General features: G+C 63.2%; 410 protein-coding genes, 7 pseudogenes and 2 riboswitches (2 of these 419 running past the window's edge). Of the genes and pseudogenes, 223 read left to right on the top strand and 194 right to left on the bottom strand.

The features are described from left to right. From ACFOJ9_RS09520 to coxB, 3 genes are all read right to left on the bottom strand, one after another. A protein-coding gene (locus ACFOJ9_RS09520) for a heme o synthase (protein WP_378978638.1) crosses the window boundary here: on the bottom strand, positions 1–158 show its beginning. The gene continues 787 nt to the left of window position 1, outside the view; the window shows 158 of its 945 coding nt (coding positions 1–158); its start codon is at positions 156–158; the stop codon falls past the left edge of the window. Positions 159–234: 76 nt separating this feature from the next. Continuing rightward, the gene (ctaD, locus tag ACFOJ9_RS09515; protein WP_378978637.1) at positions 235–1,887 is read right to left on the bottom strand and encodes a cytochrome c oxidase subunit I; all 1,653 of its coding nucleotides are present in this window, start codon (positions 1,885–1,887) and stop codon (positions 235–237) included. A gap of 38 nt (positions 1,888–1,925) precedes the next feature. Beyond that, a complete protein-coding gene (gene coxB, locus ACFOJ9_RS09510) occupies positions 1,926–2,825 on the bottom strand; it encodes a cytochrome c oxidase subunit II (protein WP_378978636.1) in 900 nt (299 codons plus the stop codon). A 376-nt stretch (positions 2,826–3,201) separates the two neighbouring features. On the opposite strand from coxB, the gene ACFOJ9_RS09505 reads away from it, so the two are divergent. Both ACFOJ9_RS09505 and tldD read left to right on the top strand, forming a co-directional pair. Next, positions 3,202–3,756 carry an invasion associated locus B family protein gene (locus tag ACFOJ9_RS09505; protein WP_378978635.1) on the top strand — a complete coding sequence of 185 codons (555 nt, stop codon included), beginning with the start codon at positions 3,202–3,204 and terminating at the stop codon, positions 3,754–3,756. A 144-nt stretch (positions 3,757–3,900) separates the two neighbouring features. Beyond that, positions 3,901–5,313, top strand: coding sequence for a metalloprotease TldD (gene tldD, locus ACFOJ9_RS09500; protein ID WP_127264916.1), 1,413 nt, complete (start codon positions 3,901–3,903; stop codon positions 5,311–5,313). Between the two features lie 47 nt (positions 5,314–5,360). On the opposite strand, the gene ACFOJ9_RS09495 is transcribed toward tldD, so the two are convergent. Next, positions 5,361–6,602 carry a class I SAM-dependent RNA methyltransferase gene (locus ACFOJ9_RS09495; RefSeq protein WP_378978634.1) on the bottom strand — a complete coding sequence of 414 codons (1,242 nt, stop codon included), beginning with the start codon at positions 6,600–6,602 and terminating at the stop codon, positions 5,361–5,363. Then, positions 6,599–7,363 (bottom strand): TlyA family RNA methyltransferase, encoded by a 765-nt coding sequence (locus ACFOJ9_RS09490; protein ID WP_378978633.1) that lies wholly within the window; start codon positions 7,361–7,363, stop codon positions 6,599–6,601. The genes ACFOJ9_RS09495 and ACFOJ9_RS09490 overlap by 4 nt, the downstream gene beginning before the upstream one ends. Positions 7,364–7,699: 336 nt before the next feature. Between ACFOJ9_RS09490 and ACFOJ9_RS09485 the strand changes: the two genes are divergently transcribed. Then, on the top strand, positions 7,700–8,695 hold the full coding sequence (locus tag ACFOJ9_RS09485; protein ID WP_378987683.1) for a sterol desaturase family protein: 996 nt from the start codon (positions 7,700–7,702) through the stop codon (positions 8,693–8,695). Then, complete coding sequence (locus ACFOJ9_RS09480; RefSeq protein WP_378978632.1) at positions 8,692–9,840, top strand: GNAT family N-acetyltransferase; 1,149 nt, start codon at positions 8,692–8,694, stop codon at positions 9,838–9,840. The genes ACFOJ9_RS09485 and ACFOJ9_RS09480 overlap by 4 nt, the downstream gene beginning before the upstream one ends. A gap of 101 nt (positions 9,841–9,941) precedes the next feature. Here the strand turns inward: ACFOJ9_RS09480 and ACFOJ9_RS09475 are convergent, their stop codons facing one another. The 6 genes from ACFOJ9_RS09475 to ACFOJ9_RS09450 all read right to left on the bottom strand — a co-directional run bounded on the left by ACFOJ9_RS09475 (position 9,942) and on the right by ACFOJ9_RS09450 (position 14,886). Next, the gene (locus ACFOJ9_RS09475) at positions 9,942–10,229 is read right to left on the bottom strand and encodes a hypothetical protein (protein WP_378978631.1); all 288 of its coding nucleotides are present in this window, start codon (positions 10,227–10,229) and stop codon (positions 9,942–9,944) included. Between the two features lie 148 nt (positions 10,230–10,377). Then, positions 10,378–12,291 carry a 1-deoxy-D-xylulose-5-phosphate synthase gene (dxs, locus tag ACFOJ9_RS09470; protein ID WP_378978630.1) on the bottom strand — a complete coding sequence of 638 codons (1,914 nt, stop codon included), beginning with the start codon at positions 12,289–12,291 and terminating at the stop codon, positions 10,378–10,380. Between the two features lie 88 nt (positions 12,292–12,379). Next, positions 12,380–13,300 carry a pirin family protein gene (locus ACFOJ9_RS09465; RefSeq protein ID WP_378978629.1) on the bottom strand — a complete coding sequence of 307 codons (921 nt, stop codon included), beginning with the start codon at positions 13,298–13,300 and terminating at the stop codon, positions 12,380–12,382. A gap of 39 nt (positions 13,301–13,339) precedes the next feature. Further along, a complete protein-coding gene (locus ACFOJ9_RS09460) occupies positions 13,340–13,606 on the bottom strand; it encodes a DUF2277 domain-containing protein (RefSeq protein WP_378978628.1) in 267 nt (88 codons plus the stop codon). Between the two features lie 98 nt (positions 13,607–13,704). Further along, positions 13,705–13,956 carry an exodeoxyribonuclease VII small subunit gene (locus ACFOJ9_RS09455; protein WP_378978627.1) on the bottom strand — a complete coding sequence of 84 codons (252 nt, stop codon included), beginning with the start codon at positions 13,954–13,956 and terminating at the stop codon, positions 13,705–13,707. Between the two features lie 3 nt (positions 13,957–13,959). Continuing rightward, positions 13,960–14,886 (bottom strand): histone deacetylase family protein, encoded by a 927-nt coding sequence (locus ACFOJ9_RS09450; protein ID WP_378978626.1) that lies wholly within the window; start codon positions 14,884–14,886, stop codon positions 13,960–13,962. 122 nt (positions 14,887–15,008) lie between these two features. After that, positions 15,009–15,188, top strand: a riboswitch (cobalamin riboswitch). Positions 15,189–15,191: 3 nt separating this feature from the next. Between ACFOJ9_RS09450 and bluB the strand changes: the two are divergent. Further along, positions 15,192–15,866: pseudogene (bluB, locus tag ACFOJ9_RS09445) on the top strand (5,6-dimethylbenzimidazole synthase); the annotation flags it as partial. A gap of 104 nt (positions 15,867–15,970) precedes the next feature. Here bluB and ACFOJ9_RS09440 read toward each other — a convergent pair. Together ACFOJ9_RS09440 and ACFOJ9_RS09435 are read right to left on the bottom strand one after the other, a co-directional pair. Continuing rightward, on the bottom strand, positions 15,971–16,954 hold the full coding sequence (locus ACFOJ9_RS09440) for a hypothetical protein (protein WP_378978625.1): 984 nt from the start codon (positions 16,952–16,954) through the stop codon (positions 15,971–15,973). A gap of 94 nt (positions 16,955–17,048) precedes the next feature. Further along, entirely contained in the window at positions 17,049–17,657 is a 609-nt protein-coding gene (locus ACFOJ9_RS09435) for a TetR/AcrR family transcriptional regulator (protein WP_378978624.1), read from the bottom strand. Between the two features lie 121 nt (positions 17,658–17,778). Here ACFOJ9_RS09435 and ACFOJ9_RS09430 point away from each other — a divergent pair, with 121 nt between their 5' ends. After that, entirely contained in the window at positions 17,779–19,002 is a 1,224-nt protein-coding gene (locus ACFOJ9_RS09430; RefSeq protein WP_378978623.1) for an MFS transporter, read from the top strand. Positions 19,003–19,043: 41 nt separating this feature from the next. On the opposite strand, the gene ribB is transcribed toward ACFOJ9_RS09430, so the two are convergent. Then, positions 19,044–20,144 (bottom strand): 3,4-dihydroxy-2-butanone-4-phosphate synthase, encoded by a 1,101-nt coding sequence (gene ribB / locus ACFOJ9_RS09425; RefSeq protein ID WP_378978622.1) that lies wholly within the window; start codon positions 20,142–20,144, stop codon positions 19,044–19,046. A gap of 58 nt (positions 20,145–20,202) precedes the next feature. Continuing rightward, the gene (gene aroC, locus ACFOJ9_RS09420) at positions 20,203–21,318 is read right to left on the bottom strand and encodes a chorismate synthase (protein WP_378978621.1); all 1,116 of its coding nucleotides are present in this window, start codon (positions 21,316–21,318) and stop codon (positions 20,203–20,205) included. A 178-nt stretch (positions 21,319–21,496) separates the two neighbouring features. Between aroC and ACFOJ9_RS09415 the strand changes: the two genes are divergently transcribed. Beyond that, entirely contained in the window at positions 21,497–21,757 is a 261-nt protein-coding gene (locus ACFOJ9_RS09415; RefSeq protein ID WP_352628630.1) for a DUF1344 domain-containing protein, read from the top strand. Positions 21,758–21,832: 75 nt separating this feature from the next. Here ACFOJ9_RS09415 and ACFOJ9_RS09410 read toward each other — a convergent pair whose 3' ends face one another. The 4 genes from ACFOJ9_RS09410 to ACFOJ9_RS09395 all read right to left on the bottom strand — a co-directional run bounded on the left by ACFOJ9_RS09410 (position 21,833) and on the right by ACFOJ9_RS09395 (position 25,029). Further along, on the bottom strand, positions 21,833–22,420 hold the full coding sequence (locus ACFOJ9_RS09410) for a histidine phosphatase family protein (protein WP_378978620.1): 588 nt from the start codon (positions 22,418–22,420) through the stop codon (positions 21,833–21,835). 43 nt (positions 22,421–22,463) lie between these two features. Further along, positions 22,464–23,282: an enoyl-ACP reductase FabI gene (fabI, locus tag ACFOJ9_RS09405; RefSeq protein ID WP_056581092.1), complete on the bottom strand. Its 819-nt coding sequence runs from the start codon at positions 23,280–23,282 to the stop codon at positions 22,464–22,466. 106 nt (positions 23,283–23,388) lie between these two features. Beyond that, positions 23,389–24,318: a DnaJ C-terminal domain-containing protein gene (locus ACFOJ9_RS09400; protein WP_378978619.1), complete on the bottom strand. Its 930-nt coding sequence runs from the start codon at positions 24,316–24,318 to the stop codon at positions 23,389–23,391. Between the two features lie 249 nt (positions 24,319–24,567). Next, the gene (locus ACFOJ9_RS09395) at positions 24,568–25,029 is read right to left on the bottom strand and encodes an RT0821/Lpp0805 family surface protein (RefSeq protein ID WP_378978618.1); all 462 of its coding nucleotides are present in this window, start codon (positions 25,027–25,029) and stop codon (positions 24,568–24,570) included. A 59-nt stretch (positions 25,030–25,088) separates the two neighbouring features. Between ACFOJ9_RS09395 and pdxH the strand changes: the two genes are divergently transcribed. After that, the gene (gene pdxH / locus ACFOJ9_RS09390; RefSeq protein WP_378978617.1) at positions 25,089–25,706 is read left to right on the top strand and encodes a pyridoxamine 5'-phosphate oxidase; all 618 of its coding nucleotides are present in this window, start codon (positions 25,089–25,091) and stop codon (positions 25,704–25,706) included. Between the two features lie 9 nt (positions 25,707–25,715). On the opposite strand, the gene ACFOJ9_RS09385 is transcribed toward pdxH, so the two are convergent. The 3 genes from ACFOJ9_RS09385 to ACFOJ9_RS09375 all read right to left on the bottom strand — a co-directional run bounded on the left by ACFOJ9_RS09385 (position 25,716) and on the right by ACFOJ9_RS09375 (position 28,870). Beyond that, positions 25,716–26,468, bottom strand: a complete 753-nt coding sequence (locus ACFOJ9_RS09385) for a crotonase/enoyl-CoA hydratase family protein (RefSeq protein ID WP_378978616.1) — start codon at positions 26,466–26,468, stop codon at positions 25,716–25,718. A gap of 19 nt (positions 26,469–26,487) precedes the next feature. Next, positions 26,488–28,257, bottom strand: a complete 1,770-nt coding sequence (locus tag ACFOJ9_RS09380) for an acyl-CoA dehydrogenase (protein ID WP_378978615.1) — start codon at positions 28,255–28,257, stop codon at positions 26,488–26,490. 163 nt (positions 28,258–28,420) lie between these two features. Beyond that, positions 28,421–28,870, bottom strand: coding sequence for a hypothetical protein (locus ACFOJ9_RS09375; protein ID WP_378978614.1), 450 nt, complete (start codon positions 28,868–28,870; stop codon positions 28,421–28,423). 268 nt (positions 28,871–29,138) lie between these two features. On the opposite strand from ACFOJ9_RS09375, the gene ACFOJ9_RS09370 reads away from it, so the two are divergent. Further along, the gene (locus ACFOJ9_RS09370) at positions 29,139–30,296 is read left to right on the top strand and encodes a glycoside hydrolase family 25 protein (RefSeq protein WP_378978613.1); all 1,158 of its coding nucleotides are present in this window, start codon (positions 29,139–29,141) and stop codon (positions 30,294–30,296) included. 15 nt (positions 30,297–30,311) lie between these two features. Here the strand turns inward: ACFOJ9_RS09370 and purD are convergent, their stop codons facing one another. Both purD and ACFOJ9_RS09360 read right to left on the bottom strand, forming a co-directional pair. Beyond that, entirely contained in the window at positions 30,312–31,589 is a 1,278-nt protein-coding gene (purD, locus tag ACFOJ9_RS09365) for a phosphoribosylamine--glycine ligase (protein WP_378978612.1), read from the bottom strand. A gap of 159 nt (positions 31,590–31,748) precedes the next feature. After that, positions 31,749–32,564 (bottom strand): phytanoyl-CoA dioxygenase family protein, encoded by an 816-nt coding sequence (locus ACFOJ9_RS09360; protein ID WP_378978611.1) that lies wholly within the window; start codon positions 32,562–32,564, stop codon positions 31,749–31,751. An 89-nt stretch (positions 32,565–32,653) separates the two neighbouring features. Between ACFOJ9_RS09360 and ACFOJ9_RS09355 the strand changes: the two genes are divergently transcribed. Continuing rightward, entirely contained in the window at positions 32,654–33,565 is a 912-nt protein-coding gene (locus ACFOJ9_RS09355) for a LysR family transcriptional regulator (RefSeq protein WP_378978610.1), read from the top strand. Positions 33,566–33,633: 68 nt separating this feature from the next. Continuing rightward, positions 33,634–34,617, top strand: coding sequence for a 4-hydroxybenzoate octaprenyltransferase (gene ubiA / locus ACFOJ9_RS09350; RefSeq protein WP_378987680.1), 984 nt, complete (start codon positions 33,634–33,636; stop codon positions 34,615–34,617). Between the two features lie 39 nt (positions 34,618–34,656). On the opposite strand, the gene ACFOJ9_RS09345 is transcribed toward ubiA, so the two are convergent. The 3 genes from ACFOJ9_RS09345 to ACFOJ9_RS09335 form a co-directional block, all read right to left on the bottom strand. Next, positions 34,657–35,223 (bottom strand): DUF6101 family protein, encoded by a 567-nt coding sequence (locus ACFOJ9_RS09345; protein WP_056581123.1) that lies wholly within the window; start codon positions 35,221–35,223, stop codon positions 34,657–34,659. A 186-nt stretch (positions 35,224–35,409) separates the two neighbouring features. Then, complete coding sequence (locus tag ACFOJ9_RS09340) at positions 35,410–36,840, bottom strand: FAD-binding oxidoreductase (RefSeq protein ID WP_378978609.1); 1,431 nt, start codon at positions 36,838–36,840, stop codon at positions 35,410–35,412. A 9-nt stretch (positions 36,841–36,849) separates the two neighbouring features. Continuing rightward, a complete protein-coding gene (locus tag ACFOJ9_RS09335; protein WP_378978608.1) occupies positions 36,850–37,824 on the bottom strand; it encodes an L-threonylcarbamoyladenylate synthase in 975 nt (324 codons plus the stop codon). 193 nt (positions 37,825–38,017) lie between these two features. Between ACFOJ9_RS09335 and ACFOJ9_RS09330 the strand changes: the two genes are divergently transcribed. Together ACFOJ9_RS09330 and ACFOJ9_RS09325 are read left to right on the top strand one after the other, a co-directional pair. Next, positions 38,018–38,488, top strand: a complete 471-nt coding sequence (locus ACFOJ9_RS09330) for a hypothetical protein (protein ID WP_378978607.1) — start codon at positions 38,018–38,020, stop codon at positions 38,486–38,488. Positions 38,489–38,667: 179 nt separating this feature from the next. Then, positions 38,668–39,057, top strand: a complete 390-nt coding sequence (locus tag ACFOJ9_RS09325; RefSeq protein WP_378978606.1) for a hypothetical protein — start codon at positions 38,668–38,670, stop codon at positions 39,055–39,057. Between the two features lie 107 nt (positions 39,058–39,164). On the opposite strand, the gene ACFOJ9_RS09320 is transcribed toward ACFOJ9_RS09325, so the two are convergent. Next, complete coding sequence (locus tag ACFOJ9_RS09320) at positions 39,165–39,497, bottom strand: ATPase (protein WP_378978605.1); 333 nt, start codon at positions 39,495–39,497, stop codon at positions 39,165–39,167. A 109-nt stretch (positions 39,498–39,606) separates the two neighbouring features. Next, positions 39,607–42,195 (bottom strand): glycine--tRNA ligase subunit beta, encoded by a 2,589-nt coding sequence (locus ACFOJ9_RS09315; protein WP_378978604.1) that lies wholly within the window; start codon positions 42,193–42,195, stop codon positions 39,607–39,609. A 225-nt stretch (positions 42,196–42,420) separates the two neighbouring features. On the opposite strand from ACFOJ9_RS09315, the gene ACFOJ9_RS09310 reads away from it, so the two are divergent. Continuing rightward, positions 42,421–42,597, top strand: coding sequence for a hypothetical protein (locus tag ACFOJ9_RS09310; RefSeq protein WP_378978603.1), 177 nt, complete (start codon positions 42,421–42,423; stop codon positions 42,595–42,597). Between the two features lie 3 nt (positions 42,598–42,600). Here ACFOJ9_RS09310 and ACFOJ9_RS09305 read toward each other — a convergent pair whose 3' ends face one another. Beyond that, a complete protein-coding gene (locus ACFOJ9_RS09305; protein WP_056581147.1) occupies positions 42,601–43,521 on the bottom strand; it encodes a glycine--tRNA ligase subunit alpha in 921 nt (306 codons plus the stop codon). 240 nt (positions 43,522–43,761) lie between these two features. Here ACFOJ9_RS09305 and ACFOJ9_RS09300 point away from each other — a divergent pair, with 240 nt between their 5' ends. Further along, positions 43,762–44,223, top strand: coding sequence for a GNAT family N-acetyltransferase (locus ACFOJ9_RS09300; RefSeq protein ID WP_378987676.1), 462 nt, complete (start codon positions 43,762–43,764; stop codon positions 44,221–44,223). 99 nt (positions 44,224–44,322) lie between these two features. Here ACFOJ9_RS09300 and ACFOJ9_RS09295 read toward each other — a convergent pair whose 3' ends face one another. From ACFOJ9_RS09295 to ACFOJ9_RS09275, 5 genes are all read right to left on the bottom strand, one after another. Then, complete coding sequence (locus tag ACFOJ9_RS09295) at positions 44,323–46,098, bottom strand: tetratricopeptide repeat protein (protein WP_378978602.1); 1,776 nt, start codon at positions 46,096–46,098, stop codon at positions 44,323–44,325. Positions 46,099–46,335: 237 nt separating this feature from the next. Further along, positions 46,336–46,779, bottom strand: coding sequence for a DUF1284 domain-containing protein (locus ACFOJ9_RS09290; RefSeq protein ID WP_378978601.1), 444 nt, complete (start codon positions 46,777–46,779; stop codon positions 46,336–46,338). Positions 46,780–46,789: 10 nt separating this feature from the next. Next, a complete protein-coding gene (locus ACFOJ9_RS09285) occupies positions 46,790–47,383 on the bottom strand; it encodes a biotin transporter BioY (protein WP_378978600.1) in 594 nt (197 codons plus the stop codon). A gap of 107 nt (positions 47,384–47,490) precedes the next feature. Then, entirely contained in the window at positions 47,491–48,159 is a 669-nt protein-coding gene (locus tag ACFOJ9_RS09280) for a GntR family transcriptional regulator (RefSeq protein WP_378978599.1), read from the bottom strand. A gap of 93 nt (positions 48,160–48,252) precedes the next feature. Continuing rightward, a complete protein-coding gene (locus ACFOJ9_RS09275) occupies positions 48,253–48,855 on the bottom strand; it encodes a TetR/AcrR family transcriptional regulator (RefSeq protein ID WP_378978598.1) in 603 nt (200 codons plus the stop codon). A gap of 100 nt (positions 48,856–48,955) precedes the next feature. On the opposite strand from ACFOJ9_RS09275, the gene ACFOJ9_RS09270 reads away from it, so the two are divergent. Next, complete coding sequence (locus ACFOJ9_RS09270) at positions 48,956–50,392, top strand: MFS transporter (RefSeq protein ID WP_378978597.1); 1,437 nt, start codon at positions 48,956–48,958, stop codon at positions 50,390–50,392. Positions 50,393–50,416: 24 nt separating this feature from the next. Here ACFOJ9_RS09270 and ACFOJ9_RS09265 read toward each other — a convergent pair whose 3' ends face one another. Next, the gene (locus ACFOJ9_RS09265; RefSeq protein ID WP_378978596.1) at positions 50,417–51,433 is read right to left on the bottom strand and encodes a polyprenyl synthetase family protein; all 1,017 of its coding nucleotides are present in this window, start codon (positions 51,431–51,433) and stop codon (positions 50,417–50,419) included. Between the two features lie 199 nt (positions 51,434–51,632). Between ACFOJ9_RS09265 and ACFOJ9_RS09260 the strand changes: the two genes are divergently transcribed. From ACFOJ9_RS09260 to ACFOJ9_RS09230, 7 genes are all read left to right on the top strand, one after another. Continuing rightward, a complete protein-coding gene (locus tag ACFOJ9_RS09260) occupies positions 51,633–51,857 on the top strand; it encodes a putative signal transducing protein (protein WP_378978595.1) in 225 nt (74 codons plus the stop codon). Further along, positions 51,857–52,657 (top strand): tRNA1(Val) (adenine(37)-N6)-methyltransferase, encoded by an 801-nt coding sequence (locus ACFOJ9_RS09255; RefSeq protein ID WP_378978594.1) that lies wholly within the window; start codon positions 51,857–51,859, stop codon positions 52,655–52,657. The genes ACFOJ9_RS09260 and ACFOJ9_RS09255 overlap by 1 nt, the downstream gene beginning before the upstream one ends. Positions 52,658–52,736: 79 nt before the next feature. Beyond that, on the top strand, positions 52,737–53,594 hold the full coding sequence (locus ACFOJ9_RS09250; RefSeq protein ID WP_378978593.1) for a S49 family peptidase: 858 nt from the start codon (positions 52,737–52,739) through the stop codon (positions 53,592–53,594). 140 nt (positions 53,595–53,734) lie between these two features. Beyond that, positions 53,735–53,920, top strand: coding sequence for an NfeD family protein (locus ACFOJ9_RS09245; protein ID WP_027035992.1), 186 nt, complete (start codon positions 53,735–53,737; stop codon positions 53,918–53,920). Between the two features lie 20 nt (positions 53,921–53,940). Next, a complete protein-coding gene (locus ACFOJ9_RS09240; protein WP_378978592.1) occupies positions 53,941–54,834 on the top strand; it encodes a 4-(cytidine 5'-diphospho)-2-C-methyl-D-erythritol kinase in 894 nt (297 codons plus the stop codon). Next, positions 54,821–55,375, top strand: coding sequence for a molybdenum cofactor biosynthesis protein B (moaB, locus tag ACFOJ9_RS09235; protein WP_378978591.1), 555 nt, complete (start codon positions 54,821–54,823; stop codon positions 55,373–55,375). Before ACFOJ9_RS09240 ends, moaB begins: the two co-directional genes overlap by 14 nt. Before the next feature lie 145 nt (positions 55,376–55,520). Further along, positions 55,521–55,943 (top strand): GFA family protein, encoded by a 423-nt coding sequence (locus ACFOJ9_RS09230; protein ID WP_378978590.1) that lies wholly within the window; start codon positions 55,521–55,523, stop codon positions 55,941–55,943. A 7-nt stretch (positions 55,944–55,950) separates the two neighbouring features. On the opposite strand, the gene ACFOJ9_RS09225 is transcribed toward ACFOJ9_RS09230, so the two are convergent. Further along, positions 55,951–56,925: a hypothetical protein gene (locus ACFOJ9_RS09225; RefSeq protein WP_378978589.1), complete on the bottom strand. Its 975-nt coding sequence runs from the start codon at positions 56,923–56,925 to the stop codon at positions 55,951–55,953. Between the two features lie 145 nt (positions 56,926–57,070). Continuing rightward, positions 57,071–57,595 carry a glycosyltransferase gene (locus ACFOJ9_RS09220; RefSeq protein WP_378987673.1) on the bottom strand — a complete coding sequence of 175 codons (525 nt, stop codon included), beginning with the start codon at positions 57,593–57,595 and terminating at the stop codon, positions 57,071–57,073. Between the two features lie 150 nt (positions 57,596–57,745). Here ACFOJ9_RS09220 and ACFOJ9_RS09215 point away from each other — a divergent pair, with 150 nt between their 5' ends. From ACFOJ9_RS09215 to ACFOJ9_RS09205, 3 genes are all read left to right on the top strand, one after another. After that, positions 57,746–58,909, top strand: coding sequence for a PA0069 family radical SAM protein (locus tag ACFOJ9_RS09215; protein WP_378987670.1), 1,164 nt, complete (start codon positions 57,746–57,748; stop codon positions 58,907–58,909). 152 nt (positions 58,910–59,061) lie between these two features. Then, positions 59,062–59,760 carry a ribonuclease HII gene (locus ACFOJ9_RS09210; RefSeq protein ID WP_378978588.1) on the top strand — a complete coding sequence of 233 codons (699 nt, stop codon included), beginning with the start codon at positions 59,062–59,064 and terminating at the stop codon, positions 59,758–59,760. A 200-nt stretch (positions 59,761–59,960) separates the two neighbouring features. After that, positions 59,961–61,043 (top strand): transposase, encoded by a 1,083-nt coding sequence (locus tag ACFOJ9_RS09205; RefSeq protein WP_056580349.1) that lies wholly within the window; start codon positions 59,961–59,963, stop codon positions 61,041–61,043. 272 nt (positions 61,044–61,315) lie between these two features. On the opposite strand, the gene ACFOJ9_RS09200 is transcribed toward ACFOJ9_RS09205, so the two are convergent. From ACFOJ9_RS09200 to ACFOJ9_RS09170, 7 genes are all read right to left on the bottom strand, one after another. Beyond that, positions 61,316–61,807, bottom strand: coding sequence for a F0F1 ATP synthase subunit B (locus ACFOJ9_RS09200; RefSeq protein WP_378978587.1), 492 nt, complete (start codon positions 61,805–61,807; stop codon positions 61,316–61,318). Positions 61,808–61,817: 10 nt separating this feature from the next. Continuing rightward, entirely contained in the window at positions 61,818–62,417 is a 600-nt protein-coding gene (locus ACFOJ9_RS09195) for a F0F1 ATP synthase subunit B (RefSeq protein ID WP_378978586.1), read from the bottom strand. Positions 62,418–62,495: 78 nt separating this feature from the next. Next, positions 62,496–62,720: a F0F1 ATP synthase subunit C gene (locus tag ACFOJ9_RS09190; RefSeq protein ID WP_006206606.1), complete on the bottom strand. Its 225-nt coding sequence runs from the start codon at positions 62,718–62,720 to the stop codon at positions 62,496–62,498. Between the two features lie 85 nt (positions 62,721–62,805). Continuing rightward, a complete protein-coding gene (locus ACFOJ9_RS09185; RefSeq protein WP_378978585.1) occupies positions 62,806–63,564 on the bottom strand; it encodes a F0F1 ATP synthase subunit A in 759 nt (252 codons plus the stop codon). Positions 63,565–63,623: 59 nt separating this feature from the next. Next, a complete protein-coding gene (locus ACFOJ9_RS09180) occupies positions 63,624–64,031 on the bottom strand; it encodes an AtpZ/AtpI family protein (RefSeq protein WP_378978584.1) in 408 nt (135 codons plus the stop codon). A gap of 255 nt (positions 64,032–64,286) precedes the next feature. Continuing rightward, on the bottom strand, positions 64,287–65,471 hold the full coding sequence (locus ACFOJ9_RS09175) for a cell wall hydrolase (protein ID WP_378978583.1): 1,185 nt from the start codon (positions 65,469–65,471) through the stop codon (positions 64,287–64,289). Positions 65,472–65,615: 144 nt separating this feature from the next. Beyond that, positions 65,616–66,902: an MFS transporter gene (locus tag ACFOJ9_RS09170; RefSeq protein WP_378978582.1), complete on the bottom strand. Its 1,287-nt coding sequence runs from the start codon at positions 66,900–66,902 to the stop codon at positions 65,616–65,618. Between the two features lie 120 nt (positions 66,903–67,022). On the opposite strand from ACFOJ9_RS09170, the gene ACFOJ9_RS09165 reads away from it, so the two are divergent. Then, positions 67,023–67,940: a LysR substrate-binding domain-containing protein gene (locus tag ACFOJ9_RS09165; RefSeq protein WP_378978581.1), complete on the top strand. Its 918-nt coding sequence runs from the start codon at positions 67,023–67,025 to the stop codon at positions 67,938–67,940. A 29-nt stretch (positions 67,941–67,969) separates the two neighbouring features. On the opposite strand, the gene ACFOJ9_RS09160 is transcribed toward ACFOJ9_RS09165, so the two are convergent. The 3 genes and pseudogenes from ACFOJ9_RS09160 to ACFOJ9_RS09150 all read right to left on the bottom strand — a co-directional run bounded on the left by ACFOJ9_RS09160 (position 67,970) and on the right by ACFOJ9_RS09150 (position 70,064). Then, positions 67,970–68,266, bottom strand: a complete 297-nt coding sequence (locus tag ACFOJ9_RS09160; RefSeq protein WP_378987667.1) for a hypothetical protein — start codon at positions 68,264–68,266, stop codon at positions 67,970–67,972. Next, positions 68,236–69,339: pseudogene (gene der, locus ACFOJ9_RS09155) on the bottom strand (ribosome biogenesis GTPase Der); the annotation flags it as partial. The gene ACFOJ9_RS09160 and the pseudogene der, both read right to left, overlap by 31 nt. Positions 69,340–69,398: 59 nt before the next feature. After that, positions 69,399–70,064 (bottom strand): tetratricopeptide repeat protein, encoded by a 666-nt coding sequence (locus tag ACFOJ9_RS09150; protein WP_378978580.1) that lies wholly within the window; start codon positions 70,062–70,064, stop codon positions 69,399–69,401. A gap of 224 nt (positions 70,065–70,288) precedes the next feature. Between ACFOJ9_RS09150 and ACFOJ9_RS09145 the strand changes: the two genes are divergently transcribed. Continuing rightward, a complete protein-coding gene (locus ACFOJ9_RS09145; RefSeq protein WP_378987665.1) occupies positions 70,289–71,296 on the top strand; it encodes a polysaccharide deacetylase family protein in 1,008 nt (335 codons plus the stop codon). A 36-nt stretch (positions 71,297–71,332) separates the two neighbouring features. Here the strand turns inward: ACFOJ9_RS09145 and sbmA are convergent, their stop codons facing one another. The 3 genes from sbmA to ACFOJ9_RS09130 form a co-directional block, all read right to left on the bottom strand. Next, positions 71,333–72,592 carry a peptide antibiotic transporter SbmA gene (sbmA, locus tag ACFOJ9_RS09140; RefSeq protein ID WP_378978579.1) on the bottom strand — a complete coding sequence of 420 codons (1,260 nt, stop codon included), beginning with the start codon at positions 72,590–72,592 and terminating at the stop codon, positions 71,333–71,335. A 113-nt stretch (positions 72,593–72,705) separates the two neighbouring features. Further along, positions 72,706–73,866, bottom strand: a complete 1,161-nt coding sequence (locus tag ACFOJ9_RS09135) for a YbfB/YjiJ family MFS transporter (RefSeq protein WP_378978578.1) — start codon at positions 73,864–73,866, stop codon at positions 72,706–72,708. Positions 73,867–73,984: 118 nt separating this feature from the next. Further along, positions 73,985–74,212: a hypothetical protein gene (locus ACFOJ9_RS09130; protein ID WP_378978577.1), complete on the bottom strand. Its 228-nt coding sequence runs from the start codon at positions 74,210–74,212 to the stop codon at positions 73,985–73,987. 94 nt (positions 74,213–74,306) lie between these two features. On the opposite strand from ACFOJ9_RS09130, the gene ACFOJ9_RS09125 reads away from it, so the two are divergent. From ACFOJ9_RS09125 to ACFOJ9_RS09115, 3 genes are read left to right on the top strand one after another with little or no spacing between them, the layout of a single operon-like run. Beyond that, entirely contained in the window at positions 74,307–75,299 is a 993-nt protein-coding gene (locus tag ACFOJ9_RS09125; RefSeq protein ID WP_378978576.1) for a LysR substrate-binding domain-containing protein, read from the top strand. Next, positions 75,296–76,552, top strand: coding sequence for an aminopeptidase (locus ACFOJ9_RS09120; RefSeq protein ID WP_378978575.1), 1,257 nt, complete (start codon positions 75,296–75,298; stop codon positions 76,550–76,552). The genes ACFOJ9_RS09125 and ACFOJ9_RS09120 overlap by 4 nt, the downstream gene beginning before the upstream one ends. 19 nt (positions 76,553–76,571) lie before the next feature. Then, positions 76,572–76,928, top strand: coding sequence for a DUF488 domain-containing protein (locus tag ACFOJ9_RS09115; protein WP_378978574.1), 357 nt, complete (start codon positions 76,572–76,574; stop codon positions 76,926–76,928). A 256-nt stretch (positions 76,929–77,184) separates the two neighbouring features. Here the strand turns inward: ACFOJ9_RS09115 and ACFOJ9_RS09110 are convergent, their stop codons facing one another. Then, positions 77,185–77,532, bottom strand: coding sequence for an ArsC family reductase (locus ACFOJ9_RS09110; protein WP_378978573.1), 348 nt, complete (start codon positions 77,530–77,532; stop codon positions 77,185–77,187). 147 nt (positions 77,533–77,679) lie between these two features. On the opposite strand from ACFOJ9_RS09110, the gene ACFOJ9_RS09105 reads away from it, so the two are divergent. Together ACFOJ9_RS09105 and ACFOJ9_RS09100 are read left to right on the top strand one after the other, a co-directional pair. Next, positions 77,680–78,036: an ArsR/SmtB family transcription factor gene (locus ACFOJ9_RS09105; protein ID WP_378978572.1), complete on the top strand. Its 357-nt coding sequence runs from the start codon at positions 77,680–77,682 to the stop codon at positions 78,034–78,036. Further along, positions 78,033–78,512 carry an SRPBCC family protein gene (locus ACFOJ9_RS09100; RefSeq protein ID WP_378978571.1) on the top strand — a complete coding sequence of 160 codons (480 nt, stop codon included), beginning with the start codon at positions 78,033–78,035 and terminating at the stop codon, positions 78,510–78,512. Before ACFOJ9_RS09105 ends, ACFOJ9_RS09100 begins: the two co-directional genes overlap by 4 nt. A 100-nt stretch (positions 78,513–78,612) precedes the next feature. Here ACFOJ9_RS09100 and ACFOJ9_RS09095 read toward each other — a convergent pair whose 3' ends face one another. From ACFOJ9_RS09095 to ACFOJ9_RS09060, 8 genes are all read right to left on the bottom strand, one after another. Beyond that, complete coding sequence (locus tag ACFOJ9_RS09095; protein WP_378978570.1) at positions 78,613–78,966, bottom strand: SnoaL-like domain-containing protein; 354 nt, start codon at positions 78,964–78,966, stop codon at positions 78,613–78,615. A 114-nt stretch (positions 78,967–79,080) separates the two neighbouring features. After that, positions 79,081–79,689 (bottom strand): 2'-5' RNA ligase family protein, encoded by a 609-nt coding sequence (locus ACFOJ9_RS09090; protein ID WP_378978569.1) that lies wholly within the window; start codon positions 79,687–79,689, stop codon positions 79,081–79,083. 97 nt (positions 79,690–79,786) lie between these two features. Beyond that, the gene (locus ACFOJ9_RS09085; protein WP_378978568.1) at positions 79,787–80,872 is read right to left on the bottom strand and encodes an ABC transporter ATP-binding protein; all 1,086 of its coding nucleotides are present in this window, start codon (positions 80,870–80,872) and stop codon (positions 79,787–79,789) included. Further along, positions 80,862–81,470 carry a cupin domain-containing protein gene (locus ACFOJ9_RS09080; RefSeq protein ID WP_378978567.1) on the bottom strand — a complete coding sequence of 203 codons (609 nt, stop codon included), beginning with the start codon at positions 81,468–81,470 and terminating at the stop codon, positions 80,862–80,864. Before ACFOJ9_RS09080 ends, ACFOJ9_RS09085 begins: the two co-directional genes overlap by 11 nt. A 266-nt stretch (positions 81,471–81,736) precedes the next feature. After that, positions 81,737–82,831, bottom strand: coding sequence for an ABC transporter substrate-binding protein (locus ACFOJ9_RS09075; protein WP_378978566.1), 1,095 nt, complete (start codon positions 82,829–82,831; stop codon positions 81,737–81,739). Beyond that, on the bottom strand, positions 82,816–83,682 hold the full coding sequence (locus ACFOJ9_RS09070) for an ABC transporter permease (RefSeq protein WP_378978565.1): 867 nt from the start codon (positions 83,680–83,682) through the stop codon (positions 82,816–82,818). The genes ACFOJ9_RS09075 and ACFOJ9_RS09070 overlap by 16 nt, the downstream gene beginning before the upstream one ends. Beyond that, positions 83,679–84,563, bottom strand: a complete 885-nt coding sequence (locus ACFOJ9_RS09065; RefSeq protein WP_378978564.1) for an ABC transporter permease — start codon at positions 84,561–84,563, stop codon at positions 83,679–83,681. The genes ACFOJ9_RS09070 and ACFOJ9_RS09065 overlap by 4 nt, the downstream gene beginning before the upstream one ends. A 104-nt stretch (positions 84,564–84,667) precedes the next feature. Then, the gene (locus tag ACFOJ9_RS09060; RefSeq protein ID WP_378978563.1) at positions 84,668–85,951 is read right to left on the bottom strand and encodes an NAD(P)/FAD-dependent oxidoreductase; all 1,284 of its coding nucleotides are present in this window, start codon (positions 85,949–85,951) and stop codon (positions 84,668–84,670) included. A gap of 174 nt (positions 85,952–86,125) precedes the next feature. Here ACFOJ9_RS09060 and ACFOJ9_RS09055 point away from each other — a divergent pair, with 174 nt between their 5' ends. From ACFOJ9_RS09055 to ACFOJ9_RS09025, 7 genes are all read left to right on the top strand, one after another. Beyond that, positions 86,126–87,277: a fumarylacetoacetate hydrolase family protein gene (locus ACFOJ9_RS09055; RefSeq protein ID WP_378978562.1), complete on the top strand. Its 1,152-nt coding sequence runs from the start codon at positions 86,126–86,128 to the stop codon at positions 87,275–87,277. A 249-nt stretch (positions 87,278–87,526) separates the two neighbouring features. Then, complete coding sequence (locus ACFOJ9_RS09050) at positions 87,527–89,065, top strand: sugar ABC transporter ATP-binding protein (RefSeq protein ID WP_378978561.1); 1,539 nt, start codon at positions 87,527–87,529, stop codon at positions 89,063–89,065. Continuing rightward, on the top strand, positions 89,062–90,018 hold the full coding sequence (locus ACFOJ9_RS09045; RefSeq protein WP_378978560.1) for an ABC transporter permease: 957 nt from the start codon (positions 89,062–89,064) through the stop codon (positions 90,016–90,018). The genes ACFOJ9_RS09050 and ACFOJ9_RS09045 overlap by 4 nt, the downstream gene beginning before the upstream one ends. A 236-nt stretch (positions 90,019–90,254) precedes the next feature. Then, positions 90,255–91,190, top strand: coding sequence for a substrate-binding domain-containing protein (locus ACFOJ9_RS09040; RefSeq protein WP_378978559.1), 936 nt, complete (start codon positions 90,255–90,257; stop codon positions 91,188–91,190). A 118-nt stretch (positions 91,191–91,308) separates the two neighbouring features. Continuing rightward, on the top strand, positions 91,309–92,295 hold the full coding sequence (locus tag ACFOJ9_RS09035) for an ABC transporter permease (protein ID WP_378978558.1): 987 nt from the start codon (positions 91,309–91,311) through the stop codon (positions 92,293–92,295). A gap of 3 nt (positions 92,296–92,298) precedes the next feature. Continuing rightward, on the top strand, positions 92,299–93,090 hold the full coding sequence (locus ACFOJ9_RS09030; RefSeq protein WP_378978557.1) for an ATP-binding cassette domain-containing protein: 792 nt from the start codon (positions 92,299–92,301) through the stop codon (positions 93,088–93,090). Between the two features lie 87 nt (positions 93,091–93,177). Then, positions 93,178–94,200, top strand: coding sequence for a LacI family DNA-binding transcriptional regulator (locus tag ACFOJ9_RS09025; protein WP_378978556.1), 1,023 nt, complete (start codon positions 93,178–93,180; stop codon positions 94,198–94,200). 342 nt (positions 94,201–94,542) lie between these two features. On the opposite strand, the gene ACFOJ9_RS09020 is transcribed toward ACFOJ9_RS09025, so the two are convergent. Then, complete coding sequence (locus ACFOJ9_RS09020; protein WP_378978555.1) at positions 94,543–95,133, bottom strand: TetR/AcrR family transcriptional regulator; 591 nt, start codon at positions 95,131–95,133, stop codon at positions 94,543–94,545. Positions 95,134–95,377: 244 nt separating this feature from the next. Here ACFOJ9_RS09020 and ACFOJ9_RS09015 point away from each other — a divergent pair, with 244 nt between their 5' ends. The 3 genes from ACFOJ9_RS09015 to ACFOJ9_RS09005 are packed head-to-tail and all read left to right on the top strand — an operon-like array spanning position 95,378 to position 99,969. Further along, entirely contained in the window at positions 95,378–95,632 is a 255-nt protein-coding gene (locus tag ACFOJ9_RS09015; protein ID WP_378978554.1) for a hypothetical protein, read from the top strand. Further along, the gene (locus tag ACFOJ9_RS09010) at positions 95,626–98,802 is read left to right on the top strand and encodes an efflux RND transporter permease subunit (protein ID WP_378978553.1); all 3,177 of its coding nucleotides are present in this window, start codon (positions 95,626–95,628) and stop codon (positions 98,800–98,802) included. Before ACFOJ9_RS09015 ends, ACFOJ9_RS09010 begins: the two co-directional genes overlap by 7 nt. 15 nt (positions 98,803–98,817) lie before the next feature. Beyond that, positions 98,818–99,969, top strand: coding sequence for an efflux RND transporter periplasmic adaptor subunit (locus tag ACFOJ9_RS09005; protein WP_378978552.1), 1,152 nt, complete (start codon positions 98,818–98,820; stop codon positions 99,967–99,969). A 108-nt stretch (positions 99,970–100,077) separates the two neighbouring features. Here the strand turns inward: ACFOJ9_RS09005 and ACFOJ9_RS09000 are convergent, their stop codons facing one another. Together ACFOJ9_RS09000 and ACFOJ9_RS08995 are read right to left on the bottom strand one after the other, a co-directional pair. Beyond that, entirely contained in the window at positions 100,078–100,782 is a 705-nt protein-coding gene (locus ACFOJ9_RS09000) for a molybdate ABC transporter substrate-binding protein (RefSeq protein WP_378978551.1), read from the bottom strand. Continuing rightward, positions 100,779–101,729 (bottom strand): LysR substrate-binding domain-containing protein, encoded by a 951-nt coding sequence (locus ACFOJ9_RS08995; RefSeq protein ID WP_378978550.1) that lies wholly within the window; start codon positions 101,727–101,729, stop codon positions 100,779–100,781. The genes ACFOJ9_RS09000 and ACFOJ9_RS08995 overlap by 4 nt, the downstream gene beginning before the upstream one ends. Before the next feature lie 103 nt (positions 101,730–101,832). On the opposite strand from ACFOJ9_RS08995, the gene ACFOJ9_RS08990 reads away from it, so the two are divergent. The 8 genes from ACFOJ9_RS08990 to ACFOJ9_RS08955 all read left to right on the top strand — a co-directional run bounded on the left by ACFOJ9_RS08990 (position 101,833) and on the right by ACFOJ9_RS08955 (position 111,585). Further along, positions 101,833–102,621, top strand: coding sequence for a HalD/BesD family halogenase (locus tag ACFOJ9_RS08990; RefSeq protein WP_378978549.1), 789 nt, complete (start codon positions 101,833–101,835; stop codon positions 102,619–102,621). Positions 102,622–102,728: 107 nt separating this feature from the next. Next, a complete protein-coding gene (locus ACFOJ9_RS08985; RefSeq protein WP_378978548.1) occupies positions 102,729–103,421 on the top strand; it encodes a GntR family transcriptional regulator in 693 nt (230 codons plus the stop codon). A 35-nt stretch (positions 103,422–103,456) separates the two neighbouring features. Next, entirely contained in the window at positions 103,457–104,563 is a 1,107-nt protein-coding gene (locus ACFOJ9_RS08980; protein WP_378978547.1) for a mandelate racemase/muconate lactonizing enzyme family protein, read from the top strand. Position 104,564: 1 nt separating this feature from the next. Beyond that, the gene (locus tag ACFOJ9_RS08975; RefSeq protein ID WP_378978546.1) at positions 104,565–105,749 is read left to right on the top strand and encodes a mandelate racemase/muconate lactonizing enzyme family protein; all 1,185 of its coding nucleotides are present in this window, start codon (positions 104,565–104,567) and stop codon (positions 105,747–105,749) included. A gap of 248 nt (positions 105,750–105,997) precedes the next feature. Further along, a complete protein-coding gene (locus ACFOJ9_RS08970) occupies positions 105,998–107,662 on the top strand; it encodes an ABC transporter substrate-binding protein (protein ID WP_378978545.1) in 1,665 nt (554 codons plus the stop codon). Between the two features lie 71 nt (positions 107,663–107,733). Continuing rightward, positions 107,734–108,687 carry an ABC transporter permease gene (locus ACFOJ9_RS08965; RefSeq protein WP_378987662.1) on the top strand — a complete coding sequence of 318 codons (954 nt, stop codon included), beginning with the start codon at positions 107,734–107,736 and terminating at the stop codon, positions 108,685–108,687. Next, the gene (locus ACFOJ9_RS08960) at positions 108,684–109,562 is read left to right on the top strand and encodes an ABC transporter permease (protein ID WP_378978544.1); all 879 of its coding nucleotides are present in this window, start codon (positions 108,684–108,686) and stop codon (positions 109,560–109,562) included. Before ACFOJ9_RS08965 ends, ACFOJ9_RS08960 begins: the two co-directional genes overlap by 4 nt. Next, the gene (locus ACFOJ9_RS08955) at positions 109,555–111,585 is read left to right on the top strand and encodes a dipeptide ABC transporter ATP-binding protein (protein ID WP_378978543.1); all 2,031 of its coding nucleotides are present in this window, start codon (positions 109,555–109,557) and stop codon (positions 111,583–111,585) included. Before ACFOJ9_RS08960 ends, ACFOJ9_RS08955 begins: the two co-directional genes overlap by 8 nt. Positions 111,586–111,618: 33 nt before the next feature. Here the strand turns inward: ACFOJ9_RS08955 and ACFOJ9_RS08950 are convergent, their stop codons facing one another. Further along, entirely contained in the window at positions 111,619–112,521 is a 903-nt protein-coding gene (locus ACFOJ9_RS08950) for a LysR family transcriptional regulator (protein WP_378978542.1), read from the bottom strand. A 113-nt stretch (positions 112,522–112,634) separates the two neighbouring features. Between ACFOJ9_RS08950 and ACFOJ9_RS08945 the strand changes: the two genes are divergently transcribed. The 7 genes from ACFOJ9_RS08945 (at position 112,635) to ACFOJ9_RS08915 (ending at position 121,067) form a co-directional block, all read left to right on the top strand. Further along, positions 112,635–114,290: an ABC transporter substrate-binding protein gene (locus tag ACFOJ9_RS08945; protein WP_378978541.1), complete on the top strand. Its 1,656-nt coding sequence runs from the start codon at positions 112,635–112,637 to the stop codon at positions 114,288–114,290. After that, positions 114,287–115,177: a DUF427 domain-containing protein gene (locus ACFOJ9_RS08940; protein ID WP_378978540.1), complete on the top strand. Its 891-nt coding sequence runs from the start codon at positions 114,287–114,289 to the stop codon at positions 115,175–115,177. The genes ACFOJ9_RS08945 and ACFOJ9_RS08940 overlap by 4 nt, the downstream gene beginning before the upstream one ends. 80 nt (positions 115,178–115,257) lie before the next feature. Then, a complete protein-coding gene (locus tag ACFOJ9_RS08935) occupies positions 115,258–116,022 on the top strand; it encodes an SDR family oxidoreductase (RefSeq protein WP_378978539.1) in 765 nt (254 codons plus the stop codon). Between the two features lie 519 nt (positions 116,023–116,541). Beyond that, complete coding sequence (locus ACFOJ9_RS08930; protein WP_378978538.1) at positions 116,542–117,516, top strand: ABC transporter substrate-binding protein; 975 nt, start codon at positions 116,542–116,544, stop codon at positions 117,514–117,516. A 77-nt stretch (positions 117,517–117,593) separates the two neighbouring features. Then, positions 117,594–118,679: a quaternary amine ABC transporter ATP-binding protein gene (locus ACFOJ9_RS08925; protein WP_378978537.1), complete on the top strand. Its 1,086-nt coding sequence runs from the start codon at positions 117,594–117,596 to the stop codon at positions 118,677–118,679. Further along, positions 118,676–120,658, top strand: a complete 1,983-nt coding sequence (locus ACFOJ9_RS08920) for an ABC transporter permease (RefSeq protein WP_378978536.1) — start codon at positions 118,676–118,678, stop codon at positions 120,656–120,658. Before ACFOJ9_RS08925 ends, ACFOJ9_RS08920 begins: the two co-directional genes overlap by 4 nt. 31 nt (positions 120,659–120,689) lie before the next feature. Beyond that, on the top strand, positions 120,690–121,067 hold the full coding sequence (locus ACFOJ9_RS08915) for a GFA family protein (RefSeq protein WP_378978535.1): 378 nt from the start codon (positions 120,690–120,692) through the stop codon (positions 121,065–121,067). A gap of 16 nt (positions 121,068–121,083) precedes the next feature. Here ACFOJ9_RS08915 and ACFOJ9_RS08910 read toward each other — a convergent pair whose 3' ends face one another. Beyond that, the gene (locus ACFOJ9_RS08910; protein WP_378978534.1) at positions 121,084–122,442 is read right to left on the bottom strand and encodes an NAD(P)-binding domain-containing protein; all 1,359 of its coding nucleotides are present in this window, start codon (positions 122,440–122,442) and stop codon (positions 121,084–121,086) included. Between the two features lie 261 nt (positions 122,443–122,703). On the opposite strand from ACFOJ9_RS08910, the gene ACFOJ9_RS08905 reads away from it, so the two are divergent. Further along, entirely contained in the window at positions 122,704–123,420 is a 717-nt protein-coding gene (locus ACFOJ9_RS08905) for a helix-turn-helix domain-containing protein (RefSeq protein ID WP_378978533.1), read from the top strand. Positions 123,421–123,580: 160 nt separating this feature from the next. Further along, positions 123,581–123,952 (top strand): endonuclease domain-containing protein, encoded by a 372-nt coding sequence (locus tag ACFOJ9_RS08900; protein ID WP_127255257.1) that lies wholly within the window; start codon positions 123,581–123,583, stop codon positions 123,950–123,952. Between the two features lie 130 nt (positions 123,953–124,082). On the opposite strand, the gene ACFOJ9_RS08895 is transcribed toward ACFOJ9_RS08900, so the two are convergent. The 4 genes from ACFOJ9_RS08895 to ACFOJ9_RS08880 are packed head-to-tail and all read right to left on the bottom strand — an operon-like array spanning position 124,083 to position 127,866. Then, entirely contained in the window at positions 124,083–125,123 is a 1,041-nt protein-coding gene (locus ACFOJ9_RS08895; protein WP_136621556.1) for a heme-dependent oxidative N-demethylase family protein, read from the bottom strand. 9 nt (positions 125,124–125,132) lie between these two features. Continuing rightward, positions 125,133–126,098: a PDR/VanB family oxidoreductase gene (locus ACFOJ9_RS08890; RefSeq protein ID WP_378978532.1), complete on the bottom strand. Its 966-nt coding sequence runs from the start codon at positions 126,096–126,098 to the stop codon at positions 125,133–125,135. After that, positions 126,095–126,691 carry a dimethylamine monooxygenase subunit DmmA family protein gene (locus ACFOJ9_RS08885; protein WP_378978531.1) on the bottom strand — a complete coding sequence of 199 codons (597 nt, stop codon included), beginning with the start codon at positions 126,689–126,691 and terminating at the stop codon, positions 126,095–126,097. Before ACFOJ9_RS08885 ends, ACFOJ9_RS08890 begins: the two co-directional genes overlap by 4 nt. A gap of 41 nt (positions 126,692–126,732) precedes the next feature. Continuing rightward, positions 126,733–127,866 carry an aminomethyltransferase family protein gene (locus ACFOJ9_RS08880; protein ID WP_378978530.1) on the bottom strand — a complete coding sequence of 378 codons (1,134 nt, stop codon included), beginning with the start codon at positions 127,864–127,866 and terminating at the stop codon, positions 126,733–126,735. A gap of 288 nt (positions 127,867–128,154) precedes the next feature. Between ACFOJ9_RS08880 and ACFOJ9_RS08875 the strand changes: the two genes are divergently transcribed. The 14 genes from ACFOJ9_RS08875 (at position 128,155) to ACFOJ9_RS08810 (ending at position 141,346) form a co-directional block, all read left to right on the top strand. After that, a complete protein-coding gene (locus ACFOJ9_RS08875; RefSeq protein WP_378978529.1) occupies positions 128,155–128,442 on the top strand; it encodes a hypothetical protein in 288 nt (95 codons plus the stop codon). Positions 128,443–128,455: 13 nt separating this feature from the next. Beyond that, positions 128,456–128,833 (top strand): hypothetical protein, encoded by a 378-nt coding sequence (locus ACFOJ9_RS08870; protein WP_056581341.1) that lies wholly within the window; start codon positions 128,456–128,458, stop codon positions 128,831–128,833. A 33-nt stretch (positions 128,834–128,866) separates the two neighbouring features. Further along, on the top strand, positions 128,867–129,028 hold the full coding sequence (locus ACFOJ9_RS08865; protein ID WP_292180450.1) for a hypothetical protein: 162 nt from the start codon (positions 128,867–128,869) through the stop codon (positions 129,026–129,028). Positions 129,029–129,042: 14 nt separating this feature from the next. After that, positions 129,043–130,437, top strand: a complete 1,395-nt coding sequence (locus ACFOJ9_RS08860) for an APC family permease (protein ID WP_378978528.1) — start codon at positions 129,043–129,045, stop codon at positions 130,435–130,437. Between the two features lie 45 nt (positions 130,438–130,482). Then, on the top strand, positions 130,483–131,172 hold the full coding sequence (locus tag ACFOJ9_RS08855; RefSeq protein WP_378978527.1) for a hypothetical protein: 690 nt from the start codon (positions 130,483–130,485) through the stop codon (positions 131,170–131,172). Further along, complete coding sequence (locus tag ACFOJ9_RS08850) at positions 131,169–131,492, top strand: hypothetical protein (protein ID WP_378978526.1); 324 nt, start codon at positions 131,169–131,171, stop codon at positions 131,490–131,492. The genes ACFOJ9_RS08855 and ACFOJ9_RS08850 overlap by 4 nt, the downstream gene beginning before the upstream one ends. Before the next feature lie 104 nt (positions 131,493–131,596). Continuing rightward, complete coding sequence (locus ACFOJ9_RS08845; protein ID WP_378978525.1) at positions 131,597–132,493, top strand: class II glutamine amidotransferase; 897 nt, start codon at positions 131,597–131,599, stop codon at positions 132,491–132,493. 4 nt (positions 132,494–132,497) lie between these two features. After that, positions 132,498–133,223 carry a GltB/FmdC/FwdC-like GXGXG domain-containing protein gene (locus tag ACFOJ9_RS08840; protein ID WP_023808739.1) on the top strand — a complete coding sequence of 242 codons (726 nt, stop codon included), beginning with the start codon at positions 132,498–132,500 and terminating at the stop codon, positions 133,221–133,223. Between the two features lie 6 nt (positions 133,224–133,229). Beyond that, positions 133,230–134,558, top strand: coding sequence for an FMN-binding glutamate synthase family protein (locus tag ACFOJ9_RS08835; RefSeq protein WP_010914750.1), 1,329 nt, complete (start codon positions 133,230–133,232; stop codon positions 134,556–134,558). 61 nt (positions 134,559–134,619) lie between these two features. Further along, positions 134,620–135,927: a type III glutamate--ammonia ligase gene (glnT, locus tag ACFOJ9_RS08830; protein ID WP_378978524.1), complete on the top strand. Its 1,308-nt coding sequence runs from the start codon at positions 134,620–134,622 to the stop codon at positions 135,925–135,927. A 36-nt stretch (positions 135,928–135,963) separates the two neighbouring features. Further along, positions 135,964–137,217, top strand: coding sequence for a sarcosine oxidase subunit beta family protein (locus ACFOJ9_RS08825; RefSeq protein WP_378978523.1), 1,254 nt, complete (start codon positions 135,964–135,966; stop codon positions 137,215–137,217). 17 nt (positions 137,218–137,234) lie between these two features. After that, positions 137,235–137,510, top strand: a complete 276-nt coding sequence (locus ACFOJ9_RS08820; protein ID WP_378978522.1) for a sarcosine oxidase subunit delta — start codon at positions 137,235–137,237, stop codon at positions 137,508–137,510. Between the two features lie 241 nt (positions 137,511–137,751). Further along, entirely contained in the window at positions 137,752–140,733 is a 2,982-nt protein-coding gene (locus ACFOJ9_RS08815) for a sarcosine oxidase subunit alpha (protein ID WP_378978521.1), read from the top strand. Further along, positions 140,726–141,346 carry a sarcosine oxidase subunit gamma gene (locus tag ACFOJ9_RS08810; protein ID WP_378978520.1) on the top strand — a complete coding sequence of 207 codons (621 nt, stop codon included), beginning with the start codon at positions 140,726–140,728 and terminating at the stop codon, positions 141,344–141,346. Before ACFOJ9_RS08815 ends, ACFOJ9_RS08810 begins: the two co-directional genes overlap by 8 nt. A gap of 107 nt (positions 141,347–141,453) precedes the next feature. Here the strand turns inward: ACFOJ9_RS08810 and ACFOJ9_RS08805 are convergent, their stop codons facing one another. Beyond that, positions 141,454–142,107, bottom strand: a complete 654-nt coding sequence (locus ACFOJ9_RS08805; RefSeq protein ID WP_378978519.1) for a hypothetical protein — start codon at positions 142,105–142,107, stop codon at positions 141,454–141,456. Positions 142,108–142,390: 283 nt separating this feature from the next. Between ACFOJ9_RS08805 and ACFOJ9_RS08800 the strand changes: the two genes are divergently transcribed. The 4 genes from ACFOJ9_RS08800 (at position 142,391) to ACFOJ9_RS08785 (ending at position 150,620) form a co-directional block, all read left to right on the top strand. Beyond that, positions 142,391–144,760, top strand: coding sequence for a DUF1989 domain-containing protein (locus tag ACFOJ9_RS08800; protein WP_378978518.1), 2,370 nt, complete (start codon positions 142,391–142,393; stop codon positions 144,758–144,760). 255 nt (positions 144,761–145,015) lie between these two features. Next, positions 145,016–146,725, top strand: coding sequence for an APC family permease (locus ACFOJ9_RS08795; RefSeq protein ID WP_378978517.1), 1,710 nt, complete (start codon positions 145,016–145,018; stop codon positions 146,723–146,725). A gap of 183 nt (positions 146,726–146,908) precedes the next feature. Next, a complete protein-coding gene (locus ACFOJ9_RS08790; protein WP_378978516.1) occupies positions 146,909–149,011 on the top strand; it encodes an oxidoreductase in 2,103 nt (700 codons plus the stop codon). A 70-nt stretch (positions 149,012–149,081) separates the two neighbouring features. After that, positions 149,082–150,620: a trimethylamine methyltransferase family protein gene (locus tag ACFOJ9_RS08785; protein WP_378978515.1), complete on the top strand. Its 1,539-nt coding sequence runs from the start codon at positions 149,082–149,084 to the stop codon at positions 150,618–150,620. A 45-nt stretch (positions 150,621–150,665) separates the two neighbouring features. Here the strand turns inward: ACFOJ9_RS08785 and ACFOJ9_RS08780 are convergent, their stop codons facing one another. The 13 genes from ACFOJ9_RS08780 to ACFOJ9_RS08720 form a co-directional block, all read right to left on the bottom strand. Next, positions 150,666–151,346: a TetR/AcrR family transcriptional regulator gene (locus tag ACFOJ9_RS08780; RefSeq protein WP_378978514.1), complete on the bottom strand. Its 681-nt coding sequence runs from the start codon at positions 151,344–151,346 to the stop codon at positions 150,666–150,668. A gap of 42 nt (positions 151,347–151,388) precedes the next feature. Continuing rightward, the gene (locus tag ACFOJ9_RS08775) at positions 151,389–152,951 is read right to left on the bottom strand and encodes an ABC transporter substrate-binding protein (RefSeq protein WP_378978513.1); all 1,563 of its coding nucleotides are present in this window, start codon (positions 152,949–152,951) and stop codon (positions 151,389–151,391) included. Between the two features lies 1 nt (position 152,952). Beyond that, complete coding sequence (locus ACFOJ9_RS08770) at positions 152,953–153,144, bottom strand: hypothetical protein (RefSeq protein ID WP_378978512.1); 192 nt, start codon at positions 153,142–153,144, stop codon at positions 152,953–152,955. Beyond that, a complete protein-coding gene (locus ACFOJ9_RS08765; RefSeq protein ID WP_378978511.1) occupies positions 153,089–153,982 on the bottom strand; it encodes an ATP-binding cassette domain-containing protein in 894 nt (297 codons plus the stop codon). The genes ACFOJ9_RS08770 and ACFOJ9_RS08765 overlap by 56 nt, the downstream gene beginning before the upstream one ends. Next, complete coding sequence (locus ACFOJ9_RS08760) at positions 153,979–154,944, bottom strand: ABC transporter ATP-binding protein (protein ID WP_378978510.1); 966 nt, start codon at positions 154,942–154,944, stop codon at positions 153,979–153,981. Before ACFOJ9_RS08760 ends, ACFOJ9_RS08765 begins: the two co-directional genes overlap by 4 nt. Continuing rightward, a complete protein-coding gene (locus ACFOJ9_RS08755; RefSeq protein ID WP_378978509.1) occupies positions 154,941–155,828 on the bottom strand; it encodes an ABC transporter permease in 888 nt (295 codons plus the stop codon). The genes ACFOJ9_RS08760 and ACFOJ9_RS08755 overlap by 4 nt, the downstream gene beginning before the upstream one ends. Next, positions 155,812–156,762 carry an ABC transporter permease gene (locus ACFOJ9_RS08750; protein ID WP_378978508.1) on the bottom strand — a complete coding sequence of 317 codons (951 nt, stop codon included), beginning with the start codon at positions 156,760–156,762 and terminating at the stop codon, positions 155,812–155,814. Before ACFOJ9_RS08750 ends, ACFOJ9_RS08755 begins: the two co-directional genes overlap by 17 nt. A gap of 19 nt (positions 156,763–156,781) precedes the next feature. Further along, positions 156,782–158,047 (bottom strand): CocE/NonD family hydrolase, encoded by a 1,266-nt coding sequence (locus ACFOJ9_RS08745; RefSeq protein ID WP_378987659.1) that lies wholly within the window; start codon positions 158,045–158,047, stop codon positions 156,782–156,784. After that, positions 157,951–158,790, bottom strand: a complete 840-nt coding sequence (locus ACFOJ9_RS08740; protein WP_378978507.1) for a CocE/NonD family hydrolase — start codon at positions 158,788–158,790, stop codon at positions 157,951–157,953. The genes ACFOJ9_RS08745 and ACFOJ9_RS08740 overlap by 97 nt, the downstream gene beginning before the upstream one ends. Positions 158,791–158,980: 190 nt before the next feature. Beyond that, positions 158,981–162,127, bottom strand: coding sequence for an efflux RND transporter permease subunit (locus ACFOJ9_RS08735; protein WP_378978506.1), 3,147 nt, complete (start codon positions 162,125–162,127; stop codon positions 158,981–158,983). Positions 162,128–162,320: 193 nt separating this feature from the next. Next, on the bottom strand, positions 162,321–163,472 hold the full coding sequence (locus tag ACFOJ9_RS08730) for an efflux RND transporter periplasmic adaptor subunit (protein WP_378978505.1): 1,152 nt from the start codon (positions 163,470–163,472) through the stop codon (positions 162,321–162,323). Positions 163,473–163,528: 56 nt separating this feature from the next. Beyond that, complete coding sequence (locus ACFOJ9_RS08725) at positions 163,529–164,134, bottom strand: TetR family transcriptional regulator (RefSeq protein ID WP_378978504.1); 606 nt, start codon at positions 164,132–164,134, stop codon at positions 163,529–163,531. A gap of 205 nt (positions 164,135–164,339) precedes the next feature. Continuing rightward, positions 164,340–165,980 (bottom strand): acyl-CoA synthetase, encoded by a 1,641-nt coding sequence (locus tag ACFOJ9_RS08720; protein WP_378978503.1) that lies wholly within the window; start codon positions 165,978–165,980, stop codon positions 164,340–164,342. 189 nt (positions 165,981–166,169) lie between these two features. On the opposite strand from ACFOJ9_RS08720, the gene ACFOJ9_RS08715 reads away from it, so the two are divergent. The 4 genes from ACFOJ9_RS08715 (at position 166,170) to ACFOJ9_RS08700 (ending at position 169,886) form a co-directional block, all read left to right on the top strand. Continuing rightward, on the top strand, positions 166,170–167,135 hold the full coding sequence (locus ACFOJ9_RS08715) for a sugar-binding transcriptional regulator (RefSeq protein ID WP_378978502.1): 966 nt from the start codon (positions 166,170–166,172) through the stop codon (positions 167,133–167,135). A 91-nt stretch (positions 167,136–167,226) separates the two neighbouring features. Then, on the top strand, positions 167,227–169,281 hold the full coding sequence (locus ACFOJ9_RS08710) for a bifunctional aldolase/short-chain dehydrogenase (RefSeq protein ID WP_378978501.1): 2,055 nt from the start codon (positions 167,227–167,229) through the stop codon (positions 169,279–169,281). A gap of 73 nt (positions 169,282–169,354) precedes the next feature. Further along, a complete protein-coding gene (locus ACFOJ9_RS08705) occupies positions 169,355–169,612 on the top strand; it encodes a type II toxin-antitoxin system RelB/DinJ family antitoxin (RefSeq protein ID WP_378978500.1) in 258 nt (85 codons plus the stop codon). A 1-nt stretch (position 169,613) separates the two neighbouring features. Continuing rightward, complete coding sequence (locus tag ACFOJ9_RS08700; RefSeq protein ID WP_378978499.1) at positions 169,614–169,886, top strand: type II toxin-antitoxin system YafQ family toxin; 273 nt, start codon at positions 169,614–169,616, stop codon at positions 169,884–169,886. Positions 169,887–169,928: 42 nt separating this feature from the next. Here ACFOJ9_RS08700 and ACFOJ9_RS08695 read toward each other — a convergent pair whose 3' ends face one another. From ACFOJ9_RS08695 to ACFOJ9_RS08680, 4 genes are all read right to left on the bottom strand, one after another. Continuing rightward, on the bottom strand, positions 169,929–170,774 hold the full coding sequence (locus ACFOJ9_RS08695) for an acyl-CoA thioester hydrolase/BAAT C-terminal domain-containing protein (RefSeq protein ID WP_378978498.1): 846 nt from the start codon (positions 170,772–170,774) through the stop codon (positions 169,929–169,931). 99 nt (positions 170,775–170,873) lie between these two features. Further along, positions 170,874–171,926: a substrate-binding domain-containing protein gene (locus tag ACFOJ9_RS08690; RefSeq protein ID WP_378978497.1), complete on the bottom strand. Its 1,053-nt coding sequence runs from the start codon at positions 171,924–171,926 to the stop codon at positions 170,874–170,876. 50 nt (positions 171,927–171,976) lie between these two features. Next, positions 171,977–172,972 (bottom strand): ABC transporter permease, encoded by a 996-nt coding sequence (locus ACFOJ9_RS08685; protein WP_378978496.1) that lies wholly within the window; start codon positions 172,970–172,972, stop codon positions 171,977–171,979. Positions 172,973–173,052: 80 nt separating this feature from the next. Beyond that, positions 173,053–174,564, bottom strand: a complete 1,512-nt coding sequence (locus ACFOJ9_RS08680; RefSeq protein ID WP_378978495.1) for a sugar ABC transporter ATP-binding protein — start codon at positions 174,562–174,564, stop codon at positions 173,053–173,055. A gap of 135 nt (positions 174,565–174,699) precedes the next feature. On the opposite strand from ACFOJ9_RS08680, the gene mtnK reads away from it, so the two are divergent. Continuing rightward, entirely contained in the window at positions 174,700–175,974 is a 1,275-nt protein-coding gene (gene mtnK, locus ACFOJ9_RS08675; RefSeq protein WP_378978494.1) for an S-methyl-5-thioribose kinase, read from the top strand. After that, positions 175,971–177,065 carry an S-methyl-5-thioribose-1-phosphate isomerase gene (gene mtnA, locus ACFOJ9_RS08670; RefSeq protein WP_378978493.1) on the top strand — a complete coding sequence of 365 codons (1,095 nt, stop codon included), beginning with the start codon at positions 175,971–175,973 and terminating at the stop codon, positions 177,063–177,065. Before mtnK ends, mtnA begins: the two co-directional genes overlap by 4 nt. Positions 177,066–177,086: 21 nt before the next feature. On the opposite strand, the gene ACFOJ9_RS08665 is transcribed toward mtnA, so the two are convergent. Continuing rightward, positions 177,087–177,626 carry an Lrp/AsnC family transcriptional regulator gene (locus tag ACFOJ9_RS08665; RefSeq protein WP_378978492.1) on the bottom strand — a complete coding sequence of 180 codons (540 nt, stop codon included), beginning with the start codon at positions 177,624–177,626 and terminating at the stop codon, positions 177,087–177,089. A gap of 49 nt (positions 177,627–177,675) precedes the next feature. Here ACFOJ9_RS08665 and ACFOJ9_RS08660 point away from each other — a divergent pair, with 49 nt between their 5' ends. The 3 genes from ACFOJ9_RS08660 to fba all read left to right on the top strand — a co-directional run bounded on the left by ACFOJ9_RS08660 (position 177,676) and on the right by fba (position 180,836). After that, positions 177,676–178,845, top strand: coding sequence for an MFS transporter (locus ACFOJ9_RS08660; protein ID WP_378978491.1), 1,170 nt, complete (start codon positions 177,676–177,678; stop codon positions 178,843–178,845). 66 nt (positions 178,846–178,911) lie between these two features. Further along, positions 178,912–179,057, top strand: a riboswitch (FMN riboswitch). A gap of 77 nt (positions 179,058–179,134) precedes the next feature. After that, on the top strand, positions 179,135–179,608 hold the full coding sequence (locus tag ACFOJ9_RS08655; RefSeq protein WP_378978490.1) for a 6,7-dimethyl-8-ribityllumazine synthase: 474 nt from the start codon (positions 179,135–179,137) through the stop codon (positions 179,606–179,608). A 163-nt stretch (positions 179,609–179,771) separates the two neighbouring features. Further along, the gene (gene fba, locus ACFOJ9_RS08650) at positions 179,772–180,836 is read left to right on the top strand and encodes a class II fructose-bisphosphate aldolase (protein WP_352631487.1); all 1,065 of its coding nucleotides are present in this window, start codon (positions 179,772–179,774) and stop codon (positions 180,834–180,836) included. 36 nt (positions 180,837–180,872) lie between these two features. Here fba and ACFOJ9_RS08645 read toward each other — a convergent pair. From ACFOJ9_RS08645 to ACFOJ9_RS08610, 8 genes and pseudogenes are all read right to left on the bottom strand, one after another. Further along, positions 180,873–182,149 (bottom strand): annotated as a pseudogene (locus tag ACFOJ9_RS08645) (amylo-alpha-1,6-glucosidase). A 22-nt stretch (positions 182,150–182,171) separates the two neighbouring features. Continuing rightward, positions 182,172–183,212, bottom strand: a complete 1,041-nt coding sequence (locus tag ACFOJ9_RS08640) for an ABC transporter ATP-binding protein (protein ID WP_378978489.1) — start codon at positions 183,210–183,212, stop codon at positions 182,172–182,174. A 21-nt stretch (positions 183,213–183,233) separates the two neighbouring features. After that, positions 183,234–184,079 (bottom strand): carbohydrate ABC transporter permease, encoded by an 846-nt coding sequence (locus ACFOJ9_RS08635; protein WP_378978488.1) that lies wholly within the window; start codon positions 184,077–184,079, stop codon positions 183,234–183,236. Then, complete coding sequence (locus tag ACFOJ9_RS08630) at positions 184,076–184,921, bottom strand: carbohydrate ABC transporter permease (RefSeq protein WP_378978487.1); 846 nt, start codon at positions 184,919–184,921, stop codon at positions 184,076–184,078. The genes ACFOJ9_RS08635 and ACFOJ9_RS08630 overlap by 4 nt, the downstream gene beginning before the upstream one ends. A 151-nt stretch (positions 184,922–185,072) precedes the next feature. Next, positions 185,073–186,344, bottom strand: coding sequence for an ABC transporter substrate-binding protein (locus tag ACFOJ9_RS08625; protein ID WP_378978486.1), 1,272 nt, complete (start codon positions 186,342–186,344; stop codon positions 185,073–185,075). A 36-nt stretch (positions 186,345–186,380) separates the two neighbouring features. After that, complete coding sequence (locus ACFOJ9_RS08620) at positions 186,381–187,424, bottom strand: LacI family DNA-binding transcriptional regulator (RefSeq protein WP_378978485.1); 1,044 nt, start codon at positions 187,422–187,424, stop codon at positions 186,381–186,383. A 298-nt stretch (positions 187,425–187,722) separates the two neighbouring features. Next, positions 187,723–188,757, bottom strand: coding sequence for a cell division protein FtsZ (ftsZ, locus tag ACFOJ9_RS08615; protein WP_378978484.1), 1,035 nt, complete (start codon positions 188,755–188,757; stop codon positions 187,723–187,725). A 240-nt stretch (positions 188,758–188,997) separates the two neighbouring features. After that, entirely contained in the window at positions 188,998–189,930 is a 933-nt protein-coding gene (locus ACFOJ9_RS08610) for a GntR family transcriptional regulator (protein WP_378978483.1), read from the bottom strand. Between the two features lie 136 nt (positions 189,931–190,066). Here ACFOJ9_RS08610 and ACFOJ9_RS08605 point away from each other — a divergent pair, with 136 nt between their 5' ends. Genes ACFOJ9_RS08605 through ACFOJ9_RS08590 form a run of 4 tightly spaced genes read left to right on the top strand, consistent with a single transcriptional unit; the run spans position 190,067 to position 194,684 of the window. Beyond that, positions 190,067–191,263 carry a C45 family autoproteolytic acyltransferase/hydolase gene (locus ACFOJ9_RS08605; protein ID WP_378978482.1) on the top strand — a complete coding sequence of 399 codons (1,197 nt, stop codon included), beginning with the start codon at positions 190,067–190,069 and terminating at the stop codon, positions 191,261–191,263. Further along, positions 191,245–192,186, top strand: a complete 942-nt coding sequence (locus ACFOJ9_RS08600; RefSeq protein WP_378978481.1) for an ABC transporter permease — start codon at positions 191,245–191,247, stop codon at positions 192,184–192,186. The genes ACFOJ9_RS08605 and ACFOJ9_RS08600 overlap by 19 nt, the downstream gene beginning before the upstream one ends. Further along, complete coding sequence (locus tag ACFOJ9_RS08595) at positions 192,183–193,010, top strand: ABC transporter permease (RefSeq protein WP_378978480.1); 828 nt, start codon at positions 192,183–192,185, stop codon at positions 193,008–193,010. Before ACFOJ9_RS08600 ends, ACFOJ9_RS08595 begins: the two co-directional genes overlap by 4 nt. 42 nt (positions 193,011–193,052) lie before the next feature. Continuing rightward, on the top strand, positions 193,053–194,684 hold the full coding sequence (locus tag ACFOJ9_RS08590; RefSeq protein WP_378987656.1) for an ABC transporter ATP-binding protein: 1,632 nt from the start codon (positions 193,053–193,055) through the stop codon (positions 194,682–194,684). A 601-nt stretch (positions 194,685–195,285) separates the two neighbouring features. Here the strand turns inward: ACFOJ9_RS08590 and ACFOJ9_RS08585 are convergent. Further along, positions 195,286–196,872: an ABC transporter substrate-binding protein gene (locus tag ACFOJ9_RS08585; protein ID WP_378978479.1), complete on the bottom strand. Its 1,587-nt coding sequence runs from the start codon at positions 196,870–196,872 to the stop codon at positions 195,286–195,288. 47 nt (positions 196,873–196,919) lie between these two features. Then, positions 196,920–197,771, bottom strand: coding sequence for an alpha/beta hydrolase (locus ACFOJ9_RS08580; protein WP_378978478.1), 852 nt, complete (start codon positions 197,769–197,771; stop codon positions 196,920–196,922). A 348-nt stretch (positions 197,772–198,119) separates the two neighbouring features. Between ACFOJ9_RS08580 and ACFOJ9_RS08575 the strand changes: the two genes are divergently transcribed. From ACFOJ9_RS08575 to fhuB, 7 genes are all read left to right on the top strand, one after another. Then, on the top strand, positions 198,120–198,818 hold the full coding sequence (locus ACFOJ9_RS08575; RefSeq protein ID WP_378978477.1) for a GntR family transcriptional regulator: 699 nt from the start codon (positions 198,120–198,122) through the stop codon (positions 198,816–198,818). 270 nt (positions 198,819–199,088) lie between these two features. Next, positions 199,089–199,304 carry a hypothetical protein gene (locus tag ACFOJ9_RS08570; protein ID WP_378978476.1) on the top strand — a complete coding sequence of 72 codons (216 nt, stop codon included), beginning with the start codon at positions 199,089–199,091 and terminating at the stop codon, positions 199,302–199,304. 113 nt (positions 199,305–199,417) lie between these two features. Continuing rightward, a complete protein-coding gene (locus ACFOJ9_RS08565; protein ID WP_378978475.1) occupies positions 199,418–200,773 on the top strand; it encodes a glutamine synthetase family protein in 1,356 nt (451 codons plus the stop codon). A 132-nt stretch (positions 200,774–200,905) separates the two neighbouring features. Then, positions 200,906–201,790 carry a helix-turn-helix transcriptional regulator gene (locus ACFOJ9_RS08560; RefSeq protein ID WP_378978474.1) on the top strand — a complete coding sequence of 295 codons (885 nt, stop codon included), beginning with the start codon at positions 200,906–200,908 and terminating at the stop codon, positions 201,788–201,790. Positions 201,791–201,926: 136 nt separating this feature from the next. Then, complete coding sequence (locus ACFOJ9_RS08555; RefSeq protein ID WP_378978473.1) at positions 201,927–204,131, top strand: TonB-dependent siderophore receptor; 2,205 nt, start codon at positions 201,927–201,929, stop codon at positions 204,129–204,131. Positions 204,132–204,153: 22 nt separating this feature from the next. Further along, positions 204,154–205,029 (top strand): iron-siderophore ABC transporter substrate-binding protein, encoded by an 876-nt coding sequence (locus ACFOJ9_RS08550; protein WP_378978472.1) that lies wholly within the window; start codon positions 204,154–204,156, stop codon positions 205,027–205,029. Beyond that, on the top strand, positions 205,022–207,028 hold the full coding sequence (gene fhuB / locus ACFOJ9_RS08545) for a Fe(3+)-hydroxamate ABC transporter permease FhuB (RefSeq protein WP_378978471.1): 2,007 nt from the start codon (positions 205,022–205,024) through the stop codon (positions 207,026–207,028). Before ACFOJ9_RS08550 ends, fhuB begins: the two co-directional genes overlap by 8 nt. 24 nt (positions 207,029–207,052) lie before the next feature. Here the strand turns inward: fhuB and ACFOJ9_RS08540 are convergent, their stop codons facing one another. The 5 genes from ACFOJ9_RS08540 to ACFOJ9_RS08520 all read right to left on the bottom strand — a co-directional run bounded on the left by ACFOJ9_RS08540 (position 207,053) and on the right by ACFOJ9_RS08520 (position 211,973). After that, positions 207,053–207,862 (bottom strand): aspartate/glutamate racemase family protein, encoded by an 810-nt coding sequence (locus tag ACFOJ9_RS08540; protein ID WP_378978470.1) that lies wholly within the window; start codon positions 207,860–207,862, stop codon positions 207,053–207,055. Then, complete coding sequence (locus tag ACFOJ9_RS08535) at positions 207,859–209,220, bottom strand: dicarboxylate/amino acid:cation symporter (protein ID WP_378978469.1); 1,362 nt, start codon at positions 209,218–209,220, stop codon at positions 207,859–207,861. Before ACFOJ9_RS08535 ends, ACFOJ9_RS08540 begins: the two co-directional genes overlap by 4 nt. Before the next feature lies 1 nt (position 209,221). Then, the gene (locus tag ACFOJ9_RS08530) at positions 209,222–210,061 is read right to left on the bottom strand and encodes a substrate-binding periplasmic protein (RefSeq protein WP_378978468.1); all 840 of its coding nucleotides are present in this window, start codon (positions 210,059–210,061) and stop codon (positions 209,222–209,224) included. A 208-nt stretch (positions 210,062–210,269) separates the two neighbouring features. Next, a complete protein-coding gene (locus ACFOJ9_RS08525; protein ID WP_378978467.1) occupies positions 210,270–210,959 on the bottom strand; it encodes an SDR family NAD(P)-dependent oxidoreductase in 690 nt (229 codons plus the stop codon). Between the two features lie 153 nt (positions 210,960–211,112). Continuing rightward, entirely contained in the window at positions 211,113–211,973 is an 861-nt protein-coding gene (locus tag ACFOJ9_RS08520; protein ID WP_378978466.1) for a MurR/RpiR family transcriptional regulator, read from the bottom strand. Between the two features lie 180 nt (positions 211,974–212,153). Between ACFOJ9_RS08520 and murA the strand changes: the two genes are divergently transcribed. The 11 genes from murA to ACFOJ9_RS08465 all read left to right on the top strand — a co-directional run bounded on the left by murA (position 212,154) and on the right by ACFOJ9_RS08465 (position 226,067). Further along, a complete protein-coding gene (gene murA / locus ACFOJ9_RS08515; RefSeq protein ID WP_378978465.1) occupies positions 212,154–213,410 on the top strand; it encodes a UDP-N-acetylglucosamine 1-carboxyvinyltransferase in 1,257 nt (418 codons plus the stop codon). Next, complete coding sequence (locus tag ACFOJ9_RS08510) at positions 213,407–214,306, top strand: BadF/BadG/BcrA/BcrD ATPase family protein (protein WP_378978464.1); 900 nt, start codon at positions 213,407–213,409, stop codon at positions 214,304–214,306. Before murA ends, ACFOJ9_RS08510 begins: the two co-directional genes overlap by 4 nt. A gap of 158 nt (positions 214,307–214,464) precedes the next feature. Further along, positions 214,465–215,388: an N-acetylmuramic acid 6-phosphate etherase gene (gene murQ / locus ACFOJ9_RS08505; protein ID WP_378978463.1), complete on the top strand. Its 924-nt coding sequence runs from the start codon at positions 214,465–214,467 to the stop codon at positions 215,386–215,388. A 123-nt stretch (positions 215,389–215,511) separates the two neighbouring features. Continuing rightward, on the top strand, positions 215,512–217,035 hold the full coding sequence (locus tag ACFOJ9_RS08500) for an ABC transporter substrate-binding protein (protein WP_378978462.1): 1,524 nt from the start codon (positions 215,512–215,514) through the stop codon (positions 217,033–217,035). Positions 217,036–217,069: 34 nt separating this feature from the next. Continuing rightward, positions 217,070–218,029, top strand: coding sequence for an ABC transporter permease (locus ACFOJ9_RS08495; protein WP_378978461.1), 960 nt, complete (start codon positions 217,070–217,072; stop codon positions 218,027–218,029). Further along, positions 218,029–218,868 (top strand): ABC transporter permease, encoded by an 840-nt coding sequence (locus ACFOJ9_RS08490; protein WP_378978460.1) that lies wholly within the window; start codon positions 218,029–218,031, stop codon positions 218,866–218,868. The genes ACFOJ9_RS08495 and ACFOJ9_RS08490 overlap by 1 nt, the downstream gene beginning before the upstream one ends. Beyond that, positions 218,865–220,613: an ABC transporter ATP-binding protein gene (locus ACFOJ9_RS08485; protein WP_378978459.1), complete on the top strand. Its 1,749-nt coding sequence runs from the start codon at positions 218,865–218,867 to the stop codon at positions 220,611–220,613. The genes ACFOJ9_RS08490 and ACFOJ9_RS08485 overlap by 4 nt, the downstream gene beginning before the upstream one ends. Positions 220,614–220,815: 202 nt before the next feature. Beyond that, complete coding sequence (locus tag ACFOJ9_RS08480; RefSeq protein ID WP_378978458.1) at positions 220,816–221,817, top strand: serine hydrolase domain-containing protein; 1,002 nt, start codon at positions 220,816–220,818, stop codon at positions 221,815–221,817. Next, positions 221,817–222,932, top strand: a complete 1,116-nt coding sequence (locus tag ACFOJ9_RS08475; protein WP_378978457.1) for an anhydro-N-acetylmuramic acid kinase — start codon at positions 221,817–221,819, stop codon at positions 222,930–222,932. The genes ACFOJ9_RS08480 and ACFOJ9_RS08475 overlap by 1 nt, the downstream gene beginning before the upstream one ends. A 237-nt stretch (positions 222,933–223,169) precedes the next feature. Continuing rightward, on the top strand, positions 223,170–224,264 hold the full coding sequence (gene pstS / locus ACFOJ9_RS08470) for a phosphate ABC transporter substrate-binding protein PstS (protein WP_378978456.1): 1,095 nt from the start codon (positions 223,170–223,172) through the stop codon (positions 224,262–224,264). Positions 224,265–224,342: 78 nt separating this feature from the next. Then, complete coding sequence (locus tag ACFOJ9_RS08465) at positions 224,343–226,067, top strand: Na/Pi cotransporter family protein (RefSeq protein WP_378978455.1); 1,725 nt, start codon at positions 224,343–224,345, stop codon at positions 226,065–226,067. Between the two features lie 84 nt (positions 226,068–226,151). Here the strand turns inward: ACFOJ9_RS08465 and ACFOJ9_RS08460 are convergent, their stop codons facing one another. The 3 genes from ACFOJ9_RS08460 to ACFOJ9_RS08450 form a co-directional block, all read right to left on the bottom strand. Beyond that, positions 226,152–226,580, bottom strand: coding sequence for a GNAT family N-acetyltransferase (locus ACFOJ9_RS08460; RefSeq protein WP_378978454.1), 429 nt, complete (start codon positions 226,578–226,580; stop codon positions 226,152–226,154). A gap of 66 nt (positions 226,581–226,646) precedes the next feature. Then, positions 226,647–228,038: a sigma-54-dependent transcriptional regulator gene (locus ACFOJ9_RS08455; protein ID WP_378978453.1), complete on the bottom strand. Its 1,392-nt coding sequence runs from the start codon at positions 228,036–228,038 to the stop codon at positions 226,647–226,649. Beyond that, complete coding sequence (locus ACFOJ9_RS08450) at positions 228,035–230,011, bottom strand: sensor histidine kinase (RefSeq protein WP_378978452.1); 1,977 nt, start codon at positions 230,009–230,011, stop codon at positions 228,035–228,037. Before ACFOJ9_RS08450 ends, ACFOJ9_RS08455 begins: the two co-directional genes overlap by 4 nt. Before the next feature lie 171 nt (positions 230,012–230,182). Here ACFOJ9_RS08450 and ACFOJ9_RS08445 point away from each other — a divergent pair, with 171 nt between their 5' ends. Next, positions 230,183–231,511: a dicarboxylate/amino acid:cation symporter gene (locus ACFOJ9_RS08445; protein ID WP_378978451.1), complete on the top strand. Its 1,329-nt coding sequence runs from the start codon at positions 230,183–230,185 to the stop codon at positions 231,509–231,511. 46 nt (positions 231,512–231,557) lie between these two features. Here the strand turns inward: ACFOJ9_RS08445 and ACFOJ9_RS08440 are convergent. The 13 genes and pseudogenes from ACFOJ9_RS08440 to ACFOJ9_RS08380 all read right to left on the bottom strand — a co-directional run. Beyond that, a pseudogene (locus ACFOJ9_RS08440) lies at positions 231,558–231,665 on the bottom strand (ABC transporter ATP-binding protein); the annotation flags it as partial. Next, the gene (locus ACFOJ9_RS08435; protein ID WP_378978450.1) at positions 231,658–232,680 is read right to left on the bottom strand and encodes an ROK family protein; all 1,023 of its coding nucleotides are present in this window, start codon (positions 232,678–232,680) and stop codon (positions 231,658–231,660) included. The pseudogene ACFOJ9_RS08440 and the gene ACFOJ9_RS08435, both read right to left, overlap by 8 nt. Next, positions 232,677–233,399: a ribulose-phosphate 3-epimerase gene (locus tag ACFOJ9_RS08430; protein WP_378978449.1), complete on the bottom strand. Its 723-nt coding sequence runs from the start codon at positions 233,397–233,399 to the stop codon at positions 232,677–232,679. The genes ACFOJ9_RS08435 and ACFOJ9_RS08430 overlap by 4 nt, the downstream gene beginning before the upstream one ends. Positions 233,400–233,401: 2 nt before the next feature. After that, positions 233,402–234,229, bottom strand: a complete 828-nt coding sequence (locus ACFOJ9_RS08425) for an alpha/beta fold hydrolase (RefSeq protein ID WP_378978448.1) — start codon at positions 234,227–234,229, stop codon at positions 233,402–233,404. Beyond that, a complete protein-coding gene (locus ACFOJ9_RS08420) occupies positions 234,229–235,047 on the bottom strand; it encodes a sugar phosphate isomerase/epimerase family protein (protein ID WP_378978447.1) in 819 nt (272 codons plus the stop codon). Before ACFOJ9_RS08420 ends, ACFOJ9_RS08425 begins: the two co-directional genes overlap by 1 nt. Continuing rightward, the gene (locus ACFOJ9_RS08415) at positions 235,047–236,123 is read right to left on the bottom strand and encodes a Gfo/Idh/MocA family protein (protein ID WP_378978446.1); all 1,077 of its coding nucleotides are present in this window, start codon (positions 236,121–236,123) and stop codon (positions 235,047–235,049) included. Before ACFOJ9_RS08415 ends, ACFOJ9_RS08420 begins: the two co-directional genes overlap by 1 nt. Positions 236,124–236,134: 11 nt before the next feature. Beyond that, positions 236,135–236,956, bottom strand: a complete 822-nt coding sequence (locus ACFOJ9_RS08410) for a sugar phosphate isomerase/epimerase family protein (RefSeq protein WP_378978445.1) — start codon at positions 236,954–236,956, stop codon at positions 236,135–236,137. Between the two features lie 200 nt (positions 236,957–237,156). After that, positions 237,157–237,999: a carbohydrate ABC transporter permease gene (locus ACFOJ9_RS08405; protein WP_378978444.1), complete on the bottom strand. Its 843-nt coding sequence runs from the start codon at positions 237,997–237,999 to the stop codon at positions 237,157–237,159. 5 nt (positions 238,000–238,004) lie between these two features. Next, the gene (locus ACFOJ9_RS08400) at positions 238,005–238,901 is read right to left on the bottom strand and encodes a carbohydrate ABC transporter permease (RefSeq protein WP_127291130.1); all 897 of its coding nucleotides are present in this window, start codon (positions 238,899–238,901) and stop codon (positions 238,005–238,007) included. A gap of 139 nt (positions 238,902–239,040) precedes the next feature. Beyond that, complete coding sequence (locus tag ACFOJ9_RS08395) at positions 239,041–240,288, bottom strand: ABC transporter substrate-binding protein (protein ID WP_378978443.1); 1,248 nt, start codon at positions 240,286–240,288, stop codon at positions 239,041–239,043. Positions 240,289–240,398: 110 nt separating this feature from the next. Further along, a complete protein-coding gene (locus ACFOJ9_RS08390) occupies positions 240,399–241,544 on the bottom strand; it encodes an ABC transporter ATP-binding protein (RefSeq protein WP_378978442.1) in 1,146 nt (381 codons plus the stop codon). 88 nt (positions 241,545–241,632) lie between these two features. Further along, positions 241,633–242,583, bottom strand: a complete 951-nt coding sequence (locus tag ACFOJ9_RS08385) for a PfkB family carbohydrate kinase (protein ID WP_378978441.1) — start codon at positions 242,581–242,583, stop codon at positions 241,633–241,635. Positions 242,584–242,586: 3 nt separating this feature from the next. Continuing rightward, positions 242,587–243,387 (bottom strand): aldolase, encoded by an 801-nt coding sequence (locus tag ACFOJ9_RS08380; protein ID WP_378987653.1) that lies wholly within the window; start codon positions 243,385–243,387, stop codon positions 242,587–242,589. A gap of 162 nt (positions 243,388–243,549) precedes the next feature. Here ACFOJ9_RS08380 and ACFOJ9_RS08375 point away from each other — a divergent pair, with 162 nt between their 5' ends. The 3 genes and pseudogenes from ACFOJ9_RS08375 (at position 243,550) to ACFOJ9_RS08365 (ending at position 246,604) form a co-directional block, all read left to right on the top strand. Further along, positions 243,550–244,311, top strand: coding sequence for a DeoR/GlpR family DNA-binding transcription regulator (locus ACFOJ9_RS08375; protein ID WP_127291316.1), 762 nt, complete (start codon positions 243,550–243,552; stop codon positions 244,309–244,311). A gap of 265 nt (positions 244,312–244,576) precedes the next feature. Beyond that, complete coding sequence (locus ACFOJ9_RS08370) at positions 244,577–245,725, top strand: Gfo/Idh/MocA family protein (RefSeq protein WP_378978440.1); 1,149 nt, start codon at positions 244,577–244,579, stop codon at positions 245,723–245,725. A 10-nt stretch (positions 245,726–245,735) separates the two neighbouring features. After that, positions 245,736–246,604, top strand: a pseudogene (locus ACFOJ9_RS08365) (alpha/beta hydrolase). Between the two features lie 10 nt (positions 246,605–246,614). Here ACFOJ9_RS08365 and ACFOJ9_RS08360 read toward each other — a convergent pair. The 8 genes from ACFOJ9_RS08360 to ACFOJ9_RS08325 form a co-directional block, all read right to left on the bottom strand. Next, complete coding sequence (locus tag ACFOJ9_RS08360) at positions 246,615–247,649, bottom strand: LacI family DNA-binding transcriptional regulator (protein WP_378978439.1); 1,035 nt, start codon at positions 247,647–247,649, stop codon at positions 246,615–246,617. 430 nt (positions 247,650–248,079) lie between these two features. Continuing rightward, the gene (locus ACFOJ9_RS08355; protein WP_378978438.1) at positions 248,080–248,871 is read right to left on the bottom strand and encodes a sugar isomerase domain-containing protein; all 792 of its coding nucleotides are present in this window, start codon (positions 248,869–248,871) and stop codon (positions 248,080–248,082) included. A gap of 36 nt (positions 248,872–248,907) precedes the next feature. Next, positions 248,908–249,678 (bottom strand): GntR family transcriptional regulator, encoded by a 771-nt coding sequence (locus tag ACFOJ9_RS08350; RefSeq protein WP_378978437.1) that lies wholly within the window; start codon positions 249,676–249,678, stop codon positions 248,908–248,910. Then, the gene (locus ACFOJ9_RS08345; RefSeq protein WP_378978436.1) at positions 249,675–250,550 is read right to left on the bottom strand and encodes an ROK family protein; all 876 of its coding nucleotides are present in this window, start codon (positions 250,548–250,550) and stop codon (positions 249,675–249,677) included. The genes ACFOJ9_RS08350 and ACFOJ9_RS08345 overlap by 4 nt, the downstream gene beginning before the upstream one ends. Next, complete coding sequence (locus ACFOJ9_RS08340; protein ID WP_378978435.1) at positions 250,547–251,287, bottom strand: PIG-L deacetylase family protein; 741 nt, start codon at positions 251,285–251,287, stop codon at positions 250,547–250,549. The genes ACFOJ9_RS08345 and ACFOJ9_RS08340 overlap by 4 nt, the downstream gene beginning before the upstream one ends. Beyond that, positions 251,284–252,129, bottom strand: a complete 846-nt coding sequence (locus ACFOJ9_RS08335) for a carbohydrate ABC transporter permease (protein ID WP_378978434.1) — start codon at positions 252,127–252,129, stop codon at positions 251,284–251,286. Before ACFOJ9_RS08335 ends, ACFOJ9_RS08340 begins: the two co-directional genes overlap by 4 nt. 8 nt (positions 252,130–252,137) lie before the next feature. Beyond that, positions 252,138–253,070 carry a carbohydrate ABC transporter permease gene (locus tag ACFOJ9_RS08330; RefSeq protein WP_378978433.1) on the bottom strand — a complete coding sequence of 311 codons (933 nt, stop codon included), beginning with the start codon at positions 253,068–253,070 and terminating at the stop codon, positions 252,138–252,140. Between the two features lie 51 nt (positions 253,071–253,121). Beyond that, the gene (locus tag ACFOJ9_RS08325; protein ID WP_378978431.1) at positions 253,122–254,393 is read right to left on the bottom strand and encodes an extracellular solute-binding protein; all 1,272 of its coding nucleotides are present in this window, start codon (positions 254,391–254,393) and stop codon (positions 253,122–253,124) included. Between the two features lie 321 nt (positions 254,394–254,714). Between ACFOJ9_RS08325 and ACFOJ9_RS08320 the strand changes: the two genes are divergently transcribed. From ACFOJ9_RS08320 to rsgA, 4 genes are all read left to right on the top strand, one after another. Beyond that, a complete protein-coding gene (locus ACFOJ9_RS08320; RefSeq protein ID WP_378978429.1) occupies positions 254,715–256,007 on the top strand; it encodes an ABC transporter substrate-binding protein in 1,293 nt (430 codons plus the stop codon). Positions 256,008–256,016: 9 nt separating this feature from the next. Next, entirely contained in the window at positions 256,017–256,907 is an 891-nt protein-coding gene (locus ACFOJ9_RS08315; RefSeq protein WP_378978427.1) for a carbohydrate ABC transporter permease, read from the top strand. Further along, positions 256,904–257,779 carry a carbohydrate ABC transporter permease gene (locus ACFOJ9_RS08310; protein ID WP_378978425.1) on the top strand — a complete coding sequence of 292 codons (876 nt, stop codon included), beginning with the start codon at positions 256,904–256,906 and terminating at the stop codon, positions 257,777–257,779. The genes ACFOJ9_RS08315 and ACFOJ9_RS08310 overlap by 4 nt, the downstream gene beginning before the upstream one ends. A gap of 142 nt (positions 257,780–257,921) precedes the next feature. After that, positions 257,922–258,959 carry a ribosome small subunit-dependent GTPase A gene (gene rsgA / locus ACFOJ9_RS08305; RefSeq protein WP_378978423.1) on the top strand — a complete coding sequence of 346 codons (1,038 nt, stop codon included), beginning with the start codon at positions 257,922–257,924 and terminating at the stop codon, positions 258,957–258,959. A 21-nt stretch (positions 258,960–258,980) separates the two neighbouring features. Here rsgA and ACFOJ9_RS08300 read toward each other — a convergent pair whose 3' ends face one another. Then, complete coding sequence (locus ACFOJ9_RS08300; RefSeq protein ID WP_378978421.1) at positions 258,981–259,514, bottom strand: sterol desaturase family protein; 534 nt, start codon at positions 259,512–259,514, stop codon at positions 258,981–258,983. Positions 259,515–259,686: 172 nt separating this feature from the next. On the opposite strand from ACFOJ9_RS08300, the gene ACFOJ9_RS08295 reads away from it, so the two are divergent. Then, positions 259,687–260,157, top strand: a complete 471-nt coding sequence (locus ACFOJ9_RS08295) for an NUDIX domain-containing protein (protein WP_378978419.1) — start codon at positions 259,687–259,689, stop codon at positions 260,155–260,157. A gap of 10 nt (positions 260,158–260,167) precedes the next feature. On the opposite strand, the gene pobA is transcribed toward ACFOJ9_RS08295, so the two are convergent. From pobA to pcaD, 6 genes are read right to left on the bottom strand one after another with little or no spacing between them, the layout of a single operon-like run. Further along, a complete protein-coding gene (gene pobA / locus ACFOJ9_RS08290; protein ID WP_378978417.1) occupies positions 260,168–261,340 on the bottom strand; it encodes a 4-hydroxybenzoate 3-monooxygenase in 1,173 nt (390 codons plus the stop codon). Next, positions 261,340–262,392 carry a 3-carboxy-cis,cis-muconate cycloisomerase gene (locus ACFOJ9_RS08285; RefSeq protein WP_378978415.1) on the bottom strand — a complete coding sequence of 351 codons (1,053 nt, stop codon included), beginning with the start codon at positions 262,390–262,392 and terminating at the stop codon, positions 261,340–261,342. Before ACFOJ9_RS08285 ends, pobA begins: the two co-directional genes overlap by 1 nt. Positions 262,393–262,411: 19 nt before the next feature. Further along, positions 262,412–263,026, bottom strand: a complete 615-nt coding sequence (pcaG, locus tag ACFOJ9_RS08280; RefSeq protein WP_378978413.1) for a protocatechuate 3,4-dioxygenase subunit alpha — start codon at positions 263,024–263,026, stop codon at positions 262,412–262,414. Further along, on the bottom strand, positions 263,026–263,781 hold the full coding sequence (pcaH, locus tag ACFOJ9_RS08275) for a protocatechuate 3,4-dioxygenase subunit beta (protein ID WP_378978411.1): 756 nt from the start codon (positions 263,779–263,781) through the stop codon (positions 263,026–263,028). The genes pcaG and pcaH overlap by 1 nt, the downstream gene beginning before the upstream one ends. Continuing rightward, positions 263,771–264,178 (bottom strand): 4-carboxymuconolactone decarboxylase, encoded by a 408-nt coding sequence (gene pcaC, locus ACFOJ9_RS08270; protein ID WP_378978409.1) that lies wholly within the window; start codon positions 264,176–264,178, stop codon positions 263,771–263,773. Before pcaC ends, pcaH begins: the two co-directional genes overlap by 11 nt. Continuing rightward, the gene (gene pcaD, locus ACFOJ9_RS08265; RefSeq protein WP_378978407.1) at positions 264,171–264,980 is read right to left on the bottom strand and encodes a 3-oxoadipate enol-lactonase; all 810 of its coding nucleotides are present in this window, start codon (positions 264,978–264,980) and stop codon (positions 264,171–264,173) included. Before pcaD ends, pcaC begins: the two co-directional genes overlap by 8 nt. A 93-nt stretch (positions 264,981–265,073) precedes the next feature. On the opposite strand from pcaD, the gene pcaQ reads away from it, so the two are divergent. Further along, positions 265,074–265,991 carry a pca operon transcription factor PcaQ gene (gene pcaQ / locus ACFOJ9_RS08260; RefSeq protein WP_378978405.1) on the top strand — a complete coding sequence of 306 codons (918 nt, stop codon included), beginning with the start codon at positions 265,074–265,076 and terminating at the stop codon, positions 265,989–265,991. Positions 265,992–266,015: 24 nt separating this feature from the next. Here the strand turns inward: pcaQ and ACFOJ9_RS08255 are convergent, their stop codons facing one another. From ACFOJ9_RS08255 to ACFOJ9_RS08225, 7 genes are all read right to left on the bottom strand, one after another. After that, a complete protein-coding gene (locus tag ACFOJ9_RS08255; protein WP_378978403.1) occupies positions 266,016–267,419 on the bottom strand; it encodes an FAD-binding oxidoreductase in 1,404 nt (467 codons plus the stop codon). A gap of 146 nt (positions 267,420–267,565) precedes the next feature. Further along, entirely contained in the window at positions 267,566–268,825 is a 1,260-nt protein-coding gene (locus ACFOJ9_RS08250; protein WP_378978401.1) for an ABC transporter substrate-binding protein, read from the bottom strand. Between the two features lie 48 nt (positions 268,826–268,873). Further along, positions 268,874–269,302 carry a hypothetical protein gene (locus tag ACFOJ9_RS08245; protein WP_378978399.1) on the bottom strand — a complete coding sequence of 143 codons (429 nt, stop codon included), beginning with the start codon at positions 269,300–269,302 and terminating at the stop codon, positions 268,874–268,876. Then, a complete protein-coding gene (locus ACFOJ9_RS08240) occupies positions 269,299–270,354 on the bottom strand; it encodes an aldo/keto reductase (RefSeq protein WP_378978397.1) in 1,056 nt (351 codons plus the stop codon). Before ACFOJ9_RS08240 ends, ACFOJ9_RS08245 begins: the two co-directional genes overlap by 4 nt. Next, positions 270,351–270,704 (bottom strand): TIGR04076 family protein, encoded by a 354-nt coding sequence (locus ACFOJ9_RS08235; RefSeq protein ID WP_378978395.1) that lies wholly within the window; start codon positions 270,702–270,704, stop codon positions 270,351–270,353. The genes ACFOJ9_RS08240 and ACFOJ9_RS08235 overlap by 4 nt, the downstream gene beginning before the upstream one ends. A gap of 2 nt (positions 270,705–270,706) precedes the next feature. Continuing rightward, positions 270,707–271,189, bottom strand: a complete 483-nt coding sequence (locus tag ACFOJ9_RS08230; protein ID WP_378978393.1) for a DUF3830 family protein — start codon at positions 271,187–271,189, stop codon at positions 270,707–270,709. Continuing rightward, positions 271,186–271,920: a GntR family transcriptional regulator gene (locus tag ACFOJ9_RS08225; RefSeq protein ID WP_127327034.1), complete on the bottom strand. Its 735-nt coding sequence runs from the start codon at positions 271,918–271,920 to the stop codon at positions 271,186–271,188. The genes ACFOJ9_RS08230 and ACFOJ9_RS08225 overlap by 4 nt, the downstream gene beginning before the upstream one ends. Before the next feature lie 127 nt (positions 271,921–272,047). Here ACFOJ9_RS08225 and ACFOJ9_RS08220 point away from each other — a divergent pair, with 127 nt between their 5' ends. From ACFOJ9_RS08220 to ACFOJ9_RS08200, 5 genes are read left to right on the top strand one after another with little or no spacing between them, the layout of a single operon-like run. Next, positions 272,048–272,845 carry an ABC transporter ATP-binding protein gene (locus ACFOJ9_RS08220; protein ID WP_378978391.1) on the top strand — a complete coding sequence of 266 codons (798 nt, stop codon included), beginning with the start codon at positions 272,048–272,050 and terminating at the stop codon, positions 272,843–272,845. After that, positions 272,842–273,609 (top strand): branched-chain amino acid ABC transporter ATP-binding protein, encoded by a 768-nt coding sequence (locus ACFOJ9_RS08215; protein WP_378978389.1) that lies wholly within the window; start codon positions 272,842–272,844, stop codon positions 273,607–273,609. Before ACFOJ9_RS08220 ends, ACFOJ9_RS08215 begins: the two co-directional genes overlap by 4 nt. Then, positions 273,606–274,514, top strand: a complete 909-nt coding sequence (locus ACFOJ9_RS08210; protein WP_378978387.1) for a branched-chain amino acid ABC transporter permease — start codon at positions 273,606–273,608, stop codon at positions 274,512–274,514. The genes ACFOJ9_RS08215 and ACFOJ9_RS08210 overlap by 4 nt, the downstream gene beginning before the upstream one ends. Continuing rightward, the gene (locus ACFOJ9_RS08205; RefSeq protein WP_378987650.1) at positions 274,511–275,494 is read left to right on the top strand and encodes a branched-chain amino acid ABC transporter permease; all 984 of its coding nucleotides are present in this window, start codon (positions 274,511–274,513) and stop codon (positions 275,492–275,494) included. Before ACFOJ9_RS08210 ends, ACFOJ9_RS08205 begins: the two co-directional genes overlap by 4 nt. Next, positions 275,491–276,795, top strand: a complete 1,305-nt coding sequence (locus ACFOJ9_RS08200) for an NAD(P)/FAD-dependent oxidoreductase (RefSeq protein WP_378978385.1) — start codon at positions 275,491–275,493, stop codon at positions 276,793–276,795. Before ACFOJ9_RS08205 ends, ACFOJ9_RS08200 begins: the two co-directional genes overlap by 4 nt. A gap of 4 nt (positions 276,796–276,799) precedes the next feature. On the opposite strand, the gene ACFOJ9_RS08195 is transcribed toward ACFOJ9_RS08200, so the two are convergent. Genes ACFOJ9_RS08195 through ACFOJ9_RS08180 form a run of 4 tightly spaced genes read right to left on the bottom strand, consistent with a single transcriptional unit; the run spans position 276,800 to position 281,134 of the window. Then, positions 276,800–277,456: a GntR family transcriptional regulator gene (locus ACFOJ9_RS08195; protein WP_378978383.1), complete on the bottom strand. Its 657-nt coding sequence runs from the start codon at positions 277,454–277,456 to the stop codon at positions 276,800–276,802. A 13-nt stretch (positions 277,457–277,469) separates the two neighbouring features. Continuing rightward, a complete protein-coding gene (locus ACFOJ9_RS08190; protein ID WP_378978381.1) occupies positions 277,470–278,777 on the bottom strand; it encodes an aspartate aminotransferase family protein in 1,308 nt (435 codons plus the stop codon). Continuing rightward, positions 278,778–279,836 carry a phosphotransferase gene (locus ACFOJ9_RS08185; protein WP_378978379.1) on the bottom strand — a complete coding sequence of 353 codons (1,059 nt, stop codon included), beginning with the start codon at positions 279,834–279,836 and terminating at the stop codon, positions 278,778–278,780. Further along, positions 279,833–281,134 (bottom strand): ArgE/DapE family deacylase, encoded by a 1,302-nt coding sequence (locus ACFOJ9_RS08180; protein WP_378978377.1) that lies wholly within the window; start codon positions 281,132–281,134, stop codon positions 279,833–279,835. The genes ACFOJ9_RS08185 and ACFOJ9_RS08180 overlap by 4 nt, the downstream gene beginning before the upstream one ends. A gap of 184 nt (positions 281,135–281,318) precedes the next feature. On the opposite strand from ACFOJ9_RS08180, the gene ACFOJ9_RS08175 reads away from it, so the two are divergent. The 8 genes from ACFOJ9_RS08175 (at position 281,319) to ACFOJ9_RS08140 (ending at position 290,444) form a co-directional block, all read left to right on the top strand. Next, the gene (locus tag ACFOJ9_RS08175) at positions 281,319–282,011 is read left to right on the top strand and encodes a GNAT family N-acetyltransferase (protein WP_378978375.1); all 693 of its coding nucleotides are present in this window, start codon (positions 281,319–281,321) and stop codon (positions 282,009–282,011) included. Further along, positions 282,012–284,738: a LuxR C-terminal-related transcriptional regulator gene (locus ACFOJ9_RS08170; protein WP_378978373.1), complete on the top strand. Its 2,727-nt coding sequence runs from the start codon at positions 282,012–282,014 to the stop codon at positions 284,736–284,738. It abuts the gene before it with no gap. 83 nt (positions 284,739–284,821) lie between these two features. Next, positions 284,822–285,943, top strand: coding sequence for a class II histone deacetylase (locus tag ACFOJ9_RS08165; protein ID WP_378978371.1), 1,122 nt, complete (start codon positions 284,822–284,824; stop codon positions 285,941–285,943). A 4-nt stretch (positions 285,944–285,947) separates the two neighbouring features. Then, complete coding sequence (gene urtB, locus ACFOJ9_RS08160) at positions 285,948–286,805, top strand: urea ABC transporter permease subunit UrtB (protein WP_378978369.1); 858 nt, start codon at positions 285,948–285,950, stop codon at positions 286,803–286,805. Then, positions 286,802–287,788, top strand: coding sequence for a branched-chain amino acid ABC transporter permease (locus ACFOJ9_RS08155; RefSeq protein ID WP_378978367.1), 987 nt, complete (start codon positions 286,802–286,804; stop codon positions 287,786–287,788). The genes urtB and ACFOJ9_RS08155 overlap by 4 nt, the downstream gene beginning before the upstream one ends. Beyond that, positions 287,785–288,489: an ATP-binding cassette domain-containing protein gene (locus tag ACFOJ9_RS08150; RefSeq protein WP_378978365.1), complete on the top strand. Its 705-nt coding sequence runs from the start codon at positions 287,785–287,787 to the stop codon at positions 288,487–288,489. Before ACFOJ9_RS08155 ends, ACFOJ9_RS08150 begins: the two co-directional genes overlap by 4 nt. 2 nt (positions 288,490–288,491) lie before the next feature. Next, complete coding sequence (locus tag ACFOJ9_RS08145) at positions 288,492–289,193, top strand: ABC transporter ATP-binding protein (protein WP_378978363.1); 702 nt, start codon at positions 288,492–288,494, stop codon at positions 289,191–289,193. 102 nt (positions 289,194–289,295) lie between these two features. Then, the gene (locus ACFOJ9_RS08140) at positions 289,296–290,444 is read left to right on the top strand and encodes a substrate-binding protein (RefSeq protein ID WP_378978361.1); all 1,149 of its coding nucleotides are present in this window, start codon (positions 289,296–289,298) and stop codon (positions 290,442–290,444) included. A gap of 54 nt (positions 290,445–290,498) precedes the next feature. Here the strand turns inward: ACFOJ9_RS08140 and ACFOJ9_RS08135 are convergent, their stop codons facing one another. After that, positions 290,499–292,145 (bottom strand): acetolactate synthase large subunit, encoded by a 1,647-nt coding sequence (locus tag ACFOJ9_RS08135; RefSeq protein WP_378978359.1) that lies wholly within the window; start codon positions 292,143–292,145, stop codon positions 290,499–290,501. Positions 292,146–292,230: 85 nt separating this feature from the next. Further along, positions 292,231–293,568, bottom strand: coding sequence for an aromatic ring-hydroxylating oxygenase subunit alpha (locus ACFOJ9_RS08130; protein WP_378978357.1), 1,338 nt, complete (start codon positions 293,566–293,568; stop codon positions 292,231–292,233). A 128-nt stretch (positions 293,569–293,696) separates the two neighbouring features. On the opposite strand from ACFOJ9_RS08130, the gene ACFOJ9_RS08125 reads away from it, so the two are divergent. Next, positions 293,697–294,590 carry a LysR family transcriptional regulator gene (locus ACFOJ9_RS08125; protein ID WP_378978355.1) on the top strand — a complete coding sequence of 298 codons (894 nt, stop codon included), beginning with the start codon at positions 293,697–293,699 and terminating at the stop codon, positions 294,588–294,590. A 49-nt stretch (positions 294,591–294,639) separates the two neighbouring features. Here ACFOJ9_RS08125 and ACFOJ9_RS08120 read toward each other — a convergent pair whose 3' ends face one another. Further along, entirely contained in the window at positions 294,640–295,911 is a 1,272-nt protein-coding gene (locus tag ACFOJ9_RS08120) for an NAD(P)/FAD-dependent oxidoreductase (RefSeq protein WP_378978353.1), read from the bottom strand. A gap of 195 nt (positions 295,912–296,106) precedes the next feature. On the opposite strand from ACFOJ9_RS08120, the gene ACFOJ9_RS08115 reads away from it, so the two are divergent. The 7 genes from ACFOJ9_RS08115 to ACFOJ9_RS08085 all read left to right on the top strand — a co-directional run bounded on the left by ACFOJ9_RS08115 (position 296,107) and on the right by ACFOJ9_RS08085 (position 304,862). After that, positions 296,107–297,099 (top strand): dipeptidase, encoded by a 993-nt coding sequence (locus ACFOJ9_RS08115; protein WP_378978351.1) that lies wholly within the window; start codon positions 296,107–296,109, stop codon positions 297,097–297,099. A gap of 305 nt (positions 297,100–297,404) precedes the next feature. Continuing rightward, complete coding sequence (locus tag ACFOJ9_RS08110) at positions 297,405–298,964, top strand: ABC transporter substrate-binding protein (RefSeq protein WP_378978349.1); 1,560 nt, start codon at positions 297,405–297,407, stop codon at positions 298,962–298,964. Positions 298,965–299,016: 52 nt separating this feature from the next. Further along, positions 299,017–299,964 carry an ABC transporter permease gene (locus tag ACFOJ9_RS08105; RefSeq protein ID WP_378978347.1) on the top strand — a complete coding sequence of 316 codons (948 nt, stop codon included), beginning with the start codon at positions 299,017–299,019 and terminating at the stop codon, positions 299,962–299,964. 28 nt (positions 299,965–299,992) lie between these two features. Further along, the gene (locus tag ACFOJ9_RS08100) at positions 299,993–300,832 is read left to right on the top strand and encodes an ABC transporter permease (RefSeq protein WP_378978345.1); all 840 of its coding nucleotides are present in this window, start codon (positions 299,993–299,995) and stop codon (positions 300,830–300,832) included. Then, on the top strand, positions 300,829–301,812 hold the full coding sequence (locus ACFOJ9_RS08095) for an ABC transporter ATP-binding protein (RefSeq protein ID WP_378978343.1): 984 nt from the start codon (positions 300,829–300,831) through the stop codon (positions 301,810–301,812). The genes ACFOJ9_RS08100 and ACFOJ9_RS08095 overlap by 4 nt, the downstream gene beginning before the upstream one ends. Next, positions 301,809–302,786, top strand: a complete 978-nt coding sequence (locus ACFOJ9_RS08090; RefSeq protein ID WP_378978341.1) for an ABC transporter ATP-binding protein — start codon at positions 301,809–301,811, stop codon at positions 302,784–302,786. Before ACFOJ9_RS08095 ends, ACFOJ9_RS08090 begins: the two co-directional genes overlap by 4 nt. A 48-nt stretch (positions 302,787–302,834) precedes the next feature. Further along, complete coding sequence (locus ACFOJ9_RS08085) at positions 302,835–304,862, top strand: CocE/NonD family hydrolase (RefSeq protein WP_378978339.1); 2,028 nt, start codon at positions 302,835–302,837, stop codon at positions 304,860–304,862. Between the two features lie 21 nt (positions 304,863–304,883). On the opposite strand, the gene ACFOJ9_RS08080 is transcribed toward ACFOJ9_RS08085, so the two are convergent. Then, positions 304,884–305,786, bottom strand: coding sequence for a LysR family transcriptional regulator (locus tag ACFOJ9_RS08080; protein ID WP_378978337.1), 903 nt, complete (start codon positions 305,784–305,786; stop codon positions 304,884–304,886). Between the two features lie 102 nt (positions 305,787–305,888). Here ACFOJ9_RS08080 and ACFOJ9_RS08075 point away from each other — a divergent pair, with 102 nt between their 5' ends. From ACFOJ9_RS08075 to ACFOJ9_RS08065, 3 genes are all read left to right on the top strand, one after another. Next, a complete protein-coding gene (locus ACFOJ9_RS08075) occupies positions 305,889–306,878 on the top strand; it encodes a zinc-dependent alcohol dehydrogenase family protein (RefSeq protein ID WP_378978335.1) in 990 nt (329 codons plus the stop codon). A 214-nt stretch (positions 306,879–307,092) separates the two neighbouring features. Then, positions 307,093–307,395: a TFIIB-type zinc ribbon-containing protein gene (locus tag ACFOJ9_RS08070; RefSeq protein WP_378978334.1), complete on the top strand. Its 303-nt coding sequence runs from the start codon at positions 307,093–307,095 to the stop codon at positions 307,393–307,395. Between the two features lie 72 nt (positions 307,396–307,467). Then, complete coding sequence (locus ACFOJ9_RS08065; RefSeq protein ID WP_378978332.1) at positions 307,468–308,454, top strand: Tim44 domain-containing protein; 987 nt, start codon at positions 307,468–307,470, stop codon at positions 308,452–308,454. 50 nt (positions 308,455–308,504) lie between these two features. Here the strand turns inward: ACFOJ9_RS08065 and ACFOJ9_RS08060 are convergent, their stop codons facing one another. Continuing rightward, positions 308,505–309,602 carry a lactonase family protein gene (locus ACFOJ9_RS08060; RefSeq protein ID WP_378978330.1) on the bottom strand — a complete coding sequence of 366 codons (1,098 nt, stop codon included), beginning with the start codon at positions 309,600–309,602 and terminating at the stop codon, positions 308,505–308,507. A gap of 199 nt (positions 309,603–309,801) precedes the next feature. Between ACFOJ9_RS08060 and ACFOJ9_RS08055 the strand changes: the two genes are divergently transcribed. The 8 genes from ACFOJ9_RS08055 (at position 309,802) to ACFOJ9_RS08020 (ending at position 317,392) form a co-directional block, all read left to right on the top strand. Beyond that, a complete protein-coding gene (locus tag ACFOJ9_RS08055) occupies positions 309,802–310,353 on the top strand; it encodes a MaoC family dehydratase (RefSeq protein ID WP_378978328.1) in 552 nt (183 codons plus the stop codon). Between the two features lie 2 nt (positions 310,354–310,355). Further along, entirely contained in the window at positions 310,356–311,516 is a 1,161-nt protein-coding gene (locus ACFOJ9_RS08050) for a CaiB/BaiF CoA transferase family protein (RefSeq protein WP_378978326.1), read from the top strand. Next, on the top strand, positions 311,513–312,682 hold the full coding sequence (locus tag ACFOJ9_RS08045) for an extracellular solute-binding protein (protein WP_378978324.1): 1,170 nt from the start codon (positions 311,513–311,515) through the stop codon (positions 312,680–312,682). The genes ACFOJ9_RS08050 and ACFOJ9_RS08045 overlap by 4 nt, the downstream gene beginning before the upstream one ends. A gap of 25 nt (positions 312,683–312,707) precedes the next feature. Beyond that, positions 312,708–313,895 (top strand): ABC transporter substrate-binding protein, encoded by a 1,188-nt coding sequence (locus ACFOJ9_RS08040; RefSeq protein WP_378978322.1) that lies wholly within the window; start codon positions 312,708–312,710, stop codon positions 313,893–313,895. An 88-nt stretch (positions 313,896–313,983) separates the two neighbouring features. After that, on the top strand, positions 313,984–314,721 hold the full coding sequence (locus ACFOJ9_RS08035; protein WP_378978320.1) for an ATP-binding cassette domain-containing protein: 738 nt from the start codon (positions 313,984–313,986) through the stop codon (positions 314,719–314,721). After that, positions 314,714–315,472 carry an ATP-binding cassette domain-containing protein gene (locus ACFOJ9_RS08030; RefSeq protein ID WP_378978318.1) on the top strand — a complete coding sequence of 253 codons (759 nt, stop codon included), beginning with the start codon at positions 314,714–314,716 and terminating at the stop codon, positions 315,470–315,472. Before ACFOJ9_RS08035 ends, ACFOJ9_RS08030 begins: the two co-directional genes overlap by 8 nt. After that, positions 315,469–316,419 carry an ABC transporter permease gene (locus tag ACFOJ9_RS08025; RefSeq protein ID WP_378978316.1) on the top strand — a complete coding sequence of 317 codons (951 nt, stop codon included), beginning with the start codon at positions 315,469–315,471 and terminating at the stop codon, positions 316,417–316,419. The genes ACFOJ9_RS08030 and ACFOJ9_RS08025 overlap by 4 nt, the downstream gene beginning before the upstream one ends. A gap of 1 nt (position 316,420) precedes the next feature. Further along, the gene (locus ACFOJ9_RS08020; protein ID WP_378978314.1) at positions 316,421–317,392 is read left to right on the top strand and encodes an ABC transporter permease; all 972 of its coding nucleotides are present in this window, start codon (positions 316,421–316,423) and stop codon (positions 317,390–317,392) included. Positions 317,393–317,401: 9 nt separating this feature from the next. Here ACFOJ9_RS08020 and ACFOJ9_RS08015 read toward each other — a convergent pair whose 3' ends face one another. Continuing rightward, positions 317,402–318,241, bottom strand: coding sequence for an amidohydrolase family protein (locus ACFOJ9_RS08015; protein ID WP_378978312.1), 840 nt, complete (start codon positions 318,239–318,241; stop codon positions 317,402–317,404). 66 nt (positions 318,242–318,307) lie between these two features. Next, positions 318,308–319,093, bottom strand: coding sequence for an IclR family transcriptional regulator (locus tag ACFOJ9_RS08010; RefSeq protein WP_378978310.1), 786 nt, complete (start codon positions 319,091–319,093; stop codon positions 318,308–318,310). Between the two features lie 170 nt (positions 319,094–319,263). Between ACFOJ9_RS08010 and ACFOJ9_RS08005 the strand changes: the two genes are divergently transcribed. The 8 genes from ACFOJ9_RS08005 to ACFOJ9_RS07970 all read left to right on the top strand — a co-directional run bounded on the left by ACFOJ9_RS08005 (position 319,264) and on the right by ACFOJ9_RS07970 (position 326,565). Continuing rightward, positions 319,264–320,583 (top strand): ABC transporter substrate-binding protein, encoded by a 1,320-nt coding sequence (locus ACFOJ9_RS08005; RefSeq protein ID WP_378978308.1) that lies wholly within the window; start codon positions 319,264–319,266, stop codon positions 320,581–320,583. A gap of 136 nt (positions 320,584–320,719) precedes the next feature. Next, entirely contained in the window at positions 320,720–321,616 is an 897-nt protein-coding gene (locus ACFOJ9_RS08000; protein ID WP_378978306.1) for a carbohydrate ABC transporter permease, read from the top strand. Between the two features lie 2 nt (positions 321,617–321,618). Further along, the gene (locus ACFOJ9_RS07995) at positions 321,619–322,485 is read left to right on the top strand and encodes a carbohydrate ABC transporter permease (protein ID WP_263781903.1); all 867 of its coding nucleotides are present in this window, start codon (positions 321,619–321,621) and stop codon (positions 322,483–322,485) included. 4 nt (positions 322,486–322,489) lie between these two features. Next, positions 322,490–323,587, top strand: a complete 1,098-nt coding sequence (locus ACFOJ9_RS07990) for an ABC transporter ATP-binding protein (RefSeq protein ID WP_378978304.1) — start codon at positions 322,490–322,492, stop codon at positions 323,585–323,587. Positions 323,588–323,592: 5 nt separating this feature from the next. Then, a complete protein-coding gene (locus ACFOJ9_RS07985; RefSeq protein WP_378978302.1) occupies positions 323,593–324,705 on the top strand; it encodes a mandelate racemase/muconate lactonizing enzyme family protein in 1,113 nt (370 codons plus the stop codon). Positions 324,706–324,714: 9 nt separating this feature from the next. Next, on the top strand, positions 324,715–325,044 hold the full coding sequence (locus tag ACFOJ9_RS07980; protein ID WP_378978300.1) for an L-rhamnose mutarotase: 330 nt from the start codon (positions 324,715–324,717) through the stop codon (positions 325,042–325,044). After that, positions 325,040–326,113: a Gfo/Idh/MocA family protein gene (locus ACFOJ9_RS07975; protein WP_378987647.1), complete on the top strand. Its 1,074-nt coding sequence runs from the start codon at positions 325,040–325,042 to the stop codon at positions 326,111–326,113. Before ACFOJ9_RS07980 ends, ACFOJ9_RS07975 begins: the two co-directional genes overlap by 5 nt. After that, on the top strand, positions 326,110–326,565 hold the full coding sequence (locus tag ACFOJ9_RS07970; protein WP_378987644.1) for a MaoC/PaaZ C-terminal domain-containing protein: 456 nt from the start codon (positions 326,110–326,112) through the stop codon (positions 326,563–326,565). The genes ACFOJ9_RS07975 and ACFOJ9_RS07970 overlap by 4 nt, the downstream gene beginning before the upstream one ends. A 27-nt stretch (positions 326,566–326,592) precedes the next feature. Here ACFOJ9_RS07970 and ACFOJ9_RS07965 read toward each other — a convergent pair whose 3' ends face one another. From ACFOJ9_RS07965 to ACFOJ9_RS07940, 6 genes are all read right to left on the bottom strand, one after another. Continuing rightward, positions 326,593–327,360, bottom strand: coding sequence for a GntR family transcriptional regulator (locus ACFOJ9_RS07965; protein ID WP_378978298.1), 768 nt, complete (start codon positions 327,358–327,360; stop codon positions 326,593–326,595). A 256-nt stretch (positions 327,361–327,616) separates the two neighbouring features. After that, positions 327,617–328,513 carry a dihydrodipicolinate synthase family protein gene (locus tag ACFOJ9_RS07960; protein WP_378978296.1) on the bottom strand — a complete coding sequence of 299 codons (897 nt, stop codon included), beginning with the start codon at positions 328,511–328,513 and terminating at the stop codon, positions 327,617–327,619. A gap of 28 nt (positions 328,514–328,541) precedes the next feature. Further along, positions 328,542–330,617: an ABC transporter ATP-binding protein gene (locus ACFOJ9_RS07955; RefSeq protein ID WP_378978294.1), complete on the bottom strand. Its 2,076-nt coding sequence runs from the start codon at positions 330,615–330,617 to the stop codon at positions 328,542–328,544. Next, positions 330,614–331,522 carry an oligopeptide ABC transporter permease gene (gene opp4C, locus ACFOJ9_RS07950; RefSeq protein ID WP_378978292.1) on the bottom strand — a complete coding sequence of 303 codons (909 nt, stop codon included), beginning with the start codon at positions 331,520–331,522 and terminating at the stop codon, positions 330,614–330,616. The genes ACFOJ9_RS07955 and opp4C overlap by 4 nt, the downstream gene beginning before the upstream one ends. Next, positions 331,515–332,471, bottom strand: coding sequence for an ABC transporter permease (locus ACFOJ9_RS07945; protein WP_378978290.1), 957 nt, complete (start codon positions 332,469–332,471; stop codon positions 331,515–331,517). Before ACFOJ9_RS07945 ends, opp4C begins: the two co-directional genes overlap by 8 nt. Positions 332,472–332,565: 94 nt before the next feature. Then, positions 332,566–334,167, bottom strand: a complete 1,602-nt coding sequence (locus tag ACFOJ9_RS07940) for an ABC transporter substrate-binding protein (protein WP_378978288.1) — start codon at positions 334,165–334,167, stop codon at positions 332,566–332,568. Positions 334,168–334,357: 190 nt separating this feature from the next. Between ACFOJ9_RS07940 and nanR the strand changes: the two genes are divergently transcribed. Together nanR and ACFOJ9_RS07930 are read left to right on the top strand one after the other, a co-directional pair. Further along, positions 334,358–335,068, top strand: coding sequence for a transcriptional regulator NanR (nanR, locus tag ACFOJ9_RS07935; RefSeq protein WP_378978286.1), 711 nt, complete (start codon positions 334,358–334,360; stop codon positions 335,066–335,068). A gap of 85 nt (positions 335,069–335,153) precedes the next feature. Next, positions 335,154–336,097 (top strand): IS630 family transposase gene (locus ACFOJ9_RS07930; protein ID WP_378977816.1). Its coding sequence is split into 2 segments (ribosomal slippage): positions 335,154–335,486 and positions 335,489–336,097, totalling 942 coding nucleotides; the frame shifts between segments, so codons are not numbered across the junction. Positions 336,098–336,205: 108 nt separating this feature from the next. Here the strand turns inward: ACFOJ9_RS07930 and ACFOJ9_RS07925 are convergent. The 7 genes from ACFOJ9_RS07925 to ACFOJ9_RS07895 all read right to left on the bottom strand — a co-directional run bounded on the left by ACFOJ9_RS07925 (position 336,206) and on the right by ACFOJ9_RS07895 (position 344,774). Then, the gene (locus ACFOJ9_RS07925) at positions 336,206–337,084 is read right to left on the bottom strand and encodes an SMP-30/gluconolactonase/LRE family protein (RefSeq protein ID WP_378978284.1); all 879 of its coding nucleotides are present in this window, start codon (positions 337,082–337,084) and stop codon (positions 336,206–336,208) included. A gap of 48 nt (positions 337,085–337,132) precedes the next feature. Next, positions 337,133–338,095 (bottom strand): BKACE family enzyme, encoded by a 963-nt coding sequence (locus ACFOJ9_RS07920; RefSeq protein ID WP_126068180.1) that lies wholly within the window; start codon positions 338,093–338,095, stop codon positions 337,133–337,135. Continuing rightward, on the bottom strand, positions 338,092–339,039 hold the full coding sequence (locus ACFOJ9_RS07915) for a 3-hydroxyacyl-CoA dehydrogenase (RefSeq protein ID WP_378978282.1): 948 nt from the start codon (positions 339,037–339,039) through the stop codon (positions 338,092–338,094). Before ACFOJ9_RS07915 ends, ACFOJ9_RS07920 begins: the two co-directional genes overlap by 4 nt. Before the next feature lie 10 nt (positions 339,040–339,049). Continuing rightward, positions 339,050–339,856, bottom strand: a complete 807-nt coding sequence (locus ACFOJ9_RS07910) for an SDR family oxidoreductase (protein WP_378978280.1) — start codon at positions 339,854–339,856, stop codon at positions 339,050–339,052. A 13-nt stretch (positions 339,857–339,869) separates the two neighbouring features. Then, positions 339,870–341,951: an ABC transporter permease subunit gene (locus tag ACFOJ9_RS07905; RefSeq protein WP_378978278.1), complete on the bottom strand. Its 2,082-nt coding sequence runs from the start codon at positions 341,949–341,951 to the stop codon at positions 339,870–339,872. Beyond that, positions 341,948–343,480, bottom strand: a complete 1,533-nt coding sequence (locus ACFOJ9_RS07900) for a sugar ABC transporter ATP-binding protein (protein ID WP_378978276.1) — start codon at positions 343,478–343,480, stop codon at positions 341,948–341,950. Before ACFOJ9_RS07900 ends, ACFOJ9_RS07905 begins: the two co-directional genes overlap by 4 nt. Before the next feature lie 166 nt (positions 343,481–343,646). After that, positions 343,647–344,774, bottom strand: coding sequence for a sugar ABC transporter substrate-binding protein (locus ACFOJ9_RS07895; RefSeq protein WP_378978274.1), 1,128 nt, complete (start codon positions 344,772–344,774; stop codon positions 343,647–343,649). Positions 344,775–345,098: 324 nt separating this feature from the next. Here ACFOJ9_RS07895 and ACFOJ9_RS07890 point away from each other — a divergent pair, with 324 nt between their 5' ends. From ACFOJ9_RS07890 to apnL, 11 genes are all read left to right on the top strand, one after another. Further along, on the top strand, positions 345,099–345,779 hold the full coding sequence (locus tag ACFOJ9_RS07890; RefSeq protein WP_378978272.1) for a GntR family transcriptional regulator: 681 nt from the start codon (positions 345,099–345,101) through the stop codon (positions 345,777–345,779). A gap of 252 nt (positions 345,780–346,031) precedes the next feature. After that, positions 346,032–347,054: an ABC transporter substrate-binding protein gene (locus ACFOJ9_RS07885; protein WP_378978270.1), complete on the top strand. Its 1,023-nt coding sequence runs from the start codon at positions 346,032–346,034 to the stop codon at positions 347,052–347,054. Between the two features lie 74 nt (positions 347,055–347,128). Further along, complete coding sequence (locus ACFOJ9_RS07880; protein WP_378978268.1) at positions 347,129–349,612, top strand: ATP-binding cassette domain-containing protein; 2,484 nt, start codon at positions 347,129–347,131, stop codon at positions 349,610–349,612. Next, the gene (locus ACFOJ9_RS07875) at positions 349,609–350,637 is read left to right on the top strand and encodes an ABC transporter permease (RefSeq protein WP_378978266.1); all 1,029 of its coding nucleotides are present in this window, start codon (positions 349,609–349,611) and stop codon (positions 350,635–350,637) included. Before ACFOJ9_RS07880 ends, ACFOJ9_RS07875 begins: the two co-directional genes overlap by 4 nt. A 111-nt stretch (positions 350,638–350,748) precedes the next feature. Next, positions 350,749–351,576 (top strand): phosphogluconate dehydrogenase C-terminal domain-containing protein, encoded by an 828-nt coding sequence (locus ACFOJ9_RS07870; protein WP_378978264.1) that lies wholly within the window; start codon positions 350,749–350,751, stop codon positions 351,574–351,576. A 332-nt stretch (positions 351,577–351,908) separates the two neighbouring features. Further along, the gene (locus ACFOJ9_RS07865) at positions 351,909–352,850 is read left to right on the top strand and encodes a D-ribose ABC transporter substrate-binding protein (RefSeq protein WP_024502459.1); all 942 of its coding nucleotides are present in this window, start codon (positions 351,909–351,911) and stop codon (positions 352,848–352,850) included. 94 nt (positions 352,851–352,944) lie between these two features. Beyond that, a complete protein-coding gene (locus ACFOJ9_RS07860; protein WP_378978262.1) occupies positions 352,945–353,589 on the top strand; it encodes a DUF2291 family protein in 645 nt (214 codons plus the stop codon). After that, positions 353,586–355,142: a sugar ABC transporter ATP-binding protein gene (locus tag ACFOJ9_RS07855; protein ID WP_378978260.1), complete on the top strand. Its 1,557-nt coding sequence runs from the start codon at positions 353,586–353,588 to the stop codon at positions 355,140–355,142. The genes ACFOJ9_RS07860 and ACFOJ9_RS07855 overlap by 4 nt, the downstream gene beginning before the upstream one ends. After that, entirely contained in the window at positions 355,135–356,199 is a 1,065-nt protein-coding gene (locus ACFOJ9_RS07850; protein ID WP_352726195.1) for an ABC transporter permease, read from the top strand. The genes ACFOJ9_RS07855 and ACFOJ9_RS07850 overlap by 8 nt, the downstream gene beginning before the upstream one ends. 2 nt (positions 356,200–356,201) lie before the next feature. Beyond that, complete coding sequence (locus ACFOJ9_RS07845; RefSeq protein ID WP_378978258.1) at positions 356,202–357,236, top strand: Gfo/Idh/MocA family protein; 1,035 nt, start codon at positions 356,202–356,204, stop codon at positions 357,234–357,236. Beyond that, positions 357,233–359,071, top strand: a complete 1,839-nt coding sequence (gene apnL / locus ACFOJ9_RS07840; RefSeq protein ID WP_378978256.1) for a D-apionate lactonase — start codon at positions 357,233–357,235, stop codon at positions 359,069–359,071. Before ACFOJ9_RS07845 ends, apnL begins: the two co-directional genes overlap by 4 nt. 10 nt (positions 359,072–359,081) lie before the next feature. On the opposite strand, the gene ACFOJ9_RS07835 is transcribed toward apnL, so the two are convergent. Beyond that, positions 359,082–359,795: a transcriptional regulator NanR gene (locus tag ACFOJ9_RS07835; RefSeq protein WP_378978254.1), complete on the bottom strand. Its 714-nt coding sequence runs from the start codon at positions 359,793–359,795 to the stop codon at positions 359,082–359,084. Positions 359,796–359,981: 186 nt separating this feature from the next. Here ACFOJ9_RS07835 and oiaX point away from each other — a divergent pair, with 186 nt between their 5' ends. The 4 genes from oiaX to dhaL all read left to right on the top strand — a co-directional run bounded on the left by oiaX (position 359,982) and on the right by dhaL (position 364,377). Next, entirely contained in the window at positions 359,982–361,232 is a 1,251-nt protein-coding gene (gene oiaX, locus ACFOJ9_RS07830; RefSeq protein ID WP_378978252.1) for a 3-oxo-isoapionate-4-phosphate decarboxylase OiaX, read from the top strand. A gap of 4 nt (positions 361,233–361,236) precedes the next feature. Then, entirely contained in the window at positions 361,237–362,571 is a 1,335-nt protein-coding gene (locus ACFOJ9_RS07825) for a four-carbon acid sugar kinase family protein (protein WP_378978250.1), read from the top strand. A 129-nt stretch (positions 362,572–362,700) separates the two neighbouring features. Continuing rightward, positions 362,701–363,708: a dihydroxyacetone kinase subunit DhaK gene (locus tag ACFOJ9_RS07820; protein WP_378978248.1), complete on the top strand. Its 1,008-nt coding sequence runs from the start codon at positions 362,701–362,703 to the stop codon at positions 363,706–363,708. Positions 363,709–363,735: 27 nt separating this feature from the next. Next, complete coding sequence (gene dhaL, locus ACFOJ9_RS07815) at positions 363,736–364,377, top strand: dihydroxyacetone kinase subunit DhaL (protein ID WP_378978246.1); 642 nt, start codon at positions 363,736–363,738, stop codon at positions 364,375–364,377. Positions 364,378–364,401: 24 nt separating this feature from the next. On the opposite strand, the gene derI is transcribed toward dhaL, so the two are convergent. From derI to ACFOJ9_RS07720, 19 genes and pseudogenes are all read right to left on the bottom strand, one after another. Further along, complete coding sequence (gene derI, locus ACFOJ9_RS07810; RefSeq protein ID WP_126068158.1) at positions 364,402–364,839, bottom strand: D-erythrulose-4-phosphate isomerase; 438 nt, start codon at positions 364,837–364,839, stop codon at positions 364,402–364,404. Positions 364,840–364,868: 29 nt separating this feature from the next. Beyond that, positions 364,869–365,636: a triose-phosphate isomerase gene (locus ACFOJ9_RS07805; protein WP_378978244.1), complete on the bottom strand. Its 768-nt coding sequence runs from the start codon at positions 365,634–365,636 to the stop codon at positions 364,869–364,871. 56 nt (positions 365,637–365,692) lie between these two features. Further along, positions 365,693–366,631, bottom strand: a complete 939-nt coding sequence (locus ACFOJ9_RS07800) for a sugar phosphate isomerase/epimerase family protein (RefSeq protein WP_378978242.1) — start codon at positions 366,629–366,631, stop codon at positions 365,693–365,695. After that, on the bottom strand, positions 366,631–368,148 hold the full coding sequence (locus ACFOJ9_RS07795; protein ID WP_378978240.1) for a glycerol-3-phosphate dehydrogenase: 1,518 nt from the start codon (positions 368,146–368,148) through the stop codon (positions 366,631–366,633). Before ACFOJ9_RS07795 ends, ACFOJ9_RS07800 begins: the two co-directional genes overlap by 1 nt. After that, a complete protein-coding gene (locus tag ACFOJ9_RS07790; RefSeq protein WP_378978238.1) occupies positions 368,145–369,704 on the bottom strand; it encodes an FGGY-family carbohydrate kinase in 1,560 nt (519 codons plus the stop codon). Before ACFOJ9_RS07790 ends, ACFOJ9_RS07795 begins: the two co-directional genes overlap by 4 nt. 106 nt (positions 369,705–369,810) lie before the next feature. Further along, the gene (locus ACFOJ9_RS07785) at positions 369,811–370,752 is read right to left on the bottom strand and encodes a D-ribose ABC transporter substrate-binding protein (RefSeq protein ID WP_013533072.1); all 942 of its coding nucleotides are present in this window, start codon (positions 370,750–370,752) and stop codon (positions 369,811–369,813) included. 38 nt (positions 370,753–370,790) lie between these two features. Continuing rightward, positions 370,791–371,924 carry an ABC transporter permease gene (locus ACFOJ9_RS07780; RefSeq protein WP_378978235.1) on the bottom strand — a complete coding sequence of 378 codons (1,134 nt, stop codon included), beginning with the start codon at positions 371,922–371,924 and terminating at the stop codon, positions 370,791–370,793. Positions 371,925–371,950: 26 nt separating this feature from the next. Beyond that, positions 371,951–373,492: a sugar ABC transporter ATP-binding protein gene (locus ACFOJ9_RS07775; protein ID WP_378978233.1), complete on the bottom strand. Its 1,542-nt coding sequence runs from the start codon at positions 373,490–373,492 to the stop codon at positions 371,951–371,953. Continuing rightward, positions 373,489–374,145 (bottom strand): DUF2291 family protein, encoded by a 657-nt coding sequence (locus ACFOJ9_RS07770; RefSeq protein ID WP_378978231.1) that lies wholly within the window; start codon positions 374,143–374,145, stop codon positions 373,489–373,491. Before ACFOJ9_RS07770 ends, ACFOJ9_RS07775 begins: the two co-directional genes overlap by 4 nt. 33 nt (positions 374,146–374,178) lie before the next feature. Beyond that, on the bottom strand, positions 374,179–375,189 hold the full coding sequence (locus tag ACFOJ9_RS07765) for a sugar-binding transcriptional regulator (RefSeq protein WP_378978229.1): 1,011 nt from the start codon (positions 375,187–375,189) through the stop codon (positions 374,179–374,181). 424 nt (positions 375,190–375,613) lie between these two features. Continuing rightward, positions 375,614–377,347: a glycerol-3-phosphate dehydrogenase/oxidase gene (locus ACFOJ9_RS07760; protein ID WP_378978227.1), complete on the bottom strand. Its 1,734-nt coding sequence runs from the start codon at positions 377,345–377,347 to the stop codon at positions 375,614–375,616. Then, on the bottom strand, positions 377,344–378,120 hold the full coding sequence (locus tag ACFOJ9_RS07755; protein WP_378978225.1) for a DeoR/GlpR family DNA-binding transcription regulator: 777 nt from the start codon (positions 378,118–378,120) through the stop codon (positions 377,344–377,346). The genes ACFOJ9_RS07760 and ACFOJ9_RS07755 overlap by 4 nt, the downstream gene beginning before the upstream one ends. Then, positions 378,117–379,652 (bottom strand): FGGY-family carbohydrate kinase, encoded by a 1,536-nt coding sequence (locus tag ACFOJ9_RS07750; protein ID WP_378978223.1) that lies wholly within the window; start codon positions 379,650–379,652, stop codon positions 378,117–378,119. Before ACFOJ9_RS07750 ends, ACFOJ9_RS07755 begins: the two co-directional genes overlap by 4 nt. A 413-nt stretch (positions 379,653–380,065) precedes the next feature. Further along, positions 380,066–380,248 (bottom strand): annotated as a pseudogene (locus ACFOJ9_RS07745) (amino acid ABC transporter ATP-binding protein); the annotation flags it as partial. A gap of 44 nt (positions 380,249–380,292) precedes the next feature. Then, positions 380,293–381,597, bottom strand: a complete 1,305-nt coding sequence (locus tag ACFOJ9_RS07740; RefSeq protein WP_378978221.1) for an HlyD family type I secretion periplasmic adaptor subunit — start codon at positions 381,595–381,597, stop codon at positions 380,293–380,295. Then, the gene (locus ACFOJ9_RS07735; RefSeq protein ID WP_378978219.1) at positions 381,597–383,342 is read right to left on the bottom strand and encodes a type I secretion system permease/ATPase; all 1,746 of its coding nucleotides are present in this window, start codon (positions 383,340–383,342) and stop codon (positions 381,597–381,599) included. Before ACFOJ9_RS07735 ends, ACFOJ9_RS07740 begins: the two co-directional genes overlap by 1 nt. 28 nt (positions 383,343–383,370) lie before the next feature. Continuing rightward, the gene (locus ACFOJ9_RS07730; protein WP_378978217.1) at positions 383,371–390,984 is read right to left on the bottom strand and encodes a calcium-binding protein; all 7,614 of its coding nucleotides are present in this window, start codon (positions 390,982–390,984) and stop codon (positions 383,371–383,373) included. Between the two features lie 286 nt (positions 390,985–391,270). Beyond that, complete coding sequence (locus ACFOJ9_RS07725) at positions 391,271–391,912, bottom strand: hypothetical protein (protein WP_378978215.1); 642 nt, start codon at positions 391,910–391,912, stop codon at positions 391,271–391,273. A gap of 606 nt (positions 391,913–392,518) precedes the next feature. Continuing rightward, positions 392,519–393,038, bottom strand: a pseudogene (locus ACFOJ9_RS07720) (hypothetical protein); the annotation flags it as partial. A 148-nt stretch (positions 393,039–393,186) separates the two neighbouring features. Between ACFOJ9_RS07720 and ACFOJ9_RS07715 the strand changes: the two are divergent. Then, a complete protein-coding gene (locus tag ACFOJ9_RS07715; protein WP_378978213.1) occupies positions 393,187–394,401 on the top strand; it encodes a pyridoxal phosphate-dependent aminotransferase in 1,215 nt (404 codons plus the stop codon). A gap of 469 nt (positions 394,402–394,870) precedes the next feature. Here the strand turns inward: ACFOJ9_RS07715 and purU are convergent, their stop codons facing one another. Both purU and ACFOJ9_RS07705 read right to left on the bottom strand, forming a co-directional pair. Continuing rightward, entirely contained in the window at positions 394,871–395,758 is an 888-nt protein-coding gene (gene purU / locus ACFOJ9_RS07710; protein ID WP_378978211.1) for a formyltetrahydrofolate deformylase, read from the bottom strand. Between the two features lie 455 nt (positions 395,759–396,213). After that, entirely contained in the window at positions 396,214–396,723 is a 510-nt protein-coding gene (locus tag ACFOJ9_RS07705) for a hypothetical protein (RefSeq protein WP_378978209.1), read from the bottom strand. 850 nt (positions 396,724–397,573) lie between these two features. On the opposite strand from ACFOJ9_RS07705, the gene ACFOJ9_RS07700 reads away from it, so the two are divergent. Both ACFOJ9_RS07700 and ACFOJ9_RS07695 read left to right on the top strand, forming a co-directional pair. Beyond that, entirely contained in the window at positions 397,574–398,431 is an 858-nt protein-coding gene (locus ACFOJ9_RS07700) for a glycosyltransferase (protein ID WP_378978207.1), read from the top strand. Beyond that, the gene (locus tag ACFOJ9_RS07695) at positions 398,428–399,381 is read left to right on the top strand and encodes a glycosyltransferase family 4 protein (protein WP_378978205.1); all 954 of its coding nucleotides are present in this window, start codon (positions 398,428–398,430) and stop codon (positions 399,379–399,381) included. Before ACFOJ9_RS07700 ends, ACFOJ9_RS07695 begins: the two co-directional genes overlap by 4 nt. 232 nt (positions 399,382–399,613) lie before the next feature. On the opposite strand, the gene ACFOJ9_RS07690 is transcribed toward ACFOJ9_RS07695, so the two are convergent. Both ACFOJ9_RS07690 and ACFOJ9_RS07685 read right to left on the bottom strand, forming a co-directional pair. Continuing rightward, a complete protein-coding gene (locus tag ACFOJ9_RS07690) occupies positions 399,614–400,831 on the bottom strand; it encodes an NAD(P)/FAD-dependent oxidoreductase (protein WP_378978203.1) in 1,218 nt (405 codons plus the stop codon). A gap of 15 nt (positions 400,832–400,846) precedes the next feature. Beyond that, the gene (locus ACFOJ9_RS07685) at positions 400,847–401,611 is read right to left on the bottom strand and encodes an HpcH/HpaI aldolase family protein (protein WP_378978201.1); all 765 of its coding nucleotides are present in this window, start codon (positions 401,609–401,611) and stop codon (positions 400,847–400,849) included. A 134-nt stretch (positions 401,612–401,745) separates the two neighbouring features. On the opposite strand from ACFOJ9_RS07685, the gene ACFOJ9_RS07680 reads away from it, so the two are divergent. From ACFOJ9_RS07680 to ACFOJ9_RS07635, 10 genes are all read left to right on the top strand, one after another. Further along, positions 401,746–402,558 (top strand): shikimate dehydrogenase family protein, encoded by an 813-nt coding sequence (locus ACFOJ9_RS07680; RefSeq protein ID WP_378978199.1) that lies wholly within the window; start codon positions 401,746–401,748, stop codon positions 402,556–402,558. After that, positions 402,551–403,357 carry an SDR family NAD(P)-dependent oxidoreductase gene (locus tag ACFOJ9_RS07675; protein WP_378978197.1) on the top strand — a complete coding sequence of 269 codons (807 nt, stop codon included), beginning with the start codon at positions 402,551–402,553 and terminating at the stop codon, positions 403,355–403,357. Before ACFOJ9_RS07680 ends, ACFOJ9_RS07675 begins: the two co-directional genes overlap by 8 nt. A gap of 69 nt (positions 403,358–403,426) precedes the next feature. Next, positions 403,427–403,774 carry a RidA family protein gene (locus tag ACFOJ9_RS07670; RefSeq protein WP_378978195.1) on the top strand — a complete coding sequence of 116 codons (348 nt, stop codon included), beginning with the start codon at positions 403,427–403,429 and terminating at the stop codon, positions 403,772–403,774. 56 nt (positions 403,775–403,830) lie between these two features. Continuing rightward, on the top strand, positions 403,831–404,619 hold the full coding sequence (locus ACFOJ9_RS07665; protein WP_378978193.1) for a FadR/GntR family transcriptional regulator: 789 nt from the start codon (positions 403,831–403,833) through the stop codon (positions 404,617–404,619). Positions 404,620–404,651: 32 nt separating this feature from the next. Next, a complete protein-coding gene (locus ACFOJ9_RS07660; RefSeq protein WP_378978191.1) occupies positions 404,652–404,885 on the top strand; it encodes a hypothetical protein in 234 nt (77 codons plus the stop codon). 25 nt (positions 404,886–404,910) lie between these two features. Further along, entirely contained in the window at positions 404,911–405,621 is a 711-nt protein-coding gene (locus ACFOJ9_RS07655; protein WP_378978189.1) for an SDR family oxidoreductase, read from the top strand. Positions 405,622–405,632: 11 nt separating this feature from the next. Then, positions 405,633–406,382, top strand: coding sequence for an SDR family NAD(P)-dependent oxidoreductase (locus ACFOJ9_RS07650; protein ID WP_378978187.1), 750 nt, complete (start codon positions 405,633–405,635; stop codon positions 406,380–406,382). 64 nt (positions 406,383–406,446) lie between these two features. Then, on the top strand, positions 406,447–407,355 hold the full coding sequence (locus ACFOJ9_RS07645) for a LysR substrate-binding domain-containing protein (RefSeq protein WP_378978185.1): 909 nt from the start codon (positions 406,447–406,449) through the stop codon (positions 407,353–407,355). A 127-nt stretch (positions 407,356–407,482) separates the two neighbouring features. Further along, positions 407,483–408,517 (top strand): amino acid ABC transporter substrate-binding protein, encoded by a 1,035-nt coding sequence (locus ACFOJ9_RS07640; RefSeq protein ID WP_378978183.1) that lies wholly within the window; start codon positions 407,483–407,485, stop codon positions 408,515–408,517. Positions 408,518–408,598: 81 nt separating this feature from the next. Next, complete coding sequence (locus tag ACFOJ9_RS07635) at positions 408,599–409,762, top strand: ABC transporter permease subunit (RefSeq protein WP_378978181.1); 1,164 nt, start codon at positions 408,599–408,601, stop codon at positions 409,760–409,762. A gap of 80 nt (positions 409,763–409,842) precedes the next feature. On the opposite strand, the gene ACFOJ9_RS07630 is transcribed toward ACFOJ9_RS07635, so the two are convergent. Further along, positions 409,843–410,010, bottom strand: coding sequence for a hypothetical protein (locus ACFOJ9_RS07630; protein WP_378978179.1), 168 nt, complete (start codon positions 410,008–410,010; stop codon positions 409,843–409,845). Positions 410,011–410,090: 80 nt separating this feature from the next. Between ACFOJ9_RS07630 and ACFOJ9_RS07625 the strand changes: the two genes are divergently transcribed. From ACFOJ9_RS07625 to ACFOJ9_RS07590, 8 genes are all read left to right on the top strand, one after another. Continuing rightward, a complete protein-coding gene (locus ACFOJ9_RS07625) occupies positions 410,091–410,756 on the top strand; it encodes an amino acid ABC transporter permease (RefSeq protein WP_378978177.1) in 666 nt (221 codons plus the stop codon). A 12-nt stretch (positions 410,757–410,768) separates the two neighbouring features. After that, positions 410,769–411,527 carry an amino acid ABC transporter ATP-binding protein gene (locus tag ACFOJ9_RS07620; RefSeq protein ID WP_378978175.1) on the top strand — a complete coding sequence of 253 codons (759 nt, stop codon included), beginning with the start codon at positions 410,769–410,771 and terminating at the stop codon, positions 411,525–411,527. Positions 411,528–411,577: 50 nt separating this feature from the next. Continuing rightward, a complete protein-coding gene (locus tag ACFOJ9_RS07615) occupies positions 411,578–412,984 on the top strand; it encodes an FAD-binding oxidoreductase (protein ID WP_378978173.1) in 1,407 nt (468 codons plus the stop codon). Between the two features lie 116 nt (positions 412,985–413,100). Beyond that, complete coding sequence (locus tag ACFOJ9_RS07610) at positions 413,101–414,771, top strand: thiamine pyrophosphate-binding protein (RefSeq protein WP_378978171.1); 1,671 nt, start codon at positions 413,101–413,103, stop codon at positions 414,769–414,771. Next, entirely contained in the window at positions 414,768–416,864 is a 2,097-nt protein-coding gene (locus tag ACFOJ9_RS07605; RefSeq protein ID WP_378978169.1) for a hydantoinase/oxoprolinase family protein, read from the top strand. Before ACFOJ9_RS07610 ends, ACFOJ9_RS07605 begins: the two co-directional genes overlap by 4 nt. Continuing rightward, positions 416,861–418,480, top strand: a complete 1,620-nt coding sequence (locus ACFOJ9_RS07600) for a hydantoinase B/oxoprolinase family protein (RefSeq protein ID WP_378978167.1) — start codon at positions 416,861–416,863, stop codon at positions 418,478–418,480. The genes ACFOJ9_RS07605 and ACFOJ9_RS07600 overlap by 4 nt, the downstream gene beginning before the upstream one ends. Then, a complete protein-coding gene (locus ACFOJ9_RS07595) occupies positions 418,477–419,679 on the top strand; it encodes a pyridoxal phosphate-dependent aminotransferase (protein WP_378978165.1) in 1,203 nt (400 codons plus the stop codon). The genes ACFOJ9_RS07600 and ACFOJ9_RS07595 overlap by 4 nt, the downstream gene beginning before the upstream one ends. Before the next feature lie 3 nt (positions 419,680–419,682). Further along, a complete protein-coding gene (locus ACFOJ9_RS07590; protein ID WP_378978163.1) occupies positions 419,683–420,495 on the top strand; it encodes an NAD-dependent epimerase/dehydratase family protein in 813 nt (270 codons plus the stop codon). 122 nt (positions 420,496–420,617) lie between these two features. Here ACFOJ9_RS07590 and tssH read toward each other — a convergent pair whose 3' ends face one another. Further along, positions 420,618–423,413 carry a type VI secretion system ATPase TssH gene (gene tssH, locus ACFOJ9_RS07585; protein ID WP_378978161.1) on the bottom strand — a complete coding sequence of 932 codons (2,796 nt, stop codon included), beginning with the start codon at positions 423,411–423,413 and terminating at the stop codon, positions 420,618–420,620. Between the two features lie 323 nt (positions 423,414–423,736). Here tssH and tssA point away from each other — a divergent pair, with 323 nt between their 5' ends. The 18 genes from tssA to ACFOJ9_RS07495 are packed head-to-tail and all read left to right on the top strand — an operon-like array spanning position 423,737 to position 443,751. Then, positions 423,737–424,909 carry a type VI secretion system protein TssA gene (tssA, locus tag ACFOJ9_RS07580; RefSeq protein WP_378978159.1) on the top strand — a complete coding sequence of 391 codons (1,173 nt, stop codon included), beginning with the start codon at positions 423,737–423,739 and terminating at the stop codon, positions 424,907–424,909. A 6-nt stretch (positions 424,910–424,915) separates the two neighbouring features. Beyond that, positions 424,916–425,455 carry a type VI secretion system contractile sheath small subunit gene (tssB, locus tag ACFOJ9_RS07575; RefSeq protein ID WP_378978157.1) on the top strand — a complete coding sequence of 180 codons (540 nt, stop codon included), beginning with the start codon at positions 424,916–424,918 and terminating at the stop codon, positions 425,453–425,455. Between the two features lie 3 nt (positions 425,456–425,458). Continuing rightward, on the top strand, positions 425,459–426,964 hold the full coding sequence (gene tssC, locus ACFOJ9_RS07570) for a type VI secretion system contractile sheath large subunit (RefSeq protein WP_378978155.1): 1,506 nt from the start codon (positions 425,459–425,461) through the stop codon (positions 426,962–426,964). A 46-nt stretch (positions 426,965–427,010) separates the two neighbouring features. Then, complete coding sequence (locus ACFOJ9_RS07565; protein ID WP_378978153.1) at positions 427,011–427,472, top strand: Hcp family type VI secretion system effector; 462 nt, start codon at positions 427,011–427,013, stop codon at positions 427,470–427,472. Continuing rightward, positions 427,459–428,214, top strand: coding sequence for a type VI secretion system baseplate subunit TssE (tssE, locus tag ACFOJ9_RS07560; protein ID WP_378987641.1), 756 nt, complete (start codon positions 427,459–427,461; stop codon positions 428,212–428,214). The genes ACFOJ9_RS07565 and tssE overlap by 14 nt, the downstream gene beginning before the upstream one ends. A 1-nt stretch (position 428,215) precedes the next feature. After that, on the top strand, positions 428,216–430,090 hold the full coding sequence (gene tssF, locus ACFOJ9_RS07555; protein WP_378978151.1) for a type VI secretion system baseplate subunit TssF: 1,875 nt from the start codon (positions 428,216–428,218) through the stop codon (positions 430,088–430,090). Then, positions 430,054–431,139 carry a type VI secretion system baseplate subunit TssG gene (gene tssG, locus ACFOJ9_RS07550; protein WP_378978149.1) on the top strand — a complete coding sequence of 362 codons (1,086 nt, stop codon included), beginning with the start codon at positions 430,054–430,056 and terminating at the stop codon, positions 431,137–431,139. Before tssF ends, tssG begins: the two co-directional genes overlap by 37 nt. Next, positions 431,136–432,602 carry a type VI secretion system-associated FHA domain protein TagH gene (gene tagH / locus ACFOJ9_RS07545; RefSeq protein WP_378978147.1) on the top strand — a complete coding sequence of 489 codons (1,467 nt, stop codon included), beginning with the start codon at positions 431,136–431,138 and terminating at the stop codon, positions 432,600–432,602. Before tssG ends, tagH (ACFOJ9_RS07545) begins: the two co-directional genes overlap by 4 nt. Positions 432,603–432,605: 3 nt before the next feature. Continuing rightward, positions 432,606–433,058 carry a type VI secretion system lipoprotein TssJ gene (gene tssJ / locus ACFOJ9_RS07540; RefSeq protein WP_378978145.1) on the top strand — a complete coding sequence of 151 codons (453 nt, stop codon included), beginning with the start codon at positions 432,606–432,608 and terminating at the stop codon, positions 433,056–433,058. 39 nt (positions 433,059–433,097) lie between these two features. Then, positions 433,098–434,432, top strand: a complete 1,335-nt coding sequence (tssK, locus tag ACFOJ9_RS07535; RefSeq protein WP_378978143.1) for a type VI secretion system baseplate subunit TssK — start codon at positions 433,098–433,100, stop codon at positions 434,430–434,432. A gap of 4 nt (positions 434,433–434,436) precedes the next feature. Next, the gene (gene icmH / locus ACFOJ9_RS07530) at positions 434,437–435,759 is read left to right on the top strand and encodes a type IVB secretion system protein IcmH/DotU (protein ID WP_378978141.1); all 1,323 of its coding nucleotides are present in this window, start codon (positions 434,437–434,439) and stop codon (positions 435,757–435,759) included. Next, positions 435,760–439,296 (top strand): type VI secretion system membrane subunit TssM, encoded by a 3,537-nt coding sequence (gene tssM, locus ACFOJ9_RS07525; protein ID WP_378978139.1) that lies wholly within the window; start codon positions 435,760–435,762, stop codon positions 439,294–439,296. It abuts the gene before it with no gap. Continuing rightward, positions 439,278–439,823 carry a type VI secretion system-associated protein TagF gene (gene tagF / locus ACFOJ9_RS07520; RefSeq protein WP_378978137.1) on the top strand — a complete coding sequence of 182 codons (546 nt, stop codon included), beginning with the start codon at positions 439,278–439,280 and terminating at the stop codon, positions 439,821–439,823. The genes tssM (ACFOJ9_RS07525) and tagF overlap by 19 nt, the downstream gene beginning before the upstream one ends. Continuing rightward, on the top strand, positions 439,820–440,641 hold the full coding sequence (locus ACFOJ9_RS07515) for a DUF4150 domain-containing protein (RefSeq protein ID WP_378978135.1): 822 nt from the start codon (positions 439,820–439,822) through the stop codon (positions 440,639–440,641). The genes tagF and ACFOJ9_RS07515 overlap by 4 nt, the downstream gene beginning before the upstream one ends. Positions 440,642–440,643: 2 nt before the next feature. Then, a complete protein-coding gene (locus ACFOJ9_RS07510) occupies positions 440,644–441,129 on the top strand; it encodes a hypothetical protein (protein WP_378978133.1) in 486 nt (161 codons plus the stop codon). Then, positions 441,122–441,619, top strand: coding sequence for a hypothetical protein (locus ACFOJ9_RS07505; protein ID WP_378978131.1), 498 nt, complete (start codon positions 441,122–441,124; stop codon positions 441,617–441,619). Before ACFOJ9_RS07510 ends, ACFOJ9_RS07505 begins: the two co-directional genes overlap by 8 nt. A 3-nt stretch (positions 441,620–441,622) precedes the next feature. Beyond that, entirely contained in the window at positions 441,623–442,711 is a 1,089-nt protein-coding gene (locus ACFOJ9_RS07500) for a DUF2169 family type VI secretion system accessory protein (RefSeq protein ID WP_378978129.1), read from the top strand. Next, positions 442,708–443,751, top strand: a complete 1,044-nt coding sequence (locus ACFOJ9_RS07495; RefSeq protein ID WP_378978127.1) for a hypothetical protein — start codon at positions 442,708–442,710, stop codon at positions 443,749–443,751. The genes ACFOJ9_RS07500 and ACFOJ9_RS07495 overlap by 4 nt, the downstream gene beginning before the upstream one ends. 3 nt (positions 443,752–443,754) lie before the next feature. Here ACFOJ9_RS07495 and ACFOJ9_RS07490 read toward each other — a convergent pair whose 3' ends face one another. From ACFOJ9_RS07490 to ACFOJ9_RS07480, 3 genes are read right to left on the bottom strand one after another with little or no spacing between them, the layout of a single operon-like run. Then, complete coding sequence (locus ACFOJ9_RS07490; protein ID WP_378978125.1) at positions 443,755–444,918, bottom strand: hypothetical protein; 1,164 nt, start codon at positions 444,916–444,918, stop codon at positions 443,755–443,757. A 10-nt stretch (positions 444,919–444,928) separates the two neighbouring features. Beyond that, on the bottom strand, positions 444,929–445,351 hold the full coding sequence (locus ACFOJ9_RS07485) for a DUF6484 domain-containing protein (RefSeq protein WP_378978123.1): 423 nt from the start codon (positions 445,349–445,351) through the stop codon (positions 444,929–444,931). Between the two features lie 10 nt (positions 445,352–445,361). After that, on the bottom strand, positions 445,362–447,689 hold the full coding sequence (locus ACFOJ9_RS07480; protein WP_378978121.1) for a type VI secretion system Vgr family protein: 2,328 nt from the start codon (positions 447,687–447,689) through the stop codon (positions 445,362–445,364). Between the two features lie 250 nt (positions 447,690–447,939). On the opposite strand from ACFOJ9_RS07480, the gene tagH (ACFOJ9_RS07475) reads away from it, so the two are divergent. From tagH (ACFOJ9_RS07475) to ACFOJ9_RS07440, 8 genes are all read left to right on the top strand, one after another. Continuing rightward, positions 447,940–449,019 (top strand): type VI secretion system-associated FHA domain protein TagH, encoded by a 1,080-nt coding sequence (gene tagH / locus ACFOJ9_RS07475; protein WP_378978119.1) that lies wholly within the window; start codon positions 447,940–447,942, stop codon positions 449,017–449,019. Positions 449,020–449,454: 435 nt separating this feature from the next. After that, on the top strand, positions 449,455–450,957 hold the full coding sequence (gene tssL / locus ACFOJ9_RS07470) for a type VI secretion system protein TssL, long form (RefSeq protein WP_378978117.1): 1,503 nt from the start codon (positions 449,455–449,457) through the stop codon (positions 450,955–450,957). A gap of 22 nt (positions 450,958–450,979) precedes the next feature. After that, the gene (gene tssM, locus ACFOJ9_RS07465) at positions 450,980–454,516 is read left to right on the top strand and encodes a type VI secretion system membrane subunit TssM (RefSeq protein WP_378978115.1); all 3,537 of its coding nucleotides are present in this window, start codon (positions 450,980–450,982) and stop codon (positions 454,514–454,516) included. Between the two features lie 157 nt (positions 454,517–454,673). Further along, entirely contained in the window at positions 454,674–455,453 is a 780-nt protein-coding gene (locus tag ACFOJ9_RS07460) for a PP2C family protein-serine/threonine phosphatase (RefSeq protein WP_378978113.1), read from the top strand. Further along, positions 455,453–457,870, top strand: a complete 2,418-nt coding sequence (locus tag ACFOJ9_RS07455) for a serine/threonine-protein kinase (protein ID WP_378978111.1) — start codon at positions 455,453–455,455, stop codon at positions 457,868–457,870. Before ACFOJ9_RS07460 ends, ACFOJ9_RS07455 begins: the two co-directional genes overlap by 1 nt. A 105-nt stretch (positions 457,871–457,975) precedes the next feature. Next, positions 457,976–458,386: a DUF1036 domain-containing protein gene (locus ACFOJ9_RS07450; RefSeq protein ID WP_023809165.1), complete on the top strand. Its 411-nt coding sequence runs from the start codon at positions 457,976–457,978 to the stop codon at positions 458,384–458,386. Beyond that, positions 458,383–460,752 (top strand): M23 family metallopeptidase, encoded by a 2,370-nt coding sequence (locus tag ACFOJ9_RS07445; protein ID WP_378978109.1) that lies wholly within the window; start codon positions 458,383–458,385, stop codon positions 460,750–460,752. The genes ACFOJ9_RS07450 and ACFOJ9_RS07445 overlap by 4 nt, the downstream gene beginning before the upstream one ends. 215 nt (positions 460,753–460,967) lie before the next feature. Beyond that, positions 460,968–461,373, top strand: the 5' end (the start) of a protein-coding gene (locus ACFOJ9_RS07440) for a caspase family protein (protein WP_378978107.1). Its footprint extends 1,208 nt past the window's final position; 406 of the gene's 1,614 nt are visible here — the first part of the coding sequence; it begins with the start codon at positions 460,968–460,970; the stop codon falls past the right edge of the window.

Genomic DNA, 461,373 nt, shown 5'->3' with positions numbered 1-461,373 from the left:
GGGTTGATCGTCACCGGTGCGGCGACGAGACCGACAAAGGCAGTGAACACCACCAGCGACATGACGCGCGGCTTCAAGAGGGCGAAGAAATCGCCCGCCGTCGCTTCCGACATGCGAAAGCCCGCTTCGTCAATCAATGGGTCGTCGACAAGGGCCATGCGTACTTAAGTCCATCATTCCGTTGGCCAAAACCGCCGGCGAACCGGCGGTTTCGTATTCGAGCGGGCAGCCGCCTTACTTGATCTTCGGCAGCTGTTCCCACTGGTGGAACGGCGGCGGCGAAGGCAGCTGCCATTCTAGCGTCGTTGCGCCCTCGCCCCACGGGTTGGCACCGGCAATCCGCTTCTTCTGGAAGGCTTCGAACACGCAGTAGAGGAAGATCAGGACGCCGACGGCCGAGATATAGGAGCCGATGGACGACACATAGTTCCAGCCGGCAAACGCATCCGGATAGTCGATGGTGCGGCGCGGCATGCCGGCGAGGCCGAGGAAGTGCTGCGGGAAGAAGATCAGGTTGACGCCGACGAAGGTAACCCAGAAGTGGGTGTTGGCGATGACGGGCGAATACATGTAGCCGGTCATCTTCGGGAACCAGTAGTACCAACCGGCGAAGATGGCGAACACGGCGCCCAGCGACAGCACGTAGTGGAAGTGCGCGATGACGAAATAGGTGTCATGCAGCGAGCGGTCGAGGCCAGCATTGGCCAGCTGGACGCCGGTGACGCCACCGATGGTGAACAGGAAGATGAAGCCCAGCGCCCACAGCATCGGCGTCTTGAACGAGATCGACCCGCCCCACATCGTCGCGATCCAGGAGAAGATCTTCACGCCGGTCGGCACCGCGATGACCATGGTGGCGAAGACGAAATAGCGCTGCGTGTCGAGCGACAGGCCGGTCGTGTACATGTGGTGCGCCCAGACGATGAAGCCGACGGCGCCGATCGCCACCATGGCGTAGGCCATGCCAAGATAACCGAACACCGGCTTCTTCGAAAAGGTCGAGATGACGTGGCTGATGATGCCGAAGCCCGGCAGGATCAGGATGTACACTTCCGGGTGACCGAAGAACCAGAAAAGGTGCTGGAACAGGATCGGATCGCCGCCACCGTCAGGCGCAAAGAAGGTGGTGCCGAAATTGCGGTCGGTGAGCAGCATGGTGATGCCGCCGGCCAGAACCGGCAACGACAACAGCAGCAGGAAGGCGGTGACCAGCACCGACCAGGCAAACAGCGGCATCTTGTGCAGCGTCATGCCAGGCGCGCGCATGTTGAAGATGGTGGTGATGAAGTTGATGGCGCCAAGGATCGACGACGCACCGGCAATGTGGATCGACAGGATCGCCAGATCCATCGCCGGTCCGGGCTGGCCCGAGGTCGACAGCGGCGGATAAAGCGTCCAGCCGCCACCGACGCCAAAGGCGCCCGGCGCGCTGGGCATGAACATCGAGGTGAGCAGCAGGATGAAGGCCGGCGGCAGCAGCCAGAAGGAGATGTTGTTCATGCGCGGGAACGCCATGTCTGGCGCGCCGATCATGATCGGCACCATCCAGTTGGCAAAACCGCCGATCAGCGCCGGCATGACCATGAAGAAGATCATGATCAGGGCGTGCGCGGTGGCGAAGGCATTGTACATGCTCTTGCCGCCATCGATCGCGGCGTCACCGTTCATGCCGTAGACCATCTGCGCCAGACCGCTGAATATCTGGATGCCGGGCTCCTGCAGCTCCATGCGGATGGCGACCGACAAGGCACCGCCGATGATGCCGGCCATGATCGCGAAGATCAGGTAGAGCGTGCCGATGTCCTTGTGGTTGGTCGAATAAACCCAGCGCACCCAGCCGTGATACGGCTTGTGGTCGTGCCCGTCGTGAGCTGCAGCGTCTGCCATATTCCGCTCCGTTCCCTAAATCTTGCTAGCCCGCGGCATCAGTTGCCGGCGGCCGCTACCTTGTTCTGGCCATCGACCTCGGCCATCAGCGTCTTGTTGGCGCCGGGCAGATCGGTCTTGGCCGCCGCCAGCCAGGTCTTGAACTGCGCGTCGGAGACGACGCGGATGGCGATCGGCATGAAGGCATGGTCCTTGCCGCAGAGCTGCGAGCACTGGCCGTAGTAGAGGCCTTCCTTCTCCGCCTTGAACCAGGTCTCGTTGGTGCGGCCCGGAATGGCGTCGATCTTGATGCCGAACGACGGCATGGCAAAGGAATGGATCACGTCGGTTGCGGTGACGAGCACGCGGGTCATGGTGTTGACCGGCACCACCAGTTCGTTGTCGACGGCGAGCAGGCGCGGATATTCCTTGCGGTCCTCCTTCCCGGCGGCGGTGCGGTCGGTGTCCTGGAGGATCGCGGAATTGAAGGAGAGCGTGTTCTCGGTCTGGTACTCGTAATCCCAGTTCCACTGGTTGCCGGTCGCTTTGACGGTCAGCTTTGCTTCTTCCGGCGGCGTGTATTGCGCGGTCAGCAGTTGGAACGAGGGAATGGCGAGGCAAAGCAGGATGACGACCGGGCCGACAGTCCAGATCACCTCGATCAGCGTGTTGTGGCTGGTCTTGGACGGAACCGGGTTCGCACTCGCGCGGAATCTCACCATGCAATAGGCGAGAAGAAGCATTACCAGGATGGTGATCGGGACGATGAACCACATCGTGTAGTTTCCGAACCACTCGATCTGCCGCATCATGTCGGTCGCCGGCGCCTGGAAGGTTGTCTCCCAGTCCTTGGGCTGGTCGGCATGGGCGGATGTGCCGGCGAAAAACGTGATAGCGGCACAAGCACTTAGAAACTTGGCACTTGCTGGAACCTTGGCGTTTGCCAGGAAATTTCTCATCGCCCTCATCGTCTCCCAGTTCCTCGCGGCTGTGCCCACGAGAATAACGAACAATGCCGGGACGGGAATCCCGACAGTCTCAGGGTGGTTCAAACCATACTCTTTTTCCCTCCGCAAGAAAGGAGCGGGCGAAACCGTGCGGCATTTTTGCGCGCAAGACCGGATGTGCCTTTGAAGGCAGCGGCGGCGACCCCGAATCGCCTATGCTGGGCCAACGGTGACATTCCTGCGGGCCGCGCGGGCCGAACGTCGCAATTCGGGCGAAATTGGCAGGGAAAAGCGCCGTATTGGCTTTTTCGGGGCAGACCGGTAGCGGTCTTGTCCTTTACTTGGCTTTGGCGCGGCTTAAAGTGCCGTGATTCGCAATGGAGCCGTCATGATCCCTTGGCTTTCGAGAACCTTGGCGAAGGTCATCTTTCTCGCCGCCCTGTCTGGTATCGGCTTGTCCGCGATCGGCCTGTCTACAATCGGTTTGTCCGGCACGGCCAACGCCGCGCAACCGAGTGGCACGGTGCGCTCGACGCATGGCGCGTGGTCGATCATCTGCGACACGCCGGCCGGCGCCACCTCGGAACAATGCGTGATGATGCAGAACGTCGTTGCCGAGGACCGTCCGGAGATGGGGCTGTCAGTCGTCGTGCTACGCACTGCCGACAACAAGGCTGAGATCCTGCGCGTGCTGGCGCCGCTTGGCGTGCTTTTGCCCAACGGGCTTGGCCTCAATGTCGACGGCAAGGACATCGGCCGCGCCTATTTCGTGCGCTGCTTCCAGGACGGCTGCTATGCCGAAGTCATTCTCGAAAAGCCGCTGCTCGACACGTTGAAGACCGGCACGTCGGCCACCTTCATCGTCTTCCAGACTCCGGAAGAAGGCATCGGCATCCCGGTCGATCTCAAAGGCTTCGCCGACGGGTTCGCCGCCCTCCCCTGACAGTCGCCCTCCCCCGACAGAAGTGACGTCGACGACCTGTCGGCGGAGCGCATTTGTCTTCGGAATGCGACGGGACGATTGTCTCGACGCGCCTTCGCGCCTACATCGTGGCAAAGACCCATTCCTCCTGTGAACGGACGCGCCATGAACAGCCTGATCGGCCAATTCGACATTTCAGACGATCGCATCAAGCAGATCGTCGCCGAGACCATCAACGGCGCCGACGACGGCGAGCTGTTTCTCGAATACAGCGAGAGCGAAGCGCTGATGTTCGACAATGGCCGGCTGAAGACCGCCAACTTCAACACCGACCAGGGGTTTGGCCTGCGTGCCGTTGCCGGCGAAGCCAGCGGCTATGCCCATTCCAGCGATCTTTCCGAGGCCTCGCTGCTGCGCGCGGCCGACGCCGTTTCAACCGTCAAGGGCGGTTATTCCGGCACGCTTGCCGCGGCGCCTGCCCGCACCAACCGCCATCTCTATGGCGACGAGAACCCGATCCCCTCGCCTTCCTTCGAGGCCAAGGCAAAGCTGCTGCAGGAAATCGACGCCTGGCTGCGCGCCGAGGATCCGCGCGTGCGGCAGGTTTCGGCATCGCTTGCCGCCTCCTGGCAGCATGTCGAGATCGTGCGCGCCGACGGCCAGGTGGTGCGCGACATCCGCCCGCTGGTCCGCATCAACGTCTCCGTCGTGGTCGGCAATGGCGACCGCCAGGAGAGCGGCTCCTACGGCATGGGTGGCCGCAAGGCGTTTGGCGAATTCCTGGTCGAGGACAGCTGGAAGCACGCCGCCAAGGAGGCGCTCCGGCAAGCCCTGGTCAATCTCGAGGCCATACCGGCGCCGGCCGGCACCTTCGACATAGTGCTGTCGAGCGGCTGGCCAGGCGTCATGCTGCACGAGGCCGTCGGCCATGGGCTGGAAGGCGATTTCAACCGCAAGAAGACCTCGGCCTTCGCCGGCCTGCTGGGCCAACAGGTCGCCGCCAAGGGGGTCACCGTCGTTGACGACGGCACCATGCCCGAGCGGCGCGGCTCGCTCACCGTCGATGACGAAGGCACGCCTTCGGCCCGCAATGTGCTGATCGAGGACGGCAAGCTGGTCGGATACATGCAGGACCGACAGAACGCCCGGCTGATGGGCATGAAGGCGACCGGCAACGGCAGGCGCGAAGGCTACGCCCACCAGCCGATGCCGCGCATGACCAACACCTACATGACATCTGGCGATATGGAGCCGGACGAAATCATCGCCTCGGTCAAGAACGGCATCTATGCCGTCTCCTTCGGCGGAGGCCAGGTCGACATCACCTCTGGCAAATTCGTCTTCGGCTGCACCGAGGCCTACATGATCGAGAACGGCAAGGTGACGCAGCCGATCAAGGGCGCGATGCTGATCGGCAACGGGCCGGATGCCATGCACCGCGTTTCGATGATCGGCAACGACATGAAGCTCGACACCGGCATCGGCATGTGCGGCAAGGCCGGACAGGGCGTGCCGGTCGGCGTCGGCCAGCCGCATTTGCGCATGAACCAGATGACGGTGGGCGGTACGAGGGTTTAACCAAGGTGAACCGAAGGCTCGCCTCGGTTACACCGCTTGCTACTGCCTTAGCGCCTCTTCTTCGGCTTCTCCAGCAGCGCCACCGCCTCGACATGCGGCGACCACAGGAACTGGTCGATCGGCGTCACGCTTTTTAGGGTGTAGCCGCCGTCGATGAGGATGCGCAGGTCGCGCGCGAGCGTCACTGGATTGCAGGACACCGCGGCAACATACGGAACATCCGAGCGGGCAATCTGCTTCGACTGGTCCTCGGCGCCGGCGCGCGGCGGGTCGAACACCACACCGTCGAAGGCATTCAGCTCCTTGAACGTTAGCGGCCGGCGGAACAGGTCGCGGCGTTCGCCCGTCACCCGCTTCAGGCCGGTGGCGAAGCGTGATCCCCGGTCCAGCGCCGAAAGCGCTGCCGCGTCACCCTCCACCGCATGGACTTCCGACCTTGCCGCAAGCCGCAAGGCAAAACTGCCGCAACCGGCGAAAAGATCAGCCACCTTCTTGGCACGCTTCAGATGTCCGCCGACGATGTCGGCCATCGCCTGTTCGGCGGCCTCGGTTGCCTGCAGGAAGGCGCCCGGCGGAATGGCAACGGCAACGCCGCCGAACGTGACCACCGGCTTTCTGGGTTCGATGATGATCTCATCGTCGATCGAAAGCCGGGCAAATCCCTGGGCCATGACGAAATTAGAGGCGACCCGACGCTGGTTGTCGCCCAGTTTGCCTGACTCATAGACCGCGATATCAAGACCCGAACCGGTCACGGTGACCGCCAGCCGGAACGATTTGGTGGTGGCGCAAACCAGTTCAGCGAGTGCCTTGAGGCGATCGAGCGCGGCAACGATCTCCGGCAGCGAGATCGGGCATTCCTCGATGGAGATGATCTCCGGCGACAGATGTCGATGGAAGCCCAGCAGCATGCCTGTATCGGCGCGCCGGGCGGCAAGCACGACACGGCGGCGCGTGTGCGGCGCGCAGGCGACCAGTTCGCCGATCTCGCAATCGATGCCTTTACCCTTCAGGGTGTGCGCCACCTTTTCGCGTTTCCACTGGCGATAGGCTTCGGCTTCGAAATGCTGGAGCGCGCAACCGCCGCATTCGGTGAAATGGCGGCAGGCGGGATCGATGCGCAGCGGCGAGGCTTCCAGCACCGCCATCAACATCGCGCGATCCCGTTCGCGCGCGGCGGTGACCGTTTCGCCGGGCAGTGTGAAGGGAATGAACAGATCGCCTGTCTCGGTCTCGGCGATGCCGTCGCCCTGGGCGCCAAGTTTCCTGATGCTGAAGCGCGCGCTCATCGGTCCTTGATCCCACCGAGCAGGAATTCGCGATTGCCGTCGCCGCCCTCGATCGGCGACAAATGCAGCCCGAGCGAGCGCCAGCCGGGAACGGCATCCAGCCAATCCTGCAGCAGACCGGCGACACGGGAGGCGTCGTAGGGATCTTTCAAGAGACCACCCTTGCCGATAGCTTCGCGACCAGCCTCGAATTGCGGTTTGACCAGAAACATGGCCTTGGCGCCAGGCTTCGCAAGGCCAAGCGCCGGCGGCATCGCCAGTTTCAGCGAAATGAAGCTGACGTCGGACACAATGAAATCCGGAATACGACCGCCAAGATCGGCGGCTGTGAGATCGCGGGCGTTCAGGCCCTCGATCACCGTCACACGCGGATCTCCTCCGACATCAGGGTGCACTTGATCATGCCCGACATCGATCGCGGTGACATGAGCCGCGCCACGCTCCAGCAGAACCTGGGTAAAGCCGCCGGTCGAGGCGCCGACGTCGAGCGCCTCGCAGCCAGCTGGATCGAGGCCGAAATGGTCGAGCCCACCGATCAGCTTGAGTGCTGCGCGCGACACATAGCCTTGCGCCGGATCATCGATGGTAACAAGGCATTGCGGCAAAACACTCTGGCCGGGCTTGCGGGCGAGGACACCGTCAACCGTCACCGTGCCGCGTTCGACCGCGTCGCGGGCACGCGAGCGACTGGCAAACAGCCCGCGCTGGACGAGCAGGTCGTCGAGCCGCTGGCGTGTGCTGGCTGGCAGAGGCGAATTCATCGGCCTTCATGGCGAAAGCCGACGACGATGGCAAGGGCGCCAGCCGGGCATTGAGGAGAGGCATTCGTCTCCCACTCCAACCATCATCCCAGCAATATTGGGCTTTGAGACGATGGCGGTTAGTTCTGTCACGCCCCCATCCTTTGAAAATCCGTGCGTTACGCTCGTTGAAACGGGTGGTTGCCGAAGCACGAGGCGTCGCCGTTTGCGGATCACTTTCCCGAATTCCAGAAAGACTCATGAATTGTTAACCAATTTTCGTCGCATTTGCTTGAGGACTAACTGTTATGACTGCGACAGCCCGCAAAACGGGATGAAGAGGCGGCAATCTTGGAAATGGCCAGCGACATCGTCTACAAGGTTCTTGACCGGATTTCCGGCGCAGGTCTGCTGGCGACCGGACTTCTGTTGCTGACCGCTTTGGTCAGCGCCCTCGTCGCCTATTGGCGCACGGTCGAGAAAAAGAGCTGGAAAGAATTCTTCGAGTTCGCGGTCCCGCACGAGGTGATCAGTCATCCCTCGGCGAGGGCCGACCTTTTGTTCTGGGTGACGAGGAAAGCCCTCATGCCATTCCTCATGCTGCCTGCCGGCATCGTCTTCGTCAGCGCCGTCGGCTATGCGACGAACTGGCTGCTCTCGACGCTCCTGGCGATCCAGCCGCCCCTGATCGAGGGTCCGGCAGGGCCGGTGACCGTGACGATCTTCACCGTCACGATGCTGCTCGCCTACGACATTTCGTATTATCTCTATCACGTCGCCCAGCACCGCTATCCGGTGCTCTGGGAACTGCACAAGGTCCACCATTCGGCCGAGGTGATGGTCGGCATCACCAAGGATCGCGTCCACCCGCTCGACGAACTGATGAACCGGGCCTGGGACGGCGTCATTCCCGGCATCTGCTTCGGTATCTGGTCGCTGGTGTCGCTGAACCTCGTCGAGCTGACGGTCTTCGGCGTCAACGTCTACATCATACGCAACATCCTGATGATGGATTTCGTCAGGCACACGCATTTCAAGATCTCGTTTGGGCCGCTGAACAACCTGATCTTGTGCCCGCACTGGCATCAGTTGCACCACAGCACGGACCCGCGCCATTACGACAAGAACTTCGGGCTGCTCTTCCCGTTCTGGGATCGGCTGTTCGGAACCCTATGCGTTCCGAGACCCGACGAGGACTTCAAATTCGGGTTGATCGAACGCAATGTGCGCGACTATCAGTCGCTCGCGGGGCTCTACATCCTGCCGCTGAAGCGGATGTGGTGGCAGATCGCCAGACACTTCCGAACCGACAAGCCCGAGCCACAGCAATCCTCGCAAAGGGCCAAGCCTTGAACGGGCCTGTCGTGTGCCGGCTGCCGCGAACGCACCGGATCGAAGTCGCAACTTCGGATGCGCGCCTGGCAGAAATCGCGCCCGCCTGGGCGGCGCTCTGGCAACGCGCCGGCGGCCTCGTCTTCCAGCATCCGGACTGGATCTCGGCCTGGTGGCGCACGACACCGTATCAGGATCGGCGCGGCCTCAGGATCGGGTTGGTCTGGAGCGACGAGCGGCTCGTGGCCGTCATTGCGCTCGCGACCTTCAGGCGCTCAGGCATCCGCGTCCTGGAATGGGCGGCGAAGGATCACTGCGATTATGGCGATGTCCTGCTTGCCCCCGATTGCGACCTGCAGATCCTGCGGCAGCTCTGGCAACGCATTCTCGACGATGGCGGCTTCGATCTTGTCTATTTGAATCGTCTTTTGCCCGATGCCCGATTCCCCGCACTGCTCGGCCCCGCCGCCCCAGGCGGCGGCACGATCTTGCAGCCAAACCACCGCAGCGAGGTCAGCTATCGTGTCGCTGGCGCCTGGCAAGGCGGCGCGCAATGGTTCGAAAGCCAATCGAAAAAAGCCCGGCAAAACTATCGCCGTGGCCGCAAATTCATGGAGGAAGGCGGCGCGCTACGCTTCCGCCTGATGGAAGCGCACGAAGCCCGCGAGCCAGTGCTCGAGCGCGTCGCGGCGCTGAAGCGGCTATGGCTGGCAAAGCACGGCCGCGTTTCGGACCTCTTCGACGAAGGTTCCGCCGCTCTGGCGGCGCTGGTCTCCGCGCTGGCCGGGCTAGGATTGCTGCGCATCTTCGTGCTCGAACGCGAAAACGAGATCATCGCCATCTCGATCAATTTCGAGCAGCATGGAACGATGATGGCTTTCGTCACGACCTATGATCCGGCCTTCGAGCGAGCCTCGCCGGGCATGGTCCTGATGATGGATTACATCCAGTGGTCGCTTGACCGGGGCTTGACCACGGTCGACTTTCTCTGCGGCGGCGAGGATTTCAAGCGCCGCTTTGCGACGCATTCGGTGATCTTGTCGTCGGTGATGGGTGGGCGAAGCCTGCGCGGACGCCTCGCCGTCTTGGCCGACCGAGCTCGCCACGCCACGAAATCCTGGCGCTCCGAGAAAACCTCGAAACAAGCGGAGCCGGCGGAGGAGTAACCTTTTCAGATCGCCGAATGGCGGCATGAACAAAGGCATCGGCCGGTAGACCGACTCCGATCATACCCTCTCAAGCAGCTCTAGGCCTACTGACCTGTAGTTTAGAAAATGGTTCGCGAAACCTGCCGTTCCACAGCGGGCGACAGACCGTCGTCCGGCTTGCCCGTGGCTTCGTCACGTGGGCGTTCGGTCACGACCGCCGGCGCTGCTACCGGCACAACCACAAGCTGCGGCACCTGCTTGTAGGAAAAGCCGCCGCGGATGCCGCCCATCTTGCCGGCGACGATGCCCATGGCCGCCTTTTCAAGGCTGCGGTCATAGCGCGTTTCGGCGGCGACCGGCGCGGCGATGAGGGCGCAAAGCGCTACGCCGCACAGAAGCGTTTTCATTGTTGTTGTCTCCCTGCCTGGTTCTGATCTAGCAGGGCGCCATTGAAAAACGGCCAAGAGACAGGGTAAGCGAAAAGCCAAACGGCAGCGTAAACAATGCGTTAAGATCGTTGGCCGGCAAACTGATTCAAGTCTTTGAGACTTTGATTCAGGCGCGCTGGGCGCGGACTGTGTGCCCGAGTGCCACGAACACGGTGCGCACGATGCCGGCGGCATCGAGCCCGGCATCGGCATACATCTTTTCCGGCTTGGCGTGGTCGGTGAACGCGTCGGGCAGCACCAGCGGGCGCACCTTCAGGCCACTTTCCAGCAGACCTTCGTGGGCGAGGAACTGCAGCACATGGCTGGCGAAGCCGCCGACGGCGCCCTCCTCCACCGTCACCAGAACCTCATGCGAGCGGGCCAGCCGCCGGATCAGATCCTCGTCGAGCGGCTTGGCGAAACGGGCATCGGCGACCGTGGTGGAAAGCCCGGCAGCGCCAAGCTCCTCGGCGGCGATCAGACAATCCTGCAGCCGCGTACCGAAGGACAGCAGCGCTACCTTGGTGCCCTCCTTGACGATGCGGCCCTTGCCGATTTCGAGAACCGAGCCGCGCTCCGGCATGTCGACGCCGACGCCGTTGCCACGCGGATAGCGGAAGGCGATCGGGCCCTCATCATAGCTCGCCGCGGTGCGCACCATGTGGCGCAGCTCCGCCTCGTCGGCCGCCGCCATGACGACGAAACCCGGCAGTGTCGCCAGGAAGGTGGTGTCGAAGGCGCCGCAATGGGTCGCACCATCGGCGCCGACGAAGCCGGCGCGGTCGATGGGAAACCGCACCGGCAATTTCTGAATGGCGACGTCGTGGACGACCTGGTCGTAGGCACGCTGCAGGAAGGTCGAATAGATCGCCGCGAATGGCTTGTAACCTTCGGTGGCAAGGCCGGCGGCAAAGGTCACCGCGTGCTGTTCGGCAATGCCGACATCGAAGATCCGCGACGGAAACGCTTCGCCGAACAAATCGAGGCCGGTGCCGCTCGGCATGGCGGCGGTGACGGCGACGATGCGGTCGTCCTCACGGCCCTCCTGAACCAGGCTTTCGGCGAACACCTTGGTATAGGCAGGTGCGTTGGCCGGCGCCTTGGCCTGCGCGCCGGTGATGACGTCGAACTTGTTGACGCCGTGATATTTGTCGACGGCGGCTTCCGCCGGCGCGTAGCCCTTGCCCTTCTGGGTGACGACATGGATCAGCACCGGGCCTTCGCCATTGTCGCGGACGTTCTTCAGAACCGGGATCAGATGTTCCAGATTGTGCCCGTCGATCGGGCCGATGTGATAGAAGCCGAGCTCTTCGAACAGCGTGCCGCCGGTGACATAGCCGCGTGCATGCTCGACCGCCCTTGTGATCGCACGATCCGCCCGCTTGCCGAGATAAGACGTCAGTTTCTTGCCGAAATCGCGCAGGCCGACATAGGCCTTGCCCGAGGCCAAACGCGCCAGATAGGCGCTCATCGCACCGGTCGGCGGGGCGATCGACATGTCATTGTCGTTGAGGATGACGATCAGCCGCGCATCGAGCGCGCCGGCATTGTTCATCGCCTCGTAGGCCATGCCGGCAGACATCGCGCCGTCGCCGATCACGGCGATGACATTGTTGCGGCCGCCGGAGAGGTCGCGAGCGGCGGCCATGCCGAGGCCGGCCGATATCGAAGTCGAAGAGTGAGCGGCGCCGAAGGGATCGTACTCGCTCTCAGCGCGGCGGGTGAAGCCCGACAGGCCGCCCTCCTGGCGCAGTGTGCGGATGCGGTCGCGGCGCCCGGTCAGGATCTTGTGAGGATAGGCCTGATGGCCGACATCCCAGATCAGCCGATCATCGGGAGTGTTGAAGACATAATGCAGCGCAACCGTCAGCTCGACCACGCCAAGGCCGGCGCCAAGGTGGCCGCCGGTGTGGGAGACGGCGTCGATCAGCTCGGCGCGAAGCTCGGATGCCAGTTGCGGCAGTTCGCTCTCGGCAAGCGTGCGCAGGTCGGCCGGGATGCGGACCTTGTCGAGAAGCGGCGTATGCGGCGTTGCGTTCACGGGTGCTCAGGCTTTCGGTTGATGGGCGAAATAAGCCGCCGGCCGGCGAAAGTAAATGCGTGTCAGTGACGCGGATCAGGCTGTGATGCTAGCTTTCCGGCAGCGGAATGAATTCTTCCTCATCTCCGGGAACGATATCGAAGCGGCCCGTCTTCCATTCCTGCTTGGCCTGTTCGATGCGTTCCTTCGACGATGAGACGAAATTCCACCAGATGTACCGTTTCGAGCCGAGCGAGGCGCCGCCAAACAGCATGAAATGTGCACCGGTCTGCGACGATACGACGATCTCGTCACCCGGTCGAAACACGAGCAGCCGTTCCGCCGGAAAGACGTCACCTGATATCGAGACCTCGCCTTCCAGCGTGTAGATAGCTCGTTCTTCCGCATCAGCCGGGATTTTCACGCTGGCGCCGGGCGCCAGACGCAGGTCGGCATAGAGCGTCTCGGAGTCGGCCCTGACCGGGGACCGCAATCCCTGGAAGTCACCAATGACGACGCGCCCGCTGACGCCCTCCGCGTCGATCTCGGGAAGCCGAAGCACTGCGGTGTTCTCAAACACCGGAGCCACTTCTTCCTTGCCATCCGGCAGCGCCAGCCACGTCTGCAGGCCGGAGATCGACATCGGCGCGCCGCGCAACTCTTCGGGCGTGCGCTCCGAATGGACGATGCCGCGGCCAGCGGTCATCAGGTTCACGTCGCCGGGCTGGATGACCATTTCAGTGCCGAGTGAATCGCGATGTCGGATCTTACCGTCGAACAGATAGGTGACCGTCGACAGGCCGATATGCGGATGGGGACGCACATCGAGCGTCTGGCCGGCGCGCAGAATCGCCGGGCCCATGCGGTCGAAGAAGATGAAAGGCCCGACCAGCCGCCTCTTGGCGGTCGGCAGAGCGCGGCGCACCTGGAAACCGCCAATATCCTTGGCGTTGGGGATGACCATCAATTCGACCTGGTCGCTGGCGAAGGCATCACCGGCCTGTGGGTCGTTTCCGGGAAAGAAGCTCACGAGATCTCCTTGTCAGCGGGCAATGCCCGCTTGGCCGCGTCAGGCAAAGCGGATCGCCGCCTTGGCCCGTAGCTTGGCCGCCACATCTTCGCGATTGCGCGGATGCTGATGGGTTTCCAAGGAATCGAGCAGTTCGCGCGCCGAGGCGGCGATGGCTTCGACGGCGTGGTCGAAGGCATGCTGGTTCTGCTTCGAGGGCCGCGTCGTTCCGCTCAGCTTGCGGACAAACTGAAGCGCTGCGTCGCGGACTTCGTCGCTGGTTGCGGGCGGGTCAAAATTGAACAGGGTCTTGATGTTTCTGCACATCGCTTGCGTATCTCCTCTTGTCCTGGAGCGCTTTCAATCGGGACGAACCTATTCTCGATCACGATCATGTCCAAAAGTCGGTGAGACTGCACCGCGCCTCAATCCGCGTCGAGCGGCTCCGTTCCGACAGGCTTGCCGTCGCGCGACAGCCTGATCTTCTCGACCTTGTCCTCGGCCGCCTTCAGCAGCCGGTCGCAATGCACCTTCAGCGCCTCGCCGCGCTCGTAGATCTTGATCGACTGGTCGAGCGGCACGTCGCCGCGCTCCAGATCATCGACGATCTTCTCCAGCGCGTCGAGTGCCTGTTCGAAGCTCATCGCCTTGACGTCTTCGTTGATCTCATCAGCCATCATTCATCCTTTCATCAGTCGCCCGACATGGGCGGCGACCGAAAATGCCAGTCCCTGCAGATCGTAGCCACCCTCGAGCAGGCTGACGAGCCGGTTGCCGCTGTGGCGCGCGGCGCGCTGCATCAGTTGGCCGGTCACCCAGTCGAAATCGTCCTCGGTCAGGTTGATCTCGGCCAGCGGATCGCGATGGTGTGCGTCGAACCCGGCCGAAACGATGATCAGGTCGGGAGCGAAATTGTCGAGCGCCGGCAAAACGCGCGACAGGAAGGCATCGCGAAAGACCTCGCTGCCGGTCTGCGGCGCCAACGGCGCGTTGACGATGTTGCCGGCGCCGGTTTCGCTCTTAGCCCCGGTGCCGGGATACAGCGGCATCTGGTGTGTCGAACAATAGAGCACCGACGGATCGTCCCAGAAAATATCCTGCGTGCCGTTGCCGTGATGCACGTCCCAGTCGACGACGGCGACGCGCTCGACACCGTGTTTCTTCTGCGCATAACGCGCCGCGACCGCCGCCGTGTTGAACAGGCAGAAGCCCATGGCCGTGGTCTTTTCAGCATGGTGGCCGGGCGGCCGGGCGGCGACGAAGGCATTGTCGGCGCGGCCCGAAAAGACGTCGTCGACGGCGGCGTTGGCAGCGCCGATCGCGGTGATCGCCGCCTGCCAGCTCTTCGGGCTGGCGGTGGTGTCGGCATCGATGCGGGCGATGCCTTCTTCGGGAATAGCGGCGCGGACACGGGCGACGAAATCGGCGGGATGAGCGTAGAGGATGGTGGCCTCGTCGCCTTCCGGCGCCTGGACACGATCAAGCCCGGCAAACGCCTCGTCATCGAGCACGCGCTCGATGGCGCGCAAGCGATCCGGCCGCTCCGGGTGGCCGGGCGGCGTGAGGTGTTCGAGGAAGATCGGATGCGTGTAGAGACGAGTGGTCATGTTTACCTATCTAGTGCCCCGACGGCGCGATGGCCATGCGTTGCGGCTTGATGGCTGGGGAAAATCACGCCTGCGTCCATTCGTGTCGCCGCAGGCATTGGCGTCGTCAGCGCTTCGGGGTAAGGTCGTGGCCACTGCCTGGTGCCCGTCGCAAGCGGGAGAATCGGGAACACGGTTGAATTCCGTGGCGTGCCCAACGCTGTAAGGGGGACCGCGCCGGTAAATGCCACTGTCGATGACGGGAAGGCACCGGAAGCGGGTTGATCCCGAGCCAGAAGACCGGCCTGGCAGGCATCGTCATCCGCATGGTCAGGCGGGCGACATTGATTGCAATCGCAAGGGGACAAGCGATGCCGGAACACATGACCGCTCCTGTTGGCGACGGATTTGACCAGAGTGCGCGCGATGCGGTCTATCGCGCCATGTTCACGCGGCGTGACGTGCGCAGCCATTTCCTGCCCACCCCAATTGATGACGACGTGCTGGCGCGGCTGCTGCTTGCCGCACACCATGCGCCGTCGGTTGGCTTCATGCAGCCTTGGAACTTCATCGTCATTCGCGACGCCGCACGAAGGGAAAAGGTACGCGACCTGTTCCTGGCGGCGCGCGAGCAGGAGTTGCCGGCGATCGACGAAGAGCGGCAGGCGCTCTACCGCAAACTCAAGTTGGAAGGCATCTGCGAAAGCGCGCTCAACATCTGCATCACCTGCGACCGGCAGCGCTCGAAGGGTTCGCCGCTGGGCCGCTGGCACAATCCGGAGATGGATCTCTACAGCACGGTTTGCGCGGTGCAGAATTTCTGGCTGGCGGCGCGCACTGAGGGCGTCGGTGTCGGTTGGGTCAGCATCCTTGACGCGCAAGCGCTGAAAAGCCTGCTGTCGATTCCCGAGCATGTGACGCCGGTCGCCTACCTCTGCGTCGGCCGCGTCTCGGAATTCGCGCCAAAACCGGACCTTGAAACGCATGGCTGGGGACGGCGGCTGCCGCTGCCGGAGCTGATCATGAGCGAAACTTTTTCCGGGCAAGGTGAGGTGCCGCTGAAATCAACCGTGGCGCGCCTCAACGCCGTCGATGCCGTATCGGATCAGCGCGTCGCGCCGGCCGTGCCCCAGCGCGAGCCGCCAAAGGAGGCCAGCGCCTTGTCCTTGAGTTCCCTGAATTTCGACGATGCCTCGGCCAGCCGGGTGTCCCAGGCCGGATCTGGCACCTGGCCCTCAATGGTCTTGAAATAGACCTGCATCAGGCAGGCGATGGCGAAGGGCTCGATGAACGCCGCCTTGAAGGCCCAGGCGAAGACGATGGCGAGCACGAAGGCCCAGCCGGCGAGTTGACCGGGCATCAGGAAGAGAATGGCGCCGGCGGGCGCCAGCATCAGCAGGAAGATGATGAACGACACGCCCCACATGATGACCGCCAGCCAGACGGCGTTCTTGACCATGACCTTGCCGTTCTGGGCATAGAGCACGACGCCTTGCCGCGCCGTCTCGAACGGCGAGGGCGAATTGATGCGGATGTTGTAGCCGAGGATGATCTCGTCGACATAGGTCAGCGACAGGCGGATCACCGTGTTGATGAAGGAGACCAGGCCGCTCAGGCCCGGAATTGGCAGGAAGGCGGCGATGCCGCCGAGCAGGCCGGTGATGGCGCGGATGGCGCCCTTGACCAGTTGGTCGACGACGAAAAGGATGTTGGCCTCGGCAAAACGCTGGGTCACGATGTCCCTGGCGTAGGCGATCTGGTTCTGACCATCGGGAATGTCGCGGCCATCGATCAGATGGACCATGACGGCGATGTGGCCGGCCTTGACGACATAAAGGATGTATTCGCGGATCCAGTAGACGGCAATCGAAACAATGCCGAAACCGACAACGCCGCCCCACAGGGCAAAGGACAACGGGCCGTCGGGATCGGTGGAAATATGGCCGACGCCATAGCCAACGGAGGCGCCGGTGCCGGTCGCCATGATGTAGGCCAGCGTGATGCCGAAATAGACGATCATGCGAAAGACAATGAACGGCCAGGTCCGCATCATGATGGACACCGACCTGCCGATATCGAAATCCCACATGCCCCGAATCTCCCCCTCAGAGATGGTCGGAGAGGATGAACTCAACCCCGGGATTGTCAATTGCCGGCCGTGGCGCCGGGCCACCGATGGGACTTCAGTTCGGTTGCGGACCCGGCGTTTTGAGCAGGCCTTCGAGCAGTTGCTTGAACGCCGTCACCACCTTCTTCGACGTCGCTTCGGGGTCGTTCGAATTGGCGATCCGTTGCGCCGCCTGACTGCTCGCCCCGTTGATCAGCCGCGAGGCAGTCTCAGGGTCGAGGCTGGAGACGACAACACCCTCCTCCTGCAGTGTCGTCAGATGGCCGGTCATTGAAGCGATGCACGCATTGGCATTCGGCCATTGTGCCGGATCCCCCAATACGGCCGGACCATCCCGGAACATGATGCGCTGGATTTCCGGCTCCAACGCCATCTCGATATAGGTCGAGCATTCGTCGACGAAATGCTGCCAGCGGGTCGGCGCTCTCGACGCGACTTCATTGATGCGCGCCGCCATCTCGCCGTCGATTTCGGCGATAACCGCCTGCAGCAGGCCCTTCTTGTCGCCGAAATGATGATAGAGCGCGCCGCGCGTCAGCCCGGCTGAGGCGGTGAAATCATCCATTGAAGCTTCGGCATAGCCGATCGTGCCGAAGGCATGGCGCGCCGCCGCGATCAGCTTGGCGCGCGTCTCGGCGATCATCTCTTTGCGAGGTCTGTGCATGGCTCCTGGCCCTATTCACATACGTTGCGTATGCTAATTGACATACGTGGCGTATGCTCCTATCTAATGATCATACGCTTCGTATGTAATTGTCCAAACGCCCTTTGTCGAGGAACCACCCATGCAAAATCCCTATTCGGAAATTTTTCGCGCCCCCGGAGCCAAGGGCTTTGCCGCAGCGGGCTTCATGGCGCGCCTGCCGATTGCCATGGCGCCGATCGGCATCGTGGCAATGTTGTCGCAGACACGTGGCGAATACTGGCTGGCGGGTGCCGTCTCCGCGACATACGCGCTGGCCAACGCCTTCGTTGCGCCGCAGATATCGAGACTAGTGGATCGCCTGGGCCAGACGCGGATCGTGGTGCCCACCACCATCATCTCCGTGCTGGCTTTCGCCGTCCTGATAGCGGCAGCCAACCAGGACTGGCCGGTATGGACGTTGTTCGTGTCGGCACTGGCGGCCGCCGCCATGCCCAGCATCCCGGCAATGGTGCGTGCGCGCTGGACCGAGATTTTCCGCGGGCGGCCGCAGATGAACACCGCCTTCGCCTTCGAGTCGGCCGCCGACGAGCTGGTCTATATCGCCGGGGCCTCGCTGTCGGTGGGCCTGAGTGCCGCCCTGTTCCCGGAAGCTGGTGTTCTGGTGAGCACGCTGTTCCTTGCCCTTGGTTCGGCAGCCTTCATCCTGCAACGCTCGACCGAGCCGCAGGTGCGGCCGGTCGGCCATGCCTCGAGCGGCTCGGCAATACGCCTGCGGCCGGTCCAGATCATCACCTTTGCCCTGATCTTCATCGGCGCGACCTTCGCGACGACCGAAGTGAGCACCGTGGCGATCACCAAGGAGCTTGGCCAACCGGAGGCTGCGAGCCTGGTCATCGGCGTCTATGCGCTGGGATCGTTCGTACTCGGCCTCGTCGTCGGAGCGCTCAGCCTGAAGGCGCCGCTGCAACGCCAGCTGGCCATCGCTGTCGCCCTCGTCGCGCTCGGCACGCTGCTGCCGCTCGCCGCCGACACCGTGCCTCTGCTGGCGTTGACCGTATTCATCAGCGGTGTGGCGATCTCGCCGACCTTCATCACCGCCTTCGGCCTGATCGAGCGGCACGTGCCGGAGGCGATGCTGACCGAAGGCATCACCTGGGTCATGACCGGCATCGGCATCGGCATGGCGCTCGGCTCGTTTGCTGCCGGCGCGGTGGTGGATGCATTCGGCGCTCAGAACGGGTTCTGGGTCTCGGTTGCAGCAGGCACAATCGCCCTGGTCGCCGTGCTGCTTGGTCAGCGCAGCCTTGCCACGACTGAGTGCGAGATGGACGGATGCGAAGCAGCTGCGATTGCTGCGGAATAATCAGATAGCGCCCGGTTTCGAGCCGGGCGCTATCTGCCTGCTCAGAGAATCTCGGTCTTGGCGATATGGATGCCAAAACCTTCGAGGCCGACATAGTGGCGTTCGCGCGAGGCGATCAGGTTGATCGAGGAGATGCCGAGATCCTTGAGTATCTGCGCGCCGAGCCCGATCTCGCGCCATTCGTTCTCGCGGCGGCGCGCCTCTTCGTGATCCTCGCGTTCGCCGCTCGCCGGCCGCTTGCGTTCCTGGTGGGCGACACCGACGGAGCCTTCGCGCAGATAGACGATGACGCCCCGCCTGCGCTCGCCCATCGATTTCATGATGGCGTCGAGCCGATGGCTGGTGCCGAACACGTCGGTCACCACATCCTCGGAATGCAGACGCACCGGCACATCCTCGCCGTCGCGGATGTCGCCGAAGACGATCGCGACGTGATGCATGGAGTCCCAGGGCAGCGTGTAGGTGAAGACCTGCGCCTTGCCGCCGAGCGTGTCGATGTCCGAGCAAGCCACACGTTCGACCAGCGTTTCCTTGCGCTGCCGGTAGGCAATGAGGTCGGCGACCGATACCTGCTTCAGGCCATGCTCCTCGGCGAAAGCCTGCACCTGCGGACCGCGCTTAACCGTGCCGTCGTCGTTGACCAACTCGGAAATGACGCCGACCGGCGGCAGGCCGGCGAGCTTGCACAGATCGACCGCGGCTTCGGTATGGCCAGAGCGCATCAGCACGCCGCCCTCGCGCGCGATCAGCGGGAAGATGTGGCCGGGGCGGACGAAATCCGAACCGCCGACATTGCCGTTGGCAAGATTGCGAACGGTCAGCGTCCGGTCCTCGGCCGAAATGCCGGTGGTGGTGCCATGCTTGAAATCGACGCTGACGGTGAAAGCCGTGGTGTGGGCGGAGTCGTTGTCGGCGACCATCGGCGCAAGGTTAAGCCGCTTGGCTTCTTCGCGCGGCATCGGCGTGCAGACGATGCCGGAGGTGTGGCGGACGATGAACGCCATCTTTTCGGACGTGCAGTGGACGGCGGCAACGATCAGGTCGCCCTCGTTCTCGCGCCCGTCATCATCCATGACGACGACGATCTCGCCGCGTTCGAAAGCACGCAGGGCTTCGACGATTTTCTTCTGGTCGTAAGGCATGAACGCTCGCTTCGCTCGCAGGGAATAGGGAGTAGGCAGTAAGGCAGTAGGGCAAGGCCTATTCCCTACTGCCTATTCCCTTCCCTGTCTGTCCTCGATGACGCAGATAGTGATCGGCAATCGCGCAGGCAACCATTGCCTCGCCGATCGGCACGGCGCGAATGCCGACGCATGGATCGTGGCGGCCCTTGGTCATGATCTCGACGTCTTTGCCATCCTTGTCGATCGATTTTCGCGGCGTCAGGATCGAGGAGGTCGGCTTGACGGCGAAACGGGCGATTATCGCCTGGCCGGTCGAGATGCCGCCCAGGATGCCGCCGGCATTGTTGGACAGGAACACCGGCTTGCCGTCATTGCCGATGCGCATCTCGTCGGCATTCTGCTCGCCGGTGATGCGGGCGGCCTCGAAGCCGTTGCCGATCTCGACGCCCTTGACGGCGTTGATCGACATCAGGCCGGACGCGATGTCCTGGTCGAGCTTGGCATAGATCGGCGCGCCGAGGCCTGCCGGAACGCCGTCGGCGACGATCTCGATCACCGCACCGACCGAGGAACCCGCCTTGCGGATGCCGTCGAGATACTGCGTGAAGACGGGTACGGAAGCCGGATCGGGGGTGAAGAATGGATTTTCCGCGTCGCCGATGAAATTCCAGTTCCAGTTGGCGCGGTCTATCGCTTTTTCGCCCATCGACACCAGCGCGCCGCGCACCACCACGCCGGGCACCACCTTGCGCGCCAAGGCACCGGCTGCCACCCGCGCGGCCGTCTCGCGGGCCGACGAGCGGCCGCCGCCACGATAATCGCGCACGCCGTATTTGACGTCATAGGTGTAGTCGGCATGGCCCGGCCGGTATTGGCGGGCGATCTCGCCATAATCCTTTGAACGCTGGTCGACATTCTCGATCAGCATCGACACCGGCGTGCCGGTGGTGATCATCGTCTCGCCGTCCTCGTCGAGGATAAAGCCGGACAGGATCTTGACCTCGTCAGGTTCGCGACGCTGCGTCACGAAACGTGACTGGCCCGGCCGGCGCTTGTCGAGCTCGGCCTGGATGTCGTCGCGCGTAAAGCGGATGCCGGGCGGACAGCCATCGACCACGCAGCCGAGCGACGGGCCATGGCTTTCGCCCCAAGTGGTGACGCGGAAAAGGTGGCCGAACGTGTTGTGAGACATGAAATGACCCTGCCCGGCAGCGGAGCCGGCTCAAGGTTGCCTTCTATTGGCGTTTTTCACAGGGGTCAAACTGTGATCTGGCGGATTTAGTTTTGACACATTCGGTTGGTTTCTGCTCTGCTCCATCCGCAGTTGAACGCCCGCCGCCATGCCGGTGCAATGATAAAGAGGAACGATTATGCGTACCCTGATTGGCGCCGTTGCCGCCACACTGCTGCTTTCCACCGCCGCTTTCGCCGGCCAGACCGAAGGCCTGATCAAGAAGGTCGACAAGGACGCGCTGACGCTGACGCTGGATGACGGCAAGTCCTATAAGCTGAACGCCGAGACCGATCTCGACGCGCTGAAGCCGGGCATGGACATCGTCATCGCCTACGATGTGACCAATGGCGAAAACGTCATCACCGACATGGAACTGCCGGACAGCTCGGCCAATTAGAGCTTCCGACCTCAACTGAATGCAGTTTTGCGGTTCAGCTTTCGCTGAGCCGCTCTAATCAATTGTTTTAATGGTCTAAAGCCACTCGAGGCTCTTGCCTTCGAGCTTGAGCAGGCGATCGTGTGGTATTTCCAGGTTCGCTGCCTCGTACTCAGTTAGTCCCAGAACGAAGCGAAACAAGGTGCGCATGACGCCGCCATGCGTCACGCAGATCGTCTGGCGTTCGATTGCGTCGAAGCATGGCCTCACCCGTTCGAGCAGCATCTGGTAACTCTCCGCGCCTTCGCCGGGCGGCTGAAAGTTCCATTTGTCCCGAGCGCGTGTCTTGCGCGCTCCGGGATACCGTGTCTCGAGCTCGGGAAAGGTAAATCCCTGCCAATCGCCGAAATTGACTTCGACGAGGCGCGGATCGGTTCGATAGGCACCCGGATCGAGCTTCATCGCGGCGCGGATGCGCTGCATCGTTTCGCGCGTCCGTTTCATCGGGCTGGCGACGAAATCGAAATCCTCGGGATTTTGGACCAACTCGGCCAACTGGCGGCCGTTGCCGGTCGCCTGTTCGCGGCCAAGCGCATTGATGTCCGTATCAGCCTGTCCCTGAAGCCGGGCTTCGGCGTTCCACGCAGTCTGGCCGTGGCGCACGATATAAACCAGCGGGTACATCAGGTCTTCCGGATGGAGCGGGACAGACGACGGTTGGTGGATGTTATTCCTTGACCGTCGAAATGTCCGGCGCGTCGACCGCCTTCATGCCGACGACGTGGTAGCCCGAATCGACGTGATGTACTTCACCGGTGACGCCGCGCGACAGGTCGGACAGGAAATAGACGCCGGAATCGCCGACTTCCTCCTGCGTCACCGTCTGCTTCAGCGGCGAATTGTACTCGTTCCACTTCAGGATGTAGCGGAAGTCACCGATGCCGGAGGCGGCCAGCGTCTTGATCGGGCCGGCCGAGATGGCGTTGACGCGGATCTTCTTGGCGCCGAGGTCGACGGCCAGGTACCGCACGCTGGCTTCGAGCGCCGCCTTGGCGACACCCATGACGTTGTAGTGCGGCATCACCTTTTCGGCGCCGTAATAGGTCAAGGTCAGTAGCGAGCCGCCATTGGTCATCAGCGCCTCGGCGCGCTTGGCAATGGTGGTGAAGGAATAGACCGAAATGTCCATGGTGCGCAGGAAATTGTCACGCGTCGTCTCGACATAGCGGCCGGTCAGTTCGTCCTTGTCGGAGAAGGCGATGGCATGGACGAGGAAATCAAGCTTGCCCCAGTGCCTGGCGACATTGGCGAAAACTTCGTCCAGGCTCGCCGGATCGGTGACGTCGCAATGGCCGGCGACAAAGGCGCCCAGTTCCGCCGCCAGCGGCTCGACGCGCTTCTTGAACGCCTCACCCTGATAGGTCAGCGCGATCTCGGCGCCGTGGTCAACGCACGACTTGGCGATGCCATAGGCGATCGATCTGTTGTTGGCGACGCCAAGAATAAGGCCGCGCTTGCCGGCCATTAGGCCCTGTCCACCCGCCATGTGAGCGCTCTCCGCAAGATTTCTGCTTTGTGGAGTGCCCTATCGCACAGGCACAGAGCCCCTTCAAGCGCTCAAACCGGACAGTTCGGGGGACAAAAGCCGTCGATCAGTCTTTTTGGCCGCGCAACGCCGCTTCGAGCGCGCTGTCGCCGCCTTCCGGCAGCATGATCCGCACATGGGCGTAGAGATCGCCGTGGCCGCCGGCCTTTTCCGGCAGGCCCCTGCCCTTCAGCCGCAGGACCTTGTCCGAGCTCGACCAGGCTGGAATGTTGACTGCAAGCCTGCCGGTCGGCGTATCGACCGGCACCTTGGCGCCGAGCACCGCATCCGCCAGCGCCACCGGCAGATCGGCGTGCAGGTCACGGCCCTCGATGCGGTAGCGCGGATGCCGGCGCAGATGGATCTTGACCAGCGCGTCGCCCGGCTGGCCCGGCCCTTGCTCGCCTTGCCCTTTCAGGCGGATGGTCTGGCCATCCTCGACATAGGCCGGCAGCTTGACCGCCACCTTGCGGCCGTCGGGGAACATCGCCGTCACTTTTTCGGCGGTCGCCGCTTCCTCGATGGTGACATCGAGCGTCACGTTCAGATCGGCTGATGTCGCCGGCTGGCGGCGGTCGCCGGAGCCTGCGCCACGCGCGCCCGAAAAGGCGTCGCCGAAAATCTGGCTGAAGATGTCGCTGTTGCCGTCGAACGGATCGCCGCCCGGGCGGCCGGAGCGGAATTCGAATCGCGAGCCGCCCGGACCTTGCTGCCGGCGGAATCCGCCGAAAGGATCGCCGCCACCGGCCGCGCCCTCAAAGCCCTGGAATCGCGGCTTGCCGTCGGCGTCAATCTCGCCGCGATCGAAAGCGGCACGATTCTTCTCGTCGCCGACGATCTCGTAGGCCTGGTTGGCCGCGGCAAAACGGTCCTTCGCCTTGGGATCATTCGGATTCTGATCCGGATGATGCGTCTTGGCGAGTTTCCGATACGCCGATTTTATGTCCTTGGCCGATGCGTTCTTGGCAACGCCCAGCACCTCATAGGGGTCGCGCATGCTTACTGCCCTGGAGAAGAGTTGAGTCTCTGGTTGCCTCCTATATGCGCTCGCATAGGAAGAAATTCCAGTGCTGGAGCCGTATATCAAAAGCGGAAAATCAGAGCCTGATCCGAAAGTCGGCGGCTGAGGATTGATGAGGGATTTTTGTCGATCCGGAAGGAGCCGATATCGGGATATCGGCAGATTGGCGACGTACCGGGCGGCGAAAAGACCGCCAAGCCGACCCGATCGACTATCGGATCAGGCTCAGAGCGCCTTGAAGTCCTGCATGCGCCAGCCGCCGGCGCTGGCCAGGCACAGTTCGCCTTCGAACATGGCAACGCCATCAAAGCTTTCGCGCGAGGCCTTGAAGCGACGGCATGTCTGGCCATTGTCCTTCATTTCCGCCAGCCCGGTGATGGAGCCGCGTGACCCGGTACCGGCATTCGCCCATGGCACAGACTGTCCGCCGAGCTGCTCGATGTCGGCCGAGGAGACCGCGTTGCCGATCGTCGTCTGGTCGGAGTCGCGATCCGGATTGGCCGGCGCGGCTGAGGCCGACGTGCTGCTGGTCAGGATCGAGCGGTCGACTTCGGCCTTTTCCAGGCTGAAGCCGCCCGCGCCACAGGCGGCAAGCGGCAAAGCGACTGCCACGATCGCGGCTTTCGTGCTGGCCGAAGCGATAACGCCCCATTGCCTGCTGTCAAAAGCTTGCGCGATACGCGACAATCGGCAACCTCCCCCTGCTTCGTGGCAATCTTTGGCTTCGTGACAATTTGAGAAAAACTATGAGTGACACAGAGTTAACAAGCGGTGACTTTACCGAGGCTGCCGAGCCGTTTCGCCTCTTTGCCGCATGGCTGGAGGACGCCACGAAAAGCGAGATGAACGACCCCAACGGCGTGGCGCTGGCGACCGTCGATGCCGACGGCATGCCGGATGTGCGTATGGTGTTGCTCAAGGGGTTCGATGAAGGCGGGTTTGTGTTCTACACGAATTTCGAGAGCGCCAAGGGCCAGGAAATTCTTGGCAGCATGAAGGCGGCGATGTGCTTCCATTGGAAATCGCTGCGCCGGCAAGTGCGCATTCGCGGGCCGGTGGAGATCGTCAGTGACGCCGAAGCCGACGCCTATTACGCAACGCGGCCGCGCGGCAGCCGCATCGGCGCCTGGGCCTCGAAACAGTCGCGCCCGCTGGAAAGCCGCTTTGCGCTGGAGAAGGCGGTGGCGGAATACACGGCACGCTATCCGATCGGCGAGATCCCGCGGCCAAAGCACTGGTCGGGCTTCCGCATCGTGCCCAGCACCATCGAGTTCTGGCACGACAGGCCGTTCCGTCTGCACGACCGGCTCGTCTTCAGCCGCGACGCGAAAGGCGTCTGGGACAAGACGAGGCTTTATCCCTGAAGAAGAGGCTCAGGCCTTCTTTCTCGTCATGAACGCTGTGAGTGCGGCGCGGGCCTCATTCGACTTCAGCCGCTCTCGGAAATGCTCGCTTTCCTCGCCGATGCGGGCGACGAGATCGTCACGCGAGCCGCGCATCAGGTCGCGCGCGATCTTCAGCGCCTGCGGTGGCTTGGCCGCGATCTGGCCGGCTGCCGCCAGTACCGAGGCCTCCAGCGCTGCTTCTTCGACCACCTCGTAGATCAGGCCGGCGGTCTTCGCCCGTTCGGCCGAAAAGCCCTCACCGAGGCCAAGCAGTGCGAAAGCCCCCTGCTGCCCCAGGATCCGCGGCGCCAGAAGGCTGGAACCCGCCTCGGGCACAAGGCCAAGGTCGACGAAAGGCGTCCTGAACATGGTGCGTGGTGTGGCGAAAGTCAGGTCGCAATGCAGGTTGAGCGTCGTGCCGATGCCGACCGCGATGCCGTCGACGCCGGACACGATGGGCTTTTCGACCCTGGCCAGCGCCATCAGGAAATCCCAGACCTCGGTGCCGCCATCGCCGCCGGTGGCGACGACCATGAAGTCAGCGAGGTCGTTGCCGGAGGAGAAGGCGCCGGGCACGCCGAGAAAGACATGGACGCGGATCGCCGGGTCGGCGTCACCCTCGGCAAGAGCAGCCGACATTTTCGCATACATGGCGCGCGTCAGCGCGTTCTTCTTGTCCGGCCGGTTCATACGGATGATCTGGATGGCGCCCTGGCGCTCGACGAGGATGTGGTCTGTCACGGTCTTTTCCTTGTGAACGTCAGGCAGAAATCAGCGTTTTGCCGGCAACGGCAAGACTGTCGGCGCCATCGACAACGCGCTCCTTCAAGGCACGCGCCTCGCCGAGCAGGTTTTCGGCGAAGAAGCGGCAAAGGGCGATGCGGTTGTGATCGGCAAGCGCGCCTTGCGCCAGATAGGCGCCGCCGGCGGCAAGCGAGATCAGCCTGAGATAGGGCGTAGCACCCGCCAGAGCCTCGTCCGGCCGGCCGGCGGCCGCCAGTTTTTGCAGGAAGCGGGTCGCTTGCGTCAGATCGCCCAACGCTGCGTCGAGAGCATCGGCGGTGCGACCGAAACCCTCGAGATTCGATGTCCGTACGGCATTGGCGACCGCGGCAAGTTCGGCGATATAGCCATGCACATGGTCGCCGCCGCCGAGCGGCAGCTTGCGCATCACCAGATCGATCGCCTGGATGCCGTTGGTGCCTTCGTAGATCGGCGCGATGCGCGCATCGCGATAGAAAGCCGCCGCACCCGTCTCCTCGATGAAGCCCATGCCGCCATGCACTTGGAGGCCGAGCGAGGCGACTTCGACACCGATATCGGTCGAAAACGCCTTGGCCAGCGGCGTCAGCAGATTGGCGCGGTCACGCCAATGCGCCGCCTCGTCACCCTCCGAGACGCGCGCCAGGTCGATGGCGTGGGCACAGGAATAGCTGATCGCCCGCGCGGTCTGCGTCAGCACCTTCATAGTCAGGAGATTGCGCTGCACGTCGGGGTGATGGACGATGGGCGCCATGCCGGCACCAGCGTAGCTTGCCGCCTTGCCCTGCCGGCGATCGTTGGCATAGGCAATCGCCTTCTGCGTTGCGGCCTCGGCGACCGCGACCCCCTGCATGCCGACACAAAGCCGCGCATTGTTCATCATCGTGAACATGCAAGCGAGGCCCTTGTTCTCCTCGCCGATCAGCCAGCCGATGGCGCCCGGTTTGGCGCCCTGGAAGCCGTCGCCATAGATCATGGTGCAGGTCGGCGAGGCATGGATGCCGAGCTTGTGCTCCAGGCCGGAACAGAAGACATCGTTGCGCGCGCCCAGCGAGCCATCGTCGCCGACCAGGAATTTCGGCACCAGGAACAGCGAAATGCCGCGCGTGCCGGCCGGCGCATCGGGCAGCCGCGCCAGAACCAGGTGGATGATGTTGTCGGTAAAATCGTGCTCGCCATAGGTGATGAAGATTTTTTGGCCGAAGATACGGTAGCTGCCGTCACCGGCGGGCTCGGCGCGGGCGCGCAAGGCGGCGAGGTCCGAACCGGCCTGCGGCTCGGTCAGGTTCATCGTGCCCATCCACTCGCCGGAGACGAGCTTTTCGAGATATTTCGCCTTGAGGTCTTCGGAAGCGTGTTTGTCCAGCGCTTCAACCGCGCCCATGGTCAGCGTAGGGCCGATGCCGAAGGCCATGGCGGCGGAGTTCCACATTTCGAGCGTGGCAACGCCAAGCATAGTCGGCAGCGCCTGGCCGCCATAGGCTTCAGGCCCGGACAGCGCGTTCCAGCCGCCATCGATCCAGCGGCGATAGAGCTCCTTCCAGCCAGGCGGCGTGGTGACGGCGGCGTCCTTCAGCACGGCACCTTGCTGATCGCCGATCTTGTAGAGCGGTGCGACCTCTTCGGTGGCGAAGCGGCCGGCCTCGCCCAGAACGGCATCGACCAGATCCTCGCCGAGATCGCCGAACCTGCCGGCATCAAGCGCCGATTTCATGCCGGCCACGTGCTTGAGCGTGAAAGCGATATCCTCGACGGGTGCCCGATACATGCCGCTCACTCCTCCTGATGCATCGGCCCCGCCAACCCTAGAGCCGGCGCCGCTGCAAAACCATCCGTTCTTTGGCCGGTCTCCCATCTTCTTTTTACGTAAACGTCAAATTTTGTCACGCGGATTTTGCGTTGCGACTGCGTTGACCGGCGAGGATGCAAACTTACCGAGGCTGCCCGAGACGATGCCAAGCATTGCGCGCCTCGATCATCTCGAAATCTGATCCGGGGGTATAATAGCGACGGTGTAGCCAGAAGAGCCGCTGGTGTTCAGGTTTCCCTGATCGGACACCCGGATCGCGTCCCATGCGATCGCGAATCTCTCCTAACGAAATTACATAGCACACCGGTTCTGGGCTAAGCGCAAACGCTATAAAGACCCACCACGGCGTAGTATAGCTCTCCGGCTCAAGTCCCAAATGTGTATCCTGTGGTTTGTTTGCATGAGCCTTAACCTGAATCGGATGCATGACACGCTCGTCTGCCGAGATAGCAAACAAGTCAGCACCTTTGGCGTTGCGCACTGTAAGCATGACGTTCCAACCAGACCTCGACAATTCACTGGCTGCATGAAAAATTCCAATATTACCGGTTATTTGTTTATCATTGCTCAATTACGTTCCCTCCTCCACGAATCAATTCAAGTATGCTTTTCATACTATTTGACAAATTGCCAAACCGTCATTGGCCGAGAGTAGCGACGGTCTAGCCCTACCGCTTGCGCAAGTGCGGCGTTCAAAAAAATGCTTTGAAGATCGCAACAGCTTGATTGCAGCCTGCAGCACCGATCCGCAACCGGCAGCGATCTAGGAAGCATTCCTTAACCATGACGGTTCAGGATTTGCCTTTGATCAACGGGGATTCCCTGTTTTGAAAAGGACGATGCGCCTTCTTCGCCGCACAGAGCTTCTCGCCTTGGCGGCGACGATGGCGCTGTCGATGGCGGCAAAGGCCTCGGATTTTTCCGAGCCCTGGAAGAACGCCGACCGCGCCCTGGTCGTCGACGCCTACGAATACAATTCCATCGACTGGGCCCAAATCGCCACCGACAAGCGGGTGGTCGGCTTCATAAACAAGGCGTCCGACGGTATGCCGCCACCCTATTTCTGTTTGGGCGACGACACCGAGGTGAAGCTCTGCAAGGCGCTGTGGAAACGCCATGCGGTGACGCGCGAACTGTTCCAGACGCGCCGGGTGGTCGCCAAGGCACTCGGCCTGAAATGGGGCGCCTATCATCTCGCCCGCCCCGGCAATCCGGTCGAGCAGGCCAATAATTTCCTCGATTTCGCCGAGCCCGCACCGGACGACCTGCTGGCTCTCGACATCGAGGGCAATGATCCTTCGCAATGGATGTCGCTCGACGATGCCGAGGAGTTCGTGCGCCAGGTGCATCGGCGCATCGGCCGTTTCCCGGTGCTCTACGCCAACGGCAAGACCGCCCAGTACATTGCCGACAACAGCTACCGATACCGGCTCCTGTCGCGGCTGCCGCTCTGGTATGCGCGCTACATCAACGACATCGACGTGCATTTTCCGATGGGCAACTGGCAGGGCTACGCGCTGTGGCAGTTTTCGGCGCAAGCCAATTGCGGCAGGTTCCGCTGCCCTTACAGGGTCGCCGGTACGCCCAACGACATCGACGTCAATGTCGCGCCGACGGATGCCGCCACGCTGCGCGCGCAATGGCCGTTCGGCGGGCTTATCGACGTGCCGCCCGACTATCTCGCCTCGATACCGCTTCCGATCTCACGCGAGGCCGGCCTCGCCGGCAATGTCACCATCACCTACGCGTCTGTGGCCGCGCCGCCGACTTTCGAGGAGATGGTTGCAGCGTTGGGCACACGCTGGTCGCGTTTCCGCGACGGCTTCCGCATGCCAGTGGTGAAGACGGTGCCGCGACGGCCGGGCTTCGGCATTGTCCAATATGTCGCGTGGAAGCGGACCGAACAGCGTTCGCCCGCGCAACTCGACGCCGCCTTTGCCGCGGCGGCCGATCCGCTCAGCACCGCTTCGACAGAACTCGATCGCGGCCAGCGGTAGACTGCCGTCTCTCCTTCAGCCAGCCTGCTCGCGCGCCACGGCCTGCCAGCCGATGTCGCGGCGGCAGAACCCATCCGGCCAGTCGATGCGGTCGAGCGCGGCATAGGCTCGTCTCTGCGCCTCGCCGACAGTGCTTCCCGTCGCCGTGACATTGAGGACGCGGCCGCCATTGGCAACCAGCGCGCCGCCATTGATGGCCGTGCCAGCGTGGAAGATCTGGACACCGTCGCTCGCCGCGTCTTCGACGCCGCGGATGACCGATCCCTTTTCCGGCGTGCCGGGATAGCCCCTGGCCGCCATCACCACGGTGAGTGCGGCCTCGTCGCGCCAGCGCACGGACATATGCGCAAGCTGGCCGTCGGTTGCCGCGTTGAGCAGGACCAGCAGATCGTCCTTCAGCCGCATCATCAGCACCTGGCATTCCGGGTCGCCGAAACGGGTGTTGTATTCGATCAGCTTCGGCCCCTTGTCCGTGATCATCAGCCCGGCGAACAGCACGCCGGAGAAGGGCGCGCCAAGTTCTGCCATGCCGCGCATGGTTGGCTCGATGATCTCGCGCATGGTGCGCTCGACCAGTTCCGGCGTCATCACCGGGGCCGGCGAATAGGCGCCCATGCCGCCGGTGTTAGGACCGGTGTCGCCATCGCCGACGCGCTTGTGGTCCTGCGCGGTGCCGAAGGGAAGTGCTGTGGTGCCGTCGCAGAGGCAGAAGAAACTCGCCTCCTCGCCGTTCATGAACTCCTCGACCACAACTTCCGCGCCGGCGGCGCCGAATGAACCGTCGAAACAGGCATCGAGTGCGGTCTGTGCTTCGCCGAGCGTCATGGCAACGGTGACACCCTTGCCGGCAGCCAGCCCGTCGGCCTTGATGACGATCGGCGCGCCCATCTTTTCGACATAGGCTTTGGCCGAGGCCAGATCGCTGAAGCGGCCATAGGCGGCGGTCGGAATGTTGTACCGGGCGCAGAGGTCCTTGGTGAAACCCTTCGAGCCCTCCAGCTGCGCGGCGGCCTTGGATGGCCCGAAGACGCGGATGCCTTGGGCCCGCAGATCGTCGGCAATGCCGGCGACCAGCGGCCCCTCCGGCCCAACCACGACGAGGTCGATTTTGTTCTCGTGGCAGAACGTGGCCACCGCTGCATGGTCGGCTATATCCAGCTTTACCAGTTCGGCCTCGCTGCCGATACCAGGATTGCCGGGAGCGGCATAAAGCCTGGTCAGCAGCGGCGACGCGGCGATCTTCCAGGCGAGCGCATGTTCGCGGCCGCCGGAGCCGAGAAGAAGAACGTTCATGGCCACCTCTTGATGCCGACTATCCCTTAGAGCACCCGCTATTGCTCTCTGGGCGACGGGTCAAGGCATCCGGGCGCATTGATGGGAATTGCGCACGGGAACGTTACCCCTGCCGAAAATCGGCGGCGCACATCGGCGCCGATTTTCTGGCAATTCGCTTCAGCCCTGGAAGACGACCGGAAACCAGTCCTCGCGCAATTTCTGTCCCGGCTGCATGCCATGGCCATGATAGGGCGGCGAGGTGCGTCCCGGCCGCTCGACATAGCGCGCATCGTCGCCGACCCAGCGCAGCGACAGCGCCCGGCGCCGTGCCGCGGTCATGTTGCCGCGCGCGCCGTGCGCGGTCCTGAAGTCGAACAGGATGGCGTCGCCCGGCTCCATTTCCCACTCGAGCACCTTCAGCGACGGATCGTTGTCGGGATCGGGCACCGGCAGATAGTCGCCCTCGCCAGCGTAGAAATTGCTGTCGTCGAGCCAGCGCACCGGCAGGATCATCTTGTCCCATTTGTGCGAACCGGCGATCAGGCGCAGCGTCGCTTCCTTCACCGGGTCGATGGGTATCCAGAAGCTCACGGTCTGCTGGCCATCGACGAAGTAGTAGGGGATGTCCTGATGCCAGGGCGTCGGCTTCTGCGTGCCGGGTTCCTTGACCAGCACATGATCGTGGAAGAACTGCGCGGTGCGCGACTGCATCACCGCCGCCGCCAGTTCGGCGGCGGGCGAGTCCCGCACCACGCTGACGAATTCGGGAATGCGCTCCCAGTTGCAGTAGTCGTCGAAGAAACTGCCGCGACCGTTGGCTATGTCGGATGCGGTGGCGCTGCGGTTCTGCATGTTGCGCTCGATGCCGGCGGCAATCGTGTCGACCCAGCCCTTGAAGGCGCCGCGGATGCAGACAGCACCGTCACGCTGATAGTCGGCAATCGTGGCTGCGTCGATCATGGTTGCGTCGGGAGTGGCAGCTTGGGAAGCCATGGCGTTCTCCTCTTGGAATGAACCGACTATCGCAACCCTCATTCATTCAGTAAAATAATAACTTCTCATTTGATGCATAGGATATGCCTATGAACGTAACCCTCACGCAGTTGCGTTATCTTGTCGCCGTAGCGCGTCACGGCAGCGTCACCGGCGCGGCCAAGGTGCTGAACGTTTCGCAGCCTTCGATTTCGGTGGCCATCGATGCGGTCGAAAAGAATTTCGGCCAGAAGCTGTTCGTCCGCCAGCGGGGAAGCGGCGTGTCGCCGACGTCGTTCGGCCGCGCCGTCGTGGCCAAGGCAAGACAGGTTCTCACCGAAACGGACGAACTCATCGGCCTGGGTTCAAGCAAATCGGCTGTCAGCGGAGAACTGGTGCTGGGATGCTTCGAGGACCTGGCACCGTTCTTCGCGCCGGCCCTGCTCCGCGCCTTCTCCGAACGCTATCCAGCGGTCAAGGTCGTCGTTCGCGACGAGACGTTCGAGACGCTCGGCCGGCGGCTCGGCGATGCGGCCATCGATCTCGGCCTCACCTATGACCTCAGCCTGCCGACGCATTTCGCCCGCATCCTGCTGCGCGAACTTCGCCCGCATGCTCTGTTGCCGGTAGGCCATGCCCTGGCGGACCGGCCAACGGTCAGCCTGGCCGATCTGGCCGCCTATCCGCTGATCACCACGGACCAGCCGCACAGCTGGCAGCACATGCTCGACCTGTTCCGCAGCCGCGGCCTTTCGCCAGTCGCCGACACGACGACAAGCTCGTTCGAACTGCAGCGCTCCATGGTCGCCAACGGCTTCGGCGTTGCGGTCAGCTACACCCGCCCGCACGGTGACCGCAGCTATGACGGGCTGCCGCTCATCTGCAAGCCGCTGTCGGATCCGCTGCCCATGCAGCGGATCCTGCTCACCTATGACACGCATCAGCGAGTGTCGAATGCGGCGCTGTCCTTCATCGACGTGGCCAAGGGTTGGTTCGCCACCCGCGACATCTTTGCCTCGTGAAAGGCTGACGGCAGCCGCTTCTCCGCTTGCCGCTTGACGGTTTCCACCGCTGCTGCCACTCCATGGAGATGGAAACTATCCAGTCGAAAGCGGCCCAGGGCCGTGTCGCCGATGCGCCGAACGGCCACTGGGTCTATCGCGTGCTGCCGCGCTCGATATGGCCCTATGCGCAGCTTGCCCGGTGGGACAGGCCGATCGGCTGGCAGTTGCTGCTGTGGCCGTGCTGGTGGTCGGCGGCACTTGCGGCAAGCGCCTATCCGCGCCCCGGCGACCCGCTGCTCTCGCTGCTGCCGGCGCCTTGGTATCTCGTGCTGTTCCTGGTCGGCGCCATCGCCATGCGCGGCGCCGGCTGCACCTACAACGACCTCGTCGATCAGGACATCGACAACCAGGTCGAGCGCACGCGCTCGCGACCGCTGCCGTCCGGCAAGGCGACGCGCCGGCGAGCATGGCTGTTCATTGCCCTGCAGGCCCTGGTCGGCCTCGTGGTGCTCATCCAGTTCAACAGCTTCGCCATCCTACTCGGCATCTGCTCACTGGCGATCATCGCCATCTATCCGTTCATGAAGCGGATAACCAACTGGCCGCAACTGGTGCTCGGCCTTGCCTTTTCCTGGGGCGCGCTGATGGGATGGGCGGTCGAGTTCGGCGATCTCGATGGGCCTGCAATCATGCTTTATATCGGCTCGATCCTTTGGGTGATCGGCTATGACACGATCTACGCGCATCAGGACAAGGAAGATGACGCCATTGTAGGCGTGCGCTCGACGGCACGCCTGTTCGGCGACAACACCAAGGCGTGGCTGGCAGGGCTCTATGGCGGCGCGCTGGTCTGCTTCGCCATCGCCTTTGCGTCGGCGCAGGCACCGGTGGTGGCGCTGGCCGGACTGATCGCCGCCGGCGCCCATATGGCGCGGCAGATCGCCGTGCTGGATATCGATAATCCGGACCAATGCCTGCGGCTGTTCAGGTCGAACAACCAGGTCGGCTGGCTGATCTTCCTCGGCCTGATCGGCGGCGCTGTATGGGTGGCGCTGAAGCCGCTGGTTTAGCGGCTTCGCTTTCCCTGCATCTTCCCTACGGGATCATGCTCACTCGCGCGAAATAATCTCCTGGCCGTCGATGACCAGCCTGAGACCGAGGTCGCCGGCCCTGCGGCGAGCGAGAAAACGCGGGCGGCGGGTGTTGGACACACGGCCCTTGCGGCGATCCTGCGGCGGCAGCGTCTTGATGGCGGCGCCAAGCGATTCTTCCAGGGTGCGGGCAACGCCGTCCGATTCGATCAGCAGCATCGGCAGACGATAGGCGTCGGCCCAGGCGCGCCAGTCGGCGGCGACATCGTCGAGATCGTCGGCAACCAGCAGCGGCACCGATAGCATCGGATCGTTGTGCAGGAGTTCCAGGGTCACCGTGACATTGCCGTCAGGGTCCTCCATGGCGCGGGCGGCAACGCCGCGGAACGCATTGGCGGGCAGAGCGATGATCGCCGGCACGCCGCTCATCTCGAGCAGGCGGCGGATCACGGCGCCGCGCTGGTCGATGGTGAAGGTCACATCGCCGTAGTCGTCGCGTGTCGCGTAGCTCACCACTTGCGGCAGGCGAAATGGGTCGAGACGCATGTTGCGTCCCGCCCAGACTGGCTTCAGTCCGGTGTTCATAGAGTGGCCTTCCTGTCTGTCTCCTGAGAGCCGGTGTCCGGTTCTCTCCGAGCCGGTTTTTCCAGCCTCGTTTGTATGGAGACAGTAGCGCGGGCTCCTTACCGCCCCGCTTAAGAAAGTCGGTTAAATTTTGCTGATCTCAGTGATGGTTATCGGAATGCCACCAGCCACAAGACGTTGAAAGGATCAGATAACCTTACCGGGATTCATGATGCCGGCCGGATCGAAGGCAGCCTTCACCCGGCGCATCAGATCGATCGCCATCGGCGGTGCGGTGGCGATCAGTTCGTCCCGCTTCAACTGGCCGATGCCGTGCTCGGCCGAGATCGAACCGTGCAGGCTGCGCACGACGTCGTGCACCGCCTTGTTCATGGTGTGATAGAGGGCGAGAAACGCCTCGTCGTCGCCATCGACGGGCCGCGAGATGTTATAGTGGAGGTTGCCGTCGCCCATATGGCCGAAGCAGACGACGCGGGCACCGGCACTCACCGACGCCACCGCGCCGGCGGCTTCTTCGATGAAACGCGGGATCATTGCCACAGGCACCGAAATGTCGTGCTTGATCGAGGCACCTTCCGGCTTCTGCGCCTCGGGCAGCAGCTCGCGGAAATTCCAGAAGGCATCCCCTTGCCCAAGACTTGCCGCGATGACGGCGTCGCCGACGAATTCCTGTTCGAGGCCGGCCGAGAGCACGTCCTCGATCAACGCTCTCGAATCCTCCGATGAACGGCCGGACGAAATCTGCATCAGCACATACCACGGCCAGTCGTCGATCAACGGCCGCACGACGCCCTGGGCATGCGCCAGCGTGAAGTCGTATGGCCGCTTGCCGATCAGTTCGAAGGCGGTAAGCGCGGCACCTGCACGGTCCATGGCCAGGCTGAACAGGGAAAGGGCGGCCTCAGGCGACGACAGGCCGACGAAGGCGACCTCGCGACCTTTCGGCTTCGGAAACAGCTTGAGCACGGCTGCGGTGATGACGCCGAGCGTGCCTTCGGCGCCGACGAACAGGTTTTTCAGGTCGTAACCGGTGTTGTCCTTCTTCAGCTTGCGCAGATCGTCGAACACTTCGCCCGTGGGCAGCACCACCTCGACACCGAGGCAGAGTTCGCGCGCATTGCCGTAGGCAAGCACGCCGGTGCCGCCGGCATTGGACGACAGGTTGCCGCCGATCTGGCAGGAGCCTTGCGCGGCCAGCGACAACGGAAACAGCCGGTCGGCGGCGTCGGCCGCCTCCTGCAGCGTCTGCAGGATGACGCCGGCCTCTACCGTCACCGTGTTGGACAGCACATCGATCTCGCGGATGCGGTTCAGCCGTGACAGCGACAGGATGATCTCGCGCCCGGAGGTGTCCGGCACCTGGGCGCCGACCAGGCCGGTGTTGCCGCTTTGCGGCACGATTGGCGTGCCCGTCTCGGTCGCCAGCCGCATGATCCGGCTGACCTCGTCGACGCTGCCCGGCCGCAGCACCAGCGATGTCGCGCCGTGCCAGAGCCCACGCCGCTCAATGAGATAAGGCGCGATGTCGCGCTCGGCACGCAGCGCATATTTGTCGCCGACGATCGCGGCGAAGCGATCGATGAGAGCAGGGTCGAGGGTCTCTGAAATTTCGGTCATTGGGGAAAACTATGGTGTGGGCTGTGTGTTGTCACGAGGGGCAGCGGCACGCGAGAGCCGATCGTTGATCGCCTCTCCGAGACCGTCGAAGGGAACCGGCTCGACGGCGATGGTCCGCGCGCCGCTGCGGTCGAGTTCCTGCATGTAGGCGAACAGATTGCTCGCCGCTTCGCGCAGGTCCCCGGCTTCGGATAAATTGAGGAAAGCGGCGGCGCGGCGCCAGCCGTCCGCCCGTTGGCTGCCGAAGCCGAGCAAGGCCTCGCCCTCGCCGACCGTGCCGGCGTTGAGCCGCATCGCAGCGCCCGGCGCATAGTGCGAGGCAAGCATGCCGGGCGCCTCGATGCCAGCGGCACCGCCGCGCAACAGCTCCATACCGATGGCCGCCTCGATCTCCTCGGCGGCAATGCCACCGGGCCTCAACAGCCGCAATCTGTCCCCTTCGGCCTTGACGATGGTCGATTCCAGCCCGACCGGCGTCGCCCCTCCATCGACCACCAGCTTTATGCGTGCGCCGAGATCGGCCGCCACCGCTTGCGCGGTCGTTGCACTGATCTTGCCGGATGAATTGGCGCTGGGTGCTGCAAGCGGACGGCCCAGCCTGGCGATCAGGTCGCCGCCAAAGCCCCTCGGCATGCGCAAGGCAATCGTATCGAGCCCGGCCGTGACCAGCGGATGGATGCCGTTGCCGGGCCGTTGTGGCAGCACCAGCGTCAGCGGGCCGGGCCAGAATGCAAGCGCCAGTTTCTTCGACAGCGGATCGAACAGCGCGAGGCGCTCGGCCATCGCCATGTCGGCGACATGGGCGATCAGCGGGTTGAAGCGCGGCCGCCCCTTGGCTTCGAAGATGCGCGCCACGCCGATGCCGTTGGTGGCGTCGCCGGCAAGCCCGTAGACGGTTTCCGTCGGGATGGCGACGACATCGCCGGCCCGGAGCAGCGCCAGCGCCCGCTCCAGCGCCTCGCCCGAGCTAAGTATTTCAGCCACTCTCGTCACCTCACAGATGCGGCGTGCGTAGTACGATGGCGGCCGTTGGGCAAGTCGGCTGTTGGGTAAGTCGGTGTTGGACAAGTCGGGGCATTGGCGATTTATCAATTCCTAAAATGCTACGTTTCCGCGAAAGCCGGCATCAATTCCGGCCCGCTATTGTGCGGCTTCTGGGCAAAGGGGAGCGGTCATCGTGTCTGTGCGTATCCTGCTGGGTATCATTCTTGCGGCGGCAACCGGCGGGGCCCAGGCCTCGTCTCTCATTTTCCCGGGCGCGTCGTCCTCGACACCGTCGATCATCAGGCTCGGTGCACCTAAGGCCAGTGATATGACATCGGTGGTGGCGGTCGGCGAAACTCAGCCCGACGTCACCTATGAAAAGGTGGCGGCGATCCCGGACAAGCCCGAGGCCAGGCATGGCTTCCAGCCAGGCCCGATGGTCATTCGTGGCGGCGTTACCGGTCCCGATTTCCCAGCACCGACGCCAACCGCTGCACCAGCGACAGGTGCCGCGCCGGCCACAGGCACCGCGCCGGCGGCAGGCACCGCGCCAGCAACGGCCTCCGCGGCCCCCTCGGGGAACGCCGAGAACCAACCCGCCCCGCCGAGCGCCCCTGCGCAGGCAGCAGGTCAGCGCATGCCTCCTAACGGCTACACCAAGTAGCCCCGGCTCAAAGACAGGCTGACATTGATGGCGTGGCTTGACTGCGGTCTGGCGCCCGGCGCACCATTGCCAGGCAAACCCCGTCCCGGTTTATTTCGTCCGCGAGGCGCCATCGGCTAGATTTCGTCAGGCGGCTCTGGCAGACGGGATTTCATCGCTAGGGGCAAAGGGGGTTGATCATGAGAAAATCTGGAATCGTCATCGCGGCCGGGCTTCTGCTGGCGTCACTGCTGGGCGCCGGCGCGGCTCATGCCGACGACATGCTGGGATCTTATGTCGCGCGCATTTCCGATCGCGATCATCAGGCGAGTGACGGCTATGCGCTGGACAATGCCGCGCAAATGGTGCGGCAGGACCGCGCCAACTGGCACAAATTCCGACGCCGCGACAGCGACGACGAGGGCGATGGCTGGTTCAGGACCAACGACCAGCGCGCCGACCTGCAACGCATGCTGGAGCGCGGCGGCGCGATGAGTTCCTCGACCAAGCGCGCCATCGTCAATGGCGAACCGCTGATCCAGGTCGACGTCTACGAAAACAGCGTGCGCGTCAGCATCCTTGAGAACTGACCGGGCCGTCGCCCGGGACGACTGACAAGTCGGTATCGGGGACGACTGATGGAAAAGGGCGGCGCGTCAGCGCCGCCCTGCCATCGATAGAACCGGCAGCTGAAAAATCAGGCGGCTTCTTCCTTGTCGTCGTCCTCTTCGGACTCGCCGTCTTCAGCTTCTTCTTCGGACTTTTCGTCGTCGCCTTCAGCCTTCACGCTGTCCTCGGCGTCGTCTTCGTCCTCATCTTCGTCTTCTTCATCTTCGTCGTCCGAGAGCGTGGCAGCTTCGGCGGACTCTTCGCCTTCTTCATCGTCGCCGTCTTCGTCGTCATCCGACAGGTCAGCGGCTTCGACCGCGGCGGCGGCGGCATGATCGAGGATGGTTTCGGAAGCGGATTCAAGCGCCTCGGCGGGAGCCGGGGTTTCTTCTGTCACTTCGATTTCGTGATCGGAATTCATGGAAGCCTCCGTGGGGATGGGGAACATGTCCCTTTTGCCACGGAGAGATCATCGTCATATGACTGTAAGCCGGCTCGAACGGCCGGCGGCAAAGAATATTTTCTTCGCCTTAACCTGCGATCTTGGAGAAATCCGCGACCTGACCGGTGGCCGCGCGGATGCGGGCGAGCAGCGCCAGGCGGTTGGCGCGCACGGACAGGTCCTCATCATTTACGAGGACATGCTCAAAGAATGAATCAACCGGTTCACGCAACACGCTAAGCGCCAGCAGGGCGCCGGAAAAGTCATCGTTTTGAATCGCTTCGCCGGCTTGCTTCTCAGCCTGATTCACCGCCGCGAACAACGACTTCTCGGTATCCTCGCGAAACAGCGCCGGTTCAACGGTCTCGGCGACCGCCGTTTTCTTCTTCTCCTCGGCGGCCAGGATGTTGGCCGCACGCTTGGTGCCGGCGAGCAGGTTTTTGCCGTCCTCTGTGTCGAGGAAAGAGCCCAACGCCTCAACGCGGCGGACGATCTGCAGCAGGTCGTCATTCGGCGATTGGCCGATCTCCCCCCTTGTGGGGGAGATGGCCGGCAGGCCAGAGGGGGGCGCTTCGCGCTGAGAGGTCGGCGGGACAGCGCCCCCCTCTGTCGGCTTCGCCGACATCTCCCCCACAAGGGGGGAGATTGGGCGCGAACCTGCCGCCAGCACAGCATCGATCAAATCGTGTCGCGCACCTTGATCTCGCAGATAGACCTTCAGGCGGTCGTGAAAGAACCCGAGGAGGTCCGACGCATCTTCTGCGGCAACTACCTCAACTGCCCTGTACACAAAGTGCCTGTCCCAACCGATTTCGAATTGGGTATAGAGTTCTTCCTCGTCAGCTAAATGAGACAGAGCATCGGCTAGCGCCGTTGAAAGTCTGAGATTGTAGTCAAGCTCTTTTGAGCTGTTTAGATCGAGATAGAGGCCAATCGGGCGATAGGCATTCATCACCGCCGAAAAAAGGCCCAAACTCACTCCATTCTCGATCAAAATCCTAACCACTCCCAGCGCTGCGCGACGCAGTGCGTACGGATCCTTCGAACCCGTCGGCTTTTCATCGATGGCCCAGAAGCCAACGAGTGTATCCAGCTTGTCGGCGAGCGCGACAGTGACCGAAACCGGATCGCTCGGCACATAGTCGGACGGGCCTTGCGGCTTGTAGTGTTCTTCCGCCGCTGCAGCGACACTCGCATGCTCGCCTTGCAACAACGCATATTTTCGGCCCATGGCGCCCTGCAGTTCCGGGAACTCTCCAACCACTTCGGTGGTGAGGTCGGCCTTAGCCAACACGGCAGCGCGACGCGCCAATGCGGGATCGGCGCCGACGATCGGCGCCAACTCTTCGGCAAGCCGCGCAATCCGCTCCACCCGCTCGCCCTGCGTGCCAAGCTTGGCGTGGAAGGTGACGCCGAGATGGTCGAGGCGGGCCATGCGCTGGTCGAGTGGCTTGCCCAGATCGAGCCCGAACTTTTCCGCCGATGCCTCTAGCTGGTCGAGATCAGGCAGGTCGCCCTGGTCGGTCGTCCAGAAATAGAGCGCGTCGGACAGGCGGGCGCGCACAACCTTACCGTTGCCGTGGGCGATCTCCTTGCCACCGTCCTTCGCCTCGATGTTGGCGGTGAGGATGAAGCGATTGGAAAGTTGGCTGATCTCCCCCCTTGAGGGGGAGATGGCCGGCAGGCCAGAGGGGGTCAGTCCGACCGGGCTCGGCACAGATGGCGCCAGCGCTTCACGCGAGCCGCCCCCCTCTGTCGGCTTCGCCGACATCTCCCCCTCTAGGGGGGAGATCAGGCGTGTCGTCACAAAGCACTTCTGGTTGGCGCGGATGGTCAGCCGGATCACCTCGGCCGGAATGGCCAGGAAAGCCTCTTCGAACTCGCCCATCAGCACGACCGGCCATTCGACCAGCCCGGACACCTCTTCCAGCAGCCCGTCATCCTCGACTAGGTCGAGCCCGTTGGCGAAAGCGAGATTGCGGGCGTCGGCAAGGATGATCTCCTTGCGCCGGTCGGCATCGAGCACGACCTTCGCCGCTTCCAGCTTGGAAACATAGTCGTCGAAGCGGCGCACCGTGATGGCATCAGGCGCATGGAAGCGGTGGCCGTAGGTGACGTTGCCGGCGCGGATGCCGTCCATCTCGAAATCGACCACCACCGGCTCCTCGGTCTCGGGGCCGAAGGTGCACAGGATCGATTGCAGCGGGCGGACCCAGCGCAACGAACCGGGCTTGGCCGAGGCCGGCCCCCAGCGCATCGATTTCGGCCACGGGAAACTGCGGATGATGCCCGGCACCAGTTCGGCGATGATCTCTTCCGCCGCCCTGCCCGGCTTCGCAATGTGGGCGACATAGAAGTCGCCGTTCTTCGGATCGGAATGGACATGCGCCTCGGCGACCGAAGAAAGCCCGGCCTTGCGCAGGAAACCCTGGACCGCCTGATCGGGCGCTGATGTCGAAGGCCCCTTGATTTCCTCACGGATATCCTTCGAGCGCGCGGTCAGGCCTCTGATATCGAGCGTCAGCCGGCGTGGCGTCCAGTACTCGCGCGCCGCCTCATAGGTCAGCCCCGCCTCGACCAGACCGTCGGTCAGCATCTTCCTGAGATCGCCAGCCGCCTTGCGCTGCATGCGGGCGGGAATCTCTTCCGAGCGGAGTTCTAAAAGCAGGTCAGGCATAGATGGGGCTCACGCGGCAAAATGGTCCGGGCGGGGCATAGCAACTCGGCTGGCCGCTGTCACCCTTTCCGCGCGGCGATCGCCGACTTCGGCTGATTTCCAGAAATTTTGGCCGCCCTGTCGGGACGAGACCATGCCACCCGTCCTTGGATCAAAGATTTCCATGAACCGAACGCAGCGCTGAAGCGACCTACGCTCAGGCAGGGAACATTTGGCTCAACGACCATGAAAACGGCATCCAGACTTCTGCAGATCCTCGCGCTCAGCGCCTGCTTCACCGCGCAGGCTCATGGCGCCTTCTCGATGCCGGGCGTTCGGCAGGCATTGCGCACGATCGACGGTGCCAGCAGTCAGACCGTGCTGCCGATCCACGCTTCCTTCGAGATGATGGAGCGTGCCTGAAGCTCAGGCCGCCAAGCCACCCGCCTGCGTCTTCAAAAATGCCTCGCCGCAGGCCTTCGCCAGATTGCGCACCCGCAGGATGTAGCTCTGCCGTTCGGTGACCGAAATCACACCACGCGCATCGAGCAGATTGAAGACATGGCTGGCCTTGATGCACTGATCATAGGCCGGGAAAACCATGCGGTGCATCGGCAGATTGTCGTTGGACGCCGGCGCGCCGGCGTCGAGCAGCGCCTTGCACTCGGCCTCGGCGTCCTCGAAGTGGCGCAGCAGCATCGCCGTGTTGGCGTATTCGAAATTGTGGCGCGAATATTCCTGCTCAGCCTGCAGGAAGACATCGCCATAGGTGACCTTGTCGGCGCCTTCGCGACCGTTGAAGTTGAGGTCGTAGACATTGTCGACGCCCTGCACATACATGGCCAGCCGTTCAAGCCCGTAGGTCAGTTCGCCGGCCACCGGCGCGCATTCGATGCCGCAGACCTGCTGGAAATAGGTGAACTGCGACACTTCCATGCCGTCACACCAGCATTCCCAACCGAGGCCCCAGGCGCCCAGCGTCGGGCTTTCCCAATCGTCCTCGACGAAGCGGATGTCGTGCAGCAGCGGATCGACGCCGATCGCCGCCAGCGAGCCGAGATAGAGCTCCTGCAGGTTGGGCGGGTTCGGCTTCAGGATCACCTGATACTGGTAATAATGCTGCAGCCGATTCGGGTTCTCGCCATAGCGCCCATCCTTGGGGCGGCGCGAGGGCTGGACATAGGCGGCGTTCCAGCGTTTTGGCCCAAGCGCGCGCAGCGTCGTTGCCGGATGAAACGTGCCGGCGCCGACCTCCATGTCGTAGGGCTGCAGGATGACGCAGCCATAGGCCGCCCAGTAGTTGTGCAAGGTCAGGATCAGCCCCTGGAACGAGCGGCTGGGATGCATATGGGCGGGGATTTCAATTGTCGGGATTTCAATTGTCACGGGGGCCTCGACAGCACAGGCTAGCTTGCCGGCACGTCCTAGAGACACGGCGGCGAAGCGTCAAGCAAGGCGCGCCGGTGCGGATCGCCGGGAACGTGCGGGACGATGTTGAATGCATTGCGAGGGACTGGCCCATTGCCGGCCACGAGAGCCTGAGGTCTGTTCGATGCGACGTCCATGTCAATGACAACAGGTTCAGCCATGCCCAGCCCGATCGTCATCCGCCCCATTGCGCGACAGGATTTCGACCAGTGGCTGCCGCTGTGGGACGGCTACAACGCATTCTACGGCCGCTCGGGCGAAACGGCCCTGGCGAGCGAGATCACCGCGATGACGTGGTCGCGCTTTTTCGATGTCTATGAGCCGGTGCATGCGCTGGTCGCCGAAAGCGAGGGACAGCTTCTCGGCCTCGTGCACTACCTCTTTCATCGCAGCACCACGGCGATCGCACCGAATTGCTATCTGCAGGACCTTTTCACCACGCAGGCCTCGCGCGGCAAAGGCATCGGCCGGGCGCTGATCGAGAGCGTCTATGAGCGTGCCCAGGCCGCCGGCTCGGGCCGGGTGTACTGGCTGACGCACGAGACCAATCAAACGGCGATGAAGCTCTATGACAAGGTCGCCGAGCACTCCGGGTTCGTCGTCTATCGGAAGCTGTTCTGAGGCGTCTCCGCAAATCGGCGGGCGTCTGGACGAGCGCATGTGGCCCAAACGAAAACGGGGCTCCGAAAAGAGCCCCGTTCGTATTCAAAATAGTCGACTTCACCCCTTCGGGGCGGGCACCAGCTCTGGCTTGACCTTCGGGGTTTCCTGCGCCGTATTGGATTCGATCGGCGGCAGGCCCTTCATCAGCTTCTGCTGCAAGGTGGCCAGCACATCGGGATCCGGCTTCAGGTCGCGGGCCTGGTTCCACTGGAAGGTGGCTTCCAGCTTGCGGCCGACGCGCCAGTAGGCATCGCCGAGATGGTCGTTGAGAACCGGATCTTCCGGCTTCAGCGACACGGCGCGTTCCATTTCGCGCACAGCATCATCGAACCTGCCGAGGCGGAAATAGGCCCAACCCAGCGAATCGACGATGTAACCGTCGCTCGGCCTGAGATCGACGGCCTTCTGGATCATCGCCAGGCCTTCCTTAAGGTTGGTGTTCATGTCGACCCAGGAATAGCCGAGATAGTTCAGCACCTGCGGCTGGTCCGGGAACAGTTCCAGCGCCTTGCGGAAGTTCGGCTCGGCCTTGGGCCAATCCTTCAGCCGCTCATAGGCGATGCCGCGCTGGTAGAAGATGTTCCAGTTGGCCGCGGTCGGCGTCTTCAGCGCGTCGACTGCCTTGTCGTAGAGATTGGCCGCCGAGCGAAAATCATCCTTCGAGGAATAGACGCCGCCAAGCGCCAGATAGGCGCGCATGTCTTCGGGATGGGCGTCGACGAAGGCCTTCAGATGGGTGATCGCTTCTTGGTGACGGTCGAGATCGGCGAGGTTGAGGCCGAGCTGCAGATCCGAAAGCTCCTTTAGCGGCGAACCGGCGGGGATCCGGCGATAGAGCGCGATGGCGCCCTCGCCGTCCTTCAGCTGCTCGGACACGGCAGCGAGCTGCACGAGGGCGGCATCGCTGTCAGGCTTCAGGGCCAGCGCATATTGCAGATAGAGGCGGACGAACGGCTCGCCGCCGCCACGGTTGAGCGCGGTGGCAAGGTCGAGCAAAATCTCGGAAGCACCGTCCGACGGGCCAGCAGCGAAGGGCGCAATCTTGTCGCCCTTGGCGATCCTGTCGCGCAAGGCGACGATTTCCAGCTTTCCGGGTGAAAACGCCTCGGCCTGGTCGAGCACCGACAGCGCCTTGGTCTTGTCGCCCTTGCGGGCCAGGAACGAGGCGTAGGCCTGCGCGTTGCGCATCCAGGTTTCGGGAGCCGCGCCGCCGGCGGCGGTGTCCTGCATGGTCGCCGCGTAGATCGCTTCGGCCTTCTCGGGCATACCGGATGCATCGGCGATCAGTGCGCGATGGAACGACTTGAACAGGCCGAACCAATCCGGACCCTGCAGCTTGTCGATGGACGCCATCGCATCGGCAGGCTCGCCGGCGCCCTGCTGCGCCCAGCCGGACATCACCCCGGAGATCAGCCGGTCGAGATCGGATTCCAGCGACAGCTTGAGCCAGTACTGCGCCTTGGTGAAATCCTTCTTGTGGAAGGAATCAACGGCGAGTGCCAGGCGCGAGAAGCGCTCGACATCTGGAACTTCCTTGAGCTTGTCGGCATAGACCAGGGATTCGTCGAAGCGACCTTGCGCGATCAGCGACAGCATCAGGCTCTGCTGCAGGCCGGTGTCGCTCGGGTCGAAGGCCAGTGCCTGCTTGTAGTAGGCGATGGCGCTATCGAGGTCGTTGTCGCCTTCGGCGATCCGGGCGGCCAGATAGGCGCCCGAGAACGACGTGATCTTGACCGGTTCGCTGGTTTGCTTGGCATAGGCCGGCAAAGCCGAGATCGCCATGCCTGTCACAATTGCCAGCCTTGTCAGCCAGCGTGCACGTCCTTGCCGCATCGTATTCCTTTCAGCCAGGCGCCATCTCCGCGTCAGCGGGATCGACGTAGACTCGATCATCCCGATAAAGCATGGCCTTTTTGGGGTCGCGCTTCAATCCGCCTCGAATTCACAATCCGGGCACCCGATTAACAAACCATGGCGACAGGCACCAGTTTCCCGATCTTGAATTTCGGCCATGGCCCTGTGCGGGGCCGAATATATCACAGATTAGACCGCTGAGGCTCGGCGCCAATATCAGCGCTCACCTGGAGCAGCAGACCGCTGCACCAGCGTGTCGCTATATCCGCCGGCTGCGATCGTGCTGCACAGCCCGTTCCACTCACAGCCGCCGCAACCCTTGCGCACGCGGTCGGTCGAAAACGCCTGCCGCATCCGGGCCAGCATCGCCGCATCGAGATCGAGGCGGGCGCCGACGCGGATCGGCCGCGCCAGCAATTCCTCCAAATCCTGCGCCGCGAGCCGGTCCCGCTCGACGACGCTCTCGTTGAGACAATGCGGTTCCGGCTCGTCGAGCAAGGGAGCGCAGACATCGTCGGGGCCGGAAACGAGGAGGACGTCCTCGCCCCGGCTCAGCCGCTCCGCGATCCCGTCATAATTGGCGGTGAAGGCGGGACTGTATCCCTTGCCCACATAGGTGAGCAGGCAAAGGAGGTGATGGGCGCGCAGCCTGATCGTCACGGCCTGATCGTCACGGATTGGCCGGCTTCGCCTTGCCGCCGGGAAGGGCCATGAGGGTCGCGGCACCGAGTGCCGATTTGAGCAGTCCGCCGAGGAGAAAAGGAAGGAACCCAAAGGTAACGGCCTGTTCGGCGCCGATCATGGCGGCCAGCCACATGGTGCCGAGAACCAGGCAGGCCAGGTTGCCGAGCAGCATGGCGACAAAGGCCAGCACCACTCTGTTGCCGTTCCAGCCGCGTTCGGCCAGCCAGCCGACCAGGGCGCCGACAAGCGGGAAGGCAAAGAGATAGCCACCCGTCGGCCCGACGAAATGCGACGCACCCGCCGCCCCTCCGGACAGAACCGGAAAGCCTACAGCGCCCTCGACCAGCCAGGCGGCAATGGTGATGGCGCCAAGCCGCCAACCATAGAGCGCGCCGATCAATGTCACGGCGAAGGTCTGCATGGTCACCGGAACCGGCACCATCGGCACTTCGATGTAGGACGACAGCGCCAGGAACAGCGTGCCAAGCACGACGGCTCCAACCTGCCAGGCGAGAGAGCGATCCTGAAGCCGAAGCGGGCTGAACGACGGCTTGCTGGATGAGAATGCGACGTCTGTCATCGGGATTCCTTCGATCGATTGCGAATTATAGATAATTTCTGTTTTCGATCTATTATCGAATCCACAATTCCTGCGGGATAGCAAGCCTTGGCTTTTGCAGAAGTCGTTTAACCCACGATGGCAAAGGCTTCGCGCGTCGTCCCGGAGGCCGTCCTGACCGGCTTGCGGCCAATCCACTGGACATGCCGCCCCAGTGTCACGGCCGCCGATTCGGTGTTCCCCTGCCGCAAGGCGGTGAGTATCGCGCGGTGATCCTGATCGGTGCGGATCTCCCACTCCGAGCGCCATGCCGCGAATAGGAAACGAGCACTTGCCGCATGCAGATCATCGATGGTGGCGAGCAGGCGCGGCATGCCGCATGGCGCCAGGATCAAGCGGTGAAAGGCGCGATTGGCTTCCTCCCAAGACCTGACATCGCGGGACTTGTCGCCGGCCTTGGTCGCCTCCTCTGCGAGATCGAGAATGGCTGATGTCAGGTGTGGCGCGGCGTGGCGCAGCGCCAGCACTTCGAGTGCTGCCCGCATTTCGGCGACTTCCTTGACCTCGCCCAGATCAAAAGACGCCACACGCACGCCACGGCGCGGCTCGCCGATAGCCAGCCCTTGCGCCTCGAGACGGCGGAAGGCCTCGCGCACGGGAACATGGCTGGTGTGGAATTCCTCGGCGATATGATCCTGCCGAAGCCTGGCCCCCGGCTCGATCGCGCCGGAGATGATGCGATCCGCCAGCACCTTGCTGATGCGCACCGCGATGGTGTCGTCTGTGCCCTTTGCCATGTTTTATAGATAATTTGCGGCGGGGCGGCTTGTCGAGCCAATCGCACCCGAAATCGCGCGTACTCGAAATCGCGAAGGCGCCAGCCGCAAGACTCAAGGTTGCAAGACGAAACCGTCGAGCGCAGGCATCGCCACGGTGATCAGATCATGCAGCCGCTTCTTCGGCACCCCGTCGCGCGCCTGCACGGAGAGGCCAAACAACAGCGTGGTGTAGTAGTCGCCAAGCGCTTCCGGATCAGTATCCGGCTTGAGGTCGCCGTCGCGAACACCCTTTTTCAAGCGCTCCACAATCAAAACATTGCGCGCCAGTCGGCGCTCGGCCAGCCAGTGCAGCACGCCGTCATTTTCGGTGGCGCAGTTGGTGGCGGCCGAGACAACCATGCAGCCCTTTGGCAGATCCGGCCTTGTGTAGATTTCGATCGCATCGCGCAGCAGCCGCTCGACAAACCGCTTTGCGGTCGGCTCCTCGGCAAGCGCACTGGTGGCGAAGCTTCCTTCGCTGGTTTCGTAGAGAACAACGGCCTCGCGAAACAGATCCTCCTTCGAGCCAAAGGCGGCATAGATGCGCGCCGAGGCCAGGCCAAGCATGGACACGAGGTCGGCCATCGAGGTGCCCTCGTAGCCGCGCGTCCAGAAGGCATCGCGCGCTTTCTGCAGAGCCTGGGCTCTGTCGAACTCCCTTGGCCGTCCCGCCATCGCAGCCTCCATTTCTTTATCGATCAACAAATAATCCGCTTGACTCAAGATTGCAAATTCAATTCTTTGTCGATCGATAAAGAATCAAAAGGAGACTGGCATGAGTTCACTCGATCAAGGGCTGCCGTTCGGCGCCACGGCGACACAGGGAGGGGTTGGCGCGAAGCGCGGCGCCATGTTGGCATTGCTCGCCTTCGCCCAGCTTATCATCGCTCTCGACATCAACATCGTCTTCGTGGCGCTGCCCGAAATCGGGGCTGGGCTCGGCTTTTCCGGCCAGACCTTGCAATGGGTGGTGAGCGCCTACACCGTATTTACCGGCGGTTTTCTGCTGTTCGGCGGCCGCGCCGCCGACCTTATCGGTCAGCGCCGCATTTTCATCTTCGCGCTCTGGCTCTATGCGCTTTCGTCGCTGGTCGGCGGCCTCGCCTGGTCGCCGGAAATCATCATCGCCGCCCGCGCTGTGCAAGGCATCGGCGGCGCTTTCCTGTTCCCGGCGACGCTCTCGCTGATCAACCGCCTGTTTGCCGAAGGACCGGAACGCAACCGGGCGCTGGCGGTGTGGGGCGGTGCCGGCGCTAGCGGCCTCACCCTTGGCTCGTTGGCCGGCGGATTCCTGACAGGCGCCTTCGGCTGGTCGTCGGTCTTCTACGTCAATGTGCTGCTGGCTGGCATCGCCATCATCGCCGCCTTTGCCATCATTCCGCGCGATCCCAAGCGGCACGAGCGCCGCAACTTCGATCTGCCGGGCGCGCTGACCGTCACCGCAGGCGCCACGTTGCTGGTCTTCACGCTGGTCCAGGGACCTGAATATGGCTGGGGTTCGCCAGCGATCATTGCCAGCGCCGCGCTGGCAGCGATCTTCATCATCGCCTTCGCGCTGATTGAGGCAAAGAGCGCCGACCCGCTGATGCCGCTGCGGCTGTTCCGCAATCGCAGCCTCGTCGCCGGCATGACGATCACCTTTCTGTTCATGGGAACGTTCGGGGCCCTGCCCTATTTCCTCACCGTCCTGTTGCAGACCGTGCATGGCTTTACCGCGCTGGAAACCGGCCTTGCGTTCCTGGTGCCGTCGATCGCCATCGCCGCCGGCACGCAGTTCGGTGAACGCCTGGCGACGCGCTTTTCGACCCGCTCGACCCTGGTCGGCGGCATGGTCATAGGGGCGGCCGGCACAGCACTGATGGTCCTTGGAGCATCAGCCGACAGCAGCTATCTGGCTCTCGTTCCAGGGCTGATCATCTCCGGTGTCGGACAGGGCATCGTCTGGACCGCCATGTGGATCGCGGCCGCGTCGGGCGTGGCTCACGACGAACAGGGCGTTGCCTCGGGGATGGCCTGCACGACGCTCAATATCGGAAACGCGATCGGCATGGCGGCGTTGATCGCGATCGCCAACAGCCATGTGGGCGGATTGGCAGGCAATGCACTGAAGGCCGCGATCGCCGACGGCATACAGATCGCCTTCTGGCTGGCGGCGGCGGGCATCGTCGTCAGCCTGCTTGCCGCAATCGCTTTGCCGGGAAAGGGGAAGTAGCGGGCAGCAACCGGGTGACGCCGCTCAGTTCACCCGGCTGATGCAGAAATCGATGACGTCGATCAGCGCCGATTTCTGCGGCGTCGCTTCCAGCGGTGCCAGCGCGTCACGGGCGATCTCGCCGAAATGGCGGGCGCGCCCGATCGTGTCGGCAATGGCGCCGTGGCGGGTCATCAGCCCGGTCGCCTTTTCCAGGCCGGCGTCATCGGTGACATTGTCCTCGATGGCACGCTTCCAGAAGGTGCGCTCGGCCTTGGTGCCGCGCCGATAGGCGAGGATGACCGGCAAGGTCACCTTGCCCTCGCGGAAATCGTCGCCGACATTCTTGCCCAGATCCTTGCTGGTGCCGCCATAGTCCAGCGCGTCATCGATCAGCTGGAAGGCAAGGCCGAGGTTCATGCCATAGGAGCGCAGTGCGGCACGGTCGTTGCGGGTCGCCTGGGCAATGACGGGGCCGACTTCGGCGGCGGCCGAAAACAGCGCCGCGGTCTTGGCCTTGATGACGGCGAAGTGCTCGTCCTCGGTGGTTTCGAGATTCTTGGCGGCGGCAAGCTGCATCACCTCGCCCTCGGCGATGATCGAGGCAGCACTCGACAGAATGTCGAGCGCCTCCAGCGAGCCGACATCGACCATCATGCGGAAGGCCTGGCCGAGCAGGAAGTCGCCGACCAGAACGCTCGCCTGGTTGCCCCAGATCATGCGGGCGGTCTTCTTGCCGCGGCGCATGCCGCTTTCATCGACGACGTCGTCGTGCAAAAGTGTCGCCGTATGCATGAATTCGACTGCTGTTGCGAGCTTGACGTGGCCCTCGCCGGCATAGCCGAACATCTGCGCGGCAGCGAGCGTCAGCATTGGCCGCAGCCGTTTGCCGCCGGACGAGATCAGATGGTTGGCAATTTCGGGGATCATCTCGACGTCGGAGCCGGCCTTGGACAGGATCAATTCATTGACGCGCCCCATATCGGCCGCCGTCAGATCGATCAGATCCTTGATGGAGGCGGGCTCCCGCTTCCCGTTTTCGATGTTGAGAACGACACCCACGACAATCACTCCCGTCTTGGTATAACGCGTGCGACGGCACCCTTAGTCCCTGCATGGGACTCTAGGGCGGCAGACACGGCCACGGCAAGTGGCGAATTGGCGCGGCGGCGATGACAGAATGTCAACCGACGCCGAAACGGAATTCTGCTTTGCCCGCCTGCCCGTTTACATATGCACTGCAAACTGAGAGTTTCGCCCGATGATAGAGCTCATTCGCACCAACGACGCCGTCATCATCTCCTTTGTCGAATCGCTGATGCGCGATGCCGGCATCGGCTGCTTCGTCGCCGATCAGAACATGAGCGTGCTCGACGGCTCGCTCGGTATCCTGCCGCGGCGTGTCATGGTCGACGCCGCTAAGGCCGACGCGGCGCGGCGCATCCTGACGGATGCCGGTATCGCCAACGAGATTCGCGGAAAATAATGTCCGCCGCGCCAGCCGCCCTTGTCCCGGACACGCCGGCCCATACGGTCGATGCTTTCCATCGCGGCCGGTTCTGGCTCGTGCAGCCCAAGCAAGGCGGCCATCGCGCCGGCATGGATGCGATGATGCTGGCGGCGTCCGTGCCGTCCTCCTTCGGCGGGCGTCTGGCCGATTTCGGCGCCGGAGCCGGGGCTGCCGGCCTGGCTGTGCTGTCGCGCTGCCCGGCTGCCCAGGCAGTGCTTGTCGAACGCGCGCCGGAAATGGCGGCTTTCGCGGCGGCCACCCTTGCCCACCCCGGCAATGCCCATCTCAGCGATCGCGCCTCCGTGCTCGTCGCTGATGTCACCGTATCGGGTCTGGCGCGGGCAGCCGCCGGCCTCGCCGACAACAACTTCGACTTCGTCATCATGAACCCGCCTTTCAACGCCGCACGGGACCGCGCCACACCCGATCGCCTGAGAAAGGAAGCCCATGTCATGGAGGACGGGCTGTTCGAGAACTGGATCCGAAGTGCTGCCGCGGTGGTCAGGCCGCGCGGCGGGCTTGCCGTGATCGCGCGACCCGAACAGCTCAGCGCCATTCTCGATGCGATCACCGGCCGCTTCGGCGATGCCGAGATGCTTGCCGTTCACCCTCGCCCCGACGCGGCGGCGATCCGCATCGTCGTCAGGGCGGCGCTCGGCGCACGGGGGAAGCTTGCCATCCGCCCGCCCCTGATGCTGCACGCGCAATCAGGCCACGACCCCGATGAGCGCAGTGAAATGATCACCAACGGCCTCGCCTCGCTGTTCGGAGATTGAGCTATTCTTGGCCTCCACATTGCCGTTGGCCGGGGAATCCCTACATGCCTGCAACCCATCGACCGGAGACCGCGCCCTCGTGAAACGACTTATCAACCGCCTGCTGCCGAAATCCTGGCGCTCCACCGTCGTCACCATTCCGGTCATCCGGCTGCATGGCACCATCATGGCCGGCGGCGGCCCGTTCCGCCCGAGCCTGTCGCTGGCCTCCACCGCCGGCCTCATCGAGAAGGCGTTTTCCTACGACGCGCCGGCGGTCGCCATCTCGATCAATTCGCCCGGCGGCTCGCCGGTGCAGTCGCGGCTGATCTTCAAGCGTATCCGCGACCTGGCAACGGAAAAGAATAAAAAGGTGCTGGTCTTCGTCGAAGACGTCGCGGCATCGGGCGGCTACATGATCGCGGTCGCCGGTGACGAGATCTTCGCCGACCCCTCCTCCATCGTCGGTTCGATCGGCGTGGTGTCGGCCTCGTTCGGCTTCCCGGAACTGATGAAGAAGATCGGTGTCGAGCGCCGTGTCCACACCGCCGGCCAGAACAAGGCGGTGCTCGACCCGTTCAAGCCCGAGAAGAAGGAAGACGTCGAGCGCCTGAAGGCGCTGCAGCTCGAGGTGCACGGCACGTTCATCGACCTCGTCAAGGAGCGGCGCGGCACCAAGCTGAAAGACGATCCGGAGCTGTTCACCGGCCTGTTCTGGACCGGCATCAAGGGCCTCGAACTCGGCCTGGTCGATGCGCTCGGCGATATGCGCACGGTGCTCAAGACCCGTTTCGGGGCAAAAACCCAGCTCAGGCTGGTCACGGCGCCGCGCGGTTTCCTCAGCCGCTTCGGCCTGTTCGGTTCGAGTTTTTCGGTGCCCGATATCGCAGCCGCGGCTGCCAGCGGCGTGATCGATGCGGCGGAAGAGCGCGCGTTGTGGTCTCGGTTCGGGCTTTGAAAACCCGGCGAAACCGTCTAGCATGAGAGTTAGAAGTCTCATGCATGTCGTTTTCCCAAATCCGGATCCATTTTTGGGCGACATGCATCAACCGACCCGACCGGCCGCCTTCGCCGGCCCAGCGTGGGAGGAGTTTTGGCATGCCGCAGATCATTTTCTTCGCCGTCGTTGGCGTCGCCGCCTATTTCGGCTACCGCACCTTCATTAGGGAAGCCGAGCGCGTGACCGCCAAGGTGCGGCGCACCGAAAAGCAGGCGGCCAACGGCGCGATCGGAACGCTGGTCAAGGATCCGAAGACCGGCGAATACCGGCTGGCCAAGGACTGAGCATCATTTCGCAGACCATTGTGAACATCGGGTCGCGTAGCTGGCACGCGCACGCCAAGATCAATCTGGCGCTGCATGTCACCGGCAGGCGCCCTGACGGCTATCATCTGATCGAAAGCCTGGCGGTGTTCACGCGGTTTGGCGACAGGGTCGAGATCGCCCTCGCCGACAATGACGATTTTGTTGTGTCCGGCCGCTACGCGCCGGAAGTTCCTCTCGGCGCCAGCAATCTGGTGCTTAGGGCGCGCGACGCCCTGCGACAGGCGGTCGGGCAAGAGCGCACACCGCCGGTCGCCATCCGGCTCGAAAAGAATCTGCCGGTCGCCTCCGGCGTCGGCGGCGGTTCGAGCGACGCGGCAGCCGTGCTGCGCGGGCTGGCGGAGATATGGACCTTGGACATCGATGGCACCGCGCTGGCGCGGATCGGCCTCTCGCTTGGCGCCGATGTGCCGATGTGCCTGGCGGCAAAGCCGCTGGTCGCGCGCGGCATCGGTGACGAGCTGTCGATGGTGCCGGATTTTTCGGCGCTTGGGCTGGTGCTGGTCAATCCGGGCACGCCGGTCTCGACGGCCGAGGTGTTCGCAGCGCTTTCGCGTCGTGACAACGAAGCCTTGCCGCCGCTGCCACGCAGCATCGATTTCCACAGCCTGCGCAACTGGCTGGAGATTACTCGCAACGATCTTGAGCCGGCAGCGCTGGCGATGCAGCCCGCCATCGGCAGGGCGCTGTCCTGGCTTAACAAGGCTGGATCGGGTTTTTCACGAATGTCCGGGTCCGGCGCCACCTGCTTCGGCCTGTTCGAGACCGGCAATGTCGCCAAGCGCGCGGCCGCCGAGATCCGCGGCCGCCAGCCCGACTGGTTCGTCGCCGCGACGCGCAGCATCGCATCGGAGGGCGCTGATGGCCAGAGCTGACGAGAGCCGTTCCTTCATTCCCGTACGCATTGCGGTGCTGACCGTTTCCGACACGCGCAGCCTCGCCGACGACAAATCCGGCCAGACGCTGGCCGACCGCATTACCGAGGCCGGCCACATCCTGGCCGCCCGCGATATCGTCACCGATGACCGCGAGAAAATCCGCGACAAGGTGCTCGGCTGGTCGCGGGACAAAGATATCGATGTCGTCATCACCACCGGCGGCACCGGCTTCACCGGCCGCGACGTGACGCCGGAAGCGCTGGAGCCGATCTTTGAAAAGCGCATGGACGGCTTTTCGGAAGTGTTCCACCGCATCTCCTACGACAAGATCGGCACCTCGACGATCCAGAGCCGGGCGACCGGCGGCGTCGTCAACGCCACCTTCGTCTTCGTGCTGCCGGGTTCGCCAGGCGCCTGCAAGGACGCGTGGGACGGCATCCTGAAGGCGCAGCTCGACTACCGGCACATGCCGTGCAACTTCGTCGAGATCATGCCGCGCCTGGACGAGCATTTGCGGCGCGGCAAATCGGCTCCGTAAAAGCCGAGGCAAAGCGCCCGTTCCACGCCGCGTTTGCCAGGCAAAACAGCACCGGCGCCTTCGAAACCCCATTCCAAACCGGACCTCGGAAAAGTACCTTGCCTGCCTGAAGGCGATCATAGCCGTTCACGACAAGGCAGCTACGATGACCGTGCATACCGGTGGATGCCATTGCGGCAACATACGCCTTGGATTTTCAACCGAGCTCGACCCGCCGCAAATCGAAGTTCGCGCATGCCAATGCTCGTTCTGTGTCAGACATGGTTCGCGCGCCGTTGCCGATCCGAATGGCAGACTGATCATCTCGGTCAAGGACGAGACGCAATTGCGGAGATATCAATTCGGGCTGAGGACGGCCGACTATTTGATCTGCCGGGAGTGCGGTGTCTACGCCGCCGCAATCGCCAGAGATGACGATGCAAGGGCGATCGTCATCATCAACGCCCTGGACGACCGGGAGCGGTTCAGTCAGGAGCCGGTCCGTGTCGACTTCGATACGGAAAATAGGGCGCAGCGCCAAGCCAGACGCCGCACACACTGGACGCCTGTCGAGATAAGCTTCGGATAGTTTCCTCTCAGCGGATGACCGGCTCGCCATGAAACCGCCGGCGCGACGGCGGCGATACGCCGAAGCCGACTTCCATCATCAGCCGCGGCGTGCGCGCCGGCACAGTGCCCATGTGGAAGCCAAAGGGGTCCTCGACGAAGCCCATGCCTGCTTCTCCAGTCAGCGTCACCGGGCTCTGTTGGCCATAGACATCCAGAACCTGTTGCGCGGGGTGGCCGACCAGCAAGGTGAGCTGATGCTTGAGGCTGCGGCGCTTGTGGCTGCCCCTGACATAGACATGTGGGCCGGTGTCGGCATCGACAGGCCTGAGATAGAAGAAGAATTTCAGCATGCGCCAGTCGTCGAGGTCGAAATGATATTTGCCGAGCGAGGCGAGGTTCTTGTCGGCGTCCGAAGCCGCACCTGTAGGAAAGCTCCACCAGACCCGCGTCGTGATCAGTTTGGCCTGGCCGCCGAGATAATGCTTGGCAACATCCAGAAGCAGCGGATCGCGCTGGATGGCGAGCGCCGCCTGGCAGTCTAGGGTGCGCTCGAAAAAATGCCCGCTGAGCAGCGAGCGGCCGAAGTGCTTCTCAGCCTCGGCATGTTCACCCGGCATGAATTCGAGGCGGCGGTCGAAATTGCCGAAGCAAGGCGTGCGCTGGGCGAAGTCAGCGATCTCTTCATGGATCGCCGGCGGCAGGACCAGGCCCGAAAACAGCCCGTCGGAGCGCAAAGCTTCGACCACCGCTTCACGCTCGACGCCGGCAAACATCGTATCCCCCGCATTGGCGGCTGGGCGGGCGCGTTTTGCGCCCAGCCAATGCATGCGGCGCCCAGGCATGGTGCGCGCCAGCACGAACATCGGCAGCCAGGCAGGGTTTTCGCGAAGATCCTTGAGATAGGTCGGAATGCGCACGGCGATGCGCCGCAGCAGACTGCCGTTGCGCGCAATGGCCTCGAGACTGGCCGTACCGGGATTGTCGGGGGGTGAAAGGTGCATTGGATCCTCGGCTATGAGAGGGCCACCGATGCCGTATCGGTGCTCACACTCTGCATGACCCAAACCCAAATCACCCACTTGGACGGAAGCTAATCTCACGTCAGGTTTTGTGCAATGCACAATGGAGTGAGCATCTGCAAAAAGATCACGTCGGGGGGCGGTGCTTCTGCTTTGCCGACGCCACCCAAATTTCGGCGTCGAGCCGCTTCGTCGCGAGGCCCCGCGCGATGGCCTCGGCGCTGCCGGCACTCTTCGCCGAGGCCGCGGCCTGACGCTTGCTGATCAGCAATCCGTCGGCCAAGGCGCGGTTTCCGGAAAAGACCCGGGCCAGGAATGGCGTGCGGCTGCCACGCGCCCGCGAAAACCGTGCCGCCATGGTTTGCCTGGCCGTATGGGCAACAACCTCATCGATCCAGCCCTCCATCAGCCGCGCGCCGGGCTCCACCAACAGTAGCCAGTCTCCTTTTGCCTGCCGGATACCGGCAGCGACACCGCCCGTCACATACTGACAGCCGGCGTGCTCGGCCACACGATGCGTCTGGTCGGTGGAGCCCGTGTCGCAGACGATGACTTCGCGCACCACCCCCTCGACCGCGCCGCCAATCAGCGAGGCGAGCGTGCGGGCAAGGCCCTCCTCGTCATTGCGGGTTTCGATGAGAACACTGAGCATCCTTAGCCGAATAGCGGAAAGCGCGGCACAGCGCCAGTTATTGCGGCGCACCATAAAAAGTTCTTGCTTTGTTCTCATCGACAAAATAGGAATAATTTCATGAACAGAGCGATTCGACACAACATGGACAGTCCCTGGGAGCGGGCCAAGATGGAACAGATCGTGCGCGCCGACATTGCAGCTTTCGGAGCAGGAAGGGCCGAGATGGCCAATGCGATGATCGAGCAGAGCGGTGTGCGTGTCCGTCCGGACCGCAACCGCGGCAGGTCGGCGGGCATCAATCCGTCCGGCCGGTTCGAGCCGGTCAGCCGGCATGTGTTCGACGATGGCTGGAATTCGCTGGAGGAACTGCCGCCCTTCAAGACCGAAGTGCAGGTCGAGAAGCCGCGCACCATCATCACCCGCAACGAATCGCCCGACATTTCCTTCGACCGTTCGATCAATCCCTATCGCGGCTGCGAGCACGGCTGCGTCTATTGCTTTGCCCGGCCAACGCACTCGTTCATGGGCCTGTCGCCGGGTCTGGATTTCGAATCGAAGCTGTTCGCCAAGCCGGATGCGGCGCGCTTGCTCGACAAGGAGCTTTCGAAGGACGGCTACCAGCCGCGCACCATCGCCATAGGCACCAACACGGACCCCTACCAGCCGATCGAGAAGCAATACCGGATCATGCGCGAGATCCTCGAAGTGCTGGAGGCGCGCGGCCACCCGGTCGGCATCGTGACAAAATCCGCTTTGGTGACGCGCGACATCGATATCCTGTCGCGCATGGCCGAACGGGGGCTCGCCAAGGTGGCGCTGTCGGTGACGACATTGGACCGGATGCTGGCCAGAACGATGGAGCCGCGCGCGTCGACGCCGACCAAGCGGCTGGAGGCGATCCGGCAGCTTTCGGATGCCGGCATCCCGGCTTCGGTCATGGTCGCGCCGATCATCCCGGGCCTGACCGACCAGGAGATGGAACGTATCCTCGATTCGGCACGCGCGGCTGGTGCCCGCGAGGCGGGTTATGTCGTGCTGCGCCTGCCGCTGGAGGTCAGCCCGATCTTCAAGGACTGGCTGCTGCGCCATTATCCCGACCGCTACCGCCATGTGATGTCGCTGATCCGGTCGATGCGCGACGGCAAGGATTACGATTCGGAGTGGGGCAAGCGCATGAAGGGTGCGGGTCCCTACGCCTGGCAGATCGGCCGGCGATTCGAGATCACCGCCAAGCGGCTCGGCCTCAATGCCGAGCGGCGGACGCTGCGGACGCTGCGGACCGACCAGTTCGTTGCCGCCGGAAAAGACCAGGTGCAGTTGACGCTGCTTTGAAAAGACAATTCGTCGCGGTGGTTTGATCCGTCGCAGTACCAAGAATCCCGTCCGGCCTGCCCCGGCCTGCAGACGGTGCCCTCCCGGTCCGGCGCCCCACCCGACCGGAGGGACTTGCGGAGAATCGGAACCGATGCGAACCTCGCCGCAACATGGCTCGCGCGCGTTCTGATTCTCCGCCTCTCTTTGAAATCATCGAGAAGCCCGACTTCTCCTTCGAGACGAAGGCAATGGCCGAAGGTCTGTGGCCCGTCGCCGGAATGGACGAGGCAGGCCGCGGTCCCTTGGCCGGGCCGGTGATCGCTGCTGCGGTGGTGCTCGATCCCGCCAACATTCCGGACGGGCTCGACGATTCCAAACGTCTCAGCCATTTGCAGCGTGAAGCCCTGTTCCTGCGAATTCTCGGCTCTGCGCAGGCGGTTTCAATGGCCTCCATCAGTGCCGAGGGCATCGACGGCAGTAACATCCTCAAGGCAAGCCTCGAAGCCATGCGCCGCGCGCTGGTCGGCCTGTCGGTTCAACCGAAGCTTGCCCTTGCCGACGGACGCGACGTGCCGCCGGGCCTGCCTTGTGCCGGGCGGGCGCTGATCAAGGGCGACCAGCGTTCGCAATCGATCGCCGCCGCCTCGATCATCGCCAAGGTTATGCGTGACCGCATGATGTGCGGCTGCGGCAACCATCACGACCGCTACGGGTTCGAAGTCCATATGGGCTACGCCACGGTCCGCCATCGCACGGCGATCGAGGCGCACGGCCCGGTCGCGCGGCTGCATCGCGTGTCGTTTGCGCCGTTCAGGTTGGGTGGGGTGGAAGTGGTTGAGGAAGAGAGCTTCGGCGGATTGGATAGCTGATCTCCCCCCTCGAGGGGGAGATGGCCGGCAGGCCAGAGGGGGTCGCCGCGCGTGAAGCGCCGACCTTTTCTTCGCTGCAAAATGACGTCGCGCCCGGTCAAGCCGACCCCCTCTGTCGCCTTCGGCGACATCTCCCCCTCGAGGGCATATGCGCTAAGATAGGTGTTGCAGTGGGGAATCGGTTGTGATTCTACGCTGCGATGACTCACGAATCGCTTGTAGATGACGGCTGGGCCGAGACGATTGAGCTCCTCGGCGGTGAAGAGTTGATTGCAGGGAGTGCCCGCGAGACGAAGGCGTTTCTGCGGCCGCGGGGCGTCAGGTCGGCTACTGATCTGTTGCGCCTGACACTGGCTTACTGCCTTGGCAAGGTGGGCATGCGGGGCGTCGTGGCCTGGGCGGCGGCAAGCGGGATCGCCGACATCTCGGACGTGGCGTTGCTCGGCCGGCTGCGCAATGCAGGGCCGTGGCTGCAGCAGTTGATCGGGCACCTTTTGAAGCGCGAGGAGGAAGGCTTGCCTAAGGGCCGGCTGATCCGCATCCTCGATGCGACATCGGTTGCCAAGGCGGGTGTGCATGAGAAGAAGAACAATGGCCTTTGGCGTATGCACTGCGCCTTCGATCTTGAGCGCGAGCAGTTCGATTTCCTCGAGATCACCGACCAGAGCGAGGCCGAGCTGATCGACCGCGTGCCGGTGGTGCCGGGCGAGATCCGCATCGGCGACCGCGCCTATCTGCAGGCCGAGCGGATCGCAAAGGTCATGGCGCAAGACGGCGACGTTGTCGTGCGCGCGCCGTGGAAGAATGTGCGATGGCTCGACGCCAACGGCAAGGCGTTCGATCTCATCGGCCACCTGAAGAGCTGCCGGGAGGAGGTCATCGAAACGCCTGTCTGGCTGGGCCTCAAGAAGGGCGAGCCCCTGAAGATGCGCCTGATCGCCTTGCGCAAATCCGAGGCTGCGACACAAGAAGCGCGGCGCAAAATCAACAAGGAAGCCAAGGCCAAGGGCAAGCAGGTTCAACCGGAGACGCTGATTGCCGCCGGCTTTGTCATCCTTGTGACCTCGCTTGACCAGGAGGAGTTTCCCTCCGGCACAGTTCTCAAGCTCTATCGCATGCGCTGGCGCATCGAGCTCGCCTTCAAGCGTCTGAAGAGCCTGATCGGACTGCGCGCGCCTCCAGCCAAAGACCCAAGGATCGCAAAGCCTTGGATTCTTGCCCACTTCCTCATCGCGCTTGTGACCGAACCCCTTTCGCAGGAGTTGGGTGTCTCTCCCCCTTGAGCGACGGGCGCCCGCTGCTGTGGCGCGCCACCCGCCAGATCGTCGCCTCTCTGATCGCAGCGATCTTTGCTCAACCTCCCTTGGCAGCCCTGCGCCAAAATCTCCATGCCTTGCGACATCGATGGCGTGAGCCACCACGAAAGCGCAAATTTCAGTCCATGCCGAAGCTATCTTAGCGCATATGCCCTCGAGGGGGGAGATTATCCCCGCCCACAACAAAAAAGCCGCCAGGTTGCCCAGGCGGCTTTCGATCATCAGGTCGGTTGAACCGCCTAGTTCAGCTTCGACTTCACGTCCGCAAGCGAAGCCTTGAACAGATCGGCACCTGCCTTGGCGTCGATCTTGCCAGCGAGCAGCGCGCGCGCTGCTTCGACGGCGATATCGACGGCGCTGGCGCGGACTTCGCTGATGGCGTCACGCTCGGCCTGGCCGATCTTCTGCTCGGCAAGCGCGGTGCGCCTGACAACATAGTCCTCGGTCTTCTTGTGCGCTTCGGCTGCAAGCAAGTCGGCTTCGCGCTTGGCGGCGGCGACGATATCGGCGGCCTCCTGCTCGGCTTCCTTGCGTTTGCGCTGATACTGGCCAAGCAGCTGCTGGGCCTCTTCGCGCAGCCGGCGCGCTTCGTCGAGCTCGTTGCTGATCCTGGCGGCGCGGGCGTCGAGCGCCTTGGCGATCAGGCGAGGCACCTTGATGTAGACGGCAATGCCCAGGAAGATGACCAGGGCAACCGTGGCCCAGAGCGTTGCGAGAGATGTGGCGTCCATGATGCGCTCCTCACCGGGCCACGGATTTGACCGCGGCCGCGATCTCGGCCTTGCTGGCCTTGCCGCCGACCAGGGCTTCGACGATCGCCGAAGCGGTGTCCTCGGCGATGCTGCCGACTTCCTTCATGGCATTGGCCTTGATGGAAGAAATGCGGGCTTCGGCCTCGCCAAGCTTCGCGTCGAGCGCGGCCTCGACCTTCTTGCGTGCGGTCTCGGCCTCGGCCTTGGCCGCATCGTTGGCCTGCTGGCCGATCGCGTTGGCCTTGGTCTTGGCTTCCGCCAGTTCCTGCTCGTAGGCAGCAACGGCGGCGTCGGCCTCGCCCTTCAACTTGGCTGCCTGATCGAGATCCTGCGTGATGCGATCGTTGCGGACATCGATGATGCCCCCGACGCGCGGCATCACGACCCGCTTCAGGAAGAGATAGAACAGCCCGAAGGTGATCGCCAGCCAAAGAAGCTGCGACGGGAACGTCGCCGGATCGAATGGCGGAAACGTGCCATGCGCTTCGGCAGGCACGCCGGTGCCGGAATGCGTGTCGCCTTCCGTCGCAGCGTGGCTGGTATCGGCTGATGGCGCGGACTCTTGCGCGAAGGCAGATGTCACGAACATGGACTATCCCCGAAATTCAGGCCCGCCGCTTGCGCGGCCGGCCTGTCCAATCCTCTCATGGCTTAGCCAAAGAGGGGCTCAGCCGAACAGGGCCAGAAGCGCGATGAGAAGCGAGAAGATGCCCAGAGCTTCGGTCACGGCGAAGCCGAAGATCAGACGGCCGAACTGGCCATCAGCAGCCGACGGGTTGCGCAGCGCGCCCGCCAGGTAGCTGCCGAAGATGTTGCCGAGGCCAATGCCCGCGCCACCCATGCCCAGGCAAGCGATGCCGGCGCCGATGTACTTTGCTGCTTCTGCGTCCATTTGTTCAACTCCTTTGGATCTAAAATTCCGTTGCGATTCCATCCGGCGCCAATGTTGGAAAACTCTTGGGCCGGAAACTCTTTGATCAGTGCCCGGGGTGCAGGGCGTCGTTGAGGTACATGCAGGTCAACACGGCAAAGACGTAGGCCTGCAGGAAGGCGACCAGCAGTTCCAGTGCCGTCAGCGCCACCGCCATTGCCAGCGGCAGGATCGAGCCGGCGACGCCGACGGCGCCGAGTGCGCTCAGGCTGACGACGAAGCCGGAGAACACCTTCAGCGTGATATGGCCGGCGAGCATGTTGGCGAACAGACGAACCGAGAGGCTGACCGGGCGCGACACGAAGGAGATCACCTCGATCAGCACCACCAGCGGCAGCAGGAAGACCGGCACGCCATGCGGTACGAACAGCTTCAGGAAACCGAAACCATGCTTCATGAAGCCGTAGACGACCACGGTTGCGATCACCAGCACGGCAAGGCCGAAGGTGACGATGATGTGGCTCGTGATGGTGAAGAAATAGGGGAAGAGGCCGAGCAGGTTGGCGACCAGCACGAACATGAACAGCGAGAACACAAGAGGGAAGAACTTCATGCCTTGCGTGCCGGCGGCGTCGCGCAACATGTTGCCGACAAACTCATAGGCCATCTCGGAGACCGACTGAAGCCGGCCGGGAACGAGGCTGCGGCTCGAAGTCGTCAGAAACAGAAAGGCAGCCGCGACGACCACGGTTGTGACCATGAACAGCGCCGAATTGGTGAAAGACAGGTCGTAGCCGCCGATGTCGATCGGAATCAGCTTGTTGATATGGAACTGGTGGATCGGATCGACCTTGTCAGCTGCCACGTTCAAACCCCGTCAATGCCGCGTACGGCCTCGTTAGCATTACCGCACATGAAGCGCGGTCATTTCTTGTCGTCTTGGTCACGGCGCGATTTATCGCCCTGTCCGAATTCTGCCACAACGCCTGCGGAACGCATCACATTGAGCACTCCGGCGCCAAAACCAAGCAGCAAAAACACGATCAGACCCCATGGCGATGTCCCCGCCAGACGGTCGATGATCCAGCCGATGCCGGCACCCACCACGACCCCGGCGATAAACTCGCTGGAGAGTTTGAGCGCCTGGCCATAACCGGCCACACTGCCCGCTTTCGCGTCGTCTTTCCCCTCGAGCCGGTCCGGCCGCCTTGTCGCAAGCGATGCTTCAAGATCACGCCGGCGGCGCTCAAGATCGTCGTCGCGGATGTCGGGCTCATGCTGCTTGCCGCGGCCGGTTTCTCCGGTTCCGTGTGGCCCATTCTTGTCGGCCATCGCAACCCCCCTTGCCCGGTCAGACCGTCACCGTCCGTCCGCTTCTAAAGTCGCCGGCAACATAGTTAGAGGGTTTGCGCCCGTCAAGCCACGGGCGGAAGTTCATTGCCATGTATTTTAGGCAACAAAATCAATGGATTAGAAAGGTGCGACATCGTGCCCGCCGCGATGACGGGGATGCATGGCGCGAATCCCCCGAGCAATGGCTGTTTGATCGACTGCGCGCCGCGCCGGAGATCAGCGGCTGTTGCGCGCTCAGCTCCAGCCGCCGCCATAGGTACGATAGAAGATATGCAGGCCGATCTTGGTCATCTTCTGCATCGTGCGCGCCCAGCCGGGATGGACATATTGGGCGTAGTAGTGGGTCGACGATCCGACCTCCGGGATGAAGATCTTGCCGGCGGTGACGGCCATGGCGATATCCTGGGCGGTCTTGTAGGCGACAGGGCTGTCAATGCGCTTCTTCCTGCCGTCGCAGGCGAAGGAGAACTGGCAACGGTTGAACCAGCTGTCATTCTGGTAGACGACCCCGCAGATCGAATTCGGATAGGTCGGGTTGCGGACGCGATTGAGGATGACCTGGGCGACTGCGGCCTGACCGCGCACGGATTCGCTCCTCGCCTCGAAATAGATGCCGTTGGCAAGGCAGGCCTGCTCCTTCTTGGAGAAGACACTCGCGGGCAGCGGGTTCTGGATCCACGAATGATCGCCCTTGGTCATCGGCGGAATGAAGCGACCGTCGTTGGGCTGCTCGTCCTGAAGCAGGGCTTCGAAGGGCGATGCCTTGGCATAGTCGGGCTCGGACTGAGCATAGGCGGTCGCCAGCACATCCGGATGGTCATTGTTGACCAGCGAAGCGAGCATGGCCGGCACGCCGGGATCCGGCTTCTTGTCCTCGCGCGCATGGAATGCCGCGGCGATCTGGATTTCCTTGCCTTTGATCTGCGGCTTGGCGAAAGCCATCTTCAGGTCGCTGTCCATGCTGGGCCGCAGCAAGGAGGAAGTACGCTCGAAGATCGAGCCGGCATTGAAGTTCTTCGGCGGCGCCACGGGCGACATCTGGACGATGCGGCCTTTCTTCTCCGCGCGCACGACGCGATCCTCATCGGGCGTGCCGCTGACCTTGCCGCCCTTGCCGCGAAACGACACGTTGCCGACACCGGCCAGGTGGACACCCGATCCGGAAATAGAGCCGGTCACATCGGAATCGACAAAGGGCATCTCGGCCGCATGGGTCGAGCCGGCGATGGATTTCTCGACATAGGAATTCCAGCGCGTGCTCGATGCTTCGAGGCCGGAAACGAGGCTCGTCATGTCCTGGTAGGCGGCGACGGTCGGAAAGCCGATCCAGATGCCAAGACCGATGACGAACGGAGCCAGAAAGCCACGTTTTCTCCCACCGGCGGCGGCAGCCAGCCGCTTCAACACGCGTCGATGCACGGAACTCTCTCCAGGAACGCTACAGACCCCACTGGAGAGCAAAATGATGCATTAACCTTGATGGGACGTTAACAGGTTCGATCGGGTTTTCCCGGTCGGCCCGAGGTCGTGGTTCCGAAGTCGGGCGATTTTGCGGCCGACCACTCAGGCCGGACGCAGGAAGATCGGCCAGGCGATCTGCGCGCAGATGGCGGCCGCCAGCCAGACGCCGGACCATGACCAGAGGTGCAAGAGCCCCGGAATGGCCACCGGCACCAGGAAGAAGCCGACGAAAACGAAGCTGTTGGCAAGGCTTAGCGCGGTTCCGACGTGTCCCGTACCGGCAAGCGTGGCAAGCTCGGTATAGGCGACGCCATGCCAGGCGGAGACCGAGATGCCTGCGACAATCAGCACCACGGGAAGGACAGCGATCAGGAAAAGCTGCCCGCCTGCGGGATTGATCAGGACCAGCAACCAAAGCACGGCGAAGGCAAGCGCGCTGAGCGCACTGCACAAGCGAAGGAACTGGCGGCGGTTACTGTGGCGGTCGGTGAAGCGACCGCTCCAGACGCGCATGACCATGGCGCCGATCTGGACGGCGGCGAGGCTGGCGCTGATCGCTGCCGTTCCCAGCCCAACAAAATCATGCAGGAACACCGAGGCGAAGGTGAGCACCGCCACCTGTGGAAAGCAGAGCAGGCCGATGGCGGTCGCGATGCGCCAGACGTCCGGATTGCGCAGCGGCGCCGGTCCAGCCACCGCCGCTGCAGCGAGATGGCCCTCGCCCGCCGTCGGCGGCTCGTGCAGCCAGCGCCAGGCGAACAGGGCAGAGAGCGCGGATGCACCCGCCAGAACCCCGAACACCGCGCCAAAGCCGAAAGTCAGGGCAAGCGAGGGCAGGACGAGCGCGCCAAGGCCGCCGCCGAGCGGTACCGCCGTCTGCCTGATGCTCATGGCAAAGCCGCGCTCGTTTTCCCGGAACCAGCCCATGATGGCGCGGCCGCTCGAACCGTTGACGCTGCCGCCGAGCAGTCCGGTGACGAGCAGGCTCGCGGAGAGCAGCGTGACGCCGGGAATACCGCTCCTTGTCGGCACAACCAGCATCGCCATGACCAGGAGCCACGCCGCCGTCGCCCCGAGCCCGATCAAAAGCACGCGGCGATCACCCCAACGATCGGTGAGCAAGCCCCAGGGCAGTTCGCTGAGCGCGACCCCCAGCCCGAGAAGACCGAGTGCCAGGCCGAGCTCGGCGTTGCCCAAATGATAGCCCTGACGAAGCACGACTGCCGTTGCCGGTATGCCGGCGAAAGTGGCTGAGAAGCTGGCATTGGCGGCGACGCCGATGCCCAGGACCTTCCAGCGATGGCCAGGCTTGAATGCCTTCCCGGCGGAACCGGTATCTTCCAGGAGTTCCGGCGATTGTCGGTCGGTGCAATTGACGATGGCGGACATGATTTCATTCCCGTGCTTGGCCAGCGGTCTGGGCCTTGACGGTCTGTCTCTAGCGCCATAGCTTCATCCTTAAAATCAGGAAGTTATTAACTTACAATCCTGAAAAACAGGACTAACAATATGCGACGCGTGACATTCGACCTCGACGTCCTCCGCAGTTTCGTCACCGGCATGGAGTTGGGCAGCTTTGCCAAGGCGGCCGACCGGCTTGGCCGGTCGACGTCGGCGGTCAGCGCACAATTGAAGAAACTGGAGGAACAGGCAGCGACGCCGATCTTCCGCAAATCGGGGCGCGGCCTCGCCTTGACCGAGGCCGGCGAGACCATGCTCGGCTATGCGCGCCGGCTGATCGAATTGAATGACGAAGCGGCATCCGCCGTCCACGATGTCGAGCTTGAGGGCTGGGTAAGGCTCGGCCTGCAGGAGGATTTTGGCGAGGCGGTGTTGCCGGATGTGCTCGGCCGCTTCGCCCGCGCCCACCCCAAGGTCAAGATCGAAGCCAGGATCGCGCGCAGCCACGACCTTGCCGAACGGATCATGTCAGGCAGTCTCGACATCGCGCTCTCCTGGCACAGTAGCGAGACGCTGCCCTACAGCCAGCATGTCGCCGATGTGCAGATGCGCTGGATCGGACCGGCAAAGCGCATCGAGACCAGCCTGCGCCACGGTGAGCCGCTGCCGCTGGTGGCGCTCGAAGCACCATGTCTTTTGCGCACGGTGGCAACCGAGACGCTCGACCGCGCCGGCCTGTCGTGGCGGATGGCCTTTTCCAGCCCGAGTCTTGGCGGCATCTGGGCAGCCGTTGCGGCGGGGCTGGGGCTGACGATCCGCACCGACATCGGCCTGCCGGCCAGCGTCAGCGCGATGACGCCAGAGATCGCCGGATTGCCCGCGCTGCCCAAGATGGCGCTGTTCCTGCACCGCAAGGACGCCGAAGCCGAGCCGGTGGCCGCCCGCCTCGCCGACATCCTGCTGGACGCCGCGCGGCAAGCACTGCCTGAAAATGCGCGAGCCAGCGGCCTGCGCAACGTGGCGTGATCATGGTGCGCCAGGTGGGGCGCCGATAATCAGCTGCGTTTCTTGGCCCTGCCGGCGAACGGATTGTCCGACGTGCGCAGCGCAATGCGGATCGGCACGCCAGGCATGTCGAAGGCTTCACGCAGGCTGTTGGAGAGATAGCGGACGTAGGATTGCGGCATCGCATCGGGCCGCGAGCACTGGACGACGAAACCCGGCGGCCGGGTCTTGGCCTGGGTGACGTATTTGACCTTGAGCCGCGCCCGGCCACGGCGGGCGGCGGATGGTGGGCGAGGATGCTTTCCAGCCAGCGGTTGAGCTTGCCGGTCGAGACGCGGCTGTTCCACACCTTGTGGGTCTTCAGCACCGCATCCATCAGCTTGTCGAGGCCGCGCCCGGTCTCGGCCGAAACCGGTACGGCCTGCATGCCGCGCGCCTGGGGCAGAAGCCGCTCCGTCTTCTCGCGCAATTCGGCCAGAAGCTCCTGGGGATGATCGATCAGGTCCCATTTGTTGAAAGCGATCACCGGCGCCCGGCCCTCGCGGATAATCAGGTCGGCGATCTGCAGGTCCTGCTTCTCGAAAGGAATGGTGGCGTCGAGCACGATGATGACGATCTCGGCAAAGCGGATGGCGCGCAAGCCATCCTGCACCGACATCACTTCCAGCTTTTCGTGGATCCTGGCCTTGCGGCGCATGCCGGCCGTGTCGAAGAGTTTCAGGCGACGGCCATGCCAATCCCAGTCGACGGAGATGGAATCGCGGGTGATGCCGGCTTCCGGCCCGGTGAGCAGGCGTTCCTCACCGATCAATGCGTTGATCAGCGTCGACTTGCCGGCGTTCGGGCGGCCGACGACGGCGATGCGCATCGGCTTGGTGTCGTCATAGCTCGGCTCGGCGTCGGGATCGGTGATGTCCTCGCCGATCAGCACCTCGCCGGCGGCGGCTTCTTCGTCTTCGCCGTCTTCCTCTTCACCGAAGGCGCGCGCCTGGCCAAGCGCTTCGATCACGGCGTCGCGCAGGTCCGGCATGCCTTGGCCGTGCTCGGCCGAAACCGGGATCGGCTCGCCCAGGCCAAGTTCCCAGGCCTCCAGCATGCCACCCTGGGCGCCCTTGGCCTCGGCCTTGTTGGCGACCAGCACGACCGGCTTGCCGGACTTGCGCACGATCTCGGCGAAGGTCCTGTCGTCAGGCAACAGGCCGGACTTGGCGTCGATGGTGAAGAAGATCAGATCGGCCTCGCGGATGGCGATCTCGGTCTGCGCGCGCATGCGGCCGGGCAAGGTCGAGGCGGCGGCATCCTCGAAACCGGCGGTGTCGATGACATCGAAATGCAGGTCGTAAAGCTTGGCGGCATGGACGCGACGGTCGCGGGTGACGCCCGGCGTGTCGTCGACAAGCGCCAGCTTCCTTCCCACCAGCCGATTGAAAAGAGTCGATTTGCCGACGTTAGGTCTGCCGATGATGGCGACTTTAAAGGTCACGACGCACTGCCCGACCCGCGGATCAGCTCGGACATCAACGTTGCGCGCTCGCGAGTGTTGCGCGGGGCGCCGTCATCGGCGGCGATCTGGTCGAACAGCTTCAGTGCGTCCTGGGTCTTGCCTTCCTTCCAGGCGGAAAGGCCGAGCGCCTCGCGCGCCGTATGGCGCAGCGTGTTGGTGTCGGAGGTGAGTGCCTCGACACGGCTGGAGACGTCGGCGAAGGAGCCATGGTCGACAAGCAGGAGCGCTGCCCGCAGGCGCGCCATGTCGCGAATGCCTTGGGGAATGGCGGTGTCGGCGGCGACATCGTCGAAATCCTTGACGGCGGCGGCAACGTCGCCCTTGTCGGCCTTGACGGTCGCGCCGCGCATGCGGGCGAGCAGCGGATAGGCGCCGTAGCCATTCTTCTCCAGCTGATTGAGGGCGGCCAGCGCTTCGTCGCTCTTGCCGTCATTGGCCAGCTTCAGCGCCTGCGAGAACGCATCGCCCGAGCGGTTGGCGCGCGTCTCGTCCCAATAGCGATAGCCGACGAAGGCGGCGGTGCCGAGCACCACGAGGATCGCAATGACAATCAGGGCCGGACCAAAACGGTCCCACAGCGCGTGCGCCTGTTCGCGACGCATCTCTTCGTTGACTTCGCGGATAAAACTGTCGTCGGACATCGATCAAAACCATTCCTGCCCTCTCGGGCCTTTGTCAGCCCGCGTTTTAGCGAAATTTTGTCGGCATGGAAGGGGCTCAGCCGGAAAATCGCCCTTTCCCACGGCAAGCAGCCGAAAAGGCCAATCGCACCCACGCCACATTTAAGCGATAGCCGGCTTCCAGACGTCCCCCCAGAGCGCCGCTCAGAAGAGTGCAGCTCAGAAGAGTGCAGATCAGATTGCCGATGCTTCGTCCGTTCCGCGTTGTTGCGTTTTCCCTCGCCTCGCTCGCTACCGCCGGCGTGGCCTTGGCCGATCCGCCCGCACCACCCGCGCCGGCAAAGCCCAAGCAGGTCGTCATCATCTCATTCGACAGCGCGCGCGACATTTCGCAATGGAAGCGCAGCCGGGCACTGGCGCAGCGCACCGGCGCGCATTTCACCTATTTTCTCTCGTGCGTCTTCCTGCTGTCGCCGGAAACACGCAAGGAATACACGGCGCCCGGCAAGACATCAGGCAAATCCAACATCGGCTTTGCCGCCTCGAAGCAGGAGGTGAGCGAGCGGCTCGAGCAGATTGGCCTTGCCGCCCATGAAGGCCACGACATTGCCAGCCACGGCTGTGGCCATTTTGACGGCAAGGACTGGAGCAAGGTGGACTGGCTGAAGGAATTCGCCTCGTTCGAGCACATCCTCGAGAACGCCTATGCGATCAACGGCATCGAGCCTGAACCGAAGGGCTGGCGCGATTTCGCGCGGCATGGGGTCGTTGGCTTCCGCGCGCCATACCTGTCGACCGGCAAGGCGCTTTACGAGGCGTTGCCCGCGGCCGGCTATCAGTTCGACGCCAGCGGCGTCTCGCAGGGCCCTGTCCGGCCGACGGCCAGCAACGGCCTCATGCACTTTTCACTGCCGCAGATCCCGGAGGGACCGAAATCGAGGCCGGTGATCGCCATGGACTACAATCTCTATGTCAGGCATTCCGGCGGCTTCGAGCGGCCGAGCCAGGCGGACGCGTTCGCCAACCGGACCTATGACGCCTTCCGCGCCGCCTTCGACAAGCAGTACGCCGGCAAGCGCATTCCGCTGGAACTCGGCTTCCACTTCGCGCTGATGAATGACGGCGCTTACTGGAACGCGCTGGAGCGCTTTGCGGGCGACGTCTGCGTCAAGGCCGATGTCGAATGCATCAGTTTTCGCGACTATGTCTCGCGCCAGGATGCTGCCCAGAAGCAGGCTTCGGTCGGCGGCTGAGCCGCCAACCCGTTTCGATTTCCAAAACCTCGGTTTTTAGGCTGGGTCCTCGGCGCTCTGTCTTGCCAGATAGCGCTGGTCGATTTCAGGCAACGGCTCGCCTTGCAGCGTCGCTTCGAAGGCACGCAGGCGCTTGTGGACCGATTGCAGCTCGACGATGGTCGACCAGGACGTGAGCAGAAACTGCAGCGACCCCGTCACCTTGCCAAACGCGTTCGATATCTGGTTCAGCGCACCGAAGGTTATCTTGTGCGCCACCAGCGAGGGACCGAGGATCAGCAGCGAGAAGATGTTGTCAGCCTGCAGGTAGGTGTAACGAACGACGTTGAAATAGATGTAGTGGAAATAGAGCCTGAAATAATTGTGGCGAACATTCTCGAACAGCTCGGCAGTGGTGGCTGGCTGGGCCCGGTCCGCGTGATCCTCGCCGTAGACGAGTTCCTTGCGGTAGGCGGCTTCGACACGCTGGTTGCGGAACTGCAGCCCTGGAAGTTTCAGACCGGCAACCATGACCGAGATCGTTCCGAACAGACACCAGGCAAGGGCTGCGACAACCAATGGCTGCGGGATCGCGCCGATAATCGGCAGCTCGGTGATATGGGCCTGCAACTGGATCATGACCGGCAGGAATGCGATCAAGGTCATGATCGACTGGACGAAGCTGGAGCCGAGATCTTCCATGATCTGCGAGAACCGCATCGTGTCTTCCTGGATACGCTGCGAGGCACCCTCGATATGGCGTAGCCTGCTCCAGTTCTCGACGAAATAATTGTTCATCGCCGTGCGCCAGCGGAAAATCCAGTGGCTGACGATGAAGGCATTGACCACCTGCACATTCATGCCGACCAGCGCGAGCCATGAAAAATCGGCCAATCCGACATAAAATTCGCTGTTGGTCGACTTTCCAGTCCCCGACATCAGTCCCTGTACGTAGTCGAAGAAAGGCCCGTACCAGGCGTTGACGGCGACACTGACCTGCACATTGAAATAGATGAAGAACAGGATGACCGAGGTCATCAGGATCGACCAGCGCTGCCACGGATGCGGCGAATACCAGCTCCAGAATGCGTAGAAGACGGCCACGCAGAACGCGAAATAGAGATAAAACCATAGAAACGGCGGCGACATGAGGATCGCGATGCCGATGATGGGCGGCGCGCCGGCCACGGCCGGCGGCAATCCCAAAACCGCGCCCAATTGTTCACCACCGAAAAACCAGAACAAGATCGCCGCAAGGCTCCAGACGGCGGCCGAAGTGAAGAAGAGCTTCGGCTGCGGGAAAAAGGATACGAACACTGTGGCGAATTCCTCGATCTAGGCGCAAATCAGCTGACGGCAGCGGGCATAAAGTCACACATTAGTCGGAAAGAAAATGCCTGTGCCCGATGCCCGGCACAGCAAGCCCACAATCATGGCGATTTTGGCGCAGCCGACCATGTGATGGCGCCGGAGACGACCAGCGCGACCGCCGCGGTGATCGAGGCGAGGAAGAAATCGCCGGACATTTGCGCCAGAAATCCGGCGGCGACCGGACCGATGATCTGGCCAAGGCCGAACGCAGCCGTCATCAGGGCAAAGACCCGGCGCGGCGCCTGCGGTGCCAACTGTCTGGCTGCCTGCAGGCCAAAGGCGGTAATGGCAATGAAGGTGCCGCCGAGCAGCACGCCGCCAAGCAGCGGCCCGGTGCGCCCGCCAATGGCGACGCTGGCGGTGACGCCGACAACTTCGATGAAGCATGCCAACGCATAGGCGGCATAGAGCCCGATCCGAGCGGCGATCTTCTGCCACAGCCAGACCGAGGGAAAGCCGGCAAGACCGGCGACCATCCACACGATGGCCTCGAAGACGCGGCTGCCGCCGCCTTGCCGAACGATGGCGACCAGGAATGTCGCCGTCACCACGTAGCCGAAGCCGAACAGGCCATAGGCAATGATGACCTTGACCAACGACCGGTCCATCCGCAAGGCCGGCTCGCGGACGACTTCGCCATTGCTGAGCGGACCCTCGCTGACCAACAACACCACGAGGACGAAGCCGCAAGCCGAAATTGCCGCCGACCACAGCCAGCCCGCCGCCCAGCCTGCATGTTCGGTGACGAGCACCGCCATCATCGCGGCGGACACCGCGATGCCGAGACCGACACCGCCGAAATGCCACGCTTGCAGGTCGCTGCGACCGGCAGCGTTTATGTGGCTGAAAACGATGCTGGCCATGAACACCATGACGAAGGCGCTCGCCAGACCGGCGAGAAAGCGGATGACGAGAAAGGCGGCCATGGCATCGGTCAGCCCCATCAGCGCGGCAAGGACCGCACTGGCGCCAAGCCCCGCCAGCATCAGCAGGCGCTCGCGTCCATGCGCCCATCCGCCCGCCGCGGCAAACGCGCCGACGAGGTAGCCGAGATAGTTGGCCGAGGCGATCCATCCGGCAGCGGCCGGCGACAGATGCAGGTCCTCCATCATGCCGGGCAGGATCGGCGTGTAGACGAAACGGCCGATGCCCATGGCAACAGCCATGGCAACCATACCGGCGAAAGCGAAACGCAGCGCTGTTGAGGCGACGGATGTCATTGCAGTGCACAATAAGTGCGCGAGCCGGTGAAACAATCCGCCTTTTGTTGGGCCAGGGCAGCCGCAGGGCGCCGTGATCGCCTGGACTTGTGCTTAAATCGGAAGGCGCGTCATCCGCTCAGCAGCGCCCGCCGAAACCGGCATGCAATGAAGCCGTCTCGTGCACTGTCCGCCGCGCCGTCAGCCTGAACGGCACGTCGCCAAGTTCGCGCTCCGACATGGTGTTCAGCACGGGATGCGAAAGCGGATCGGTCAGCCATCTCTGCGCCTCGCTCTCCCGGCCCGGATCATGCGGCCTGCCCGCAGCGAAAAAGACCTTCAGCGACGACGACAAGGTCCTTAGCATTTCCGGCTCCACAGGTCTGTCTCCCTGATAAAGTCTGCCGTTTCGATATCTCTTTCAATTGAGATTTCAGCCGGATCGGTTTAGAAAAACTCAAATGGCCATGCTCAACCGCGTTCATCTCAACGGCCTTCGCGCCGTCGAAACCGTTGCCCGTCTCGGTTCGCTGGCGGCGGCCGCCGGTGAACTCAACGTTTCCGTCAGCGCCGTCAGCCAGCAGATAAGCCGCACCGAAAAGCAGCTTGGCCAGGCGCTGTTCGAACGAACGGCGAGCGGTCTCGTTCTGACCGAATTCGGCGCCGTCTTCGCGGCCCGCCTTGGTACTGGATTTCGCGAGCTTGCCCAGGCCGTGGCGCTGGCCGACGAGGCGACGCAGTGCACATTGGTGGTTTCGGTGGCGCCGGCCTTTGCCTCGAAGTGGCTTTTGCCGCGACTGTCGCGCCACTTCGACCGGCATCCCAACGTGCTGCTGCGCATCGACGCATCAGTGCGGCTGGCCAATCTCGATCACTCGGACATCGACATCGCCATCCGGCTCGGCGACGGCAAATGGCCGGGCGGGCGCACGGAACTGCTCTTGGCGCAGGAAGTCTTCCCGGTCTGCGCGCCGGCGATCGCCAAGAAACTGAAGTCGATCGAAGACCTTGCCCAGACCTGCGCGATTACCGACGAGCGGGCAATGATCAACTGGGAAAGCTGGTTCGAGACAGCCGGCGTTCCACCCGTCACCTTCCTGAAGGGGGCGCGTTTCACCGACCCGATGCTGTGTCTGGAATCGGCGATTGCCGGCCACGGCGTGATGCTGGGCTGGCAATTGCTCGCCGCCGATGCGCTGGCCGATGGGCGGCTGGTGGCGCCTTTCGGAATCCGCGCCCAGAGCGGGCTCGGCTATTGGCTGGTGACCTCCAGCACCAAGGCCGAAAGCGGCAAGGTCCGGGATTTCAAGGCCTGGATCAAGGAAGAGATCGAGGCAACCATGGTGCAGTTCGGATCGGCAACCACGGGACCCGCCGGCGCGATCGCGGTGGAAAGCGCCGTGGCGCCGCTCTATGGTGAGTCGGACATCAAACTACGACAGGCAGGATCATGACCACACATTCGCGCGGCGTTTCCGCATCGATCGACCCGGTGAAGCTCGACAGGCTGGCGGAAGTCGCCATCAAGGTCGGGCTGCAATTGCAGCCAGGACAGGATCTGGTGCTGACATCCTCCATCGCGGCACTGCCGCTGACCAGGCGGATCGTCGAGCACGCCTACAAGGCCGGTGCCGGCCTGGTGACGCCGATCTTCAACGACGACGAGATGACGCTGGCGCGCTATCGCTTCGGCGCCGATGCGAGCTTCGACCATGCCGCCGGCTGGCTCTATGAAGGCATGGCGAAAGCCTTTTCCAACAATGCGGCAAGGCTGGCCGTGCGCGGCGAGGATCCGTCGCTGTTGTCGGCGCAGGACCCGGCGAAAGTGGCGCGCGCCAACAAGGCCAATTCGATGGCTTATCAGCCGGCGCTGGAAAAGATCACCGGCTTCGACATCAACTGGAACATCGTCGCCTATCCGGACCTCGCCTGGGCCAGGCAGGTTTTTCCGGAAGACAGCGACGACGTAGCCGTAGCCAAGCTTGCCGACGCCATCTTCGCCGCGTCGCGGGTGGATGTTGAGGATCCGATCGGCAACTGGAAAGCGCACAACGCAGCGCTGCGCAGCCGCACCGAATGGCTCAACGGCCATAATTTCCATGCGCTGCACTTCACCGGGCCTGGCACCGACCTGACGGTTGGGCTGGCGGACGGCCATGAATGGATGGGCGGCGCCTCGACTGCCAAGAACGGCATCACCTGCAATCCCAACATCCCGACGGAGGAGGTCTTCACCACGCCGCATGCAAGGCGGGTCGAGGGTCATGTCTGCTCGACCAAGCCGTTGTCCTACCAGGGCACGCTGATCGATGAGATCTCGGTGCGTTTCGAGGAAGGCAGGATCGTCGAGGCCAAGGCTTCGAAGGGCGAGGATGTGCTGAAGAAGGTGCTCGATACAGATGAGGGCGCGCGCCGCCTCGGCGAGGTGGCGCTGGTGCCGCATTCCTCGCCGATCTCGGCGAGCGGGCTGTTGTTCTTCAACACGCTGTTCGACGAGAACGCCGCCTGCCACATCGCACTCGGCCAGTGCTATTCGAAGTGCTTCGTCGACGGCGCCTCGCTCAGCCAGGACGAGATCGCGGCGCGCGGCGGCAACAAGAGCTTGATCCACATCGACTGGATGATCGGTTCGGACAGGATCGACATTGACGGCGTTCACAAGGACGGCGCCCGCGTGCCTGTCATGCGCAAGGGCGAGTGGGCCTGACCTGCATACGGAGGGTCCGATGGCCTTCGACCTGAAGGTCAAGCGTATCTACGAGCCACCCGCGCCCGATGACGGGCAGCGGGTTCTGGTCGACCGCATCTGGCCACGCGGCATCAGCAAGAAGGACGCCGCGCTGGCGCTGTGGTTGAAGGACATCGCGCCGAGCGACGAGTTGCGCAAATGGTTCGGCCACGAGCCGGCGCGCTGGGCGGAGTTTCAGGAGCGGTATGGTGTCGAGCTGGATGGGAATGGCGAGGCGGTGAGTGAATTGCGAGGCTTGATCAGCCACGGCAAGGTGACGCTGCTCTATGGCGCGCATGATGAAGCGCATAACAATGCGGTGGCGCTGGCGGGGTATCTCGTCGAAAGGGGTTGAGGTGCGCCTACGTTCTGCAACGTTGGCCATTGGCGAAAGCCGCGGCGACATCTGATCTCCCCCCTTGCGGGGGAGATGTCCGGCAGGGCAGAGGGGGGTGCTGTCCCTCAGACCTGCCATCTATTCGCAGCGACTTGAGACAGGTTTGCGCCGGAACGAAATTCGTTAGAGGCCGGCGATCCTTCACACCCCCCTCTGGCCTGCCGGCCATCTCCCCCGCAAGGGGGGAGATTGGCAGCGTCAATGTCTCGCTACGCTACTTCACCGCCGCTTCATAAACATCGGCCTTGAATCCAACCAGAACCCGGTCGCCGACCTCCAGCACCGGCCGCTTGATCATGGTCGGTTTGGCCAGCATCAGCGCCTTGGCCCTCTTTTCGTCGAGGCCCTGCTTGTCCTTGTCCGCCAGTTCGCGGAACGTCGTGCTCGCCTTGTTGAGCAGCTTTTCCCAGCCGACCTTGCCGACCCAGCCATCCAGCCGCTTGGCGTTCAGCCCCTCTACCCTGAAATCGTGAAACCGGTAGGCAACGTCATGGCCCTCCAGCCAGACGCGCGCCTTCTTGACCGTGTCGCAGGTGGTGATGCCGTAGATGGTGATCGTCAAAACAGTGGCCCTTCCGATTTCGAATCTGACCGCAGATTAAGGACGCTCCGCGCGCTTTGCCAGCGCTCCCCGGCATGCCTTCGGTTTTGCCCTTGCCAACACTAAGGAATTTTCCTAAGTGTTTTGACAGCGCCTCGGGACCAACCAATGACAAGCCTCCAGACCACAACTCCGAGCCCTCCACCGATCGACGGCATCTTTCGCGCTCTTGCCGACCCGACGCGACGCCGCGTTGTCGAGCGGTTGAACCGCAGCCCCGCTTCGGTCAGCGAACTCGCAGAACCTTTCGAGATGGCGCTGCCGTCCTTCATCGAGCATCTCAAGGTGCTTGAGGTCTGCGGGCTGGTGCGCTCGCAAAAGACCGGCCGGGTCAGGACCTATGAACTGGCGCCCGAGCCGCTGAAGCTTGCCGAAAACTGGCTGGCCGAACAGCGCACGCTTTGGGAGCGCCGCCTCGACCAGTTCGACGCCTATGTGATGACCCTCAAGGAGACAGAAAAATGAGCTATCCCCTCAAGCCGGATCCCAGACTGGACCTCGTGCTGGAGCGCGTCATCGATGCGCCGCGCGAATTGCTGTGGCGCGCCTGGACGACGCCGGAGCATGTCAAGCAATGGTTCACGCCGAAGCCCTGGATGATCACCGACTGCGAGATCGACCTCAGGCCGGGCGGGCTGTTCCGCACGCGCATGCAGTCGCCAGACGGCAAGGAGGTCAACGACCGCCATTGTTGCTATCTCGAAATCGTGCCGAACGAGCGGCTGGTGTGGACGGACGCGCTGCTGCCGGGCTACCGGCCGTCCGGAGAGCCGTTCATCACCGCGGTCATTTCCCTGCAGCCGGACGGTAAAGGAACACGATACACCGCCACCGCCATCCACCGCGACGAGGCGACCCGCAACAACCATGAAGAGATGGGTTTCTTCGACGGCTGGGGCACGGTGGCCGATCAGCTTGCGCAGTATGTGAAGACGATTTGAGCATCCCACATGGCGGCCAGGACATCGTCCCGACCGCCATGTCTATTTTCGACCCTGCAACGAGGAGAGCAAGCTCCCGGAAGCCGGTGGCACCGCGGCCTCAATAATAGAAGCGCTCTTCGGCGATCCTGCCGTTCTTGACCGTGTAGAGGCCGACTTCATCCATGGTGACACGCTCGCCGGTAGCCTTGGGCGTTATGTCGAACTTGAAGCGCACCGCGAACTGGTCGCCGTTGACATAGGGACCCTCGACCGAGCCGCCATGCACTTCATTGTTCTCCTGCCACCACTGGCCCTTCTGCCTGAGAGCCTCCTTGCCACGGGCGATAGCCATTGGCCCCTCCATGGCTTCGTAGCTGACGATATCGTCGGCGTTGTACTTCTCAGCGGCACTCTCGTTGTCGCCCTGCTTGAGCAGCTCGGTGAAATCCTTGGCAATTTCTGCGATGGTCATTTGTGTTCCTCCTGTTCAGACGCACTGCAAATAGGGAACGGCCTGCTGGCCTGCCATCGTCGGACCGTGCGGTAGCTGACAATCCGTGTCAGGACGGATCGACCAGCTTGCGAACTACGATGCCAACGCTAAAGGCCAACGATCCAGGAAGAGGTACTTTCTCAGACCGCGCAAGCTGTGAACAAAGGTAAAGTCATGGGCAACGAAGCTGATCGGTTCGATGGGCTGCCGAGGGATGAACTTTTGATCGTAAGCAAGTGTCAGATGCGGAACGAAACGATCCGATGCTTTGAGCCCATTCCTGAGCGTCTCGACACCAAGCAATTTGTGGAGTTCGAAAACCGGTCCATCATCGGCTAGAAGCACAAACGGGCGATGAGGTGGCCTGCCCCTGGTCGCTGGGCGACCTGGAAAGCTGCCGACATGGCCAAACGTGACCTCGAAAGCAGGCATGCGGACACGCTGGCCCGATCGTAACCCGGCAAAGACGGTCTTCGACCGCAGCCGCCTGTAGTCGCCAGCATGCTGCAGACTCAGATGGAACCGTTCAACCGACAGCAGCGACCCAACTATTCCGTGTTGATGACAAAGCTGGGTCCGCAGATCGGCGAACGGACCATAGTACTCAGGCTGCAAAAACAATCCGAAGAAGGCACGATCCGGCCGCTTTGGTTGCCACGGCGGCACTGGTATGCCGAAATCGAATTCACCTTGCCAATACATATGCACACGCCCGGCGAAGAACGCTCCTATTTTCCTCTATCTCTAGAACAAAACAGGAACAATTCTTGGAGTCAAGCGTGGATTTGATCCGATGAGACTAGCTTGGAAGCATCGGGCAATTGGCGCCACGGCGCAGGCTGATATGCGCCACGTCGCCGGCGCTGAATTGAAAACCCTCGGCCTGGCGCGGTGCATCGATGACAACAGGTGCGCCCTCCCCGAGTTCGGCATGCAGGCGCAGCGTGCGGCCATGAAAGACGATGCTGTTGACGCGTGCCGGTGCGGTGCCGGGCGCGGCCTCGGTCATCGCCAGCAAATCCTCCGGGCGCACGCCAATGGTCCGCACCTCGCCTTCGCCGGGTGACTGGCCGGTTTCAGAAATAGCCTCCAGCGGCAGGGTGCCGGCGGTGAACCGCAAGCGATCGCCATCGCGGCCGATAAACCGTGATTGCAGGAGATTCATGGTGCCGATGAAGCTCGCCACAAACTTCGTGGCGGGCCGGTCGTAGAGCGTGGCCGGCGGTGCGATCTGCTCGATGCGGCCCTTGTTCATGACGACGATGCGGTCGGAGATCGACAGCGCTTCGGTCTGGTCGTGGGTAACCATGACGAAGGTGGTGCCGAGCCGCGACTGCAGCCGCTTCAGTTCGACCTGCATCTGTTCGCGCAGATGCGCATCGAGCGCCGACAGCGGCTCGTCGAGCAGCAGGACGCGCGGCTCGCAGACGATGGCGCGCGCCAGTGCGACACGCTGGCGCTGGCCGCCCGACAGTTCGGAGACGCGGGCGCCGATCTTGTCGGCGAGGCCGACCATGTCGAGCGCTTCGCCGGTGCGCTTTGCCTGCTCTGCACCAGATAGTTTGCGCAGCGAGAGGCCGAAGCCGACATTTTCGGCGACATTCATGTGCGGGAACAGCGCGTAGTCCTGGAAAACGGTGTTGACCGGCCGGTCGAAGGGCCGAAGGGCCGTGATATCGCGACCATCGAGCAGCACCTTGCCGCTCGACGGGCTTTCGAAGCCGGCGATGACGCGCAGGCTGGTGGTCTTGCCGCAGCCGGACGGGCCGAGCAGCGTGATGAATTCGCCGCTGATAATGTCGAGATCGACGGCGTCGAGCCCGATGATGCCGCCGGGAAAGATTTTTGAGACCGCCTGCAGCCGCACAAGTGGATCAGGCGCCATCGCGAACCTCGGACGGCTTCGTGGTGTTGACCCAGAGGATCTGGCAGCGCTCGGCACCCGGATTGCGGAAGGCATGCAAAAGCGTGCTCTTGAACGCAAAACTATCGCCGGCCTTCAGCACGTAATTTGTCGAATCCACCACCAGTTCGACCTCGCCGGCCAGCACGAAGCCGAATTCATGGCCGGCATGGGCATAGGCCTCGGCCGTGCCGCCGCGGGCTTCCACCGTCACCAGCATGCCGGTCAGTGTCGCGCCCGGCGGCGACAGCAGCGCCTTGGCAATGCCTTCCGATTTCACCGGGATGGCACGGCGGCTGTTGGCACGCACGCAATAGAGGTCGTTGACGGCATCGTTGCCGTCGGCGATCAGCGCCGACGGCTCGATATCGAGGGCGGCGGCGAGCGGCCAGATCACCTTGACGCGCAGCGAGGACATGCCGCGCTCGATCTGGCTGAGCGCACCGATCGACACACCGGCTTTTGCAGCAAGATCGGCCAATGACAGGTTGCGCTCGAGCCGCAGCGCCCGCACGCGCCGGCCGACCCGCACATCGGCATCGTCCTTCGGCTTTTTAACCGCTTCATCCAGCATGTCCATCGGTCGGTCCTCGTCTTGTTCCCTTCTCCCCTTGTGGGGTGAGAAGCGGTTCGCGCAGCGAATGAAAAGCCAATTGCTTGGCTTTTCGAGCTTCGAACGCCCTGAGCCTGCGAAGGGCCGGGCGTGGTTAGTCGATCCACCCTGCCGGGTCCCCGCTGCTTCGCAGCGTCCCGGCGTTCGCCGGCCTTTCATCGTGCCACTGGCACGATGAATTCGCTTACGCGAACCGGCTGCTCACCCCACAAGGGGAGAAGGAAGACTTCAACTTACCCGCCTGCCTTGACCTTTTCGAACATCTTGGCGAGGTCGTCATTCTGTTTCATCGGTCCGGTGAAGATGGTGGTCTTCAGCATCACCTCGGGATCGGACGGCAGTTGCAACTTCTCCAGTTCCTCCTTCGGAACCGTGGCAAAGGCGGAGCTCAGCGAGCTGCCATAACCATAGGCCTCGATCAGGTATTTGCCGGAGTCGGCGTCCAGCCGGCTGTTGATGAAATCATAGGCGAGATCGACATTCTTGGCGTCCTTGAGCATGACGAAACCGCAGGCCCAGGTCAGCATGCCTTCCTTCGGCTTCATGAACTCGACCGGCACGCCTTGCTTTTTCAGCGAGGTGGCCGACGCGTTCCAGGTCATGGCGGCGACCAATTGGCCGCTGGCCAGCGCCTGTTCTACCGAGGTCATGTCGGTGGTGTAGTTGGAGAGCAGCGGCCGCTGCTCTCGCAGCTTCTCGGCCACCTTGTCCATTTGCTCCGGCGTCATGTCGAACGGATTGACGCCGGCGAGCAGCGCCGCCACCACAGGCGTGTCATGCACGGCGTCGATCGTCGCCATACGGCCTGCATACTGCTTGTCCCATAGAAGGTTCCAGCTCGCTTCCGGGTTCTTCACCAGATCGGTGCGGTAGAGGATCGAGGTGTTGCCCCAGTCCCACGGCACCATCCAGACCTTGCCGTCACCGGCCTGCAGGTCGGGCAGGTTCTTGAACACCGGGAAGATCGAATCCCAGTTCTTGATGCGTTTGGTGTCGATCGGTTGCAGCAGGCCTTCCTTGTTCCAGCGCGCCACCTTGTCATAGCAGGGATGCGCAATGTCGGGGCGGAAGCCGGCCTTGACCTTGGTGAAGGCGTCGTCGTCGTCACCGAAGATGGAGGCCTCGACGCCATCGGGATGTGCGGCGAGGAAGCTCTTGTTGAAGTCGGGCAGTTCGTAGCCCGACCAGGTGAAATATTGCAGCTTGTCGCCGGCGAAAGCGACGGTCGACGACAGCGCCAATGCCAGGGCGGCCAGGCCAGCCCGGACCGTCTTTCCAGATTTCAGGTGGCCAGATTTCAGGTCGCCAGATTTCAGGTCGAATGCCATTGCAGTTCTCCTCTCTTGGTTTGTTTTGGTTGTGATGGATCGGCGGGCGCCGGTGCGGACAGGCCGCGATGGCGCAGGATTTCGGCTGCTGCAGCAATGACAAAGGACACAGCCAGGATCGATGTGCCCAGCGCCATGACCGTCGGCAGCGACTTTGGAAAACGCAGCTGGCTCCAGATGTACAGCGGCAGCGTCGGCTCGGTGCCGGCCAGGAAGAAGACGACGATGAATTCGTCGAACGAGATCAGGAAGGCCAGCATGAAGGCCGAGACGATCGCCGGCAGGCTGAGCGGCAGCATGACCCGCCGGAATGTGGTCCAGTCGGAGGCACCGAGATCGAGAGCCGCCTCGCGAATGGTTTTCGGGATGGCGGCGAAGCGGCTGCGCATGATCACCACCGTCGTCGGCAGCGCGACCAATATGTGGCCGAGAACGATGGCGATGCGCGATGGCCCCAGACCGATGAGGTTGATGAGGATCAGCAGCGATATGCCGACGATGACGCCCGGGATCAGGATCGGCAGCCGGGCGATGGCGCTGATGGTGGTGGCCAGCGGCGAGCGGCCATAGAGGTCCATGTAGGACACGGTGATGCCGCACAGCGTCGCACCCGTGGCGGCAATGGCACCGATGACGAGGCTGTTCAAGAGCGCGCCGGTCAGCGCCGAATTGCCGAACAAAGTCGCGTACCATTGCAAGGTAAAGCCTTGCAGCGGAAACGCCACCTGGATCGAGTTGTTGAAGGAAAACAGCGGGATCAGCAGGACCGGCAGATAGAGAAAGACCAGATAGGCGACGACGTAGACGCCAAGCCAGCCGCCGCCTCGCTGTGTGTGCCGCCCCTCGCTCATGTGCGGCTGCCAAATCTGCGGTCGGCGAAGCGCGCGACCAGCACCACGCAGAGGATGACCAGCATCACGGCAACGGAGAGTGCAGCGCCAAACGGCCAGTCATTGGCCTTGCCGAATTGCGCCTGGATCAACGTGCCGATCATGGTGCTGGCCGGACCGCCGACGAGCGCCGGCGTGACATAGTCGCCGACCGTCGGCACGAAGACGACAAGGGCTGCCGCCAGCACGCCTGGCATCGAATTGGGCAGCACGACACGGCGGAAAGAGGTGAATGGCCGCGCGCCGAGATCGGAAGCGGCCTCGATCAGCGATTTCGGGATCGTGTCCAGTGCCACATAGATCGGCAGGATGGCAAACGGCGCATAGGCGTGCGCGAGCGTGACGACGACGGCGGCCGGCGTGTTGAGAAAGGCCAATGTCGGCTCGGACCAGATGCCGCTTTCGATCAGCGCCGAGTTCAGCACGCCGTTATAGGCCAGCACGATCTTCCAGGCGAAGACGCGCAGGAGATAACTGGTCCAGAACGGCAGCGTCACCAGGAACAGCAGCAGGCCGCGCCGCCGTCCGGCGTGGAAGGCAAGGTAGTAGGCGACGGGATAGGCGGTGACGACCGTCGCCAGCGTGACCAGAGCGGCAATGACCAGCGAGCGCAGCGTCACCGTCCAGTACAGCGGATCGGACACCACGGTGACAAAATTCGCCACGGTGAAGCCGGCGCCGAGCAGCGAACCGTCATTGTTGCGGAAGGCCAGGAAAAGCACGAGGCCAAGCGCAAACAAGATCAGCAGCAAGGTGACCAGCGCGCCCGGCAGCAACATGGCGAACCGGAAGCCCGATGAAGACCGGGCCTCTGGCGCTGATGTTGCAACTAGGGTCGACATCGACCTGCCTATCGGAAATTTGAAATTAGCCTAGAGTTTTTCATATTCATGAAACTGTCAAGCAGAATCCCCTAACGGAATCCCATGGAGATGAATTGCCCTGGTCAGCGCTCCAGCGCATCGAGCAGGCGATACCAGGCGATGGTTGCGGCGACGCCGACCTGGCGGAAGGCGTGGAGCGGGATCGGCCGGATCGGCGAGACCGGGAATGGCAACTGCCTGGCGTCGCCACTTTGGAGGTAGCCAGCGATGCGCTCGCCAAGCGCGGTCATTAGGCCGACACCACGGCCCTGGCAGCCGACCACGGCCAACAGGCCTTGCTCAGGCTCGTGGATGTGCGGCAGATGGTCCGGCGTCATCGCCACCCGGCCGAACCAGCGCCTCTCGATGGCGACGTCTGATAGCATGGGATAGAGCCGCCGCAACGCCCGCTCGAGATGCGCCCAGTCACTAGTGCTCGTCGGCAAGGCCATGCGACCCCGCCCACCAAGCACAAGCCGGCCATCGGCGCTCTTGCGGTAATAGACAAGGATGCGACGGGAGTCCGACACCGCCTGCCCTTCCGGCAGGATCGTGGCCGCTAGGTTGGGCGGCAACGGCGCTGTGGCGATCTGGAAGGAATGCAGCGGAACGATCGTCTCCGCGAGCCCAGGGATCAGTCCGTCCGTATAGGCGTTGGTCGCCAGCACGACTGCCTTCGCCTGCAATTCCAGGCCATTTTCGGTCGAAATACGCCAAACACCTGCGGCATTGGCGAGCCGCACGACCTTTTCGCGCTCAGCTATCCTCACTCCAGCCGCGGCCGCGACACGGGCGAGTTCCGACGTATAGGCAAGCGGATCGATCACACCGGCGCGGCGGTCGAGCCAGCCGCCGAGATAGCCCTGGGCACCGGTCATCGCCGCGATCTCAGCTGCGCTCAAAAGCCTAACATCGGCGCCGCGCGCCCGCCATTGCCGGTCGCGGGTCGCCGCCGCCTTCAGCGCGACCTCGGTGTGCGCCGCCTGGATCCAGCCATTGCGAACGAACGGCACCGCCAGCTTCTCGTCGCGGATCAGTTCGAAGACCGCATCAGCCGTCGACGCCGCGAAATTGACGAGCGCCTCGCCGCGCTCCGGACCAAAATGCTCCAGCAACCATTCAGGATCGTATTTCAGACCGGGAATGACCTGGCCGCCATTCAGGCCCGATGCGCCCTGGCCGATCTCGCCAGCCTCCAGCACCTGCACCGACATGCCAAGCCCGGCGGCATGCAAAGCCGTCGACAGACCCATGATACCGCCGCCGACAATGACGACATCGGCCTTTTCGCCGCTGGGAAAAAGCGATTGAAACCTGGAAGCCGCTTGCGGCTTGCGCCAGATCGGATCGGAGAATGGTATGGGCAAGGGTCACCTGAAGCGCTGCGTCGAGTGAAAATTCTAGTCAGAATTTCACAATTTTGAAAGAGCGCTTCAGTTTTCCGATTGCCAGCGACGGGATAGACCTTTGACGGGAATCCGGTGAAAGTGCCGCGCCGATCCAGCCAGCCGCATTGTCGATCATTTCAGAGGACGAACGCCATGACGAACCAGACGCATCTGCCCACTGATGGCCTTTTTGTCGGCCGCGTCAGCAGCGCCTCGCATCCGCTGGTGGTCACGGTGCGCGATGGCACCGTCTTCGACATCACGTCGCGTGCGGCACCGACTGTGCGCGACATCTGCGAGATGCCGGATCCCGCCGCTCATGTGTTATCGGCCAAGGGCAGAGCGATCGGATCGCTCGATGACATCGCCGCCAACAGTTTTGAGACCAAGCGCGATCCGGCAAGGCCGTACCTGCTCTCCCCGGTCGACCTGCAGGCCGTCAAGGCGTCGGGCGTCACCTTCGTCGTCAGCCTGCTGGAACGGGTCATCGAGGAACAGGCGCGCGGTTCGGCGGAGAAAGCCGACGCCATCCGCGCCGACATTGCCGGACTGATCGGCCACGATCTGTCGAAGCTGAAGCCCGGCTCGCCCGAAGCGATGGAGATCAAGGCCAAGCTCATCGCGCGCGGCGCCTGGTCGCAATATCTGGAAGTGGGCATCGGCCCCGATGCCGAGATCTTTACCAAATGCCAGCCGATGGCCTCGGTCGGCTTCGGCGCCGATGTCGGCCTGCATCCAGTGTCGACCTGGAACAATCCGGAACCGGAGATCGCCATGATCGCCGCCAGCAGCGGCAGGATCGTCGGCGCCACAATCGGCAACGACGTCAATCTGCGCGACGTCGAAGGGCGTTCGGCGCTGCTGCTCGGCAAGGCCAAGGACAACAATGCCTCGGCCGCCCTTGGTCCCTTCATCCGCCTGTTCGACGACAAATTCTCGATCGACGACGTCAAGCGGGCCGTCGTGCGCCTGAAGGTCGAGGGCGAGGACGGGTTTTCGCTGGAGGGCGCAAGCTCGATGGCCGAGATCAGCCGCTCGCCGGAAGAGCTGGTTGCCGCCGCCATGGGGCCGCACCACCAGTATCCGGACGGGCTGGCGCTCTATCTCGGCACTATGTTCGTGCCGTCGAAGGATCGCGGCGAGAAGGGCAAGGGGTTTACCCACAAGGTCGGCGACATCGTCACCATCTCGTCCGAGAAATTCGGCGCGCTGGTCAACCGGGTGCGGCTGTCGCCCGACTGCCCACACTGGACCTACGGCGCCAGCCATCTCATGCGGGATCTGGCGAAGGCCGATCTGATCTAGGGCTTGCCGATCTTCAGGTGATGCCGGCCTGCGAATGGCGGTTTCCTGCGCTTCCGGTACTCACGTACCCAAATGTACGCTCCGTTCCGGTTCTCGGAACCCACCATTCTCGACTCGGCCTGACCTGAATCTCGACAAACCCTAACCGGCTTTCGCCCCGGATCACCATCAACACAATTTTATGCGAAAGCCGGGTGACTGCGGATGCAATCCGCTCCAAGATCGCGACGCGGTCGGGGGGCCGTCCGTATGTCCGATTCGCCGATACTGTTGGTGCGCACTATCGCCAAGCGCTTTGGCGGCACGGTCGTGCTCGAAGACATGACCCTTGCGGTCGAGCGCGGCTCGATCCACGCGGTGGTTGGCGAAAGCGGCGCCGGCAAATCGACGCTGATCAAGGTGCTGGCGGGCATCGTCCGGACAGACAGCGGCACTATCGAGTTTGACGGCAAGAAGGCAACGATCAGCAGCCCCAATGCGGCGCGAAAGCTTGGCATCGGCGTCGTCCTGCAGCAGGCCGGGCTGTTTGCGGAGCGCCCGGTGCTGGCCAATCTGTTCGTCAACCGCGAACCGCTGCACAACGGACTGATCTCGCGGCGCGAAATGGAGGCGCGCAGCCGTGACTTGCTTCGCCAGCTTGGTCTCGTTGTCGATGTCCACGCCCGGCTCGGCGAGTTCGGGCCGGGTGAGCGGCAACTCATCGCGATCGCCCGCGCTCTGCTGGAAAACCCGAGACTGCTCATCCTCGACGATCCTCATTCGGCGCTCGACCGGCGTGAGACAGATCGGCTGTTCGCGGTGCTGCGGGGGCTGAAAGCCAAGGGCATGAGCATGCTCTACGCCTCGAACCGGCTGGAGGATGCGCTGGCCATTGCCGACCAGCTGACGGTCATGCGCAACGGCCGCGACGTGCTGTCAAAGGCGCGACAGGAGCTGACGACGTCGGAGGAAGCGATGATCGGCCAGTTGCGCCAGTCGCTGTTCCCGCTGCCGCTCCGAGCCATGCCGACGCTTGCCGGCACGCTGCGGCCGCAACTCGCGGTTTCGGGGCTTGGCGGCGGCAGATTGTCCGACGTCAGCTTCACGGCGCGCGCGGGCGAGATCGTCGGCCTTGCCGGGCTTGCCGGCTCCGGCGTGTCGGACCTGCTTGCCCTGTTGTTCGGACAGCAAAAGGCACGCGCGGGCAGAGTGCGCTTCCCGGACGGGGACGGCTTACCGAAGACCCGCACCGAAGCGGCGCGGCGCAACATCTGCATGATTTCAGGCGAGCGCGGCAACGGGCTGATGCAAGACAAGTCCATCGCCTTCAACCTGGCGAACGTCGTCGTCGGCGCACGCGACTGGGGGTCGCGCTGGTATTCACCCGTGATGGCGCTCGGCCGCGCCGCGCGGCAGATCGAGGCGCTGCGCATCAGGTCCACTCCGGAGACGCCGGCGGGCTCGCTGTCGGCCGGCGGCCAGCAGAAGGTGATCATCGCCAAATGGCTGGAAATCGGCCCGCAAGTGGTGCTGCTCGACGAGCCGGCGCGCGGCATCGATATCGGCAGCAAGCAGGAAATCTATGCGTTGATCCGGCAGATGGCGGCCAGCGGCTGTATCGTGCTGCTGCATTCGAGAGAGTTGTCCGAGCTGACCGGTTTGAGCGATCGCATCCTTGCCTTCCACCAGGGCCGGCTCGCGGGCGAGATCGCCGGCGCCGACATGGATGGCGGGAGGCTGCTGCAGCTGATTGCGGCAGGCGAGGCAGAGGGCGAAGGCCGACAGACCAGTCGCGAGGGCGTTGCATGACCAGAACCGATACCGCACCGCCGCTAGCCGGGTCGGCGAACCGTAAGCCGAGACGTAGCATTCGGCTGCCGGCAGAGACCGGTGCCGCTGTCGGGCTCGCCGCCCTGCCCGGCCTGCTGGCGATCGGCATGGTGTTCGTGCTCACCATGCGCGACATCGACCTTTCGGCGGGCGCGGTGTTCCATCTCGCGGCGGTTGTCGCCAGCCTTTTGATGGTTTCCGGCATCGACCCGTGGCTTGCCGCCCTGGTCGGGATCGCGCTCGGCGCCGCCCTCGGCCTCATCAACGGGCTGCTGGTAATCACGCTGCGCCTGCCGGCCATGGTGGTGACGCTCGGCACCTGGTGGATGATCGAGGGCCTGTCGCTGGTGGCCGGCAAGGGACAGACGATAGCACCGCCCGGCGCAGACAGCGGTTTCTTCACGACGCTCTCCGGCAAGGCCTTCGCGGTCGTGCCGGCGGCTTGCATCGTTTTCGTCGTGCTGGCATTGGCGATGCACGTCGTGCTCCACCGCACCCGCTTTGGCTACCGGGTCCAGGCCGTCGGCAGCAACCGCCAGGCCGCTGCCTATGCCGGCATTCCGACGCCCGAGGTGCGACTGCTGACGCTGGTGCTGATGGGTGCGATGGCCGCGCTGGCCGGCGTGATCCATGTCGGCGCCCAGGGCGCCATCGCCCCCGGCTACGGCAGCGGCTTCGCGCTGCTGGCGATTGCGGCGGCCATCATCGGCGGCACATCGCTTTCGGGAGGGCATGGCAGCGTCGTCGGTGCGGCGATCGGTGTCCTGATCGTCCAGATGATCCTAAGCGCGGTGACGTTGCTTGGCGTCGATGCCGCATGGAGCACCTTCGCCACCGGCGCCCTGACCGTGCTCGCGCTGGCGTTCGACCGGCTGTTCAGGCTGTGGCGCAACCGGCACGCCGGACACGGCGAAGACAATCTGCTCGGCTGAGCCTCGACACCAATTATCCGACAGTCGGAAAATCACCTGAACTGATGCAATCTGATGGGAGCGTTGATGGCGCCTCGTCAGACGACAACTACATCTGCAGATGGAGGCTTGCCATCCGTCGAAAAAGGGAATGCTCTGACGCATCCAACCGGCGCTGGCAAAAGACGCAATCCGGCGGTCGCCGGAATACAAGGGACGGATTTTGAACTGACCATCTACAAACGGGAGGAAATCAAATGCTGACACGGCTAAGACTCGTTCTATACGGCCTGTTGGTGGCGCTGACGATTGTTCCGGCGGCGGCACAGGCCAAGACGTTCTACTGGATTTCGCATGGCGGGCCGGCCGATCCGGTATGGACCTACTTCCTCGCCGGCGCCAAGCAATGGGCCAAGGACACCGGCAACACCGTCAACACCTCGTTCCACAATGGCGATGTGGCCTCGCAGCAGGAAGCGGTTCGCGCCGCCCTCGCCGCCAAGGCCGATGGCATCGTCACCACGAGCCCCGATCCGGGCAGCCTGATCGAGATCGTCAAGGAAGCGCGGGCGGCCAAAATCCCGATCATCAATTTCAACACGCCCGATCCGAAAGCCGACTTCAACGCCTATGTCGGCGGCGACAACGTCACCTTCGGCAAGCACTGGGCGCAGTATCTGGTCGACAAGGGCCTGGTGAAGAAGGGCGATTTCGTCTGGATGCCGGTCGAGATCCCGGGCGCCACCTATGGCGTGCAGGAAGAAGAAGGCATCAAGAGCGTCTTCGAGCCGCTCGGCGTCACCTATGAAATCACCGAAGCGACGCTCGACCAGGCCGAAGCCATCAACCGTATGGTCGACTACCTCACCGCCAACAAGGCCAAGGTCAAGGCAATCATCGGTCTCGGCGACCTGGTGACCGGCTCGATCAAGCGGGTGTTCGACCAGGCCGGCATCAAGCCGGGCGAAATCCCGGTGGTCGGCTGGGGCAACTCACTCGACACCACGCAGGAAGTGCTGACCGGCTACGTGAATGCCGGCCAGTGGCAGGACCCGCAGGCGACCAGCTATGTCGCGCTTTCGCTTGCCAATATGGCTGCCAGCGGCATTCCTCCGGGCTTCAACGTGATCACCGGCGCGCTCTACGAAAAGGACACCGCGCAGGTCTACGACGACATCCTGTCCGGCAAGTAACATCCCAACCCTAGCAGTCGCGATCGCCCCGGCGGTCGCGGCTGGCTTCCCATTTCGCCGAGCCCTTCGCACGCGGATGTGCAAGGCTCAGCCTTTCCACTCATGTCGCGGGTTGCTCGTGGAAAATCGTTCGCTCATCCAACGCCTGATCGCGCGGCCTGAATTCGGCCCCTTCGTGCTGCTCGTCGTCGAGATTGCCGTTTTCTGGGGCTTCAATCACGACTTCCTGTCGCCGCAGAACATCTCCAACACGCTGGCCTTCACGGTCGAACTCGGCCTGATCGCGCTGGCGATGACGCTGTTGATGACGTCGGGCGAATTCGACCTCTCGGTCGGCTCGCTGTTCGGTTTCTCGCCGGTGCTGATGTGGACGCTGTTCAACAGTGGCCTCACCTCGCTGGAGGCCGGCTTTGGCGCCGCGCTGCTGGTCGCTGCCTGCATCGGACTGGTCAATGGCTGGTTCGTGACGCAGCTCAAGATTCCATCCTTCCTGGTGACGCTGGGCATGCTGCTGGTGGTGCGCGGCACCGCCCTTTTCGTCACCGATGGTTTTCCGCAGCGCACCTGGAGCGCCGAAGGCAGCTGGCTGGCGGAGGCGCTGGTCGGCGACTTCTTCATCGGGCCATTCCGCATCTACATGTCGCTGTTCTGGTTCATCGCCGCGGCCATCGCGCTTGGCTACGTGCTGACGCAAAGCCGAACCGGCAACTGGATTCAGGCGGCCGGCGGCAACCCCAGTGCGGCGCGCGCCCGCGGCGTCAATGTCAGCGGCGTCAAGATCGGCCTGTTCGTGCTGTCGTCGGTCATGGCGTCGCTCGCCGGCGTCATCTCTTCTCTGCGCACCTCGGCCGCCAACCCCAACAGCGGCACCGGCTATGAACTCGAAGTCATCGCCATGGTGGTGATCGGCGGTACAGCACTAACCGGCGGGCGCGGCACCATCATCGGCACCGTGCTCGGCATCCTGATCCTGCGCGTGATGCGCAACGGCATCGTGCTCATCGGCGTGCCAGGCCTTGCCTACAACATCTTCATCGGCGCGATCATCCTTGGCATGATGGCGCTCCATTCATGGCTGGAACGCCGGCATCAGGCGGGGACTTGAACCATGGCCGAGCCGCTGATCCGCATGCAAAACATCCGCAAGTCCTATGGCCGCGTGCAAGCGCTGGAGGACGCCAATTTCCACGTCAATGAACGCGAGATCGTCGGCCTGCTCGGCGACAATGGCGCCGGCAAGTCGACGCTGATCAAGGTGCTTTCGGGCGCCGTGCCACTGACCAGCGGCGATATTTTCATCCGCGGCAAGAAGGTGAATTTGCGCAGCACCAGCGACGCCATCGCCCAGGGTATCGAGACGATCTACCAGGACTCGGCGCTGGTCACGCAACTGTCGATCGCCCGCAATCTGTTCCTCGGACGCGAGCCGATCAAGCCGCCGCGCTTCCTCAACCAGATGGACCAGGACGCCATGAACGTGGTCGCCCGCGATCTGCTCAAGCAGGTCGGCATCTCGAAGAACATCCCGCCGACGACGCCAATCGGCTCGCTCTCCGGGGGCGAGCGCCAGGCGGTGGCGATTGCGCGCGCCATGCATTTCGACAGCGACCTGATCATCCTCGACGAGCCGACAAACAATCTTGGCGTCGCCGAGACACAGGGTGTGCTGAGTTTCGTACGCAACGCCCGCGATTCCGGCCATTCCTGCATTTTCATCGCGCACAACATCCACCATGTCTTCCAGGTGGTCGACCGCATCGTCGTCATGCGCCGGGGCAAGGTGGTCGCCGACGACATCGACCCGAAGAAAACCAGCGTGGCGGAGGTCGAACGGATCATCACCGGCATGTCGGACAAGGAAATCCGCGATGCCATCGCCGATGGCAAGCCATCGCACTGACGATCGGGTGATGGGCGGCAATCATCCATCACCTCAAATCGCATCGCTTGTCTGGCGCGGCATCGCATCGGCGCATAGGGTTGCGGCATGAAAGCCACCGTCTCGGATATCGCCCGCAATTGCGGGCTATCGACCGCAACGGTCGACAGGGTGCTCAACAACCGGCCGGGCGCCAGTGCCGCCAACCGGCAGCGCGTCATGGAGGCGGCCAAGCAGCTCGGCTATCTGCCGGTCGCCGACCAGGTGACGCTGCCCTCGCGGCCCGCCCATCTCGAATTCCTGCTGCCGATCGGCAGCAATGCCTTCATGCGCGACCTCGCCGGGCATATCGAGGACTATGCGGCGCGCCTACCTCTCGTCGCCTCGTGCCGAATCCATAACCTTGCCGGGATCTCGCCGAGCGCGCTGCAGACAGCCGTCGAAAACCTCTCGCTCAGGGCCAACGGCGTCGGTGTGATTGCCGTCGATCATCCGCGCACGCGCAACATCCTGCGCGACATCGTCGACGCCGGGATGCGCCTGGTGACGCTGGTGTCCGATGTTCCCGCGGCACCGCGCTCAGCCTATGTCGGCATCGACAACCGGGTGGCTGGACGAACGGCGGCACTGTTGATGGGACGCTTCCTTGGCGGCCGCACCGGCCATCTGGCGATGGTCGTCGGCTCGCGCTCCTATCGCGGCCACGAAGAACGCGAAATGGGTTTCCGCTCGGTGCTCAATGAGGAGTTTCCCAACCTGACCGTCAGCAGCGCCGTCGAGATCAACGACGAGCCCGACGTCAGCTATACCGAGACCATGAAAGCGCTGCACAACGAGCCGGAGCTGCTCGGCATCTATTGCGTCGGAGCCGGACACTCGGGCGTTGCAAGGGCGATCCGGGAGGCCAGGCCCAACCGCAAGCCGGTATTCATCTGCCACGACCTCACCAAGGACACGCGCGGCCATCTCGTCGACGACCTGCTCGATGTCGTCATCGACCAGAATGCCAGGCTGATCGCGGAACAGTCGGTCATCCGCCTGCTCGGCTCGATTGCGTCCTCGGCGCCCTATCTGACGCGGAAGTTCATCGAACCGCGATTGATCTTCAGGGAAAACGTCCCAGTTCAGTGAAGCGGGCGGCCTGGTAAAGCCTGTTTCCGGATTTGTATGATAATTGACACGGCAAATCTGCACAGCAGCTATGCAAGTTTCATTGTTGCCGAATCATTGGGCAAATCGTAGGTTCTGGTTGTCGGCCATCTACTCCTCCCAGATGCGATGCCGACGCTGAGTGGGGTGCACCTCCTCCCGCGCCACATTCGAAATCGAGCCCGCTGCCACCTCCTCCCGGCAGCGGGCTTTTTTCGTTCCGGATCAAGCGGCAGGTGAAAACGCGGGAATTTTCCGGCGTCAGGGGCACGCCATGGTCGCCCGCTGTGGCATACGGCGGCACAAAGCGTCGCACCGGGAAAATCAGCCGGCAGCAGTGCCCCTGAAGGAAACAATCAGCCCTTCCGCCATGCGGACGAACTGTGCGCTTGGGCCTTCCGTGCCGACACTCTGAACACTGACACGGGCGCCCTCAAGCAGAAGCGACAGCGTATCGGCGAGCAGCTCGGCCTGGCCGATGCCGGCATCCCTGCACAGCGTCACCAGGCGATCGCGCTGCGCCTCCTTCAATTCCTTGATCACGCGCCTGGCAGGATGATCGGTCTCGCTGAGCTCGATGGCAGCGTTGGCCATATCGCAGCCGCGGCCATCAGCTGTCAGGCAATCGGCGGCCATACGAACCCAGGAATGCAATTGCGCCAGCTTGTCGCCGGGATGCTCGGTTTCAAACTTTTCCCACATTGCACCAGCCTTACAGGCGGTGGCACGCAGGCACTGGATGATGAGGTCGTCCTTTGAATCGAAATGACGATAGAGCGTCATCTTGTTGGTTCCGGCGGCCTCAGTGATCGCGTCGATGCCGACGCCCTTGATGCCGTGCTTGTGAAACATGTCCTGCGCCGTCTCCAGGATCCTGTCCCGGGGGCGAGCGCGTTCCACAGTGCCGTCTTCCATCAAAACCTCCTTGGTTTCCCAAAAATCCCTCGGTACGCCTCTTGACTAGGGTGTTACCGATCTGTAACTTCCAGAATGTTACTTACTGGTAACACCTATGTCGCCTTCCGTCAATAACAAGGCCGTGATCTGGTCCTGCCAGACGAGAGGGACGGGAAACTGCCAATCATGCGGCCTCGGCCGGTGAAGAGATGAAAACGGTTCGCGAGCATGGGCTGCGAATCGACAGACAAGGAGCCGGCCAATGCCACAGCGCCGCGATCTTACCATAGATGAAGCCGTCCGGGATCCGATGATCCGGCTGGTCATGAAAGCGGATGGCGTCGACCCGCGCGCCTTCGAAAAGATGCTGCGCTTGCTTGCCGATGCGCAACGCCGCGAGGTGCCGTTGCTGCGTTCGCGGGACGACCTTGGTGACAAGCGCGGCCAAAGGCTGTCGAGAGTTGCCAACGCCTTCGGGCGGGCAACAGCAGCCGGAGAGGCGTGCGTGTCGTGGTAAATTTTTTCATTCACCGTCCGATCTTCGCCTCGGCGATCGCCATCATCATGGTGCTCGCCGGGTCGATTTGTTATTTCCTGCTGCCCGTCTCGCAGTTTCCCGACATCACACCGCCGCAGGTCGTGGTCAGCGCCCATTATCCCGGCGCCAGCGCGCAAGTGGTGGCAGACACGGTGACGACGCCACTGGAGCAGCAGATCAACGGCGTGCAAGGCATGACCTACATGTCGTCGACGAGCTCCAATGACGGCTCCTCGACCATCACCATCACATTCGATGTCGGTTACTCGCTCAGCACCGCCGCCGTCGACGTCCAGAACCGCGTTTCGCAGGCTGCTTCGTCGCTGCCGGCGATCGTCAACCAGGGTGGCGTGACGATCAAGAAGCAGAACCCGAATTTCGTCCTCATCGTCAACCTGACCTCGCCCGACAGTTCGGTCGATCCGGTGGCACTGAGCAACCTTGCCTATCTGCAGGTGGTCGATCCGCTGAAGCGGCTGCCCGGCGTCGGCGACGTACAGATCTTCGGCGAGCGGCGCTATTCGATGCGCGTCTGGCTCGATCCTGACAAGCTCGCCAATCTCGGCATCACCGCGGTCGACGTGCAAAACGCCATCGCCGAACAGAACGTTCAAGTGGCGGCCGGCAAGATCGGCCAGTCGCCGGCCCCGGCCGGCACCGCCTTCGAGATGCAGGTCAACGCCGTCGGCCGGTTGAGCGACCCGAAGGAATTCGGCGACATCGTCGTGCGCGCCAACACGGTCACCGGCTCGCTGGTGCGGCTGCGCGACGTCGCCCGCATCGAACTCGGTGCGCTGCAATATTCGTCGTCAGCCTTCTTCGGCAAGGACCCGACCGTGGTGCTCGCCGTCTACCAGATGCCCGGCTCCAATGCGCTCGATCTGCAGCAGCGGGTCAAGGATAAGATGCAGGAGCTTTCGGGCCGGTTCCCGAAGGGCGTCTCCTATGCGATGCACTATGACACCACCCGCTTCGTCTCGGCGTCGATGCATGATGTGCTGATCACACTCGGCGAAGCGCTGGTGCTGGTCGTCGCCGTGGTGTTCCTGTTCCTGCAGAGCTGGCGCACGACGATCATCCCGACCATCGCCATTCCGGTGTCGCTGGTGGCGACACTGGTCGTCATGGAGATGCTCGGCTTCTCGCTCAACATGCTCTCCCTGCTCGGCATGGTGCTGGCGATCGGCCTCGTCGTCGACGATGCCATCGTCGTCGTCGAGAATGTCGAACGACAGCTGGAGGCCGGGCTCAAACCGCTGGCGGCGACCAAGGCCGCGATGGGCGAGGTCACCGGTCCGATCATCGCCACCACCGCCGTGCTGATGGCGGTGTTCGTGCCGGTTGCCTTCATTCCGGGCGTCTCCGGGAAGCTCTACAACCAGTTCGCACTGACGGTGGCGATCTCCGTCGGCATCTCCGCCTTCAACTCGCTGACGCTGAGCCCTGCGCTCAGTGCCGCCTTCCTGCGGCATCGCGAGCCAACGCAGTTCGCGCTGTTCCGCTGGTTCAACACGGGCTTCGACAGGCTGTCGCATGCCTATGCCAACGGCGTGCGCATTCTCATCCGCTTGCGCTGGATCATGCTCGGCCTGTTCGCGGCCGGACTGGTCGCCACCTACTTCGTCTGGCAGCGGCTGCCCTCGACCTTCCTACCGGTCGAGGACCAGGGCTACTTCTTCGTCGTCATCCAGCTGCCCGACGGCGCGTCGCTGGAACGCACCGACGCCGTGGCGCAGAAGGCGCGCGACATCCTGCAGGCGACGCCCGGCGTCGAGATCGTCGGCTCGATCAGCGGCCTGAACTTCCTGACCAGTGCCGCGCAGTCGAACTCGGCGGTCGAATTCGCTATCCTGAAGCCCTGGGAGGAACGTGGTCCCGACCAGAGCGCATCGAAGCTCGTCGCCGACGTGCGCGGCAAGCTGATGCAGATTCCGGAAGCCTTTGCGCTGAGCTTCGATCCGCCGTCGATACCGGGCATCGGCACGACAGGCGGCTTCGAATTCGTCGTCGAGGATCTCACCGGCCGCGGCAGTTCCGCGCTCAACGACGCGACGCAAGCCGTGATCGCCGAGGCGCGCAAGCAGCCGGAGATCAACCCGCAGCAGCTGTTCTCGCCGTTCTCGACCTCGACGCCGCAGTTCAACTACGACCTCGACCGCAGCAAGGCCAAGCTGCTCGGCCTCAACCTGCCCGATGTGTTCAACACGCTGCAGATCTATCTCGGCTCGCTCTACGTGAATGACTTCAACCTGTTTGGCCGCACCTTCCGGGTGACCATCCAGGCTGACAAGGATGCGCGTGCGGGTGCCGCCGACATTTCGCGGCTCTATGTGCGCAATGCCTCCGGCGGCATGGTGCCGCTCAGCACGTTGGGCAAGCTGGTGCCCTTCGTCGGCCCGGAAACCGTGCCGCACTACAACAACAATGCCTCGGCCACGATCAATGGCGGTGCCGCGCCCGGCTTCTCCTCGGGCCAGGCGGTTGCCGCGATGGAACGGGCCGCCGCCACCGCGCTGCCCAGGGATTTCGGTTTCGAATGGACCGGCATCACCTTCCAGGAGCTCAAGGCAGGATCGATCGCGTCCGTCGTCTTCGGCCTCGCCATCGTCTTCGTCTTCCTGATCCTGGCGATGCAGTATGAGAGCTGGGCGATGCCGTTCATGGTGCTGCTGGCGGTGCCATTGGCCCTGTTCGGCGCCTTCGCAGCTTTGTTGCTGCGTGGCATGCAGATCGACGTCTACTCGCAGATCGGCTTCGTCATGCTGATCGGCCTGGCGGCGAAGAATGCGATCCTGATCGTCGAATTCGCCCGGCGACGGCGCGAGGAAGGCCTCAGCATCGTCGACGCGGCGATGGAAGCGGCACGGCTCCGGCTGCGGCCGATCCTGATGACGGCCTTCGCCTTCATCCTCGGCGTGCTGCCGCTGATGTTTGCGACAGGCGCCGGTGCGGCGAGCCGTCAATCGATCGGCACCACCGTGTTTGGCGGCATGGTCGCCGCGACCATCCTGTCGCTGGTGTTCGTGCCGGTCTTCTACGCGGTCATCGAACAGCTGCGCGAACGCCGCGGCAATGACGAGCCGGCATCTCAAGACAATGAACCAACGACTGAGCCCGCCTTGCGCCCCCTGGCGGAAGCGGCCGAATAAGATTGGAGACTGATCATGCGTAAATGGAAAATCGCGTTGGGAACGGCCGTCGCACTGGGAGCGATCTCGGTGGCCAGCGTCCACCTGCTCGACATGGGCAACCTCAGCCTCAATGCCGGAACGGCCGCAGCGACGCCTGCACCGGCGGCATTCGTCATGCCGGTGCCGGTCGTCAGCGTCGTCAAGAAGACGATCCCGATCTACCTGGACTACGCCGCGCGGACGGAGCCTATCCGCAGCATCACCTTGCAGGCCAGGATTCCAGGCTATCTGCAGGAGCAGGCCGCCGACGACGGTGTCGATGTCCGGCAAGGCGACCTTCTCTACAAGATCTCACCTGACGACTTCCAGGCGGCTCTTGACCAAGCGAAGGCCCAGGTACAGCGCGACACGGCGACGCTCGACTATGCCCGCTCCAACCTCGGCCGCGGCACCGAGCTTGCCAAGAGCGGCTACCTCGCCAAGGACGGCTTCGACCAGCGCACCAGCACCTTGCGCGAAGCGCAGGCGTCGCTGGCGCTCAACCAGGCGGCGGTCCGCACGGCCGAGCTCAATTTGAGCTATGCCGAAATCCGCGCGCCGTTTGGCGGACGCTTGGGCCGCAACCAGGCCTCGGTCGGAACGCTGGTCAGCGTCGCCGGCACGGTGCTCAACACGCTGGTGCAGCTCGATCCGATCTACGTCACCTTCAATCCGAGCGAGACGGATCTGGCCGAGATCGAGCAGGCCCGTGCGAACGGCCCTATCGAGGTCGAGGTCCTGCTTCCCGGCGAGACCGAGGCCAGCCAGAAGGGCGAGCTTACCTTCATCGACAATTCGGTCGACCGTTCGACCGGCACCATCACGGCACGGGCGACGATCGGCAACGGCAAGTTCACGCTGCTGCCCGGCCAATATGTTCGGGTCCGGCTGCATGTGAGAGAGCAGGCCGACGCGCTGATGGTCCCGCAGACGGCGCTGGGCTCGAGCCAGCTCGGCAAATACCTCTTTGTCGTCGGCAAGGGCAACACGGTCGACCAGCGGCTGGTTTCGCTCGGACCGACGAGCGGCGATCAGGTCGCCATCCTGAGCGGCGTTGCCGAGGGCGACCAGGTGATCACGGGCAATCTGCAGAAGATCGGACCCGGAGCGCCTGTATCGCCGATACCGGAAAAGCCGGCCACCTGAACACCCCCGTCAGGACCCGGCTTCAGCGCGGCGCCCCGGCCTTCCCACAGGTCGCGGGCGCCGCTCGACTGAGAGTTCACAATCAATGTGACTTGAGTGGGTTTTCGATCAGGCACGCTTTTTGCCGCGCTCTACGCCCTTTGCCGCCAGGATGTCATCGACGGCTGTCGACATCAGAAATTCCGACAGGTGCTTGGTAGCTTCTGCGTCCACTGGATCGGCGCTGATGCCAATGGCGAAGTCAACGTAACTTTGGAGCTCTGCCGGAAACTGACCGACAAGCATCACCTCGGGAGCGGCTGCAAGAATCGAAGTCACGGGAACGACCCCCAACTCGGCTTCACCACGGCCCACGGCCGGCGCTGTCAGCCCTCCTGGTACGGCCACCAGCTTGGGCTTCACCTCATCCGCTATTCCCAAGCGTTCCAGCAAACTGCAGAAGTAGGCGCCGCTGGTTCCTTCGCTGGCGTAGGCGATTGATCTGGCACTCTTCAATGCATGTTCGAATGCTTCTACGGACCCTATGTCGAGCGGTCGACTGCCTGCCTTGGCCGCCACCCCCATAGCTATCCGTCCAAACGCTATCTGGCTTCCCGCCTGGACCTTTCCCGAGGCGATCAGATCTTGAACCAGGTTCGGATTGGTGATGACGAGGTCAAACGGTTCTCCCGCCTCGATCTGCTTCTTTATCGTCGGATTGAGTTCCCACTTGGCGGCAACGGTCAATCCTGTGTCCGTTTCGAACCGAGAAATCACGGCAAGGACGGCGGGGCGGACCGCAATAGCGCCAAAAAGCCGGATGTCGTGATTCATGGCGTAACCTGAAATCGGTCGAAACGAGCTTCCTTATGATACGCTGCGGGCGCCATTTTGGTAAGCAGTTCCACCAGGCCGGCGACATCGGCACGGTCGGCTTTGGCCGGCGGCATGAAAGCGCAGTAGCGATGCCCGAGGCGGACCGATACTGATGACAGCGCGATGAGCCGGCCGGTCTCCAGATCGGCGCGCGCCATGACCCGCTGACCAAGGGCGATGCCCAGGCCCAGCCTCGCCGAGGCGATCGCCAGGCTGGACAGGCCGACGCGCCGCCCGTGCGACGGGTCGGGTGAGCGGCTGCCGCCGGAGGCCGCGAACCAATCCGCCCAGGTCGGGTGCGAGGCATAGTTCGGCCCCCAATTGGTGTGGATGAACTGGCTCTCATGCAGATCGGCGAGGCTGGGATCGCCATCGCCGTGCCGGTGCCAGAACTCCGGCGCGCAGACCGGCAGGACGTCATCATGGACGAGACGAACGAGTTTCAATCCGGGATAGTGATAATCGCCATAGCTGATGCGCAGATCGATGTTCTGGCGCATCAGGTCGACCGGGTCGTCCTCGACCCGGACGTCGATCGCCATCTGCGGGAAGGCATCGAGAAGCACCGCCAGCTTCGGCGCCAGCCACAGTTCGGCCAACGAGAACGGCACGCTGACGACCAGACGCGTCCGCACGCCGCCCTCCAGCATGCGCCGGCCTATGGCGGCGATGTCGCCCAAAGCCTTCGCCGTCTGCGGGTAGATGGCGTGGCCGGCGTCGGTCAGCGCGATGCGGTTGCCGCTGCGCACGAACAATTGCTTGCCGAACCAGCTCTCGAGATTGCGGATCTGCTGGCTCACCGCCGCCGACGAGACCCCAAGTTCTGTGGCGGCCAGGGTGAAGCTGCCGGCGCGCGCAGCGACCTCGAAGGCCTTGATCGCATTCAGCGGAGGCAACCGTTCCACACAAGGCTCCATAAGTTTTTCTTGCTCAATCCTAATTATTTTCGGCGTTGAGAGAAAGATTTTTTTGCCATCTCATAGGCTCGAACCCTCGGAGCCCATGACCATGAAAGACATTCTCGATTTCGACCGCTATCCGCTCGACCGCGAAGGCAGCGCCGAATGGCAGCAACTCGTCGAGCAATCCATTGCCGCGCTCGAAGTCGACGGCATGTTCAATCTCGAAGGGTTTTTGCGACCTGGCGTCGCCGAAAAAGCCGTGCGGGAAATCCGGCCGGTGATGGCCGCGCGCTCGCATGTGCACAAGCGGATGCACAACATCTACTTCAAGCCTGACATTCCCGAGCTTGCGCCCGACCACCCGGCGCTGCGCAAGGTGGAGACCATCAGCCACACCGTCTGTGCCGATCAGATTCCGGGCAGCGTCGTGCTCGCCATCTACGAATACGAACCGCTGCTGCGCTTCCTGGCAGCGACGATGGGTAAGACCAGGCTGCATGTCATGCAGGATCCGTTGGCGCGAACCAATGTCATGGCCTATCGCGCCGGCGAGGCTTTGAACTGGCATTTCGATCGTTCTGAATTCACGACGACGCTGCTGTTGCAGGCAGCGGAGCGTGGCGGCGACCTCGAATACCGCACCGATCTGCGGTCGGACGACAATCCCAACTATGACGGCGTCGCAAGACTGCTTGAAGGGCGTGACCCCGAGGCAAAAATCCTGCGCATGAAGCCGGGCACGCTGAATGTCTTCCGCGGCAAGAACACCGCGCATCGCGTCACTACGGTCGAAGGCGAGCGCGAGCGCATGATCGCGGTGTTTTCCTACTATGAGAAGCCCGGCGTGATGTTCAGCGCCGAGGAGCGGGTCGGCTTCTACGGCCGCGCCGCTTAAGGTCGAGGAGGCAGACATGCCAACAGTCCCCAAGAATCCGAAATGACCTCTTGTTAGATTGTCGACAATCTGCTTGTCTTGCTTTCGGTTTCCTTGGGAGTGGCCGAATGGGGAAAGCGGATTTCAGTCCGATCGCGGACACGACGCGCCGCGCCGAGATCGTGGCGCTGCTGCGGCGCGCGATCCTGACCGGCCAGCTCGAGCCCGGCCAGAAGCTCAACGAGCTCCGTATCTCCGAACAGATGCGCGTCAGCCGCGCGCCGCTGCGCGAGGCAATGCGCGAGCTGGTCCAGGAAGGCATCCTGACCAGCATTCCCTATGCCGGCACTTTCGTCATCGAGGTCACAGCCAAGGACATCGACGATGCCTATTCGTTCAACAAGGTGATGGACGAGCTGGCCATCGAGCGGGCGTGGCCGCTGCGCGACCAGCGCTTCTTCGACGAGCTCGATCGGCGCCACGAAGCAGTGAAGCAGGCGACCCGCGAGTTGGACACGACACGCCAGATCGAAACCGCGCTGCAACTGCATGGCCTGATCTACGAATGGGCCGACAATTCGGTGCTGCTGGAAACCTGGCAACGGCTGACCAGCCGGCTGCAGATGTATTTTGCGCTCCACCAGCATGCCCGCAATGAGCTGGTGCCGGCCGAAGACGTTCACGAAACCTATGTGCGGTTGCTGAAGGGCAAGGACATGCGTGCAGCCCAGCGTCATGCCAGGGAGCACATAGATCTCGATTTCGAGGAGTTGCTTTCCTACGCGCGCGGCCTCGAACAACGCCCGTCCAGGGGCGCCTGACCCGTCCCCATCATCGCTGACAACGGACAAGACACGTGCAGATCGAAACCATCAAAGCCTACCATGTCGTGCAGCCCTTCGTGGACGGGCCCTATCGCATGTCGAAGGGGCGCGAGGCCGACGCCTTCGACGCGGTCATCGTGTCCATTACATCAGACAGCGGCATCACCGGCTGGGGCGAGATGGCGCCGCTCGGCAATTTCTACTCGGCGGCCTTCCCGGCCGGCACCCGCGCCGGCGTGCCGGAGATCGCGCCGCACCTTATCGGCCACGATCCGCGCGGGCTGGCCAGCATCGGCCGGCTGATGGACACGGTGTTCAAGGGTCATCCCTACATCAAGTCGGCGCTCGACATGGCCTGCTGGGATCTGGCGGCGCGCGCCGCCGACGTGCCGCTGGTCACGCTGCTGGGCGGCCGGGAGAGCGAGACGGCCGAACTCTACAAGGTCGTCACCCATGGCAGCGTCGACGCCATGGCCGCACTGGCCAAGCGCATCGTCAAGGACGGCTTTCACCGGCTGCAGGTCAAGGTCGGCGGCAATATCCATGACGACATCGAACGCGTCACCGCGGTCGCCGCCTCGGTGCCGAAAGGCACGGTCATCTTCTGTGACGCCAATGCCGGCTGGACACCCTATCAGGCGCGCCAGTTCGCCGACGCGACGCGCAGCATCGACTACACGTTCGAGCAGCCCTGCACGACGATCGACGAATGCATGTCGGTGCGCCGCTCGCTGGACAAACCGATGGTGCTCGACGAGTCCGTCGCCTCGCTGGACGACATGCTCGACATCCACCGCAAGGGTGCGGCCGACGGGCTGACGCTGAAGATCTCGCGGCTCGGCGGCGTCAGCAAGACCCGCCAGATCCGCGACCTCGCCGTCGACCTCGGCTTCATGATCACCGTCGAGGACACTGGCGGCGCCGAGATCGACACCGCGGCGATGGCGCATCTGTCGCTGTCGACGCCGGAGGAGCGCCGGCTGCACGCCATCGCCTTCCATGAATGGGTGACGGTGCGCACGGCGTCAAACATGCCGCCGGTGACCGGCAGCCGCATGGGCATTCCGGACGGGCCGGGCCTTGGCATCGATGTCGTTCCTGACCTGCTCGGCGCGCCCTTCTTTGAAATCGGCCGCTGAGATGAAAATCCGCGGCATCAAAGCCACGCCAATCAATCTGCGCCTCGAAGCGCCTTACGCCTGGGTGTTCGGCGAGCTCGACGGATTTTCGCCGACCATCGTCGAGGTCGAGACCGAGGATGGCTTGATCGGCCTTGGCGAAGCACCGACCCCGGCGGCGGCCGCAATCATCAATGACGGTCTCGCCCCACGCCTGATCGGCCGCGATGCCTTCGACATCGCCGGCGCCGAGAACGTTTGTCTGCCCTACTGGACCGGCGTGCAGTCGATCAACGACCGCACCCGCATCATGGCCTTCGGCGCCATCGAAATGGCGCTGTGGGATCTGCGCGGCAAGGCGTGGAACCAGCCGCTCTACCAGTTGCTCGGCGGCGCCGTGCGCAAGGATATCCCGTTCACCGACTATTTTTCGCTGCGCGGCGACGGGCCAAAGGTGAAGGGCGAGACGACGCCGGAAGAAGTCGCCGACTATTGCGTTGAGTTGCACGAGACGCACGGGACGACCTTCTTCGAAGGCAAGTTCTCGACGCAGGACCCGAAAGTCTCGCTCAGGATGGTCGAGTTGATCCGCCGTAAACTCGGCGACGATGCGATGATCCGCATCGATTCCAACCAGGCCTATTCGCTCAGCACCGCGCGTCGGCTGGCGCGGCCGTTGGAAGAGCTCGGGGTGCGCAACTGGGAGGACCCGGTGGCGACCATCGAGGAGATGCGCGAATTGCGGCGCCATTGCTCGATCCCGTTCTCGACCCATAACATCGACGTTGCGCGCGCCATGGAAACCAGGGTGCCGGACGCTTTCGTCGGCAACCCGACGACGCATGGCGGCATCGGCCGGCTCATCCGTTTCGTCGGCGCCTGCGAGCACGCCGGCATCGATTTCTGGTGCTACAGCGGCGAGAGCGGCATCGGCAGTGCAGCCTATCTGCATCTGTGCGCGGCACTCGGCTGGATCAGGGAACCGAACCAGTCGCTGTTTCGCATGCTGCCGATGGACGTCACCGAGGAAGGGCCGTTCTCGCCGAAGAACAATTTCGTGCGCGTACCGGAAGGCCCCGGCCTTGGCGTCACCTTGTCGCGCGAAAACCTCGCGGCCTGTCACAGAGACTTTACCGAGAAAGGACCGTGCAACAAGTATCATGACCCGGCAAAGCCCGGAACCTATCGCCGTTTGCCGCTGAACTAGATGACGGCAAATGGTCAGACAGGCGGCCAAGAGACGAGAAGCCAACCACCGCGACTTCGGTTCGGAAAGGTCGGGCAAGACGGCGGAAGCAGTGCAGCCAGGAATCCGGCGCGTCCACGCCGCGACTGGATGGACCGGACAAAACCGCATGCTAAAGTTTCGGTCGACAGACCTCTCTGGCGGCCGAAAAATGGAGCAATCCACGAAATTTCGTCAACCATAAGAAATAGGGGAAAGGGTAAAAACCCATGAGCAAGAACTACAGCATCCTCGACCTGATCCGGCGCAATCGTTCGCCGCTTGAAAATCACCTCATCGACGGCCTCGTCGACGGCAGGGTCAGCCGCCGCGACTTCGTCCGCCACGGCAGCCTGCTTGGCCTGTCGCTGCCGTTGCTCGGCCGTATCGGCATGGCCGCCGGCCTCGGCGGCATGCCGTCGCTGGCGCGCGCCCAGGGTGCGCCCGGCGCCACCATCCGTGTCGCCAGCAGCGTGCCGGCAGCAACGATCGACCCGGTCACCATTGCGGACGCCGGCGGCCTGCTGGTCATGCAGCAGGTTGCGGAATTCCTTTGTGTCGACGGCCCCGACCTGGTGCTGCAACCGGCGCTGGCCGAAAGCTGGAAGCCGAACGACAACGGCACGGTGTGGACCTTTAAGCTGCGCAAGGGCGTAAAATTCCACAGCGGCGGCGAGATGAAGGCCGACGATGTCGTGGCCAGCATCGACCGCCTTGCCGACCCGGCCAACTCGTCGAACGCGCTGTCGGTGTTCACCGGCATCCTGCAGAAGGGCGCGTCAAAGAAGGTCGACGACTACACGGTGGAATTCCACCTCGACGCCCCGAACGGCAATTTCCCCTACATGCTGTCGTCCGACAACTACAACGCCGTCATCATTCCGGCGAGCTACAAGGGCGACTACGAAAAGAGCTTCGACGGCACCGGGCCGTTCAGAATAGAGAAATACACGGCAAAGGTCGGCGCTTCCTTCGTCCGCAACGAGGACTATTGGGGGCCGAAGGCCTTGCCCGAGCGCACCGAATTCACCTTCTTCACCGACACGCAGCCGCAGATCCTGGCGCTGCAGGGCGGACAGGTCGACATCATCAACCAACTGCCGGTGCTGGCCGGCGTCGCTTTGCTCAACGATCCGAACGTCGACATCATCAGCCTGAAGTCGTCGGCCCATCAGCAACTGCACATGCGCTGCGACGAGGGCCCGTTGAAGGATGCGCGCGTGCGTCGTGCCATTGCGCTCTGCCTCGATCGCGACAAGCTGGCCGCCGGCCTGATGAAGGGACGCTCCGCACTGGGCAATGACAGCCCGTTCGCCGCCGTATACCCTTCGACCGATACGAGCGTGCCGCAACGCAAGCAGGATATCGCGCAGGCCAAGCAGCTCATGGAAGCAGCCGGCCTTGGCCAGGGCTTCAAGATAACGCTGACCACCGAACGCTATCTGGAAATCCCCGAATACGCCCAGCTCATCCAGAACTGGGTCAAGGAGATCGGCGTCGAGCTCGACCTCAACATCCTCGACCAGAGCGGCTATTACGGAGACGCGGTGTTCGGCAAATCGAACTGGCTGGATTCGGTGATGGGCATCACCGACTACGGCCACCGCGGCGTGCCGAATGTCTATCTTGCGGCACCGCTGAAGAGCGAAGGCACCTGGAACGCGGCGCACTTCAAGAACAAGGACTATGACGCGCTGGCGACCAGCTACATCGCTGCCCTCGATCTCGAGGCGCAGAAGGCCGACGCCGGCAAGATCCAGAAGCTGCTGCTCGAGGAAACGCCGGTCATCTTCGGCTATTTCTACGACTATCTGACGGCGACGGCGAAAGGCGTGGCCGGCGTGCAGCCGACCGCGATGTCGCAGCTGTTCCTCGACAAGGCATCGAAGGCCTGAACGGAAAGGGAAAGCCAATCCTCTAACAGCCAGCTCCCGCATGGGGGCTGGCTTCACAAGGAGTCTTAGCCATTCTCTCCTTCCTTGTCCGGCGTGTCTCGCTGTCGCTCGTCACGCTGTTCCTGCTCAGCATCATGGTGTTCCTGGGCGGCCAGGTGCTGCCCGGCAATGTCGGGCGCGCCATATTGGGTCCGTTCGCCGACCAGCGCGCGGTCGATGCGCTCAATCACACGCTCGGCGTCGATCGCCCGCTGCTGGCGCAGTACTGGGGCTGGATCTCCAGCTTCGTCCAGGGCGACATGGGCACGTCCTACATCTTCCGCTCGCCGGTCGCGCCCTTCGTCATCGATGCGCTGGGCAATTCGATGAAGCTGGCGGCGGTCGCCTTCGTGCTGGTGGTGCCGATCGGTATCCTCGGCGGGGTCGTTGCCGCACTCAATCTCAACCGCCCGCTCGACCGCATCATCAGCCTTGGCGGCCTGTCGGTGACGGTGCTGCCCGAGTTCGTCACCGGCATCATCCTGATCCTGATCTTCGGGGTGTGGCTGCGCTGGCTGCCGATATCGGCCGCATGGCCGCGCGATGCCGGCTTCTTCACGCAGCTTTATTATCTGATCCTGCCCTCGCTGCCACTGTTCCTGGTGCTGTTCGGCTATATCGCCCGCATGGCGCGCTCCGGCATGATCGAAGCGCTCGATTCCGACTATACCAGAACCGCGGTGCTCAAAGGCCTGCCCTGGCGCACGGTGATTTGGCGCCATGTGCTGCGCAACGCGCTGTTGCCGACCATCACCGTGATCGCGACGCAGACCGGCTACCTCATCGGCGGCCTGGTCGTCATCGAAACGCTGTTTCGCTACCAGGGCATCGGCTCGCTGATCTTCACCGCGGCGCGCGGCAAGGATTTCCCGATGCTTGAATCGGGCATTCTCACCATCGGCATCGTCTATGCCGTGGCCACCCTTGTCGCCGACTTCCTCTATTCCGTGCTCAATCCGCGCATCCGGCTGGGGTCAGATCAATGAGCGCCGTCCAGACCAGCTCCCCGACACCAGACGACACGCGACGGCGCGGCCCGCTGGCGGAGGTCTTTTTCTCCCTGCTGCGCTCCCGAACATTCCTTGTTGGTTTCGCCATCGTGCTGTTCTGGGTGGCCTGCGCGCTGTTCGGTGAGCATTTCGCGCCCTACGATCCGCTCGCCGACGACATCATCAATGCGCTGGCGCCGCCTTCGGCCGAACACTGGTTCGGTACCGACCAGATCGGCCGCGACGTCTTCTCGCGCGTCATCGTCGGTTCGCGCGACATCCTGACCGTCGCACCGCTGGCAACCTTGCTGGCGACGGTGGCCGGCACGGCGCTCGGCCTCATCACCGGCTATTTTCGCGGCCTCGTCGACGATGTCGTCAGCCGCATCCTCGAAGCCTTCATGGCGATCCCGGTGGTCATCGTCGCGCTGCTGGCAATCGTTGCGCTCGGCACCTCCAAGACGACTGTGATCGTCGTCATTGGCCTCAGCTTCGCGCCGATCATCGCGCGCACCGTGCGCTCGGCGGTGCTGGCCGAGCGCGAACTCGACTATGTCGCCGCCGCACAGCTCAGGCACGAAAGCGCTTTGCATACGATGTTCGTCGAGATCCTGCCCAACGTCATTCCGCCAATCCTGGTCGAAACCACCGTGCGGCTCGGCTATGCCATTTTCGCCGTCGCCACGCTCTCCTTCATGGGCTTCGGCATCCAGCCGCCCTCGCCCGACTGGGGGCTCTCGATTTCCAACAATTACGGCATGATCGGCGGCGGCTTCTGGTGGACGGTGCTGTTCGATGCGCTCGCCATCGCCTCGCTGGTGATCGGCGTCAACCTGGCGGCCGACGGCGTTCACGGAGCGCTCAATGACTAGTTCCGCCAAGGCCAAAAACGCACTCGAACTCACCGACCTGTCGGTTGCCTACCGCGTCGCCGGGCGCAACCGCGCGGTGCTGCGCAACCTCAGCCTCACCATCGGCCAGGGCGAAGCCTATGGGCTGGTCGGCGAGTCCGGCTGCGGCAAATCCACCGTGGCGCTCACCGTGGTGCGCTATCTGCCGCGCAACGGCTCGATCACCGGCGGTGCGATCTCGCTCGATGGCCAGGATGTGATGAAGCTGGACGCCGAAGCGCTCAGGCGCGCTCGCGCCGAAAGCGTCTCGATGGTCTATCAGGACCCGGGCAAGGCGCTGAACCCGTCGATCCGCGTCGGCCGCCAACTGACCGAGATTTTTGAACTTGGCGGCATAACGGGTCAGGCGGCCACCGACCGGGCGATTGCGATGCTGAACCGCGTGCGCATCTCCGATCCTACAAGCGTCATGCAGCGCTATCCGCATCAGCTTTCCGGGGGGATGCAGCAGCGCGTGGCGATTGCCATGGCGCTGGCCAACGATCCGTCGATGCTGATCCTCGACGAGCCGACGACCGGCCTCGATGCGACGGTGGAAGCCGAAGTGCTCGACCTGATCGCGCAGCTCAGGCAGGAACTGTCGGCCTCGATCCTGTTCATCAGCCACAACCTCGCCGTCGTTTCCAACATGTGCGACCGGGTCGGCGTGCTCTATGCCGGCATGCTGGTCGAGGAAGGGCCGACGGAGGTCGTGTTCAACGATCCGCGCCACCCCTACACCGTAGCCCTGCTGCGCTGTTTGCCACGCGGAGGCCAGCGCAAGGATCAAGGCCGCCTCGACACCATTCCGGGTTTTCTGCCCGGCATCGGGGCCGACATCAGGGGCTGCGCCTTCGCCGATCGCTGCGCATTGGCAGACGACCGCTGCCGCAGCGAATTGCCACCGCTCTACGATCTGGGCGGCCGGCTGTCGCGCTGCTTCCATCACGACAAGGCGCAAGCGCTGCCGCGTGCGACACCGAGCGATGTGGCGCCCGCCCCAAAGCCGGCGGCAGCACCGGTGCTGCGCGTCGCCGGGTTGAACAAGACCTATTCCAGCCACGGTCACGCACTGCGCGCCGTCAAGGACGTCTCGCTCGACCTGCGGCCCGGCGAGACACTCGGGCTGGTCGGTGAGTCCGGCAGCGGCAAGACGACCTTCGCCAGGCTGCTGCTCGGCCTGGTGCCGCCTGACGCGGGCGGCACCATCGAGCTCGAGGGCAAAGCGCTGGCGCCACGGCTGGAAAACCGCAGCGACGACCAGGTCAAGGCGATGCAGATCGTCTTCCAGAATCCGGACTCCGCGCTCAACCGATCGCATTCGATCCGCCACCTGATCGGCCGGGCTCTGAAGCGGCTGGCCGGCCTTTCCGGCAAGGCGCTGGAAGCGCGCCTCAACGACCTCGTTCGCTCGGTACGGCTCACCGACCGGCATCTGGCCGTCAAGCCACGCCAGCTTTCCGGCGGCCTGAAGCAGCGTGTCGCCATCGCCCGCGCCTTTGCCGGCGATCCGCGCATCGTGGTCTGCGACGAGCCGACCTCGGCTCTCGACGTCTCGGTGCAGGCGGCAATCCTCAATCTGCTCGCCGACCTGCAGTCCAAGGAGGACGTCAGCTACATCTTCATCTCGCACGACCTCGGTGTGGTGCGTTACCTCTCCGACAAGATCGCCGTGCTCTATCTCGGCCGCATCATGGAGCTTGGACCGTCGGAAGACGTCTTTTCCGGTCCGCATCATCCCTATACCGAGGCGCTTTTGTCGGCCGTGCCCAAACTCGATCAGACCGAGACGGCGCGCATTCGTCTCGACGGCGAAATCCCCAGCGCCACCAACCCACCGTCGGGCTGCGTGTTCCACACGCGCTGCCCGCGCAAGATCGGTCCGATCTGTGAGCAGCAGGAGCCGCCGCTCAGCGAGGCCCAGCCCGGCCATTCGATCCGCTGCCACATTCCTTACGCCGAACTGGCGAGGTTGCAGAAAGCGGTCGTGACAGAGCCGGCATAGCGAGCATCACCGTCTCTCGAGCGGCTTGGCCAGTCAGATCTGGCTGGCCATGCTGAGGGAACGGTCGCCTTCCGAAAAGCCCTGGCCTTCGGCCCAGTCTGTGGCCAGATTGCGCAGGCCGGTGAGCGCGACATCCAGAACATCAGACGAGACGGGGTTCGAGGGATAGGCGAGGTAGATCGGCCGCTGGAAAACCGGCGCGTTGTCGATGCGCCGCATCTCACCACGTTCGATATGACCGCTGACGGCGCTGAGCGGCAGATAGGCGGCAGCCTGCTGCGACAGCACGTGCTGCAGGCCGATGAAGACCAATCCGGCCGATATGGCCGGCTTGACCATGCCGGCGAAAGCGCGGTCGTGCTCGATGCGGAATTCCAGTCCCCAGTCCATCAGAATGTAGTTTTCGGTCCACGGCTTGGTCTGCGCGGCATGCTGGACAAGCACGACCTGATCGACCGCCAGCGTCTCGTAGACGATGCCGGGATGCGGCCGCGGCAGATAGAGGATGCAGATGTCGAGCAGGCCTTCCGCCAGCTGGTCGATCGCCGAGTCCGGAAAGCTGCCCTCCAGCCGCAGCGCCACGTTCGGCCGCCTGGCGCGCATCCACTCGACCCATGGCGAGGTGATGCGGTCCCACAGATAGGCAGGCGCGGTCAGCCGCAGCAAGGTCTCGTAGCCATCGGGAACAGCGATGTCCTGCCTCGATTGCTCCCATGTGCGGGTGATGGAAGAAGCATGTGGCAGGAACTGCCGGCCGGCCGGCGTCAGCGTGACGCCATCGCGGTCGCGCACGAAAAGCCGGCGTCCTAACTGCTCCTCCAGCCCCCTGATCCGCGCACTGACGGTGGACTGGGCAAGGTTGAGCCGGCTGGCCGCGACGGTGAAGCTGCCATGGGTGGCGACTTCGAGAAAGCTGCGCAGATTTTCAGTGTCCATGCCCACCTCTTGCATCGAAAATTTCGATGGCCCCTATCAAAAAATATCGCTTTCCGGCGGCAGTCAACAATGAACTAGATGGCCGAGCCCCAAGACAAGCGAGGAATCCAGCCATGCCCGAGCATTTCAGGATGATCGACAACGCTCGCAGAACGCTCACTGCAATCGAAAATTCCGCTGTCGACGAAATGCTGGCCGGCAGGATCGGCCGCCGCGACTTCCTGCGCCATGGCAGCGTGCTTGGGCTGTCCCTGCCCTTCCTCGGTAGCCTCGTCGCGGCAGCTGGCTTTGGCACGCAGCCGGCTCGCGCCGAGGGCAAGCCGGGCGGCACGGTGCGCGCCGGCGTGGCGACGCCGGGCGGCGCCATCGATCCCGTCACCTACTATGACAGCGGCAGCTACCAGCTGGTTTTCCAGACCGCCGAGTTTCTCTGCATCACGCAGCCGGACCTCACCTTGAAGCCGGTGCTGGCAGAGAGCTGGTCGCCGAACGAGGACGGCAGTGTTTGGACCTTCAAGCTGCGCAAGGGCGTGAAATTCCACAATGGCGAGGACTTCAAGGCCGACGACGTCGTCGCGACCTTCGACCGGCTGGCCGACCCCAACGGTGCTTCCAACGCGCTGTCGGTGTTCAAAGGCCTGCTGTCGAAGGGCGGCACCCGGAAGGTCGACGACCACACCGTCGCCTTCCATCTCGATGCGCCGAATGGCAGCTTTCCCTATTCGGTGTCGATCGACAATTACAACGCCGTCATCCTGCCGGCGAGCTATAAGGGTGATTACGAAAAGACGTTCGAAGGCACCGGGCCGTTCCGGATGGAGACCTACACTCCAAAGGTTGGCGCGACCTTCATCCGCAACCCCGACTATTGGAGCGAGAAGGCGCTGCCCGACCGGCTCGAATTCAAGTTCTACGGTGACGTGCAGCCGCGTATCCTGGCGCTGCAGGCCGGCGAGGTCGACATTCTCGATGCGGTTCCGCTCGATGTCAGCCAGGTGGTGCTCAACAGCCCTGATATCACCGTGTTGCGTGTCGCTTCGACCGCGCACCGCCAGCTTCACATGCGCTGCGACACCGGCCCCTTCACCGACAAGCGCGTGCGCCAGGCGCTGGCGCTGTGCATCGATCGCTCCAAGCTGGTCGACGGCCTGTGCCGCGGCATGGCGGCGACCGGCAATGACAGCCCCTTCGCGCCGGCCTTCCCCGCGACCGACAAGTCGGTGCCGCAGCGCGTCCAGGACATAGCCAAGGCCAAGCAATTGCTTGAAGCGGCAGGACTGGCTAGCGGCTTCGACATCACGCTGACCACGCTGCGCTATTCCGACATTCCCGGCTACGCGCAATTGTTCCAGAATTTCGCCAAGGAGATTGGCGCCCGCATTGCGCTCAACATCGAGGACCAGGACAAATATTACGGCAAGGCGGTGTTCGGCCAGTCGGACTGGCTGGACAGCCCGCTCGGCATCACCGACTACGCGCATCGCAGCGTGCCGAACGTGTTCCTCAAGAGCCCGCTGGTCAGCGACGGTCCGTGGAACGCGGCGCACTTCAAGAGCCCGGCCTATGACGGCATGGTCACCAGCTATCTCAAGGCGCTGGATGTCGGCGCGCAGCGCGCTGCCGCCTCCGACATCCAGAAACTGCTGCTCGACGAGACGCCTGTCATCTTCAGCTATTTCCCCGACCTGCTGGTGCCGGTGCGCAAGAATGTCAGCGGCCTGCCGCCGATCGCCGCCGGCCTGCTGCTCGATCGCGTATCATTGAATTGATCGCGCGCCAGCGCCCGATGATAAAAGAAGAGAAACGGGAGACTACCATTCGCAAGCCCCATCTGCGCGGCCGTGGGCCGCATTTTCCCTTGCTCGACACCATCGTGCAGTACGAATTCGAGCCGGGCTATGTAGCCTTCACCATGCCCACGCAGAAGCGCCTGCGTGTGCAGGTAGGGTCAATGACGGTCGCAGACACGGTCAACGCGCTGGTGTTCTACGAATCCGATCACCTGCCGGTCTACTACTTCCCGATCAGCGACGTTCGCGAGGAGTTCCTGCTGCCGAGCAAGACGACGACAGAGGACCCATTCAAGGGCATAGCCACCCACTATTCGCTCAACACCGGCATCACGCTGGTCGAGGACGCGGCCTGGCGCTATCTCGATCCGGTCAAGGGCTGTCCGCCAATATCGGACTATATGTCGTTCACCTGGAGCAAGATGGGGCACTGGTTCGAGGAGGACGAGGAGATCTTCGTCCACGCCCGCGATCCGTTCCGCCGGGTCGACTGCCTGCCGTCCTCGCGGCGCGTGCAGGTCATCCTCGACGGCGAGCAGGTCGCCGATTCATGCCGTGGCGTGTTCCTGTTCGAAACCGGCCATCCGGTGCGCCACTATCTGCCGATCGCCGACACGCGGCTCGATATGTTCGCGCCCAGCCGCTACATCTCGCGTTGCCCCTACAAGGGCATCTCCAACTATTATCACGTGACGACGAAGGCCAAACGTCACGAGAACCTCGTCTGGTACTATCCTGAACCCGTGCACGAGGCGGAGCGCATCAAGGGGCTGGTCTGCTTCCACCACGAACTGGTCGACAAGATCCTGGTCGACGGCGTCGAAATCCCGAAGGAAGCCACGGCCGCGTCGAGCGGTTATTTCTGAGCATCGACGCCAGTTACGCGCGGGCGCTTGATCGAAGCACGGTTCAGCGCATACCCTCCCCGAGGCAGGGAGGACAATCGATGGATCTTTTCAAGCTGGACGGCGATGTCGCGCTGGTCACCGGCGCCGGCAGCGGCATCGGCCAGGCAATCGCGATCGGACTGGCAGAGGCTGGCGCCGACGTCGCCTGTTTCGGCCATGCATCGAAAGGTGGGCTGGACGAAACCGCCCACCGGATCACGGCGCTCGGCCGCAAGGCGCTGGTGCTGACCGGCACGGTGACGTCGCAGAGCGATCTCGCGGCGGCGATCGATCGCGTCGAGAGCGAACTCGGTGCGCTGACCGTCGCCGTCAACAATGCCGGCATTGCCGGCTCTGAACCTGCCGAGACGCTGTCGTTGGACACATGGCAGAAGGTGCACGAAGTCAATGTCGCCGGCGTCTTCCTGTCCTGTCAGGCCGAAGCGCGCAAGATGCTGGCGCGAGGCAAGGGCTCGATCATCAACATCGCCTCGATGTCCGGCACCATCGTCAACCGCGGCCTGACGCAGGCGCACTACAATTCCTCGAAGGCCGCCGTCATCCACATGTCGAAGAGCCTCGCCATGGAGTGGGCGGATCGCGGGCTGCGCGTCAACGTCATCAGCCCGGGCTACACGCTGACACCAATGAACAAGCGGCCGGAGGTGGCGGAGGAGGTGAAGATCTTCAAGCGCGACACGCCGATGGGGCGCATGGCGGCGCCGGAGGAAATGATCGGGCCGACCGTGTTCCTGGCCAGCCGCGCAGCGAGTTTCGTCACCGGCCTCGACCTGATTGTCGATGGCGGCTACGTCTGCTGGTAGGGGTTCGACTTTGCCTGCAGTCTGAATTTATAAACCCGCGAGGCGTTAGTCGTTGCGCGGCATGACCCTTGGTATATATAATTTCATCCTATGAAACGGCCTTGGCGAGATGGGGCTTGCCGGGCCGACAGCCGAGAGCAATTCCAGCAAAAGTGCAAAGCGGTTTTGCGTCCGGAATTGCGTAAAACAAACGGATAGAGCATTGCAGGCGATCGTGCTTCGCCGGAAATGCTCTGGATCATGGGACCTTGATGGCTCACACCTTGCAGGGCGCCGCAGGACTGGCAATTGATCCGCAGATGACCGCTCCCGCAGCGGTCCGTCGGCAACCATGACCCCGGCACTCCCAGCACACTCCACCATCACCAGAATTGAGCACCATCTTGCCTGCCTTGGCCAAAGCCAGGGCAACAATTTGGCGCCGACGGCCTTGCGCAAAGACCAGCCTTTCCAACACAATCAAGAAAAGCCGCAAGAAGGGAACGACCGATAACTGTCACAGCTTGAAGGAGAACAAGCATGTCATTTCGCAGCCAGATCTCGAAACTATCGATGGGCGCCGTCGCGCTCGCGACGTTAAGCCTGCTGACACCTTCCGCCCAAGCCGCCGCACCCGAATCCAACGACCCGATCAAGATCGCGCTGTTCGACTGGACCAGCGTCAATCTCAACGCCAAGATCCTCGGCGGCATCCTCGAAAAGCTCGGCTACACCGTCGAATATCCGACCGCCGACTATCTCTCCAGCCTGACCACGGGTCTCACCAATGGCGATCTCGATGTCGGCATGGAATTCTGGGACACGACCGCCGGCGAAGCCATGAAAGCCTCCGATGCGACCGGCCAGACCGAACGGCTCGGCAAGCTCGGCCCCAAGGCCAAGGAAGAATGGTGGTTTCCCGAATACATGAAGGAGAAATGCCCGGGCCTGCCCAATTGGGAAGCGCTGAAGGATCCGAAATGCGCCGAAGCCTTCTCGACGGCGGAGACCGCACCAAAGGGCCGTTATCTCGGCGGCCCGGTGACATGGGAAGGCTTTGACGACGAGCGCGTCGAGGCGCTGAAACTGCCCTTCACCGTCATCCATGCCGGCACCGACGCGGCGATGTTCGCGGAACTGGACTCGGCCTATCAGCGCAAGGCGCCGATCATGCTGTGGATTTACTCGCCGCACTGGGCGCCGGCCAAGTACAAGGGCGAGTGGGTTGAATTCCCCGAATACACGCCCGAGTGCTACAGCGACCCGAAATGGGGCACCAATCCCGACGCCAAATATGATTGCGGCAAGCCGCATGGCGAGATCTGGAAATACTCCTGGTCCGGCATGAAGGACAAATGGCCGGTCGCCTACAAGGTGGCGAAGGCCTATACGGTCGACACCGATGAACTCAACAAGATGAGCGGCGAGATCGACCTCGGCGGCAAGACGCCGGAAGACGTCGCCGCCGCCTGGATCGCCGCCCACGAGGCCGACTGGAAAGCCTGGGCGCAGTGATTGTTCCAACTGGAAAAATGAGACCCGGCTGTTGACCAGCCGGGCCTCACTTCTTGATGTTCCAGAAGGACGATTGAATGACGGATACGACTGAACAGGAGCCAAACGCGGCGGGCGCGCCAAAAGATGTCCGTCCGATAAAGCTTGCCTGCCGCAATGTCTGGAAATTGTTCGGATCGAACGCGGCCAATTTCATCCGCGAACGCGATGGCAAGGCCAGCATGGCCGACGTCACCGCTGCCGGGCTGGTCGGCGCGGTGCGCGCCGTCGACCTCGAAATCCGCCAGGGCGAGATCTTCATCATCATGGGCTTGTCGGGCTCCGGCAAGTCGACGCTGGTGCGCTGCATGTCGCGGCTGGTCGAGCCGACCCACGGCAAGGTCGAATTCGAGGGCAATGACCTCCTGAAAATCTCGGATGCAGCACTCATCGAATTGCGACGACACCGCATGGGCATGGTGTTCCAGAACTTTGCCCTGCTGCCGCATCTCAACGTGCTGGAGAACATCGCCTTCCCGCTCAGCATTCAAGGGCAGGACCGGGCGACACGCGAAGTGCGGGCCCGCGAGGTGATCGAGCTAGTCGGCCTGCGCGGGCGCGAGCATTTCTATCCGCGCGAGCTGTCCGGCGGCCAGCAGCAGCGTGTCGGCATCGCCCGCAGCCTGGCGACAAAGCCGGAAATCTGGTTCCTCGACGAGCCGTTCTCGGCACTCGATCCGCTGATCCGCCGCGAAATGCAGGATGAGCTGATGCGGCTGCAGACCATGCTGCACAAGACCATCGTCTTCATCACCCATGATTTCGATGAGGCCATCCGACTTGCCGATCGCATCGCCATCATGAAGGATGGCGAGGTCATCCAGATCGGCACGCCGGAAGAGCTGGTGGTCAATCCGGCGACCGACTATGTCGCCGAGTTCACGCGCGACGTCGACCGCGCCAAGGTGATCTCGGCACGCAGCCTGATGCGCGCCTGCGACGGCTCGGAGCACGGCGGCACGGTGGCGCCGGAGGCCAAGATATCGAGCTTTTCCGCCAGCATCGTTGCGGCCAACAAACCGTTCGCGGTGGTCAACGGCACCGGCAAGCCGATCGGCGAGGTGACGCCGCAAGCGGTGATCGATCTGCTGGCCGGCGTCGATCGCTCAAGGGCCGGCGCATGACGGTGACGGCAAGCGCCAGCGAGGCAAGGTCACGGCCGATTCAGATCTGGCTGCTGATCTGGGCCGCAGCGCTTGCCGCCGTGCTTGTCGTGTTCCTGCTGCAGGACAGGCTGCCCTGGGCCGTCAACTATCCGGCAAGCGCCGTCGTGCCGGTCGCCGACTGGGTCAGCGCGCTGATGCGCTGGATCAAGTCGAACCTGTCCTGGCTCACCCGCTCGATCACGGCGGTGCTCGGTGTTCCCCTTGATTTCGCGCTCAATCTGCTGGCCAAGAATTTCAAGATCGGTCATGGCACTGAGGCCTATGTCCTGCCGCGCCTGTCCTGGGTCGGCGTCTGCGCTGCCGCCTTCCTCGCCGGACATGCCGTTGGCGGCAGAAAGCTCAGCCTGCTGGTCGGTGGCTGCTTCCTCTACATCGCCCTGTTTGGCCAATGGACCAGCGCCATGCTGACGCTGGCGCTGATCTCCATCGCGGTTCCGTTCTGCATCGTCACCGGGCTGTTCGCCGGCATCTGGGCGTGGCGCAAGCCGTGGGCCGAAAGGCTCATCGTCTCCCCTGCCCTTGACCTGATGCAGACCATCCCGACCTTCGCCTATCTGATCCCGATGCTGCTGCTGTTCGGCAACAGCCCGGTCTCGGCGATGATCGCGACCGCCATCTTCGCCACCCCGCCGATGGTACGGGCGACGATGCTGGGGCTGTCGCGCGTACCCTCCGAGATCGACGATTTCAGCGAGATGGCTGGCTGCACGGCGCGGCAGAAATTGTGGCGAGTACTTTTACCCTCGGCGCGGCCGACACTGATGGTCGGCGTCAACCAGGTCATCATGCTGGCGCTGAACATGGTCATCATCGCCTCGATGATCGGCGCCGGCGGACTCGGCTACGATGTGCTGCTCGCACTGCGCGCGCTGAAGGTCGGCGAGGCGATGGAAGCCGGCCTCGCCATCGTGGCGCTGGCCATCGCGCTCGATCGGCTGAGCCAGGCCATCGCGCACAAGCAGGCAAAGGGCCACGTTCACCAAGCCATCAATCCGAGCTTCTGGCGGCGCTACCCCAATCTGACGCTGGCCATCGCTATCCTTATTGTGACAACGCTGCTCGGCCTGTTCGTGCCGGCCTTCGCAGCGGTGCCGAAAGCGATCACCTTCACCACGGCTCCACTGTGGAAAGCGGCAGTGAACTGGGTGACGATCAATTTCTTCGACACGATCGAAGCGTTTCGCGTGGCGCTGATCCTCAATTTGCTGAACCCGCTGCGTGCCTTCTGCGAGGGGTTTCCGTGGCTCGGTGCGGTGTTCCTGCTCGGCCTTGCCGGCTATCAGCTCGCCGGCCTGCGGCTGGCCGTTCTAGTGGCAGCGCTGACCGCCTTCTGCGCCGTCACCGGCCTGTGGGAAAAGACCATGGCAACGGTCTATCTCTGCGGCATCTCGGCTTTCATCGCCTGCCTGATCGGCATCCCCATCGGCCTGATGGCCGCGCGCAGCGACCGCTTCGAGAAGATCGTCACACCTATCATCGACACGCTGCAGGTGCTGCCGTCCTTCTGCTTCATCATCCCGGTGGTGATGCTGTTCCGTGTCGGCGACGTCACCGCGATGATCGCAACGATAGCCTTCGCCGTGGTGCCGGCCATCCGCTACACCAATCACGGCATCCGGCAGGTGCCGCCGGCGCTGATCGAAGCGGCCAAGGTGTCGGGCTGCACGCCGCGCCAGACCTTCTTTCGCGTGCAACTGCCGCTGGCGCTGCCGGAGATCATGCTTGGCGTCAACCAGACGATCCTGATGGCGCTGGCGATGATCATCATCTGCGCCATGGTCGGCACCCGCGATCTCGGCCAGGAAGTATTCATCGCGCTGTCCAAGGCCGATTCCGGCCGTGGCATCGTCGCGGGTCTCGCCATAGCCTTCATCGGCATCGTCGCCGACCGGCTGTTCAGCGCCTGGACGGCGAAGGCCAGGGCAAGGCTGGGGTAGGGATTCTGTAGCCCGGACACAGGAGAGAATGATGACTGGCCGGATCGCCCACTGCACCTGCGGTCAATTGCAGATCCGATGTCCGCAAGAGCCGGCCAAGGTCTCGCTTTGCCATTGCCTGGACTGTCAGCGGCGGACCGGCAGTCCGTTCGGGATCGCTGCTTTCTTCAATGCGGCCGATACCGAGACCACCGGCTCATTCCAGACTTATCAACGCGATTCCGACAGCGGCTTTCCCGTCACTTTCCATTTCTGCGGAACGTGCGGCTCGACGGTCTTCTGGTACCCATCACGAAAATCGGCGGCGGTGGCCGTTGCCGTCGGCTGTTTCGGAGACCCGTCATTCCCGGCGCCGACGCAGTCTGTCTATGGCGAGAGTCGCCACGGCTGGGTCGAGGCGCCGGCCTGACGGCAGGCCCACCCCGTTATTCCGCCGCGACGCCCTTCACCTCGAGATAGCTCTCCATCGAATCGTCCAGCGCCTGCAGCCATGGCGTGTGGTGCAGCGGTGCCATGGTGCCGGTCATCAGCGAGCGGTAGGCGTGGTCGCGGAAGCTCATAATGTCTTCGCCCTTGTGGTGCTCCCACTCCATGAAGGTCTGGTTGATCGCCTCGACGTCGAAGCCGGGATAGTCGGTCTGGTCCATCAATTCCTTGGTGTAGTCGCCCTGGAACCAGATCATCTGCTCGGCGTCTTCCAGCGTCTCCTCGCGTGCACGCCATTTCGCGCCGTGTTCCGCCATCGCCTCGGCCGAGGGCAGCTTGATGCGGCCCATGATGACGTCGCGGGCGAACCAGGCCTGCGCATCGAACATGTTGAAGGTGTAGAACTGGTCCTGCATGCCGATGTAGGAGAGCTGCGGGTTCTTCTCCCAGACGACGCCTTCATAGAGGTCGAGCGGCCACATGCGGTTGACGGTCTTGAGCTTCAAATCGTCGGTCAGGAAGGGGAAGGAATGCAGATAGCCGGTGCACAGGATGATGGCGTCGACATCCCTAGTGGTGCCATCCTTGAAATGCGCGGTCTTGCCGACGACCTTCTGCAGCAGCGGCACTTCCTTCCAATTCTCCGGCCATTTGAAGCCCATCGGCTTCGAGCGGTAGCTGGAGGTGATCGATTTGGCGCCGTATTTGTAGCATTGCGAGCCGATGTCCTCAGCCGAATAGGAGCGGCCGATGATCAATATGTCCTTGCCCTTGAACTCCATCGCGTCGCGAAAATCATGGCTGTGCAGGATGCGGCCGTTGAAGGTCGAGAAACCCTCGAAGTATGGCACGTTGGGCACCGAGAAATGGCCGGAGGCGACGACGACATTGTCGAACTCTTCCGAGTAGGTGACGTCGTTGGTGCGGTCATGCGCGGTGACGGTGAACTTCTTTGTCTCGTCCGAAAACGTGACCATGCGCACCGGGCTGTTGAAGCGCACCCATTTGCGCAGGCCTGATTTTTCGACGCGTCCCTTGATGTAGTCCCACAGCACGGCGCGCGGCGGATAGGAGCCGATCGGCCGGCCGAAATGCTCCTCGAATGTGTAGTCGGCGAATTCCAGGCATTCCTTCGGGCCGTTCGACCAGAGGTAGCGGTACATCGAGCCGTGCACCGGGTCGCCGTGCTCGTCGAGGCCGGTGCGCCAGGTGTAGTTCCACAGGCCGCCCCAGTCCGACTGCTTTTCGAAGCAGACGATCTCGGGAATGTCGGCGCCCTTGTCGGCCGCCGACTTGAAAGCCCTGAGCTGTGCCAGGCCGGACGGTCCGGCTCCGATGACGGCAACGCGACTTTTCATGGCAGGCCTCCCCGATCTGAATTGCTCTTACGAAACAAATTTCACTCACAGGGACAGTAATTGGCCCTTTCGTGCTGTCAACAGCCCCGTGCGGAAACAAGGTTCCGCCGTGGTGGATTTCCTGAGAAAAACCGGACGCGGCCAAACGCAGGATCGTGCGCATGCGCTTTCAGGCGACTTGCCGTCGCAGTTGCGCTGCTGTATCGGCACCTGACATGTTCACCTAGAGTGAAATAAATCCGCAGAGTCCCGGGGGGCGACATGGCGAACAAAACTTCCGATTCCAAGGCTGGTCCCGGCGGTGCGAAGGCCAAGCCGCTGCCAAAGGTCTCGGCCGACAAGAAAACCATACGCGCGCCGCTGACGCAGAACCCGCATGCCATTCGCGACACCCGCGAGAAGGTGCTGGAGGTCGCGATCGGCCGAGAGGTGCGGGCCTTCCGCAAGAAGCTCGGCATCACCGTCGCCGACCTGGCGGTCGCCACCGACATTTCGCTGGGCATGCTGTCGAAGATCGAGAACGGCATTACCTCGCCATCGCTAACCACCTTGCAGGCGCTGTCACGCGCGCTCGGCGTCCCGGTGACAGCCTTCTTCCGCCGCTTCGAGGAAGAGCGCAGCGCCGTCTTCGTCAAGGCCGGCCAAGGCCTCGATGTCGAGCGCCGCGGCACGCGCGCCGGCCACCAGTACAATCTGCTCGGCCATATCGGCTCCAACACCAGCGGCGTCGTCGTCGAGCCCTATCTGATCACGCTGACCGAGGATTCCGATGTGTTTCCGACTTTCCAGCATGAGGGCATGGAGTTCCTCTACATGCTCGAAGGCGAGGTCGTTTACCGGCACGGCAGCAACCTCTACCCGATGAAGCCCGGCGACAGCCTGTTCTTCGACGCCGACGCGCCGCATGGGCCGGAGCAACTGACGAAACTGCCGATGCGCTATCTCTCGATCATCTGCTATCCGCAGAGCGCGGGGTGAACAGAAGGTCGATCTCCCCTTGGTCTCCTCCTGAGGGAGATCGACGGCTTCGCGACGGCCTCCTCTTTTGCAGCACTGGCGATTGGCGAAAGCCGAAGTGACATTCGATCTCCCCCCTTGAGGGGGAGATGTCCGGCAGGACAGAGGGGGGCGAACCGCGATGACGCATAATCTAGTATCCGCCAATAACCGCAACAATGCGCGCAGGATGCGCAAGGTGATGACCGATGCCGAACTCAAGCTTTGGAATGAGATCAGAGCACACAGGCTGATGGGACTGGGGTTTCGGCGTCAGATGCCTATCGCCGGCCATGTCGTCGATTTTGCATGCCCGGACAAAAAGCTGATCGTCGAGCTTGATGGTTCCCAGCATGGCCAGGCCGAAACGTCGGAATCGGACACTGCAAGAACCGCCAAGTTTGAAGCGCTGGGCTGGACGGTCCTGCGCTTCTGGAATGACGATGTCATTCGCGATATCGACAATGTCTGCCAGCATGTCGTGATTATGGCCGGGCTGGGCGACGCGTCGTGAGCTTCGCGGAAGCGCTGGGGTGGACATTGGGCAAGGCCGGCGCTCCACGGCGCGCCCCTCTGCCCTGCCGGGCATCTCCCCCTCTTTGGGGGAGATTGGCTGCTTCAGGGGCAGCCCCAACATCAGCTATTCAATCCGGCCCAAACCCCGGTGATGTCGCGCTCCCATCATCCAGCTTCGACAGCCACTCGACCAGCGCCGGCCGGTAACGCGTCAGGCCCTTATAGTTGGCGAGTTCGTCGGGCAGGTCGCGGATGACGCGATGCAGGCGCCGTGCCCATTTCGGCTGCGTCACCAGCTCATCCATCTTGATCAGATAGCAGCGGATCGGGAAGACGATGCCGTTGGAGCGCGGCAGGCGCCAGAAGCTCTGCAGTTCGACCCGCAGATGCACCTTGTCGCCGACATTCTCCGGCGTCACCGTCGCCCGGTCCGGTCCCCATTTGTGGTAGTTCTCGGGGCTGGTGTCGAGGCGTGGATTGATCGTCATCGTCCAGTTCAGCCGCCGGGCCGGCTTGCCTTGCTGGATGTTGGTGAGGAACTTCAGCGCCCTGACGAAAATCCCCTTCTCATGCGCCAGCGGCACCGGTGCGTGCCATTCGAAGAAGTTCATGCCGATGTCGAAATCGAGCGACCAGTCGGCCTGGGTGGTGACCATGCCGGCATCCATCCACAGATTGCCGTCGCGCTGGTCGAGGATGCAGAAATCGCCCTGGCTCTGCCGGGTGATGTATTCCATCGGTCCATAGGGCAGCGTCGAGGTATCGCCGAAAGTGAAGGTGTCATCGATGCCGAGCGGCCGGTTGATCCAGCGCCAGCGATCGCCGTCGCGGGTCAGCGTGAAATGCTCGGGATAGCCCAACGCCTGCTGCTCCATCAGCAGTTCCAGCAGGTCCCAGCCGGCCAGCGTCATGTGCGGCAGCGACTGGCAGCGCAGCGGATCCTCTGCCAGCACCAGGGCGCGATCCTGCATCTCGGCGACATAGTGCTCGTCGACGTCGATCAGGTTTTCCAGCACGCTGCCCTTCGGCCCCACGACATGCGGCTCGATGTTGACCGCATACATGTAGGCGTCTTCGTGGAACGGAAACGGAAAGCGCCTGATGTGCTCCGGGCTGTTTTTGAAGGTGAAATCGTCGCGGAACGTTTCCTTGCGAAAGGTGATGCCCATGATTTCCTCCTAGCGCTCCAGGACCAGCGACCGGCCCTCGAAGCGCGACACGCAGGGCATGATCTTGCAGCCGGAACGGTGATCTTCCTCGCTCAGCCAATGGTCGTTGTGGATGAATTTGCCGTCATGCGAAATGACATTGGTCTCGCACTGGCCGCAGACGCCGCCACGGCAGAGATAGGGCGGATCGACGCCAGCCGCCTCGATTGCTTCCAGGAGGCTCTGCTGCTCGCCGACGCGGATCGTCTTGCCGCTGACGGCCAGCGTCACGTCGAAGGGCAGCCCAGGCTGAGGGGCTGCGAAATGCTCGAAATGCACGGTCTCCGGGGGCCAACCCAAGGCCGTGGCGCGCTCGCGCACCCAGTTGATCATGCCGGCCGGGCCGCAGACATAGAGATGCGTGCCGAGCGGCTGCGACGACAAGAGCCGGTCGAGCTCGATGCGCTCGTCGCGGTCGTCATGATAGAGCCTGACCCGGCGGTCGTAGCGCTCGCTCAGCACATCGGCATAGGTGCCGAGCGATGCTGTGCGGCAGGTGTAATGCAGTTCGAAATTACCGCCCTCTCCCGCCAGTTGCGCGGTCTGCGCCATGAACGGCGTGATGCCGATGCCGCCCGCCAGCATCAGGTGCTTTTTGGCGCGCAGGTCGAGCGAGAACAAATTGACCGGATAGCTGATCACCATCTCCAGCCCAGGCCGGACGTTCCTGTGCATGAACAGCGAGCCGCCACGGCCGACATCGTCGCGGCGCACCGAGATCGTGTATTCGCGCGTGTCGAGCGGCGAGCCCATCAGCGAATAGGGATTGAGCCGTGTCCGCTCGCCGTCGCGCATCTCGACCACGACATGGGCGCCGCCGGAAAAGGTCGGTAAGAGCTGCCCGTCGCGGCGGCGGAAATGAAAGCGGGTGACCAGGTCGTTGACAGGGACGACATCGCTGACGACGACGTCGAGCTTGGTGGTGCCGGTGCTCATCGGAAGATCTCCTCCAACGGAGGAATCTCCGTGCGATCCTCGGCATTGATGCAGACGCCCTGGAAGGCGGCTATGCGCCTGGAATAGTGATCGCGTACCAGAAGCAGCAGACCGCAATGCGCGCAGGTCGCCGGCTGCGTCGTCACGTTTTCGGTGATGCCCTTGCAGTGGACACACTGCATGCGCCGCGCCAGCGAGCCGCGGTGCTCGGTCTGGATCGAGGTGTGGTCGATGCCGGCTTCAAGCGCCACCTGCATCGCCTGGCCGATCAGGCCTTCGGTGCCGGCGAGATAGAGGCGCAAGCCCATATGCGCGTTGGCTAGTGTCTGCCTGAGCCGTGGCAGCAGGCTGGCGAAGGACGGCGCCTGATGAAACTGTGCCGGTTTCAGCGCTTCGAGAGCGGCGATGTGTTTGCCATCAGGCCCCGGAATGAAGACGATTTCGGCGTCGTCGAAAAAACCGGCCGGCGCCCTCTCGGCCATCTCCCCGATCGCGAGCGCCCCTTCTGCATCCGCGATAAAAAGGTGATGCTTGCCAGGCTGCGGAGACAAGGTTCCGTAGACGGGCCGGCTGATGATGCTTTTGGCTGCCATTTATGTCTTCGCGCCTCGAACCCCTCGCTGTTGACTATGCCTCAACCTTTCGCCGTGCGCTTAGTCTTCTTGGGATCATCAAAGGGAAGCGGCTGCGCCGTCGCCTTGATGGCGCCGCTCTTGTTGCGGATTTCGAGCTTGGTGTCCTCGACCGCGCAGTCGACGTCGAGGCGGGCGATGCCCATCGATTTCTCGACCAGCGGCGAATACATGGCACAGGTCACCACGCCCACTTGTCTGCCGTCGCGATAGACCGGCGCACCCTCGTCGGCCGGCTCCTGGCCGTCGAGCAGAACGCCATAGATCTTGAAGCGTTCCTTGCCTTTCAGGCGGTAATGCTCCTCGGCGCCGCGAAAGCCGGTCTTGCCGGGGCTGACGGTGAAGTCGAGGCCGAGTTCCCACAGCGTGTCGCCGGGGCCTTCATTGTCGAACGGGTACTTCTGCGAATTGTCGTAGGGGTAGAAGAGCAGATAACTTTCGACGCGCAGCATGTCGAGCGTGGTGAAACGGCATGGAATGATGCCGGCGCTCTTGCCCTCGTCGAGGATCCTGTCCCAGATCGTGCCGACATCCTGACCACGGCAGAAGATCTCGTAGCCGCGCTCGCCGGTATAGCCGGTGCGCGAAATCATGACGGGCAAGCCGAACAGCTGCGTCTGCATGTGATGGAAATAGTTGAGGTCGCGAATACCAGGCACGTGCTTGGCCAGATAGTCGACGGCGGTTGGCCCCTGCAGCGAAAGATCGTGCAGATTGTCGTCGAAGCGCAGCGAGACGTCGCGTCCTACCGAAGCACGCTGCAACTCCTCATGGCCGGTGCCCGAACCATGCACGACCATCCATGCATTGGGGCCGGTGCGGTAGAGGATGCAATCGTCGGTGAATTTTCCCGCTTCGTTCAGCATGCAGGCATAGGCCGACTTGCCGGGATAGATCTTTTCGACATCGCGTGTGGTGGCGAGGTCGATGAGATGCGAGGCATGCGGCCCGGTGATGTGGACCTTCTTGAGGCCGGAGACATCCATCAGGCCGGCCTTGGTGCGGATGGCGATGTACTCCTCGTCGGCATCCTTGTCGTAGGTCCAGGCGGTTCCCATGCCGCTCCAGTCTTCGAGCTTCGAACCGAGCGCGCGATGGCGATCCGCCAAGGTCGAAAATCTCCAGGATGCCGTCATCCGCTCGTCCTCCGTTTCGAAAAATCTCTTGCTGTTCCCTGCCCCCTGCGCAGCGGCGGGAGCTTTGGCCGAATATTGACCGCAAACGTCAGGGCGCCGCAATACCCATAAGCAATTAATTTCATTGTCAGGCAAAATCCGTCGCGCAAAGCAAACGGTTAACCTGACGTAAATCGCGCTTGACAATTGCGGGATTCAGACAGAACTTATGAAAAAAATTTCACTCTGTTGAAAGAGGACGGCGGACGGGAGATTCGGAACCGGACGGCGGAAAAAGGGGAGAAACCGATGTCAGACATGCAGCAGCGCATCGAAGCGCTGTACCGTTCCGACGTGCGCGGATCCGCGCTCCTGATCGTCTGCCTGTGGGCGACGATCCTCTTCGTCCTCCTCATGACATGGCCCTACATCCCGCACGGCGGCATCAAGGCCGTCGTCGCAATCGCCGCTGGCGCCGTGCTGATCTTCAACACGGCCGCGATCCTGGCGATGGTCAAGCACTACAAGGAAGACAAGGAATTCATCTACGGGCTCGATATCAAGAACGCCGACGCGTTCCGCAACCGCAAGTCCTGAGGGGTAAGAAGAGATGTCCCGCTACACACCACCGGAGCAAAGCAAGGCCGGGCAGGTTTTCGACATCGCCGTCGTCGTGGTCGCCATTTTCGTGGCACTGTGGCTGCCACTCAAGCTGGGCCTTGCCGGTGCGGCGAAATCCATCGATGCGCTCGACGCCAAGACCTGGGAAGCGCTTGGCCAGAACCCGACCATGGCCTCGATCTGGGAAAAGCTCGGCTATACGCCCGAGACCGCGCACGACATCATCCAGAACCGCTTTCACTATGTCATCGACTGGCCGACGCTGGTCATCATGGCCGCGGTGCTGATTGGCTATTTCGTCTTCCTGTTTCGCGCATCCGACCGCGAATATCGCGACGTCATCAACGAAAAATTCGACGACAAGTAATGTTTTGACGACAAGTAGTTGGGGGACACGATCATGTGGGTAGCACTCTCTTACGCATGCTGGGGCATCTCGATCGTGCTCGCTTTGTGGATGCTCTACGACTGGTTCAAGGTCGACACGACCTTCTCCGAAGAGGTGCTGACCTCGTCGCGCGAAGGCGAGTTGGAAGCCGTTTCCGAAAAACACCGGATTTGAGTGGGGATTAAACAATGACGATCACACTTGAACCGGCAGTCCACGGGGACAGGGTTTCCCTGCTGCGCGTGCTTGGCCCGGCCCATGTCTGGGCGCTCGGCGTCGGCATCGTTCTGGTCGGCGAATTCACCGGCTGGAATTTTGCCGCCGACAAGGGCGGCGCGCTGGCAGCACTTATCGTCTGCTGGGTCGTCGGATTGCTCTACACCTCGGTCGCGATGATCGATTCCGAGGTGACATCGACCGTCGCCGCCGCCGGCGGCCAGTATGCGCAGGCCAAGCACATCGTCGGACCGCTGATGGCGTTCAATGTCGCGCTGTTCCTGGTCTTTGCCTACACCATGCTCGAAGTGTCCGACGCCATCCTGCTCGGCGACACCATCGTCGCCAAGGCGGGAGTCGAAGGACTCACCCACAATTCCTTCATCGCCGCCACCATCGTCGTGCTGGCGTGGCTGAACTATCGCGGCGTGCTGATGACGCTCAACGTCAACTTCGTCATCACAGCAGTCGCCTATATCTCAATCGTCATCCTGTTCTTTTCGGTCAGCCCGTGGACGCAAGGCGCCGTGCTGAAGCTGAACGAGCTGGTCACTCCCGGCAATGCGCTCCCCTATGGCTGGATCGGCGTCATCGCCGCCTTCCAGTTCGGTATCTGGTACTATCTCGGCATCGAGGGCACCACGCAGGCCGCCGAGGAAGTGCGCTCGCCCGCCCGCTCGCTGCCTTACGGCACCATGGCCGGCATGATCACGCTTTTGATCGCCGCCGCCATGACCTGGTATGTCTGCGCCTCGATGATGCCGTGGGAATATCTGGGCATCACCTATTATCCGCTCTGGGACGCGGGCAAACTGACCGGCAGTCCGCTGCTCGAGAACCTGTTGTTCGTCGCCACGCTGCTTGCCGCAATGGCCTCCGCCAATGGCTGCATCAACGATGCGGCGCGCGCCTGGTTCTCGCTCGGCCGCGACCGCTATCTGCCGACATGGTTCTCGGCGGTGCATCCGAGATATCGCACGCCCTATCGCTCGATCCTGTTCCTGCTGCCGATCGCGCTGGCCTTCGCCTTCATCGCCGATCTCAACCAGGCGATCACCTTCTCGATCCTGTCAGGGGTGCTGCAATACACGTTCATGAGCATCAACATCATCATGTTCCGCAAGAAGTGGCCGCTCGGCTCGATCCGCCGCGGCTACACGCACCCTTTCCACCCGATCCCGGCCATCGTGCTGTTCTGCCTGTGCGTGGTGACCTTCTTCGCCATCTTCCTCGGCTTCGGCTCGCAGCTGATCGCCATGGTCGCCTTCTACTTCCTGATCTCGCTGTGGTTCCATTTCTATCGCTACAAATTCGTGCGGCGCGGCGATCAGTTCACCATGCCGTGGCCGAAGCCGCAGGGTTATTGATGGGAGAAGGCCCGTCCATAACCTGGGCGGGCCTGGCATGAGAAAATGTCCGAGGTGACATCAGCGCTGCTGGCCGGGGCCATTGTCCTGGCTCTCGTCCTCCACCTTGCCTGGCAGGCGCGTGCCAGCCGCAACAGGGCATCGACGGCGCTCGCCGTCGAGCAGGACCGCATCCGCACAGTCATCGCCGACGCAGCCAATGTCTCGGACGGCACCGCCGGCGTCATCACCTGGGAAGGGTCATGGAGCGGGCTGCGAGTACAGCTGCGCACGATCGTCGACACACTGGCGACGCGGAAACTCCCGGCACGCTGGCTCAGCATCTCGATCACCGAGCCGGTGGCCGTGCCCGGCACCTTCGATATGATGATGCGGCCGGGGTCGCCGACGACCTTCTCCAATTTCGATCATCTCGACCACACGCTGCCGAAGAGTTCCGCATTTCCGACCGAGGCCGTGTTGCGGACGGATCGCAGGGGCGTCCACTTCCCACTGGAGACCATCGCCGGTCACCTCGGGATTTTTTCCGAAGGGCGCGCCAAGGAACTGCTGATCACCCCGAAAGGGGTACGCATCGTGTGGCTGCTGGCCGAAGCCGAGCGGGCGCGCTACGGCGTCTTCCGGCAGGCCGAATTTGGCGACGCCACACTCGATCCAGCGCTGATCGAAAGATTGCTGGTGTCGGTGTCGGCGCTTCGCGACGCCATCAACAAAAGCGAACGGCAGGCCGCATGACCAGTTCCGCCACGGCACCCACCAACCCCTATCTGGTTCTCGGCGCCGCAATCGTGCTGCCGGGAAGCGGGCATGTCATTCTCGGCGTGCCGGTGCGCGGCCTTCAGTTCCTTTTCTTCATGGTGATCCTGGCATGGGTGACGGCCAAGATCGCGCCGTCGGATGCCAGCTTTGTCGGCCGTCACGCCGGCGGCTTTCTGATCTATGCCTTGTCGATCCTCGACGCCTACAAGATCGCCCGCATTCGCACCGCCAAATGGGTTCACAATGCCCAGCGAGACGGCGACAGTGCGCAGAGCGGCATTGAGCCGCATACGTAACTAGAGGAATATTTTTTTCATACGATTGAATTTATGAAACTCATTCGATACATCATCTCAGAGCTGCAAACGATCTCTTAGCTACAAAACGTCGGGAGGCTGACATGTGTGGAATTGTCGGACTGTTTTTGAAGGACAAGACGCTGGAGCCCCAGCTCGGTGCGATGCTGTCGCAGATGCTGATCTCGCTCAGCGATCGCGGCCCCGACAGCGCCGGCATCGCCATCTATGGCGCGCCTTCGAAAAATGAGGCCAAGATCACCATCCAATCAGCCAAGCCCGACCGCGATTTCCGCGGCCTCGAGGTGGAGCTCGCCAAGGCCATCGGCACGCCGGTGACGATCGCGGTGAAATCCACCCATGCGGTCGTCAGGACCACGCCCGCCAAGATCGATGAAGCGCGCGGAACCATCCAGGCGCTGCGCCCCGACATCCGCATCATGGGCGCCGGCGACGTTGTCGAAATCTACAAGGAAGTCGGCCTGCCCGAGGCGGTCGTCGATCGCTTCGATGTCCGCAAGATGACCGGCACGCATGGCATCGGGCACACCCGGATGGCGACGGAATCGGCGGTGACGACAATGGGCGCGCATCCGTTTTCGACCGGCGCCGACCAGTGCCTGGTACACAATGGCTCGCTGTCCAACCACAACAATGTCCGCCGTGAGCTGATCCGCGAAGGCATGACCTTCGAGACCGAAAACGACACCGAGGTCGCAGCAGCCTATCTCTCGTCGCAGATGGCGCATGGCAAGAATCTCGGCGAAGCGCTGGAAGGCACGCTGAGCGATCTCGATGGCTTCTTCACCTTCGTCGTCGGTACCAAGAACGGCTTTGGCGTGGTGCGCGACCCGATCGCCTGCAAGCCCGCCGTGATGGCCGAGACCGACCAGTATGTCGCCTTCGGCTCGGAGTATCGTGCGCTGACCAAACTGCCCGGCATAGACAATGCGAGGGTCTGGGAACCGGAGCCCGCAACCGTCTATTTCTGGGAGCATTGAGTTCATGCCGGCAACCACGCTTTCAAAGACTGCGGCGCACGACCCTCGGGTCTTCGATCTCGACCAGCTGTCGCTGCGCGAACTCAACCAGGCGCTGCACAATCTGGCGCCCGGCTCGAACGAAACGGCATGGGAAGTTCTGAACCCGAAAGGCAGCCACTCGGTCGCCGTCGGCGTCGACCAGCCTGTTGCCATCGATGTGCGAGGCAGCGTCGGCTATTACTGCGGCGGCATGAATTCCGGCAGCACGATCACCGTGCATGGTTCGGCCGGCCCCGGCGTCGGCGAGAACATGATGTCGGGCTCGATCACCATCAAAGGCGACGCCAGCCAGTATGCCGGCGCCACCGGCAAGGGCGGCCTGCTGGTCATCGAAGGCAATGCCTCGTCGCGCTGCGGCATCTCGATGAAGGGCATCGACATCGTCGTGCACGGCAATATCGGCCACATGTCGGCCTTCATGGCGCAGTCGGGCAATCTGGTGGTGCTGGGCGATGCCGGAGACGCGCTGGGCGATTCCATCTACGAGGCGCGGCTCTTCGTGCGCGGCAAGGTCGACAGCCTGGGTGCCGACTGCATCGCCAAGGAGATGCGGGCCGAACATCTGGAATTGCTGCAGGGCCTGCTCGACCGCGCCGGCGTCACCGGCGTCAAGCCGTCGGAGTTCAAGCGCTACGGCTCGGCGCGCACGCTCTACAATTTCAATATCGACAACGCCGACGCGTATTGAGGCAGCATGACCTACAGGAATCCGCCGACGACGCCGCGCAAATCCGCGACCTTCGACGATTACACGCTTTCCGAGATCCGCCGTGCCGCGGCGACCGGCATCTATGACATCCGTGGCGCCGGCGCCAAGCGCAAGCTGCCCCATTTCGACGACCTTCTGTTCCTCGGCGCCTCGATCTCGCGTTACCCGCTCGAAGGCTATCGCGAGCGCTGCGACACCAGCGTCGTGCTCGGTTCGCGCCACGCCAAGAAGCCCATCGAGCTGAAGATCCCGATCACCATCGCCGGCATGAGCTTTGGCTCGTTGTCCGGTCCTGCCAAGGAGGCGCTCGGGCGCGGCGCGACGCTGTCGGGCACCTCGACCACCACCGGCGATGGCGGCATGACCGAGGAAGAGCGCGGCCATTCCAAGCAGTTGGTTTATCAATATCTACCGTCGCGCTACGGCATGAACCTGCGCGATTTGCGCCGGGCGGATGCGATCGAAGTCGTCGTCGGCCAGGGCGCCAAGCCGGGCGGCGGCGGCATGCTGCTTGGCCAGAAGATCTCCGACCGCGTCGCCGAAATGCGCACGCTGCCGAAAGGCATCGACCAGCGCTCGGCCTCGCGCCACCCCGACTGGACCGGACCGGATGATCTCGAGATCAAAATCCTCGAACTGCGCGAGATCACCGACTGGGAAAAGCCGATCTACGTCAAGGTCGGCGGCGCCCGCCCTTACTATGACACCGCACTTGCCGTGAAGGCCGGCGCCGATGTCGTCGTCGTCGACGGCATGCAGGGCGGCACCGCCGCGACCCAGGAAGTGTTCATCGAAAATGTCGGCCAGCCGACGCTTGCCTGCATCAGGCCGGCGGTGCAGGCGCTGCAGGATCTCGGCATGCACCGCAAGGTGCAGCTGATCGTCTCCGGCGGCATCCGCAACGGTGCCGATGTCGCCAAGGCGCTGGCGCTCGGCGTCGACGCGGTCTCGATCGGCACGGCTGCCCTTGTCGCGCTCGGCGACAACGATCCCCGCTGGGAGGCGGAATACAACGAGCTCGGCACCACGGCCGGCGCCTACGACGACTGGCACGAGGGGCGCGACCCCGCAGGCATCACCACGCAGGATCCCGAACTGATGAAGCGGGTCGACCCGGTCGCTGCCGGACGCCGGCTGGCGAACTACCTCAAGGTGATGACGCTGGAAGCGCAAACCATAGCGCGTGCATGCGGCAAGAACAGCCTGCACAATCTCGAACCCGAGGACCTCGTCGCGCTGACGATCGAGGCAGCCGCCATGGCCGGCGTGCCGCTGGCCGGCACCAACTGGATACCGGGGAAGAACGGCTTCTGATCAACGAAGGGCCGATTCCCGCATACTCGGGGAACAACAATCGACAAAATGGGGAACTGCCGTGGCAACTGATCTTGCAGAATTCGCAAGGGCGAAAAACGTCAAATATTTCATGATTTCCTACACTGACCTGTTCAGTGGCCAGCGTGCCAAGCTGGTGCCGGCACAGGCGATCGCCGACATGCAGAAGGACGGCGCCGGCTTTGCCGGCTTCGCCACCTGGCTTGATCTGACGCCGGCACATCCCGACATGCTGGCGGTGCCGGATCCGGATTCGGTCATCCAGCTGCCGTGGAAGCCGGAAGTCGCCTGGGTCGCCGCCAACTGCATCATGGACGACAAGGAGGTCGACCAGGCGCCGCGCAATACGCTGAAGCGGCTGATCGCGGAAGCAGCCAGCGACGGCATGCACGTCAAGACCGGCGTCGAGGCCGAGTTCTTCCTGATCTCGCCGGACGGCAAGACGATTTCCGACGAATACGACACGGCCTCAAAACCCTGCTACGACCAGCAAGCGGTGATGCGCCGCTATGACGTCATCGCCGAGATCTGCGACCATATGCTGGCGCTCGGCTGGGGCGCCTACCAGAACGACCACGAGGACGCCAATGGCCAGTTCGAGATGAACTGGGCCTTTGACGACGCGCTGGCGACCGCTGACAAGCACTCGTTCTTCAAGTTCATGGTCAAGTCGATCGCCGAAAAGCATGGCCTGCGTGCGACTTTCATGCCCAAACCCTTCCAGGGCCTGACCGGCAATGGTTGCCATGCCCATATCTCGGTCTGGGACAAGGCCGGCAAGACCAACGTCTTCGCCGACAATGCGATGGAACTCGGCCTCTCGGCCAAGGGGAGGAATTTCCTCGGCGGTATCATGAAGCATGCCTCGGCACTTGCCGCCATCACCAATCCGACGGTCAATTCCTACAAACGCATCAATGCGCCGCGCACTATTTCGGGCGCGACCTGGGCGCCGAACACGGTGACCTGGACCGGCAACAACCGCACCCACATGGTGCGCGTGCCCGGCCCCGGCCGCTTCGAGCTGCGCCTGCCGGATGGGGCGGCCAACCCCTATCTCCTGCAGGCTGTGATCATCGCGGCCGGCCTCGACGGCATCCGCTCGAAGGCCGACCCGGGCAAGCGCTACGACATCGACATGTACCAGCACGGCCATACCGTGAAGGGCGCGCCGAAGCTGCCGCTCAACCTGCTCGACGCCTTGCGCGAGTTCGACAAGGACAAATCGCTCAAGGCGGCGCTGGGTGAGGAATTCTCGTCGGCCTATCTAAAGCTGAAGCACCAGGAATGGAATTCCTATGCTTCGCACTTCACGCAATGGGAGCGCGACCACACGCTGGATATTTAACAGCCTGCGTGGTGCGAGCGGCCTCGGAATGAACGTATGAAATATTCGATCTTCTCGCTCGCCCGTGCCGCCCTGTCCGGCCACAAGAACTGGCAACGCACCTGGCGCGACGCCACGCCGAAGGACCGCTACGACGTGGTTATCATCGGCGGTGGCGGCCATGGCCTGGCCACCGCATGGTTCCTCGCCAGCGAGTACGGCATCAAAAATGTCGCCGTGCTCGAAAAGGGCTGGATCGGCTCCGGCAATGCCGGCCGCAACACCACCATTATCCGCTCCAATTACGGCCTGCCCGGCAACACCGGCTTCTACGAATTGTCGATGAAGCTGTGGGAGCGGATGGAGCAGGACCTCAACTACAACACGATGGTCAGCCAGCGCGGCGTCATCAATCTCTACCACTCCGACGCGCAGCGTGACGCCTATGCGCGGCGCGGCAACACCATGCGCATCAACGGCATCGACGCCGAACTGCTCGACCTTGCCGCGGTCAGGAAGATGATGCCGTTCCTGAACTTCGACAATGCGCGCTTTCCCGTGCAAGGCGGGCTCTTGCAGCGCCGTGGCGGCACGGCACGTCACGACGCCGTGGTCTGGGGTTATGCCCATGCGGCGAGCGTGCTCGGCGTCGACATCATCCAGAACTGCGAGGTCACTGGGTTCACCCGCGATCCCAACAGCAAGGTGACCGGCGTCGAGACCTCGCGTGGCAAGATCGGCGCCGGCAAGGTTGGCATGGCGGTCGCCGGCTCCTCCTCGCGCGTCGCGGCAATGGCCGGTCTGCGCCTGCCGATCGAAAGCCATGTGCTGCAGGCCTTCGTTTCCGAGGCGATCAAGCCGCTTATCCCTGGTGTCATGACCTTCGGCGCCGGCCATTTCTATGTCAGCCAGTCGGACAAGGGCGGGCTGGTCTTCGGCGGCGATATAGACGGCTACAACTCCTACGCCCAGCGCGGCAACATGCCTGTGATGGAGGACGTCTGCGAGGGCGGCATGGCGCTGATGCCGATGATCGGCCGCGTGCGTCTTTTGCGCCAGTGGGGCGGCATCATGGACATGTCGATGGACGGCTCGCCGATCATCGACAAGAGCCCGGTCGACGGGCTCTATATCAACGCCGGTTGGTGCTATGGCGGCTTCAAGGCTACGCCGGGCTCCGGCTTTGTCTTTGCCCATCTGCTGGCGCGCGATGTATCGCACGAAGAAGCCGCGCGGTTCCGCCTCGACCGGTTCCGAACTGGCGCCATGATCGACGAAAAGGGCCAGGGCGCCCAACCGAACCTGCATTGAAGGCGGTCTAGAGCAGCATGCGCATTGTCTGTCCCTTCTGCGGTGAACGCGAACTCGGTGAGTTCACCTATCTCGGCGACGCCAAGCCTGTGCGGCCGGTGGCCGGCGCCTCGGAAGACGAGGTCTTCGACTATGTCTATCTGCGCGACAATGTCGCCGGCGCGACCAGCGAATACTGGTACCATGGCGGCGGCTGCCGGGCCTGGCTGAAGGTCACCCGCAACACGCTGACGCACGAGATTTCCGCCGTTGAGCCGGCGGCGGGTGCGGGTGCGAGGCAGGTTGCGAAATGAAATATTTTCGCCAGGTCAGCGCCGCCCCTCACCTGCCTGCCGGCATCCTCTCCCCGTATAGGGACGGGGAGAGGGACGCTGGCCGCGACCTCGCCACCCTTTCTGCAACGTTGATGATTCGCGAAATCGTGGGCGACAGCGTCCTTCTCCCCGTCACTATACGGGGAGAAGTGCCCGGCAGGGCGATGAGGGGCAGCGCAACCGCCCCGCATTTTGTCAAGTTCACGGAAGGCCGGCAATCGTGAGTTCCAGCCAATCCCATCGTCTCACATCCGGCGGTCTCATCGACCGCTCGGCGTCGCTGACCTTCCGTTTCGACGGCAAGCTGTTCTCCGGCTTCCAGGGCGACACGCTCGCCTCGGCGCTGATCGCCAATGGCGTCAAGCTGGTCGGCCGCTCGTTCAAATACCATCGCCCGCGCGGCATCCTGACATCAGGTTCGGAAGAGCCAAACGCTCTGGTCGAGTTGCGCACAGGCGCACGGCGCGAGCCGAACACCAAGGCGACGACGACCGAACTCTATGACGGGCTCGCGGCCGCCAGCCAGAACCGCTGGCCGTCGCTGCGGCACGACGTGATGTCGGTCAACCAGCTGTTCGCGCCGATCTTCGTCGCCGGCTTCTACTACAAGACCTTCATGTGGCCGGCGAAATTCTGGGAAGCGATCTACGAGCCGGCGATTCGCCGTGCCGCCGGCCTTGGCCGTGCCGCAGGCATCGCCGATCCCGACCACTACGACAAGGCATGGGCGCATTGCGATGTGCTGATCGCCGGTTCAGGCCCGGCCGGTCTGGCAGCGGCATTGGCAGCCGGCCGCGCAGGCGCCCGCGTCATCCTGTGCGAAGAGGATTTTGTCCCCGGCGGCCGCCTGCTGTCGGATGGTGGCACGATTGATGGCGTTCCAGCCGCCGAATGGCTGTCGCTGACGCTGGCCGAACTGGCTGATATGCCCGACGTCCGCATCATGGCCCGCACGACATTGTTCGGCGTCTATGATGGCGGCACCTATGGCGCGATCGAGCGGGTCAATGACCACCTGCCCTCGCCGCCCGAGCACCAGGTGCGCCAGCGCCTGTGGCGGATCGTGGCGAAGCGCTGCGTCGTTGCGGCCGGCGCCATCGAACGGCCGATCGTCTTTGCCGGCAACGACACGCCCGGCGTGATGATGGCGTCCGCCATGCGGACCTATGTCGCGCGCTACGCGGCAACGCCGGCGAAACGCATCGCGCTGTTCACCAACAATGAGGATGGCTGGCGCACGGTCGAGACCGCACTCGATGCCGGCCTGCAGATCGCGGCGGTCATCGATGCGCGGTCCGAAGTATCGCCGGCGCATCGTTCGCTGGCGTCCAAGGGCGGCTTCCCGGTGCTGCACGGTTCCGTCACAGGCGTCGATGGCGGCAAGGACGGTGTCAGGAAAATCGCGGTGTCGCTCACCGGCGGCGCACGCGCCGAGGTTGAAGCCGACGGGCTTGCCGTTTCCGGTGGCTGGAATCCGGCGGTCGGATTGACCTCCTTCCACCGCGGCCGACCGACATGGCGCGACGACATCGCCGCCTTCGTGCCGAATGGCGCCCCTCCCGGCATGGTCGCCGCCGGTGCCGCCAACGGCGCCTTTGGGCTCGGCGCCTGCCTGGCCGAAGGCTTTGCCGCCGGTGCAACCGCGGCGCGTGACGCAGGGCGGAACGGCACGGCGGGCACGGCGCCTGCCGCCGACGACGAAGCCTTTTCGCTGACCCCGCTCTGGCATGTCGCCGGTAAGGGCAAGGCCTTTGTCGATTACCAGCACGACGTCACCGCTTCCGACATCGAACTGGCGCAGCGCGAGGGTTTTGAGTCGGTCGAGCACCTGAAGCGCTACACGACGCTCGGCATGGCCACCGACCAGGGCAAGACCTCGAATGTCGCCGGCCTCGCCATCATGGCGGCAGTGAGCGGCCGCTCCATTCCAGAAACCGGCACGACAATCTACCGGCCGCCCTATGTGCCTGTCGCCATCGGCGCCTTCGCCGGCCATCATCGCGACGAGACTTTCCACGCGACGCGGCTGACGCCGTCGCATCACTGGGCGGCGGAACAAGGTGCCGTGTTCGTCGACACCGGCCTGTGGAAGCGCGCGCAATGGTATCCGCGCGCCGGCGAGAAGGACTGGCTGGAATCGGTGACCCGCGAGGTCAAGGCAGTGCGCTCGGGCGTCGGCTTCTGCGATGTCTCGACGCTCGGCAAGATCGACGTGCACGGCCCGGATGCAGGCGCCTTCCTCGACCGCGTCTACATCAACACCTTCTCCAATCTAGCGGTGGGAAAAGCACGTTACGGGCTGATGCTGCGCGAGGACGGCATCGTCTATGACGACGGCACGACATCGCGGCTGGCCGAGGACCATTATTTCCTGACCACCACCACCGCCAAGGCCGGGCTGGTGATGCAGCACCTCGAATTCTGCCGGCAGGTGCTGTTTCCGGAACTCGATGTGCAACTCACGTCGGTCTCTGACCAGTGGGCGCAATTCTCGATCGCCGGGCCGAAGACCCGTGACCTGCTCAGGGAAATCGTCGACCCGTCGGAAGACCTGTCGAATGAAGGCTTTCCGTTCATGGGCGCACGAGAGGTCGGTTTGCGCGGCGGCCTCAAGGCGCGGCTGTTCCGCATCTCGTTTTCCGGCGAAATGGCCTTCGAGATCTCGGTGCCGGCCCGCTACGGCGATGCCATGGCGCGCAATCTAATGCTGGCCGGCGCGCCCTTCGGCGTAACGCCCTACGGCACCGAGGCGCTTGGCGTCATGCGCGTCGAAAAGGGCCACATCGCCGGACCGGAACTGAGCGGCACGACGACGGCCGCCGATCTTGGCTTGGGCAAAATGATGTCGACCAAGAAGGACTATATCGGCCGCGTCATGGCCGGCCGCGAAGCGCTGGTCGCGCCGGACCGGCAAGTCGTTGTCGGCATCAAGCCGGTCGATAAGGGTCGCCGTCTGCGCTCCGGCGCGCACATCATCCCGAAAGGCCAGACACCCGGACCCGGCAACGATCAGGGCTATGTCACCTCGGTCTGCTTTTCGCCGATGCTCGATCAGTGGATCGGGCTTGGGCTTGTCGAGCGCGGCCGCGAGCGCTTCGGCGAAATCGTCCATGCGCACGACCCGCTGCGCGGCGAGGACTATGATGTCGAGCTGTGCAATCCCGTCTTCTACGATCCCGATGGAGGGCGCCAGCGTGGCTGAATTTTCCTGGGAAGCCCGCGGTCCGCTGGAGCATGCGCTTGTCGCCGGGCCTTATGGCGCGGCTGGCGAAGCCGGCATCGCGCTGACCGAGATCCGTAATTTCGACCTCGTGCAGGTGATGGCGCGGCGCGGCAAGGCCAGCGGGATGGCTGAGGCCGCGTGGGCACGCTTCGGCGTCACCGCCCCGGAAACGCCAAGGGCTGTCACTACTGTCGATGCGACGCTGATCTGGTGCGGACCGGACCAGTTTTTTGCGATATCGAAAGGCGGCAAGCATTCGATCGAGGCGCTTGGCTCCGGCTTTGCCGGTTCGGCCTCACTCTCCGACCAATCGCATGCGCGGGCGCTTATCAGCGTCTCCGGCGGCAAGGCGCGCGCGATGCTGGCCAAGCTGTCGTCGATCGATCTGCACCTCGATGTCTTCGCGGTCGGGGCGGCGGCGGCGACCTCGATGGATCATACCAGCGTCACGCTGTGGCGCGGCGCGGATCGCGACGGACAGGCGGTGTTCAATTTGCTGGTGTTCGCGACCTTTGCCGAGAGCCTGTGGCGCACCGTGCTGGATTCCGCCGCGGAGTATGGCGCCGCTATCGGGCATTCCGAAGAATTGTAGCTGAATAATTTCGGGGCTCGGCGTGACAGGCACTTTGCCGTAAACGGCCCAGCGCGACTTCCCCATGGTCAAGTTACGTTCAGACATTGGGTAATATCCTCTTAAAACTACCAGGGACGACTAACGCAGTGGTTCGGGCGGTACGAAGTCGCGACTGCGTCGATGGCTTTACTGTACTCGGAAAAGCTTGGAATGAGCCCTAATTTGATGGCTTGGGCGACACATCTGTCGCCCGAAGCCGAGGAATTTGCCTGAGAAAGGCAATTCTCCAACTCAGTCATTGAAACCGGAGGGGGAGCCTTGATTGCGCTATAACTGATCTGGCCGGAGCGAATGGTTACAACCATTACATCGCCCTTCCTCCATCTAGCGGGGTCAAAGATGTAGTGAAGATTGCGCTTGTCAGGATGTTTTGACGCTGTCGCACCGTAGATCGTCATGACAAGCACATTGGCAAATGACTTATCTCCCGGATCGACGTTCATATCCGAATCCGAGGCAGGTATCTCGAGCCTTCCCCCAAGTTCAAAGGCAAGCTCTGAAAGCGCTTCGCCATCGCCTTCTCGCGCCATTGGCCAAAGCAGCGCCCACTGCTTTTCACATTGGTTATTGAAGTAGGCGTCTGCGGCAACCCTCAGACGCTCCTCACGGGTCAAAGTCGACGCGGCACTTGATTTACCTATGAGATCGCATCCGCAGACAAGGGAAAAGACCAGAAGACCGCCACATACTTTCACTATGAACCGGGTCGATACGCTCATGAAAAGCCTCATCCGTCATCTCCATCAACGGACCGAGCATAACTTCGGCACCCGCCGGTTGTATCAGCACCTTGTCGTTGAGTGTATTGTCGTGTGTGACCGCGAAAGCCTCCGATGAGGGGCAGCGCCGACGTTCGGGGATCAGGTTGCTCGGCAAGAACTTACCTTAACGATAGCACCAATGACGGCACCGCAGCCTTGCTAAATCCATCTCCGCTGCTATTCTCTCAGCGAAAATAATTTTACACACAGGCAAACTTATTTCTCGAACCGCAAGGCTGAGATGAGCCAGTCGCCCTACCCCGCAATCGCCGCCGGCCCTCCGCGCCCCAGCCGCATCCTGAGGCCCGGTCAGATCGCGCTGCCGCCCGGCATGGAGCGTTATACCATCCAGGGCAATGGCGCGGTGCTCATCGAGGTCGAGGCCGGCGATACACTCACGGTGCGCAATGTCGAAGGCGGCCAGGCCTGCGAACTCTTGGCCTGGGACAAGACCGGCGCCACCGACCCCGGCATTTTCGGCGAGATATCGAACAGCAATGCCGCCGGCTTCAAGGCATTGCTGGCGGACGGCGATGACAGTCTCGCATCCCTGCGCCTCGGGCTCGCGCGGCGGCAGGTGCGGTTGGACCAGGCGAAAGCCGTGCGCGTGTTCGGCGGCACCACGCCGGCCGGCACAGAGCAAGCTTTCACCGTTGCCCGCGACGGCGCGATGGTCATTGCCGCGCCGGGTGGGCCGATGCTGGTCGACGGCCACGACACGGCGACGCCGCTCACGGTCATCGTGCGGCGCGCCACGATCCGGCCGGCGGCGAGATCGCAGCTTGCCGATCCGCTGGCCGATCCGGTGCTCGACCTGCGGGTGCATTCGGCGACGGCGGAAGCCTATTTCGTCAAGGCGGGCGACTATCTGCAGATCATCGATGTCGACGGCCGCCAGTGCACCGACTTCCAGTGTTTTTCGGCGCGCAAGCTCGACAAAGGCTTTGACCACCCGCTCGACGTGACGACGACCCGCACGCTGATGGGGGCGAGCTACCCGATGCCCGGCCTGCATTCGAAATACTACGACCAGGACATGGAGCCGCTGGTCGAGGTGGTGCAGGACACATGCGGCCGGCACGATGCCTTCGCGCTCGCCTGCGCGGCGAAATACTATGACGACATCGGCTATCCCGGCCACACCAACTGCTCGGAAAACTTCAACCGCGCGCTTTCCGACAAAGGCGTCAATCCTCGTGCCGGCTGGATGGCGATCAACTTCTTCTTCAACACCGCGATCGACGCGCATGGCGTGATGGTGTCCGACGAGCCGTGGTCGCGGCCGGGCGACTATGTGCTGCTGCGGGCGCTGACCGATATCGTCTGCGTTTCCTCCGCCTGCCCCGACGACACGACCCCGGCCAATGGCTGGAATCTCACCGACATCCATGTGCGGACCTATTCCGGCCAGCACAAATTCTCGCGAGCGATCGCCAGACGCATGACGCCCGATTCGGAACCGAAAATGACCCGCGAGACATCTTTTCATTCGAGCTTTGCCAAGCACACCCGCGACTTCGTCGAATACAGGGGCTATTGGCTGGCCAATTCCTTCGCCAAGGACGGTCCGATCGCCGAATACTGGGCCTGCCGACAGGATGCCGTGATCATGGACCTGTCGCCGCTGCGCAAGTTTGAGATCACCGGCCCGGATTCGGAAGCGCTGCTGCAATACACGCTGACCCGCGACGTCAAGAAACTCGGCGTCGGCCAGGTCGTCTATTCCGCCATGTGCTACGAGCATGGCGGCATGATCGACGACGGCACGCTGCTGCGGCTCGGCAAGGATAATTTCCGCTGGGTCGGCGGCGACGATCTGTCCGGCGAATGGCTGCGCGAGACGGCCAAGAAGCTCGGCCTCAACGTGCTGGTGCGCTCGTCGACCGACCAGATGCACAATGTCGCCGTGCAAGGGCCGAAGAGCCGCGACATCCTCAGGGAGGTGATCTGGACGTCGCCGCTGCAGCCGTCGATCGACGAGCTCGAATGGTTCCGTTTCGCCGTCGCCCGCATCGGCGGCGGCAACGGCATTCCCGTCGTCGTCTCGCGCACCGGCTACACCGGCGAACTCGGCTACGAGATCTGGTGCCATCCGCGCGACGCCGAAAAAGTGTTCGACGCCATCTGGGAGTCCGGTCAGCCGCACGGGCTGAAGCCAATGGGGCTGCAGGCACTCGACATGGTGCGCATCGAGGCCGGGCTGATCTTCGCCGGTTACGAATTTTCCGACCAGACCGATCCGTTCGAGGCGGGTATCGGCTTCACCGTGCCGCTGAAGAGCAAGACCGACGATTTCATCGGCCGTGAGGCACTGATCCGTCGCAAGGAGCACCCGCAGACAAAACTGGTCGGCCTCGACATCGATGCCAATGTTGCTGTCGGCCATGGTGATTGCGTGCATGTCGGCCGCGCCCAGATCGGCGTGGTCACTTCGAGCACGCGCTCGCCAGTGCTGAACAAGAACATCGCGCTGGCGAGGCTCGACGTCACCCATGCCGCTGTCGGTACCGAGGTCGAGATCGGCAAGCTCGACGGCCATGCCAAGCGACTGCCGGCGCGCGTCGTTGCCTTTGCGCATTACGATCCGCAGAAGACCAAACCGCGCTCCTGACGGCCACTTTCGCGACGAACAGGCCGGTCGGTCGGCGATGCCGCCGGGCGCGTGAGTCGGTGCGTTCGCAAGCGTGATGTGCACGGCTTCACAAAACGCTTGACCTGAAAGCGCGCCGGATCAATCTTCACTGTTAAGAAAAAAATGCGACTGATAGGAAACACCTGCAGCCGCTCAGTGCATGCGTCGATGATGAAGCCTCGCGAAGTCGGGGCCGTCACGAACGGGGAACATCAAAATGGGGAACAAACACACATGAGCACGATGACGACTGTCCTGGAGCCGCTTGCCGAAGGCAAGTTGCACCGAAATATCGACTGGCGCGGCGCCTTCTGGGTGGCGAGCGGCGTGCCGGCGCTTGTCCTGTTTTCGATCGGCGGTATTGCCGGCACGACGGGCACGCTGGCCTTCGGGATCTGGATCGCCTCCATGATCATGGGCTTCCTGCAATCCTTCACCTATGCCGAGATCGCCGGCCTGTTCCCGAACAAGTCGGGCGGCGCTTCGATCTACGGCGCCACCGCCTGGCTGCGCTACTCCAAGTTCATCGCGCCGCTGTCGGTCTGGTGCAACTGGTTCGCCTGGTCGCCGGTGCTGTCGCTCGGCTGCTCGATCGCTGCCGCCTATATCCTCAACGCATTGGCGCCGGTGCCGCTGTTCACCGATGCCTCGCCCGAAGTCGTCGCCTATATTGCGGCGCATGCCGGCACCAGCGCCGCCGACGCCATCACGGCGGTGACCGCCGCGGCAACGCCGGTGATCCGCAACTGGACGCTTTACAGCCACACGCTGGGACCGGTCTCGTTCACCCTCAACGCGACCTTCTTCATCGGCGCGGTGCTGATGCTGATCATCTTCGCCATCCAGCATCGCGGCATTCTGGGCACGGCCAATGTGCAGAAATATATCGGCCTGCTGGTCATCATCCCGATGCTGATCGTCGGCGTCGTGCCGATCATCACCGGCCAGATCAACTGGGCGAATTTCTCGCCGCTGGTGCCGCTCGCCGCCGCCTATGCGCCTGAACCCGGCGCCTGGAACATCGCCGGCTGGACGCTGGTGCTCGGCGGCATGTTCATCGCCGCCTGGTCGACCTACGGCTTCGAGACTGCCGTCTGCTACACCTCCGAGTTCAAGAATCCCGGTACCGACACGTTCAAGGCCATCTTTTATTCCGGCCTTCTGTGCATGCTGCTGTTCATCCTGGTGCCCTTCACCTTCCAGGGCGTACTCGGCCTGAACGGCATGCTGGCGACACCGATCGTCGACGGCTCCGGCGTCGCTGATGCCTTGGCCGGCATGGTCGGCGGCGGCGCGCTGATCCACAGCCTGCTGGTGATGCTGATGATCTTGGCCTTGGTTCTGTGCATCATGACCGCGATGGCCGGCTCCTCGCGCACGCTCTACCAGGGCTCGGTCGACGGCTGGCTGCCGCGCTATCTCAGCCATGTCAACGAACATGGCGCGCCGACGCGGGCCATGTGGACCGATCTCGTCTTCAACCTGATCGTGCTGGCCATCGCTTCAGCCGATGCGACGAGCTTCTTCTTCATCCTCGCCGTGTCGAACTGCGGCTACATCATCTTCAACTTCCTCAACCTCAACGCCGGCTGGATCCACCGCATGGACAACGGCCACATCGCGCGGCCGTGGAAGGCACCAAGCTGGTTGCTCGGCGTCGGCGCGATCTTCGCCTATGTCAACGCGATCTTCATGGGCGCCGGGGCCAAGGTGTGGAACCCGATGGCGCTGTGGGCCGGACTGATCACGGCGGCCCTGATCATCCCGGTGTTCTGCTTCCGCCACTACATCCAGGATAAGGGCAAGTTCCCCGACCACATGCTGGCCGATCTCGGCATGAACTCTTCCGATCTGGCGGTCAAGAAGGCGGGCATCCTGCCCTACCTGACGCTGGTCGCCGGCGTGGTGGTGATGCTGCTCGCCAACTGGTTCTTCGTTATCTGACGGCAAACTGAAGGGGTCGAGCGCGTATCGTCGCGCTCGACCCGAGCCTCCCGGCTGAAGCCCACTCCGATACTATCGGGGTGGGCTTTTTCGTTGCGGCCGGTGATAGGTCCATTGCGTTCCGTCAGTCGTGCGAATATGCTTGTTGTACGATCGTTCAACAAGCATATTCGCGAAGCTCCGATGACCTGCAATCCTCGCTACGAAATCCTGTTCGAGCCGATGCGGATCGGACCTGTCACCGCGCCGAACCGCTTCTATCAAGTGCCGCACGCCAGCGGCATGACCAACGCCCTGCCGCGGGTGCGCGCCGCCTTTCGCGAAGCCAAGGCCGAGGGCGGATGGGGCGTGATCTGTACCGGCGCCTGTTCGATCGACCCCAGTTCGGACGACGCGCCGCTGCCCTTCGCCACAATGTGGGACGACAACGACATCCGCGCCCATGCGCTGATGACGGAGGCTGTGCACCGCCATGGCGCGCTTGCCGGCGTGGAATTGTGGCACGGCGGCGCCTCGGTGATGAACCGGACAAGCCGCCTGCCGCCATTGTCGCCGTCGGGAATTCCGTGGATGGCCACCCATGTCGGCTTCATGGGCAATCTGCGGCCGAAGACGATGGACAAGGCCGATATACGCGACGTCTTGAAATGCCAGGCCGAGGCGGCGCGCAAGGCGCGCACGGCCGGCTTCGACATCGTCTATGTCTATGCCGGTATGGGCTATCTCGGCTACGAATTCCTGCTGCCGGAATACAATCATCGCGTCGATGAGTACGGCGGATCGATCGAGAACCGGGTGCGCTTCGTGCGCGAGATGATCGAGGTCACCAAGGATGCCGTCGGCAAGGATTGCGGTGTCGCGTTACGCGTCAGCCTTGAGGAACTGCGCGGCAGGCCCGGCCGCAACCAGCCTTCGGAAGCGCATGAGCTGATCGAACTGCTGGCTGACCTGCCCGACCTGTTCGACGTCAAGATGGATTCCAGTCCGACCGATTGTTCGGCGTCGCGCTTTACCGGCGAAGGCAGCCATGAGCCGGTGATTGATTTCGTCAAGTCGCTGACCACGAAGCCGGTGGTCGGCGTCGGGCGCTTCACCTCGCCCGACACGATGGTGTCGCAGATCCGGCGCGGTGTGCTCGATTTCATCGGCGGCGCGCGTCCCTCGATCGCCGACCCCTTCCTGCCCAACAAGATCCGCGAGGGCCGCGAGGCCGAGATCCGTGAATGCATCGGCTGCAACATCTGCATTTCGAGCTGGCATGACGGCGTGCCGGTACGCTGTACCCAGAACCCGACCGCCGGCGAGGAATGGCGGCGCGGCTGGCACCCCGAACGCGTCGAGCGTACTGATGCGCCTGAGCGAATCCTGATTGTCGGCGGCGGACCGGCTGGGCTCGAATGCGCGTTGACGCTAGGCCGTCGCGGCCATGAGGTGATGCTGGCCGACAGCAATCGCACCTTCGGCGGGCGGCTGACCTTCGAGAAGACGCTGCCCGGCCTCTCCGCCTGGAACCGCGTCGTCGACTACCGGTTCGGGCGTCTCAGCGAGATGAGCAACGTCTCGCTCTATCCCGAGAGTGTTTTGGGCGCGGACGAGATCATCGACCTGGCGCCGGACCGCGTGGTGCTGGCGACCGGCGCACGCTGGACGGATATGCTCTATTCCTCGCTGGAGATTCCGGTCGGCCGGCTTGATCATCCTGATGTGTTCACCCCGGACGACATCGCCGGCGGCCGGCTTCCCAAGGGGCCGATGCTGGTCTTCGATTTCGACAACTACTATATGGGCGGCGTTCTGACCGAGCATCTGGCCGCGCAGGGCATTCCGGTCAGCTACGTGACGCCGGCGGGCCAGGCTTCCGCCTGGACGATCATGACCAACGAGCTACCGCTGGTGCATCGCGCGCTGGCGCGGCGCAAGGTGCCAGTGACGACACTGCATCTCCTAAAATCCTTCGATGGCGAGACGGCGACGCTGGCGCATCTGTTCACCGGCGAGGAAACCCGAATGGCCTGCCGCTCGGTGCTGATCGTCGGGCTGAGATTGCCGCGCGGCGAGCTGTTCGAGGCGCTGACGCAACGGGCGGACGCGCTTGCTGATGCCGGCATCCGCAGCGTCGATCGCATCGGCGACACGCTGGCCCCGGGCGCCATAGCGCACGCGGTGCACAGCGGCCATAAGCTGGCTCAGGAGATCGGCGCAAAAATCCGCTGGCGGCCATACCGCCGCGACACGCCGATCGTCGATGCGGTGGCGGATTTCGATATGCGCACAGCTGCTGAATAGAGCAATTCCAGGAAAAGTGTGAAACGGTTTTCCGTCCGGAATTGCGTCAAACAAGGAGTTCTAGAGAGCCATGGAGCGCATCACGGCACGTCGCAGACCCGGCCGCCCGCAGCGCGAGATCGGCGGCATCGAACAGCGGCCGTGGAAGCAGCTGACGCGGCCTTATGCGCCGATCGAGATCCTGTCGGCCGACCAGGTACAGACGATCCACGAAATGGGCCTGACCATTCTCGAAGAGATCGGCATGCGCGTGCTGCAGCCGCAGGCGCGGCAATTCTACCGCTCGGCCGGCTGCGATGTCGACGACGGCGAGATGCGGGTACGCTTCGACCGTGCCATGGTCATGGAACGTGTCGCCATGGCGCCATCATCCTTCGAACTGCGCGCCCGCAATCCGGCGAAGAACGTCAAGGTCGGCGGACGACACTGCATCCTGTCATCGGTCGGCGGGCCGGCCTATGTCATGGACAATGATCGCGGCCGCCGGCCCGGCACCTATGCCGAGATGTGCGACTATCTCAAGCTGATCCAGTCATTCAACGTGCTGCACCAGGAAGGCGGCGGGCCGTTCGAGCCGCTCGACCTGCACCAGAACACGCGTCATCTCGACCTCTACTATGCCGAGATCACGCTGCTCGACAAGAACTGGCAACCGCAGGCGCTCGGCCGCGGACGCGCCATCGACGCGCTGGAGATGGTGGCAATTTCGCTCGGCACGACGCGCGAAAACCTGGCGCAAGAGATGCCCGTCTTCACCGGCATCATCAACACCAATTCGCCGCTGCAGCTCGACGAGCCGATGGCTGAGGGCCTGATCGCGCTGGCCGAGCATGGCCAGGTCAATGTCATCACGCCGTTCACGCTGGCCGGCGCGATGAGCCCGGTGACGCTGGCCGGTGCGCTGTCGCAACAGCATGCCGAGGCGCTGGCCGGCATCGTGCTGACCCAGATCGTGCGCCCCGGCGTGCCGGTGATGTATGGCGGCTTCACCTCGAATGTCGACATGAAGACCGGTGCGCCGGCCTTCGGCACGCCGGAATACACGCAAGCCGCGCAGATCACCGGCCAGCTCTGCCGGCTGATCGGCGTGCCGTTCCGCTCCAGCAACGTCACCGCCGCCAATTCGGTCGATGCGCAGGCGGCCTATGAAAGCGCCATGTCGCTGTGGGGCTGCCTGATGGGCGGCGCCAACCTGGTTCTGCATGCGGCCGGCTGGCTCGGCGGCGGGCTGACGGCATCGTTTGAGAAACTCGTCATCGATGCCGAGATGCTGCAGATGATGTGCGCCTATTTCGACCCGCCGGTGGTCGATATCGACACGCTGGCGCTGGAAGCCGTGCGCGAGGTCGGGCCGGCCGGGCATTTCTTCGGCGCCGCGCACACGATGCAGCGCTACGAACGCGCGTTCTATTCGCCGCTGGTCTCCAACTGGGACAATTACGACACCTGGATGGAGCGCGGCCAGATCACCGCGCGCGAGCGGGCTAATGTGGTCTGGAAGCGGATGGTCGCCGAATATGAGCAGCCGCCGATCGATCCCGGCATCGATGAGGCGCTGCGGGATTATATGGAGCGCCGCAAGCGCGAAGGTGGTTCGCCGCTGAATTGAGGTTTTGGGGCGCAAAGTTGATTTTAGGGCGCCGATTTGAAATCGTTATGCGTCCCGCAAAGGCCCGACCTGCCCCTCAAGCATCTCAAACCCCGCAGCCTCCGCCGCCTGTGGCGTCACGACGCTTTCATCAAGACACCATTCGAGCCACAGCCCGTCGACCAGGGCGATGAAATTGCGCGCCAATGTCGGGGCATCGACATCCCGGCCGCGCGGCACAGCGACCGCGGCGATGTCCTCGGCGAGTTCCGCCCGATAGGCGTCATAGAGTTCGCGATGCGCCGCCTTGAGGCGCGGGTTGACGGCGATTTCCCCCCACAGCGACAGCCAGATCAAGAGATTGTCACGGCTGAAATAGTCGGGCGAAAAATTGGAGTGCACCAGCGCGGCAAGTGCTGCCTGCGGCGACCAGTCGGATGTCTCGGCGCGGCGGCGTTTGGCTTCAGCGATCTGGTTGTTGACGCTGGCATAGAGCGAGGATTTGTAGACCTCGACCAGCAAGCCATCGAGGCTTTCGAAGTGATGGTTGATCAGGCCGCGCGAGACGCCGGCCTCCTTGCAGATGCGATCGATGGTGAAGGCGCCGATGCCGCCGACCGACAGGCATCGCGTCGCCGCCTCGACCAGCATGGAACGGCGGACATCCGCCTGCTCGCGGCTGAAGCGCGGCGGCGATTTCTTGGCGCCGCGCTTGCGTCTTTCGGGTGCTGGTCCTGCTTCCGTCATGGCTCCAGCTAATCGATCGCGGCTTTTCTGTCTACGAAGCGATTAGGCCTTCCTCTTGAACAGAACGGGATTGGGGTGCCCGTCAGGGTAGATGACCGGCTCGAAACTGGTCTTGTGGATGACGACCAGCGGCTGGTGGCAGATGAAGACGAATCCGCCGGACTGCTCCATCAGGTCCTCCATGCGGTTGGACAATGCGATGCGCTTGGGCTCATCGCTTTCCGCCACCAGCTGCTGGTAGCTGGTCTCGAATTCGGGGCTGTCGAAGCCGGACCAGTTGTAGGCGCCGATCTGGTCGGGGCGGAACCAAACCAGGTTTTCGGAAGGATCGATGCCACCGGCGAAATCCATCAGCGCCAGATCGATGTTCTTGTAGCCCTCGCCTTGCGTCTTGTCGCCGACGCCCCAAAATGCAGCCTCGTCATAAGGCTGGATCTCGACCTTGATGCCAGCCTGTTCGAGACTGGCCTGGATGATCTGCGCGGTCGCGGTGCGGATGGAATCGTTCATCACCGTCAAGGTCAGCGACAGGTCGCTGACGCCGGCCTCGGTCAGCAGCGCGGCGGACTTTTCATAGTCAGGTGCGGCGATCAGATTGCTGGCGCGCGCGAATTTGGTGCCGGGCTGGACGACGCCGGTGGAGCGCTTGGTCAGGTCGTCATAGACGCCGGTCAGGATCTGCCCGACATCGACGCCATGTTGCACGGCCTGGCGGACTTTCAGGTCCTTGAGGCGCGGGCTCAGCATGTTGATGGTCAGCCAGACATAACGGGTCGACTGGGCCTCGATCAGGTTCGTGTCGGCGGGTGGGCTCGCCTTGACCGCCTTGGTCGCCGAAATGGCGATCTTGGTGTAGTCGAAAGCGTCGGCCTCATAGGCCAGCTGTGCTGCCTGATCGTCGGCGACGACATAGATCTCGACCTTGCCGAAATCCGGCTTCGGCCCCGGCCAGTCAGGGTTGGCGGTCAGTGTCACCTTCTGCTTCTGCTGCCAGTCGGAGAAGATATAGGGACCGCATGTCGCCGGCGGCTCGGTGGTGAACTTGCCGCCCGCCTTCTCGGTGCCGGCGCGGCTGATGATGTGTCCGCCATAGTAAGGCAGGCTGGTGACGAAGATCGGCTGGTAGGGCTCCTTCAGGTGGATGATGCCGTTGCGGGCATCGACAACCTCAACGCGATCGAGTTTTTCGAACTGATAGGCCCAGGGCGACGACAGGCTCTTGTCGGCGATGCGCTCGAACGAGAACTTCACGTCATCGGCGGTGACCGCGCCAAAGCCATTTGACCATTTCAGCCCGTCGATCAAGGTGAAGGCGATGGTCTTCGGATCTTTCTGTTCGAGCTTTTCGGCGCCCCACAGGGACCAGGGCGAGCCTTTCCTGATATCGTCGAAATGGTTCAGCGAGACATAGATGCCGCGCATCATGACATCCTCGATGCCGCCATTCATGAAGGCGGGATCGAGGCACTGAAGATCGCCCTCCATGCGGATGCGCAACGTGTCGCCGGCGGCCGACCAGGCGAAGCCCGGCTTCATTGCGAGGCCAGCGCCGAGTGCACCGGCCGCTTTCAGGAATGCACGTCTGTCCATGTTCCATTGCGTCATGTCAGTTTCCCCTGTGGTTTGCGGAAGCGCGTGAGAAGGCTTCCCGTTCTTGCCCGCCTGTCACCAGCGGGAAATGGCAGCGCACCATCCGGTCAGCACCCATCGGTCGATAGGCCGGTGCCTCGGTCTTGCAACGATCACGGGCGATCGGGCAGCGTGTGTGGAATTCGCAGCCAGAGGGTCGGCGAAACACACTCGGGATTTCGCCGGTGACGGCCGGATTCTGGCTGCGCCCGGCGCGGGTCGGGTATCGGTTCGGACTGGATCAGCGTCGCGGTGTAGGGATGCATCGGTGCCGAAAACACGTCCTGCGTCGGTCCCGTCTCGACCAGCCGGCCGAGATACATGATGGCTAGGCGATCGCTGACATGGCGGATCATCGCCAGATTGTGGGTGACGATCATGGCGGCGAAACCGAGTTCGCGCTTCAATTCGCCGATCAGGTTGAGCACGTCACCTTGCACCGAGACATCGAGCCCGGCGGTCGGCTCGTCGGCGAGCAGCAGATGCGGTTTCATCGCCAGCGCACGAGCGACGCCAACCCGGCGCGCCTGCCCGCCCGACAGCTCATGCGGAAAACGGTCGACGAAGGAGGCCGGCAGCCCGACCAGCGCCAGCAGCGCTTTTGCCGCGGCGCGGCGGTCCGGCATCGGCACGCCTTGAATGATCTGCGGCTCGGTGAGCAGCGTGCCTATGCGCAGGCGCGGGCTGAGCGAGGCGACCGGATCCTGGAACATCATCGCCGAACGCCTTCGCATGGCGCGGAAATCGGCGGGTGTCGCCACGTCCCTGCCCTCGAAGGTGATGCGGCCGGCGGCCGCGCGCACAAGGCCAAGGATGGTGCGGGCAAGCGTCGTCTTGCCGGAGCCGGACTCGCCGACCAGGCCAAGCGTCTCGCCCGGCATCAGCGACAGCGTCACGCCGTCGATGACGTTGAAGCTCGGCAAGGGGAACGGGTTGATCAGGCGGCTGAGCAAGCCGCCGCGGGCGAAGGTCACCGACAGATCGTCGATGGCGAGCAGCGGGCTCATGGCGTCACCGCATGGCAGCGCGCGACATGCAAGGCGGACAGCTTCACCAGCGGCGGCGCGACCGAAGCGCATGGCGCGAAGGCGCGGTCGCAGCGCGGCGCGTAGACGCATCCCGATGGCGGCTGTGTCAGGTTGGGCAGCGAGCCGGGAATGGTCGGCAGCCTGTCCAGCCTTTCGTGGAAGCGGGCCGGATCGCAGGCGAGCAGCGCTTGCGTATAGGGATGCCGTGCATCGTGGAAGATCGCGTCGACCTCGCCGCCCTCGACCACCTCGCCTGCATACATGACATAGACGCGGTCGCAGAGCTCGGCGATGACGCCGAGATGATGCGAGACGACGATGATGATGCCGTTGTAGTCGCATCGGAGTTCGCGCAGCAGATGGATGATCTGCGCCTCCATGGTGACATCGAGCGCCGTCGTCGGCTCGTCGGCGATGAGCAGGCCGGGATCGGTCAGCAAGGCGGCCGCGATCGCCACGCGCTGGCGCATGCCGCCGGAGAGTTCGTGCGGATAGCTGTTCATCCGTCGTTCGGCATCGGCGATGCCGACGCGGCCAAGCATGGCGGCGATGCGGGCCCGCTTCTGCGCCCGGCCGAGATCCCTGCGGTGGTGCTGGAAGTCGACGAGCTGGTCGCCGATGGTCAGCACCGGGTTGAACGCCGTCTTCGGATCCTGGCTGACCAGCGCGATCTCGTCGCCGCGCAGCAGGCGCTGGTGGTGTGCGTCAAGCTTTGCCAGGTCGACGCCGTTGTAGCTGATCGACCCGTCGATGCGGGCGTTGGCCGGCAACAGGTTGGCGAGCGCGGTGACCAATGTGGACTTACCGCAGCCGCTTTCGCCGACGATGCCGATCACCTCGCCGGGATGCGCCTCGATGTCGACATGGCGCAATGCATGCACGCTACCATGCGGCGTCTCGTAGCGGACGCTGAGGTTGCTGGCGGCGAGCGAGCCGGTCATGCCGGCCTCCGCAACTGCAGGCGCGGGTCGAGATAGTCGCGCAGGCCCTCACCGAGGAAGGTGAAGCCAAGTGTCGCCAGCACCAGCGGCAGGCCGCCGAAGATGACCATGAAGGGTGCCGAGCGGATGCTGGTGTAGCCGTCATAGAGGATCGAGCCCCAGGACGGCGTCGGCGGCCGCACACCAAGACCGAGGAAACTGAGACCGGCCTCGACCATGATGACGACCGGAATGTCCATCGACAAAAGGATGATCAGCGGACCGACGACATTGGGCAGAAGGTGGATGAAAATGATGCGCGCGGCGCTGGCGTCGAGCAGGCGCTCGGCCAGGATGTAGTCACTGTTCTTCAGCGCCAGCGTCTGCGCCCGGATCAGCCTGGCATAGCTCGGGAACGAGGTCGCCGCGATGACGACGATCAGCGTGCCGGTGCCGGCGCCGAGCACGGTGATGATGGCGAGCGCGAACATGATCATCGGCAGCGAGTTCAGGCTGTCGAAGCTCAGCACCAGAATGGCGTCGAGCCAGCGCGGCCCGTAGCCAGCGATCAGCCCGAGCAAAAGGCCGATGGCGCCGGCGATGGCCACCGAGACCATGGCGATGGTCAGCGCCGTGCGCGCACCAAAAATGACGCGCGACAGGAGATCACGACCGAGATGGTCGGTGCCGAACCCGTGCGCGAGCGATGGCGGCTGCAATTTGTGCAGCACATCGATCTTGAGCGGCGAATAGGGCGCCAGCCACGGCGCGAGGACAGCGGTGATGAGGAAGCCGGTGACCAGGATCAGCGCCACGCAGGTGAACGGATCGGCGAGCAGCGCCCGCAGCAGTGGCAGCCTTTGTCGGTCCAGCATCGAGAGCGAGGCGTCAGCCACGGAAGACATCGCGCACCCTCGGGTCGAGCCGCGCGATCAACAGATCGGCGGCGATGGTGATGGAGACGTAGATGGCGGTCATGATCAGCACGGTGCCCATGACGACGGGATAGTTGCGGGTGTTGACGGCGTCGGTGATCAGTTTGCCGATGCCGGGCCGAGCGAACACCGCCTCGACGAAGACGGCGCTCGACAGGATGCTGCCGAGGCCGACGGCGACCAGCGAGATGGTCGGGATGATGGCGATGCGCAGCGCGTATTTGGAGACGATCTTCCACTCCGGCAGGCCGAAGGAGCGCGCGGTGCGGATGTGCGGTTCGCCCATCACCTCCATCATCGAGGCGCGTACCATGCGGGCGATGTAGCCGATCCAGCCGAGCGCGATGGCCACCGCCGGCATGACCAGCGCCTTGGCCTGGCTGACGAAGTCACCGGTCTCGCCGGCGCCGATGGCCGGCAGCCAGCGCAGCGTCACGGCAAAAAGCAGCAGCGAATAGATGGCAACGACGAAGGACGGCACGGCGATGACGCCGACCGAGAGCACGCCGATGATGGCATCGGCTGTTGTGCCGCGTCGCATCACCGACAGGCAGCCGAGCGGAACGCCGATGAGAAGCGCGACCGTGAGCGCGGTCAGCCCGAGGATCAGCGTGTTCGGCAGCGCTTCCAGCACCAGGGTGGAGACGGGCCGGTTCGACCAGACGTCGTAACCGAGATTGCCGGTCAGCGCGTTGCGGAAGAATTCGACGATCTGCCACCAGACCGGCTGGTCGAGGCCCATGCGCTCGATCAGCAGCCGCTTCAGTTCCGGCGTGGCGCGCGGGCCGAGCGCCACGGTTGCAGGATCGCCCGGCACCAGGAAGACGGCCGCATACATGGCAACCATGACAAGCACGAGGATCAGGAGTCCGAGACCGATGCGCTTCACTGCATATGCAAGCATGGTCTCCTCTTCGCTCCTGTCAGGCGAAATCGCGCCTGATGCGCCGCGTCGCCGAGGCGCTGTGGACGAGCCTGCCCCGTTCTCGGGCCTCGAGCCGCCAGCTCAGGTTGAAATGGGTTTCATCCGATGTCAGTTCGGTGACTGCCTTGGCTTCGATGTCGGCATCGCCGCTGGCGATCGCCCAGCGGTATTCGGTGACGAGCTTGGCCGACAGCGGATCGTCGGCGCGGATGCTCATCGTATCGCTGTTGGCCGAGGATACGGTGATGGCGCGGTCGTCATAGCGCCGACGTCCATGGTCGGAACTGAGCGCGATGGTCTGCACACCTGAGCCGACATCGTCGGTGACGATGCGACGATCGAAGCCCTCGTCCAGCGTCGTCGTCGGCACCGACGGCGCCGTTTCGGCGGGTTCAAAGCGCACGTCGCGGTCGCGAGCCGACGGCGGCCGCACCGGCAGCATCACCGTGCTGTCGCCGCTCGCCATCGACAGCGTCGACAGTTTCGGCTGCGGCCACAGGATCGGCCAATGCTGGTTGGCCAGCGCCAGCCGGATGCGATGGCCCTTGGGCACAAGACGGGCGAAATCGTTGAGTTTCAGCCGCACACGGAACGGTGTGCCAACCGGACAGGGAGTCGGATGCTCATGGCTGTCGCGATGGCTGAGATTGAGCACGCCATAGGTCATCAGCGCCGAGGTGCCGTCGGGATAGACATCGCACAGCCGGGCGGCGAGGTTGACATGCGGCTGGTCGACGGTGACGAGCAGGTCCAGCTCTGGCGCGCCGAGCAAGGTCAGGTCGTTGTCGAGCGGGGGCGTGTCGAAGCACAGCGCCAGACCGTCCTCACGACGCTGGTCGATGGCCATGTCCGGGCAGGAACCGCCATAGCCGCCCCAGCGGCCGCAGTCGCGCCCGGCGGTGGCCGGCGAGCACACGGAGAGCGCCGCGCCGCCGGCAGCTTCGCCGCCGAGACCCGAGGCATTCAGATGCAGCAAGCGGCGCTCGATGCGCGGCGACGGCCATTGGTCCTCGGCGGCCCAGTTGCCGGCATGATCGGGGAGATAAAAGGGTTGCGGTCGTTCCTCGCCGGTGATCCAGACGCGGTAGAGCGGTTCGTCCATGATGCCGGTGTTTTCGACACACAGCCAATGCCGCCACCAGCGCAGCGCCTCCTGGAGATAACCGATCAGCGGCCCCGGCGCGCCACGGCAGGGATAGGCATGTGACCACGGCCCGACGATGCCGAGCTTCGGCCCCGGCAGATGTTCGAGCAGACGCGGCACGAAGTTGGAGTAGCTGTCCTCCCAGCCGCAGACAGCCATGACCGCGCATTCGACGCCGCATGATCCTCGCAGACGGAGCCCTGCCGCCAATAGTCGTCGCGGCGCTGGTGCGCCAGCCAGACCTCCGACAGCGAGCTTGTCGCCGCAAGGCGGCTCGCCCACATGGCGCGCCAGGTGTCGCCGACGATCTGCGGGTCGGGCGCCATCGCCTTCTTCACCAGCATGAAGTTCGACCACATCTCCTGCTCGGTCAGCAGCGCGCCGCCCATATAGTGGATGTCGTCGGCGTAGCGGTCGTCGGTGGCGCAATTGGCGATGATGGCCTTCAAGGCCGGCGGCCGGCGCGCCGCCACCTGCAGCGCGTTGAAGCCGCCCCAGGAAATGCCGGTCATGCCGACACTGCCGTTGCACCAGGGAAGTGCTGCCAGATGGGCGATGATCTCGCAGGCATCCTGCTGCTCGCGCGGCAGATATTCGTCGGCCAGATCACCGTCGGAATCGCCCGAGCCCCTGATATCGATGCGGGCGCAGGCGATGCCGTGGCCGGCAAGCCAGGTATGGATATCGATGTCGCGGGCCACTGTGCCGTCGCGGCGGCGATAGGGCACCATTTCGGCGACGACGGGCACCTTGGCCTCGGTGCGCGGACACCACAAAGTGGCGGTGATGCGCGTGCCGTCGGCCAGCGTGATCCAGAGCGGATCGACGGTTTCGACGGCAAAGGGGAACTCGGTCCGTACCACGGCAGGTACTCGTTAAATCGCCTTGTTGAACGTTCGTACAACAAGGCGATTCAAGGCGCAATCCCGCTTGGCGTTTTTTGGCGCCAAATGCCGTTTATGCCCAGCACAGACGGGCACAGACCGGCGAGAGACCGGGATGTTGGGGGTGGAAAAAACCGCCGACCGGGCGGCATCGCCCGGCCGGCAGGGTTTATTCGGCGGCCAGCGCCAGTTGCGGTCTGTCGGCTTCCTGGCTCAGCTCCAGCTCGTCCGTCCGCCCCTCGGCCCCACGCTTCTTCGGCTCCCGACCAAAGAACAGGGCGTAGCCTGCCGGCAGCACCAGGATGGTCAGCACGGTGGCAACGAGGATGCCGCCCATCATGGCGTAGGCGAGCGGTCCCCAGAAGACGCCGCGCGAGATCGGGATCAATGCCAGCACTGCCGTCAGCGCCGTCAGCGTGATCGGCCGGAAACGGCGCACGGCCGAACCGATAATCGCCTCGTAGCGGTCCATACCCGCAGCGATGTCCTGGTCGATCTGGTCGACCAGGATGATCGAGTTGCGCATGATGATGCCGAGCAATGCAATGACGCCAAGGATGGCGACGAACCCGAACGGCGCGCCGCTGATCAAGAGTGCCGCGGCGGCGCCGATGATGCCGAGCGGGCCAGTCGCCAGCACCAGCATCGCCTTGCCGAAATGCTGCAGCTGGATCATCAAGAGCACGACGATGACGGCCAGCATGATCGGCGCCTTGTCGGCGATCGAGGCCTGGCTTTCCGCCGAATCCTCGGCACCGCCCTGGATTTCGACCTTGTAGCCGGGCGCCAACCCGTCACGCAGGCCCTGCATATCCTTGTACAGCTTGGTGACGACGTCGTTGGACTGAATACCGTCCGGCAACGTCGCCCGCACGCTGATGGTCGGCAGGCGGTCGCGGCGCCACTCGATGCCTTGCTCCAGCACCGGCACCACCTTGGCCACTTGCGACAGCGGCACGAAACCGCCGAAGTCGGTCGGGATGTAGACGGAATCGACCGAGGACAGCAGGCTGCGGCTGGCATCCGGCTCGCGGGCAACGATGGACACCGTCTCCTCGCCGTCGCGGAAGTCGTCGAGCGGCGCGCCGGACATCGTCGCCTGCAGCATCTGGCGGATGCGCTGCGAGGTGACGCCGAGCGCACGGGCGCGATCCTGGTCGATGACCAGCTTCATCGCCGGCACCGGCTCGAGCCAGTCGTCGTGAACGGCCCCCAGCAGCGGATCCTCGCGGAACTTCGCCTTCACCTGGTCGGCAATGCGGCGTACTTCCTGGCGATCCGGCCCCATGACGCGCATCTGCACCGGCCAGCCGGTCGGCGGCCCCAGGAACAGGCGATCGACCTTGGCGCGGACGGACGGGAAGTCTTGCGCCAGGACGGTGCGCAGCTTGACGATCAACCGTTCGCGCGCCGGCTCGTCATTGGCCATCACCAGCATCTGGGCGAAGTTCGGATTGCTCAACTGCTGGTCGAGCGGCAGGAAGAAGCGCGGCGCACCTTCGCCGATATAGGTGGCGATGAAACGCTTGTCCTTGTCGTCCATCATTTTGGTTTCAAGCGCCTTGGCCTGCGCCTCGACTTCCTTGATGCTGGTGCCTTCCGGCAGCCAGAGATCGACGAGGATTTCCGGCCGCGACGATTGCGGGAAGAAATTCTGCGGGATGAACTGGAACGCCCACAGGCTGGTGCCGAAGGTGACCAGCGTCATCACCAGGACGATGATGCGATGGCGCACGGCCCAGCTGACGGTCGCGCGAAGCCTGCGGTAGAAGCGCGTGTCGAAGACATCGTGATGGCTGCCGGCATGCTTGCGCTGCTTGAGGATCATGTTGCCGAGCCACGGCGTGAAATAGACCGCGACGAACCAGGAGACGATCAGCGCGATGCCGACGACGTAGAAGAGCGTGCGCACATATTCGCCGGCCGTCGAGGCGGCGAAGCCGACCGGGATGAAGCCGGCGGTGGTGATCAGCGTGCCGGTCAGCATCGGGAAGGCGGTCGAGGAATAGGCAAAGCTCGCCGCCTCGACCTTGACCATCCCCTCCTCCAGCTTTCGCTCCATCATCTCGACGACGATCATGGCGTCGTCGACGAGCAGCCCGAGCGCGATGATCAGCGCGCCGAGAGAGATGCGCTGCAGGTCGATGCCGATCTCGTACATGATGGCAAAGGTGGCGGCGAGCACCAGCGGAATGGCGATGGCGATGACCAGGCCCGAGCGCCAGCCGATCGACAGGAACGAGACGACGAGCACGATCAGCAGCGCTTCGCCGAGCGCATGCATGAATTCGGCGACCGCATCCGTGACGACGCCCGGCTGGTCGGAAATCTGGTCGACCGAAACGCCATAGGGCAGCGCCTCCTCGAAGCGCTTGTATGTGGCCTCGACATCCTTGCCGACATCGGTGACCTTGAAGCCCTTGGCCATGACGACGCCGAGCTGCACGCTGTCGTGGCCGTTGAAGCGGTATTTGCGCTGGAACGGATCTTCCAGCCCCGACGTCACCGTGGCGATGTCGCCCAGCCTGGTGACCTGGCCGCCGGCGCGCAGGCGCAGGTTCCTGATGTCCTCGACCTTGCCGACATCGCCTTCGACGGAAATGCGCACCGAGTTGGTGCCGGTGTCGACGGAGCCGGCCGGATCGACATTGTTCTGGCCCTTGATCGCATTCTGCAGATCGGTCAGCGTCAGGCCGCGTTCGGCCAGAGCCTTGGACGAGACGTCGATATAGAGTTTTTCCGGCTGGTCACCGATGATGACGGCCTTCTCGACGCCGGGCGTCGTCAAAAGCATGTCGCGTGCCTGGATGGCGAATTTCTTCAGCTCGGGATAGCTGAAGCCGTCGCCGCTTATCGAATGCAGGGTGATGAAGGTGTCGCCGAATTCGTCGTTGAAGTAGGGGCCGAGCAGGCCTTGCGGCAGATCGCCCTGGATATCGCCGACCTTCTTGCGCACCTGGTAGAAGGCGTCCGTCACCTCGGCGGCATTGGTGTCGCCCTTGATCTGCACCGTGATGATGGCGCTGCCGGCGCGGGTGAAGGAACGGACGAAGTCGAGATGCGGCGTCTCCTGCAGCTTGCGCTCGATCTTGTTGACGACCTGGTCCTCCATCTCCTTGATCGAGGAGCCCGGCCAGATCGCCTGTACGACCATGACCCGAAAGGTGAAATCGGGATCTTCCTTCTGGCCCATGCGCATCAGGCCGAGCGCGCCGGAAATGATGATCAGGCCGAACAGGAACCGCGCAATGGCGGGGTGGCCGATTGCCCAACGCGACAGGTTGAAGGGTCGCTTTTCTTCCGTGGAATTGGTCATGGATGCAGATCCATCTGTTCAGCAATCGAGGTTCGGTAGTGGCTTCCGGGCGGCGAGGCTTTCCGAGCGGAGAGACACTCATCGCGGTGGGACGCGGATCGATGTGGGGGTTACATCGGCCTGACGTCTCGACCTTCGGGCCACGCCGCCCGGAAACCAGCGGCTGCGGGAACGCGCAGCCGGTTGTCTGTCGTCAGCGCACCTGCTTGGCGTCGCCGTCTGCCGCAGATGCGGACTGCAGTGCCGCATCGCCGGCGAGTTTCACCTTGAGGTTCTCGGTCATGAACTGCGTGCCGGCAGCGACCACGACGTCGCCGGGCTTCAGTCCCTCGGCAACACGCACGCCATCGGCGGCGAACGCGGCGACTTTGACCGGACGGGCGTGAACGGTGTCGGCGCCCCGATCGACGGTCCAGACGATGGACTGGGTACCTTGCTCGGCCAGTGCGCTCAGCGGGATCGACACGAGCTGCCGCTCATTGGCCGCCGAGGCTTCGATGCTGGCGGTCATGCCGAGCAGCACGCGCGGATCGTTGGGCAGGCTGACCCGAACGGCGAAGGTGCGCGACTGCGGATCGGCGCTGCCGGCGACCTCTCGGACCTTGCCGTCGAGCGCCAGCGCGTCGTCGGACCAGAAGCCCGCCTTGACGATCTTGCCCGGCTTGAATTCGGCGATCTCCATCTCCGGCACGGCGATCAGCACTTCCTTTTCGCCGTCGACGGCAACGGTGACTACCGGCGCGCCGGAACCGACCACCTGGCCGACATCGGCACTGACTGTGGTGACGATGCCGTCCCTGTCGGCCTTGAGGTCGGTATAGCCGACCTGGTTCTTCGCCTGAGCAAGTGTCGAAAGGGCGGAATCACGGGTGGCGACCGCTTGGTCATAGGTCAAGGTTGCCTGTTCGAGCTGCGACTTCGGCGCGAAGTTCTTGGCAAAAAGCTGCTCGGCGCGCTTGCGGGCAAGCTCCACAGTCTCGACCTGCCGCTCGGCGGCATCAAGGGCTGCCTGCGCACTCTTGAGCGACAGGTCGTAGTCGATCGGATCGATGCGGGCGAGCACATCACCCGAGGCCACATGCTGGCCAATGTCGACAAGGCGCTCGGTGATCTTGCCGTTGACGCGGAAAGCCAGGGCGCTTTCGGTGCGCGCCCTCACCGAGCCGGAATAGGAGAGCGTGCGGGTGTCATGCGCCTGGGCGATCTCGACGACCTTGACCGGGCGGATGATGTCCTTGACCTCGGCTTTTTCCTGGCTGCAGCCGGCAAGCCCGAGAGTGGCGGCGACAAGCAGCACCGGGCCGACTGCCGGTAGCCTGTTGATGATCGAACTGAACGAAGACACGCGCGTACTCCCGAAATGGAGATGAATCGTCGAAACCGGCGCCCGGCGGGCGGAGGCTATTTCAAGGCCTTGATTGCATAGTCGATGAGGTCGTCAGGCATTGCCCGGTTGGTCTTGGCAAGGCACTGCGCCACCATCTGCGGATGGCACAGGATGACGGTCGCGGCGCCAAAGCAGCGCGACGCGATCACCGGATCCTGTTGCCTGAACTCACCGGCCTCGATGCCGTCGCGAATGATTTCCGCAAACAGGTCGTGAATGCTGTCGATATGCTTGTCGATCACGCCCCAATCCCGTTCGAGCGCAACGACTACCATCTCGTGGACCTTCTGGTCGTCGAGCATGACCTCCATCGTCATCTTGTATTGCGCATGCACGTAGCGCCGAAGCCGCTCCTCGGCGCTGATCGGCAGGCGCGAAATCTCGTAGGCCATCTTGTAGCTGGCGCCGAGCATCCGGCCGCAAACAGCCTGGTGGATTTCGACCTTGGAGGCAAAGAAACGATAGATGTTGGCCGGCGACATGCCCAGTTCGCGCGCGATGTCGGCGACATTGGTCTTGCCGTAGCCATAGTGCCGGAACAGGCGCTCTGCGCAGTCGAGAATGCGCGTCACATTTTCCTGTCGGGCGGCTTCGGCGACTATGGTGGCGGCTTCGGACATGATCCTCTGTCAATTTACGAGTGACGAATTTCGATTTTCATCAGTCGTAAATGGAAAGGCGCGCCCTGTCAACACGGATTCGGTGTACGTGTACGATTGGTGACAAATGGTGACATGGGATCGAGGTTGGCCGCCTCGCGCTTCGTCGCGGAGTTGAGGCTAACCGCGAAAGTTGCACTGGGAGGAGCGCACCGGCAGATCCGGCTTACGGCCCTTTGGCCATCTCGCGCAGCCGGAACTTCTGGATCTTGCCGGTCGAGGTCTTTGGGATTTCGGCGAAGATCACCGCCTTCGGCACCTTGAAGCGGGCGAGCAGCGCGCGGCAGTGCTCGATGATCTCGGCCTCGGTCGCGACCTTGCCGGGCTTCAGTTCGACATAGGCAACGGGCACCTCGCCCCATTTGTCGTCAGGCCTGGCGACGACGCCGCAAGAGGCAACGGACGGGTGCTTGTAGAGTGCGTCCTCGACCTCGATCGAGGAAATGTTCTCGCCACCGGAGATGATGATGTCCTTGGAACGGTCCTTGAGCTGGATATAACCGTCGGGGTGCATGACGCCGAGATCGCCTGAATGGAACCAGCCGCCGGCAAAGGCCTCGTCGCTCGCCTTGCGGTTCTTCAAATAACCTTTCATGACGATGTTGCCGCGGAACATGACCTCGCCGATGGTCTCGCCGTCGGCCGGTGTCGTCCGCATCGTCTCGGGATCCATGACGGTCAGGCCTTCGAGCGCTGCATAGCGCACGCCCTGTCGCGCCTTCTTGGCGCTGCGCTCGCTCTTTTCGAGGTCGTCCCAGGCGCCATGCCATTCGTTGACGACCGCCGGGCCATAGGTCTCGGTCAGGCCGTAGAGATGGGTGACGGCAAAGCCGGCATCGGCCATGCCCGACAGCACGGCCTCCGGCGGAGGTGCCGCCGCGGTGTTGAAAGTGACCGTCTGCGGAAATGCGCGCTTGTCCTCGTCCCTGGCATTGATCAGCACCGACATGACGACCGGTGCGCCGCACAGATGGGTGACGCCGTGATCGGCAATCGCATCGTAGATCGGCTTCGGCCGCACCCAGCGCAGGCAGACATGGGTGCCGGCCTGGACCGCGAGCGTCCAGGGAAAGCACCAGCCATTGCAGTGGAACATCGGCAGCGTCCACAGATAGACCGCGTGCTTGGCCATGCCGGCATGGATGGTGTTGGTGTAGGCCATCAGGGCCGCACCGCGATGGTGGTAGACGACGCCCTTCGGGTTGCCTGTCGTTCCGGAGGTGTAGTTGAGCGAGATGGCGTCCCATTCATCGTCGGGCATCGCCCAGGCGAAGTCCTCGTCGCCGCCAGCGACGAAGTCCTCATAATCCAGAGTGCCAATCCGCTCGCCTTTCGGATAAGGCGCGTCGGCGGCGTATTCGGGATCGTCGCAGTCGATGATCAGCGGCTTGACCTTGGCCAGCGCCAGCGCGTCTCTGACGACGTTTGCGAACTCGCGGTCGACGATCAGCACCTTGGTCTCGGCATGGTCGAGCTGGAAAGCGACGACCGCGGCATCGAGGCGGGTGTTGAGCGAATGCAGCACCGCCTTGGTCATCGGCACGCCGAAATGCGCCTCCAGCATCGGCGGCGTGTTGGACAGCATGACGGTGACGGTGTCGCCCTTGCCGATGCCGCGCTTGTCGAGCGCCGAGGCAAGCTTCAGCGACCGGCGCCAGAAGGTGCGATAATCGATGCGCTGGCCGCCATGGATGATGGCGATATGGTCGGGATAGGTCTTGGCCGCGCGCTCCAGATAGGTGAGCGGCGTCAGCGGCTGATGGTTGGCCGCGTTCTTGTCGAGATCCTGTTCGTAAGGATTGCCCATCCCATGCTCCCCGCGTTTATCTTTTAGACTTCTAATCACAGGCTGGGGCCGCGTCACCATCAACGATGCCACGATAGAGCGCATTTGGCACAATGATGATCCAGATTTGACGGGCGAAAGGGCATCGCATACCCCAGCCCAGTTTGACTTTTGTCGAAGGTCGTGAATAATGTCAGCCGAGGAGACGGCATGGCGATCCGACCGGCAGAACAGCTCATCCACAAGGCCGCCTGGCTCTATTATGCGCATGGCCTGCGGCAGGATCAGGTGGCGAGCCAGCTTAACATTTCCCGTGCCTCGGTCGCCATGTATCTGCGCAAGGCGCGCGAGACCGGCATCGTCAACATCTCGACCTCGACCCAGCTTTTCACCGACGACGTGCTGGCGCGCAAGCTCGAGGATGCGTTGGGCCTCGACGCCGTCTGGATCGCGCCGGAAAATGACCATATTGCCGACCCGTCGACGGAAATCGCCGTGCTGGCGGCAAGCGTCTTCCTCGAACTGGTGAAGAAGGGCGACCGCATCGGCGTCGCCTGGGGCCGCACCGTCTACATGATCGCCGACATCATGTCCTATGCCGACCTGCAGGATGTCACGGTGGTGCAGCTCTGCGGCAATCTCGGCGCGCCCTATTCCTACCGACCCGACCAGTGCACCATGGAGATCGCGCGGCGGCTCAACGCCAAGGGGCTCAACTTCTACGCGCCGCTGGTGCTGTCGACGGAAGAGCTGGCGCGGGCGCTGCGTGCCGAGCCGGTGATCCGCGAACAGTTGTCAGGGGTCGGCGAATGCGATCTGGCGCTGTACTCGGTCGGCGCGGTAGACGCCGACAGCCATCTGGTCAAATGCGGCGCACTGACTTCAGGCGAAATGGCTGGCTTGCGCCAGCAAGGTGCTGCCGGCGTCATCGCCGGGCAGATCATCGATGCCGAGGGCAAGGTGCTCGACTGCAGCTACAACCGCCGCGTCATCTCCGCCGAACTTGCCTCGCTGCGCGCCATCGCCAGGCGGCTGATGGTGGTGCAGGAGGATAGCAAGTTCGAACCGCTGCTCGCAGCGATCGCGGGCGGCCTTTGCACGCATCTTGTGGTCGGCGCGCGCATGGCGCAGCGGCTCCTGGATCATGCGGCTGCCCCGACAGAAAAGGCCTCCTAGGAAATCACCATCTCCGCCGCCGGCGCATTGTCATCAAAGCGTCGCGGCATTCCTGTTTCACCATCAAAGAGAGCAACCGGACGAAGCGAACATGAAGAATTTGTGGAATGACGACGCGGCCGAAAAGCTCGTTGCCGACTATGCAAAGAAGGGTGTCGGCCGCGACCTGGCGCTGCGCGTCTACACGACCCGGCTGCTGGGCGGCGAACCACGGCTGGTCCTGCATGGCGGCGGCAACACCTCCTGCAAGACGACGGCGACCGATCTTGTCGGCGACGAGTGGGACGTGCTGTGCGTCAAGGGCAGCGGCTGGGACATGGGCGTCATCGAGCCGCAGGGCCTGCCGGCGGTCAAGCTCAAGCCGCTGCTCAAGGCGCGCGCGCTGAGCAAACTGGCCGACGAGGACATGGTCGCGCTGCAGCGTGTCAACCTCATCGATCCGTCGTCGCCCAACCCCTCGGTCGAGACGCTGCTGCACGCCTTCCTGCCGCACAAATTCGTCGACCACACGCACTCGACCGCCATCCTGGCCATCGTCGACCAGGAAGATTCGAAGCCGCTGGTGAAGACGGTATTCGGGAGCAAGATGGGTTATGTGCCCTACATCATGCCCGGCTTCGACCTCGCCAAGGCGGCGGCCGACATCTTCGACGCGGATCCTGATGTCGAGGGCCTGATCCTCGACAAGCATGGCATCTTCACCTTCGGCGACGACGCCAAACAGGCCTATGACCGGATGATCCATTATGTGAATGTCGCCGAGGACTACATTGCCAATCACGGCAAGCCTCAGGCTGCAAAGGCAGCCTTGCCGGCAAAGCTCGCGACACCCGCGTCCATCGCACCAACGCTGCGCGGCGCGGTGGCGGTAGCACGCGGCGAAGGCCGCTTCGACCGCATGATCTCTGACTTCCGCACCTCCGACGCCATCGTTGATTTCATCAGTTCATCCGAGATCGCCGACTATGCCGGGCGCGGCGTGTCGACACCCGATTTGTCGATCCGCATCAAGACCGGGCCGATGGCGCTGCCGGCGCCCGATGCCGACAAGGCCAGCGACTACAGATCCGTGATCAAGGACCACGTCGACGCCTTCGCCAGGGATTACCGCGCCTATTTCGAGACCAATGATGCGCTCGATGACGTCAAGCGCACCATGCTCGACCAAATGCCGCGGCTGACATTGGTGCCGGGCCTCGGCATGTTCGGCCACGGCCGCACGCTGAAGGATGCGAAGATCGCGTCGGATGTCGGCGAGATGTGGATCGAGGCGGTGCGCGGCGCCGAGGCGGTCGGCCGTTTCCATCCACTCTCCAAGGCGGACCTGTTTCCGCTCGAATACTGGTCGCTGGAACAGGCCAAGCTCGCGTCCAACAAGCCGAAGCCGCTGACCGGCCAGGTAGTGCTGGTCACCGGCGGCGCCGGTGCGATCGGTGCGGCGACAGCAAAGCTGTTCGCCGACAATGGCGCCCATGCCGTCGTCGTCGATCTCGATGCCGAAAAGGCTACCGAGGCCGCCAAGAAAGCCGGCAACAATTCGATCGGTGTTGCCGCCGACATCACCGACCCGGCACAGGTGCGTGCCGCCTTCGACAGAGCAGTCGCCGTGTTCGGCGGTGTCGACATCCTGGTCTCCAATGCAGGGGCGGCCTGGGAAGGCCGCATCGGCGAGCTCGACGACGCGCTTTTGCGCAAAAGCTTCGAGCTCAATTTCTTCGCCCACCAATCGGTGGCGCAGAACGCGGTGCGCATCATGCTCGAACAGGGCACCGGCGGCGTGCTTCTGTTCAACACCTCCAAGCAAGCGGTCAATCCAGGGCCGAAGTTCGGCGCCTATGGCGTGCCGAAGGCAGCGACACTGTTCCTGTCCAGGCAATACGCGCTCGACTACGGCGCGCACGGCATCCGTTCGAACGCCGTCAACGCCGACCGCATCCGCTCAGGGCTTCTGACCGACGCCATGATCGCCAGCCGTTCGGGCGCGCGCGGCGTATCGGAGAAGGACTACATGTCCGGCAATTTGCTCGGCCAGGAAGTGACGGCACAGGACGTGGCGCAGGCCTTCCTGCATCACGCGCTGGCTGATCGCACCACCGCCGATGTGACGACGGTCGACGGCGGCAATATCGCGGCGGCGTTGCGGTAGGTTGCGAAAGGATCGACGGGCTTGCGCATCCGGAGGTCTGTAGCTACATTGTGGCTCTCAGAGGAGTCTTAACATGGCAACGGATAGTGTGGTTCGCGCCCGGATCGATACGGCGACAAAGGATCAGGCAACGGAAGCCCTGGCGGCAATGGGATTGTCCGTTTCCGACGCTATCCGCCTGCTGCTGGTCCGCGTCGCTGCTGACAAGGAATTTCCCTTTCCGGTGAAGGTGCCAAACGCAACCACTCGAAAGGCCATGGCCGAATTGGAAAAAGGCAAGGGCAAGCGTTTCGCCACGGCCGACGAGTTGTTCAAGGATTTGGGTATCTGACATGCTGGCTCCTGTTCGCTCCGGGCAATTCCGCCGGGATGTGAAACGTATGGAGAAGCGTGGCAAAGACCTCGGTAAATTGCGCGAGCTGTTAGGCCTCCTGATCGCCGGAGATGAGCTACCGGCGAGTTACAAGGATCACCCTCTGAAAGGCGACTGGAAAGGATATCGTGACGCGCACATAGAACCGGACTGGCTCTTGGTCTATCGCGTTGCCGACGATGAACTACAGCTTGCTCGCACCGGTTCCCATTCCGACCTGTTCAATGAGTGAAGACAACCTGCCGTCAAATGCGCAGACAATCCTGAACTGCAGCTACAGCAGTCTCCGGATGTGTTTCCAAGCCTTTCTGCCCAGCTCTGAATCAGCCTCGTCATTGCCGCCATGTGCATGCAGTGCCGAGCGTGGTGTGTTCTCGCCTGGCAAGAGAATGCGGTGGCCCGCATCGGGCGACGAAACGAGATGTGTGACCTTGGCGGTGTTGTCTCGCCGCCGGACTATCTCCGTCGCGAACCAGAGGGAGGGCCACAACGTGTCGTCGCCACCTGCAACCAGCAGAATCTCGGCCGATGCGGTCTCGACGGGGATGATTGCCGCCTTTGCCTCACATTCGAAGGCTCTCAAACAATGCTCAAAGAGTCCTCGGTAGGACACAAGGCCATCCACGTACTCCGGTGTCCAATTCGTATCCGTCGGTACAAACGGCAATGCGACACCATCGAGCGACCATGAGGATCGTTCAGGCCAACTGACACCATCCCGGCCCGCACCGATATTCCCCCAAACCACCGATGACGGGCTGATTGCGACCACGGCGTTGATGCGTGGGTCATGGACCGCCGCGAGCAATGCGGCCTCGGCACCCTTGGATGTGCCTACATAGACGATGCGGCGGCATCCTGTTTCAAGGAGGCAATCGGTTGCCGCAAAGAAGGTCTCGAGGGGAATTTCGCATATTCCGGGAGCCTGGCCCTCACCGCCGAACCACTGCAGGGCCAGGGCCGACGAGCCCTCGTTTGCAAACAGCCGCGCCCGCCCGACATCGACACGGCCACTCGATCCACCCAACACCACGACGCCGGTGGTAGCCTGCCGGCATCGAAACAATGTTCCGGCGACGGCGCCGGACAGGTTTTCTTCGATTGCCGCCTGGACTTCCATACCGAACCTCGGGCCGGACCTGCGAGCCGGTTCTGTAAATATTCGGCAAAAAAAGGCCGCCTGCAGCAAGCTGCTGCAGGCGGCCTTCGATAGCGAAACCTACTTCGCGTTCGGGTTCGGCATCCAGGCCGGCATGGCGACATCGGCATGGGCGAACTGCGGCAGCTTGGCCGACAGGTCTTCCATGTTCTTGATGTCCTTGTCGATCAGGTCCTTCTGGGTGATCAGTGTCGGCGGCACGACGACGTTGTGGCCGGGATCTTCACCGGCCAGCAGCTGCGCCAGCGCACGCACCGAGACCTGGCCGACGACAGCCGGGTTGGTGGCGGCTGTTGCAGCCCAGGCACTGTCGGGCTCGCGCATCGCTGATATATCCGAGGTCGAAATATCAGCCGAATAGATCTTGATGCCCTTGTTCAGGCCGGCTTCGTCGACGGCGATCTTCACGCCCTTGGCGAATTCGTCATAGGGAGCGAACATCACCTTGATGTCGGGATGGGCCGACAGCACCGAACGCGCCTGGTTGGCGACGGAGTTGGCGATCGGATTGTCGAGCGTGCCGAACATCGCGACTTCCTTGATGCCGGCATATTTCTTCTTCACGTCGACCCAGGTCTCGTTGCGGCGGTCGAGCGGCGCGATGCCGGCGACATAGACATAGCCGGCATTCCAGCCCTCGCCATTGTCCTTGACCGCCTGCTCGAGCGCGAGGCGGGCCAGGTCACGGTCGGACTGTTCGACCTGCGGGATCTTGGGGTTTTCGACATTGACGTCGAAAGCCACCACCTTGATGCCGGCGTCGACCGCACGCTGGGCGGCGTCCTTCATCGATTCCGTCAGGCCGTGCTGGATGATGATGCCCTGCACCCCGAGCGCGATGGCCTGGTCGACCATGTCGGACTGAAGGGCGGCATCCTGGCGGCTGTCGAGCACGCGCAGGTCGATGCCGAGCGCCTTCGACTGTGCTTCGACGCCCGAGAGATAGGCCTGGAAGAAGTCACCGGTCGAGAGATAACGCACCAGCGCGATCTTGACGCCGGGCTTGTCGAAAGGCGCCGGCTTGTCCGCGGCAAAAGCCGGGACCTGCATCAGCATGGTTGCGCCGGCCAATCCGAGCGCCACCTTCCCCAGAAGTCTTCTTGTAATGCTCACTTTGTTTTCCTCCACTCTTGTTGAACCCAAAATCCTGTTCCGGTCGAAAGCTACCTCCTGCCTCTGCCTGAAAGCGCAAAGGTGAAGACAAGGGCGACGACCAGAACCATGCCCTTGACGAAATCCTGCGTGTAGTAAGGCGCGTTCATCATCGTCAGGCCTTGCAGCAAGATGCCGACGAACAGCGCACCGATGGCAGTGCCGAAAGCGTTCGGCTTGGCGGCGCCAAGCACCGCGTAGCCGATCAGCGCCGCCGCAACTGCATCGAGCAGCAGATTATTACCCGAGGCGATGTCGCCGCGTCCAAGCCGGGCAGCGAGCAAAATGCCGCCGATCGAGGCAAAAACTCCTGAAATAACGTAGGCCCAGATCTTGTATGCCTTGACAGGCGCACCGGCGAGTTCGGCGGCGCGCTCGTTGCTGCCGACGGCGTACATCATGCGGCCGAAGCGGGTGTATTCGAGGAAGAACCAGATCAGAACGGCGAGCACGAGCAGCACCACCACCGACACCGGAATGAGATTCGGGATGAAGAAGTCGAAGCGGTGGCGGCCGAGCGCCAGGAAGGCGTCGGAGAATTTTCCGTTTGAGACCGAACCGTCCGGCATCGTCATGCCGGTGGCGATCGAACGGCCTTCGGTCGGAATGCGCTGTAGGCCGACCAGCAGAAACATCATGCCGAGCGTCGCCAGAAGATCGGGCACGCGCATATAGACGATCAGCCAGCCGTTGATCAGGCCGACAATGGCGCCGATGAGCAGGCAGACGACGACCGCGACGAAAGCGTTCTGCTCCAGCACCACCATCACATAGGCCGCCGCCATCATGGCTGATGTGGCGACAGAGCCGATCGAGAGATCAAAGCCACCGACGACAAGCGTGGCGGTGACGCCGAGTGCCAGCACGCCGGTGATGGCGACCGACTGGAAGATGAAGACGGCACTTTGAGGCGAAACGAAACCGTCGGCGGCGATCGCGAAATAAGCGACGAGCCCGAACAGGAGCACGATGAACCCATAGCGGATGGCGTGGTCGCGCACCGTCATTCCGCGCTCCCGCGCGTTGCTGCCGTCTTTACCCAACTCGAACCCATGCTCTCCATTCCAATTCCTATTGTCCGCGCTCCTCAGGCGGCGCTGTGCAGCGGTCCGCCGGCCACCTCGGCCAGCAGGCGATCGAGATCGACCTCGGCGTTGCGGTGCTCGCCGACGATGGTCTGCTCCGACATCACCAGGATGCGGTCGGCGGTCTCCAGCGCCTCGTCGAGTTCGGTGACGAACAACAGCGTGGCGCGGCCGTTTGCGCTGGCCCTGAGCTTGGCGGCGATGTCGCGCCTGGCCGAGATGTCGACGCCCTGAAACGGCTCATCCAGAATGAACAATCTCGCATCCTGCGCCATCCAGCGCGCGACCATCACCTTCTGCTGGTTGCCGCCCGACAGCTCCGACATGTCGTCCTTCTCGGACCGACAGACGATGCCCAATTCTTCGATCTGCCGGCGCGCGGTGGCGCGTTCCAGACGGCGCCTGAGAACAGCGAAACGTGACATGCGCTTGTGAAACGGCAGGCTGATGTTTTCCTGGATGTTGAAGCCGCCGACGATGCCGTTTTCGCCGCGATCCTTGGCCACGAGGAACACGCCGGCGGCAATCGCCTCGCCGGCCGATCGCGGCGAATAGGGCTTGCCGTTCATCGTCATGGTGCCGGCGAGCGGCCTGCGCACACCAAACAGCGTCTCGGCCAGCGCCGTCTTGCCGACGCCGACGAGGCCGGTGATGGCAACAACCTCGCCGTCGCCGAGCGTCAGCGAAATCGGCCGGGCGCCTGGAGCAATTCGCAGGCCTTCTATCTTTAGAACGGCCTTGGCTGAGTTCCTGACAACGATCTGGTCGAGATGGATCTTGCGGCCGAGCATGGCGTTGACCGCGCCTTCATAGTCGAGCGGTTTCTTGTCGAAAATGCCCGAGATGACCCCGTCGCGCATCGAGACGATGCGGTCGGCAAGCCGCCTGATGTCCGACATACGGTGCGAGATGTAGAGGATCGCCACGCTCTGCTCGCGCAGCCTGTCGATCAGCGCAAACAGCCGATCAGCCTCGGCGCTGGAGAGCGATGAGGTCGGCTCGTCGAGGATCAGCACTTTCGGCTGGTGCGCCAGCGCGCGGGCAATCGCCACCATCTGGCGATCGGCCAGCGAAAGATCGCTCACCCGCGCCTTCAAATCGATGGCCAGCCCCATGCGGTCGGCGACCGCCTTGGCCTCTCGGCGCACGCGGACCGGATTGAACAGGGTCGGCGCGCCGCTGCCGCTCAGCCGGTCCAGCGTCAGGTTGGTGGCGACGTCGAGATCGGCGACGACACCGTCATTGATATTCTGGTGAACGGTGACCACGCCGGCGCGGATCGCCTCAGCCGGGGTTTTCGGTGCGAAATCCTGGTCGGCGAGAGCCATCGTGCCGCCGCCGCGCTCATAGACGCCAGAGATGATCTTGACGAGGGTGGATTTGCCCGCGCCGTTGGCACCCATCAGCACAGTGACTTCGCCGGCATGCAATTCGAGCGAGACGCCGCCGAGCACCTCGTTATGGCCAAAGGATTTCCTCAGCCCCTCTACGCGGAACACGGCATTGCCGACCATGCGTTCCTCCCTGACATGACGCTATGGGCTGTATCGGCAATTGTCAACACGATTGACAATTGCCAGATCGCTTCCTAGCTTGGCCCGGCCGCCACGCCTCCATTATGTTCGGAGCGCATATGCGGGAGGATGACGATGACTGAAGAATTGCCGTTCGAAGCCCTGTCGGTCGAGACCCTGGCTGCACGCCTTGGCGGCAACGAGGCGCTGTGTGCGAAGATCGGCAAGGACACTGGCGCCTGGAAGGTCCGCGAGGTCGGTGACGGCAATCTCAACCTGGTGTTCATCGTCGAGGGCGCCAGCGGGGCGGCGGTGGTCAAGCAGGCCCTGCCCTATGTCCGCCTGGTCGGCGACAGCTGGCCGCTGCCGCTGAAGCGATCCTTCTTCGAATATCACGCGCTGACAAGGCAAGAGGCCCGCGCGCCGGGCTCAGTGCCGGCGATCCATTACTTCGATGAAGGCCAGGCGCTGATTATCATGGAATATCTTGCGCCGCCGCACATCATCCTGCGCCGCGCCCTGATCGACGGCCGCCAGCTGCCGAACATTGCACGGGACATCGGCCTGTTCATGGCCCGCACGCTGTTTCGCGGCTCCGATCTGCACATGGCTGCCAAGGACCGCAAGGCCGATCTGGCGCTGTTCGCCGACAATGTCGAACTTTGCGACATCACCGAGAGCCTGGTGTTTTCCGACCCCTATTTCGACGCCAAGATGAACCGGCATACGAGCCCACAGCTCGACGGCCTCGTCGCCGAACTGCGCGCCGACCGCGACCTCAAGGTCGAGGCGCAGCGGCTGAAGCACATCTTCGCCGCCAACGCCGAAACGCTGCTGCATGGCGATCTACATTCCGGCTCGATCATGGTCACCGACACGGAAACCCGGATGATCGATCCGGAATTCGCCTTCTACGGTCCGATGGCCTTCGATGTCGGCATGCTGCTCGCCAATTTCTGGATGTCGTTCTTCTCGCAGCGCGGCCACGAGCAGAAGGGTGAGCGCGACGCGATGCGCGCCTATCTGCTCGAGGTGACGGTTGAAACCTGGTCGGTGTTCCGCACCGAGTTCTCGCATCTGTGGCGCACCGAGCGCACCGGCATGCTCTACCAGAAGAGCCTGTTCGAGGATCAGGGCGACATCCTTGCCTCAGAGCAGGCGCTCGACCATGTGCTCCACCAGATGTGGACCGATCTGCTCGGCTTTGCCGGCATCGAGGTGCACAGGCGCATCCTCGGCCTCGCCCACAATGCCGATTTCGAGACCATTGCCGACGAGGATTTGCGCGCCAGTTGTGAAGCAAAGGCGCTGAAATTCGGCCGCCACCTCGCTGTCAACCGGCGCCAGATCCACAGCATCGACGAGGTCAACCAACTGGCCGCGCTGATCGAACAGGAGAGCAGCATTTGAACGTCGGCGACCGCCACTATCGCACCATCTGGCTGAGCGACGACGGCCGTTCGGTTGATATCATCGACCAGCGCTGGCTGCCGCATGATTTCCGCATCGAGACGATCGGCACGGTCGACGGCATCGCCACCGCCATCCGCGACATGTGGGTGCGCGGCGCACCTCTCATTGGTGTTACCGCTGCCTATGGCGTCGCCATGCAGATGGCGCACGATCCGTCGGACGCAGCGCTCGATGCCGTGTGGGAAACCCTGCACGAAACGCGCCCGACCGCGATCAATCTGCGCTGGGCGCTGGATGAAATGCGGCGCTTCCTGCGGCCCCTGCCGACAAAACAACGCGCCGTAGCCGCCTACCAGCGTGCCAGTGAAATCGCCGACGAAGATGTCGGCCTCAACCGCGCCATCGGCGAGAATGGTCTCGCCATCATCAAGGCGATCGCGGCGCGCAAGCAGAAGGGCGAGCCGGTCAACATCCTGACCCACTGCAATGCCGGCTGGCTGGCCACCGTCGACTACGGCACCGCCACAGCGCCGATCTACCTGGCGACGGAAGCCGGCATTCCGGTCCACGTCTATGTCGATGAGACACGGCCGCGCAACCAAGGCGCCCAGCTGACCGCCTGGGAGATGGCCGGGCACGGCGTGCCGCACACGCTGATCGTCGACAATGCCGGCGGCCATCTGATGCAGCGTGGCGAGATCGACATGGTCATCGTCGGCACCGACCGCACCACCGCCGACGGCGATGTCTGCAACAAGATCGGCACCTATCTCAAGGCGCTCGCCGCCGCCGACAATGATGTGCCGTTCTATGTCGCGCTGCCCTCACCGACCATCGACTGGACGGTGCATGACGGACTGGCCGAGATCCCGATCGAGCAGCGCTCGGCCGACGAGGTCTCGCTGGTCTGGGGCAAGACCGCTGCCGGTGAGATTGCCCAGGTGCGCATTTCGCCGGAGACTACGCCGGCGGCGAACCCGGCCTTCGATGTGACGCCGGCGCGGCTGGTCACCGGCCTGATCACCGAACGCGGTGTCGCCAATGCATCGCGCGAGGGCCTGAAAGCGATGTTCCCCGAGCGCGGGTAAGATCGGGCTTCGAGATCAACCCTAATACAGCGGCTTGGCCATATGCTTCGGCGTCGGCCATGTCTCGGTAATGCCGGGTTGCACCGGCCGCTCCAGATAGGTCGATAGAACCACATAGCTGCGCGTCGAGGTGACCCCCGGCGTCTCGTACAGGCGTGCCAAAAGGCCTTCGAGTGCTCTGGTGTCTTCCGTGCGGACCTTCAGCAGCATGCAGGTATCACCGGCGACGGTATGGATCTCCTCGACTTCGGGATATTGCGAGACCGCCATCAGTTCCGGCGTCTTTCCCCAGCCCCTGGTGTCGATATGGACAAAGGCAAGCAAAGGCTTTTTCACCGCCCGGGGATCGATGATGGCGACTGTGTTGCGGATGGCGCCGCTGCGCCGGAGCCGTTTGACCCGCTCATGCGCTGCGGGTGGCGACAAGCCCACGCGATCGCCGAGTTCGGCGTAGCTGATCGTGGCATCATCGACCAGGACGCCTAATATTCTTCGGTCTATCGCGTCGAGATCGCGGGCCGCAGGCCTGTTCTGCAGAATGCCATCTGTTTCTTCATCCATGTCGAAATTCCTGGTTCTCCGCTGAATAGAATACGGCCATTATGCTGATATGTCGAACATTGATCAAGTTGCACCATTGACCGCCCGAGCGCCGATCCCGGCGCTTGCTTACCTGCTGACCGGATGCATCGCCGTCATCGGCTCGAACTCGCTTGTGCTGGGTCCGATTGCACCGGCCGTCGCCTCGTCGTTCGGAACCAGCGTGCCGGCCGTGATGATTGCGGCGGCCGCGTTCGGCCTCGGCACCTCCGCAAGCGCCCTGTTCCTGGCCCGCTACATCGACCGGCTCGGCGCACGCCGGATGCTGCAGGGCGCTCTGTTGCTACTGGCGCTGGCGCTGGTCGCCAGTGCCGCGGCTCCCACGGTGATCATGCTGGTCGCGGCACAGCTGCTCGCCGGCATTGCTGCCGGCATCGCCATGCCGGCGATCTATGCGAGCGCCGCGGCCATCGCGCCGCCGGGCAGGGAGAGCGGCACGATCGGCGTCGTACTGACCGGATGGACGCTCAGCATGGTGGCGGGTGTTTCGCTTTCGGCCGTGCTTGCCGATCTTGTGCATTGGCGCGCCGTTTTCGCAGCGGTCGCGGTGCTGGCAATGCTTGCATTGACCGGCCTTACATTGTCGTCACTGAGCGACGTCAGGAAGAGCGGCCCGGCGCCGACACCGCTGGCCGCGCTCAGCATTCCCGGCATCGTCCCGCTTCTCATTGCCTGCGCCGCCTTCATGACCGCCTTCTACGGTGTCTATGGCTATCTCGGCGACCACCTTCACGTTGGGCTTGGGCAGCCGGTCAGCGCCAATGGGCTGGCGGCACTCGCCTATGGCATCGGCTTCGGCACGGCTGCTCTCCTCGACGGCGTCATCGATCGGCTTGGCGCACGGCGCGTCATGCCATTCGCCTATCTTCTGGTCGCCGTCGTCTATGTGGCCATGGCCGCAACGAGCGGCAGTTTCGGGCTGACCCTGACCATGGTGGCAATCTGGGGACTGGCCAATCATTTCGGCCTGAATGTCCTGGTCATGCGCCTGTCGGCACTCGATCCGTCGCGGCGCGGCACGATCATGGGCCTGAACAGCGCTGTGACCTACCTCGCGGTCTTTGTCGGCACCACCAGCTTCGGCCCGCTTTACTCCAGCTTCGGCTTTGCCACTTGCGCGGCTGTTGCGGCATTGCTGATGCTGGTTGCCGCTGCTGCGGCGGCCTGGCGCACGAGGTAGTCGAACGTGCTTGGCCCAACCTTCTCACGGTTGACAGCAGCGCCCTGCCCTTCCATACAAAACCGTTAATGTTCTCAGGGCGGGGTGAAAGTCCCCACCGGCGGTAAAGGTTTCGGCCTGAGCCCGCGAGCGCCCTCCGATGGTCGGAGGGGTCAGCAGATCCGGTGTGATTCCGGGGCCGACGGTTACAGTCCGGATGGAAGAGAACGAAACGGAAGCCGGCCCGCTTTTCGCGGGCCTAATCCGTATCGTGCGTCCTGATTCTGGTTCGAAACGGAAGGATGGACCCATGAATCAGCATTCCCATAAAGACTATGAAACGACCCGCATCGCGGTCATTCGCGCGCGCTGGCACGCCGACATCGTCGACCAGTGCGTGCAGGCCTTCGAAGCGGAGCTGGCTGACATCGGAGGCGAGCGCTTCACCGTCGACGTCTTCGACGTGCCGGGCGCCTATGAAATCCCGCTGCACGCCAAGACCCTGGCCGGGACCGGCCGCTATGGCGCGATCCTCGGCACCGCCTTCGTCGTCAATGGCGGCATCTACCGGCATGAGTTCGTCGCCAGCGCGGTGATCGACGGCATGATGAACGTGCAGCTGTCGACCGGCGTGCCGGTGCTTTCGGCGGTGCTGACCCCGCACAACTACCACGACAGCGCCGAGCACCACCGCTTCTTCTTCGAGCACTTCACCGTCAAGGGCAAGGAAGCGGCCAATGCCTGCGTGCAGATCCTGGCGGCGCGGGAATTGGTCGCGGCCTGAGGTCGTCAAACAGGCCGGATTTCAGCCCTGCAACAAGAATTGCGATCGAGAAGACCTCTGAAGGTTGCGGTTCCGGTGAAATCCGGCCAGAAGCATCAAGGGCCGACCGGCAACCGGCCGGCCCGCGACGTTGCGCTTGAAACCAGATACGGGAGACTATTGGGTGGCTCGCATAACACTGAGACAATTGCTCGACCACGCCGCCGAATACGGCTACGGCGTGCCCGCTTTCAACATGAACAACATGGAACAGGGCCTCGCCATCATGGAGGCCGCCGAGGAGACCAAGTCGCCGGTCATCCTGCAGGCAAGCCGCGGCGCACGCGCCTACGCCAATGACGTGGTGCTGGCCAAGCTGATCGACGCGCTGGTCGAAATTCATCCCGACATTCCGGTCTGCATGCATCTCGACCATGGCAACAACGAAGCCACCTGCGTCACCGCGATCCAGTACGGCTTCACTTCTGTGATGATGGACGGGTCGCTGAAGGAAGACGGCAAGACGCCGGCCGACTACGCCTACAATTCCGGCATCACCAAGCGCGTCGTCGACATGGCGCATTGGGGCGGCGTGTCGGTCGAAGGCGAGATCGGCGTGCTCGGTTCGCTGGAGAGCGGCGGCGGCGAGCAGGAAGACGGCCATGGCGTCGAGGGTGCGATCAGCCACGACCAGTTGCTGACCGATCCGGAACAGGCGGTGGAATTCGCTAGGGATACCCATGTCGATGCGCTGGCGGTTGCCATGGGCACCAGCCACGGCGCCTACAAATTCTCGCGCAAGCCCGATGGCGCGGTGCTGGCCATGAACGTCATCGAGGAAATCCACCGCCGCCTGCCGAACATGCATCTGGTCATGCACGGCTCGTCCTCGGTGCCGGAGGATCTGCAGGAGATCATCAACAAATATGGCGGCCAGATGAAACCGACCTGGGGCGTGCCGGTCGAAGAAATCCAGCGCGGCATCAAGCACGGCGTGCGCAAGATCAACATCGACACCGACAACCGCATGGCGCTGACCGGCGCGATCCGCAAGGTGCTGACCGAGAACCCCTCGGAGTTCGACCCGCGCAAGTACCTGACGCCGGCCATGGCCGCGATGCGCAAGCTCTGCAAGGAGCGCTTCGAACAGTTCGGCACCGCCGGCAACGCGCAGAAGATCAAGCCCCTGCCGGTCGCCGAAATGGCCAAGCGCTACAAGTCGGGCAGTCTCGACCCGAAGTTCGGATAGCCTGCCAATCTCCCCCCTTGCGGGGGAGATCAGCTCTCACGTTCCGCGCAAAAATTCGATCACCATCGCCGCCGTCCAGGTGAAGCGGCCGCCGCCGAGCGGCTCGCCGGTGAGCGGGTCGTAATATTCGGCAAAGCCGCTTTCCCGGATCAGATCCAGGCTGGATTGCGTGATGCGCCGTGCCGCTTCGTTGTAGCCGGCGGCGGCGAGGCCGTCTGATATCATGTAGTTGACCACCAGCCAGACCGGGCCACGCCAGTAGCGCTTGGCGTCGAAGCGTGGATCGTCGGGATCGTGCGACGGCACGACGTAACGCGCCTTGGCGGCAAGACGCCCGACGGTGGCGGCCAGTGCGGCGGCGCGAGCCCGGGGATGGCCGCGAAGGCCGGCAGGATGCCGCCGACGGAGGCGCTGTCGATCAGCTTGCCGGTGACGCGGTCGAGGCAGAGATACTGGCCGTGCGCGTCGCTCCACAGCCGCTCCATCGCCGCCAGGCCTTTTGCGGCGCGAGCACGATTGGCCTCGGCTATCTCCCTCTCGCCCAGCGCTTCAGCAAGATCGGCAAGGTCAGTGGAGGCGCGGATCAGGATGGCGTTGAAGCCGGGATCGACGACCTGGAACGGCGAGGCGTCATGCAATTTGGTGTTGTCCCAGCCAAGCCCGCGAAAATGCTGCAGCAGCCAGATGTAGCGATCGTACTGGCCTTGTGTCGGACGGTGCGCCGGATCGGCGTGCAGGATGTCGCGGCGTGTGTAGGGCTCGACACCCTCGGTCGGCACACGCTCGAAGGCATCATCCCAGTCGATGGAATTGTCGCGGCCGGACTCCCAGGGGTGGATGATGGCGACCAGCCCCTCGCCCCTGGGGTCGCGGTTTTCGTAGAACCAGCGGTGCCAGGCGTCGATCTTCGGCAGCAGCGCGCGAGCCCGCTCCGCAGCCAGCTTCTTGTCCTTGGCGCGGTCGAACAGGCGGCGCACGGCAAAGCCGGCGACGGCCGGCTGGGTGATGCCGGAGGTCTCCGTCGGCCTGCCGGTGCGCCAAACATCGGGCCCGGGAAAATAGCCGTCATTCCCTACATGAAAGACGATGTGCGGCACCATGCCGTCCGGCCACTGGTGTGCGAACAGCGTCTCGATCTCGGTCCAGGCGCGCGCCTCGTCGTAGTGGGCGAGGCCGAGCGCGGTGAGACAGGAATCCCAGTTCCACTGGAACGGATAAAGGCCTTTCGTCGGGATGGTGTAGGCGCCCTGGTCGTTCTCTTTCAGCACCTCGACGGCGCGGGCGATGATGTCACTGGTGGCAGAAGCAGTCATGGATGTTCGCAAGCTTTCGGTATCAAAGGGCATTGGTGGTTTCGGGATCGAACCAGCGGATGCGGTCGGGTTTGGGCGCCAGCCGCAGATGATCGCCGATCTGGACGCCGGCGTTCGAGTCCAGGATGGCGCGGAACAGGCCGCCCTCGACATCGCAGGTGACCAGCGTGTGCGGTCCCAGCGGCTCGATGACGCGCACGGTGGCGTGTAGCCCTTCGCTGCCGGCATCGACATCCTCGGGGCGGATGGCAAATTCGATCTTCTGCTTTTCTGATTTAGGGCCCGGCAGCGTCAGCCCGGCAACGGTCCAGCCTCCATTCGCGGCCTTGGCCGCCGGGATAAAATTCATCGGCGGATTGCCGATGAAGGAGCCGACGAAGCGCGCGGCCGGATTGCGGTAGACCTCGACCGGCGACGCCGCCTGGACGATGCGCCCCTGATGCATGACGGCGATGCGGTCGGCGAGGCTCATCGCCTCGACCTGATCGTGGGTGACATAGATGGTGGTGGTCTTCGAGGCGGCGAGCACACCCTTGAGCTCGGCGCGCATTTCCAGCCGCAGCAGCGCGTCTAGGTTCGACAGCGGCTCGTCCATCAGGATGACGTCTGGCTCCATGGCGAGCGCCCGGGCGACGGCAACACGCTGGCGCTGGCCGCCGGACAGCTGGCCCGAATAGCGCTTCAAAAGCTGCTCGATATGCATGAGTTCGGCGGTGCGGGTGACGCGGCGCTCGACGTCAGCCTGCGGCAATTTCTTCATGCGCAGGCCGAAGGCGATGTTCTCGAACACGGTCAGGTGCGGAAAGACGGCATAGTTCTGGAACACCATGGCGATGCCGCGGTCACGCGGCGGCAGATGGTCGACGCGGCGGCCGCCGATCCACACCTCGCCCTGGCTTGGCGTCTCCAGCCCGGCGACGATCCTGAGCAGCGTGGTCTTGCCGCAGCCGGATGCGCCGAGCAGCACCATGAATTCCTGGTCTGATATGGTGAGGTCGACCTGATGCAGGGCGGTGAAGCCGCCGAAGCGTTTTGCCACCCCCTTGATCGCAATTTCAGCCATGAGCGGTCTCCGTGCCCTGCGTCATCGGTTGGCGATCCCCCACATGGCGAACAGGTATTTTCTTACGGCGAAGATGAAGATCAGCGCCGGCACGACCAATGCCGCGCCACCGGCGAATTTGAGATAGAGCGGCGATTCACCGAGGCTCTGCAGCAGGAAGGCGGTCAGCGTGCGGTTCTCGATGGTGAGCACGGCGGCGGCAAACACCTCGTTCCAGGAGATGGTGAAGGCAAACACCGCCGAGGCGGCAATTCCGGGCAGCGCCAGCGGCAGGATGACCTTGCGAAACGCCTGCCATCGTGTGCAGCCGAGCGTCCAGGCCGCCTCCTCGAGTTCGACGGGAATGCCGGAGAACAGCGAGAAGGTGATCAGCACGGCGAACGGCAGCGCCAGCGTGGTGTGGACCAGCGCCAGCCCGATCGCGGTGTCGTCGAGACCGGTGCGGATGAACATCACCGCCAGCGGCAATGCCAGCAGCGGCAACGGGAAGGCGCGCGTCATCAGCACCAGGAAGCGGAAGGTCTCCTTGCCTGGAAAGTCGAAGCGCGACAGCGCGTAGCCGGCCGGCGCGCCGAAGCCGATGGCGAGCACCATCGTCAGGCTGGCAACCAGGACCGAGTTCCACAACGCCTTGGCGACGCCGGCGAATTCGATGAAGAAGGACAGGCTGCCAAAATCAAAGGACGGAAAGAAGCGCTTGGGAAAGGCGGTGACCTCACCCGGCGACGACAGCGCGTTGACGATCAACAGGTAGATCGGCAGCAGCACCCAAACGCAAAGCAGGATGGCGGTGGCGATCAGCAGCCAGTCGCCGGCCTTGCGCGCATCGGCGACTGCTGCGGCCGGCGCTTCGGTGACTGCGCTCATATCCGCGCCTCCTTGGGCACGCGCAGCACACGCAGGAAAAACAGCGTGAAGCCGATCGAGATGGCGAGGATGAGCAGCGCCGAAGCGGCGGCGACATTGCGGTCCTGCAGCGTGAATTGCCAATTGTAGGTCTCGCCCATCAGCACCGGCAGGTTGGTGCCGCCAAGCGCTGCGACGACGGCAAAGACCTCGAAGGCGAGGATGACGCGCAGGATGATCGCGGTTTGCAGGCTGGGGCGCAGCAATGGCAGCGTGATGCGCAGGAAGCGCTGCCACGGGCTTGCCCCGAACACTTCCGCCGCCTCGTAATATTCCTTGGGGATCAGGCCCATGCCGGCGACGAGGATGACCATCATGATCGCGGTGGCCCGCCAGATCTCGGCCAGAGCCACGGCAATGAAGATGGTCAGCTTGCTCTGGTAGCCGAGGAACATGACCGGCTTGTCGATGACGCCAAGGCTGGAAAGCAGCGTGTTGAGGAAGCCGGATTGGTCGAAGATGGCGAGCCAGATCAGGCCGGCGGCGAGGTCGGAAATGCCGAGCGGAATGGCAAAGACGTAGAGCGCGGCACTGCGCCCGGTCTCGAGCCGCGACACCACGCTCGCCATCAGCAGCGCCATGACCAGTTGGATCGGCACGACGATGGCCGCCAGCAGTAGCGTGTTGCGGACGGTGAACGGGAATTTCCAGCTGCCGGCCATGGTGCGGAAATTGTCGAGGGTGAAGGCGCCATCGCGGGTGACCGCTTCGAAGGCGACCAGCGCGAACGGATAGAGGAAGAAGATGCACAGGAACAGCGTCGCCGGCATCAGAAGCAGATAGGGCAGAGCCTTGCCGTGCATGGCGTGTCCTTTGAGGTGGTGCGGCCAAGTGGTGCGGTTTGGGCGCCCGGAGTGCAACAAACTCCGGGCGCCCCCTCGGGAGGATTCCTACTTTTGTTTGACCATGATCTTTTCCGAAAACCGGTTTCCCACTTTCGGGATCACGGTCTGACTATTCTACCGGGCAAGCGCCGTCGGATGGCTTGTCGGGCGCCCAGCACGGTGCCTTGGCCTGGTCGATGATGGCCTTGAGCGCCGTCGCTTGTTCCGCGAGCACGCCGTGCACGTCCTCGCCGCCGAGCACGATGCGCTCGAAACTGTCGGTGTAGACCTGGTTGAACTTGCCGCCGAGATCGCCAAGCCCCATCGGCAACAGCGCCGGCAGTGCATCGGGCGCACCGGTCATGGTGGCGATCGCCGGGCCGAAAGCCTTGACCGAGGCCGGCATGTCGTCGGGCAGCTTGACGTCCACGACCGGGAAGAAATTGGTTGCCTTGAGCGTCGCGATCTGGGTTTCCGGCTTCAGCATATAGGCGACCAGCGCCTTGGCCTTGTCGATGTCAGGCGAGGTCTTCGGAATGGCGACCCCGGCCACGACAGGCATGAAGCCGCGACCGGCAGGACCGGCCGGCGCCGGGAAGGCAACGAATTCGTCCGGCTTCTTGTTGAAGGCATCGGCAAGCCGCGCGACATGGTCGAACGCCACCCAGACTTCACCGCTCAGCAATGGCTCCTGCATGAAGGCGTAGTTGGTCGAGTTCGGATTGGTGTACTGCCACAACTCCTTGAACTTGTTCCAGGCGGTCTCGGCTTCCGGCGAACGGAACTTGGTCACCATCGAACCGGTGTAGGACGGATAGAGGAAACCTTCGAAGAAGCGGTGCTTGAGCCCCTTGGGACCGGCAGGAAAGCCGAATTTCGGCGAGCCGGTCTTCTCGGCGATGTTCTTCGACCATTCGATCAGCTGGTCGTAGGTGATGGTGTTGAGATCGACGCCCGCCGGCAGATACTGCAAGGCCTGCTTGTTGGCCGCCATCAAATAGGTGGCCTGCATCCATGGCAGGTATTTCTGCTCACTGGAGCCGAGCATGCCGAGCTTCTTGTAGGCCTCGTTGACCTTGACGCCGCCGACATCGACGCCGGACAGATCGACAAGGTTCGCGCCGACAGTGGAGAAATCGCCGTGCAGGCCACCCAGCAGGCCGATCGTGCCGGAGCCGGCCTGCAATTCGGCCTGCAGGCGGGTGAGCCAGGGACCATCCTCGGCGACCTGATAATCGACGGGGCCGTCAAAGCCTTTCAGCACATCGTCGCGCATCTTCTGGGTTTCCTCGACCGGGCGCGCCTGCGTCGACCAGAACAGCACCTGCTGGGCCTGCACGCCACCTGAGGCCAGCGACAGTGCAAGTGCTGCACCTGCCAGTGTCTTCAATGCTTTCATCATGATCTTCCTCCCTGGATAGGCGCCGTCATGGCGGCGTCAGCTTCTTGTCTGCGGTGCGGGTCCATGGCTGGCGCGCGCAACCAGCGTCGGCCGGATCAGCCGCGTCAGCGGTGCGGCAGGCCTGTCGGCGATCACCGTGAGCAGCATGTCGGCGATCTCGCGCGCGCATTGGCGGATCGAGGCATCGAATGTGGTGAGGCCCGGCGGCGCGTAGGCCGACGCGGCAATGTTGTCGAAACCGATGACGGAGAGTTCGCCCGGCACGCTGAGGCCGGCGCGGGCGGCCTCCTCCATCACGGTCAGCGCCAGTTCGTCGAACAGGGCGACGATGGCCGTCGGCCTGTCAGGCCCCTGCAACATTCGGTTGACGGCGTGGATGCGGGCTTCGTGATCGAAGCGGGGCGCCGTCACCACATCAAGCCGCACCGACGGATCGCCGCAACGGGCGATGGCGGCGGCGAGACCATCCTGCCGCAAGTGGCGGAAGGTCATCGGCTCGGAGATCGTCACCAGGCCGAAATGGCGGTGGCCGAGATCGTAGAGCATATCGAAAGCCTCGCCGAAGGCATGCGCGCCGTCGGTGTCGAGCCAGTTGTAGCCGAATTCGCTGTCGAGCAGCCGGCCATGGGCAACGAAGGGAAAGCCACGCTCGCGCAGATAGGCGAGCCGTTCGTCTACCTCGGCGATACGCGTGACGACGACGCCATCGGCGCGTCCGGATTCGACGACATGGCGCAGCACCGACAGTTCCGAATGGCCAAAGGCCGCGGTGGCCAGGATCAGGTCGGCGCCGTGCGACACCAGCCCTTCGCCTAGCCCGGTGACGAATTCGCCAAGGAAAGAATCGACAAGGTTCGGCCCGCGGATCGGCAACACCAGGCCGACGAAGCCACTGCGGCCGGAGACAAGCGTGCGCGCCGCGGTGTTGGGCACGTAGCCGGCCTGACGCGCCGCTTGCGCGACACGTTCGCGCGTCTTCAGCGCGATCTGTTCATGGCCGGCAAGCGCGCGCGACACCGTCGTGATCGACAGGTCAAGGCTAGCCGCAAGCTCCTTGAGCGTGATGACGCGGGTCGTCATCATTCCTCCCTCGAACGAGTTTGAAACGTTTGTAATTGTCTTTTGCAAAATTGCAAACGTTTTAAATTTCTATTCAAAGCGGACGGACAAGCGATCCAACCATCGGTGCGGTGGAGTTTGGGCGTGCCCTGGCGATTGGCGAAAACACCCGTCGCTTCGTCATTGGGGAGTGCTGATGGTAGTTTATCGAAACGAGCGATGAAACCTTGACTGCCAACAGGCCTCCCGCCCGTCAAATCCTCTGGGCAGCGCTACGAGGGCTCCGCAAGCAGTCCGACCAACGAGTATCGGGCAGATCCTATTGAAGCGTCCGCGCCGGCTGGCCGGCGTGGTCGCGGGCGATGCCGGCATCGGCTTCCTCTGCTCCGAACGCACGGTCGAGACCCGTCGCCACCACCGAGACCCTGAAGCGGCCTTCCATGCCCTTGTCGAAGATCGCGCCGACGATGATGTCGGCGTCCTCGTAGACTTCTTCGCGGATGCGGGTGGCGGCCTCGTCGACCTCGAACAGGGTCATGTCCCTGCCGCCCGATATCGAAACCAGCATGCCCTTGGCGCCCTTCATCGACACTTCGTCGAGCAACGGATTGGCGATCGCGGCTTCCGCCGCCTTCATCGCCCGGCCCTCGCCGGACGCCTCGCCGGTACCCATCATGGCGCGGCCCATGTCGCGCATCACCGATTTGACATCGGCGAAGTCGAGATTGATCAGGCCTTCCTTGACGATGAGATCGGTGATGCAGCTGACGCCGGCATAGAGCACCCGGTCGGCGATGACGAACGCATCGGCGAAGGTGGTCTTGGCATCGGCGATCCTGAACAGGTTCTGGTTCGGGATGACGATGACCGTGTCGGCGCTCTCGCGCAGCCGCTCGATGCCCTCTTCGGCCATCTGCATTCGGCGCCTGCCCTCGAAGGCGAAAGGCTTGGTGACGACGCCCACCGTCAGGATGCCGGCCTTGCGCGCCGCCTGGGCGATGATTGGAGCAGCACCGGTTCCCGTGCCGCCGCCCATGCCGGCGGTGACGAAACACATATGCGTGCCGGCCAGATGATCCATGATCTCGTCGAGCGATTCCTCGGCCGCGGCGCGGCCGATCTCGGGAAGCGATCCGGCGCCCAATCCTTCGGTGACGTGCGCGCCAAGCTGGATCAGCCGCGTCGCCTTCGACATGGTCAGCGCCTGCGCGTCGGTGTTGGCGGCGATGAACTCGGTGCCCTGAAGCTGCTCCGCGATCATGTTGTTGACGGCATTGCCGCCACCACCACCAACGCCGATGACGGTGATCTTGGGTCTCATCTCGGAGATTTCGGGCTTCTTGAACTCGGTCATGCCTGTTTCTCCTTCGCCAAATTGCGCGCGCTTCACGATCCACCCGCAGACTGCCTTGGGGACATTGCAATCGAGCGGCGTGACGCGAATCAGTCCGTTCGGATGGGTACCCCAAAAAGCCAGAGAGCGGCCAGAGGTGCAAGTGCGCGCAAGGTCAAGATTTGTGATGACGGTTTTGCACAGCGTGGCGCAGACGCCGCGTGCCTGAGTGCCAGGCCGCGAGACCCGGCAATGCTGGCGTCACGGCGAGCGCGGCGGTGAGGCGAATTCCGACGCCTGGCGCAGATGCTGGCGAAGCAGCGCCTCGGCCCACTCGACCTCGCCAGCCTCGACGGCGTCGAGAATGGCGAGGTGCTCGCGGCAGGACTGCTCGAGCCGTTCACCCGGCAATTGCTCGAACCCGGCCGATTCCTGCAAGCGGCGCAGATTGTTCTGCTGGCGCACGGCGTCGGCCAGGAACCGGTTGCCGGAACAGGCCGCAAGCCCTTCGTGGAACGACGCATTGACCCGGAACCATTCATCGCCGCCGGTCAGCGTCTTGCCGTCGAGGATGGTCGACAGGATTCGCTCATGCGCGCGCCGCACCGGCGCCAGTTGCTGCGGATCGGCGCGGAACATCGGCGAGCGCAGCGCGGCACACTCGACGGCGATGCGGAATTCGTAGCTCTCCCGATAGGCGTCATCGCCGACCAGCGACTCGGCGAAGCGCCAGCCATGCCCCGGCAGGCGCTGCACCAGCCCCTCCGCGGCAAAGCGCAGCAGCAGCTTTCTGATCACGCCGCGCGACACCTGGTAGCGCGGCATCAATTCCGCTTCGGAGACATCCTGGGGCAATTCGCCCAGCGAACGATCCTTCATCATCCGGCGGTAGAGATCCTCGAGCGGCGAACTTGGCAGGATGGTTTCCGGGTCCAGTTCGGTGACGTCGCGCGCCAGCTGCAGCCCCCTCGTCTCGAACCCGCTCAGAATGCCTTGCGCCACCAGAAGCTCGAGTGCGGCACTGATGGGAGAGCGCGAAACTCCAAACGTACGGGCAAGATCCGGCACCGAAATACGGGTTCCGACCGCCCAGCCGGAATCGCGGATGCGTTCGAGTATCCGGCGCGCCAGATCTATCTGCAGCGGACTTGCCGCTCCCGCCGATATTGGTGGCGCGATGGTATCCTGGCTCATGCGTCTTCTCCGTGGTGTTCGCATTATAGATAGGCCGAACGACTGTTCGAAAGGGCTATTTCCAGAAAATTTCTGCTTTTCATTTGCATAAAATGCACTATGGTCGATCTTATCTGTAAATTCGAGGCCTCTTTCCATGATTGCAGTCGCGCCCTTTCCGCTTGTCGATGTGAGCGGAGCACCCACCGAGCGCGGCAAGGCCTATGGTGAACAGGCGCGAGAACGCATCGGCGCTTCGGTGGCTTTGTATGCCGCGCAGCTCGATAAGTTTGGCTTCGGCGAGGATGACGTCGGACGCTTCTGCGGCATATTCCTGCCGCGCCTGCGGCAATGGGCGCCCGATCTCGTCGAAGAAATGGACGGGATCGCCGCCGGCGCGAATCTCGGCCTGTCCTCTATCCTGCTGGTCAATGCCCGCACCGAAATCCTGCAGCTGGCCAAGCGCGAAAAAGGTATTTCCGACGACGAGCCGGACGGCTGCACGGGCGCCGTGATCCTGCCGGCGGCGACCAAGGCTGGCCGCTTGATCCATGGCCAGAACTGGGACTGGCGGGCCGAATGTGCCGAGACCTCGATCGTCCTGCTTGTGCGGCGCGAGGACGGCCCGGATCTCCTCACCTTCACCGAGGCCGGCGGACTGGCGCGCAGCGGCTTCAATTCGGCCGGCATCGGCATCACCGCCAACTATCTGGAATCCGATCGTGACTATCGCGAGATCGGCATCCCCCTGCCCTTCATCCGCCGCCGCGCACTGGAGGCGCAGCATTTCGCCCATGCCATCAAGGTGGTGGCGACGACGCCGAAATCCGGCTCCAACAACATGATCCTGAGCACCGCCGAGGGTTTCGCGGTCGACCTCGAATGCGCGCCGGACGAGGCCTTCCCGATCTACCCCGACAAGGAGCTGATCGTGCACGCCAATCACTGGCAGAGCCCGGTCGCCTTGTCGAAGCTGCGCGAGACCGGCCTCAACGACGTGCCGGACAGCCTCTACCGCGACTATCGCGTGCGCCGGCACCTCACTGCGCGGCATGGCGACATCACCGTCGAAGACCTCAAGCAGGCGCTGTTCGACGATTTCGCGGCACCTCTCAGCGTCTGCCGCCCGGCAATCCGCAAGGAAGGCGGCAACCTTTCGGCGACGGTGGCGATGATCGTTTTCGAGCCGGCCAGCGGCGTCATGGAAATCGCACCGCTGCCGGCCGAAAACCGCGACTTCACCCGTTATGAACTGACGATGGACGATGCGATGCTGGAAAGGCTGGCCGGGCAGCAGCCGATGGAGCAGTCTTCAACAATCGTGCGGGAGAAAAGATGGTCCGCTTCATCCTGACCCGTTTGGCCAGCGCTGTCCCGACGCTCATTCTGGTGTCGGTGGCGGTGTTCGTCATGATGCGCTTCATCCCGGGCGATCCCGCGGCGCTGATGCTGGGGGACCTGGCAAAGCCCGGGCAGGTCGAGGCGATGCGGCGGCAGATGGGCCTCGATCAGCCGCTGGTGATGCAGTATTTGATCTGGATCGGCAATGTGCTGACCGGCGACTTCGGCCAGTCGATCGCCAATGGTCAGAAGGTGCTGCCGCTGATCCTCGACCGCTTCGCGGTCTCCTCCGTCATCGTGCTTCTAGCTGTACTCGTCGCCTCGGTGATCGCGGTGCCCGCCGGCATGCTCGCCGCCTGGAAACAGGACAGTCTCAGCGACATCAGCGTCGTCGCCACCTCGACCATCCTGCTTTCCATCCCGAGCTTCTGGCTCGGGCTGATGCTGATGATGATCTTCGGCCTTTACCTCGGCTGGCTGCCGATCGTCGGCTATGTGCCCTTCAGCCGCGATTTCGGCCATGCGGCCCTGTATGTGATCCTGCCGGTCGTCACCCTGGTGCTGGTCGAATCCGGCCCCATCGCGCGCATGGCGCGGGCGAGCACCATCGAGGTGTCGCGGCTGGAATACATCACCCATGCCCGCGCCAAGGGCTTGTCCGAAGGTGCGGTCATCTGGCGTCATGCGTTCAAGAACGCTTTCGCGCCGACCCTCACCTTGATCGGCTTCGTGCTCGGCAGCCTGCTTTCCGGCATTGCCGTCATCGAGACGGTGTTCACCATTCCGGGCCTTGGCCGCCTTCTGGTCGATGCCATCTATGCCCGCGACTACCCCATCGTTCAGGGAACGATGCTGTTCGTCGCCTTCATCTATGTCGTGGTGAACCTGATCGTCGACCTCGTCTATCCGCTGCTCGATCCGAGAGTCACCGCATGATCGCCCGCGCGCTCCGCCGGCCCGGCATGAAGTTCAATGCCGTGTTCGGCATTATCGTCACCGGCGCCCTGATCGTCCTGGCGGTGATCGGGCCGTGGATCGCGCCTTACGACCCGCTCAAGCTCGACCTGCCGGCACGCCTTTCCGGACCGTCGGCCATGCATCTGCTTGGTGCCGATGAATTCGGCCGCGATGTGCTGAGCCGTCTCGCCAGCGGCGCGCGGACCAGCGCCTGGATCGCCTTCGCGACCGTCATCTTCGCACTGGCCGTCGGAACGGTGTTCGGCGTGCTGGCCGGCTTCCTGCGCGGCTGGGTCGATCGCATCATCATGATGGTCAACGATGCCTTCCTCGCCTTTCCGGGCCTGCTGCTGGCGCTCGGCCTGATGGCGGTGATCGGCGCCAGCCGAGAGGGGATCATCGTCGCGCTCGGCCTTGCCTACATGCCGATCGTCGTGCGCGTGGTGCGGGCAGCGGTCATGTCCATCCGCGAGCGCGAATATGTCGAGGCGTCGCGCGTGATGGGCAACAGCGAGATCATCACCATGGCGCGGCATGTGCTGCCCAACTGCGTGGCGCCGATCATCGTCTTGGCCACGACCATGTTCGGCTGGATCATCCTGTCGGAAAGCGCGCTGAGCTTCCTTGGGCTCGGTGTGCCGCCTCCCGCTCCCAGCTGGGGCAACATGCTGTCGACGGCCAGGCCCTATATCAGCCAGGCCCCGCATCTGATCATCCTGCCAGGCCTGTGCATCTCGATCACCTTGCTCGGCATCAACATGCTGGGCGATGCGGTGCGCGACTGGCTCGACCCGAAAATGTGAGACGCTGGAAACATGCTCGTGGCGACCGGGGACAAGAACACGATGCTTTCAGTGCGAAGCCTGTCGATCTCGGCCGGGCCAGCCGGAAAGCGCATCGTCGACGAGCTCAGCTTCGACCTCGCGCCCGGTGACATGCTGGCGCTGGTCGGCGAATCCGGATCCGGCAAGACGATGGCCGCCCGTTCGATCCTCGGCCTGCTGCCTGCCCCGCTGGTGACGACGCCGGACAGCGAAATCCGCTTCGACGGGTATGACCTGACCCGCCTCGAACCGAAGACATTGCGGGCGATCCGCGGCGCGCAGGTCGGCATGGTGTTCCAGGAGCCGATGGTCTCGCTCAATCCCGCCATCACCATCGGCGAGCAGATGGCCGAAGGGCTGCGCCTGCATCGCCGGATGCCGCGCGCCGAGATCAGGGATCGCTCGCTGGCGATGCTGGAGCGAATCCAGATCAAGGATCCCGGCAAGTGCCTCGTCGCCTATCCGCATGAATTCTCGGGCGGCATGCGCCAGCGCATCATGCTTGCCTCGGTCATGCTGTTGAAGCCGCGCCTGTTGATCGCCGACGAGCCGACCACCGCGCTCGACACGCTGGTGCAGCGCGACGTGCTCGACCTGATGACCGAGCTGACACGTGAGAACAGGACGGCCGTCCTGTTGATCAGCCACGACCTCGGCATGGTGTCGCATTATGTGGACAACGTCGTGGTGATGCGCGAGGGCAAGGCCGTCGAACAAGGCAACAGCGCTGAAGTGCTGCACTCGCCGCGGCATGAGTACACCAGGCGGCTGGTGGATGCCTTGCCCAAACGCAGCGCCGGCGGATCGAGAGCGGCTTCGTCAGGCGACCCGCTTATCGAGATCAGCAACGTCGTCATCGACTATCCGGGCCGCCGCCGGCTGTTTACCCGCACCGAACCGAAGCGCGCCGTCGACGGCGTCGGCCTGACGATCCGGCGCGGCGAGACGCTGGCCCTGGTCGGCGCGTCGGGCTCAGGCAAGACGACGCTCGGGCGGGCGATCGTCGGCCTGGTCAAACCGTCCTCGGGCACGATCACGTTTCTCGGCAAGACGATTGCGAATGGCCGTTCGGTCGATGCCCGCGCCCAGCGCCGCGACATGCAGATCGTTTTCCAGGATCCCTATTCGTCGCTCGATCCACGCCAGCGGATCGCCGACATCGTCGCCGAGCCGTTGAAGCTCGATGCGGGCATGGACGGCAGGAAGCGCACTATTCGCGTCGACGAAATCTTCGATGAAGTCGGCCTGACGCGCGAGCTTCTCCAACGCTTCCCGCACGAACTGTCGGGCGGCCAGCGCCAGCGTGTCGCGATCGCGCGCGCCATCGCCAGGCGGCCAGCTTTCGTTGTCGCGGACGAGCCGGTCTCGGCGCTCGACATGACCGTGCAGAAGCAGATCCTGCTTTTGATCCGGTCGCTGCAGGAACGCTATGGCTTCGCCTGCCTGTTCGTCTCGCATGATCTCGGTGCCGTCGAACAGGTCGCCGACCGCGTTGCCGTCATGCAGGACGGGCGGATCGTCGAGATCGGTGACCGCGACGACGTCTTCGACAACCCGCAGCACCCCTACACGCGCTCCCTGCTCGACGCGGCGATGCTGATCGACCGCCGCTTCGCCGATGGCGCCGGCGCCAAGCGGGCGGCGGTGCAATGATGACACCCTTTGGCCTGATACCGGAGATCTGACGCTATCCGTCAGTTTCGATGGGTGGCGAACGGCTTGACGAGGCTCAGTTCGCATCTGGCGCCATTGCCGGCGACCCCATCTGGGGCAACGTCCGTCGCTTCGTCATCCACCGGGCGGAGCGGACGCGCAGACCCGAGGATCCATGCTGCGACCTGCGAGTGTCGCTTGCGGTGATGAATTTGCCCGATGTCGGCGGACCCCCCTCTGTCCTGCCGGACATCTCCCCCGCAAGGAGGGAGATGTCCGGCAGGACAGAGGGGGGTGCTGTCCCGCCAGCGTCCCGCAGAGGCTCTGCACCGTGGCGGCGCTTTGAAGTCGCGGCAGGATCCTCGGGTCTCCGCGACGGAGCTTCGCTCCTGCTTCGCCAGGGATGACGAAGTCGGAGAGGCTTCGGCCAATCTCCACGGAGTGCGATAGTCCGCTGAAATGCGCGATGGATGTTGCCCGCCGGCAGACCTCAACTCGGTCAAAATCACCGTGTCGAGGAACTGGTTATCGCGCCGACAAACGAAAGGCCGGAGGCAACGCGCCTCCGGCCTTTTCCAATCACGAGCGAGATCGCTTGTACTTACTCGCTTTTCCAGACACCCCAAGTCCGCGTGTTCTCAGCCGGCCATACGGTATATCCCTTCACCTTCGGTGAGACGGCGTCGATCGAGGGCTCGTAGTAGAGGCCGAGGATCGGCACGTCCTTGATCATCAGCGCGTGAAGCTGCTTGAACAGCGTCTTGCGTTGCTCCGGGTCGGTGGTGCCCATCGATTTCATGTAGAGCTCGAAGGCCTCCTTGTTGTCCCACTGCGCCGTCGGGTCGGTGGCCTTGTCGCCAAGGATGACGCCGTACATCAGCGATGGATCGAGGCGCGCGGAATAGCCGAACGACTGGACCTGGAACTTGCCGGCCAGGTAGTTGTCGAGCTGTGCCGCCCAGTCCAGCACTTCAAGCTGGGCATTGAAGCCGGCAGCCGTCAGCATCGCCTGCATGAGCACGGCATTCTCATACATGCCCTGGTAGCGGGTGTTGGTCTGGATCTTGATCGGCTCGCCCTTGTAGCCGGCTTCATCGAGCAGCGCCTTCGCCTTGGCCGGGTCGTATTCGGGCCATTTGAGGAAGTCGTTGTCGAAGAACGAGCTTGCCTGGGCGACGGCGGAGGGGTCGCCGGTGGCGACGCCGTTGGTGCGGGCGGCGGCGATCTGGTTGATGTCGACAGCGTGCGCGAGCGCCTCACGTATCCTAGCGTTCGACAGCAGCGGATCCTTGGTCTGCAGCAGGATCGCCGTCCACGACAGGCCCGGCGTCGACAGCACCGTCATGCCGCGCGACTTAGCTTCCTCGACACGCGCCGATTCAAGGCCGGGCAGCACGTCGATCTCACCGGCGAACAGCGCGGTCTCCGCCGCTGCCGTGTCGGGAATGACCATGAAGCGGACGTCGTCGACATAGGCCTGGCGGCTGCCGGCCAGGGCGCTCGACGCCTCCTTCAACGGCTTATAGGCGTCGAAGCGTTGCAGGTCGATATACTGGCCCTTGACCCATTCCTTCAGCTTGAAGGGACCGCTGCCGATGGCGGAATCGGCGATCCATTTGCCGTCGGCGCCTGCATTCTTCGGACTGGCAACCCAGCTATCGCATTGGACATTGGCGAGTTGCGCCAGGAACAGCGCATTGGGCGCATTGAGCTTGAAGGCCACGGTGCGCGTATCCGGCGTGTCAATCGCCTCTATCTTGAGCCCCTGGCTGCCGTTGAAGAGCGGAATGCAGAGCCACTGGTTGGCCGGATCCAGGCGGCGGGTCCAGTTCCATTTGACATCGGCCGACGTTACCGCATCGCCATTGTGGAAGACGGCGCCGTCACGCAGCGTGAATGTATAGGTCTTGCCGTCATCCGATATCTTCCAGGATTCAGCGAGAGCCGGCCCTGTGGTGAGATCGGCACGATAGGCGACCAGCGTTTCGAATATCTGGTGCAGCACCGTGTCGGTGTTCGCGTCGCGATTAATCCCGTCGGTGGCGCGAATGTCGGCATTGATGCGGACCTTGAGCGTGCCGCCCGTTTTCGGCTGCTCCTGCGCCATTGCCGGCAGTGCGCAGGCCATCATGGCGATCGCGGCAACCACCCCTACCAATCGTCTTCCCATTACCAAACCTGTTCCCATTTTTTATCTCCAGCATTGTTGACTGCAGTTTTTTCAGAAGTCTTTTTTCAGACTGGCGCGGCGTCCCCATTCAACGTCCGCGCGAAGAATTCCTTGACCTTGCCTATGAGGTCGCGGTCGTCATGTTTGATCCCAGGCACGACATCCAGCTGCACGGCCACGCCGTGCTTCTCCAGGCTGCCCTTCAACGACCGCATCCTGTCGTTGCGGTTGGCGCCGGCGAGATCCGCACCCGGCATCCACCAGGCGTCCTGCGGCGTGATGGTGATTTCCCAGGTCTCTTTATCGTCGCCGCCGATCACCATCTGCACGGCGACCTTGCGCATCGCATCGAGATCGACCTTCTTGCCGAACACACCCTCGAAATCGCGCACGCCGACCCAGAAATCGTAATCGAAGTCGAGCAAGGTGACGACGCCCGGCGCGCCGATCGATGCGGCCAGCAGGCGTTCGGGATGCAGGAACAGGAAACGGTGGGTGAAATGGCCGCCGCCGGAGAAGCCGTACATCATCACGCGGTCGCCGCGGATCCGGTAGCGCTCGCGCATCTCCTCGATCATGTCGAGCATGACGGCGTCGTAGTGGAGGTCGCCCTCGCGCAGCATCTTGTAGGAAGAGAGATCGCCGGGAAAACAGATGTTGGCCGGGAAAAGCGGGGCGAGCACGATGACGCCATTGGCTTCGGCAAAATCCGCAAAGGCGTCGCGATAGGCGAGCATACCGCGCTCGGTGCCGTGGACGATCACCGCCAGCGGATAGGTCTTGTCGCCGTCCTCGGCATAGTCGTCGGGAACATAGGCACAATAGGGGAAGCGCTGGTCGAAGCGGGACGCATAAACCGTCGTATGCCCGAAGTCGTAATAGGACAGCCGCTTGCCATGCCCGCTGACATTGCGCATTCATTCACTCCCATTCCCTCGACGCAACCATTTCATCATTTTGTGTGACTGAAAAGCATTAATTCTCATAGCCAATGCTTTTTATTCGCATTTTAGATAGACAATGCCGAGCCCTGGGGAGGCTCCGTGCACGCACCCGGAAGACTCGAAACCGTCGGTGGAAAAGTTTGCCTGATACAACAGTCGGCAGGTGACGCGTTGGCTTGCCGCGCAATAATCGAAGCGTCTATCATGTGCTTGATAAATCGCTGACTTCGGCGTTCTCGTCGGGCTCGGCCACGCAGAATCCCAGCGGCGAAACCAGCCTGCTGCACAGATTTCAGAACGAATGAAGTAGCACCCCCGCCAATGGCCGACAAAACACAATTCGGGTTAACCGCCGTCGACAGCGTTCCCTTGCATGAAAAAGTCTATCTGGAACTCGTGCGGGCGCTGATGTCCGGCCAGTTCGTGCCGGGCCAGAAGCTGACGTCGCGAAAACTCGCCAAGGAACTCGGCACCAGCGACATGCCGGTGCGCAGCGCCTTCATGCGGCTGCAGGCACTGCGGGCGCTCAGCCCGATGCCGAACGGCAGCGTCGAGGTGCCGATCATTTCGGCCGAACGGTTTTCGCAACTGACCGCCGTGCGGACGATCCTCGAAGGCTCGGCGACCGAGCTTGCTACAAAACGCATCAACGGCAACAATCTGCGGACGATCCGACGCCACTGCACCGACTTGACCCTGGCCGCCCGCAAGGGCGATATCGACGATTATCTGCGCAAGAACCACGACTTCAAATTCTCGATCTATCGCCATTGCGGCAACGAGCAGATGATCTTCCTGATCGAGACCGTATGGATGCAGGTCGGCCCTTTCCTCAGGAACCTCGCCATGGGGTTCGAGGATGACCTCGCCTCCATTCTCGACATCGACTTTCACGAGGAAGTCGTCGCGGCGATCGAGGCCCAGGACGGGGAGCGCGCCCGCGCTGCCATCATGCGCGATATCGACGAAGGCGCCGCGCACATCCTGCAGCAGGCGAGATTTCTGAAGGCGAGAGGTTAGAATGGACCCCTCAAAAGGCGCCGCCTATCGTTCCTTTCAGCGGACTATCGCAAAACCTCCGAGATTGGCTGAAGCCTCCCCAACGTCGTCATCCCTGGGCGAAGCAGGAGCGAAGCTCCGTCGCGGAGACCCTGGGATCCATGCCGCGACCTTGGTCGAAGAATGCAACGGCGCAGAATTCTGCACCGCAGCAACGCTCAGACATCGCGGCATGGATCCTCGGGTCTGCACCGCGTCGCTACGCTCCTTGCTCCGCCCGTGGATGACGAAGTGATCGATATTTCCGCCAATCGCCAAGGCATGCGGTTCGTCAACGTCAAGACTTTCTCGTCGAAGAAGCAGGCATCGGCCCAAGCGCTGGGGGCCGACATCACTGCCCGAATGCCCCTTGGCTTTCCGTCCTCTTGCCTCTATGTTGCGATCGCAGATCGCGCAATTGGTTTTGAAATGCCTCCCGACATCCCAGCTAGTGACTTGAAAAAATAAGGAAAAGCCCTTGGCGACAGCCGGGTCTGTTTCTCGAAAACTCACAAGCTATCTTTACCAGGGACAGTGCAGCCGATCAGGCTTGCGGGACCTTCAAAACCAGAGGTTATAAATTGAGCGATGCAATTGCGGACGTTTTGAACTGGCTTGAAAGCAGAACCGACATCCAGAGCCTGAGGGCCGCGGTGTGCGACCTCAACGGCATCATGCGCGGCAAGCGCATTCCCGTCGAGCAGGCAAGGAAGGCGTTGGAAGGCAAGCTGCGCATGCCTTTTTCGCTGATCGGGCTCGATGTCTGGGGCGAGGATATCGAAGGCAACAGCCTGGTATTCTCGACCGGCGATGCCGACGGACTGTGCCAGTGGACCGGGCGCGGCATTCTGCCGGTGGCGTGGACGGCGCATCCGACGGCGCTCGTCCCGCTCTGGCTTGCCGACGAAAGCGGAGCTCCCTATCTCGGCGACCCGCGACGGGCGCTGGCCCGCATCCTCGATCGCTACAAGGCCTTGGGCCTGACCCCGGTCGCGGCAACGGAACTCGAATTCTACCTTGTCGATCCGCAATCGCAGCGGCCGGTCGGGCCTGTCTCACCGGTGACCGGGCGCCGCCTCGATTCCGATGCGGCGCTGTCGATCGACGAGATCGACGACTTCGAATCCTTCATCCATGACGTCTACGAGGCCTGCCGGACGCAAGGCATTCCGGTCGATACGGCCATCGCCGAAAACGGTGTCGGTCAGTTCGAGATCAATCTGAACCATGTCGCGGACGCCTTGCGGGCTGCCGACGATGCGGTGCTGTTCAAGCGCACGGTGAAGGGCATTGCCCGCAAGCACGGCTTTGCCGCCTGTTTCATGGCCAAGCCCTATGGCGACCGGGCCGGCAATGGCTTTCACGTTCATTTCAGCCTGGTCGACGGCGAGGGGCGCAATGTCTTCGACGACGGCACCGATCAGGGCTCGGAGATCATGCGCCATGCGGTCGGCGGTCTGCTTGCGGCGATGGCCGAGAGCACGCTGGTGTTCGCACCACACTTCAATTCCTACCGCAGGCTGCGTCCAAGGTCCTATGCGCCGACCGCGGTCGCCTGGGGTTATGAGAACCGCATGGTCGCGATCCGCATTCCCGGCGGACCGACCGCTGCACGCCGCATAGAGCATCGCGTTTCGGGAGCGGACGCCAATCCCTATCTGGTGCTCGCGGCCATATTGGGCGCCGCACTGACAGGCATCGAAAGACAAATATCGCCAGGTGATCCGATCGGCACTGACGGCCAGGGACTGCCACCGGCAAAGCTTCCGCCGGACTGGGCGTCCGCGATCGCCGCCTTCGAAGGCGGGACCCATGTGGCGGAGATCTTCCCGGCAATCCTGCGCGACTCTTTCGTTGCCTGCAAACGCCAAGAGCTGAACACGTTCGCGCTCAATGTCAGCGATTTCGAGATCGAGACCTATCTCGAAAGCGTTTGAGGCCCTACTGCCCGAGCGGCATTGGTTCCGGCCGACCTTCGAGCAGCCGCAAAGCAAGGGCTTGCGATGCGGTCGCCAACCGGGCATAAACATGATGCTTTTTATCATGTATTATGACTGGGATCACAGGACTTGACCTTCGTTGCGCGCATGGAAAGCCGGATTGAGGGCTTTTCAGTCATCGGCGACCTGAAATGGCATGTCTGGGACGGCGTGGTCGCCGACCTCTGGGATGTCTCATGCGGTGACAAGGCCGAAGGCTATTACGTCTCTCCCGACCCCCGGCTGTTTGTCGCGCTCGATGTGGATGGCGATGGCGCCTTTTTCGTCGAAGGCGCCAAGGGCGAGTTGCGCCGCCACGACCAGGCTTTTTCCATGGCTTACATACCGGCCGGCGTGCCGATCCGCGGCCGGGTCGAGGGCCTGCGCCGGATCCGGCATCTCGACCTGCATTTCGGCGCCGCAGCGCTGACGCGCCGCTTCGGCCGCAGCCTTGACCATGAGGCCTTGCGGATGTCGCGCTTCCAGTTTCGCGACGACCGGATCGCCATGCTTGCCGGCCTGATCGCCGCCGAATGCGGCAGCGACCAGCCTCTGCATGATCTCTATGGCGAGGGCCTGCTCAATGCGTTGTTCGCAAGCCTGTTCCAGATAGACCAGCCTGATACCGCCAGGCGGCGGTCGCCACTGTCGCGCCGCAAGCTGCGCCTCGTCACCGACTACATAGATGCGCATTGCCTGGGCAGGATCCGGCTTGCCGATCTCGCCGCGCTGGCCGGCCTGTCCGAAACCGCGATGAGTCATGCCTTCAAGGCGGCGACGGGCGTGCCGCCGCATCGCTGGCAAATGCAGGCGCGGGTCGACAGGGCCAAGGCGATGATGGCGCGTGACGCCGCTTCACTTGGCGACATCGCCGAGGCAACGGGGTTTTTCGACCAGGCGCATCTGACGCGTGTGTTCAAGTCGATTGTCGGCGTGACGCCCGGCGCCTGGATGAGGAGCACCAGTCGCCAGTGACATTTCCGCAACATCGCACCGCGATGTCCCTCGTTTGGACAAGAATGGACAAACCGTCCAATTCCATCCAATGACCCGCAGATAAGTTGAGATAAATGATCAAGTATCTCAATGTCGACAGGCGGGGACTTTCCTGATGAGCAGAATTTACCGGATGAAGGCGCTTCTGGCGGCCAGTGTCGCCGCAGTCGCGATGTTCCCGCCAATGGCCGCGTTCGCGCAGGCTGTGCAAACCAGCACCCAGCTTGAACCGGTGGTGGTCGAGGGCGAGGCCGGCGACGGCGCGACCGGACCGGTCAAAGGCGTCGTCGCCAAGAAAAGCAGGACCGGCTCCAAGACGGCGACCGACATCAAGGACATCCCGCAATCCGTCTCGGTGGTCGGCCGTCAAGAGATCGACGACCAGGGCGCACAGAAAGCCGACGAAGCACTCCGCTATACGGCCGGCGTCTTCGCGCAGCCCTTCGGCCCCGACAGCGACACCAACTGGCTGTACATCCGTGGCTTCGATGCGACGGCCACCGGAACCTACATGGATGGGTTGCAACTGTTCAGCTATGCCTTCGGCGGCTTCTATGTCGATAGCTTCGGGCTTGAGCGCATCGAGGTGCTGAAGGGCCCGGCCTCCGTACTCTATGGCGGCAGCAATCCCGGTGGCCTGGTCAACTATGTCGGCAAGCGGCCGGAGTTCGAACGCAAGCGCTACGTCGAAACCGGCGTCAACGATGCCGGCAATGTCTATCTCGGCTTCGACATTGGCGACGTGGCCAACAATGGCGTGGTCAGCTACCGCATGACGGGCAAGGTCGCCGGCGGCGACACCTATAGCGACCTGCAAAATGGCTGGCGCGGCTTCATCTCGCCCAGCATTACCTGGAAGCCGGACGAAGCGACCACGCTGACCATCCTGGCCAATTACAGCCACATCGACGAGAACCACAACGGCGGCAGTTTCCTGCCTTACAGTGGCACGGTCACAGACCGGATTATTGGCGGTGTAAACTACGGACGCATCGACCCCGATGCCAATTTCACCGAGCCGTCCGTCGACCTCTACAGGCGTGAACAGGGCTCGATCGGCTATGAGTTCGAGCACATTTTCGACAATGACTGGACGGTGCGCTCCAACACGCGCTTCAGCGCTGCCGATATCGACGAGGTCAGCGTCTATCCCAACGGCTGGGTGAGCCCGACATCGACGCAACTGAACCGCATCAATTTCGGTCACGATACCGATGCGATGACATTCCTGTCGGACCTGCAGATCGAGGGCAAGGTGGAGACCGGTCCGATCGAACACACGCTGCTGGCCGGCATCGACTACAAATATTACAACATCGACCAGGTGCAGTCGTCGGCGATCTTCGGAACAACCCCGCCGATCGATGCTTTCGACCCCATCTACGGTGCACCTTTGACGCCACGCGTCAGCTACCTCAACCAGGATCTGACCCAGAAGCAGCTCGGCTTCTATGCCCAGGACCAATTGCGTTTTGGCGATGGCTGGCTGGTGACGCTGAACGGCCGCTACGACCGTGGCTGGCTCGAAGCCGATTACCGTCCGACCTTCTACTCCAGCAGCTCCAGCTCCCTGAGCCAAACCGTCGGCGATTTCTCCGGCCGCGCAGGGCTGGCCTACGAATTCGACAATGGCGTCACCCCCTATGTCAGCTTCGCCACCTTCTTCAACCCGATTATCGGCACCACTGTAACCGGCGACCTGTTCAAGCCGGAAACGGGCCAGCAATACGAGGTTGGCATCAAATATGTGCCGACCTTCATCGACGGCCTGTTCACCGTGTCGCTCTTCGACCTCACCCGTCAGAATGTGGCTTCGAACGTCAGCGCGTTCGCGCAGGTCCAGACAGGCGAAGTGCGCTCGCGAGGCATCGAACTCGAAGGCAAGGTCAACATCACCGACGACTTCCGGGTAACGGGCGCATTCACCGCCTATGACATCAAGATCACCAAGGACGATGACTTTAACCACAGGGAGAACGGCGGTATCTCGGTGATCGGCAAGACGCCCTTCATCGTGCCCGAGGTTATGGCCTCCGCCTCGGTCGACTACACCTTCCGTGGCGACTGGTATGACGGCATCTCGATCGGCGGCGGCGTTCGCTATATCGGCTCCTCATGGGCCGACAATGAGAACACGGCGAAGGTGCCGGCCGTCGCTCTGGCCGACCTGAAACTCGGCTACGAGAAAGAGAACTGGGGTATCGACCTCAACATCACCAATCTCCTCGACAAGACCTATGTGTCGAGCTGCCAGACGACGCTGACCTGCTCCTACGGCGAAGGCCGTTCGTTCAAGCTGAAGGCGCACACGACTTGGTAGCCATGTGCAAAACCCGCCGGCGATGATCCATCTGCCCAACAGGCGGGAGGTGCTTGTGCTGGCGGCCGCGGCCCTGCTGCCGCCGGTCGCCGCCAAGGCGGCGGCGATGCGCCTTGCCGCGATCGACTGGGGCATGCTGGAGACGTTGCTGGCACTCGGCATCGAGCCGGTGGCGGCGACCGAACTGATCCAGTTTCGCAAGATCGCCGTGGAGCCTGCTGTCTCTCAAACTGTGACCGACCTCGGCCTGCGCGGCGCGCCCAACTACGAGCTGCTGCGCATCGTCGCTCCTGATCTCATCGTGATCTCCAATTTCTACGAATACCAGCGCCCGATGCTCGAACGCATCGCGCCGGTGTTTGCGCAAACGGTCTACGAGGCCGGCGTGCCGCCTTATGCGCTCGCCGAGGCAGCGACACTGGTCCTGGGCGAAAAGCTGGGACGGCAGGCCGAGGCGAAGCGCTACGTCGATGAGGCGGCGGTCGAGATCACGCAGCTTCGCGCCACCTTGCCCCCCTCCCCCGCGCGGGCCTTCGTCATCAGCCTCGGCGACTCGCGCCACTTCCGCGCCTTCGGTCGTGATTCCATGTTCGGCGACGTGCTGTCTCGCCTTGGCCTGGTCAATGCCTGGACCGACGAGACAAGTTACAGTGCCGCCGCGCCTGTCGGATTGGAGGCGCTTGCGCGCGTGCCCGAGGCGTCGATCCTGATCGTCTCGCCACTGCCGGCGGATGTCGGGCGCTCGCTTCCGACAAATGCCTTGTGGAACGCTCTGCCGGCTGTGCGCCAGAACCGCGTTGCCGTACTGGAGCCGGTCAACCATTTCGGCTGCTTGCCGTCGGCGCGTCGCTTCGCACGCCTGGCGACGGCAGCTTTTGCCGGGCAGAGCCATGGCTGAGCGCGCAATCCATCATCGCGCCATGTCTGGGGTCACGCTGTCGCCAATCGCCCTGTGGAGCTTCCTGGCGATAGTGGCAGCACTCCTATTTGCATGGCGCGTCGGTGTGCAGTGGCCGGCCGCGCCGCCAGGCGGCGGCGTTGATCTCGATCGGATCATCCTGGTCTACAGCACGTTGCCGCGCGCCGCGGTGGCGGTGCTGGCCGGCGCCGTGCTCGGCCTCTCCGGCCTGCTGCTGCAGCATGTGCTGCGCAACCCGCTGGCCGAACCGTCGACGCTCGGCATTTCGGCCGGCGCGCAACTGGCCATGACGATCGCCTCGCTTTACGCACCGCTGCTGATGGAGCGGTCGCAGGGCCTGGTCGCCTTTGCCGGGGGCGCCGCCGCGGTGCTGCTGGTGCTGGCGTTGACCTGGCGGCGCGGGCTGGAGCCGGTGTCGGTCATGCTCGCCGGAATGATGGTGGCGCTGACCGCGAGTTCTCTCAGCGCCGCCCTGATCCTCGCCAATGGCGACTATCTGTTCTCGCTGTTCATCTGGGGCGGCGGATCGCTGGTCCAGCAGGACTGGGAGCCGACCATCGCGCTGACGATCAGGCTGGCGGCCGGCACTGTCGCGGCGCTGATGCTGCTGCGGCCGCTGACCATTCTTGGCCTCGACGATGCCTCGGCACGCGGCCTGGGCGTCGCCCGTCACTCAAGCCGCTTTCTCATCATCGCGCTTGCCGTGTGGATGGCGACCACCGTCGCGGCAGAGGTTGGCGTCATCGGGTTCGTCGGCCTTGCGGCGCCGGCGCTGGCCACGCTTTCGGGCGCCCGCACACTGCGGCAAAAGCTGATCGCCGCGCCGCTGATCGGCGCCGTGCTGCTGTGGCTGACGGACGGGCTGGTACAGCTGGCCGCCGGTTCCGGTGGCGAACGCATTCCGACCGGTGCCGGCACCGCCCTGCTCGGCGGTCCGCTGCTGCTGTGGCTGTTGCCGCGGCTGCGCCTTTTCGAATGGCCGCATCTCGGCTCCAACGGGGCAGGACCGCGCAAGGCCAGCCGGCCCTGGCTCATCATCCTGCTTCTATTTGCGCTGGCGCTTGTCGCTGCCACCGTGGCGCTTGTCGTCGGGCGTGGTCCGGACGGCTGGTCTATTGCTGGGGGAGACCTGTTAACCGATCTCGCCGCCTGGCGTGCGCCGCGGATCGGCGTGGCGGCCGCCGCCGGCGCCATGCTCGCGGCTGCCGGCGTCGTCATCCAGCGGGTCACCGGCAACCCGCTGGCAAGCCCCGAAGTGCTGGGAGTCGGCACCGGCGCCGGTGCCGGCCTGACAGCCGTGCTGATGATCAGCGCCACGGCCGGTCTCGGCTGGCAACTCGCCGGTTCGGCCTTAGGCTCACTGGCGGCCTTGATTGCCATGCTGGCCCTTGCCGCACGATCAAAGTTCGGTGCCGAGCGGCTGCTGCTTGCCGGTATCGCCATGAGCGCGCTGTGCAGCGCTGCGATCACCGCGACGATCGCCATGGGCAACGCCCAGTCCTACATTCTGTTGCGCTGGCTGAGCGGCTCGACCGGCCAGGCGACGGCGCTTGATGCAGGGCTAGCACTCGCCTGTCTGTTGCCGCTGACGCTGCCGCTGTTCCTCGCCGCCCGCTGGCTCGACATCCTCCCGCTCGGGTCCGACAGCGCGCGCGGGCTGGGCGTGCCGGTCGCCGGCGGGCGATTGTTGCTGATCGTCGTTGCCGCGCTGCTGACCGCGCTGGCTGCCATGGTCGTCGGCCCGTTGAGCTTCGTCGGCCTGATCGCGCCGCACCTTGCCCGGCTGGTCGGCTTTTCCCGCGCCCGCGTCCATCTTGCCGGGGCGATGCTTCTGGGCGCCCTGCTGATGATCGTCTCGGACTGGCTGTCGCGCATGGCGGCCTTTCCCTACGAACTGCCCGCCGGCCTGTTCGCTTCGCTGCTTGGCGGGCCGTATCTCGTCTACCTGCTTGCCAAGGGCGTGCCGCGCCAAGGCTAACGGGTTCCGAAATGCTATGAGGTTCTATCCATAGGGCTGGGCCAGTGCGACCGAGCTGGCCCGCATCGGCCGGTCATGTCTCCGCGGCCGCGATACGGTCGGCAGGCCTCGGGCTTCCTGCGCACCGAACCCCAATCGTGTCAGGCAGGCGCGCGCCAGAGCCGCATTGCTGTCGATGACAACCAATCCATTCACATCGGCGAGGCTGGCGGCCACCACCGACAGTTCGGTGCAGCCGAGCAGGGCGGCATCGGCACCGGCCGCTTGCGCGATATCGAGCGCACGCTCGGTTTCGACCGCCGCATCCGCGATCGAACCTGCCTTGACGAGGCTGATTGCGCTGTCGACGCGTTCCTGAAACTCGGCTCTCGCGGGAAGGCAGAGCTCAAATCCCGCCGCCGATATCCTGTCCTGATAGAAGCCGGAGACCAGCGTGCCTTGGGTGGCGAGAACAGCAACCCGGCCCCGGTCCAGGCTACGACGCGTTTCCGCCACCACCGCGTCGCCGATATGGATGATCTCCGCGTGCGAATTTGCCGTCAGTTGGCCGTACCAATGATGGGCGGTGTTGCACGGCATCGCGATACAGGCGACGCCGAGCGCATTGAGCGTCGCGACCGCGGCTTTCAAAGGCGCCAGCGGCCCGTCATGGCCGGCAAGGATCGCAGCGGTCCTGTCGGGCAGCTGCGGGACGCTGAGGATGACGGCAGGCACATGTTCGTTGTCTCTGAACGCCTGGGTCATTCGGGTCAGCTTGAAGTAGAAGTCAGCCGATGCAAGCGGCCCGAGGCCGCCGATAATGCCGAGCTGGGGACGGATGCTGTCGTCGATCATCGCACGGGCTCGGGTTCGAGCTGTTCCGAGACGGTTTCAGGTTGCGTCGCCTCCCTGTGGCTGGGAGCGATCATTGCCGTGCTCGCCGCGACGGTGCAGACGCTGGCCAGCGTCATGAACGTGTCCACGGCCGCATCCACCGCGACGAACAGGGCGAACGCCGCCTCGAAGGGAAGCTTCAGGTAGCCGCACACGATGGACATCTGGGACAGGATGAGCAGGCTGCCCATGCCGCCGGTAGTGAGCGCGAGAAGCGCTGAGATGATGCCGACAAGCACCAGGTCGGGGACTGTAAGCTGGTGCCCATAGAGCTGAGCGATGAACAGCGCACCCGAAGTGTAGAGCAGCGCCGGGCCAGTGCGCAGCAATGCCGCCTGCAGCGGCACCAGCAGTTCGACGACCACCAGGCTGAACCGCAGGCGCTCGCTCAAAAGGTTGATGACCCACGGCAGAGAGGCGACCGTAGAGCGTGTGGTGATGGCCACCATGAGAAGGGGCTGGCAGGTCTTGATCGTGGCCCAGTAGCTTCGGCGCGACCGGATGGCGATAATGGCGAAGGCGCCGGCAACGAATGTGAGGCAGGAAAGACCCATCACCAGCAGGTAACCGCCCATCAGCGTGAGTGGCTTGGTTCCGGTCGACGCGGTCTGGTCCGCGATCAGGATGAAGGTTGCAAAGGGCAACCCCCAGATGAACCAGTTGGTGAGGACCGTGCAGGCCCGGTAGACCGCGTTGAGCGCCTGCGTCAGGCTCATGGACGAGGGTTGGGGAATCTTCCCCATAGCGAGCCCGAAAAGCAGGCAGAACAGCAGGACCTGGATGGTCTGGCCCGAGGCCAATGCATTGAAGACGTTGTTCGGCACCAGGTCGAGCAGGATCGAATGCCCGCCGCTGGGATCCCCATTGGAGGGCGGCGGCTGGAACGGGAAGGCGAGATCGGTGGATACGCTGCCTTGCGAATTGATGAACTCGCCAAGCTCGATGCGCGACTGGGGATTCTCGATCTGGCCGGGCTGCAGGATCAACGACAATGTGCCACTCACCAGCACGCTCAGGAACGACACGACCAGCACGGCCATACCCACCTTGCCGAGGTAGCGGACCGATTTCGGGTCCTGGACCATCGCCGTGATGGAGAAGATGACCGACGAGACCAGGTAGGGCAGAACGACCATCTTGAGGAAATTCAGGTAGAGCTGTGCGACCGGGCTGATCGCATGGGCAAAGTCTGGATAGTAGAGGCCGCACAGGATCCCTGCTGCGATCATCGCTATCGTCGTCGCGGGCGAGCGCAATATGCGCCTTGCCGCGAGGCGCCAATCGAAAGGCAGGGGTCCGGCTACGTCGGAGATGGCCATGTCAGGCTTTGCTCCCCTGGCGATAGCGGGCGATGATCTCGTCAGTGTTGAGAACCTGCTGACCCCGCGCGAGATCGAGATAAAGGTCGACAAAGGCCGCGAGATGCGGATCGTCCGGCCGCACGCCGATTGCGATCGTGTCGACCTTGTCCGTCAGCGTGATCGAGCGCGCGACGACCGTCATCGACGGATCGTCGACCATCAGCTTCTTGATCTCGAAATCGTCGCGATAGGCCATGTCGATCGTCCCGTTTCGGATCGCATCGATGATCAGATCCCAGCTTGCCAAGCGGCGGATTTGTGCGTGCGGGAAGGTTGTGGTCGCGTAGGTGGCGAATGACGAGCCTTCGATGACGCCGAGATCGCCTGAGAAATCGCGGATGATCTGTTCGGGCGGCTTGCCCTGCGCAATACGCGCCAGGTTGAGGCGGTTGGCGATCAGCCCTTGGCGCAGCATGGCGTAGGGCCGGGAATAGACGATCGATCGACCGCGCTGAAGGGTCCGGCTGAGTTTGCCAATCGCCATGTCGGCCTGACCGGAACTCACCTGTTTCACGATATCGTCGAACGTTGCGGCGGATCGGTCGAATACCGGCTCGACGCCAAGCGCCGCGGCGATGCCGTGGGCCAGTTCCAAGTCTATGCCATTGTCGCCCGATCCGTCGGCCGGGAAGAACGGATTGGAAGCGAAGGCCGGCATTGCAATGCGCAATACATTGCCGCTCGCGATAGGCTTTGAGGCGTTCTCCGCCTGCTGTCCCGGAGTGCTGGCTGCCTGGGCTTGCGAGATCAGCAACCCAGCGCTTCCGGCCGCAAGCAGTGTACGACGTGTGACCGGCATGCGCGTTCTCAATTAGCCCGGGAAAGCCAGCAACATGCACAACCGACGTTAAACAAACGTGTATATTACACTGTGCTTTTTTATGTATTGGATAAGCAGCTTAGCACTACAAAATGTGAGAATTGCCTAATGTATATAAGGAGCAGCGGAAGGATCGCGTTACTTCCCCCTGGGCGGTCAGCTGGCCCTTAGGCGATCAGCTGGATTGTCAAAACGTCTCGACCCAGGGCCGCAGCTCAAGCTCCGAGCTCCAGGCGCTGCGATGCTGGCGATGGGCCGTGAGATAGGCCTCGGCGATGGCGTCCGGCGACAGCCGGCGATCCGGCCGATCGGGATCGGCTGCCTGTCCGGGTGGCTCGATCTGGCCGTCGATGATGAAGTGGGCGACGTGGATGTTCTTCGGGGCGAGTTCGCGGGCCATGGACTGCGCCAGGCCGCGCAGAGCGAATTTCGGCATGGCAAAGCCGGCCGAGCCGGAAAATCCCTTCACACTGGCGGTGGCGCCGGTGAACAGGATCGATCCGGACCCCCGGACAAGCAGCCGGCGCGCCGCCTGCTGGCCGACCAGGAAGCCGCCATAGGCGCCGACCAGCAACGCCTGTTTGACCGCTTCGGCATCGAGCTCGGCGATCGGGCCGCGCGTGCGCGCGCTGGCATTGAACACCACAAGCGCCAGCGGGCCGGCCTTGTCGGCGGCGTCGAACAGCTTGGCGACGGACGCAGCGTCGGCAACATCCGTCTCGACGGCCAGCGCACCGGTCTCATCGACCAGAGCGCCCAGCTTCTCGACGTTGCGGGCGGCCAGAACCACGCGAAAGCCTTCCCGCGTGAGAAGGCGCGCAAGCGAGGCACTCAGACCAGCGCCTGCGCCTGCAATGACGGCCACTTCGGATGTCATGATTTTCTCTCCTTGCGGATTTCGGCGGAAGCGTTTCGCCAGATCAGGCAGGGTCGCGCCTTCGCGGGTGACAGGCAAGAGGTGGCATCGCTGCGGTTGTTGAGCCAGGCGGCCGCGGAACCGGCGTTGCGCGGTCCAGTATCGCCTGTGGCGCTAAGAAGATCGCTCGGCCTTCAGCACCGAAACCGCCACTTCGCTGTTGTGGACATACTCGTTGGCATCCGGCTGCTTCTGCACCAGCAGGATGAACAGCAGGTCGGTCAGCGTCAGCTGCGCGTCGCGCGCGGTGATGGAGGACGAGCGCGCACGCTCCTCGTCGGCGATGGTGTAGAGGCAGATGTCGGCGACCCGGCTCAGCGGATTGTCGTGCAGGCCGGTGACGGCGATCACCATGGTGCCGCGCTTGCGGGCAAGCTCGGCGATGCGCAAGGTTTCGATGCTGGCGCCGGAGTAGGACAGCGCGAACAGCACATCGCCCGGCCCGAGCGTCGAGACATTGGCCATCTGGATGTGGCTGTCGCTGTCGTGCAGGACATTGCGGCCGAGCTTCATCAGCTTGTAGGAGAAATCGCGCGCCACCAGCGAAGAAGCGCCGACGCCGACCAGATGGATGCGGCGCGCCTTGTCCAGCAGTTCCAAAGTCCTGGAGATGATGCGCTCGCTGTTGGCCTCGGCGGTCCGCTGCATCGACAGAAGCTTGCTGCCGATCAGCTTCTTCAAGATGACCTGGTAGCTGTCGCCGACCTCGATCGACCCGTGGATCATGCCGGCCGGCACCTGCCATTCCTGCGCCTTGGCCTCGCTGACGGCAAGCTTGAGCTCCTGATAGCTGGCATAGCCGAGCTTCTGGCTGAACTTGACGACGCTCGACTGGCTGCGCCCGATCTCGGCCGCGAGAGCCGCCGTCGACAAGCGCAGCATCTGGTCGGGATTGTCGACGATATAGCGGCCGATCTCACGATCACCGGGCGCCATGCCTTCGAGCTTCACATTGATCCTGTTCAGGACGGACACGGGATTTCCTCGCGCTTCTCAAGTGCCTAGCTAAGGAATAAATTATTCCAATTCCGATTGACAGCCAAGAACGCGCAATTAATTCTCCAACTGGACCAGGCCAAATCCGGGATTCGGAGCAGCATCTCCAGAGAGAGCCGCCCGAGCGTGGCCGGCTTTCGTCGCACGAGGTTTCAGCTCATGGACAGATTACGGATCGTCGGCGGACAGAGACTGGAAGGCGCGGTCACCATATCCGGCGCCAAGAACGCTGCCTTGCCGCAGATCGCGGCGGCGCTGCTCAGCCCCTACCCGCTCGAACTGACCAACCTGCCTGATGTGACCGATGTCGAAAACATGCTCGGCGTGGTGCAGCTGCATGGCGCCGAGGTGACGAGATCGGCGCATTCCGCGACGATCGACACCAGTGCGGCCGTTTCCAAGGAGACGTCCTACGACACGGTCAGAAAGATGCGGGCGACGGTGCTCGTGCTGGCGCCGCTGCTCGCCCGTTTCGGCCATGCCAGGGTTTCGCTGCCGGGCGGCTGCGCGATCGGCGCGCGGCCGGTCGACATGCATGTCGCGGCGCTCGCGGCACTGGGCGCCAGGATCGCCATCGAGAACGGATCGATCGTCGCGTCGGCACCCGACGGACTGATCGGGACCCGCATCGTCTTGAGCTCGCCATCGGTCGGCGCGACGGAAACCGCCATGATGGCGGCGACCACGGCCAAGGGCGAAACCGAGATCCTCAACGCCGCGCGCGAGCCGGAGGTGGCGGATCTCGCCGCTTGTCTCACCGCCATGGGCGCGCGCATCGAGGGTGCCGGCACGCACCGCATCCTGATCGCGGGCGACACCAGCTGGCATGCCGCCACCCACGACATCATTCCGGACCGGATCGAGGCCGGCACCTATGCCATCGCCGCTGCGATCACCGGCGGCCAGCTCGAGCTGACGCATGCCCGGCTCGAGCACATGGCTTCGGTGGTGCAATTGCTTGAGGCCACCGGCGTCAGCGTCTGGCCCGGTGACCGTGGGCTTATCGTGTCACGCGACCGGCCGCTGAAAGCCGCAGACCTGACGACGGAACCCTATCCCGGGTTTCCGACCGACCTGCAGGCGCAGTTCATGGCGCTGATGTGCTGCACCGACGGCGCATCGCTGCTGCGCGAAACCATCTTCGAGAACCGCTTCATGCATGTGCCCGAACTGATGCGGCTCGGCGCCAACATCAAGCTGCAAGGCACCACGGCGCTGGTGCGCGGCGGCGAGAAACTGCATGGCGCGCCGGTGATGGCCACCGATTTGCGCGCCTCGGTGTCGCTGGTGCTGGCGGCGCTGGTCGCCGAGGGCGAAACGACCATCAATCGCGTCTATCACCTCGACCGTGGCTATGAGCAATTGGACCGCAAGCTGCGCCTGTGCGGCGCCGACATCGAGCGGCTGAGCGCATGAGCGCGGATCGTTATTTTCTCGGTGTCGACGGCGGCGGCACCGGCTGCCGGGCTCGTATCGAGGATGCTGACGGGACGGTACTGGGACAAGGCCTGTCAGGTCCGGCGACGACACGGCTCGGCATCGATGCCGCCTGGGCGTCGGTCGCGAAAGCGTTTGGCACGGCGATCGAGGAGGCAGGTTTTGAACCAGCCAAGATCGCCCGGATCCACACCGGCATCAGCCTTGCCGGCATCGGCCGCAAGGGCGCGCTGGAGGCGTTGCGGGCGATCGCGCATCCCTTTGCCAGCATCGATTTCGTCAGCGACGGCGTCGGCGCCTGCCTGGGCGCGCATTCCGGTCTGGACGGCGCCGTCGTGATCGCCGGTACGGGCTCGATCGGCCTCGGCTTTGTCGACGGCCGCGACCTGCGCGTTGGCGGCTATGGGTTTCCGATCTCCGACGAGGGCAGCGGTGCCGATCTCGGCCTGAAAGCCGTGCAACTGGCGTTGCGCGCCCATGACGGCCGCCACGAGCGGACAGCACTTCTGGCGGAGGTGATGCAGCGCTTCGAGGGTGACCCAATGGAAGCGGTCGCCTGGATGGACCGCGCCAGCGCCACCGACTATGCCGCGCTCGCGCCGATGGTGATGCGCCATGCCGACCAGGGCGATCCGGTCGGACGGCGGATCGTGCAAAGTGCGGCCGAGCAGATCGATACGCTGGTGCGGGTGCTGTTCGAGAAAGGCGCGCCACGCGTGACCTTGCTGGGCGGTCTGTCCAGCCCGCTCGAACCCTGGCTCTCCCCCGATGTCCGGCGCCGGCTGAAGCCGGCTGACGGCGATGCCGTGTCGGGCGCAATCATCCTTGCCAAAAGGTCCTGCGGCAGCGATAGAGCCCTGCCTAACAAGGAATAAAATATTCCAAATTTGTGTTGACGACATGAATATCAAATTCTAAAAAGTTAACGAGAGAAAACAGGATAGCGACGACGGACCCTTGGTCCGTTTGTGCTGGTGCCGGTCGGCGAGCCCCGCTCTTCCGGCTGTGCCGCATGGTCTTTGAAAGCAAGCGAATGACCGAACAAGGGTTGATGTCCGAGCTGGACCGGCTGGTTTCCGAGGGCCGTAATCCGAGGACGATGGACATCGACCTGCTGCCGACCATCGACGTGCTGCGCAAGATCAACGATGAGGACACGGCCGTGCCGGCGGCCGTCGAAAAGGTCGTGCCGGACATCGCAGCCGCAGTGGATCGGATCGTGCTTGCCTTCCAGAAAGGCGCGCGTCTGATCTACATGGGCGCCGGCACCAGCGGCCGACTTGGGGTTCTCGATGCCTCGGAGTGTCCGCCCACCTTCGGTGTGCCCGAAGGCATGGTGGTCGGTCTGATCGCTGGTGGCCCCGACGCCCTGGTGCGGTCGACGGAAGGCGCCGAGGACGATCCGAAAATGGGCGCCAAGGCGTTGCAGGAGATCGGGCTGACCGCCAACGACGTTGTGGTCGGCATCGCGGTCAGCGGCCGCACGCCCTATGTCATCGGCGGGCTGAACTATGCGAAGCAGGTGGGCGCAACGACGGTTGCCCTGTCCTGCAACCCGGCGTCGACCATTGCCGGCATCGCCGACATTGCCATCTCGCCGGTGGTCGGCCCGGAAGTGCTCACCGGCTCGACCCGGCTGAAATCGGGAACCGCGCAGAAGCTGGTGCTTAACATGCTGACCACCGCCTCGATGATCCGCATCGGCAAGAGCTATGAGAATCTGATGGTCGACCTTAACCCGTCCAACAAGAAGCTCGTCGCCAGGGCGATCAGGATCGTCATGCAGACGACCGGCTGCGCCGCGCAACAGGCCAAGCAGGCGCTTGCCCAGACCGGCAATGATGTGAAGCTGGCGATCCTGGTGACGATCACCGGACTCGGCGTCGAGGAGGCGCGAGCGGCTCTCGGCAAGGCCGGAGGCTTCCTGCGAAAGGCAATCAGCGACACGACGGCATGAAGCCACATGAGACAAGACGGCGTGAAGCCGCATAGACTGGGCCGATACTCCAAACCATGTGTGTCTTGGAAGCGGTCGGCAGAAACTGCAAGGCATCAAGTCAAATCACAATGGGAGATGAAAATGGCAAGGCACCTCACAAGAACACTGTTGTCCGGTATCACGCTGGCCGCGATGCTCGGCTTGGCTGCGGTTTCGACCCAGGCGAATGCGGCGACGCTGCATATGGCCTGGTCGCAGGACGCCACCGGGCTTGATCCGCACAAGCAGACGGCTTTTTCGTCGCTGCGGCTGCTGGAGCTGATCTATGAGCCGCTGGTGCGGGTCGACGCCAGTCTGCAGATCATCCCCGCCATTGCCACCTCCTGGGAGTTCTCCAAGGACGGCAAGGAACTGACCTTCAAGCTCGATCCCAAGGCGAAATTCCAGGACGGCACCGCCGTGACCTCGGCCGACGTCAAGGCATCGTTCGAGCGCATCCTCGACGAGAAGACCGGGGCTGCCGCTCGCGCCAACTTCCTGTCGATCGCCAGCATCGACACGCCGGATGCGGCGACCGTCGTGTTTCATCTGTCGCAGCCGGATGCGCCGATCCTGACGGCGATGAGCGACGTCAACGCGGCCATCGTTCCGGCAAGCGAAATCAAGGCCGGCTCGATCGGCACCAAGGCGGTTGGCTCCGGTCCCTTCAAGCTCGACAAATGGGACCCCAACGCCAAGGAAGTGCTGAGCGCCAACAAGGATTGGGCCGGCGGTGCTACCGGCGTCGACGGCATCGAGATCAGCGTGCTTCCGGATGAAGCCGCGATCCTTGCCGCCATGCGCACCAAGCAGATCGATTTCGCGCTGCTCAACGACCCGCTGGTCGCCACGCTGGTGCCGAAGGAGGCCAGCCTGCAGCTGAACCGCGTACCGGTGCTCTCCTATCACGTGCTGCAGCTCAATCCGTCGCGCAAGCCGATGACCGAGCTCAAGGTGCGCCAGGCCATCTCCTGCGCCATCGACCGGCAGGAGGTGCTGGACACCGCTTCGCTCGGCGAAGGCAAGGTCACCGGACCGCTGACCATCCCGGCGCTCGCGACCGATCCGAGCCAGCTATTCTGCTACAAGCGCGACGTCGAGAAGGCCAAGAAGCTGATGGCAGAAGCCGGCTTTGCCGACGGCTTTTCCGCGACCGTGATCGGTGCCACCGGCGAACCGCCGACGGCGGCGGCGGAGGCCCAGGTCATCCAGTCGCAACTGGCCGAAATCGGTGTCAAGCTCGACATCAAGATGATGGAGCTCAACGTCTATGTCGACGCCTGGCTGAAGGGCGATTTCGACATGGCGATCGCACTCAATGGCGGCCGCGCCGACCCCTACACAATGTACAACCGTTACTGGACCAAGGCGGGCAATCTGCAGAAGGTGGCAAACTACATCGACGACACGCTCGACAGCCAGATGCAGAAGGGCCGCGCCGAGACCGACCCGGCGGCGCGCAAGGCGATCTTCGCCGAATTCGAGAAGCATCTCGCCGAGGTATCGCCGTGGATCTGGCTCTACACCTCCTACAGCTACACGGCTCAGCAGAAGAACATTGCCGGGTTCGTGCCGACGCCGACGGGCACGCTGTTCAGCCTGAGCAAGGTTACCATCCAGCAGTAGCTGCCGCAGGCATTGGACGGGAGGACTTCTTCGCGTGAACTATCTGATGCGACGACTGGCGACGTTTCCTCTCGTCCTGCTTGGCGTGTCCATCCTGGTCTTCGTTGCGATCCGGATGGTGCCGGGCGATTCGATCACGGCCATGCTGGGCACCGAAGCCGGCCTGCTGACGCCGGCACAACGTGACTCGCTCGCCGCTTATTTCGGCATCGACCAACCCTGGTTCATCCAGTACTGGCGCTGGATCGGCGGCATCCTGCACGGCAATCTCGGCATCTCCGTCACCTATGGCCGGGCGGTGCTCGATGTCATCCTCGAGCGCTTCCCGCTGACGCTCGAACTGGCCGTCCTGTCAATGATCATCGCGCTCGCGGTCGGCATGCCGGCCGGGATCTTTGCCGCCACCCACAATGAAAAACTGTCCGATCTGGGCGTGCGCATCGTCGCCATGATCGGCCAGTCGACGCCGAGCTTCGTGCTTGGCCTGCTGATCATCTACACGCTGTCGGCCGGCTTCGGCGTGCTGCCGGCGATGGGCGAATTCGCGCCGCTCTGGCAGGATCCCTTGCGCAATCTCAGCCAGATGGTCCTGCCCGCGATCACGCTCGGCTTTGCCTTCGCCGCTTCCGTCACCCGCATCTCGCGCTCGGCCATGCTCGACGTGTTGAGCGACGACTATGTCCGCACCGCGCGCAGCAAGGGCGCGTCGGCGCGCAGCGTCATCTGGCGGCACGCTCTGCCGAATGCGCTGATCCCGGTCGTCACCTTGAGCGGCATCGAATTCGGCTATCTGCTGGGCGGTGCCGTCATCGTCGAACAGATTTACGCGCTGCCGGGACTTGGCCGCATGGTGCTGGATGCGATCCAGCAACGCGACTACGCGCTGGTGCAGGGCAGTGTGCTGTTCATCGCCTTCAACTTCATGATCGTCAATCTCCTGGTCGACCTCGCCTATGTCGCGCTCGATCCGCGCATCCGGCTGGGGGAACCCTGATGCGCATCCTGCGCGCAATCTTCAGCCACGGCAGCGGCCGCATCGGCGGCGTCATCGTCGGCATCTATCTGCTGGTCGCCGTCCTCGGCATGCTGGGGCTGACGCCACACAACCCCATCACGCAATACCGGGTCGACCGGCTGCATGCGCCCAATGGCGCCTACTGGATGGGCACCGATTTGTTCGGCCGCGACGTGGCGAGCCGGCTGATGGCGGGCATCGGCCAGTCGTTCACGGTTGCTTTCTTCTCCGTTGCCTTCGCGACCCTTGCCGGCACCGTGCTCGGGCTGGCCGCAGCCTGGTTCGGACGCCGCTGGGACGGTGTCGTGATGCGGATCATGGATGTGCTGCTGGCCTTCCCAGCCATCCTTCTGGCATTGCTCATCGTCACCGTTGCCGGGCCTGGCACCTGGACCAGCATCGTTGCCATCGGCATCGTCTACACGCCGATCTTCACTCGCGTGGTGCGCGGCCCTGCTCTGTCGCTCAAGGCGCGTGAATTCGTCGACGCCGCCCGCACCTTCGGCAGCAGTTCGTTCTACATCGTGACCCGGCATCTGCTGCTCAATCTGGTGGCACCGCTGACCGTCCAGGTGACGCTGGCGCTGGCGTGGTCGCTTTTGACCGAAGCCGGTCTTAGCTTCCTTGGCCTCGGCACGCAGCCGCCGGCGGCCTCGCTCGGCCTGATGCTGAGCGACAGCCGCAATTTGATGGAGACGGCGCCCTGGCTGATGATCTTCCCGGGTCTGGCGATCATGATCAGCATCCTCGGCTTCAACCTGCTTGGCGACGCCTTGCGCGACATCCTCGACCCGAAGATGCGCAGGGCGCCGGCATGACCCCGCTGTTGTCCGTCTCGGACCTGCGCGTCGGCTTCGGCCGCAATCCACAGGCCAATGAGGTGGTGCGCGGCGTCAGCTTCGACCTGGCCGACGGCGAGACGCTGGCCATCGTCGGCGAAAGCGGCTCGGGCAAGTCCGTCACCGCTTTGTCGATCAACCGGCTCATCGATTTTGGCGGCGGGCGCATCACCGGCGGCGCCATCAAGCTGAAACGCGCCGACGGCAGCCTCTTCGACCTGATGACCGCGACTGAGCCGCAACTGACCGGCATTCGCGGCGCCGAGATCGGCATGATCTTCCAGGAGCCGATGACCTCGCTCAATCCGGTGCTGACCATTGGCACGCAGATCGAGGAATCGTTTCGCCTGCACCGTGGCCTGACCGGAAGGCAAGCCACGGCGGCGGCCAAGGATGCGCTCGATCGCGTGCGCATTCCCGATGCCGCGCGGCGGCTGAAATACACGCCCAACCAGCTGTCCGGCGGCATGCTGCAGCGGGTGATGATCGCCATCGCGCTGGCCTGCAATCCGCGCCTGCTCATCGCCGACGAGCCGACGACGGCGCTCGACGTCACGGTGCAGGCGCAGATCATGGCGCTGCTGGCCGAGCTGAAGCGGGAAACCGGCATGTCGATGATCTTCATCACGCATGACATCGGCCTGGTTGCCGGCATCGCCGACAAGGTGATGGTGATGCAGAACGGACAGGCCGTGGAGCAAGGCGAGCTGAACCAGATCCTCGACAATGCGCAGCACCCCTACACGCAGCATCTGCTGCAGGACGTGCCGCATTTCACCAACGGCAGCACGACACGCGAAGACGGTCGGCGCGACAAGGATGCAAGCACGGAACCGGCCTTGAGGGTCGACGGCCTCGTGGTTCGGTTTCCCCTGAAAAGCAGTTTCTTCAGCCGCGCCACCGGCGCGGTGCATGCCGTCGACGGCGTCGATTTCGACCTGATGCCCGGCGAGACGCTGGCCATCGTCGGCGAGAGCGGTTCGGGCAAATCGACCACCGCGCGCGCCGTGCTGGGACTGGTGCGGTCGACGCGCGGCAGCTTCTCGGTCGGCGCCCGAAAGGCTTCGACCGAGCAGAGCGCCCTGCCCGTGCAGATGGTGTTCCAGAACCCCTATGCCTCGCTCAACCCGAGGCTCAGCATCGAGAGCATCCTGGCCGAACCTGTGATCGCCACTGGTGGTCGGGTGGATGCCGGAACGCGGGCCAGGATGGCGAGCCTGCTGGAACGCGTCGGCCTGCCGAAAAACAGTCTGGAGCGCTACCCCCATGAATTCTCGGGCGGCCAGCGGCAAAGGCTGTGCATTGCCCGCGCGCTGATGCTCAACCCTTCGGTGGTCGTTCTCGATGAGGCGGTGTCAGCGCTGGACGTCTCGGTGCAGGCCAAGGTGCTGGAACTGCTGGTCGACCTGCAGCGCGAGTTTGGGCTCGCCTACCTATTTATCTCGCATGACATGGCGGTCGTCGAGCGGATCGCTCACCGCATCGCCGTCATCTATGCCGGCCAGATCGTCGAGATCGGCGATGCGACCTCGGTGCTGTCGAAGCCGAAGCATTCCTATACGAAGAAGCTCATAGCCGCCGTTCCGACCATCGACCGTCGTCACGAGCATTTCGAGATCGACACGCGGCAGGTTCCCTCGCTGGTGCGCCCGCAAGGGTTCGAGCCGGCGGCGGCGCGGTGGGAGCAGTTTGGGCGGGATCATATGGCGAGGGCGGAAGCGTGAGCGCAGCAGCACCCCCCTCTGGCCTGCCGGCCATCTCCCCCTCAAGGGGGGAGATTGGATGTCACCTTGGCTTTCGCCAACTTCCAGCGTCGAAGAATAAGACGCGGGGCGTGAAGCTGCCAATCTCCCCCCTAGAGGGGGAGATGCCCGGCAGGGCAGAGGGGGGCGCGAAGGATCGCCAACTTTCGAGCGGAGGCCGGCATTGAGCGACCTCGCCCAGCTCTTCGACCATGCCTTCCAACCGCTCGCCACGGCAGTTTCCACAAAACGCATTCCCGGCGGCGTGCTCGGCATTGTCGACCGTAACGGCGACCGCATCGTCAGGTCGATCGGCTCGGCCCAACTCGTGCCGAAGCCGCGCCCCATGCAGGACAACACCTGGTTCGACCTGGCATCCCTAACCAAGGTCATCTTCACGACGCCGCGCATCCTGGCGCTGGCGGAAGACGGCGCCATCGATCTCGATGCGCCGCTGGTCTCTGCCCTGCCGGACCTTCGCCAGTATGATGCCGAGGCCTGGGAACGGAAGGTGACGTTCCGCCAATGTCTCGGCCACCAGACGCCTTTTCCGGCCGTCGAGCCGATCTACACTTACGGGCGCGATCCCGAACTGCTGCGCGCCTTCATCCTGCAGCGCGAATGGCAGGCCCGCGACCCGGTCTACTCCGACATCAACTTCATCCTGCTCGGCTTCGCGCTCGAGCGGCTCTCGGGAAAGACCATCCGCGACATGGAGCCCGGTCCGGGCTTTGCCTGGTCCACGGAGCCCAATGTCGCCGCTGCGACAGAGGACTGCACCTGGCGGCACCGCGTGCTGTCCGGCGAGGTCCACGACGACAATTGCTCGGCGCTGCAAGGTGCGGGGCATGCCGGTCTGTTCGGAACGGCCGCTTCCGTCCTCGATTTTGCGCAAGGGCTGCTGACCGGCGCCTCTGGACGCTCGATTGCGCTGATGCGCACGCCCTTGTCCGCCACCCGCACCCATGGCTGGGAGCGTCCCTATGAGGGCTGGTCCGGCGGGACGCTGTGCAGCCCGGGAACCATTGGCCACACCGGCTTTACCGGCACCGGACTGTGGATCGACTTCGACAGAGGCAAGGCCTGGGCCTTGCTCACCAACCGGATCCATCCGACACGTCATTTCGACAGCGGAATCGTTCAGCTTCGGCAAGCGGTCGGTGATCTCATGAATGGAGCGCAATAATGGAACCAATCTGGGCCGTCGGCCTGATGACCGGCACCGTGCTTGACGGCAACATCGACGTCGCGCTGATCAAGACCGATGGCGAACGGATCGACGATTTCGGCACCTATCGGCTGATGCCCTATCCCCCGTCGATCCGCACCCTGCTGGAAGAGACGCTGACGGAGGCACGGGCCTGGAATTTTGTCGGGCCGGAGCCGGCGATTTTTCGCACCGCGGAGGAAGCCCTGACGCGTGCCCAGTCGGCGGCGGTCAGGGAATTGGTCGAAGCCTATGGGATGACTATAGCCGATATCGGCGTCGTCGGTTTTCACGGCCAGACCGTGCTGCATCGTGCACCGCAAGTCGGACGTCTCGGCCAGACCCGGCAGCTCGGCGACGGCGAGCTGATGCATGCCCTCTTGGGCACCAAGGTCGCCTACGATTTCCGCTCGGCCGACATGCGCGCCGGCGGGCAAGGCGCGCCATTGGCTGCTGCCTATCACACCGCGCTGATGCGCAGCGCCGGCGCCAGCGGCGAGGTGGCCGTGCTCAATCTCGGTGGCGTCGCCAACATCACCTGGTGGGACGGCGCCGACAATGTCATTGCCTTCGACACCGGCCCCGCCAACGCGCCGCTGAACGATTTCATCAAGTCGAAGGGGCTTGGCGAAATGGACCGCGACGGCGCGCTTGGCCGAGCGGGAACGGTCGACGAGGCCCGGCTCGCCAAGCTGTTGCAGCACCCCTATCTGACCAAGCCCTATCCCAAATCGCTGGACCGTTTCGACTTCGGTGCCGCGATGGCGGACGGCCTGAGCGCCGAGGACGGTGCGGCCCTGTTGACCGCCTTCACCGCCGGCGCCGTCGGCAAGGCCCTCGACCTTCTGCCACACCGGCCTAGAAAATTGGTGGTCAGCGGCGGCGGCCGCCACAACCCGACAATGATGGCGATGCTGGCAACCCGTGCCGGTGTCGAAGTGGTGCAGGCCGAGAGCCTCGGCTGGAGCGGCGACGCGGTCGAGGCGGAGTGTTTTGCCTTCCTCGCGGTGCGCGTGCTGCGCGGCCTGCCGATCAGCTTTCCGAGCACGACCGGCGCGCCGCAACCGATGCGCGGCGGAAAGCTCGCCGGATAAAAACAAGAGCCGGATTCGGCTTTGAAGCGATCCGGCCTTTTATCCGGATTTTTGCAGCTGGAAGCTTTCTCGGTACAGCCGAAAAGCTTTTCCCGGCACGACCTCTGTCATCCAATCGTTAAGAAAAATTAATACAAGACAAGAGCGATCTTGTTTTTGGCCAGCGCCTCATTTCATCGGCGTCTGACTGTTGATGTGCGCCCATAATGGCGTGGCGGTACAATCAGGATTCTATTTATGTTTTCAATGATTTTGGCGTCATTGCGCGGTGCAAGGCCGACGGTCTCGGGATTGGCGGCTACGCTCGCCTTTGCCATCATCGGGGCCATGATCGGGTCCGCTGCGCAGGCCGAGCCTATTCGCGGCGCCGGATCGACCCTGGCCGCGCCGATCATCGGCAAGTGGGCAACAGCCTACAAGGATGCGCGCGCCGACGGCGGCGACTTCTTCACGCTGGACTGGACCGTCGACTATGAGCCGGTCGGCTCCCTTGCCGGCCTCATGCGGCTTGCGCAGCCCGAGCTGGATTTCGCCGCCACGGATGTTCCTGTGCCGCCAAGCGATCTCGCCAGGAACGGCCAGCGGCAATTTCCGATCGTCATGGGCGGCATAGCGGTGGTCACCAATCTCGATGGCCTGCCTGAACAAGGCCTGCGCCTCTCCGGCGCGGTGATCGCCGACATCTATCTCGGCAAGATCAAGTCCTGGTCCGATCCCGCGATCCAGGCGCTCAACCCCGACATAGCCCTTCCCGATCTCGCCATCGGCGTCATCCATCGGCAGGACGGTTCGGGCTCGACCTACGTCTTCACCGAGTTTCTGTCGTCGACAAGCGAAGAATGGAAGACGAAGCTCGGGACCGACACGCTGATCGACTGGCCGCTCGGGACAGGTGCTGAAGGCACGCAGGCGCTTCTTCGTGCCGTTGCAGCCACCAAAGGGGCGATCGCCTATGCCGAATACGGCCAGGTGCTTCGCGCCGGCCTCCCCTTCGCGGCGGTCCAGAACAAATCCGGCCGTTTCGTCAAACCGGACCCGCAGGGCGTGCAAGCAGCGGCCACCTCCGTCGCCTGGGAGGAAACGACCGACTTCTTCGCCTCCCTCACCAATCGCAGCGGAGATGGTGCGTACCCGATCAGCACGGCGGTGTTCGCCGTCGTCCAGGTCTCGGGCCGTACGGAACATCGCTATCGCCGCGTGCATGATCTTTTCCGGCTCGCCTTCGCACAAGGCGCCGGCGACGCCACCGCACTCGGCTATGTGCCGCTGCCGAAAGCACTCGTTGACCAGATCGAACAGTATTGGGCAAGGCAATTGCCGGTCGGAAACTGAACCCGAGCGAAAGCTGCCTTGTGCAGCAACTGAACTCATACCGCGTCGTCGTGGCGACTTGTTGGGGGACTGCCTGAAATGGACATAGATATCTTCAAGGACATCCTCGTGCCGGTGATCGGCGGCTTGGGCATCTTCATGCTCGGTCTGGATTTCATGGCAAACGGCATCCAGGCGCTGTCGGTCAACCGGATGCGCGACTTTCTCGCCAAGGCAGCCGGAACGCCGATCAAGGGCGTTCTGGCGGGAACGCTGATCACAGGCGTCATCCAGTCGTCGACGGCGATGAGCGTCATGGTCGTCGGCCTGGTCAATGCCGGTGTCATCGCCCTGCGGCCGGCGATCAGCGTGATCATGGGCGCCAACGTCGGCACCACGCTCGGCAACGGGCTGATCGCCCTGCCGCTCGGTCCGCTCGGATTGATCCTGGCCGGCGTGTTTTCGCTGGTCTACTGCTTCGCCAAAAGCGAAAAGGTGAAGAACATAGCGCTCGCCTGCATGGGTTTCGCGCTGATCTTCTACGGCCTCAATCTGATGACCGGCGGCCTGCGCCCGCTTCGCAACCTGCCCGAAGTCATGGCGCTGCTGCAGACCCTCACCGCCGACTCCTACCTCAACCTGCTCAAATGTGTGTTCATCGCCGCCGGCGTGACCGCGATGATCCACTCGTCCTCGGCGACGATCGGCATTGTCATGGGCCTTGGCGCAGCGGGCATTCTCGACTGGACGACCGCCGTCGCCTTCTCGCTCGGCGCCGATCTCGGCACCACGATCACGTCGTGGATGGCTTCGCTCAATCTTTCGAAGAATGCCAAGCGGACCGCCTATGCGCACATCTCGTTCAACATCATCGGCGTGTGCATCACCATCCCGCTGTTCTTCGTCTCCATCCAGGTGCTGGAATGGGCCATGCAGTTCTTCGGCGGCGATCCGGCCATTCCGGTGATCGTCGACGGCAAGGAAACCTTCCCTCTGGTGCCGATCGCGGTCGGCCTCTACTCGACCTTCTTCAACGTCTTCAACACAGTGCTGCTGTTCCCGTTCATCGGCGTGTTCGAGCGGGTTCTGTCGCGTGTCGGCCGCACGGATGCTGAAGACGCGGAGGATTACTCGACACCAAAATTCCTCGACCGCAAACTGGCCAGCGATTTTGCCCAGGCCGTTCCCGCCGTGCAGCAGGAGACGGCTCGTCACCTGCAGGCCGGGGCCATGTTCCTCGACATCGCACGCTCTTCCAAGAAGGCGCCGTCGGATCCGGGCGAACACTATCTCGCCACCGACATCCTCAGCCGCGACATCCGTTCCTACACGGCCGCGCTGATGAAGGAGGACTTGCCTTACGAACAGCTCGATCTGATCGCCAGCCTGATCGAGGAAGCCGATTTCACGGCCGCCCTGACGGAATCGATGCACCAGGTGGCGCGCCGCGTCAGGCGCGAGAAGTTCAGCAACCCGGCGCAAGCGATCGTCGACGTCGCGCTGAACAAGCTCGATACCTCGCTGCGTGAGATCTTGCCGACTTATGGCATCTCCCACCCGCAGATGCCGGCCGGCCATGTCGATCTGCCGGAGGTCGAGGAACTGCGTGCCCGCACGCTGGCACTCGGACCGAATGCCGGTGCCGCCGAACGCGGCACGATCCTGGCCCTGCTCGGGTCGATCGAGCGTGCGGAAATCCTGATCCATCGCATCGATGCCGAGCGCAGATCCGTCAACCGCCAAAGCGTGCTCGCCCGCGCATCGGCACGCAAGGAAACCAGATCAAGCCCGATGGGAGACCCAGGCCTGGTTCCGGCCGAGTAACGGGTCGCCGGATCTTGAACCTTCGGTTTGGCAGGGATCAGGTCAAACACGAGGACAACTCCATCCCGATTCAATCGGGATGGATCAGGCGTCAACCAGCGCCTTGCGCAGGAAGATGCGGCTGCGGCCGACAGGGAAATCGGCAAGCGTTCCAAAGGGCTGATAACCCTGGCGCTGATAGACCTTGGCGGCGTTCGGGTTGAAGGTGTCGATCCAGGCATTTTGACAGCCCCGCGCCACCGCTTCCTTTTCGGCCGCCTCGAGCATCTTGCCGGCCGTATGCCGGCCGCGCAGCCGTTCATCGACCCACAGCCACTGCACGTAGAGCCAGCCCCAGGCCGTGTATCCCGAAATGCCGGCGACGACCGCGCCGTCCTCGTCGCGCACGAACACGGCAAGCGCCTTCCTTTCGGAAGCGCCGACATCGCCGTCGTTGAACGCCGCCAGGCGTTCGCTGAGAAAGGTGAGTTCTTCAGGACGGGGATTGGCCGTCGTTTCAAGTGTCGTCTTCATGGCTCTTTCCGACATGCGCTGCTGGATGAATTCAGCGTTACGAAGGTCAGCACGCTTGCGCAACGTCTATATCTGGCCCCGAAATGGTTGCGTATCCGGGTCGCCACCATTGCGGAATTCGGACGCGGCAATGCCGTAGCGCTTGAGCTTGTCGTAGAAGGTCTTGCGCGGTACGCCGAGCGCGTCGATGGCGCCGCGCACATCGCCGCCATGCTCGCGCAATGCGTCGCGGATCAGTTGCGCCTCGTAGTGGCCGACCCGTTCGGGCAGCGTTGCCGCAGGCTCCGGCGAGTGCGCGGAGACCGCCCTCACCTCATCCTCCGGACCGAGGCCGAGCGCGACACGGTCGGCAAAATGGGCAAGCTCGCGCACATTGCCTGGCCAGGCATGCGACTGGAGGTGGTCGCTGACCGCCGCGTTCACCTTGGCGACAGGCCGGCCGAACCGTTCCGCCGCCTTGCCGAGGAAATGTCCGAACAGCATCGGGATGTCGCCGCGCCGCTCGCGCAGCGGCGGGATGCGCAGCGTCACCACGTTGAGGCGGAAATAGAGATCCTCGCGAAAATCGCCGCGCTGATCCTGCCGGCCGAGATCCACCTTGGTCGCCGCGACGACCCTGAGGTCGACGCGGCGGGTCTCGTTCGAGCCAAGCGGCGTGACGCTGCGCGTTTCGAGCACGCGCAGCAACTTGACCTGGAGGGCCGGCGGCATGGATTCGATCTCGTCGAGGAACAGCGTGCCGCCGCTGGAATGCTCGATGCGACCGATGCGTCGCCGCTGCGCGCCGGTGAACGCGCCCGCCTCGTGGCCGAACAGTTCGCTTTCGATGACGGTCTCCGGCAGCGCGCCGCAGTTCAGCGCCACGAAGGGTTTTGCGCGCCGCCGCCCCCATCTGTGCAGGAGGTCCGCCACCACTTCCTTACCGGTTCCCGTCTCCCCCTCGACCAGCACGTCGACATCCATGTCGGCGATCTGGCGCAAGGTCTCGCGCAGACGCCGTATGGCGAGCGCCTCGCCGATCAGCGGCAGTCCGTCGGCGGCCTGCGCCGCGGCTTCGCGCAACCGTCGGTTCTCCATCACCAGCCGCCGTTTCTCCGATGCCCGTTTCAGCGCCTCGACAAGGCGATCGCCGGCATAGGGTTTCGGGATGAAATCGTAGACGCCGTCCTTGAGCGCCGCCACCGCGAGATCGACATCGCCATGCCCGGTGACCAGGATCACCGGTATGTCGGAGTCGATCGCCTTGATGCGATCGAACAGTTGCAGCCCGTTCATGCCCGGCATGCGGATGTCGCTGACCACTACGCCCTCGAAATTCCTGTCGACGACGGCAAGTGCTGCCTCGGCGGCGTCGAGCGCGACCACCGTGAAGCCGGCAAGTTCGAGCAATTGCGTGGTGGCGTGCAGCAGGTCCGCATCATCGTCGACGAGCGCGACCAGCCCTGATCCGTCTGTCATTCTATTCGCCTCAAGTCGATGGTGAAGGAGGCGCCGCCGGTGCGGCCGGGGGCGCTGGCGCTGCTGGGATCGAGCCGCAGCGTGCCGCCCAATTCCTGGGCGATCTCCTGCGAGATCACCAGCCCGAGACCGAGCCCCTTCTCCTTGGTGGTCTGGAACGGCATGAACAGATTGCCGGCCGCTTCGGGTCCGAGACCGGGACCGTTGTCGCGCACCGAAATCAGCACCCGGTCGTCGCGCTCGGCAAGCTCGATCTCGATGCGGGGATCGGGTTGGTCCTTCATCGCGTCCAGCGCATTCTGCAGCAAATTGACCAGGATCTGCTCCAGCCGGATGCGGCTGGCCATGACCACTGGCGAGGCGTTGCCGCGCGGCTTGACGATGGTCACGCCAGAGTCGCGGATGCGGCCCGACAGCAGCGACAGCGCGCCGTCGATCGCCTCGCGCACCGGCAGCGGCGAAGCGGCGACGCCCGGCCGGCGGGCGAAGGTGCGCAAGGTGCTGGTGATCGCGCCGATGCGTTCGGTCATCGAAACAATCGACGTCAGATTGCCGCTGGCCGGTTCGGTCTTGCCGCCGTCGAGAAAGCGGCCGGCATTCTCGGCATAGGTGCGGATCGCGGCGACCGGCTGGTTGATTTCATGCGCCACGCCGGCGGCGATCTGGCCGAGAATGGAAAGCCGGTTGGCCTGGGCGAGATCGTCGCGCAGCCGTCGGACCTTGGCTTCGGCATTCTCGCGCTCGGCGATTTCGCCTGCGAGTGCGGTGTTGGAGCGCGTCAGTTCGGCCGTTCGCGTGCTGACCCGGCTCTCCAGTTCGGCATTCATCCGCGCCAGCGCTTCCTGCCTCAGCTTGCGCGTTCGCCGGCGCCGGGTGAGCACGAAGCCAATCAAGCCCAAAAGCAGCAGACCTAGCAGCGTGGTCAGGCGCGCCGTGTTGGCGGCCGACGAAAGAGCAGCGTCGGCGGGCGTCAGCAGCCAGAGACGCCAGCCAGGGACCGCACCGGGCAGATCCTGCACCACTTCGACGAACTGGCGCGGCTTGCCGGCGCTGTCGATCGTCGCCAGGCCGTCGCCGGCGCCGCGCCGTATCGGCAGGGGTTCGAAACCGGCATCGGCCAGCTGAAGCTGGTCCTGGGCGGCGGCGGCATCTTCGGCGGAGAGTGGCGCGAGGGCATGAAACCGCCAGTCGGCCTGGCTGGTGGCCAGCACTACGCCGCGTTCGTCGGTGACGAAAACAAGAAAGCCGCTGGAACGCCAATTGGCTTCGACGCCGTCGAGTTCGACTTTCAACACCGCAACGCCAAGCGGCTTGCCGCCATCGTCGACCCGGCTGGCCAGGTAAAGGCCGGGTCTGCCGCTGATCGTGCCGAGGCCATATTGGCTGGCGGCACCCTTCGCCATGGCCTCCTGGAAATAGTGGCGAAAATTATAGTCGATGCCGACAAAGCTGGCCGGTTCGCCGGCATTGCTGGCTGCTATGGCGATGCCGGCCATGTCGATGACATAGATGGCGGAGGCCGAGGCATCGCCGGCAATCGCCTTGAGCTTGTCGTTCAGGGCCGCCTCTTGCATCTTTCCGGCCCGGCGCAGGGCGCCGCGCACCGCATCGTCGCGCGCCAGCACCAAGGGAACCAGGCGTTGCTTTTCGATTTCGCCGGTCAGGGTTCCCGCCGCCAGCGGCAGAGCGGCAAGCGCTGTGTCGCGCAGATTGTCGGCCGCCTGGCCGGAGGCGATGCGCCCGGCGATGGCGATCGCGCCGGCCAGGAAGGCAAGGGCGACGAGCACGAGAAGCCAGCGGCCATCGCGCAGCCGGGCCACAGCCTCGCGCAGCAACTCACGCCCGGCAAACCCTTGGGATTCGCTATCTGTGCCTGCCTGCGGCGTCTGCCTCTCCCTTTTTGCTCGCGGCTTTTCGGCCAGTGTAATGCGAAAATCCGCCCAGGCAAACGCTGCCTGTGCGGAAATCCGCACAGGCATTGCCCGCATGGCCTCGAACAATGGCCGAAATGCCGGGATTCCGGCCTTTCCGCGAACTGGCACAGCGCTTGCAAAAGTCCTTGCAGCGGCGTGCGACCGGAGCGCCGCGATGGGAGAAGTCACGCAGGGCGATCCGTTTTCGCCCATCCGGCCAGGGAGAGTTCGATGCACATCGCAGACCAATCAGGCGCGCTTGCCGCGCAGCGCAAACCTTTCTATGCCCAACTCTACGTGCAGGTGCTCGTCGCGATCACCGTCGGTATCCTGCTCGGCCATTTCTATCCGTCGGTCGGCGAGAGCATGAAGCCGCTCGGCGACGCCTTCATCAAGCTGGTCAAGATGATCATCGCCCCGGTCATCTTCCTGACCGTGACGACGGGCATTGCCGGCATGAGCGACCTACAGAAGGTCGGACGCGTCGCCGGCAAGGCGATGCTCTACTTCCTCACCTTCTCGACGTTGGCGCTGATCATCGGCCTTGTCGTCGCCAATGTCGTGCAGCCGGGCGCCGGCTTCAACATCGATCCGGCAACGCTCGACGCCTCGACCATCAGCACCTACGCCGCCAAGGCGCACGACCAGTCGGTCACCGGCTTCCTGATGAACATCATCCCGTCGACGATCGTCGGCGCCTTCGCCGACGGCGACATCCTGCAGGTGCTGTTCTTCTCGGTGCTGTTCGGCATTGCGCTGGCGCTGGTCGGCGACAAGGGCACGCCCGTGCTCAACTTCCTGCAGGCGCTGACGACGCCGATCTTCAAGCTGGTCAGCGTGCTGATGAAGGCCGCCCCCATCGGCGCCTTCGGCGCCATGGCCTTCACCATCGGCAAATACGGCATCGGCGCGGTCATCAATCTCGCCATGCTGGTCGGCACCTTCTACGTGACGTCGTTTCTGTTCGTGTTCGTCGTGTTGGGCGCCGTTTGCCGCTACAACGGCTTCTCCATCCTGTCGCTGATCCGCTACATCAAGGAAGAGCTGCTGCTGGTGCTGGGCACCTCGTCGTCGGAAGCCGCCCTGCCCTCGCTGATGGAAAAGATGGAGAAGGCCGGCGCCAAGCGCTCGGTGGTCGGGCTGGTCATCCCGACCGGCTATTCCTTCAACCTCGACGGCACCAACATCTACATGACGCTGGCAGCGCTGTTCATCGCGCAGGCGACCAACATCCACCTGTCGATCGGCGACCAGATCCTGCTGCTGCTGGTCGCCATGCTCTCGTCCAAGGGCGCCGCCGGCATCACCGGAGCAGGCTTCATCACCCTTGCCGCCACGCTTTCGGTGGTTCCGGCGGTGCCCGTCGCCGGCATGGCGCTGATCCTCGGCGTCGATCGCTTCATGTCGGAGTGCCGGGCGCTGACCAACTTCGTCGGCAATGCCGTCGCCACGCTGGTGGTGGCGCGCTGGGAAGGCGAACTCGACGAGGCCAAGCTGGCGAAAGCGCTGGCGGGCACGGCAGACGAAAGCCTGCCGGCGGACGTCGTTCCCGCTGAGTAAGCGGCGCGGTTCAATACGGACAACGGCCGGAGGTATGTCGCCTCCGGCCGACGAAGACGACGAATTCGCGATCGCCGACATCGAGGTCGACGCCCTTGATCACCTCGGCATTGCCGTAGGACTTGCGCACGCCGCGCAGCTTGAGCTCAGCCATTGAAGTCCCTCCTCGCGTCAGGATATGTGCTTGGGCCGACGGGCATACGGGCCGCCAACGTGCCTGCATCATCGAACAGGACAAGGCTGGCGGCGCCGACCAGCCCGGCGTGGCGGCCAAGCTGGGCCTGAACGACCGGCACGTCGCGATAGGCGCGCATGGCCCGCTGCCTGATCGTCGCCTCGATGGTCGGCAGCATCAGGTCGAGCCCATTGGCAATGCCGCCGCCGACGACCAGCACATCGGGCGAATAGAGATGCAAGAGGTTGGTGAAGCCAACGCCGAGCCAGCGCGCTTCTTCCTCCAGCAAGGCTAAGGCAAGACCGTCCTGCAGCCGTGCCGCCTCGACGACATGACGGCCGGTCACCTCCGCGTCCACCGAGAGGCGCCGCAAGGTCGAGCCGTCGCTGGCGGCCGTGGCGGCGGTGGCGCGGCGGCCGAGCGCTGTTCCCGAGGCGATGGCCTCGAAGCAGCCGACGACGCCGCACACGCAGCGTTCGCCTTCATTGGTGATGGTCATATGGCCGATCTCGGCGGCAAGGCCGCGACGGCCATGCAGGATGCGCCCATCGACGACGACACCGCCGCCAATGCCGGTCGAAACCGTGACGAAGACCAGCGAGCGTGCGCCATGGCCGGCGCCGAAGCGCCATTCGCCGAGCGCCGCGGCATTGGCGTCGTTCTCCAGCCGCACTGGCAGGCCGAGCCGGCGTTCGAGGATGTCGGCAAGCGGCACGTCCAGCCAGCCGGCGAGTGTCGGCGGGCCGACGGCGATGCCGGCCAGCGGATCGAGCGGTCCCGGCGCACCGACGCCGACGCCGACGATCGAGAGCCCCGGCGCCTCGGCATGGACGGTCGCCGCCAGCGCCTCGATCTGGCCGATCACCGCGTCCGGACCTGCCTGTGCCTGCGTTGGCACCGCCGCGAATGCCAGGATCTTGCCGTCGCGGTCGACCAGGGCGGCACGAAGCTCCGTCCCGCCAAGATCGATCGCAAGGGCGGCTTCTATTGTCATGCCGCTACCTTCAATCCGTGCAGCCAGCCGATGCGGCCGGCGAGGTCCTTGTCGCCGAAGGCGAGCGAACCGAGAACCACCGTCTCGGCTCCGGCGGCACGCAGCAACGGCACGGTCTCGTGGCGAATGCCGCCGTCGGCCGCCAAGACCACTTCCGCTTCGCGGCCAGCCTTTCTCAGGATGGCGCGGGCAGCGCCCAACCTGTCGCAGGCCTTGTCCGACAGGCTCTGGCCCTTGACGCCGATTGCCGTTCCCAGAAGCGTGACGAAAGCGACCTCGGAGACAAAAGGCGTCACCGTCTCGACCGGCGTCTCCAGCCTGAGCACGATTCCGGCCTCGGCGCCGAGTTCACGCGCCAGCCGAACGGCGCGCAATCCCGCCTCGCCATTCTCGGCATGGACGCTGATCATGTCGGCGCCTGCCTCGATGAACTGGCGCGTCTGCGCCTCGACGATGCCGGCATCGACCATCAGATGGACATGGATGGGCTTGGCCGTCAGCCCAGCGATGCGGGCGACGAGATCGGGAAAGAACAGGAAGGACGGGGCAAAATGCCCGTCAGCCACGTCGATGTGATGAAGGTCGACATAGGGCTCGATGCGCTTCAGGTCACTTTCGAAATTGGCGAGATTGGCCGACCAGAGCGAGAATTCGGCGATCATGCGGTCACGCGGCAATGCGGCGATGGCGGCTGGGCCGGAGAGAGATTTCGAGATCATGATTAGTCCTGGTTGTTGAAACGATCTTCGAGGAAGCCGCCGATGGCGGCGCGGATTTCGGCGAAATGGCGATCCTTGTCGGTGGCCTTCGGCGTCACCTCGGCAGAGGCCGCGTTGGGGATGGCGTCGGCAAGGCTGTGAGCGGTCGCCAGCGGATGGACGAGATCGACACCGCTGCCGATGACGAGCGTGGGGAGCGCGAGGCCGGCGGCCGCTGCCCGCGTGACGCCGAGCCCATCGTTTGCGATCGCCTGCATCACCTCGGCGAAGACGGCCGCGTTTTCGCGCGCGAAGAAGCCGAGCAGCGAGGCGAGATTGTCCGGCGCTTCGGTGCGAAGGCGTGCGGCAGTCGCGGAAGCGGCAAAGATATCCCGCGCCTCATCCAGTGGACGGCTGCGGATAAGCTCCGCTGCTTCCGCGTAGGGACGCATGTTTTGCGGCGCCGCGGCGAAAGCCCAGGCCGGACGCACAAGCACCAGACCGGTGACCCGGTCCGGGTGCCGGGCGGCAAGCTGCAAGGCGATGGCCGCGCCCATCGAAATGCCGCCGGCGACGAAACGGTCGAGGCCGGCCGCGTCGGCGGCGGCCAGCACGTCGTCGGCGAACATCGCGATCGAAAAGGGCCGGCTGCTACCGGCGCCGGAGCCGCCCTGTGCACGGCATTCGACGGTCAGCCGGCGGTATGACGGGCCGTCGGGAAAGTTCTGCGCGACCTGCGCAGCGTCACCGCCGAGGCCATGCTGAAAGACGACGGGAAGCCTGCCGTGCGCCGTATCGAAGACACGAAGAGCTGCATCGTCGCGAAGCAGGATCGCCGGCGCGACGCCCATCAGAGGAGCCCTCGCAGGAAGGCGGCGACGCCGGGAGCTTCGTCGGCGGACAGGCCGTGGGTGACGAGCGATCCCTCGAAGCCCGCTGCCTTCAGCCGCGTGACGAAATCCGGGAAGTCGACGATGCCTTGCCCTGATGTGGCAAAGCGGCCATCTCCATGGCGGTCCTTGGCATGCGCCATGGAGATGTGGCCGGCGGCCTCGTCGATCGCTGCGGCAATGATGGCGCGGGCCTCGTCAGGCGTCGCGTGTTCGAACAGGTTTGCCGGATCAAGCACGATCTTCAGATGCTTCGATCCCATCTCGGCGATCAGCCTGGTCGCATCCTTGGCCGAGGTGACGATGTTGGCTTGTTCGGGCTCGATGCCGATATCGACGCCGGCCTCTTCGGCAAGCGCCAGCGCCTTCTCCATTTCGGCGGCCATGTCGGACCAAGCGGCCGGCGTGGCGTTGTCGGGGTGATACGCCCATTGATCGGCGGCGTTGCGCGAGCCGGTGCAGAGCGTGACCAGCGGGATGTCCAGGGCAGCAGCAACCTCGATGACGGTGGCCAGGCGCCGAAGACCGTCGTCGCGCACGGCCTTGTCGGGATGCGCCATGTTGTAGGTGCCCGAAAGTGCTGCGAGCGAAACACCGGTCGATTGCGCCGCAGTGCGGATGGAAGCGACCGCATCTGCCGGCACGACATCCGGCATCGACGGCAGGCCGGCGCAGGCGAGGTTGAACTGCGTCGTCTCATATCCGGCCTGCTTCACCGCAGCCAGCACGGCTGCCGGGTCGGGGCCCGGAAAAGTCTTGGCAAAGATGCCGAGACGCATCAGACCGCTCCCGAAACCGAGGCGAGTTCGACCCGCTCGCCGGTCTCCACCGAGCGAGCAATGGCAACCATGGCGCGGATGGAGGCGATGCCGTCCTCGACACTGGCGCCGCGCATCGGCACGCCCTCCAGCACCGTCTGGGCAAGGCCCTCCAATTGGCGGCGGAAGAAATGACCATCGGCACCGAGCGGCTTGTGGGCCGTGGCGGTCTTCTCGTGAAAGATTTCGACTTCGCTGGCGCGGAAGTACCAGGGGTTGAAGGTTTTCGCCATGACGGAACCGTTCTCGCCATAGAGCTGAAAACCTTCGTGCCAGTCCATCCGTACGGCGACGGTCAGGTCGAGATGGCCGAGCGCGCCGCTGGCGAACTCGGTCTCGACGAACCAGCAATAGGCGCCGAATTTCTCATTGAGCCGGGCGCGCACGGCGACGATTTCGCCGCACAGGAAACGCGCCGTGTCGACGAGATGCGAGCCGTGCGCCAGCATGAAATACTGCCTGAGATCCGCCTTGGGATTGGCCGCTGGCTTCCTCGCCAGCTTGCTGGTGACAGGCAGCGGCTGCACGGCATCGGTGTTGGTGTAGCGGTGAGTGGAATCGCAGTACCAGGCCTTCAGCGCCAGCACCTCGCCCATCTCGTCGCGGACGAAGTCGCGGGCCGCCTCCAGCGCCGGGTCGAAGCGCTTCATGTGGCCGACCTGCAGCACCTTGCCCGAACGCTTCACCGCCTCGGCCAGTGCCTCGCCTTCCTCGACGGAGGTGCCGATCGGCTTTTCGCACAGCACATGCTTGCCGGCGTCGAGCGCCTTGATCGACATCGGCACGTGATAGGCATCCGAGGTGGCGACGATCACCGCTTCCAATTCGGGATCGACGAGCATCGCGTCATAGTCGGCGTACATCTTCTGCGGCTCGTAGGTGGCGCCCATGCGGGCAAGCAGATCGGGTGCCGCATCGCAGATGGCGTAGAGATCGGCATTGCCGGCCTTCACGCAGGATTCCAGATGCGCGAACTGCGCGATGGGGCCGCAGCCGAGCACACCGACCCTGAGGCGTCTGTCCTGTTTCTTGATCATCGTCTCGTTCTTCAGGCGCCGTAGCTGCGCATTGTCTGGCGGTTGGTCTTGACCGCGCCGGCGGGATCGGCGGCGGCCGTTTCGGATTCCTCCTCCAGCACCAGCCAGCCGTTGAAGCGCGGCGCGGTGCTGGCGATCTCGATCACATCAGGAGTATCGCAGACGCCCTTGCCGAGCATGGCCCAGGTGCCGTTGGCGTCGACGTCCTTCAAGTGGATGTAACGGATGCGGTCGCGGTAGGTGCGCAGCGTGTCGGCCATGTCCTTGTGGCCGCGTAGGATGTGGCCGGTATCCGGCACCCAGCCGACCAGATCGGGGTCGAGCAAGGCAAAGATCGTGTCGTAATCGGCGCGGTCGAACAGCAGCGTGTTGTGGTGCGAGCTTGGATGCACGGCAACCTGGACGCCAGCCTTGCGGCCGAGTTCGCCGGCCTTGTTGTAGACCTCGGCGGCGATGGCGAACTTATCCTCGCGCGGGCCGTCGGATACCACCGTGGCCGAGCCCATCGACACCAGCGCATTCGGGAAGGCGGCGGCGAAATCGATCCAGCGTTTGGCGGTCTCGAGATCGGCGCCGATCTTCTCCTTCAGCGTAAAACCACTGTTCGAGCCGAAGGCGAAGGAGACCAGCGTCAGCCCGGACGCCTTCAGCGCAGTGGCGAATTCGGCCGGCTTGCCGGCATAGCGGCCAATCATGGTGTCGGTGATCTCGATGCCGGCATAGCCGCCATCGGCGATCGCCTTCAACAGATCGTCGGGGCCGCCGGTCCAGGCCTTGCCAAGCATTTCCCAGGTGAAGGTCTGGCAGCCGACCTTGAGGTCTTTCACGTTCATACTTTCATTCCTTGATACCGGCTATTCCTTGATGCGCCCTGCGTCAGCCGTTCGATGATGTGGCGCGGGAAGAGCAGCACGAGCACGATCGGCGGAACGGTGACGACGGCCGCGGCGATGTCGCCTGCCAGCAGACAGGCCCAATCATCGATTGCGATACGCGGGGGCCTGCTCCTTCGGTTCTCCTTGGGATGGACATCCTACTTGACCGAGCCCGCGGTCATGCCGGCGAGGAAGTACCTCTGGGCAACGAGGTAGATGAGCAAGAGCGGTAGCGAGCCGAGCACGCTCATCGCCATCATCTGGTTCCATTCGAAGGCGTGCTGCCCCATCAACAGCTGGATGCCGATCGGGACGGTGCGCATGGACGTTGACTTCGTCAGCGTCAGCGCAAAGAGAAATTCGTTCCAGCACAACAGGAAGGTGTAGACCGACGTCGCCACGATGCCAGGCAGTGAAATCGGGACGATCACCCGCCAAAGCGCTGTCCAACTGCTGCCGCCATCGACAGCCACGGCTTCATCGAGATCGCGGGGCAAGGTGTTCAGATATCCCGTCATCAGCAGGATCGCGTACGGCAATGTAAACACCAGGTAAGTCAGGATCAGTGCGACGTAGGTATCGAAGATACCGTATGAGACGACAAGCCCGAAGAAGGGGATCAAAAGTGTGATCGGCGGAATCGTCTGCGTGCTGATGATGATTGTGTTCAGGATGCCCTTGCCGCGGAAGTTGAAGCGGCTGAACCCGTAGGCCGCCAGCAAGGCGATCAACACCGTTAGCACGGTCACCGCTCCCGCCACGAAATAGCTGTTGACGAAGAACCGCAGCTTTACCGGGTCGCCAAGGATGGCTGCATACGCTTCCAGCGTGAAGGCCTTTGGCAGGATGGTTGGTGGCAGGGCAAAGATTTCGGTATTCGATTTGAACGAACTGCTCAGCATCCAGTAGATCGGGAATGCCGCGAAAAAGAGCCCCGCTGCAAGCGCTACATGGAGCGCGACGGTGATCAGCCTGTCTTTCGGCGTATGTCTTTTCCTCATGGTGACTACCGAGCCTTTTGATAGCGAATATAGAACAGCGTCAGGCCGAGAGAGATCAACAAGATGACCACAGCGCTCGCCGAAGCCTGCGACAGGTTGTAGCTCGAAAACGCCAGCTTGTACGTGTAGGTGCTGAGGACCTCGGTCGAGTAGATCGGGCCACCGCCCGTCGTTATCCAGATTAACGGGAAGACCTGCATGGTCCAGATGAAGTCTAGCAGCGAGATGCTGATGATGATCGGCATTAGCTGCGGGATGGTGATGAAGATCAGCTTCTGGTAGGCTTTCGCCCCGTCGATATCGGCGGCCTCGTAGAAATCCTTGGGAATGCCCTGCAAACCCGCGAGCAGGCTGACCATGAAGAGCGGATAGCCCGCCCAGATATTGGCAAAGGTGACGGCGTGCAGCGCGGTCTCAGGCGAGGAAAACCATTCGACCTTGGAACCGATGATGCCGATTTGCATGAGAATGCTATTCACGACACCGTTCGGCTCAAGCAGGAGGCGCCAGATCACGGCGATAATCACCGCGGTGAACAGCCAGGGCAGTATGTAGAGCACGCGCAGAATATTGCGCAGCGTCGGATTGATGCGGTCGCTGTTCAGCATGAGCGCGAAGACCATGCCGATGGTCATGTGGAAAATGACACTCATGCATGTGAAGTAGAGCGTGTGCCACAGCGAAGCCCAGAACACGGGGTCGTCGAAGATCGCCTGGTAGTGTTTCAGTCCGGCAAAGGATGGGTCACGACGCAGCACCGCGCTGTTCTGGAACGAGTAGCCAATCACCGTCACCATCGGCAGCAGCATCAGAAGCCCGATTATGAGCAGCGAGGGCGACAGATAGAGGTAGGGTGCGACCGCTCGTTTCAGCTTGTGGTGGGAGCGCTTTTGCCGGGTCATGTGCCAACCTTGGGATACGCCTTCAAGAGAAGGTAAGCTTTCAAAAACAGGTCCATCTCAAATTGCCGATCCGTTGTTGCCGGGTGGCCTGCCCGAAGTCAGGCCACCCGGTCGAAGATAGCAAACGGGAACAGGCCGATCAGAATTTCGCCATCCAGCCCTTCTGAGCGGTGGCTGCGGCTTGTTCCGGAGACTGCTCGCCGGCGAGCATCTTCTGGGCTTGCACGTCGAACTGGGTCATCAGGTCTTCAGCCACCGGCAGGCCTGTGAACTCATTGGCGAGATAACCGGTCTTGAAGATTTCAAAAGCCTTGCCGAAAGCCTTGTCCGAGGTCACGAAATCGGGCTTGGCGTTGACGTTGCCCGGGAAGGCGTTCGCAAGCGACACGAGCTTGGCGTTCACCTTTTCACTCATCAGATATTGGACGAGTTTCCAGGCCTCTTCCTGATGTTTCGAGGCAGCAGAGATGCCGATGCCCCAGGAGGCATAGGGAAGGCCGCGCTTGCCGGTATAGTTTTCCACGACCGGGACCGGGATGAGGTCGAAGTTCAGCTTGGGATTGCGCTTGCGGATGAGGTTCACATGCGCGAGCGAGTCGATCATCATCCCGACGCGGTTGTTGACGAACTCCTCGACCTTTTCCTGCTCGGTCTTGGTGGCGATGCCGGGCGAGATGGTGCCGGCGTCGTTGAGTGATTTGACGAAGGTGAGCATATCCACCACCGGTTTGCCCTCAAGGTCCGGCTTGCCGTTCGCCATCATCGACTGACCCGAAGCCCAAACCCACGACATCATGTCGTTCTGGACGCCGGATGGCGTTTGCAGCGACAGGGGCAGCACCCAGCCATACTGGTTCTTGTCGGCGTTCGTCATCTTCTTGGCCGCTTCGAGAAACTCCGCACGGGTCGACGGCAGCTTGGTCACGCCTGCCTGGGCGGCGAGGTCCAAATTCACGAAGACCGGATAGACGAAGGAAGCCACGGGAAACATCACCGCCTTGCCGTCCACCTTGACGATGTCGGCGACCTGGCTCTTGTCGAAACCGCTCGCATCCATCATCGGGTTCATGTCGGCGAGTGCGTTCTGCGCATTCAGATTGTTCACCCAGGCACCGTCGAGACCGACGACGTCGCTGAGCGTTCCGGTTGCAGCACCAACCGAGATCTGGTCTCGCGTGGTCGCGTAGGGGCCGCTGACCAGCGTCACCTTGATTCCGGGGTTTGCGGCCTCGAAGTCATCCATGATTGCCCTGAGCGAGCCAGCCGGCAATTCGGGCTCCCACCATTGGGTGAATTCCAGCGCCGTATCCGCCATTGCGCCGGTTGCGCCAAGCAACCATGCGGCCGCGGCTATTTTCAGCATCGCGGGTTTTATATGAAACGTCATCTTCTCCTCCTTCTTTAGGATCGACCGCACAATGCGGCCGATCGTCTGGTTATTCAGAAGTCTTCTTATGCAGGCGCCTCACCCTCACCCGCGGGTCTTGTCGTGGATATTCAGATCGCCAGATGCGTCTCGGGATCGAAGAAATGGAGCTTGGTATCATCCAGGGCCAACCTGATTTCCGAGCCGGAGCGGACTGTGCTGACCGGTTCGAATTTCGCCACCGCATTCGACGCCAGGCCGAAATCCTGCACGGCGTCAGGGTCGCCGGAGTCCACCCGGACCGCGTCGATGTTGAGATGGACGATTTGTTCGGATCCGAGTTCTTCGATCGAGGTCACCTTTGCCGGTATCGTCTGATACTTGCGGCCGGATTCGAGGCTGCTGTCATAGAGATCCTCCGGTCGTATCCCGAACACGACCTTGCGCCCCGCATACGACCTCAAGCCCGGCCTGCGCACGAAGGCTGCATCCTGCAGCCGGATGGCTAAGGCGCCGGACATCAGTTCGTCGCCCGTCAGGATCGCCTCGAAAAGGTTCATCGAAGGAGACCCGATGAAGCCGGCAACGAAGGCGTTCACCGGCGATTCATAGAGCCTCTTGGGTGTGTCGACCTGCTGCAGCACGCCGCCTTTCAACACCGCGACCCTGTCGCCCATTGTCATGGCTTCGGTTTGGTCGTGGGTCACATATATGGTCGTTACGCCGAGCTGCTTTTGCAGACTGGTGATTTCGGCGCGCATTTGAACACGCAGTTTCGCGTCCAGATTGGAAAGGGGTTCGTCCATGAGAAAGGCTGCCGGCTCGCGCACCATGGCGCGACCCATGGCAACCCTTTGACGCTGTCCGCCTGAAAGGTTCGCGGGTTTGCTGTCCAGCAGAGACGTCAGTTGAAGGGTTTTGGCGATCTCGTCCACGCGCTTTTTGCGCTCGGCCTTCGGCTTGCCTGCCAGCCGCATCGAAAAGCCGATGTTTTCGAACACCGTCATATGCGGGTAGAGGGCGTAGCTCTGGAAGACCATCGCGATGTCGCGGTCCTTGGGCGGCATGTCGACGACGTCGACTCCGCCGATCCGAAGGCTGCCGCTGGTGACGTCCTCCAATCCCGCGATCATCCGCAACGCGGTGGATTTGCCACAGCCGGACGGCCCGACGAGAATCAAAAACTCGCCGTCCTCGACCGACAGGTTCAATTGGTCGATCGCGTGAAAATTGTTCCCGTATGTCTTGCAGATATTCTCAAGAACGACTTCTGCCATATTCCTCCCTCCACAAGTCTAAGCCACTGATTTTTATGATTGCCCTCGGCTTATGTTCACCTGCGAAATATTCCTCGGATAGTTCGGGCTATGTTCCGGTATCGAGCCGCGCATATTTCAGTTCGACTGCCGACGGCGCGTTCGTCGATGCCAGGAGTTCCGTGACCTGGTCGTCGGTCGGTAGCGCCTCGCGCCCGCCCCGCCCCGTTATCGAAAGGGCCGCCGCCGCGGCCGCGAATGCGACCCGGCCTGCGGTGTCGGCCCCGCGCGTCAATGCAAGGGCATAGGCGCCATGAAAGCAGTCACCGGCGCCGGTCGAGTCGACGACGGCAACCCGGTGCGGAGGCAGGTGCCAGAGCCCTGTCTCGTCGCGTCCGCGATAGAAGACACCCCTGCCGCCATCCGTCAGAACCACGGCGGACCGCGACGGCAACCACAATGCATCGAGTATCTCGGCCGGCGACCGGCGGCCCGTGGCGGTCCGCGCAAAGCCGAGCGGAAGAATGAGATGGTCGCAGAGCCCGATCAGTCTCTCGGTGGCTGGGCCGCGGCTCCATTCGACATCGCCGAGGATCGCAAGGCCGAGATCGCGAGCCCGAGCCACGACATCCAGCGACCCGATCCCGTAACTATCGACGATCAGGACGGTCGCGCGGCTGAGAACCTCGTCCGGAAAGTCCGGCGCGGTGCCCAGCATCGCTTCGTCGTCATACGCGATGAACCGCTCCCCATCCGAACCGACGGTGATCCGCGAGCGCACCGGGCGCGCGTGCGGGTGGCGCGGCGCGAACGCGGTTTCAACGCCGCTCGCAACGAGATCGCACAACACGGCGTCGTCGGCGGCACTGCCCAGCCATCCGACGAACCCGGCGGTTCCGCCGAGCCGCGCGACGGCGGCAAGTGCCGTCGCGACATTTCCCCCGAAAGCTCGGGCACTTTGCAGAACCTTCCCCTTGCCCGCCGACAACGGCTGATCGACATAGACGATGTCGTCGATCGCAATAGCTCCGAAGCCGAGGATTGAAGGGACGGTGGGCATCGTTCAGACACCCGCCTTCGCCAAGGCGTCTTGCGCCGAAAGGCCGTCATGGATGACGCCCCGAAAGGCAATCGCTGCCTTTTCCGGATCGCCATGCCCCCAGAGATTGCGGCCCACCACGGCACCGCGCGCGCCGGCACGGATGGCGTCCGCCGTCTGCTGAAGGGCGCCGAGCAGCGTGTCGGTCTTCGGACCACCGGCGATCACAACCGGCACCGGGCAGGTCCGAACGGTCTCTCGAAACGACTCGAAATCGCCCGTGTAACCGATCTTGATCACGTCGACGCCGGACTCGTAGCCGATGCGTGCAGCATACGCGATCTCGTCGGGGGTGAAGACGATTTTTGCCCCGTCGGTGAAATCGCGAGGGTAGATATGCGCCACCACCGGCATGCCGTAACGGGCCGCCGCATTCACCGAATCGGTCAGCCAGCGTATGTATTTGCCCTCGGTCGCGCCGCGCACCGGAATGGCCACGGCCAACGCATCGGCGCCAGCGCGCACCGCATCCTCGGGCGTTGCAATGAGTTCACTGATGCGATCGTCTGGGGTGAAGCAGCCGGCCTGGATCACCAGGGAAGCCTTGCCCGCGTATTGCGGCCACAGATGGCGCGCGGTGCCAGGCTGGATGCTGACGTAGTCGGGTTTGCCTACCATGACGCGTGCAAGCGCGCCCGGCAGGTCGGCAAGACCTCCTTTGCGCACGTCGCCATAGCCGACAAAGTGGTCGACCGCGCCGCCAAAAAGATTCCCCGATGGATGTGAGAAGAGGCGCGCTAGGCGCACCTTGGTTCCGAGGCTCATGAGTCCAAAACTCTCCAATCGATTGATTTCAATATCCTGGACCCAGTGTTTTCGAAAGAAAGGACAAATGCAATCTTTCGAAAGCTTTCGAATTCGCGTATTTTTGGTAGAGTGACCCGAGGCCAGGGCGATCGCTTGGCGCATGGAGGCAAGGACAGGGCAATGTTGTCAGAGCAGAGACGCCAATCGATCCTGGGTGAAGTGCAACGCAGCGGACAGGTTCGCATCAAGGACCTGTCAGACGATTTTGGCGTGTCGGAAGTCACGGTGCGCTCCGACCTCGAGATACTGGACCGCAAGGGACTGCTGACCAAAACCCGTGGAGGCGCGGTGACCCGGACCACAGATTCGACCACGGCCGCGTTCGCCCGGCGGATGCAAACGAACCTCGATGCAAAGAAACGCATCGCCCGGGCAGCGGTAGAACTGTTCGAGGACAACCAGTCGGTCATCTTCGACGGCGGCTCGACATTGATGCAGGTTGCCATGCTGTTACCGCCGCTCAGCAATGTCGTGGTCGCGGCCACGGCGATGAATATCGTGCAGCATCTGATGCATCGGCCCGGGCTCGACGTTCATATGATCGGTGGCCGGGTCTATCCAGACACGGTGAGCACGCTGATCACCGATGCCGACACGGCTCTCGGCGGCTTGGTAGCGCATCAGGTCTTTGTTGGAGCGCATGCGATTGACTCGTCACTGGATGTGGTCGACGTGAACGAAGACATGGCGCGAACGAAGCGAAACCTCGTGCGCATGGCCCGGCGCGTTGTCCTCCTTGCGGATTCGAGCAAATGGGGCGTCAGCGGGACCTCCAAGGCCTTTTCGCTGTCGAGCGTCGATGTTGTGATCACCGACGATGGCCTGTCCGGCCCGATACGCAGCCAGCTTGATAGGACCGGGGCCAAGGTGATCTATGCCTGACCCCGTCGCGGTCCCTGGCCGCGACGGAAATATCCAATGCGCTCATAACCCACGGGATTCGCATCGGCAGTCGGCCGTTTTTTCATGTCTGTCATTTTCTCCTCCTAGGCTGGCAGCCTCCCGATATCGCGCCAGCATTTTCGCATGTTGTATAAAAATTTTACGCGCGTCAATATTTAAAATGTTGTATAGCCGTTTGCGAAGGCAATCCGTTCCGCTGGCCGGATTCGGCAGACGATGACCGCATTGGGAGATACGATCGAAAATGCACGGGATATCAAAGACGAAACTCGGGATCGGCGTCATCGGATGCGGCAATATCTCGATGACCTATCTGCGCAATGCCGGCCTCTTCGGCGGCATTGAATTGCGCGCCTGCGCCGATATTTCGGCCGACATGGCGGCGGTGCGGGCGAAGGAATATGGCATCCGGGCACTCGGCGTCGATGCGCTGCTGGCCGACCCCGAGATCGATCTCGTCCTCAACCTGACCATTCCGGCGGCGCATTTCGACATTTCGTTTGCCGCGCTTTCGGCCGGCAAACACGTCTTCACCGAAAAGCCGCTCGCCACCTCGGCCGCCGATGGGCAGCGCCTGGTCAACGAGGCGCGGTCACGCGGCCTGCTGCTCGGCTCTGCGCCTGACACTTTTCTCGGCGCCGCCGGACGCCGGGCGCGCCGGCTGATGGACGACAGCGCTATCGGCCGCCCGGTCACCGGCACGGCCTTCATGATGGGGCGCGGCATGGAGCATTGGCACCCCAACCCGCAATTCTACTACCAGCCGGGTGGCGGCCCGGTGTTCGACATGGGGCCTTACTATCTGACCATGCTGGTCAACCTGCTCGGCTCGGTGGAGCGTGTCATGGCTATGGCGACACGTGGCCAAGAGGAGCGGTTGATATCAGCCGAAGGGCCGTTCAAGAACACCACATTCAAGGTCGGCACGCCAACCAACGTTTTGTCGCTGCTTGAATTCCGCTCCGGCGCGACCGTCACCTTCGGCGCCTCGTGGGATGTCTTTCGCCATTCCAACCACCCGATCGAACTGCACGGCACGGAAGGGTCGCTGCGCCTGCCCGACCCCGACACGTTCGGCGGCACGGTGTCGCTGTCGGAACGCGGTGCCGACTGGAAGGATTTCGCCAGCGAGAGCGAGCTCTACGGCGCCCGCAACTGGCCCTACGCGGCACCTGATCGCGCCAATTACCGCATGCTCGGTGTCGCCGATCTGCTGCGCTCGCTTCAAACCGGCAACACGCCACGCGCCTCCGGCAGCCTTGCGCTGCATGTGCTGGAGATCATGGAGGCGATCCTGCTTTCCGGCGAAACACAGGGTCCGGTTGTCATCGCAGGCGATGTCGTCCAGCCGGCACTGCTGACAGAGGAAGAGGCAAGCGACCTGCTGATCTGAGGATATGATGATGACGGTCGATCCGGATGCACTGCGCGTCCTCGAAATCGGCCGCGCGGCCGGCGGCGAGCCGTTCGAGACCGGCAGCGTGGCGGCGGCACGCGCAGCTTACAACGCCTCGTTCCCAACGCTGCAGGGCGGGCACGAACCAGTCGCAACGACCCTGGAACAGCAGATCGACGGACCGAACGGTCCTATTGCGATCCGCATTCATCGCGGCATCGGCGCACCGCAAAGCGGGGCGCCGGCGCTGCTCTATCTGCATGGCGGCGGCTGGGTCATCGGCAACCTCGATTCGCATGACGAGATCTGCCGCTTAATGGCCAATCTCGGCAACGCCGTCATTGTCTGTCCTGATTATCGCCTGGCGCCGGAACACAAATTTCCCGCCGGGGTCGAGGATTGTCTGGCAACCCTTCGTTTCATGACGGAGAGCGCCGCCGATCTCGGCATCGACAAGGCGCGCATCGGCGTGGCCGGGGACAGCGCCGGCGGCAATCTCGCCGCCGTCCTGGCGCTGCTCGCCCGCGATGGGCTGGCACCATCGCTCGCCGCGCAGATCCTGATCTACCCCAACACCGATGCTCGGCAGACGGCCGACAGCTACCGGCGTTTCGGCGACGGCTTCGGCCTCACCGCAACCACCATGGCCTGGTTCCGCGACCATTATGTGCGAACGCCCGACGACATGCTGGACTGGCGCGTCTCGACGAAGGAGCAGCCTATGCGGCGCGCCTACAAGCCGCGGGCGTACCGCTCATCCTGCGGCAATGGCCGGGCCAGATCCACGGCTTCGTCTCGATGGGACGCCATATCCCCGCTGCTCGGCATGCGGTGGCCGAGGCGGTGGCTGCCTGGCGTCAGTTCGAGAAAAGCTGACGCCGGAGGATCAGGCTGATTGACGCATCACCAGGGTGGCGCCGAGCTTGACCGTGCGAGCCAGGCTTTGCTTCGGCGGGTCGGCCTCGTCCAGCAAGGCCAGCAGGATCTCGACACTGCGGCCGGCCATGGCGGTGAAATCCTGCGCCATGGTGGTCAGCGCCGGACAGGTGTAGCGGCTCAGCGGATGATCGTCGTGTGCTGCAACGCGCAGATCGCAATCGGGCCTGCGGCCGACCTTCAGGCCGCGCGAGTACGCGGCTGCCATCACGCCAAAGGCGAGACGATCATTGGCGCACAGGATGGTGCGGCCAGGCAAGGTGCCTTTTTCGAGCGTCCTGTCCATCCATTCATGGCCGATGCGCTCGAAGTCCCAGCTATAGTCGCGCGCCGCATTGATGATAACGGGTTCCAAGCCGGCGGCCTGCATCGTCTCGATATAGCTCTGCAGGCGTTCGCCCGAATTGTGGTTGACGTGCGGAATGTCGACATAGACCGGTGGTTCGCCGGACCGGCACAGATAATCCACTATGGTCGACGTGCTCTGGTGGTTGTCGTTGCCAACGAATGGCGTGTTACCTTCGATGTAGGTGTCGAAATAGACGATCGGAATGTTTTCACCCATCCGCTCGAAGACGCCCGGTTCCGAGACCGAACCCAGCGGAGCGATGATGGCGCCCGCAACCTTCAGCGACATCAGCGTTCTGACCGATTCCGCCTCCAGCTTCGGCGAACCGTGCGAGGATATGACGATCGGCCAAAAGCCCTCGTCGCGGCAGCGCAACTCGATGCGGCTGACCATCTCCGCGTAGAACGGATCGGTGACCGTCGGCACGACGATGCCGACATTGCGGGTGCGCTTGCGGTTGAGATTGCGCGCGAAAAGGTTCGGCTCATAGTCCGAGGATCGGAGCGCGGCTTCGATGCGAGCCCGCGTCGCCGGCTTCACGCTCGCCGGATCGTCGAAATACTTCGACAGCGTCGGGCGTGACACGCCACATGCCTGGGCGAAGTCATCCATCGTGCGGTGCGTCTTCTCCGCCATCGATATTTCAGGTCCCCTTGCCGACCGAAACGATCGGCCCGTCACCAGTCATGCGGCCGTTGACCGGAAGCGGCAATGCTTGACCGAACTTATTCAGTCAATTTTTCACAGTTCCCAATACAATGCAAAAACATTACGTACGTCAAATAATTTATTGACGCCCTGAAATCGACGACCCACGAATGCAAGCGCTTGGCGATCGCGACAGGGGATATCGCGCCAAAGGCCAGGGGAACCTGCTGATTGGCGGAGACAGACGTGCTCGACATCTATGCCAGCGCAACAGGTGGACACGCGAGATGATCCGCGCCGCCGCGAAGAAGCGGTTGACGTGCAGCGCGAGCTTCTCAGGTGGGGTGTGGTTGGGTCGTGAAATGGCGCGCAAAGCAGTCGGGGATCGGGAGGCGTCATGCGCCTCCCGATCCCAGTATCATTCGCCGCGCATCGTCGCCTGGAAGGTCGGCAGGTGCTTCTTCTGCGCTTCCAGCATGCGCTCGCGATAGACGCCATAGATGACGTCGGTGTCGTGCAATGTCACCCCGGCGATCGTCGGCGAGGCGAAGACCGGCAGTTCGATGCCACGCTTCGACAGCGCCTCCGCCGTGCGGGCGATCAGTTCATGCGCCAGGATCATGGCGAGCACGGTCGACGAGCCGGAGACCGGCCGGCTCCAGCCCTCGATCGGCACGATCGCGTCCTCGATCGGCGAGCAGGTGTCGATGACGAGGTCGGCCGCGTCCGCAAGCCGCTTGCCGGAGGAGTGCGTCGCCGGCTTGTCGAGGTTGTTCTTGCTGGTCACCGCGACGACGAAGATGCCGCGCTTCTTGGCATAGAGCGCGGTGTCGATACCGGACGAATTGCGGCCGCTGTGGCCGAAGATGATGATCGAGTCACCCTTGTTGAGCGGCTGGTGGTCGAGGAATTTTTCGGCGTATTTCTCGGTCCGCTCCAGCCACAGCAGTTCGCGCACGCCGCCGGCGCCGAGCACGTTGTGCCACATCACGCGCGGGTCGGTCAGCGGGTTGAAGCCGACAAAGCTGCCGTAGCGCGGGAACACTTCCTGCACCGGCAGCACCGAATGCCCCGACCCGTAGAGATGGACCAGCCCGCCACCCTCGAGCGTGTCGGCAAAACGGCCGGCGGCCTGGCCAAAGGCCTCTTCGTTGGTTTTCGCTGCCTGGTCGATGAGGGCTGCGAGACGGTGGATGTAGAGATCGGACACGTGGGTACTCCTGTTTAAGTGTCGGCTTGGGATGGATCAGCTTCTCGGGGTTGACGGGATGCGCCCGGCGCGCAGCGTCGAGCGGATTTCGTAGCGGTCGCCCCGCATGATGGAGACGGTGAATTCGAACGGGCCGCGCTCGTCGGTGGTGATGCGCTCGACCACGAAGGCCGGACTTCCAACCGGAAGATCAAGCAGTTCGGCATCCGCAGCACCGACCGCGCCGACGCGATAATTCTCGCGCGCCGCCACCGGCACGATGCCGTAATGGCGCTCCAGCGCCTCGTAGAGCGATCCCTGCAGCAGGCCGGCGTCGAGGAAACCCGGCACGCGCACGGCCGAAAGCTGTGCCGTCTGGATGCCGATCGGCTCGCTGTTGCCAAGCCGCAGGCGGCGGATGCGCACCACCGGATCGCCCTCCTCGATCTCCAGCGCACCGGCCGCCGCCGCATTGGCCGTCGTCAAGCTGCAATCGAGCAGGCGCGAGCCGGCGATCACGCCCATATTGCCCATTTCCTGGGTGAAGCTGGTCAGTTCGCGGGTGCCGGCAACGAGCGTGGTGGAGCGCACGAAGGTTCCGCGGCCGTGCTCGCGCCGCAGCAGCCCACCTTCCTCCAGGTTGCGCAAGGCGTGGCGCAGCGTGATGCGGCTGACTCCGAACAGGGCGCACAGCCTGTCTTCGGCCGGGATCTGGTCGCCCGTTGCCCATTCGCCGCTCTTGACGATGGCGCGGATCGCCTCCTCGACCTGATACCAGAGCGGCTCCGGCCTTCGGCGATCCGGCTGCTGAAAACTCGCTTCGCTCATCGCACCTGCCTCCACTCTCTTCCCGCAAGCCCGGCCAGCGCCGCCCCGACAAGACCCGCTCGGGAACCGAATTGACCGGGCCGCAGGACGATGTCGCGTAGATGCGGCGGCAGTTGCCGCCGCATGGCGTCAAGCAGCGGCGGCCGGATCATGTCCAGCGCCTCAGCCAGGCCGCCGGAAATCAGCACCGCCTGCGGGTCGAGCAGCGCGACGGCGCCGGCCAGCGCGGTGCCGAGCCGACGCGCAGGCGCCTCCAATGCGGCGAGTGCCGCTTTCTCGCCGGCCCGCGCGGCGTCGATCAGCCTGCCGCCGTCCGCCAGGCCGATCTCGCGCGCCAGGGCATCGAGGGCCCGGCCGGAGGCGACGCGCTCCAGCCAGCCGCTGCGCTCCTCACCCTCGTCCACCATGTCGGCGCAGGCCCAGCCGAAGGAGCAGGCGCCGCCACGGGCGCCTGCGACGATGCGGCTGTTGGCCAGCACGGCGGAGCCGATGCCGGTGCCGATCGCCAGCAGGATCGCGTCGGACATGCCTTTCGCACTGCCTTCGACCGCTTCCGCGAGCATGGCGATCTGAGCGTCATTGCCGAGCGCGATGCGCAGGCCCGGAAACAGTCTCGCCACGTCGACGCCGTCGAGCCAGGGCAGGTTTGGAACCCAGCGGCAGATCGAACCTTCGACCAGGCCGGGCACCGCGATGCCCAGCGCCTCCACCGCACCCGCCTCGGCGCACAGCGCGCGGATACGGACGACAAAGGCGTCGAGGCTTGCCGGCGCCGGCTCACGGCTCAGCACCTCCAGCATGCGCACATCGCCGGTATGGATGGCGGCGCGCAGATTGGTGCCGCCGAGATCGATGGCCAGAACCCGCGTCATCGGCCAGGCTCCTTGCCGAACGGCGGCGAGAACAGGCCGCTGCCGGCATTCCACGAATGCGACGCCGCCGCAAAGGCCTGGGCATGGCGCGTGCCGCGCAGGCAGCCGCGCAGCCGGTAGAGCGCGCTGTAGTAGTCGACATAGGGAAAGCTGCTCAGGCCGCGCGCCAGCTCGTATTCCTTGACCGCTTCGCTCCAGGTCTCGAAGCCATCGCTGACATCGACGAGATGCTCGGGGCGGAAACCGTCGTCGTCCTCCCAGTTCTCGCCGAACAGTAGCAATTGCGGTGTATGTGCCGCATGGTCGCTGGCAACAGTCGGCAGTGCGGCGAAGAAGAGGCCGGTCTGCGTCAGATGCGCGGCGGCGCGATGGTCCTTGTGCCAGCTGCCGTGCCAATGAGTGATGACGACTTCTGGTCTGAGCTCGCGAATGACGTCGCACACCTCAAGCGCCGTCTGGTCATCTGAAGGCAGGAAGGCGTCGCGCAGGCCAAGGCTGCGCACCTTGACTCCAAGGCGCGTAGCCGCCCTGCCCGCTTCCTCTTCCTTCTGCACGCAATAGTGCTCGGGGATGAGGCAGGGATGACCCTGTTCGCCCATGGTCAGGTGCAGGAAGGTCACGGTCGCACCGCGCTTGACGGCGGCGGCCGCCAGCGGCCCGGCGATGACCTCGGCATCGAAGGCGTGTGCGCCGACCACCAGGATGGAGCTTGCGGCGTAGATCCGGTCTTCGATCATTTCATGCCTCCCCCGGTGCCGACGCCTTCGCGAATCTGGCGGGCGAGCAGACAATACATGATCAGGATGGGCGCCATGGAGATCGCCAGCGAGGCGAACACCAGGCCCCAGTCGGTGCGGAACTGGCCAACAAAGACGCTGATGGCCAGCGGTACGGTTTTGTAGCGGTCGTCGAAGATGAAGATCAGCGGGAAGAAGAAATCGTTCCACACCGCGATCGCAGTGAAGATGGCGACGATCGACACCGCCGGCTTCACCATCGGCAGGATGATCTGGAACAGGATGCGGACCTCGCCGGCGCCGTCCATGCGCGCCGCCTCGTCGAGTTCGGAGGGCAGCACGCGCATGAAATTGGCGAAGATGAAGACCGCGAAGGGAATGCGGATCGCCGAATAGACGAGGATCAGGCCGGTCAGCGAATCGAGCAGGTCGAGATTGCGCATCAGCGTGAACAGCTCGACCGAAGCGAGCCGGATCGGCAGCATGATGCCGGCCAGGAACAGGCCGAGCATGATGCCGTTCCAGCCCAGCCGATAGCGGCTGAGCGGATAGGCGGCCATGGCCGAGACGAGGATGGTGAGCACCACCGCTCCACCGGTGACGATCAGGCTGTTGATAAAATTCTGGCCGAGATCGGCGCGCGTCCAGGCGTTGACGAAATTGTCGAAGGCAAAGCTTTTGGGCAGGCCGAGCCGGTTGTCGTAGATCTCCGCCGTGGTCTTGAAGCAGGAGACGACGAGGATGTAGAGCGGCAGCAGCACGGCCGCCGTCCACACAACCAGCACGGTCCAGCCGGGCAGCCGCGCCAGCCGTGGCAAGATCACAAGCCTCTGCGCGTTCACCAGCGCGCTCATAGCTGCACCGTGCGGCGGTCGAAGAAGCGCAGCATCATGAGCGTGCCGATGCTGAGGATCAGGAACAGCATGGTGCCCAGCGCCAGCGCCAGGCCGATATCGGTGATGCCGACCGCGCCCTCGGCGCCGAAGGCCAGCCGATAGAAATAGGTCACCAGCGTGTCGGTCGAATAGCTCGGATTGCCCTGCACGCCCTGCATCACATAGACGATGTCGAACTGGTTGAAGGTGTTGATGAACGACAGCGTCGTCAGCGTGCCGATGGCCGGCATCAGCAGCGGCAGTGCGATCGAAAACAGCATGCGCGCATTGCCGGCGCCGTCGAGTTTTGCTGCTTCGAAAATCTGGCCGGAAATCTGTCGCAAGCCCGCGGTGTAGATCAGTACCGGCAGTCCCATCCAGTTCCAGGCATCGACGGCGATCAGCATGGTGAGCGCGGTATGGCTGTTGCCGAGCACGGTCAGGCTGCCCTGATGCAGGCCGAGCCCGTTGAGCGCCCATTCGACGACGCCGCCGGGAGCCAGCAGCAGGCGCCACAGCGCACCGACGATGACCGGGCTGAGCACCGCCGGGAAGAAGAAGACCGACTGGAAGAAAGCAGCTCCCCTGTCGCGCAGGAACAGCAGCCAGGCGAACAGCAGGCCGATGCCGTTCTGGAAGACCATGATGCCGAAGAACCAGGCGGTGTTGTGCCACAGCGCGCCGTAGAGCCGGGCGCCGCTCGGGAAGACGAACAAGCGCGAGAAATTCGACAGGCCGGCGAATTCGACCATGCGCAGCCCCTTCCAGAGGAAGAAGCTGCCCCATAGCGACATCGCCAGCGGATAAAGAACGAACAGCGCATAGACCGCCAGCGCCGGCAGGATGAAAAGCACGGCCATGCGCTGCTGCGTGCGCTTAAGGCTGCTTTTGCGGCGAGGGTTGATCATGCGATGTCTGTCCGGACGAGAGGTCGGCCGCGATGCGACCGGCCCGGCTCCTCACTGTTTCGGCTTGAACCAGGTGGCGACAGCAGCCTGCATGTCGGCCGCCAGCTTCTCCGGCGCGATGTTGCCTTCGACCATGTCTATGATCTCCGCCTGCAGCACCGAGGAGGCCGTCGGCGACTGCCAGCGGAAGCCGACCAGCGTCAAATAAGGCGTCGAGTTCTTCGACATCTCCATCATCTGCGCCAGCACCGGGTCCTTCACCGTGACATCGGTGCGGGCCGGCGGCCAGCCGAGCTCATCGGCGAACATCTGCGCGAATTCGGCCGAAGCCATGAAGCCCAGCACCTTGGTCGCGGCTTCCTTGTTGGCGCTTTCGGAGACCAGGCCGTAGGAGCCGTCGGAGAAGGCCGAGGTATAGAGCTTTGCCCCGGCATCATCGGCGGGGAACGGGAAGATCGAGAATTTCAGCTTTGGGTTCTGCGCCTTGAAGCTGCCATTCTCGAACGAACCGCCGAGGAACATCGCCGCCTTGCCGCCAATGAACTGCTGCGTCGCGGTGGTGTAGTCGATGCCGGCGAAGCCATCGGGGAAATAAGGCTTCAGCTCGGCGAAACGCTTTAGTGCCGCGACATAGCGCGGATCCTCGAAGGTCGCCTTGCCGGTCATCATCTCGTCGTAGAAGCCCGGACCGTACACCGTCGGGCCGACGACACCGACGCCGATCTCCAGTTCCCAGGCCGAGCCGTTGGCGCCGCCGGTGGCAATCGGGGTGATGCCGGCCGCCTTCAGCTTGTCGCAAGCGGCGACGAAATCCTTGTAGGTCTTGGGTATCTCGATGCCCTGCGCGGCAAAGATGTCCTGGTTGTAGAACACGCCCATCATCGGCACCGAATAGGGCACGCCATAAACCTTGCCGTCGGTGCGGCCGCGCGCGCCGCCAAGGGCTGCGTCCGCCATGTTCTTCAGCTCCGGCACGCTGTCGTCGAGCGCATCGAGATAACCGGCATCGACGAAGGGCTGCAATTCGCCATAGGCCTTGAGCTGGGCGATATCGGGTCCGCGGCCGCCGCGCAGCGCCGTGCTCAGCCGGTTCTGGTAATCGGCATCCGGCGTGAACTGGATGTTGACCTTGATGCCTGGATTCTTGGCCTCGAAGGCGTCGAAGATGCGGCGCATCGCGGCTTCGTCCTCGGTGCGCCAACTCCACAGCGTCACGGTGCTGTCGGCCCTGGCCGGAAGTGTGGTGAAGGCGCCGGCGCAAGCGGCGGCAAGGCCGCCGATCAGGCCAAGTGCGGCGCGTCGGTCAATAGAAAGCATGCTCATTGCCAGTCTCCCATTGTTCTCAGTCCTTGGCGTTTCGCAGCACTTCGGCACCACGAAAGAGTCGATCGCTCGGAAAGTCATTATAACGACATAGCGCCATTCGCAAGAGGTCTGCCGCGTCTGCGAAACGGCGACCGTAGGCTCTTTTGCTCAAGGATTCTGCATAATATACTGTTAAACATACATAAATTTCCCACCGAAGCAGCCGCCAAGAAATTCCGCCCAATGTCATCCGTAGCTTTTTCACAAACAGGCACTTGCGCCATCGCCTCCTGTTGTCATAACGTCATTGTGATCGATATGCCAAGTGGAGGATGAGGAATGTCTGTTGCCTGGACTTCGAAACTGGCCCTGGCCGCGAGCCTGGCGCTCCTGCCCGTCACCGGCTGGGCGCAATCGGTCAACCTCTCCTATCTGACGCATTGGTCGCCCGAGACCGTCGCGCTGCTGGAAGCGGCGGCCAAGGACTATGCGAAGACCAATCCGGACGTCAGCGTCACCGTACGCGCCGTTCCGTTCGGCGATCTCCTGACCACGCTGCGCTCCCAGGGTGGCGGCTCGGACGGCCCGACCATCGGCGGCATCTACGATCTGTGGCTGCCCGAACTCGCCCGCGACAAGCTTGTCGCGCCTGCCCCCGACGCGGTCGCCGGCGAGGTCAAGGACGCCTGGCCGGCGGGCGTCGTCAGCGCCGCCTCGGTCGGCGGCAAGCTCTACGGCATTCCCAACGAGATCGACGTCTACGCGCTGAATTACAACAAGGCGCTGTTCAAGCAGGCCGGCATCGCTGCTGCCCCGAAAACCTGGGACGAGTTCAAGGACGCGGCCAAGAAGCTGACCAACAAGGATGCCGGCCAGCAGGGTTTTGGCATGATCAATTCCTGGGCGGCGGGCGTCGTCCACCCCTTCGGCTCGCTGCTGGTCTCCAATGGCGGCGAGCTGGTCAAGGACGGCAAGCCGGTGCTCGACAGCCCGCAGGCCACCGAGACCTTCCAGCTCTACGAGGACCTGATCAAGTCGGGCGCCAGCGTGCCCGCCATGGCGACGGCCGACGCCAACACCACCGGCCCGTTCCTCGACAATTTCGTCTCCGGCAAGACCGGCATGATCATCATGGCCAATTGGTGGGAGAGCGCGCTGAAGGGCGGCATGGGCGACAAGTTCGCCGACATCGCCACCGCGCCGATCCCGGTCGGTCCAAGCGGCGACAAGCCGCATTCGATCTCCTATTCCTGGATGACCGTGGTCAACGCCAATGCCGGCGCGGCCGAGCAGAAGGCGGCCTGGGATTTCCTGGCCTGGCTGAACAATCCGAAGTCCGGCAAAAACGGCGCTTCGGCGATGTCCGACATCTTGATGTCGATGGGCATCCTGCCGTCGCGCCTGTCCGACATCGAGGCGCACAAGGACAAGCTCGGCTCCGAATTCCTGTCCGGCTATGTCAGCGTGCTGGCCGATGCAAAGCCGTTCCCGGTGGTGCCGGGCGGTCAGGAGTTCAGCGAATCCCTGCAGCAGACACTTGAGGCGTTGCAGTATGGCCAGGTCTCGGCCAAGGATGCGCAGGCGACGGCGCAGGCCGACGCCACCTCTATCCTGGAGCGCGCCGCCAAGTAGACTGGGGCCATGATCAACAGATACCGTGCCTCGGCGGGCATCATGCTGGCGCCCGCCGTGACGCTGATCGGCGTCTTTGTTCTCTTGCCGATGCTGCTCACCGTCTGGCTGTCCTTCCAGGACTGGTCGACGCAGACACCGTTTTCCAGCGCCAGCTTCATCGGCCTCGACAATTTCCGCGAGATCTTTGGTCCGACCTCGGTCGGCCGCGACTTCAAGGGCGCGCTCGCCAACACCGCGATCTACACCGCGCTTTCGGTCATCCTCATCCTGCCGCTTTCCGTTGTGTTCGGACTGATGGTCTACCAGCGCGAAATTGCTGGCGGCACGGCGCTCAGAACCGTGCTGTTTGCCACCTACATGGTGCCGATGATCGCCGTGGCGCTGGTTTGGTCGAAGCTCTATTCGCCGAGCGAAGGCCCGCTCAACCAGATGCTCGGCATGGTCGGCATCAGCCCGCAGCCGTGGCTGTCCTCGCCGCGCTCGGCACTGATTTCGATCGTCTTCCTCAATGTCTGGCAGCAGGTCGGTTATTTCACCGTGCTGGCGATCGCCGGGCTGACGCAGATCCCCGGCAGCCTCTATGAAGCGGCAAAGCTGGACGGCGCCAACCGGCGCGAGCAGTTCCGCTTCATCACGCTGCCGCTGATGCGGCGCACGCTGTTGTTCAGCGCCGTCATTGCCATCATCAACGCGGTGCAGGTGTTCGAGCCGGTCGCGCTCATCACGCAGGGCGGGCCGGTCGGCTCGACCAACGTGCTGACCTACCACATCCGCCGCGTCGGCATCGAACGCGCGCAAGGCGGGCTGGGTTCGGCGATGGCGGTCATGCTGATGCTGTCGCTGATCGTCGTGGTCTGCGCGCTGTTTGCCTTTGCCAACCGGAAGAACGACGAATGACGGCGCAGGTATTTTCCGGATCGTCGAGCAGGCTGCCGCGCAGACGCCCGTCGGGCCGCAAGGCGCTGCTGGCAACGCTGATGCTGCTCGTCGCCGTCGCCTCGGCCTTCCCGCTGATGTGGATGGTGCTGTCGAGTCTCAAAACCCCGGCCGAGAGCATGCAGGTCCCGCCGGTGTGGATTCCCGGCACGCCGAGCCTCGACGCCTATGAGAAGGTTTCGGGCGTGGTCAATGTCGGCCGCTCGATGTGGAATTCTTTGGTCATCGCCTCGATCACCACCGCCGGCATTCTGCTCACCAGCATGATGGCCGGCTATGCCTTCGCCAAATACCACTTCCCCGCCAAGTCGTTGCTGTTTTCCCTGCTGATCGCCACCATGTTCCTGCCGCCGATCGTGACGCTGATCCCGCTCTACCGCCTCGTCGGCTCGATCGGACTCAACGCCAGCCTGGCCGGCATCATCGTGCCCAATCTTGCCAACGCCTTCGGCATCTTCCTGATGCGCCAGTTCATATCAGGCGTGCCGGACGATCTGATCGACGCCGCGCGCATGGACGGCGCCTCGGAGCTGCTGATCCTGTTCAAGATCGTTGCGCCCAGTGTGGCGCCGGCGATCGCGGCACTGGCGCTGTTCGCCTTCGTCTATCACTGGAACAGCTATTTGTGGCCGCTGACCGTGCTGCAGGGCAATGCGGACGCCTATCCCATCGTCATCAGCCTCAGCCGCCTGCTCAGCTACAACCGTGGCGCCGTCAACACCGGTCTGGTGATGGCTGGCGCTACGCTTGCCGTGCTGCCGCCGCTGCTGCTGTTCGTCTTCCTGCAGCGCTTTTTCGTCGATTCCATCGTCGGCTCGGCGATCAAGGGATAGGCTGCGGAAGCTTGCCGCTCGGCTACGGCCCGCTTGCCAAATGTCGCCATGCCGCCCATACAGCTGGGCAATCGCCCGCCCGAGGTCGTGGTCCGCCTCTCCTTCGATTTTGCCAGGGATACTGTCCAATGTCCGCGACGCCGTGGTCAAAGCCGTGACGGATCACTCCACGCCATCGCTCGCCAGCCTGGGCTGGACGGAATTTTTTGGCGAGCAGCTTGAGCCCGGCGAAGCCAATCTTATCCCGACGCGTATCGCGACGGTCCATCGCGACCGTTTGACCGGCCTGTCCCAGGCAGGGCCAGTCGATCTGACACTGCCGGCGCAGGCGAACACCGGCGACTATGCCGTCGGCGACTGGGTGCTTGTCGATGCGCATGCGCACCTTGTGCAGCGCCGCCTGACCCGCAAGACGGTGCTGGAACGCCGCACCCAGGGCGGCAGGGTGCCGCAGCTTGCCGCGGCCAATGTCGACACGCTGTTCATCGTCACCTCGTGCAATGCCGACTTCAATCCCGCGCGGCTCGAGCGCTATCTGGCGCTGGCCAACGAGGCCGGAACGACGCCGGTGATCCTGCTGACCAAGGCCGATACTGCTGAAGACGCCGAAGCGTATGAAAGGCAGGCCGCCGCGTTGCAGCGTGGATTGCCGGTTGTGATGCTGAACCCCCGCACATCGGATGCGGCAACCGTCCTGGCTGCCTGGTGCGGTGCTGGCCAGACGGTGGCGCTGATCGGTTCCTCCGGCGTCGGCAAATCGACGCTGGTCAACACGCTGGCCGGATCGGCGCAGCAATCGCCGCAACAGACCGGAACCATTCGCGAGCACGATTCCAAGGGACGTCACACCACCACGTCGCGATCGCTGCACGCGATTGCCGGTGGCGGCTGGGTGATCGACACGCCGGGAATGCGGACGCTGCAGGTCAGCGACGTCGGCTACGGCATCGACACACTGTTTGCCGAAATCACCGAGCTTGCGCCGCTGTGCAAGTTCCGCGATTGCACGCATGTACATGAACCGGGTTGCGCGGTGCAGGCTGCCTTGAAGGCCGGGACGCTCGATCCCGAGCGCCTTGCCCGCTGGCGCAAGCTGTCCGACGAAAACCAGAACAACACGCCGGTTCAGAGCGGCCCTCGCGGCGCCAAGTCACTCGGGGGTCGCGGCAAACGGCGTTGAACGGCCGAGGCTGAACTGGCTTCAGAGCCGCGCCGTACCGAAGACCCGATCCCAAAGTGCCGACGTAACACCGAAATTGGCCGATTCGTCGATGTGATGATGCACGGCGTGGCGGCGCTTGAGCGTGTAGAGATAGCTCGGATGACTGGGATGCCAGTGATGAATCATGTGGTGGATGCTGATGTACCAGAGGTACCCCAGCATCAGCCCGCAGTTGACCGCGCTCGCGGTTGCGAAGTCCGAGACCATCCAAACGGGCACAAACGCCACCAGCGCATGCACCCCGAGGCTGAGCCAGGTCGGCGTGCCCACCGAACTGCGCTCCTCGACATGGTGACGATCATGCAGGTCCTTGATGTAGGGAATGTGGTGAAGGGCGAACCTGTGCAGGAGGTATTCGATCAGCGTCCAGAGGCCGAGACAGGCGAGGACCGTGCCTATCCAGCCTGGTGCACTCTCTTCGCCGGCCTCGAGCAGTCCGGCCACCGCCAGCACGGCGATCACCAGCGGATACACCGCGAAGTCGCTATAGTAGCCAATAAGACCGAGTTGCATCGTCACCTAGCCTTCGTGCCGCCAAATAAGCGATGGTATCAGATTGCCGGACTCGCGGGTGAGGTGCAATGCAGACGCGCCTGACATAGCGTCGCAATCCCTTGGTGCAAGGTTCGCGTCAACTATTCAAGGACCATCGGCAGGCTGCCGGCTTCGCAGACGGACGTATAAAATGGCAAAACGCAGTGCGGGATTGCTGATCTATCGCCGCGGTGATGGCGATCTCAAGGTGTTGCTGGTTCACCCAGGTGGACCGTTCTGGGCGAAGAAGGACGATGGTGCCTGGTCGATACCGAAGGGTCTTGTCGACGAGAACGAGGACGAGTTGACGGCAGCGCAACGCGAGACCGGGGAAGAGCTCGGCGTCAGGGTCGATGGCACCTTCGCGCGGCTTGGCGACTACAGGCAACCGGGCGGCAAGATCGTCTCGGCCTGGTCTGTCGAGGCGACCACCGACATCGACGTGGCCGCCATCAAGAGCAACAGCTTCACCATGGAATGGCCGCCAAGGTCGGGATCCCTGAAGGAGTTCCCGGAGGTCGACAGAGCAGGCTGGTTCACCTTGCCCGAGGCCGAAGCGAAGATCCTCAAGGGGCAGCGCCCGATGCTTTTGGATTTTGCCAGCCAGCAAGGCGCCGGATGATCCGCAGCCCTCAGTAGGGCAAGCCGACATAGTTCTCGGCGAGCGCGGTCGATGCGGCACGCGACTGCACGAGGTAGTCGAGTTCGGCCTCCTGGATGCGCTGGCCGAACTCGCCCGTGTCGGGAAAACGGTGCAGCATCGTCGTCATCCACCAGGAAAACCGCACCGCCTTCCAGACCCGCGCCAGCGCCTTGCTGGAATAGGCATCGATGCCTTCGTGTGACTTCTCGACGTAGAAGTCGCGAAAACCTGCGAAGAGATAGCGCACGTCGCTGGCGGCGAGGTTGAGGCCCTTGGCGCCGGTGGGCGGCACGATATGGGCGGCGTCGCCGACCAGGAACAGCCTGCCGAAACGCAGCGGCTCGGCAACGAAAGAGCGCAGCGGCGCGATCGATTTCTCGAAGGATGGCCCGGTGACGACATTTGCCGCCGTCTGCTCCGGCAAGCGGCGGCGCAACTCGTCCCAGAAACGCTCATCCGACCACGCCTCGACGCGGTCGTCCTGCGGGCATTGCACATAGTAGCGGCTGCGATGCGTCGAGCGCATCGAGCACAGCGCAAAACCCCGCTCATGATTGGCATAGACCAGCTCGTGATCGGCCGGCGGCACTTCGGCCAGCACGCCGAGCCAGCCGAACGGATACTGCCGCTCGAAGGTCTTCAGCGCACGCTCAGGCGCCGATTTGCGGCTGACGCCGTGATAGCCGTCGCAGCCGGCAATGAAGTCGCAATCGATCCGATGCGTGACCCCGTCCCGGTCATAGGTGGCGAAAGGCGCTGCGCCGTCGAAATCGTGCAGCGTGACATTTGCCGCCTCGTAGATCGTGGTCAGTCCTGCCGCGTCGCGCTTGTCCATCAAATCGTGCGTCACTTCGGTCTGGCCATAGACGGTGACATGCCTGCCGCCGGTCAATGCCTCGAGGTCGATACGGTGCAAGCGTCCGTCGAAGGCGAGCGAGATGCCGGAATGCGGCAGCCCTTCGGCATGCAGCCGTGCCGCCGCGCCGGCCTGTTCCAGCAGTTCGACCGTGCCCTGTTCGAGCACCCCTGCCCGTACGCGGCCAAGCACGTGCTCGCGGCTCGCGCGTTCCAGAATGACCGTCTCGACACCGATGCCGGCCAGCAACTGCCCAAGCAGCAGGCCGGATGGTCCGGACCCGACGATGACGATTTGTGTGCGCATCAGTGGCCGAGACTTTCGACCTGTGCGGCCAGTTCGGCGGCAAGGCGCAGCGACGCGGCTGTGGCGACGGCCATTTGCGGCAGCAGCAGCCACTCCAGCGTCCAGGCCGCACCCGAGCGCTCCTGCTCATGCACGAGCGCCTGATGCATGCCTGAAAGCTGCGTGGCGTTGAAGCGGGCAAGCGCCACCAGCGCTTCGGCCTTCACCGGGTTCTGCTTGTGCGGCATGGCCGACGAGCCGCCGCCACCGGAAAGCTCGATCTCGGTTCCACCCTGCGCCATCAGCGCGATGTCCTGGCCGAATTTGCCGAGGCTGCCGGTCACCAGCGACATCAGGCCGGCAAAGTCGGCGAGCCCGTCACGCTGGCTATGCCATTGCGGTGCGTTGGCAAGACCGAGCCTGGTGGCTAGGGCCGCGCGCACCGCCGGCCCCTTGTCATCAAGCTTTTCCAGCGTGCCTGCGGCACCGCCGAACTGCACCACCAGCAGGCGCCTCGACTGCTCCGACAGCCTCTCCTGGTGCCGTTGCAGCGGCGCCCGCCACGCCCTGACGCGATCGGCCACTTTGATCGGAATCGCCGGTTGCATGCGCGTCATTCCGGTCAGCGCCCTGCCGCCAAAACGCTCTTCGAGCGAAGCGAGGCGCATGACGGTTTCGGTCAACAGCAGATCGAGATGCTCGACGACGGATTTCAGCCGAAGCATCAGGCCGGTGTCGATGACATCCTGGCTGGTCGCGCCGAAATGCACTTTCTGGCCATGCGGTTCGCCGACCGTCGCCCTGATCTGCCGCACCAGTTCCGGCACGATGACGCCGTCCTTGGCGACACCGGCGCGCAGCAAGGCCGTGTCCGGCCGGAACGTGCCAAGCGCCGCCACGATCGCTGCCCCCGCATCCCTGGTGATGATCCCGTTTTCAGCCTCCGCTTGCGCCAGCGCACGCTCGAAGGCCAGCATCGCCTCGATTTCCGCCTCGACGGAAAAATGCCGGCTCGCTTCCCCGTCTCCGAGAAGAGCGGAGAGCAGTGGATGGTCGAAGGGCGATACGGTCATATCGGAAGGCTCCTGAGCATCAGCTGTCGAAGAAGACCGTTTCCTTCTCCCCCTGGAGATGGACGTCGAAGACATAGATATCGCCGTTGCGCTCGGCGATCAGTGTCGGCACGCGAATGCGGTGCTCGATGCGCGTCAGGATCGGATCTTCGGCATTGGCCTTTTCCTCATCGGAAAAATACAGCCTTGTGTGCAGGCCGAGATTGATGCCGCGGGCGACGATCCAGAGCGTGATATGCGGCGCCATCAGGCGCCCATCCCTGAACGGCACGCGCCCCGGCTTGATCGTCTCGAACGCGCACAGGCCGGTGTCCATGTCGGTCGGGCAACGGCCCCAGCCGAAAAAATTCGGATCGGCGGCGCCGCGCAGTTCTGCCGGCGAATTGTAGAGCCCGTCCGCATCCGCCTGCCAGATCTCGATCAGCGCGTCCTTGAGCGGCGTGCCGGTGCCGTCGAGCACCCGGATGCGCAAGCCGATGGGCGCGCCCTTGGTCTTGTCGTTGACCATGGTGGCGCCGAGATCACTGGGATAGACGCCGCCGATGCCGCAGAAATTGGGCGTCAGCCCGATATGGACGTAAGGTCCCGCGGTCTGCGAAGGGCTTTCCCTGAGCCGGTCGAGCGATTGGGCCATCAATTGCCCTCCAGCCTGTTTTCGAACAGCGACGCGCGGCGCCCACGCAGCACAATATCGAACTTGTAGGCGCGCGCGTCGAATGGGATCGTCGCCTGCATATCGAGTATGGCGATCAGCGTTTCGATGGCCGCCTTGTCGGGGATGCCGCGCACGATCGGGCATTGCCAGATCAGCGGGTCGCCCTCGAAATACATCTGTGTGATCAGCCGCTGCGCAAAGCCGTGGCCGAAAACCGAGAAATGGATATGCGAGGGCCGCCAGTCGTTCGGCCCGTTCGGCCAGGGATAGGGACCGGGCTTGACGGTGCGAAAGGCATAGCCGCCATCGTCGCCTGATATGGCGCGGCCGCAGCCGCCGAAATTCGGATCGAGCGGCGCCAGATAGCCGTCCTTCTTGTGGCGGTAGCGGCCGCCGGCATTGGCCTGCCAGAATTCGAGCAGCGCGCCCGGCACGCCAACGCCGCGTTCGTCGAGCACCCGGCCATAGACGATGATCCGCTCGCCGAGCGCGCTCTCGCCGGGCCTGGCGAAATTGTGGATCAGGTCGGCGTCGAGTTCGCCCAGCATGGCGTGACCGAAGACCGGGCCTGCAATCTCCGACAGCGTGTTGTCGAACGACAGCGGCGCCTTCTGCGGCGAGCGCAGCACGGAGGTCTTGTAATTCGGCGTCAGCGCCGGCGGATGCCATGTCCGGTCGCGCCGGAAGAAGGCGCCGGTCTCGGGCCTCCGGTTCGATCCGGACTCAGCAGGCATTCTGGCTTCCGTCCATTTCCGAAAACACGTCCTTGGCGATCTTGAAGGCGCGGTTGGCGGCCGGCACGCCGGCATAGATGGCGACATGCAGGAACGCCTCGCAGATATCATCGCGCGAGGCACCGGTGCTGACGGTGGCGCGCACATGCATGGCGACCTCCTCATCATGGCCGAGTGCGGCCAGCAGCGCCAGCGTGACGATCGAACGCTCACGCTTGGTGAAGCCCGGCCGCGCCCACACGGTTCCCCAGGCGGCCTCGGTGATCAGCTCCTGGAAAGGCTGGTCGAAATCGGTGGCGGCGACCTCGGCCCGGTCGACATGGCGGTCGCCGAGCACCGAGCGCCGCACCGCGAGGCCGGTGCGATATCTGGCTGCGTTGCCGGGGACTTCATCCATGGGTTTCTGCTCCAGGGGCAAGCGATGCGATAAAATCGCGGATCAGGGCAATCAGCGCTTCAGGCTGTTCGACGCAAGGAATGTGCCCGGCGTCGCGAATGATTTCGAAGCGCGCGCCGGGTATCAGGTCGGCCAGCGAGCGGACAAGATCGGGAGGCGTCGAGCCATCCTGGTCGCCGGCGACGCAGAGCGTCGGCACCGCGATGCGGCGCGCGCTGTCGGTGAAATCCGCATCGCGAACGGCCACGCAAGTCCCGATGTAACCGGCGAGCGCTTGCCGGGTCATCATGTTCCAATAGCCGTCGAGCTCGGCCAGACGCGCCGCGTGGAAGGCGGGGGTGAACCACACTTTGAGCACGCCATCCGCAATGGCCTGGATGCCCTTGCTTTCGACCGTTGCGATGCGTGTGTTCCAGCTCTCCGTCGTGCCGATCTTGTGGGCCGTGTCGCAAAGGATCATCGCCTCTACGATATCGGGGCGCCTGGCATAGAGCCCCTGCGCGATCATGCCGCCGACCGACAGGCCGCACAGCACGACCTTGCCAAGAGCGAAGTGATCGATGAGAGCGCAGAGGTCATCGACATGATCGTCGATCGACCTGATGTCGCCGATGTCGGAGAGCCCATGGCCGCGTTTGTCGTAGACCAGCAGCGGCATTTCACCATCGAGCGCCGAGACAATTTCGTCCCAGATCCGGAAGTCGGTGCCGAGCGAATTGATGAACACGATTGGGCGCGCATTGCTGTTCGCCTCGATGCGACGGTGGTGCAGCGTGATGCCGCCGATGGTGACGAATGGCACGATCTCGGTCCTCCATCCCCACATTGCACAAGGCGTTTGGTTCGGTAAAATGATATTTTGCGCCGTTTCATTAACTCAGGGGTTATCAAATCCATGTCCGAGAGCCGCATCCGGTTCCGTCACCTGCAGGCATTCCTGGAAGTTGCGCGGCAAGGAAGCGTGGCGCGAGCGGCTGACTTGCTGCATGTCAGCCAGCCGGCGGTGACCAAGACATTGCGCGAGTTGGAAGAGGCGCTGGGGGTGGCGGTGGTCGAGCGCGACGGCCGCGGCATCCGACTGACGCGCATCGGCGAGATCTTCCTTCGCCATGCCGGCACGGCGATCACGGCACTCAAGCAAGGCGTCGATTCCGTCCGCCAGGACGGAGCGGTCAACCGGCACCCGATCCGCATCGGCGCGCTGCCGACGGTGTCGGCGCGGGTGATGCCGCTCGCCATGAGCCTGTTCCTTAGGGAGAGCACAGGAGCGGCGATCAAGATCGTCACCGGCGAGAATGCGGTGCTGCTCGAGCAGTTGCGCACCGGCGCGCTCGATCTCGTCGTCGGACGGCTGGCGGCGCCGGAAAACATGACCGGCTTCTTCTTCGAGCACCTCTACTCCGAACCGGTGCTGTTCGTGGTGCGGGCGGGACATCCGCTGCTCGATCCGGGACAGGATGTGTTCGCACGGCTCGACGAATTCCCGATGCTGATGCCGACGCGGGAATCGGTCATCCGTCCCTTCGTCGACCGCCTGTTCATCACCAACGGCATGACGGCGCCGGCAACCGAGATCGAAACCGTCTCGGATTCCTTCGGCCGCGCCTTCCTACGGCAGAGCAATGCCGTCTGGATCATTTCGGCCGGCGTCGTCGCCAACGAACTCGGCAGCGGCGCCTTCGTCGCCCTGCCGGTCAACACCGAGGAAACCAAGGGACCGGTCGGCCTGACGATGCGCACCGACACCGCGCCCTCGCCGGCCTTTTCCATCCTGCTGCAGACCATCCGCGAAGCGGCAAGGCAAGGCAGCTGACGCGTCAGGCTGTGCGGGCAATCGTCATCGGCAGAAGGCAGTCGGGTCGAGGTCGAAGACCCGTCCCGGATTGAGGATGTTTTTCGGATCAAGCGCTGTCTTCAGCCGCCGCATCGTGGCGATCTCGGCGTCGCTGCGAACCAGATGCAGCCACTTCTTCTTGTCGAGGCCGATGCCATGTTCGGCCGAAACGCCGCCTCCGGCTGCCGCCACGCCGCGATAGACGATGTCATGTGCCGCCGCCGGATCCCTCGTCAGGACCTGGTAGTGCAGATTGCCGTCGCCGAGATGGCCGAAGACATAGATGTCGGCGCCGGGGTCGACGGCATGGATGGCAGCGTCCGCTCCCCGCAGGAATGCTCCCATGCGGGCCAGCGGAATGCTGATGTCGACGCCGATCAGACCCTTGATCGAAAACAGGACGCGATTGGCGTCCTCGCGCACATCCCACAACGCGCGGAATTCGCGCGGTGACTGCGAGACCACCACATCGTCGATGACACCGTCTTCGACCGCCTGCATCAATACCTCGGCGAAGCGCTCGCCGTCACGTTGGGGCTCGCTGCCCTGGATCTCGGCCAGCACATAGACAGGCGAGCCCGCCGGCAGCGGCGCCGGCATGGCCATGCTGGCGACCATGAGGTCATAGAGCGGTGCGAAGTTGACCTCATAGGCGGACAGGAGCGGGCCGAGCTTTTGCCGCAGCAGCCCAAGCAGCGCGATCGCCGCATCGAGCGAGGAGAGCGCGCAGAAGGCGTTCACCTCGGACACCGGCTTGGGATGCAGCCTGAGCGCGGCGCGGGTGACGACGCCGAGCGTTCCTTCCGTGCCGATGAAGAGCTGGCTGAGGTCGTAGCCGGAATTGTCCTTGGGCAGGCCCTTGAGCGACGTCAGCACGCTGCCATCGGCAAGCACGGCTTCCAGTCCCAGAACCTGAGCCCGGTACATGCCGTAGCGCAGCACACGGATGCCGCCGGCATTGGTGGCGACATTGCCGCCGATGGTGGCCGAGCCACGCGCGCCGATATCGACGCCGAACATCAGCCCGGCGCCGTCGGCTGCCTCCTGCACCGCCTGCAGCGTCGCGCCCGCTTCGGCAACGATGCTGGCAGCCTGGCGATCCGGTGTATCGAGGCTGGTCATGCGCTCCAGCGACAGCACGACCTCGCCCGGCCGGACACGCGCGGCACCTGTCAGACCCGTGCGTCCGCCCTGCACGACAACAGGCTGGCCGAGATCGTTGCATGCGGCGAGTGCCGCCGCCACACCCTCGGTGTCGCGCGGGCGCAGCACGGCTTCGGGGAGCGCGCCGAGCTTGCCGTCAGGATCGTCGCGATAGCGCTGGTCCACGCCGGAACCGGCGAGCACACCGCCCGCGCCCAGCCGGTCGCCGAGCGCAGATAGGAGCTGTTGGATTTCAGGCGACATCGGCCGATCCTATCCATGATCGCCTGCCGGTCAAACGCTCGTCCACGCAAAGCGACGTCGTCCATGTCCGTGGGTAATGCAGAACAGGATAACCGTCCGGTATCGATCACGATGGGATCGTGATCGATACCGGAGAATAAGTCGTCTTATTGAAGCTTCGCTTGCAGCGCGTTGACGTCGTCGGTGGTCATTTCGCCGTCGGTGGTCACCTTGCCGTCGACGATCTTCCACAGCCGGAACGGGCCGGTGATGTCGCCATATTTGTCGAAGGCGACCGGGCCGATGACACCTTCATAGCGGATCGGCTTGCCGTCCTTGATCAGGCCGAGTGCCTTGGCGAACTCTTCCTTGCCGGCAAAGATCGGCGTGCCGGCCGGATCGACCGCCTTGTACATGGCGTCCTTGATCTTGGCCGGATCCTCCGAGCCGGCGATGGCGATGGCCAAGCCAACGATGGCGCCGGCATCATAGGAACGGTCGGCCGCCGGATTGGACGGTTCGATGCCGGAGAATTCCTTGTAGTTCTTGGTGAAATACTCCGTCGAGGCGGTCGGGCTGGTGCCGGACGACGTGCCGTAAGCTTCCTTCAGATAATCGGCGCCGACGGATTCGATGAAATCCGGGCTGTTCATGCCGTCATTGAGCAGGAATTTCTGCACGCCGCCTTGCGAAATCCAGGTGCGGGCGACCGTCGCACCGTCGACCGGCGTGCTGACGAGATAGAGCCCGTCCGGCTCGCCGGCCATCGCCGCCGTGACTTCCGAGGCATAGCTCGACTGCTTCTCGTTGTAGGGCGTGTCGGAGACGATGGTGCCACCGAGCGCTTTGTAGGCACGCGAGAATTCAGCCACCATGTTGACGCCGAAATCGTTGTTGACGTGGATGATCGACAGCTTCTTGAAACCCTTGTCGATGGCGTATTTGGCGGCGGCGACGCCCTGCAGCGCATCCGAGGTGATGGTGCGGAAGAAGATGCCGTTGGTCTTGCCGTCGCGGCCGAGGGCGGTCAGCGTCGGCGAGGACGAGGCTGGCGAGACCTGGACGATCTTGGCGGGTGCCGTGACCGAGGTCAGGATCGGTATCGACACCGACGAGATGATGCCGCCGATGATGACAGGCACTTTCTTGACCTGAACCAGCTGGGTGGCGGCGTCGACCGCGATGTTGCCCTGGCTCTGGCTGTCGCGCGTGTCGGTGACGAGATCGCAGCCGCGCACGCCGCCGGCAGCGTTGATGTCACGGAAGGCCATCTCGACCGACTTGGCGCCGGCCTGGCCGTACTCGCCGGCCGGGCCGGTCAGCTCCATGACGAGGCCGACAGTGATCTTGCAATCGGCGGCTTGCGCAGCACCTGCCATCGTGACGAGGGCGAGCGCGGTGGTGAGTTGGAGTATCGTCTTTGTCATTGTTGTTCCCCTTTCGTTACTCAACTGTATCTGATCTCTGGAGCCTGTTCAGCGTTCCGGCACCTGCAGCCAGGTTTCATGCAGATGTCGCCATTCGACACCGTTGGGCGCCGATGAACTGGTGGTGAAGACGGCGCTCGACTGGCGGCGACTGTGCTTGCCTGCGCGCAGCTGCGCTTCGACATAAAGGACGACGATGGTATCGGCGTCCTGCCAGCCGGGCCGAATGTCCTCGATCGAAATGGCAAAACCGTCGTCGCAAGAGGCGCGGCTTGAGCGGACATGGTCGACGACCGCTTCGCGATCGAGGACCTGCCCGTCCGGTGCCACCATGCTGAGGTCTTTCCCCATGGCGCGTTCGAAGCGGCCGAAGTCCACCGTATTGGCTCGCGCGGCGACGAACCAGTCGACGAAGAAGCGATGCAGGTCGATGACCTCGGCGCTGGCGCGTGAAAACAGGGAAGGATCGCCGCTCATTTCTTCCCCGCATTGAGGTTGTAGTGCATGATCGAGCCGTGACGGCCGTGACGGTCGCGCTCCAGCGTGTAGACGTCGCCCTCGAGGCCGGCGCCTTGCGCGATGACGGCAGCAATCCGCGCCCGGTCATCGGCGTCGAGCGCAACATCCATGATGCCCGCATTGGCCAGCGCATGCGCCTGATTGCGGGCGCCAACGATGACGGCCGCCACTTGCGGCTGCTCGAGCACCCAGGCGCTGGCGATGGTGGCGATGTCGACGCCATGGCGGTCGCCAACGGCCTTCAGCGCCTGAAGCAGGTGTTGGAACAGGTCCCAGCCCCCAAAATCATCGATGATCAGCTTGTATTTGACCAGCGAGCGGTTTTCGAGCGGCGTGGTGGGTTCGGCCGCACCGAGCCATTTGTCGCTGAGAAAGCCGCCGGCAACGGAGCCGTAGCAGAGGAAGCTGACGCCGTTCTGTTTTGCCAGTGCCGCCAGGCTGTTGCCCGGCCGCTGGTCGAGCACAGAATATTGCAGCTGCTGGCTGACCAGCGGGATGCCGGCGGCGAGGATTTCGGCCAGCCGCGGCGTGTCGAAATTGGTGGTGCCGAGATTGCGCACCTTGCCTTCCAGCCGGAGTTCATCGAGCCAGCCCATCGCATCGACGTAGCGGGGCTGGTCATAATCCCACCAATGGAACTGGACGAGATCGAGCCGCTCGGTCTTCAGCCGCCGCAGCGACTGGTCGACGATGCCCCTGATATAGTCGCGGCTGATGGTGGCCAGCCGTTCGAGGTCGGGCACCAGCTTGGTGTGCACCTTCATCCGGGCGGCGACGTCGAGGCCGCGCTCGCTGGCCAGCCGCAGGCGCGCCGCGCCGATGAGCTCCTCGACACCGGTGTAGATGTCGGCGCAGTCATAGGTCCAGATGCCGGCATCGAAAGTGGCGATCAGATCGGCAACCGCTTGGCTGCGGTCGATGGCACCGTGGCCGCCGGCCAGCTGCCAGCCGCCGCGAATGACGCGCGAGATGGTATAGCCGGGGCCGAGTTCGAAGGTCTTGGCGGTCATGTCAGGTCATCCTCCTTCGGCAGCGGCACCGCCGTGGTTTCGGCGTGGCTGAACCGTCGCTTGGCCACCCTGACGATCCGCAGCCGGCTGGCGCAATTGGGATCGGGACAGGCGATTTCGGCGTCTGAGGTCATCCAGTCGTTCCGGTCGGTCGGGCGCTGCTTGGCCGCCAGCAGCGGCAGCACGGCGGCGAGCGAATAGATCGAAAAACCCTGCCCCGCCGGCATCGACAGCATCTCGCCCTTGAGTTCGAAATAGTCGCCGGCCTTGGCGCCGCAGTAGATCGGCCTGCCCTCGGGGATGACCGCCTCGACGCGCAGATCGAACAGCTCGAAACTGTCGTCAGCCATTTTCAAGCCTCCACCAGGCTGAAGGTGACGTCGCAGGCGCCGTTGCGGCGGATGACACCGCAAGCGGCGGCGAACTGCTCGCGCTCTTCGACACGTACCTGCGCCACCACGCTGCCGGCCAACCAGCCGATCGGGAACAAGAGCCGCGCGCCCTGCCCGTAATACAGGCCGATGTCGAAGATCGCATTGGGGTTGCCGCCCCACATGCGTGGCGGCACGTAGGAAAGCACGATGTCGCCCGGCTGCGGCGTCAGCGTCGCGTTCTCGGCCGGCAACGGTTTCGCATAGGCCTGGCCCTCGAGATCGGCCGCGGGAACCGGACAGGAGATTTCCGGCCCCGTCCACATCGCATGGATGCCAGGGACGACGCGTGGCGTGCCGAGATATGCCGAGAGGAAGGCGGCGTTTTCCGGCGCCTTTTCGGGCAGCAGGAGTGCCGTGACGGAAAGCTTCGAACGCGGCTCGGTGATCCTGATGGCGGTCATGTCTGGTCTTTCGCGGCGGCAGCTTGCAGCTTGCTGCGCAGGAAGGTGAAGGGTCGGCTGATGTCGGCGACCAGCGACTCGCGCGCTGCCTGCGCATCCTGCGTGGACAGCGCCGTGACGATGCGGCGGTGATACTGGGCGGTGTCGACCTCGCCGGCTTCCGAGAAGGCATAGATGGCGACACGAATGCAGGGCCCCGATTGCAGCCACAGGCTCTCGATCATCGGGATCAGCACGGCCGAGCCGCAGGAGCGGTAGATTTCGAAGTGAAAACTCTGGTTGAGCGTCACTTCGCGATCGACGTCCTTCTTGTGTTTCAGCGCCCGCATCTCGTCCCATTCGCCGAGAATGGTCTCGATGGTGGCGATCTGGCGCGGGCCCATGCGGGCGGCGGCCAGCGCTATCGCCTCCCCCTCGATCAGGATGCGCGCACGCAACAGATCATCGAGGCGTTCGAGCGTGATCGGCGGCACGCGCACCGAACGGTTGGGCAGCGCCTCCAGCGCCTTTTCCGTGATCAGCCGGCCGAGCGCCTCGCGCACCGGCATGGTCGAGGTGACCAACGCATCGGCCAGGCCACGGATGGTCAGCACCTGGCTCGGCTCGAACAGGCCGCCGATCAAAGCGCGGCGCAATTCGGAATAGACACGGTCCTGCACGGTCTCGCGGCCGACCGGCGCAAGCTGGGCCGCGATCGCCTCGTTGTTCTTTTCGATGGCAGCCTTTTGCATGGAATTCCGTTCTTGGCCGGTTTTCGGCTTGCGGATGAAATTAAAGCCGAATAGCGTGATCAAAGCAAGTGTGATCACAAATCAATAATCAGGAGACGGCAACGATCGTCTTCGGCCAGAGGGTTTGATGAGCGAGGCAACCAAACGGCAAGGGGAAACCCGCGCCCCGGTTCTGACGGCAACGAATGTCGTCAGGCGGTTCGGCGGCCTTGTCGCTGTCAACGACGTCTCGTTTGACGTCAAAAAGGGAGAAATCCTCGGCCTGATCGGCCCCAACGGCGCCGGCAAGACGACGATGTTCGACCTGCTTGCCGGCAGCATCCTGCCGACCAGCGGCGAGATCCTGCTCAACGGCACGCCTGTCTCGGGCGAAGCCGCGCATTTGCGTATCGGCCGTGGCCTTGGCCGCACCTTCCAGATCCCGCGCCCGCTGCCCAATCTGACGCTCATCGAAAACATCATGCTGGCGGCACAGGGCCAGGCCGGCGAAAAGCTGCTCGCCAATTTCGTGACGCCATGGCGCGTCGCTGCTCAGGAAAGAGCCGCCAGGACAAAGGCGCTCGAACTGCTGCAACTGGTCACCCTCACCCACCTCGCGCACCAGCCGGCGCGTGTGCTTTCCGGCGGCCAGCGCAAGCTGCTCGAACTCGCCCGCGTCATGATGGCCGACCCGGCGATCATCCTGCTCGACGAACCGGCGGCCGGCGTCAACGCGACGCTGCTCGAAGTCATCATCGACCGCATCCGCGACATCAACGCGCGCGGCATCACCTTCCTGCTGATCGAGCACAACATCGACATGGTAACGCGGCTCTGCCATCGCGTCCTCGTCATGGCGAGCGGCCAGTTGCTCAGTGAAGGCACGGCGGAAGAGGTCGCTCGCGACCCACGTGTCATCGAGGCCTATCTCGGAGGAGCGGCATGAGCGAGATCGTCCTCGATGTCCGCGACCTCGAAGCCGGCTACGAGCCCGGCGTGCCGATCGTGCGCGGCGCCTCGATCACCGTCAGAAAGGGCGAGATCGTCGTCGTGCTCGGCCCCAACGGCGCCGGCAAGTCGAGCTTCATCAAGGCCATCGCCGGCCTCGTCCCGATCACCGGCGGCACGGTGTTTCTGGACGGCAAGGACATCACCGCCGCGCCTGCGCACACGATGGTGCGGCTTGGACTGGCCTTCGTGCCGCAGACCGAAAACATCTTTCCGCTGATGTCGGTCGAGGACAATCTCAGGGTTGCCTGCGGCATCCTTGAACGGCGCGAAATCCCCGACCGCATCGAGGAGATGTATGCGGCTTTCCCCGACCTCGTCCGTCAGCGTCGCACCGCCGCCGGCAATCTGTCGGGCGGGCAGCGGCAGATGCTTGCCGTCGCACGGGCGCTGATCGTCCACCCCAAGGTGCTGGTGCTCGACGAGCCGTCGGCCGGCCTGTCGCCGAAATTCGTCTCGATGGTGTTCGAGATGCTGGCCGGCATCCGCAAGTCCGGCGTCACCATCCTGCTGGTCGAACAGAATGCCAAGGCTGCACTTGCCATCGGCGACCGCGCCTATGTGCTGGTCGAGGGCAAGGACCGGCACGAGGGCATCGCCGCCGAACTGTGGAACGACCCGGTCGTGGCCGAGCTCTATCTCGGCCAGCGCCCGCTCAGCGCAGAGAAGACGGGGCACGCCGGCAAAGGAGGCACGGCATGAGCCTGCAATTTGTCGTCGACGGGTTGCTGACGGGTTCGATGATCGGCCTTGGCGCCATCGGCGTGACGCTCACCTATTCGATCCTGCGCTTCTCGAACTTTGCCCATGGCGACTTCATGGCCTGGGGCACCTATGCGACGCTGGCCGTCGTCAGCGCCATCGGCGCGACATTCGGCAAGGTGGCGCCGATCGCGCCGCTGTCCTTCGGCTGGCCGCTCATTGCTGCCCTGGTCGTCGGCATGGCGTTCACTGCGCTCTTGGCGCTGCTGCTCGACAAAGTGCTGTTCGCGCGGCTGCGCTCGCAAGGCCAGGCGATCATCGTGGTGATGGCGAGCTTCGGCGCCTCGATGGCGCTCCGAAGCCTGCTCGAATTCACCTTCACCTCGCGGCCGACCTATTTCAGCCGCGCGATCCAGATCGCCATGCCGGTCGGCTTCGGCATCCGCATCACGCCCGACCAGATCGCCCTGCTGCTGCTGACCGCGGTGCTGGTGTTCGGCGTGCATCTGTTGATGACGCGCACGCAGACCGGCCGCTCGATGCAAGCCCTGAGCCAGAATGCGGCGCTGGCCCGCATCGTCGGCATCGATGTCGCCAGCGTGGTGCGCGTCACCTGGGTCATCGGCGGGGCGCTCGCCTGCGTGGCCGGCGTGATGATCGGCATTCTGGTGCAGATCCGCCCGTTCATGGGCTTCGACATGCTGCTGCCGATGTTTGCCGCTGCCATCCTCGGCGGCATTGGCAGCATTCCCGGCGCGGTGCTCGGCGGCCTGATCATCGGGTTGGCCGAGGCCGGTGCCGTGCAATTGATCGGCGCCGAATGGCGCGCCGCCGTCTCCTTCATCATCCTGATGGCGGTGCTGTTCGTGCGGCCGATCGGCCTGTTTGGTGTGAGGGAACGCTGATGGACCTGCTCGGCTACGGCGCCTTCTTCCTGACCACCGCGCTGATCTTCTCGCTGGTCACGCTGGGGCTCAATTTGCAATGGGGCCTGACCGGGCTGTTCAATGTCGGCCTCGCCGGCTTCGTCGCCATCGGCGCCTACACCTCGGCGCTGCTGACGACACCGGACGATGCCGCGCGGCTTGGCGGCTTCGGCCTGCCGATCCTTGTCGGCTGGCTGGGCGCCATGGTCGCCGGCGGCATCGCCGCGGCGCTGACCGGCATGGCCACGTTGCGTCTGCGGTCCGACTATCTTGCGATCACTACCTTCGGCGTCGCCGTCGTGGTGCAACTGGTCGCGCTCAACGCGCAGAGATTGACCGGCGGCCCGTTCGGCATCGGCTTCATCCCGCGCCCATTCGGCAGCCTCGCCGAGACGCCGCTGCTCTTCAACCTGTCCAACCTTGCCGTCGTCTGCGCGGTGACACTGATCGCCTATCTCGCCTTGGAGCATTTGGCGCGCAGCCCATGGGGGCGGGTCTTGAAGGCGCTGCGCGAGGACGAGCGGGCGGCGATCTCGCTTGGCAAAAGCGCGCGCTTCTATCGCGTCCAGGCCTTTGCCGTCGGCGGCGCGATCATGGCGCTGGCCGGCGCGCTGCAGGCTCATTTCACCGGCTTCATCGCGCCGGACAATTACTTGCCGATCCTGACCTTCCAGGTTTGGGTGATGCTGATCGTCGGCGGCTCGGGCAGCAATCTCGGCGCCGTCATCGGCAGCATCCTGGTGTGGGCGATATGGGCCGGATCGGGCACGCTGACCAGCATTCTGTTCCCGCCGGAACAGCAGGCTCGCGCCGCCGCGCTGCAGATCGCCGCCATCGGCGTCATGCTCTGCGTCATCCTGCTGATCCGGCCCACCGGCCTGTTCGGCGACAGGCCGCGGCGGCCGCGGTTTGGCAAGCGGGCGAAGGTGGTTACGACCAAGAGCAGTTCCGGCTCATGAATGCCGTGATCCGGCAGGAGGCACGAGGCGCGTCGCTGTGGCATGCCGTCAGCCGCAACCGCCGCGAGCGACCGGCGCTGCAAGGCGGGCTCGATGTCGACCTGGCCATCGTCGGCGGCGGCTTTTCCGGCCTTTCAACCGCGCTGCACGCCGCGGGCAAAGGCCTTTCCGTCGCCGTTCTCGAAGCCGAATTCGTCGCCTGGGGCGCGACCGGCAGGAATGCCGGCTTCGTCGTGCCGAATTTCGCCAAGATGGACCCGGTCGACGTACTGGCCCATCTAGGGCCTTCGCGCGGCGAAAGGCTGATCGATTTCGCCGCCGGCAGCGCCGACCTGGTCTTCCGCCTGATCCGGCAGCACGGCATCGACTGCGACGCCGTGCAGAACGGATGGATCCAGCCGGCGCATTCGCCAGCCGCCTTCGAGAAGGTCAAGTCACGTGCCGGGCAATGGGCACAGCTTGGCCGGCCGGCAGTCACATTGTATCGGCAGGAAGTCGATGCCCTGACGGGCGTGCCGGGCTATGTCGGCGGCTGGATGGATCGTTCCGGCGGCGTGCTCAATCCGGTCGCCTATGCGCGGGGGCTCGCCGATGCGGCGGAGAAGGCCGGCGCGAAGATCTTCGAGCAGACGCGCGTCACCTCGGTTGATCGCATGGCCGATGGTTGGATGCTGAAAACGCCGGTGGGATCGGTACGCGCCGGCAAGGTGCTGATCGCCACCAACGCCTATGGCTGGTCCCTCAACCCGTCATTGCAGCAAACCTATTTCCCGCTGAAAGTCTTCCAGATCGCGACAGCGCCACTGCCTCGTGAAATACGCAGCCGGTTGCTTCCCGGCGGGCAAGGTGTCGGCGACACTAGGCGCAATCTCTTCACCTTCCGCTTCGATGCCGACAACCGTCTGATCAGCGGCGGCATGCATATTCTCGGCGCCGGTGCTGATACGCGCGTACCGCAGATGATCTGGCGGCGGCTTGGCCGGCATCTCGACCTGCCTGAGTTGCCGCCGCTTACCTACAGCTGGTCGGGGATGGCTGCCGTCGAACCGGATTTCCTGCCGCACCTGATCGACCTCGGTTCCGGCCTGATCGCCGGTCGTGCCTGCAACGGGCGCGGCATCGCCATGACCACGGCGATGGGCAAGGTGCTGGCCGATTGGGCCGCCGGAACAGACGCCCGCGACCTGCCGCTGCCCTTCGCGCCGCCGGCACCGATCCCGTTCCATGCCTTGCTGCGGCACGCGCCCAACATGCTGCTCGGCTGGAGCATGCTGCGCGATCGGCTGGACAGGACGAGCTAGGCAGTCACTTCACCTTGCCAAGGTTTGCCGACAGAACCGCGGCCGCCATCGCGATGTCCTCTTCTATGAAGACCCGCACAGTGGGGCCGCTGCGCTGCTCCAGTGCGGCGACGATCTTGCGATGCGCGTCGTTGGAGTGCGGGATGTAGCGATCGGCCTGCATCAGCAGCTTGAGATAGGGCCCAACCCGCCCCCAGAGGTCGCGGATCATGTTCAACAGGATCGGTGCACCGGCATGCTGGTAGATGGCAAAGTGGAACGCCTCGTTCAGCGTCAGATAGGCCTGGGCGTCACCGGCCTCGATGGCACGCTGCATGCCGGCGAGCGTGGCCTGGATGTCAACGAGCGCGCTCTCCGTCATCCTGGTCGCCGCCATCTCGCCCGCCAGTCCCTCGACGGCGATGCGGATGCGCGTCAGTTCCTCGAAGGCAGGCGCGGACAGCAACGGCACGATGACCGATCGGTTGTTCTGCATCTCGAGCAGCCGCTCGGCGACAAGCCTCTGCAGCGCCTCGCGGATCGGCGTCGTCGAGATGCCGAACGTCTCGGCGAGCTTGCGGATGACCAGCGTTTGGCCCGGGCTGAAGCCCCCGGAAATCAATTCCTGCTTGAGCGCGCCATAGGCGCGGTCATTCAGGGTTTGATGTTCGAGCTTCAGCATGCGTTCGGCCCGCTCACCAGTTCGACAGAGCGCGATCGAGCGTCTCGGCCAGTTGCTCGGCATTGTCCCTGGCAAACGGCAGTGGCGGCCTGATCTTCAGCACATTGCCGCGCGGACCGCAGGATGAGATCAGCACGCCGTCCTCGCGCATGGCTTCGACGACCGCCGATGTCTTGGTGACGGCCAGCGCCTCGTCGCCGTCCGCCATCAGCTCGACGCCGAAATAGAGGCCGTTGTGCCTGATGTCGGTGACCGCGCCATGCCGGCTCTGCAGGGCGCGCAGCAGTTCACTCGTATAGGCGCCGACGTTGCGTGCATTCTCGATCAGCCCCTCGCCTTCGATGATCTCCAGAACGGCGAGGCCGACGGCGGCCGCGACGGGATTGCCGCCGAAGGTGTTGAAGTAGCCGGTGTTCGAGCCGAACGAGGCGACAAGCTGCGGCCGCACCAGCACCGCACCCATCGGATGCCCGTCGCCGATCGGCTTGCCCATCGTCACGATATCCGGCTCGATGCCATAATTGGCGAAGCCCCACATGCCCTGGCCAAGCCGGCCGAAGCCGGACTGGACCTCGTCTGCGATGACGATACCACCGGCCTTTTTCACATGGTCCGCCGCCTCGCGCATCACCGCCGCATCCGGAAAGAAGATGCCGTCGCTGGAAAAGGCCGAGTCGAGAAGCAATGCCGCCGGCCGGACATTTTTTGCGCGCATATCCTCGATGGCGGCCGCGACATTTTTCGCGAAATCATGTGCGGCCCGGCCATGGTCGCGGAACGTGTCCGGCGCTGCCACGGTGCGATGGTGTGCGGGCACGCCCTTAGCCCCGACCGCCGCCGGCGACAGCTGCGCCGTCGCGATGGTGGCGCCGTGATAGGCGAAATCGGTGATGATCACCCCCGTGCCGCCACTGGAATGCTGGGCGATACGGATGGCGAGGTCGTTGGCCTCGCTGCCGGTGCAGGTGAACATGGCGTGGCCGAGATGGGCCGGAACGGTGCCGAGTAGTTTCTCCGCGTAGTCGAGGATGATCTCGCTGAGATAGCGCGTGTGGGTGTTGAGCGTGGCGGCCTGCCCCGATAGCGCCTCGACAACACGCGGGTGGCAGTGGCCGACCGAGGCGACGTTGTTGTAGGCGTCGAGGAACTTGCGGCCCTGGGCATCGTAGAGCCAGACGCCGCTGCCACGCACCAGATGGATGGGGTTGCGGTAGAAGGCGCGGTAGGTCGGCCCGAGCAGCCTGGCGCGGCGCTCGAGCAGCGCGCGCTCCGATGCCGCGTCGGCATTTGCAGGGTATAGCGAGGACTGGGACACGAGCATCTACTCCGGATTGGAATGGTCGAGAAAATAGCGGCGGGCATCAGCGGACGACAAGCCGTCCAGCCGTTCGAGCGAAGCCCAGACCTCGGTGGCGAGGCGCAGCACATAGTCGCGCTTGGCCGGGAAGCGCTCGGCCTGCCAACTGGCGATGTTGACGATGAGCGCAAGGCGAGCACGGATCAGATTGAAGAGAATGCCGATCTCTTCCTCCTCCAGTGGCTGGACCGATTGATAGCCGGCGACAAAACGTGCTGCCGGCGCCAGCGGATGGCCTTCCGCCGGCCAGCGGTAGACGGCACCGATGGCGAGGTCGCAGATCAGCGGCGAGTGGATCATGTCGCCGAAATCGAGAATGCCGCTCACCACCTCGGGCCGCGAAGCGTCCATCACCACATTGTAGGAGTTCATGTCGTTGTGGACGATCTGGGCGCGCAGTTTCGGAATGACCGGCGCCGCATGCTCCTCGAAGGAGCCGATCGCGCGTTCGACCATGGCCCGCCGGCCAGCGTCAGCGATATGCGCCATCATCGGCCGCGTCTTGGCGACCTTGCGGATATCCCAGAGCAGGTCGCTGCCGGCGGCCGGGTGGAAGAAACCGCGCAGCGCCCGGCCAAGACGGGCGAGGAAGATGCCAAGATTGCGATCCTGCGCCTCAGAAGTCGGCGAGCGCGACAGCAACTGGCCGGGTAGATAGGTGACCAGCCGGATGATGCGCGGCGCCGATCCACCAACACTGGCCGCGAATTGCGCCTCGCCCTCAAGACTTTTGCGCACCGAGGGAACCGGCAAGGTGGGGTCGACTGCAAGGATGTGGTCGAGCGCCTTGTTCTGGAAATCGGTGAAGCCGGCCTCTTCCGCCGGATGGGAGATCTTCAGAACGAACTCACGCTCGCCGTCGGCCTGGATGTGGAAATTGTGGTCGCGTTCGCCAGGCAGCGGACGCGCGGTGCCCGTGAGCCCGTAGTACCGGCGCAGGATGGCAAGCGCTTCGGCGGTCGAGACATCAGGCGCGTCCTCGGCGAGTGTTTCGCCGAAAGCATCGGGCACCCCGGCATTCATGGCTTGGCCTCGGGAGCGATCGGTTCAAGACCGCACCAGTCGGCAATGAACAGCGCGATCGTCTGGGTGACCTTGCGCACAGAGTCGAGATCGACCGCCTCGTCATAACCATGCGGCATGCGGCAGATCGGGCCATAGACGATCGCCGGCGTGTCGGCATAGAGGCCGAAGAACCGCGCATCGGTGGTAGCCGAAGTGACGTGTTCCGTCAGTGGCTCGCCCCAGACGGCGGTGTGGCTGCGGCGCAGCACGGCTTCCATCTCGTCTGCACCCTCCAGCACATAGCCTTCGGCCATGAAGCCATTGTAGGTGAGGCTCGGCGGGCGATTGGCCAGGAAGGGGTCGGCGCGGGCCGCATCGGCGATGCAGGCTTCGAGCTCGGCTCTCGCATCCTCGAGCTTCTGGCCGGGGTAGGTGGCGACGCGCATCTCGAAGACACAGCGCGCCGGAACGCTCGATGTCCACTCGCCGCCTTCGATCTTGCCGAGGTTGAAGCGGATCGGGTGCGGGTGATCGTGGAAATGCTTGTCGTCGACCTTGCGCGCATTCCAGACGATTTCGAGCTGCTTCAACGCCTGGATGATGACGAATGCCTTTTCGATGGCATTGGCGCCGGCCGAGAATGCACCCGAGGCGTGCTGCGGGTCGCCGTCGACCTCGACCCGGAACCAGATCGGCCCGACCTGCGCCCGCATCAGTCTCGGCTCCAGCGGTTCGGGAATGAAAGCGGCATCGGCGCGGTAGCCGCGCTGCAAGCAGGCGAGCGCGCCATTGCCGGTGCACTCTTCCTCGACCACCGACTGGAGGTAGACGTTCGCGGCCGGCTGATAGCCGAGACTGCGCAAGGCGGTCAGCGCATAGAGGCAGGCGGACAGGCCGGCCTTCATGTCGCCGGCGCCGCGGCCATGCATCCAGCCGTCCTGGACCACCGAATCGTAGGGATCGCGCACCCAGCGGTCGAGCGGTCCGGTCGGAACGACATCGATATGGCCGTTGAGGATCAGCGAGCGGCCGGTCGCGTTTCGCGGCGTATGCGTGGCAACGACATTGAAGGCATCGTCATAGGAAACCGCCACGGGCGAAAAACCCGGCAGGTCGCGAATCGCATCGACATCGACGCGCCACATGTCGACCGCGTAGCCATCCGCCTCGTAGGCAGCCGCCATGAACGACTGCGCGGCGTGTTCCTCGCCACGCTGCGAGGGAAAACGCACGAGGTCTTGCAGAAACGCGACCTGCCGCGCGAAGCCGTCATCGACCGCGCTGAGAACAGCCTCGTCCGCAATCCGCTCAGGCATCATATTTCACTTTCATCCGAATGGTGTATCATATCTCATATGCCATTCTTGTGAAATGCAAGAGGCATACGCGTCAAACTTTCAGTCCAGGACTTGCCGTTCGATGCTGCCATGATTTTGGGGAGTTGGCATCGGATGCAGCAAGCCGATACTGCTATCTCTGGAAGACATGACGAGGAATGCGTTGATCAGCGAAGACACGATGCCGGCCGAAATCACCGATCTCGCCATTGGCTACCATCGCCTGCCGGCGGGCAAGCTTGCCAATGCGGTGACGTGGATGGAGGCGCGCTCGCCGCAGCCCGGTCTCGCGCACCCCTTGGCCATGACACGGATCACGACGCCCGACTGCGCTTCCTACCGAGCGATCTTCCTTGAGATCGGCGCTCCCTGGCTGTGGGATCGCGTTTCCGAAATGTCCGACGCCGAGATCGCGGCGCATTTCGCCGACCCGCGCCAGCATCTCTACTACGGCCATGACGAAACCGGTGCTCATCTCGGCATGGTCGAATTCTTCGTCGCCGACAGCAGCGAGATCGAGATCACCTATTTCGGCCTGTTCCCGTCCCTGACCGGCCGAGGTTTCGGCAAGCGGCTGATGGCCGGCGCACTGGATCTCGCATGGCGACTCAACCCGAACCGTATCTGGCTGCATACAAGCAGCTTCGATCATCACAGCGTCATCGGTTTCTACAGTGCCTGCGGGTTTGTGCCCTTCGCGACCGGGTTTGAGATCGTCGACGATCCCCGGATCAAGGGAACCTTGCCGCGCCATGTTGCACCGCAGATTCCCCTGATCGAAGCGGAGTGGAGCGGCTGCAGCAATGGCAAGGGAACCCCCGCCTCCCCAGAGAACCGGCAGGTTGCGCGGACCTAGATGAGAACAGCTCCGCAATCCGTCAGCCAAGCGTCGCCGCACCATCGCCGATGGGTGCGCCGCGAGACCATCCTGTCGACGCTGGAGCGCCATATCGACACGCGCATCGTGCTGTTCGCCGCGCCGGCGGGCTTCGGCAAATCGACGACGATGGCGCAATGGGCCACGGAAGTCGCGCGCCACGGCCGGCTGACCGCATGGCTGTCCTGCGAGGCAACCGACAATGACGAGGGCGCCTTCCTGTCGCATCTGGTGGGCGCGCTGCGCCATCTCGTCCAGAGCCCTGCGGAACTCGATCTTGCCTTCCAGTCGAGCCCAATCCCGCAGCTGGATGTCGTGCTCGCAGCACTTGTGGCGGGTCTGGCGGCGCGCGAGGCCGACATCACCTTGTTCTTCGACGACTACCACGCCATCGAGGCGCCGGCGGTGAAGCGGTTCATGGAGCGCCTGACCCGGCAGGCGCCGGCAAACGTCGCCTTCGTCATCGGCTCGCGCAGCCTGCCCGACCTGCAGCTCGGTAAGCTCCGGGTGCTTGGCGACGTTTTCGAGATCGGTCCCGACGATCTGCGTTTCGCCTCGTCCGAAGCCGAAGCTTTCTTCAACGAGAAGCTGGGCCTGAGCGTCAGCAGCGGCACGGTGGAAACCTTGTGTTCACGGACAGAAGGATGGGCCGCCGGCCTGCAACTGGCCTCGCTGTCGCTGAGTGCCGCACATGCACCCGAAACCGTCATCGGCAATTTCACCGGCGCCAACCGCAACGTCGCCGACTTCCTGATGGGTGAAGTGTTCCTGGAATTGCCGCAGGCGATCGCGAAGTTCCTGCTCTACAGCTCGATTTTCGAACGCTTCAGCGCCGAAGCCTGCCGGGCGGTGATGCGCGCGGCGGATGCAGAGACAGCGATCACCGAAATCGAGACGCGCAACCTGTTCCTGGTGCCGCTCGACGAGGAGCGGCGCTGGTACCGCTACCATCATCTGTTCCGCGATTTCCTCAGCCGCGAAATGGAACGGCGCGAACCGGAGATGATCGCGCCGCTGCATCTGGCGGCCGCCGAATGGTTCGGCGAGCGCAAGATGCTGACCGAGGCGATCGGGCACGCGCTCGCAGCCGGCGACCAGGCTCGCGCGGCGGTGTTCGTCGAAAACAACGCGCTCGACCTCATCGCCCAGTGCCAGCTTCTTTACGTACGCCAGTTGCTGGCACTGCTGCCGAGGAAGCTGATCGACCAGCGCATCCGGCTGCAGCTGGTCGTGCTGTGGCTGGCGGTGCACAGCAGCCAACCCGAGATTGCCCAACAGACGCTGAGCAATGCGCGCAAGCTGGTCGAGACCGGACCGGCTGACAGCAATGATCCAGGCACGATGACCGGCACAACGATCGAGGCCGAGCTCGTGGTTCTCGCCGCTGCCGTCCACAGCACGCTGGAGCAGTTCGATCAAGCGCGCGACACAGCACTTGCGGCCCTGCGTGTCATCGCGCCCGATGCCTGGTTCATGGAAGGCGCGACCGCCAATGTCATTGGCTACAACCTCTATGCGCTGGGCGACCTCGAAGGTGCGCGCGCCGCGATCGATGCGGCTAGACGGGCGCACGAGCGAAGCGGCAGCCTGCTCGGCGTCACCATCGCCAATTGCTACATGGCCGTTGTCGAGCGTTCGGCCGGCCGCTTGCCCGCCGCCGAGCGGCTGCTGCGCAACGCCATCATAGAGGCAAGGGCGCGGATCGGTGCAAATTCCTATGCCGAGGCCTTGGCCGGAACGCTGCTTGCCGAGCTTGCCTACGAAACCAATGCGTCAGGCGAAGCGCTGACCCTGGTCGAGAATCTCGGACCGCAGATCGAGGGTGCGGCGGTGATCGTCTATCCCTTGGCCAGCGTGCCGACCTATGCCCGCGTGCTGCAGCTGACCGGTCGCACCGAAGCGGCACTGGATATGCTTGAGCGCGTCTATCAACGCGTGCGCGGCACGGTGTATCGCCGCCTGGCATCGATGATCATGCATGACCGCATACGCGTGCTGCTCGACCAGAACCGAATTGATGAGGCCCGGGCGCTGCTGGCCGAGCATCGCGGCGAAGGGACCGAGGCTTCAACCGTCATCACCACAGCAAACGAGTTCGAGTTCTTTGCCGAAGGCCGCTTGCTGACGGCCGAGAAATCCTATGCCGCTGCCACGCGGGTTTTCGACGCGCTTCTGGAGCGAACGCGAAACAGCGGGCGCATGCGCCGCCATATATTGGCGTTGATCCTGAGCGCCAAGGCAGCCAGCGCTGCCCACGATCAACGCGAGGCAGACCGCTGTCTGCTCGAAGCGTTGCGTCTTGCCCAGCCGTCAGGCTTCATCCGTTCCTTCGTCGACGAGGGAAGGTCTGTCGTCGAAGGGTTGATGCGGCTGCGTGCGGCTCAGGCGAAGACCGACCCCGCGCTGTCAGCCTATGCAACGCGCATCATCGATGCCGCGCAGACAATGCCCGCGGCGACGCGCAAGCTGGCCGCACCAGCCGCTGAGAAGGAACAGCTCACTCAGCGCGAGGCCGAACTGCTGCGCTATCTCGCCGAGGGCATGTCCAATCGCGATATCGCCTTTGCGCTGTCGGTGAGCGAAACCACGGTGAAGTGGCATCTGAAGAACATTTTCGGCAAGCTGGCGGTGACCAACCGGGTCCAGGCGGTGCGCGCCGCGCAAGGGTCCGTTGGCGCCCATACCCCTCCGAAAGGAGGGGCATAGATAACAGGCACAACCCCTCTTTCGGGTCGGGCCACATGATCGTTAGCCTGCTAGCGTCACCTGGTTTTTAGAGGACGCTGCGGATGGCGACAGGCTACGTTTTTCACGAACAGCTGATGTGGCATGACACCGGCTCCAGCGCGGACATGATGCCTCCCGGCCGCTTCGTGGAACCCGGCCGCCATCTGGAATCCCCCGGCTCGAAGCGCCGGCTGAACAACCTCATCCAGGTCAGCGGCCTGTCGCGGCATCTGGTGCCGATCATTCCCGAGCCGGTCTCGGTCGAGGACCTTCTGCGCGTCCATACGCAACGCCATGTCGATGATATCCGCACGCTCAGCGAGCGTGGTTCCGGGTTCGCCGGGCCGCAGGCGCCGATCGGTCTCAACAGTTTCGACATCGCGCTGCTGTCGGCCGGCACCACCTATGCCGCGATGCGCGCCGTGCTGACCGGCCGCGTCGACAATGCCTATGCGCTGGCGCGGCCGCCGGGGCATCATGCCGAACCCGACCAGGCGATGGGCAACTGCCTGTTCTCCAACATCGGCGTCTCCGTGCGCCGGCTGCAGCATGAAGGCCTGCTTGGCCGCGCCGCCGTGGTCGACTGGGATGTGCATCACGGCAACGGCACCGAGACGGTCTTCTATTCCGACTCGTCGGTGCTGACCATTTCCCTGCATCAGGACAATCTCTACCCGACCGGGCGCGGTGCGCTGGCCGACAACGGGAAAGATGCTGGCGAAGGCTACAACATCAACATCCCGCTGCCGGCCGGCAGCGGGACCGGCGCCTATGAAGCGACCTTCGACCGCGTCGTCGCGCCGGCGCTGCGCGCCTACAGGCCGGACCTCGTCATCGTCGCCTCCGGTTTCGACGCGTCCGGCTTCGATCCGCTCGGCCGCATGATGCTCAACAGCGAATGCTTCCGGCGCCTGGCCGCGCGGATGGTGGCGCTGGCCGCCGAGACCTCGCAAGGACGCCTGATCATGACCCATGAAGGCGGCTATTCCGAAGGCTACGTGCCGTTCTGCGGCCATGCCGTCATCGAGACGCTTGCCAATCATCGCACCGAGGTGGTCGACCCGCTGTCGGAGCATATCGACGAATGGGCCGGGCAGGATCTGCAGCCGCACCAGGCCGCGGTGATCGATGCCGCAGAGGGGCTGCTCGCCGGCCTGCGCCAACGCCTCGCCAGTGCGGCCTGACGCGATGGATTTTTTTGTCACCACGCTTCTCAATGCGCTAACGCTGATCAGCATCCTGATGCTGGTCGGGCTCGGGCTGGCGATCAGCTTCGGCCTGATGAACGTCACCAACCTGGCGCATGGCGAGTTCGTAACCGTCGGCGCCTTTGCGGTCTATTTCGTCCAGAGCATGGGCGGCTCTTTCTGGCTGGGATTGGCCGCGGCGCCCATCGCCGGCGCGGTGGTCGGCTGTATCCTCGAATTCGTCATCATCCGCCATCTCTATTCCAGGCCGGTCTCGACCGTGCTCGCCACCTGGGGCGTCAGCCTGATCCTGCAGCAAGGGCTGGAACTGACCTTCGGTCTCGGCGCCAAGCCGGTGACGCCGCCGATCGAGGGCACACTCGACCTCATCTTCACAGTCTATCCGGCCTATCGGCTGATCCTGATCGGCATCGCCATGCTGACCCTGCTCGGCGTCATCCTGCTGATCAGCCGGACGTCCTTCGGTCTCGACATCCGCACCGTCATCCAGAACCGTGAAATGGCCGAGGGCGTCGGCATCAACACCCGGCGCACCTACGCCATCGCCTTCACCTTCGGTGCGGCCATCGCCGGACTGGCCGGCGGACTAGTCGCGCCGCTGGCGATCGTGCTGCCGCAGATGGGGGTGAACTATCTCGCCAACGCCTTCTTCGTCGTCATTGTCGGCGGCGTCGGCTCGATCGGCGGCCTTGTCGCCGGCAGCGTCTTTGTCGGCGGGCTGACCAGCATCCTCAACTACCAGATCTCGCCATCACTGGCCCAGGCGATCGTGCTGCTCGCGGCCATCGTCGCTGTCCGTCTGCGGCCCAACGGCCTGTTCAACGGAGCGTCGCGATGATCGCCCGGGATCGCAACTGGCTGCTGATCTTCGCCGTCTGCGTGGCACTCGCCATCGTCTATCCCCTCTTCGCCGATGGCTACCAGCTGACGGTGATCCGCGATGCGCTGATCTTCGGCCTGTTCGCGGCGAGCCTCGACTTCTTCTGGGGCCGCACCGGAATCCTGTGTTTCGGTCACGCTGCCTTTTTCGGCATTGGCGGCTACATCATGGCGCTGGTCACGCTGAATGACGCCATCCCCTTCGGAAGCCTGCTCGGCATCATCGGTGCGGTGGCGGGTGCAGCCTTCGTCGCCGCGATCATCGGCTACTTCCTGTTCTTCGGCGGCATTCGTGGCAGCTATTTCACCATCGTTACGCTGGCGATGGGCGTCATTTGCCAGCAGGCTGCCGTCTCCTGGAGTTCGGTCACCGGCGGCGACAGCGGCCTGATCGGCATCCCGCCGATCGAGTTCGATCTCGGCGGGCTTCATGTCGACCTCAGCCAGGACCTGCCCAGCTACATCTTCGTCTCGGCCATCGTCGCGATGACCGTGCTGGCGCTGTGGTCGATCAGCCGTGGCCGCTGGGGCACCGTGTTGACCGCCATACAGGACAATGAAGTCAGGGCGGCAGCGCTCGGCCACAATGCGCCGTTGCGGCTGCTCGTGACTTTCGTCCTGTCGGCGGCGATCGCCGGGCTTGCCGGCGCGCTTTACGTCTGCATGGCAGGGCTGGTGGCGCCCGATCTGTCCGGTCTGCTTCTGTCGACGGAGGTCATCGTCTGGGTGGCGGTCGGCGGCCGCGGCACGCTGCTTGGGCCTGTGCTCGGCGCCATCTTCATCCAGCGGGCGCAGCAGACGATCAGCAGCTTCAATCCGAGCCTGTGGCCGCTGCTGCTCGGCGGCGTCTTCGTCATCATCGTCTTCGTGCTGCCGGATGGCATCCTGTCGATCTACGCGCGGCTGAAGAGCCTGTTCAAGGGCAGGAGGCGCGCACAATGAGCGACATCCTGCTCCAGGCCGAGAATGTGGGCATCCGCTTTGGCGGGCTGCAGGCGCTGGAGGCGCTTGATCTCACCGTGCGCGACAAGGAGCTTTGCTGCATCATCGGGCCGAACGGCGCCGGCAAGAGCACCTTCCTCAATGTGCTGACCGGCACGCTTCGGCCGACCAGCGGCAGCGTGCGCTTTCTCGGCCACGACATTGCCGGCCTGCCGTTGCATCGCATCGCCCGGCTCGGCATCGCCCGCAAGTTCCAGATCCCCTCGGTCTTCCCGAGCCTCTCGGTGGAAGACAATCTGAAAGTCGCGCGCTGGGGCGCGCCCTCGCCTGTGCGCTCGGTTGGCGAACTGCTGGAGCTGGTCGCGCTGACCAACCGTGCCGCCACGCTGGCCGGTGAACTCGCGCACGGCCAGAAGCAATGGCTCGAGATCGGCATGGCGCTGGCGATCGAGCCACGCCTTCTGTTGCTGGATGAGCCGACCGCCGGGATGACGCCGCAGGAGACGCTGGCGACGGCGCAGATGCTGCTGCGGCTCAAGGGCGAGTTCTCGATCGTCGCCGTCGAGCACGACATCCGCTTCGTGCGTGCGCTGAATTGCGAGACGCTGGTCCTGCATCAGGGACGCCGGCTGCGCAGTGGACCTTTCCACGACATCGAGACCGACGAGATGGTCCGCGACGTCTATCTGGGGAGGCGCTGACCATGCTGCGGACAATGGCGGTCTCGGCCGGCTACGGCCTGCTCCCGGTGCTGAACGGCATCGACCTCAGCGTCGCGCCGGGCGAAGTGGTCGGCTTGCTCGGCCGCAACGGCGCCGGCAAGACGACGCTGCTGCGCGTCATCGCCGGCGGCTTGCGGGCGAGCGGTGGCGCGATAATCCTCGGCGACCAGAACCTAACCAACGCGCCGGCCTTCCGCCGCGCGCGGGCGGGCATCGCGCATGTGCCGCAAGGGCGCGGTATCTTCAACCAGCTGACGGTGCGACAGAATCTGGAAGTCGGCACCCGTGCCGCCAGGGACCGTGGCGACGGCGGCATTCCGGCCGACATCTTCGGCTATTTTCCGATCCTGCGCGAACGCGAAGCGCAGGTCGCCGGCACCCTCTCAGGTGGCCAGCAGCAGATGCTGGCGATCGGCCGCGCGCTCTGCGGCCTACCGTCGGTGCTGCTGCTCGACGAGCCCTCGGAAGGCATCCAGCCGAACATCGTGCAGTCGATCGCCGAGCTGGTGCCGCGCATCGCCCGCGAGCGCGGCATCGCGATCGTTCTTGTCGAGCAGAATCTCGATCTCGTTCTCAAGGCATCGAACCGCTGCCTGGTGATGGAGAAGGGCAGGATCGTCCATGAGGGTGCGCCGGAGGCGTTCGCCGACGAGACCCTGCTCAAGGATTTGTTGGCTTTATAGGGCGCGCCTGAAGCGCGCCTGGACCTGTTGGCTTTGTAAGGCGTGCATGGGGCGCGCCTGGGACTGGAAGGGAACACAACAATGATAAGCAGAAGAACTGTCTTGAAATCGGGCGGCGCCGCAGCCGCCTTCGCCATCGTCGGCGCGCCGGCGATCCTGCGCGCCGCCGACACCGTCAAGGTCGGCCTGTCGATCCCGATCACCGGGCTGCAAGCGATCCTCGGCGAGACGCTGCTCAATTGCTACAAGCTCGCCGCCGCCGAACTCAACGCCGCCAACGGCATTGGCGGGCGCCAGGTCGAGCTCATCATCGAAGACAACCAGACCACGACCAAGGGCTCCATCGACAAGGCGCGCAAGCTCATCAACGAAGACAAGGTCGACGTGATCATGGGCACGATCATTTCGCCCGAGCGCAGTGCCACGCTGTCGGTCACCTCAAAGGCCAAGAAGCTGTTCTTCTATCCGACCAATTTCGAAGGCGGCGAGTGCAACCGCTATTTTGTCGCCACCGGCCCGATCCCGATGCAGCAGGTCGACCCGATGATGCCATGGGTGGCTGAGAACCTCGGCAAGACGATCTATGTCATGGCCTCCGACTATGCCTGGCCGCAGAAGATGACCGAGGCGATCACGGCGGCCTATGAAAAGGCCGGCGGCAAGATTATCGGCGCCGACTACTATCCGTTCGGTACCACGGATTTCGGCCCGGCCTTCCAGAAGATCAAGTCGCTGAAGCCCGATGTCGTCTGGTCGATGGTGGTCGGCAACGACGCCGTCACCCAGCTCAAGCAGTATCGCAGCTTCGACATCAAGCAGCCACTGATCGCGCCGCTCGACGAGGTCTTCAATAAGGACGCGTTGCCGCCGGGCGTCGCGGCCGGCACCTACGCCCCGCAGCCCTACTGGATGGCGCTCGACAATCCGGTCAACAAGAAGTTCATCTCCAGCTTTCGCGAAAAGTTCGGCCAGGAGAAGATGGTCAACGGCATCGGCGAGGCCGGCTACAACGGCCTGCATCTCTACGCGCTAGCCGCAGAGAAGGCCGGATCGCTGAAGGACGACGATGTGCTGGCGGCGCTGCCGTCGATCGAGTTCGACGCGCCGCAAGGCAAGATCCGCGTCGACGCCACCAACAACCACACGCTGTGCCATTCCTATGTCGGCAAGGCGGCGGCCGACGGCATCGGCTACGAGATCGCTAAGGATTTCGGCACCATCGCGCCGGTGACGCCCTACTGCAAGGTGTAGGAGCTTCGGCAGCGGCTCTCCAAGGCAATCCTGACGGCAGCTTTGCCGCTGCCGTCAGGGCGTCTGCGGCGCAGGCAGCCGCTCGCGCAATTCGTCGACGAGCACCCTGGTGTTTTCGGAATAGTCGATAGGCACGACGACGAGATGCACGCCGCCGCCGGTGAAGGCCTGTTCCAGCGCCGGCCGCAAGTCGGCGATCTCTGCAACCCTGGTCCCCCTCGCGCCATAGGCCTCGGCATATCTAACGAAATCGGGATTGCCGAAGGTCATGCCGAAATCCGGAAATCCGTCAACCGCCTGCTTCCAGCGGATCATGCCGTAGGCATGGTCTTCGAGCAGCAGGACGACGAGGTTGAGCTTGAGCCTGACGGCGGTCTCCAGTTCCTGGCTGTTCATCATGAAGCCGCCGTCGCCACAGATCGCCATGACACGGCGCTGGGGATAGAGCAGTGCCGCCATCATCGCCGACGGCAGGCCCGCGCCCATGGTGGCCAGCGCATTGTCGAGCAGCAACGTGTTTGCCATGCGCGTACGGTAATTGCGCGCGAACCAGATCTTGTACATGCCGTTGTCGAGAGCCAGGATTCCGTCAGGCGGCATCACGGCGCGCACGTCATGCACGATGCGCTGCGGCGTGAAACGGTCTTCGGTGGCGCGCGCGGCGATCCGGCTCAGAATGCCTTCCCGCAGCGGCAGCAAGGCCTGTGCGTTGGGGATCTTGCCCTCGATGCGGTCGGCCAGCAGCGCCAGCGAAGGACCGAGGTCGCCGACGATTTCGGCTTGCGGGAAATAGACCTGCTCGACATCGGCTGAATGGTAGCCAACATGAATGACCTTCGGCCCCTTCGCCCCCATGATGAAGGGCGGCTTCTCGACCGTGTCGTGGCCGATGGTGATGATCAGATCGGCCTGTTCTATGGCCTCGTGCACATAGTCGCGCTCCGAAAGTGCTGCCGTTCCCATGTAGAGCTCGGTTCCGCCAGGCACGGTGCCCTTGCCCATCTGCGTGGTGAAGTAGGGAATTTGCGTGCGCAACACGAACTGGGCGAGATCGGAGGTCGAGCGCGGCCGCGACGCCGCCGCGCCAAACATCAACAGCGGACGTTTGGCCTCTATGATCATCCGGGCGGCGCGATCGAGCGCGACCGCACTGGCCACGGGCAGTTCGACCGGATGCGTCGGCACGAGCGCGACAGCTTCGCACTCTGCCGCTGCAATGTCTTCCGGCAGTTCCAGATGCACGGGCCCCGGTCGCTCTTCCTGGGCGACGCGAAAAGCCTCGCGCACCAGCGACGGGATCATCTTCGGCGAGACGATCTGGCGCGACAGCTTGGTCAGCGGCTTCATCGCCGCGACGATGTCGACGATCTGAAAGCGCGCCTGCCGGGATGACAGGATGCCCTTCTGGCCGGTGATCATGATCATCGGCATCGCGCCGAGCAGCGCATAGGCCGAACCGGTCGAAAGATTGAGCGCGCCTGGGCCAAGCGTGGTGATGCACACACCTGGCTTGCCGGTGAGCCTGCCATAGGTGGCGGCCATGAAAGCGGCTGCTTGCTCGTGGCGGGTCAGGATCAGCTGGATCGAGGAGCGGCGGATGGATTCGACGATATCGAGATTTTCTTCGCCCGGAATGCCGAAAATCCGTTCGACCCCTTCGTTCTCGAGAGCCGCGACGAACAAATCCGAACCTTTGGTCATAAACTGTCTCTCCCGCAACATTCCGTCGGCCACCTTCATATGGCATCGGAACGCGACGCCTCAAAGAGGCATCTTCGGCCCCGGGTCAGAGGCGCGTGTTGCAGCTCGCCGCTTTCGGCGATGCGAAAAGTTCCTTTGGCGCAGACCACTGGCTGACGGTCGCGCCGCGCGTGCCGGTGATCAGCGAACGCAGTTCCGACAAATAGGTCTGCACGAAGAACGAGGTCTGGCTTTCCAGCGGCGTATAAGGGCCCGGCCGGTAGGCGCGCGACATGATGCCGTCGGCATTGTCCTCGGTGATCTTCTTGTCCTGCAGCGTGGTGATGTCCCACATCCAGCTGACGGCATCGGCGTCGATGTCGCCGTCGGCATCCTTGTCGACAAGCCAGGTCAGGATGACATCAGTTTCCGTGGCGCTGCGCGGTATCATCTGGAACAGCGTGACATAGTCATTGGCAGCACTCGCGAAGGACAGGCGTCCGAGGCGGAAGCCGCTTTCGCCACCATCATAGGCGTGACGACCACCCATCAGGCACGAGACCCCCTCGCCCGTATTGGACAGCGTGTTACGGCCGGAGCCGATCGGCTTGCGGTGCATGGCAAACGGCATCGTGTCGAGGTCGCCTGCCTGCCACGCACCCTTGTGGAATTCGGCATCGCCGATGACGCTGTGCCAGGCCTCGATTTCGTTCTGCCACTCGACTGCCTTGTCGGCGTCGCGGGTCGCGGTCACTTTGACATGGCCGTTGACGCGGTAATATTCGGGATGAGCCGGCCGGCAGTGATAGCATTCGAGGAAGTTCTCGAGCACCAGCTTCCAGTTCGCCTTGGTCAGATAGTTCTTGCGGGCGACGATGCGTGCACGGTCGAGGCCGTTTTCGCGCAAGCCGCCCGTCAGCCCGTCCGCGACAGGCTGGATGTCGGGCAGCGAACTGGCATCGAGGCCGCAGAAGACGAGGCCGCCGAAACTCTTGCAGGGCACGCGGTGCAGTCCCAGCGCTTCCGGATCGACGCTTGCCGGCAGATCCTGCCGTGACTGCAGTTCGCCGGTCAGCCTGAACGACCAGGCATGATAGGGGCAGACCAGAAGCTTGCCGCGACCATCCTTGGCGCAGAGCCGCGAGCCGCGATGGGTGCAGACATTGTAGTAGGCCGCGATGTCGTCCTCGGCGTCGCCGAAGCGCACGACGATGATCTCCTCGTCGAACAGCTGGCGCACGATGTAGCGGCCCTTTTCAGGCACCTCGCTGGAATGGGCGACAAGCATCCATTGGCGGGGAAACCACAAGTCCCGTTCCAGCGCGAAGATCGCCGGGTCCGCATAGAAGGCCTGTTCCATCGACCAGTCCGGACGTTGCCGGTCGATCAGCCTGACGGTCTCACTTCTGTCGATAGGCTGGCTGTTCGGTGTGTAGGCCTGCACGGCAAACACCTTTCTGCTCGCTGGCGTTAGGATGATGTTTCGATAGAGTGTGCGATGCGGAAAGGCTTGCAGCAAATACAGGTATGATAGGCCTTCATATCGAAAAGGCATGAAAGAAGGTCCGGATCGTGAAAACCCTCAAGACATCGCTTCCCCTGCTGAACGCCATGGTCGTCTTCGAGGCTGCCGCCAGGCATGGCGGGCTGACGCTGGCCGCCCAGGAGCTCAACATCGCACAATCGGCGGTCAGCAGGCATGTCGCCAATCTCGAGCGCCAGCTGTCGGTCGAGCTGTTCACGCGCAAAGGCAACCGCGTCGCCGTAACCGGGGCCGGCAACACGCTGGCCGAAGCGATCCGCGAGGGTCTCGGCACCATCAGGCGAGCGGTTGAGGATTTGACCGCGCACGACAGCGACACGTTCGTGGTCGGCTGCAGCCACGACTTCGCGCAGGCATGGCTGATGCCGCGCTTCGGCCTCATCACATCGCAGGTTGCCGATGGCCGGGTGCTGCTGCAGACATCCACCGACTACAGGGATTTCGACCAGCCTGAAGTGGCGCTGTCGATCCGTTTCGGCGAAGCCGGGCAATGGCCCGAATTCGTGACCGAAAAACTGCTCGACGGTGAATGGTTCCCGGTTTGTGCGCCGGCGTTCCTGGCGCGATACCCGGCGCTGGCCTCGGAAGACCCCGAGGCTTTCATGGCGGTGCCGCTGCTGCATCAGGTGACGCCGCCCGGCGCGATCGACAGTTGGCAATCATGGATCGGAACCGACCGGAAACTCGACGGACCTCGGTTCACCGGCTACATGTCGATGATACACGAAACCATCGCCGGGCGCGGCGCGGCACTCGCCTGGGCCGGGTTCGCCGACGAGCATCTTCGCCGCGGCCAGCTCGTCCGGCTGACGAAGACCTCGCGTCGCCACGCCGGCTCCTTCCACATCGTCATGAGGAAGAATGCCGGCCCGACGGTCAGGGGAGTGGCGCAGGCGCTACTGGATAGCGTCGGGGACAGCTGAGAGATCAGCGTCGGGGACAGCTGACAATCAGCGTCGGGGACAGCTCCGATCAGGCCTCGCGACCAAATCGCGACGCTTCATGACGCGCGCCCCAGGCAGGCATGGCTGCCTCGATCTCGGCTTCCGACTTGAAGGCGTCGGAGGCGTAGCGATCGACACGGAACCGCTCGGCGGAAACGAACGGGGTCTGCCCGAGGACCAGTTCGCAGGAGAGCCGGCCAAGACCCGGTCCATGGGTGACGCCGCTCTCATTGTCGCCGCCGACAACCACGACGTTGTCGCTGCCGGGGACCTTGCCGACGACGAGACTGTTGTCGGGCGTGTAGCACGGCACGCCTTGCGCCCAGCTCGCGATCGTCGAACCGCGCAGCGGCGGGAACACCGTCTGCAGTTCGGCAAGCTCTTGCTCGGAGGTCTCCTGCATCAGCTCGATATTGTGCGGCTGGCCGGGCTCGATTTCGCTGTCATTCGTCTTGTACAGGGGTTTGTAGTGCCGGCCGGTTCCCCACATGACGGCGCCGAATGTTTCGCGCAGCCACAGCCGCAATTCGCGGCACTGGACGGTGGGAATGGTCGACGGCAGCCCACGGTCGTTGGTGACGATGCGCGTTGCGACGACCCGCAGCAGCGGCAACTGCCAGCCGAGGCCTGATATGACCTGGTTGTTCCAGGCGCCGGCGGCAACGATCACACCATCGGCCTCAAGGCTGCCCTGATCGGTCTCGATCGTCACCCGGTCGCCCGCATCATGGACGGCCGTCACGCGTGTCTTGCTGCGGAAGACGCCGCCAAGCTCGCTGATCTGGCCGCTCAGCACACCCATCGCCAGCTTGGTGTCGAGCTGGATGCCATGCGGATTGTAGGCCGCCGAATGGACCCGGGCCGGATCGATGAGGCCTTGCATCTTCCGCCCGATCTGCGCGGCGTTCAGATCCTGCATTTCCGGCGGCGCATAGGCCGAGTCCAGCACCGGCCGAACGAAACGTTCGCGCCCGTCCTCGGTCAGCGCCATGATCAAGGTGCCGTTCGGCCGATAGCCGATCTCGACGCCGACCTCGTGCAGCCGGCGATAGAAATCGAGGCCATATTGCTGCAGCTGAAGGCCCTCTTCGCCAAGCGGAATCATGCCGGCGGACCAATGGGAAACGAATCCCGCGCCGGCGCTGGTGGTCGCGGCACCCGGCTGGCCCGCATCGATGACCGTCACCTGGCGCACGCCGGACCGCAGCAGATGGAAAGCCGCGCTGCAGCCGATGATGCCGCCGCCGATCACGGCGATATGCCTGTTATGTCCCCCGCCATGGCTGCCGTTTGAACTCATCTTTGTTCTCCCTTTTGCCGATGGTCCGGTCGGAGCGACATGCAGCGACGGCGACCATACAGGCTCGTTCCGGACTGTCTAGACACATGTGTCTGTGGCCTGATACTTGATGCGCACTGCATCTGGATCACACGTCCGGAACGCCGCTTGATCCGGCCTTCCGTCGTGTTGGTGTTGCGAGAGAGTGAGGAAAAAGTGAGCGTTTCGACTGCCGCCCGGGCCATTTTCGACAGTGAAATCATATGGGACGCGCATTCCGGCTTTATGCCGGACCCGGCGGCGGACCTGAACAATCTGCAGATCTGGCGCGACGCCGGCATCGACTATCTGTCGATCGATGTCGGCTTCGACCTGTTGCCCTGGGAGCAGACAGTGCGGACCCTGGCGAATTTCCGCCAATGGATCCTTGCCAATCCTGAGCACTACACGCTGGTCTCCTCCGTCGCGGAAATCCGCAAGGCCAAGCTTGAGGGCAAACTGGCGATCACCTTCGACATCGAGGGCATGAACGCGCTCGACGGCCGCATCGAGATGGTCGAGTTCTATCACCATCTGGGCGTGCGCCAGATCCTGTTTGCCTATAACAGGAACAACCTGGCCGGCGGCGGTTGCCACGATGTCGAGACCAGCCTGACGGCGTTCGGCCGCGAGGTCATCGACGAGATGAACCGTCTCGGCATGTTCGTCGACGTCACCCACACCGGCTACCGCACCTCGATGGAGGTGATGGAATACTCCAACCGCCCTGTGATCTTCTCGCACTCCAACGCCAAGGCCTTGTGCGGCCATGGCCGCAACATCACCGACGAGCAGATCAAGGCCTGCGCGCGCACCGGCGGCATCGTCGCGATTGTCGGGCTCAATCGTTTCCTGGGAGAAGGGCGGACGGACTCGGACAGGCTGGCTGACCACATTGAATATCTCGTCGATCTGGTTGACCCAGAGCATGTTGGCATCGGACTGGACTACGCCTTTCCGGTAGACTTCAAAGGCATTGACCGCATCATTTCCGACAATCCGCAATTCTGGCCCAAGAGCGAATATCCGGAGGGGGCGACGACCTACGCGGCTCCAGGTCAGATGCGCGAACTGACCGAGGTTCTTCTGCGCCGCGGCCAGTCCGAGCAGACCGTGCGCGATGTCCTGGGCGGCAATTTCATGCGCCTGGCGGCTGAAATCTGGAAGTGAACGACAGCGGAGACGTGCATCTCCGTTCCAGCACTTGATCCAGGTCCCACCGAATGGCGGGCCAGGCCGCGCCGTGTGGGCGAGCACATTTCGCCCTCCTGCTTGTCCAAGTCGACGCGCCGGCGGGGTCGGAACAGATGTCGATATTTTCCGCAAGATCGTCCGTATCCAAGATTCGGACGTGCCGGCAAAATTTTAGCTAGACATGTGTGTCTATTATTAGCAGTTTTAGCGGGCCGAGACATTCGGCGCGGCCTGGAATGGCTCGCCGCTTAAGAACACGACAAAACAGCAGAGGGGTAGACATGTCCATCCTAGCCAACACCAAGGTTTCGCGCCGCAGCCTGCTTGCCGGAGCCGGCGCCCTTGGCCTTGCCTCAATGGTCAATCCACGGGTTTCCTGGTCGAGCGACGGTCCGATCCTGAAGGTGCGCTCCTATGCTGACATCCAGACGCTTGACCCTTGCTTCCGGCTGGCGGCACCCGAAGGCGACATCACCAGCGTCATCTTTGCCGGCCTCGTCGTCACCACGCCGGGCGACAGCTGGGGCTGGCGGCCGATGGCGGCGGAGACGATCAAGCAGCTCGATCCGCTGACCGTCGCCTTCCAGCTGCGCGACAATATCGGCTTCACCGATGGCTACGGCCAGATGACGGCCGAAGACGTCAAGTTTTCGATCGAACGCATCGCCGATCCCGCCAACAAGAGCCCCTACTCCGGCGACTGGGCGACGCTCAAAGAGGTCGAAGTAAAGGACAAGCTGTCGGGGCTGATCCACCTGAAGCAGGCCTTCGCGCCGCTGTGGACGTCGACCTTGCCGACGCCGTCCGGAACCATCCTGTCGAAGCGCGCCATCACCGAGCTCGGTGGCAAGATGGGTGTCAAGCCGGTGGCCCAGTCGGGTCCCTACATCCTGAAGGAATGGCTGCCCAAGCAGCGCACGGTGCTGGTCCGCAATCCCGACTGGAAGTACGAGCAAGGTGCCTTCGCGGAGATCCACATCCATCCGATCGAGGATGAGAAGACCGCCGAACTCGGCTACGAAGCCGGCGACCTGGATTACACCTGGACCGCGGTCTCCTCGATCTCGCGCCTGAAGCAGACGCCGCCGCCAAAGACGACAGTGGTCGAGAAGCCTTCGCTGGCCTTTGTCTGGCTTGGCATGAACCAGGATGTCGCCCCCTTCAACAATCCCAACATGCGCCGCGCGGTACAGTACGCCGTGGACCGCAAGGCGGTGGTCGATGCCGCCTATTTCGGCGCCGCCGCCACCGCCACCGGCATCATCGCGCCCGGCCTGCCCGGCCATCGCGAGAAGAACCTCTTCGATTTCGATCCGGACCGCGCCCGCGACATGATCGCCAAGGAGGGGCTGGCCGGCACGACGATCACGCTCGACATCCTCAACAAGACCGAGCGCCTCACCGCAGCCCAGATCGTGCAGTCGAACCTGCAGGACGTCGGCCTCAACGTGGAGATCAAGCAGAACGACAGCGGCACCTTCTGGACGCTTGGCGCCAAGGAAGGCGACTACTGGAAAAAGCTGCAGATGATCATCAGCCGCTTCTCCATGCAGCCGGACCCGAGCTGGGCCACCGCCTGGTTCACGCGCGACCAGATCGGCGTCTGGAACTGGGAGCGTTTTTCCAGCGAGGAATTCGACAAGCTCAACGCCGAAGGCATGGTCGAACTCGATCCGGCAAAACGCGATGTCATTTACAAGAAGCTGCAGGACCTCATGGAGGAGAACGGCAACTACGTTTTCCTGACCCACGAGGTCACCGGCATCATGAATCGAGACACGCTTGTGGCCGGCCTGAAGCCGAATGGCGAACCCGTGTTCACCGATTTCAAACCGGCATGATATCGGCGGGCGGGGCTCGTCCCCGCCAAAGACCGTCCGACAGGTACCGAAAATGATCCGCTACGCCCTCAAGCGTCTGTGGCTTGGCGCCATCATCATCAGCGTGGCCATGATGATGATGTTCGCCATGGTTTACCTCATTCCGGGCGACCCGGCCTCCGTCGCGCTGGGGCCGCGCGCGACGCCGGAGATGATGGAGGCGCTGCGCGTGCGCATGGGCCTCGACCAGCCGGTGTGGCGGCAGTTCCTGCATTTCTACGGGGCGGTCCTGCGCGGCGACCTTGGCACCGAGGTGCTGTCGAACCGACCGGTGCTGGATGTGGTGATGGAACAGCTTCCGTTCACGCTGGCGCTGGTGGTGGGCGGCATCACCTGGTCGGTGGCGCTCGGCATCCCGCTTGGCTGCATCGCGGCGGTGCGGCGCGGCGGCTTTGTCGATCAGGTGATCGGGGTCCTGTCGGTGGCGATGATCGCCGTGCCGTCCTTCGTCGTCGCCATCTATTCGCTGCTGGTGTTTGCGGTCGCCCTGCAATGGCTGCCGGCGATCGGCGCCGGCGAACCGGGCGACCTCGCCAGCCGGCTCCAGCACCTCATCCTGCCGTCGCTGGCGGTTGGTCTTGGCTGGATCGGCTACATCTCGCGCATGGTGCGCGCCTCGATGCTGGAGACGCTGGAGGCGAGCCATATCCGCACGGCGCGCGCCTTCGGCCTGACCGAGCACCGGATCGTCTACACCTACGCGCTGCGCATCGCAGTGCTGCCGACGATCACCTTGCTCGGCGTCGGCATCGGCCACATGCTGTCGTCTTCCGTCTTCGCCGAAATCGTCTTCGCCCGACCCGGCATTGGCAAGCTGGTCTATGAGGCGATTTCGGTACGCAACTATCCCATCGTCTCCGGAGCCGTGCTGGTCACCACGGTCTTCTTCGTCCTCGTCAACGTAGCGGCCGACATCCTGGTCGGCCTATTGGATCCCCGTGTCAGATCAAGTTTCAACTGAGCTGCCATCCCGCAGCAGCCGTCTCGGCATGATGTGGCGCACCGTGCGCCGCATCATGCGCGAGCCGCTGGGCGCCATCGGCCTGACGCTGGTGACGGTGGTGGTGCTGTCGGCGGTGTTTGCCAGCGGCCTGACCAGCTATGCGCCGAGCAAGATATCGCCGGCCGAACGCTTCGCCCCGCCGAGCCTGCTGCATCTGCTCGGTACCGACCATCTCGGCCGCGATCTTCTCACCCGCGTCCTATACGGCGGACGTGTTGCATTGCTGATTGCGCTCGGCGCGACGGCGGTGTCGCTGATCGTTGGCGTGGTGCTGGGGCTGATCGCCGGCTATGGGCCGCGCTGGCTCGACAATGTGCTGCTGCTGATCTTCGACGCGGTGAAGAGCTTTCCCACCGTCATGCTGGCGCTGACGCTGGTCACCCTGTTCGGCCCCTCGCTGTACGCGGTGGTGCTGGTGGTGATGCTGGTCAATGTGCCGGGCTATGCCCGCATCATCAGAACCCAGACGCTGGTGCTCAAATCAGCCGAACATGTCATGGCGGCGCGCTCGATGGGCGCCAGTGCGGGCCGCATCCTGCGCGTCCACATCCTGCCCAACATCATCGGCCCGATCCTGATCCTGATATCGATGGACATTCCCGTGGTGGTGGCGATCGAGGCCGGAATGAGCTTCCTTGGGCTCGGCGTGCGGCCGCCGACGCCAAGCTGGGGCGCGATCCTCAATGACGGCTTCGCCAACATCCGCGATTCCTACTGGATCGTGATTGCCGGCGGCCTGCCGATCGTGCTGACCACGCTCGGCTTCACCTTCTTCGGCGAGACGCTGCGCGACCTCTTTGATCCCAGGCTGAAGGGACGCTCATGACGGTTCTCGAGGTCAAGGATCTGAGCGTTGCCTTCCACACCGAGAGCGGGCGACTGCAGGCGCTGAAGCAGGTGAGTTTTTCCGTGCCGTCCAACCGCAGCGTCGGCGTGGTCGGCGAGTCGGGTTGCGGGAAATCGACGCTCATCAACGCCATTCTCGGCCTGCTCGCCGACAATGGTGAAATCACATCGGGCGAGATCATCTTCGAGGGTGACAAGGACCTCGCCCGGCTCGACCCAACGGCGATGCGTGGCCTGCGCGGCCAAAGGATCGCCACCGTTTTCCAGGACCCGATGGGCGCGCTCAACCCGGTGCTGTCGGTGGGGCGGCAGATGCGCGACATTCAGTATCGCTCGGGTCTGTCGAAGCGGGACAAGGATGCGCGCTCGGTCGCCATGCTGCGCAAGGTTCGCATTCCCGATCCTGAAAGCCGGCTGACGCAGTTTCCGCACGAATTCTCCGGCGGCATGAAGCAGCGCATCGCCATCGCCATGGCGCTGATGATGGAACCGGCGCTGCTGATCGCCGACGAGCCGACGACGGCGCTCGATGCGACGCTGGAGGTGGCCACCATCGAACTGCTCAAGGATTTGCAGCGCGACATCGGCTGCTCGGTGCTGTTCATCTCGCATCATCTGGGCGTGATCGCCGAGCTCTGCGACGAGATGATCGTGATGTATGCCGGCGAGGTGGTGGAGAGCGGCACGACCCGCGAGATCTTCCACGATGCGCGTCATCCCTACACGCAAAAGCTGTTGGCTTGCGATCCCGCGCGGCTGTCGCAGCGGGTTGCTCGCCTGCCGACTATTGCCGGGACCTTGCCGGATTTGCGCCGCCGGCCGAGCGGCTGCGTCTTCCAGCCGCGCTGCGATCGCGCCGACGCGCAGTGCCTGACCGTGCCTCCCAGCTCAGTCATCGGCGGGTCTCACATCGCCCGCTGCTGGCATGCGGACATTCCCTTGGGAGCGATGAACGCATGAGCTCCGACGACCTGCTCCGTGTCAGCGACCTGCGCGTCTCGTTCCGGGTTGGCGGCCTGTCCGCCAGACTTGCCGGGCGAGCCACCGAGATCGAGGCCGTCTCCGGCGTCAGCTTCACCCTTCAACGAGGCAGCACCTTCGCATTGGTCGGCGAATCCGGCTCGGGCAAGACGACGCTGGCGCGCACGCTCAACGGTCTTCAGCCCGTGAGGGCGGGCACGATCCTGTTTGAAGGGCAGGAACTGCAGGGTCTGTCCAACGCCGCCCTGAAGCCGGTGCGGCGGCGCATGCCGATGATGTTCCAGGATCCGGTCGGATCGCTGTCGCCGCGGCTCAGCGTGCGGTCGCTGCTGTCGGAGCCTTTCGTCATTCACGGCTTGTCGGATCGCGATCTCAACGCCGAAGTCACACGGCTTCTAGCGCTGGTCGGGCTGCCGCGCGATTTCGCCGACCGCTACCCGCACCAGCTTTCGGGCGGCCAGGCGCGCCGCGTCGGCGTCGCGCGGGCGATCGCGCTGGACCCGGTTCTGGTCGTCGCCGACGAGCCGACCGCCGGCCTCGACGTCTCGGTGCAGGGAGAGGTGCTGAACCTGCTCAACGACCTGCGTGACCGCATGGGCCTGTCGATGCTGATCATCACCCACAATCTGCATGTCGTGCGCCAAATCGCCGACCGCATGGCGGTGATGTATCTCGGACGCTTCGTCGAGCAGGGCGAAACCGAAGCGATCTTCCGCGCGCCGCACCATCCCTATACGGCGGCACTTCTGTCTGCCAATCCCGAGCCGGATCCCGACAGGGTGCACCAGCGCATCACGCTGCCGGCTGACGTTCCGTCCTTGCTGGCGCGCCCTTTAGGCTGCGAGTTTCACACACGCTGTCCGCAGGCCCAGGGCCGTTGCGTGGTCGATGTCCCCGTCCCGGCCTCGGTCGGCAACAGCCGCCTGACCTGCCATTTCCCGCTGAACACATAAGGATCGTCACCGGCGCAAGTGTCGGCCGGGGCGTTGAGAGGAGCCGCCATGCAAGATATCCGCGTCGTCACCGATTTCCCGCGCAAAGTCCGCGAGATCGGGAACCTGTGGATCCCGATGCCGGATGGCATCAAGCTGGCGGCGCGTGTCTGGCTGCCGGAAGACGCGGAGGCCGATCCGGTGCCGGCGATCCTCGAATACCTACCCTATCGCAAGCGTGACGGAACGGTGGAGCGCGATGCGCTGACGCATCCCTATTTCGCCGGTCACGGCTATGCCGGCGTGCGGGTCGACATGCGCGGCTCGGGCGACAGCGAGGGGCTGTGCAAGGGTGAATATCTGAAGCAGGAGCAGGACGATTGCCTGGCGGTCATCGAATGGTTGGCCCGGCAATCCTGGTGCTCGGGAAGCGTCGGCATGATCGGCATCAGCTGGGGCGGATTCAACGGGCTGCAGGTCGCCGCCCGCCGCCCGCCGGCGCTGAAAGCCGTCGTTTCGCTGTGCTCGACCGACGACCGCTATAATGACGACGTGCATTATCTCGGCGGTGCCATGATGTGCGACAATCTGATGTGGGGAACCACCGCCTGGGCCATCGCCATGACGCCACCGGATCCGCTGATCGTCGGCGACCGCTGGCGCGATCTCTGGGAGCAACGGCTGAACGGCAACGGCATCTGGATGCAGGACTGGTTCGAACACCAGCGCCGCGACGATTTCTACAAGCACGGTTCGATCTGCGAGGATTATTCCGATGTCGAGATCCCGGTCTATGCCGTCGGCGGCTGGGCCGACGGCTATCCCAATCCGATCTTCCGGATGCTGGAGAAGCTCGGCGGTCCCCGCAAGGGGCTGATCGGACCCTGGGGGCACAAATATCCGCACTTCGCCATGCCCGGGCCGCGCATCGGCTTCCTGCAGGAGTGCCTGCGCTGGTGGGATCAATATCTCAAGGGCATCGACACCGGCATTGCCGACGAGCCGATGCTGCGCGCCTGGATTCAGGATCCCGCACGGCCGGCGGCGATCTATGACGAGCGGCCCGGCCGCTGGGTGGCGGAGCCGGCGTGGCCGGGGCCCGGCGTCGGCGAAAAGGTGCTGAACCTTGCGCCGCATGTGCTGAGCGAAGGCAAGGGCGAAGACGCGATCCTGGAGATTTCGTCGCCGCAGACGGCCGGCCTGTCGTCCGGCGCCTGGTGCGGTTATGGCGTCATGCCGACCTTGCCGGTCGACCAGCGCACGGAGGAAGGCAATGTCCTGATCTTCGAGACCGCGCCGTTGACCGAAGCGATCGAGATCCTTGGTTTCCCCGAATTCGAGGTCAGGCTCTCCTCCGACAAGCCGGTAGCGCTTCTCTCCGCCACGCTGTCGCAAGTGTTCCCTGAAGGTGCTGCCTCGCGTATCAGCTACGGCATCCTCAACTTGAGCCATCGCAACGATGATCTGGACATCGAGCCGATGGTGCCGGGCCAGGCGGAAACCGTCCGCATCAAGCTGCGCTGCTGCGGGCAGCGTTTCGAGGTCGGCGAGCGTATCCGGCTGGCGCTGGCGACATCGCATTGGCCGATCGTCTTCCCGACGGCCGAGCAGGCGACGTTGTCGATCCATTGCGGCGACAGCCGGCTGATCCTGCCGGTGCGCCCACCGCAGCCGCTGGACGACACGCTGGGGGCTTTCTTGGGCGCGGAAAGCGCCACGCCGATGGAGCAAGAGGTGCTGGCCAAGGGCGACGGCTTCCAGCGCACGGTGTCGACGGACCAGGCCACCGGCGAGACCGTCTATCAGGTCGTCAATGATGGCGGCACAGTGCGGCATCCACATACGCAGATGACTGTCGCGGCGAGACATGTCGACCGCTTCACCATCCACCCGGACGATCCGAACTCGGCGGTCGGCACCTGCACCTGGGAAAAATCCTATGACCGTGGCGACTGGCAGGCGCGTCTTTCGGTGAAGGCGACGGTAAGGGCACTGCGAAAAGTCTGGCGGATCGAGACCCACATCACCGCCCATGATGGCGATGAACTGATCGTCGACCGCAGCGAGGTCAAGGAGTATCCGCGCGATCTCAACTGAGACCGTCGGCAAAGATCGGTATCAGGCCATCAATTTCGGCAAGGCAGCCGCCAGCGCATCGACGGCCAGCCGCACCTTTAGCGGCAGATGCGGTGTCTGCAGCCAAAGGGCATGGCAGTCGTAGAGATATCGCGGCTGATCCGGCAGCAGCGCCACCAGCGCGCCGGCTTCAATGCGCTCGCGCACCAGCCACCAGGGCAACCAGGCAAGCCCCATCCCGTCGGCGGCCGCGTCGGCGATGGCATCGAGATCGTCGAGCCGCAGCCGGCCGGCTGGCATGATCTCCAGAGCTGGCTGCATTTCGCGCGCAAACAACCACGGCTGAACGATCTGGCCGAGCCGGCGGTAGATAATCGCCTGATGGTCGGCGAGATCCTCGATCCGCCGCGGCTCTCCGTGGTGTTGGAGATAGCAAGGCGCGGCGCAGACGAGCATGCCCTGGCGCGCGACGCGGCGTGCGATCACCCCCGCCTTGTCGCCCAGAGCACCGGTCCGAATGGCAAGATCGTAGCCGTCCTCGGCAAGGTCGGCGAAGCGGTCGGTGAGCGACAGATCGAGCTCCAGCATCGGATATTGCCGCGCCAGCCGCAGCAGCACGGGGGTGACGCAATGGCGTCCGAAATGCGCCGGCATGGTGACGCGCAGTTTGCCACGCGGTTCGGAGAACTGATCGGCGGCGAGGGCATCGGCGGCCTCGGCCTCGACCAGCACCACCCGGCAACGTTCATAGTAGGCGCGTCCGAAATCGGTCAGGCTCTGCCGGCGCGTGGTCCGGTTGAGCAGGCGCACGCCCAGCCGTTCTTCGAGAAACCGGACATGCTTGCCAACCATCGGTCCCGAGACATCCAGGGCGACCGCTGCTGCCGCGAACGAGCCGAGATCGACGGCCTTGACGAACACGGCCATGCTTTCGAGCCGATCCATATTCGGAACTCCTGGTTTCTACTGTTCTTCTCTTGCAGCCATTTATCCCCGAAAAGCTTGGCTGCATAGCTCATTCAGTTCAGATGATTTGGAGTATCCCGAATGACACGCGTAGTTCGCTTTCACCAGCATGGTGGCCCTGAGGTTCTGCGCATCGAGGATGTCGAGCTTCCCCCACCGGGTCCGGGCGAAGTTCAAATCCGCATCAGGGCGCTCGGCCTCAATCGCGCCGAAACGCTGCTGCGCGCAGGTACTTATATCGAGACGCCGAAGCTGCCCTCGGGGCTTGGTCTCGAAGCGGCGGGTGTCATCGAGGCTATAGGCGACGGCGTGAAGGATTTCGCGCCGGGCGACAGCGTCAGTGTCATCCCGCCGCAATCGATGATCCGCTGGCCGGCCTATGGGGAGCTTGCCACCTATCCCGCGGAACTTATCGTCAAGCACCCGCCATCACTCGACTGGCAGACAGCGGCGGCAGTCTGGATGCAATATCTCACCGCTTATGGCGCGCTGATCGATATCGCCAGGCTTGGAAGTGGCGATGCCGTCGTCATCACCGCGGCCTCAAGCAGCGTCGGGCTTGCGGCGATCCAGACCGCCAACAGGGTCGGCGCGACGACGATTGCGGTGACGCGAACATCGGCCAAGAAGCAGGCTCTGCTCGACGCTGGCGCGGCACATGTCATTGCCTCGGCGGAAGAGGATCTGGTCGCACGACTGAATGAAATCACCGGACCGCAAGGCGTGCGCGTGGTGCTGGATGCAATCGGCGGCCCGATCTTCGAGCCATTGACAGCGGCGATGTCACGTGGCGGCATTCTCATCGAATATGGCGGCCTCAGCCCCGAGCCGACGCCGTTCCCGCTGTCAGCCGTGCTGGCCAAGACGCTGACGCTGCGCGGCTACCTCGTCCACGAGATCACCGGCGACCTGGCGAAACTGGAGGCGGCCAAGGCGTTCATCCTCGACGGACTCGGGACTGGGACTCTAAAGCCTATCATCGACCGGACCTTTGCGTTCGAGCAGATCGTCAAGGCGCACCGCTACCTGGAGTCGAACGAGCAATTCGGCAAGATCGTGGTGACGATTTGAAATCGTGGTGACGGTTTGAGCAGAGATGGCGAACAAATCACTCCTGCAGGCAATATCGCCCTTGAAGGCGCGGCGCTGCATTCCTAACTGTCGCCTGCGGGCCGGGCCCCTCTGACTGTCGCTTTTGGCGATTGTGATGTCGGACCGCTGTAGCGGGCCCGTTTCCATTCTTTTCGGTCAAGCGGGCTCATTCGTTTTTGGTTTGGAGCCCCACATGACATCTACTTCCCTCCTTGGTATGGTTTGCCCTTCCTGCCGCGTCGCGCTCGTCATGAGCGAACGCCAGGGTATCGAGATCGACTACTGTCCGCAGTGCCGCGGCGTCTGGCTTGATCGAGGGGAACTCGACAAGATCATCGAGCGTTCCGGCAGGGATGCGTCGCCCGCGCCGCAGCCGCAGCCGGCAGCATTCTCCCAGCCGCAACACGGCCAGGGCCGCGATGACGATTATTCCCGCTCGCAGGGCCACCGCTATCCGAAGCGGAAGAAATCATTCTTCGAAGAGTTGTTCGATTGACCGCACGCCCGGCGCCCGTTGCGGCGTTTGCTGAAAAACTTCTGAAACCGCATCGATAGAGGCTAATCTCCGATGATCTCCCGCACAAGCCGATTTGCAGCCCTCTTTGCCGGGCTGTTCCTCGCATTCTCCATGGTCGCGATGGATCACGCCGAGGCGCGTCGTGGCGGCAGTTTCGGCAGTCGTGGCATGCGTACGTTCCAATCGGCACCGCCGACCAGGACCGCGCCAGCGCCGACCGCTCCGGTCGAGCGTTCGATGACGCCCAACACCGGTGTGAACAACGCGGCCCGGCAGCCGCAGGCCGGCCTGCAGAGGCCCGGCTTCATGAGCGGCTTCGGTGGAACGATGATGCGCGGCCTGCTGCTCGGCGGCCTGATCGGCCTGCTCGTGGGCCAAGGCTTCGGCGGCCTAGCCGGCATGTTCGGTTTCCTGCTTCAGGCCCTGCTCATCGGCGGCGCGATCATGCTGGCCATCAGGTTCTTCCGGTCGCAATCCGCGCGTGGTCCCGCCCCGGCGCTTGCTGGTGCCGGCAATGCCCAGGCTTCGAGATTTGAGAACCGCGCAACGGCACAGCAGCAGACTGCAGGCTCCTTCACAATTCCCGGCTTTGGCGGTGGTTCGGGCGGAGGCTCTCCGGCCACCGGTTCTGATGAGATCACGCTGGCCCAGACCGACCTCGACGCATTCCAGCAGCTGTTGACCGATGTCCAGGAGGCATTCGGGCGCGAAGACCATGCCGCTCTGCGCCGGGCGACGACGCCGGAAATGGTGTCCTATCTGTCCGAAGAGCTGGCCGACAATGCCCAGAAAGGCCTCAGGAACGAGGTAACGGACGTCACTTTGCTGCAGGCCGACATCGCGGAAAGCTGGCGCGAGGATGACCGCGACTACGCCACGGCCGCATTGCGCTACGAGTCTCGTGACGTGACGCGCGAACGGGCCAGCGGCAAGATCGTCGAAGGCGGCGATGAACATCCGACAGAGACGACCGAACTGTGGACATTCGTGCGTGAGAATGGCTCGAACTGGAAGCTCTCGGCAATACAACAGGCTTGAGCCCCCGCCGGTTTTGCCCGAGGCTTCGATGCGGATGTGGTTGCGGTCGTTCAGCGCACGATCTTGACGCACATCGGCGTGCCGATCTCGATGGCGCGCCCGGTGTCGCTGAGCATGCCGGTCTCGGCGTCGCGGGCGAAGATCGAGATGCGGTCGGCATTCTGGTTGGCGGAAAACAGATGACCGCCTGACGGCGTCAGCGCCAGATTGCGCGGCGTCGCACCGCCGCAGGGGATATAACCTACGAGGGCCAGCGCACCGGTCTGCTGGTCGACCGCCATGATGACGACGCTGTCGTGGCCGCGGTTGGAACCGTAGACAAAGCGGCCATCCGGCGAAATCTGGATATCGGCGCAATGATTGCTGTCGCGCGCCTCGGCCGGCACCGCCGGCTTTGCGTCGACAATTGACAGCTTGCCGCTGGCTTCGTCCAGCGCCATCGACACGACGGTCGAATCCAGCTCGTTCATGACGAAGACGAAGCGTCCGTTCGGATGCAACGCAAGATGGCGCGGACCGGCGCCCGGCGGCAGAGCGGATTCGGCTGATTTGCTCAGGCTGCCATCGCGCCCGATGCGGTAGGACACCAGCCGGTCGATGCCGAGATCGGCGACGATAGCCATACCACCGGCAATGGTTTCGGTGACGCTGTGGGCATGCGAGCGTTCCTGCCGCGCCGCATTCGGGCCGGTGCCGGAATGCGAAACGCTGGCCAGTGGCGCCGACAAGGCACCGTTCTCCTTGAAGCCATAGACAGCCACCGCGCGATCCGGGCCGCCCTCGCCCATGCCGTAGTTGGCAACCAGCAGCTTTGTCCCGTCGCGGCTGATGGTGTTGTGGGCGGTGATGCTGCCGAGTGATGGTTGCTTGTTCAGATAGGTGAGCGCGCCCGAGGCACGATCGAAGCTGTAGGCGGAGACGGTTCCCTCGCGCCAGGTGAAGACTTCCGAATTGGCGTAGATGTGCGAGCCGTCCGGCGTCACCGAGAGGAAGGTCGGATTGTCGACGTCGTTGGTCTCGGCCAGTTTTCGTGTTTCCAACGTCGCTTCGTCAAAGCTGTAGACGCCGAGACCGACGCCGCGCGCGCCCTGAAAATATGGCGCTTCCCGGTTCAGGCTGCCGACAAAGACCAGACAATCCTTGCGCATGATTTCCTCCCCTGCCCGCCAGCGCTTCGGCGCGCGGGAGCAGCCAAAATTTCGCCTGTTCACGCTTGCAACGCAACCCCATATGTGAAAATACTATTTACAAAAGAAGATTGACGGGAGGAAACGTCTTGCATTTCGACGCCTTGATGCGTTTTCAAATGGTTGCGCGGTGCCTCCAGCAGGGCTGGTGGAGCCGACCATGAACGATTTTGCGCCCACCGTCGGCGTCGCCTCGACGCACCCGAAAAATATGCCCGAGGACCACGCCGCGCTGCCGGTGTGGAATGCCGAGAACTGGTTCTACGAGGACTGGCCGGTCGGCCAGAAGATCCGCTCATTGCGGCGCACGATGGCGGAAGGCGACAGCCACCTTTTCAATACGCTGGTGCTCGATATCCACCCCTATGTGCAGGACCAGATGTTTGCCGAGAGCGAAGGGATTTTCGGCAAGCGGCTGATTGCCGGCGCCTTCGTCTTTTCGGCCGGCCTTGGGCTGGTCGCCACCAACTGCGTCAACGCCTTTTCCTACGGCTACGACAGACTGCGTTTCATAAAGCCTGTCTTCATTGGCGATACGATCTATTCGATCCGCTCCAACCTCGACAAGACGCCCCACTACAAGGAGATGGGGTTGATCCGCGCCAGCTATGAGGTGTTCAAGGGCGAAGGCGAGCTCGTTCTCTATTGCGAGCATCTGCAGACGGTGAAGTACCGCAACCCTGCCGATTTCGTCGGCAAGACGGAGAAATAGAAATGCCGGCAGTAGCCGAATTGCCGCTCGCCGGTCTCGTGGTCGTCGACCTGAGCCAGTTCCTGTCCGGGCCTTATTGCTCGCTCAGGCTGCTCGATCTCGGCGCCCGCGTGATCAAGATCGAGCGTCCGGATGGCGGCGACCTGTCGCGCCGGCTCTATCTCAGCGACACCGAGATCGGCGGCGATTCCACAATCTTCCATGCCATCAACCGGGCCAAGGAAAGTCTTGCCATCGACCTCAAGAACGAGGCCGATCTCACGGCATTGCGCGGGCTTCTGGCCAAGGCCGATGTGCTGATCCAGAATTTCCGGCCGGGCGTCATCGAACGGCTCGGCTTGGACTACGAAGCCGTCCGCAAGATCAACCCACGGCTGGTCTATGCCTCGATCAGCGGCTATGGCGAGGACGGCCCATGGGTCAAACGCCCGGGCCAGGATCTCCTGGCGCAGGCGCGTTCCGGCGTGATGTGGCTGAACGGCGACGAGGACCAGGGGCCGGTGCCGTTCGGCCTCGCCATCGGCGACATGCTGGCCGGTGCGGCCAGCGCGCAAGGCATTCTGGCCGCACTGGTAAGGCGCGGCATCACCGGCCAGGGAAGCCATATCGAAACCAGCCTGCTGGAAGCGCTGGTCGATTTCCAGTTCGAGGTGCTGACCACGCATCTCAATGACGGCCGCCGGCTGCCCAGGCGCTCAAGCTTCCGCAGCGCGCATGCCTATCTGTCGGCGCCTTACGGTGTCTACCCGGCCAAGGACGGCTATCTCGCCATCGCCATGACCCCGATCCCCAAGCTGGCCGATCTGCTGTCGCTTGGCGAACTCGCATCCTATCGCGACAAGCCCGCATCCTGGTTCACCGCGCGCGATGACATCAAGGCGATCATCGCGCAGAGGATCGCCACCAAAACCATCGACGAATGGCTTGCCATTCTCGAGCCCGCCGACATCTGGTGCGCCAAGGTGCTGACCTGGCCGGAAATGCTGGCAAGCGAGGGCTTCCAGTCGCTCGACATGCTGCAGACGGTGACGCGCGAGGACGATGTCTCGATCCTCACCACCAGTTCGCCGCTCAGGGTCGATGGTATCAGAGCCAAGGTCGATCGGGCGGCACCGCGCATCGGCGAGCACAGTGCGGCAATCCGCGAGGAGTTCGGCCTGTGAGTTCGCCCAAGCTCAAAGGCATGACCTGGAGCCATCCGCGTGGCTACGATCCGATGGTCGCCTGCTCGGCGCTGTGGCAGCAGAAGACCGGCATTGCCATCGAATGGGACAAGCGCTCGCTGCAGGATTTCGAATCCTTCCCGGTCGAAGAACTGGCGCGCGCCTATGACCTGATCGTCATCGACCATCCGCATGTCGGCCAGATCACGGCGGAGCGTTGCCTCGAGCCGCTGGATGTTGCCGGCCGCGAGGCCGAACGCGCCGCCCTCGCCTCAGGCAGCGTCGGCCGGTCCTATCCAAGCTACACCTGGCAGGGACGGCAATGGGCGTTTCCGATCGATGCTGCGGCCCAAGTCCAGGCCTGGCGGCCGGATGCGCTCGATGCGCCGCCGGCGCGCTGGAGCGAAGTGCTCGACCTCGCCCGGCAAGGCCGTGTGCTGCTGCCGTTGCGCCCGCCCCACGTGCTGATGGTGTTCTACACGCTTGCCGGCAATCTCGGGCATCCCTGCGCGACTGATCCGTCCGGCGACCTTATCGACGCCGACGCCGGCAGCGAAGTCTTCGAGACAATGCGCGAGATCGCGGCACTCGTCGACCCGGCCTGCCTCGAGATGGATCCGATTGCCGTCTCGGAGCGCATGGCAGAGGCCGGTTCACGGATCGTCTGCGCGCCGCTCATCTATGGCTATGTCTCCTATGCGATGGCCGGGTTTCGCGCGAACCGGCTGGCCTTTGCCGACATCCCGGTCATAGGTTCGAATGGCCCGATCGGTTCAGCGCTCGGCGGCACCGGTATAGCGGTTTCAGCCTTTTCCAAAGCCAGAGATGCCGCGATCGATTTCGCCTATCGGGTCGCCAGCGGCGATGTCCAGCGCGGCCCCTATGCCGCTGCCGGCGGTCAGCCCGGCCATGCCGCGGCCTGGGAGGACCAGACGGTCAATGAAGCGACCGGCAATTTTTATCGGGACACGCGCGCGACGCTGGAGGGCGCATGGGTGCGACCACGCCATGACGGCTACATGGCGTTCCAGCAAGCGGCATCCGACCGCATCCTTTCCGGCATGACCTCCCGGCACAAAGCCGCCGAGGTCGTTGCCGATCTCAATCGCCTGTTTCGGGAAAGTTCTCCGGCGCAGGTGTCCGGCGCTGCCGGTGGAGGAGCCTGAACGAAACCGAACGGAGGAGAACAAGATGACAGGAATGATCCGCGGCCTGCTGGCCGCAACGGCGCTTGCCTCGCTTGCAACGACCGCCTTCGCGCAAGATGTGCAAGGCGTCATCGGCGGACTGCCGACCGAACTCAAGGCGCAGTATGACGGCGCGCCGCAGAAGGTGCTGCCTTCGGCCTGGGAAAATTTCACCGCGCCGCCGAAGCCGTGGAAATGGTGCCACTCGGAATCCTACCAGGGCAATCCGTGGCGGGTTACGGTGACCAAGGAACTGAAGCGCCTTGTCGACGGGCTGATCGCCGACGGCACCGTCTCCAGCTTCGAGGTGTCGGACTCCAACAACGACGCCAGCCAGCAGATCAACCAGATCCGAGCCTTCATCGACAAGAAGTGCTCGATCATCACGTCGATCCCTGGCTCGGCGACGGCGCTCGACGATGCGATCGATGCTGCCGCCAAGGCCGGTATTCCGTTCATCACCGCGGCCGGTTCGGTGACCAGCCCGAACGCGATCAATGTCGATTCCAACTATGCGCGCTGGGGCTATGACATGATGACGGCGATCGGCAAGGCGCAGCCGGACGGTGCCAGCATCCTGCTCGTCGAAGGCATTGCCGGCCACCCGATCGTGGTGCAGGAACGCCAGGGCGCGGACAAGGCGCTGGCCGAAAATCCGAAGCTGAAGATCTCGCGCAACGTCAACGGCAACTGGACGGCCAATGTCACCAAGACGGTGGTGCTGCAGGCGATCGCCACCAACCCGGCGCCGATCGATGCGGTGTGGACGACAGGCAGCGAAAGCCGCGTCGTCGCCGAAGCCTTCGCCGAGGCAGGCAGGCCGGCGCCATTGATCACCGGCTCGATCACTGGCGACGCGTTGGGCTACTGGAAGGCCAATCCCGACAAGTACCGCTTTGAAGGCCATGCGGTTCTGCCGCACTGGACCGCGCAAACGCTGTTCCGCGTCGGCGAGCGCATGCTGGACGGCCAGAAGCCGAAGCTGAATACGCTGCTGATCCCGATCCCGCCTGTCCACACCGCCGATCTCGGCGCCTGGTACAAGGACTGCATGACGGCGGATGCGGTGTCGATCTTCCCCATCCCGCCGACGGACCCGATGCCGGAGGAATGGCTCGACGCCTATTTCTCGAACCCGGCGCCGACCAAGGGTTGGGATTACTCGAAGGTGCCCGACGCCTGCGCAAAGTGACGCCTGCGCAAAGTGACGCCTGCACCAACTAGCATCTCAGCAGGCCGGCTCCTTTCGGGGAGCCGGCCTGCCAGCATCGAAACGCGACATGCTTGAAATCACAAACATATCCAAACGCTACGGCGAGACGGTCGCGCTCGCGGACGCGTCGATCGCGTTCCGGGCGGGGACGATCCACACGATCCTGGGCGAGAACGGTTCGGGCAAGAGCACCATGGTCAAGCTGTTGTCCGGCATCGTCCAGCCGGACAGCGGCGCGATCCTGCTGCAGGGCAAACCGTTTTCGGGTGGCAACCCCTCGGCCTTTCAGGCGCAAAGCTTCGCCACGGTGTTCCAGGAGGTGCTGATCGCACCGGACCGCAGCGTGACCGACAACGTCCTGCTCGGCCTCGACGGGCTGATCCGGCGCACCGTTCCCCGCAATGAGCGCCGCGACCGGGCGGCGGCGGCGCTGAAGCGCTTCGCCATCACCGACGTGCCGCTCGACACACGCGCCGGCCTGTTGCCGCTCGCAGCACAACAGCTTGTCGTTCTCGCGCGTGCGGTCATCCGCAATCCAAAGATCCTGATCCTCGACGAGGTCACCGCCGCGCTCGACTTCGCCGATCGCGAATCCGTGTTTTCGCTGATGCGCGCGCTTGCCGGCGAAGGTTGCCTGATCCTGTTCATCACCCACCGCATGGACGAGGTGATGTCGCTTTCGGATCGCATCTCGATCCTGCGTGGCGGCAGCGTCGTGCGCACCGAAGAGCGCGGCGCCTCGACGCCAGCTGAGCTCCTCAAGGCCATGGCGCCACGCACCGCGGCGGAGCTGGCGCATGGCTGATCGCATCGCTTCCAACTTTCGTGGCCTCACCGTTCGCGACCTCGCCATCGCACCCGGCGCCAGTCCGATCACGCAGGCGATTGCTCCGGGCGAGATCGTCGGCCTTGCCGGCCTCGACGGCCATGGCCAGGAGCTGTTCCTCAAGATGCTCGCCGGCCTGGCATCGCCGTATGGGGGCTCGATCGTGCTCGACCTGCCCAGCGAGCCCCGCAAGATCACCGGCTTCCGCAAGGCCGTCTCCAGCGGCATCGCCTATCTGCCGCGCGACCGGCGTGCGAACGGCATTTTTCCGACGCAGTCGGTGCTCGACAATTTCGCCGTCTCGACACTGTCGCGCGATACGCGCCTCGGCCTGATCAGCCCGGCGGCACGCAAGGCGCGCTACGACATCTATCGCGAAAAACTGTCGATCGTGGCACCCCGACCCGATGCGCCGATCACCACCCTGTCCGGCGGCAACCAGCAGAAAGTGCTGCTGGCACGCGCGCTGGCGCTCGAGCCTGCGATCCTGCTTCTCAACGACCCGACCCGTGGCGTCGACGTGGCGACACGGCACGTGCTCTACGACGTCTTTCGCGGATTGGCTGCGGACGGCATGGGGCTGGTCATCCTGTCCAGCGAGATCGAGGAAATTCTTCTCCTGTGCCAGCGCGTGCTGGTGTTCCGCGAAAATGAAGTCGCGGCTGAAATCGCCGGCGATGCGCTGACCACAGACAGCGTGATCTCAGCCATGTTCGGACGTGCGGCATGAACCCTGTTGCGCGTCTCCTGTCCCTTGGGCGAAACGTCGGCTTCGCGGTCGTGCTGCTGATCGTCCTGCTTGCGGTCAATCTCATCCTCAGCCCGGGACGGTTCCAGCCGGGATCGTGGGGGGCACTAGTCGGATTGGCCGCGCCCTTGATCGGCGCGGCCATCGCCTCGACGCCGGTCATCCTCGCCGGTCGCGGCGGCATCGACATCTCGGTCGGGCCGCTGATGGGCTTCGTCAACGCTGTTGCGATCCAGTTGCTGTTCCTCGGCGCCGGCATCTCATCGCCCTTGGTGCTCGTTCCGGCGGCCCTGCTCGTCGGCGCGCTGGTAGGGGCTGCGAACGGCTTTCTGGCGACAATCGTGCGCATCCAGCCGATCGTCGCCACGCTCGGCACCTATCTGATCCTGACCGGTGTGACGCTGACGATCCTGCCCGCACCGATCGGCCCGGCGCCGGCCTGGCTCAAGGCACTGTCCGGTCCGCTGTCGATGCTGCCGCTGGCACTGATGTTCATTGCCTGGTGGCTGGTGCGGCGCACGCCCTACTACGACCAGCTGATGGCGGTCGGCAGCGACGACCGTGCCGCCTACACCGCCGGCGTCGATGTCACGCGCGTGCGCTTCATCGCCTATGTCATGACCGGGCTCGTCAGCGGATGCGCCGGGCTGATGCTGACCGCGCTGATCGGCTCCGCCGACCCCAATATCGGCCCAACCTACACGCTGATCGCCATCGCTGCCGTCGCGCTCGGCGGCGTCAGCCTGGCCGGCGGTCGAGGTGGCGTCGCTGGTGCCGCCATCGGCGCCATCGACATCTTTCTGCTGCAGAGTGTACTGACGACGTTCAACGTCTCGACCTTCGTGCTGCAGATCGCCTATGGCGCCATACTGGTGCTGGCCGTGATGCTGACCGCGCTGCAGGAACGTCTTGCCATGAGGAGTCGCTGACATGGTTTTGCGCCGAAACCTGTTCACGACAACCAACGCCCGCGTCGTCGGCGCCTTCTGTGTCGCCGCTCTTCTGCACCTTGCCGGCACAGTTCTCATTCCCGGCTACTCGGCACCGTTTGCGATACGCGCCATGCTGGTTCTCGCCTCGCTGCTTGCCGTCGCCTCGATCGGCCAGACGCTGGTCGTCATCATGGGTGGCATCGACCTGTCGATCCCCTTCGTCATCGGTTTTGCCAATGTCGTGGCGGCGCAGCTTTATGGCGATGGCTGGAATTTTGTCCTGGTCTGCGGCCTCGTCGGCGTACTGGCGATCATCATCGGCGGGCTGAACGGTCTGATCTCGCGCAGCCTCGACATCCAGCCGCTGATCGTCACGCTCGGCATCGGCATGGTGGTGCAAGGGCTGGTGCTGCTGTGGACTGCCGGCTTCCCGTCAGGCTCCGCGCCGCAAGCGGTTTCCAGCTTCGTGTCGATCGGCGGATCGGCCGGACCGCTGCCGGTTCCGTGGCTGGTGCCGAGCCTGGTCGTGCTGGCCGCACTCGTCGTGCTGGTGCTGGAGCGGACGCCCTATGGGCGGCGGCTCTATGCACTCGGCAGCAATCCGGGTGCGGCACCGCTGGCGCTGATCGATCCGGTTCGCATGTGGGTCATCACCTATGCGGCAAGCGCCTTCTTCGCCGCCGTGGCGGGGGTGCTGCTGCTCGGCTTCACCGGCTCGGCCTATGGCGATGTCGGCCAGCCCTATCTGTTCCAGACCATCGCGGCCGTGGTCGTTGGTGGCGCGGCGCTGGTTGGCGGCCGCGGTAGCTATCTCGGCACCATCGCCGGCGTGCTGGTGCTGACCGAGATCAACACGCTGCTGATCGGCCTCGGCTTCCAGCCCTCGGCGGTACAGGCAGCACTGGGCCTTATCATCGTGCTGCTGGTCTCGCTCTACGGCCGCGAACGGCACGTCTCGACGACGATCTGAGGGAGCCAGTCAGTCGAGCCGCCACAGCTTGCGGGCATTCCCGGATAGCAGCCTGTCGCGCTCCGAAATGCTACAACCGACAAGCAGCGCATGGGTCGCCGCGACCCAGGTCGAGAGGCCGCCGCCAAGCGTGCAGACCGGCCAGTCGCTGCCCCAGACGACGCGGTCCCAGCCGAACGCACCGATTGTGTGTTCGACATAGGGCCGCAGCGTCTCAGCCGTCCAGCTGCCCGCATCGGCATAGGCGACGACGCCTGAAATCTTGGCCATGACATTCGGGCGCCCCGCGATCTCGCTCATATGCTCGCGCCACGGATGCTCGCTGTTGCCCTTGATGTCGGGCACGCCGCAATGGTCGAGGACGAACGTCACATCGGGCGCCAGGTCGGCAAGCGCAATCGCCTTCGGGATCTGGTGCGGCAGCACGACGAGATCGAAGGTCAGGCCCGTACCGCCAAGCCGCTTGATGTTGTCGCCAAACAGCGCGCCTTCCGAGAGATCGTCCGGCATGACGTGGAGAACACGGCGGAAACCTTTGACGAATGGGTTTGCTCGCTGCCTTTCGAGATAGGCGGGAAAATCCACCTCTTCGGGCCGGCAGGACGCGATCACCCCGGCCAGCATGCTGCCGGGTTGCCGCGACAGGCCTTCGACACGAGCGGTCTCGGCCTCGATGTCGGCTGGGTCGACATCGACCTCCATATGCAGCACGCGCCCGACGCCGACACGCTGCGCCTCCACGGCGTAATCCTCATAGGAGAAATCACGGTTAAGCGCCGGCACGCCGGCGAGCCAGGGGTAGCGCAAGACCGAACGGTCAATGAGATGCAGATGGGTGTCGATGATCATGGCGAGGCTCCTCCGTCCGGCTTTTTCAAATCATCTCACGGGGGAATTCATCATTCAAATAAGAATTCATGCCGATGAGCCGACCGCCGACCCGGCAAGGTGCGACAGCTTTTCGCACGTGACCAGCAGCAGCTCGATCGTCCTGGTGATGTCGGGCGCGGAAGGCGCATTGACCACGGTGATGTAGGGTATCGACAATGCGGCGATCGCCTTGCCGTCGGAACTGCGCACCGGCGCGGAGAGATTGAAGACGCCGGCAGTCTGCATTGAGGCCATCATCTCGTAGCCGCGGTCGCGTATCTGGTCGAGACGGGAAAAGAACTCGGTCGATTGCGCCGTCTTGTCGGTGCTGCGGACGTGTTCCGATATCATCATCTGCCGCTCTTCCGGCGAGCGGAAGGCGAGCAGCACATGCCCCGAACCGGTGTCGAACAGGCTGATGTGCGAGCCGACCCGGATCGAGATGCCCCAATAATTCGGCGCCTCCTGCTGACCGATGACGACGGCGGAACCGCGATCAAAAACAACGAGTTGGTTGGCCTGCTGCGATGTCTCGGCCAGTTCGCGCATCAGCGGCGTCGCGTAGGAGACCAGCCGCCGCACCGGAGCGTGCAACTGCGCCAGGCCGAACAGCTTGAGCGTCAGCGAATAGCGGTCGCCGTCGAGCCTGGTGACGTAGCCGCGCCGCACCAGCCGGTCGAGCATGCGGTAAAATTCGTTGGGGCTGCGGTCGAGCTTCTTGGCGATTTCGGCTTGCGTCAGGCCACCGTCGACGCCCGCCAACAGTTCGAGGATATCGAGCCCCTTGTCGAGCGCCGGCGCGCGATAGCGCTCGTCTTCGCTGTCGTCCATGGCTCATCCCTCCAGTGAATTTCACCCTTCATATACGCATGAACACGCCTGACGGAAACAAAATTTCGCCTTGACGTATCCGTGAATGTTTTGTTTGTATATGAATGTAGCACTTCTTGTCACCAGACGAGTTGCGGTCGCCGCGGAGGCGGCACCAAGGGAGGATACCAATGAACAGACTGCTTTCCGGCGTGTGCGCCGGCGCATTGTTGCTTGCGTCAGGTGGAGGCGCTGCCCTTGCCGGCGACCTGCCCGGCAAGTTCGAAGGCGTGACCGTCGACGTGAAGCTGATCGGCGGCCAGCAATATGAAAAACTCTACGAGCGCATTCCAGAATGGGAGAAGGCGACCGGGGCCAAGGTCAACATCCTGACCAAGAAGAACGGCTTCGACATCGACAAGGAACTCAAGTCCGACATCGCCTCGGGCAGCACCAACTGGTGCGTCGGCTGGAACCATTCGTCCTTCGCGCCGCAATATACGAGCCTCTACACAGACCTCAGCAAATTGCTGCCCAAGGCAGAGATCGACGCCTTCGTGCCGTCGACGATCACGTCGGCGACCATCGACGGCAAGCTGGAGATGCTGCCGCGCGCCCAATTCGACGTTTCAGCGCTCTACTACCAGAAGAGCCTGTACGAGAACGCCGACAACAAGACCCAGTTCAAGGCGAAATACGGCTATGATCTGGTGCCGCCGGACACTTGGAAGGAAGTCACCGACCAGGCCGAGTTCTTCGCCAACCCGCCCAATTTCTACGGCACGCAATTCGCCGGCAAGGAAGAGGCGATCAACGGCCGCTTCTACGAGATGGTCGTTGCCGAAGGCGGCGAGTATCTCGACAAGGACGGTAAGCCGGTCTTCAATTCCGAGGCCGGAATCCGGGCGCTCGACTGGTTCGTCAACCTCTACAAGGCCAAGGCCGTGCCGGCCGGAACCACCAACTATCTCTGGGACGATCTCGGCCAGGGCTTTGCTTCGGGCACCGTCGCCATCAACCTCGACTGGCCGGGCTGGGCAGGCTTCTTCAACGATCCGAAGTCGTCGAAGGTCGCCGGCAATGTCGGCGTCAAGGTCGCGCCGAAGGGCTCGTCTGGCAAGCGCACCGGCTGGTCCGGTTTCCATGGCTTCTCGGTGACCGAGAACTGCCCGAACAAGGAGGCCGCGGCTTCTCTGGTGTGGTGGCTGACCAACGAAGACAGCCAGAAGCTTGAGGCCGCCGCAGGTCCGCTGCCGACCCGCACCGCGGTCTGGGACTGGGACCTGAAGCAGGCCGAAAACGATCCCTACAAGAAGGAGGTTCTTACCGCCTTCCAGGAAGAGGCGAAGCACGCCTTCGCCGTGCCGCAGACGCCTGAGTGGATCGAGATCTCGAACGCAGTCTATCCCGAACTGCAGGCGGCGATCCTCGGCGACAAGACCTCCAAGCAGGCACTGGATGATGCGGCCGCCAAGGCGACGCAGATCCTCCAGGACGCCGGCAAGCTCTAGCAACGGCTCTCAAGGAGCTGCCTCCCCCATCAGCATGGGGGAGGCGATCGCGTTTCGCGGGATGCCAGCGGTTTACGCTAACCCTTCGCCCCGGCCCACGCACCGCCGTCCAAATGCAAACACCTCAAGGATTCTGATGAAGGGCTTCAAGCCATCCGCGCCATTCCTCCTGCTGCTTCCTGCTGGCATCGTGCTGGCGGCGGTTGTCGTGGTACCGCTGCTGTTGTCGCTCTACTCCAGCTTCACGCCGTTCCGCCTGACGCGGCCCGAAACGTTCTACGTCTTCATCGGCATCCGGAATTATCTTTCGATCCTGTCCAACACCGATTTCTGGTGGGCCTTCGGCCGCACGGTTCTGCTGCTGACCATCGCGCTCAATCTCGAAATGCTGCTCGGCCTTGGCCTCGCCATGCTGGTCGAGAAGGCGACGCGCGGCCAGCGCATCCTGCGCACGCTGATGATGTTCCCGATGATGTTCTCGCCGATCCTGGTCGGCTTCCAGTTCAAGTTCATGTTCAACGACAATATCGGCCTGGTGAACAATGCCCTGCAGTCGCTCGGCATCACGCAAGACGCCATACCGTGGCTGATCGAGGGCCATCTCGCCTTCATCGCCATTTCGATTGCCGAGATCTGGTCGTCGACAGCGATCTTCGCCATCCTGATCCTCGCCGGTCTGCTCGCCATGCCCAAGGAGCCGATCGAGGCGGCGCGCGTCGACGGCTGCACGCCGTGGCAGACATTCCGCTATGTGACGTGGCCGTTCGTCATGCCCTTCGCCTACATCGCCATGACCATCCGCTCACTCGACGTGGCGCGCGCCTATGACATCGTCAAGATCATGACCGATGGCGGACCGGCGGGCCGCACGGAACTACTATGGACCCTGGTGGCCCGCACCGCCTACAGCGACGGGCGCATGGGCATGGCCAACGCCATGGCCTATTTCTCGATCCTGCTGTCGATCGCCTTCACCGTCTACTTCTTCAACAAGCTCGCCGCGGCGCGCACGCAGATCGGTGCGGAGTGGTGAGAATGGACGAGAATTCTTCCGCCCGCCTGAAGCGCCGGCTGCTGGGCATCGTCTATCGCATCGGCCTGTTCCTGGCGATGCTGACGATCTGCCTGCCGGGTCTCTGGATCGTCATCTCGTCGCTGCGGCCGACCGTCGAGATCATGGCCAAGCCGCCGGTGTGGATCCCGCAGGAGATTTCGTTCGACGCCTATGTCGCCATGTTCTCGGGCATCGGCAAGGGCGGCATCCCGGTCATTGAATATTTCCGCAACTCGCTGATCATCTCGGTGACCTCGACGGTCATTGCGGTAGCCATCGGCATGGCCGGCGGCTATGCCTTCGCGCGCTACCGCTTCCGCGGCAAATCGAGCGTGTTCCTTGGCCTGATGCTGACGCGCACGGTGCCGGGCATCGCGCTGTCGCTGCCGCTGTTCTTCCTCTATGTGCGGCTCGGCATCATCGACACGCATTTCGGACTGATCCTTGCCTATGTCGCGCTCAACGTGCCGTTCACGATCTGGCTGATCGACGGCTTCTTCCGCCAGGTGCCCAAGGACCTCGCGGAGGCGGCGCAGATCGATGGCTGCACGCGCTGGCAGGCTTTCTGGCAGGTCGAGTTCCCGCTCGCAGGGCCGGGCATCGCGTCGGCCGCGATCTTCGCCTTCCTGACCTGCTGGAACGAATTCGCGCTGGCCTCGCAGCTGACCCGCTCGGTGAGCGCCAAGACGCTGCCGGTCGGCCTGCTCGACTACACCGCCGAGTTCACCATCGACTGGCGCGGCATGTGTGCGCTCGCCGTTGTGATGATCATTCCGGCGCTCACCCTCACCTACATCGTCCAGAAACACCTTGTCGGCGGCCTGACCTCCGGCGCGGTGAAAGGCTGATCTTATGGCAACCGTTACCCTCACCAAGCTGACCAAGCGCTACGGCAATATCGGGATCGTGCACGGCATCGACCTCGATATTGCCGACCGCGAGTTCATCGCGCTGGTTGGCCCCTCCGGCTGCGGCAAGTCGACGACACTGCGGATGATCGCCGGGCTGGAAGAGATCAGCGCCGGCTCGATCGAAATCGGCGGGCGTGTCGTCAACGATCTGCCGCCACGCTCGCGCAACATCTCGATGGTGTTCCAGTCCTACGCGCTCTATCCGCACATGACGGTGCGCGAGAATCTTGGCTTCTCCCTGAAGATCGCAGGGGCCGCCAAGGAGGACATGGAGCGCCGCGTCGCCGAGGCCTCGGCCATCCTCGGCCTCGACACGCTGCTGGACCGCCGCCCGTCGCAACTGTCGGGCGGCCAGCGCCAGCGCGTCGCCATGGGCCGCGCCATCGTGCGCGACCCCGATGTGTTCCTGTTCGACGAGCCGCTTTCCAATCTCGACGCCAAATTGCGCACGCAGATGCGCACCGAGATCAAGAAACTGCATGCCAAGGTGCAGTCGACGGTGATCTATGTCACCCACGACCAGGTCGAGGCGATGACGCTGGCTGACCGCATCGTCATCATGCGCGACGGCCATATTGAACAGGTCGGCACGCCCGACGAGGTTTTCCGGCGGCCGGCAACGCGCTTCGTCGCCGGCTTCATCGGCTCGCCGCCGATGAACCTGCACGAGGCCACGATCGATGACGGCCAGATGGTTTTCGCCAGCGGCGAAAGACTGCCGCTGCCCGGCCAGTTCAAGGCCAATGTCGCGACCGGCGACAAGGTCGTATTCGGATTGCGGCCCGACGACATCTATCCGACCGGCCATGGCATCAGTTCCGGCGGGGCGGCCGATGTCCACCAGATCGAACTGCCGATCACGGTCACCGAACCGCTCGGCAACGAGACACTGGTGTTCGTCGAATTCAACCGCGAAGACTGGGTAACGCGCATGCTGAACCCGAGGCCACTGCGGCCAGGCGAGCGGGTCGCCATGAGCCTCGACATGTCGCAGGCGCATCTGTTTGCCACTGAGACCGGAAAGACACTGCGGAGCTGATCGGCATGGCCAGAATCGAGAAAGTCGAACTGCGGATGGTGGACCTTGTGCCGAAGGTCAAGCGCACCGACGCGATCCAGAGCTTCGTCAGCCAGGAAACGCCGATCCTGACGATCACCGATTCCGACGGCGCGGTCGGCACCGGCTACAGCTACACGATCGGCACCGGCGGCTCGTCGGTGATGCGGCTCCTGTCCGACCATCTGGTGCCGCGCCTGATCGGCCGTGACCCCGACATGATCGAGGCGATCTGGCACGATCTCGAATTCGCCACCCATGCCACGACAATCGGTGCGATCACAGCCATCGCCATCGCGGCGATCGACACGGCGCTGTGGGATCTGCGGGCCAAGAAGCAGAACCTGCCGCTGTGGAAGCTCGCCGGCGGCGCCAAGGACCGCTGCCCGCTCTACACGACCGAAGGCGGCTGGCTGCACATCGAGACGCAAGCGCTGGTCGACGACGCGCTGGCCGCCAAGGCTAGGGGATTTCGCGGATCGAAAGTGAAGATCGGCAGGCCGCACGGCTCGGAAGATCTTGCCCGCCTGTCGGCGGTGCGCAAGGCGGTCGGCGACGGCTACGAGATCATGACCGACGCCAATCAAGGTTTTTCGATCGACGAGGCGATCCGGCGCGCCGCAAGATTGCGCGAACTCGACCTCGCCTGGATCGAGGAGCCGCTGCCGGCCGACGACATTGACGGGCATGTGCGGCTGTCGAACTCGACGCCGACGCCGATCGCCATCGGCGAGTCGCTCTACTCCATCCGCCATTTCCGTGAATATATGCAGAAAGGCGCCTGCTCGATCGTGCAGGTCGATGTCGGCCGCATCGGCGGCATCACGCCCTGGCTCAAGATTGCGCACGCGGCGGAGGCCTTCGACATTCCGGTCTGCCCGCATTTCCTGATGGAACTGCATGTCAGCCTCACCTGCGCTGTTCAGAACGGCAGATATGTCGAGTACATTCCGCAACTCGACCAGTTGACCGGCAAGCACATGCGCATCGAGGATGGCCAGGCGCTGGCGCCGGATGAACCGGGCATCGGCATCGACTGGGACTGGGACGCGGTCAAGGCCATGAGCATCGCCGAATTCACCACGGCGATCACAAAATAGGAGACGGACATGCAGCGGATGGGGATGGTTCTGGGGCTGAAGCCGGAAAAGGTCGAGGAATATGTCCGCCTGCATGCCGCCGTCTGGCCTGACGTGCTGACCATGATCTCGGCCTGCAACATCAAGAACTACTCGATCTACCTGAAGCGGCCGGAGAACCTGCTGTTCAGCACCTTCGAATACCACGGCAGCGACTATTTGGCAGACATGGCCAAGATGGCGGCTGACCCCAGGACACAGGAATGGTGGGCGGTCTGCATGCCTTGCCAGGAGCCGCTGGCGACGCGCAAGGAGGGCGAATGGTGGGCCGAAATGGACGAGGTCTTCCATCATGATTGAAGGCGGTTTCGACCCTGCCTCACTCGTCCAGTCCTGGCCCGAACCTTCGACGCCTCGGCCAATCGTCACCTTCGGTGCCGGATCGATCGTCGGCGACGCACATTTCCCGGCCTACAGGAAGGCCGGCTTTCCGGTCGCGGGACTTTACGATCCCGATCACGCCAGAGCCGCAAAGCTGGCGGATCAATGGGGAGTGACCGCCTTCCGCTCGGCGGAGGAAGCCGCCGCCATCGAGGGCGCGATCTTCGACCTCGCCACGCCGCCCTCCCGCCATGCCGATGTGCTGAAGTCCTTGCCCGATGGCGCGGTGGCGCTGATCCAGAAGCCGATGGGCAGCAACCTTGCCGAGGCGACCACGATCCTCGAGATCTGCCGTGCCAGGAAGCTCCGTGCGGCGGTGAACTTCCAGCTGCGCTTCGCGCCAATGATGCTGGCGCTCAAGGATGCCATCGCCAAGGGCTGGCTCGGCGAGGTCATCGACTTCGACGCCTGGCTGGCGCTGGCGACACCGTGGGAGCTTTGGGAATTCCTGCTCAAGGCGCCACGCGTCGAAATCGCCATGCATTCGATCCACTATCTCGATCTGATCCGGCAGTTGCTCGGCGATCCGCAAGGCGTCCACGCCAAGACGCTTGGCCATCCCAACCATAAGGTGGCGCAGACGCGCACCAGCGCCATTCTCGACTATGGCGACACCGTGCGCTGCGCCCTGTCGATCAATCACGACCATAAGTTCGGCCGGCGGCATCAGGCCTGCGAGTTCCGTATCTGCGGCACCGAGGGCGCTGCTTACCTCAAGCTCGGCCTCAATCTTGACTATCCGCGCGGCGAACCGGATGTGCTGGAGATCCATCCGAAAGGCGGAACGGACTGGGTCGCGGTGCCCTTAGCCGGTGAGTGGTTTCCCGACGCCTTTGTCGGCCGCATGGCCAATGTCCAGCGTTTCGCGACCGGAGAAGATGCTACGCTGATCAGTCCGGTCGAGGATGCGTGGAGCACGATGGCGCTGGTCGAGGCGGCCTACCAGTCGAGTGCGGCACCGGCGACGCCTATCGCGGAAAGGCCCTGATGGAACAGATCCAGTATTTCGAAGACTACGAGATTGGTGCGTCACGCCTTACCAGCGGCCGCACCATCACCGAAACCGACTTCATCGTCCATGCCGGCCACACCGGTGATTTCTTTCCGCACCACATGGACGCCGAATACATGAAGACGACGCCGTTCGGCCAGCGCATTGCCCATGGCACGCTGGTGTTCTCGGTCGGCATCGGCCTGACGGCAACCGTCGTCAACCCTGTCGCCTTTTCCTATGGCTATGACCGGCTGCGCTTCATCAAGCCGGTGTTCATAGGCGACACGATCCGCACACGCACCACCATCGCGGCCAAGGAAGACGATCCGAAGCGGCCGGGTTCAGGACGGGTGATCGAGCGCTGCGAGGTGATCAACCAGCGCGGCGAAGTGGTGCTGGCGGCCGACCACATCTACATCGTCGAACGCAGGCCAGTGCAGAGCTGAGACTCAGCGCAATGCCTATGAGCCGGCCTAGGATTTTCTCGACAGGCCATCTTCGCTGATCGCGCTGACCAGCGTCTCGCTTCCTTCGCGAAGATGCTGCCTCAGAATGCTTATGGCCTTGTCGCTGTCGCGCCGCCGGCAGGCGGCCAGCAGGTCGCGGTGCTCCGTCTGCGAGCGGTTGCGATAGTCCAGGTTCGACAGCAGGATACGCACGTAGCGATCGGCCGCATTGTGGTGGGCCTCGATCAGGCCGAGCAATCGATTGTTGCCGCAAGCATCGTAGAGAGCCAGATGAAAGGCCCGGTTCAGCGCGCCCCATCGGCCGACATTGCGCTCCGCGTCGATCTGATCGAGCACCTGTTCCGCCTCATCGAGCTTCGCGGCAGCGAGGCTGGGTACAGAGAGCCTGAGCGCCTCGCTTTCGAGCAGCTCGCGCAAAGCGTAGATTTCACTGATCTCGGCGCTGTCCATCCGGGCGACCTGCGCGCCCTTTGTCGGGTGGATGGAAACAATACCCTCGGCTTCCAGCTGGCGAAGGGCATCACGAATGGGCATGCGGCTGAAGCCGAATTGCTCGGCCAGCTCGTCCTGGCGCAGCGGAGTGCCTGCCTTGATGGTTCCATTGGCAATCGCCTCGCGCAGGACATTCGCGACCTGCTCGGCCACGGTCCGTGGCCCCTGCATCAAGCTTTCCGCAAATCCTCGCAATCGATGCTCCCGTTCATGTTGCACCAGCCTAAAGGAACCTTCTCCGAATGGATATACGTACGCCCGTATACGCCCGCCCGGCATCATTTGCCGAGAATCGCCCGATCTCCAATGCTGTGGCCAATTCCGTCATGCAGGCGACTTATGCTTCAGCCAAAAATAGTGCATTCAACTTCACGGGCACGATCGCCTCATCTGCCGCCAGTCGAGACGACCCGTCACAAGGCCTGCCTTATGGTCCGCCGAAAAGCTGTGCTCTTTCTACCGGGGCCGAAGTCAACAAATCCTGATTACAGGCGGCAGCGTCGCAGACCGCAGTCTCGCCGCGCCGCGCTGACGCTTCTCACGCAAGCCACTCTTTCACCGGCGGGCGGGCGAGAACCGCGCGCATCCGGTCCTCGGCATCGGCGACAGCCAGCGCCATCGGGGCGCGGGTCGGGCCGCAATCGACGCCGATGACGCGGAAGGCGGCCTTCATGCCCGGCAGCACGCCGGTTTCCAGCAGCACCTCGACGAAGTCCTGCGACACCATCTGCAGTGTTTTCGCCCGGGCCAGATCGCCGGCGCGGATCGCCTGATCCACCGCAACATAAAGCCTGCCGAGCAGGTTGTAGGTGGTGCCGATGCCGCCATCGGTGCCGAGCATGCCGGCGGCGGCATAGATTTCGTCGAAACCGTAGTAAAACAGCTTTTCCGGCTGCCGCTTGCGCAGCAGCGAATATTTGAACAGGTCGGTGGAGGTGTATTTGATGCCGACGACATTGCGCAGATCGAGCAGCCGGACCAGCAGGTTGAGCGGCAATGGCCGACCGGTGCGCAAGGGGATTTCGTAGACGATCAGTGGCAGGGCCGTCGCCGCCGCCAGCGCCTGATAGTAGCCGAAAACCTCCTCGTCGGAGAACGGATAGGAGTGCGGCGGCAGTGCCGACAACGCGTGGTAGCCGAGCTTTTGCGCCTGCCGCGCCAGGCGGATGGAATCGCGCAGGTTCGGCATGCCGACATGGGCGATCAGCTTTGTACCGGTGCTTGCGGCGCCAGCGAACACCACCTCTTGCTGCGCCAGCAATTCGTCCACCGTCAGCAGGCCGGATTCGCCACTGCTGCCGCCGACATAGAGCCCGGTCAGGCCCTGGCGCAGGGCATAGTCGTTGATGTTGCGCTGGCGCTGCGGATCGAACTCGCCGGCATCGCTCAGTCCGGTCATCAAGGCGGCGTACATGCCCGCCAATTGCTTGGTCATTCAGGTATCCTCAGTCTTTCCAGGAGTGTCATGGGGTGGCTTCGCCGGCGTGGTGGCAGGCGACGAGATGCTGTTCCGAGGCGGATGAGCCGAAGTCGCGAACCTGCGGCTCAACCTTGGTGCACATGTCCGTCGCCAGGGGACAGCGCGGATGGAAATGGCAGCCGGGCGGCGGTTTTGACGGATCGGGCACGCCACCGCCCAGCACGATGCGCCGGCGCGTTCCGCCGGCCTTGGGATCGGGCACCGGGATCGCTGATAAAAGCGCTCGGGTATAGGGATGCAGCGGGCCGCCGAACACCGCTGCCGTGGTACCGATCTCGACGATCCGGCCCAGATACATGACCGCGACGCGGTCGCTGAGATAGCGGATCATCGACAAGTCGTGGCCGATGAACAGATAGGTCAGCCCCAGGCGTGCCTTGAGGTCGTCGAGCAGGTTGACGATCTGCGCCTGGATGGAGACGTCGAGCGCCGAGATCGGCTCGTCGGCAATGATGAACTTCGGATCGGCTGCCAGCGCGCGGGCAATGCCGACGCGCTGGCGCTGGCCGCCGGAGAGCTCGAACGGGTAGCGGTTGCGCAGCGCTTCCCGCAAGCCGACCAGCGCCAGCAACTCGCTGACACGGGCATCGCGCGTTGCGCGGGTGCCGATCTTCTGGGCGCGTAGCCCCTCGCCGATGATGCGGCCGACGGTCATGCGCGGGTTGAGCGAGCCGAACGGGTTCTGGAAAACCATCTGCATGTCGCGGCGGCGCTGCTTAAGCTGCTCGCCTGTCGCGCCCGCATAGTCCCTGCCCTCGAAGACGATGCTGCCGGCGCTCGGGCGCTCAAGACCGAGCACGGCGCGGCCGGTCGTCGACTTGCCGCAGCCGCTTTCACCGACCAGCGCCAGCGTCTCGCCGCGCAGCACCTCGAAGCTCACCCCGTCGACCGCGTGCACAGCGCCGACCTGCCGCCTGAGCACACCGCGCCGGATCGGGAAATGAACCTTGAGGTCGGAGACGACAAGCAGCGGTTCCTGCCTGGGCGCCGCTGCCGGTGCCGCGCTTGATGCGGCTGCCTTCGCACGCGGCAGTCGCGCCACCTGCCGCCAGCGCCAGCACGCGGTGGCATGGCCGGCGCTGACCGCTTCCAGCGACGGCTTCTGCTCGCGGCAGAGCGCCTCGGCATAGTCGCAGCGCGGCGCGAAGGCGCAGAAGGTCGGCGGCAGGGTGACATTGGGCGGCGCGCCCTTGATCGGCACCAGCCTGGTGTTTGCCGCCGTCAGCGACGGAATCGAGTTCAACAGGCCAATCGTGTAGGGGTGTGTCGTTGCCGAAAACAGCTCATCGACCGGCGCCTGTTCGACGATCGAGCCCGCATACATCACCGCAACGCGGTCGACGAAGCCGGCAACCAAGCTGAGATCATGGCTGATCCAGATGATCGCCATGCCGAGCTGTTTTTGCAGGCGCACGACGAGTTCGACGATCTGCGCCTGGATGGTGACATCGAGTGCAGTGGTCGGCTCGTCGGCGATCAGGATCGACGGCTTGCAGACCAGCGCCATGGCGATGCCGATGCGCTGCAATTGGCCGCCCGAGAACTGGTGCGGAAAGGCGCGCATGCGTTGCGGCGCGTTGGCAATGCCGACCAGCGCCAGCATGTCGAGCGCCTGGCGTTCGGCTTGCGGCTGGCTCAGGCCCTGATGTTCGCGCAGCGCCTCGGTCAGTTGCAGGCCGATGGTCAGCACCGGATTCAGCGACGACATCGGATCCTGAAAGATCATGGCGATGTCGCGGCCACGGATATGGCGTAACTCGCTGTCGGGCATGGCCAGAAGATCGCGGCCACGAAACAGCGCGCGACCCGCCGTGACGCGGCCGGGCGGCTTGCGGATCAGCCCCATCAGCGTCTGCACGGTGACCGACTTGCCTGAGCCGCTTTCACCGACAATGGCCAGCGACTCGCCTTCGGCAAGGTCGAAGGAGACATCGTTGACGGCATAGACGGAACGGCCCCGGGGACCAAACTCGACGCTCAGCCCTTGCACGGAAAGCACAGCTTGCTGCCCGGTCCCCTTTGCGGCCCTGTCGACGGTAAGCGTGTCGGCGCCCATCATTTCGCGCCCCCGCCCATGATGTGCTGCGGGTCGAGCGCGTCACGCAGGCCGTCGCCGACGAAATTGATGCTGAGCACCGCCATCGCGATCATCGCCCCGGGCGGGATCCACATCCAGGGCTGGCTTTCGAGGATCGACAGCGTGCGCGCATCGCGCAGCATGTTGCCCCAGCTGGCCGCCGGCGCCTGCGCGCCGAGGCCGAGGAAGGACAGCGACGCCTCGAGCAGGATCACCGTGGCGACGTCGAGCGTAATCGCCACCAGGATCGGGCTCAGCACGTTGGGCAGGATGTGTTCGAGGATGATGACCGATGGCGAGGTGCCGAGCGAGCGCGCGGCAAGGACGAATTCCTGGTTGCGCAGCGCCAAAATCTCGCCGCGCGTCAGCCGGGCGATGGACGGCCAGCTAAGCAGCCCGATCACCACCATGGTGTTGAAGATGCTGGGGCCGACCACGGCGACGAAGGCGATGATGATGACCAGGCGCGGAAAGGTCAGCACCATGTCGATCAGGCCCATCAGCAAGAGGTCGACCTTGCCGCCGAAATAGCCGGCAACGCAGCCGATGAAGATGCCGATTGCCGCCGAGATGGCCACGGCGACAAAGCCGACCGTCAGCGAGATACGGCCGCCATAGAGGATGCGGGCAAAGATATCGCGGCCGGTGCCGTCGGTGCCCAGCCAATGCATGCCGCCAGGCGGCTGGTTGCGCCCTCTTAGGTCGATCTCGTTCGGCCCGTAGTGCGCGATCAGCGGCGCCAGCACGCAGGCGAGCACGATTATGGCGAGCATGATCAGGCCGAGCGTCGCCAGCCGGTGATTGAGGAAGCGGCGTGCCGCCTCGCCCCACAGGCCCCGCGAGGCGCCGGCGGCAATCGTCATGTCGGCGGCGGTGGCGTCAGTCATAGCTCACCCTTGGGTCGAGCACGCTGTAGGCAAGGTCGGTCGCAAGGTTGGCCAGCATGACGATGATGGCGGTGATCAGCACATAGCCCATGATGACCGGGCTATCCCTGTTCACCACCGCGTCGATGAACATCAGGCCGATGCCCGGCCACTGGAAAATGGTCTCGATCACCACCGAGCCGCCGAACAGCGTCGGCAAAGTGAGGCCGAAGACAGTGACCAGCGGGATCAGCGCGTTGCGCAGACCGTGGCGCAGCGTGATCGTGCTGGGCCGCAAGCCCTTGGCCTTGGCGGTGCGCATATAGTCCTGGTTCAGCACTTCGAGCATGCCGGCCCGGGCATAGCGCATGAAGATCGCGGCGCGGAACAAAGCGAGTGCGGCGGCCGGCAGGATCAGATGCTTGAGATTGTCCACGAGCGAGAAGCCGTCGCCCGCCGTCGAGATGCCCGATGACGGCAGCCAGCGCAGTTCCAGCGCAAAGACATAGACGAGCAGCAACCCCATGAAGAAATCCGGGATCGACACGCCGACGAAGCCGCCCAGCGTCAGCGAATAGTCGGTCAACTTATATTGCCTGAGCGCCGAGATTACCCCCAGCGTGGTGCCGATGATGAAGGCGACGAGCAGTGCCACCCCCATCAACTCCAGCGTCATCGGCAGGCGCTCGCCGATGATCTCGCCGACGCTGCGGCCATTGACGAAGGAGCGGCCGAGATTGCCGTGCAGGATCTGGCCGATCCAGTTGAGGTATTGGACGTAGAGCGGCTGGTCGAGACCGAGCTCGCCGCGCCGCATCGCGATCAGCGCCTCGCTCGACGGCGCCTCCGCCGTGATCATCGCCAGCACGGCATCGCCCGGCATGGCATGCGCGATGGCGAAGACGATCACGGTGACGCCGAACAGCACCGGGATGCTGAGCAGCAGTTTTCGCAGGAGATAGCTGAGCATCGGCCTCTCCTATCGCTGAAGGCGGCTCTTGAGGCGATGGGTCATGAGGTTCCAGAGCCTCATGACCCACCGATGAGGACATTGACGCAGCAGCCTATTTGGCCACTTCCCACTTCTCGACTTCGTTGTAGACGGGGTGGTTGAAGATCACGAGCGGCTGCTCCTTGAAGTGCTGCGCAAGGCCGACGATGCGGTTGTTGAAAGCCAGCGGCCGCACCTCGTTCCACAGCCAGGCCTTTGGCAGGTCCTTGTTGAGGATGCGCGAGGCTTCCTGATAGGCTTCGGCGCGCACGGCGCGGTCGGCCGATTCCAGCCCCTTGTTGAACAGTTCATCGACCTTGGGATTGCAATAGCCCATGCTGAGCGGCTTGGCGCCGCAGACGACGACCGGCGAGCCGAGCGAGGGATCGAGCCCCATGCCATTGGCGAAAAAGCCCATCTGGAAGCTGCCGTCGGCATAGGTCTGGTTGATCGCCGCTGGATCGAGCAGGCGCGGCTGGATGTTGACGCCGACGGCGGCCAGATAGCTTTGGATGGCGGTGACGGTGTCGACGTTCATCTGGTCGGAATAATAGTAGATGAAATCGATCGGCTGGCTGCCGTCCCAGCCCGCTTCGGCAAGCAATTGTTTGGCCTTGTCGGGATTGTAGTCATAGGGCTCGAGGTCCTTGGCGCGCGCCCAGTCCTGCGGAAACAGCGTGTTCGACAGTTCGCCTGCGCCCTGCTTGACCGTCTCGATGATGGCCTTGCGGTCGATGGCGTAGAGCATCGCCTGGCGAACACGCACGTCGGCGAAGCGCTTGTTCTCCAGGTTGAACTGCAGGTAGGTCGGCAGGCCGGCGGAGAATTTCGGCAGCACCGTCAGATAGTCGAGCTTCTGCAGGCGGGCGAGTTCGGAGATCGGCACGCCGCCGCCCTCATAAGACATGGCGTCGACCTCCTGCGTCTCGAGGGCCGCGATGATCGGCGGCACATCCTTGTAGATCTGGTAGATGATGCGGTCGAGTTTCGGCGCGCCTAGGAAATAATCGGGATTGCGATCGACCTCGACATACTGGTCGCTCTCGTATTTCTTCCAGACGAACGGGCCGGTGCCGACGCGGTTGACCCAGAAGGCGTTGCCCTTGATATCGCCGGGCGCGACCTTGCCGAGGATGTGTTCGGGAAAGATGCTGATGGCGATAAGCTGCAGCTCGACCCAGAGCGGCTTGGCGCTGTCGAGTTCGATCTGGACGGTCATGTCGTCAATCGCCTTGACCCCGGCAAGCGAGGAGGCCGAGCCATCCTGGAAAGCCTTGTATCCGGCGACAGCGCCGAGCTTCTGCGCCCAGGGCGAGCCAACCTTGGGATTGGCGTAGAGGTTAAGGCTGAACACCACGTCCTTGGCGGTGAAGGGCGTGCCGTCATGCCATTTGACGCCGTGGCGCAGGCTGAAGACATAGGTCTTGCCGCCGTCGGGCGTCTTCCAGCTTTCGGCCAGCATCGGCTGCACGCCGTCGCCAGTCCATTTGATGTGGACGAGGCCTTGCAGCACCGTCTCGTCGAGCCGGTGGCCGCAGGTGGTGTGCAGCGTGCCCATCTCGATGCAGCCGGTGCGCATGGCGGAACGGAACGTGCCGCCTCCTTCGGCCTTGGCGGTCACGGCGGCAAACATCAACGCCAGCGCCGGCACAAGGCTCATCAACAGTCGTCTCATGGAATTCTCCTCCCGTTGCTTTCCGCCGACCGAAATCGGGGCGATGCCCCTGCTCCAGGCCTGCTCCTGCGTCAGACCTTCGCCTGTCACGCCGACCGCCGCGTCATCAGCCCGCGGCGGCCTCCTCCAACCCTTCGGTCCCGCAAGTCCTCGCTTGCGGCGACTGGTCTAATAGCTTAAAAGGTAGACCATGCACAATATGCCGGTTCGAAAAAAATTGTCCGACGAAGTCCGCCTCCGCCTGGAGGAGATGATCCGCGACGAGGTCTATCCGGTCGGCGCCTCGCTGCCGTCTGAGCGCGACCTGATGTCGATGTTCGATGTCGGCCGCCCCTCGGTGCGCGAAGCGCTGTTTGCGCTGGAGAAAATGGGACTGGTGCGCATCAACAGCGGCGAGCGGCCAAAGGTGACACGGCCAACGCCGAAGAACATGCTGGAGCAACTGACCGGCACGGCACATCTGTTGATGGACCAGCCCGACGGCATCGGCCATTTCGAGCAGCTGCGGCTGTTTCTGGAAGTCTCGATCGCGCGCCATGCCGCCGAGGTGGCGACGCGCGAACAGGTCGAGGCGCTTGCCACGGCACTTGCCGAGAACGAACGCGCCATTCCCCGCGCCCGGGCCTTCGCCGTCACCGATGTGGCGTTTCACCGGGTGCTGACAGCAATTCCCGGCAACCCGATCTTCCTCGCGGCGCACGAAGCGCTGGTGGAGTGGCTGATCAACCAGCGCATCCACATGGCCAACACCGAGGTCGAAAACCGCCGGAGTTTTGCCGGCCACAAGAACGTGTTTGAAGCCATAGAGCGGCACGATCCGGAAGCGGCCGGCCGAGCAATGCGCGAGCATCTGGAAAACGCCCGCCGCAAGTTCAATTCGGGCCTGGCGAAACCGGACTAGAGCGGGATGGGATTTGTAAGAGTCGTGGGATTCCCAAATCACCTTTGTTCTGATTCAACCTTCATACTGGAGGAGGCCAGTATGGATGGCAGGATATTCGATGGACCTTCGCGAGCGGGTTGTCGCCGCGGTTAAGACGGAAGGGCTCTCGCGGCGCGCCGCGGCGGCTCGATTTGGCGTCAGCTATAGCGCGGCCATTGCGTGGCTTAAGCGTGTTGAAGAGACTGGCAGTGCCGCGCCTCGCCAGGTGGGCGGCTACAAACCGAAGAAACTCTCGGGAGCGTGGCGCGACTGGCTGATCGAGCGCTGTCACGACGGGGACTTCACCTTGCGCGGCCTTGTGGCCGAGCTTGGTGAGCGTGGTCTGAAGGTCGACTACCGTTCGGTATGGGAGTTCGTGCATGCCGAGAAGCTCACTCACAAAAAAAGACGCTGATCGCCGCCGAACAGGATCGTCCCGATGTCGCGCGACGGCGGCTGCAGTGGACGAAGTATCGGGGCCGGATCGATCCCACGCGACTGGTCTTCATTGACGAGACCTGGACCAAGACCAACATGTCGCCGCTCAGGGGCTGGGCGCCGGTGGGCCAGCGCATCAAGGCCAAAGTGCCGCACGGCCACTGGAAGACCATGACCTTCCTGGCCGCGCTGCGCCACGATCGCGTCGATGCGCCTTGGCTGATCGATGGGCCGATCAACGGCGAGAGGTTCCTCCTCTATGTCGAGAAGGTTCTCGCGCCGACCCTCCAGCCGGGGGATATAGTCATCATGGACAATCTCGGCTCGCACAAAGGCAAGGCGGTGCGCCGCGCCATACGCGCCGCCGGCGCAAGGCTCTTCTTCCTGCCGAAATACTCGCCCGACCTCAATCCGATCGAGCAGCTCTTTTCAAAGCTCAAGCACTGGCTGAGAAAGGCCGCAAGCCGAACCGTCGAAGCCGTCTGCGACGCGATCGGCCAAACCCTCAATCGCGTCACACCGGCAGAGTGCTCACACTACTTCGAAAACTCCGGCTATGACCGAAACTAATCTCATCCCGCTCTAGGCGCGCCCGTCTTTACGCTCGGCCAGCGTCTCTCGAACTCAAATCAGCAGCACGAAACCGTGCTTTGCCGCTGCGGCCAATCCTTCCTCCCGTCAACCGCCGAAGCGCGGTTCCGCGACGCCCTGGATGCCAAGACCGGTGATGGCGAACAGGCTGCCGCGCAGGACGCCGTCGCCGGGAAAACGGGGCAGCGGCGGCTTGGCCATCGAGGTGACGTAGAGAGTGTCGAGCTTCGGTCCGCCGAACATGACGCTGGTGATCTTCTTGACCGGCATGTCGATGACGCGGTCGATGCTGCCATCCGGCGCGTAGCGCACCAGCCTTCCGTCATAGACCAGCGCGTTCCACACATAGCCCTCGGCATCGACGGTCGAGCCGTCAGCCGCACCGCCCCGGCTGGTGTCGACGCGCACGAAGGTGCGCCGGTTGGTGGCGGCGCCGGTGGTGATATCATAGTCGTAGGCCCAGATCTCGCCGGTCCAGGTGTCGGCGAAATAGAAGGTGCGGTCGTCGGGGCTCCAGCACGGACCGTTGGAGCAGATGATGCCGGAATCGATGCGGGTGACGGAGAAATCCGGATCGAGCCTGTAGAGACCGCCGGACGGCCCCTCTTCCATCGTATCCATGGAGCCGGCGAAGAAGCGGCCGCGCCGGTCGACCTTGCCGTCGTTGAGCCGGTTCATCGGCTTGTCCGGCTCGGGATCGTGGATCAGAGTCACATCGCCGGTGGCGAAATCGAGCAGATGGAAGCCGCGCTGCAGCGACACCACGGCACCGCTGCCATCCTTGCGCAGCGCCATCGAGCCAATCTTCATCGGCACGTCCCACGACCGGATCTCGCGCCCGTCGGCGGTGGCTCGAAACACCCGCCCGTCGAAACTATCGATCCAGTACAAGCGCTCCTGTTCGACGTCCCAAAGCGGCCCTTCGCCCAGTGTGGTCTTCACATCCACCACAACTTCGATCTTCATGCCGTCCTCCCTCGGAATTGGCGCCACGCAGCGATTGGTCAGGCGGCGTCAGAAAGCGACCTTGTCGCCGCCCTTCAATGACAGGATCTCGCGCGCCTCGTCGGGCGTCGCCACCTCCATGCCGAGCCCTTCGATGATCTTGCGGGCAAGCAGCACCTGTTCGGCGTTCGATTTGGCAAGCTTGCCCTTGCCCGCCCACAGACTGTCCTCCAGCCCGACGCGAATATTGCCGCCGAGTGCGGCCGATTGTGCAGCGATGCGCAGCTGGCTGGCGCCGGCGCCCAGCACCGACCAGCGGAACTGGTCGCCGAACAGCCGGTCGGCGGTGCGCTTCATATGGGCGACGTCTTCTGGATGGGTGCCGATGCCGCCCAGCAGCCCGAACACCGACTGCACAAAGAAAGGCGGCTTCACCAGCCCACGGTCGGCGAAGTGGGAAAGATTGTAGAGATGGGCGATGTCGTAGCACTCGAACTCGAAGCGCGTGCCATTGTCGTAACAAGTCGCCAAGATGTACTCGATATCCTTGAACGAGTTGCGGAAGACGAGGTCGCGCGTCGCTTCCAGATGCGGCTTTTCCCAGTCGAACTTGAAGGTCTCGTATTTGTCGGCCAGGTGATAGAGCCCGAAATTGATCGAACCCATGTTGAGCGAGGCGACTTCCGGCTTGAACTGGGCAGCCGGGCGCACGCGCTCCTCGACCTTCATGTAGGGGCTGCCGCCGGTGGTGATGTTGATGGCGGCGTTGGTGCCTTGCTTGACGCGCGGCAGGAAGCGGGCGAAGGCCTCCGGCGTCTGGTCAGGCTTGCCGGTTTCCGGGTCGCGGGCGTGCAGATGCAGGATCGCAGCACCGGCTTCGGCAGCCGCGATCGCCTCCGAAGCGATCTGGTCGGGCGTGATCGGCAGATAGGGCGACATGGTCGGCGTGTGGATGGCGCCCGTCACCGCGCAGGTGATGATGACCTTGCCCCTGGTTGCGGTGGCCCCGGTTTTGCGGCTGGTTTCGCTCATCGTCCGTACTCCTGATCCGATTTTTTCTTGTGCGCCGCCAGCGCCATCAGCCGGCGGTCGCGCCACACCTGCCGCTCGCCGAGGCTCTCGCGCGGCAGGCGCTCGCGGCGATCGGCTTCGACGGTTTTCATGACCTCACCCGCCCAGTCGACGCGGCGCAGCATCTGCGGGAAAATGTTCGAATAGATCGACTGATAGCGCTCGACATAGTCGCGCACGCCGCCGGGCGCATTGAGATCGATGGTCTCGAACGGACCCATGAACGACCAGCGCAGCGCCAGCCCGTCGCGGATACCGATATCCACATCCTCGACGCTGGCGTAGCCGTCGGCGACAAGCCGGAAAGCTTCCTCCAGCAGCGCGCCTTGCAGGCGGTTCATGATGAAGCCGTCGAGTTCGCGCTGCATCACCAACGGCGCATGACCGGCGTCGATGAGGAAGGCGCGGGTTCTCTCAACCGTCTCGGCGGACGTCCACGGCGCCGGCACAACTTCGGCCGCCGGAATGAGATAGGGCGGATTGATCGGATGCACGACCAGACAGCGATACCGCCCTTGCAGATGGTCGGTGAATTTCGACGGCAACAGCGCCGAGGTGGAACTGGCGATGACTGTCTGCGGATCGGCAAGCCTGTCGATCAGGGAGAACACCTCCCGCTTCACCTCGAGGTTTTCAGGCGTGTTCTCCTGGATATGGACCGCACCAGCCAGCGCCTCTACCAGCTCGGCGACAACGGTGATCCGGCCGAGCACGGCATCGATCGCCTGTCCTCGCAGCAGGTCGTTCGCAGCGGGATCGCCAAGCACGCCGGCAATGTAGTCGCGGGCGCCGCCCGTCGCGGCGGGCGACTGGTCCCACATCCGCACATCATGGCCGGCGCGGGCGAAGCTGATCGCCCAGGCCCGCCCGATGAACCCGCTTCCGACGATCGCGACATTGGCCATGGATTGCTCCTCAAAGTGTTTCAACGTTGCCGTCGACGCCAAGAGACTGGCCGGAGATGTTGATGCCCGCATCGGAGAGCAGGAAGGCGACCATCGACGCAACATCATAGGGGCTGGTCATGCGGCGCAGCGAGATGTTCTGGAGATAGCGGCCGGTCATCTCCTCGTGGCTGATGCCGACCTGCTTGGCGCGGGCCGAGATGACACCTTCGATGCGCGGTCCCTCGATGATGCCGGGCAGGATGGCATTGACCCTGATGCCATGCGGACCGAGCTCCTTGGCGAGACTCTGCGTGAAACCGATGACGCCGAACTTGGCCGCAGAATAGGGCGTGCGGTAGGCGTAGCCATGGCGGCCGGCCGCCGACGACATCGACACGATAGAGCCGCCACCCGCCGCCTTGATCAGCGGCACGGCGCGCCGGGCGCACAGGAACTGGCCGGTCAGGCAGATGTCGATGCAGCGCCGCCAGTCGGCCGGATCGATCTCGTCGACGCCGCCGGTCGGCCCGGCGATGCCGGCATTGTTGATCAGCGCGTCGAGCCCGCCGAGTTGTTTCTCGACCGCCTCGAACAGGCGGTCGACGTCCTCGTCGCGCGAGACATCGGCCTTGACCGCGGCAACCAGATCGATCTTGCCGGGAGCAGCGGCCAGCGCGTCGTCGGAAACGTCACAGACGACGATGCGCGCGCCGAGCCGCGACAGCGTGTCGGCTATGGCAAAACCGATGCCGCCGGCGCCTGCCGTCACCAGCACGCGCTGGCCTTTCAGCCCGGTCAGAAAGTCGTCCGCCGATGCCGGCGCCCTTGTGCTCATCGTCTTGTCCTTCTCATTGCAGCCGCCGTTCGCGCAGCGCCATGACAGCGCCCAGAACGACCAGCCCGTAAAGAATTGCCCTTGTGGCGTAGGGAAGCGTGGTGCCGGCCAGCAGCATCTGTAATGCCGTCAGCAGCAATACGCCGCCGAGCATGCCGAGATAGTGGCCGCGCCCGCCGGTGATCAGCGCGCCGCCGACCACCACGACGGCGATCGACGGCAAGAGATAGTCGTCGCCCATGCCAAGGCTCGCCTGGCCGGAAAAGCCGGTCAGCATGATGCCGACAACAGCCGCGCAGACGGCCGACAGCATGTAGACCAGGATCAGCGTGCGCTCGACGCCGATGCCCGACAGGCGCGCCGCGCGCAGCCCGTTGCCGATGCCATAGACGCGTCGTCCGAACGGGGTGCGGCCGAGCAGCAGCACCGCCGCCACGACAAAGACGACCATCAGCAGCACGATCGGCGTCAGCAGGCCGGCGAGCCTGGCCGTCATGAACCAGCGCAGCATCGGCGAGGAAAACCCGGCCGGCGTTCCCTGCGAATAGAGCAGCGCGCAGCCTTGCAGGATGCCGTTGGTGGCGAGCGTCATGACTATGGGCGAGATGCCGAGATAGACGATGCCGAAACCATTGGCGAAGCCGATGGCGCAAGCCATCAACAGCACGACCGGCAGGGCGTAGACAAGCGCCGCGTCGGAGCCGTTGACCATGCCGGCCAGGATGATGCCTGAAATGCCGATCGTCCACGGCACGGAGAGGTCGAGACCGCCAGTCAGGATGACGGTTCCTTGCCCGAGCGCCAGGACGGCGAGGAAGGACGACAGCACCAGCAGGGAATTCCAGTAGCTCGGATTGAAGATGGCGCGGCCGAGCCAGATCTGCGTGACGATCACGATGAGCAGCAGGCAGACATAGGCCGGCAGCGCATAGCGCAGCGTCTCCGCATTGCGCAGATGGAAGGCCGGGCGCGGCGCTGCTTTGCCTTGGCCATGCGATGGTTCGGCGATCTTGAGTCGCCGGTCCACGGGCTCGAGTTGCGAGGGCAATATGCCGGCGCGCCAGGCGGCGAGGCGGGCGCGCGCGGCGCGCAGCTGCACGGCAAGCACCGATGCGTGCGAGATCGAGCCGGCAAGTGCCGCCAGCACCAGAATGGTGCCTTCGGCGATCGTCGAATAATAGGCCGACACATTGAGCACCAGCAGGATGTTCACCACGATCATCAGGATGTACGCGCCGAAGACAGAACCCACCGGGCCGCCCTGCCCGCCGCCGAGACGCGTGCCGCCGACAACGACCGCCGCGAACATCGACAAAAGCAGCGGATTGCCGACCAGCGGATCGCCGCTGCCGGTCTGGGCGCTGATGAACACACCGGCAAGGCCATAACAGCCGCCGGCGATGACATAGACGGCAAAGCGGACCAGCACGACATTGACGCCGACGGAAGCGGCCGACTCCGTATCGCTGCCGACCGCATAAAGTGCTGTGCCGAAGCGGGTGCCCTTCAGCCAGAACCAGGCGAGCAGGACGACAACGATCACCACCAGCGGCATCGGCAGCCAGCCGGTGATCGCGTCGCCGAGATAGAACGTGCCGAGATCGGGCGACACGAAGCCACCGGGCTTGTCCATCACCAACAGCGTCACGCCTTGCAGGATGAACATGGTGGACAGTGTCACCACGATGGGCTGCATGCGCAGCACCGCGATGAAGAAACCGTTGAAGGCACCGACGGCCATGCCGACGCCGATGCCGACGGCGGTCCACAGGATGATGTTGGCGCCTGGCGCCATCGGGTCCATGCTCGATGCCAGCACAGCATTGACCAGCGATATCACTGCGCCGGCGGACAGGTCGAAGCCGCCCGACAGGATCACGATGGTCTGACCGATCGCCGCGAGCGCAGAGGTGGCGCCGCCGCTCGACAGGAACGATACATCGAAATAGGTCAGCGGCCCGGCGCTGATCCAGTCGACGATGAAAAGCAGGATCGCAAGGACAGCGGCGGCAATCAACGCGCCGCGATTGCGCATCAGCGCGCGACGCAGACCGAAGCCGCCGAAAACAGGCGATGAGATTGCTGCGCTGCTCATGCGGCGGCTTCCCCGGCATGGCCAAGCGCCGGGCGCATGATGGCCGGCTCGGTGATGGCGTCGCCTTCGAGCTCGGCTGCGATGCGCCCGTCATAGAGAACCAGGACCCGGTCGCATTGGTGGACGAGTTCGGGAATCTCCGTCGAGTGCAGCAGGATTGAACCGCCTGAAGCCACGTAGTTTCGCATCATCACATAAAGCTCATGCTTGGTGCCGACATCGATGCCGCGGGTGGGATCGAACAACAGCAGGATGCGGCTCTGCGCCACCAGCCATTTGGCGATGGCGATCTTCTGCTGGTTGCCGCCGGAAAACGCGCCGGCCCGCGTCCACAGCGCGCGGCGGTCGACCTCGACGGTGGCGAATGCCGCCTCGACGGAGCGGGTCTCGGCTTGCGCGCCGACAAGGCCGAAGCTGGTGAAGCGCGAAATCACAGGCAGCGTGGCGTTCTGGCTGCCCGACAGTTTCAGGAACAGGCCTTCGGATTTGCGATCTTCCGGCACCAGGCCGATCGCCATGTTGGGCAGCAAGGCATCGGCGGGCGAACCGAGCCAGACCTTGCGGCCGTCGACGAGGATGTGGCCGCGAATGATTTCGGCCATGCCGAAGCAGGCCAGGAACAAATCCTGCTGGCCCATGCCCTGCAATCCGGCAACACCGAGGATCTCGCCTTTGCGCAGGTCGAAGCCGGCGCCGTCGAGCTTGCGTCCGACCTTGAGGTCGCGCACGCCCAGAACCGGCGGGCCGAAAGCCTGGGCGCTGTCGGGCTTGGGCGGGAAGGTCTGCTCTATGCTGCGGCCGATGATCTTTTCGATGACGTCGGCATCCGAGACGTCGGCAACCGGCGCGGTGACGATGTGGCGGCCGTTTCTCAGGATCGTCAGCGTCTCGCAAAAGGCGCGGACCTCGCGCATGCGGTGGGTGATGAAGACGACGGTGGTGCCCGCGGCCTTCAGTCTGGCGATGATATCGCCCAGCCAGTCAACGTCGCGGCCGGCGAGCGCCGAGGTCGGTTCGTCGAGCAGCAGGATGCGCGGCTTGCGGTAGACGGCACGCGCGATCTCGATCTTCTGGCGCACCGAAAGCTCGAGCTCGCTTACCTCGGCATCGAGATCGACGGAAAAACCGAGATCGTCGATGTGGCGGCGGACTGCCTTGCGGGCGGCGCTGCGCCGGATCAGGCCGGAGATGCCGACGGGAGCATAGGGCAGCAGCATGTTGTCGAGGACGGAGAGATCGCGCACCAGGGTCATCTCCTGGAACGCTGTCTGCACGCCCAGCGCATGGGCTGCGCGCGGTGCGCCGTAAGCGATCTCCTTGCCGAAGACACGGACATGGCCTTCGCTTGGCCGGACCAGTCCGGACAGCAGCTTGACCAGCGTCGACTTGCCGGCTCCGTTTTCACCGAGCAGTGCATGAACGCTGCTGGGCGCGATCTCGAACGACACGCTGTCCAGCGCGACGGTCGGGCCGAACGCCTTGCTGATGCCGTCAATCTCGATGGCGGGAAGCTCGGAGTGTTCTGTCATTGTCCTCGACGCCGCGCGTGGCATGGATTGACGATGCACGGACAGGACTATCCGCGCATCGTCACAATCGCCTTGGGAGGACTTAAAGCGCGTGACGCGCTTTAAGTCTTTTGTTTTTATGCATGTCGTTGTCCCAAAACCGCTAAGCACTTTTGGGCGACAGGCATTAGTTCTCCGGCTGTCCGACGAGGGCAGCGGCCAGGCCGACCTCGGGTGTCTGGTCCGAGAAGATCGAGGCGAACCAGCCGGGATTGGAGACCAGCGACGGCTTGAAGGCGTTGCAGCCGGCCTTCATCTCCGCCCATGTGCCTTCGTCGCACAGCTTGATCGTCTCATTGGTGACGAGCGGCAGCGGCAGGATGGTGGTCTTCGGCACGTCCTTGCCTTCGATCGCCTCGACGGCAAGCTTCAGCGCCAGCGCGCCAGAATAGGGTGGCGAGGCATAGGAGATGCGTTGCGCGCCCACCGGTGCATAGGGCGACGCCGCGCCTTCGACCTCTGTCCCCTCCGGCAGCATCTGGATGCGGCCGCCATTGGAGCCTTCGCCGGCGCAAGGCAGGAGTTCGCTGGTCTTCTTGCCGGCCTCGAGCTGCATCGAGTTGGCGGTGAAGCAGCCGACCTGCATCCACAGCCCGTTGATGTCGTCCCAATTGCGGGTGGCCAGGATCTTCGAAAGCTCGGTGCGGGCGACAGCCTGGCTCCACATACCGACAGCCTCGCCGACGATCTTGATGTCAGGATACTTGGCGAAGACTTCCTTGGCGGCCTTTGTCCGTTGATCGTCAACGGATGTTCCTGGAACACCCGTGATGGCGATGATGTTGCCCTTGCCGTTGAGCTTCTTGACCAGCCATTCGGCGGTCACCCTGCCCGCTTCCAGCTGGTCGATGTGGACGTTGTAGGCGCAAGGCTCGGTGATCTCAGCGTCGTAGGCAAAGACCTTCACACCCTTGTCGCAGGCATTCTTGACGACCTGGTTGAGCGCGGTCGGCGAGATCGGGTACACGACGATCGCCTCGGCGCCGCTTTGCACCATTGCGTTGATCTGCTGAATTTGGCGTTGTGCGTTAGGACCGGCGACCTGGACCTGCAGGTCGACCTTGTCGGCCAGGCTCTTGTGAGCGGCCATGGCCTTGACCATGTTGGCCGCCTCCGCCTGCCAGTCATTGCCGATGTAGCTCATGCTGAGAAAGACCTTGTGCTTCTCGGCTGCCTGCGCGGCCGACAGCCCAATAGCGCATACAGCCATGCCGGCCAGCAGCGCGAGCCGCCGGACTTTCAATCCGATACCCATGTGAAACTCCTCCCAATTCGAACGACCGAATGCCTCCCAAGGGCACGAAAACGTGCCCCTTGTCATTCGATGCCAGCGACCTTAACATGATTTGATCAAAGATCAATGATGAAATCTCCTAATATCAAAACCGGAGGTCGTGAGCGCTTGACGCGGCACCTTGAACCTTGCATTCCGGAGACAGGAGTGGTTCAGCGTTTCGAGGAAACGCTGAACCACTCCATCTCTTTGCTTTGGCGCAATTCAGGACGGAAAACCGTTTCCCACTTTTCCTGGAATTGCTCTGGCGATAGCGCCGCCCTTGGGCGGGAAGGTTGACGGGAGATGGCTGGATCGGCGTACAGAAAGCCGGGGGTCGAGATCACACCCCTGTCCAGGGAAACCCTGCAGGACAGGGTCTATCGCCATGTCACCGAACTGATCCTCGACGGCTCCATCGTGCCGGGCGAGATGGTCACGGTTCAGAGCCTTGCCGATGCTTTTGGCGTCAGCCCGATGCCGGTCAGGGAAGCGCTGCGGCGCCTGACGGCGGCCAACGCGCTGATGGTGGTTTCAGGCCGGTCGATCGGTATTCCGGCGCTCAGCCGCGCGCGCCTCATCGACCTCAGGAATGTCCGGTTCGAGATCGAGGCGATCGCGGCCGCATGGGCGGCGGAGCGCATGGACGACCAGGCCGTAGCGCAGTTGCGCCGGCATCTGGATGCGCTCGAACAGGCCAATGCCGCCGGCGACGTCAAATCCTATCTGCGCGCCAACTACGCCTTTCATTTCTCGATCTATCGGGCGGCCGGTTCGGAGAACATGCTCAACATCATCGAGAACCTTTGGCTGCAGATCAGCCCCTACTTCAACATGCTGCACGATTCGGGAAACTACTCGACCGCCAACGAACACCACCAGGAGATGTTCGCGGCATTGAAAAACCGGGACGCGGAAGCCGTCAGGGCCGCGGTCCGCGCCGACATCGACGCCGCTTTCGACGTGCTGGTCGATCTTTTGAAGTAGCGCTCGGCCCTCCCCGGTCTCCCACGGCTTCTGTCAAAAGAGCGGCTTGTAAGCCGCCGCAAAAAGCGTTCACGAATTACCATTCCATCGAGGTGGCGGCCGCAACAACAGGCGATGCACGGCAACGTCATTGCTGACGCTTGCCTATTTGGTATGCTGGTATAATATGTACCTGACATAGCGTGTCCTTGGAGGGTATGCGCTGTGCTCGAGTGGCAAGCCAAGCCGAGCGTGTTTTTGGGAGGAAATACCATGAGATTTGCAACTGTGGCGGCGCTCGCCGGCGCTGCAATGGTGAGTGTTACTGCGGTGCCGGCAATGGCATCACCGGACGCGCCGGTCATCGCGCTCGCCAACGCCTATTACGGCAACACCTGGCGGCACCAGATGGTGGAAGCTTTCGAAGCCTCTGCCAAGGAAGCCAAGGCCGCCGGGCAGATCGCCGACTATATCGTCATGAACGGCGATGGCTCGGTGGCACAGCAGAACAGCCAGATCGCCGAGCTGATCCTGAAGAAGGTCGACGTGCTCGCCGTCGATGCCGCCTCGGAAACGGCGGTCAATGGAATCATCGAAAAAGCCTGCAAAGCCGGCATCATCGTCATCTCTTTCGATTCGGTGGCCTCGGCGCCCTGCAACTACCAGCTCAATTTCGACTTCAAGGGTTACAAGGCGACCCAGGCCGAGGCCGTCTTCAAGATGCTCGGCGGCAAGGGCAACGTCCTGCAGGTGCGCGGTGTGAAGGGCTCGGCGCCCGACAACGACATGTTCAACGCGCAGCAGTCGGTGCTGGCGAAGTATCCAGACATCAAGGTTGTCGCGACCGTCTATGGCCAGGCGACCGCCTCGGTCGCGCAGGCGGCGATCGCCAATGTGCTGCCCTCGCTGCCGCATGTCGACGCCGTGCTCGGCCAGGGCGGTAGCGACGATGTCGGCATCGCGCAGGCCTTCGTACAGTATGGCGGCGACTACGCCGGCAAGATGCCGATCATCGAGGGTGGCGGCGGCACCGACTTCGTCAAATGGTGGGCCGAGGAGAACGCCAAGAACGGCTACCAGACGGTGTCCATGAACACCACACCGGGCATCGGCGGTGCTGCCTTCTGGCTCGGCCTGTCGCTGCTGAAGGGCGCCCAGGCGCCCAAGCTGATGATCATGCCGGTGGCGACGGTCGATGCCGGCAACCTCAAGGAATACGCCAAGCTGCCAGGCGGCCAGATCATCAGCCCCAGCTATTCGCTGGACTGGGTCAAGCAGAATCTGCTGAGCAAGTAACGCGACCCCAGCGCTACGGATCGGGCGGTGCCGGAGCACCGCCCGATCGTCGCTGTCGAAGAAACGGAGGACGAATGTCCCAGTCTGCCGTCGCCGATCAGGACAGGGCCGCGTTGGCGGCGCTTGCCGCCCCCGCCCAGCAAAGTGTCATTTCGCTCACCGGGATCACCAAGAGCTTTGGACCGACGCTCGCCAATGCAGGGATCGACCTCTGCGTCGGCGCCGGCGACGTGATCGGCCTGGTCGGCGGCAACGGCGCTGGCAAATCGACGCTGATGCGTATCCTGTGCGGCGCGATGTGGCCTACGCTGGGCTCGATTTCCTTCGCCGACGAACAGGTGAACTTCGCCGACTACGGCACCGCCGAGGCGCAGCAGCGCGGCATCCGCATGGTGCATCAGGAGCTTTCGCTCTGCGCCAATCTGTCGGTCGCCGAGAACTTCTTTCTGGAGACGCCCGGCGACGCTGCGAGCCGGCCCGGCTGGCGCACACTCTATCGCGCCCGCGCTCGCGCAGCGCTCGACGCTGTCTTTCCAGGCAACGGCATCGATGCCGACGCCGAAGTCGGCCACCTCTCCATCGCCGAACGGCAAATGGTGGAGATCGCGCGTGCCGCGGCAACGCCCGGCGTCAGGCTGATCGTGCTCGACGAACCAACCTCGTCGCTCGATCTCGACCGCTCGAAACAGCTGAGAGCCTTCGTGCGCGAGCGGGCAAAGGCAGGGCTTGCCTTCATCTTCATCAGCCACAAGCTGCAGGAGATCATCGACATCGCCACCGAGATCGTGGTGCTGCGCAACGGCCGCACGGCATGGCAGGGCCAGGTCGCGGACGCCTCGATCGGCAGGCTGGTGCAGCTGATGGGCGGCGATGCCAATCCGGTGCACCAGCACGCCGTCTCCACCAGCTCCGCCCAGGACGTGCTGGTGCGGCTCTCCGGCCCGCTGACGGCTGAACTCGGCCGCGACATCGAGATCGTTCGCGGCGAGATCGTCGGGCTGGCCGGCCTCGAAGGCAGCGGCCAGAAGGAGCTGCTGCATAGGATCTTCGGCCCCGACGCCAAGCAAAACGGCGCGGTCACAAGACATGCGCAGGCCAGCTTCATCGCTGGAGACCGGCAGAAGGAAGGCGTGTTCCCGCTATGGAGCGTGCTGGGAAACATCAGCATAGGCGCGCTGGCCCGCCGGCCTGTGCTGGGGCTGGTTTCCGATCGCGCTAACCGCGAGATGGCCACCGGCACCGCCGGCAAGCTGCGGCTGGACGACAGCCGCTTCCAGTCGAACATCACCGAGCTCAGCGGCGGCAATCAGCAAAAGGCGCTGGTCGCGAGGGCGCTGGTCGCCGACACGCCGATCATCCTGCTCGACGACCCGACGCGCGGCGTCGACATCGCCACCAAGCAGGATTTCTACCGGCTGTGCAACGAGATTGCGCGCAGCGGCCGCGCCCTGGTCTGGCATACGACAGAGGATGCCGAACTGCTGGCCTGCGATCGCGTGCTGGTCTTTGCCGGCGGACGCATCGTCAGGGAACTCACCGGCGACGCGATCACGGAATCGGCTGTTGTCGGCGCCTCCTTCGCCCAGCCGGCGGACAGACTCGCAACTGCCCGAGACAGGGATGCGCCAGCGACAAGGCTTGGCCGCAGGCTGGTGGATGCGGCTCCCTTCATCGGGCTTGCCGCCGTGCTGGCCGTGATGATCTCAGCCAACCCCGCCGTCGCCTCGATCTTCGGGCTCGATCTGCTGCTGATGCCGGCGCTGTCGCTGGTGCTGGTGACGGCGGCACAAATGTTCATCGTCGGCGGCAGCGAGATCGACCTTGGTGTCGGCGCCTTCGCGGGCCTCGTCAGCGTGCTCAGCGCCACGCTGCTTTACGAGCAGCCGTGGCTCGGCGCCCTGGCACTGGTGGGAGCGCTCGCCGCCTATGCCGGGCTTGGCGGCGTGATCCAGGCGCGCAAGATCCCGGCCATCGTCGTCACGCTCGGCGCCTCCTTCATCTGGGTCGGGCTGGGCTATGCACTGCAGCCGACGCCCGGCGGCGCCAGCCCGGAATGGCTGTCGGCGCTCTTCAGCTGGTCGCTCGGCTTCGTGCCCACCTCCATCATCCTCATCGCGGCCGTTGCGCTGGTCGTCTTCGTCATCGACCGGTTGCCGCTTGGCGTGGTGCTGCGCGGCTTCGGCAACAACCCGACGGCGATGATCCGTTCGGGATGGTCGCCGACGCGCTATGCGCTGGTGCGCTATCTCATCGCCGGGTTGTTTGCGGGTGCGGCCGGCCTGTCGCTGACGGCGATCAACACGGCGAGCGACATCAACTCCGGCAATTCGTTCACGCTGCTCAGCGTCGCCGCCGTGGTGATGGGCGGCTGCTCGCTGCTGGGCGGCATCATCTCGCCGGTCGGCGCCGTTGCCGGGGCGGTGACGCTGTCATTGATCGGCGCGCTGCTCGGCACGCTGAACGTCAGCAGCGATTTCAACGCCGCGACACAGGGCCTGATCCTGATCGCCCTTTTGACGCTGCGCAGCCTGACCGCCGACCGCAGGAGCGAACAATGAACGCCCTGACCGCCTTCAGCCTCTGGTTGCAGAGAAACCGCTGGATCTGGGCGGCGATCGGCGTGCTGCTTCTGTGGCTGGTGCTGTCGATCGTCACCAACCGCTTCAGCCTGTCCAGCCTGTCGGGCATCATCCTGTCGGCGTCCTTCCTGACGATCGTCGGCATCGGCCAGATGTTCGTGGTGACGACCGGGCGCGGCAACATCGACCTCTCGGTCGCCTCGGTGATCACGCTTAGCGCCTTCGTCGCGCTGCTCACCATCAAGGGCCAGGATGCCAATCTCGCCATCGGCGTTGCCGCCGCGATCCTGCTCGGCCTGGCTGTCGGTGCGCTCAATTCGCTGCTAGTCGTCGGGCTCGGCATCCCGGCCATCATCGCCACGCTGGCGGCCGGCTACGTGCTGGCCACCGCAACGCTGCTGTCGAACCGGGCGATCTCGGGATTCACCGTCAGCCCGGCACTGAAATACCTGGCATCGGGCCGCATTTCCGGCGTCCCGATCATGGCGGTCATTGCCATCCTTGGCGTGGCAGCAACCTCCCTCGTGCTGCGCTACACCGTGTTCGGCCAGCTGTTGTCGGCGGTCGGCCAGAACCGGGCCGCAGCGCGGCTCTCAGGCATCCGCAACGGGCCGGTGATCGCATCGGCCTTCATCATCTCATCGGTGCTGGCATCGCTCAACGGACTGCTGCTCGGCGCCTATATCGGTGGCGCCTTCCTCGAAATGGGCCAGCCCTACCTGTTGCAGTCGATCGCCGCGGTGGTGCTCGGCGGAACGCTGATCTTCGGCGGCTCGGCTACCGCTGTCGGCACCTTGTTCGCCAGCATCCTGCTGATCCTGATCGTCACCACCATGCAGATCATCGGCCTGCCTCCGGGCGCCCAGGACATCGTGCAGGGCATCGTCGTCATCTTCGTGCTCGCGCTTGCCGGACGACAGGCGATGACGCGGCGAGCATCGGCCGAGCCGACAGGCGGCGACGACGGCGAGGCCGCAGTGCCGGCGGGAGACCGGCAGTCATGACTTGCACCGCATTTCCCATTATCAGATTGCCAAAATCTGGTAGTGTGATTATACCAGTTGATAAGTTGACGACGGGCGATACCGTCGGCTGAGATCAGGAGTAGTGACCAGATGACAACGATTGCGCTGTTCGGTGCCGGCGGAAAAATGGGCTACCGCCTGTCGACCAATTTTCGCGGATCGCCCTACACGATACGCCATGTCGAGGTCAGCGATGCCGGCCGCGAACGGCTGAAGACCGGACTGGGTTTCGATACGGTCAGCGCCGACGAGGCGCTCAAGGGCGCCGATGTGGTGATCCTGGCCGTTCCGGACACGCATATCGGCAAGGTGGCGACCAGCATCGAGAGCAAGCTGGTATCAGGCACTATGGTGGTGGTGCTCGACGCGGCGGCACCCTTCGCCGGCCATCTGCCGAAACGGCCGGACCTCACCTATTTCGTCACCCATCCCTGCCATCCGCCGATCTTCAATGACGAGACGGACATGGCGGCCAAGAAGGACTATTTCGGCGGCGTCAAGGCCAAGCAGCATATGGTCAGCGCCTTGATGCAGGGACCGGAAGAGGATTACGCCAAGGGCGAGGCCATCGCGAAAATCATCTGGGCGCCGGTCATGCGCTCGCACCGCGTCACCGTCGACCAGATGGCGCTGCTGGAGCCTGGCCTTTCGGAGACCGTGTGCGCCTCGCTGCTGGTGGTCATGAAGGAAGCTGTCGACGAGGTCGTGGCACGCGGCGTCGATCAGCAGGCGGCGCTCGACTTCCTGCTCGGCCATATGAACGTGCTCGGCGCCGTCATCTTTGGCGAGACCAAGGGCGTTTTCTCGGACGCCTGCAACAAGGCGATCGAATTCGGCAAGCCGGTGCTGATGCGTGACGACTGGAAACGCGTGTTCGAGCCGGAAGAGATCGCCGCCAGCATTCAGCGCATCACCTGAAAGAGGACAGGCGCTTGCCGCAGCGCCTCGATGCGTCGGCGTACCGTTGCCGACGCTCGATTTTCACCACTCATCAGGTACATATCACCTGAATTTGTGGTTGACTCATCATACCAGTTGGCTTAGCTGTTCATGGCTCGGATCGACAGGGTTTCGCAGGGAGTTCGAAGCCTGGGCGATTGGGGGATGGCTGGGGAGCAACGATCCGTGGAGGGGAAGCCGGCAAACGGCTCTTTAGCCCGAAAGCGATCCACCGCCCGCGCCGCCTGACGAATTCGCATGCCGACAGAGGCCTTGGTTGACCAAGGCAATTTTTCAAACGGGAGGACTTCATGAAACTCACACGCAGAATGACGCTTGCGGCTTTCGCCGGCATGCTGGCGCTTGGCACGGCCGTTCCCGCCTACGCGGCGGATCTCATCGCCATCATCACGCCCTCGCACGACAATCCGTTCTTCAAGGCGGAAGCCGTCGGCGCCGAAGCCAAGGCCAAAGAACTCGGGTACGAGGCGCTGGTGCTCGTCCATGACGACGACGCCAACAAGCAGTCCGAGCTGATCGACACTGCGATCGGCCGCGGCGCCAAGGCGATCATCCTCGACAATGCAGGCGCCGACGCCACCGTCGCCGCCGTGCAGAAGGCCAAGGACGCAGGCATTCCGTCCTTCCTGATCGACCGCGAGATCAACGCCACCGGCGTCGCCGTGGCGCAGATCGTTTCCAACAACTACCAGGGCGCCCAGCTCGGCGCGCAGGAATTCGTCAAGCTGATGGGCGAGAAGGGCAATTTCGTCGAGCTGGTCGGCAAGGAATCCGACACCAATGCCGGGATTCGCTCCAAGGGTTATCACGACGTCATCGACGACTATCCGGACCTGAAGATGGTCGCGCAACAGTCGGCCAACTGGAGCCAGACGGAAGCCTATTCCAAGATGGAATCGATCCTGCAGGCCAACCCCGACATCAAGGGCGTCATCTCCGGCAACGATACGATGGCGATGGGCGCCTATGCAGCACTTGCCGCCGCGAACCGCAAGGATGTCATCGTCGTCGGCTTCGACGGATCGAATGACGTACGCGACTCCATCACCTCGGGCGGCATCAAGGCAACCGTGCTGCAGCCCGCCTTCGCGCAGGCGCAGATGGCGGTCGAGCAGGCCAACGACTTCATCAAGAACAAGAAGTCGCCGGCCAAGGAAAAGCAGCTGATGGACTGCGTTCTGGTCAATGGCGACAATGCCGCCAAGCTGGAGACCTTCGCGCTGACGAACTGAGTCCGCGCGAGATGAATAGCGAGGGGCGAATCCCAGGGTCGCCCCTCGCCGCCATTTTCCGTGGGCCGCCCACGATGCTGAACAACAGGCCGCCATGCTGAACACCAAGCCGAACTGGCCGATCCTTGCCGTGATGGCCGGCATCAGCCTGACCGCCTGCAAGATCCTGCCGACGAAATCGGCAGACGCTGGCAATGCTCCCGCCTTCAAACCGGACAAGATGGTCGAAGAGATCTGGGCGGCAAAGGTCGTGCCCTATCTCCAGCAGAAAGCCGGACCGTTTCCAGAGGTTCACACCCTGGCAACAACCGATGCGGCCGCTGCCGGCGCCAAATATGGCAATCCGAACAAACAGGCGAACTCGCCGTGGACCTTCGCGGTTCACCTGGAAGGCAAGATCGTTGCGGCGAACACGCAGTCCCGCGCGGCGACGGTCGATGTCGATGTCGACGGCGACGGCAAGGCCGATGCGCGGGTGCAGATCGGACCGGCGGTGCGCGGCACCGCGCTGCGCGACAGCCTGGACTTCATCCAGTTCAACGACTTCACCAACCAGATCGACTTCGCCCAGTTCGGCAAGGCGTTCAACGCGTATGCCGACAAGACGGTGCTGTCCAAACTGCCGCGCGATGCGCTGGAAGGCCGCAGCGCCAAGGTGCTGGGCGCCTATACGCTGGGCAGTGGCCAGGACCTGCCGCTGGTGACGCCAGCGGAGGCAGAGATCGGGCCGAAGCCATGAGCGCGACCGCAGAGCGCGAAATCATCCTGAAGCTCGAGGATGTCTCCAAGGTCTATTCCGGCACCGTTGCGGTCAAGCGCGCCAATTTCGAGGTGCGCAAGGGCGCGGTCAACGTGCTGGTCGGCGAAAACGGCGCCGGCAAATCGACCCTGATGAAGATCATCGCCGGTGTCGAACGACCGACAGCCGGCCGCATCCTGCTGGAGGGCGAAGAGGTTTCCTTCGCGTCATCCGCGGATGCGGTGAGCCGTGGCATCGGCATGGTGTTCCAGGAGCTGAACCTGTTCGGCAACATGAGCGTCGCCGAGAACATTTTCGCCACCCGGGAGATCACCAACCGCTTTGGCAAGATCGACCGCAAAGAACAAGAAAACCGCGCGGCGGAATTTCTGGAACGCCTGCAAGCAGGCATCCGGCCCGACATGCTGGTCGAGGATCTGCGCATCGGCCAGCAGCAGCTGGTGGAGATCGCCAAGGCGGTTTCGCTCGACGCGCGCATCCTGATCATGGACGAACCGACCTCGGCGCTGAGCACGGCGGAAGTCGAGATCCTTTTCAAGGTGATTGCCGACCTCAAGGCGCGCGGCGTGGCCATCGTCTACATCTCGCACCGGCTCGAGGAACTGATCCGCATTGGCGACTACATCACCGTGCTGCGCGACGGCCGCATAACCGGCCAGGAAGAGATGAAGAACGTCGACACGCAGTGGATCGTTCGTCAGATGATCGGCTCCGACGCCAAGGACTTCGCCAAGGCCGACGGCCATCTTCCGGGCGAAGAGATCTTCCGCGCCGAGGACATCTGCCTGCCGCGCGCCACTGGCGGGCTTGCCGTCGACCATGTCTCGCTGTCGCTGCGCGCCGGCGAGATCCTCGGCATATACGGCCTGATGGGCGCCGGCCGCAGCGAGTTGTTCGATTGCATCATGGGCCGCCACGGCCATTCGACGGGCGCGATCTTCATTGGCGGCAAACAGGTCAAGGAGCGCGACACGACGCGGCGCATCCGGCGCGGGCTGGCACTGATCCCCGAAGACCGCCAGCGCGAAGGGCTGGTGTCGATCCTCTCGGTCGCAAGCAACCTGACGCTGGCCAGCCTGTCGCGATTTGCCCGCCTGTTCCATATCCGTGGCGCCGACGAAAGGCAGGCGGTGACGCAGATGGTGCGGGAACTGGCGATCAAGGTTGCCGACCCGGCGCAGGAAGTGTCGTCGCTGTCGGGCGGCAACCAGCAGAAGGTGGTGATCGGCAAGGCGCTGCTCACCGAACCCAAGGTGCTGTTGATGGACGAGCCCAGCCGAGGCATCGATGTCGGCGCCAAGGCAGACGTCTTCCGCACCATGCGCAAACTGTCTCGCGACGGATTGGGGATTTTGTTCGCCACCTCGGATCTCGATGAGGTGATGGCGCTGTCCGACCGCATCGCGGTGATGAGCAACGGAAAACTGACCGGCATGTTCGATCGCGCCGAGGCGACAGAGGCGGCACTCGTCGCCGCCTCGGCGCTTGGCCACGGACCGGTCCCACACACGGAGAGCACCGCCCATGACTGACATTCCAGCCAAGGCGGCCGCTCCCTCCGCTTCCAGCGGCTCGGTGCTGCTGACACTGATGAAGCTCAGGACCTTCATCGCGCTTATCGCCGTCCTGATCTTCTTCTCGATCGCGGCGCCGAATTTCCTGTCGACCGCCAATTTGATCCTGATGTCGAAGCACGTGGCGCTGAACGCGTTCCTGGCGATGGGCATGACCTTCGTCATCATCACCGGCGGCATCGACCTTTCGGTCGGCTCGATCGTCGGCCTGTGCGGCATGGTGGCCGGCTATCTCGTGCTCAACGGCATCGACCTGCAGATCGGCTACACCATCTATTTCAACGTCTTCGAGATCGCGCTGATCACGCTGGCGGTCGGCATCCTGATCGGCGCCGTCAACGGATTGCTGATCACCAAGCTGAACGTCGCGCCGTTCATCGCCACGCTCGGCGTGCTCTATGTCGCGCGCGGCCTGGCGCTGCTGTCGTCGGACGGCCGCACCTTCCCCAACCTCGTCGGCAAGCCGGAACTCGGCACCACCGGCTTCGGTTTCCTCGGTGCCGGCCGGCTGCTCGGCCTGCCGGTGGCGATCTGGATCCTGATCGTCGTTGCCCTGGGAGCCGCCTATCTCGCCAAATACACGCCGCTTGGCCGCCACATCTTCGCCGTCGGCGGCAATGAGCGAGCGTCGCGGATTTCGGGCGTCCGTGTCAACATGGTGAAGATGTTCGTCTATATGTTCTCCGGTTTCTGCGCGGCGATCGTCGGCCTGATCATCTCGTCCGAGCTGATGGCCTCGCATCCGGCGACGGGCGAAAGTTTCGAGCTCAACGCCATTGCGGCGGCAGTGCTCGGTGGCACCTCGATGTCGGGCGGCCGCGGCACGATCGGCGGCACCATCGTCGGCGCCTTCGTCATCGGCATTCTTTCGGACGGGTTGGTGATGATGGGTGTGAGTTCGTTCTGGCAAATGGTGATCAAGGGGCTCGTCATCATCGTCGCCGTCGTCGTCGACCAGGCGCAGCGCCGGCTGCAAAGCCGTGTGACGCTGATGCAGATGGCAAAGGCAGGCTGATCATGGCGGAGTTGCGTGGAGCGCTGATCGGCTGCGGCTTCTTTGCCGTCAACCAGATGCATGCCTGGCGCGACATCGCAGGCGCCTCGATCGTCGCCATCTGCGACCGTGATCCGGAGCGGCTCAAGATCGTCGGCGACCAGTTCGGCATTGCGAAGCGCTATACCGATGCGGCGGAACTTTTTGCCGGCGAGAGTCTCGACTTCGTCGACATCGCCACCACCGCGCCCAGCCATCGTCCGCTTGTCGAGATGGCGGCCGCCCATCGCGTTCCGGTTATCTGCCAAAAGCCGTTCGCGCCGACGCTCGCCGACGCCAAGGCGATGGTCGGGGCGTGCGCTCAAGCCGGCGTACCGCTGATGGTGCATGAGAATTTTCGCTGGCAGTCGCCGATCCAGGCGGTGCGCGCCGTGCTCGACAGCGGCGAGATCGGCACGCCCTTCTTCGGGCGCATCTCCTTCCGCTCCGCCTATGACGTGTTTTCCGGCCAGCCCTATCTGGCGACGGGAAAGCGCTTCATCATCGAGGACCTCGGTATCCATATCCTCGACATCGCCCGTTTCCTGCTGGGCGACGTGTCTGTCATCACCACGCGAACGGTGCGCATCAACCCCGGCATATCAGGCGAGGACGTAGCAACGATGCTGATGGATCACGACAGCGGTGCCATCTCGGTGGTCGATTGCAGCTACGCGACGAAGCTCGCCACGGAGCCGTTTCCCGAGACGCTGATCGAGATCGACGGCAGCGACGGCACGATCCGGCTGGCGCAGGGATACCGGCTCACCGTCACCGGCAAGAGCGGCACGGCCATCACCGACGTCTCGCCGCCGCTGCTGCCATGGGCCTCGCGTCCCTGGCACAACATCCAGGAAAGCGTCGTCGCCATCCAGCAGCACTGGGTCGACTGCCTCGCAAAGGGGATCGAACCGGCGACCTCGGGCGCGGACAATCTCAAGACGTTCGCGCTGGTCGAGGCGGCTTACGCCGGTGCCGCGAGCCGGCAACCGGTGCAGCTCGACACCTTGCTGAAATGACCGCCGACGCCTTCCTGCTTTACGGCACGCGTGCGGTCGAGGCCGAGCCGGTCAGGCTCAGCGCAGGCGCGCTGAGCGCGGACTTCGTCAACGGCAATCTGCGCACCATCCGGCATAGCGGCACCGAAGTGCTGCGCGCCATCGCCTATATCGTGCGCGACCGCGACTGGGGCACTTACGAGCCGGCGTTGACGGACCTGATCATCAACCAGGACGCCGACGCTTTTTCGGTCAGCTATTCGGCCAGCTGTGTAGCCCTCGACGGAAGCCGGCTCGGCTTCCGCGCCACCATCAAAGGCTCCGCCGATGGCCGGCTGGTCTTCGACGTCAGCGCCTTTCCCGAAAGCGATTTCGAAACCAATCGCTGCGGCTTCTGCATCCTGCACCCGATCGCCGGCCTCGCCGGCAGCCCGGTCACTGTCGAGCATACGGACGGTAGTATCGTCGCAACGAAACTTCCCGAGCTGATCGACCCCTGGCAGCCTTTCAAGGATATCCGCGCCATCACCCATCAGGTTCGGCCTGGCGTCACCGCCGAATGCCGGATGGAAGGTGACGTGTTCGAAATGGAGGACCAGCGCAACTGGTCCGATGCATCCTACAAGACCTATGTGCGGCCGCTGGCGCTGCCATGGCCCTATGTGCTGCCTGCCGGCCTGCCCCTGCGCCAAACGATCAGCCTGCGCATCGCAGGCGAAGGCAAAGCGCCGGCTGCCACCGTGGCCAGCGAACCGGTCCGCGTCGAACTCGGCGAGGTCGGACCAAGGCTGCCCGATGTCGGCGTGGTCATCTATCCCGAGGATGTCGAGACGGCGCTGGCGAACCTCTCCACGCTGGCGGCACTCGGCCCACAACAGCTGCTGTTTCACTACGATCCAACGCGCGGCCACGGGCTCGACGCCTTGCGTGCTTTCGCCCGGCTCGCAACTGCCTACCCAGCTGAAACGACCCTCGAATGCGTCGTTGCCTGTGCTGGCGATCTTGACGCCGAGCTGTCAGGCGTCGCCGACCTAGTGCGCCAGGCCGGGCTGAAACTCTCGGCCGTTGCCGTCTCGCCTTCGGTCGACCGGCAGTCGACACCGCCGGGCAGCGCGTGGCCTGAGTGTCCGCCGCTCGAAGAAGTCTATGCGGCGGCGCGGTGCGCCTTCTCCGATATCCGCCTCGGCGGCGGCATGTTCAGCTATTTCACCGAACTCAACCGCAAACGCGTGCCGGCGGACCAGCTCGATTTCGTCACCCATTGCACCTGCCCGATCGTGCATGCCGCCGACGATCTCAGCATCATGCAATCGCTGGAGGCGCTGCCTTTCATCACCCAGTCGGCATGGGCGATCTTCGGGGCAAAGCCCTACCGGATCGGTCCGTCGACGATTGCCATGCGCAAGAACCCCTATGGCGGAGCGACCAAACCCAATCCCGGCGGACAGCGCACCGCCATGGCCGACAGCGATCCTCGCCATGCCGGCCTGTTTGCGGCGGCATGGACGATCGGCTATGCCGCGCGCGTCGCTCCCGCCGGACTGGAACAGCTCACGCTCTCCAGCTTCACCGGACCGTTCGGCGTGCTGGCGTTATCCGGAGAACCCGTTGCGGAAGGATCGCCCCGGCCGATCTTCAGGGCTATCAAGGGGCTTTGCGAACTGGCTGGCCTTGCGCATGTGGCGGCAAGGACGAGCGATCAGACCAAGGTGCTGGCGCTGGCTGGACGCTCGGCCTCGGGCAAGACTGTCGTGTGGCTGGCGAACCTGACGGCGGACGATGTGCCGGTCAACATTTCAGTGCTTGGCCGAGGCCATCTCGTGATGACGCCTTACGCCATCACCCGGCTCGGCTGATCCGCCGAGATCACTTTTCGGAATTCATCACATAGAGCGCGCGCGAGCGTTCAAGATGCTTGATCATCGCCTTCTCGGCGCCGTCGGCATCCTTCTTCTCGATGCGGCCGATGATCTCTTCGTGCTCGGTCAGCGTGAACTTTTCCTTGCCGGTCCAGATCAGCATTTCGGTGTGATATTCCTTCAACCAGCCCAGCATCGCCTCGCTGACTGCGACATAGATCGGGTTGCCGGAGATCGCGGCGATCTGGGTATGGAATTTCATGTCGGCGGATATGAAGGCCTCGGAATCGCCACGGAAGCCGCGCTGTTCGGCAACGGTGGCCCTGAGCCGCTGCACATCCTCGGCGGTGGCCTTTTCAGCGGCTTCCCTGACCATGCCGCGCTCGAAGAAGATGCGCGCGGTCTTCAGGTGCTCGAGCGTGTCCTTCGACGACGACAGGATGATCTTGGCGGCGCCATCGACCTGCTTGATGATCGACTTTGCCGTGAGCTGCAGCACCTTGGCGCGTTCGCCATGCGAGATCGCGACCAGGCCCATATTGCTCAGCGCCTGCATCGCCTCGCGAATCGCCGGCCTGCCGACCTCGAAGCGCTCCATCAGTTCGCGCTCCGACGGCATGTCGTCGCCCGGCATCAATTCGCCGCTGCTGATGAGGCGCTTCAGCCGCAAGAAGACCTCGTCGGAAAGCTTGCGCCGGACAATCGGTTCCGAACGGTTCATCGTCGCGAATCACTCCCTTGACCGGCCCCTATTTAGCATTGCTGCCGCGATTCCCGGAATGATTGTCCGTCAACCAGCGTGTGTCTGGCGAGCAGGATATCGCTTGCAATACTTATGTACTCATTATACCAGATTTCGTGGATCGGGGAACTTTTTTCGAATGCATTCGGCCTGAGACAGCAGACCATGATCACCCTCACTTATCGCATCGAAACGCCTGGAAGCATCGAAGCGCTGGCAGCCAAGATCGCCAGCGACCAGTCGACCGGCACCTTCGTCGCGCTGCCCGGCGAGACCGAGGAGCTGAAGGCCCGGGTGGCGGCGCGCGTGCTGGCGATCCGGCCTCTGCCCGATGCCGAGCGGCCGTCGCTGCCCGACGCAGGCGACGGGCCATTCAGACGCGCCGATGTCGACATTGCCTTTCCGTTCGATGCCATCGGCACCGACCTTTCGGCGCTGATGACGATTGCCATCGGCGGCACCTATTCGATCAAGGGCCTCACCGGAATTCGCGTCGTCGACATGAAGCTGCCGGAGGATTTTCGCGGCGCGCATCCCGGCCCACAGTTCGGTGTCGCCGGCAGCCGCCGACTGACCGGAGTGACGGACCGCCCGATCATCGGCACGATCGTCAAGCCGGCGCTCGGATTGCGACCGCACGAGACGGCGGCAATGGTGGCGGAACTGATCGCCGCCGACATCGACTTCATCAAGGACGATGAGAAACTGATGAGCCCCGCCTATTCGCCGCTTGCCGAGCGGGTGAAGGCGATCATGCCGCTCATCCTCGGCCACGAGCAGAAGACCGGCAAGAAGGTGATGTATGCCTTTGGCATCTCGCATGCGGACCCCGATGAGATGATGCGCAACCACGATCTGGTGGCGAAGGCCGGCGGCAATTGCGCGGTGATCAACATCAATTCGATCGGTTTCGGTGGCATGGCGTTCCTGAGAAAACGCTCCAGCCTGGTGCTGCACGCCCATCGCAACGGCTGGGACATCCTCACCCGCCACCCCGGGCTTGGCATGGACTTCAAGGTCTGGCAGCAGTTCTGGCGGCTGCTCGGCGTCGACCAGTTCCAGATCAACGGCATCGCCTCGAAATACTGGGAGCCGGATGACTCTTTCGTCGACTCCTTCAAGGCGGTGACGACGCCGATCTTTTCACCTGAGGACTGCGCGTTGCCGGTCGCCGGTTCCGGCCAGTGGGGCGGCCAGGCGCCTGAGACATATGCGCGGACCGGACGAACGGTCGATCTTCTCTATCTCTGCGGCGGTGGCATCGTCAGCCATCCGGACGGGCCGGGCGCCGGCGTGCGCGCCGTGCAGCAGGCCTGGCAAGCGGCGGTCGACGGCATTCCGCTTGCCGACTTCGCCCTCAGCCATCCCGAACTGGCGCGGTCGATCGAAAAATTCGGCGACGGCAAGGCAGCCTGAAGCCATGCAAGACCTGCTTCTCAGCTATTATGGCGACGACCTGACCGGCTCGACCGATGTCATGGAGGCGCTCGAACTCGGCGGCGTGCCGACAGTGCTGTTCATGCGCAAGCCGGACGCGGCCCTGCTGTCGCGATTCGCGCATTGCCAAGCGATCGGACTGGCTGGCACCAGCCGCAGCGAGACGCCGCAATGGATGGACACGCATCTGCGCGAAGCCTTTGCCTGGCTGAAAACCTTCAATGCCGAGATCTGCCACTACAAGGTCTGCTCGACCTTCGATTCCAGCCCGACGATCGGCAGCATAGGCCGGGCCATCGAGATCGGCCGCTCGGTGTTCGCGCAAGACAGCGTGCCGCTGCTGGTCGGCGCGCCGCAGCTCAAGCGCTACACCGCCTTCGGCCATCTGTTCGCCGCCTATCGCGACCAATATTTTCGCATCGACCGCCACCCTGTGATGAGCCGTCACCCGACGACGCCGATGGATGAGTCCGATCTGCTGATCCATCTGTCGCGGCAGACGGCGCTGAGCTCCGGGCTGATCGACCTTGCGACGCTGCAGTCCGCGTCGCGGTCGGCGGCGTTCGATCGCCTGATCGGAAACGGCACCGCCATCGTGCTTGTCGATGTCGACAATCTAGAGACGCAGGCTCTGGCCGGCAAGGAGCTGTGGCGCGTTCGCAAGCCCGGCGGCTCTTTTGTCGTCGGCTCGTCCGGGGTCGAGTATGCGTTGCTGGCCGAATGGGCGTCGAATGGCATCGTCAGCGCCGGACAAAGCTTCACGCCACCGGGCGCAGCCGAGCGGATAGCCGTCGTGTCGGGCAGTTGCTCTCCGACCACCGAACGGCAGATCCGGCATGGCCTGACCGACGGTTTCGACGGCATCGAAATCGATCCCGTCGAGCTGGTTTCGCAGGTTTCAGAGCAGGCGATCACACGCGCCACGACAAGCGGCCGTGCCAGTCTGCAAGCCGGGCGCAGTGTCATCCTCTACACCGCGCTCGGTCCCACTGCCGACAGGGGCACCGAAATCGACCGGCAGGAAGGCGCCCGCCACAAGCTTGGCCGCGGCCTCGGAGAAATCCTTCGCAGCCTGACGGTTGAACAGGGCCTGCGGCGCGCGGTCATTGCCGGCGGTGACACGTCGAGCCACGCCCTCGGCGAGATGGGCGTCGATGCCCTGACAATTCGCATGCCGCTGCCCGCTTCGCCGGGTTCGCCGCTTTGCGTTGCCCATTCGCGCGTCAAGGCGATCGACGGACTGGAGGTTGCGCTCAAGGGCGGCCAGGTCGGAACCGATCGCTATTTCTCGGCCATCCGCGACGGCCTCGGCGATTGAAACAGCCAACGCTTGCGTCCAGGTGCTGGCCTGCGGAAACACCTCAACGCGCGAAATGCTCCTTGCCGGGTGGAAATCCCGGTAACACCCGGTATTATCTGCGAAAATACCGAAGCCGGGAGGATGCGGGTGCAGACCAAGAAGATCATCAACGACGGCAACCGCGCCGTCGACGAGATGCTGGAAGGCATTCTCGCCGCGCATCCCCGCCATCTCAAAAGCGTGGACGGCAGTCCACGTTCCATCATCGCCCGCGACGGACCGCGCCAAGGCAAGGTAGGCCTTGTGATTGGCGGCGGCTCGGGCCACGAGCCGAGCTTTCTCGGCTTCGTCGGCAAGGGGTTGGCCGACGCGGCGGCCATCGGCAATGTCTTTGCCTCACCGCCGCCAGACCCGATCCTCGAATGCGCCAAGGCGGTCAGCGGTGGCGCCGGCGTGCTCTTCATGTACGGCAACTATGCCGGCGACGTGATGAATTTCGACATGGCCGCCGAGATGGCTGCCATGGACGACATCGAGGTGCGCACGGTGCTGAGCACCGACGACGTCGCCTCGGCGCCCCTTGGCGACAGGCACAAGCGCCGCGGCGTCGCCGGCAACTTCTTCATCTTCAAGGCTGCCGGTGCTGCCTGCGACCGGATGCTGTCGTTCGACGAATGCGAGCGTATCGCTGGCAAAGCCAACGACCACACCTTCACCATGGGCGTGGCGCTGTCGCCCTGCTCGCTGCCGCAGACCCGCCGGCCGAATTTCGAGATCGGGCCGGACGAGATGGAAATCGGCATGGGCATCCATGGCGAGCCGGGCATCGCGCGCGAAAAGTTGAAGACAGCCGACGAGATCACCGACGAGATGCTGGACAGGATCCTCGACGAGATGGCGCCGACGCGCGGCGACAAGGTCGCCGTGCTCGTCAACTCGCTCGGCTCGACGCCGCTGATGGAACTCTACATCATGAACCGGCGCGTGAAGCAGAGACTTGACGAAATCGGTGTGTCCATCCACGCAAGCTGGGTCGGCAATTACTGCACCTCGCTCGAAATGGCCGGGGCCTCGATCACTTTGCATCGGCTGGACGACGAGTTGCAGACGATGCTGGACCACCCTTGCGACTGCGCCATGTTTCGCGCCGGCTAAACCTGCTCCTCGTCAAGGGACAATAACATGACCACAATCGACACCGCCCGCCTTGCCCGCATGTTCGCAACGATCGCAACCGCCATGTCAGCCGACAGAGACCGGCTGTGCGCGCTAGACGGGGTTATCGGCGACGCCGACCACGGCATTGCGATGGAGCTTGGATTTTCCGCGGCACGCGATGCGGTAGCCGCACTGGATGCCGGGGCGACCGATCCGACCACTTTGCTGAACACGGCGGCAAAGTCGTTCCTGAACGCCGTCGGCGCCTCCTCGGGCCCACTCTACGCCACCGCGTTCATGCGTGGCGCGGCAGCCGTCAAGGGCAAGACGACGCTTGACGATTCGGACGTGGTCTCCCTGTTTCAGGCCATGGCCAAGGGCATTCAGGATCGCGGCAAGGCGGAGCCTGGCGAAAAAACGATGATCGATGCATGGGCGCCCGCAGCGCAGGCGGCGGGCGAAGCGATGGCCTCCGGCAAGGATCTGGCGGGTAGTCTCGAGGCCGCAGCGCAGGCGGCAAAGGCAGGCGCGGAAGCGACCAAGGCGATGATCGCGACCAAGGGCCGAGCCTCACGCCTTGGCGAACGCTCGCTTGGCCATATGGATCCAGGCGCGGCATCCGCCGTGACCGTGATCGAGGCGATGCGGACCGCCCTAACCGACTGATCAGCAGCGGACCCGCCACATATTTCAGCGCTTGGCGTCGAGCTTGTCGACGGCCTGCACATTTGCGGCTGAGGGGCCATTCGGATCGAACTCCGAGGCCAGCCACGCGTCGGCGATCGACTTCGCCAACTCCGGGCCGATGACGCGGGCGCCCATGGTGATGATCTGGGCGTTGTTGGACTTGGCGGCGCGCTCCGCGGAATAGGTGTCGTGGGTCAATGCGGCACGAATGCCCGGCACTTTGTTGGCGGAGATGCTGACGCCGATACCGGTACCGCAGAACAGGATGGCCCGGTCGTAGTTGCCGTCCAGAATTTCGTGGCCGACCTTGGCGGCGATATCGGCGTAGAATCCGGCCTGGCTGAGGTCGACGACCTGCAGTTCCGGCTTGGTGGCGAGATGCTTGGCAATGACGTCGAGCAGCGGCTTGCCGGCGCTATCGGCTCCGAGTGCGATCTTCATGATGATGAACTCCTTTGCTTCGTTGGCAGTCAGCGCGCGATGGCGGCCGACGCTCTTTTCAGAATGTCGATATAGCCTTCCGCTTGCCACGCCGAGCGTCCGATGAACAGGCCGTCGACATGCGGCTGGCCGATCAATTCGGCCGCGTTGCCGGGATTGACGCTGCCGCCGTAAAGCACAGGCGGGGCAGCCGGCAGCCGGTCGGCGGCAACCTTCTTGATGAGCGCCTGCTGCTTGTCGGCATAATCGGCGCTTGCCGGAATGCCCTTCTCGCCGATCGCCCAGACGGGCTCATAGGCAAAGAGAATTTCCGCCTTCAGTTGATCGCCGCTCAGCTCTTGCAGCGCGCCGAGAACCTGTGCCGTCAACACCGCCTCGGCGCGGCCGGATTCACGCTCAGCCAGCGTCTCGCCGACACAAATCAGCGGCACGAAACCGTGCCTGACAGCAGCCGCCATCTTCAGCCCGACAGTCGTATCCGTTTCGCCGAAATGTTCGCGACGCTCGCTGTGGCCGAGTTCGATTACATCCAGCCCGCAGTCTTTCAACATCACTGGCGAAATCTCTCCCGTCCAGGCGCCGGCGTCGGCCCAATGCATGTTCTGTGCGCCGACCTTTACGCGGGTGTTGGCCAGCGCCGCCTTGACCTGGCGCGCGGCGGTGAACGGCGGAATGACGAAAGGCTGTATTGCCTCATCGAAACCCGGCTCGAAGGCCGCCAGCGCATCGGCGAACTGCAACGCCTCCGCCAGCGTCTTGTTCATCTTCCAGCTCGTGCCGACCCAATATGGGGCCATTCTTTTTCTCCTTCGATACTTTGCGGCCGAAGCCGGCTTTCGGGCGGCGCATTCGCTCAGGCTCGAGGCTTGAGACTGTCGCGGCCGCTGTCGATATGAGGCGCCCAGAAATCCACCGACTCGCGGATCATCTCGATAACCTGATGATCCACCGGTTCCCTCTCCCTGAAGGAAAGTTCAAGGCAAATTTCATTGTCGGTACCGCCGCCTTGCCGAACCGCGTCCAGCAGCTTTTGCGGAAGTATGCGGCCGTCCTTGTTGTAGGCGGCCGTGAACGGCCAGTGGCCGCCCTTGTTCATCGACGACTGCTTGATGTGGATGATCGGCGATTGCAAGGGAAACGCTTTCGCCCAGGCATAGGGATCGGTATCGGCAGGATCGGGCGAGGTCACGTCGCCATGGTCGATATCCACCATCATCTTCATCGGTATGGGCAGCTTCGCCGCATCGATTGCGCCTTGCAGCGTGACGCAGCTTTCGATCGTGTGGCCGAACTCGCGGCCGACCGACATCGGCTCCCAGAACAGGTATGTCAGGCCCGCCGCCTTGGCGTGCTCGGCCACTTCGCGCCAGCATTCGAGCGCGATATCGAGCAGTGCCGCCCGCCGTTGCGGATCGTCAAAGTCCTTGTAGGTGAAGATGGCGAACTGCGTGCCCATGCCCGGCGCGCCAAGTTCGGCGGAAATGTCGGCAAACGTCTTGAACCAGTCGACATAATAGCGCCGGACATCCGCATCCGGGTGGCCGAAATGGTTGAGCCGGCCATAGGGCCCGGTCATGCCGGAGGTGATCCTGACACCGGTCCGCGAAAGCGCGCTGTTGAACAGGCGCAGGAATTTGGCAATCGTGGCCGCCGGCCAGCCCGGATTGACGAATTCATGCGTCAGCTGCACGTCGCGGATGCCGATGCCATAGGCGATCGCATCGATCAAATCGTCTGGATCGGCGAAGCGATTGACCAGAGGATTGGTGTTGAGTGAAAGCGTGAAGGCCATCAGTCTACCGTCGCCATGATGTTACCGAACCAGTCTTCGAATGCTTTCCGTTCGGCCGCATCGATATGCAGGCCATGTTTGGTGCGGCGTTCCAGTATATCGGCTGATGTGCCGGCCCATTCGGTTTCGACCAGGAACTTTGCCTCCCGTTCATAGAGATCGGGCCCGAAGCGGCGGCCGAGATCTGCCTCGCCATGCGTACCGGCGAGCAATTGTCTGGCGCGGGTGCCATAGGTTCGAGCGTAGTGCTTCACCAGCGAAGGGCTGAGCCACGAAAATTCTGCATGCAGATCGCTCAGGAACTGCTCGAAGTCCGCATTGGGAAGGTCACCTCCCGGCAAGGGAACTTTGGCCGTCCAGGCTTTCTTCATCGCCGGAAAGAACGGCTGGATCTTTTCCAGCGCATGTTCGGACAGCTTGCGGAAGGTGGTGATCTTGCCGCCGAATACCGAAAGCAGCGGCGCGTTGCCATCGGAGGCGTCGAGTTCGAAAATATAGTCGCGCGTCACCGCACTTGGATTGTCGGCATTGTCGTCATAGAGCGGACGCACGCCGGAAAAGCTGTGGACCACGTCCTGCGGCCTCAGCTGCCGCTTGAAATAGCGATTGACCACCTTGATCAGGTAATCGACTTCGCTGGCCTCGGGGGCCACTTCCTCAGGCCTGCCTTCGTAAGGAATGTCAGTCGTACCGATCAGCGCCAGATCATTCTCGTACGGGTTGACGAAGATCACCCGCTTGTCGTTGTTCTGGATGAGATAGGCCTGACGCCCCTCCCAGAATTTGGGCACGACGATGTGGCTGCCTTTCACCAGGCGAACATTGCGCGTCGAATTCTGCCCGGCGACGCGGCTAACAATGTCGTTGACCCATGGCCCGGCCGCGTTGATCAGCGCCCGCGCGCGGACTTTCGTCACAGCACCCGTGCGGCCATCCTGCATGTCGATCGACCACAGTCCGTTTTCGCGGCGGGCCGCGACACAGGCGGTGCGCGTGAGCACTCTGGCGCCGCGCTGCCTAGCGTCCAAGGCGTTGAGCAGCACCAGACGCGCATCGTCGACCCAGCAATCGGAATATTCGAAACCGCGCTTGAATTCGTCCTTGATCGGTGCCCCTTCCGGCGCTGTCCTCAGGTTCAGCGTTCTTGTCCCCGGCAACCGCTTGCGGCCGCCAAGGTGGTCGTAGAGAAACAGCCCAAGCCGGACCAGCCATGCCGGCCTGTCCTGCGGGCTGTGCGGAAGAACGAAGCGCATGGGCCAGATGATGTGCGGCGCCGCCTCGAGCAGCACCTCGCGTTCGATCAGCGCTTCGCGAACCAGCCGGAATTCATAATACTCGAGATAGCGCAGGCCGCCATGCACCAGCTTGCCGGAGCGCGAACTGGTGCCTTGGGCGAGATCGTCCTTTTCGCACAGGATGACGGACAGCCTGCGACCTGCCGCGTCACGCGCTATGCCGGCCCCATTGACGCCGCCGCCGATCACGAAGAGATCGACGACATCTGTTGTATTGCTCAAGATCTTGCTCCTGTGCGGTGCGCCATGCCCTTCCACACCGGCCGAAGCGCCTGACGCGCCGCAACGAAGGAAGGGAAGAGCGCATCGTAGGTTTGCGACAGCGCCTCGTCATAGGCATCGCAGTCGCCGAGAAGCGGCGTCACCCACTCGGCGGCACAGTCTTCCATGGAGCCATAGACGTTGAGGCCGACCGCAGCCATCATCGCGGCACCCGCCGCGCCGGCTTCCTGGCGGCTGCTGGTGCGCACTTGCGCCCGGGTCGCCGCCGCGATGATGCGGCGTAGCGACGGGCTGCGCGCGGCGCCGCCCGACAGGCGGATCTCGCTCGGCACGGCGCCCATCGCCTGGTAGCAATCACGCGCCGCGAAGGCCAACCCTTCGAGGACGGCGCGCGCCAGATCGCCAAAGCCGTGCTTGACCGAAAGGCCGATGAAGCCCGCGCGTGCGTCAGGGTCGACGAACGGCCCTCGTTCGCCGGCCAGCGATATGTAAGGCTGGTAGATCAGCGATCCCGGCTCCGATCCTTCCACCCAGACATCGAGTGCTTTCAGCAACTCGTCATGAGAAGGTTTGCCGCCAGCCGTGGCGAGCACGTCGCGCGCAAGGCCAAGCAGCCAGTCTATGTTGAGCGTTGCCGCCATATTGGACTGCAATTGTGCAAAGCCACCTGGAACAGGCATGGCGATCGTGTAGCCGGACCCGTCGTCATTCAGCACGACATCATCGGGAGTGGCGGCGAAGCGCGTGTGTATGCCGGTCGAGCCGATGACCGTGCAGCCGACATTGCCTGAGGGATCATAGAGGCCGGCTCCGAGAGCCGTCATGACCATATCCACGTAACCCAGCACCACCGGCGTGCCTTCGAGCAGGCCGGTCTCTCCCGCCGCCGATCGCGACAGCGGATGATGGTCGGTGGTGCCTTCGAGCATGGGAGGCAACAGGCGGCGATGCGTCGCCAGATCCAGACTGTCGAGCACCTCGTCGGAATAGGTCCGCGACCGAAAATCGCCGAAGGTGAATGTTCCTTCGGACGGATCCGTGGCGCGTTCGCCCGTCATCTTGAAGTAGAGCCAATCCTTGCAATGCAGTGCGGTCGCCGCCCGCTCCAGCATGTCCGGATTGTTCCTTTTCATGAAGGCGAGCTGGGCGCCTTGCTGGCAGGAATTAAGCCCCGTGCCGGTCAGCTCGAACCGCCTGCGATCCAGGGGATCGGCGCGCATCTCGTCGACCAGGTGTCCGGCACGGGCGTCGAGCCACAGCCAGGCGCGCGAGACAGGCAAGCCCTCGCCATCGATCAGCCAAGTTCCGTCGCCCTGCCCGGTGATGGCAACCGCCGCGGTTCGTTGCGCGAGGTCGGGGACTTTGGCTGCGAGATCGCGAACGGTCCGCGCCATGTCGCGCCAGGTCTGATCGAGGTCCTGCTCGGCGCCGCCGCCTTCCAGCGTGACGAAGCTGTTGGGCACCGACGTCATGGCGAGCTGCCGCCCGGACAGATCGAAAGCGACCGATTTGATCACCGACGTTCCCGCGTCGATGCCGATCAGCAGGTCTTTCATGCCGCAAATTCCGGTTGGTTACGAAGGCAGTTCACAAGGAGGTCCTTGTCGTCTCAAGCCGTAGAAGAGGCAGGGAGTGTCCGCAAGGACACCCCCTGTGCACGTTTTACTCAGACAACACGAAGGGTGCCGTGTACTTGTCGACATTGTCCTTGGTGATGAGAAGGCAATCGAACAGCTGCTTCTCTGTCGCCGCACCGGTGGCACCCGTCTTGATGAACGAGTCCGCCTGCTGCACGGCCTTGGCCGAGAAGATGGCGACTGGCTGAAGCACGGTGTACTGCAGTTCGCCGGACTTGATCGCCGCAACCGCGTCCGGGGAACCGTCGAAGCCGCCGACCTTGATGCCGGCAAGCTTGCCGGCTTCCTTCAGCGCCGCAACCGCGCCGAGCGCCATTTCGTCATTGCCGCTGATCACGGCGATGATGTCGGGATTGGCCTGCAGCATGCTCTGCATCTTGTCGTGGCCCTGGGTACGATCCCAGTTGGCGACCTGCGAAGCAGCCTTTTCGAGATCCGGATACTGGCTCAGCACAGTCGCGTAACCGTTCGAGCGCGTGGCGGCGTTGTTGTCCGACGGGGCGCCGAGCAGTTCGACATATTTGCCCTTTTCACCGACTGCCTGCACCCACTGCTGGGCACCGAGAGCAGCACCCTGCGCGTTGTTGGAGACGAGCTGACCCTTGGCGAGGCCTTCCTGGTTGATCTCGGCGTTGACGAGGAAGACCGGGATGTTGGCGGCAATCGCCTTCTTCACCGCGCCGACCGAACCATCGGCGTTGGCCGGGTCAAGGATGATCGCCACCGACTTGTTGGTGATGGCGGTGTCGATCAGGTTGCTTTCCGTGTTGGTATCGCCCTTGTGGGCGCCGACATTGGCCGTATAGCCGAGCTTCTCGGCCTCGGCCTTGGCGACATTGCCCTCGGTCAGCCAGTAGGGGTTAGCCGGATCGTTGACGATGATCGAGATCAGGCCAGCGGCCGACGCGGCGGCCGTGAACCCTACCACCATCGCGGCGGCAAGCAGACTTTTCAGCATGGTTTTCATGTACATTCCTCCAATGATTACGCGGTGTTGCTGCCAGTTCACCTGGCAGTCTTCCCTTGGGCAGGATTGGCCGCTTCGGCCTTCCCCCGTTTCTGAGAAGTCGGTTGGCCACCTGTCGAAGCTGGGAGCTTGCTACGGCGGCGATACTGAACGGCATTGAGCAGCACGGCGAGCACGATGACCGCGCCCGTGAACACTGTCTGCCAGTAGGACGAGATGCCGATGATCACCAGACCATCGGACAGGAACCCGATGACGAAGGCCCCGAGCAGGGTTCCGCGGATGTTGCCGCGGCCGCCGGTCAGCGCCGCGCCGCCGATGACGACGGCCGCGATGGCCGTCAGTTCGTAGGTGGTGCCCGCGGTCGGTCCCGCCGACGTCAGCTGCGAGGACAGAATAAGGCCGGCAATGGCGGCACAGACGCCTGACAGCACATAGACGGAAATCTGCACGGACTTGACCGGAACGCCGGACAGTTCGGCCGCGCGCTCATTGCCGCCTGATGCGTAGAGCCAGCGCCCGAAGGCGGTGCGATTCAAGACGATGCTGCCGATGAGCGCGATGACCGCGAGAACCACCACGCCGGTCGGCACGCCGAATAGGCGGTTGAAGCCAAGCGCATCGAAACCGGTGTTTCCGAGCTCCGGCTTGCCGCCGAGATTGTTGTAGGTCAGACCGCTGGTCATCAGCAGCGCCAGGCCGCGCGCCATGTACATGACGCCGAGCGTCGCCACGAAGGCTGGAACCTTGAAGCGCGCGATGAGCACGCCGTTGATCAGCCCGACGCCGGCGCCCAGCATGCAGGCAATCACCGCGACCACCCAGACCGGCGGATAGAGAACGACGCCCAGCCAGGTCAGCGTCACGCCTTGCATCAGGAAGCCGGCGACGACGCCGGCCAAGCCCAGCGTCGACCCCACCGACAGGTCGATGCCGCCATTGAGAATGACGAGAAGCATGCCGACCGCGAGAATTCCGAAGATGGCGACATGCGAGGCCATGGTGAGGAAATTCGCGACCGAAAGGTAGTAAGGCGACAGGATCGAAAAGACGACAATGATGACGATCAGGGCAAAGAAAGCGCGGCCCTCAAGCAGCAGCTTGGCGAGATCAAAGCCTTCGCCGCCCGCGCTTGGACTGGACTGTTTTCTGGCCTGGCTGACGTCGGTCATGGGTCTGGGCTCCGAAACTCTGGTGATCAGGCGACCACGGCTTCGCCGGAGGCGGCCATGATCTGCTCTTTGGTGGCGTTGGCGCCGAATTCAGCTGAAATCCTGCCGCGTCGCATGACGACGATGCGGTGCGCGATGCTGAGGCACTCGTTGACCTCAGAGGTCGAGAAGACGACCGCAAGGCCCTGCGCGGCGCGTTCGCTCAGCAAGCGGAAGACCTCGGCCTTGGCGCCGACATCGATGCCACGGCTCGGCTCGTCGAGGAGGATGACCTTGGGGTTGGTCGTCAGCATCTTGCCGATGACGACCTTCTGCTGATTGCCGCCCGACAGCGATCCGATCATGGCGTTGCCGCCAGCGGTCTTGATGGTCACCTTGCGGATCGAATCTTCGATCAGCCCACGCTCCCTGGAACGGGATAGAAACAGCCCCTTGGCGAACGCCTCGATGCTGGCAAGCGAGAGATTGCGGCCAACAGTCATCGTTTGCACCAGCCCGTCGCGCTGGCGGTCCTCGGGGACCAGCACAAGACCTCTGGAGATGCGCTGGGCAATGCTCAGTCCGGAGACGTCCTCGCCTTCCAGAAGCGCGCGGCCGCCTGCCATCGGCACCCGTCCGGCGACGGCTTCCAGCAATTCCGTGCGCCCGGCGCCCATCAGCCCATAGATGCAGACGATCTCGCCTGCCCGGACGTCCAGCGACAGGTGGTCGACGACGGAATAACCCGAGCCCGAAGTGTCGACGACGCTGACATCCTCGATCGACAGGGCGACCTCGCCAAACGCATGACCGGTCGGCGGCGAGCCGAGATCGAAATTCTCGCCGACCATGTTGCGGACGATCCACTCGAGGTCGATGTCGCTGGCTTCGGCCGTCGCCGTTATCGCGCCGTCGCGCAGGACAACGGCGTAGTCGGTGATCTGCAAGGCTTCTTCGAGATGATGTGAAATGTAGACGATGGAGACGCCGCGGCTGGTCAGGTCGCGGATCACCTTGAACAGCACCTCCACCTCTGTCGCGCTGAGCGCCGAGGTTGGCTCGTCCATGATCAGGATGCGCGAATCGACCGACAGCGCCCGTGCGATCTCGACGATCTGCTGCTGGCCCAGGCGCAGATCCTCGACCAGCGTCATCGGGTCGATATCCTCTTCGAGATCGGCCATCAGGGCGCGCGCCTGGCGCGACTCCTCGGCGAAGTCGAGGCCGGTCCTGGTGCGCAGTTCGCGCCCCATGAAGATGTTGTCGCGAACGCTGAGGTTGGGCGCCAGGCTGAGTTCCTGGTGGATGATCGAGATGCCGCGATCGCGCGCGTCCGAGGACGAGGAAAAGCTGACGAGATTGCCGTCGAGCACGATGTCGCCGGATGTCGGCGTGAACACACCGGACAGGATCTTCATCAGCGTCGACTTGCCGGCGCCATTCTCTCCAAACAGCGTGGTGACCTTGCCGCGATGGATGTCGAAATTGACGCCCTTGAGCGCATGAACGCCGCCATACGACATGACGATGTTGCGCGCCGAAAGCACGGCGTCGCCAGTCGCGGGTCCGGTGTCGGCAGCCAGATTCATTTGACGTCCAGCCTCACCGGAGTGACGAGCCAGCTCTTCGGATTGACCAGCTTGAACGCGCCGACCACCGATATCGTCTTGCCGGTCAAGGCGCTCGTATCGAGCTTTGCCAAGACTTCCTTCTTCATCTCGTTGTTCAGCGCCGAGCCGGCGTCCTGGTACTCGATCTGATTGGTGAACTGGCCGAATGTGATCTTGCCCGTGGCGTCACGAAGCTCGGTGCCGTTGATCGCCGGCCCGGTCTGCACGCGGATCATCAACGTGTCCGGCACACCTTCGACGGCGACCTTGTAGATGCCCGATTTTCCCTCGCCGACGACGCCGCTGAACTTCACCGAGATGACCGGTCCGACGCCGGCCGGGACGCCGTATTCCTTCTCGGCCGTCGCCCTGTCCTTGGCGATCGCCGTCGCCACCGTCACCGCGTCTGCGGCACGCGTCTCGACGTCGGCCTGCACCTTGGGAAATTCCGACTTGCCGTAGTCTGCTGCGGAAAAGACGGCGCTGCGAACGTCACCGGCGGATCCGATCCTGACCATTTTGGTGTCGAGCGCCATGGCGCCGAGCAGGACGACAACCGCGGCGCCGGCAAGTGCCCGGCGCAGGCCGGGCGAGGTCTGCCGGGTCGATGCGGCGGTGGCCTTCGCGCTCATGACGCAACCGCCAGCAAGGCAGATCTGCCGTTGTCACGCATTTGACGATCCTCCGTTCACATGGCGCTTCGCACCATTGGATTGGTTCTGTTCGACAAGGGCACGGGCGGTGGACTCGTCGGTGATCAGGCCGCTCAGATATCGGCTTTCGAGCACCGCTTTGATGGCGCGTATTTTCACCTTGCCGCCGGCAACGGCGACGATCCTGCGGCCTTTCAACTGGTCCCGCGGCAGTGCCAGAATTCTGTCCGACAGTGCCGTTTCCACCGGGCGTCCCTTGTCGTCGAAGAAGTGGGCGAGCAGCTCGCCGACGCCGCCATCGCGTTTGACTTCATCGATTTCGGAATGTTCGATCATGCCGGTAGCGACCAGCGAAGCCTCCCGCTCGGCAGTGCCTATACCGACGAACATCAGATCGGACCGGCTTGCCAAATCGAAGACATCACTGATGCCGCGCTGGCCAAGCAGCACTTCGCGGTCCTCGGCGGTGTTGGCGACGAAAGGCACCGGCATCACATAGGCCTGCGCGCCGGTCCGTTCAGCCAGACGATGCATGACGTCGTGCGGGTTGGCCGCGAATTTGCGCGTCACACCGCCAAGCAGCGAGACGAAACGGATATGGGCGGCGGCGGTGCGCGTCAGATATTCGACGCTTGCCGCAAGGGTGCGGCCGTGGCCGACGCCGATCAGCATATCCTCGCCGCGATCGATCTCGCGCTTCAGAAACTGCGCGCCGGCGATGCCAAGCGCCTTCAACGGCAATTCGTCCTGATCGAGATCAGGAACGACCTCGCAGTAATCGAGTCCATAAGCATCGATCAGCCGCTGCTCGAGATCGATGCATTCGCCGACATCGCCGTCGATGATCACCCTGACAAGGCCATCCTGGGTGGCCCGGGTGATGAGCCGATGCGCCTTGAGGCTGGTCAGACCGAGCCGCTTGGCCACCTGGGCCTGCGTGAGACCCCCGGCATAGTGAAGCCAAGCCGCGCGCGTGGCGAGGCTGGATTCGTGGTCGCGGTTAGCGGTTCCGCCGGATTTCAAGCCATCTCCTCCCCAGGATGATATTATTATCTTTGTGTGCAAAAATTTTCACATCCCGGCATCGCTGTCAATCCCTCGCCGAATTTGGCGCATGCGCATGCGGGGAATTCACAGTCTCGCTTCTTCCCGAAACGCCGGTCTGCCGGCGTTTCGGCAGGCAACGTTGGCCTATTAGGAGGCCCGCATGTTGCCTGATCATAGTGTGGTGTTAATTTAACGTCAATCTGTGTTATTTCCTGCTGCTATCAGCGGGAATGCGCAACTCATCGCTGCCATAATCTGTATCAACTATCTGTTTCTGATCAGTTATATTCAAGGATTGGAAAATCCCAATCCGGCTGTGAGTTAGATAGCTTGCGCATGGCGCATCCTTGGGCAAACCGATCGGATTGCCTTGGGGAAAGGGTACCGGCGACGGCCCCGATCAGTCCAACCGCATCAGGTTCCGGCCCTCGAGCTCCACAATTGCGGCCTCGACTTCCTCTGCAAGGCGCCCGGCGCTCCAGCCCAGCGCCCGTCCGGCGATCGTCGCAATCTCCTGCAGGTCCCGGCCTGTGAGCGAACCTGATATCGCCAGGGTGCTTCGGCGCATGACGATATCGGCCAGATGTTCGACGAACTCGTTGCGGACGATGTAGTCAATTTCCGATTTGCTGTAGCCGCCAGAGTCCAGCAGATAACCCTCGCCGTCCGGCAGATGACCCTCACCGTTCGGTTCGTACCCCGCAATCTCCAGGGCTCTGGTCCCGTAGCGCGACAGCAATTGGTCGAGACGTCGTTCTTCGATGCCTGTTTCCGACCGCGCCAGCGCCAGCCAGGTTGCTCGCGCTGCAGCATCGGCCGGGAAATCCTTGCCGCCGCCGATCGGCATGGCTTGCGTCGTCACCTTGCGGCTGCGCTGCAGACGGCCGAGCACGGTGTCGGCGACTTCCTCGGCGAAGCCGCGGAAGGTCGTCCACTTGCCGCCGACCAGCGAGATGACTGCGAAAGGTCTGTTCCGGTCCGGTTCGGCGATCGGCGCCGAGTGATCGCGGCTGATCAATCCAGGCAGCGATGCATCCGAGGCCGGCAGCGGCCTGATGCCGCTATAGGCATAGACGATCTGGTCGCGCTCGAACGCCATCCCCGGCAGCAGCGTCCGCACGCTGTCGAGCAGGTAATAGACTTCGTCAGGCTCGCAGCGCACCTCGTCGGGATTGTCGGCCTTGATGTCGGTGGAACCGACCAGCGCCAGGCCGAGGTAGTCGTAGACAAGGCAGATACGGCCGTCATCAGCTTCGAAATACAGCATGCGTCCGGCAAGGCTTCTGACCAGTTCGTCATGCTTCAACAGGATGTGCGAGCCCTTGGTGCCGCCGATCATCTTCGACGGCGCGCCAAGCAATTCGTTGACATCGTCGATCCAGGGACCGGCGGCATTGACCACCAGCTTCGGCCGCACCGAAAAGACCGCCCCGTTCTCCGGCTGAAAGGTCAGCACGCCATCGGCGGACTTCGCCAGCGCCGTGTAGTTCGCGCTGGCCGAGGCCGCGTTTGCCTGCAGCCCATCGAGGATCAGTTCGAGCACCAGCCTTTCGGGGTGGCTTATCTTGGCGTCGTAATAGGTGCCTGTAGCCACGATCGAGGGATTGAGTGCTGGCATCTCACTGAGCGCCTGGCGCCGCCCGACCATGCGGTGGCGCGGCATGACCTGGTTTCGCGAGCCATAGAAATCATAGATCATCAAGCCGATCTTGATCAGGATGGCGCCGCGGCTGCGCGGCGCGCTGGTCGAGCCGAACAGCGTCCGCAGCGCCGCCAGCATGCCTTTGCTCCAGGAAAAGATCGGGATGACGGTCGGCAGCGGGCTGACATAGTGCGGCGCGTTTTTTAGAAGCAAATTGCGTTCGAGCGTCGACTGCGCCACCAGCCCGAACTCGCCGGTTTCGAGATATTTCAGACCGCCATGAATGAGCCGCGATGGCGCGGCGCTGGTGCCGGAGCCGAAATCCGCTTTGTCGACAATCAGGCAGCTGACGCCTTGCGCGCACAGATCGCGAAACAGCCCTGCTCCGTTGATGCCGGCGCCAAGGATGACGACGTCGACCTCGCCGGTCCCGGCCATGGCGGCCAAACACCCGGCGGGATCTTCCGTACGTGTTCCTTCGCTTGAGCTCATGGCGCTTTCGTCTTGACGATGCGCAGCTTCACGCCGGCCCGTTCGAGGGCTTGCGCCCGCGCATCGCCCAGGCCTTCGGTCGCCAGCACGACATCGAAGCTGGTCAGATCGTCGAAGACGTGCAGTGCGATCCTGTCGAACTTGGCATGGTCGATCAAAAGGATGCGCTTGACCGATGCGGCCATCATCGCCTGCTTGACCCGCACGACATTGGGATCCTGGATGAAGGCCGTGGTTCCGGTGATGGCCGAAGCCGAACAGATCAGCACGTTGGCGCGCAGCTGCGCCACGGCGTTCTCGCAGACGATACCGATATAGGCGTTGTAGGTGTTGTGGTACTGGCCGCCGAGACAAATGAAGTCGAGTTCGTCGACATTGGTCAGCAGTGACGCCGTCGCCACGGAGTTGGTGATGACGGTCAGCGGCTTGACGTCGAGCAGCAGTGTCGCGACGGCGTTTGCCGTCGAGGAATCGTCCAGCATCACCACCTGGCCGGCTTCGACATAATCGAGTGCCGCCCGCGCCAGCGCGTCCTTCTCGGCCCGGTTGACCGTCACCCGGTAACGGAAGGCGCTTTCGTAGAGGCCGGAAGGCTGAACCGTCACCGCACCGTGCAGCTTGCGCAGCACGCCCTGCTGCGCCAGCCGGTCGATGTGCCGATGGATGGTCATGCGCGATACGCCGAAATGCTCGACCAGATCGTCGATGCGTACCTGGCCGAGCTTGATCACATAGTCGGCGATCTCTTCGCGTCGTTCGTCGGCCTTGATCATGCGGTCCCCCCAGTGTCTGGCCGCGCCAGCTTCTCGATCTCCGGCCAATGCGGTTCGAGCGCACCGGCTATGCGGCCATAGAGGGAAAAGCGCTCGTTGAACACAGCACTTGAGGCCGGCACCGGCTCGTATTGGCGTGCCGTCATGCCGACCTGTCTGGCGCCTTGTTGCGGCGTCGCGAAGATGCCAACCGCGGCACCCGCGCAAAGGGCAGCGCCAAAGGCCGCGGCCTCGTCGGTCGAGGTGATGGTGACCGGGGCGTTCAGCACATCGGCAAACATCTGGACGAAGGCCGGATTGCGCGAGCCGCCGCCGGTCAGGCGGATCTCGCTGATAGCAAAGCCCTCGCGCAAGGCTTCGACATGGGTGCGGTGATTGAAAGCAATGCCCTCCAGAACCGCCTTCAGCATATCGCCGCGATTGTGCCAGCCATGAAGGCCGACAAAGCTGCCGCTGGCGACATCGCCAAAGGGGGAGCCGAACAGATAGGGATGAAACAGGATGGTCGAGGGCTTCTTCAGCGCCGCGTCGATCTCCGCGGCCAGCAAGTCGTGAATGGAGCCTCCATCGGCACCTGTCTTGTCCTGCTCAGAACGGCAGAACGTGTCCAGAAACCAGTCGTAGTTTGCGGTCGAGGCGGGCGAGATCGCCATGTTGTTCCAGCGGCCTGCGTCGATGGCGTTGCGGCAGAACCAGCGCGGGTCGACGCGCGGCTCTGACGAAACGACTTCGTTGATGGAATAAGTCCCGGCGACGATCGCGAGCACGCCCTCCTCATGGCCGCCCATGCCAAGCGCCGAGGCGGTCACGTCATGCAGTCCGCATGCGACCGGAGTTCCCTTGGACAAACCCGTCATTTCAGCGGCTTCGGCAGTGACATGCCCGACGATCTCGGCAGAGTGCGCCATCGGCGGCAACGCGTCGAACAGATCGTCCAGTCCGAAGATGCGCATCGCTTCCGGCGCGAAGGCTTGCGTGCGGAAATCCGTGAATGACGTGCTGGCCTCTGTACGATCGGTACCGATCGTGCCCGACAGGCAAAAGCGCAGCCAGTCCTTGCAGGCCAGTATATGCCCGATGCGCCCATAGCGGTCGGGTTGGTTCTTCCTGATCCAGGCCAGCAGCGCCGACGGCGCCGAGACATGCGGCGCCTGGCCGGTGCGCGCCAACGCTTCTTCGAAGACCCGCTCCGCCGACCATCGTTCGACAATCTCGCCACTGCGGCTGTCGAGTGACAGGATTCCAGGCCCCAGCGGTCGACGATCCTTGTCGAGCAAATAGAGACCGTCGCCATGCGCGGTCGCTGCCACCGCCCTGATGTCGTCTGCCGGGCGGCCACAAAGGGCGATCGCCTCCTTGATTGCGTCGGCGGTCGCTTGCCAGAGGCCAGCCATGTCGCGCTCCACCCAGCGCGCATGGGGCATCGATTGCGGCACCCGCCGACGCGCCACGGACAACTGCGTGCCATCGGCATCGAAGATCACCGCCTTGGTGACAGTGAGACCGTTATCGATTCCGAGCAGACTGGGCATGGTCACCGCCTCTTTCAGCGACTGGCGATGCGCACTGCAAGGCAATCCTGCAGGCGGGGGCAAGGGCGACGGATATAGCGACGATCGACGAGCAACGGTGATACAAAAGCAATGAGCACCTAACGGATCAAACGAACCATATCGTGATGTTAATTTAACGTCAATATGTGAGACAACGATGTTGGCGCTGACGAGAATTTGGCGACCATCGGAGATATTGCGCCATCAAACTAGCTGATTTTATTAATGTTTTTCGCGCTGAAAATATCCCACTCCGACCGTTCATTCGGTCTGCGAACACGGTAGATTAACCAGCTCGATCTTGGAAGCAAAGTCAGGGCGGCCCTTCGGACCGTGTCGGGAGTCGGACAGAAAGGCAAGGGCGGCGGGCATCCCCCGCATCCCGTCAAAGGTCAGTTACGCGTATGGAAATGGCTGAGGAAGGTGCGGGTCGCCTCTCGCTCGGACTGCACCTGCCGGGCCGGGTCCTCTTCAACAATGACGCCGTCGCGCATGAAAACCACGGCATCCGCGACATCGCGCGCGAAGGCGATTTCGTGGATCACGATGATCATCGTCATGCCTTCCGCCGCAAGGTCTGGCTGACCTACGGCGTAGCAAATAGGCGTCGATCCCGTCTTCACTCCTCCCGGAAGGCCCGCTGGATCTGATCGGCCAGCGGCTTTACCAGGTAGGATAGCATGGTGCGGTTGCCGGTCGAAAAGAACGCTTCGACGGGCATGCCCGGCGCCAGGGTCAGACCTTTCAGTTTTTTCAGCTCCGTGCGCGGCAGGCTGACGCGAACCGTGTAAAAAGCCGCGCCGCTTCGCTCGTCGACGCTGAGATCGGCGGAGATTTCGCTGACGCTGCCATTCAGTTCCTGTGTCACGCGCTGATTGAACGCCGAGAGCTTCAGTGCCACGTCCTGACCGAGCGAGAGCTGATCGATGTCCTGCGGCGCGATGCGGGCCTCGACGGTCAGATCGTCGGCCACCGGCACCACGAGCATGATCACCTCGCCCGGCGAAATGACACCGCCGACCGTATGAACGGCAAGCTGGTGAACCACGCCATTCTGCGGACTGCGAATATCGATGCGTTTGAGCTGGTCTTCGGCTGACACCTTGCGTTCGACGAATTCGGATATTTTCCCCTGGACATCGCGAAGCTCGGTTGCAACCTCGCTGCGCAGATCCTGGTCGACCTGGATGATCTGCAGCCGGGTCTCGGCGATCCGGCCTTTCGCCTGTGCAATCGATGCGGTCAGTTGCCCGTGTTCGCCGTCGAGCCGAACCGCGTCGCGCTCCAGCGCCGTCATGCGGTCGATCGAGACAAGCTTCTTGAGCCAGAGTTTGCGGATGCTGTCGAGTTCGGTGCCGATCAGTTTTATTTCCTGGCTCTTGGCCTCCCGTTGTTCGGTGAGCCCCGAGGCCTCTTCGGCAAGCTGCGCGATGCGTTCTTCCAATTGAGCTTTCTGCCCGGCGCGAGCCTGCCGGCGAAACTCGAACAGCGACTGTTCGCCAGCCATGGCGCGCGCAACGGCGGTGTCATCCCGCCTCGAGGTCAGCGAGGTTGGGAAGGCGATGCCGGCATGGTCATCACGTTCGGCTTCGAGACGGGCCAGGCGCGCGTCGAATTCGTCGAGGCCCTTGGTGACGATCGCCAGGTTGGCGCGGGTGACGGTTTCGTCGAGTCGGATCAGGACCTGGCCGGATTCCACGGCATCGCCTTCGCGCGCCAGAATGGTGCCGACCACGCCACCGGTGGGATGCTGAACCTTCTTGACGCTGGAATCGACGACCATCTTTCCCGACGCGATCACCGCACCGGAAAGCTCGGTGACCGCCGCCAGACTGCCTGCGCCGCCTACGAGAAGGATGCAGGCCGCCACGCCACCAAGCAGATAGCGCCGGATGGTCCGATCGATGGTTGGGGTGACGGCCATCAGGATACATTCTCTTCAGATGCGGACACGACCTTCAAGGGAACGCCGGCCGGCCGTGTGACCTTGTTCAAGACTTCATTCTTCGGGCCAAACGCCTGGACGCGGCCATTGGCCATCACCAGAACCTGGTCGAGGCTTGCGAGCGCGCTCGGGCGGTGCGCTACGACCACGGCTATGCCGCCGCGCGCACGAACGCCCTGGATGGCTTCCGTCAACGCAGCCTCGCCTTCGGCATCGAGGTTCGAATTGGGCTCATCGAGAATGACCAGGAAGGGGTCGCCATAAAGAGCGCGCGCCAGCGCCACCCTTTGCCGCTGGCCTGCCGACAGCGCCGACCCGGCCTCGCCGATCCGTGTCTCGTAGCCCTCCGGCAAATGCACGACGAGGTCGTGAACGCCCGCCGCCCGGGCCGCCGCCAATATCTTGTCCGAAGCGGCTTGAGGTTCGAAACGTGCAATGTTTTCGGCGATGGTGCCGTCGAAAAGCTGCACATCCTGCGGCAGATAGCCGACATGACTGCCGAGTTCTTCCGGCGACCACTGGTCGAGCGTCGCTCCATCCAGCCTCACGGTTCCACGCATGGGAAGCCATATTCCGGCAATCGCGCGGACCAACGACGACTTGCCCGAGGCGCTCGGACCGACGATGCCGAGCCCAGCACCCTTCTCAAGCGCAAAGCTGGCATCCTGGACGACAACGCGGCGTTCCCCCGGCGGCGTGACGCTGATGGCTTCGACCTTAAGGGTGGAGGTCGGCGCCGGCAGGTCGACACTGGTTGCGGTTTCGGGAAGCAGTGCCAACAACTGGGTCAGCCGGGCCCAGGCCTGGCGGGCATTGACGAAGCCTTTCCAATGCGCGATCGCTAGTTCGATCGGCGCCAGCGCCCGGCCCATCATGATCGAGCTGGCGATCATGATGCCGCCCGTCGCTTCCTGATGGATGACGAGCCAGGCGCCGATCGCCAGTATGCCCGACTGCAGCATCATGCGCAGGATCTTCGAGACCGTTCCAAGCGTGCCGGCCAGATCGCTGGCTTTCGCGTTGGTGCTGAGATAGTTGGCGTTGATGCCCGACCAGCGCTCGGCAATGCGCGAGCCGAAGCCCATCGCCTGCAGCACCTCGACATTGCGGCGCGTGGCCTCCGCAAGCGTGTTGCGGGCGGCCGCCTGGCTGTTGGCTCTTTTGGCGGGCTCGCGCGTACGGGCCTCTGCAAACAAGGTCAGGCCGAACAGAATGACGGCGCCGGCCAGTGCCGTCATGCCGATCCAGAAATGGAAGAGGAAACATATGCCGAGGTAGAGCGGCATCCACGGCAGGTCGAAAAGGGCCGTTGGGCCAACGCTCGACAGAAATGACCGGACCTGATCGAGATCGCGCAGGGACTGCAAGCCATCGCCCGCCAGCTTGGTGCGCAAAGGCAGGCGCATGAGCGCGGTGTAGACCTGGCCGCTCAACTGTGCGTCCAGACCCATGCCGATGCGCACCAGCAGGCGCGACCGGATGAGTTCAAGCACGCCCTGGAAAACAAACAGCGTGCCGGCAAACACCGCCAGCCCGACAAGCGTCGGCACGCTGCGGCCAGGGATGACGCGATCATAGACCTGCAGCATGAAGAACGAGCCGGTCAACGCCAATATGTTCACGACACCGCTCATCAGCGCAATGCCGGCAAACGCACGGCGGAAAGAAGCCAGAACCGCTGCGAGAGTTGTTCGCGACGGTTCTGACGGGCGGGACTGCGGCATCGCGTTCAAGTGCATTCCAGTTCAGGCATCAGGCGGCGATGAACTGGAAATCGTCCTGATGGAGGTTCGCCAAGGCGACGTTCTTCAAGGTCAGGACATTGCCGGGGTCGTGCGTGATCACCGTGTCGGCGCCGACCTGGGTAGCTGCGGCGAGGACGGAAGCGAAGTCGTCGAAGACGGTGTCGGCGAACTGGACGGTGTCATCGGATCCCATGCCTGTGACGAAGTCCGTGATGTTGTCGAGACCAAAGTTGGATCGGAAGATGAACGTGTCGTTGCCAGCCCCACCGGACAGGAGATCCTGGCCGCCGCGCCCCTCTATTACATCATTTCCGTAGCCACCGAGAAGCGTGTTGGCAGACGCATTTCCCAGAAGAGTATCGTCGGAAGCGGTGCCTGTGACGTGTTTGATGTTCGTCAGCGTCTCCGTTTCGCTCAGCGCGAACACGGTATCGCTCAAGGGGAAGGTGCCGGTATAGTGCACCACCTGAGCACCAGGCTGTGAGATCGCGTCTTGCAGCGTTGCAGTCGACGACAGCTCCTGGTTGGTAACGACCACGTCAAAATCGCCGAGCCGGTTCGAGTAATCCGCTCTATTGAAAATGACAATCTGGTCGATGGTGGCGGCTCGGCCGAGGTCGACTTGCCACCATTCGCCGACATTGGGCGTTCCGGTGTGGGTCACCGAGTTGTGGTTGAAATTTCCATCCGTATTCCCATCGATAGCGCGGCTGGCATCGCCTCCCCAGCCGGTGGTCTTCTGGCTGGCCGTGCCGGTCAGGGCAACATTTTGCCCGCTTTCGAATACCTGCACTTCCGCCAGAGAAAGATAGTTCCCATTGGTCTGGTAGAGCCGAACGAATTGGCCAACCATGGCAGGATTGTTCACGACCGCAGTTTGAAGTGCCAGGTCGACGGACACTGACCCCGAATTGGAGGAATAACTGACAGTCGTACTAACCTGTTCAAGCAAATCCGCCCTCGTCCAGATCGTTCCATCGGCGAAGACGACCTTGTCTACACCCTGGCCATAATAGTCATTGAGGCTCTCTTTGAGCAGGACCGAACCGCCGTCACCGGCACCCGGTGTGCTTTCGGCGATCACCACCGTCACGTCATTCCCGCTGCGAACCAGGCTCACGGCCGAAGGATTGATGTCGCTGAATACCAATTGGTCGTTAGAGCCGCCGTTGGTTCCCTCGGTGATGGTATCTTTGCCATCGCCACGGGCGTAGACATAGGTGTCGTCACCGCCAGCGCCGCTGAGTGTGTCGTTACCTGCTTTGCCTACCAAGCGATCATTGCCGGAAGTGCCGGAAATCGTTTCGGCATTGGCCGTGCCATAGATCGAAGCGAGACCTGTAAGGATGCCGTCCAGGCTCCAGTCGTTGCCACCCAGGACAGAGCCGTCGTCAAAGACGATCTTCTCGACGCCGCCTTCCTGATCGAACTGATTGTCCAGCGTAATTGTCTGACCGGTCGCCAGAACGCGCATCACCACACCGGATAAATCATTATACGGACGCTCGAATCGGACATCGGTCTGGTTGATGCCGTCCAGAATGAGTGTGTCGACGTCAGTACCGGTGGCAACCTCGTTGATCACATCGTTACCGTCACCCAATATGTAGGTGTAGCTGTCGTTGCCCGCTTGGCCGACCAGCAGATCGTCGCCAAGGCCAGCGCGCATATCGTCGTTACCGGCGGTTCCGGTGATCGTCTCATTGCCGGCCGTGCCACCGACATAACTGATATGGGCATTCATATCGGCGCGGGTCCAGATCGTTCCGTCGGCGAAGACGATGTTTTCGACACCCTGACCGTAGTAGTCAGCAAGCGTGTCCTTGAGCAGCACCGAGCCACCGTCGCCGGCGGCCGGCGCACTCTCGGCAATCACCACTCTCACATCATTGCCGTTTCGAACCAACGTCACCGCTGCCGAGTTGATATCGCTGAATGCCAGCCGGTCATTGCCACCGCCGCTTGTGTTCTCAACGATGGCGTCGTTTCCATCGCCCCGAGCATAAACGTAGCTGTCGTCACCTGTCCCGCCACTGAGGCTGTCATTGCCCTTCCCTCCATGCATTATCCCTGAGGCAGGCGATCCCACCAGAACGTCATCGCCATCCGTTGCGGAGTCGGACACCGACATCTGCCGCAGGAAGTCCGCGTTCCAGATGACACCGTTGTCGAACTCGATGGTTTCGACGCCATACTGGTCATAGTGGTAGATGCCATTTTGAGGTCCGGTGACCGTGAGGCTGCTTGCGTCACCAGCGCCCGGAGCGCTCTCTGCTATTTCAAGGACAAGGCCGCCGTTGAGGCGTGAGACGCTGACTTTCGCAGGATCGACATTATGCAAGCGGATCCGATCGTTCGAGCCGGTTTCCGCGATCGTCTCGAAGATGGCGTCATTGCCATCGCCGCGCGTGTAGTCATACAGGTCGTTGCCGAGACCACCAGTCAATGCGTCGTCGCCCGCACCTCCGACCAGGGTGTCATTGCCCAAATAGCCGTCGAGCGTGTCGTTACCCAATCCTCCCGACAATGCGTCATTGCCCGATCGCCCGTCGAGAAAATCGTCGCCGGCGCCGCCAACGAGTTGGTTGTCAGCGCTGTCGCCATGGATCTCGTCGTTGAACGCCGTTCCGATGATGTTTTCGAGACCTCGCAAAGTAGCCACGAGCCGCAAGCTTCCGACCTGCAACGATGGACCATCGCTTGTCTTCGCCTCGCCCTGGTTCTCGACGAGGTCGACATGGATGGCTGCGCCAAAATTCTGGAATGTCGCGGTATCGGTACCTGCTCCGCCGTCGAGAGCGTCGACATCGCCAGGATCGGCAATGGTCAACGCAAGCGTGTCATTGCCGATGTCGCCGAAGATGAGGTCGCTACCACCCTTCCCGTCGATGAAATCGTTGCCGCGACCACCTTCGATCCGCTGATCCAGATATGAACCGATGAGCGTCTCGTCACCGGTGCCCCCTGCAAAGAAGGCGGAGCCCTCCTGAGCCCAGAAGCGGATGTCTTCCCGGTTCCAGACGGTACCGTCAGCGAACACCAGGCGCTCAAGACCTCGCCCCACATCTGGCCGGCCCCAGAAAGCCCCTTCATCGGTAATCCTCTGCCCTGTGGGCACAATCGTAATGTAAAGATTGTATCCGTCCGTGGAGAGCGCGACATCTTCTGGATTGATTCCGTTCAATACCAGCGTGTCGGTTTCCTGGAGCGAACGCGATCCATCCACAATCAGATCGTTTCCGTCACCCAAATTGTAGATATAGGTGTCATTTCCGTTCATGCCCCCTGGATTATAAGCTTGCCAATTTTGAGGAGCGGAAACGTGAATGTCGTCACCGATACCGCCAATAAAGGTATCGTCCATGGTATCTTGGCCGCTTTGGAGCGTGTCGTTCGTATTGGTTCCGCGGTACCAGGCTTTTGCCAGCATCGCTGCCCGGTCCCAGACGACGCCATCCGCAAATTCGATACGGTCGATGCTGTGATTGGTGCTGGAAAAACTCCAGTAAAACCGTGCGTTCGTGATGATCTGGCCAGTGACCAGGTCTTTGACAAGAAGATCGTCGCCAACTCTTGAGAGTTCGACGTCGTCCGAATCAATGTCGATCAATCGCAGCGTGTCGACCTCAGTGGTCGAGTGAGAACCATCGACTATGAAATCGTTTCCGTCACCGTGGCGGTAGATGAATGTATCGTTGCCATTGCTGAGGCCCCGATCCCACACTTGCCAATACGAAGCGGCGGAAGCAATGACATCATCCCCCTGCCCGCCGTCGAAGGTCTGGTTCCACATATTGTCGTTTTGGAGAAAATCTCGCGAACTAGTGCCGCGCAGCCAGCTCGCCTCGGCATGCGACCGCATCTGCGCCCTGTTCCAGGCAACACCGTTGGCGAATTCGATCCGATCGATGCCGGAGCCCGTCGTCCCATCAATATAAATAAAGTCCACGCCGGTGATCGTTTCGTTCGTCTGAAGCATCCGTATGACAAGGCTGGTGCCGCCGAAGGACAACTCCACCTCGTCAGAATTTATGTCGGACAATACCAGCCGGTCTATTTCCGTGAGAGATACAGCGGAGTCGGAAATGACATCGTTTCCATCCCCCAAGGCGTAAAGGAAAGTATCGTCTCCGTTATCGCTGCTGTTAACCCCCGACTGTATGAAGTCGTCGCCCTTGCCGCCGTCGAATGTATCATTCTCGACACCTGAGTCCATCAAAGTGTCCGAGCCGTCGCCGCCAATCAACTGATCGGTTCCGGCTCCGCCCATCAGCGTATCGTTTCCATTGCCGCCGTAGAGCAGGTCGTCGCCGGCACCGCCGTCGAGGTAATCATTGCCGGCTGCGTCCGGAGTTACCGAGCTTCCATACCCAGCTAACGGTGCGTCACCGAACAGGATATCGTTGCCGCCACGGCTCACCAAGGAATCGTTACCGGCGCCGCCCGTGAAAAAATCATCACCGCTGCCGCCGGTTACAGAATTGTGCCCCGCTACTTCGTGGAATACGTTGTTGTAGTTGTCGTTGCCTTGGGCATCGACATAGCCCGAAAACACGTCATTGTCGCCAACGCCAATTGGTCCTGAGCCAACTATGTGCCCGGAGTTGCCGAACTCATCCGTGAAGTAGGCCCATTGCAGATTTCCATTGACGTACTCGGACCATGTCCAGAAATCTCGACCCAGGTAATCTTCCCCCGTCTTATCGAAGATTTGCTGCCTGTTCAGCGTCGTCCCGCCAGCGAACGTGATCTGATCGACCCCGTAAGCCGTCGCTGCCCAATCCTCGACAAGATTGTCCGTGTACGCAAAAAAGTCGCCGACGGAGATGACTTCTCCGGAGGATCCGACAGTTATCTGAAGGCTGTCTCCATTATACGAAAATTTTACATCACTCACATATACATCTGCAAGAATAAGCCTGTCGGCATCGGAAAGATTGTTGATGTTGTCAGATATATAGTCGCTACCATCCCCTTTTTTCCACACGTATATGTCAGCTCCGACACCGCCATCCATCGTATCGTTGCCGTGACCGCTGGTGAAAGTATCATTGAAAGCTGAACCGTAGAGACCGTTCGCATTGTCGTTCCCGCGAATCCAGGCCTCCTTGACGATCGTCTGCCGGTCCCACACGGCACCGCTTGCAAACTGGATCCTGTCGATACCCCAGCCATGATCGCTCCAGTCGTTCAGCTGGTTCGGTGCGCCGCTCTGGTAGAAGAACATCTGGTCGGTGATGAACTCACCCGTCGCCAGGATCTTGATGGTCAGCGCGTTGCCGACACGTGACAGCTCGACATCGGACGGCATCATGTTGGCCAGGACAAGCCTGTCGATCTCCGTCTTGATACCGCTGGTGTCGTTGATGACGTCGAAACCGTCACCCGCGGCATAGAGGATCGTGTCGCTGCCGGTACCGATCCTGATTTCGTCGTCGCCCTTGCCCCCCTGCAGAACGTCGTTGAGTGCCGTATCCTGAACGAGGTTGTCGCGGCCGTCGCCGACTGTGGTCGTGTGACTGCGGATCGTCTCGCGGTCCATCAGCGAACCGTCGGCAAAGCGTATCTGGTCGATGCCGAGATTCTTCGCGCCCCAATTGGCGAAGAAATCTTCCGAGACGATCTTCTCGATCGAGCCCGAAATCTTCAAGATCAGGTCGTTGCCGATCCGCTCGAAGGTGAGATCCGTCGCCGCCAGATTGGTGAGGAACAGAGTGTCTTTTTCAACCAGCGACATCGAGCTGTCGCGGATGTAGTCGGTACCGTCGCCGCGCGTATAGACGAACAGGTCACTGCCGGCTCCGGAGACCAGCAAATCGTCGCCCTTGCCGCCGACAAACACATTGTCGCCATCGGTACGCACCATGCCATCCGCGCCGTCCGTTCCAAGCGCTGCCGTTCCGCCGGCGATTTCGGTGGCGATCAGCCGCAGATCGTGATCGGCAATGGTCGAGAGCACGGTGTTGGCCGTCGTCAGATAGGCAGTGCGATCACCCTCGAACGCAACTGGCACCACCCCTTCTAGCCCCGAGATCGTCTTGACGAGGTAGCTCGCCGCTGCCCCAGTCGCTTCCGGCATCATCCCCTTAATGAGGTCTAACACCATGCCGACATTGCCGGGTGTTTCCGGCGGCTCGGTGCCAGCCGGCCATTCATGCCGGAAGTCGAGCAAGGCATAGAAGAAGTAAGGGCTTTCCAGCGCGCCCAGCAAATCTCCGCCTCTGGCGATCGTGCTTCCCGCCGTCTGAGCCAGGAAGGCCGTCAGCATGACATCGACGATCTGGTCGAAGCTGGCTTCGATGTTGGCGCCGAACTGTTGCGTCGTCGGCGAGGTCGAGAGCTGCTGGCCTGTATAGATTTCCTTGTACGCGACGCCGAAGAATTTTTCGACGAAGGCCAGATGCTGGGCGTCGACATACTGCCCACGCGTCCCTTCGGCAATGCCACCCACGGACGCCCAGCGCAGCAGCAGATCCTCGAAGGCGGAACGCAACTGCTCCGGCGACAGTGTCGCCGCTGCATCGGTCAGCGCGGTCCAGTCCGCCTTGAACGCGGCATCCTGCGTCGCCATCCAGGCGATCGAATTGATCTGGCCGGACCCCGGCAATTGCGGCAGCTTGTCGACACCTTCAGCCAGCGTGAAGTTGGGCGTGTTGTCGGCGCGCGTATCCTGCCGGTCGGTCTGAAAATAGATGGTCTGGGCGGTACCGGTCGTGCCGTTCGCCCGCGTGAACAAGGCTTCGTAGCCGAGGTCATGGCCGGCGTTGGCGCCAGTGACATCGGTTCGCGTCAGCGCGATCGAGACGATGCCGGCCTCGGCCAGCGTCATCATCTCGCCGGCATCGGACACACCATCCTGGTCGAGGTCCTGCCAGACCCTGAGCGTGCTGAACACCGAATCGGACGCATCGATCCTGCCGTCGCCATTGGTGTCGAAAGTCTCCAGAACGGCGAACCCGTCCTGCGTGGACGAACCGAAGAGTTCGGACACGCCGTCGACGACGCCGTTTCCATTGGCATCGACAACCAGAATCCCGTCATCGGCTGATACCCAGCCGGTGCGTTCGGCAAAGCCGTCACCGTCATAGTCGAAGTGGACTGGGGAGCCGGCAAGCGGCGAAAGGTGGATGCCGTCACCGCCGAGGTCGAGGATAAGGGGATCATGAAAGATATTCAAAAGCGGCGCGACCAAAGCAGCCGGACCGAAAAGCAGGCCGAATGACAAAAAAGTAAAATCAACAATCGGAGAATCTAAATTGATCAGTTGAAAGAACTTAAAAAAAGCAAATGCATCAGTAATTCCAATTGGAATATACTGCCCGACATCTTTCAGAATATACAATATACCATCTATGTTTACAAGAGATTCATTGGAGTAGTCGATACCGTTATAGTGAATATAGTCGCCAGAAAACTCAACCTCCAAAAGACTCTGGCCGAAGGCCTTTATCATGGTGAGCAAATCCCCAAACGAAATCGAAGCTCCAGGCACGTCCTCCCCGATAAACCAGGCGAGTACATTTCCCGCATACGAACTCGGAGGCAGCCCCAAAGCTTGCCAACTGCCAATCTCCAACTCCATTGTTTTGGATGTGTCTGGCAAGTAAGTAATGCTCACCATCGAACGTATCATTTATGTACGACAGTTCATCATTAGCGATTTGTGCAGATATGTTAGTTTGCAAGGCATAGAACTGTGAAGCAGATCCAATCTGGCTAATAGTATATTCATGAGATAGCGTACCAAATACACCCTGACCTGTTGGGCCAGGTATATATAGCGCCGAAATCGTTGAGCCATACGTATATTTCAGATAATGAAACTGCGTATAATTCCCCGCTAAGCGCAGCATCCCGTAGACCTTGAAGCTGCGACGCAGTAATCGCTATCCGATTATCTTCCGGCATCATTTCCCCCGCACATGGCAAGCCGCCACCAAGGCAGGTTTCAACTTTTCAAATAAAATGGACGATATTTTCGAAACGTCGTCCCTGACAATACTTATGTTGTTCTCAGATGGAGGATTGTCAAACCTTGCTATAATTTGTACCTTACAGAAATCCCACTGAGAGTCTTCGTTAAATAGCGCGACATCCTGATATACACTGCATTTACGGTCAAAACCTTCATTGCAACGAATCCAAATTCCTTCGCCCTCAGTCAAAAATAGATATGAGGAAATTCCGAGCGGAGAGGCTGTTATCTTATTATCTATATCCACTGCAGATATTCTATATAAATTTTTGGACTCGAGACGATCGAACTTATATGAATAAGATGGAAAATTTTCGAAATAATCTCCAATTTTTGAGCTAGTTAGAGGATTGTGCTTCATAGTTGAACGCGATACAAAAAATTCAACGGTATCTGAAGCGATGGTGAGATCGCATAACTTCTCTGAAGTATGGCTTGATGAAAGCGTTTCCAGCGGATTCGCCCGAACACAAGCGCTGACCATCTCATCTGCAGAAGCAGTAGCAAGCAAACACCCAACAGAAAAAGATAATAGCGACAGCAATACAACGCCAGTGTTTATCCAGTTCGGCATCCGTCACATTCATTTCATTTCGACCTCGTTAGTCGGGCCGCATTCGACCCGACGGGCATGAAGATGGCGGAATTCCTTTCGAACCCCATGACCGACCCTTGGGCCTGCCGAGAGGTGCAGTCGATCGTCGGCCGTAAACATGCTTGGGTGATTTGACTTCTCGCCTCTGAATGCCAGGCGTGGCGCCCGACACCATGAAATTCCCCGCCGCTTTTCTGGGTTGAGGCGAACACCGCACTACCCCGCAAGCAAAATCGGTAACACATCCGTGATGGACTGTTAAGAGCCCGTGAAGAAACGGGTTAAGAAACTCTTCGTTCTATTCATAAGAAGAATCTAATTTACACTTTTATGTATTGTACATGTATGGATAGGACTCATTTCGGCACGATGGAGCCAGATAATTCCCAACCGAGCCAAGTATTTATGCGGCAATCGGCAGCCTTGGGCGTCGATCCGGTACACTCACGGTTTGCACCGACCGGGCAGGTGTCGGCCGGCCTGCAGAAGCGCTGGCCGTCCGACTTGACTGGCTCTATTCGGCTGCCTGTAGGTTGATCTTGCTTTCCGCCATCTCGGTGAGCTTGCGGTCGGTCGCATCGTCAATCAGCAGCGCGCCCGATTTGTCGACGGCCAGTCCCACGCGCGCCAAGGTTCGCCACACCAGTGCACGTGTTGGATACACTTGGACGCGATCAGCCGACCGATGGGAATGGCTGAAGTTGCCGCCGGCGACGGAGCGTTTCCGACGTGCAGGGTGCGTGGCGTCTCCGCGAACAGGAAATCGTGCACGGCCTCGCCAGCTGCCGTAACCGCTTGTGCGCGGATGCCGGCCGGGTAAGGCGTCAGATCCGTGAGTTCGAGTGTCGGGCAATATTTTCTGCACTCTTCCAGATAACCACGAAAGCGAATTGGCAAGCTCGTGCACCGCATGGCGGCGATGCCGCATCACCAGCTTCCAGAATCCCGGAAAGCCTATCATGTCGGCCGCGTCGCGGGCATTGATGGAAAATCTGGGATAGCCCTCCCGCGACAGGCCGAGCACCGCATTGGGGCCGAGCGTCACCGATCCGTCGATCATGCGCGTAAGATGGATTCCGAGGAACGGCAGGTCGGGGTCCGGCACGGTGGGAAAACTTTTTCAGAAACCGGATATCCCTGAATCGCTTTTTCTATCTTCCAAAGAAGGAGGCAAGCATATTTTAGTGCCTCATGCACACCATAGAGTGGCGTCGCATTCCAGCAGCGGCAGTGCTGTCAAACAGGAGTTTTCGGTGACCATCCAGAGCAAATTCGGCCGCCTTGGCACTGACGCAGCGCCCGGACAAGAAGTCCGCCAGATGTCCGGCGGGATCGACGCAGTGCTGCTAGGCGACGCGATCACCGGCCGGCCGGTGGATTTTTCGCATGGCGACGTCGACGCGTTCACCCCGACACCCGGCTCATTCGAGGTCTTCTCGGTGGGTGTCGAAGCCGGCGGCAAGCAGGCTTACACCGAATATCGCGGCGATCTGGGCATCCGCGAAGATCTCGCCGGGCGGCTGGCCAGTTTCACCGGAGCGCCTGTCGATGCGCGCGATGGCATGATCATTACCCCCGGCACCCAGGGCGCCCTGTTCCTGGCCGTCGCCTCGACCGTATCGCGAGGTGACAAGGTGGCGATCGTCCAGCCCGATTACTTTGCCAACCGCAAACTGGTGGAATTCTGCGAAGGCGAAATGATGCCCGTCCGCATGGACTACGCAACAACCGAAGGCCGTTCGGGCCTCGACCTCAGCCAGTTGGAAGACGCGTTCAAGTCGGGCGCAAAGCTGTTCCTGTTCTCGAACCCCAACAATCCAGCAGGCGTCGTCTACTCCCGCGACGAGATTGAAGCGATTGCCGCTCTGGCAAGCCGATACAACGCAACCGTGATCGTCGATCAGCTTTACTCGCGCCTCCTGTACGCGGGCGTGGATTACACCCACTTGCGCGCGCAGCAGCTGGATTCCGAAAACGTCGTGACCATCATGGGGCCGTCAAAGACGGAATCGCTCAGCGGTTATCGACTGGGAGTAGCCTTCGGCTCCAAGGAAATCATCTCCCGCATGGAGAAACTGCAGGCGATCGTTTCCTTGCGTGCCGGTGGCTATAGCCAGGCCGTATTGCGCACCTGGTTCAACGAACCGGCTGGGTGGATGGACCAGCGCGTTCGCGAGCACCAGGCGATCCGCGACGATCTGCTGAAGGTCTTCCGTGCGACTTCAGGCATTCAAGTTCGTACGACCGAAGCCGGCAGCTACATTTTTCCGGCACTGCCTCCTCTGTCCGTGGCAGGCAATGATTTTGTCCGCATTCTGCGCCTGCAGGCAGGCATCATCGTGACACCTGGAACGGAGTTCAGTCCGTTTTCCGAAAGCAGCGTGCGCCTGAACTTTTCGCAGGATCACGCCGCTGCCGTTGCAGCCTGCGAACGTCTCGTCGCCCTCGTCGACCGGTACCGCGCATGACCGGTAACATTTCAGATCAACAGACACCGGTGCCGCAGGGACTGTACCTCCCTGCGACACGGCACGGTAGCATGATATTCACGGCGGGATGACCCACGCAGGAATGGGGTGCTGCAATTTACCGGACCAGTGCCGGCCAATGCGGACCCTGCCCTGCAGAAGGACGCGATGATCCTGGCCTGCAGCAATGCGCTGGCGGCGGCCGAAGCGCTGCTAGCCGAAGGTGAAAGTCTTTCCGCCATCCTGACCCACGGTCTACATCGCTGCCGAGCCAGGCATCACGGCACACTCGAAGCTGGCGGACTTCGCCTCCGAGTTCCTGGAATCCAGACTTGGCCGGCGCGCAATAGGCAGCCGCGCGGCCGTCGGCGTCGCGACGCTGCCGGGCAATTCGCCCGTGGAGGTGCAGCTGGTCGCGGCTGTATAGGCCGCGATCCGTGGTGCGGCGCCAGGCGCGTAGCGACGGCCCCTACCCCATCCGCTCGGACGCATAGGATCCGGGCGACGCCGGGAAAACGACGGTTCGGTCCCCATTGAGGAAAACCCGGCGATGAATATGCGCATGGATCGCCCGCGCCAACACCTGGCTTTCCACATCGCGACCAAGTGAAACGTAGTCGTTCGGGCTCTGGGCATGCGTCACGCGGACGGTGTCCTGATCGATGATCGGGCCCTCATCGAGATCGGCGGTGACGTAATGCGACGTCGCGCCGATCAGCTTTACGCCCCGATCGTAAGCCTGCTTGTAGGGGTTGGCACCTTTGAAGCTCGGCAGGAAGGAATGGTGGATGTTGATGATCCGCCCCGACATCTTCCGGCACATCTCATCCGACAGCACCTGCATATAACGCGCCAGCACGATCAATTCGGCGCCGGCTTCCTCGACGATGCGCATCTGCATCGTCTCGGCCTCGGCCTTGTTGGCCTTCGTCACCTTGATGCAGTGAAACGGAATGTCATGGTTCACAACCACTTTCTGATAGTCCATGTGATTGGAGATCACCGCCACGATGTCGATCGGCAGCGCACCGATCCGCCAGCGGTAGAGCAGGTCGTTCAGGCAATGGCCGAAGCGCGATACCATGATGACGACTTTCATCCTCTCGGTCTCGTCATGGAAAGCGTAGGTCATGCCGAAGGGCTTGGCGGTCCCTGCAAATCCGGCACGCAGCCCGGGGAGATCGGCACCGGTCTCTGACCTGAAGCTGATCCGCATGAAGAAATTGCCGCTCTGGCTGTCGTCGAATTGCGAGCTGTCGGTGATGTTGCAACCATTCTCAGCCAGATAGGTGGTGATGGCGGCAACGATCCCGCGTGTGGACGGGCACGTCACGGTCAAGGCAAACTGCTGGCTCATGGAAATCTCCTGGAGGGTCTTCAGGCACGTCTCGGGACGGCCGTAGTGCGTGTGTACAGGTGGTGAGGATGTCCGGCTCACCGAGGCCGTGGGCACGGCACCCGCTGTCTAAGGCAACATCGCCAGCTTCGGCTTTCCATAGCGCTCTATGTTGTTGATAGCTACATCCCGGTGCGATCCAGCTTCTGCGGCCAGGACCAGGCGAGGATCGGACTATTCAGCGGCGTGAAGAGCCGCCAATTGAAAGTCGGCATTCGTTCCTGCCGCGGTCTCGGTCAGGACATCCAGTGCAAACGCCGCCGAGGCGATGTCGATGAGCACCCCGAGCTGCTATTCTCACGCGACCCTGACCGGCCCCAGGCCAGGATGTTAACGGCAGCATGGTTGGGCGGATTTCTTGATCGAGATCGAGGCGACAGCGGCGATCGACTGACCGCGGGGAATGGTTGCTTTACTCATTGCCTGATGAATACGCCCGTGTAGGTCTGGCCGGCAAGCGCAACGGTTCCGGCCAGGGTTCCGTCGGGCAGCATCATGAAACTGACGTCCGCACCATTCGGGAGGCGCCCAAGCTTCAACGTAGTCCCTACAATTTTTCCTGTTCCGGCGGCCTCTCCCGGATTGTTATCGCCCAGAATCCCCCACGCAAAGGTGACCGTCACTTTGCCGTTCGGAGAAATCGTCTGCACAGCGACTTTGGCTTCATCCGTCCCCTCCAATCGTCCAACCCACATGCCCGAAAATGCGGCGTACTTTGTTGGAACGCCCTTCGCAGGAGGAGTGATTGTCACGGATTGATCCATGATTGCCGAGCCAGGAGGAACTGCGGCGGGATCCAAGGCAAGTTGAGGAGGAACAGCAACAGGATTTGACGCAGGTTCGAGAGCGGCTGATTGCGGCGCTTCAGGAGCCGATTGACACGCGGCCAGGGCAAGTGCCGCGAAGCCCAGCATCGTGTTCCGCATCAAATTCTCCACCTCGTTTGCAAGCTGTCGGTGGGCAGCAGACCCGCCGAATTGTACGTCATTCTATGCCGCCGCCCTGTGCAATGTGCATAACTCTTTACATCTGCGCCAACTGCGTTTCCAGATCGGTCGACCTCCCTAGGCAGGTGTCCGAGGGCCGAAAGTCCACCGAGGTGGATATAGGACGGGGGGAATACCCCGCCGAGTTCTTTGTTATTGCTCGCCTACTCCCACTCGATTATTTAATCAACATATAACCCGTTGAAATCGCTAGCAAATACCCTCTGACTACGCTCAAACTCCGACGATTGAGCCGTCAAAAAGTTACGCTCTTGATTTTAAATAGAAAATCGCCGGAAATTTATTCCGGGGTTTCGCCAACTATCAGGCCCGGTCGGACGATTTTTGCGTGTCGATAACCTCGGCGGCGTACCTGACTCGCCTCAAAAAAAATCCGTCACCAAGTCATATCACCGCTAGCACCCCGATGCCATCGGGCCACAGAGCGGAGAGCCGCAGGTCCTCGACAGATCGCTGATCTGATATCGGAGAGCGAAGAACCGTAGCGGGGCGGCCGCGACAGGGCGCCTGTTCCTGCCATGGAATGGCGTTGTGATCGTGGGCCAACACCTCGACCAGCAGGGGAGCAAAGACGAAATGCCCCGCTATGCCTGAGTGGGACTAGACGACAACTCGGCCCAAGGGAGCCGCATATTCCTGAGACTTGCTATCGCGACGGGAACCGCTATGAGCGCGTGTGCACTTCAGGTGGGAAAGTGATGGCGCCTTGGCATGGCCGCTCTGAATCTTTAGACCGTATCCGCAAGCACACAACGAAGGATTGAGGGACTTGGTCGATCTCAACACCCACATTGCAAATGCTGCGCGTGATCGAAGTTCCCCGCGAGTCGTCGCGGTTCTTGCAACACGGAACGAAGAACGGTTCGTCGCCGGATGTCTTGAGAACCTCTTTCGTCAAGGCGTGCAGGTCTACATCTGCGACAATCAGTCGACGGACCGAACGCTTGAGATTGCCCAGCGCTACCGCGGGGCCGGATTGATAGGATTCGAAAGCATCCCGTATAGCGGCTGGTATTGCTGGGAGCACCTTCTTCGTCGCAAAGAGGAACTATTTCAGTCGCTCGAAGCAGACTGGTTCATGCATCTTGATGCTGACGAGATCCACCTTCCGCCGACTTCGTATTCATCGTTGGTCTCCGCCATTGCGGCAGCCGACGCACTCGGCTTCAATGCGATCGAGTCTTCCGAGTTCACGTTCATTCCTACCAGGGAAGCCCCAGATCACGACAACCCCAATTATCAACACACGCTGCGCACCTATTACCCATTCCGACCGTGCTCCCCACACTGCGTCCGTGCGTACAAGAAACAGGACGGCCCCATGGAGATTGCGTGGTCCGGCGGCCATCGCGTACGCTTCGGGGGTCCAGTGAAGCTCTACCCCGAGCGTTTTCGCATGAAGCATTATCTGTTCCTGAGCGCAGAGCATGCCGCGCGCAAGTATGCTGGCCGCCGGTACCTGAGCGAGGAGGTCATCGGTCTTGGCTGGCACGGATGGCGACCCCGCTTGCGACCAGAGGATATCCAACTGCCGGACGCTACCCAGGTGCGCGCCACCGCGACGGACGACGATCTGGACGAGGCCAATCCATGGTTGGCGCACTGGCTTGAGCGGTACGCCTCGTGAGCGATATACACCTCCCCCGCATCCTGGCGATCGCGGACCGACCCGGCTGGGCGATCGATCGCAAGACCCAGAATCTCCGGCGCGTGCTGGAAAGAAGGTTCGAGATCGTCCAACGATTTCAGCATGATGTGACTGAGTCCGACGTGAACGCGGCGGACATCGTGCTCATCTACTATTGGCTCCAATTCTCGAAGCTGCCCCTGCCGGAATCGGTCTTCGCCCGGCGGTCTGACAGGCTGCTCATCGGGATCTGCGGCCACAGAGAGCTGGAGGGCGAGTTCCGCGAGCCCGGGCTCGCCACCCTGCGCCGGCTGGCACGCGCTGTCTTTGTCAATAATCGGCGGCTCGAGCACGAATACCGTCCTCTACTGCGTGTTCCGGTCCACTACACGCCCAATGGAGTCGACACGACATTCTTTTGCCCCCCACAAGAGCCACAACCCTATTCTGGCGAACTCCGCGTCGGATGGGCGGGAAGTCTCAGCAACCATGGTCCAGCACATCGCGGCTTCCACGAAGTCATCGAGCCCGCGGTCGCTGCCGTGCCGGGCGTGCGACTACTGACTGCGATTCGGGAGCAACGCTGGCGTAACGGTGACGAGATGCTCGACTTCTATCGGGATCTCGACGTTTATGTCTGCGCCAGTCTCAGCGAAGGCGCTCCCAATCCTTGCTTGGAGGCGGCGGCGTGCGGTGTCCCCTTGGTGACGACCCGTGTGGGAAACATGCCAGAGCTGATTCGGGATGGCGACAACGGGCTGTTCTTCGATGGAACTGCGGAGGGGCTTGCGAACAAGCTCGCCCTGTTGCGGGACACGCCATCGCTCCGGTCGCGGATGGCCGCCCGCATGATCGAGACGATCCGAGAGTGGGATTGGGGCGTTCTGGCCGAGAACTACGCGCACATGTTTGCCTCGTTGCTTACTGCAGGCGAGCGGTCGGGCCGGTGAGATGTGCGGCTTCAGATGTGCCCTGCCAAACCTGACCTTTGTAGCGCCATTCGAGATTTCCCGGACCCTTGCTCTTCCATACCTCGCTCAGCAAGGATGACGAGGCGGCGCTGCCTCGCGTAAACTCCGACATCAAAACCGTCAAAAAGTTACGCTTTTGATTTCAAAGGAAAATCGCCGCAAAGCACGGACACCCGCGCACCGAGCTTGTCGGCCACTCAGGAGCTCTGTCTCAAATCACGGCTTCTTCCAGGAACGGCTCATTGCGCTCTATGCGCTCGTAGCAAAACGGCGACAGGTCGAGCGTCCGGAAAGACCCGTGAACGATGAGTTCTGAAACGGCCCGACCCACGGCTGGCGACTGTTGCAGGCCGTGCCCCGAGAAGCCGTTGGCAAACATGAAATTGGTCACCTGCGGGTGGAAGCCAACGATGCCGTTGTGGTCGAGCATGTTGTACTCGTAGTGACCAGTCCAGTTCGTCTGAACCTTGAGTGCATCGAAGGATGGAATGCGGTGCCAGAGTGCTGGCCAGATGTAGTCGTCGAACTCTTCATGGTGCATTTCAAAGTCGTCGTAGCCGGCCGGCCCATCGTCTTGCGGCGTGTTGCCGGTGAGAAAAAGTTCGCCTTCGGGGCGCACAAATGTACCGGACAGGTCGATGACATTGGGCATCCGGCCTGGGATCGGGTTGGCGCTGGCGAAGACGAAGCTGTAGCGCTTGTAGGGCGCGACGGGGATCGACAGGCCGGCCATGGCGGCGACCTGTTGCGCGCGCGGGCCGGCGGCGTTGACCAGGGTTCCGCAACGAACCGTCTGTCCGGTCGCGAGGCGCACCGAGATGACCCGCCCCTTGGCGATATCCAGCCCTGTCACGGCATTGTCGATATACTCGACACCGCTGGCGCGGGCGGCCCGGCGGAAACCGTTCATCATGCCCATGGAATCGAACCAGCCCTCTTCCCGGGCTCCCCAGGAGCCGCCGCCGAGATCCTCCACATTGAGCCAGGGAAAGCGATCCTTCAGCGGACCCGGCTCTAGGAACACCGTGTGGGCTCCGAGACTGCGCTGCAGGTCGACGCGCTCGCGCGCCGCGTCGATGCCATCAGGTGAGCAGCAGTACAGGTATCCATGCTCCTTAAAGCCGAGGTCTGGCGCCGGTTCGTCCTTGTAGAAGGGTGCCATCCGCTCCTGGAACCCGCGGATGATCTCGATGCCGAACTGGCTGATCTTCACATTGATCGGATTGGAATATTGCTGCCGGATCGCACTGGTGGAGAGCGCCGTCGACGAGAACTCGTAGCTCGAGTCGCGTTCGACCACGAGGATCGAGGCGCCGCTGCCCAGCGCCTGGCTCAGCCAGTATGCCGTTGACGAACCGACGACGGCGCCGCCGACGATGACGATGTCGTAGGCCGAACGCGACGGCGCTTTGTAAGGGGGGATCGGCATGGCTGTATCTCCGGTCTACTGATTGAACGAAGCGACCAAGGCATCCGAGCCCCGCGCAAGCAGGCCGAGGTCGGAACCAACAGCCACCATGGTGAAGCCGTCGGCGAGATAGCGGTCGGCGTCGGTCTTTGCAGGCGCCAGGATTCCGCTGGCCTTGCCTGCCGCTGTTGCTGCCTTGCGCACCGAGGCGATCGCTTCTTGAACGTGCGCCGCACCGGGATTGCCCATCGCGCCCATATTTGTGGACAGGTCGCCGGGCCCGACGAAGAGAACGTCGACGCCGTCCACCGCCGCAATCTCGGCGGCGTTCGCCACGCCCGTCTCGCATTCGATCTGCACGGCCAGCAGCTGCTGCTCGCGCGCCCTGATGTGATAGCCGGCGATGCGGCCGAATGCGTTGGCGCGGTGGGCGACCGAGAAGCCGCGGACGCCGCCCGGAGCATAGGTCATCGCGGCAACGACGCTGCGCGCCTGATCCGCCGTACGCACATTGGGGATCATCAGGCTGCGTGCTCCGATGTCCATCGCCTGCTTGATCAGATTGGGGTCGTCGGAAGGCAGCCTGACGACTGGTTCGCTGTCGAAGCCGCCCATGACCTGCAGTTGCGCCATGATGCTGCGCAGATGGTTGGGACTGTGTTCGCCATCGATCAGCAGCCAGCCGGCGCCGGAGCCTGCGACAACTTCCGTCGTGAGGGCGGAAGCCAGCGAACACCAGATGCCGATATGGGCTCGGCCGGCCGTCACGGCAGCCTTCAGCGTGTTGGGGCGCTCTTGCATTTTGCGGTCAGTCTCCGATGTGCGAAAGGATGTTGAAATTTGTATGATGTCCTATATCATACGGCAATAATTCGCTGCAAGTGCTGTGCATGCCGACCTTGGTGCAGAACTGCCAAAAGAAGAGGAGTGAACCGATGCGCGGAACCGGCAAGGCCGACATCTTCGTGATGCTGGCCCATCCAGTGGCACACGCCAAAAGCCCCGGCATATTCAACGAGATCTTCGAGCAAAAGGGGCTGGACAGCCTTATGGTGCCGTTGAGCTGCCGCCCGGAGGATTTCGAGGCCTTCTGGGCCGGCATCACGGCGGCCGAGAACATAAGGGGCGTCATCATCTCGGTGCCGTACAAGGTCGCGGTCTATCACAAATGCTCTGCTGCCCATGACCGCGCCGCGCGGGTGCAGAGCGCCAATTCCGTGCGCCGGCTGCCCGATGGCAGCTGGTACGCCGACAATTTCGACGGCGTCGGCTTCATCGATGGGCTCAACGCAGGCGGACATGAGATTGCCGGCCGCCGCATTCTCCAGGTCGGCGCCGGTGGCGCCGGTGCGTCCCTGGCCTATTGTCTCGCGGAAGCCGGCGCGGAGGAGATCCGTCTCGCCGACATCGACGCCGGGCGCGCCGAAAAACTGGCGGCGCTGGTTCGCCTCGCATTCCCGAAATGCCGCATCCAGGTCGGCGAGGCCGAGCCTTCCGGCATGCATATGGCCATCAACGCCACGCCGGTCGGCATGCATGCGGGCGACCCGCTGCCGCTGGACGTGAGCCGGCTGACCCCGGACATGACGGTCGTGGATATCATCATGGAGCCCGCCGAGACCGCCCTGCTAAAGGCGGCGAAAGAGATTGGCTGCCGCATTCAGCCGGGGCGCCCGATGATGGATTTCCAGGTCCGGGCCATGTCCGAATTCTTCGACATCGAAGGCAAGGACCGCGGCAATGGCTGAGACGGCAACGGCCGTCGTCATCGGCGGCACTTCCGGCATCGGACGCGCAATCGCGCTGCGCTTTGCCGAGGACGGCTACCATGTGGTGGTCGCCGGTAGGAATGCGGCTCGGGGTAATGAGGCGGTTGAGGCCTGCGAGGCGGCGGGCGCACCGCGCGCCCTGTTCGTCCAGACCGATGTTGCCGATCCCCTCTCGGTTGAAGCGCTGGCGCAGGCCGTCAGCGATGCGTTCGGTACGCCTCAAATCGCCGTCAATTGCGCCGGCATCCTGCAGAGCGGCAAGCACGTCCTGGACCAGGATCTGGATGAGGACGAGAGGATGTGGAGGGTGAATTATCGCGGCACCCTGCTGGGTTGCCAGGTGTTCGGCAGGCTGATGTCGGCTGCCGGGCGTGGCGCGATCCTGAACGTCGGCTCGCTTGCCTCCTTCGCGCCACTGTCCCTGCCTGCCTACACGCCCGGAAAGCATGCCGTTCTGGCCTTGACCCAGATCCTGGCCGCCGAACTCGGTCCGCACGGGGTGCGGGTGAATGCGGTGGCACCTGGCTACACACTTTCGGACGGGCTGAAAGCCAGGATAGCCAAGGGAGAGCGCAACCCCGAAGCCATCCTGGCGACCACCGCGCTGCGCCGTTTCGTCGAGCCGCGCGACGTTGCCGAGGCGGCACTGTTCCTCTGCTCCGACCGGGCCGCGTCGATAACCGGCGTCACCCTGCCCGTCGACGCCGGCTGGCTCGTTCAGGCGCCCTACGCGCAATATTTGCAGGGAAACCCAATCCGCCAGACGCCGGCAATCTGACCCCATCCGGCGGAGGCCGGAAATCTGACCCCATCCGGCGGAGGCCGGAAATCTGACGAGGACAATCCAGTGAGTGACATCAAGCGCTTCGACTTCGACACCCGCATCCACCACGGGGTCATCCACAATGGCACCCTCTACCTCACCGGCCAGGTCGCAAGACCGGGTCAGTCCGCGGCCGACCAGATGCGCGAGGCGCTCGGCAAGGTCGACGCGCTGCTTGCCAAGGCTGGTACGGACAAGACCCGCATCCTTCACGTGCAGATGTGGCTGGACGACATCAGGGATTTCGACGAAGTCAACACGGTCTGGGACGCATGGATGCCGAAGGAGCACGCACCGGCGCGCTCGTCCGGCGAAGGACGCATGGCCAGGCCCGGAATGCTGGTCGAGCTGATCGTCACCGCGGCGGTTTGAATGGCCTTGCCGGTTCGGGCATCATCCTGCATCTGGCATCGGACTGGGGAACACTGATGACGAAGCGCAAGCCACTTTCCACCGTCGTGGCCGAGAGCCTGTCCGAAAAGATACGGTCCGGACAGTTGCTGCCCGGCGCGCAATTGCCGACAGAAGCCGAGCTTTGCGCCGAATACGACGTCAGCCGGACGGTGGTGCGGGAAGCGGTGGCGCGATTGCGCTCCGAGGGCATGGTGGTGCCGCAGCAAGGACGCGGCATGTTCGTCAGTGAAACGCCGGCGCCGCGCAACTTCTCGATACCGGACGAGGCTCTCAGGACCTTACCGGAAACCATCGCCCTGCTCGAACTGAGACTGAGTGTCGAAGTCGAGTCCGCCGGGCTGTGCGCGGAACGGCGCACCGACGCGGAGGTGAATGCAATCCGCGCCCTGATGGAACAGGTCGACGCACAGCAAGCGGATCCCGCTGTCGTCCAGATCCATTACGACTACGATTTCCATCTGGCGATCGCCAAAGCCGCGCGCAACGAATTCATCCACGGCTTCCTGAGCTATCTCAGGCCGATGATCGTTCCACGCTTTCAACTGGGCTACGTGGTCACATCAGAGCGCAAGGACAGCTACTACGCACGCATTCACAGCGAACACAAAACCATCGTCGACGCCATCGAAAGGCAGGACGGTCGCGCTGCTCGCCAGGCCATGCGCAAGCATCTGCACAACAGCCTCGGACGCGTGCGCGCTTTGGCCCGGGCTTCAGGCGTCGCGGCAACAGAGGCCGAGCAGAAGGCAGCTGCGGCCTCGCTCTTTACCGATATGAAGAGGCCTGCTCCGACAGGCGGGTAAGGCCGGCGATTTCGCTTCGCATGCACAGGCGCGTGGACCAGATCAGCCACGCATTGCGAAAGCCTTGTTTTTGTTCTGCCGGCCAGCGGCACCCGTTTTCCGACGCGTTGAAAGCGCCGTTCTCCCGTCGTTTCCTTGGGTTTTCGGCTTCCGTGATCGCACGGACACCCCAGGAGGTTTCGCAGGCTGAAAGGGCTTTCGAAAGTTTATCTTTCCTTTTTGCTGGTTTTCTTGGTTTCGCGGCATCGGCCCAGGCCGCAAACTGAAACCAGGCAATCAGGGAAGCCCCACGTGACGACAGCCTTCATCACAGGTGCAACGAGCGGCATAGGGCGGGCCATGGCGATCGCACTGAGCGACGCCGGCTATGACGTCTATGCGGTCGGGCGCAGCCAGTCCGCGCTCAAGGGGTTGCAGGCCGAGCGGCCCGGCATCGTGCCCATCGCCGTCGACGTCACCGATCGCGAGGCGCTGGAGGCTGTTCTGGCGGATCTGACCATCGACGTGCTGATCAACAATGCCGGGATCATGCCGCCGCTAGGCAATTTCGCCGACATGAAGATCGCCGACATCGACGCCACGCTGGAGGTGAACCTCAGCGCTGCAATCATGCTCACCCGCCTCGTCGTCCCGCAGATGCGCGAGCGGCAGTCCGGCCACATCTTGTTCACCGGCTCCACCGCGGGCCACGCGGCATATTCCAACATTGCCGTCTATTCAGCCACCAAGGCGGCGATCTCCGGCTTTGCCGCCGCGTTGCGCGCCGACCTCTCCCCATCAGGCATACGCGTCACCGAGATCGTCGCCGGCCGTGTCGAGACACAGCTCTATCAGGACATCCTCGACGCCAAGGCGCGCGCGGCCATGTACGCCAGCAAAGTGGTGCAGCCGGATGACGTGGCCGGAATAGTGGTCGCGGTACTCGGCCTGCCCGCATGGGCCGACGTTACCCGTTTCGACATCATGCCGACCTGGCCGACCTCGCCAAGCGGCACCAAGTAAGGAAAACTGGAATGAAGGATCTTTCCGTTCTCATCGTCGGCGGCGGCGCTGGCCTCGGCGCGCTTTTGGCCCGGATGGCTGTGGAGGCCGGCGCGGCGAAGATCGGCATCATCGACATCAACCAGGACGCTGCCGAAGCCGCTCTCGCACCGGCAAAGGCCAACGGCCTGCCGACCGCGACCGCCCTATGCGACATCCAGATCGGCCCTCAGTGCCACGCCGCCTTCGACGCCATCGTTTCGAAGCTCGGGCGCATCGACACTTTGATCAATTGCGCCGCGATCTACCCTCGCCGCCCGCTCCTCGAGATCAGCGATGCCGATTGGGATGCCTCCAACGGCATCAACATCAAGGGCACCTACCACATGATGGTGGCGGCCGTCCGCCATATGCAGTCGCAGGAGCCGAAGAGCCATGTGCGCGGGCGGATCGTGAACCTGACATCTGTCGACGCTTTCAAGGCGCATCCGCAGAACGCCCACTATGCGGCAACCAAGGCCGCCGTGGTCAGCCTGACGCGCTCCTTTGCCCATGACGTTGCAAAACACGGAATCCTGGTCAATTCGGTAGCCCCTGCAGGCATGGCCACGGAGCGGGCCAAGGCCCTCGGCTTCCTGGAGGAACTGGCCAAGGCAAGCCCGCTGGGTCGTGGTGCCGAGCCCACGGAGATTGCCGAGTGGGTGCTTATGACGGGCGGTCCCAAGAACACCTATATGACCGGTGAAAACGTAATTGTTTCAGGCGGTTACATATACGCCTGACAACAACTGAATTGCGACAGCGCATGGTCAACTGAACCTCAAGCGAGAAGGAGCGGAATTAACAATGACCGGCAAACTGCGCCTTCCGTCTCTGAATGCGCTTCGCGTCTTCCACGCCGTCGCGCAGCACAAGAGCTTTCGGCAGGCGGCGGATGAGTTGCTGGTCACGCCGCAGGCCGTCGGACAGCAGATCAAGCTTCTGGAAGACACGCTTCAGGTGACGCTGTTCGAGCGTAAGGGTCGGTCGGTCGAATTGACTGAGTCGGCCATCCTTCTCTCGCACTATGTCAAAGCCGGGTTCGACGAGTTTTCCGAAGGCGTTCGCCGCGTCACCAAGTCGAACTATCGGGACCGCATCAACCTGAATGCGAGCCCCTACTTCGCGACCCACTATCTGCTGCCTCGGCTATCCCTGTTCCGGGAGATATTGCCGGGTGCGGATCTGCGCCTGACGACGATGGTCGACCTGCCCGATTTCGGACGCGACGACATCGATATGACCGTCCAGTGGGGCTACGGCAATTGGCCGGACTACGAGACCATCCTGCTGGTGCCGGATCCGAAGGTCATCTGCTGCACCCCGGCCATCGGCGAAAGCATCAAGTCGGCGCAGGATCTGACGCTGTTCACGTTGCTGGATACCGTCAAATCGAAGCGCCTTTGGCCAGACATTTTACGGCACCTTGCCATCGAGCAGACGGATGGCAACCGAAGCATCAGCTTCGACGATGCCGCAACCATGCGCCGTGCAACCCTGCAAGGCATCGGCGTCGGTCTCGTCTCCGTCATCGACGCCGAGGAAGATTTGAGGTCGGGGGCTCTGGTCGCGCCGGTTGGCCGCGACGCCCTTGCCGATATGCGGCCGGAGGAAGTCCCTGGATTCTACCTGATCGTCCCGCGCGGGCACCTGCGCGTGAAGGCGGTCGCCGCCCTTCATCGATGGCTCGCCCAGCAGGACTGGGCAGCGATCTGAAGATTTCCTCCGTGCCGAAACCGACCCCGCTTTCCGACTAGGAGCGGCTTTGAGACCGAGCTCCGACAGAAAACATTCGGACCTCCAACAACAAGAAACCAAACAACCTCAACAGTGGAGACGGAACATGAAAACGATGAAATGGGGGGCCGCAGCCATGGCCCTTGGACTTGTGCATTTTGCGGCGCCGGCAGAAGCCGCCGGCGGCAAGACGCTGGAGACCGTCAAGGCGCGCGGCGTGCTCAATTGCACCGGCCATGACGGATCCTATCTCGGCTTCGCCGAAGTCGACGACAAGGGCAACTGGAAGGGCATGGACATCGATCTCTGCCGGGCGGTGGCCACGGCCGTGCTCGGCGATCCGGCAAAGCTGAAGATCGTTCCGATCAGCTGGGCGCAGCGCTGGCCGTCCCTGCAGTCGGGCGATGTCGACATCATCATCAAGGCATCGGGCGGCACGCTCAGCCGAGACACCGAGCTCGGGCTGCAATTTTCCATGTCCTATTACCTAGGAACCACCAAGGTGATGGCGCACAAGGAACTCAACCTCAAGTCGCTCAAGGATGCCGCTGGCGGCACGATCTGCATTCCCGCCGGCACGTCGCAGGAACAGCAGGTCGCGGCCTATACGGCCAAGCTTGGCATCAAGCTCGAGCCCGTGCTCATCGAAAAGACCGAGGAGCTCGAGCAGGCCTATTTCTCGGGACGCTGCGATCTCTATGCGCAGTGGGGTCCGACACTGGCCATTGCGCGCATCGCCAAGAGTAAGGTCGACGACCATGTCATCCTGCCCGACGTGCTCGCCGTCGAGCCTGAAGTCATGATCATGCGGCAAGGCGACGACAATTGGGTCGACATCGCCAACTGGACGCTGAGCACCCTGATCTTCGCCGAACAGGAAGGCATCACCTCCAAGAACGTCGACGAGATCAAGGCCAAGCCAACGTCGCCGCAAGTCGCCAAGTTCCTCGGCGTCACGCCAGGCATGGGCAAAGGTCTCGGTCTCGATGACGACTGGGCCTACAAGGTGATCAAGAACGTCGGCAATTACGGCGAAATCTTCGAGCGCGACCTCGGCAAGGACTCGCCCTACAAGATGGACCGCGAACTGACCAACCTTTGGAACAATGGCGGTGTCCTGTTCCCGCTGGTGATCGACTGATCCGCTCTTAACGCATCCCGCTTTAGGCCCCGCCCGGCACCTGCCGGGCGGGGCCGGCGACAATTCGGCAAGGATCTTTGGATGGTCAGCCTGCTGAGAAATCAAAAGGTCCGCAACGCATCGTTGCAGGTCCTGTATGTCGGCTCGATCGCCGCGATGGTGCTTGCCGGTATCGTAATCGCCCGCCGCAACCTAGCTGACCAGGGGATCACCTCCGGATTCGACTTTCTGTTCAAGTCGACGGGCTGGGACGTGAATTTCTCGCTGCTGCCCGCCACGGCCAATGATCCCTATTGGTGGTACTTCCTCATCGGCATCATCAACACGCTGTTTCTGGGCAGCGTCGGCCTGATACTGGCGACGATCGTCGGAACGATCGTCGGTCTGGCGCGGACGTCTTCGAACGATTTGGCGCGGCTGCTCGGCCGCACCTATGTGGACATCTTCCGAAACATCCCGCTGATCCTCCAGGTCTTCTTCTGGTACGCGATCATCACGCACCTGCCGACGCCGCGCAGCGCGCACGAAGCCTGGGGCTTCCTGCTCACCAGCCGGGGGCTCTACATTCCATTCCCGAACGTCAGCACTGCGGCGTTTGCCGCAGCCACGGTGGCTGTCATCGCGGCAATCGTGCTGCCGGCCTGGCTGGGCAGGACGTCGCGCCTTGCCCAGCCGATCGGCGAGCGGCGCGCCATCCAGTTCGCCGCCGCCGCGGCTGCGCTGGTTTGCGCGGCCATCATTCTGACCGTCGGACGTCTGCCGGATACGCCGCTGCTGGACTTCCCTGCCCTGCAAGGCCTCAATCTGAGAGGCGGCCTGCGCATTCCACCCGAGTTCGCCACCCTCGCCATCGCCATCGCGATCTATGGCGGCTCCTACATCGCGGAGATCGTACGCGGAGGCTTCAAATCTGTCGGCATCGGCCAGGTCGAGGCAGCGCTTTCCCTGGGCCTCAGTCCCTGGCGGGTGTTCACGCTGGTACGGCTGCCGCTGGCGCTGCGCGCCATGCTGCCGATCCTTGCCAACCAGTATGTCTGGCTGATGAAGGCGACGACGATGGGCATCGCGGTGGGCTTCACCGACTTCTTCATGATTGTGGCGCTGACGATCAACCATTCCGGGCAAACCCTCGAAGCGATCGGCATCCTGATGGCAGGCTTCCTCGCCATCAATCTCAGCCTTGCCGCCGTCTTCAATCGCATCAACAAGGCAATTGCCCTCAAGGGCAATCAACTGAGAGGCTGAGAGATGGAGATGGTCCTTGTCGCTCCACCCGCTCCCGGCAGGCTCGAGGATCTGAAGCGACGCTTCTTCGCAACGCCGCTTCAGGCCGTGTTGTCGCTGGCTTGCCTGACGATCATGGTCTTCCTGGTCTGGAAGCTCTTGAATTGGGCGGTTTTCTCGGCTGTCTTCACCACAAGTGGCGGGCCGGAAGCCTGCCAAGCGGCAGCGGGAGCCTGCTGGTCGGTCATCGCAGCGAGATGGCGGATCATCTTCTTCGGCCTCTATCCCTACGAAGAACAATGGCGCTCGGCCCTGGCCTGCGTCGCCGTGGTGGTTGATGAAAGGCGGCGTGCTTGGTCTTGCCCATGTCGGCGAGGAAGCCTGGGGCGGGCTGGCATTGACCCTGTTCATCTTCGTCACCACCTGCCTGATCGGCTTCCCGCTGGCCATCTGCCTGGCCTTGCTGCGCCGGTCGGAGCTACCCTGGATTTCCCGCACCACCGGCCTCATCATCGACGGGGTCCGGTCGCTTCCGCTGATATCGATCCTCTTCACATTTGCCGTGGTTCTGCCGTTCGCGCTGCCGCAATGGCTGCAGGGCGACAAGCTTTACCGCGTGATCCTCGGCTCCGCTTTGTTCTTCTCCGCCTATCAGGCGGAGATCGTGCGAGGCGGCATGCAGGGCGTTGCGACAGGACAGGAGGAGGCTGCCATGGCGCTTGGCATGCGCTATTGGCAACGCGTCAGTCGAATCCTCCTGCCCCAGGCCATGCGCAACGCGATGCCCGCGACGATCAACCAGTTCGTCATCTCGTTCAAGGAGACCTCGCTGGTGATCATCGTCGGCTTCTTCGAGATCCTGGCTTCCGGCAATGCCGCCTATGGCACCGGTGAATGGCGCTTCGCCTATGTCGAAGTCTATGCCTTCATCGCCTTCATCTACTTCATCTTCGTCTTCAGCCTGTCCCGCTATGGCGCCTTTCTCGAGCGCCGCATGTCGGTCAGCGAACGGTAAGGAGGCGTACAGGTGATCTCAACCAATTCGACCGGTGGGCCGGCGCTCCGCATCGAAAACCTCGATAAGTATTACGGCACATTCCACGCGTTGCGGAAAGTGAGCCTTTCCGTGGAGCGGGGCGAAAAAATCGTCGTCTGCGGCCCCTCAGGCTCCGGCAAGTCGACCATGATCCGCTGCATCAACCGCCTCGAGCAGCACAATGGCGGCCGCATCGAGGTGCTCGGCACCGAGCTCAACGACGATGTCGGCAACATCGACGAGATCAGGCGCGAGGTCGGCATGGTGTTCCAGCACTTCAACCTGTTTCCGCACATGACGGTGCTGGAGAACTGCATGCTCTCCCCGATGATCGTGCGCAAGCAGGCGCGAGCGCAAGCCGAGGCAACCGCCCGGCGCTATCTGGAAAAGGTGCGCATTCCCGAGCAGGCCATGAAATATCCCAGCCAATTGTCCGGCGGTCAGCAGCAACGGGTCGCGATTGCGCGTGCTCTTTGCATGCAGCCGCAGATCATGCTGTTCGACGAGCCGACCTCGGCGCTCGATCCGGAAATGGTCTCCGAAGTGCTCGACGTGATGGTTACGCTCGCCTCCGAGGGCATGACGATGATCTGCGTGACCCATGAGATGGGCTTTGCGCGCCGGGTCGCCGATCGGGTGATTTTCATGGATGGAGGCGAGATCCTCGAAGAGGCGCCACCGGATGAGTTCTTCACCTCTTCCCGCAACGAGCGCACCCGAGAATTCCTGTCGCAGGTGATGGGTCATTGATTGGAAGCAACGATCCGAATGCGTCACGCCGCATACCCTCAGGCATCTCCATGATTGATCCCGCCACCGCGTTGCACGAGCTTCTCGGGCCGAAAGGCTGGCTTTCGGGCAGAGATGCCGAGCCTTACCAGCGCGATTGGCTCAATCGCTATGGCGTCGCACCTCTGGGCGTTGCCAGGCCCGCGGATACGTCGCAGGTTGCCAGTGTCGTCAAGCTATGTCGCGAGGCCGGACTGGCAGTCGTCCCGCAAGGTGGAAACACCGGGCTTTGCGGTGCCGCCGTCGCCCAGCAGTCGAATGCGGTGGTCGTTTCGCTTTCACGCATGACGGCGATCGGGAATCCGGATCTGGACAGCGGATCGATCGCCGTCGAAGCCGGCGTCGTGCTGGCCGCGCTGCACGAGAAGCTTGAACCAAATGGCCTGATGTTTCCAATGCATCTCGGCGCGGAAGGCAGCGCCAGGATCGGCGGCCTGATTGGCACCAATGCCGGCGGCAGCCAGGCTTTCCGCTATGGCATGATGCAAGATCTCGTTCTGGGTCTCGAAGTCGTGACGCCTGACGGCAGGGTTTGGGACGGACTGCGCGCGGTGCAGAAGGACAATGCCGGCTATCAACTACGCAAGCTGTTCTGTGGCGCGGAAGGCACGCTGGGGATCGTGACGCGCGCGATCCTGCGGCTGTACCCCAAGCCTCGGCAGCAGGCGAGCGCCCTTCTGGTCCTGCCCGACTTTGCCGCCGCCGTTTCGTTCGGCGCCTTCCTGCGCGGCGAGGCCGGGGAGTTCCTGACTGGCCTCGAGTTCTTCTCCGATTTGGGCCTGCAGCTGGCGCTCAAGCACTTGCCCGACCTTGCCTACCAACTGGAGACACGGGGCGACGTCTATCTGCTGGTCGAACTGGCATCGGGATCGCTACGTGTTCCCTTGGACGAGATCCTGGCTTCGGCGCTGGAATGGGGCATGGAACAGGGCCTGGTCTGCGACGGCGCGCTGGCGGCGACGGGTGCGCATCGCGCACAATTCTGGCGGCTGCGCGAGGAGCAACCGGAGGGACAGAGGCTGGAAGGCGAGCAGCTCAAGCACGACATCTCCGTGCCTCCAGGTGCAATCGCCCGTTTCGTCGAGGCAAGTGCGAAAATCTGCGGCGGCATTCTTCCCGGCGTGCGGATAAACCCGTTCGGGCACCTCGGCGACGGAAACATCCACTACAATTTGTCTCCGCCGGAAGGTCGAGCCGATTTCGACGGCAAGGCCGAGCTGTTCGCCGAGGCGCTGTCATCTCTTGTCACGGAGATGGGCGGCAGCTTTGCAGCCGAGCATGGGCTTGGCCGGGCAAAGGTTGTGATGGCCGACCGCAATCGCGGCTTGGTGGAGCGAGACCTCATGGCGCGGCTCAAGGGTGCGTTCGATCCGCTGGGCACGATGAACCCCGACGTCCTGGTGCGCGTCTCTCGGTAAAGAAAAACTTTCGAATAGACGGCATTTCTTGGTTTCGTCTCGATCCGCCAGCGTGCACGTATAAATCCGAAGGGCAGGCTCGGTCCGCTTGCCGCCTGAATGAAGGATGTCGCAGCATGATCCGCAATGGCGGTCGCCTCCTTGTCGAGTGCCTGATCGCGCTCGGCGCGACCAAGAGTTTCGGTGTGCCGGGCGAAAGCTACCTGGCCGTGCTGGACGCGCTGCACGACACTCGTGGAAAGCTGGACTACGTGCTGTGCCGCAACGAAGGCGGTGCGGCATTCATGGCCTCTGCCTATGGCAAGCTGACGGGCTCCCCGGGCATCTGCTTCGTGACGCGCGGACCGGGCGTTGCCAATGCGTCCATCGGGGTGCACACGGCGATGCAGGACAGTTCGCCGATGATCCTGTTCGTCGGCCAGGTCGGCACCGACATGCGCGGCCGCGAAGCGTTTCAGGAGATCGACTACCGCGCCGTGTTCGGCACGATGGCGAAATGGGCTGTAGAGATCGACGATGTCGAGCGCCTGCCGGAAATCATTGCCCGTGCGTGGACCACGGCGCTCACCGGGCGGCCCGGCCCGGTGGTGATCGCCCTGCCCGAGGACATGTTGACGACGCTGACCGATGTCGCGGCACTCAGCGGGCCTGCCAAGGTGTTCGAGGCCGCCGCCGATGCCGATGCACTGGCCGGGGCCCGCTCCATGCTGGCTGCCTCCCGCAGGCCGGTCCTCCTGATCGGCGGCGCCAACTGGTCGGCGCAAGGGCGTGCCGCGCTCCAGACTTTCGCCGAAACCTCCGACATTCCGGTGGTCGCGGCGTTCCGCTTTCAGGATCAGTTCGACAATGGCTCGCCGGTCTTCGTCGGCGAGGCGGGTGTCGGCATGGTCCCGCATGTCAAGAAGCTGATCCGCGACGCCGACGTGATCCTGGCGATCAATGTGCGCTTTGGCGAGATGACCACGGATGGCTACACGCTGCTGTCCGTGCCCGAGCCGAAGCAGAAGCTGATCCATGTCCACGGTTCGGATCGCGAGATCGGCAAGATCTATGTGCCCTCGCTTGGCATCCATGCCGGGCCGAACGCCTTCGCCAAGGCGCTCTCGCCAGTCAAGGGCGACTGGGCCGCGTGGCGGTCGCAGGCGCGCGAAAGCTATGAGGGCACGTTCGAGGCGCCGGCCCAACCGGGTCCGGTCGACATGGCCGAAGTCAGCCGCTGGCTGCGCGAGGCGCTGCCAGACGACGTGATCCTGACCAACGGCGCCGGTAATTTCACCGTCTGGCCAAACAAGTTCTTCAAGTTCGGACCGAAGGCACGGCTGCTTGCGCCGCAATCCGGCGCCATGGGCTACGGCCTGCCAGCGGCCATCGCGGCCAAGGTGGCCTTTCCCGGCCGCACGGTGGTCTGTTTTGCCGGCGATGGCGATTTCCAGATGAACTGCCAGGAGTTGGGGACGGCGATGCAGGCCGGGGCACAGCCGATCGTTCTCATCCTGAACAATGGCATCTACGGCACCATCCGCGCGCATCAGGAGCGGCATTATCCGGCGCGCGTATCGGGAACCAACATCGAGAACCCGGATTTCGTCGGCATCGCCCGGGCCTATGGCTTCCATGCCGAGCGGATCGGCGCGACCGGGGATTTCGCCGGTGCTTTCGGCAGGGCGCTGGCGTCCGCGACCGGCGCGGTGCTGGAGCTGGATATTTCCCCGGAGGCGATCACGCCGCGTCAGACCCTTTCCCAAATGCGCGACGCAGCGCTCGCTTCGCAGAAGGCCAACGCATGACCAGTACGGCAAATGACATCCGTCTCGGCGCGGATATCGGCGGCACATTCACCGATATCGTGGTCGATGTGCGCGGCACGATCTTTTCGACCAAGATCCTGACCAACTATGCCGCGCCTGAGCAGGCTATCCTCGACGGCATCGAGATCGTCGTGCGCGACGCCGGCATCACGCTGGCGGACCTCGACATCGTCATCCACGGCACCACGCTGGCGACCAACGCGCTCATCGAACGGCGCGGCGCCAAGACGACGCTGGTCACCACCGAAGGGTTTCGCGATGTCATCGAGATGCGCACGGAAAACCGGTTCGAACAGTATGATCTGAACCTGAAACTGCCGCCGCCGCTGATCCCGCGCGAGCATCGCTATACGGTCAAGGGGCGCATCGGCGCGGATGGCCAGGAATTGCAGCCGCTGGACGAAGCCGCGCTCGACGAGATCGCCGACAGCATCGCTGCAGGCGGCTTCGGCGCCGTCGCCATCGGCTTCATCCACTCCTACATGGACCCGGTGCATGAACGGCGGGCGCGCGAGATCCTGGCCAGAAAGCTGGACATACCGATCTCCATAAGCGCCGAGGTCTCGCCGCAGATGCGCGAGTTCGAACGCTTCAACACGGTTTGCGCCAATGCCTATGTCCGGCCGCAGATGGCGGACTATCTGGTGCGCCTCCAGGTGCGGCTGAAGGAGATGGGGGCGAACTGCCCGGTGTTCATGATCCACTCGGGCGGCGGCCTGATCTCGGTGGAAACCGCGTCCGAATTTCCGGTGCGCCTGGTCGAGTCCGGTCCGGCCGGCGGCGCGATCTTCGCGGCCGACGTGGCGCGGCGCTTCGACCTGGCGTCCGTCGTCTCCTATGACATGGGCGGAACGACCGCGAAGATCTGCCTGATCGAGGATCATTCGCCACGCACGGCGCGGACCTTCGAGGTCGCCCGCACCTATCGTTTCTGCAAGGGCTCCGGCATGCCGATCTCAATCCCTGTCATCGAGATGATCGAGATCGGCGCCGGTGGCGGCTCGATCGCCTGGGTCGACGCCATGGGGCGCATCCAGACTGGCCCGGAAAGTGCCGGATCCGAACCCGGCCCCGCCTGCTACGGGCGCGGCGGCAGCCGCCCGGCCATCACCGATGCCGATCTGGTGCTGGGTAAGCTTGATCCCGACAATTTCGCCGGCGGCGCCATCAGGCTCGACACGCCGGCATCCGAGCAGGCGATCACCCGCGATGTCGGCACCCGGCTTTCGCTCGATTCCGTCTCGGCCGCCTTCGGCATCTGCGAGGTCGTCGACGAGAACATGGCCAATGCCGCCCGCGTCCATGCGGTGGAAAACGGCAAGAACATCTCCGACAATGTGATGATCGCCTTCGGCGGCGCCGCGCCCCTGCATGCGGCGCGGCTGTGCGAAAAGCTTGGCGTCGAACAGTGCCTTGTTCCGCAAGGTGCCGGCGTCGGCTCGGCCATCGGCTTCCTCAAGGCGCCGTTCGGCTATGAGGCGCTGGCTTCCAAGCTGATGCGGCTGTCTCGCTTCGATGCAAGCGAGGTGAATGCGCTGCTCGACGGGCTGAAGACGACCGCCGAGAGCTTCGTGCGGGCCGGCACCGACGGTGCCATCATCCGCGAAATCACCGCCTTCATGCGCTATGCCGGCCAGGGTTGGGAAATCCCGGTGCCGCTGCCCGACAGGGCGTTCAAACCCGGCGATGAGGTCGGCGTCAAGGACGCCTTCCGGGACAATTACGCGCGCTTCTTCGGCCGTGCCATCGATGGCCTCGACGGGTTGGAAATCGAAATCGTCACCTGGTCGGTCAAGGCGCAGGACGTGCGACCGGCTCCCGCCAGGCACGCTATCACCATGGGGACACGAACCGTTGCTGCTTCGCAGACGCGCGGAGTTTTCGACCCGACGACCGGAACGGTGCAGATTTCGGCTATCATCGAACGCGCCGACCTCTCGCCGGGGGATCGCATCAGCGGCCCGGCGGTGATCGTCGAGCGTGAGACGTCGACGGTCGTCACCACTCTCTTCGATGCCGTGCTGCAGAGCGACGGTTCGATCCTCCTGACCCGCAAAGGGGTCCAGGCATGAGCGACATCTTGGAAATCCGCATGCAGGTGATGTGGAATCGCCTGATCTCGGTGGTCGAGGAGCAGGCGCTGACCCTGTTGCGCACGGCCTTCTCCACATCGGTGCGTGAATCGGGCGACCTGTCGGCCGGCGTGTTCAATCCGCGCGGCGAGATGCTGGCGCAGGCCGTGACCGGCACGCCCGGGCATGTGAACACCATGGCCGAGGCCGTGCTGCAGTTCATGAACGAGATCCCGCGCGAGGAGATGTATGAAGGCGACACCTATGTCACCAATGATCCCTGGAAAGGCACCGGCCACCTGCACGACATCACCATGGTCTCGCCGTCGTTTCTGAATGGCGAGCTGGTGGCGTTCTTTGCCTGTACCGCCCATGTGGTCGATGTCGGCGGACGCGGCTTCGGCGCCGACGGCAAGTCGGTCTACGAGGAAGGCATCCAGATCCCGATCATGAAGTTCGCCGAGCGCGGCAAGGTGAACCTCGATCTGGTGAAGATCCTGCGCGCCAATGTGCGCGAGCCGAACCAGGTTGTCGGCGACTTCTATTCGCTGGCCGCCTGCAACGAGGTCGGCCACCGCCGCCTGGTCGACATGATGAAGGAGATCGGCCTGGCATCGCTGGACAGGCTGGGAGAGTTCATCTTCACGCGCACGCATGACGCGACGCTGGAGCGCATCAAGGCGCTGCCGAAAGGCACCTGGTCGAACGAACTGGTGACCGACGGCTACGATACGCCGGTCAAGCTGGCCGCCGCCGTCACGATTTGCGACGACCATCTGAATGTCGATTTCTCCGGCACCGATCCGATGAGCCGCTGGGGCATCAACGTGCCGATCATCTACAGCAAGGCCTATGCCTGCTACGCCCTGAAATGCGTGGTGGCGCCGGAGATCCCGAACAATGCGGCGTCGCTTGCTCTGTTCACCATATCGTCACCAACCAACATCCTGAACGCCGCGCGACCGGCGCCGGTATCGCTGCGGCACGTCATCGGCCACATGGTGCCCGATTTGGTGCTGGGCGCGCTGGCCAAGGCGCTGCCGGGCCAGATCCTGGCCGAAGGCGCGGCGGCACTGTGGAACATCCACATCTCGGTCAGGCCGGTCGCCGGCGGCGATGGGCGCCGCGCCGAGGTGCTGATGTTCAATTCAGGCGGCATGGGCGCGCGCCCGACGCTGGACGGGCTTTCCGCCACCGCCTTTCCGTCCGGTGTCCATACGATGCCGATCGAAGCGACCGAGCATACCGGGCCGATCGTCATCTGGCGCAAGGAACTGCGCCCCGATTCCGGCGGCGACGGCGAATTTCGCGGCGGCCTCGGCCAGATCCTCGAAATCGCCGCCACCGAAGGCCACGAGTTCGATTTCTCCGCAATGTTCGACCGGGTCAAACATCCGGCCAAGGGCCGCGATGGCGGCAAGGACGGGATCGCCGGCATCGTCAGGCTCGACGATGGCACGCTGATGCGCCCCAAGGGCTGGCAGCACGTTCCAGAAGGGCGTCGGCTGGTTCTGGAACTTCCCGGCGGTGGCGGCTATGGCGATCCCGCCAGGCGCAGTACGGAGGCGCGGGCACAGGACGTGTCCAGGGGCTATATTTCGGAGAAAAGCCGATGAGCTACATTTCCTCGCGCCTGTCCGTGGTCAAGCCGTCGGCTTCGATGGCGGCCTCCCAGGCCGCCAAGGCGCTGAGGGCCAAAGGCGTCGACGTCATCGACCTTGGCCTTGGCGAACCTGATTTTCCGACGCCTGCCCACATCATCGAAGCGGCGCACGCGGCCGCCAAGGCGGGCCAGACCCTCTACACCGCCGCGGCCGGCTCGCCGGAAGTGCGCGAGGCCGTGGCCGGGAAGTTCAGGCGCGAAAACGGGCTGAACTACACGGCCGACGACATTGTCGTGGCCAACGGCGCCAAGCAGATCATTTTCAACGCGCTGATGGCGACGCTGGAACCCGGCGACGAGGCCATCCTGCCCGCACCCTATTTCGTGTCCTATCCCGAGATGGTGAAGCTGCTTGGCGGCACGCCGGTCACGGTCGAATGCAGGGAAAGCGGTGGCTTCAGGCTGACGCCCGAACTCCTGGAGAAGGCGATTACACCGAGGACCAAATGGCTCTTCCTGAACATGCCCGGCAATCCGTCCGGCGCGGTCTACTCGGCCGACGACCTCAAGGCGCTGGGTGCTGTCCTTGCCAGGCATCCGCAGGTGCTCATCCTGTCGGACGAGATCTATGAGCACATCATCTTCGACGGTCGCGAATTCATATCCTTCGGCAAGGCCTGCCCGGACCTTCGGGACCGCAGCCTCATCGTCAACGGCGTGGCCAAGGCCTACGCGATGACCGGCTGGCGTGTCGGTTATGCCGCTGGCCCGGCGCCACTGGTCAAGGCGATGTCGACCATCCAGAGCCAGTCGGTCACCTCGGTCTGCTCGATTGCCCAGGCGGCGACGGTCGCCGCGCTGAACGGCCCGCAGGACGAGGTGGCTCGTTTCCGCAATGCATTCGAGGCGCGCAGGAATTTGGTGGTCGATGGCATAAGACGCATCAACGGCCTGACGCTTCCGCCGCCGGAAGGCGCCTTCTATGCCTATATCGGCTGCGCCAGCCTGATCGGCCGCAAGACACCCAAAGGCGTCGTGCTGGAGGACGATACGGCAGTGGCGGCCTATCTCCTGAACGAAGGCCGCGTGGCCTCGGTGCCGGGTGCTGCTTACGGACTTTCACCCTATTTCCGCATCTCCACCGCCACCAGCGAGGAGGTGCTTGCCGAGGCGATCGCGCGGATCAATGCCGCCGTCGCGCAAGTGGAGTAGATCATGCCCCATTACGAACGCATCCTGATCACCGGCGCAGCCGGCCGGCTCGGCTCGGAACTGCGAAAGGGGCTGGTGCCGCTGGCAAGAACGATCCGCCTGGCGGGTCGCGAACCGTTCGGTGATCTTGCTCCCCACGAGGAAGAGGCGGTCTTCGACCTCGCTGACATGGAAGCGACCATCGCGGCCACCAAGGACTGCGACGCGATCGTGCATTTCGGCGGCGCGCCGCTTGAATGCGAATGGCAAACGATCCTGGATTCCAGCATCCGTGGCTCGTATCACATCTACGAAGGAGCCCGGAAACACGGCGTGAAGCGGGTCATCTATGCTTCCTCGGTGCATGCCATCGGCTACCATGAGGTGGAAGCCCATATCGGCGTCGACGCGCCGGTGCGCCCCGACAGCCTCTACGGCGTCTCGAAGAATTTCGTCGAAAGCCTGAGCCGGCTCTACTGGGACAAGTTCGGCATTGAGACGGCTTGCCTGCGCATCTTCTCGTCCTTCCCCGAACCGGCCGACCGACGCATGCTGTGGTCGTATCTTTCCTTCGCCGACTGCGTGCGCCTAGTCGAGGCAGCACTGACGGCGCCGCGCGTCGGGCATACGATCTCTTTTGGCATATCCGACAACAAGCTGAAGATGGTCGACAACAGTGGCGCCAACCATCTGGGGTTCATCCCGCAAGACAGTGCCGAGCCATTCCGCGCTGCCGTCGAGGCGAAAACACCCGTTCTCGATCCGACAAAGCCATCGGTGAAGTATCTGGGAGGCTGGTTCTGCGAACTCGGCCACCCGGATGACAAATCGGCATGACGGTCAGGTAGCGCGACAGCCAACTCGCGACCCGTCTCGTAAACTCCGGCACAATGCCGGTTCGGTTCGCGTATCAGTTTGGATCAAACCATCCCATCTCACGTCGTTGCCGCCGCCTGAAGCTACTCGAAGGAATAGGTGAAGCCCTCCCTGGAGGCGCCGACGGTCACCTTCGTCATCTTTTCGCCCCCGAGCGAGCGGTTCAGCACGCCGCGGCTCAATTCCGGCAGAAGCGTGTTGGTCAAAATGGCGTCGATCATCCGCCCGCCGGATTCGATCTCGGTGCAGCGAGCCTTGACCAGATCCATGACACCGTCGCCGATTACCAATTCGGCATCGTTGCTTACACGCAGCCGGCGAGCGATCTTGGCAAACTGGTGACGGGTGATCGCTTCGATCATCGAATCCGAGAGCGGATAGTAAGGAATGGTCACCACCCGGCCGAGAAAGGCCGCGGGGAAGACCTTCAGCAACGGGCTGCGCAAGGCGGTGTCCAGATCGTCGAGCCCTGCCCGTATCGTGCCATTCCTGGTTCGATCCATGATGACTTCGGAGCCAACATTCGAGGTGAGCAGGATCAGCGTGTTCTTGAAATCGATCCGCCGGCCCTCGCTGTCGTCCATCATCCCCTTGTCGAAAACCTGGAAGAAGATTTCGTGCACGTCCGGATGCGCCTTCTCGACCTCGTCGAGCAGGATCACCGAATAGGGTTTGCGGCGGACTGCCTCGGTCAGGATTCCGCCCTTGCCGTAGCCGACATATCCGGGCGGAGCGCCCTTCAAGGTAGAGACCGTATGTGCCTCCTGGAACTCGGACATGTTGATCGAGATCAGGTTCTGCTCGCCGCCGTAGAGGGTTTCGGCTAAGGCCAAGGCAGTTTCGGTCTTGCCGACACCCGAGGGGCCGCAGAGCAGGAATACGCCCACTGGCTTTTCCGGCGCACCTAACCCGGCGCGGCTGGTCTGCACACGCTTGGCGATCATCTCCATGGCGTGATCCTGGCCTACCACGCGTTCGGACAGGGTCGCGGCTAGCCGCAGCGCCTTTTCGGTCTGGCTCGACAGCATCCGCCCCGTCGGGATTCCCGTCCAGTCCTGAACGACCGCCGCCACGGCGTTGCGGTCGACTGACGGCAAGATCAGCGGCGTTTCACCTTGCGCCTCGGCCAGTTCGGCCATCAGTTCGCGCAGCCTGGCGAGAACGACTGCCGGATCGGATGAAGGGGCATCGGCAGCAGCCGGTGCCTCCATTTCGGTCTTGGCTGTTTTGGTTCTGGGCGTTTTGGTCTTGGGCGTTTCGGTCTTGGGCAGCTCAGTCTCAACTGCGTCCGTACTTGCTGTTTCGGCATTGGTCTCCGGCGTCTCCACCGCATCGAGCGGCACACCTTCGCCTCGCAGCTTGGCGCGCAATTCGAGTATCTCGGCAACGAGCGCCTTTTCCCGATCCCAACGTTGCTGCGCGGCGGCCAGCATGGCCTCGCTTTCGGATAGTCCGGTCTCGACCCGAGACTGCCGCTCGGTCACCTCGATGCCAATCGCGGCTTCGCGACCGATGATGCCGCGCTCGACCTCCAGCGCCTGGCGGCGGCGCATGATATCCTCGACCTCCGCCGGCGTGGCGTGCTGCGATATGGCGACACGGGCGCAAGCGGTGTCGAGAAGGCTCACCGCCTTGTCAGGCAGTTGCCGCGCCGGGATGTAGCGATGCGACAGGCCGACCGCCGCCTCGATCGCCTCGTCGAGTATCTGCACCCTATGGTGCTGCTCCAGGACGCCGGCGACACCGCGCAACATGAGAACGGCCACCGCCTCCGACGGCTCGTCGATCTTCACCACCTGGAAGCGGCGGGTCAGCGCCGGATCTTTCTCGATGTGCTGCTTGTATTCGGCCCAGGTCGTTGCCGCGATCGTGCGAAGTTCACCGCGCGCCAGCGCGGGTTTCAGCAGATTGGCCGCGTCGCCGGTTCCAGCAGCGCCGCCGGCGCCGATCAAGGTGTGGGCCTCATCGATGAAGAGGATGACCGGCGTCTCGGACGACTGCACCTCATCAATGACAGCTTTCAGCCGTTTTTCGAACTCACCCTTTACGCTTGCCCCCGCCTGCATCAATCCGACATCAAGCATGCGCACACTGACTCCTTGCAGCGTGGGCGGCACATCATCCTGGGCGATGCGCAAGGCAAAACCTTCGACGACCGCGGTCTTGCCGACTCCAGCCTCGCCAGTCAGGATCGGGTTGTTTTGCCGCCGTCGCATCAGGATATCGACGATCTGCCTGATCTCCGGATCGCGGCCGACGACCGGATCGATCTTGCCGTCGCGGGCGCGCTGGGTCAGGTCGGTGGCGTATTTCGCCAGCGCCGAATCCCCGCCCGAAGCCCGCCGCGGTGCCTCCGCGGCGGAGACCGCAGTCGAGGCGCCGGCTTCGAGTGAGCCCTCCATCACATCGGCAAACCGCGCGATGACCGCGTCGACGTCGATCTTGTCGAACTCGCCGCTGATCTTCGACAGAAGGCCTTCCAGCACCGGCGTCTTCAGGCAAGCAAGAAGAATATGTGCGCTGCGGACTTCCTCGACGCCGAACTCAAGCGTTGCAAGGTTCCAGGCTTCCTGGATGGCGTGGAAGATATGGTCGGAAAATTCCTCGATCGACGTTGCGCCATAAGGCAGCTTATCCACCGCGCGGGTCATATCGGCTGTAAGCCGGCTCGCATCCACCCCCGCATCGGCGATTATCATTTGCATATCCGAGCGGTCGGAAAGCACCAGTTGCTCGATGAAGTGGACGAGTTCGACGTAAGGATTGCCGCGCAGTTTGGCGGTGTCTGCTGCAGCCTTGAAGGCGCGCACGCCAACAGGATTGAGCTTGCCGACCAGTTCCTTGCGTTTGAAGGTCTGCGATGACCGGCGCTGTTCCATCGAACGTGCTCCTGCAATCTGCCAGTCGATAACCTGCCACATAAGCCGTCACTTGACAAAGCGCGTGATGGAAGGGGGCTCGATACGCGGCTCAGCCGGCACCCCCCGTTTGTGGAAAATCCCGCACCACCGGCTGCAAATGACCACGGAATTGCCGGCCTCCATGCATTGCATTTCACATTCAGGGTTCGGCAATCACGCCTCAAGAGGCGGCGGCATTTAGCTTCTGTTAATTTTTAAGCAGTCGTTGAATTGTGGTAAAGTACAACGGTGTGATAACGTTGGGTCACGTACGGTTTGAGGGCCGGTCGCTGGGGGTTGGTGTGATTGATGTCGCACTCTGGCTTACTCCGCTCGATGGTGAAAATCCGTCAGGGGAGGATTTGCGCAACGACCCGGCTTTTCATGAGCTGTTGCGCCTGACGGAACCCGAGATCAAGGTCGTCCACGACGGCCAAAACAAACCCTCCTCGCAAAACACCATTCCGGTCGACTGGCCTGCGGTACTCGCCAAGGCAGACGAATTGCGCGCGCATGGCCGAGACCTGCGCCTGCTCGTCATTATCACGCGCGCGCTGGCCAATGAAGAACGGCTGGCCGGGCTAGCGCAGGGTCTGACCCTCATTGCGCAGACCTTCGATCAACATTGGGAAACCATGCATCCAGCACTGCGGCCCAACGCTTCGCCACGCGACGCCGCCTTGCGCCGGATCAACGCGCTGCTCGACCTCCAGAATGGTCAGGACGGGTTGTTGGCGAACCTGCGGCAAATGGCGTTCTTTGCGCCACGCGCGATCGGGCCAATCAGTGGACGCGATCTGGAACAAGGCGCGCTCGACGACCGTGTCATGCTCCAGGAAGCCGCCTCGGGATTGAATACAGCAGAAAAGGCCGCACTGGTCAGTGCCCACGGACAACTCTTGAACCGGGTGCGTGCCGGATGTGCGGCACAGATAGATCAAGCCAACACTGAGATGGTCTCACTGGTAGCCGACGCCCGGGCAGCGATCGCGGCCCTTGATACGGTCGAGACCGCCCTCAACGCTCGTCTCGACAGCGGCGGCGCTCCCGTTCCGGAATTAAAGCGGTTTCTGCAGCGTTTGCTGACGACCCTCGAACGGAATTCGGCAGCCGGCGCCGTGGCGAATGGCGCGGCCAAGCCGCCCACGCCGACAGAACCGGCAACGCCTGCGAGAAACGGTCGTGGAGCCGATACTATGGCAAGTGTGGCAAGCTACGCGGACTCGAGCACGGGGCTTCCCGACCGGATTTCCTCGCGCGACGACGTGGTGAAATGCCTCGACCTCGTCGTCGCCTTCTATGACCGCACCGAACCGTCGAGCCCTATTCCGCACCTGGCGCGGCGTGTGCGCCGGATGGTGCATATGGATTTCGTTGAACTGATGGAAGATCTCGCCCCTTCGGGGCTGAAGGAATTCCGGCTCCTTGCCGGCGTTCCCGATGTCAAGAAGACGGCTCAGAAGGATGAAAGGTAACAGCACATGCCAGCCGAAAGCAAAGCGAAGGTCATCGAACGAAATCGGGCGCCGCGGGTGCAGATCGCCTACGATGTGGAGACTTACGGCAGCCCGACGACGATCGAACTACCGTTTGTCATGGGCGTGATGGCCGACCTTTCCGGCGCCTCGCAGACCAAGGAAGCGTCAAAGTCGGTGCTGGACCGCTCCTTTGTCGAGACTGATGCGAACCGCTTCCCCAAGTTCATGGAGGCGCTTGGGCCCCGCGTCAAAGCCCGGGTGAAGAACACGCTGCCGCAGGCCGAAGGTCAGGAGCGCGACGAGGAACTGGCGCTCGATCTTACATTTTCCAAAATGGGCGATTTCGCTCCGGACAAGATCGCCGAGCAGGTGCCTCAACTGGCCGAGATCCTCAAGATGCGTCGTCAGCTCGAGGAGTTGCTCGGCTTCATGGATGGCCGCGTCGACGCCGAAAAACGCATTGCGCAGCTTCTGAACAACGAGCCGCTGCTTGGCAAGATCGCCAGCCAGGCACTGACCGACGACGACAAGGTAGGGGAGTAAGTCATGGCCGAACAGCAAAAGACTGCCACCGTCGCCGCCGAGGCCGAAGCCATCGACCTCGGAGAATTCAGCGGGCTGCTCGAGAAGGATTTCAAGGTCAAGAAGGACGACAGCGAGAAGCTGCAGCAACTCGTCCGCAATCTCGCACTCGCGGCACAGTCGCGTTCCGATACCACCACCATCTCGTCCAATGCGATCAAGTCGATCAAGTCGCTGATCGCGGGCATCGACAAGATGCTGACGACACAGGTCAACGAGATACTGCACGCGCCTGAAGTGCGCGAAATGGAAGGCACATGGCGCGGCCTCTGGTATCTCATCAACAACACCGAGACGGATCAGAAGCTGAAGATCCGGGTGATGAACATTTCCAAGGAGCAACTGGCCGACACGCTCGAAGACTATGAAGGCCAGATGTGGGATCAGAGCCCGATCTTCAAGAAAGTCTATACAGACGAGTATTCGATGCTAGGCGGCGAGCCTATCGGCTGTGTGATTGGCGCCTACGAATTCTCGAACCACCCGCGCGACGTCGGCTTGCTGCGCAACATCTCCGGCATCTGTGCTTCGGCGCACACGCCGTTTATCGCAGCCGCCTCGCCGCGCCTGTTCCGCATGGACAGCTGGCAGGAATTGCCGAACCCGCAAGATCTGCAGCAGATCGTCTCCAACCCGGCCTATGCCTCGTGGCAGTCGCTGCGCGAGAGCGAGGACGCTCGCTACATCGGCCTGACCATGCCGCGCGTTCTGGCGCGGCTGCCATATGGCACGGATACCGTTCCGGTGAAGGGCTTCACCTTCGAGGAAGAGGTGCACGGCGATCACAACAAATATGTCTGGATGAACGCCGCCTTCCCGATGGGCGTAAACATAAATCGCAGCCACAAGCTCTATGGCTGGGGCACGCAGATCCGCGGCGTCGAGAATGGCGGCACGGTCCTCAACCTGCCGGTGCACAGCTTCCCGACCGATGACGGGTCGATAGCGATGAAATGTCCGACGGAAGTCGCCATCGACGACCGACGCGAAGCGGAACTGGCCAAGCTTGGCCTGATGCCGATCCTGCATCGAAAGAACACCGATCTGGCGGCCTTCATCGGGGCACACTCCCTGCAGGATGACGAGACGCGGGCGGGACGGCTGGTCGACCCCGACGCGCAGTCCAATGAGCGGCTAAGCGCCAACCTGCCCTATCTTTTCCCGGTTTCGCGCTTCGCGCACTACCTCAAGGCCATTGCGCGCGACAAGGTCGGCTCCTTCAAGGAGCGCTCAGACATGCAGATATGGCTGACCGAATGGATCAACCGATACGTGCTGGCCAACCCGGCCTTTGCCGACGACAAGGCGCGCGCCAAGCGCCCACTTGCCGCGGCCGAGGTTCAGGTGGACAGCGTCGAGGGGCGGCCGGGCTATTACAACGCTCGTTTCTATCTGCGCCCGCATTACCAACTCGAGGGCATCAATGCCTCGCTTCGACTGGTCTCGGAACTACCGTCCGTGAAGACTTGATCTGCAGCAACAACATCTTGGTTTTTGAAAGCGGTGGAGAAAGACAATGCCCACAGGTACCAAAATTGATGGCTTTCTGAAAGTTCCGGATATCAAAGGCCCAAGCGTTCGAGACGGGCATGAGGACGAGATCGAAATCCATGGGGTCGATTACAAAATAGTCGCACCATACGATCCGAATTCGCTCTCGCGCCGCGGACGTGTCTCCTTGGGAATGATCAAGTTCACCAAGCACTATGACAAGTCCTCGCCCTATCTGAAAAAAGCGCTGTTCGAGAACAAGGCGCTGGACGAAGTGGTGTTCTCGGCACGACGGACCATTGATGGCGAGACCAAGGATTACCTCGTTGTTACGCTCACCGAAGCCTCGATCATGGAATACGACATGTCTCAGGCCGAAGATGAGGAAGACCTGATCGAGGAAGAAGTCAGCTTCGCCTACAAGAAGATCAAGTTCGTCTACGACGACAATGACGAAATCGAAATGGATGTCTATGTCGGCAAGTGAGGCCCGGCGTCCCGGCGCGGACAAACTACAGGGTAGCGGCAGTTCGCGAGCAAAACGCGAAGCGGTCCAGCCATCTCTGTGGGACCGCCTCGTCAATGACCTGCCGGGCGTCACCTCCGAGATAGACGGGCTGCACCAGGCCTTGCAGGACGAACTCGGCCCGGAGCGTCTTGACGCTCTCGCCGCGGGCAGTGCGCGGCTCATCGACGCCGACGCCGAACTGACACCCGACCAGAAACGGCGCCTGCACCGATTGGCTTTTCAGAGCCAACATCGCGTCGAAATCGAAAGCCGCGGCGTGGTCGTCTCGGCGCGCGTGCTGAGGGAGGCCGTGCGACGCGACATCGAGGCTTTGTTCAATACCGAGCGCTTCGAGGCCGTTCCGCTGCTTTCCGATTTGGAAAGCGAACAGGCGGCGGACAATCCGCCGTCTCTCGCCGATTTTCCGGAGGTGCGACGAAGCGTGGTCAACTACGGCGTGCCCTCCTTCTCCGGCCGATCATCCCGCGACTTCGATCGCGAGGCGCTCGCCCGCGAGATCCGGTCGGTGCTTGCCACCTTCGAGCCGCGTCTCAAGGAAAGCGCAACAAAGGTTACGGTGACCCTTGGCGACAAGAGCATGGGCCTAAAGATCGAGATAGACGCGGTGCTGATCATGACGCCGACGCCGGAACGCATGCGCCTGCGCACCACGATCAATCTCGACAACGGCTTGGCTCGGACCGAATTTAGGGAAGCCTGAGATGGATCGGGTCTTCGTAGAATATTACGAGGAGGAACTGACCCATATCCGTGCACTCGCGGCGGAATTTGCCGACATGCATCCGGCGGTGGCGCGCAACCTTTCGCTCGACACGGTCCCCTGTCCGGATCCCTATGTCGAGCGGCTGCTTGACGGCGTTGCTTTCCTGGCCGCGCGCACCCGGCTGAAAGTCGACGCGGAACGCTCGCGGTTCTCGCGCAGCGTCCTTGACGTTCTTTATCCCGATCTGGTCACGCCGGCGCCGGCAACGGCGATGGCAGTGCTCAAACCCGGCCAACAGGTCCAATCGATGATTGCCGGCCATGTCGTCAAGCGCGGCACGCGGCTGGTCTCCAGTCTTCACTCCGGCCTGTCGACACGTTGCACGTTCACGACCGCGCAGGACATGACGCTGTGGCCAATAGCGATCACTTCGGTCAGCTATTTCCAGGATCGCAGCGCGCTGGCGGCAGCCGGCATAACGCCGATCGGCGGCGTGCGTGGCGAGGCAGCACTTAGTATCGCACTGGCTCGGACCGGAAAAGGCAAGCTCGACGAGCTGGCACTCGACCGGCTGGATCTCTATTTTGCCGGACGCACCAAAGCGCCACTGCTGTTTGACGCGATCTTCGGCGCCTGCTCGGGCCTGGGCGCGCGCGCGGAAGGCAAGGCCAACCCGATATCGCCCCTGCCTGGACCCGAAATGGTCGGCATCAGTGACAACGAGTCCCTGATGCCTCGTACGCGTGCGACATTCGAAGGCTACCGTCTGCTGCGCGAATATTTCATGATGCCGGAGCGCTTCCACTACGTGCGGGTGTCAGGGCTGCAGCCTGTTGTGCGCAAATGCGGGGCCGGGCTCGAGATCATCTTCATGTTCCGGCGTCCGGTGCCTGAGCTTGCCGACCTGACATCAGCCGATTTCGAGCTTTTCGCAACGCCGATCATCAATCTCTTCGAGCGCGAGTGCAACGTCATCGAGCTTGATCCCCGCAAGACGCGGCAAGTAGTACATGCCGATCGAACGCGAGCGCGCGACTTCGAAATCTACCGGATCATCCGCGTCGAAGACGCCGATACCGAGGGGACCGACGCCGAAATCCCGGAGCTGTTCAGCCTGGGACAGAACCGCGGCAGTGGCTGGGTCTATTCCACCGAACGACGCCCTCGCCGTGCCACCGAAGACGAACGGCGCGATGGTCTGACGCGCACCTCGTATACCGGCGACGACGTTTTCCTGGCGATTTCACGCCCGGCTGAAAGCCCGGCGAACCGCCCGTTGAAGCGTGTCGACATCATGGCGCTTTGCACCAACCGCGATCTGCCGATCCTCGACGACAACCCCACCTTGACACTGGAGACAGGCGATCCAGTCGAAGCGGTCCGGCTGCTTGGCGCATTGCGCCCGCCGCAGCCGGCCATCCCAGCGGCGTTGCCAGCGGGCGCCGAGGGTGAATCCCGGGCCGACAATCTTGCCTGGCGGCTCGTGGCGCAGCTCGCGCTCAACTTTCTCAGCCTTGCCAAGGAGGGTCGCGGTGTCGATCCGCTCCATGCACTGCTTGATCTTTATGCCGACCGGGGAGATCCGAGCCTCGCCCGCAACGTACACTCGATCGTTCGTATCGACTCGCGATCGGTTATCGAACGACTGCAGATCGACGGGCCGATGTGCTTTGGACGCGGCACGGAAGTGACGTTGCATGTGGACCAGTCGGTCCTGGCAGGGCAAAGCACGTTGCTGCTTTCGGCCTTGCTTGCACGCCTGTTTGCCCGCCACGCCGGGATAAACGGCTTTGTGCGGACCCGCACGCGGCTGCTGCAGAGACAGGAGGATGTGCCATGGCCGATGACGCCCGGCAATCGCTACCTGATCTAGACAAGTTCGACCTGGACGGGGCCGAAGGACTGTCTGAAACGTTCGACTTTTTCGAGCTGTTGCGCCGGCTCGAACGGAGGGGCGGGCTGTTCGGCTATTCCGGCCAGCCGGATCGCGAGCCGGCAAGGCTCGGCCAGCATGTGCGTCTCAGTTTCTCGGCCAGGGACGTGGTTGAATTCCGCGAAGCGAGGGACAAGGTGCCGGGCAAGGACGCAGCCCCGGCCCGGGTCACGATTGCAAATCTCGGGTTGATGGGACCGGAAGGCCCCATGCCACTCCATCTGACACGCTGGGTCCTCGATCGCCTGTCGCAGCGCTGGTTCACTGGCGCCGAGGCGCAGCAGACCAGCGACACGACGTTTGTGGACTTCGTCAACATTCTGCAGCATCGCATGATCGCCCTGTACTATCGGGCCTGGGCGGATGCGCACCCGGCGGTGCAGGCCGAACGCGCGGTCGGCGGCCGCGTCCGCGCCATGCTTGAAGCCATGGCGGGGATCGGACTTCCCGGCACTCAGAATCCCGATCTCGACGCCGTCAAGCTTCGCCAGGCGGCTTCGCTCGCCAGCCAGGTCGACGGTCCGGAGCGGCTGACGCTGTTCCTGGCGGAAGCGTTCAAGGTGCCGGTCCAGATCAAGGAATTCATCGCCGCGTGGGTAACCATACCAACCGCGCTTCAGACCGGCCTTGCCAAAGCCCACGCAGTCCTAGGTCGTGGGGCGACGATCGGCCCGCGGGTTTTCAGCCGCCAAAGCCGGATCGAACTCCGCGTCGGCCCGCTGGGCTACGAGGACTTCAAGGCGTTCCTGCCGGGCGGCCAGCGTCTGAAAGTGTTCAAGCAGGCCGTTAGCGATATGGTCGGGGAATCGCTCGACGTCGATCTGCGCATTGTGCTCGCACGCGAAGCTGTACCGCCGCCCCATATCGGAGCGGTACAGCTCGGCCGGACCGCCTGGCTTGCGCGGCCACATGAAAGGGGCGATGCTGACGATATGCGGCTGCGGACAATTGTCGGATGGCGGCCGGAAATGGCGGGGGTCGCGGCATGAGTTTGCTGCTGACGCTGGAGCAAGGGCCACGCACCCAGGTGGTACGGCAGACCCGACTGGACGAAGGCGAGCTGGTGATCGGCCGCAGCGCCGACGCGGGCTGGCAGATCGACGATCCCGACATGTTCGTTTCACGCGCCCATTGCAAGATCACCGGCGGCCGAGACGGATATTTCGTCACCGACACGTCGAGCAGCGGGTTATTCATAAACGACTCCGACAGCCCGCTCGGCGCAGGCAAGTCGGCGCGTCTTCAAAGCGGCATGCGGCTGAGGCTGGGCGACTACACAGTATGCGTCGATCTGCAAGCACCGGCCGCTCAGGCACCGGCAGCCAGTCAATCGGTCCCGGAACGGTCGCCGCCCGCGTCTCGAGCGCCGGTGAGCATTGGCCGCGATGATTTCTTTTCCGCCACGGTCGAAGAGGAGCCGCGACGGCCGCGTCCTGCCGATCTGCCGAACCCGTTCGAGCAGCCGGTTCCCGGGGCGTTCGAGCGGGCAAACTCCAGCCAGCGCAGTTCGCCGGCCTTCGACGATCCGTTCAGCCTCGACCCGGTCCCAACGCCGGCACCGAAAGGTGCCGCGCCCTATCCAGAACCACGCGCGCCGAACCTCACGGACCCATTCAGCCTTGACCCGGTGCCTTCCCGCAACGGCGCAACCGAGCCCGTTCCACCAAAGCCGTCCGAACTCGATGAGGATTTTGGTTTCGGACCAGCCGCGGCGCCCGTGACAAATGGCGCCGGCCCGACCGGGCCGCGCGAGCGTGTCGCCGAAAGACCGCAATCGGCCAATCCCTGGGATTTGCCGGTGCAAGGCGCAGACGCCCCTCCTTCACGGGGTGCGGGTGCCGTTCCTAAACCCGTACCTTCGCCGATACCGACGCAGCAGGCAGCGATGGCGCTTCGCACCGCGTTCCTGCACGGCATGGGCGTCGAGGAGGCCGATTTCCCCGGACGTGACGCGATCACGGAAATGGAGAAATTCGGCCGCGAATACCGGCTTATGATGGAAGGCCTGATGCAGCTTCTGCGCAAGCGAGCCGAGGAAAAGGGAAACGCCCGCGTTGCCCAGACCATGGTCGGGGCCTCCGACGTCAATCCGCTCAAGTTTCTACCGACTGTCGACGACGCCATCGTGACCATCATCGCGGAGCGCAGCCCCGGATTTCTCGCCGGCGAAGCGGCAATCGCGGATGCGGTCCGCGATCTAGCGCAACATCACGTGCGCGCCTGGCGAGGCGTGCAGTCCGCCTTGCGGAGAATGATTGACCGTTTTGACCCGGCAGCGATCGAAGAGGAGCTGAAATCGAGTTCCGCGATCGGCACCCTGCTCTCGGGCGGGCGCAGCGCCAAGCTGTGGGAGCTTTACCAGAAACGCCATCGTGACATCGCCCAGAGCGCGGAATCAAGCTTCCTTGGCGAAATCGGCGCTGATTTTCGGGATGCATATGAGGAGGAGTGAGACATGATCGATCGACGCGAATTTATCGTTGCCATTGGCGCGACCGGGCTGCTTACGGCTTGCCAGAGCGGCCCGCCAAAACCATCCGTGATCACGGTCAAACTGACCGGCGCAGCCGGCATGAACCCGGGACCAGGTGGCGGCGACCGGCCAGTGACGGTCCTCGTGATGCGGCTGCGCAGCACCGGGAAATTCAGTTCCGCCGATTATTTTGCATTGCAGGGGGATGCCGGCTCGGCACTCGCAGGCGACCTCATCGGGTCCGACCAGATCGCTGTCGGGCCGGGAAAGACCGCGTCCAAGACCATCACGGTCGAGCCGGACGCGACGGCGCTGGGCTTCGTTGCGCTGATCCGCGAGCCCGGCGGCCGGAACTGGCGGACAACCAAGTCAGTGTCGGCGGGATCACAATTTACGGTCAACGTCACGCTTGGCAGCGGCGGCATTTCCGCCTAGCGGCCAGGACAAGGGGTGCTCGATGCAGAGAGTAGCGGCATGAGCGATGCAAACAGGGTGTTGTGGTCCGAAGGTCTGTTTCTCCGGACCCAGCATTTCCAGCAGCAGGATCGTTTTTTCGAGGCGACTGTGCGCGGCGCGTTGCGGGCCGGGCAGCTCCATACGTTCGGCTTTCAGCAGCTGACGCTGGATCAGGCGTTGCTCGATGCCGGCCAGGTCTCGATCCTCTCCGCACGGGGCATCTTCCCGGACGGGACCCCGTTCTCCATCCCCGACATGATGGACGCGCCGCGACCGCTGCCGATCACCCCCGATACCGGCGCCGGACCGGTGCTGGTCGCGCTGCCGCTCGAGCCTGCCGGCGGTGTCGGCTTCGATCCGGCACACGCCGCATCGACCGGCGCACGCTACCACGGGCGGATCGTTTCGATCTCCGATGCCGTCCAGGGTGGTTCAGACCCTGAAGAGATCGAAATTGCCCGCCCACAGGCGCTGCTGCTTGCACCCGGAAAATCGGTTGGCGGCTACACCGCCCTGCCCATAGCCGACATAAAAGGGGTTCGAGCCGATGGCGGCGTCTCGCTGGATGAGACCTTTCTGCCACCGACACTCGTTACCGGCGCGGTGGCCTGGTACAGGCAATTGCTTCTGGAGGTTGTCACGGGCCTAGACCAGATCGCCGAGGCACATGGCAAGATGGTCATGGGCGGGCCAGGGCGCAGTGTCGAAGACCTGCTGATGCTCAATCTCGCCAATGCTGCGCGCCCGCGACTGGCCCACATGCTGGCGCAGGATGTTTTCCATCCGGCCGAACTCTATCTGGAGTTGGCCGGTCTCGCCGGTTCGATGGCGACCTACGGCTCGAGCGCGCGGCGGCTGGGCGAGTTGCCCGCCTACGATCACATGGCGCCCGGCCCTGCCTATTCGGCACTGGCGGATGCGCTGCGCTCGCTCATCCTCAGCCTGCGTTACATCGAACCGAAATCGCGCGCGCTGCCTGTCATGCGGCATTCGACCAATGTCTGGAAAATCCGCATCGACAACCCGAAGCTGCTGGTGGCCAGCCGGATCGTTATCCGGGTCGGTTCGGAGCTGTCGGAGGACGCGCTGCGCAAGATATTCGTCAATCAGGCGACTGTCGGCTCGGCCGACCAGTTCGAGGGCCTGTGGAAGTCCCGCCTGCCCGGCATTCCACTCAAGCCGCTTCATTCGCAGCCTCGCGAAATCCCGTACGATGGCGACCGGCTCTGCCTCGAGCTGGACCAGAAAAGCGAGCACTGGGCGTCGCTGCTCGATGCTCCCGGCTTCGTCATCGGCGTTTCGGGTGTGTTGCCGAGCGAGCCGCAGGTGGACTGCTATTCGGTGAACAGGTGAGATCATGAGCCGCGATGATCCTTTCGGACTGTCGGAGGATCGTGAACGTACCCGCATACGACTGTCCGGCACGCCGACGCCGCGACCGATGACGCCGCTCCTGTCGGGCGCACCGGTGAAACGGTCGCGTTCGCACCCGAACGCACTTGTCAACGCATTCGCCCCTTTGCTCGAATTCGCGCCCGAGCTTGAAAGCGCGCTGCCACCGGAGAATCCGGAAGCGTTGCGAACCCGGTTGCTCGAGGAACTGGTTCGTGCACGCGATACGGCGATGGCGACCGGATCCTCGATGGAACGGGCCGATCAGGCTGCGTGGGCGGTGGCCGCGTTGCTCGACGATCTGGCCCTTAACACGCCCTGGGGCGGCGCCAGCGCATGGCCGCGCCAGCCGCTTGTGGTCATGCTGCGCGGCGATGTCGATGCAGGCACGCAGTTCTTCACCCGCCTCGACGAACTGGAGCGCCACCCGAACCGCGATCGCGAATTGCTGGAACTGCAATATGATTGCCTGGCACTCGGTTTTCGCGGCAAATATCGCGTACCCGGCCGCTCCGGCGACCGCTCGCTCAATGCCGTGCGCGTGGCGGCGGCACGCTTCCTGCGCGATGCCGACGCCGAAGGCGCGCCGCTGTCGCCAAACTGGAAGGGCGTGACCGCGTCCGACGAGCCGCAGCGCTTCATCGTTCCGATCTGGGTGATGGCGCTCGGCGCGGCAGTTGTCGCCACAGCAGTCCATATCGGGCTGTCGATGGGGCTGAGCAGCCAGGCAGTCGAGCTTTCTGCGCTGGTTCGCGCTCTGCCTCCCCCCACGCGCGGCGATATCAGCCGCACTTCGCCCAAGGTCGATGCCCCGCCGCCAGAGGCCGTGGATTTCGCGTTGTTGCCGGAATTTCAAGCCGGCGCCCCGGCCGATCTCAGAAAGGCCCTCAGCGGCACCGAGAGCGTTTCGCTGGCCAAGCTGGTCATCCAAGCCTCCAGCCCCGAACTGTTCCAGTCATCGCGGCCACAACTGACGGAAGGCTTCGAACCCCTGATCGGCTCGATCGCCAAGGTGATCCTCGCCAATCAGGAGCTGATCGGAAACATCACGGTGGTCGGCCATACCGACGGTATTCCGCTGCAAAGATCCAACCCGCTTTCCACGAACCAACGACTATCCGAGGCGCGCGCACGGACCATTGCGGACATGCTGGTCCAGAATGGGGTGCCAGAAGATCGTGTTCATTCCGAGGGCCGCGCGGCCACTGATCCAGTGGCAGCCGACAGCACGCGCGAGGGCCGGGCCTTGAACCGCCGCGTCGAGGTGCTGGTCGAAAAGAGGCTGTAGATGTTCATCCTGCGCTTCTTCTGGGCGGTCCTGACATCGCGCTGGCTCTGGACGCTGATCGGCATCACGCTGCTTTCGCTGGTTATCTGGGTGTTCGGTCCGATCGTCAGGGTCGGTGCCTATGAACCTTTCGCGTCGGAGAATGTACGCATCGTCATCGTCGCGCTGCTGGTCATCTTCTGGCTGATCTGGCTGATCGTCGCCCAGCGCCGGGCAATCCGCGCCAACCGGATGTTCGTCGCCGAAATCGCCGCACCCGCGGTGGAAAAGCCGCTGAGCCCCGGCGAAGAGAACGTCGCCGCCGTCGGTGCCAAGTTCGCCGATGTGATGGCCGAACTGAAGCGCCGCAAACTGGGCGGACGCAAGTTCCTGCGCGAAATGCCCTGGTATGTGATCGTCGGGCCACCGGCCACCGGCAAGACCACCGCCTTGCGGCAGTCCGGGCTGAATTTTCCGATCGATCTCACCGACGACCTGCAGGGTGTTGGCGGCACGCGCAATTGCGACTGGTTCTTCTCGGAACACGCGGTCCTGATCGACACTGCGGGGCGCTATGTCCAGCAGGAGAGCCAACCAGACGTCGATGCGGCGGAGTGGCTGGGCTTCCTCGAACTCTTGAAGAAGCACCGGGGCCGCCGCGCCCTAAATGGCGTGATCGTCGCGCTTTCGATCGATGCGCTTTCAGAGGGTGACGAAGCGATCAAGGCGCATGGCCGCAAGATCCGCCGTCGGCTGGCCGAGCTCAATGACCGGCTCGAAATCCGACTTCCGGTCTATCTGATGCTGACCAAGGCCGATCTGATCAAGGGTTTCGAGGCTTTCTTCGGCGGCTTGTCGACAGCGTCGCGCGAGCAGGTCTGGGGAACGACCTTCGCGCTGGATGCGCGCGTCGACGCAAAGACCATCGAGCGGGAAATCACGACCCTGGCAACAGAACTCGAGCGGCGGCTGGTGCCGCGCATGGAGGACGAGGACAAGCTCGCCGCACGCGCCGAGATCTTCAGATTTCCGGCCCAACTGGCGAGCCTGTCCGAACCGATCCAGGTGCTGATCGAGGCGATGTTCGGTGAAAGCCGATATGAAGAGGCCGCCTGGTTGCGGGGTCTCTATCTGACATCGGCGACCCAGGAGGGGACCCCCATCGACCGGCTAACGGCGGCGCTATCCTCCTCCTTCGGCCTTCCGCCGCGACGGGCGATGCCCGCGCCGCGCGTGGAAAAACGCAGCTTCTTCCTGAAGAACCTGCTGACCAATGTCATCTTCAGGGAAGCCGGGCTGGGGACGTTCGATCCGCTGGCGCAACGCCGTCGCGCCTGGATCTGGCGTGGCGCCGCCGCCGCCTGTGCCGCCATAGCCGTGCTGGCCGGCGGCCTATTTACCTGGTCCTACTACGACAACCGCAATGCGATCACGGCCCAGGCAGGTCAGTTCGAGGCGCTGCAGACGCCGCTGACCTCGGTCGCCGCCAACCCGGCATCGGTGGAGCAGCCTGCCATCGACAGCGCTCTCAGCGCGATGGCAGAGGTCGCGAATGCCCGCACCGCTCCGCCAGCAGCAGCCCAGGACCTGCTTGGACCATCAGCCTCGGCGGAACTGGTGCGGGCGCAGGCCGACACCTACGACCACGCTTTGCGCAACGTTCTCGAGCCGCACATGGTCGCCCTGCTCGAGGCAACCATGTGGCGGCAGATCCGCGATCCGGATTTCATGCTCGGGGCGCTGAAGACCTACCGCATGATGACGGGCCTGTCGCAGATGGATCCCGATTTCGCCCAGAACTGGTGGGTGAAGGACTTGCCGGAATTCGCGCCGGCGCCACCCTTTCCGACCGCCGACGCGGAAGAGCATCAGCTTGCCGCGATCCGTCGCATGGCGGTCGACGACAGTTATATCGCCCCGGATCAGGCTCTGGTTGCCGAGGCGCTGAAAACGGTTTGCACGATCTCATTGCCGGCGCGTGCCTATAGGCAGTTGCTGGCCGACCCGGCGGTGGCCGGGCTCAAGGAATGGATCCCGGCGAATTTCGCCGGTCCCAACGGCGCCAAGGTTTTTGCGCGTCGCTCCGACAAGACGCTTCGCGTCGGCATTTCGGGAGCGTTCACCTATGCAGGCTTCCATGACGCCGTTCTCGACCGGATCGAGGATGTGGCAGCACAAGCGGCGCTGGATCGGGCGGTCTTCGCCGGCGGCTGCTCCGAGAACTCCGAGACCTCCGTGTCGGCGCTGTCCGAGGATATCCTGAAGCTCTATTACGACGACTATATCGCGCAGTGGGACAGCTTCCTGCGCGATATGAGGCTGGCGCCATTGAGCGACCTCAATGTCGCCAGTGAGAATCTGAAGGATCTTTCCAGCGCCGATTCAGCACTGAAACGCCTGCTCACGGCGGTCGTTCAGGAGACCGAGCTCACCCGATCCGATGAAGCGCCGACCGACGACAAGGCAGCGGCCAAGGGCGGCTCGAAACTGCTCGGCAAACTCGGCAAGCTCGGCAAGATCGTGAAAACGGGAGCAAAGCTGCTTCCACGCGCGGGCTCAGCTGACGAGGTGGATCTTACCGGCAACCTGGTGGCGGAACACTTCAAGCCGCTCAAGGGTGCGATCGCCGAGGTCGACGGCCAGCCGCCGGCACTCGACGCCGCGGTGGTGGCTCTGACGGCGCTGTCCAACGTGTTGCAGACGGTCACGGCCAATCCCGACCCCCAGGATGCCATCAAGAAGCAAGGCGGCCTCGCCGAGCTGACGGGAGCGGTCGCCAGGCAAGCGCAAATCCTGCCCGACCCGATCGACGACTGGCTCGGCGGCGTCGCCGGCGACACCAGCGGGTTGACGCAAAAGGCGGTGACCTCGGAGCTCAACGCCATCTGGCGCGCCGACATCCTGCCCTTTTGCCAGGCGGCGCTCAACGACCGCTATCCATTCAGTCCGGAAAGCGCGGTGGACGTCAATGTCCGCGATTTCGCCCGCCTGTTCGGACCCGCCGGCCTGATCGATGCCTTCATCAACGACCATTTGATCAGTTACGTAGACACCGCCAGCCAGCCCTGGAAATGGCGTGCCGACTTTGGCCTGGACCCTTCGGCGCTGGCGGCGTTCGAACAGGCCAGGCGGATACGCGACGATCTCTTTCCCGGCGGTACGGGTCCGGTGATGAGCTTCACGCTTGAACCGAAGGACCTGTCTCCGAACGTCACGCGCGTGACGCTCAATCTCGATGGCCAGAACCTCGTCTACTTCAACAACGCGACGCGACCGCAACCGATGACCTGGCCCGGCAAGGACGGCACCGGGGTCATTTCGCTCGCCTTCCAGCCGATCGACGGCTCACCCGAAATCATGCTCAACGAAACCGGCAGCTGGGCGTGGCTGAGGATGCTGCGCAGCGGCCGATTCACCGGGACCTCGCTGTCCGATGTCTACAGCCTGCGGCTAGGGACGAAAGGCATGTACGCCGACTTCGAACTCAAGGCTGCCAGCGTCGAAAACCCCTACAACCTGCAGATGTTCAAGAAATTCTCATGTCCACCGCAGATATGAGCACCGGCTTCTTCGGCAAGATTCCGGCGACCGGAGATTTTGTCGCCGCGAACCTGCCGCGGGCGTTCATCGACCGCTGGGACCGATGGATGTCGATGGAATTGCGCGCCCGGCCCGATGAAGGCGAGCTCGATCCGCGGGCCTGGCGCTTCATCGTCCAGGCCGGCATTTTCGGCGACCAGCCCTGCGCCGGCGTCTGGCGCATGAGCGAGGATCGCGTCGGCCGGCGTTATCCTTTCGCCATTGTGCGGCTGGGTCCGCCGCCAGACCTCGTCGATCCGTGGTTCGATGCGGTCGCGGGCTTTATCAAGGGCGTTGTCGAGGATTCCTGGACGATGGCAAGAATGAGCGAAAAGCTTGCCGCACTTGCGCCGCCAGCATCACAAAGCGAGGCGCAGTTGATCGCCTTCTGGTGCGACGACTGGGAGATCTACGAATTCAGCTTTGTCGACATCCATGATCTTGCCGCGAACGGCTTGCCGGCGATGCGGGCCGCAAGAGCCGTGACAGAGGTGTCGGAGCAATGAGCTGCACGGTCTTTGCAGAAGGCAACGGTTTCTTCCACAAAGGTAGCGGGGGCACGGGGACTGCCCCGATTGACGTTTGTCTGTCTCCGCCGCCACCGCCAACGGGGCCGGTGCCTGTACCCTATGTGAACAACATGTCGGCTGGCGATCTGACCAAGGGAAGCAAGAGCGTCAAGATCGACGGCAATCCGACCGCGCTGGAAAACGTTTCCGAGGTATCGACCAGCTCGGGCAACGAGGCCGGCACGCAGGGCGGAGGCGTCGTGACACACAAGACGAAGGGTAAGGCATCGTGCACGCTTTGGTCTTTCACGGTGAAGGTCGAGGGCAAGGGTGTGGGGCGCCACAGCGATCTTGCCATCCAGAACTGCATGTCGACTCCGCCCAACATTATCTGCACTTATGTCAAAGTCATCGAGAACCTGCAGCGGCCGGAATTTGCCACGATGCTAGCCGACGCGGGCAAGGGATGCCCGCCGGGCAAGGAAGATCCTCCCGAAACGAAGACCACGAAGAAGCAGCGGGCGCATGTACGCGGACGCGCGGCCTGTTGGTCGTGCCAGAAATCGATCAATACCGGCTTCTTCAAGAGCAGCGGTCGCCGCTATAACCGTGGCAAACGTTGGGTTGCCGACCATCAGCCCCCGCAGTCCGTCGTTTGGAAGGAACTGGGCGGCTGCCGCAACCCGGCGATTTTCGAGAAATGGAAAAAAGACAACAAGTCCGTTCAGCCGCAATGCGCTGCGTGCTCAAACACCCAAGGCGGCAGCGTCAGCACGGCGGATACGACGGCACTGCTCACGAAGCTTGGAATATAGCGATGACATCAGGTGGCGACTTCGATCGGATTTTCGAGGAGTATGTCGCGGACGTGGAGGCCGCACTACCTGCTGTAGTGCAGTGGTTCGAGCGGTTGAAAGCAAGCCGGAAATACACTGCAAAGGGCTTCAGCGTCGATGATATCTGGCCGAGCCAGACAGGGTCGCATCCAGTGATGATCCAGATCTTCCGGAAGCATTTCCTCAAGCTTGCCATCCTCATTGAACGCCTGGATCGCGAGGAGGAACTGGAAGATGAGCAGGAACCCTCCGAGGAAGATTGGGGAACGGACGACGACGATGTCGGTGACGATGACGATGACGATGACGATGAGTACGACGAGCGGCCATCGGAGCCATACCAAGTCCTGATCGAACGGCTGCGGGAGGAGCGTCCAGACCTCTACGCACATTTCCGTCAGTTCATGTTCATTCCCGTGGGGCTGGAGGACTATCTCCTGGTCGAGAGAGAGGTCGGAAATGGATGACACCGATTTCATCTTGCACGATGTCGAGCGCGGCTGGCGGCGGCTGCACCATGCGCCGAAGGATGTACGCGGCACCATGCCGGACTATGTCGATACGCCCGTGCACCTTGCTTGCCAGCCTGATCTTATTCCATTGCACAAGCTCTACCTCGACGAACTAGTAGGCATGACTGAGCAGGCCATCGAATGGTGGCGCGACATCGTCGACAATCACGCGGAGGACGGCGAGAATCTGCGGGACGCGGCACGCAAGGCCTATGCCGGCTGGCCGGCCGGTCCCGCAGCGCACGAGACCGTCGTGTCGGTCGTGCGCACCTATTGGCTCGCCTGCGCTCAAGAAGCCGCCAAGCTGCCGCCGGAAGCGGCGATGCTTCCTGAAGACTTCCTGCTGGCGACGCTCGACAGGGCCAGGCACAAGCGCGCCATTCTCGTGCTGACCGCCATGCCCTATTGGCCAATTGGCTTGGATGAGAAAGGTAGTTGGTGCTGAACGATGCCGCGCGCCGTCTGGCTCGAAAACCGCACGCCTTTTGCTGCAGCGATCCACGTGCAACCCGATGCCGAGGGTCAGGAGGTGCTGGTGGCAATGTTTTCGGCGAGCTTCGAGACGCCGAAGCAAGATAGGGAGCTTCGCCCCGCGGACGAACAGATGCCCGTTGCGTTCGGCGACGTGCCGTTTGGCGACCCGGTCCGTTCGTCGAATCGATACGAGGCCGACATCGCTCCGGTCAAGCCAGCCGCGGAAGTGATCGTCAACGGTACAGCCTATGCTCCGAACGGCAAACCGGTGCGCGAGATGCAAGTTGGCCTGAATATCGGCAGTATCCGCAAAGTGCTGAACGTTGCCGGCGACCGCATCTACGATTCCGGCAGCTACAGCCCGCCACATCCTTTCAGGACCATGCCAGTCATCTACGAGCGCGCCTATGGCGGCACCGCGCCTGATGGTAGGGTTGAACAACGCAATCCGGTCGGCGTGGGCTTCCATCACGCGGTTTCCGCCGATCCCGCCGTCAAGACACAGGCTCCCAACATTACCTATCCGGGCGAACCATATCTCAGCCCCGGCGATCGGCCGAAGCCGGCGGGGTTTGGAGCGATCGGGCGTGGCTGGCAGCCAAGGATCGCCTATGCAGGCACTTACGACCAGGCATGGATCGAAACACAATGGCCTTTGCCGACAAGGGACTTCGATCCACGACATCATCTTTGCACGCCCGCCGACCAGCACCTGCCACGGCTTGCCGGCGGTGAAGAGGTGTCGTTGGTCGGCCTCACGCCAACGGCGCGTTGGAGCTTCCGCTTGCCACGGATAATCGCACCCGTGAGGTTGATCTATGACGACAGGGTAGAAGAGCGCGCCTTCGCACCAGACACTGTGATCATCGAACCGGACCTTTGGCGAATAACGCTGAAAGCACGACTGTCCTTCGTGACGCGCCGGAATGCCCCGGCTTTGCGTGAAATAGTATTCGGTCATGTCACGCCAGCACTTCTGCTGGCCAGACGAAAGGGTAAGCAATATTATTCTCCGCTCGGGGGCGACGGCACGTTGCGCGACCGCCCCGTGTGGCTCCCTTGAAGCGGCCGCTCTATATCGCAGGGTCCGGAGCGGTGACGCCCGCCGGACTTAATGCGCCACAAACGGTCGCAGCCATCAGGGCAGGTCTCTCCGCCTTCGAGGAAATGATACTCAACGAACCCTTGGGCGCAACACAGATCGTTGCACGAGTCCGTGCTCACTCCCGATTGCGGCGCAGCGATGGCCAATGGCTGGTCAATATGGCCGCGCGTGCTATTGGCGAGGCGCTGCGTAGCGGGACGTGCCTGTCCGACACAACCGCAATCCTGCTAACCCCGCCCGAAAGCTTTCGCAATCATCCGGCCTATGGAGACATTGCGCCGCCAGATTTCTTGACGGCGGTGATGTCGGCGACCGGGCAGAAATTCCATGTTGCGTCACGCGCGATTGACGGCGGCGCGGCAGCAAGCATCGGCCTACTTGAACGCGCCGTGGAAATGATGGAGCAGCAAGGTATCGGGCAGGTTCTGCTCGGTGGGGTCGACAGCCTCGTCAATGACACGGATTTCGCTCGGCTGGGGCGCGCGGGGCGCCTCAAGGGAACAGACAACGCACAAGGCCTTGTTCCGGGCGAGGCAGCAGCCTTTGTCCGCCTGACCCAAAATCCGGAAGGGAAGGCACGCGTCCATGCGGCAATCCATGGCGTGGGGTTGGCCCAGGAGCAAGACAGTGTTCTCTCCGAACGTTACAGCCAGGGACGCGCCTTGCTCGGGGCCCTGCGCGATGCGGTGAACGGATCGGGCCCCTCCGAACCCGATATCGACTTCGTCATCAGCAACGGCAACGGCGAGCGCTATAGTGGCTGGGAGCAGTTGATCGCACGGCCGCGTTTCTACCGCACGCGCCGTGAGATCCTTCCTACCGCCTATCCGGCCATGACCATCGGCGACATAGGATCAGCCGCTGGCGCACTGGCGCTGATGCTGGCGGCCGACAGCTTGCTCAAAGACTATGCACCCGGTCCGACCGTCGTCTGTGAACTCGCCTCGGAGAACGGCCTGCGCGCCGCGGCGGTGATGGCCCGCATGACCCGGCGTTGAAATTCACATCCAGGCCGGAAAGCGGCGCGTGGCTCGCCAGTCGGCGAGTGGCGCGTCGGCCGTCGCGAATGCCGCGCGCAATGCGTCGAGCCGCAAGCGGCGCATCGACCGGAAAGGACGCTGATGGCGCCCGCCCCGCCCCTCGTCCCACCATGCCTCGACGCGTTCGGCCGCTGGAAGCGAAGTGTCGTCCAGATCGGCGAACTCCTTGCCAAGAACGGCCGGATCGGCAACAAAAAGGTCGGTGTCACCGAAATCGACCTCGAACAGATCGCGAAGTGCCGCACCGGCAGCGCCGGCAAGTTCCGGTTCACGCATTTTCTCGATCAGCCAGGGCATCACCGCGCGGTCGCCGAACAGACCGATCGAAGCTGTTGCCAGACCGCGAAGCGCAGGCTGTTCCAAATGCTTCTGCAGCCAGCCCTTGCCGGCCTTCGTCGCAGTCGTCAGCAAGCGTATCTCGATCGCTGCCTCGGCAAGCCCTGGTTCCGTCAGTACGATCTTGTCGACCACAGGGTGGGCGGACCGCGTCTCGCCAAGCAGGCAACATGCCAGGGCCGCCGTCAAACGCTCCTTGGACGTCTCGCCATCCAGGCCGGCCAGCACTGCGGGAAGAAGGTCGCGTCGCTTGAGCGCGCCGGCGAGCCTGACGGCTCGGCTGCGCACTCTTGCATCGGAATGGTTCGCCAAATCATGAAGACGCGGCCCCGGATCGACGCGATGGTGCCAGAGCGCAGAGAGCCCAAGGCAACGCTGCGGCGCATCGCGGGTGTCCAGCCATTTCGCCACGAACGGCCGCAGTTTTTCACGCGGTGTGCGCGCGACTGCGGCGGACAAGCTCGACAGGCCGGCCTCACCGAGGCTCGCCGCGGCGTCGATCGCGACCGCTATCAGCTCGGCATCGCCCCAATGCAATGCCAGCGTGCCAAGCGCGAAAAGCTCCCCCGGCTCGGCATAGTCTGTGAAACGGGCCTGGGCCGCATCCCAGCCGGCCTTGCCGGCAGCCATGAGCCCTTCGATGTTCGCGTCGAGACGCTGGTCAATGCGGCCGATGTCCGTCTCATCGAGAATTGAACCATCGATTTCCCGGCGGCGGCGAAGCCAGAGGAAAGCGGCATCTTCGGCATGCTGATCCACGATGGCGGCGATGGTCGCGACGCGGTGCATAGGCAACGCCTCAATTGAGATGCACGGCCCCGCCGCGAATACGGTTGGTCCCGCTGGCCTGGCTCGTCAACTGGCTGCCGCGAATGGTCACGCGGCCATTCTTTTCCAGAATGATCGACGCCAGGCCGCAGCGCAGTTCTATGCGCTCGTCTCCGGTGATGACGACACGGTCGCCTTCGCGAGCGACTTTCAGCTCTCTGTTCTTGTGCGCCGGATCGACGATGCGTCCAACGACCAGCGGTCGCGTGGGATCACCCTCCTCGAACAGAAGGGCCAGTTCTGAACCGATCGCCGAAATGTCCAGTTCAGTCAGGCTGCGCGCCGCAATTGCCGTCTCGCGCGGATTGCCGACGAAGACAACAAGCGGCGCCCCGCCCTCGAAACCGATCAGCAGGCCGATCACGACGCCGTCGATACGATCCAGCACTTCCATGATGACGCCCTCAGTTGTTGTTGATGGTGCTTCCCTTGACGATCACGTCGCCGTCGGCCTTGACGGTAATCTTGCCGCTGCCCTTGAGCGTTATGTCCTTGCCGTCGGCAACAATGGTGCCGTCCTTTTTCATCGTGATCGACGCCGAGCCGCATTTGAGTGTGATCGAGTCACCCGCCTCGATCACCAGGTTCTTGCCGACCTTGATCGAACTGTCGTCCGCAATCTGGATTCCGCTGCCCTTGCCGACCTTGAGCGCGTGCCCGCCTCCGACATCGGTTGCGTCGTCAGCGCCGATTTTTGCCGACCTGCCTTTGCCGATTTGCGACGACTGCGCGCCGCCGATGGCGAAACTCTGGTCCGCGCCGATTTTCACGCTCTGCGCGGCGGCGATTGTCCAATTGTCCGCCGCTCCGATGGTGTGAGTCTGTCCGGCTCCCACCGTCATCGAGCGCGATGCGCCGATCTGATTCGTCTGGACAGCGCCAACGCTTCGGGTTTCCGCTGCGCCCACTGAATCCACTCGCGCCGCGCCCACGGTGATCGTCTGGATCAACCCGACGGTCTGCGTGTGATTGGACCCGATCGTCTCCGTCGAGTTCGCCCCGATGCCGATCGTCTCGTTCGAGCCAACCGTCAGCGAGCGGTTGACGCCCACCGTCTCGGTATCGTTCTTGCCGATGTCGGTTGTCTGGTCGACGCCGACCTTGACTGTCTTGTTGTTGCCGACGTCCTCGTCGAGGTTGTGGCCGACGGAGTGCTTGGCGTTGTGGTCGATGCGGTCGGACTGGTCATGTTGCACCAGCTTTGTGCGGTCGTGCTTGATCAGAAGGTTATGATCCTTCTGCGCCTGGAAGTTGACCAGTTCGGAACCGGCCTTGTCCTCGAACATCAGTTCGTTGTAGCCGCCTCCGCCGAGCGAGGAGTCCGACTTCCAGCCGGACTGCGTTGCGTGCCCAGGCAGCGCATAGGGCGGCATCTGGGAGGCGTTGTAGACCCTGCCGGTGATGATCGGCAGATCGGGATCGCCTTCGATGAAATCGACGATGACCTCCTGGCCGATGCGCGGTATCTGGATGAAGCCCCAGCCGCTGCCGGCCCATGTCTGCGAGACACGCACGAAGCAAGAGCTGTTCTGGTCCTTCTTGCCCAGGCGATCCCAGTGGAACTGCACCTTCACCCGCGCATACTTGTCCGTGAATATCTCCTCGCCGGACGGGCCAACCACCGTCGCCGTCTGGGGGCCGCGCATGATCGGCCGTGGCGTGATCCGTGGCGGACGATAGGTCAAGGCAGTCGGCGCCACGCCGAGAATCACCTTGAAGTTCTCGCTCTCGGCGTCGGCATGGGCTCTATATCCCGGATCAAACAGCCTGTATTCGGCGCTGAGCACGAGATATTCCTGGTTCTGATCTTCGCGCGGGAAGCCGTCCAACGTGAACGTGCAGCCAGAAAACAGGCCACGCACGGTTCCGACGGCGGCGATGCGCTGGTGTACGGCCTGGATTTCCTCGCGCCGGATCGCGGCGAGGCTGTCGCCTCGCCCCACTTCGAGATGCGCGCCGGGCTGACGGTAGTTCTCGCCCGCAGCCAGCTTGTGACCGAAAGGCTGGGCCGATTTGGCCATGAGGTCGGCGCCCGGCTTCTTGAAATCATAGTCGGTGTGGGCATAGGCGCCCGGCCGCACCGAGCTGCCCGGAATCCATTCGGTGATGTATTCGACATCGCGCCGGGAGCCCTGCCCTTCAAAATGATAAGGCACTTTTTCATAACCCGGCGCCGGCTTCAGCTTGGTCATGGCATCGGCCAGGACAAGTGTGTGCTTGCCCTCATCATGCTCGAAGAAATACAGAATACCCTCGTGCTCGAGCAGCCGCTGCACGAAATCCAGATCGGTCTCGTCGTACTGCACGCAGTATTCGCGCGGCGGATAAGACCCTTGCAGGCGCTTCTCGAATTTTGCCGTGCTGTATTTCGAGAAAACCTTTTCGACGATTTCGATGACGTTCATGTTCTGGAAAATACGGCAGTCGGTGGTATTTCCGAGAAACCACAGCCATGGCCTGATGATCGCTTCGTAATATGCCAACCGATCCTCGATCCGGGTGAGCCGAAACTCGGACACCAGGCCGCTGAACCAGCGCTTCGGATCGGATTCACCTTCGATCGATACGGCGCCGCCCAGCATCTTCAGTGGGTCGACGTCGGAGCTGGTGCTGACGAACCCGACCGTGTAGGCCAAACAACGACTGATCTCATCGCGCCCGACGAGATGCGTGAAGGTCAACAACTCGGCGCCAACCGGTGTTTGGACAACCGTGGCACGCTCGTTCGGCATGGGTCGTGCCCTCCTGGACGCGGCCGCCAGTGTGGTGGATTTGAAGTCCCGCTATATCAACGGCATCGCATTTGGGAACTTTTTCGCCACAACAAGCTGCGTTGAGCCTACCACAAGTTTTCGTGCCGTCCAAAATGGACGATAGCGACTGGAATCTATCGATTAACCGGCTTGAAACGCTGCTGTCCCGCTGTACCCGCAAGCTGCTAGAATGGCACAGTATCGATCAGCGATCGACAGGCGATTCCGGATGTTCATCAGTCTGCAGATCAACAATGTCGACTCCCTGCCGGCTGGTATCTCGACCAGTTACGCGGCCCGTGATCGCAGCTTCGAAATCGGACGGGAGGCTTGTAGCTGGACCTTGCCCGACCCCGACAAGTTCATCTCCGGCCGGCACTGCGAGGTCCGCTACGAGGCTGGCGCGTTTTGGCTGCACGACGTCTCGCGCAATGGGACCTTCATCAACGGATCGAGCCAGCGCATGGCCGGCCCGCATCGGCTCGATCATGGGGACCGAGTGCTGATCGGCCGCTATGTCATCTTCGTATCGATCGACGATGAGCACACCGCTACAGGTCATCCCGGGAGCAGCCATGGTTCGACGCAACGAGAAATGCCGGCCGCGACAGGCCAGCCGCTGGAATTCGCAGATGAGCCTTTCTTCAATGCGGCGCAGCACCGGCCCGGGCAACGAGCGCCGGCATCGACGCCTTCGTCGCCGCAGGCCCCGCCTCTCTCCTCAGCCGGTCAGCGCCCTGACTCAGGCGAGGTTCTGCGGGACATCGCGATCGGAGCCGGCCTCCCACCGGAATTGCTGCAATCGCGTGACCCGCATGAGGTCGCTGCCGAGATCGGCGCGGTGCTGCGGACCGTGGTCGAAGAACTGACCTTGCTGCTGAAAGCACGCGCGGCTGCGAAAATGTTGGCCAAGAGCACACACCGAACGATGATCAGCGCCGCGGACAACAATCCGCTGAAGTTCGTCCCGGGAACCGACGACATCCTCGAAGTCATGTTCGCGCGGCGCAGAACCGGCTATCTCGATGCCAGGCACAGCATCGAAGACGCATTCCACGACCTCAAGACGCACGAATTCGCCACCTATGCCGCCATGCAAGCCGCGCTCTCCCGGCTGCTCGACGACCTGTCACCCGAGGCGATCGGCAAGAAAATTCCACCCGCGTCGTTCAGCTCGAAGAAAAGCCAGGCTTGGGACGCCTTCGTTGCGACATGGCGGACCATGGAGGAAGCACACGAAAACGGCATGCTGGACATATTCCTTGCCTATTTCAGCGAGGCCTATGCCAAAGCCGACAAGCAAAAATAGGCGGGCAAAAACAGGCGGGCAAAAAGGATTAGGAAGAACTGCAGCTGGCGCATGGCCCGGAAAAGATCGGTTTGCCGGGCTGATCTCCACTTCCGAGTGGATCATTCGCCAACTGGAAGTTCTATGACGGCCTTGCGCGTCCAAGTAGCGCGCGGCGGTAGTCGGCGAAGAAAAATCCTTTCGACGCGCGGCACCCCGTTCCAATCGGCAACTTCTGAGATTACGATCACATACGACAGTTCGCCAAGCGGGTAAGCCTGATTGACCTGGGGGTCTGCGGCAAATGTCATGTTACGGCGCGATAGCGTTTGGTAGCCGATTTTCCTCCGGACACTGTCCTCGTCAGCGGGGTCTGCATTTCCTGCATCCTGCCAGGAACTGTTTTGCGACTGTCCGGCGCAAAAGCGGACACGCCGTGTGGACGGAAGACCGGCTATGAGCTCGAAGGACGATCCTTTCGGCCCGGCAGGCAAGACGGTCATTCGCGCAAATCCGCGACGCGAGCAAAAGCCGGCGCCGGTTCAGCAATCGGTCCCGGATAGCGGCCAGCCCTCGCGGGTCAAGGATTCAACGGTTTTCGATCCTGGCGGTGGCCGGCATACGCCGCCGGGCTGGACATCCGGAACGGTGATTTATCAAGGCGCGGCTCCCGTCGCTGCGACGGGGGCCGGTTCTGCGTCTGCGCCGAGGCCAGCCATCGAGCAGGAAGCCCTGCTCAATGCTGCCGAGAGCGTCAGATACTCCGCGACAAACCCGATCCTCGCCGCGGCGGCGCCGTTGCTGATGCTATTTGGCCAGCTCAGGCTGATCCCCGTCGAAAGGCAGGCGCAACCACTGGCAGAGCATGTCGCCGATGCGATCGAAAAGTTCGACCGGATGCTGGAAAAGACCGGTGTTCCCGAAGAGGACGCGCGGATCGCAAAATTTGCCCTGTGCGAAACCGCCGACGATCTCATCGGCAACCTGCCTTGGCCCAAGGGAGACGCTTGGGCGCGACACAGCATGCTATCGCGCTTTTTTCACATCGAACCCGCCGGCACAGGCTTCTACGAAGCGTTGAACAAGCTACTGGCCAAACCGCTGGCCCATTGCGATCTCATCGAACTGATGCATGCCTGCCTGTCGCTTGGGTTCGAGGGCCAATACCGAGGGATGGCGCACGAGGACACCAATCTCGAACGCGTACGGCGCGACGTCTACGAGACGCTTCGCTACTTCAGGCCGCGTGTCGGCTACGAGATTTCGCCTCAATGGCGGGGATTGGCGGCGACAATGACGCGGCCATCTGTCCGGCTGCCGCTCTGGGCCGTTGCGGCCGCTACGGCGGCGCTGTTGACTGCGGCATTCTTCGCGTTGCGGGTGTTCATCACCAATGAAGGCGATGCCGTCGCCGGCGAATTGCTGGCGCTCAATCCATCGACGCCGATCGCTATCGAACGCGCCAGTGCGGAGCCGCTGGCCGAGCCGGTGAAGATCACCACGCCTGCCGCCAAACAGATCGATCGCATCCGCTCGGCACTGGCCAAGGAAGTCGCGGGCGGCGGGCTGAGCATTGGCACGAAGGGGGACTTCATCGTGGTCGAGATAAACAATCTCCTGTTGTTCCAGTCCGGGAAGGCCGACGTGAAGGCGGAGTTTCAACCGATCGCCGCAGACATCGCCGCGGCCCTGGAACCCGAGCCGGGACCAATCAGGATCATCGGCCATACGGACAATGTGAAGCCGCGTAAATCGAGCGCATTCAAATCCAACTTCGATCTTTCCGTCGCCAGGGCGAAGGCCGTCGAAACAATGATGGCACCGCAATTCAGCGACCCCTCGCGAATTACGATCGACGGCAAGGGTGAAGACGAACCGATCGCCGATAACGCGACCCCGGAAGGTCGTGCCAAGAACCGCCGTGTCGATGTGATGATCCCCAAGGAGGAGACGCTGTGAGCACGGCCAATTGGAAGCGCCTATGACGCGTTGGCCGTTGCGAATATTCAGCGCAATCGCGTTGGCCGCGTTCTCGGCAGCCGTCTGGTTTGCCGGACCATTGATCCGCTTTGCAGATACCCGCCCACTGGCGCCAGTCTGGCTGCGTGTCGCGATCATCGGCGTGGTCGTGGCGATTATCGCGTTCTTCTACGGCTATCGTTTCTGGCAAATGCGAAAGGCGCAGAAGGCGCTCGAAACAGCGGTCGTCCACAACGACGAAAAGGATAGCGACTCGCAGGTGCTCGAGACGAACATGACTGAGGCCATCGCTGCGCTCAAACGGTCGAGCGGCAAACGCAATTTCCTCTATGAGATTCCATGGTACATCGTCATCGGTCCGCCCGGCGCAGGCAAAACAACGGCGCTGGTGAATTCGGGGTTGAATTTTCCGCTTGCCGGTTCGGGTGAAGCCCAGCCGGTGGCCGGCGTTGGCGGCACACGCTCCTGCGACTGGTGGTTCACCGACGAGGCCGTGCTGATCGACACCGCCGGACGCTATACGACCCAGGATTCCGATGTGCAGCGCGACAAGAAGAGCTGGCTCGCCTTTTTGTCGCTGCTCAAGCGGTTCCGCAACAGGCAACCGATAAACGGCGTCATCCTGGCCATCAGCCTGGCCGATCTCATCAGCCTCGACGACCAGCAGCTTGACGCGCACGTCGTCGAAATACGCAGCCGTCTGCGTGAAATCCACGAGACGCTGAAAATCCAGTTTCCAGTCTACCTGCTCTTCACCAAGGCTGATCTTGTATCCGGATTCATGGACTATTTCGGCAGCTTCGATGAACAGCGCAGGCGCAAGGTATGGGGCGCGACATTTCAGACGGCGGATCGCAGCAGGAACATGGCCGGTGAGGCTCCGGCCGAATTCGACGCACTGGCAAAACGCCTGGCGGAGGAGATGGCAGACCGCCTTCAGGAAGAGGCTGATCCGGTTGCGCGCATATCCATTTTTGGCTTTCCGGCACAGTTTGGCGCGCTGCGGGGCCGAATTGCCGGCTTCGTCGCCAGCCTGTTCGATCCGACCCGCAGCCAGGTGAACGTCAGCCTGCGTGGACTCTATTTTTCGTCAGGCACGCAGGAAGGAACGCCGATCGACCAGGTGTTGGGCGCGATCGGTCGCAGTTTCGGGAGCAATTCCCGCGCCCACCTTTCCGGCACCGGCAAGAGCTTCTTTTTGCACGATCTTCTGACTGACGTCATTTTCGCGGAGTCCGGATGGGTTTCATACGACAAATCGGCTGAGCGGCGTGCAGCGATCGCCAGATTTGGGAGCCTTGGCGCCATCGCGTTGATCGCTGCGGCCGCCCTCGGCACCCTGGCGCTGAGCTTCACAGCCAACAGATCACTGATCGCATCCACGATGCAGGCCGCGAGCCAGTATCGCGAGACGGCGGACGCGCTGCTCAAAAGCACGGAGGTCACCGACGTCGACCTCGAAAACGTCATTGGCCCACTCGACCAGTTGCGCAATCTGCCGGCTGGCTTCGAGACCAGTCACATGCCGACACCAATCGAGGAGACATTCGGCCTCAGCCAGCGGGAAAGACTTCTTTCGGCATCCAAAACGGCTTACCGGCAAGCGCTGGAGCGGACATTCCGCTCACGGCTGCTGATTCAGGCCGAGCGGACGATCCAGGCCAAGATGGCCGACCCCGCCGCGCTCTACGAACCGTTGAAGATTTATCTGATGCTTGGCGGCAAGGCGCCGAAGGTCGATGACGCGTTGATTGTCTCCTGGATGAGGCAGGATTGGGAGCAGAACCGGTACCCGGGCGAGAACAACCGTGAGGGACGGGTACAGCTCGAAAAACACCTGCGCGCCATGCTTGCATTGGACGACGCCTACGATCCGGTTTTTGAACTCAATCAGCCGCTTGTCGAATCCGCTCAGCGCTCGCTTGGACGCATGAGCCTCGCCGATCGCGCCTCCGCGTTGATCAAGTCTGCGGTATACGCGGCGGCGCTGGACGATTTTTCTGTTTCCGCAAAAGGCGGCCCGGAGGCGCAACTCCTGTTCGAGCGCGCCGATGGCAGCGATCTGTCGGGACTTCGCGTTCCCGGCCTCTACACCCATGCCGGCTTCAACGGCTTTTATCTCGGACAACTCTCCGGCATTGCGCAGATGCTGGTCGACGACCGGTGGGTTCTCGGCGGGGGCGGCGAGCAAGGCGGCGTCGATCAGGAACTGCTCAAGCTCGGCCCCGAACTGCTCGACCGCTATGGCAAGGAGTTCGCCGCGGCCTGGAACGGCATTCTCGATCAGTTGCGGTTCAAGGCGATGCTCAAGGACAAGCCGCAATATGTTGCGCTTTCGGCCGCCGCTTCCGCAAATTCGCCGGTCGATCAGCTGTTCACGGCGATTGCCGATGAAACCGCTCTGACCCGGGAAGGCTCAGGCACGGGGAGCGCGACTCAAAGCCAGCAAGACACAGCAAATATCGCCAGAGGCCTAGCCCGGATCGGTATTCAGTTCGCCGCCGGCAAATCCCAGAGCCGGGCCGGCACGGGGGCCGCGACTGTGCAAAGCCAGAACCCCGGGGCGAACATCGAAGCGCAGTTCAGATCATTCCAGGCCCTGGTGAGCGGTCCCGCCGGACACCGCCCGATCGATGCCTTGACCCAGAATTTCCGCGATATCTACCAGAGCCTGCAACTGGCGGCCGACGTCCCTTCGCAGACGGAACGCGTCAACATGAATCTGCAGCTTCAGGTAGCCACGCTTCGCGCAAATATCTCGCGTCTGCCCAAGCAACTCGCCCGAATGGCCAACGCGGCCGCCGATGAGTTTGAAGGCAACGTCGCCGAGACCTCGGTAGCGAATTTGAACCAGACGCTCGACCAAACGGTGGCGCGCGCCTGCGAGGAGGCAGTCAGCGGCCGCTATCCTTTCGCCGGAGACAGCACCGAGGACATCACGATGGCGGATTTCGCCAAACTGTTCGCCCCAGGCGGACTTATGGACCGGTTCTTCGCCCAAAATCTCGCGTCACTGATCGACATGACCGGCCAGGACTGGAGCTGGAAACAGGACGCCCGCTTCGGGCGCGACCTCTCGAAATCGACCTTGAGGAACTTCCAGCTGGCTGCGGAAATCCGCAATGCCTTTTTTCCCTCCGGTGGGTCAGTCCCGTCGGTCAGCGTCACCTTTACGCCCTTTTCCCTGCATGGCGATGCCGATAGCGCTACGCTCGACGTCGATGGCCAGATCGTCCAAAGCAACCAGGCGGGTAACGCGCCGAACACAGTGACCTGGCCAAACGGCACGGCTTCCGCATCCGCCAGCCTGAGCCTCGCGCCAGAGATGCCGGGCCGCGAGTCCGCCATCAAGTTCGACGGTCCGTGGGCGCTGAAGCGGCTTCTGGACAAAGCGGCCATCTCCGGCAACGACGGCAACATGGAAGCGCGCTTTGTCATCGGCGGACGCGATGTCGCCTATACGATCCAGACCGGTTCGGCCCCGAACCCGTTCTTTCTTCCGGCACTTTCCGGCTTCAGCTGTCCGAAGGCGTTTTGAGATGGCCTTCGAGCTTTTCCGTTGGTGAGGCTATCTGCAGGCCCCAGGAGCCGAGGCCCTGATTTCGATACTCTAATGTTCAAGCCTGTGGCAAAGTGGCTCGAGCGGGCGCCGGTAGTGCGCCGCAGAGGGCGCTTGAGACGCGCTTGGTGGCAAATTGAACGATGTCGCCCTTCCCTATGAAAGCTTCGGCGTAAGCCACAAAGGCTGTATCCGCGAGCTCAATGAGGACAGCTATCTGGTCGAGCCACAAACTGGCCTCTGGGTGGTGGCCGATGGAATGGGTGGACATGATGCCGGAGAGGTCGCGTCAGCCAGCATCGTCGATCACTTGTCGACGATCGGCATTGCAAGCTCTGCGCCGGATCTTCGCGCGCGCTTCGAGGACCGGCTGAGCCGGGCCAACGCCGAGATCCGCAGCATCTCCGAATCTCGCGGCACAACCATCGGCTCCACCGTCGCTGCGCTGCTGGCTATGGATGGGCGGTTTGCCTGCCTGTGGGCAGGCGACAGCCGCGTCTACCTGATCCGCAACGCCTCGATCTCGCAGATATCGAAAGACCACACAGAAGTTCAGGAACTTCTCGACCGGGGCATGATCAGCGCCGCCGAAGCGCTTGCCTGGCCGCGCCGCAATGTCATCACGCATGCCGTCGGCGTCAGTGACGAGATCGTCATCGATTTCCAGCAAGGCGAAATCATGCCGGGAGACATTTTTGTTTTGAGCACCGATGGGCTGACGGCGCATGTCACCGACGCCGAGATCGAAGCAGCGGCGGTGTCGGCGACACCTCAGGCAGCGTGCGAAAACCTGCTGGAAATGGTTCTGGCACGCGGCGGGACGGACAATGTCACTATTGTGCTCGTCAAGATCGGTGATGGTCGTAATGGACAATCGTTCCGCCCGGATCTGCCCGGAACGGAGAGTTTAGGCTGATGGGCGCCGACGACAAGACGCGAATATCGCACGACGTGGCCAACACCACCGTAGGAACGCAGCTTAGCGGCATCTACGAACTTGACGAGCGGATCGCATTCGGCGGCATGGGCGAGGTCTATCGCGGCCACAACATCCAAACCGGCGACCACGTCGCGATCAAGATCGTCCTGCCCGAGTTCGCCCGTGACCAGACGATCTTGTCGCTGTTCCGCAAGGAGGCGTCGATCCTCAATCATCTGTCGCATGACGCGGTCGTGCGATATCACGTCTTCACGATCGATCCCGGGATCGGCCGCCCCTATCTTGCCATGGAGTTTGTCGACGGCGAGTCGCTCTACGATGTGATGCGGCGTGGCGCGATGCCGCCGGAAGAGGTGCGCAAACTCTGCCATCGCCTGGCATCCGGCTTGAGCGCCGTGCACCAGGCCGGAGCTATACACCGCGACCTCTCCCCGGACAACATCATCTTGCCGGGGGGACGGGTGGATCGCGCAAAGATCATCGATTTCGGCATCGCGCGCTCGGCGACTGTGGGTGGGGAGACGCTGATCGGCGGAAAGTTCGCGGGCAAATACAACTACGTCTCTCCCGAACAGCTTGGGTTGTACAGCGGCGACGTCAGCGAGCAGTCTGACATCTACAGTCTGGGATTGGTGCTGGCCGCTGCCCTGCGCGGGAAACCGATCGACATGGGCGGATCCCAGTTCGAGATCGTGGAAAAGCGCCGAACCGTGCCTGATCTCTCCGATATCGATGCCGATTTTCGTGGCATTGTTGAAGCGATGCTGCAACCGGACCCGCGAGACCGGCCGATAAGCATGGCGGAAATCGCCAGGATGACGCGCGACGAAGACGAAGGAACAACGCCGCCGACATCCATCACACCCCGCGACCGGCCGGGTTTGCCTCGAGCCGGGCAAACCCTTTCTCCTGATCCCAAGGCCCAGCCCCACCCATCCAATATTGCGGGGCACGACGCGCCGATAGCAACGGGTTCGGGTGAGCAGCGCTTCGTCCCGCATGTCCGGCCCGCGCTTTTGTCCGAACCGCGGCCTTCACCGGCCGCCGGTCCGCCACGCGCGGTCGCGCATAGTGCCTCCGGAAAATCCGCAAAGACCCGATCCATCGTCATCGCTGCCTTGGCGACGTTGGCTCTCGCCTCAGGTGCCGGCCTTTATCTGGGCGGCTTCATGACGCCTGCCACGCCGACTGCCGGCAAGACATCGCTTTCCGCGCCATCAAAGCCGGCCCTGACCGACGAAGTTGTGAACGCCCCTGAGCCGGCAAAGGCAGTTCCACCCGCCCAGCCGCAAAGAGAGGCCGGCGCGTCGGCTGAAAATCAGGCAGATGAGGCGGCTCAAAAGCCGCAGCCTGCCGAGCCCGCCGAAGTCCCCTCGCAAACGGTGGAAACCCCGAAGCCGTCGGCAACGCAAGCGCAGCCGTCCAAAAAGACGTCGCCAGCAATCCAGCCGGATACGATGGCCAGCGACGGTCAAATGTCGGCTCCGGCGCCCGACACGACCGCTCCAGCCCCGCCAGCCGAGAAGATCTCAACGCCGCCGCCAGCCCAGCCAGAGGTTGTGGAGAGCCCGAAGCCCGAGCCGCAGATCAGCCAGCCGGCAGCGCCCAAGGCGACCGTACCGGCGTCCAAACCTACTGCAAGCCAGACGGATGTCGCGAACGCCGAGAGCCAAAAGGCGGTGTCATCGGCAGCCAAACAGCCGGACCAACCTGTCGTCGCCTTGAACGTGCCCAAACCAGCGATCCCCCCGGTCGTCGACGACATCGCGCAACGAGTCTCCTGGATTCGGGACTTCGGCGGCGGCGACTGCTTCTATGCGACCATGACGTCGTCAACCGACAAGGCCGCCGCGATCGAAGGATTTGGAACGGCGGTCCAGCCATTCGAACGAATGCTTGGCGATTTCCAGGCAAAATTCCATGTCGAACCCGACATCAGCGTCCGCGTCATTGAATCAAGCCAATGCGAAGTCACCAATTTTCTGCGCTTTCTGGGGCAGACCGCGGCCGACAAGCCGCAGCTTGTTCTCGACCGGACATCGGTGCCGAACGGTACGCCGATCAGCGGCACGCTGGTGACACGTGGCGGGCTCATTTCCAGCGTGCTGCTGATCGATCATAAAGGCATGGTGTTCAATCTCGACGACCGCATCGTCGCACAATCGGACAAGGCTACCTTCAGCATCCCGATTGGCCTCGGCGCCGCCGACAAGGCGGCCGGAAAGGCTGTGCCGCAGATCATAATGGTGATCACGGGACCCCAGGATATTGAGGCGGCCGCATTCTCCGCGCCGACGCCAGCCTCGGCGCTGCTACCCAAAATTCTCGAGGAAATCGAGACCAACGGATCTCAGTTCTCAGCCACTGCCAAGTATTTCCGGCTCGGCGGATAGCATGGGCGCCCGATGGAACGCTGCTCGTGTTTGCCCCACTCGTCTGCCGACCTGCCCATAAAGCAGTGTGAACCGGTTCGAGCCCTGCTTGCCTTGGCGGGCCACATGAAGCTTGCGGTCATCGCGGGCGCCGCGCTGCTGGCTGTGCTGTCATCCGGCGAAGCGCGAGCTGAATTCACGGTCTGCAATCAGACACTCGACGTCGTCAATCTCGCAGTCGGCCAGAAGGTCGACAATGCCGACCAGACAGACGGCTGGTGGACCATCGGCGCCAATCAGTGCGTGAATGTCATTCGCGAGGAACTGACCAACCGCTACATCTACATCTACGCAACGGACGTCTTCGGCCACGCGATCCTGACGGGATCGACCGAAATGTGCATCGAGCGAAGGCGTTTCTCGACCCGCGGCATCGACGAATGCTGGCAGCGCGGCCATATCGCGGCGCAATTTCTCGAAGTCGATACGCTCGAACAGGCGCGGTGGACGTTCTTCCTGACCGGAAACAGCCCGTGACGCACATTATCGACACGAGCTTCAGGCAGAAGAAGCAGGCGCGCCTTGCGCTTCGCAGACGCAAGCTTTGGCGCCGGCTGCTTGCCGGTCTTGCCGCGATTGTCATTCTGTCGATCGCCGTGGGCTTCTACCTCACCGCCGATTATTGGTCGTTCGGCGACGAAGACGAAGAGCTTCACGCGGTCGAAGGGGTGGACGACGTGCCTGCCGATGCATCGGTCTATGTGCCTGCCATTATCGACCTTGCCGGGGACCCGATGTGGATCACCCTTGCCCCTGACGCCGACGCCACGTCGAGGGGCCGTTCGATCGCGAAGCCGGCGGATCTCGATCAGGCCGGGATTTCTCCGCAGATCGAAATCCTGTCGGATGTGATGCTCAGCGCCAGCGAAAAATTCATGACGACGATACCGTCGACGCAGGAGGACTTCGCATTCTTCCAGGCGCAACGGCAGACCGCCCAGCCGCCGTCCAACGATCTGCAGGACGATCTTCAGCCGCCGGCGGGGGATCTGCAGAACGATCTTCAGCCCTCGCCTGCCCCCAACGAGGCTCCGGCAGTTTCGGGACAGCAGATGGGTACCGACGATCCCGAAGCCGGCTGGGGTGAAACAATCGATGCAGGCGAGGCAGCTCTGCCCGCATTCCAGAAGACACAGATCGAAAACAACACGAGTGTCGCAACCGTCACGAATGAGTATCAGCGGTTCGAGGCGACCGAAGACACCTTCGTCAAGATCCTCAACGACCGCAGTTTGGACAGTGTTGCGCTCGATGCGCATTTCTCCGCCGAGGACGCCAAGCTGGCAGGCGAAGCGCTGAAGGCGCTTTTCAACCGGGAAAGCCTGGAGCCGGGTTATGTCGTCGCCATGCGTGGTTTCAGGCCGACGCGCGAGACGACAACAATGTCGCTCATGCAGGTTTCGATCTACGCCAAGAACGTCTTTGTCGGCACGCTGACGCGCAGCGCCGCGGGCTCATTCGTATCGGGTGTCGATCCCTGGGTGCGCGAGGATCTGTTCAACTATTCGGGCGCGCCGGAGGGAGGCACGCACAAGCGGCAGTATCGCCTGCTCGATGCGATCTATTCGACGGCCGCGCGCAACAAGGTTCCGACCGGCGTGATCGGCGAAGCGATCATGTACCTATCGAGAGGACGGGACCTGGACGCCTTCGCCAGCGAGGACCAGCGCCTTGTCCTGATCTATTCACAAACGCCGCGCGGCAAGGACGAGACCGACGGACGCGTGCTGTATGTCGGCGTGCAGGGTGCTGAAAAGAGCTTCGAATGCTTCGTCTTCCAGCAGAGCGACGGTCAGTTTGCATGCGTTACCGGCGATGATCAGGTTCGCTCGCTGACGGTCACCAACGGCATGGTCACGCCGGTCAACGGGGTCATGACGTCCACCTTCGGTCCACGCAAGCACCCAATTCTGGGCGTGGTTCGCATCCACAAGGGCGTCGATTGGGCGGCTCCGGTGGGTACGCCGATCGCTGCCGCTTTCGACGGCGAGATCACCTTCCAGGGCGACGGCGGCGGTTACGGCAACCTGGTGAAGATTGCCCATGCCAACGGACGCGAGACGCGCTACGCGCATATGCAGAAATTCGCCATCGCAAGCGGTGTCGGCACAAAGGTGAAGGCGGGCGACATCATTGGCTATATCGGCACCACCGGTCTGTCGACCGGGCCGCATCTGCATTTCGAACTCTATCAGAATGGCGGTGCGATCGATCCGCTGGGCACGGTGACCGCCGCGGTCGCAACCAACGATCCTGCTGTCGAGACGCTGACCGACCGTATCGTTCATGTCGAAAGTGGCGGCAGCGCCCGCGCCAAGAACCCGCTTTCTTCAGCAACCGGCGCCGGCCAATTCATATCGAAGACCTGGATCAGGATGATGAACACCTACCGTCCCGAACTGGCGCGCACACTTTCAAATGCGGATCTGCTTGCTCTGCGCTACGACTACACGATCTCGCGCGAGATGGTGCGCAATCTGGCGCGAGAGGGTGAAGCCTATCTTCGGGCGCGCGGCCACCAGATCACAGCTGGCCGGCTCTATCTCTGCCATTTCCTGGGCATGGAAGGCGCGCATCAGGTGTTGTCGGCGTCGGGTTCGGCGCAATTGAGCGCCGTGCTCGGGTCGGCCGTCATTCAAGCCAACCCGTTCCTCACTGGCAAGACCGCCAGCTATGTCGTGGACTGGGCCGAAAGGAAAATGGGCCGAAAGCTGAGCCCCGCGGCGACTGGCGCAGGCCAACCGGTATCGACCACGACGGAAGTGCGCCAGACGTCGCCAGAGTTCGAAGAATACAAGCAAGCCATCACGGCCGTCATAAGCTCGCTTCAGAATACCCTTTGAACCTGCCCTCGCGGTTCATGAGTTCGCCGTCGGACCATTGGTGTTCCGGCTGCAAAGTGTTACTATAGACAACTTTTTTCGGGTCCTTTGTGAACCAAGACCGTGGTCAAGATCACATACGCCCAAGAGCCATTTGGCATAAGCGACATTGTCGCTGACGAAATTGAGCATGCGCAGACATCAACAGTGCGCCCTGCTGGGCGGAGGGCTGGTCCATGAAAGCGTTCATCGTATTTCTGAGCGGATTTCTCCTTTTTATCCTTGCCGCGTTCAGCGCTGAGGCAGCCGGGCCCGACGCCAAGCGCGTCGCACTGGTCATCGGCAACAGCAAGTATGTTCATGCTGTCGCCTTGCCCAACCCCGCCAACGACGCGCACCTCATCGCCTCCACGCTGCGCAATGCCGGCTTCGAGGTGATCGAGGGGATGGATCAGGACAATGCCGGCATGCACAGCCTCATCAGCCAGTTCACAGAGCAGTCTTACGATGCCGACCTCGCCGTCATCTTTTATGCCGGGCACGGCATGCAGGTCGACGGCAAGAATTTCCTGATACCGGTCGACGCCGAGTTGACGTCGCCGGCCTATCTCAAGACCCGCACCATTCAGGTCGACGACTTCT

It is taken from the genome of Mesorhizobium cantuariense (assembly GCF_042647205.1).
Lineage (GTDB): Bacteria > Pseudomonadota > Alphaproteobacteria > Rhizobiales > Rhizobiaceae > Mesorhizobium > Mesorhizobium cantuariense.
This window is presented reverse-complemented; position numbering and strand designations above follow the sequence as displayed.

Bases quoted from the DNA above. Each gene is read 5' to 3' on its own strand.
- ctaD (WP_378978637.1), bottom strand. From the start codon at position 1,887: ATGGCAGACGCTGCAGCTCACGACGGGCACGACCACAAGCCGTATCAC.
- coxB (WP_378978636.1), bottom strand. From the start codon at position 2,825: ATGAGAAATTTCCTGGCAAACGCCAAGGTTCCAGCAAGTGCCAAGTTT.
- ACFOJ9_RS09505 (WP_378978635.1), top strand. From the start codon at position 3,202: ATGATCCCTTGGCTTTCGAGAACCTTGGCGAAGGTCATCTTTCTCGCC.
- tldD (WP_127264916.1), top strand. From the start codon at position 3,901: ATGAACAGCCTGATCGGCCAATTCGACATTTCAGACGATCGCATCAAG.
- ACFOJ9_RS09495 (WP_378978634.1), bottom strand. From the start codon at position 6,602: ATGAGCGCGCGCTTCAGCATCAGGAAACTTGGCGCCCAGGGCGACGGC.
- ACFOJ9_RS09490 (WP_378978633.1), bottom strand. From the start codon at position 7,363: ATGAATTCGCCTCTGCCAGCCAGCACACGCCAGCGGCTCGACGACCTG.
- ACFOJ9_RS09485 (WP_378987683.1), top strand. From the start codon at position 7,700: ATGGCCAGCGACATCGTCTACAAGGTTCTTGACCGGATTTCCGGCGCA.
- ACFOJ9_RS09475 (WP_378978631.1), bottom strand. From the start codon at position 10,229: ATGAAAACGCTTCTGTGCGGCGTAGCGCTTTGCGCCCTCATCGCCGCG.
- ACFOJ9_RS09460 (WP_378978628.1), bottom strand. From the start codon at position 13,606: ATGTGCAGAAACATCAAGACCCTGTTCAATTTTGACCCGCCCGCAACC.
- ACFOJ9_RS09455 (WP_378978627.1), bottom strand. From the start codon at position 13,956: ATGGCTGATGAGATCAACGAAGACGTCAAGGCGATGAGCTTCGAACAG.
- ACFOJ9_RS09450 (WP_378978626.1), bottom strand. From the start codon at position 14,886: ATGACCACTCGTCTCTACACGCATCCGATCTTCCTCGAACACCTCACG.
- ACFOJ9_RS09440 (WP_378978625.1), bottom strand. From the start codon at position 16,954: ATGTGGGATTTCGATATCGGCAGGTCGGTGTCCATCATGATGCGGACC.
- ACFOJ9_RS09435 (WP_378978624.1), bottom strand. From the start codon at position 17,657: ATGCACAGACCTCGCAAAGAGATGATCGCCGAGACGCGCGCCAAGCTG.
- ACFOJ9_RS09430 (WP_378978623.1), top strand. From the start codon at position 17,779: ATGCAAAATCCCTATTCGGAAATTTTTCGCGCCCCCGGAGCCAAGGGC.
- ribB (WP_378978622.1), bottom strand. From the start codon at position 20,144: ATGCCTTACGACCAGAAGAAAATCGTCGAAGCCCTGCGTGCTTTCGAA.
- aroC (WP_378978621.1), bottom strand. From the start codon at position 21,318: ATGTCTCACAACACGTTCGGCCACCTTTTCCGCGTCACCACTTGGGGC.
- ACFOJ9_RS09415 (WP_352628630.1), top strand. From the start codon at position 21,497: ATGCGTACCCTGATTGGCGCCGTTGCCGCCACACTGCTGCTTTCCACC.
- ACFOJ9_RS09410 (WP_378978620.1), bottom strand. From the start codon at position 22,420: ATGTACCCGCTGGTTTATATCGTGCGCCACGGCCAGACTGCGTGGAAC.
- fabI (WP_056581092.1), bottom strand. From the start codon at position 23,282: ATGGCGGGTGGACAGGGCCTAATGGCCGGCAAGCGCGGCCTTATTCTT.
- ACFOJ9_RS09400 (WP_378978619.1), bottom strand. From the start codon at position 24,318: ATGCGCGACCCCTATGAGGTGCTGGGCGTTGCCAAGAACGCATCGGCC.
- pdxH (WP_378978617.1), top strand. From the start codon at position 25,089: ATGAGTGACACAGAGTTAACAAGCGGTGACTTTACCGAGGCTGCCGAG.
- ACFOJ9_RS09380 (WP_378978615.1), bottom strand. From the start codon at position 28,257: ATGTATCGGGCACCCGTCGAGGATATCGCTTTCACGCTCAAGCACGTG.
- ACFOJ9_RS09370 (WP_378978613.1), top strand. From the start codon at position 29,139: ATGCGCCTTCTTCGCCGCACAGAGCTTCTCGCCTTGGCGGCGACGATG.
- purD (WP_378978612.1), bottom strand. From the start codon at position 31,589: ATGAACGTTCTTCTTCTCGGCTCCGGCGGCCGCGAACATGCGCTCGCC.
- ACFOJ9_RS09360 (WP_378978611.1), bottom strand. From the start codon at position 32,564: ATGGCTTCCCAAGCTGCCACTCCCGACGCAACCATGATCGACGCAGCC.
- ACFOJ9_RS09355 (WP_378978610.1), top strand. From the start codon at position 32,654: ATGAACGTAACCCTCACGCAGTTGCGTTATCTTGTCGCCGTAGCGCGT.
- ubiA (WP_378987680.1), top strand. From the start codon at position 33,634: ATGGAAACTATCCAGTCGAAAGCGGCCCAGGGCCGTGTCGCCGATGCG.
- ACFOJ9_RS09345 (WP_056581123.1), bottom strand. From the start codon at position 35,223: ATGAACACCGGACTGAAGCCAGTCTGGGCGGGACGCAACATGCGTCTC.
- ACFOJ9_RS09340 (WP_378978609.1), bottom strand. From the start codon at position 36,840: ATGACCGAAATTTCAGAGACCCTCGACCCTGCTCTCATCGATCGCTTC.
- ACFOJ9_RS09325 (WP_378978606.1), top strand. From the start codon at position 38,668: ATGAGAAAATCTGGAATCGTCATCGCGGCCGGGCTTCTGCTGGCGTCA.
- ACFOJ9_RS09320 (WP_378978605.1), bottom strand. From the start codon at position 39,497: ATGAATTCCGATCACGAAATCGAAGTGACAGAAGAAACCCCGGCTCCC.
- ACFOJ9_RS09315 (WP_378978604.1), bottom strand. From the start codon at position 42,195: ATGCCTGACCTGCTTTTAGAACTCCGCTCGGAAGAGATTCCCGCCCGC.
- ACFOJ9_RS09310 (WP_378978603.1), top strand. From the start codon at position 42,421: ATGAAAACGGCATCCAGACTTCTGCAGATCCTCGCGCTCAGCGCCTGC.
- ACFOJ9_RS09305 (WP_056581147.1), bottom strand. From the start codon at position 43,521: ATGCATCCCAGCCGCTCGTTCCAGGGGCTGATCCTGACCTTGCACAAC.
- ACFOJ9_RS09300 (WP_378987676.1), top strand. From the start codon at position 43,762: ATGCCCAGCCCGATCGTCATCCGCCCCATTGCGCGACAGGATTTCGAC.
- ACFOJ9_RS09295 (WP_378978602.1), bottom strand. From the start codon at position 46,098: ATGCGGCAAGGACGTGCACGCTGGCTGACAAGGCTGGCAATTGTGACA.
- ACFOJ9_RS09285 (WP_378978600.1), bottom strand. From the start codon at position 47,383: ATGACAGACGTCGCATTCTCATCCAGCAAGCCGTCGTTCAGCCCGCTT.
- ACFOJ9_RS09280 (WP_378978599.1), bottom strand. From the start codon at position 48,159: ATGGCAAAGGGCACAGACGACACCATCGCGGTGCGCATCAGCAAGGTG.
- ACFOJ9_RS09275 (WP_378978598.1), bottom strand. From the start codon at position 48,855: ATGGCGGGACGGCCAAGGGAGTTCGACAGAGCCCAGGCTCTGCAGAAA.
- ACFOJ9_RS09270 (WP_378978597.1), top strand. From the start codon at position 48,956: ATGAGTTCACTCGATCAAGGGCTGCCGTTCGGCGCCACGGCGACACAG.
- ACFOJ9_RS09260 (WP_378978595.1), top strand. From the start codon at position 51,633: ATGATAGAGCTCATTCGCACCAACGACGCCGTCATCATCTCCTTTGTC.
- ACFOJ9_RS09255 (WP_378978594.1), top strand. From the start codon at position 51,857: ATGTCCGCCGCGCCAGCCGCCCTTGTCCCGGACACGCCGGCCCATACG.
- ACFOJ9_RS09245 (WP_027035992.1), top strand. From the start codon at position 53,735: ATGCCGCAGATCATTTTCTTCGCCGTCGTTGGCGTCGCCGCCTATTTC.
- moaB (WP_378978591.1), top strand. From the start codon at position 54,821: ATGGCCAGAGCTGACGAGAGCCGTTCCTTCATTCCCGTACGCATTGCG.
- ACFOJ9_RS09230 (WP_378978590.1), top strand. From the start codon at position 55,521: ATGACCGTGCATACCGGTGGATGCCATTGCGGCAACATACGCCTTGGA.
- ACFOJ9_RS09225 (WP_378978589.1), bottom strand. From the start codon at position 56,925: ATGCACCTTTCACCCCCCGACAATCCCGGTACGGCCAGTCTCGAGGCC.
- ACFOJ9_RS09220 (WP_378987673.1), bottom strand. From the start codon at position 57,595: ATGCTCAGTGTTCTCATCGAAACCCGCAATGACGAGGAGGGCCTTGCC.
- ACFOJ9_RS09215 (WP_378987670.1), top strand. From the start codon at position 57,746: ATGGAACAGATCGTGCGCGCCGACATTGCAGCTTTCGGAGCAGGAAGG.
- ACFOJ9_RS09210 (WP_378978588.1), top strand. From the start codon at position 59,062: ATGGCTCGCGCGCGTTCTGATTCTCCGCCTCTCTTTGAAATCATCGAG.
- ACFOJ9_RS09205 (WP_056580349.1), top strand. From the start codon at position 59,961: ATGACTCACGAATCGCTTGTAGATGACGGCTGGGCCGAGACGATTGAG.
- ACFOJ9_RS09200 (WP_378978587.1), bottom strand. From the start codon at position 61,807: ATGGACGCCACATCTCTCGCAACGCTCTGGGCCACGGTTGCCCTGGTC.
- ACFOJ9_RS09195 (WP_378978586.1), bottom strand. From the start codon at position 62,417: ATGTTCGTGACATCTGCCTTCGCGCAAGAGTCCGCGCCATCAGCCGAT.
- ACFOJ9_RS09190 (WP_006206606.1), bottom strand. From the start codon at position 62,720: ATGGACGCAGAAGCAGCAAAGTACATCGGCGCCGGCATCGCTTGCCTG.
- ACFOJ9_RS09180 (WP_378978584.1), bottom strand. From the start codon at position 64,031: ATGGCCGACAAGAATGGGCCACACGGAACCGGAGAAACCGGCCGCGGC.
- ACFOJ9_RS09170 (WP_378978582.1), bottom strand. From the start codon at position 66,902: ATGTCCGCCATCGTCAATTGCACCGACCGACAATCGCCGGAACTCCTG.
- ACFOJ9_RS09165 (WP_378978581.1), top strand. From the start codon at position 67,023: ATGCGACGCGTGACATTCGACCTCGACGTCCTCCGCAGTTTCGTCACC.
- ACFOJ9_RS09150 (WP_378978580.1), bottom strand. From the start codon at position 70,064: ATGTCCGACGACAGTTTTATCCGCGAAGTCAACGAAGAGATGCGTCGC.
- ACFOJ9_RS09145 (WP_378987665.1), top strand. From the start codon at position 70,289: ATGCTTCGTCCGTTCCGCGTTGTTGCGTTTTCCCTCGCCTCGCTCGCT.
- ACFOJ9_RS09135 (WP_378978578.1), bottom strand. From the start codon at position 73,866: ATGACATCCGTCGCCTCAACAGCGCTGCGTTTCGCTTTCGCCGGTATG.
- ACFOJ9_RS09130 (WP_378978577.1), bottom strand. From the start codon at position 74,212: ATGCTAAGGACCTTGTCGTCGTCGCTGAAGGTCTTTTTCGCTGCGGGC.
- ACFOJ9_RS09125 (WP_378978576.1), top strand. From the start codon at position 74,307: ATGGCCATGCTCAACCGCGTTCATCTCAACGGCCTTCGCGCCGTCGAA.
- ACFOJ9_RS09120 (WP_378978575.1), top strand. From the start codon at position 75,296: ATGACCACACATTCGCGCGGCGTTTCCGCATCGATCGACCCGGTGAAG.
- ACFOJ9_RS09115 (WP_378978574.1), top strand. From the start codon at position 76,572: ATGGCCTTCGACCTGAAGGTCAAGCGTATCTACGAGCCACCCGCGCCC.
- ACFOJ9_RS09105 (WP_378978572.1), top strand. From the start codon at position 77,680: ATGACAAGCCTCCAGACCACAACTCCGAGCCCTCCACCGATCGACGGC.
- ACFOJ9_RS09100 (WP_378978571.1), top strand. From the start codon at position 78,033: ATGAGCTATCCCCTCAAGCCGGATCCCAGACTGGACCTCGTGCTGGAG.
- ACFOJ9_RS09095 (WP_378978570.1), bottom strand. From the start codon at position 78,966: ATGACCATCGCAGAAATTGCCAAGGATTTCACCGAGCTGCTCAAGCAG.
- ACFOJ9_RS09090 (WP_378978569.1), bottom strand. From the start codon at position 79,689: ATGTATTGGCAAGGTGAATTCGATTTCGGCATACCAGTGCCGCCGTGG.
- ACFOJ9_RS09085 (WP_378978568.1), bottom strand. From the start codon at position 80,872: ATGGCGCCTGATCCACTTGTGCGGCTGCAGGCGGTCTCAAAAATCTTT.
- ACFOJ9_RS09080 (WP_378978567.1), bottom strand. From the start codon at position 81,470: ATGGACATGCTGGATGAAGCGGTTAAAAAGCCGAAGGACGATGCCGAT.
- ACFOJ9_RS09075 (WP_378978566.1), bottom strand. From the start codon at position 82,831: ATGGCATTCGACCTGAAATCTGGCGACCTGAAATCTGGCCACCTGAAA.
- ACFOJ9_RS09070 (WP_378978565.1), bottom strand. From the start codon at position 83,682: ATGAGCGAGGGGCGGCACACACAGCGAGGCGGCGGCTGGCTTGGCGTC.
- ACFOJ9_RS09065 (WP_378978564.1), bottom strand. From the start codon at position 84,563: ATGTCGACCCTAGTTGCAACATCAGCGCCAGAGGCCCGGTCTTCATCG.
- ACFOJ9_RS09055 (WP_378978562.1), top strand. From the start codon at position 86,126: ATGACGAACCAGACGCATCTGCCCACTGATGGCCTTTTTGTCGGCCGC.
- ACFOJ9_RS09050 (WP_378978561.1), top strand. From the start codon at position 87,527: ATGTCCGATTCGCCGATACTGTTGGTGCGCACTATCGCCAAGCGCTTT.
- ACFOJ9_RS09045 (WP_378978560.1), top strand. From the start codon at position 89,062: ATGACCAGAACCGATACCGCACCGCCGCTAGCCGGGTCGGCGAACCGT.
- ACFOJ9_RS09040 (WP_378978559.1), top strand. From the start codon at position 90,255: ATGCTGACACGGCTAAGACTCGTTCTATACGGCCTGTTGGTGGCGCTG.
- ACFOJ9_RS09030 (WP_378978557.1), top strand. From the start codon at position 92,299: ATGGCCGAGCCGCTGATCCGCATGCAAAACATCCGCAAGTCCTATGGC.
- ACFOJ9_RS09025 (WP_378978556.1), top strand. From the start codon at position 93,178: ATGAAAGCCACCGTCTCGGATATCGCCCGCAATTGCGGGCTATCGACC.
- ACFOJ9_RS09020 (WP_378978555.1), bottom strand. From the start codon at position 95,133: ATGGAAGACGGCACTGTGGAACGCGCTCGCCCCCGGGACAGGATCCTG.
- ACFOJ9_RS09015 (WP_378978554.1), top strand. From the start codon at position 95,378: ATGCCACAGCGCCGCGATCTTACCATAGATGAAGCCGTCCGGGATCCG.
- ACFOJ9_RS09005 (WP_378978552.1), top strand. From the start codon at position 98,818: ATGCGTAAATGGAAAATCGCGTTGGGAACGGCCGTCGCACTGGGAGCG.
- ACFOJ9_RS09000 (WP_378978551.1), bottom strand. From the start codon at position 100,782: ATGAATCACGACATCCGGCTTTTTGGCGCTATTGCGGTCCGCCCCGCC.
- ACFOJ9_RS08990 (WP_378978549.1), top strand. From the start codon at position 101,833: ATGAAAGACATTCTCGATTTCGACCGCTATCCGCTCGACCGCGAAGGC.
- ACFOJ9_RS08985 (WP_378978548.1), top strand. From the start codon at position 102,729: ATGGGGAAAGCGGATTTCAGTCCGATCGCGGACACGACGCGCCGCGCC.
- ACFOJ9_RS08975 (WP_378978546.1), top strand. From the start codon at position 104,565: ATGAAAATCCGCGGCATCAAAGCCACGCCAATCAATCTGCGCCTCGAA.
- ACFOJ9_RS08970 (WP_378978545.1), top strand. From the start codon at position 105,998: ATGAGCAAGAACTACAGCATCCTCGACCTGATCCGGCGCAATCGTTCG.
- ACFOJ9_RS08960 (WP_378978544.1), top strand. From the start codon at position 108,684: ATGAGCGCCGTCCAGACCAGCTCCCCGACACCAGACGACACGCGACGG.
- ACFOJ9_RS08955 (WP_378978543.1), top strand. From the start codon at position 109,555: ATGACTAGTTCCGCCAAGGCCAAAAACGCACTCGAACTCACCGACCTG.
- ACFOJ9_RS08950 (WP_378978542.1), bottom strand. From the start codon at position 112,521: ATGGACACTGAAAATCTGCGCAGCTTTCTCGAAGTCGCCACCCATGGC.
- ACFOJ9_RS08945 (WP_378978541.1), top strand. From the start codon at position 112,635: ATGCCCGAGCATTTCAGGATGATCGACAACGCTCGCAGAACGCTCACT.
- ACFOJ9_RS08935 (WP_378978539.1), top strand. From the start codon at position 115,258: ATGGATCTTTTCAAGCTGGACGGCGATGTCGCGCTGGTCACCGGCGCC.
- ACFOJ9_RS08930 (WP_378978538.1), top strand. From the start codon at position 116,542: ATGTCATTTCGCAGCCAGATCTCGAAACTATCGATGGGCGCCGTCGCG.
- ACFOJ9_RS08925 (WP_378978537.1), top strand. From the start codon at position 117,594: ATGACGGATACGACTGAACAGGAGCCAAACGCGGCGGGCGCGCCAAAA.
- ACFOJ9_RS08920 (WP_378978536.1), top strand. From the start codon at position 118,676: ATGACGGTGACGGCAAGCGCCAGCGAGGCAAGGTCACGGCCGATTCAG.
- ACFOJ9_RS08915 (WP_378978535.1), top strand. From the start codon at position 120,690: ATGACTGGCCGGATCGCCCACTGCACCTGCGGTCAATTGCAGATCCGA.
- ACFOJ9_RS08910 (WP_378978534.1), bottom strand. From the start codon at position 122,442: ATGAAAAGTCGCGTTGCCGTCATCGGAGCCGGACCGTCCGGCCTGGCA.
- ACFOJ9_RS08905 (WP_378978533.1), top strand. From the start codon at position 122,704: ATGGCGAACAAAACTTCCGATTCCAAGGCTGGTCCCGGCGGTGCGAAG.
- ACFOJ9_RS08900 (WP_127255257.1), top strand. From the start codon at position 123,581: ATGACGCATAATCTAGTATCCGCCAATAACCGCAACAATGCGCGCAGG.
- ACFOJ9_RS08895 (WP_136621556.1), bottom strand. From the start codon at position 125,123: ATGGGCATCACCTTTCGCAAGGAAACGTTCCGCGACGATTTCACCTTC.
- ACFOJ9_RS08890 (WP_378978532.1), bottom strand. From the start codon at position 126,098: ATGAGCACCGGCACCACCAAGCTCGACGTCGTCGTCAGCGATGTCGTC.
- ACFOJ9_RS08885 (WP_378978531.1), bottom strand. From the start codon at position 126,691: ATGGCAGCCAAAAGCATCATCAGCCGGCCCGTCTACGGAACCTTGTCT.
- ACFOJ9_RS08880 (WP_378978530.1), bottom strand. From the start codon at position 127,866: ATGACGGCATCCTGGAGATTTTCGACCTTGGCGGATCGCCATCGCGCG.
- ACFOJ9_RS08875 (WP_378978529.1), top strand. From the start codon at position 128,155: ATGTCAGACATGCAGCAGCGCATCGAAGCGCTGTACCGTTCCGACGTG.
- ACFOJ9_RS08870 (WP_056581341.1), top strand. From the start codon at position 128,456: ATGTCCCGCTACACACCACCGGAGCAAAGCAAGGCCGGGCAGGTTTTC.
- ACFOJ9_RS08865 (WP_292180450.1), top strand. From the start codon at position 128,867: ATGTGGGTAGCACTCTCTTACGCATGCTGGGGCATCTCGATCGTGCTC.
- ACFOJ9_RS08860 (WP_378978528.1), top strand. From the start codon at position 129,043: ATGACGATCACACTTGAACCGGCAGTCCACGGGGACAGGGTTTCCCTG.
- ACFOJ9_RS08855 (WP_378978527.1), top strand. From the start codon at position 130,483: ATGTCCGAGGTGACATCAGCGCTGCTGGCCGGGGCCATTGTCCTGGCT.
- ACFOJ9_RS08850 (WP_378978526.1), top strand. From the start codon at position 131,169: ATGACCAGTTCCGCCACGGCACCCACCAACCCCTATCTGGTTCTCGGC.
- ACFOJ9_RS08845 (WP_378978525.1), top strand. From the start codon at position 131,597: ATGTGTGGAATTGTCGGACTGTTTTTGAAGGACAAGACGCTGGAGCCC.
- ACFOJ9_RS08840 (WP_023808739.1), top strand. From the start codon at position 132,498: ATGCCGGCAACCACGCTTTCAAAGACTGCGGCGCACGACCCTCGGGTC.
- ACFOJ9_RS08835 (WP_010914750.1), top strand. From the start codon at position 133,230: ATGACCTACAGGAATCCGCCGACGACGCCGCGCAAATCCGCGACCTTC.
- ACFOJ9_RS08825 (WP_378978523.1), top strand. From the start codon at position 135,964: ATGAAATATTCGATCTTCTCGCTCGCCCGTGCCGCCCTGTCCGGCCAC.
- ACFOJ9_RS08820 (WP_378978522.1), top strand. From the start codon at position 137,235: ATGCGCATTGTCTGTCCCTTCTGCGGTGAACGCGAACTCGGTGAGTTC.
- ACFOJ9_RS08805 (WP_378978519.1), bottom strand. From the start codon at position 142,107: ATGAGCGTATCGACCCGGTTCATAGTGAAAGTATGTGGCGGTCTTCTG.
- ACFOJ9_RS08800 (WP_378978518.1), top strand. From the start codon at position 142,391: ATGAGCCAGTCGCCCTACCCCGCAATCGCCGCCGGCCCTCCGCGCCCC.
- ACFOJ9_RS08795 (WP_378978517.1), top strand. From the start codon at position 145,016: ATGAGCACGATGACGACTGTCCTGGAGCCGCTTGCCGAAGGCAAGTTG.
- ACFOJ9_RS08790 (WP_378978516.1), top strand. From the start codon at position 146,909: ATGACCTGCAATCCTCGCTACGAAATCCTGTTCGAGCCGATGCGGATC.
- ACFOJ9_RS08785 (WP_378978515.1), top strand. From the start codon at position 149,082: ATGGAGCGCATCACGGCACGTCGCAGACCCGGCCGCCCGCAGCGCGAG.
- ACFOJ9_RS08780 (WP_378978514.1), bottom strand. From the start codon at position 151,346: ATGACGGAAGCAGGACCAGCACCCGAAAGACGCAAGCGCGGCGCCAAG.
- ACFOJ9_RS08775 (WP_378978513.1), bottom strand. From the start codon at position 152,951: ATGACGCAATGGAACATGGACAGACGTGCATTCCTGAAAGCGGCCGGT.
- ACFOJ9_RS08765 (WP_378978511.1), bottom strand. From the start codon at position 153,982: ATGAGCCCGCTGCTCGCCATCGACGATCTGTCGGTGACCTTCGCCCGC.
- ACFOJ9_RS08760 (WP_378978510.1), bottom strand. From the start codon at position 154,944: ATGACCGGCTCGCTCGCCGCCAGCAACCTCAGCGTCCGCTACGAGACG.
- ACFOJ9_RS08755 (WP_378978509.1), bottom strand. From the start codon at position 155,828: ATGTCTTCCGTGGCTGACGCCTCGCTCTCGATGCTGGACCGACAAAGG.
- ACFOJ9_RS08750 (WP_378978508.1), bottom strand. From the start codon at position 156,762: ATGCTTGCATATGCAGTGAAGCGCATCGGTCTCGGACTCCTGATCCTC.
- ACFOJ9_RS08735 (WP_378978506.1), bottom strand. From the start codon at position 162,127: ATGACCAATTCCACGGAAGAAAAGCGACCCTTCAACCTGTCGCGTTGG.
- ACFOJ9_RS08725 (WP_378978504.1), bottom strand. From the start codon at position 164,134: ATGTCCGAAGCCGCCACCATAGTCGCCGAAGCCGCCCGACAGGAAAAT.
- ACFOJ9_RS08720 (WP_378978503.1), bottom strand. From the start codon at position 165,980: ATGGGCAATCCTTACGAACAGGATCTCGACAAGAACGCGGCCAACCAT.
- ACFOJ9_RS08715 (WP_378978502.1), top strand. From the start codon at position 166,170: ATGGCGATCCGACCGGCAGAACAGCTCATCCACAAGGCCGCCTGGCTC.
- ACFOJ9_RS08710 (WP_378978501.1), top strand. From the start codon at position 167,227: ATGAAGAATTTGTGGAATGACGACGCGGCCGAAAAGCTCGTTGCCGAC.
- ACFOJ9_RS08705 (WP_378978500.1), top strand. From the start codon at position 169,355: ATGGCAACGGATAGTGTGGTTCGCGCCCGGATCGATACGGCGACAAAG.
- ACFOJ9_RS08700 (WP_378978499.1), top strand. From the start codon at position 169,614: ATGCTGGCTCCTGTTCGCTCCGGGCAATTCCGCCGGGATGTGAAACGT.
- ACFOJ9_RS08695 (WP_378978498.1), bottom strand. From the start codon at position 170,774: ATGGAAGTCCAGGCGGCAATCGAAGAAAACCTGTCCGGCGCCGTCGCC.
- ACFOJ9_RS08685 (WP_378978496.1), bottom strand. From the start codon at position 172,972: ATGACGGTGCGCGACCACGCCATCCGCTATGGGTTCATCGTGCTCCTG.
- ACFOJ9_RS08680 (WP_378978495.1), bottom strand. From the start codon at position 174,564: ATGGTCGGCAATGCCGTGTTCCGCGTAGAGGGGCTGAGGAAATCCTTT.
- mtnK (WP_378978494.1), top strand. From the start codon at position 174,700: ATGACTGAAGAATTGCCGTTCGAAGCCCTGTCGGTCGAGACCCTGGCT.
- ACFOJ9_RS08665 (WP_378978492.1), bottom strand. From the start codon at position 177,626: ATGGATGAAGAAACAGATGGCATTCTGCAGAACAGGCCTGCGGCCCGC.
- ACFOJ9_RS08660 (WP_378978491.1), top strand. From the start codon at position 177,676: ATGTCGAACATTGATCAAGTTGCACCATTGACCGCCCGAGCGCCGATC.
- ACFOJ9_RS08655 (WP_378978490.1), top strand. From the start codon at position 179,135: ATGAATCAGCATTCCCATAAAGACTATGAAACGACCCGCATCGCGGTC.
- ACFOJ9_RS08640 (WP_378978489.1), bottom strand. From the start codon at position 183,212: ATGGCTGAAATTGCGATCAAGGGGGTGGCAAAACGCTTCGGCGGCTTC.
- ACFOJ9_RS08635 (WP_378978488.1), bottom strand. From the start codon at position 184,079: ATGAGCGCAGTCACCGAAGCGCCGGCCGCAGCAGTCGCCGATGCGCGC.
- ACFOJ9_RS08630 (WP_378978487.1), bottom strand. From the start codon at position 184,921: ATGCACGGCAAGGCTCTGCCCTATCTGCTTCTGATGCCGGCGACGCTG.
- ACFOJ9_RS08625 (WP_378978486.1), bottom strand. From the start codon at position 186,344: ATGATGAAAGCATTGAAGACACTGGCAGGTGCAGCACTTGCACTGTCG.
- ACFOJ9_RS08620 (WP_378978485.1), bottom strand. From the start codon at position 187,424: ATGACGACCCGCGTCATCACGCTCAAGGAGCTTGCGGCTAGCCTTGAC.
- ftsZ (WP_378978484.1), bottom strand. From the start codon at position 188,757: ATGACCGAGTTCAAGAAGCCCGAAATCTCCGAGATGAGACCCAAGATC.
- ACFOJ9_RS08610 (WP_378978483.1), bottom strand. From the start codon at position 189,930: ATGAGCCAGGATACCATCGCGCCACCAATATCGGCGGGAGCGGCAAGT.
- ACFOJ9_RS08605 (WP_378978482.1), top strand. From the start codon at position 190,067: ATGATTGCAGTCGCGCCCTTTCCGCTTGTCGATGTGAGCGGAGCACCC.
- ACFOJ9_RS08600 (WP_378978481.1), top strand. From the start codon at position 191,245: ATGGTCCGCTTCATCCTGACCCGTTTGGCCAGCGCTGTCCCGACGCTC.
- ACFOJ9_RS08595 (WP_378978480.1), top strand. From the start codon at position 192,183: ATGATCGCCCGCGCGCTCCGCCGGCCCGGCATGAAGTTCAATGCCGTG.
- ACFOJ9_RS08590 (WP_378987656.1), top strand. From the start codon at position 193,053: ATGCTTTCAGTGCGAAGCCTGTCGATCTCGGCCGGGCCAGCCGGAAAG.
- ACFOJ9_RS08585 (WP_378978479.1), bottom strand. From the start codon at position 196,872: ATGGGAACAGGTTTGGTAATGGGAAGACGATTGGTAGGGGTGGTTGCC.
- ACFOJ9_RS08580 (WP_378978478.1), bottom strand. From the start codon at position 197,771: ATGCGCAATGTCAGCGGGCATGGCAAGCGGCTGTCCTATTACGACTTC.
- ACFOJ9_RS08575 (WP_378978477.1), top strand. From the start codon at position 198,120: ATGGCCGACAAAACACAATTCGGGTTAACCGCCGTCGACAGCGTTCCC.
- ACFOJ9_RS08555 (WP_378978473.1), top strand. From the start codon at position 201,927: ATGAGCAGAATTTACCGGATGAAGGCGCTTCTGGCGGCCAGTGTCGCC.
- ACFOJ9_RS08550 (WP_378978472.1), top strand. From the start codon at position 204,154: ATGATCCATCTGCCCAACAGGCGGGAGGTGCTTGTGCTGGCGGCCGCG.
- fhuB (WP_378978471.1), top strand. From the start codon at position 205,022: ATGGCTGAGCGCGCAATCCATCATCGCGCCATGTCTGGGGTCACGCTG.
- ACFOJ9_RS08540 (WP_378978470.1), bottom strand. From the start codon at position 207,862: ATGATCGACGACAGCATCCGTCCCCAGCTCGGCATTATCGGCGGCCTC.
- ACFOJ9_RS08535 (WP_378978469.1), bottom strand. From the start codon at position 209,220: ATGGCCATCTCCGACGTAGCCGGACCCCTGCCTTTCGATTGGCGCCTC.
- ACFOJ9_RS08530 (WP_378978468.1), bottom strand. From the start codon at position 210,061: ATGCCGGTCACACGTCGTACACTGCTTGCGGCCGGAAGCGCTGGGTTG.
- ACFOJ9_RS08525 (WP_378978467.1), bottom strand. From the start codon at position 210,959: ATGACATCCGAAGTGGCCGTCATTGCAGGCGCAGGCGCTGGTCTGAGT.
- murA (WP_378978465.1), top strand. From the start codon at position 212,154: ATGGACAGATTACGGATCGTCGGCGGACAGAGACTGGAAGGCGCGGTC.
- ACFOJ9_RS08510 (WP_378978464.1), top strand. From the start codon at position 213,407: ATGAGCGCGGATCGTTATTTTCTCGGTGTCGACGGCGGCGGCACCGGC.
- murQ (WP_378978463.1), top strand. From the start codon at position 214,465: ATGACCGAACAAGGGTTGATGTCCGAGCTGGACCGGCTGGTTTCCGAG.
- ACFOJ9_RS08500 (WP_378978462.1), top strand. From the start codon at position 215,512: ATGGCAAGGCACCTCACAAGAACACTGTTGTCCGGTATCACGCTGGCC.
- ACFOJ9_RS08490 (WP_378978460.1), top strand. From the start codon at position 218,029: ATGCGCATCCTGCGCGCAATCTTCAGCCACGGCAGCGGCCGCATCGGC.
- ACFOJ9_RS08485 (WP_378978459.1), top strand. From the start codon at position 218,865: ATGACCCCGCTGTTGTCCGTCTCGGACCTGCGCGTCGGCTTCGGCCGC.
- ACFOJ9_RS08475 (WP_378978457.1), top strand. From the start codon at position 221,817: ATGGAACCAATCTGGGCCGTCGGCCTGATGACCGGCACCGTGCTTGAC.
- pstS (WP_378978456.1), top strand. From the start codon at position 223,170: ATGTTTTCAATGATTTTGGCGTCATTGCGCGGTGCAAGGCCGACGGTC.
- ACFOJ9_RS08465 (WP_378978455.1), top strand. From the start codon at position 224,343: ATGGACATAGATATCTTCAAGGACATCCTCGTGCCGGTGATCGGCGGC.
- ACFOJ9_RS08460 (WP_378978454.1), bottom strand. From the start codon at position 226,580: ATGAAGACGACACTTGAAACGACGGCCAATCCCCGTCCTGAAGAACTC.
- ACFOJ9_RS08455 (WP_378978453.1), bottom strand. From the start codon at position 228,038: ATGACAGACGGATCAGGGCTGGTCGCGCTCGTCGACGATGATGCGGAC.
- ACFOJ9_RS08445 (WP_378978451.1), top strand. From the start codon at position 230,183: ATGCACATCGCAGACCAATCAGGCGCGCTTGCCGCGCAGCGCAAACCT.
- ACFOJ9_RS08435 (WP_378978450.1), bottom strand. From the start codon at position 232,680: ATGACAATAGAAGCCGCCCTTGCGATCGATCTTGGCGGGACGGAGCTT.
- ACFOJ9_RS08430 (WP_378978449.1), bottom strand. From the start codon at position 233,399: ATGATCTCGAAATCTCTCTCCGGCCCAGCCGCCATCGCCGCATTGCCG.
- ACFOJ9_RS08425 (WP_378978448.1), bottom strand. From the start codon at position 234,229: ATGGGCGTCGCGCCGGCGATCCTGCTTCGCGACGATGCAGCTCTTCGT.
- ACFOJ9_RS08420 (WP_378978447.1), bottom strand. From the start codon at position 235,047: ATGCGTCTCGGCATCTTTGCCAAGACTTTTCCGGGCCCCGACCCGGCA.
- ACFOJ9_RS08415 (WP_378978446.1), bottom strand. From the start codon at position 236,123: ATGATCAAGAAACAGGACAGACGCCTCAGGGTCGGTGTGCTCGGCTGC.
- ACFOJ9_RS08410 (WP_378978445.1), bottom strand. From the start codon at position 236,956: ATGAACGTGAAAGACCTCAAGGTCGGCTGCCAGACCTTCACCTGGGAA.
- ACFOJ9_RS08405 (WP_378978444.1), bottom strand. From the start codon at position 237,999: ATGAGGAAAAGACATACGCCGAAAGACAGGCTGATCACCGTCGCGCTC.
- ACFOJ9_RS08400 (WP_127291130.1), bottom strand. From the start codon at position 238,901: ATGACCCGGCAAAAGCGCTCCCACCACAAGCTGAAACGAGCGGTCGCA.
- ACFOJ9_RS08395 (WP_378978443.1), bottom strand. From the start codon at position 240,288: ATGACGTTTCATATAAAACCCGCGATGCTGAAAATAGCCGCGGCCGCA.
- ACFOJ9_RS08390 (WP_378978442.1), bottom strand. From the start codon at position 241,544: ATGGCAGAAGTCGTTCTTGAGAATATCTGCAAGACATACGGGAACAAT.
- ACFOJ9_RS08385 (WP_378978441.1), bottom strand. From the start codon at position 242,583: ATGCCCACCGTCCCTTCAATCCTCGGCTTCGGAGCTATTGCGATCGAC.
- ACFOJ9_RS08380 (WP_378987653.1), bottom strand. From the start codon at position 243,387: ATGAGCCTCGGAACCAAGGTGCGCCTAGCGCGCCTCTTCTCACATCCA.
- ACFOJ9_RS08375 (WP_127291316.1), top strand. From the start codon at position 243,550: ATGTTGTCAGAGCAGAGACGCCAATCGATCCTGGGTGAAGTGCAACGC.
- ACFOJ9_RS08370 (WP_378978440.1), top strand. From the start codon at position 244,577: ATGCACGGGATATCAAAGACGAAACTCGGGATCGGCGTCATCGGATGC.
- ACFOJ9_RS08360 (WP_378978439.1), bottom strand. From the start codon at position 247,649: ATGGCGGAGAAGACGCACCGCACGATGGATGACTTCGCCCAGGCATGT.
- ACFOJ9_RS08350 (WP_378978437.1), bottom strand. From the start codon at position 249,678: ATGAGCGAAGCGAGTTTTCAGCAGCCGGATCGCCGAAGGCCGGAGCCG.
- ACFOJ9_RS08345 (WP_378978436.1), bottom strand. From the start codon at position 250,550: ATGACGCGGGTTCTGGCCATCGATCTCGGCGGCACCAATCTGCGCGCC.
- ACFOJ9_RS08340 (WP_378978435.1), bottom strand. From the start codon at position 251,287: ATGATCGAAGACCGGATCTACGCCGCAAGCTCCATCCTGGTGGTCGGC.
- ACFOJ9_RS08330 (WP_378978433.1), bottom strand. From the start codon at position 253,070: ATGATCAACCCTCGCCGCAAAAGCAGCCTTAAGCGCACGCAGCAGCGC.
- ACFOJ9_RS08325 (WP_378978431.1), bottom strand. From the start codon at position 254,393: ATGAGCATGCTTTCTATTGACCGACGCGCCGCACTTGGCCTGATCGGC.
- ACFOJ9_RS08320 (WP_378978429.1), top strand. From the start codon at position 254,715: ATGTCTGTTGCCTGGACTTCGAAACTGGCCCTGGCCGCGAGCCTGGCG.
- ACFOJ9_RS08315 (WP_378978427.1), top strand. From the start codon at position 256,017: ATGATCAACAGATACCGTGCCTCGGCGGGCATCATGCTGGCGCCCGCC.
- ACFOJ9_RS08310 (WP_378978425.1), top strand. From the start codon at position 256,904: ATGACGGCGCAGGTATTTTCCGGATCGTCGAGCAGGCTGCCGCGCAGA.
- ACFOJ9_RS08300 (WP_378978421.1), bottom strand. From the start codon at position 259,514: ATGCAACTCGGTCTTATTGGCTACTATAGCGACTTCGCGGTGTATCCG.
- ACFOJ9_RS08295 (WP_378978419.1), top strand. From the start codon at position 259,687: ATGGCAAAACGCAGTGCGGGATTGCTGATCTATCGCCGCGGTGATGGC.
- pobA (WP_378978417.1), bottom strand. From the start codon at position 261,340: ATGCGCACACAAATCGTCATCGTCGGGTCCGGACCATCCGGCCTGCTG.
- ACFOJ9_RS08285 (WP_378978415.1), bottom strand. From the start codon at position 262,392: ATGACCGTATCGCCCTTCGACCATCCACTGCTCTCCGCTCTTCTCGGA.
- pcaG (WP_378978413.1), bottom strand. From the start codon at position 263,026: ATGGCCCAATCGCTCGACCGGCTCAGGGAAAGCCCTTCGCAGACCGCG.
- pcaH (WP_378978411.1), bottom strand. From the start codon at position 263,781: ATGCCTGCTGAGTCCGGATCGAACCGGAGGCCCGAGACCGGCGCCTTC.
- pcaC (WP_378978409.1), bottom strand. From the start codon at position 264,178: ATGGATGAAGTCCCCGGCAACGCAGCCAGATATCGCACCGGCCTCGCG.
- pcaQ (WP_378978405.1), top strand. From the start codon at position 265,074: ATGTCCGAGAGCCGCATCCGGTTCCGTCACCTGCAGGCATTCCTGGAA.
- ACFOJ9_RS08255 (WP_378978403.1), bottom strand. From the start codon at position 267,419: ATGTCGCCTGAAATCCAACAGCTCCTATCTGCGCTCGGCGACCGGCTG.
- ACFOJ9_RS08250 (WP_378978401.1), bottom strand. From the start codon at position 268,825: ATGACAAAGACGATACTCCAACTCACCACCGCGCTCGCCCTCGTCACG.
- ACFOJ9_RS08245 (WP_378978399.1), bottom strand. From the start codon at position 269,302: ATGAGCGGCGATCCTTCCCTGTTTTCACGCGCCAGCGCCGAGGTCATC.
- ACFOJ9_RS08240 (WP_378978397.1), bottom strand. From the start codon at position 270,354: ATGACCGCCAAGACCTTCGAACTCGGCCCCGGCTATACCATCTCGCGC.
- ACFOJ9_RS08235 (WP_378978395.1), bottom strand. From the start codon at position 270,704: ATGGCTGACGACAGTTTCGAGCTGTTCGATCTGCGCGTCGAGGCGGTC.
- ACFOJ9_RS08230 (WP_378978393.1), bottom strand. From the start codon at position 271,189: ATGACCGCCATCAGGATCACCGAGCCGCGTTCGAAGCTTTCCGTCACG.
- ACFOJ9_RS08225 (WP_127327034.1), bottom strand. From the start codon at position 271,920: ATGCAAAAGGCTGCCATCGAAAAGAACAACGAGGCGATCGCGGCCCAG.
- ACFOJ9_RS08220 (WP_378978391.1), top strand. From the start codon at position 272,048: ATGAGCGAGGCAACCAAACGGCAAGGGGAAACCCGCGCCCCGGTTCTG.
- ACFOJ9_RS08215 (WP_378978389.1), top strand. From the start codon at position 272,842: ATGAGCGAGATCGTCCTCGATGTCCGCGACCTCGAAGCCGGCTACGAG.
- ACFOJ9_RS08210 (WP_378978387.1), top strand. From the start codon at position 273,606: ATGAGCCTGCAATTTGTCGTCGACGGGTTGCTGACGGGTTCGATGATC.
- ACFOJ9_RS08200 (WP_378978385.1), top strand. From the start codon at position 275,491: ATGAATGCCGTGATCCGGCAGGAGGCACGAGGCGCGTCGCTGTGGCAT.
- ACFOJ9_RS08195 (WP_378978383.1), bottom strand. From the start codon at position 277,456: ATGCTGAAGCTCGAACATCAAACCCTGAATGACCGCGCCTATGGCGCG.
- ACFOJ9_RS08190 (WP_378978381.1), bottom strand. From the start codon at position 278,777: ATGCTCGTGTCCCAGTCCTCGCTATACCCTGCAAATGCCGACGCGGCA.
- ACFOJ9_RS08185 (WP_378978379.1), bottom strand. From the start codon at position 279,836: ATGAATGCCGGGGTGCCCGATGCTTTCGGCGAAACACTCGCCGAGGAC.
- ACFOJ9_RS08180 (WP_378978377.1), bottom strand. From the start codon at position 281,134: ATGCCTGAGCGGATTGCGGACGAGGCTGTTCTCAGCGCGGTCGATGAC.
- ACFOJ9_RS08170 (WP_378978373.1), top strand. From the start codon at position 282,012: ATGAGAACAGCTCCGCAATCCGTCAGCCAAGCGTCGCCGCACCATCGC.
- ACFOJ9_RS08165 (WP_378978371.1), top strand. From the start codon at position 284,822: ATGGCGACAGGCTACGTTTTTCACGAACAGCTGATGTGGCATGACACC.
- urtB (WP_378978369.1), top strand. From the start codon at position 285,948: ATGGATTTTTTTGTCACCACGCTTCTCAATGCGCTAACGCTGATCAGC.
- ACFOJ9_RS08155 (WP_378978367.1), top strand. From the start codon at position 286,802: ATGATCGCCCGGGATCGCAACTGGCTGCTGATCTTCGCCGTCTGCGTG.
- ACFOJ9_RS08150 (WP_378978365.1), top strand. From the start codon at position 287,785: ATGAGCGACATCCTGCTCCAGGCCGAGAATGTGGGCATCCGCTTTGGC.
- ACFOJ9_RS08145 (WP_378978363.1), top strand. From the start codon at position 288,492: ATGCTGCGGACAATGGCGGTCTCGGCCGGCTACGGCCTGCTCCCGGTG.
- ACFOJ9_RS08135 (WP_378978359.1), bottom strand. From the start codon at position 292,145: ATGACCAAAGGTTCGGATTTGTTCGTCGCGGCTCTCGAGAACGAAGGG.
- ACFOJ9_RS08120 (WP_378978353.1), bottom strand. From the start codon at position 295,911: ATGAGTTCAAACGGCAGCCATGGCGGGGGACATAACAGGCATATCGCC.
- ACFOJ9_RS08110 (WP_378978349.1), top strand. From the start codon at position 297,405: ATGTCCATCCTAGCCAACACCAAGGTTTCGCGCCGCAGCCTGCTTGCC.
- ACFOJ9_RS08105 (WP_378978347.1), top strand. From the start codon at position 299,017: ATGATCCGCTACGCCCTCAAGCGTCTGTGGCTTGGCGCCATCATCATC.
- ACFOJ9_RS08100 (WP_378978345.1), top strand. From the start codon at position 299,993: ATGATGTGGCGCACCGTGCGCCGCATCATGCGCGAGCCGCTGGGCGCC.
- ACFOJ9_RS08095 (WP_378978343.1), top strand. From the start codon at position 300,829: ATGACGGTTCTCGAGGTCAAGGATCTGAGCGTTGCCTTCCACACCGAG.
- ACFOJ9_RS08090 (WP_378978341.1), top strand. From the start codon at position 301,809: ATGAGCTCCGACGACCTGCTCCGTGTCAGCGACCTGCGCGTCTCGTTC.
- ACFOJ9_RS08085 (WP_378978339.1), top strand. From the start codon at position 302,835: ATGCAAGATATCCGCGTCGTCACCGATTTCCCGCGCAAAGTCCGCGAG.
- ACFOJ9_RS08080 (WP_378978337.1), bottom strand. From the start codon at position 305,786: ATGGATCGGCTCGAAAGCATGGCCGTGTTCGTCAAGGCCGTCGATCTC.
- ACFOJ9_RS08075 (WP_378978335.1), top strand. From the start codon at position 305,889: ATGACACGCGTAGTTCGCTTTCACCAGCATGGTGGCCCTGAGGTTCTG.
- ACFOJ9_RS08070 (WP_378978334.1), top strand. From the start codon at position 307,093: ATGACATCTACTTCCCTCCTTGGTATGGTTTGCCCTTCCTGCCGCGTC.
- ACFOJ9_RS08065 (WP_378978332.1), top strand. From the start codon at position 307,468: ATGATCTCCCGCACAAGCCGATTTGCAGCCCTCTTTGCCGGGCTGTTC.
- ACFOJ9_RS08060 (WP_378978330.1), bottom strand. From the start codon at position 309,602: ATGCGCAAGGATTGTCTGGTCTTTGTCGGCAGCCTGAACCGGGAAGCG.
- ACFOJ9_RS08055 (WP_378978328.1), top strand. From the start codon at position 309,802: ATGAACGATTTTGCGCCCACCGTCGGCGTCGCCTCGACGCACCCGAAA.
- ACFOJ9_RS08050 (WP_378978326.1), top strand. From the start codon at position 310,356: ATGCCGGCAGTAGCCGAATTGCCGCTCGCCGGTCTCGTGGTCGTCGAC.
- ACFOJ9_RS08040 (WP_378978322.1), top strand. From the start codon at position 312,708: ATGACAGGAATGATCCGCGGCCTGCTGGCCGCAACGGCGCTTGCCTCG.
- ACFOJ9_RS08035 (WP_378978320.1), top strand. From the start codon at position 313,984: ATGCTTGAAATCACAAACATATCCAAACGCTACGGCGAGACGGTCGCG.
- ACFOJ9_RS08030 (WP_378978318.1), top strand. From the start codon at position 314,714: ATGGCTGATCGCATCGCTTCCAACTTTCGTGGCCTCACCGTTCGCGAC.
- ACFOJ9_RS08025 (WP_378978316.1), top strand. From the start codon at position 315,469: ATGAACCCTGTTGCGCGTCTCCTGTCCCTTGGGCGAAACGTCGGCTTC.
- ACFOJ9_RS08020 (WP_378978314.1), top strand. From the start codon at position 316,421: ATGGTTTTGCGCCGAAACCTGTTCACGACAACCAACGCCCGCGTCGTC.
- ACFOJ9_RS08015 (WP_378978312.1), bottom strand. From the start codon at position 318,241: ATGATCATCGACACCCATCTGCATCTCATTGACCGTTCGGTCTTGCGC.
- ACFOJ9_RS08010 (WP_378978310.1), bottom strand. From the start codon at position 319,093: ATGGACGACAGCGAAGACGAGCGCTATCGCGCGCCGGCGCTCGACAAG.
- ACFOJ9_RS08005 (WP_378978308.1), top strand. From the start codon at position 319,264: ATGAACAGACTGCTTTCCGGCGTGTGCGCCGGCGCATTGTTGCTTGCG.
- ACFOJ9_RS08000 (WP_378978306.1), top strand. From the start codon at position 320,720: ATGAAGGGCTTCAAGCCATCCGCGCCATTCCTCCTGCTGCTTCCTGCT.
- ACFOJ9_RS07995 (WP_263781903.1), top strand. From the start codon at position 321,619: ATGGACGAGAATTCTTCCGCCCGCCTGAAGCGCCGGCTGCTGGGCATC.
- ACFOJ9_RS07990 (WP_378978304.1), top strand. From the start codon at position 322,490: ATGGCAACCGTTACCCTCACCAAGCTGACCAAGCGCTACGGCAATATC.
- ACFOJ9_RS07985 (WP_378978302.1), top strand. From the start codon at position 323,593: ATGGCCAGAATCGAGAAAGTCGAACTGCGGATGGTGGACCTTGTGCCG.
- ACFOJ9_RS07980 (WP_378978300.1), top strand. From the start codon at position 324,715: ATGCAGCGGATGGGGATGGTTCTGGGGCTGAAGCCGGAAAAGGTCGAG.
- ACFOJ9_RS07965 (WP_378978298.1), bottom strand. From the start codon at position 327,360: ATGATGCCGGGCGGGCGTATACGGGCGTACGTATATCCATTCGGAGAA.
- ACFOJ9_RS07960 (WP_378978296.1), bottom strand. From the start codon at position 328,513: ATGACCAAGCAATTGGCGGGCATGTACGCCGCCTTGATGACCGGACTG.
- ACFOJ9_RS07955 (WP_378978294.1), bottom strand. From the start codon at position 330,617: ATGATGGGCGCCGACACGCTTACCGTCGACAGGGCCGCAAAGGGGACC.
- opp4C (WP_378978292.1), bottom strand. From the start codon at position 331,522: ATGACTGACGCCACCGCCGCCGACATGACGATTGCCGCCGGCGCCTCG.
- ACFOJ9_RS07945 (WP_378978290.1), bottom strand. From the start codon at position 332,471: ATGCTCAGCTATCTCCTGCGAAAACTGCTGCTCAGCATCCCGGTGCTG.
- ACFOJ9_RS07940 (WP_378978288.1), bottom strand. From the start codon at position 334,167: ATGAGACGACTGTTGATGAGCCTTGTGCCGGCGCTGGCGTTGATGTTT.
- nanR (WP_378978286.1), top strand. From the start codon at position 334,358: ATGCACAATATGCCGGTTCGAAAAAAATTGTCCGACGAAGTCCGCCTC.
- ACFOJ9_RS07925 (WP_378978284.1), bottom strand. From the start codon at position 337,084: ATGAAGATCGAAGTTGTGGTGGATGTGAAGACCACACTGGGCGAAGGG.
- ACFOJ9_RS07920 (WP_126068180.1), bottom strand. From the start codon at position 338,095: ATGAGCGAAACCAGCCGCAAAACCGGGGCCACCGCAACCAGGGGCAAG.
- ACFOJ9_RS07915 (WP_378978282.1), bottom strand. From the start codon at position 339,039: ATGGCCAATGTCGCGATCGTCGGAAGCGGGTTCATCGGGCGGGCCTGG.
- ACFOJ9_RS07910 (WP_378978280.1), bottom strand. From the start codon at position 339,856: ATGAGCACAAGGGCGCCGGCATCGGCGGACGACTTTCTGACCGGGCTG.
- ACFOJ9_RS07905 (WP_378978278.1), bottom strand. From the start codon at position 341,951: ATGAGCAGCGCAGCAATCTCATCGCCTGTTTTCGGCGGCTTCGGTCTG.
- ACFOJ9_RS07900 (WP_378978276.1), bottom strand. From the start codon at position 343,480: ATGACAGAACACTCCGAGCTTCCCGCCATCGAGATTGACGGCATCAGC.
- ACFOJ9_RS07895 (WP_378978274.1), bottom strand. From the start codon at position 344,774: ATGGGTATCGGATTGAAAGTCCGGCGGCTCGCGCTGCTGGCCGGCATG.
- ACFOJ9_RS07890 (WP_378978272.1), top strand. From the start codon at position 345,099: ATGGCTGGATCGGCGTACAGAAAGCCGGGGGTCGAGATCACACCCCTG.
- ACFOJ9_RS07885 (WP_378978270.1), top strand. From the start codon at position 346,032: ATGAGATTTGCAACTGTGGCGGCGCTCGCCGGCGCTGCAATGGTGAGT.
- ACFOJ9_RS07880 (WP_378978268.1), top strand. From the start codon at position 347,129: ATGTCCCAGTCTGCCGTCGCCGATCAGGACAGGGCCGCGTTGGCGGCG.
- ACFOJ9_RS07875 (WP_378978266.1), top strand. From the start codon at position 349,609: ATGAACGCCCTGACCGCCTTCAGCCTCTGGTTGCAGAGAAACCGCTGG.
- ACFOJ9_RS07870 (WP_378978264.1), top strand. From the start codon at position 350,749: ATGACAACGATTGCGCTGTTCGGTGCCGGCGGAAAAATGGGCTACCGC.
- ACFOJ9_RS07865 (WP_024502459.1), top strand. From the start codon at position 351,909: ATGAAACTCACACGCAGAATGACGCTTGCGGCTTTCGCCGGCATGCTG.
- ACFOJ9_RS07860 (WP_378978262.1), top strand. From the start codon at position 352,945: ATGCTGAACACCAAGCCGAACTGGCCGATCCTTGCCGTGATGGCCGGC.
- ACFOJ9_RS07855 (WP_378978260.1), top strand. From the start codon at position 353,586: ATGAGCGCGACCGCAGAGCGCGAAATCATCCTGAAGCTCGAGGATGTC.
- ACFOJ9_RS07850 (WP_352726195.1), top strand. From the start codon at position 355,135: ATGACTGACATTCCAGCCAAGGCGGCCGCTCCCTCCGCTTCCAGCGGC.
- ACFOJ9_RS07845 (WP_378978258.1), top strand. From the start codon at position 356,202: ATGGCGGAGTTGCGTGGAGCGCTGATCGGCTGCGGCTTCTTTGCCGTC.
- apnL (WP_378978256.1), top strand. From the start codon at position 357,233: ATGACCGCCGACGCCTTCCTGCTTTACGGCACGCGTGCGGTCGAGGCC.
- ACFOJ9_RS07835 (WP_378978254.1), bottom strand. From the start codon at position 359,795: ATGAACCGTTCGGAACCGATTGTCCGGCGCAAGCTTTCCGACGAGGTC.
- oiaX (WP_378978252.1), top strand. From the start codon at position 359,982: ATGATCACCCTCACTTATCGCATCGAAACGCCTGGAAGCATCGAAGCG.
- ACFOJ9_RS07825 (WP_378978250.1), top strand. From the start codon at position 361,237: ATGCAAGACCTGCTTCTCAGCTATTATGGCGACGACCTGACCGGCTCG.
- dhaL (WP_378978246.1), top strand. From the start codon at position 363,736: ATGACCACAATCGACACCGCCCGCCTTGCCCGCATGTTCGCAACGATC.
- derI (WP_126068158.1), bottom strand. From the start codon at position 364,839: ATGAAGATCGCACTCGGAGCCGATAGCGCCGGCAAGCCGCTGCTCGAC.
- ACFOJ9_RS07805 (WP_378978244.1), bottom strand. From the start codon at position 365,636: ATGGCCCCATATTGGGTCGGCACGAGCTGGAAGATGAACAAGACGCTG.
- ACFOJ9_RS07800 (WP_378978242.1), bottom strand. From the start codon at position 366,631: ATGGCCTTCACGCTTTCACTCAACACCAATCCTCTGGTCAATCGCTTC.
- ACFOJ9_RS07790 (WP_378978238.1), bottom strand. From the start codon at position 369,704: ATGAAAGACCTGCTGATCGGCATCGACGCGGGAACGTCGGTGATCAAA.
- ACFOJ9_RS07785 (WP_013533072.1), bottom strand. From the start codon at position 370,752: ATGAAAACCATGCTGAAAAGTCTGCTTGCCGCCGCGATGGTGGTAGGG.
- ACFOJ9_RS07780 (WP_378978235.1), bottom strand. From the start codon at position 371,924: ATGACCGACGTCAGCCAGGCCAGAAAACAGTCCAGTCCAAGCGCGGGC.
- ACFOJ9_RS07775 (WP_378978233.1), bottom strand. From the start codon at position 373,492: ATGAATCTGGCTGCCGACACCGGACCCGCGACTGGCGACGCCGTGCTT.
- ACFOJ9_RS07770 (WP_378978231.1), bottom strand. From the start codon at position 374,145: ATGAGCGCGAAGGCCACCGCCGCATCGACCCGGCAGACCTCGCCCGGC.
- ACFOJ9_RS07760 (WP_378978227.1), bottom strand. From the start codon at position 377,347: ATGAGCTCAAGCGAAGGAACACGTACGGAAGATCCCGCCGGGTGTTTG.
- ACFOJ9_RS07755 (WP_378978225.1), bottom strand. From the start codon at position 378,120: ATGATCAAGGCCGACGAACGACGCGAAGAGATCGCCGACTATGTGATC.
- ACFOJ9_RS07750 (WP_378978223.1), bottom strand. From the start codon at position 379,652: ATGCCCAGTCTGCTCGGAATCGATAACGGTCTCACTGTCACCAAGGCG.
- ACFOJ9_RS07740 (WP_378978221.1), bottom strand. From the start codon at position 381,597: ATGGCCGTCACCCCAACCATCGATCGGACCATCCGGCGCTATCTGCTT.
- ACFOJ9_RS07735 (WP_378978219.1), bottom strand. From the start codon at position 383,342: ATGCCGCAGTCCCGCCCGTCAGAACCGTCGCGAACAACTCTCGCAGCG.
- ACFOJ9_RS07730 (WP_378978217.1), bottom strand. From the start codon at position 390,984: ATGGTGAGCATTACTTACTTGCCAGACACATCCAAAACAATGGAGTTG.
- ACFOJ9_RS07725 (WP_378978215.1), bottom strand. From the start codon at position 391,912: ATGCCGAACTGGATAAACACTGGCGTTGTATTGCTGTCGCTATTATCT.
- purU (WP_378978211.1), bottom strand. From the start codon at position 395,758: ATGAGCCAGCAGTTTGCCTTGACCGTGACGTGCCCGTCCACACGCGGG.
- ACFOJ9_RS07705 (WP_378978209.1), bottom strand. From the start codon at position 396,723: ATGCGGAACACGATGCTGGGCTTCGCGGCACTTGCCCTGGCCGCGTGT.
- ACFOJ9_RS07690 (WP_378978203.1), bottom strand. From the start codon at position 400,831: ATGCCGATCCCCCCTTACAAAGCGCCGTCGCGTTCGGCCTACGACATC.
- ACFOJ9_RS07685 (WP_378978201.1), bottom strand. From the start codon at position 401,611: ATGCAAGAGCGCCCCAACACGCTGAAGGCTGCCGTGACGGCCGGCCGA.
- ACFOJ9_RS07680 (WP_378978199.1), top strand. From the start codon at position 401,746: ATGCGCGGAACCGGCAAGGCCGACATCTTCGTGATGCTGGCCCATCCA.
- ACFOJ9_RS07675 (WP_378978197.1), top strand. From the start codon at position 402,551: ATGGCTGAGACGGCAACGGCCGTCGTCATCGGCGGCACTTCCGGCATC.
- ACFOJ9_RS07665 (WP_378978193.1), top strand. From the start codon at position 403,831: ATGACGAAGCGCAAGCCACTTTCCACCGTCGTGGCCGAGAGCCTGTCC.
- ACFOJ9_RS07650 (WP_378978187.1), top strand. From the start codon at position 405,633: ATGAAGGATCTTTCCGTTCTCATCGTCGGCGGCGGCGCTGGCCTCGGC.
- ACFOJ9_RS07645 (WP_378978185.1), top strand. From the start codon at position 406,447: ATGACCGGCAAACTGCGCCTTCCGTCTCTGAATGCGCTTCGCGTCTTC.
- ACFOJ9_RS07640 (WP_378978183.1), top strand. From the start codon at position 407,483: ATGAAAACGATGAAATGGGGGGCCGCAGCCATGGCCCTTGGACTTGTG.
- ACFOJ9_RS07635 (WP_378978181.1), top strand. From the start codon at position 408,599: ATGGTCAGCCTGCTGAGAAATCAAAAGGTCCGCAACGCATCGTTGCAG.
- ACFOJ9_RS07630 (WP_378978179.1), bottom strand. From the start codon at position 410,010: ATGATCCGCCATCTCGCTGCGATGACCGACCAGCAGGCTCCCGCTGCC.
- ACFOJ9_RS07615 (WP_378978173.1), top strand. From the start codon at position 411,578: ATGATTGATCCCGCCACCGCGTTGCACGAGCTTCTCGGGCCGAAAGGC.
- ACFOJ9_RS07610 (WP_378978171.1), top strand. From the start codon at position 413,101: ATGATCCGCAATGGCGGTCGCCTCCTTGTCGAGTGCCTGATCGCGCTC.
- ACFOJ9_RS07605 (WP_378978169.1), top strand. From the start codon at position 414,768: ATGACCAGTACGGCAAATGACATCCGTCTCGGCGCGGATATCGGCGGC.
- ACFOJ9_RS07600 (WP_378978167.1), top strand. From the start codon at position 416,861: ATGAGCGACATCTTGGAAATCCGCATGCAGGTGATGTGGAATCGCCTG.
- ACFOJ9_RS07595 (WP_378978165.1), top strand. From the start codon at position 418,477: ATGAGCTACATTTCCTCGCGCCTGTCCGTGGTCAAGCCGTCGGCTTCG.
- ACFOJ9_RS07590 (WP_378978163.1), top strand. From the start codon at position 419,683: ATGCCCCATTACGAACGCATCCTGATCACCGGCGCAGCCGGCCGGCTC.
- tssH (WP_378978161.1), bottom strand. From the start codon at position 423,413: ATGGAACAGCGCCGGTCATCGCAGACCTTCAAACGCAAGGAACTGGTC.
- tssB (WP_378978157.1), top strand. From the start codon at position 424,916: ATGCCAGCCGAAAGCAAAGCGAAGGTCATCGAACGAAATCGGGCGCCG.
- tssC (WP_378978155.1), top strand. From the start codon at position 425,459: ATGGCCGAACAGCAAAAGACTGCCACCGTCGCCGCCGAGGCCGAAGCC.
- ACFOJ9_RS07565 (WP_378978153.1), top strand. From the start codon at position 427,011: ATGCCCACAGGTACCAAAATTGATGGCTTTCTGAAAGTTCCGGATATC.
- tssE (WP_378987641.1), top strand. From the start codon at position 427,459: ATGTCGGCAAGTGAGGCCCGGCGTCCCGGCGCGGACAAACTACAGGGT.
- tssF (WP_378978151.1), top strand. From the start codon at position 428,216: ATGGATCGGGTCTTCGTAGAATATTACGAGGAGGAACTGACCCATATC.
- tssG (WP_378978149.1), top strand. From the start codon at position 430,054: ATGGCCGATGACGCCCGGCAATCGCTACCTGATCTAGACAAGTTCGAC.
- tagH (WP_378978147.1), top strand. From the start codon at position 431,136: ATGAGTTTGCTGCTGACGCTGGAGCAAGGGCCACGCACCCAGGTGGTA.
- tssJ (WP_378978145.1), top strand. From the start codon at position 432,606: ATGATCGATCGACGCGAATTTATCGTTGCCATTGGCGCGACCGGGCTG.
- tssK (WP_378978143.1), top strand. From the start codon at position 433,098: ATGAGCGATGCAAACAGGGTGTTGTGGTCCGAAGGTCTGTTTCTCCGG.
- icmH (WP_378978141.1), top strand. From the start codon at position 434,437: ATGAGCCGCGATGATCCTTTCGGACTGTCGGAGGATCGTGAACGTACC.
- tssM (WP_378978139.1), top strand. From the start codon at position 435,760: ATGTTCATCCTGCGCTTCTTCTGGGCGGTCCTGACATCGCGCTGGCTC.
- tagF (WP_378978137.1), top strand. From the start codon at position 439,278: ATGTCCACCGCAGATATGAGCACCGGCTTCTTCGGCAAGATTCCGGCG.
- ACFOJ9_RS07515 (WP_378978135.1), top strand. From the start codon at position 439,820: ATGAGCTGCACGGTCTTTGCAGAAGGCAACGGTTTCTTCCACAAAGGT.
- ACFOJ9_RS07510 (WP_378978133.1), top strand. From the start codon at position 440,644: ATGACATCAGGTGGCGACTTCGATCGGATTTTCGAGGAGTATGTCGCG.
- ACFOJ9_RS07505 (WP_378978131.1), top strand. From the start codon at position 441,122: ATGGATGACACCGATTTCATCTTGCACGATGTCGAGCGCGGCTGGCGG.
- ACFOJ9_RS07500 (WP_378978129.1), top strand. From the start codon at position 441,623: ATGCCGCGCGCCGTCTGGCTCGAAAACCGCACGCCTTTTGCTGCAGCG.
- ACFOJ9_RS07490 (WP_378978125.1), bottom strand. From the start codon at position 444,918: ATGCACCGCGTCGCGACCATCGCCGCCATCGTGGATCAGCATGCCGAA.
- ACFOJ9_RS07485 (WP_378978123.1), bottom strand. From the start codon at position 445,351: ATGGAAGTGCTGGATCGTATCGACGGCGTCGTGATCGGCCTGCTGATC.
- ACFOJ9_RS07480 (WP_378978121.1), bottom strand. From the start codon at position 447,689: ATGCCGAACGAGCGTGCCACGGTTGTCCAAACACCGGTTGGCGCCGAG.
- tagH (WP_378978119.1), top strand. From the start codon at position 447,940: ATGTTCATCAGTCTGCAGATCAACAATGTCGACTCCCTGCCGGCTGGT.
- tssL (WP_378978117.1), top strand. From the start codon at position 449,455: ATGAGCTCGAAGGACGATCCTTTCGGCCCGGCAGGCAAGACGGTCATT.
- tssM (WP_378978115.1), top strand. From the start codon at position 450,980: ATGACGCGTTGGCCGTTGCGAATATTCAGCGCAATCGCGTTGGCCGCG.
- ACFOJ9_RS07455 (WP_378978111.1), top strand. From the start codon at position 455,453: ATGGGCGCCGACGACAAGACGCGAATATCGCACGACGTGGCCAACACC.
- ACFOJ9_RS07450 (WP_023809165.1), top strand. From the start codon at position 457,976: ATGAAGCTTGCGGTCATCGCGGGCGCCGCGCTGCTGGCTGTGCTGTCA.